We start from the raw sequence: 352,353 nt of genomic DNA, 5'->3' as shown, positions 1-352,353 counted from the left end.
GGGCGATTGAGCAACTTATCAATAGCCTTGATCAATGAACATGACCTTTTTGTTTCTCCTATAGTTATTCTTGAATTGCAATATCTATATGAGATTAAACGCATTACAAAAAAAGCTAGCGATGTTATTGCTGATCTTTCAAACCGAATAGGACTGGAGGTATGTAATAAAGACTTTATAAATATTATTACAAAGGCTACAAACTTAAAATGGACGCGAGATCCCTTTGATAGGATCATTGTAAGCAATGCAGCATTAGGTGGAGATGTATTAGTGACTAAGGATCAGGCGATGTTAAATAATTACAATAACTCAAAATGGTAATATCAGCTTCTGTCTATTATTCTGTACATAACGAATAAGGAAAACTGCAAATGCTCAAATGCGGGAAACATTAAATTCATTAGATTTATGAAGAGTCTATATTTCGCTCGATATTTCTTTAGCCATATGCAGAAATCACTTGTATCAGACGTAATCAGAGGTTGAATTTGAAATATTTTAAACAATATTAAGGAATTTAATAGTAAATTTATACCTAAATTGAGCGGTTTTAATATTACGACAAAAAAAAATGAAATATATTCAATTTTTTCTAGCCAAAATTGTTTCGGTTTGGCAATAAACCTTCGCTTACTAAAAAAATTCTTTTAGAAATGCATTTTTAGTACAATTTTCCGGAACATGGACATACCTCTCCCACAGATAACCTTGTTTTCAACTTCTTGTCACGCTTATATGATTATTGGTATGGGTTTTTGACTTCGTTGCCATAATATATCAAAGTGCAAATTGTCCATTACTGCCTGTGTTACTTTAAGGATTAACTGCCTGCCAGTGCCTATTATCTTTGCTGCAAAGTCTAATGCCTTTCTCCTTACAGTTGTTGCATAGCTGCCGATTGGCATTACTCCGTCTAATACATCTTCCTTATATGTTTCAAACAAAAAATATGATATGAGCATGCAATAATATACTACACTATTTGGTACAAATCTCTTAAACGGTAATTCTTCAAATCCAAAATCCTTTAACCCTCTATGCGGTAATTCATCTGCTCCTCTCATATGATGGCTCTCTATAATTGTTTCTGTATGCAACAATCTTCTCTCTTCCTCCTGAGTACTACAGTTGGCTAACACCTTTGGATTAACTCCTATATTCGTGAGAATTACATTATCTGGCCGCGCAAAGTCCAATAACCTTTGTTCTCCATCATGACTCAATCTGGTGTATATTGCACGATAAAACCTCTCCCACGAATCACATCTATAACCAAACTCCAAATACTTCCACTCTTGATTCCTATTGCTGTAGACATCCCATTGGTCCTCTAACTGGACACCTACATACTCCTTTACTCCCTTATACATCTTGCCAGTACAGATAAATCCTACTCCAAGATTGTCACATGCTTGTAATATTTTCTCATCAAAAAATCCACTATCAAGCCTGACTATTATCGTGACTGTCTCACTATATTCCTCACGGATTACCCGCACAAGGTCTCTCATCATATTCACCACGGTATTACCATAGTTGCTGTGTTTCTTTCCACCTCGGAAGACCGCATCCACTATCTTACCATTCCAAATTGCTTGTAAAGGTTGGAAACCTTTTACTTTCTTATAGGTGGGCTGTACTCCATAGCGCTTCTGTGCTTCATCGTTGTCCATAACCATTGTATCTAATGTTAAGTCTATGACCTCAGGGTTTTCTCGCCTTAACCTCCAAATAAACATCTTTCGTAATATCTTCCGAAATGGGCCTCCACATACCCATGAAAACGATTTATAAAACCGTTTTATCTGATGTGACGACACCATCTCTGTCTGAGAATTCTCTATTACTGATGCATAGCCCTCATCTGCTCTTAATTGATCAAATGAATTTAGGTGGCGACTCGTCCCATCATAAAACCAACAAAATATCTGTTTGAATATATTCCACACCGGAAGACCTTTGCCACTTTTTCTGATATCTCCAAAAAACTCTTCTAATAACGGGTATATTTCTACACTACTTAAATATTTAACAAATAAAGACATGCCTCCTCTGCCGGTTAATGTGTCATTTGTTACTCCGATTTTGTTAATCTTGCACTTGCTTTTAAATACATTTTTCTTCATAATACTCTCCTCACTTAATGGGTGATGGATTTTGTTTTCTTGAAAATGTATTATAACAAATTACTATTGCCTTTTAAGTGGGTTTTAAGTCTTTTTAGCAAATACAAATCGCTCAACTTAGGTTATATATAATGTCCTTAATAAAATTTTTTTATCAAAAAAATCTATGAATAACAAACGATACAGAATCCAATTTCCGAAAAGTGAATGCCAAAATGCTGACCAGGATGAAGCTTTTTTTTATTTATTAGAGTCTAAGGATCAAAAAAAGATTAAATTTCATGATTACGACGTGATTTATAACATCCCGGGATTATATGAACAGATATTTTATGATCGTCTCAAATGCTGCTCTCCAAAAAAAGTGACTGAAATTCTTAACACAAGTGTGGCGCAAACAAATGAAAACTTCACAGAACTCAGGGTACTAGACGTAGGAGCAGGAAATGGACTAATGGGTGCAGAACTTAAAAAACATGGTGTTTCCAGGCTTGTAGGTGTTGATATTATCCCAGAAGCAAAACGGGCGACAGAACGAGACAGGCCACATATATACGATGCTTATGACACTATAGATTTGTGTAATTTAGATGAAAGTGAGGCAGAGGATTTATCTTCATGGTCGTTAAACTGTTTGACAACAGTCGCTGCTTTAGGGTTTGGTGACATTCCACCCAAAGCATTTATGGTAGCATTTAATATCATCCAATCAGAAGGCTGGGTAGCATTTAATATAAAAGAAACATTTCTTGATAATAGTGACGACAGCGGGTTCTCAAGAATGATTAGAGATTTAATTTTCTCTAAGTATATGGATTTATATCATTTAGAGAGATACCGTCACCGTGTTTCAATAGAAGGAGAACCATTATTTTACTTTGCTGTTGCAGGTAAAAAAAATTATGATGTCCCCAAAGATTTTTATGATAAATATTTTGATTAGCTTAATTTGAGGAAAGAAGTACTTCTGTTAGTCATACAAGTTGTGGCGAATGGGTTACAAAACCGTAAATGGCTGCGCGATTTCTTTCTGAAGTGTACCTGTACATACCTCCACCTGCCAATCAAAATAGAATTACAACTCATTATATTATGAAACGATAATGACATACCGGGCATATAATCAGACAAGAACGATTAGTTAAAAACATACCTTTTTATGATTGAAATACATAGTGTTTCTAAAACTTATGGTCGAACAGCAGCACTTCATTCCATTAATTTGACCATTCCTGCAGGTCAGACAACGGCATTCATCGGCCAGAGTGGCAGTGGAAAATCAACTATACTTCGGCTCATTATAGGCCTTATACAAGCAGACAGTGGAGCTGTTTTTTTTAAAGGAACCAAAGTTACTCCTGAGACTGTGATTTCTTTAAGGCGAAAAATGGGTTACGTTATCCAGGAGGGAGGTCTTTTTCCGCACCTTACCGCTCATGAAAACATAGTACTGATGGCACGCTACCTGTGTTGGAGTGATGAACAGATTAATGGACGGCTGAATGAGCTAACCAGGCTGACGCATTTTCCGTATGAAGGGCTTGAGCGTTTTCCGGTACAGCTTTCGGGCGGTCAGCAACAGAGGGTGAGTCTGATGCGTGCTCTTATGTTAGACCTGACGTGCTCCTGTTAGACGAGCCTTTAGGTGCACTAGATCCGATGATAAGGGCCGATCTCCAGGAGGATTTGAAAATGATATTTCAAGCACTTGGCAAAACAGTTGTTCTGGTAACTCATGATATAGCGGAAGCCGGTTTCTTTGGGGATACTATTACGTTACTGAGGGATGGAAGAGTTTTACAGAAAGGTACACTCGAAGATCTGATACAATCACCAGCCGATGCATTTGTTACAAGCTTTATTAATGCTCAACGGAGTCCTTTAGATGTTAAGAGGAAGGATTCCAGTTGAAAACATACTTTATTATCCTACCCCTTTTTGTATGCAATATTCTCAGCATAACCATCCTTCCTCTTTCTGTACAGAGTTCCACAGCAGAGATCAAAATTGGCTCTAAAAAGTTTACTGAATCTGTAATTCTCGGTGAGATAGTAACTCATCTAATAAAGAGCACTGGCAAACAACCTGTTTATATGCGTGAACTTGGAGGTACCCGTGTACTATGGAATGCCTTAAAAAAAGGCGAGATTGATATTTATCCTGAATATACAGGCACAATCAGTGAGGAAATCCTGGCAGGTGAGGGAGTATATAGCGAAGAGGAGATTCGTCAGGCCCTGACAAAGCATCATATTAAAATGACAAAGGCGTTGGGTTTTAATAATACCTATGCAATCGGGATGAACAAGGAAGTCGCGGAAGAGCTCAAGATTCAAAAGATATCAGACCTGCGCCACTATCCTGATTTAAAATTCGGGTTTGGTAATGAATTCATGGACCGAGGAGACGGCTGGCCGGCCCTACGCAAAATTTACAATTTACCACAGAAGAATGTAAGAGGTCTGGATCATGATCTTGCCTATCGAGGTCTTGAAAAAGGTAGTATTCAGGCAATTGATATCTATTCAACCGACGCCAGGATAAAGTATTATGGGCTGCGGTTACTGGAAGACGACCTGAATCATTTTCCTATGTACAATGCTGTTATTTTGTATCGATCTGATTTAGAAAAACGTGCTCCGTATGTGGTAGCTGTTCTGAAAGAACTTCAAAGCAAAATAAATGAATCAGAAATGATCAAAATGAATTCCCGTGCCAACCTTGAAATGGTATCGGAAAGTAAGATAGCTTCCGACTTCCTTTTGGAAAAGTTATCTCTGCAAACTGAATTTTTTGAAGAATCTGCAATTCGCCGATTGATGCGCCATACAGGAGAACACCTTTTTCTGGTAGCAATCTCATTATCAGCCGCTATTATAATTTCAATACCTCTAGGTATCCTTTCCGCAAAACTACCGAAATTGGGACAGATTGTTCTGGGCATTGTTGGGGTAATCCAGACAATTCCTTCACTGGCCATTCTTGTTTTTATGATTCCATTACTGGGTATTGGTGGGCCTCCTGCTATTATGGCGCTCTTTCTCTACAGTGTCTTGCCGATTGTAAGTAATACATATACAGGTCTTCATGATATTCGACCACAGATAAGAGAGTCAGCAGAAGCACTTGGGCTCCCGTCGGTTGCAAGGCTTAGACTGATAGAATTGCCTATGGTGTCCCGATCTATTCTCGCTGGTATCAAGACTTCAGCAGTGATTAATATTGGAACGGCAACGTTAGGTGCACTTATAGGTGCTGGAGGTTATGGGCAACTGATCCTTACTGGTATCAGGCTGGACAATATATCACTTATCCTTCAGGGTGCCGTGCCAGCAGCAATACTTGCTCTTATTGCACAAGGCTGTTTTGAGGCCCTGGAGAAGTTTTTCGTACCAAAAGGCCTTCGGTTGAAACATAACGAATAAGGTTAAGTAGTTGTGTTATTGTATCCGCAGCATGTTCAAGGAGTAGTTAGCCCTATAACTTCACGTCCTTTTTTACTCTGAAAAAGACCTAATAGTGTTTTCTTTATTTGCAACTTGACCTGTCAGAATCTTTAAATGATATCTCGGTGTCAAAAGAATATGATATTGACAATGCCATAACGCATGAGATAATCTACAAAATCGACTCATTTGTTACTCCTTTGTTGATGTTGTGGGGACAACTTAACTCAGATTGTAACAATGAGTCTTTTTATTTGGCAAAGCCTTTGTTTTCTGACCACAACCAAAGGTCGTGGGTTTCCGCAATATTACTAAAATTAGTTGAGGTTCTACCGGATGCCTTACAGAATATTAAAAACCTTGCAGAAGAGATGAAAGATATTCCAAAGGATGATATTAAAATAATTGGCTTATATCGCACTGATACATTCTGTAAATTTACTGAGTGGTTAATTGGTATCAAGACCAAGGTTGCTATCGGGTCCAGTGTCCTAATGCAAAATTAATAACAATTGGAGCTTATAGTATTTAATTAGGTATCTAGTACAATGATTCCATAATAACATTGCAATATGGTTCTTTTTGTGGCATACTAACCTCAAGAAAGGAGGTATATATGCCATTTATCAGAAAAAGACCACTTATCATTTTGAACCGAGAAGAAAAATCTTATTTACAAGAATTAAGCCGATCACGAACAGAAACTGCCCAAAGGGTAGAACGTTCAAAAATAATATTATTGTACTCTGAGGGAGTGTCAGTATCTGCCATAGCTCGTCAGTTACAGACCAATCGTCCCAAGATAGAGCGATGTGTTGATAAGGTACTTCAGTTAGGAGTTGTGGTTGCCCTGCAAGATTTACCAAGAAAAGGCAAGCCGCCGTCCATTACTAAAGAAGCTCGTGCTTGGGTAGTATCATTAGCTTGTCAAAAACCAAAAGATTTTGGATATTCATATGAACTCTGGACAACAAAACTTTTATCTAATCATATAAAGACAAATTGTAAGAATGCCGGTCATCCTTGCCTGAAAAAGATATCTCGTGGAACGGTTTCAAAGATTTTGACCAGAAATGAAATCCGGCCTCACAAGATCAAATATTATTTAGAAAAGCGTGATCCTGACTTCGACTCCAAAATGGAACAAGTACTCTATGTCTATAAAGAAGTAGAAATACTTCGATCTAAAGAACAAAAAAATTGTTCTACGGCTATTCTTTCATATGACGAAAAACCAGGAATTCAAGCCATCGAAAACACAGCTCCTGATCTTCCACCTGTAGCAGGAAGCAAGCCTTTTTTAGCCAGGGACCATGAGTATATACGTCATGGAACAGTTAGTTTGATGGCAGGAATCGACCTGTTGAATGGTAAAGTCCATGCCTTAGTTGTTGACCGTCACAGAAGCCGTGAGTTTGTACAGTTTTTAAAAACTGTAGATCAGAATTACAAAAAAGAGTCAAAGATTCGCATTATATTGGATAATCATTCTGCCCATATATCAAAAGAGACAAGAGCATATTTATTAACAGTGCCAAATCGGTTTGAATTTATTTTTACACCAAAACATGGTTCTTGGCTCAATATAATAGAATCCTTTTTCGGGAAAATGGCAAGAACCATGCTCAGGGGAATAAGAGTTGTTTCCAAACAGGATTTAAAAGATCGAATTATGAAGTACATAGACGAGGTTAACAGGGACCCTGTTGTGTTTAAGTGGAAATACAAAATGGACACACTTTCGGTAATATAGTCTATTGCAACGATAATTTTGAATCGTTATACTAGAGACTTGTTGATACTGGATTTCCACTTAAAGCATGTGGGAATGACAGTTTTGAGGCAATAGATAGAATATACAGAAACCTGACCAAATATTGCAGATTCAAATTATGTATTTGATGTTGAGCACATTTTTATTGAACATTATTTTACCCTTGAATTAACTATGTAACGTCACTATTATAATTAGCTTGCTTAAAGATATCTTCATACCAGTAGCTATAAATAATTCATACAAACTAAATATTGCCCGCGTGGCTCAATGGTAGAGCACGTCACTCGTAAACCCATTTGGATGTTTTTTGCAAGTCCTTTAAAATCAACATAATGTATTATATATTAAATACTTATAACTATATTTGAGTTGGCTCAATTTGTCTCTATTTGTACCAATTTGTACGAGTTATAGTCGCAATATAGTCGCAGCAACTTCACCATCAGAGGGTGTGAGTGGAGTTGATGTTTTTTTGAGTTATCCACATTTGCATAATTTGAATAAAGATACTCAAAAAAGTTCCTCAAGTATCATACTTGACATACCACTATTGTATTTATAAAGTACAATTCTGATATATATGATGTCTTGTATTAGTTGCTTAATTGTATAAGGGTATAATAGAGACTATATGCAGGTCTATATAATATAATTTGTGTTAGAATTTAAAAAAATAAAGTATAACAATTCCTGGATCGACGGCTATCGTTGCAGCTCAGAATTGTTGTTATCGGACATAACAGGTATAAAAAAGTGGAGAGGATGTGGAAAACCCTGAAGAAACTGTAATTGTATGGACTGACTATATGAAGTATAGAGCAGAACTAAGGGGATTTGAACTTTCAAAGATTGAATATATATTACGGTACTCCGGAAAAAGGTACTTCGATACTACAACCCAACGTTTAATAGCAGTGGGAAAACATGATGATAAACTGGTTATAATTCCATACGAAAAACATAGAAGCGAAATAACACCGGTCACAATTCATGCAACTTCACGCCAACAAATTACTTTCAGACTAAAAACAGGGAGATTTACCTATGGATAAAACAAAAATGTCATATTTTAAAGATGAAGATATTCTGCATATATTCATCTCTGATGGAAAAGAAGCGGATAGCATTGAGTTAAGTCCAAATATTACCGCCGAGTTGAATGAAAGTGGTGAATTAATTGGGATAGAGATATTAGAGGCAAGTTCTTTTCTTCGCGATTCCATATTGGAATCATCACAAGCTAAAATACTTAAATTAAGAAAACCCGTATAACTATCAAATCCAGCGGACGGCAAAAAAACGCCGCCACTGATTTAAGCCGTTCACCCCGCATTCGCTTAAACAATGAGGATTAAAATATTTCGCAATACAATTTTGCTTGGGTTCCTGAGAAGGCAATACATATGAAAAAAGAATATGATTTTTCAAAAGGAGAACAGGGCAAGTTCTATAAGCCCGATGTGAAGCTTAATCTACCAGTTTATCTGGATTCTGAAGCTTATTCTTTTGTTGAAAAAATAGCAGAGAAGAAACAAGAAGATTTATCAACCATAGTTAATAATCTCATTAAGACTGACATGGAAATAGCTGATCTGGTGCAATAAAATTAAAAACGAACAAGCGTATAAAACGTTATGCAGGGAGAAGATGATTACAGTAAATACTCTTTTGGAATGGGTTCGTCAGATGGTAAATGTGAAATATACTAAAATTATAAGTCCTTGATATTGGGCTGGTTTCCAGTTTTACCTTGAAAATCAAGGGATTGTTAGCATCGTATCTGTTCTAATAGGTTCAATCAATTCTATCTATTACGGTTAATTCTAGCACAAAATTAGCACAAATAATAACTAAGTGAATGTTTTGTATTTCTGCCCAACCCCACTCCAAACCACATTTCATCTGTAATATCCCTGATGTTAAAGTTTTACATATCAAGCGTAATTGGGGGGCTATTTTGAGCAGTCCAGCAAATGTAAGAAGTGTATTTGATATTGAGCACATTTTTATTGAACATCATTTTACCCTTGAATTAACGATGTAACGTCACTATGATAACTAGCTTACTTGAACAAAGGCTAAAGCTGTCTTCATATCAACAGCAGTAAGGAATTCATGCAAATAATATTGTTTGCCAAATAAACTTTCTCCCGCCCGTGCCGATACGGACGGGGACATGCCCGCGTGGCTCAATGGTAGAGCACGTCACTCGTAATGATGAGATTGTGGGTTCGATTCCCACCGCGGGCTTTTATTAACTTCTTTATTTACAGTTACTTAGTGTTTTCTAGAGGCTAAAAAAACCGTCACCAGACCGTCACCAGAATGAAATTGGAGACTGTATGGTAATGGTGGGGATAACCACTTTTTAATTTCCTGAAATACTCCTCATTACTTGGCCATAAAGCCTAAGTTATATCCTTGTTTTGTCGTTTATATATTATATAATTGCAGGGTGAACATGCGTTCAGCTTATGGGTTTTTAAGCAATCAACCTTTTCACAACTTTCACAATTAGGGAGTAGAAGCAATGGGAAAGCTTAATACACTACATGTCAAGAATCAAGTAGTGGAAATGTTAACAGTCGGTGAAACACATACTAATATTGCTAAGCAGATAGGAGTTGAAAGATCCACTATTTCAAAGTTTTCTAGCAAGGATGAAGTTCGGGAACTCATTGAACAAGAGCAAATGAAACTCGCAGAAGTTCTGCCGGATGCCGTGCAAAATGTAAAAGACCTTGTAGAAGAAATGAAAGAGATTCCAAAGGATGATATTAAAAGACGTGAGTTATCATACAAAGCTACTAAAGACACATTGAAAGCTACTGGTCTCTTTCCATCACCACAGTTTGCGAATAATATCTTTAATGACAACAGACAACAAAATGCGTATACATCCCCTGATTTTATAGAAATGTGCAGGAATCATATAGATGAAGTCATGGGAGTGTCTGGTTCTGATACTTCAGGTGATAATCAAATAGAAGATGGTATATAAAGAACTGGTGAGAATGGTAGGTATTTTAATTTCTCACTCAAGTGGATTTTCTTAAAAAGCATTGACAGCATTGACAAAAGTCTTGCGTTGTTAACATCCTCTTAAACATTATTCACATATCAAGCGTAATCAGGTGCCAACTCTAGAATGTCATGATCTCTCAATTTGTTATTGAATTAATAACAAAACAGTGTAGACTTCCGCATATCTGAATATTTTGATTCAATTAAAGGGGATGTATTATGAAGAAGCTTGTCTTAGTTATTTCATTTCTGCTTTTCAGTTCTACGGTACAGGCAACATTAATTGATAATTTTGATGGCACAATTACACAAATAAGGGATGATGGTTCAATGTTAATGTGGTTGCAAGATGCTAATTATGCAAAGACATCTGGTTTTGATTCTGATGGTGAGATGATCTGGAGTGATGCAAAGTCATGGGCAGACAATTTAACATTTGCTGGTTATGATAATTGGAGATTGCCAAGCACTTTACCTGTTAATGGTTCTAATTACGATTATAATTTTAGTGTAAATGGTACAACTGATGTTGGCTATAATATTTTCAGTTTAAATAGCGAGATGGCGTATTTATTTTATTTAGAGTTAGGAAACAAGGGCTTTGTAGATATAAGCAATAATGTTCTACCTTTTTCTGAGTTTGGCATGCACAACACAGGTTTATTTACTAATATTCCTTACCAGCATCCAGATTTTGGCCCACAGCAATACTGGTCTGGTACAGATTATAGCGTTCCTCATTCTCCGGATACACATGCATGGTCATTCAAATTTGCTACAGGACATCAAATTGCAGACCATAAACCAGGTAGCGAAGACTTTGCATGGGCTGTACGTACTGTAATTCCAGAGTCATTTACCGTTCCAGAACCCACAACAATCACCCTCCTCTGCATCGGCATAGTGGGACTTGCAGGTGCGGAAGTAAGACGCAGACGGAAGAAGAAAGTAGTTGTTAAAAGCTAGGTAATTATTTACTAAGATTGATTCATTATACAGACGCCTACATTCTTCATACACTTAGGGATGTAGTCGTTTTTTTATGTCTATTATATCCCAATACATCTCACCAGCAATATCCCTGTGTGTTCAGATGTTTAAATTTTCCTAAGCAATATAAGGTAAGAGTCACAATCCATCTAGTCTGTAATGAAAACTTCCATGAATACAGCTATTTCCTCAATGCATTTTCGAGAGAGTTGATTAAGGCATGGTTTGGTTTTAGGTTTCTGTCAGTGAGGGTTCTTTCTTATTTTAACCTTGATTTTGATAGTTGCATGAGTATTATAAACGCAAACACAGAGGTGATCTACAAAATTTCACACCACTTGGAAATACACAATAATCTGGTGGATAAATTTCCTAACATTTACTAAGCAACAAGGCAGATTTTGTAAACTTGCGATATTACAAGTGATCGTGAATTCTTATCTATCATTCATAGAATCTTATTATAGAAATTCTTTCTTATGGATACTGAAACAAAAGCTTGCCCTATGTGTGGTGAAACAATACTTGCAGTTGCAAAAAAATGTAAGCATTGCCTTGAATATTTTGAAATTAATAATGACTCTTCTGGTAAGAAATCAAATAAATACACAGATGATGAAATTAAAAGTTATCTATCAAGACTCCCAGAATATGATGCAAACTACGGAGTATATAAAATTGTTAAGAAATACAGAGAAATAAATCTGAAAGATTTAATAAATCAACTGTCAAAGGATTATTTTTCTGTTACACATGATTATGTTGTAAAAATGTTGGATGATTTGATACGTCTTGGTGTTATTGATCAATATAAGATTGCAGAAGAAATTATTTGTTCTTTCAATGATAATAGACAACAGTATACAAAAAAAAACATTGATAATAGTAAGTTAATAAAATCAAATGCTCGGAATATTGAAAATGAAATTAAAGATTACATACCAGAATTATATGATGCAGTACTTATTAATGACATATACTCATTTATTAGAGTAAACAAGGCGGTAACATTAAAAGACATAACGAATAAGGTTAGATTGTGTGAGGGACGAACCACAATCTGAACCGTTTGTTGGACAAGCCCGTTGTTTGGGTGCTAAACATTGTATAAGAAAATATCTTATGAAGATTACTTCTCTTTTTTACCGCAGAAGCTATGAAGCCAAAGAAGTGGATTTTTCAATTGCTGTCGTCATGCTTTAGGAGCTACAGAACATGGTTTTTCGGCCATTTTACCTCAAATTTGGGCAAACGGGGGCCATCTCGACCCGATAATGCCGTTTTTGCAAATCTTAGATGCATAGCGGATTCGATTACATAACCAGAACAGCCTCCTCTTTTGTTAACTTGTAGGGGAAAGACCTGGATTTGTGTGATGGAGGTATCATCGTTTTTATGATCTTCATTATTCCTCCACAGCATTTGCACGTAAGCTTTGGACGCTCTCTGAACCAGGCTGACGACTTATTCGGGTTGATACCGGTAAGGTACTGAAGCAATGCAATCAAGCGTTTGCTATTAGGGTGGAGGAAACCAAAGTTCCGTGTTCGCCTGAAACCTTTGGGTAGAACATGCTGGAGAATCAACCTGAGAAACTGCGGGCCGGGAAGTGTTCTTGTGAGCATTTTTTTGCTCTTACTATCCTGGTAACGAAAGGTCACCTGACCATCTTTGCACGTAATAATATCTTTCTCTTGAATGACCCCTTTGTAGAGATAACGACCAAGATAGACCAGTGCCTTTTCACCGTTGCCGACAAATTTGCAATCGACGACCCATGTTTTGGGATAATTAACTGGAAGCGTAAGAGCCGCTTTGTTCACGGCATCGAGCATTTTTGCTCGAAACACTTTAGCCAGCGCTTTGTGATTGAAAAGGTACCGCGTCTTTCCTTCGCTTTTTTTGAAGCTCCAAAGCTTTTTCTTCTGATTGATGGCCCCGGCTGGCATTACCAGATGGATATGCGGGTGGTAATCGAGAGAGCGAGAGTGGGTGTGCAAAACAGTGATGGCTCCAGCGTTTCCTTGTAATACGCTGTCATTTTGGACAAAGGTTTTTACGGTTTCCCAACAACACTGTATCATTATCGAGTAAAGCAAGCGTTGATGCTGCCATGCTAATGATCGAAGCTCTTTGGGTATAGTAAAGGTGAGCATAAAATAGTCAGCAGGCACTTCTTTTTTCAGTTGACGCTCCAACCACTGCTGACACTCATGACTCTGACAATGAGGACAATTGCGGTTACCGCAGGAGTGCGGTACAAAAACCTGTTTTTCACAGTCATTACATTGGACCAGCATGACGCGGCTTTGCGTAGTGCGACAATCCTTCATGGCTGCCAGGGCTTTGAATTGACTTGGCAGGATCGAACCATGATAAAGAGTGATAAAGTCAGCAATGAAGGTCTCAATTATAGAGGAGAGAGATATCATATAACATTCCCCCATTCTATGGAAAAACCATTCATCAAATCATTAATTAATTGCAAGGCATTACGATTTGTATGAGAGGTCAGGTGGGTATATTTGGCAGTGGTTAAAATACTGTGGTGGCCGAGGATTTTTTGTACTTCAAGCAGATCAACACCCGCCTCAATCAGATGGGTTGCGTAGCTGTGTCGCAGACTGTGTGGTGTAATTTTTTTTTAATTCCACACTCCCGGGCTACCTTACGCAGAGTGGCCTGAACGCCATTTCTATTCAGAGGTGTTTTTGCCAGGTGGGCTGATTTCAAGCCACCATGACGGCCTGGAAATAGAAAGACAGGATTGCGATGAACAAGCCAAAAACGGCGTAAGAGATTCAGGGTTACCTTTGGCAGGGGTACGAAACGGTCTTTATTGCCTTTGCTATCGCGGATATGCACCCGCATTCGCTGAGAATCGACATCGCTAACCTCAAGACGTAGTCCTTCACCCAGGCGGAGACCAAGACTGTAAAGAACAAAGTAGAAGGCCCGGTAACTGAGTTTTCTCGTCACCTGGAAAAGTTGGTGGGCTTCATTAATGGTGACAATATCGGGCAAACGTTGCGTTTTGGGTGGTTTAATAAGATTTACTTGCTCCCAACGCTTATGAAGCACATGAGTGTAGAAAAACTTTAGTCCGTAGAGGTCTAATTTGACTGCGCTCCATGAATGGGTATTGAGGAGATTGGAAAAATAGTCAAGTAGTTGCTGTTCAGATAGATCGTGTATCTGATTGTCAAAATAATCACCGATCCGTCGGATGGCACGTGAATAAGCCTCGATTGTTTTTGGCCGGAGTCCTTTCAAGCGTAGGTGCTTTAGATGCGTTTGGTAATTTTTGTTGAAATCGGATTGAGATAATGTTTTCATAGACCTGTAACCTCCTATTTGTTAATAGATTCACCCTCCCGTTGAGGGTGTGAGGTTACATTATATAATAAATTTCCGATTTTGTTCTCCGCGATAGCGGCTTCGTCCAACAAGAGCATTTAATATGCACCATCTTTATGTTAAGGGTATTTTGAATAGCCTTGTTAAACCTGGCTTTATTTACAAATTTGATTGCACAGATAGAATCATTTATTCTACGAGTGCTACTTTGGAAGACTCTCAGAAACAAAAGATTGAAGCTGACACTTTAAAGGATATGTCAAATACAGGTACAAGGCAAGATGATGATTTTGAAACAAGAGACTATGAATCAAATTTAAGTAAAAAAATATATTCATTAATTGAAAAAAGTAAAAAATTAACTGTTATAGAAATTGCTAATTATTTTAATAAGGAACCTTCTCGTGTTAAAGGAATTTTAAATAAATTAGTTAATTCTGGAGATGTTTGTAAGCATGATTCAGGAAAAAGTGTTACTTATTCAAAGTCTATTATATCTCATACTTCTATTAGTCGGAATAAATTACATAAACCGTTGACAGAAGATGATATTGATCTTAATGATCCTGAGATGAGGAAGTATTTAAACAAGAAACCATTGCCAGACTTACCAGAATTTACTAATGGTAATGAAAATAATTGTGGTAGTGATCATGAAGACCCGAATGATGATAATGAGACTAATTTAGTTGATAAGACTGATTCAGAATTTGATTTAGATGGTTTTATGTCCGAAGAAGAAGGTTCTAATTCGTAGTTAAATTTTCTATAGTTTTATAAAAACAAATGAAAGATATATTTAAGGATGATTTTTTTTGTTATTCAAAAAAACTTGCATTTCATAAAAAGTTGGGCAAGATCGCAAATATCTTGTCGTTTGGCTTTATAGGTAATAAAAAAAACATTCAATATTATTCTGAGAAATATATAAAAAGCAAAGAAGACCTTCGTAAATATAACGAATTAATTAACAAAGCAGATGCATTGGACAACATTTTAGAAGAAACTAATAAACTAGATGGTGTTAGAAATAGCAAATACACATTTACAAACATTGATAATATTTACAATACAGACTATGGAATTGATTGGGATTTGTTAAGAGACCAAATATTACAAAGAGATAACTTCGAATGTCAAGAGCAAGATGGATATTGCAATGGTTCTCTACAGGCACACCATATTATCCCTCTCAGTAATGGTGGCACTAATACATTAACCAACCTTATAACATTATGTAAATATCATCATAGTTTAAAACATGATCATATGAGGAATACTTTGTAATGGAAATATATGGTGCTGATATATCAGGTATTGAGGGACAATTAATTAGATTTAAGGCTGTAAGAGAAGAGAACAAGCACGGAGCAACATTGCTTGGTTTGGCTCAAAAGGTTGTAAGAGAAGGATATGTTAGAGCAGTAAAAGCAATTGAATCTTTAGGTGGTGAATGGGATGTTGTTAATAATCAAGGGTATACAATTGATCTACATCCTGCTGAAACACCAAAGTCTTCTTCCGGCTTAGACTTGCCTATTGCAATAATGCTATTACAAGCATGTATTTTGCAAGATGACGAAAGGTTAAGAATCCTAATAAGTAAACTAAAGGATAAATTGGACAAAATTTTACATAAACCAACTGAGGACAAAAGAAAGGAACAAATTCTTAATGAGATAGAAAAACTTGTTAAGCAGAGAGAAAATATACTTAAATACAAACAGAGAATAAAGGAGAATAAAGGCAAGTATTTACTTATTGGTACATTGGATATAATTGATGGAATGGTAGAAAGCCCTGAGCGTGGAATATTCGGAATGATTTCTGCAACTAAAAATAACTTTAATGTAATTGTACCTGAAGATGCAGAAATACAAGCTTCTGTGATTTCAAAATCAAAGAAAAATTGTAACTTTTATAAAGTAAATAACCTACAGGAAGTTTGGAATATATTATTAAATATAAGCCCACCAAGAAAAGTAAAATATAGCGAAGCAAAGGCTGTAAAAAAGAAAATCAATAGATATGTCCCTAATCTAAAATCTATCGAAGGTGTATCAAAAGCAAAATACGCTATGACTATTGCTCTTGCCGGTGGACACAATATATTATTGGTCGGACCTCCAGGGCAGGGAAAAACGATGCTATCCATGGCAGCAGTTGAGCTGCTTCCAAAAATGGGAACAAAAGAAGTATTCGAACTGAACAAAATTTTTAGTGCAAAAGGAGAGTTGAAAGGAAATGAGGTAGTTGTTTCACGTCCATTTCAAGAAGCGAATAATAATATTACTGAAGCTGCACTATTCGGTGGCGGAAGACCTTTGGTTCCAGGTTTAATTTCCCTTGCGCATAGAGGTATTCTTTATTTTGATGAAATTAACCAGTGCAAAGGTCATATTATTGAGAACCTTCGTATACCGTTAAATGATAAAATATACAAAATTTCACGTGTACAAGAAACTATTGAATATCCATGTAATTTTATCCTTGCTGCGGCTATGAACCCTTGTCATTGTGGTTGGTACAATCATTATTCTTGTCCTGAATGTAAATCAATTTTCTTCGGACAAGATAATAGATGTGAAACACATCCCACAACTAAATTGTTATCTAAATGCACTTGTACCTTTCGCACTATTGAACAGTATAAAAACAAAATGAGTAAACCGCTTTTAGACAGAATTGATTTAAAGGTATTTGTATCCTCTTTTGACATTAACAAATTATATACTTTTGATTATGCCACTACTACTGTAAGGCGTAAGATTCAAAAAGCTAGAGAGACACAACAACAACGGTATAAGAGTAGAAGTTCAATTATATGTAATGGAGATGTTCCTGACAAATCTCAAATGGAAGGCGTTGATGAATCGATTATAAAATATCTTACTGAAATTAGCCGTAAGTTAAATATTGATACAAAGCGAACTGAGGTTAAATCCTTACTAGTAGCACGAACAATTGCAGATATAGAATTGTCAAATCGAATCAAGAAAGAGCACTTAGATAAAGCTATTGACTTAATGGGAATTAAAAATCATTATTTTTGTGATCTTTAAAAGTTTTATATAATCAATCAGAAAGAGAAAACCCATCATCCTAATCCTAACACTGTCAATTCTGCTATTCTCTTGTTCACTCAACGCAGAAGAGAAGAATTATTGCAATGACCCGGACACCAACCTGCAATGAGAAGCATTGGTTCAGGAACATCCAGACGATCTACAGATTCACGCTCTCCATTCGTTAAGGTTTGGTCTATGCTTCAAGGTTGATAGAGGTGATTTAACTGTAGATCAGGCAATAGAGATATTTGAGAATATGAGAAGTGCTTTGATTGATGCGAAGACAAGAGAGAAGGAGGAGGAATTAGAAGAGACTGAGAATAAACAGCAGGATTGATAATATTAGCCAAACATACTTACCTCATAACATACTTTTAATGCAAAGTACGTGCAAGCCATATGTAGTGAAGATTCCAGTTTGATTACATTGAAAAACACATTGACTTTATTCAAAAAAGGAGTAGTATTACCATCCTCTGAAAGTCAATACAATGTATCATATTAGATAAAAAATAGGCCGATTTCCTTTCAGGGAGTTTGGCCTTTTTTTGTTATCGAATACGCCCGTGTACCAGGTGGCAGGAGAAATCCCCACAGAAAAGTATTGACTTTTCAGAGCTGGTGAACACGGGCTTTTTTGTTGGGAGGATGCAAGATGACGCGCAAGAAGGTGGCTGTATACGTTAGAGTGTCAACCAAAGATCAATCAGTTGGCATGCAGTTGAACGATCTTGAGAGGTATTCAAAGGAACGTGGTCTTACTGTATACAAGGTGTATGAAGACAACGGTGTATCCGGTACAAAGGAAACAAGACCTGCGCTTGATGAACTAATGAACGATGCCCGGAAACGTAAGTTTGATGTTGTACTGGTATGGAGGTTTGATAGATTTGCCCGCAGCACAAAACACCTTGTAACTGCCCTGTATGAGTTCAGGAACCTTGGTATAGACTTTATATCGTATCAAGAGAACATCGACACGTCCAGCCCATTAGGAGAAGCCATATTCACGATTATTAGCGCAATGAGCAAGCTTGAGAGGGATATTATAGCAGAACGTGTTAAAGGTGGATTGCGTAAGGCCAGAGCCAGTGGGAAGCGTTTGGGAAGGCCGAAGAACGATGTTGACACGGACAAAGTGATTGAATACCGGAAGCAGAACAAATCTATCCGGCAGATAGCCAGTGAGATGAACCTGTCTAAAGGTGCGGTGCAGCGAACATTGGAAATGTGTTCATAGTGGTGTACCAAAAACCCTGTGATTTCATGTGTTGTAAGTATTGTTGTATCAATATTCCAGATTCACGGTTTTAAGTGTACCAGAAACAAGTGTTTTTGAGACACTAGTTGAGGGAATTATTCAGAAATATATTTTCCTTTAAGCTAATATATAAATTGTTTTTCTTCCTATTGTTCTATATGTTGTCTTCTTAGTATTTCGTATTCGATATAGCGAATCTTTAGATCAACGTTACGCAACTGCTCCTCAACTTTGAGAGGGTCTGGTGCAAGTAGTAGTTCATTTTCCAATGATTCCTTCAGTGATTGTAACCTATGATGTTCACTCTGTAATTGCTTAACTTGCCGTTGAAGACAACCGAAAAGTGGCAGCAGAAGCATGAGTGTAGCGACAATTAATATCTTCTTCATTATGCTCTAAATTTACAGAACTCATTTATAATGTCAAAAAGTTTTTTTAAAATATTTGCCCACACAAGGGGGAGAGGGGGGCAGTTTTCAAATCTTAACACAAACAGTTATAATAGATGACCTCTCAACTCTCAACCCACATTTTTCAGCAATTGACTATATAAATACCATTTGAATTATAAAAAAATAGAATTACAATTTATTATCACTAAAAAGAATTGGGACTAGGGTCGCTCCCGAAAGCTGGCAATCTCTACCAGTTGTTCCAATTCTCTTTCTTAGAGAGTTACGAAAGAGGAGTAACATGGCCAACAAACATTCATCAAAAAATCCAACCGTAAATCAAGCCAATAATTCAGAAAAAAGTATAGACATAATTATCAAGAAAGGTAATGAAGCTGTTTCTAAATATTTTAAAGATATTAAATCAGGCAATGCTCCAGCGATAACCGAAAAAGAATACGAAAATATTTATGAGTTGTTTAGAACAGGTAAGATTATTTTGTTAAAATGTCAGGGTGATGAAGAGCAACAGACTATAAAAACATTTGTAGATATTGCAATTAAAAGAGAAATAAAGAATCCACCTTTCGGAAAAACTATTAATTGTTTAAAAGGAAAGAAACATATTGAAAACGAACTAGATAAATGTATTGCTCGTGATATTAGGTTCCCTTTTCTTTTTCTTAACTATTTAGATACAAATCTATTCGATGGAAGTATTGCGGATAGATTACAGGAGTTTAGAAGGAAGATAGCTAATGAATATGAATATAATAGTTCTTTTTCTTATCCTCCACCAATCATTATAAATTTTATTATTGGGGGAACTCCTGATGTGTTTAAAGAAGTATTTAACGATAAATTTGTTGAGGTCTCACTATTGCCATCTTCACCTCAAAGTAGATCACAAGCAAAACTCACAAAGCCGTTTAAACAGATTTACATAGAAGAAGAAAAAACTGTTATTGAACCTGAGAGAGATGGAGTGGTTGAGCATGTAGATGAAAAAGCTACTACACCCAAGCCGCTTTTTATGGATTGTCGGAATAATATCCTGTTTCTTGATAAAAAGAAAAATGTTACTTTAAAACCTAAAGAAATAAAACTTATAGAATACATGTGCAACCTGAAAGTATTCGAACTGGCGCAGATACTGATTGAACATTTTAAAATAAAGCTTGCAGCAAACGAGACAATTTCTAGGGATAAGAGGAATATATTTGATACATACAAATCAAATATAAATAAACAGTGTAAATCGCAAGAGATAGAAGATTTGATAGTAAAAGGAGGTATGAAGAAAACCTTTAAGCTCTCAGTAAAAATTACTAAAAAAACTTTTAAGCTTTAACGACACTTAACAAAAACCTTAATTATAAAAAAATATATTAATATAAGTCTTACAAATATATAGTCTTGCAAAATTAAGAAAAACGTTAAGATTTTCGTTAAGTTTTAATCATTCAGCCAAATAAGTAAAAAGGGGTCATAAGAGCAAACAATGTCGTTTGCCTTTTGTGACCCCTTTTTTTTTTGGAGAATTTAACATGAAAGAACCGAGTAGATTTTTTAATTTTCAAATGCCTTACAAGAAATATGAAAAATTGGAAGCAATAAGCAAACAAAATGATTGTTCAATTGCTGAGATTGTGCGTCAAGCTATCAATCTATTACTGGATAAACTTAATGGTTCCTGCGAGCGGAGGGATGACTAAAAATGGCTATAGCACCAGAACACAGAAAAGACCTTAAAAGATCAGGGCTTTCAGATGACACCATCAAGGAAGCTGGTATCAAGTCAGTTCCATCAGGTCAGATTAATATGAAGTTAGGTTTTAATATAGACGGACTTGTGTCTATGTACGAAATTCCTTTCGATGAAGATTATAGCCGTTTCAAAGCATGTTATGAAGATGGTAAAACATTTAATAAGGATGGGAGCGAAAAGCCAAAATATTTAGCAAGGAAAGACTCCGGTAATCGTTTGTTCATACCTTCAAAAGCAAAAACAATACTTCAAGATGTATCAATTCCACTTGAGATAACAGAGGGTGAGAAGAAGTCACTCAAGGCATGTCAAGAAGGCTTATACTGTATTGCTATCACCGGTCTTTGGAACTGGAAGGTAAAAGACAAATATGAATTGATACCGGATTATAATGAAATTGCTTTGGACGGTAGAACTATTTATTTGATTCCTGATAATGACTGGTTATTACCAAACAGAAGAGGGGAACGTAAGAATCTAAAGCAAGCAGTTAGTGGACTTGCATATATACTGATTGACAGAGGCGCAAAGGTATATTGGAGGGAATTGCCGCAGGGAGAGGGTAAGATCGGATTAGATGATTTTTTATGTCATCACTCGGTAGATGAATTGAAGCAGTTGCCAGTTCATCAGTTAAGAAAACTTACACTTGATGAAATGATAAGCAACGCGACGCCAGACATACAACAGGAAGAAATACAGGAAATTTCCAGAAGAATAGCATCTCTCCAAAGCGAATCTGAAAAATCACAGTATGTTAATAGATTATCAGATAAAACTAAAATTTCAAAAAGGGCAATAACAAAAGATATAAAAGAACAGCATTCTCAGAAAGGATCAGGTGAGGACAAATGTAAGCCGGCACTGTGTGCAAATTTTCCAGGACTTATTGATATAGTTATCGATGATACCCAAGAAGCAGGAAGCGCGTTATTCATGGTAAAAGAAGATGACAATATCCATTTCAGAGCAGAATGGGAATTAGTTTCCGGGGAACACTATGTACCACCGAGTCAGCATTTACTACCCTTCATTCTACCGCGGTCCAGTAAGGTTAAGGAGTGGCTTCAGTCAGATAATGACGATCTGTTATTTAAGGACCTGATAGTCTATTTTAAGAGATTTTCTTATCTACCTGATGAACAGTGGTTAATTGTGGCATGTTTAACATACCTTTCATACCTGCAAGATCATAAAGACGTTCATTACTTACCGATGCTATTATTCTTTGCTGTTCCTGAAAGAGGCAAAAGCCGGACAGGCAAGTCTATGGCCTATGTGTCTTATCGAGGTATTCATTTAGTTGAGCTAAGAGAGGCAAATCTATTTCGATACTCACAGAATATGAAAGCGACTCTGTTCTTTGACATGATGAATTTGTGGAAAAAAGCCGAGAAGAGCAACACCGAGGATATTTTACTATTACGATATGAAAAAGGGGCTAAAGCTGCAAGAGTATTATTTCCTGAGAAAGGAGCTTTTGAAGATACCGTACACTATGATATTTTTGGTTCTACCATACTGGCGACAAACGAGCCTATCCATAAAATCCTTGATACAAGATGCATTCCCATCATAATGCCAAACAGGCCGCGAAAGTACGAGAATCCTGTATCGGCAATGGGGCAAGAATTAAAGGAACGTCTGACAGCATGGAGAGCAAGAACCATTGATAACCCCCTTCCTGAGATGGAATCTGTAGAAGGAATAAACGGCAGACTATGGGATATATCAAAGTCAATGTTTCAAGTATGCAAACTGGTTCATCCAGAAGGATTAACCACTCTAAAAAATGCACTCTTAGCAGTAGCCGCACAGAAAAAAGAGGACAAGAAATCAGGTATTGATGGCCAAATAGTAGAGGCTATTGATGAACTTTCATCAGATAAAAAAACCCTTCCAGAATGGGAGGTAGCACACTCAAAGTTATTAGAATTGCTCAATGAGAATAGACCAGAGACGCATAAACTAACACCACAGTACTTGGGCAGAAAACTTAAAGCAATTGGTATAACTACCAAAATAATACAGGGGTACTCTGAAATCCAACTTAAGAAATTAGAATTCAACACCCTGCTTGAACAATACGGAGTTACCGAACCTGAACTCCCTGTAGAAACTCTACCTAACTCTACCACTCTCTCAAGCTCTGATATATCAAATACTTGCACTGGTAGAGAGTTGGTAGAGAGTCAGGGAAACGCTACCAAAACGCTACCAACGCAAGGTGTTGAAGACAAAAAAGTTAGGCGTTTGGTAGAGAGTGGTAGAGAGTTACAGGGGGATGGTAATTGTATTGATTTAGAAAATGAAGAAGTGGAGGTAGTTGAATGAAATTTCGTGCATTAAAGACGATCAAACTTAAAATATCCAAGGGAGAAATTGAACTGCACCCAGAACAAGTTGTCGCTTTAAAAAATGATGTTGCAGTAATGCTTTTTAATCAGGGCAAAATAACTCCTGTGGGGAAAGCATCTTATAGGATTTACTCAAAAATTCTTGAAGACTATCTCTGGGTAGTAGCGACAGAAAGAGGTTTACAGGAGTTGGTAGACGAGTGTGTTAAAGATGCGATCTATACCCAAGAGGAAGTATCAAATCTAATTGGTGAAGGTATATCAAAAGAAGGATTAGTGGCGATTCATAAAGTAAAAAATGCCTTTCCGGGTTCCAGTATTAAAGACATAAGCAAAAAGAGTTAAAAAATGAAGCAAAGGCATCCGGCACCATTAGAAAAACCCTTGACATTACAGGACTCGATATCGTACCTTCTGGATAAGGAGGGAGATGTTATGAAAGGGAACATAAGGGCAAAAGGAAAATGTCCGAGGTGCCAGGGTAAGTTTACTGAAATACAGAAGCTTGGTTTTGTTTGTATTAAGCACCAGATTACACCAAAACGCTTGTATATTGATTTTTTCTATCAAGGCCAGAGGTACAGGTTATTTGCAGACAAAAGCGGTCAACCATTAGACTCATATCAACGTGCAGTAAGCCTTTTGAGTCGTGTTAGTACTGAAATAGAGAATCATACTTTTGATCCTACAAAATATATAAAACAAGAGCTTGAAAAGTTTTATGTTTCAAGCCTACTTGGTAGGTTCCTTGATCTAAAATTGGCTGGAGATAAGATAGCGCCAAGTTATACTCAGCAGTATAAGCGTTATGTAGGGATTGCCATATATTATTTCGGCACAAAGGACGTCAGGGATATACGAAAGCTGGACATTGTTAACTATCAAGCCCATGTCAGCGAAAATTATAAATGGGGCAATAAGACTCTGAAGAACTGTCTTGACATATTTAAAACCTTCCTGATGTACGCGAAGAACGACTTAGAAATAATAAACGTGGTTCCTCATTTTCCTGTAATTGAAATTGATCCTCCAATAACCAGATGGTTGACAGCGAAAGCACAAAAAGCCGTATTCAACCACGTACCGGACTTTGACAAACCAATTATTGCATTTCTGATGCTGTCCGGATGCAGACCGGGAGAGGCGAGAGCCTTGAAGTGTAGGGATGTAGATTTAGAACATGAATTGATTACCATTTCTGCTACTTTTTCAAATGCTATTTACAGGCAGAAGCGGAAGGGAAAAAAATCAAAGCCTGTTAAGATACCAATACATCCTGAAATACTTGATTATATTAAACATAGGGCGGAGAACAACCTTTCTGACGCTTACATGTTTACCAATAGAGAAGGTAATTACTACAAAGAGACTGGCTTATTAGAAGTATGGAGGAGGGCAAGGGATAAGGCCGGGTTGGATAAAAACATCAGGCTATACGATGCGGCGAGACACAGTTATGCCAGCCAGCTAATCAATTCTGGCGTTTCTATTTATAGAGCCTCCGCATAAACTCGCACGAAAAGCGCTTGATGCAAAAATTTTTTTCAATCGTACTTCAAAATTACGTTAAAAGAAGACAGTATAAAACTGCACAGCACCAACAATGGAGATAATTTGCAAATTTGAAAACACCTCTCCTACGGTTTTTTGTTTTTTACTTTAAAAATCACCAATTTAATTCTGTAACAACAGATGAAAAGCAATCATCGTCTTGTCCAGGTATGCCTGAAACGCAAGATTCCCTCTCTTGCTTAAACGATCATCACCAATATCACACTTCAAGCGCTTTATCATCCGCTCAACTGAAGGACGACGTGTCATTATTGCCTTGAATCTCTTTGCCATTGGAGGATCTTCCGTGTCTATGTGGGGTAATAACCCAAATGATATATTAATCATCCTGCCAGTTAACGAATTGGGACAACACTCTACCTGATGCAAGCATGTTGAACACACCGGTTCACCATCTGTATCCGTTGGCGCATGGTAAATGAATTTTTCTTTTTCATAACGCATTCCTTTGTAATCCATCTCATGGCCACCATTGCATATTACCACACCATACGGCGTTATCTTCTCCATGCCACGCGGCAAACCATCTGTTATTCCATTCTTGCGCCTTGGATTTAAAGATGCCTTTAATTCTAAGCCGAGTTTGTCCATAAACTTATCTTTCAAATCTCTGCTATCACACGCGCTATCATACAACGCTCTTTTAACCGATTCTTCAATCACCGGATATGTATCAAATACCTTTTCTACATGTGGAAAATATGTCTCTCCATCATGTGTCGGTCCATCCAACACTGCTCTTGCATCCAGAGGCACGCCTTGACGTGGAAAACCTACAATACTTGCTTTGTGCCCCCAATACATCTTTGTTATGGATTTCACGATTGTCCCCGCTCCTTCATCTGCCAATACCCAGTCATGTTCACACTTGTCTCTGTCCTGACAGCGACACCTCTTAGTCAGCTTTGATTGCGACTTCTTCTGCTCCTCCTTACCATCTTCGTCCTTATACTTTACTGTCTCAAACCCTGAATATGCATAATAGTGAGTTGTATCTCCTACTACTTCCTTTTCTATTTTAATCGCACCTGTCTCTATGTTCTCAGTTACCAGCGCAATCTTCATCTTATCCCATAGCCCCCACTCACTCATGATCTGGTCAAATTGCTGCAGTTTACGCTCACTTGGTATATGCCTGCTACAATACTCATCCCTTTCCCCCTTCGGTGCAAATCCACATACTCGCACAAAACTCGGATTACTCTTTAATAACATGGACACTTTTTCCGGCTCGCACGGAAATCCCATTAGAGCTGTACCCAAAAAACTTTTTAACAACGCAAAAAAACATTTTGGCCTCTTACCTCCCAATCGAAATGGCACTACCCCGGGAGATATACTCAGGGGACTTACCATCCGCTGCTTTGATTCAGCCGCTACTTCATAAAGCACATCACCTCTCTTCTCCTTGTCAACTTGCATTGTTGCTCTATTAAACAAAAGCTCCTGTCTTGCATCTTCTTTGCTCTGAGATAATACTACTTGCTTTTGGGGTTGATTTTTCAGCCTCTTTCTCTCTTCTCGTTTATTAAATTCATAAAGTGCATCGTAGTACTCAGCACCGAAATTACGGTGTTTCTCCCAGGGAAAATAATATAAAGCCCGAAACCATTCCGCATCTGGTGTATTAAGCAGTACTTTGTCATCTTCGTGAACAGTGTGAATTAGTAGCGATTTTTGGTTGATTTGAATTTGTGATATTGGTAGCATTCTAGCGTGTCCTTTCTTGTATAGTAGTTTGTGCTATTGTGTGACTTCTATTATACAAGTTGGGCACCGTATTTTGTAATTCTACTATTGGATTTTGTAAATTATTTCACAAAACCCTTTAAAATACGGCTTACTGGCTCGTTGGCACATTATTCTTGTCGCTCCTTTTACAAAATATTGCCTCTAACTCTTTTTATAACTCTTTTACTATCAACATCTTTGTAAGTTTATGCGTCTGCTCTATAGCGTTTCGAGCCTCTTGGGACATTCAAATATAAAAACGACAGAAAAGTACTTACATAACGATCTAGAAAAATTAAAAATTGATATCTCTAATGTCTCTTTAAAAGAAAAAGTGATTTCACTTGCCAAAATACAAAATGTGGATAACTCTTCACCTTCAAAGACTGGAACAGTAAAACCGTCACCAGGCCGTCACTAGGTAGAAAACCAAATTTATAAGTCATTATTATTTAATGTGTTAAGGTTTTATAAAGTGGGTTCGATTCCCACCGCGGGCTTTTATAAAAGAAGTGATGAGACACGAATTTCACGAATTAATACTAAAGAACAAATCTAAAAGCTTCCCGGGCAAAAGATGCCGAGGACAAGGAGCTCGGAGAGAACACAGCGGTTAAAAATATTCCGAATGACTAATGAATGATAAGGCTCACAACATCCTGTTGATCAACCCGTGGATACATGATTTTGCCGCTTTTGATCTCTGGGTTAAACCTCTTGGTCTCCTTTATGTCGGTTCAACTCTGCAGCTTTTCGGCTATAACGTTCAGTTGATAGATTGTCTTTATAACTACGGATATCCACATAAAGAGCGACAGTATGGAACAAAATCTTTTTACTCGGAACAGATAGAAAAACCTTCATTCTTTAATAATATACCAAGGACTTTTAAGCGTTATGGTATACCTCAGGAAGAATTCAGGAAGAGATTAAAAGTTGTTCCAAAACCCTGGATGATTTGTGTCACATCTCATATGACATACTGGTATCCTGGTGTATTTGAAGTAATTGAAATCATTAAATCTATATTTCCTTCTGTTCCGGTTATTCTTGGGGGTATTTATGCTACTCTCTGTCTCGAACATGCCAAAGCAAATTCCGGAGCAGATTATGTCATAGAGGGAGCAGGGGAGTTAGAGGTGTTAAAGCTGGCTGATAAAATCAGTGGTAAAGAACGAGATTATTATAATGTCGGGAAGTGGTTGGAAACGGAAATAGTCCCTGCTTATGAGCTTTATCCTGAACTGGATTCTGTGAGCATGATTACTTCCAGGGGTTGTCCTTATCGTTGCAGTTATTGCGCTTCGTTTCTTTTTGAGTCGAAGTTCACCTTCAGACGGCCGGAAAATGTTGTCGCCGAACTGGAAAAATATGTTAAAGTGCTGGGAGTTGAGGATATTGCTTTTTTTGATGATGCTTTACTGGTGGACCCGAAAAGACATATTGTCCCAATACTGGAGCTATTAATTAAAAAAGGGATTCACCCACGATTTCACACACCCAACGGTATTCACCCTAAATATATAGACAGAAGATTGGCAAGATTACTAAGAATGGCCGGTTTTCAAACGATCAGATTAGGCTTTGAAGGTACTTCAACTGCAGTACAGAGAGCATCTAAAAACAAGGTAAGTTGTCGGGAGCTGGAAACGGCCCTGCATAATCTTCAGGAAGCGGATGAAGGTAGAATAATAGATATTGGTATTTACATACTTATCGGCATGCCGGGCCAGACGATTGATGAGGTGGTGAAAGCAATAGAGTATATCAATAGATTAGGGGCAAAGATAAAAATGACAGAGTATTCTCCTGTTCCTGGAACAGAAGAGTTCCGGGAAGCTACTCAGCTATGTCCACAAGTAGTTGATGAACCTTTGATTCACAATAAAAGTACTTTTACGACCGTAGGTATGGGTGTTGATTATGGAACTTTTGATGAAGTTAAGGCCATGGCAAAACGTTTGAATGCAGGATTAAGGGACTCCTTGCATGCGTGATGAATAATATTTGGACCTTAACAATAATATTTTGACCAATTTTGAAAAAAAATACATTTGAATGTTCCCGCCCGACAGATTTGCTGGCTGGGAATTCAGAATTTCGAAACAACTATATAATCTGAATGTTCAAAATCCTAATCACACGACTATCTGAATTTCCAGCTTGTCCTGTTTAGGTGGTTAGATTTCTTAATTATGAATTTTGAATATCTAACTCTCTCTGAAATAGCCTATGGTGTACACCATGAGTTATCATAAGCAGTTTCTGTTTGATGTCTTCCTGTTTTTATGTATTATATCTCTTGTGTGTGGTAATGCCCCGAGCCTTAAAGAGTCCGGCAGGTAACCGGAATTGAAGTGTCTTACGTTAAATAATAAAATACTTATTCCGAACTGCTTTAGTTCACGGCAAATTTCCTGCCCGAACTGATTGGCAGGCGGGCATATACTTTTACTTACTTAAAATAAATTATATAGTGGAGTGGGGCATGACTAAAATATATGTCTTTCCGGGTCAGGGGTCACAAGCAGTTGGAATGGGCGGGGAGTTATTTGATCAATTTTCGGAATTAGTGAAACAGGCTGATGAGGTATTGGGGTATTCTATAAAAAATCTTTGTCTGGAGGATACTGATAAAAAACTGGGACAGACGGATCATACGCAGCCGGCGTTGTATATAGTGAATGCACTTACCTATTTGAGTAAAACAGGAGAAGCAAATCTTCGTCCTGATTTTGTCGCAGGGCATAGTCTCGGTGAATATAATGCTCTTTTCGCTGCCGGCGTGTTCGACTTTATCACAGGTTTAAAGCTGGTAAAAAAAAGAGGAGAAATTATGGTCAAGGCGACCGGGGGCGGTATGGCGGCTGTTATTGGAATGCAACCTGAAAAAATCAAACAGGTCTTAAAAGATGCCTCTTTTGAGACAATAGATATTGCGAATCTTAATTCTCCGAAACAGACGGTAATTTCAGGCCGTAAAGAGGACATTGATGCCGTTAAGGCCGTTTTTGAAGAAGCAGGAGTTAAATTGTTTATTCCATTAAAGGTAAGTGGTGCGTTCCATTCGCGCTATATGCTGGATGCACAGGATGAGTTTGCTGACTTTTTAAAGAATTTTGCATTTCAACCAGTTGAAATCCCGGTAATTGCCAACTATACCGCAGCGCCTTATCAAAACAGTGAAATTGTCGATAACATGACCCAGCAGATCAGCAATCCGGTACGTTGGATAGAAACTATTCAATATCTTAAGATGCAGCCTGATACGGAATTTGAGGAGATTGGCCCGGGTAAAGTATTAACCAAATTAATAGGACAAATATCATAATGTCCGATAGCAGTCTCTTTAAATGTACTTTAACAGAAAAGTTACATTATTTGATGACAAAGAAACAATATATCTCAGGAAAGCTGGAATTACAGGAAGAGTATAAAAACCAAAGGGTTTGTTTGGTGTTTTTTGTTGACAATATCAGTATAGGTTATTAATTTGAGGGTGCTTATTGCTAATTTGCTGTGATAGTTTTCCGTTCAATGTTGTGAGGTAGAGGTGTGCGTAAACCAAAAGATGAAATAAAAGAGATAAAGAAATTTGGATTTGGTCTGACTGCTTTGTTATGTCTCGTTGGTGGATTGCAATATTATAAAGGGCATGTTGATGTTTGTGTATGGTTTTTCGGATTTGCCGGCCTTGTCATAACATTGGCATTTTTTACACCGATTATTTTAAAGCCGGTATTTAAAGTAATAACAACTGTGGGTAATGCGATAGGGTGGGTAAATACCAGGATTATTCTGGGTATAATTTATTACCTGATTTTTACACCAATTGGTCTGTTCGCAAAGTTAATAGGAAAGGATTTTCTAGACGAACGTATTGAAAGGAATGCAAAGTCATATTGGGTTAAGAAAGATTCCGGTTTGTTTTCTAAGAAGCAATTTGAGCGGCAGTTTTAGAGACATAAAACAAAATATTATGATAATCGGATCGGTTTTTGCTGACTTACAGAATAAAAAAATACAAATTTTCTGGCAGACTGGTTTGTTGCGGCTGTATAAAATTGACGTAAGCTCTTATTTAAATATTAGTTGGAGGTAAGTAAGTGAGCAAGATTTCAATAGTTGGTGAATTGTGGGCATTTATGAAGGTACGTAAGAAATTCTGGCTTGCACCTATTATTGTCCTTTTATTGTTACTTGGGTTCTTGATAATATTTACAGAAAGTTCTGCCGTTGCGCCATTTATTTACGCTCTGTTTTGATGATATATCGATAATTATTCTTTTTTTTCAGGAATGTTTTAGAGAGGGCCTGTCCTTTTATTTTAAGAAAGGGTAGGCCTTTTTTTTATTGGTTTTGTTTACTATGTGGCTATTTAAGGTTGTTTGAATCTGATTTATGAGTATAATTTCTCAATTGTAGTTGTCTAATCTATTCAAATTCAAGGTGGTACTAAAATGTATGCATTGGCTTCAAAGTTGCCATATGTCATTCCCGTGTACGTCCGGATGAATCCGTTTGGACGGGAAAATGGGAATCTCGCTGCCATTGTAGTGATAATTTTACATTCCCGTTCAACTGATTGCTGGAATGACAGTTTTGGCACAATAAATAGTAAACGCTAAAAAACTTACTGGGCAACTCTGGTCATTTTTTTACATTTGAGAACAAGTAAAATGAATATCATTGGTATTTCAGCTTTTTATCATGATAGCGCTGCATGTCTTGTAAGGGATGGTGAGATAGTAGCCGCTGCGCAAGAAGAGAGGTTTACGAGGAAAAAGCACGATTTTCATTTTCCTACTAATGCGGTGGAGTATTGTTTAAAGGAAGCGGGTGTCAATGCGGAAGGTATTGACTATGTCGGGTTTTATGATAAGCCGTTTATTAAATTTGAGAGAATCTTATATAGCTATCTTGCATATGCGCCGTTTGGGATAAGATCATTTTTTAAATCAATTCCGTTGTGGATTAAACAAAAACTTTTTATAAGGGATATTGTTAAGAAGAAGATTGGATTCAAAGGGGATGTATTATTCCCTGAACATCATGAGTCTCATGCAGCTTCCGCATTCTATCCATCTCCATTCTCAGATGCGGCAATATTGACAATTGATGCAGTGGGAGAGTGGACGACAACAAGCTATGGTATTGGAGAAGAGAATCAGATTCAAATCCTGTCCGAGTTAAAGTTTCCACATTCATTAGGACTTTTATATTCTGCTTTTACCTATTACACCGGATTTAAAGTTAATTCTGCTGAGTATAAAGTTATGGGGTTGGCACCTTATGGAGAGCCCAGATATGTTGATACTATCTTAAATGAGTTGATTGACTTGAAAGAAGATGGCTCTTTCAAGTTGAACATGAAATATTTCAATTATTGTACAGGGCTCACAATGACAAACAGCCGATTCAGCAAATTGTTTGACGGTCCTCCTTCCAAACCGGAGTCAGGAATTACTCAAAGAGAGATGGACCTGGCAAGATCAATACAGATTGTTACCGAAGAGGTGGTACAACGTATGGCAAACCATGTTTATAAAGAGACCGGGAAGAAGAACCTGTGTCTTGCGGGAGGTGTCGCACTGAATTGTGTATCAAATGGTAAGCTGTTAAGAGAAGGGCCTTTTGAAAATCTGTGGATTCAACCCGCGGCGGGTGATGCGGGCGGTGCCCTGGGTGTGGCGTTACTGATCTGGTACGAGTATTTGAGTAATGATCGGGAAGTAAAAGAAGCAAAGTCGATGCAGAAGGCATCTTACATAGGAAATCACTATGAGGATAAAGAGATAGAGGATTTTCTAACGAAAGAGGGTTCTCATTTTGAGAAACTTAAAACAGACGAAATACCGTCAATAGTTGCGGAATTGATTGCGGGTGAGAATGTGATAGGGTGGTTTGAGGGAAGGATGGAATTTGGTCCGCGTTCACTTGGTTCGAGAAGTATTATTGGGGACCCGCGTTCAAAAGAAATGCAGTCGGTAATGAATGTAAAGATTAAATACAGAGAGTCATTCAGGCCGTTTGCTCCGTCGGTATTGAAGGAACATGTGTCAGATTATTTTGATATGGATTGCGAAAGTCCGTATATGCTATTAGTGGCAAATATAAAAGATGAGAAAAAGATCAAAATGTCAGGTGATGAAGAGAGGTTATTTGGTCTGGAAAAGTTAAAAGTGGCACGCTCTGATGTGCCGGCAATTACACATGTAGATTACTCCGCAAGGATACAGACTGTATCCAGGGAAGATAATCCTCTGTTTTATAGTGTCATAGAAGAGTTTTACAAAAAAACCGGTTGCCCCATGGTTGTTAATACCTCCTTTAATGTTAGAGGTGAACCAATAGTGTGTCGGCCTGAAGAGGCTTATAAATGCTTTATGAGAACAGGAATGGATTATCTCATTATGGGAAGCTATCTTCTGGACAAAAAGAGACAGAAACCGTTAGAGGATGATATTGATTGGCAAAAGGAGTTTGAGCCTGATTGAAGGCACTCCTCCAGCTATTAATTTAATTTATATGATGAATCATAATATGTAATAATACTTCGAATTCGCTCAGGATAACATCTGACAGGCACTCAAAATGATGTCACACTGAGCGAATTCGAATGACTGTTTCGTGCGATAACAACCTGATTAATAAAAAATGGAAAAAATGGTAATTGAGGGTGGATACCCCTTAAACGGAAGGGTCAGGGTAAATGGCGCCAAAAATGCTGCGCTGCCTATTATGGCCGCATGTCTATTGATACATGGTACCTCAAAATTACGGGGCATTCCTGAACTTACAGATGTCAAAACTCTTTGCGATATCCTTAACGAGCTTGGTGTAGAAACGAAAAAATGCCAGGATGGTTCACTGGATATTACTGTAAAAGATGAGAGTAATATAACGGCCCCGTACGATCTTGTGAGGAGAATGAGGGCGTCAATCTGCGTTCTGGGGCCATTGCTTGGAAAAAGAGGTATGGCAAAAGTGTCAATTCCCGGCGGGTGCTCAATTGGCTCCAGACCTATAGACATTCATCTTAAAGGAATTGAAGCGCTGGGCGCTGAGGTTGAAGTGAAGGATGGCTATGTAATTGCTACCGGTGAAAAGCTGAAAGGCAGCAGGGTTTATCTTGGAGGTCCCTACGGCTCAACAGTACTTGGCACATGTAACATAATGATGGCTGCTGTACTTGCGGAGGGAAGAACTATAATAGAAAATGCGGCCTGTGAACCTGAAGTGCAGGACCTTGCTAACTTTCTTAATAAAGCAGGGGCTAATATAAGTGCAATAGGTGAGAACAACCTGATTATAGATGGTGTTGATGAGCTGAACGGAGTTGACTACGAGATAATACCCGACAGAATTGAAGCCGGGACTATTATGATCGCGGGTGCAATTACGGGAGGAAATATAGTTTTAGAAAATGATGCTTCATGCTATCTGGCTTCGGTTATCGACAAATTACGAGAGGCTGGTGTTTATATTGATCTCCGTGATGCCGTTAATAACAGTTCTGGCTATGAAAATAAAGGTGAATGTATAGTTAAAAGCGATGGAAACATTAAACCGATAAATCTTACCACATTACCGTATCCTGGTATGCCTACCGATATGCAAGCACAATTTACCACATTGCTGAGCATAGCAAATGGGACAAGTGTTATAACAGAGAGGGTATTCCCGCACAGATTTATGCATATTGCGGAACTTAACAGGATGGGCGCGAATATCATGAATGAAGATGCTATTGCTATTATTAAAGGCGTATCATCGCTTTCAGGGACAACAGTGATGGCATCTGATTTAAGAGCAAGTGCGTCTTTAATAGTTGCAGGGTTAGCTGCTAAGGGTGTTACAGAGATCAGGCGACTATATCATATTGACAGGGGGTACGAAAGGCTGGAAGATCGTCTGGCAAATCTGGGTGCAAAAATATGGCGGGAAAAGGAGTAAAGGTTCCATAAATATAAAGTGCTTTTTCGAGTTCTAAAGGTACATTCTAAAATAATTTACGTTGATTATTTCATTGATTTATATTAAATTATAGACTTTTATAGTCAGGGTGTTTATTTCTGATATTGTAATTTATGTAAAGTCTTGCTGAACCGCAGCTGATAAGCAGGCAACAGGTATAGATATATGTGAAATATGTCTGATTTGACAAAAAACGTAACTGGTTTTTATATTGGTGGTTACATATATTTCCTGTTGCAATCACGAGGTTTTACCACACTGAGCTTTAGTACATTTCTAGTACAGTCATCTAATTACTGTTTTTAAGCGGGAAAATCTGCTTAAAGAGGTATGTAGGGCTGGTGTATCGACTTTTTGATAGATATACGGATAAGAAATAACGGGAATACATAAAAATGTTTGAATCAATTACCGGTAATTTCGAGACAATATTTAATAAAATGCGCGGCAGGGGCAGGCTGAGCGAGCAAAACATACAAGATGGTTTGCGTGAAGTCAGGGTCGCGCTCCTGGAAGCGGATACAAATTATAAGGTCGTAAAGGATTTCATAAAAAAGGTTACAGAAAAGGCAGTCGGCGAGGAAGTTCTTAAAAGTGTTACACCGGGCCAGCAGATAGTAAAAATAGTACAAACCGAGATGGCAAATCTTATGGGCCCTGGTGACTCTACCATAAAGTATGTAGACGGGGACATTACTGTCATCATGCTTGCCGGGCTACAGGGAAGCGGAAAGACGACAACGGCAGGTAAGCTTGCAAATATGATTTTGTCAAAAGGCAAAAGTCCGTTACTCGTAGCTGCTGATGTTCAGAGACCGGCTGCTATTGAGCAGTTGAAGGTGATTGGGCGGCAGCTTAATATCCCGGTATATTCTGAAAAAGGTTCTAATCCCCTTAAGATATGCAAATGGGCGATGAAGCGTGCGTTTCTTGACAAGCATAATGTAGTCATTCTGGATACTGCTGGCAGATTGCATGTTGATGAAGAGTTGATGTTGGAATTGAATCAGATTAAGAAACAGATAAAACCAACACAGATCTTCTTTGTTTGTGATTCTATGACCGGTCAGGACGCTGTTAACAGCGCAAAAGAGTTCCATTCGCAACTTAATTTTGATGGTGTAATTTTAACAAAATTGGATGGTGATACCAGGGGTGGCGCCGCACTATCAATCAAAGCCGTTACCGGTAAACCTATAAAATTTGTAGGGCTTGGTGAGAAGCTTGACAAGCTTGAGGAATTTCATCCGGACCGCATGGCTTCCAGAATTCTTGGAATGGGTGACGTTGTTTCTCTGGTTGAAAAAGCCCAGTTGGCTATTGATGAGAAAGAGGCTGAAAAACTAGAAAAAAAGATTAAAGATAATACACTGACACTTGACGATTTTCTCAACCAGTTACAGCAGGTAAGGAAAATGGGGCCAATGAAAGATATACTCGGTATGATTCCTGGAATGGGCAAAAAGATGAAGGGGATGGATGTTGATGAGAATCAACTGAAAAGGGTTGAGGCGATTATTCGGTCAATGACACTTGAAGAGCGAATGAACCCTGAAAAAATTGAGGGTAGCAGGAGACATAGAATATCTCGTGGAAGCGGAACAAACTCACAGGATGTAAGCCAGCTGCTTAAGCAATTCAAGCAAATGAAGAAAATGTTCAGGTCACTTGGTGATATAGACCCAAAAAGCTTTCAGGGAGGGGAAGGACTGCCGACTGATGCCATGAGACTTCCAAGAAAGATCAGGAGTAAGCGAAAGAAGGTAAAAAGAAAAAAGAAGTGAGTATCAGGTATTATCAGGTTAGATTTATTAAAACAATAGTACAATAAAGGAGAGTTTGTATATGGTAAAATTAAGATTAAAGAGAATGGGGCGAAGAAACAGGGCTTTTTTCAGGCTTTGTGCGTTTGATGCGAGGGAAGAGCGAGATGGAAGAAGTATTGAGCAGTTAGGGACTTATGATCCTATGGAAAAAGATGAGGACAAGAAGGTCGTATTGAAGAGAGAAAGGATCGAATACTGGCTTAGTGTGGGTGCTCAACCAACAGAGACAGTTGCCAGCATTCTTAAAAAGAACAAAATAGGAATTAAATCATAAAGAATATTTAGCTGGTTGCTTATGCGAATAGATATCTTGACCCTGTTTCCTGAAATGTTTCAGAATGTACTGGGGGAAAGCATTTTGAAGATTGCTCGCGAAAAGGAGCTTGTGAGTTTTCATCTGCACAATATCAGAGATTATTCTAATGATAAACACAGGTGTGTAGATGATAAACCATACGGGGGAGGCGCCGGTATGGTTATGACGCCCGAGCCTGTATTTAATGCGGTTGAGGCGGTTGAGATACTTGATGATGCAGCGGCGACAAAGATATTGCTGACACCCCAGGGAGAGACGTTTAATCAGGAAATTGCTGGTGAGTTGTCGAAAAAGGCCCGCTTAATGATAATATGCGGACGCTACGAGGGGTTTGACGAAAGAATCAGATCCGGGATAGGTGCTATTGAAATTTCTATAGGTGATTATGTACTTACTGGCGGAGAGATTCCGGCAATGGTTGTAATTGACTCGGTTACGAGATTAGTTCCAGGGGTCCTGGGTGGAGATAATTCGTTACAAGATGAGTCATTTGTGAATAAGACTCTGGAATATCCTCAGTATACGAGACCTGCGGAGTTCAGGGGAATGAAAGTTCCTGAGGTTTTGAAGTCCGGTCATCATTCAAAGATAGAAGAGTGGAAAACGGAAAACGCCATTTTGAGAACACAGGAGAGAAGACCTGATTTATTGAAAGATAAAACAAAATAACATAGATAATACTTAACACAAAGGAGAGTGAGAATTATGAATATAGTTGCAGAAATTGAAAAAGAAAATATGAAGGAGAAAGTACCACAGTTTAAGGTTGGTGATCTGGTTGATGTACACGTTAAGACAGTTGAGGGCGAAAAAGAACGAATTCAGATTTTCAATGGGACTGTTATCTCTAAAAAAGGCAGTGGCAACAGAGTGACATTTACTGTAAGAAGGGTAGTGCAGGGAGAGGGTGTCGAGCGTGTATTTCCTCTGCATTCTCCAAACATAGTAGACATAGTAGTAAAAAAGAGCCATAAGATAAGACGCGCAAAATTGTATTACCTGCGTGATAGAAAAGGGAAGAGTGCGAGATTGAAGGAGATTCGCAGAAGAGTAAAGAAAACAAGTGCTGCTGAGAATACTGTCCCTGTAGTGGTGGCAGATGAACCTGCTAAAACGGAAGAGGCCCCGGCGGAAACAACAAAGGCAGAAAAGGCCCCGAAAGCCAAAGCAAAAAATAAGGATGAATAACCGTCTACTGGGTCTTGGTGAACTTTGCAAAAAGGGTGAAGCCCTGGCAGGAAAGCTTTTGATAAAAAGAGGCTGCAAGATACTGAAACGGAATTATGTAAGCAGATACGGAGAGATTGATATTATCGCTTATGACAAAGGTGCTATCAGCTTCGTTGAAGTAAAGACGCGCCGGACAGAGAATTATGGCCCACCCGAGTTGGCAGTAACGAAAGAGAAAAGAAAAAGAATAATTCGTACCGCGCAGAATTACCTTGTGGTAAATAAAATCGAAGATACAGATTGCCGTTTTGATGTTGTTTCTGTTTTTTTCAAAGAAAACGATAACAAACCAGAAATTGAATTTTTTAAAGGCGCATTTACCGCTGATGAGTATTAAGGTAATAATTCATTCACTGGGCAGGTAGTTTTGGGTTTATTCCTGACAAAAAAAATATTTAATGTACTTGCCTGAAAATCGGTAATATAACAAGAAGCTATCAAGATTGGGTGGACGTAATTAATTTTACAGGCAATAGTAACTTCTTTCAAAAACCACTTTTATTGTCTATGTTATCGCGAGTTGATAATGGATGGTAAGTTCCGGACCTGAATCTTACATTTTTCAGATCCAGCTCAAAGGCTAAAATGATAATTGATACACATGCACACATAAGTATCAACAGAGTTGTAAGTTGCTGACAAATAATACTTTACAATTCTGCCAAAATTTCATTTTCGCCGTGTATAGTCAGATTGTAGTCAGTTTCTAAAATTTCAACACCTTCTCTCAAGCTATCAGGACAATGACAGCATAACGCTGAGTCATCTTAATATCTTTGTGACTTAATAATTTTGATATCTTATAGATATCGATTCCCTTTTGCGCCATGCGTGTTGCAAAGGTATGCCTCAAATCATGCAGTCTGAAGTTGTCAATTCCTGCCTCTCGTATTAATTTATGAAAGACGTTCCTGAGACTGTTATGATTGACTTTCCAACCATATCTGTTGAGAAACACATAGTCAATTTTCAGGCTCTTGACTTTAAACTTCTTTTCAAGAACACTTAATGCGTTCTTATTAAGAGGCACGGTTCTCTGTTCACCATTCTTTGTGATATTAATAAGAATAGTTTTCTTCAAAAATTATCTTTTTTTAATTAAATAATCTGCCCCATCAAAAAGAAGTAACACTGCTTTGCATAAAAGATACTATACAGCTACATAAAAGATACTATACAGCTATGTGATTGAAAATAATACACTTGAAACAATTCAGATATACTATAAAATCGGAAATTGATATGAAAGAGATTGATAATTCATTCTATAACGATATCCGCGCTATTCTGCAACAAGCAAGAAACAAAGCCTACTCTGCCGTTAATTACGCAATGGTTGAAGCTTACTGGAGTATTGGTAGAAGAATTATAGACGAAGAGCAAAAGGGTAAGGAAAGAGCTGATTATGGCGCTAATCTTATTAAAAACCTGTCTATCGCTCTTAATACCGAGTTTGGAAAAGGATTTTCTGTCGCCAACCTATGGAATTTTCGACAGTTTTATCTTGTTTTTCCAAGTAACGAAAAACTCTACACACTGTGTAGAGAATTGAGTTGGTCACATATTCGTCTGATTATGCGCATTGACAATCTCAAAGCCCGTGAATACTATCTAAAGGAATCAAAGTCTCAAGGATGGAGTGTACGGCAGCTTCAAAGAAATATCAATTCTCACTATTACGAAAGACTGCTCTCATCATCAGACAAAGAAAATGAATCACTTGTTGAAAATGAAAATGCTCGTGATTTCATTAAAGACCCTTATGTACTGGAATTTCTCAATTTACCGGAAAATGAAGAATTAAAGGAATCAACACTTGAAAAAAACATCATCAATAATCTTCAGGCATTTCTTTTAGAAGTCGGCAAAGGTTTTTCATTTGTAGCACGCCAATTTAGAATAAGTACTGAAACATCCCATTTTTATATTGATCTGGTTTTTTATAATTACATTCTTAAATGTTTTGTGATTATCGATTTAAAAACCGGCAAATTAACTCATCAGAATATTGGTCAGATGGATATGTATGTCCGTATGTTTGATGATCTAAAGCGAAGTGAGGATGACAATCCAACTATTGGAATAATCCTTTGCAGCGACAAAGAAGATACTGTTGTCAGGTATTCTGTCTTAAAGGACAGTGAGCAGCTTTTTGCTTCGAAATATCGTCTGGTTCTTCCCACAGAGGAAGAATTGAAAACAGAACTAAAACGAGAAATTCAACTGATTGAAGAACAGCAAGCTGTCAATGAAAAATGACGAAACTAATTAGTTCAGATAAAAACAGACATGCGGTGCTATCTCTCAACATATGAAACGAATCCTCTATTTTTGGTGTTTGATTACGGAATTTGCGAGTTAATACATCAACCAGGGCTGATTGTGCCCACCAATAGTACATTCCTGATATACTATTATTTGTAGTTGTATTCTTCATAGTATCTCCCTGCATTAAATTGATAATAAAACATATTAACATAATAAAGATAGATGGATTCTAAAAACACAAAAAACTTATATGTTGTTAATTACTTATCCCCCCGTAAATATTGAATAATAAAAAAAACGATTTTGATATTAAGTATTCTATAGCCTCATGATACCTTCACATGAAAGATACTATACCGCTATGTGATTGAAAAGAAAACACTTGAAACAATTCCGTTATACGATAGAATCCGTAACTATACAGAATCTAATGAAAAATTAGACAACCCATTAGGTTTGATTCTTTATTCTTCAATTTCACGAATTTACATATGTAAAAAGAGGAAAATAAATGTCAATTCAACAATACTCTGTTAATCAGCATCCGATTCAAACATTACTTACATGGATTTCGTCTGGAGAAATTGCAATCCCTGAAATCCAGCGTCCGTTTGTCTGGGATGCAACAAAAGTCAGAGATTTGATAGATTCATTATATGAGGGATATCCGATAGGCTACTTAATTGCCTGGCGAAATCCATCGGTAAAGCTAAAGGATGGCACTTCATCTGAGGGTAAAAGAGTATTAATTGACGGCCAACAAAGAGTAACCGCACTTATGGCATCACTACTTGGTGCAAGAGTTATTAACAAAGACTATAAAAGGGTCAATATATCCATCGCATTTAATCCGAAAGAGAGAAAATTTGAAGTTACTAATCCAGCCATAAAGAAAGATAAAACATGGATTGCTAATATCTCAGATATCCTTTCGCAAGATGTTAGTCTTCTTAAGGTTGTAAATGAATATTGTGAGAAAAATGAAGGTAGTAACCAGGACGAGATCTTTAAAAGTATTGAGTTATTGCGTGGAATTGTAAATAACCATATTGGGCTTATTGAGTTAAATTCAGATTTGGACATCGAGACTGTTACAGAAATATTTATTAGGATAAATTCTCAAGGAGCCGTTCTCAGTCAGGCAGACTTTGCCATGTCAAAAATTGCTGCTAATGAAACATACAATGGCAATAAAATGCGCAAATGCATTGACTATTTTTGTCATCTAGCAGTTGCACCAGAATTCTTTCAGCAACTTGCCGAAGTAGATAAAGGGTTCTCTTCAACTGAATATTTCAAAAAAATGTCATGGTTAAGATCAGAGAATGACGATCTTTATGATCCTTCCTATACAGATATGCTACGTGTAGCATTTACCTCAGAATTTAAGCGAGGCCGCCTTCAGGATTTAGTAGCGCTTTTGTCCGGTAGAAACTTTGAGACCAGGGTGTATGAAGAAGAAATTGCAGAACAATCATTTAAACAACTTGAAGAAGGACTTTTCAAGTTTATGAATGAAACGGACTTTAAACGGTTCGTTATGATTCTCCGTTCTGCTGGTTTTGTTGAATCAAGTATGATTCGCTCACAAAATGCTATTAATTTCGCCTACATTGTATATCTAGTTCAGAGGGCTAATAAAATCGAACCGGCTACAATCGAAACTAACGTTCGCAAATGGCTTGTAATGTCAGTGCTGACAGGACGCTATTCTGGTTCACCTGAATCATCATTTGACTTTGACATAAAGCAGATTGGTGAAATTGGTGTTTCAAAATATCTGGAAAACGTAGAAGCCGCTGAATTATCAGATGCTTTCTGGGATGCAGGATTACCACAACAGATGAATACATCAGTTGCGAGTAGTCCTTATTTTAAGGTATATCTGGCTTCTCAGGTTCATGCTAATGACAAGGGTTTCTTATCAAAAGAGATAACCGTTAGAGACCTGATTACTCATAGAGGGGATGTTCATCACCTTTTCCCTAAAAACTATCTCAAAAAAAATGGACTTACACGAGGCAGATACAATCAGATTGCAAACTATGTCATGATGCAAAGTGAAATAAATATTGCAATTGGAGATAAAGCCCCATCAGAATATTTTTCAAAACTCATAGATCACTGTAACAATGGCTCAACTGCTTATGGTGCAATTACAGATATAGAAGAAATGAGAGAAAATTTCAAAACACACTGTGTACCTGATGAAATGGAAAACAAAAACATAGAGCACTATGACGAGTTTCTGCAAGAGAGAAGGAAATTGATGGGACAAAAGATCAAGAATTACTATTGGAAGTTGTAGTTTCTACAGTTGCAATCTACTAAAATTTCATCTCAAAAAATAAAAGAAGTTAATGATGATTGGAAGAGACGATCTGGACAGATGAAAAAAACTAATGAGTAAAGAAATATCACTATCACAACTTGAGCAGTATTTATCAAAAGCGGCCTGGATCTTAAAAGGACCGGTTGATGCTTCTGATTTTAAGGTTTATATATTTCCCCTATTATTTTTTAAAAGAATCTCTGACGTATATGATGAGGAATTTAGACAGGCGTTAGAGGAGTCGGACGGGGATGAGGAATTCGCGTCTCTGCCTGAAATGCACCGTTTTGAAGTACCGGAAGGGTGTCATTGGAAGGATGTACGGGAAACTACGGTTAACGTTGGGTTGGCAATTGAAAAAGCGTTACGTAGTATTGAAAAAGCAAATCAGGATTTTCTTTATGGGATTTTTGGTGATGCCCAATGGAGTAATAAGAATAAGCTATCTGATAAACTGCTCATAGATTTGATTGAACATTTTTCACAATATACCATTGGCAACAGAAATGTAAATCCGGATATGCTGGGACAGGCTTATGAATATCTGATCAAACATTTTGCTGATCTAACTAATAAAAAGGCCGGCGAATTTTATACACCCCGCTCTGTGGTTCATCTACTTGGTTTGATATTAGATCCTAAAGAGGGTGAAAGTGTTTATGATCCAGCGTGCGGCACAGGAGGGATGCTTCTTGAATGTGTTGACCATCTGAAAGAGAATAAAGAAGATTATCGTACACTTAAACTCTATGGTCAGGAAAAGAACCTGACTTCAAGTTCTATAGCAAGAATGAATATGTTTCTGCATGGTATAGAAGATTTTAAGATATACCGTGGGGATACGCTTCGCAGCCCTGCTTTCTTTGAAGCTGATGGTCTGCAGACCTTCGATTGTGTCATCGCAAATCCTCCGTTTTCCTTAAAAGATTGGGGAGCGGAAAACTGGGCAAATGACCCTTACGGTAGAAACATTGCCGGTGTTCCACCCAGAGGAAATGGAGATATGGCCTGGGTACAACACATGGTCACATCCATGAACGATACAGGCAGAATGACCGTAGTCCTTCCTCATGGCGCTCTCTTTCGTAAAGGCGCTGAAGGTAAAATCAGAAAAGCGCTCCTGGGAGAGGACCTGTTGGAGGCGGTAATTGGTTTGGGACCAAATGTCTTTTATGGAACCCAATTAGCTGCCTGTGTGATGGTATTTAAAGAAAATAAAGTTGCGGCAAAGAGAGGCAGGGTTTTATTTGTTGATGCTTCTGATCAGATAAGAGTCGGACGAGCTCAAAACTATTTAGAACCGGAAAATGTTAAACAAATATTTGAGTGGTTTAATGCATATGTTGATGTTGAAAATTATGTAAAAATCGCAACTATTGATGATATCCGTGAAAACGATTACAATCTTAATATTCCTCTTTATGTAGAGAAAATCATTGAAGATAACCTGCCTTCGGTAGAAGAGGCGATGAGTGATCTGAAGAACGCCTGGAATGAGAGTTTGAGAGCGGAAGAGAAATTTAAGGCAATCTTAAAGGGATTTATTAAATGACCCAACAGGAATTAGAGAAATATCTCTGGGGCGCGGCCACCGCTTTGCGTGGTACCATTGATGCCGGTGATTATAAACAATACATCTTTCCCCTACTCTTTTTTAAGCGTATCTGTGACGTCTATGATGAAGAGTTTGAGAATGCCCTTGCCGAAAGTGACGGTGATATTGAGTATGCGACATTTGCAGAAAATCACCACTTTCAGGTTCCTGAAAATGCCCATTGGAACGTTGTGCGTGAAACTACAGTAAATGTAGGAATGGCTCTGCAGAATGCTATGCGGGCAATTGAAAAGGCAAATCCTGAAACCCTTTTTGGTATTTTTGGCGATGCAAGCTGGACAAACAAAAATCGTCTTTCAGACGAAATCCTGACCAATCTGATAGAACATTACTCACAGCACAAGCTCAATTTATCAACAGTACCCGATGACCAATTGGGTAATGCCTATGAATATCTTATTAAGGAGTTTGCTGATGACAGTGGTCATACGGCAGCGGAGTTTTATACCAACCGTACTGTGGTAAAATTGATGACCATGATCATGGACCCTCAACCGGGTGAAAGTGTCTACGATCCCACATGTGGTTCCGGAGGCCTGCTGCTTAATTGCGCGTTGCACCTGAAGGAGGAAGGCAGGGAGTACCGCACACTGAAACTCTACGGACAGGAGATTAATCTGATAACCTCTGCTATCGCACGGATGAACATGTTTATGCATGGTATAGAGGAGTTCAGTATTGTCCGGGGCAATACACTGACAAGTCCTGCCTTTATTGAAAATGATGAGATCAAAAAATTTAATGTGATTCTTGCAAATCCCCCATACTCAATTAAGGCCTGGGACAGGAAGGGTTTTGAGAATGACCCCTTTGGTAGAAATCTCTGGGGTGCTCCTCCGCAGGGGTGTGCGGATTACGCGTTCCAACAGCATATGCAGAAGAGTCTGGATGAGAACAATGGGCGTTCTATCTCTTTATGGCCTCATGGGATTCTGTTTCGTGATGCTGAGGCTGGTATGCGACGAAAGATGATTGAGCTTGATTTAGTGGAGTGTGTCATCGGATTAGGGCCTAATCTGTTTTACAACTCTCCCATGGAAGCGTGTTTGTTGATTACGAAGACAAATAAAGAGAAAAAGAAGAGAGGTAAGGTGTTAATAATCAATGCGGTCAAAGAAGTCAAACAGGAAAAAAATATTGCTTTTTTAGAAGATATACATATTAAACGAATCTATAACGCATATAAAAACTTTAAGGATGAAGATGGTTTTTGTAAGGTAGTTGATATTAAAGAGATCCTGGAACACAATGCTAGTTTAAATATGCCACTTTATGTGAGTAATGTCAATACCGATACAGATCAAGTCTCTTTAGATGATGCCTTACAGAATTGGGAGAACTCATCTATTGAACTTAAAAATAGTATGGACAAATTGTTTAAGGTTTTGAATTAAGGTCAGCGCTTTCGGTTAGGTTTTTGCGCGTGCCTCTTTTGTCATACCCGAAATCCTTTATCGGGTATCTAAGTGACTCGTTCATCCTGGATTCCCGCTAAAAGAATGCGGGAATGACAGTTTTGGGGCATTAATTTGAACATGCAAAAACCTAACGGAATGCTACTGGGTTAAGGTAGGCATATGCCAATAAAAAAAATTGATTTGAAAAATTTAGACAAGACCAATTGGCAATCATATCGTTTTGATGAAATTGCCAAAAGCATTACGGAACGCATTGATCCAAATAATACTGATCTAGAAATGTATATAGGATTGGAACACCTTGATCCGGAATCAATCCACATTAGACGAAATGGAACAAGAGACGATGTAAAGGGTCAAAAATTAAAATGCTATCCTGGAGATGTGATTTTTGGCAAGAGGCGTGCTTATCAGAGAAAAGCATCCATAGTTACTAAAGAGGGGTTTTGTTCCGCACATTCAATGGTACTTAGAGCAAACCCAGAGATAATTGAACCAAAACTTTTTCCATTTTTTTTGCATTCTGATTTGTTTATGCATAGGGCAGTTGATATCTCAGTAGGTTCTCTTTCTCCTACGATAAATTGGGGAACATTGAAAAAGCAAGAATACTACCTTCCCCCCAAAGACCAACAAGCCCAACTGGCGGAACTTCTCTGGGCAATGGATGAGGTGATTGAGAAAGAGTTGGAGGTGTTGGAAAAAACAAAAAATTTACTTAATGGTTTTGTGGAAGGCGTAATTCATGGTAAACATTTGAATGATAAGGGACTTCAAAAAACTAAAATTGGTTTGATTCCATTAGGTTGGAAGGTATTGAACATGGATGACATTGTATCTGTGAAGGATGGGACTCATTTTACCCCCAAATACACAAATAAAGGTATGCCATTTTTAAGAGTAACTGATATACAATGTTCAAATATTGATTTCAAGAAAATAAAATTTATCTCTAGGGAAGAACATAACCAATTAATAAAAAGATGTAACCCTCAAAAAGGTGACATATTATATTCAAAAAATGGGACGATTGGTATTTCTAAAATTATTGATTGGGATTGGGAATTTTCAGTATTTGTATCCTTAGCTCTTCTTAGGATTAAAAACAAGAAAGATCTCAACATTAGTTATTTAAAGTTGTTACTTGATTCTGTTCATATAAAAAAGGAAATTTATAGAAGATCAAAGCAAGGAACTATAACCAATCTTCATCTTGAAGAAATTCGATTATTTAGAATGCCGATGCCACCACTAATCAAACAATTAGAAATAGCTAATAATGTAGAAAAAATTAATAATTCTATTTGTTTCATTGAATCCAAAATCAATACTTCCAAATCTTTACAAAAAACCCTAATAAACCAGATATTCTAATCATGACATTTACAGAACTCAATAGCGTAGAACACTACATAATACACCAGCTCAGTGGAGTAAATCTAAATAGTAGTGATAAAACATCAGAGCCACTTGCTTCTTATGGTGCAGAATGGAAGTTTCGGTCAGCTCAAGATTTAAAGCGTGGTGTCAATGAAGTCTTAGTTGAATCGGACTTAAAAGAAGCGCTCATTAAACTAAACTCTGAGATTGGCCAAAACCCGGAACTGGCTGATGAGGTGATCTACAAACTACGGGCTATCCTGATCTCGGTAAATCAGGTTGGTCTGGTAAAGGCAAATGAAGAGTTCTATAAATGGCTCACTGGTGAAAAAACAATGCCATTTGGTGAAAACAGTCGTCATGTGCCGGTACGATTAATTGATTTTGAAGATTTAGAGAATAACAGGTATGTAGTTACCAATCAGTTCCGCGTTCACCACAGGGAAACAAAGATCCCTGATGTCGTACTGCTTATAAATGGAATACCAGTCGTAATAGGAGAGGCGAAGACGCCAATTCGTCCCTCTGTAAGCTGGCTGGACGGGGCTCATGAGGTACACGACATCTATGAAAACGCGGTGCCCCAACTCTTTGTACCCAACGTTTTCTCATTCGCGACAGAGGGAAAGGAGCTGTTCTTTGGCGCGGTTCGCTGCCCCCTGGAACAGTGGGCTCCCTGGCGTATTACAGACAGGAGTAGATCCATTGCCCAGGCACTGGGGCTATCTGAGATTGGTAAGGAGCTCTCTGATCTGATGAGCCCAGAGCGGTTGCTCGACATCATGCAGAGCTTTTCACTCTTCACCACCAATAAAAAGAAGCAGCGCATTAAGGTTATCTGTCGTTTTCAGCAGTATGAAGGTGCCAATAAAATTGTTGAGCGTGTTAAAGAGGGAATAGTCAAAAAAGGGTTAATATGGCATTTTCAGGGTTCCGGCAAATCCCTGCTCATGGTGTTTGCGGTGCAGAAGCTTCGTAGATCACCGGAACTTAAAAGCCCGACCGTTATTGTCCTTGTGGATCGAACAGATCTGGATACTCAAATAACAGGTACCTTCAATGCCGCAGATGTGCCCAATGTTGAGACAACGGACAATATCAACGAATTACAAACCCTTCTGGAACGGGATACCCGTAAGATCATCATATCAATGATCCATAAATTTCGTGATGCAAAACCGGATATGAACACCAGAGAAAACATCATTGTTTTAGTTGATGAGGCACATCGCACACAGGAGGGTGATCTAGGTCGTCAAATGCGGGCGGCCCTGCCCAATGCCTTCCTCTTTGGCCTGACTGGAACACCGGTAAACAGAGCGGATAAGAACACCTTCTGGGCCTTTGGGGCAGAAGATGATCCTGATAGGTATATGGCTCGCTATACCTTTCATGAATCAATTCGAGATGGTGCGACACTACCTCTCCACTTTGAGCCTCGTCTTGTCGATGTGCACGTAGATACGGAATCGATTGATAAGGCATTTGAGGAGTTTAAAGAGGAGTCTGCGCTTACCGATGAGGAAGCGGATGAACTGAATAAAAAATCTGCAAAAATGGCGGCCTTCCTGAAGTCTCCCGAACGAGTGGAAAGGATCGTGTTAGATATCGCCACACATTTCAGAGAGAAGGTTGAACCACAGGGACTAAAGGCCCTGGTTGTCACACCTGACCGCCACGCCTGTGTGCAATACAAAAAGGAGATGGATAAGCATTTCCCGGAAGATGCAAGCAGGGTGGTTATCTCAACATCAGCAAATGATGAGTTGGAGTTCAAACAGAAGTGGGGAATTGATAAGAGCGAGCAGGAAAAAATTGTAGACTCTTTTAATGACGGAGAGTCACCATTAAAGTTTATTATAGTTACCGCCAAGCTTTTAACGGGCTTCGATGCCCCCATATTGCAGACTATGTATCTTGATAAATCACTGAAGGACCATACACTCCTGCAGGCAATTTGCCGTACAAACAGATTGTACCCACAAAAATCATTTGGAAGAGTAGTAGACTATTTTGGTGTGTTTGATGACGCGGCCAAAGCGCTGCAATTTGATGATAAGAGTATCAATAAGGTGATAACAAACCTGTCAGAGCTACGAGACAAATTACCACAGGCATTGAAAGATGCCCTTTCTCATTTTATCGGAGTCGATAAAACTGTGGAAGGGTTTGAAGGGCTGGAAGCAGCACAAAATGCGATTTATACCAATGAGAAGAGAGATGTGTTTGCCAGAGATTATAAATACCTGACAAGATTATGGGAATCATTATCACCGGATCGAATATTAGATATCTATTCTCAAGATTATCGCTGGTTGTCCCAGGTGTATGAATCGGTAAAACCGGCATCAGACAACATTGGAAAACTGTTATGGTTTACTCTGGGCGCCCAAACCACAAAATTGATACATGATAATGTCCATGTAAGAGAAGTGCATACGTTGGAGGAGTTTGTTTTAGATGCAGATGTTATTGAAGATATATTTAACAATCCGGATCCTGAAAATGTCAAAGAACTTGAGAAGGAAATGATCAAACGCTTTAAGAAACACGCAGACGACCCGAAATTCAAAAAACTCAGTGAACGCCTGGAAGAGCTTCGGGATAAGGCGGAAAAGGGCTTGATAACATCTATAGAGTTTGTAAGAGAACTCTGTAAACTTGCAAAAGAGACTGTCAAGGCCGAAAAGGAGGGCGAACAAGACTCACAAGAAAAGTCACCACAGACAGCATTAACGGAACTGTTTTTGGAGATAAAGACGGATCAGACACCTGCTGTAGTAGAACGAATAGTTGCTGATATTGATGCCATCGTAAGAGTTGTGCGTTTCCCCGGTTGGCAGAAGACAACTTCAGGAGAACGAGAGGTGCAGAAGTCATTAAGGAAGGCACTTTTGAAGTATAAGCTTCACAAGGATCAACTACTGTTTGACCGGGCTTATGCTTATATTAAGGAGTACTATTAAGAGTATATGTAGAACAAATAGGGACAAGACATAAACATAGAAAGAGAATAACAAAAGTTAGGGTCACTCATTAGTAGGCCCCTGTCAAGTGCTAAAATACTGCATTAGTTAACTAAACATTATGCGTTCTAAAAAATCGATTAATTAGGCAACTTGGTAATAGGAGAATATAATGAACAGGTTTGGAATCATACAGTTATCAGATTTACAATTCGGAAGCAAGCATCGATTCGGTAACCCTTCAAATATTTACGATGCCCTTTCAATTGATATTAATTATTTATCTGAAAAATTCAATTTTCAAACACTTTATTTGTTGTTAACAGGCGATATTACTGAAACTGGACATGCCGATGAATTCAATGAAGCAATTAAGGCAATAGATTTATTGTCTAAAAAAATAGCGGTGGATCAAAGATCAATTTTGTGTGTACCAGGAAACCATGACATAAACTGGAAACTTTCAGTAGTTGCAAGCGAAGTAGGCGATTCGAATTTGAAATATAACAATTACAATAAATTTACTTCAACGATATGCAATACCCAATCTCAATTACAATCTGACAAATATGAAAGGTATTTTGACCATAGAATTGGGGTAGAGATATTGCTATTGAATAGTTGTGAAATTGAAGACCACGAAACTCATATTGGATATATTGATAAAACAAAATTATTGGAGACCTTAAAACTGTACCAAAATTCCGATTGTTCTGATTATACAAAAATTTGTATTTCTCACCATAGAATTGAACCTGGCGCAACAAGTATTCCGTCTATTATTAGAAATTCCGATGAGATTGAAACAATATTAATAGAAAATGGTTATAGCATCGCACTAACCGGGCATATACATGCAAATAAATGCAAATTGGTTACACAAGAGGAAAAAACTATAATTTACTCAGGCGCCGGGTCTGCAGGCGTTGATAAAGCTCAGCGTGAGGATGGCATACCTAATCAATACACCGTACATGTTATCGACTCCCATAATAAAAAAATCGAATCATTTTGGAGATCATATAGCCCAACCAAAAGAACAAAATTCGGGTTAGGTGCGTGGACTGAAGATGTTTCCTTTCGAAACAACCCCATGTATTTTGACTTGCCCAAGATAATCAATTTTAATGATTTTTCCGCAAATAATTCAGAGGATCTATCTTTATTAAAGAAGTATAGTATCAAAAGTAACCCATTTACAATTAGCAATGCCGAAAAAATATCCGCAAGTCAAATCATTAAGTTATTTGTGTCTAGTGAGGGACGAAATAAAGGAGCAGTTAGACCTACAGGAGATGCAATAATAAGGGGAAGTCGTGGCTCAGGCAAGACAATGCTCCTAAGATATTTAGACGTGTTAGGTCAAGTTAATTTTGATGAGAATTTTGCAAATAAAAAGGTAAGTGAATCATTTCCAGTATTAGTAAATATCTCCTTAATTCATAATTCTGAATGGAAAAGCTCATCAATAGCATTAATAGAATCAGCAGAAAAATTAATCTTTGAGTCTGTCATAAAATGCCTTAATGATAAGAATAATGCACTTAATTCATTAGAGTTTAAAAATTCATTATTTAAATTAAAACAAAAGCTAAACGTATTAAAAAACCAGGAGGGTAGCCTCATATGGAAATTAGGCGTTGCAATAAAAGAACATATGTCCAACTATTTCACTCATGTTCTATTATTAATTGATGAAGTCGCGCCTGTATTCCCTAAAGAATTTTTTATGGATTCAGTAAATGGGTTTTTAAGATGGATGAACTCAATTCGCAATAGTGGCCCCTTTTTCACTCGAATCGCGGTGTATCCTAATGACATGTCTGATATACTAAACGAGGAAAGATTTGGTACTGTTATTAATTTAGATTACAACATAAAAAATGAAGAAGAATATCAAGCTTATAGAAATTATTGTATTGAATTGGTTAACAAATATTTAAAAATTGTTTCACAAAACAAATTAAATCCCTCCACGGTTGATAGCATAATTAATCTAAAAGACTCGGGCGAAGAAGATAGTTTAGAACAATTAATCTACGCATCAGACGGCTCATCAAGACGCTTTACAAGCCTAATGGATAAATGCTTAACATCAAATAGATGGAGAGCTGATCATTTATTTGATAAAAATGATATTTATGAAATAATAAGTGAGTTCTCAAATAATTTATTTTCTAGCTATGATTTAACCGAAAAAGAAATTGCAACTTCTTTAGCAAAAGCTTGCCGAAAACAAATTACATATAGATTTAGATTACCAAATTTAACGGGATTGGTTAATTCGTTACATGCAAAAAATGAAGAATTAAATATAGTAAAAATTGCTGAAATTGGAAGAGGTACTCGTGGAACTATATACGAATTTACATACCCATTTTGCATTTCAATGGATATACAGACTCATCATTTAAAGGATACAAAGAGAATTTGTACTAGTAGAGATCGTACTACGGGAGAATGGATATCACAAGTAACAAAAATAACAAGAGATCAACTAGATTATTTAAACAAAGAGCCTAGATTGGATGGCGTGATAATAGAAGTTGACGACGATATTGTTGTTATCACCGATCTTCTTTCAAAAAAAGAATTTGTTTCGGAATCATTTGGAGGCAATTTAAAAATTGGTGATCGAGTTTCCTTTATACCAGTGCAAACCATTGCATCGGATATTATTAAATCAAAATAAAATGAGCATAGATCAGGATCAAGCCTAATCTATTGAAAAAAATTGTTTTTATTTAAATGTAGAAACCAACTTTAACAACTATAAATTTTCAATTTTTATATCATCACTTATATTTTTTTTATCAGTACAAGCAATCTTCACTTTTTTTAATCCTTTAGGAGTCTGAACAATATAGTGACCGTCAATAACGTTAAGAAGAAGTGCCTACCCGCCTGACTAGCCTTTCGGGCAGGAAGTGTGAAGTGAACTAAAGTGACTAAAGATAAAGGCTTATTTTGGTCAATTGTTATTTGTCAGTAGTCAGTAGTCATTAGTTTCTATCTGTGGCTATATTTGTCATTTTTCAATTTTTTCAAGCTTGATGTAATCGATCTCAACCCTGTGTCCTGTATACCACTCAAAGCGTTAAATAAGAGCTAAAATGGGTCTACAGGTAAGGTGCAAGAAGTGAGCAGGGACAAACTAACCTATTGACAAATCAAAGAGGGTAGAGAGTATTAATAACGTGTGTAAATTAGAGTAGTGATGGAAGATTATGAAGGTTTGGCCAACACTTTTTTAAATCTTATTTTTGTAATATGTCAGGTCTTTATAACCTAACAATAGTCCTGAAACGCTAATATCCTCATCAATCTCTTCCCAGTGGAGTCCTGTCCCACCACCACTCATTTCATATTTGCCTCTTTGTTCTGGCGTTGCATTAAGTAAACGAGGAAAATATACAAGTGGAATTGATAGTTGCCTTCCATCCATGAGACCAACCCACATATTTTCATTATCAAACCATACCTTTTTTGCAGAAGCTTCAAATGTTAAAGTGCTCATTCCATTTATCCTTAATCATATTTTTGTTTTCTTCTATATTACTTTTAAACTCATTCAATTCTTTACTGTTAAATCCGTAGTTACTGGCTAAAGATATGATAGGTTCAATCCAGAATTTTGCTCTGTTTGGTCCTTTGCGAACATGAATATGAATTGCCTCAAGTGGAACTCCTTCATTTGAGAAAAAATGAAACCTGCATCCTTTCCATTCGAATACTTTAGGCATTAATTCATTCTATCTGCTAATATAAAATTTCAAATATCATAATTAATATAATTTTCTGACTTTCAAAATCATAGATTAATAAAGAACTGAAATCAATAAAAATATTAAAGGTAACTAAGGGTCAATTTTTATCATTGATAGTTTCGCTTCTATACGAGATAGAAGTCTTTTGAGATCTCTATCTTTTTGAATCTTATTCCTCAATCTCTTTCTACTCACACTTACCGTGCTGTAGTCGATATCAAATATATCTCCTATTTCCCGTCCCTTGAGCCCACCTATCCTATATAACAAATCCATTGTTATATGCCTTTTATCTCCCCTCTCTTCTTTTATCGCTTCAATACTGCTACCTGTTTCTTTTTCAACAGCATTTATTATCTCATCTCTGGCCACATATTTCTGTAACCTTCCTAAAGTCGGGATACCTGAACATCATCAATAACAGTAGCAGAAGTCCGAATATTGTGTTTATTCATATTGTGAAAGATTTTTATGAAGCCAAAGCAGAAGGTTAATCCTCCCCGGACAAAAAACGCCGAGGACTTTCCCCGGACAAAAGGCCCCGAGGACAAGGCACATAATACCAAACCAACAAAAATCAGAATATGTTTAAATGGAATGCTTTTGATTTTTTCACCCTCACCTATTATCATTGAACGGTACATTCCAAAGACCTTGTGATCCTGTTTTATTCTTTTTGTCTTAAAGCATTCATCAACGGAATAATACTTATAGGTAAAGCTCTTGCCGATCGAATTTGAACGTCGTACCGCCTTTATTACGTACTCAGCAAACTTATCTAATGTAGTTTCACTCGAAGACGCGAAGCGCACAAAGGATAAAGAAAAATGTAGAATACGCCTGTATAATTACAACCGGGGAAAGTAAATGAAACTCTATGTTCTTTGAGGCTCTATCACTCTTAGAGGAGTGATCAGGGTCATAACCACTTTATTGATGAAACGAGGCAATCCATCTTAGAAAAACTGGAGAATGATGAGTTCAATACAAGCTCATTATGTATGGCATTGATTCGGCAGACAAGAGTGGTGATTTTGAATTTTCAACCAAAGGAACAAAATATTACAAACTTTAATAACAGACAGAAAAAAGACATTTTTTTCCTTATGATAAACTAAGGAATGTTCGGTATGATTTAATTGAAGGTGGAATACGGTTACATATGAGTGCGGAGAAAACTTTTTAGTTAAAAAATTTTATAATATTGTTATCATATGAAACATGGAAAGAACGATAAAGAAAAAGGATCTGGAAATAGTTGAAAAATTTAGAGAACTTGTATCACAGAAAGTAAAAGTACATGAACTTCGGGTATTCGGCTCTCGTGCCAGGGGTGATGCTGTTGCCGAATCGGACCTTGATGTTCTTGTTGTTGTTGTAAACGATCTTGACCATTTGATAGAAAGATATATTAGCGACTGCGCATGGGAAGCAGGCTTTCCAGAAGATATTGTTGTTATGCCTGTTGCTATAAGTATAGATGCTATAAAAAACAGTCCTATACGGAAATCGGTCTTCATTAGAAAAGTCTATCATGAAGGAATTGCCGTATGAAAGATATAAAAGCGCTTATACAGTACCGGTTGAAAGAGGCTGACGAATCCTTGAAGGAAGCAGAGGTACTTCTAAAAGAAGGCATGAGCATGCGCGCGGTAATGAATAGGATGTATTATGCAATGTTTTATGCTGTATTGGCTCTTTTACAACAGAAGCAAATAGCAACGACAAAACATTCAGGCGCAATTTCTATTTAATAAAACTAAAGAGCATCTGCTTGGCAATATGCAATGAAAAAAGATAAAAGTCAAAAAGAGAAGCGATGAGAATTTGTTTCTGAACTTTCTACAAAAGTCATAACAAGGTAAACATCCAGAATTGAGCCAGCTATAATGGAGGCACACTATACCTGGTTAATTGACTTATAGAAAACAGGGTTATAAAACTATAATCTTTCCATTTTTTATTTCATCACTTACAGCACTTACATTAAATATCGTTCCAGTAAAATCCATATACACCACCTTTCATAAAACTAAAAAAATATAACCGGCTCAGGTAGTTACCAAATCCACATGTAAAAAAGCCTCTTGAGACTTACGAATTATCATTTCATTAGATACTATTTCAATCAATCCAATCCTTACTGCTTCAAGAGCATATCTGACCAATTTACTGTTAACACCTGACTTCTGAAAACTCTTGTGAACGACTTCTTCTATAGTTACTAATGTCTCATATTGATCTTCCTCTTCAGGTGTGAGTTCATCCATTTTATTGCTGCTTGTGCCATCTGTATCGTCCTCTTTTTTACGTCCAAAGCAGTTTCCAAACTTTGTAACCATTCTTTTACCCTTCATATCAACAATAATCTCTTTTAGCCTGTCATCCTCAATATCAAGGCCAAATTTCATAGAGTACTTTGAGATTTCTTTTCCGTATCCTTCCGTTACCGGCCTGATATCTGAGATTGTGCCAAGACCAACTTTCATAAGAACATGCTCAAGGTCTTTTTTTAGCGGGTCTAGAAAATAACCATTATCTGTAAGTCGCATATTTTCAACCTTACGGTCTACAGCCAGATCAACGAGCATATGAGAGTGAACATGCCTGCCGGTTAATGTGTCATTTGTTACTCCGATTTTGTTAATCTTGCACTTGCTTTTAAATACATTTTTCTTCATAATACTCTCCTCACTTAATGGGTGATGGATTTTGTTTTCTTGAAAATGTATTATAACAAATTGCTATTGCCTTTTAAGTGGGTTTTAAGTCTTTTTAGCAAATACAAATCGCTCAACTTAGGTATTAATATCAATAATTTAGTAATTGAAGCAATACATTATAGCCAGCAAGATTGGATTTTTTTTGAAACTTCATGGGTTTTTGAGGAATTTCCTATACTTACAAACACCTTGAAAGGAACAACCGTACATGAAAGTTATTCAAATTGGAAAAAACAATGTAAAGATTGTATTGCTACGATGAAAGAACTGGAAGAAGAAAATAACCGTCTTTTAATAGAAGTCTATGGCTTGCAGTAAGAATTGGCTCCAGATGTGCCGGAAGAGGAAATTACGCTCTTTGTCAACCCGACGTATCGTTATGGGACAGGCTATTCTGAAGAAAAGCTTGAAAAACGATTCAGGGAGGATACCTAAAAGAACTTATCAGCTATGCCATAGGCTGTAGATGGGAAGATATTGATTAGACCAAAAAGAGCTAGTATATGCTCATGAAGAAAACAAAGATTTTGATCACGAGAAATATAAGACATTTCCGGCAGATGATGGTGGAATTATTCCAATCACTGATCATGAGTGGTTTGATGACGATGCGGCCTGCCGTTTTTTCAGATTCATTGAGACAACATGGGACAAAGATACATTAGAAGACAATCTGGAGTTTATTGCAGATGCAATCGGGCGAAAAACAAATGAATCATCACGGGATTCTATTCGTAGATATTTTGTAAATGGATTCTTTAAGGATCATCTGAAAACCTACAAGAAACGGCCTATCTACTGGCTGTTTACCAGCGGGAAGGAAAAGGCATTTCAGGCCCTGGTATATCTGCATCGCTATAATGGGAGCACATTATCCCGTATGCGTACAGAATACTTGCCATTACAGAGCAAGATAACTACACGCATGGAACATCTAGAGAAAGATAAGGATCATGCCGCATCCACAAGTGCAGCAAATAAGATCCAGAAAGAGATTGGAAGACTCAGGAAGCAGAAAGAGGAGATCCTTAAATTCGATGAAAATCTCCATCACTATGCGGATAAAAAGATATCGCTTGACCTCGATGATGGGGTAAAGGTAAATTACGGCAAATTCGGCGATCTTCTGGCAGAAGTAAAGGCAGTAACCGGGAAGAAACAGTGAATAAAATAGGATGTGATATCTAATGACTGAACAGCGACCACATGTTATTGTTATTGGTGGGCCAAACGGCGCGGGGAAATCGACAACTGCTCCGGCATTGCTCAAAGGCACTCTTGGCGTGACTGAATTTGTAAATGCTGATACAATTGCTGAGGGGCTTTCTGCTTTTTATCCTGAAGGCGCTGCGTTTCATGCCGGCCGTGTCATGCTGGAGCGGATACATATTCTTGCAAAAGAGTATAGGCATTTCGCCTTCGAAACAACATTGGCCAGCCGCACCTTTGCCCCATGGTTAGAGGAGCTTAGAAAGAAGGGCTATGTTTGCCATCTTGTATTTCTCTGGCTTCCAAGTGAGGAGTTTGCAATAGCACGGGTCGCTGAAAGAGTTCGTATGGGCGGGCATAATGTGCCTGAAGAAATAATAAGAAGAAGATATACGAAAGGCATGAGGAACTTTTTCGGGCTTTACACGCCACTGGCGGATACATGGAGAGTATATGACAATTCATTTCAATCTGGACCTGTATTAATTGCCAGAGGGGGAGAAAATATTAAAGAAAATATTTATAATCTTGATTTGTGGAATGTAATGAGAAAGAAATATTATGAATAAAACAAATAAAAATATCAATGAATTATTTCATAATGGCACTGAAATAGACGAGGCTTTACAACAAGCGGTAAAAGAGGCTCTATTACAGCATAAAAAGGCAGGAAACACTATTGTATCATGGGAAAAAGATAAGATGGTCTGGATTCAACCGGAAGATATTGTTGTAGACGTCAAACAGGACGTTAAACCTTGATTAGTGATTAAGGATAGATATGTGTATTTACAATAATCGGTATTTCAGGAATTTCTATACGGTGTACTCGGAACGTTCTCCTGAAATTCGCCACATTGGATGTGGCGGATAGGATGCAAAATACATGCTTTACCTGCCAGGAGAAGAGGAACTCCTTAATTTTGATGAAAATATCCATCACTATGCAGATAAAAAGATATCGCTTGATCTAGATGACGGAGTAAAGGTAAATTACGGCAGATTCAGTGACCTTCTGGCAGAAGTAAAAGCTGTAACCGGGAAGAGATAACAGGGTTTATTCTGAGTAATTGCCATTTATCATACAAAGGATAAAGATATGAGAGGTATCTTAAAAGAGGTGTAAAATGTTAAAGATGCGTTTGCATAAGACTCAACAGGCAGGGAGGAAGTGGAATGAGTGAAGTTGTCGGCACAGGGCTCTATGAGAAGATAAAGTGTATCGTAGATGAAGCCAGGAAAAAGGTGAACAGGGTGGTTAGCTCTGCAATGGTTGACGCCTACTGGAATATCGGATGTCTTATTGTGGAAGAGGAGCAAAAAGGGGAAAAAAGAGCCGAATATGGCGCTAAATTATTAAAAACACTTTCCGTCAGGCTTTCCAGAGAACTTGGCAAAGGTTTTGACATCAGTAACCTGAAAAGAATGCGGTAATTCTATTGTTTGTTTCCAATTGGTGCCGCAGTGAGGCGCCAATTACCTGTCTGCGTGCAACGCACAGGCAGGTCAGAAAAACCCGAAAAAGGTGCTTCGTTGAGGCACTTTTCTGACAAACAGGAGAAATCTCCGTCTACAAGCACACAAGGAATTGTCATCGCACTGCGGAAAGAATTGACATGGACTCATTATAAATTATTAATCCGTGTTGAGAATGAAGATGCCAGACTCTGGTACATGAATGAAGCAGCAGACTGCAATTGGTCGACAAGAGCCCTGGAACGGCAGATTAATTCTCTCTATTATGAACGTTTACTCTCCAGTCAGGATAAAAAGCCTGTGAAAGAAGAGGCAAAATCAAACATCTCTCAGCTCCAGATACGCCCGGAGGATGTTTTAAAAGACCCCTATGTTCTCGAATTTCTCAATCTGCGTGACAGAAGTTCAGAGATCCTGACCTGAAATCCTTGAATATCCTTATCGGTTCCAATGGAGCGGGAAAATCAAATTTTGTAGGGGTTTTTAAATTTCTAAACCAGGTAATTAAAGAAAATCTTCAAAACTATACCGCTGCATCCGGAGGTGCGGACAGCATACTCTATTTTGGTCGAAAGACCTCAGAAGAGATGTCCTTCACGTTGTCTTTTGAAGATGGAGTTAATGGTTATGAATGTAATTTTTCTCCAACTCCTGAAGACAATTTCTATTTCAGTAATGAGAATACCTGGTTCCATGATAAACAACATTATTCCAAGCCTTATAATGAAAATATGGGAAGTGGACATTTGGAATCCGAAATTCCAGGTAGCAAAAAACGTGTAGCGCAGTATGTTTCAGATTATCTCAATAGTTGGAGATTATACCATTTTCACGATACCAGTGATAGCGCCAAGGTAAAACAGACCTGTAATATTGCGGACAATACAACATTGCAACCTGATGCGAGAAATCTAGCAGCCTTTTTATACCTGCTTGAAAAAAAACATCCTGATCATTTTGAAAATATTCAGGATGCGGTACGTATGGTGGCTCCTTTTTTCGATCGTTTTAATCTGCATCCTTCACAACTCAATGAGGATAAAATCCGTATTGAGTGGAAGGAAAAAGGAAGTGATGATTATTTTAATGCATCAGCGTTATCAGATGGGACCTTACGTTTCATATGTCTTGCAACATTTTTACTCCAGCCAGAATCAAAATTGCCGTCTATCATATTACTGGATGAACCGGAATTAGGATTGCACCCCTACGCTATTACCGTTTTAGCCGATTTATTACGATCAACCTCGAAATGTGCTCAAATCATAGTTGCTACTCAGTCGGTTACACTGGTAAACCAGTTTGAACCGGAAGATATTGTTGTTGTTGATAGAGAGAAAGGACAAAGTGTATTCGATCGTCTCGATAGACCGGATATGACAGGCTGGCTTGAGGAATATGGGCTTGGTGATCTTTGGGAGAAGAACGTGTTAGGAGGACGACCATAAAATCATGAAGAAAGCCCTGGTTCTCTTAGAAGGACAGACGGAAGAGGCTTTTGTCAAAAGAGTCCTTCAGGAACATCTTCTAAAATACAATGTGTCGTTAATACCAACTATCGTTTCAACAAAACGGGTAAAGAGTGGCTCGGATTTAAGGGTGGAATTGTATCTTATAAGAAGGTCCGTGGGGATATTCTAAGGTTGCTTAATGACACCAGTGCGGCACTTGTTACAACAATGATTGATCTTTATGGTTTGCTCGATGATTTCCCAGGACGCAGTGAAGCAAGAGGTACACCACAGGAGAAAGTACGGTTTATTGAAGATGAGTTTAGAGTGGATATTGATAATCGTCGTTTTCATGGATATTTATCTTTACATGAATTCGAAGGTCTCCTGTTTAGTGCTCCACACATAATCGCCAAAACATTGAATGCACAAAATCGGGAAAATGAGATTAATAGAATTAGAAATTCTTTCTCCTCTCCCGAAGAAATTAATGATAATCCTGAAACAGCACCATCAAAGCGCCTTCTTGATATTTTCCCTAGATACAACAAGGTTTTTTATGGCTAAACTATTGCACATCGTATAGGTATTAATACGATCCGTTCTGAATGCCATCACTTTAATAACTGGATGACTGTTCTGGAAGATTTAGGGGAAAAGGATTAAGTCTACAATTTCTCAATCTTTAACTCATCATTTACATTTTTAATATCTGATTTAATAATCTTCACCTTCACCTATTATCATTGAACGGTACATTCCAAAGACCTTTTGATCCTGTTTTATTCTTTTTGTCTTAAAGCATTCATCACCGGAATAAAACTTATAGGTAAAACTCTTACCAATAGAATTAGAACCCCGTACCGCTTTTATTACGTACTCAGCCAACTGTTGCAGTTCTCTTGCCAGACAACGGACGTCCTGGGTTATCAAATAGATATCACAGCCCAAATGACGATGCATCTGGAAGAAAAAGGAACACATTAACATCATAAAACTTACGATGAAAATAGTTGCCACTCTGGAGCCAGGATTATATCTGGTCAATTGATAAACATTTTCTCAAATTGAAAGCAGCAGGATATATGTATAGATTATGTGGAAATAGATGAATTGATTATTGAAAACTACTGATATGAATAATGGTTGCAAAGTGTTCAAAGATCATTAAATGCCTTTATTGTCAGATCTGCCTGACGAATCAATTTGCGCAGCAGCCCAGGGCCAAGTTCTTTGTGTTGAGGAATAGACCATGTCCATTGATAACCAATTTTTGTCATCATTACATGGGAGCCTTTTTGACGGACAACAGTCCAGCCAGTTTTGTGAAATTTTCGGACAGCCTCAGAACCTGAACAAAGTGATAGCTTTTCTCCCATTATACCGTCACTTCAACAAATCGTGCGGAATCTACGGAATGTTTAGATTCCATTACTTCAAGCCATCCTTCTATGGCCTCCTTAATGTTGATAACGGCTTCTTCATGAGTTCTTCCTTGAGAAAAACAGCCTGGTAGTGCCGGGACATCTGCTACATAATAGCCTGCTTCATCCTGGTCAATTATTACGTGCAGTTTCATGCAAATTCCTTTTTAAGATATTTGTGTAATTTAGATTTAAAATCTTATCATATAGATTATGTACTGTCAAATATGGAAAGTAAGCGCAAATAAATTAATTTACTAATTCTCCCGCAGACACCAAGAACCCCAAGTGAAATAATTTCAGATTCCACAAGGCAGGCGGAAAAGGGTTTTGCTTTAGGAGCCCGGGAACCCAGGAGTCTAATTCATCAGACCATGTATAATAAGATTTTAATACATGGTTAACTGCATAGTAAGCCTTACCGGAGTCTATTTTGCCTTGAATTAATCGAATAGCCATTTTATATTTTCCTCACGAATTTAAGTCCCTGATTTTCTTATTTGTTGAGTTTTCCATTAAACCGCCAAGAGCGCAAAGAAAATCTAAAGTATTAAAAGAAGAAATGTTGTCAAAAGAAATCATAGGCGCTGCCCCGCCAAACGACATGTCGGGCAGGAATCGAAGTTCATCACCTGCTTAGAGCAGGGTTGCCTGCCTTACCGGTGTCAGGCAGGTTTCAAGCTTTGCGCTCTTTGCGGCTTTGCGGTGAACAATTACTCATAACCTTTAATCCAACACCTTTCTCTCCTGCACTTACAGCGCTTACAACCATTCCATTATATATCGTTCCAGTAAAATCCATACACACCACCTTTCATAAAACTGAAAAAAAATAACCGGATCAGGTAGTTACCAAATCCACATGTAAAAAAGCCTCTTGAGACTTACGAATTATCATTTCATTAGATACTATTTCGATTAAACCAATCCTTACGGCTTCAAGAGCATATCTGACCAATTTACTGTTAACACCTGACTTCTGAAAATTCATATGAACGACTTCTTCTATAGTTCCTAATGTCTCATATTGATCTTCCTCTTCCAGTGTGAATTGATCCATTTCATTGCTACTTGTACCGTCTGTATCGTCCTCTTTTTTACGTCCAAAGCAGTTTCCAAACTTTGAAACCATTCTTTTTCCCTTCATATCAACAATAATCTCTTTTAGCCTGTCATCCTTAATATCAAGGCCAAATTTCATAGAGTACTTTGAGATTTCCTTTCATTCTTCACTGTGGATTTACACATAATTTCACCTCCAAAACAGCCAAAAACAGCCAAATGGTAAATACTGTTATTTCAACAACTTAAAAAATCGGGTGCCAATTGCTTCTTAGTATCAAGTCTAAGGCTCTTGCTCGAAAACAGGCCAAAATGAAACCAAAAAAAACCAGTGTTTACGCTCGCTTGGTGGGCGTGCTCAACACTGGTTTTTTAGTTGATATATTATTAATTTTAACTAAGCTATATGTGTTGTTTTTTATCATTGGTGAATGGTAATAACAATTCGGAAGGCATGAGTTGCCGCTTATGTCTTCTTTTTTTTGTAATAATAAAAATTAATACTATGTTTCAGATTTCAAGTACATAAAGCAAAAACATAAAAAAGCAAAACGAGGTTTTCTGTAATTCCACTGTAGTCAGATTGTAGTCAAAATGTAGTCAAACCGACATTAATCAGCAGGACACAACAGGAATCACCAGAAAAAAACATAAATCATAAGTTATTACATAATAATGTGATAGCGACATAACAGATACTAAATCAAGCACATACATAAATTTAAAAAAAGGCTAAAATGATAATTGATACACATGCACATCTGGATTTTCCGGATTTTAAAGATGATATTGACGTTGTAATTAAGCGAGCGGAAGAAGTTGGTGTTGAATACATTATTAATGTTGGAACAAGTGTCGGTACAAGTGTAAAGTCGCTTGAACTGGCAAAAAATTATGATCATATCTATGCAAGTGTAGGCATACATCCTAATGCGGCATCGAATGTATCAACAGATGACTGGTTGCGGTTGGAAGCGTTGGCTGTGGAAGACAAGGTCGTTGCTATTGGAGAGACCGGCCTTGACTACTATCGTGATCGTAGTAAGAAGGAAGATCAGCAGCGTCTGTTCCTTAAGCATATTGAACTGGCGGAGAGGCATCACCTGCCGGTTATTATTCATAATAGAGAAGCGAGTGAAGATTGCCTGGAAATTGTTCGTCAGTATAGCGGCAGGGTGAATGGCGTAATCCACTGTTTTGCCGGCAGTAAAGATGACGCAAAGGAGTTTCTTGAACACGGTTTTTACATTTCATTTGCCGGCCCAATAACTTTTCCTAAAGCTGAAAATTTAAGAGAAGCGTTAAAGGCTGTCCCTGTTGAGAAATTACTTCTTGAAACAGATTGTCCCTTTCTGGCCCCACAGCCGAAAAGAGGCAAAAGGAACGAACCCTCTTATCTTCAATGCACCATTCCGGTACTTGCGGAATTATATAAATTGTCTGAAGAGGATATTAAGAGAATTACATCTCTCAACGCAATGACTCTGTTTGGTATTGGACACAGTGAAGCAGAGCCGGAGATTGCATATGTTATAAGAAACTCTCTCTATCTGAATATTACCAGCCGATGTCCTAACAAATGTATCTTCTGTTCCAGAGAGACCGCTCCATATGTAAAAGGCCACTATCTTGGTACTGATAATGAGCCAACGGTTGATGCCTTGAAAGATGCTATTGGAGACCCTTCAGGTTATGAAGAGGTGGTGTTCTGTGGCTTTGGAGAATCCACCGAACGTCTGGATGTATTAAAGGAGATCGCCGGATATTTGAAAGAGAAGGGTTCCAAAGTGAGGCTGGATACAAATGGCCTTGGAGATCTGATCAACGGCAGATCTATCTGTGAAGAGCTGAATGGGTTAATAGACACAATTTGTATCAGTTTGAATACCAATATTGAGGAAGAGTATCAGAAGCTGTGTCATTCAGAATATGACGGTCAGGCATATCCTGCCCTGATATCCTTTATAAAAAAAGCACGAGATCACATACCTGATGTAATGGTTTCAATAGTGGGCATGCCCGGCATTGACGTTGAGGCGTGCAGAAAGATAGCTGAAGACCTGGGTGTTCGTTTCCGGGTAAGGGAATATAATAATGTTGGGTAGAATTTAAATAATAGTTTATGGATTGCAGAATTCAGAAATTTTATCTCACTTTTAACTTTAGATAATTTAGATACGTTTAATTCTACCCCACCCCATACCATTTCTTGACAGCAGCGTATATTTCATCCCTGCTCTTTGCTGCTATCAGATCTGCCTGTACTAATTTACGCTGTGGGTGATGTTTGCTGTATCCAACCGCGAACTTGCGGAAATATCTTACACTCTTTAGCATCGGGCGGGTTTCCGCTATCATTTCATAGTGTTTCAGGTACACCTCTCCCTGCTCTGTCAGTTGCGGTATTTCCGGCTTTGGCCTGCCTTTCCATAATGCGCGTGTTTCATTAAATATCCAGGGGTTACCGATAGCGCCTCTTGCTATGATCACTCCATCAAGACCACTGCTCTTTAGCCTTTCGACAATTGTTTCCGCGTCCATTAAGTCTCCGCTTCCAATGATCGTTGTCTGAGGAAACCGGCTTTTCGCTTCTGATAATACTTCCCAGTCTCCTTTGTTACGATAAAGCTCTTTGACAGACCTGCCGTGGATGACTAAAGCGTCGACTCCTTCAGCAATTGCACCTTTGCATATCTGCCAGAACTTATCCATTGATTCCTGGCTCTTGTCAAAACCTGCACGAAGTTTGATTGTGAGAGGGCAGGAAACTGAACTTCTTACAAATCGAACAATCTTAATTGCAGTTTCAGGATCTTTCAGTAGATATCCACCACTTTGACGTCTGAGCACTTTAGGGGCCGGGCAGGCAAAGTTAAGATCGATCAGGCCAAACCCGACGTTTACAAATGCAGAGGCCGCTTCTGCCATTACATCCGGGTCTCCACCGAGTATCTGCGCTCCTACCAGGCCTTCATCATCCCCGGGCTGGAAAAACAGTCTGTTGAAGGCTTTTTTGTGGAGTGCTATTTTAGCGAGGATCACGCCTGTATAAGTTAACGGTGCGCCATACTTATGGGCCAATACCCGCATAGCCCTGTCTGTGTATCCGCTTAAAGGTGCCTGATAAAATGGTACATCCAGGCTGATATTACCAAGTCTTAACATTATTTTATTTAATTCTTAAATTATGAAATCAATTTGTTAGTTGCAAATTAACATTATATAGGCCCTGATCTCTTGTAATAATTATACTTTGAGATATCCATACTACAGTTTTTCTTATTGACAGATTTGTGAAACATACTAAAAATAGAGGTCTCTTTTTCCCTGCTTGAGGGATTTCATCTTACCTGATGCTATCTGTCTGACTTTTGGATCAGAAATTTTACTGATCTCTGAGGATATGAGGTCCTTCATTTTTCCGGCAAGTTTCGGGTTATAGTCCAGAAGGTATTCCTCAAATGTAAGAAGTGCATTAGGCTGGCAGAAATCTTTAATCTCTCCGGGTTTGGCCAGGTCCATGAAACTTTCACCGGTCCTTCCGGTACGATAGCAGGAAGTGCAGAAACTTGGAATAAACCCTCTGGTTGCAATTTCTTCTATAACATCCGATAGAGACCGTTCGTCCGATATACTGAATTGGCCATCTGCTTTTTTATTACTGCTGTAGCTGCCGGGTAATGTCTTTGAACCGGCTGATATCTGTGACACGCCAAGATAAATAAGTTCATTTCGTAAAACTGCGTTCTCTCGTGTAGAAAGTATAATACCGGTATAGGGGACTGCAAGACGGAGGACAGCAATTATCTTCTTAAGATCACTATCTGATACCGGGCAGGGGGGATAAGATGCTATGTCAGAACCGTCTGCCGGTTCGATTCTCGGAACAGAAATAGTATGAGGGCCTACCCCGAATTCTTTTTCAAGATGCATAGCGTGATACAACAGTGCCAGCACCTCAAATTTGAAGTTGTACAGGCCAAACAACGCTCCTATTCCGATATCATCTATTCCGGCTCTCTGAGCAAGATCGCATGCGTAAAGACGTTTTAAATAGTCGGATTTTGGGCCGGATGTGTGCATTTGTTTGTATGTCTCTCTGTGATATGTTTCCTGGAATGATTGATATGTTCCTATGCCGGTGTTCTTAAGTCTCTTAAAATCGATCACTTCCATTGGTGCCACATTGATGTTAACCCTCCTTATGCCACCGTTACCTTCCTTTGTGTCGTAAACGGTTTTTATCGCGTCTTGTAAATAATCAATATTAACGCCAGTGTCCTCTGCGGCAACAATAAGGAGTCTTTTGTGTCCCTGTGAAATCAATGCCCTGGTCTCCTCGCGTATTTCGTGTACATTTAAAATTCGGGTTTCCGCTCTTAAGTTTTCTCTGCGGAAACCACAATAGAGACAGTTATTAACGCATCTGTCAGATAGATAGAGAGGCGCGAATAAAACAAGGCGATTTCCGTATATTGAATCCTTAATCTGTTTAGCAGTTTCAAATACTCTGTCCAATATAACCTTCTCTTCACAATTGAGAAGGATGGCAGACTCTACAGGGTCAAGTCCTTTTAATTCTAAGGACTTATTAATTATGGTCTCAACACGTTGGGTGGAAGGGCTTTGTGCCTGTTCCAGAATATCAAATATTTTGTCTTCATTAATAAAATTATTCATATACCTGAATCCTTAGCCGCTATTGCATGGTGGATTAATCGAAACGCATCTACATCTATTCTTTCAGTTTTAAAATATGAGTTTTTTGTGGACTCGGCCAGAGGACCTTAATCCACACTGCAAAAAAATCTTCTAAGTATGTCATATCTCTAAATACCCAAATCAGTAGGGGCTCTCCCGATACTTTTAAGTAGTTGAAGCGCGTCTGCAATCTGTTTCTCAACTGATACATCAACTGTTGCCCTGTTGGGGTAGATATCGTAGAATCCAACGTAATCTTTTGGTGTAAGGTTCAGCATGATTGAATTTGCGCCACTCATCAGGGCTTGTCGACGTGCCTGTGGATTAATAGACTCAAGGGCTGTAGTTACAAGGATTTTTCCATATGGATCAATAAGCCGTAAGACAGACAGTGCCTTAAGTATATATTCGGTATCCGGCGTATTATAGTCGGAAAGCGGTGTATCAGGATGTGGTATAAATGGACCAAAAGAGTACATATCACAACCCAGCTCCTTAGCAAACATAAAATCATCAATAACACTCTCAGCCTTCTGTCCGGGAAGACCTATCAGGCTTCCACTGGCAATAATGTATCCTATATCTTTAAACAGCTTAAGATACCTGGTCCTCTCCTTCAAAGATGAATGAGGGTGTAGTTGTGAATAGAGAGTGCTGTCAGAGGTTTCAAATCTAAACAGGGCGGCCTTTGCGCCTGCATCAAATGCCTCGCGATAAAATCTATCTTCTCTTTCTCCTAAACTCAGGAATATAAAAACTGGAAAGTTTCTCCTGATATCTTTGATTAGTTTGAGAATTTTGTCCGAGCTATATGATGTGTCCTCACCCGATTGCAAGACGAGTCCCTTAAAGCCAAAACGTTTTACAGCGTCCGCAACTACTTCAAGAATTTCTCCAGTGTCAAGGCTGTAACGTTTAAGTGTCGAGTTTTCAGAATTAATGCCGCAGTATGTACATTTACAAACACATGTGTTTGAAAACTCAATAATCCCGTGAACACAGCATGCATTGTCCAAAAACTTTTGACGTATAAAGTTGGCTGATTTGTGCAACAGATCTATTTCATCTGGGTCTTCGCACAAAAGTAATCTTAACGCCTCTTTACGAGATATTAATTTGCCATATGTTGCTTTATCAATAACCTTCAGAAAATCCTTATCCAGGTCAGGTTTGTCATTATACAGTTTAGATAGCCGTACGTCTGTCTTCTTAAGCTCAAAGAACAGCTCCTTCCATGTCTCCAGTATCTCCTCAGCAAGTTTTTCATCTATTTTCTCTACTACAAATCCACCTTGCGCGTATACATAATCACCCACCTGGAGGTCATAGAAGTCATTCCTGGCCTTCCTCTCCTCACCAAAATAATCTACAGTAATCAGATTCCCTGTAATATTCTTTACGTTTCCGGGTATTGCGTAACACATGACATCAATTTAATTTAAACATATTCACATAGTACCATTCATTCTCAAGAATAACATTTTTTTTGTATTATTGTAATTAATTAATTAATCGGTACAGAAAACCCCCAGCTATGCCGGTAATCGTTAAGTTAAAAGGGTGTTCAGACGATTGTCATGATTTAATAGATGCTGGGTGGTATGGAAAAAGCAGCATTTTACTTGTCTGTGTTTTTACACTTATCTTTCGCTGTGTTATTGATCAAGAGGAAGTAGTTTTATGAATTTTTTCTAAATGTTCAGTCCTCTGTAATTATCAGTCGCTTACCGGCAAATGTATTACTAAAGGTCTTGATCGGGATTGCTAAAGGGTCAAGAGGGTCTACTCCGGCAGGGAACAGCTTGCCGGAAAACTCACCGGATACTCGCTGATATGTTTTATCGAACTCTACGGTGAAGGTGAATCGCGACGATCCGACATCATCCTGCAGGAGTGAAAAATTAAGTGTTCTGGCGGTAATTTCTCTTTTTCCTGTCTTCTTCCATACACCCTGTTGGTTGCTGAATTTCTTGTCTAACTGATATGAATGAATGCCAAACCAGCAGCCATCCGAAGTGATTGTTACAAACCGGGAACCTCCATCATCAGCCTCTGTCAATAGATAAGTTCCGGCAATTACCCCACCGAAGGTAGAATCATTATTATAGGCTCCCGTTTCATTTGTAAATAAGATACCGAGAAGCAGGAATGCTGAAAAAATAGCCGGAGTATAAAACAAGAGAACTCTTTTGTGATTCATTGTCTTCTCTTCAATTCTTGATGTGTTTATTACCAATAAAATATATTCTTTTAGAACATATTAATACTCTTTGGTCTCTTCTGTTTCTTCATAAGCGCATTATACACAACGTACGCTGTAGAAATATCCTGGATAGCTAATCCGGTTGAATCAAATAAGGTTATTTCATCATCTGATGTTCTGCCTTTTTTCTTACCGGCAATAATCTCTCCAATTTCTGCATAAATGTCTTTTTTATTTAATTTGCCCCTGGAAATGGGAGCATTAATTTCTCCGGAGTGTGATGCCTGCTGCCATTCGTCTATAACAATCTTACAGGATTTAGTCAGGGCTGTTTCCAGTTCCTGTTTTCCTTTGGCATCAGCGCCAATACCATTAATGTGTGTACCCGGACCAATCCATGATTTCCTGATAATCGGTTTTCTCACGGGTGTAGTAGCAGTAACAATGTCCGCTCCACGGCACGCTTTTTTGCCGTCAGGCTCAGTGAGAAATGAAACCCTGGGGTATACCTTTGACATCTTCTTACAGAACCTGTCCATAGACTCATTGGAACGTGAGTATACACGTACTTCTTTAAGTTTTCTTGTTAGCATGATATGGTGCAATTGAGTATAAGCCTGTGCTCCTGCACCAATCAAGGCCATAACTTTGCTGTCCTTTCTAGATAGGTACTTTGTAGCGACACCGCCTGAGGCGCCTGTACGCATGTTTGTAATGTGCGTACCGTCTAATACTGCGATATTAAACCCATTCTTTGGGTCTGTCAGTAGAATAGTAGCCATGACTGTTGGTAAGCCAAACTTATTGTGATTATCAGGATGGACATTAACCGATTTAATTCCGGCTATCTTCATACTTGTAGTGTTAATGTATGCCGGCATCGAGCGCAAGTCACCATCTTTGAATATCAGGTATGATTTTGGTGGTTGGCAAGTTTTGCCCTGGCCGAAAGCTTTGAACGCGGTCTCAACTGTTTTTAGGGAGAGTGGATATGTCAACACGGACTCCACTTCTTTTGCGGTAATTAAATATGTCATGGCGTAATGGATAATAAATAACTTTTTTTAATCAGAATTAATTTTAACTTACAATACCATAAAAAGCAGATAGATTATAATAATATTTTATTAACTTTACTAAATATCAGTAGCGTCCGGTTAGGTTTTTGTTTATAGCAATTTATTGCTCCAATACTGTCATTCCCGTATGCTTTAAGCGGGAATCCAGATTGAACGAACCACCTGGATACCCGATAAAGGAATTCGGGTATGACAAAAAACGGTGTTTGTAAAAACCTAACCGGACGCTACTGACTAAATATAGCAGTGTAATAATATTCCTTAAGTATATGCATATCTGTGCTAATGCTGATCATTAACAGAAAACGAAACAGTGAAGGTTGTTCCTTTTTCTAATGTACTCTGCGCATCAATATCGCCGCCATATCTTTTGACAAGACTATTGACTATCGGAAGTCCTAATCCCGTACCGTCATGCTCAATATCCTTTGCATTTTCAGCTCTATAAAACTCATCAAAGATCTTATCTAAGTCCTCTTCAGGTATGCCAATTCCAGTATCAGATATTGTAACAATAATTTCTTTTCCTGTCATTCTGCTGTCAATATTTATTTTACCTCCTCTTTCTGTGTACTTTATTGCGTTATCAATAAGATTTGTCATGATAATATCCAGATCATCCCTGTCTACATTCAGGTATGAAGGTTTCAAATCGGAATTTATTGATATTTCTATACCCTTATTCTTAGACTTCTCCTGCATCAGATGGAGCGTTCCCTGCAATGACTCATTTACATCTACCGGTCCTATCTCTTTTTCACTCGGTTTTTCTCTTTTCCCACTAACTAAATCAAGCAGATCATTAACAAGCGTTAATAGAAAACCTGTCCTTTTTTCAGACCTGGCAATTAACTCTCTGGCTTTTTGTGGAACCTCTCCGGCATAACCCTCTTCGATTGACTTTAATAGACTCTGAATCGCGCTTAGTGGAGATCTGAGTTCGTGTGTAACTTTGTATGTGAATTCACTCTTCTCTCTGTCTACCAGTTCCAACTTATTGTATGCATCAGTTATACTATCTTTAAGGAAAATAATTTCATTCTCTCTCTTCCTTAGACGCTTATTGACAGATGTTGCCAGGTATGCGGAAATGTATAAAGACGTAATACTGAAGAATATTACTGACAGGAGATAAAGACCATTATTATAAACAGGAACCGGGAAAAGTTCTTTAATATGAATATGAGGGAGAATGTGGAAATATTCCAGAATTGAAAGAGAGATTATTAATAACACTGCAAATCCAGTCTGAAGATAGCACTCCTTTTTTGACAACAGGATAGACGCAATAATTACATGAAATATAAAGTAGAAGATTACGGGGCTTTCAATACCTCCTGTGAAATGTACAAGGGATATCAGGGCTATCCAGTCTACAGAAATCTGTATATTAGCAAAACGTTCATATGATTTTACCTGTTTCTGGAAATAGAAACAGACAAATGTAAACATCATAATGCAAAACGTAATAGTGAGTATTGATGTAAGAGGCAGTTTGATATTCAAGATAAATCTGGCAAATACAGAGGTGATGCATATCATAACTGCCATAATCCAACGAAGATTTATAAATCTTGAAAGGCTTTCAACCAACTCTTTTTCCTGTGAGGATTTTTCCGGTGAATGAATATTATGCGGCATGGAGACTTGCCTCCCTGAATATATAAATCTGATTTAATGTAAACTCGTGACAAATCTACTCTTTTACTGCTAGATATTCTGCAGCTCGTTCCAACAGATCCTTTGGCTGGACCGGCTTTTCGATAAAACCATCAACCGGCAAGAAGGTATCATCATTGTCAGGTGAAAAGCTCATACCCTTTTTTTGAGATATGGCAGTTATCATCAGTATCGGGATGTTTCTGCAATCTTTATATTCGGAATCCGGTTCTTCACTCTTTAATTCATATGCCACATGAAACCCTGCTGTATCGTTCTCCATCATTACGTCAAGAATTATTAAATCAGGAACTTCCTCTTTTGCTCTCTGCAGTCCATCTTTACCGCTACTTGCAGAAATTACGTTATAACCATTTGCCTCAAGGGGCATCCTCATCGCCTCAACGATATCCGGATCATCATCAATTATCAGTATTTTTTTATTTCTCATATATGTCAGCTCCTTCCTCCCATTCGAGAGGAGTACATACTCTGGAATCCTCTCGAATGGGAGGATAATTGCTAAACAGACGATGCACGGCAAACGTCTTTAATTTCTTTAAGTACAGAATTAATTATATCAGGCATTGCATCAGACAATTCTTTTGAAAGAATAGTACCGTAATCAATTATCTTTGGTTGAATACCCACTATTTGTATTTCAGGGGGATTATCAAGGAATTCTGTCATTTTTATTACTTCCAGGATATCAGTATCATGCAACGAATATTTTTTCTTTCGGTAGAGTGATTTTACCTCTTCTGATTTAAATGAGATAATAGTCCCGGGAGACTTGCCTGTTTCAATTGCGTCAATAAATATTACTTTGTCAGCTCCCTGCATGAGATCGATAAGTTTGAACCCTCCAGTACCTCCATCATATATTGTGACATTCCTGTGAAGAACACATCTCTCTAATTCATTGATTGTGTGGATGCCGATACCTTCATCCATGAGTAATAGATTACCTATTCCAATAACTACTATTCTCTTCTCATCATTCATTTACAAATTTTACCTTCATCAAATGTGTCGCACATGAGATGCATGGGTCATAAGCCCTTACAAGCATCTCTATGTCAAGAATTATATCATCCTTTGGCTGATCCAGTATATTTGGAATAAGAGATCTTAAGTCATTTTCTATATTTGCCAGGTTCTGGCTGGTTGGAATGATATAGTTGGCATAGGTAATCTTTCCATTATCATCTATTTTGTGCTCATGGTACAATGTACCTCTGGGTGCTTCTGTAGCGCCTACACCATGCCCTGATTCAGTTGCCAGTTCTACCTTCTCGTCTTTCAGATTACTTGAGAGAAGATCATCAATTATACTGACACTGTCTTCAAGACAGTGTACTGTTTCTACGACCTGAGCAATATTATTCATATAAGGGTTGTAGCAGGGGTGTTTTAATCCCATCTCCTCAGCAGCTTCTTTGGCCTTTGGGTGCAGTTGTTCATAGTTGTTGTTAATTCTTGCAAGAGCTCCTACCATATATGATTTTCTATTGGACCTTGCGTGTTTTGCTGTTGAGTGCGGAACTATAAACTCTTTGACTTTGTCAAGATAGTTCGCGGGTTCTGTTTCATCGTTATTATCACTGGATTTAATATTGCCGTCATAAAGGGCATATTCGTCAGGATTGGTAAGTGAAATATACTCTGTTTCTCTTTCATATTCAGGTGTCTCCAGGTTTTTAAAGAATTCTATCGATTCTTCTATGTCCTGCCTTGATCCCTCTATTTTCTTTTTAAACTCGGCCAGAGATTTGAGATCAGGGCTTTTTGAGAAACAGCCTACTTTCAGCGTAATAGGGTGGATATGCCGGCCCCCGACCAATGCACACAGTTCATTTGCGATGGTTTTAATTCGCATGCCTCTTAATACAACTTCTTTATTGTCTTTTACCATACCAAATACACTGCCAACTCTAAAGAAGTCCGGTGCTGTCAGGAAATAAACATGGAGAATATGGCTCTGTATGTATTCAGCATTAAGCAATAGTTTCCTTAGCTGTATTGTATGTTGCGATGGTTTGAAACCGAGTGCGGATTCAATGGCCTTTATTGATGTTGTGGTATGAGTAACAGCACAAATGCCGCAGATGCGTGAGGTTATATGTGCTACTTCTTTATAAGACCTGCCAAGCGCCATCGCCTCAAAAAACCGCGGCGACTCAACGATATCCATCCGGAGTTCTCTGATCTCTCCTTCCTTAACGTCGATTATTATATTTCCGTGTCCTTCGACTCTCGTTATGTGTTCAATACCTACGTGAAAATCATGCATGAAAATTTAGCTCCCTTAACTACTTGTTACCACACTCTGTATAGTAACGTTTCTTATTATTCATACTTCTCTCTACTATTTCCCCCAAACAACATATATTGAGAAATAGCATCATCAACAGTTAATCCATGCTCACTTAAAAGATTCTTATGCGATGACATATTTGGGTCGTCAATAAGACCACGGCATCCAACACAACCATCATTGTAAGTTGGACAGATGGCCTTGCATCCTGCTTTTGCAACCGGTCCCATACAGACCATTCCTTTTTCAAAAAGGCAGACATTTTCTCTCATCTGGCATTCAATGCAAACCGGATAATCAGGTGTACGGGGTTTTTTCCCCTGTAAAATTGCCTTGGTTATTTCAAGAAATTCATCTTTGTCGATCGGGCATCCCTGTATCTTGTAGTCCACCTTTATTACCGCCTCAATTGGTCTTGTAGGGATAGTCTCATAATTTCCCGCCATTTTACCATATACTATCTCTTTAACCTTATCCATTTCAAATTGGTTTTTCAGACTATTAATGCCGCCAATTGTAGCACATGCACCTAATGCTATAATGACGTTGGCGGTATTTCGTATTTTTTTGATCCTTTCAATTTCCTCGGTTGTTGTGATACTGCCTTCTACAAATGCAATGTCATAGTTCTCACTTCTTTCACTCATCGCTTCTCTAAAAGAGACAATGTCGATCAAACTGGCGAGTTCAAGAAGATGTTCTTCAATGGTGAGCACTACCAATTGGCAGCCTTCACAGCTTGAAAATGAGAAAAAAGCTACTCTTGGTTTTGTCATATAGCCTCCGAAAGAAATTTTAATGTATTGTAGCTGAACTCAGGACCCTCAATGCAGACATACATTCCGTTTATTTGACAATGACCGCATTTTCCTACACCGCACTTCATACGTCTCTCTAATGACATGATAATCTGGGTTTCAGGTATCTGTTTTATCTGAAGTTCGAGAAGGACGTATTTATACATTACCGGAGGTCCGACTACCAGTGCATAGGTATTAGCAGGTGATACTGTTAAAGGGGGAATAAGTCTTGTAATGACCCCTGATTTACCGGACCAGTCTTTATCCGGCTTATCAACCGTCATGTTTAATTCTATATCTTCTCTTGTTCTCCATAACTCAAGTTCTTCTGTAAACAACATCTCTCCGGGATTCTTCGCACCGTACAGAATAGTTATCTTTGCAAAGTCATCTCTCTTTTCAAGGACATAGTTAATTAGCGAGCGCAGAGGTGCTAATCCCAGACCGCCGGCTATAAACAAAAGGTCTTTGCCCTTGATCTCTTCTACTGGGAATCCATTGCCCAGAGGGCCTCTCATGCCGAGATACGAGCCTTTTTCCAATTTGTGAATGGCAGAGGTGACATCTCCTGCTTTTCTCACACACAAACCAATAGCGTCTTTATTATTAGGAGAAGATGATATTGATATAGGGGCTTCGCCGATACCAAAAACCGAAAGCTGGACAAACTGTCCCGGATTAAAGGTAAACCCGCTGGTGTCATCTATTTTTAACTCAATATATCTTTCCATCTCGGTAAGCTGACGTGTACTTATCACCTCTACAATATCCGGTAGAAAAATAGAATTATTCTGTTTCATGGTTTTTATTGTTTTTAATTACGGCATTCACTGTCTCTACTAAGTCAATATTGACCGGGCACGTCTTTGAACACCTTCCGCAACCAACGCAGAAAGAGGTATTATGTTTTGTCATTAAGTAATTGAACTTTCTATTAAATCTGTGCCTTAATCTATGTCCTCTTGTTGACCTGAAGTTTTCTCCCGAAGATACAACTGCAAAATCCTTTAGAGTACATGCGTCCCATTCGCGACATCTTTCTCCCGATGTCATAGATAACTCCATGCAATCATATACGTCAAAGCAATAGCAGGTAGGACATACAATGTTACAGCGTCCGCATCCAAGACACTTGTCATTTAATTCATCCCAGACAGGGTCATTATCTGCATTTTGAAAGAGAAGTGGTAGATTGGATATATCCGTGTTTATCATTTTCTCGAATTTGCCTTCTCTTTCACTCCTTAATTCCCGAAACCTCTGCCGCTCTTCTTCACCTGCGACTGTATATTCAGCAAAATTTGTTACTATTTCCTCTCCCATTTCTGTTTTAACCGATGTATACAAACTATCACCGATATCAGTCATCATAATATCGTAACCGTCATCAACGTCCAGGCATCCAACAATTGCACAGTAGGCGTGTTCATAGCAGGGTTCAAGGCAGTCTATACCAATGATGATGGTATCGGCCCGTTTTTGAGTGTAATTCTTATCTTCGTGGTCGGTGGTAAATATTTTGTCCAGCAGGCTGATTCCGTGAATGTCACATGGTCTGACACCAAATAGTACCTGTTTTTTTGACTCAATAACCGGCTTTACATCCGGATGTGGTTGTGTATCAAATCGTAAAAGAGTCTCCTGTTGAGGGAAAAGATATTTTTTTGGTGGCAGAATTGTTGGTTTATACTCTTTGAGCGGATCTGAAAATTCATCTATTTCATCAAAGACATAGAAACCTTCCTCTTTCTGTCTTACACCATAAACGGTATATCTCTCTTTCAGTTTATCACAAAAACTTTTAAGGTCTTTTTTATTAATATAGATATCATTCATTGTAATTAACCTGCCTGCCTGTTATTTATATTGAGGTTCAAATTCCGGGATTGGGCGGCCATCCTTCCAGTAGGGTGATATTGACCGGAGGTTCTCGATTACCGGAGGGAGGTTCTCTATAACATAGCCCACTTCTTCCATAGTGTTGTATCGGGAGAGAGAAAACCTTATTGAACCGTGGGCCGCAGTAAAGGGTACTCCCATTGCCCTTAATACATGAGACGGTTCTAAAGAACCAGAGGTACAGGCCGAGCCCGATGATGCGGCTATACCGAGTTCATTAAGAAGAAGGAGAATCCCTTCGCCCTCGATAAACTCAAAGCTGATATTAGTAGTATTGGGAAGTCTGTTGTTCTTGTCCCCATTCAGTATAGTTCTTGGAACTCTTTTAAGGATTTCTTTTTCCAGCAGATCCCTCATCTCTTTGACCCTTATGTTCTCTTCTTCAATATGAGCCTGAGCAATCTCTGCCGCTTTGCCAAGTCCAATAATAGATGTTACGTTCTCCGTTCCGGACCTTCGGTTTCTCTCTTGATGACCACCTCTCATGAATGGTCGAAACCTTGTTCCTCTCCTTAGATATAATGCTCCGACGCCTTTCGGAGCATGGAGTTTATGTCCGGATATGGACAGCATATCTATCGCGCTGTTTTTCATATTTATCGGAATCTTGCCTGCCGCCTGAACAGCATCGGTATGGAAAAGAACTCCTCTCTCCTTTGCCATTTGTGCCATTTTCTCTACGGGAAAAACTACACCCGTTTCGTTATTTGCAGTCATAATAGTCACGAGTGCGGTTTCTTCGTTAAGACAACGATCATATTCGTTCAAATCAAGGTTACCATATTTATCCACCTTAAGCTGTATTACTGCAATCCCCTGTTTTTCGAGATGCGGCGATAATGAGATGATTGCCGGATGTTCAACTCTTGTTGTGATAATTTCCTTCCTTTCAGGAAATGCCTGAAGGGCAGAATAAACTGCCGTGCTGTCACTCTCTGTGCCACAGCTTGTAAATATTATTTCCGTTGTATGATGCGCGCCAATCAACCGTGCAACCCTTTCTCTGGCTTCTTCAATCTTTTTACCCACTTGCCCACCGAAGGTATGCATACTGGACGGATTACCATACAGGCTGATAAAATAAGGTTTCATCTCTTCAAAGACCATTTCATCTACCTTTGTTGTGGCATTATTATCCATATAAATAACTTTTTTCACAGAAATGACTCCTTAGTAATAATCAGGGAATTCAAGGGTTGAGGAATTTAGAAATTAATTGATTTATTATTCATTTCCCAATTCCTTACTTCCTGAATCTTTCAATTGTATTCTACCTTAACTTTAGTCACTTTATTAATCACTTTGCAGATGTACTACTATATCCGGTGAAACCAATTCTCTTAATTTGTCTTCAATGTTCTCTGTTGTATAAGCAGCACTTATACAGGAGGCACATTGCCCCCTGAGAGCAATATAGACTTCATTGCCAGCTATATCTATAAGTTCAATATCTCCGCCATCCTGTGCCAGGGCCGGTCTAATCTCCTTCTCTATGGTCTCTGTAATCAGGGCAATTTTCTGAAGATTTGTCATAACCGGTTTATGCTTTGGGGCCTCTTCTCTGACATGAAGAAACTTGCCTTTTTCTCTCCATGCCTTTTCTATTATATCTTCAATGGCCGGATGACAGGATTGGCATCCTCCGCCTGCCTTTGTATAGTTTGTCACTTCCTCCACGGTTTTTAAACTGTTTTCCGTAACAACTTTTTCAATAAACTTTTCGTGTATACCAAAGCATTGGCAAACAAGAGGACCCTCATCTTCTTTTAGTTGTTTAAGGTCAATACCACGATAATTAGCGATAGCGGTTTCCAGGGCCTCTCTTCCCAGTACCGAGCAGTGCATCTTCTCTCTAGGTAGTCCTCCGAGATAATCTGCTATGTCCTGGTTTGTTATTTTCTCAGCTTCTTTTACTGTTTTTCCTATTATCATTTCAGTCAGGGCCGAAGATGATGCTATGGCACTGCCGCACCCAAAGGTTTGGAATTTAGCGTTCACAATTTTCTCTGTTCCATCTTCAACCTTTAACATCAGTTTAAGAGCGTCCCCACATGTAATTGAGCCGACATCGCCAACCGCATTGGCGTCCTCAATAACCCCGACATTTTTAGGATTCATGAAATACTCTTTTACTTTATCTGAATAATCCCACATAATTTTTCCAAAAAAAAAGAAGATAATATAACTTTAATTCTAAGAAGAGATAGACAAAAATGCAAGATGATTGTTCGTTGATAATCTATATATTACCTATTCAGATGACAAGTTGTTTTTTTAGAAATGAATTATTAAAATATTAAAACTTGCGTAAGTGAAGATTGAATTCTATTATTAGAAATGGTCATGTTGTCAAAGTCTTATCAGTATGTAGATATAAAGTTAAATAAGGTTTTTAGTTCTAATGAATGGGGAAAAAAAAGAGTATAAAACAGGTAGAGAAGATCTAGATGAGATTATTGCTGATTTAGCAATTGCTTCTCATTCCGGAAGTAATATAAATTTAATAGAAGAGATGTTGACAACTGTTATTAAGCTGGGGTTGGAGAACGATGATCGTGGTGATTTGAAATTAATAAATATGGCGTTGAAAGAGCTGCGCTATGCTTCAAAAGTTTTCCGACCATACAGGGATAAAAGAAAGGTTGTGATCTTTGGCTCTGCGAGGGCCCGGAATGATTCAGATGAGTATAAGATGACGGTAAAGTTATCAGAGCTTATTGTAAAAAAAGGATTTAAGGTAATCACTGGTGGTGGACCAGGAATTATGGAAGCTGGTAATAAAGGGGCCGGTCGAGAAGAGAGTTTCAGCTTGAATATCAAGCTTCCTTTTGAACAGATGTACAACCCATATTCAGATGGTGATAAAAAAGCTGTCAGTTTTAAGTACTTCTTTAACAGAAAGCTCTTTTTTCTTAAAGAGTCTGATGCAACAGTTATACTTCCCGGAGGATTTGGTACTTTGGATGAATGTTTTGAGACTATCACATTAGTCCAGACAGGCAAAAGCAAGCCGCGCCCAATCATATTAATAGATCATATACATTCACAGTATTGGAATCGTATGATGGATTTTGTAACACGAGAGTTGTATGAAAGAGGGTTTGTTTCACGTAATGATTTAAGCTTACTTATACGTGTTAATACTATTGAACAGGCGGTTGATAAGTTACTTAAATTTTACCGGGTCTATCATTCAATTAGATACGTTGGAGACAAGACTGTTATAAGGTTGAATATGCCTTTGAGTCGTGAAAAAGTTAATAAATTGAACCAAAAATATAGTGATATCCTTCGATCAGGTGAAATTGAGCCGACTGCTCCTCTGCCCGCCGAGCTGAAAACAGAGGAATTTTTAGATTTGCCGAGACTGGTAATGGATTTTGATCGACATAGTTTTGGTACATTTCATGAAATGTTGTGGTTTTTGAATAAATTATGAAGACGATGATCTTAAGAAAACTGTGTAGTATCTCAGAGAATAAAGCACCTCTGGAATTGGTAAACTTACCAGATCCTATACCAAGCGAAGAAGAAATACTGATCCGGGTCTCAGCATGTGGAGTGTGCCATACAGAATTAGATGAAATTGAGGGGAGAACTCCTCCTCATACTTTGCCGGTAGTTCTGGGACACCAGGTCGTTGGAACTGTTGAAAAAACAGGAGGAAATTCCCGTGCATTTACTATTGGCGACAGAGTAGGGATTGGTTGGATTCATTCCTCGTGTGGCAAATGTAAGTTTTGTCTGAATGGAAATGAAAACCTGTGTCACGAATTCAAGGCCACAGGAAGAGACGTGAACGGGGGGTATGCACAATACATGGTTGTACCTGTGCATTATGCTTTCAGGATACCAGATACATTTTCTTTTTCAGAGGCGGCTCCTCTTTTGTGTGCCGGCGCTATTGGTTATCGTTCGCTTCAGTTGACCGGACTTCAAAACGGTCAAAACCTTGGTCTTACTGGATTTGGGGCTTCAGCTCATCTTGTGTTACAGATGTCCAGGCATAGATTTCCGGAATCTAAGGTTTTTGTTTTTGCCAGGAGCGAAGCTGAAAGGGTTTTTTCTAAGGAACTTGGTGCCGTATGGGCAGGTGCTGCTGAAGAGGCATCCCCTGAAAAGCTGGATTGCATTATTGATACAACACCTGTCTGGAGACCAATAGTTGAGGCCTTAAAAAATCTTGAAACAGGGGGGCGGTTGGTGATAAATGCCATACGTAAAGAGGAAATTGACAAAGATTCTCTTTTACAGATTGATTATCCAAAACATCTATGGATGGAAAAGGAGATAAAAAGCGTCGCTAATGTCAGCCGTAGAGATATAAGTGAATTTCTGAAACTTGCAGCAGAAATTTCTTTAAAGCCTGAAACAGAGGAATTTGCATTGGAAGATGCAAATCAAGCGCTCGTGGAGTTAAAGTCAAAGAAGATACGTGGCGCAAAAGTTTTGAAAATGGATTAGCAGTTATGAAAATATATGTTGGTACAGACCATGCCGGTTTTAAATTAAAAGAGGATCTGAAAATATTCCTTAAAAACCTGGGTTGTGAAGTTGAGGACAAGGGGGCTTTTGAATTTAATGAGGCTGATGATTATCCTGATTTTATTTACCCTGTTGTTAAAACTGTGGCCGAAGATGTTAACAGAGGTTTGGATTCACGTGGAATCGTTATTGGAGGTTCCGGTCAGGGAGAAGCGATAGTGGCCAATAAAGTAAAAGGTATCAGAGCAGCGGTTGTTTATGATGAATATAGCGCTGAAATGTCAAGGAAACATAACGACGCAAACATTATATCTTTAGGCAACAGGACATTAAGTATTGCAAAGGCAAAAGATCTGGTAAAGCTCTGGCTTGAGACACCGTTTAGTAATGAAGAGAGACACAAACGAAGGATTGAGAAAATTAAGGCGATAGAAAATGATAATTTTTAAGGTGTGTTGCATTTTATTACTTCGATGAGAAAGACTACACGTAAGTATCTCAAATTTGCTATATTAAGACATAACTGTTCATATAAAGAAGAAGCAAAAGAAGGTGATAAAAATGGAATCAGGGATGAATCATAAAGATTATAAAGAAAATAAAAAAAACAGTATGGCCAGCAAAAAACATCTGATCTACGCAAAAGAGCAGAGAAAAAACTAAAACAGGGAATGATTCCAACAGAGAACCTGTCAGATAAAGAAGTTCGTAAACTGGCATACGAACTTCAGGTGCACCAGATAGAGCTTGAGACACAAAATGAAGAACTTCGAAGAGATCAGGCTGAACTTGAAGAGTCCCATAATAGATATTATGATTTTTATAATAATTCTCCAGTTGGATACTTTACAATAAGTGAGGATGATGTAATTCGGGACGTTAATTTAACAGGCGCTTTGATGCTGGGAATGGAACAAAGTCTATTGATAAAAAAGCAACTGACATCATTCATCAACAGAGAAGATCAGGATAAATATTATCTGTATAAAAAGCATATTTTTACAATAAAAAAATGTAAATTGTTTGGGTTAAATATGGATAAGAGAGACGGTACAACACTCTACGTGCAACTTTCATCTACACTTGAATGTAATTCAGATGAAAATTTGAAGCAATGCAGGTTAATAATGACTGATATTACTGAACTGAAATGTATAGAGAAAGGGCTGATTAAATCTGAAACAAAATATCGTAATCTGATAGAAACTGCGGAAGACGCAATTGTTTGTGATCTCAATCAAACAATTACCGAATGGAACAAATCAGCGGAGAGGATCTTTGGATATTCAAAACGTGAAATTATTGGACAATCGATAAAAACTCTTATTCCTGAAAAATATAGAAATGAGTATGATACAGGAGTAGAGCAATATTTGAAGACAGGTGGGGCCAGAATAATAGGCAGAACAACAGAACTTTCAGGAATCACGAAAGACGGTGTTGAAATACCAATAGAAATATCTATTACCGATCAAAAGCTTGGAAACGAATCCCAGCTATCTACGGCAATTATCCGAGACATCACCGAGCGCAAACGAGTTGAGGCGGAGATAAACAAGTTATCTATGGCAATAAAAGAGAGTCCAGGAATTTTTATGATTATAGACGCCAAAGGTAACATTGAATTTGTTAATCCCAAATTTACCCAACTGACCGGTTTTCGTCCGGAAGAAGTAATTGGACGTAACCCCCGCATCTTAAAATCAGGTGAAACATCAAACGAAGAATATAAACGACTTTGGGAAACTATTACTGCCGGTGGAACATGGCACGGTGAATTTCATAATAAGAAAAAGGATGGTGAACTCTATTGGGAGTCTGTATCCATCACTTCTATGAAAGGCCCTGACGGAGTTATTACTAATTTCATTAAAGTGGCGGAGGACATCACCGCTCGTAAGGAGGTGACTAAGGCATTAAGGCTTAGCGAGGAAAAATACAGGGTCCTTTTACAGGCCATTCCCGATATAGTCTATACAATCGACATGGATGGATATTTTACATTTGTAAATGATTCGATCAGAATGTTTGGTTATGAACCGGAAGGTCTTATAGGAAAACATTTTAACATTATATTACATCCCGATGATATTGAATTATTCAGCAGGGATATTTTCTTAGAAAAACTAAAAAACAGAAAAAATAAAAATAAACTTAATTTGGTTTTTTTTGATGAAAGAAGGACTAAAGATCGAATGACAAGAAACCTGGAGATCCGGTTGTTATATAATGCCCTGGAGAGAGGAGGAAGTAATAGCAAGGAGGTCGAAATACCTGAATTTTTAGTTTGCGAAGCTACAGCCACGGGTTATTATGAAAAAGATGACAATAGGAAGCATAATAAATTAATTGGAACATTGGGGATTATAAGGGACATCACTGAGAAAAGAAAGTTCCAGGTAGAAGCAATACGAATGGAGCAGATGGTTTTAGTTTTAGAGATGGCAGCGGGTTTATCACATGAGATCAACAATCCTATTAATGGTATAATAAATTGCGCGCAACTTATTATGGATGAATGTGGTGATAATAATAGATTAGGTAAGTTTAGCAATATCATTATTGACGAAAGTCGACGTATAGCAATGTTAACCAAAAACCTTCTTTGTTTATCTGTGAGGACGATTGGAAAAAAAGATGATATTCACATTGATGAAGCTTTGTATAATACTTTAACACTTATGATGGTACAGTTGAAAAGAGAGAATCTTATCGTAAAATGTAATATTTCAAAAGATTTACCTGAAATATATGGAAATAGTCAAGAGCTTCAGCAGGTTTTCTTGAATCTTGTGCAAAATGCGCGATTTGCCTTAAATGAAAAGTATCCCGGTAAAGACGTGGGTAAAATACTTGAAATTTCAGGTAAAAAAATCGCAATAAAGAACAGAGAATATGTCCGTTTTATATTCCATGATCATGGAATCGGAATACCGAATGAAATAATAGGTAATGTCACAACACCCTTTTTTACTAATAAACAGAGTTCTATAGGAACAGGCCTGGGTTTGGGTATTTGTCAAAAGATAATTGACAACCATCGAGGTAAGATGACCCTTGAAAGCGTAGAAGGAAAATTTACTAAGATCATCATTGATCTACCGGTAACAAAATAAAAAATAGTGATGAAAGCAAAAATTCTGATAATTGATGATGAGAAATCAATTAGAATAACCGTCAAGGAATTTCTATTAAAAGAAGGACATGACGTATTTGAGGCTGAGAGTTTTGAAGAGACGATACAAATAATTGATAAGGAACACATTGATGTCGTTTTATCTGATATAGTTTTAAAGGAAAAGAGTGGCATTGATATCTTGAGAAATGTTAACGAAAAACGCTTAAACTGTCCTGTCATTATGTTTACGGGAGTCCGGAGTATAGATTCCGCTTCTGAAGCAGTTCGTCTCGGCGCATTCGACTATATAGCAAAACCACTGGAAAAAGAGAGACTGTTACGTGTTGTCAACCTGGCTTTAAGTCATAAAACTCTGGTTGATGAAAGAAACAGGAATCATGCCAATCTAAAAGCCATTTTTTTGAGTGTCAAAGATGCCATCATCGCCGTTGATATGGATTTAAGGATTATTGAGATCAATGAAGGCGCCAGGAATATTTGCGGCATTGAGTGTGAAGATGCCCTGGGTATGACATTAGAAGATTCTATTCGAGGATTGTGTTGTGGTCACTGTATTGAGGCAATTAATAAGACCATTTTAGAGAAGCTGCCTGTAGAAACACATCGAACAGAATGTGAACATAAAGAGCATCAAGGACAGTTGGTAAGCCTGAATACATATCCTCTAATAGATGAGAAAGATGGCCGCTTTGGTTGCGTTATGGTAGTTAAAGATGAAACTCATGTGTCAAATTTAGAAAAGGAGATGGGAAAGCGACAACGTTTTTTCAAGATTACAGGCGATAGTATAAAAATGCAGAGGATTTATTCCTTGATGGAGAATTTATATAATATTGATACAACAGTACTCATTACCGGAGAAAGTGGCACTGGGAAAGGACTGATAGCAGAAGCACTGCATTACGGCGGAATTCGTAGTCACGGGCCGTTTGTAAAGGTAGATTGTTCCGCACTGACAGAAACACTTCTTGAAAGTGAACTTTTCGGACATACTAAAGGCGCTTTTACCGGTGCTGTTAAAGATAAAATTGGCAGGTTCAAGAAAGCAGATGGAGGGACACTCTTTCTGGACGAAATTGGTGACGTCTCTTTAGGTGTGCAGCAAAGACTACTCAGGGTCATTCAGGATAAAGAATTTGAGTGTGTTGGTGACTCAACGCCAGTTAAGGTAGATGTGCGAATCGTAACGGCAACTAATCAAAACCTTAAAGAGAAAGTCAGACGGGGGAAATTCCGAGAAGATCTTTATTATAGGTTGAAGGTAGTAACCCTTTCTCCACCGCCACTGAGAGACAGGATAGAAGATATCCCTCTACTTGTAGATAACTTTGTTGAAAAATTCAACCACAAGTTAAAAAAGAGTATTAGCACTATATCTAACGACGTTTATAAGATATTTATGGAATATGAGTGGCCGGGAAATATCAGAGAACTAGAGAATGCATTAGAGCACTCCTTTGTTGTCTGCAATACTGGAGTCATTACCGTTAAAGACCTTCCGATTGAACTGAGAGAGAAAATATCTTTTCACGTTATTGACGAAAAGAGTGAAGAGTGTTACCGGGTTTTACAGGTATTGGAAAAAACAAATTGGAACAAGACAACTACCGCTAAATTATTGGGTTTATCCCGAAGGACTGTCTACAACAAAATCAAAGAATGTAATTTGCATCCTGAAAAGCCCTCAATTTAACTGTGCATCTGCACAAATTGTGTATTGCACACTTTGTGCAGGTTATACATCTGTGTAAGTCTCGTAACATCTTTCTCGCAGGATATCATATTATTTCTACATACCTAGCTACCTGCTATAAAGCCATTTGAACATACGGAAAGCAGGATGTGATTAAACAATACTCTTTTGGTATACCATTTGTATGATGTAAGTAGTTAGTATGAATATTGCTAATAAATCTCAGAAATAAATTAATAGAAATGAGGATTACCAGAGAGCATGGCATCTATACTTTTCGTAGAGAAATATAAAAACCAGCGATTACTTTTTGAGCAGGAGTTCAGTCAGGAAGGCTATGATGTCACAATAACTTCTGATGGAAAGGACGCTTCTGATAAAGTCAAAACGAGACCGCCAGACATAATAGTAATGGATGTATGTATATTGAATATAAGTGGTGTTGAAGCGATGAGTAGAATTTTAAAAAAACTCAAGAGCATTCCACTTATTATTTATACTGCATATGATAGTTATAAGGATGTTTGCAGGATATGGGGTGCAGACGCGTACCTGGTTAAATCCTCAGATTTAACCGAATTAACAAATAAGATTGAAGAGCTGCTTTCAAAGGCAGTTAATCCGGTTTAAAAGGAAAGTATCAGAAACGTAACATTAAACTGAAATATAAAAAAAGGGTATCGGTACCTGTTGTGGAAAACATAATAATTATAAATACTATTTTTATCCTCCAATCTTTTATGACCAGCCAGAAAACACGTCGGGCAGTCAGTTGGAAAAAGATCCTGGAAAACATCTTGCAGTGCCTTTTTCAGAATCTACATACACCAAGGACACCTCGGAATCTGCCTGACGTGCACATTATACAAGGGGGGTGAGTTAACACCATGCCAGTGTGAAGATATTAAGTTTCAACAATATAAATACCATTAATTCTTCTCTAAATAAGTAATTCATGAGTCAGAAATGATTATAGAACAGATGCATAAACTTTATCCTGGAGAAGGGTGAAGCTAAATGCAGACTGCATATGGCATAGGTAAATTATTAGTATACTATAAATAGAACTCATGTTTTATGCAACGTCGTGTTTATGCGTAGGCTATATAATAGGTTAAACATAAAGAGAGGTGTAGGGTGAAAGAAAAAATATTGATAATTGATGACAATAAGAATATTGTATTATTACTTAAAACCTTTCTTTTACAAAAAGGATATGACGTATCAACGGCTTATGCATATTGTGGTGCCATGGAAAAGATGGCCGGGGAAGATTTCGATTTAGTAATTACTGACATTGATCTGGGTGAGGAAAAAACAGGGATTGATATTTTGAAGGAAATAAAAAAAACAAATCCTAACTGTCCTGTAATCGTAAATACTGCAAGTAGGGATAATATGATATTATCTGACGCTAAACGGTTTGGTGCTTATGATTATTTACTTAAACCTTTAGAACTGAAAGAATTATTACATAGTGTTCACAAGGCGCTAAATCTTAGATCAATCTCCGATTATAATATTATTTTGAAAAAAATCGATGTGTACAGAAGAAAAAATAGACAAAATATTTAATTGCATAAAACTTAAAAAAAGGGGGAATCACTAATACAATGATAGATTTTTATGATAACGACGTTAGATATACCGTTAAAGTTAATGATGGGCGGGTTATGTAACTGATCACCGAACAACATGTTGCTTGGTACAGAGCACATAAATATCAGGCGGGCTTGCTGATAGTGTTGTTTCTCATTTAAAGATTGTACCCGATACAAAAGAAATGAAAAATATGGAGTCCTGAAAAGAGAAAGATGGATAAAGTATTATTTATATTTATACATTTACTTGACAAAATATGGAGGAAGCAGATGATTGTTGAAAAGGATGTTCTTCAGTTATTTATTCAATCTATTCATCAACGAATAGAGACATTAGTAGATGCAGGTGAAGATAGTGAAATCATTGAAGGATTTAAACTGTTGCTTTCAGATAATATATCTGAAAACGGCACAATTCATATTAGAAAGTCGTTGATGAATAAAATTTTTCACCTATCTTTCTCTAACTATAGGGCATTTATGCATAAATATGAGAAGAAGCATTTGCAGAATTAAAAAAATAAAGGGTAATTGGTGTTATTAATCGGTACTCTTCTCTCATCTTTTTTTTCACTATTCTTAACTATTTCTCCGTTCATGCACTATATGATTGTCCTGTGGTAGTTCTTCGTAATCACTAAGAAGTTCACAAAACAGTGCAGGGTCTTTTCTCTTCAATTCAATTAAAAAATCAAGGAAATTAAACATACCTTCGGCTAATACTTTTTTAACTTTTTTCATTAATGACCGGTTTCTTTGTGCCTCATAAACATATGGTGTATCAGGATTGTTGTGTTTAAACAACTTAACTTCTTCAATAAAATGTAGAATATAGATCATATTTTCGAAACCGGAATCTATGTCATGAATGATTGTCCACTCCATAAAACTATAAAATGCGTGATATGCGGGTACATACTCTGTAATTATTGTTTCCATCGCGTCTAAAGATATATATTCGATGTGGTTGATCTCTTTGCGCATTTGTTTCAGATCTTCCAGGCTTGCACTCTTAATTTTGGATATTGATATTATGGGAAATTTCAGTGTATTGAGATTTGCAATAAAAATGTTACGTAAACGTGAACGAAAAAGATAACACCGGAAGTGCATTAACCTTTTGGATTGTTCAGTCTTTCTCTTCTTCTCTAAAATCTTTTCAATTAATAATGCACCAAACATGATCTCAATTGGAATGGCAGCCAGGTGTAACATAAATTCATTATGTGTTAACCAGTGAATGAAAAGAAAGAAAGCGGATACGGAAATCAAACAGACATACAACCAGATCTTCTTTGTAAATTTCCCTATTATATTTGCAATATTAAATGACACACTTTCAGTACGTCTGGTTTTTTTTGCAGTAGTTTTGTACACCTCTAATAAACTTGTTTGTGTCGCTATCAATGATCTGAGCCGCTCTTCCTCCGAAATCTCTTCTTTATCAATGACAAATATTTTTTCATTAACAAAAGGCAAGACCGCCATTCTTACATTCAATGCGATATTTTTAAACAAGTTTGCCGTATTATGAGGGATCTTTGTTTTAGAGAATATAAGAAGTGCAAACAAGTTCCCCGTAGGCAGCATACCCCCAATACCCATTGCCGATTTTACTCCAAATGGCACTACAAACTCTTTCTGGGCTGGAATATATGGACTTCCGAGAGCCTCGGATACATGGTAGACATTGAAAACTCTGCCTTCGAGCTCAGACGATAGTTTTGGATCAGGATTAAGTACGTTAGAGATCCCCATACCCATCTGGTCAATAAATTGATGGACCATGATATTTTTTTTCAGCATATCTTTATTCTGTAGTGGAAGAACTCTGTGTCCTTTGGAATATATTGTTGAGTTCCACTCAGGTTTTACTCCTGCAGTAGCTGATAATTTCAGGCATTTCATGTCCTGGTCAACAGGCTGGCCATTTAACATTTTATCGACTGATTGGCGTAATTTTACGTCAAGGCTTGAATAAGGATATGTCATGAAGAAACGTACCAGAACAGATGATTTCTCTCCGGTTCGCGTATCGACAAGGTTGTCAAAAAAATACTGGACTACCATATCAGTCAGCTCATCAATATTTTTCGCCTTTAGCTCTAACTGTTGGAGAGCATCACCAACTTCAGACATATCATGTAGTGAAAATTCTGTTAAATCGAACATAGTAGTATTAAATCATTTCTATTTAAAAACGGATAAAGAGACATGAATAGCTTTAGTCTGGCCTATCTCAATCCCAGTACGCTTTGCCAATTGTACATTAGGTGTTGTGTTCGTTGCCAATGCCAACAGGATGAATTCTGCAGGAATGGGCTGCTCCTTCGTAATCACGTTTGTTACATTGCAGTCTACATCAGCTTCAAAATCTATTATTATATCTTCGTCGAGGACTTGAACTCCTTTTGTTTTAATATAGTTTTGGACCGAAAGAGAGATATCTTTGTCAAAATTTGAAAGTATTTGATCACGACGGATAATCAGGCTGGTATTTATTCCATGCGAGACAAGACTTTCTGCCATTTCCAGAGCAATAAATCCACCACCAACAATTAAGGTATTTCTGACCTTTTGTTTCAGGATTATCTATACATGTTTAAAATCCAATGTTCCTGAGATTGTCTGGAATAGAGGGTGCTGGCCTACTTTTTGCGGCTTTGATAGATACCTGTGGGATGACCATGTTAATTGCAAGAATGTCCTGGAACAAGGTCTGAAAAAAATTAGCCATTAATTCGAAATGTTAAATCGTTTGTAATAGTAGAACAATGTAATATTGGACTTCGGGAAATTGGAAATTGTAATAAAGCGGGTAATATTAAATCAATGCCCGCTCATTCCGCAACAACCTGTACCGCACGAACCAGGTGATGATGGGGGAATACCGCCTCCGGCTGCTGATGATTCGGGTGCCGAACTGCTTGCGAATACCGAGAACTGTTTTTCTAATGATTTACTACCACATTCAGGGCAAACAACTTTTTCATTATTCCTCTGAAGTATCTCAGAAATTTTTTCACATTTTTTGCATTTATATTCGTATAAAGGCATGTTTTTCTCCTCTAATCTCATTGTTAGCTTATAAATATTACGTATATATACATAATAACATAAACGAAGATGTCTATTTGTCAATGAAAATTCATATTCAATTCTTGCATGTGCTATTTCAGTGAACGAGCTTCTTCATCGAATTCCGTTTTGTTGAGTTCGTACTCTTCATTTGTCTCTTCAAGACTTTCATAGAGTGTGTCAATATGGTTTTGCGCATGCTTGATTGATTTGGATAACCTTGATATAGTTACTCCGTCCTTATCCTGTGATGCTTTAATCAAAGACTCTGTGTCTAAGTGCAGTTCCCGTTCAGATTTTTCTATCTTTTTTTCTATCTCTCTTATTTTCTTCTCAAAAGGGGCCAATGCCTTTGAACGTCTGGCAGTAAACTCGGCACGAACTTTTCTTTTGTCTTTCTTATTCAGGCTTTGCGGGCCTTCCTGTTTAGATGATTTTTCTCCTGGTGTAATACTATCCTGGTCATCCCATCCAATTTGTTCAAGAAATTGAGCGTAAGTACCATGAAAGAAGAATATTCTATCATGGTGAAATACAACCAGCTTATTTGCAATCCTGTGGAGGATGTGTTCGTTATGAGTGACCATGAGTACTGCGCCGTTAAAGTTGTCTATTGCATCCATCATGGCTTCACATGACTGCATATCAAGATGGTGGGTTGGTTCATCAAGTAAGAGGAGGTTTGTTGGTAAAACCAGAAGCTTTCCAAGCAGTGTTCTGCATTTTTCACCTCCCGATAAAACTTTTATTTTTTTCAAAGCACTGTCTCCGGAAAACATCATAGCACCGCAGATACTTCTGACTCTTCCTCTCTCAATGCTTGAAACAGTTGAGGCAATCTCTTCTTCTACTGTTAGTTGGTCATTAAGGGTTGCTGTATTTGCCTGTTCATAGTAACCAACCTTAGTTTGAGGATGGCTTCTGATCTTTCCTTCACAGGGAGATAATATTCCAGCCAGTAATTTCAACAATGTTGTCTTCCCTTTACCATTCTTTCCGATGATGCAAATTTTATCATTGCTCTCGACATTGAAGTTAATATGGTCTATTAGAGGTGAATTGTTGTCATCATAGGAAAAAGTCAGGTCCTGAGTTTCCATTATGCTTTTAGCAGGGAATGGAGCGGAGTTAAAAGAAAAAGAAAGCGTGGATATTTTCTCAAGTTTTTTCAGAACTTCCTGCTTCTCAAGGGATTTGACACGTGACTGTACCAGGCTGGCATGCCCCGCCTTTGCTCGGAAACTGTTTATGAAATTTTCTGCCTGTTTACGTTTCTTGTCTTCATTGAGGCGCCGTTTTTCATGGATCTCTTCCGCTTTTGATATCCTGTCATAATACTCCTGTGTACCCCCTTTGATCTTTACAACCTTGTGCCTATGGATACCCAGGGTATGAGTTGCGACACTATCTGTGAACCCTCTATCATGGCTTATTATGACAATTTCATTTTGCCAGTTATTCAGGAAACCGGTCAGCCAGCGGATGGAAACAATATCCAGGAAATTCGTTGGTTCGTCAAGAAGAAGTAGATTCGGGGCTGAGACCAAAACCTTTGCAAGGTTCAATCTGATTTGATATCCACCCGAAAATTCCGCTGGATCACGGTCGAAATCATTTTCTGAAAAACCAAGACCTGAAAGTACACTCTTGACCCTCCAGTCATCATCCTTGCGATCATCCGGAAGGCTGCTGCACCCTTCCTCCAAAACTGTTGGTTTTGTAAAATTAATATGCTGGCTTAAATATCCTATACGGTAGTTTTTTGGAATGGCGATGATACCTTCATCGCATTGCTCCTCTCCTGTGAGCATTCGGAATAATGTAGTCTTTCCGTGTCCATTTCTGCCAACAAGGGCAGTGCGTTCACGGGTATTCAGGTTAAAAGAGATGTTGTCAAAGATAACTTGTTCGAGATATTGCTTGCTTACGGATTGAACGGAAATCATAATTTAATACATAGGAAATTCAATGTTATAACACGTAGACTTTACTCAGTTTGACGACATCCCGAGCGTTCGCCAGTGCCGGGTCGGACGAGGAGTCGAGGGACAGCTTATTTATATTTTCTGGATTTTGCAATTATTTTTCCCCAATTGTTTTTGAAATTCATTCCTCTGCCATCAATATATGCAACATCAATCGGCTTGTCAGGCAGACACCCAGGCATCATCAAAAGGTGGTTTGTAGTATGTCACATACTCCTTAATCCTGTCGACCTGATCACCAATGAGCAGGTCCTTAAACTTAAATGATGTTCGACAGGAATGGATAACAATTCGGCAACCTGCTTATCTCAATGTTTTTAATGCTTTCTGAACACCTTCTGTTGGATTTACTACATCCGGGAAACGATGTCCACAAATAACATCATCAAACTCAACAATTAAGGATGGTCTCTTTTTCACAATTATCTCCTTATAACTATTGCCTGAACACCTCTGGTATCAGAAGCTATCTAAGATGATCTGTAACAATTTCATTTTGAATTTTGTAAAATGAAGTTTATAGTTCTATAATAAATGTCAGGGCATGGTGAATTTCTGTCCGGTTTGTCTGACTGTTAATACGGGACATGGAGCCTTCCTTACCACTTTTTCAGATACACTGCCCAACATCATATGTGAGATGCCGGTCCTTCCATGCGATCCAATTACTATCATATCAACTTCTTTTTCTTTTGCAGTGCTAATAATTTCAACAAAAGGTATACCCTGTGCGACAATGGCTTCTACATCCATGTCGTCTCTAATTTCCTCTGGTATACAATCAAGAAGTTTGATTCGTAACTGTTCAAGTGTCTCTTCGTCCGGTATCTGCGTTGACATCGTTTCGAGCCCTTCATTAAAAGAGCGTATATCGATTATATGCAGCAGATACAATTTTGCTTCATCTTTCATTGCCAATGTGACGGCATATTTCAGCGCCTCTTTTGAGCAATCTGAATGGTCGATCGGACATAATATTTTTTTCAAGGATATCATCTAGTTTCTCCTGAGATCATTTTATATAGTTGACAAGATATTTAGATTTTACGAACTAAAATGTCATACATCATCTACTGAAAGAAGCTGGTTTATCGGCACAGTAATACTGCGCAATTTACTTTTCTCATAATCTGTAAGGTAGTACTCCCAATGATTAATTCTCGTATTTTTGAGTGGCCGTAGGCGCCCATTACCAGTAAGTCGTATGAACCCTGATCACAAAGATCCAGGATCATATTTACCGTTTCACCACTTTTAAGGACCTTGTCATACGTGATGTCACTCTCTTTCAGCTTTTCGTCTACTTGAGAAAGGACCTCTTCACCAGATTTTTCATCATCAGATACGGTAACTACTGTCAGGGGCAGTTTCATTTGCCGCGCAATGTCTACGCCGGCAATTAAAGCCTTTGTTGCGAACGTGCTGGCATCATACGCAACCAGTACTTTTGTGATTTTTTTATATTTTTCAGGGGTTACCAGTACTGGCTTGTGTGTCTGTCTTACAACAGATTCCAGGTTTGAACCCAGGAAGGCATCACGCCAGAATACATGTTCTCCCGCCATTCCCATTGCTATCATGTCACATCTTTTTGCAGATTCGACAATTTCCCTGGCAACAACACCCTCCTTCTTTGTGCGTGTAAAAGAAATTCCGGCAGTGTTGCATTTTCCTTCTAATTCATCCAGGGCTGCTGTAGCAGTGTCTTCCAGAAACTGTCGTACCTGCTGCTGGAAATCACCATAAGGTACCATGCCACCAATGCTTGTCCCCAGATCTCTCATAAATGGACCGGCTAATTTCTTTATGTCAATTATTGAGATCCCTGCTATCTCTGATTTGAAAGACCTGGCTAGATCAATCGCGTAATCAACTGCGACCAGGCTCGTGTCTGAGGAATCAATCGGTACAAGTATTGTATTAAACATCTCAATCTCCATAAAAAGTTGCAAACTCTGGTAGAATCAAGCCATACAGAATATCACATCAAATATTTATGTACAATTTAATTTACAGGTAAAAAACAAGTTTTTTTATGATACTAAACTATATATTTAATGTCTATATATAAATTGGTTTTCGGATTTCCGGAAATGTAGTTTTGGTATGTTGTGTTAAATGACAATTGATACCATTCATCAAATGAATCACAAATTGTAGGGGCTGTTTTTCAAACAGCCTTTGTCATATGGCCTGCTTGGAAAACAAGCCATCCCTATTCTGATAAAAGATTACTCAATATAGGGATGGCAAAACAAGAGAGGACATTTTCAATCCTCAGGTGTTGTCGATATTCAAGGAAGCGGTGAGACATTACAACTGTTTATCCCTTTTTTCCAGACACTGTTACCGTAACCGATGTTTGTTGCCTTAACACGATAGTAATATGTCTGGCATGGGATTCTGCCGGTTATGTCTGCAGTGGTATCGGGTCCTGTATATACCGTTCTCAGCTCAGAGGTGAAGTTTTAATTTGTCGCTTCTTCCAGAATATATGTTACTTCATTAGTGCTTGATGCATCCCAGTTTACAGTATAATCGCCATCAGGAGAGTTTTTGGGTATTATTATTCGAGTTGGTGTTTTGCATACAGGCCCTGAAAAGGAGTCCTTCCATGCACCGAAATAACCGGTGTAAATCGACCCTGTCGTAAATGTAAGATCGTGGTTTCCATCCATCATTTTGTCATATGTCCCGTTACTCTCATAATCAAGTAATGCAACTACTTTGTCTGCACTGTTTATGTTCAGTCTCAGAGTCAAGTCTGTAACTCCGCTAAGAGGATCGGTTATACCAAACTTACTGTTATCTTCTTTATCATCATTCTCCTAATTGTTTTTTAACAATGTTACGATAAGTATAAATTGAGATAGTTGTCATTTAACTGAAATAGACGTCAGGTTATAATAACCAGATACAACCCTGTGAAACAAGAGTGTCATCATTTGAGAACTGCTTATCATGTGGTAATAAAGTTCATACTATTACATCAATGTAAAATAAACTGTACTAATTGTTGACACTTTCAAATCACAAAAAGTGGTTTGAAGCACCAATTAAAGCGGAAGGGGCGGCGTCCTGATATGAGAGTTTAAACAATCTCGCCAGAAGGAAGTAACCGAGGTTGAATATGAAGATTGTCTGTATAAATAACGGGATTGAGATCCATAGTATTGTTAGCGGATTATTTACAATATCCTGGCCTTTGAATCTGTTTTTCAAGTAACCAGTTAGTTCTCAGGCCATTGTTAATTTTTTTCTCAAAAGTTATTTCCAGTTCATAGTTGATAAATAATGTATTGTAATTATACTTGAAAACATGAGTGTCGAGATTTTCCAAATTCCCCGTGTATGTGGCTATAAAAATATATTCTTTTGTTACTCTGCATATTTCAGAAAAAAAAGACTCAATTTGTTTTTCAGGTACATGCAGAAGGACTGAAAAAAGAATAACCAGATCGAAACTATTATCAGGATATGGCAATTTGTGACCGTTCCAATAATCAGGGAGAATGCCTGTTCTCTTTTTACACTCACTTCGCATAGAGTTTGAAAAATCACACATGGTATAATTGCTACATTTCATACCAACTTCCTGATAGATCCTTCCGTAACCAGAACCGACTTCAAGTATTGCTGAATCATGCAGGTTGTATTCTTCAAGTAGTCTTCCCAGAGTTGGTATTTCTATGTCGGAATTATAACTTTTTGTATCAACCTCATAATCAGTCCCTCGATTTTCCCAATATTCCTGAGGTTTGTATGGGCCGTTGTTACTACGGTAAAGATGGTATCCAAATTCCCTGCTGATCGGACAGTACTGTTTTACTGCTTCCCTGATTTCAGCAATATCAGGATATCTGGATACTTTGTTCAGACTTTCAAGGGGTTCTATCTTTACAGGCACATTCAATCCAAGATATTCACATACATCTTTTAGAATCCACTCTGTGTTTGAAATCACCTGTTCGTATGTGTAAATCTTAATTCTATTACGTAAGCTCCATATTATTTCGGCATAAAACTCCCATATTTGCGCCTGGCGTCCAATCTTTTCTCCTGTTGTAAATGGTATATGGGCCCAGCGTGGGGACATGATGCTTCCGGTAACTCGTGCTTCATCCAAATGACTTGTTTTTTTACTATTCCAACTTCCTATGGTAAATACAGGATCTCTGACTACTGCTATAATCTTGTAGCCGTAGTCTAAAATTTTCCTGATATCGTTCAGGTACGGAATATTGACTTTGGAACCGACAACAACATTATCATCAACTATTTCAACTACTCTCTCTTCAATTTTTACGATACCATCTTGAGTATTGCTGGTTAATACACCTCTGCTATCATATTTATTAGGTATGGGGGTTTTGAAAACGAGACGTTTTCTTATTTCTTCAAAAGCATATGGTAATTTGTGAACATCATAAACAATTTCATTCAGGCAGACTGCATTTTCAATACTATTTATCAAGACGGAGAAAAGGCTGCTTCCGCTTCTTGGTATACCTGTGACAATTAAATTCCTGTCAGGTTTGTGAAGGTTACTGGTATGTGATGTTATACCGGGAGAAGCAACATCTTTTCCAGTGCTGATATTTTGTTTTTCTGAAAAAACTCTGGTAGCCTGTCTAGAATCCTTGTTTGTCAAATTGTTTAACACCATGTCAATTTTATCGAATTGCACATTCAATGAATATCTGTCCTTTACGAAATCATGATATCCTTTAGAGTCATAATTGTTACCATTCTGTATTAAATTTATTAGCTCATCTGTAGTACTGAATATGCAATTTGATGGCCAGTTGTCATATCCGCCTGGAAAGTTGTGAATCAATGGTTTATAACCCATCGCCATAGCTTCTGCTATTGAATAACCGAATGATTCAAAAACGCTGGTAGTCAGAAGATAGTTAATTCGCTCTCTTTCAAACCACTCAGGTATGTCTTCTACTCTGCTATGGAATTTAATATTTCTTTCGAGGCCCAATCTGTTAATAATATTTTCTAAATAATATTTGTAGCGCAGTTCCTGAATGTTTCCTGCAACATTAAGTGTGTATTGAGTGTTTATGCTTACGAGTCTGCTCATGATTTCAATCCACATTGCTGGATTTTTTTTATTGTTGATGTCTCCAACGACTGCAAGATTAAAACCAGGTGTTCTTTCTAAATATGAAAACTGTGCAAGATTAACGCCGTTTTGTATAACAAGTGTTTTCGTTTCATTTTTAATGGAGGGATATGTTTCAAATGCAATATCTCTTACGTGGTCTGCTACGAAAACAGCCACATCGATCTTTGTAAAATCGATATTTGATAAGTAACCTTGCAGAACTTCATAGCTGTGTATTCTGCAGACAACTGTCTTGTTCTGAATTGCGGATACTTTCTTTGTAACATAAACAGATATATCGTTTCCAAATTCAAGCCATACAATATCAGCCCATTCAACTGATGCCTTAATTTCCTGTTCATTATTTGTATAACAAGTTTGTACATCGTATCTTGCTTTAAGATGGTTAACAATGTCCGGAAGAAAGGACTCATATCCAGGAAGACAGAGTATAGCAATTTTGAGTCTGATTTGGGAGGTAGTTCGAATTTCTTCTAGAAGCTGTGTGATCTCTCCATCGTCTGGTCTTATCTCTGCTATCTTCTCTAACAGGTGAGCTGCTATGTGAAGTTGGTCATGTGTTCTAAGTAAGCTTGTATAGTTTAAGACAGCATCTCTGTAAAGGGGGTCAATTTCCAGAGATCTGGTAAAATAATCAATGGCTTTCTCTTTATCATTATTTTGGAAAGCAATTACGCCAAGATTGTTATAGGCCTCTTTACATTCAGAGTCGTTTTCTACCAGAGATAAAAAACACTGTTCTGCACCTTCAATCTTACCATCTGCAAATAATATTTCGCCTTCTTTAAGTTTATTATTCATTAAATATTTGTTGGATGAAGATGACGAATGTCATCCAGAAGTTGTTTGGTTTCTTTGTCTTCCGGGTTTAGCTCCACAACTTTTTCCAGTAAGGGAATAGCTATCTGTGGTTGATCTAATGATATGAGTAGGTTGGTATAATTTACAATAGTATCTCTGTAAAGAGGGTCAATTTCCAGAGACCTGGTAAAATAATCAATAGCTTTCACTTTATCATCCTTCTGGAATGCAATTACGCCAAGATTATTGTAGGCTTCCTTACAGTAGGAGTCATGTTCTATCAGAAACACAAAACACTCCTCTGCTTCATTAATTTTACCATCAGCAAATAATGTTTCTCCCTCAGTCAGCATATTGTTCATTTTTCACTCTCCTGAATATTAAAGGTTGATAGATTAATGTATTGAGCAATAGTCAACTTCAAGCGGGAGGGTCAACTCATTCTCAAATATACTAGTAGATTGTTTACCAAAATGAATGCCGTTATTACTGTCGCTATCTATTTCAGAATGACTATCGCAATCACATTAGAATTAAATATGGAACAATAAAATTACGAGATGTTAAATTTAACATCTGGGCCTTTCAGCTCCTTCAACATTTTTCTCGCCTCTCGGTAGTCGGGATCTATATCTAGCGTTTTTTCACAATACAATATAGCATTTTCTTTGTTATTTATTTTACGGAAACACATACTCAGTATATACATTGCTTCTGTGTCAGCATTGTCCATATCGAGAAAACGTTCTATCAATATGATTGCTTCATCTGTTCTTTCCAGGTTAAAAAGTAATTTGCCTAAATTGAAAAGAGTGTCAGGGTGGTTTTTATCTATTTCCAACGCTTTTGAGAAAAACAATTCAGACTCGTAAAATGATCCTTCTAAATAATATACAATACCAAGATTGCAATAATGTTTTGCAATACCCGGTTCGAGTTCAATTAGTTTTTCAAGATTTCGAATTGACTCTTTTGTTCTTTGCTGTGCCGCTTGTAGTATACCAAGGTTATGGTAACTCTGTGGATAATGTGAGTCTAATTCAATCGCTTTTAAATAATTTTCTTCAGCCTCCTGCATTTTACCTGCTTTAGCTAACCGTGTACCTGTCTCATTCAGTGAAGAAACAGACTCATTTTCAAAAAAATGAATATCCGTTAAAATATTCTCTGTAGTGTTCATGAAAGCTCCTTTATCGAAGACAATTTAGATTCATTCTCCAGTTATTTATACTGACATAGAAATAAGTTCAGTTATATTTCAATGAAGATAGTAATTTTGCCTTTATATTACAGCTAAATTCATGCCTAAATGATACGAATATGTAAGAGATTAAATTGTTAATAAAAAATACTCGTTAAATAACAAGACAATAAACTCTTATGACCTTTTGATATTTCTAACATGATTAATAAGGTTTTCTCATATTTTGTCAGAATACTTTTTTGTATAAATAATATGCAATATTTGGAGGAAAAACTTTCCTGAAAGTAGAGCTGAAGAGCAAACAAATTTAATAATACTTTTGGAGGTAACCAGTTGCTCAGGAGGAATATTCACCTTCTTAGTTGGTATGTGTGGGTGTTGTTTCAAGGTGCATGGCAATACTGTACAACCGAATGGTACTATACGTCTCTTCTCATCATACAGGCGAAAAAATAAGGTTGGAGTGTATTTACTTTTCCATATTCACATGTGGGAAATTTAAAAAGTCTACCATTTCGGATGAGGAAGACAGTTCGTTTTCCTCCTTTATTTTCAATAGCACTTCTTGCCTGTAAATAGTTATTTTTTTTGGCGCTTTAACCCCTAATTTAATATTGTTTTTGTTAATCTCTACTACAGATATTTGAATATTTTCATCAATTATGATACTTTCGCCTAACTTCCTTGTTAGTACAAGCATTTGTCACCTTCCAGGTTATTTGTCAGAATGTACTTATTAAATTATACCTAATTATTTGAACTATCTAGCACGTAATAGTGTATAGGGTATTTTTCATCATACAGTATAAGTTGTTTAGCGATTCTATTTTCAGGATTATAAATGATAGGGGCTCTTAAGTTAGTCCTGATTGATGATAAGGATTGTGGTACCACCATGAGAGTGAGGACCAGGGCATCATCAATACTTTTCAGTTTAACATCCTCAAGGTCAGGCGATTGTAAATTAATTGAGTAGTTGTCGTCTACTGAGAATGGAGATACAACTGGAAAGGCGAGATTTGGGTCATTAATAGATTGTAGCCAGAATGTGGGAAATATTGATTCATTCTGCATGAGAAGATATTCTCTGCAATTGTCAAATCCAAGGATTGGTTTGGTGAAATAAATCACCTCTTCATCCTTAACATCAATTTCGCCGAATAGACGTGTTTTTAATAACATAGTTCCTTTAATAGATTTCAAATGGATTGAACTCTGTAATCATCATACCACCTGAAACCTACTCCTTTATAATAAATTTTTCAAATATAACACTCCGTCCTAATTAAGGCGGAGACACAATAAACATAATTTTTTACTGTCTGTTGTTACACTCACTCACTGTTAGAGATAATTCAATATAGATGTTTTAAATATATATGACCCGGACGCCAATGACGCTTCAAAGATGTTCTGTTGCTCTGATAGTTTCAAAACCAGTTCAGCTATGTCCGCGCTTTCAGTTGACGCTAAGACTTCCTGAAGTGAAAGCTTTGTGTCTGTAATTCTGTTGCCAGAAAGCTCCAGTGTATTGGCAATTCCTCCCGCTTTAGCTATACCATTTAGAATGTCTTTCGACGCCGCGTCAAGATTGTTTAATTCATTTCTGGCAAATGTTACCGCTCCATCTGATAAGTTATCACGTATTTTTATAATTGTGTTAAAAAGCTTTGATCTCATAAAAACTTCATCTCCTGTCAGGTTAACCACCGCTTTAATGCCCGCACCAATATTGTATTCTATTGTTTCCCGGTTCCCTTTATAAGTTACTGCTGATACATTTCCGCTGGAGTTGCGTGTAGCTTCAAATGGCTCTGTCGTTGTCTCCGTCCCGCCAAAGGCGTAACGTCCCAATCGCTTCGAGTTTCCGGTCTGTAATATTGTTTCTAATAACTGGTTTATTTCGTTTGCAATTATTTTTTTCCCATTCTGATCTGTCGAGTCACTGACTCCCTGCATTGTTAAATCTGTTATCCTTTGCAGTATATCTGATGTGTTTTGCAGTACAGATGCATTAAAATCTAAAGACTGTGTTGCTGTTTTAATGTTTGAAGCATATTGGTCGAGTCGGAGATCTTCCGTTCGCAGGCTTAAAATCTTTTTTGCGCCGGCAGGATCATCGGAAGGACGGTTTATTTTTTTTCCTGTAGAGATCTGTTCCTGGAGCTTGTTCATATTAGATGTGCTCTGCATAACATTTGACAATGTTGTGTTTATGAAGGTCTCAAGGTTTACTCTTGTAGTCATATTAATAAAATCCTTTTCTATTACAACTGCATAAGCAAGTCACTTACTTCTTTGATAGTAGAAAGATATTTTGCAGAAGCCTGAAATGCCTGCTGGAATCTGATAGTATTTACCATTTCTTCATCAATTGAAACCCCGGATACTTCCTGACGTCGGCTGTCTAAATTAGTAAGCAATGATTTGAAGCTGTTTGTTTCACTGGCCCTTTCCGCAGTTTCTATTCCTAATTGAGATATGGAACCGTGTATAAAGTCGCTGAAGGTTGCGTCCTTTGTTAATGTTTGATTTCGTAAGTTTACCAGTCTGAGGGCGTTTGTGTTATCTCCCGGTGAACTGGTTGAAGCAGCTGCAATTCTGGTCACATCGTCTTTGATATATTGTGCCACATCAATTGATGACGCGTCATTTCCTTCAAAAAATGTATTCAATCCCAGTGCGCTTAAAACGTTGCTAGTGTCCGGGTCGTTAGTGACGTCAAAAGCCAGTTTGTCACCAACTGCTATACTGCCATTGTCAAAACTTATAGATACACCATCCGTTATCTGTAAATAGCTTCCGGCATCATATGACGTCCCAACTTCAAGATTTGCTATTAATTTACCATTTGCATCTGTTGCTCTTATTAAAGCAGAGCCTGACCCTACTGTTCCGGTCCCTGCGTCAACAACAGTCAATGTGAAAACATCATTGTCGTTGCCTGAGTAATGACCGGAAAGAGTGGATTGTGCGGAACCAATTGTTCCAGGATTGACGTCCAGTTCGTTTGTAAAATTAAAGGTATATCCACTGTCTGAAGTAATTGTCAAAATGCCATTTGTAACATTGGCATTGATATTAGCAATATTTCCAATTTTTGCAGAGAGGGTATTTAGTGTTTCATCCGCAGCAATATTTATATTGGTTTTCGTGATTGCATTTGATGAGTCTGTGACCGTTATATACAGACTGCCATCAGTTATATTGGTTGCAGCAGGTACCGCATCGGTATATGCACCACTTACAGTCAGTTTAGAATTACTATCAACTGATGTGATTTTATAGACATTTCCATCGTTAAGTTTGATCCAATCATTTGCTTTTACATTAACTTTAAAAGTTGTACCAACTCCAGTGACTGTAGTAGTTCCATCTCCATTATCTGAGCTTGTTACAGTACCCGTAGAATATGTATTGACTGAGGGTGAATAAGGAAGCTCTGCGTTTGTTAATGGGGAATTACTATCATCAACCGCATTTATACTTGCTAGAGTACTAAACCCTCCACTCAGCCCAACTCCTTCACTGTGAACATTGTTAACTTCCTTGATAAAACTGGCGGCAAGAGTATCAATATCCTGCATATATTTAGGTATAGTTACATTCTGCATATTCATCAGACCTTTTAACTCACCACTGTTTAAACCCGCTATTGATAATCCATGGACTTTTCTAACACCCTCACCTGCTAAACTTGTTGTGATTTTCTCTGTTCTATTTCTGTTTACAACCAATGTTCCGCCAAGAAGAACATCAACAGAACTGTCGTTTTTATTTTTTATTACTTTGATATCACCCAATTTGCTTAGTTTTGTTAAAAGTTGATCTCTTTTGTCCAGCATGTCATTTGCACTGGTATTATCTGCACCTAACTCAATGTCATTAATTCTTCTGTTTAAGAATGAAATTTCACTCGTTATGCTATTTAAATTAGCAACCTTTGATTCTATTCTCTCACTGATATTGACCTTCAGGTTACTGAATTGTTCGTCAAGTGAACGAAAGCTATGGGTAACAAGGTTTTGAGCATCTTGTAACAATTGGTATCTTGTGCTGACGAGTTCAGGAGTAGTTGACAATTCCTGTACACTTCTGAAAAATTTCTCTAACATACCGTTTAAACTGGTCCCCGACAATTCATTAAAAATAGCTTCTATGTTCCGGAGTGATTCATTTTGTACTTCTGCATTTCCCAGAAGAGATGTGAAGCTGTTTATTTGAGAGCTTAAAAGGTCGTCTTTAATTCTCTGGATATTGTCAACCGTTACTCCTGAACCAATAGGCCCGAATGACATAACATCTGGGGTTCTGGCAGACACTAAAACTTGTTGTCTGCTGTACCCGGGAGTGTTGGCATTGACAATATTATGCCCAATTGTCTGAAGGGCACTTTGTGCAGTGAGCAGTCCTGATAATCCGATTGAAATATCTGATGAAGCCATAGTTATCTTCCTGTAGTAGTATTTTCAAATGTTAACTTCAGTGTGTAAAATCTGGTATTATTTACTTGTCCAGTTGGTTCAGCGGGTTTATTCATTTGTTTAAGCGTTAATTTCAAACAATATTCGATTCAGCTCAGGCTCTTTAAGTTTGCCGGTTTGTTGATAGGTATTGTCGTTTAATGATTCGGTACATATATATTTTATAAGGTTGTTTATATATTCAAGTGAATGTTTAGTCAGCGTTGTGTTCGTTTTATTTATTCCTTCAACTTTGATAACAATTTCAACGATAGTGTCAAACTGCTCTTTAAATTTACTCTTATATGGTTCTCGCAGCTGTTCAATAAGCACACTGAGTTTTATAGAGTTATTATTGCTTCCAATAGTTTGATTTATTGAGCGCAATAAATATCTTCTCTTTTCTTCGAGTAGAAGTATTGTTTCTGCCTGGTTGCGCTCTTGATAAATTGTTGATTCAAGTTTATCTATGTCTCCGGAAATAATATATTCCTGTTTCTTCTGAGCAGTTAGAAATATTTCATTATACAGAAGGACCATCCTGTCTAATGTTTCTGAAAGGTTTTCTAGAAGATTTTCCAAGATATTATTTTTCATTTGATTACGTTATGATTTTTGTGTTCTCTGCTAAGTTGTTGAGCAAGTACTTTTGCTATTCCTAAACCACCGTTACCGGCCATCTCTTCTGAAAGCGATGTGTGCATAAATCCCTCGTATATTTTAGATGCATTATTTTTTTCAAATAAATCAGATTCAGGTATTGTCTTCCACATTGCTTTAAGGACCATATTCAGTAGCACTGCTTCAAAATCCTGGGCAGCTTTTTGAATCTCCTGTGAGGATTCAGGATTATTTTTTAATACATTTAATGATTTATCCGTTTTTGCAACATTTATCATGAACTCACTGTTGGATGGTATTTTCATTATAACTTCCTCAGATTAATGTTACATAATTATAAGTTCTGCATGGAGAGCACCAGCCTTATGAATGGCCTGGAAGATTGCCATGAGATCCCTTGGTGTCACCCCAAGGACATTCAGCGCGCGCGCTATTTCTGAAATACTTACTCCATCAGGTATTATGTGTAGTTTTGCCTCCTCCTCTTCAACATCAATAGTTGTGCGATCAAGCTCTTTGGTCTCCGCACTGCTAGGGGCAAATGCACCCGGTTGAGAAGCTTCTGTATTTTCGCTTATAGTGATTGTGAGGCTGCCATGCGCAACTGCAACCGTAGAAATCTTAACGTTTTCTCCCGCGACAATTGTTCCGGTCCTTTCGTTAATGACCACTCTTGCTAAAGTATCCGGTGTAATCGGTAATTCTTCAATTTTAGATATAAACTGGGTTATTCTTTCCATATTTCTGAATTCCGGCGGAGGTTTAATTTCAACCTCCGCGGCACTAACTGCCTGTGCTGAATTCGGGTATATAACGTTGATAACATTCATCAAACGTGTAGCCGTTGTAAAATCAGTATCTTTCAGGCTCAATTTGATTGTATTTTCATGAAACAGATGAACAGGAATCTCTTTTTCAACCATTGCGCCTTGCGGTACGTTGCCGGTTGTTGCTATATTTTTTCTCTTGTCTCCAGCCTTTCCTCCAACATTAAAACCACCTCCGAGAGATATTGGCCCTTGTGCAACCGCATATACTTCATTGTCAATTCCCTGGAGGGTAGTGTGTACAAGAACTCCACCTTCCAGGCTTTTGGCATCACCTATTGATGAAACGAGTACATCCATTCTATCACCTGGTTTCGCAAAAGGGCGAATATTAGCTGTTACCAGCACACCTGCAATATTTTTAGAACTGAAATCGGTAGTGGTTAAAATTACACCAAGTTTTTCAAATACATTCTTCGCCAGCTGCTTTGTAAAATCAATTTTGTCTCCTGATCCCATTAAACCGATAACGAGGCCATAGCCAAATAAATAGTTGTCCCGCACACCCTGTACGCTTGCGATGTCTTTAATACGAGTGGTTATGCTTCCATGTGCAGACGTTATAGCTGAAAAGGTACAGGTTGCAGTTAAAATAAGAGTGTAAAAAATATAGCGAAGCATGAATTTGTCCTTTTAGCCTGATTAAAATTATTAATGTAGTACTGGATCTGTCCTTATTAAAGCAATACTTGTACCAAAAGCAAATTATTTCTTAATAACACTAATACTCTGTTTTTAAAAGGTTTATGAGATTGTTAATTGTCATCTGTTAATATGCCCGAAAGATTAGTAGTCAAATATTACACATCATGTCGATATTTTCCTATAGACGTTATTTTTTAATGAAGTCACAGGACCGTTATTGTATTAAAGATGGATGTACCAAGGTTTTGGTCGACTGGCTTGTACAGAGATTAGTTTGTTACCTGTATTAATACTAAATCCATAGAAACCTAGAATGGCCAAAGCACATCTTTCACTCTATTGAACCAGCCTTTAGATCCTGCTCTTGTTAACCAGCCTTTTCCGGAAAGGTCGAAAATCACGTTAGACATCTTGCTTGATGATATTAAATTCTCAGGACTTATATCAATTGGCCTTGCGATACCTGTGAGTTTCAGGGTATACGTCTCTTTATTTACTGCTATATCCCTTTTTCCTTCAAGAGCAAGATTACCATTATCCAGCACTTCCACAACCATTGCAGTTATATTCAGATTTACACTCCTTGTGCTGTCATAAGAGCCTTTACCACTGAAATCACTGTTATATGAATTGGAGAAAGTATTGGCTTCCCTATCTGTGAACTTTGCGTTACGTCCTGTTCTCAACGCACTTAAAACTCCACGCATGAATTTGTTGTAATCAACTGACCCGGCATTTGAGCTGGAATTGTTTGTAGTTGCATTCTCATCATTAGCAATAGCTGTTGATTCGGAGACAACTACGGTAACAATATCACCGACTCTTTTACCTCTATTATCATCAAAAAGATTATAATTTATAGTAACTCTCTTTTGCCATAGGGAATCAGCATGGATATTGTCACACACTACTGCCAGCATACCTGTAGTTATCATAATATTAAGAATGAGTTTTGTGTATTGTCTTGTCATAAATATCTCTTTTGTAATTAAAATTTATTAAAAAATTACCTGAACACTGTCGTGGTTTATAATTTGACCATAAATTATTTTCTTTGAGTTTATATTCCTGACTTTAATAACATCTCCTTTATACCCTGTTTGTTGCGCTAAGCCTTTTGTAACAATCTTAAAACCGCTCTTTTTAACAATTAATTTTACAATGCTTCCCTGTTTCAATGTTGGTGGTGTTTCCACCATATGTTCAGTAAGTATAATGCGTGGTTGCACTGATGTTGTGGTAATCATGCCTTTCAAATCATCAATGCTGCTAAACGACATGCCTCGTGTTCTTGTGGTTTCACGTCGCGTCAAAATTACATTTTCTTTAGTTAATGATTGATTTCGCCTGATTTTCTTTTTTGCAACAGCTACGAATTCAAAAACTCTGACGTTAAAATATACCGGTACTTTGAAAAAACGCTTGCCCTCTGAAGAGGCGCTGACAATTAACTCAATTTTTCCTCTGTCCTTGGTCGTGTCTACAAGTGTAATAAAAAAATCAATATTATCTCTTTTGCTTGGTACCCACTGGTCGGTTGGGACTCTTCCGACTTCAACTGTAGTTTCCCTGTCATCCATTGGTAAGAATTCTAATAGATATTCTTTTGCTTTCTGTACAATCTCAAGGCCCTTAATTTTTGTAGATTCTACAGAAACCAATGTTGATTGAGAATTAGTAAAGGTTACATTCTCAATATTCACATTTGAAGATATTAATCGCATTCTAATAAAGTTTAAGTCTATTCTTCTTTCGCAGTTTGCTCCAGGAGTGTTTCCAATTTCAATACCCATGACTTTCTTTACCAGGCCTGGATCATCGCCGGTAACGGTAGAGATATCACTGACGGTTATCACTTTATCTTTCAAGACAATTTTTTCCATCAGATGTATTTCAATCATGCCCGCAAATGTGCCAGGCAAGAATACAAACATAATAAATAGCGAAAATATGGTTATTCTGTATCTCATTAATGTGCTCCTGAAGATAAAGTATAATAATAAAGTGTCATTTATTGCTAAACAATACGGTTTGTAGCTTGCAGCATATCATCGCTGGCTTTGATGGCTTTTGCGCTTGTTTCATAAGCCCTTTGCGCAACAATGAGGTTTACCAACTCAGTTACAACCTCAACATTTGAACTTTCTCGAAACCCCTGTATGATCTCTCCAACACCATTCTGGCCAGGTGTACCTGTCTGCGGAGTACCGGATGCTGTTGTTTCTCTGTAAAGGTTTTTCCCCAGGCTTTCAAGTCCAGACGGGTTGAGAAATGTGGCAAGAGTTATATTGCCTATAGCTTGAGTACTGCCATCTGCATTCTGGGCGGAAAGCGTGCCGTCAGATCCAATATTTATACTTACCGCGTCGCTTGGAACAGTTGTTGACGGTTCAATTTTAAGACCTTCGGAGTTAACTATTTCCCCGGTACTATTTAGCTGAAATGTACCATCTCGTGAGTAAACGATAGTTCCATCCGGGTGTGTAATCTGAAAAAAACCGTCACCTTGTATTGCCCAATCAAGTGATCTGCCGGTATTCTCTTGAACACCTTGAGAGAAGACCTTATTTGTCGCCACAATTCTCACACCACTACCAACCTGAAGACCGGTAGGTGATTGTATTCCCTGGGCTGATTCCGTGCCTGCAGGTACAAACTTGTCATATAATAAGTCTTGAAAATTTGCTTGTACTCTTTTGTATCCCGTAGTATTCACATTGGCTAGATTATTTGAAATTACATCAAGAAGGAACTGGTGCGCTTTCATACCTGTTGCACTTGTGTACAATGCTTTCATCATAATTTATTGTCTCCTTCACCAAAAAATTGTCTCTTTATACGATATTAGATTGATTGGATATTAATCGTTCCATCATATCACTGAAATTTTTGACTACACTATTGCTCGCTTCATAACTCCTCATGTTAGTTATCATATCAACCATTTCCGTGACTACGCTAACATTTGAACCTTCCAAATAACCCTGCGCAACCTTGAACTTTTTTTCTCCTTCCTCATCTATCGCGTCTAAAGGCGCTATGAATGTAGAGTTTCCTGTCGGCAAAACCTTGCTCAGGTCATTAAAGTTTGTAATCATTAACTTTCCTACCTGCTTATCATTTACTTTGATTATACCGGCGTTGTCTATTACTATTTCTCCGCCGTCTTTCGGCAATTGTATGGGACCATTTAGTCCTAACAATTTTGCACCAGAGTCGGTTACTATTTCACTGGTATTAGAAAGCCGAAATTGACCGTTCCTTGTATATCTCATTCCATTTTCAGTTTCTAAAGTAAAAAAACCGTCTCCGTCTATTGAAATATCTAAAGTATTGCCAGTGTACTTTAGGTTACCTTTAGAATAGTCAATTCCATAATTTGTCTGCAGGTTGCTGGTTTCGATATCATCAGTTTGTGTCAGAATAGTTTTAAAAGAGATGGTATTTTTTTTAAAACCGACAGTATTGGCGTTAGCTAGATTTCTTGCTATAACTTCCTGTACATGGGCATAAGCATCCAGACCGGAAGCTGCCAGCTCAATTCCATCAATCATTTTTCAGCCTTTCTATGAAAAAACATTAAAGTGTTATAGTAGGCACCTTTATCCTTATAAACAATCAGATTTATATATGTTGAAAATACTTTAGTAATTAACCTAGTGATTCAAAAAATATTTCTTATAAACATAAATTACGTTTATATCTACGCTATCTTTATGCCAAAAAATAATTATTACTATATTTAATTTTTCTTTTTTTTCAAAAAGGTTTAACGTATTGGCAGGATGATGGTTAGGCTGGTTCTGGTTTTTGTAAGAAAATTGGTTTTCAGTAAGTATTTTGAATTGGATAAACTTTCTGGATAATAATTTACACAATTTGTAGAAAAACATTCCTCATGCAATTTCGTAACTCTGATTTCAGATTGCAGAATGAATACATTGTAAATTATCATTCTGCAATCCAAGATCAATAATCCATGCTTATTATTACCTTACGATATTAACCAACTCTTGCATTATTTCATCAGTTGTTGTTATTGTTCGTGAATTTGCCTGAAAAGATCTCTGGGATACAATTAGTTTTGTGAACTCTTCTGCTATATCAACATTGGAAGATTCTAATACGCCACTGAGTATACTACCAACTCTTCCGGATTGTGCTGTTTTAAGAACAGCTGCGCCGGAAGCCAGGGTTGGAGACAAAAGATTGTTACCTTCTGTTGATAAACCGGAAGGATTGCTGAAGGTTGCTAATTGAAGCTGTCCAACATTTTTTGTTTTACCATTAGTAAATAAAGCTACCACATTTCCGTCCTGGTTTACGGTTGTGGTAGAGAAAAACCCTTCCTCATGTCCGTCCTGGTCAATTGAAGCAGCCGATGAAGCACTGCCAAATTGAGTTAAACCATCAAGTGTATTTGGTGTGCCTAACTCAAGGTTTACTGTCTGTGTTGTATTGTCCGGATAGGTTATTGTAATAGTTGATGTCCCTGTAATTGAAGAGTATGAGCCGTCATTGTTAAAGTTTATTGCTGAAATAGCATCAGTAACTGATCCTTCGCTGGGTTTCATGGTTGCTACCATGTCCCACGTGTTACTGGCGGTTTTCTCAAATGATAGCGTAACAAGACGAGAAGAGCCCTGGGTATCAAATATAGGAATTGTGGTAACGTACCCATCTCCGGTTCCAGTAGTATTAATATTAAAATTACTAAAGCTTGTACCACCTGTATTTCCTGTTGCGTCGGCTATGTTTAATGTCAGTTCTGAATGACCTGATGGTGTTGCTGTGAGTAACAAATCTCCGGATGCGTCAATTGTTGTAGATGCTGTTCCAAAATTTGAGTTAATAAATGTACTAAGGTCACCCAGTGTTGTGCCGTCTTGTCCCGCGCCGCTTCCGTAAATAAAGCTTTTGCTAATATCGATACCCTTATGCTCTGTGCCAGTTATATCAATCTTGTCACCTGCAATATAGTTTGCTGTATTGTTGTCGAGTGCATTTAAGGCTGTCGCGGCCGTAGCGGCGACAGCTCCAGATTGAAACGGGCTGTCGGTTTTGAGAATGTGATTAATTGCTCCAGTATTAAATTCAGAATTCAAATTTCCGGATAAAGAAGTTTTCGTTGTGGCTTTTCCGGACAGCGTTGCATTAACAGGAATATTTATAGCGCTTCCGGAAACGCCTTTTACTCTCAGGCCGGTACCGGAATCAACAAGATCGTTGTTCTTGTCCATACTGAAAGCACCTACTCTGGAGTAGAAATCCTGGAAATCGTTTGTAAGCATGAAAAACCCATCACCCTGTATCCCAAGGTCAAGAGGACGCCCTGTAGGTGACATATTGCCCTGAGAGAAGTCTTTGTCAATACTCGAAATTGTCGTACCGGTGCCTATCTGTATCGGGTTTCTTCCGCCCAGCCCACCCGAAGGTGCCAGAGCTGACCTCATAGTCTGCGACAGCTCATTAGCAAAATTTACACGGGATGTCTTAAAGCCTGATGTGTTCAAATTTGCCAGATTATCTCCGATTACATTCAGTGATGTTTGAGATGTTTTTAAACCTGATATTCCTGCAACTAGTGATGATGTAGCCATAGCTTACTCCTTTCTATTAATAATATAAAACTTATTTATTTTCAAATATTCCTGTTATATTTGATAAGGGTATTTCTTTGTCCTGTATTACGACTGATATTGAGTCATCAAGTGTGACTGCACCTTGTATTACTCCTTCAGTAGTACCTCCGCCATCAGGATTTACAAATGTAGCTTTCTTCCCTATAAATTCACTACCACCTGTTAATTGTTGAAACTTCAAGGTATCTGCAAAAGAGGTGTTAAGATTTGTAAGTTGCTCTGCGAAAGAGGTGTTAAGATTTGTAAGTTGCTCTGCGAAAGAGGTGTTGAGATTTGTAAGTTGCTCAACAGAGCTGAATTGCGCAAGTTGCGCAATGAACTCATGTCCCTTTAATGGGTCCATGGGACTCTGGTTCTTAAGTTGAGCAACAAATAGTTTTAAAAATTCATCTTTGTTGACTGCGGCACTTCCTATAGCTGTAGCATTCATAATTGTCTCCCTTCTATACTAAATAGTTAATTTGAGTTGATTTTGTATTGTTTGCCGTTGTTTCTTCTTCTGCTGTGTTTTCCCGGTATTCATCTTCCTCATTGGAAGGATTTTGAGTGTTCTTGCTTTTTGAGTCTGATTGAAAATCTTTATTCATAAAGCCCATTTTGTCATTTTCTTTATCCTGGAGATATACATCAAGTTTTCCGACATCAATGTCTGCATTAGATATAAGCTCCCTCAACCTGGGAATATCTTTCTCAATAACATCCTTAACCGATGATCTTTCAACAGTTATCTTTGTCTCTAAAATGTCATCTTCTACGGTAAATTCCAGTTTAAGTGTTCCAAGTTCCGGTGGGCTGAGCTGCATTTTTAGCTCAGATTTTCCTCCTTGTGTAAAGGATTTTGCATTTTGAATTATATTGTCTGCTATATCATTTCCTAACGAATCTAATGGTTTTGCTGAGTTGCTGATTTGTGAAAGAGTACTTTTGAAATTTGTATCAGTCTCTGTTCTTTTACCCGTGTTAACGGGATTCATTTCGTAATCAAAGTGAGTATTGGTTTCCTGATTGTTAAGGGTAGAATTATCTGATGATGTATTTGGTGACGTTGTCGCTTCAACTGAAACGGTACTAATACTATTATTTGTAAGTGATGTACTGCTAAGCGTTTTTTCTGCTTTTGCTTCACTTGTATTTGTGCTTACATCAAACATAATAGGAGTTTCGTTGTTTTCTGTTTTTGTTTGCGCAACGCCCTGTTGGGTTTGAGGTTTTTTGTCGATATTTGTGAGTGAGGCTTGATCCTGGTGTTGTCCTTTTAATATCTCAGATGCTTTTCCATCAGTTCTTTCTTCAGAAACTGGCAAAGCACTGGAGTTTATGATTTTATTATTTGCAATTTTGTATGCATCAGGTATAGGGTTTGATGCCCTATTTGCGATTAAAGAAACTGGCTCCCGGTTGGGTTGGATGTTCGTTGTGTTCTGGTTTATATTTTTTTTTGAAGCTACCGTAGTCTGTTCAGCAGTATTCTTATATGTTACACTATGCCTATTAAGAGGGTTAATGCCGGATTCTTTGGTAGTTTTCAATGCTTGCATTGCTGGTAATTTAGATATCTGTAGAACCGGTTTATCGCCACTGATGACTGGTGATGATTCGGGCAGATCTGGTTTGTTGAGAGTATCTAATACCCTTTGTTCATCTGCTTTTGTACTGTTTTGAGTAACATTTGATTTATCTGATAATGATGTTGCTGGTTGTTCAGTAATGGAATCATTCATCAACTCTTGTGCAATATTAGTACTGCCGGAATTTTCTGATACAGATGTTACCGGTTGTTCCAGATTCAATTGTCCTGCCACGCTTTGTGGAATAGAGGTTTGGTTTGTATTTAATTTGCCTGATATCGATGGAGATGGTTCCTCTAAAATCAATTCTCCCGCTAAGTTATGTGCGGTATTTATTCGCGTGTTTTTTGAAAAGCTGGAGTTTAGGCTCTCAAATGGTTTTAACTCCTGGTTGCTAAGAATAGTGTTTTCTAATAGTGTGGAAGGGGCCTTGGTATTAGCGTTATTATTGATAATCATATTTGTCAGTTCTTTGCCTGGCATACTCTGTCTTGTTTCAGTATTAGTTACTAAATTAGTTGGAGTACCCATTGAAAGTAGCTGTAGCAGTTGATAGATATCTTCAGTATTTGTTTTGTCATTTAATTCAGACTGAATATCTGTATCAGGTTGCCTGTAAAGTGTGTCTGTGCTTTGTATTGTATTTACCAACTTTGACAGAAAACCATTCTCTTCACGATCATTCTTTATTGAGTTGTTGGTTGTCTTAAATATACCGGAAGCCGGTGAATCTTTAGTAGAGAGTATTCCAGATAGTGGGCTTATAGATTTATCTGCCATTTGTTTAAAAATATAATATGAGAAAAGTTTTAAAATGATAGTAAGACGTGTGTGTATTAAGCTAGGATTGTGCCAAAGAAAAAATATTTAAATATTTTTTCTTTTCAATATTGCTATGCTCTTTTACGGTTGATAGTTAAGGGAGAATAATTTTTCTGTAAATAATGTTATTCTTCTTTAAACCTGGTCATAAAGCATGCTTGATATCAGTTTTTACCGTGTGCTATGGAAAAAAGTTTCCCATAGTGTTTTTTTGCTTTTGAGGGATTCTACCATGTAATGTGCGACGAATTGCGCATACCGTTTCGTTGATAATGGTATGATTTTCCAGTCGTATAACGATTGATGTTTTTGGTAGTGTTCTCTGTGGTATGTTTTAATAAGTTTTATCACCGATGCCTCACTGCTGTCAAATATGGCATCAGAACTCCACATAATATTTCCTGAATTGGCAGAAAACATTCCCACTTTTATGCCTAAAATGGGTGGTTCATATGGATGGTATTGGGTAATAGTACCAAAAATAATTGCATCTACCTTATATCTCTTTTTTGCTTCTACAATTGTCTCGGCTCTGATCAGCCCTCTGTTCCAGATGTCCTGTTGTTGTGATAGTATGTCCTGAAACCCCTGAGGTACTAGAATGTCAAACTTAGCGCTCTTTTGTAACTCAATATAAAAAGCGTTTGTCACTTCATTAACAACTTTATCTCTATGGGTTTTAATTGTGAATGGGAGTAATAAAACTCTCTTTAATCTGGTATTAACGTATTCTTCTGATTTGTGAAAGTTTATATTGTCGAAATTTTTTGTGTTGTTGTAATAAAACAGATCATCAACTGTGTCTGTTGATTCACAGCCAGTTAAACATAATATGATAAAGATGAGTACTGGTATCGTTGATGTTATATTGAATGATTTCATTTGAAAGTAGAATGTATTAAGGTTTGTATCCAGTTGTGAAGTAATAGTTGAGACATCTTTTTCGTGTTATATTTAACCTGTTACTCTTCGTCTTCTTTCAGATTTTGAATTTTCAATTTATATAACTGCTGCTGCGCTTTTGTCTCTGATATCTGTGTCTTTAAAAGTTCTTTCTTAATCGGGACTAATTCTTGTTCTGCGGCAATTGCTCTTGATTCCAGTTCTTCCAATTTAGAATCTAATTCATTAATTTTCTCTAATAGTTCATTATTTTTTTCTTCCAGCTCTTTTCTGGTATTGGCAAAATTACTCTCAGCGCTCTCTTTTGCGGCTTGCAAGGTTGACAGTTCTTCGTTAAGAGCTTTTGTTTTGTCTTTTTCCGCATTTAGCCTGTTTTCCAGTCTTTTGATTTTTTCTAATGCTATTATTTCTTCTCCTCCGTCTATTATACCCAGACCGATTGTAGAGCCATCTGACAAATAACCTGATCCCTGAGTTTCTCTGTCTGTTGCTCCTTTAGATTTAGTTGATATTTTTTTAATCCTTTTTAATATGATCTTATTTTCTGCTTCAAGTTTTTTTCTTGTATTGGCAAAATATTTTTCGGCGTCATCTTTAGATTTCTGCAGGTCAGATATTTTTTTAATAAGACTTTGTACATGGATGTTTGTTTTTTGTCTCTCTTCTTCTTCAGCCTTCAGCCTTGCCTCTAATTTATTAACTTTTTCCTGTATACTTAGTGGTTCAATGCTGACTTCCGTTTCCGTGTCTATCGAATGTTCATCAGATAAATATTTTTTTTCTAATACAGATGGTACCTTGTTAGTGGATTTATTGGCATCGGTAATAGGTATGTCATATGTTGCTATAGTTTTATCGGTATTTCTTTTTTGTATTTCAGTATATACGGATTTTGATGGGTTTGATTTTAATGCCAGGCAGCCGTTAAATAACAGTGTGGCGAGACACAGTAGTTTTAGAATGTATTTTCTTGGACTGTAGTCGATTTTTAACATAAAAAAGTGTTTTTCAGGGTTTATTTAGAGTCTGCTTTTTCCCTAAATTAATGATCCTAACAGGCTCTATTCATATATAATATATTTACAAATGTCAATTGTTTTTCATTGCCACACTAATGAAAATAGAAAAGAGTACAATAGAATAGATTATGTTGTTTGTCTTAATTGCTTGATTTTATAAGATGCATAACCTAGAATGATTTTCATTTTCTCAATAGCAACTTATACTTACATGATATAGTTTTTATGAGAAACAAAAAACATCAAGCAGAAAGAGTTTTGTAATTATTATGAGAAATAACATTGTTCATGCGGGAGCACACGAACTTCAGTATGAAATACGTGAAATTGTAGCAGTTGGGAACAGGTTGCAGGATATGGGTCTTAATATCTGCTGGGAGAATATTGGAGATCCTGTTCTTAAGGGAGAAAAAATTCCGTTATGGATAAAGAGTGTCATAAAGGAAGCTATTGACCACGATTCTTCATTTGCTTATAGCCCAACAAAAGGTTTGACCGAAACCAGGGCATTTCTTGCAAAAATATGCAATAAGCGTAATAAGGTGCAGATAACAGAAGAAGATGTTATTTTCTTTAATGGAATCGGTGATGCGATATCCAAGGTATATAATTATTTGAGGAAAGAAGCACGAGTAATAGGCCCTTCACCCGCTTATTCTACCCATTCGTCAACTGAGGCCGCCCACGCCAGTGAAGATCATTTAATGTATAGACTAGACCCGGAAAATAACTGGTTACCCAATATTAATGATCTGCGTAATAAAATAATAAATGATAGAACAATCTCAGGGATATTAATCATAAACCCTAATAATCCGGCTGGTACTGTGTATTCCAGGGATATAATGTTGGAAATTGTGAAGATTGCAGAAGAATTTGATTTATTTATCTTGTGCGATGAGATCTACCTGGAAATAACGTACAATGGGAAGATGTCTACTCCGTTAAGTGATGTTATTAATGGTGTATGTGGAATATCGATGCGTGGGATTTCAAAGGAGCTTCCATGGCCGGGGGCAAGATGTGGTTGGATAGAGGTGTATAATAGAGATAATGATCCAATGTTCAACGAATATATCGAAACGATATTGAATGCAAAAATGCTGGAAGTCTGTTCAACAACACTTCCTCAGAAGGTTATACCGTCGTTATTGTCCGATTCAAGATACAAAGAGTATCATTCCGGTAGAAATAAGCAGTATGAGGCAAAGTCTAAATTCGCCTTTGATACTCTTATTGGGGTAGACGGTATAATTGTGAATCAAACTAATGGCGCATTCTATATGACGGTTGCATTTAAAAATGGAGTTTTAAATGAAAAACAGACGCTTGAGATCAGGAATGACAAAATAAGAGATTATATTGAAAATATTGTTGATGGAGTTGCTCTTGATAAGAGATTTGTATATTACCTGTTGGGTGCTACTGGTATATGTGTTGTGCCGTTAACAGGTTTTAGCTGTGAACTGTATGGATTCAGGGTAACGTTGTTAGAGACGGATATGGGAAAATTCAAATGGATATTTCAGACAATTGCTGAAAAAATAACAGCTTATTTAAGTTCCTGAGATTTATAAATGTAATCAAATCTGACAACCATATAATTTGTCTACCTGGATAAGGATAAACTTGTAAGTGTTTAGTTCCAATAGAAATTGATTTTTCTGTCAATCAGTGTGCGTTTCAGTAATCAGGTGCTCTTTCGTTGTTGTTACCCCGCAACACATTCAGTTTTATGCACGCCTATTCAGGTTCCAGAGTTAAACGACCTCTCTAAATTGATTCATTTTCTTGACTGTTGCTGGTATCAGTTTGCCTGGGTCTATTCTTTTTAACGTACGTAATAATTACGCAAATTAATTCTGTATAAAGCATGGTTTACGAAAATAATGCGCATCAGTATCTGGTGAAGTAACTAGATAAAGTTATCTTGGTTTTTTATGACATGTTGTAACATGTTTAAAATATAGAGGTTATTGCTGTGTCTGTTTATTTGTTAATGAACATATTCGTAATGGTATAGGCTTTGCTTTCTGTTCAGAGTAATAAATATTTTTTAAACTCTTTTTGGAGGGGTAAGCTATGGCAGTATCAGCAAGTGATTTTGTAGACAAGTTGCAGGAAGATTGTCTGAAGCATGAAGCATTGAATCATTCATATTTGAAAAAGTTTGAAAACAAGGAGTTAAATAAGGATCATGTAAAGTTGTTTGCCGAGCAGTACTATTGCTTTTCACGGCATTTTTCCAGATACCTGGCAGCTTTGGTGGCTATAACTCCGGACGAAGGTGCGAGAGCTCCATTAATAAAAAACCTGGGTGAAGAGTATGGTGCCAGAGAGGAAGATGGTCAGGAAATGGACCCGGAATTGACACACCCCGCAATTTTCAGGAGATTCTTGAGATCTGTTGGTATTGATACATCACCGGAAGCACTTGCTGCAATCAAACCTTTACCGGAAACAAAGCTTTTTGTAGATAAGTACCTGAATATCAGATTTCTCAACTATATTGAAGCTTTTGGGGCTCTGGGACCCGGGACAGAATATATTGTACCTCAGATGTATACATCAGTACGTGAGGGTTGCAGGGGCGCTGGATTATCAGAGGAAGAAGTTCTTTTCTTTTCTGCTCACATAGAGTTGGATGTGGAGCATGCAGAAGGTATCAAGGATTCATTACTTCCGTTTGCTCAGACTGAGGACCACCAGGAAATAATGAGATTTGGTGCAATGGATTTCCTTGATGCAAGATGTGTTTTATGGGATGGATTAGAAAGAGCCAGTAAGTTCTAATATATTAAAAAAATAGTTTTTATGATTTATTTGCCAAGAAGTTTGTAGTGTTTCCCCGTTAGTAAACTCAAGCATTAGTTTTGAATTAATGTGAGTTTCTAACGGGGTTTTTTATGTAATAAAGATGCCAAGATGTTATTTCCAGTTCAACCGGGCATCGCTATATCAACTTATTTCTTGAATTTAGTTTAAAATCTGCTATATTCCTCTTTTTACGTATCAGTATTATACCTTAGTTGAGCTTCGGAAAAACATTATTGTATAAAAGATGCAATTACTACATAAATTTTCATAAATATTGACTTGTATATAAATAACATTATCATAACAACTTTTTAAATGAATGGGAGGTTTTTATAATATGGGAAGTTTGCAAATACCGAATAAATCGGCAGCGACCGGAACAAGAACGAGAACCGGAAGTGATGTATTGCCGCAAAGTGGAATGTGTGTTGTCTGTCTTGATGGATGTCCCGGATACTGTGAAATAGGTTTGTCATCCATGAGGGGTCCGGAGACGATTTACCCGATTCCATTTGGTAAGAGTACATCCAGTGGTACAAAAGATTATCCTGTCGACTATTCACATTTTAACATTACCGGAACTGTTGCAAGTCATCATGAGAAAGAATATGAGCAGTTTACAAATGTAAACGTTGAAACCCGTCTCGGTAGAGATAAAGGCCTTAAGTTAAAATTCCCATTAATATGTACTGGTTTAGGTTCTACACAGATTGCAAAGAACCATTTTGCAGATCTTGGCGCCGGTTCTGCCATTTGTGGTACCGGGATCGTAATCGGTGAAAATGTTGTTGGGATGGATGAAACTTCTACCTTTAACAGCGATAAAAAGGTTACAGAATGTAAGGAACTTGAAAGAAGATTTAAATCTTTTAAAGATAACCAGAAAGACGGTTATGGCTTTATCGCCATTCAGGCCAACCCTGAAGATTGGAGGTTGGGGGTTCTTGAGTACAGTATGAATACACTGGGTTCTGATGCTGTTGAACTAAAATGGGGGCAGGGTGCTAAGAACATTGGTGGTGAAGTTAAGATTTTTAACCTGGAAAAAGCGATACTATTGAAAAAGAGAGGCTATATTGTAATTCCTGATCCGGAAGATCCAACAATACAGGAAGCCTTTAAATCAGGTGCTGTTGAAGGTTTTGAAAGACATACCAGAGTAAAGGCAATTTCAGAATATCTACCAAAAGCGATTGATGATTTTGGTAAACAGGTAGAACACCTGAGAAATGCCGGAGCTAAATACGTATTCCTGAAAACAGGTGCTTACAGACCGTCTGATCTGGCAAGAGCAATAAAATTCTGCTCAATTTTTAAACTTGACGTTTTAACAATTGATGGTGCTGGTGGCGGTACTGGTATGAGCCCATGGAGAATGATGAATGAGTGGGGTGTGCCGACTGTTTATATTGCCGCTATGACATATAACTATTGTAAGAGACTGGCTGACAGGGGTGAGTATGTTCCGGATATTATTCTGGCCGGAGGACTTACAGCCGAAGATCATATTTATAAATCATTCGCGTTGGCTGCACCATTCGTAAAGGCTGTCGGTATGTCACGATCTACAATCTGTGCTACCATGGTAGGAAATACCAATGGAATAGCAATTAAGGAAGGAAAGATTCCAAAACCAGCATCAGAGCATGGCGATACTCTTGATAAGATATTCTATTATTCATCAAAGGTTAAAGAGGAGTTTGGTGAAGTTACTCCTGGCGCATTGGGAATGTACTCTTATTATGAAAAAATGAAGATGGGACTAAAACAGTTGATGGCTGGATCAAGGAGATTTAATCTCAATGAAATCACCAGAGACGACATTTTTTCATTGACCAGAGAAGCGGCTGATGTTTCAGGTATCAATTATATTATGGATTGGGAAAATGAGACATCAGAGAGAATTCTTGATGCATAATTGATTTTATAATTAGTAAACAAGGGTTAAATTTTGAATAGTAACAGGGCTGTATAAGGTATTTTGAAAACTTTATACAGCCTTTTTTTTAAAATGAGAAAATCACAAAATATATACACCATAATCATTTTTTTAGTTTTTTTAGTATTTTCCACTCACAGTGTTGCAGAAGAACATGGCAGGGGGAAGGTGCTGGTTTCTCCAACCGGCAATGAAATCCAGGGTAACCAATGGCTTTTCGTAATCGGAATCGACTCTTATACTAACCTGCCATACCTGAACACTTCAGTTAACAATGCAAAAGCAGTAAAAGGCATTTTATTGAAACGATATTACTTTGACGATTACCATGTTATTGAGCTTTATAATGGAGATGCCACCAGAAGGAACATACTCGGTAAGCTGAGGTATCTGACGAGAAGGGTTGGTCCTGAGGACTCAGTTATCATTTTTTATTCCGGACATGGTGGTCTGGACTCATCTAAGCGAGAGGGGGGTTGGATACCAGTAGAAGGTAGTATGGAGGAGAGTTCTTCATGGGTCTCGAACAGGGAAGTTTTTAATTATCTGAAGATTGGCGCTATTCAGGCAAAACATGTCCTGCTTATTGTTGACTCATGCTTTTCCGGTGATTACTTTAGACGCTATAAGGGAGAGTTGCCAAGAGCCACAGATGAGGTAATTAAGCAGGCTTATAAACTGAGGTCGCGTCAGGTCATAACTTCAGGAGGGATTAAACCAGTGGCGGGTGATGTAATGAGTGAGAATAGTATCTTTACGCACTTTTTGATAAAGGGTCTGGAAGAAAATAAGAACCCATTTCTCATTTCATCTGAATTGTTTAAGGTTGTAAAATCAGGAGTGGAGAAAAATAGTGATCAGGCACCAGGCTTCGGAATGTTAAATGACAAAGGAGTACAGAAAGCTGGTGAACTGGTTGTTTTTCTGAATGAGAATGAGTTGGCACGTCTTAAGGAAATCTCGTGGAAGGAAAGGGTCTCCAGAAAGAGACTGCGATCATCATATAAGGATTTATCTGTCACCCAGATACAATCAATGCCATATATTGAAATACGTGAAGATCAGGAGTGGGGGGTTTACGGTCACAGTACAATTCGCCATCAGTATGAGGCAATGAGTATAGTTTACGACAAGATTGTTATTGATCACACAACAGGATTGATGTGGCATCAGAACGGATCAGAACGATTTAAAGACAGGGAGAAAATTTCAGAGTGGGTTGATAATTTGAATCTCAAAGGTTATGCGGGGTTTAGTGACTGGCGTTTGCCAACCGCGGAGGAAGCCGCATCGCTTTTAGAACCTGAAAAAAAGTTTGGCGCTATGTATGTAGATTCTCTGTTTGATAAAAAACAAACATTGATCTGGACAGGCGACAGTTACGGTCCAGATGCTGCATGGATTATCAGCTTCTGCTTTGGAAGCGTATTCTGGAATAAGTTTGATGAATTTTTCTGTATACGTCCGGTACGGACAATGCAATGATTTCTACTTGATAAAAAAAGAAGCTTAGTTCGCCAATTAAAAGCAGTCCCATCCTTGCATTTTTATACTTATCCGAGTTCTTCGCCTTTTCTAAGGTGTTAAGGTGTTACACCCTTTTCCGCAGTTATCGTGACCGAAGAGACCTGGGCCATGCTCATAGGCAAGCAGGCAAGCAGTTAAAAAGGCGAGTCGATCACTATAAGGCCGCGTGTCTGGAAAAACTGATATCCCCGTGCCGTTCAAGGGCAGACAAATGGTTTCGCTCCTTGCCATCCGTACCTATAATCGTATCTACCTTTATAGCCAGATAGGTCAGGCCCTCTATTTTTTTTTATTCTAAGACTTACCCTGTACGGGACTGTTCCAGCGATGGTAGTCTGTAGAGTTAAGGAAGCTGTGCATGAATATTCCACCTTTGAAATTGTCTGGATATATTCGCCCATGTTCAACCAGGGATCGTTCTTAAAGGAGTTAATCTCTTTTGCCGATTCCGTTGTATCGAGGTAAGCTCCCCCAGGTTTTGACGCACTTTACTATCCACTTGGATAAGGGGGTCAGGGTCTCCGGAGATCCGGGAGTGATAGGGGACTGGTGTTTACTTAATGACGGTTGTTGCATAAAGAAGTAGAATGCAACAAGATGATCATAGACAAGGCGAGGATCATCTTGTGTCTCCTTCGGCGTCCATTTGACTAAACCTTCTATATAATCATAATATTCATCCAGAGTGGTGATACCATCGATTATATGGTAGATCAAATTTTTTCATTATACTGGCAGGGTAACAATAAAGTTTGTTCCTGTTCCGGGGATGTTCTTAACATCTATTCTTCCATTATGTAAGTGTACAATGTGTTTTACTATTGACAATCCTAAACCGGTGCCACCCAGTTTTCGGGACCTTGATGTATCTACCACATAAAACCTTTCAAAAATTCGCGAGAGATGTTCCTTCGGAATACAGATTCCTGTATCCTGGATTTCTATTGTTACCATTCCTTTTTTGTGGCTTAATGATATAACAACTTCTCCTCTTTCAGTATATTTAATAGCATTATCAATCAGGTTAATAAACACCTGTTCCAGTTTAAAAGGATCGGCCTTGATAACGGGCAGACTACTGTCAGGATTAAACTTCAGAACCAGGTTTTTTTCTTTCAGGTTCTGTTCAAATATTTTTAAAATATTCTCTATTAAGTTATTTAGATTTACTTTGTCAAGTTCCAGGCTATCTGATTTACCTTCCAGTTTTGAGAGTAACAACAGGTCATTAACAATCCTTATGACTCTGTCTGTATGCCTCTTAATGATATTAAGGTAATGTTGGTCTTCTTCATTGTCGTTTGTGTCATGCAGTGTTTCTACAAATCCTTTTATTGCAGTAAGCGGAGTACGTAACTCATGGGAAACATTAGTAACGAAATCCTTCTTTGTTTTTTCGAGATTCTTGATCTTGGTAATATCATGAAGAGTTACCACTATCTCTTCTTTATTAGCACAGTAAGTTGCGCTGCATAAAAATGTCCTGTTATTTAGTTCTATCTCATTCACAATGCTGTTTTTTTCTCTTTGTACTGCTTGTATCAATTCATCAAATCTGGTAATTCTTAATACTTCCCAGTATGTTTTTCCCTTCACCGAGTCATTTTGAACGATATTGTTAAAACTTTTATTGCTTATTGATATGACTCCTTCTTTATCTATTACACAAAGTCCCTCATTGATAGATGAGATAATACTGTTTAGCTCTTCTTTCTGGTTGGAGAGTTGTGAAAATAGAGTATTAATCTGATCAGTCATATAATTAAAACTATCAGCCAGCTCTTTTATCTCGTTTCTTCCTTTAAGGAGTACTTTTATACTGAAGTCTCCTTGTGCCACTTTGCGGGAAGCGTGGCCTAATTCATTAAGAGGTTTTGAAAGGTTACGGGAAAAAAGGAACGCACCTATTAATAAAATTATGACAATAATTGCAGCAACTTTAATAATGTTCATCTTTAAATTGTTGAGAAGGCTGTTGATTTCTTTTAAAAACAGACTTGCCCTTAAGATGCCGTAGGTAACACCATTGTTTTCAATTGGTACGGCAACATATAACATCTCTTCTTTTACTGACGCGCTGTATCTTAATGATGTTCCAAAGCCGTATTTGATAGCCTCTATTATCTCGAACCTTTTCCTGTGGTTTTCCATTAAAGACGGTTTTTTTTCAGAATCAGCTAAGACGGCACCTTCAGGGTTTATGACCGTGATCCTGGTCTCTATCTCTTTGCCCAGATCTTTTATAAAAGAGTCCAAATCCTCTAGTCTGTTGTCTTCTAAGAGAGAAGATATTTTGAAATTTAATGTAACACAGAGATTTTTAAGACTGTCGGTCAATGTGTCTATGTGGTGGTGCCTTATTGCTCTGAAGGAGAATGGGAATGTTATAGCAAGGATTACAATGACGATAAGCAGATACCCACTAAATATTTTCAGAAAAATTGAATTTTTCATGTCATGCCTCAGGCAGGTTCGATGTGATGAGTTTCCAGTTTGTATCCAATACCTCTGATATTCTTTATTAACGAACCTGCCTTGCCAAGTTTATCTCTTAAATTTTTAATATGCACGTCAATTGTTCTGTCTAAAACTATCTTTTCATCTCCCCATAGATAGTCAAGAATATCATATCTCGAAAATACTTTGCTCTCGTTTGTGCAAAAGAGTGCTAATATTCTGAATTCTGTAGAGGTTAATTCAATTTTTTGTCCTTCTACAACAATTTCATGTTTTTCTGTGTCTATTATTAATATACCACCGATATTTAATTTTCCGGATTTATCAATAGTTTGACGCCTTCTTAATACGGCCTTTACTCTGGCAACTAACTCTCTTGGTGAAAATGGCTTGGTTACATAGTCATCTGCACCAAATTCTAATCCTAGAATTTTATCTGTCTCTTCTCCTTTTGCAGTAAGCATAATGATTGGTATCGAAGAAAACTTGTCTCGTTTTTTCAGATTTTTACATATATCAATACCATCCGCATCCGGTAACATTAAATCCAGAATGATAAGATTCGGTATTGCTTCACTTTCCTGGCGATACCCTTCTGACAGACCAAGAAATCTATATAGACCTTCTGCGTCAGAAAACCCCCTTACTCTGAACATTGCTTTCTTTAGATGTATAGTCACAAGCTCTACAATGTCAGGTTCGTCATCAATTATAGCTATTAGGCTGCTCATACTCTATAGAGATATTATGTGAAAAAAATTTTACTAAATGTCTATTTTGTGCTTAAAAAATGAAAAACCCACTCATTTAATTGAATCAATGGTTGTAGAGATATAAGGACAGCATTATACCAAAAAAGACCATATCAGAATGAAAAAAAGAGTTATAAAGGATCAATCCTCACGACATAAACGCAAAATTTTAACGAAATAATTTCGTTTTATAGCCTTTGTGCATGTAAATTACTCAGTAATGAGTTAAAAATTATTAATAAATTTATTTAAATTTCATATAAACCGGGTGAATATACACTATATACACACACACAAAGATAAGGAATTCTGTAATTATTCATAGTATTGTGAGAGATCAGAAGGAACATTTAGTCAATTATATTGGTTAATATATCAAGTTGGTATATTTATTGCTAATTTTGATTTGCAATCAACTTGGTTTTTAGTATAATCACCACAAATTCAAAAGTAACGGTATGTTGTTTGCGTATGTCTGTTAACAACAATATTATATTTTTAAAACGTTTATTAGGAAATTCTAAAATGAGTAAAAAATTTATAAATCAATTAACAAGCCGACTTAAAGATCGAAGGGATTATCTCTTACGTGAGGTTAAGCTGAGGTTAACGAAGTTTAAAAATTCAAGCACTGACAGGCTTTCTGATACCGCAGATATAGCATCTAACCTGATAGAAGATGAAATTATCATGTCTATTGCGCAAGGTGAGGCAAAAGAAATCGAGCAAATAGATAAAGCATTAAAAAAGATTGAGAAAGGTAAGTACGGTGATTGCGAAAACTGTGGTAAAAGTATAAACAAAGAACGTTTAATGGCCATACCATTTGTCAATCTTTGTATTAAATGCAAAGAGGATGAAGAACGGTATGAAGGCAGTGAGGTTGACAGGGAAAGTTATAGATTTGACTCTCTTGAGTATGCGGGTATTGATTTAGATGAAGAAAAGAGAGGCAATATGAAGAACTTTGATATTAATGATGTCAATCCGTATGATAATTGAATTAATCATTAATACAAAATAATTTTTCTCCTCGATAGTTGTAGCTTCAAACATGATAAATCAATGTTCTTGAGGGTGGGTGCATGCCCACCCTTATAGAGCTTGTAGTGCTTCTCAATGCTTTTTTTCTGTTATGCTTTGCCTGGTAGATTTAACAACCTCTGATATATTCATTTCGTTCAGCTGATTGGTATTGTAAAACAGAATCGTGTTCCTTTCCCTCTGGCGATTGGGCTTTCTATCCATATTTTACCCTTGTGTAACTCAATAATCTTTTTGACGATTACTAATCCAACTCCGGTTCCTTCTGCCTCTATTTTCTTTAGTCTGCTGAAAATTCTGAAGACATTTTTCTGATATTCTTTTTGGATGCCGATGCCAGTGTCTTCAATAAAAAAATGGTAATAATTTTCATCTCTATCGCAACCGATTGTAATTAGTCTCTGTTTGTCTTCACCCATAAATTTAATTGCATTGGTGACTAAATTGTAAAATACATCTCTGATTCTTTTTTCATCACACCAGATAATTGGAAGACTATGGTTAATGATTATCTTTATATTATTAGACTCTATCTGACCTGTTAATGATGTCACTACATTCTTAACAATATTTTCACTGGCATTGTTTTTAAAATCATAAGTTATCATTCCAATTTTCGCTACTTCAAGAATTTCCTGAATTCTGTTTGACATGATTTCTATGTTTGCATTTATTCTGTTTGAGAATATTGTGCCTTTCTCATCGTATATATCCTTGTAAGTTTCGTATAAGCGTGATATATAACCGCTGATTGAAAATAACGGTTCCTTTAAATCGTGTGAAACAGAGTAAACAAAATCTTTTAACTCATTATTTATTTTCTCTATTTCTTTAGATTTTTCAATCAGTTGCTCATTTACTTTTTTCTGATTTGTAATATCTCTGATAATTGCTGTAAATATATAATGTCCATCTTTTGTTCTCTGATGAGATAATGACATTTCTATTGGAAATTCATTTCCATCTTTTGTTATTCCAGAAAATTCTACAATTTCGTCCATAATACTGGTTTTGCCAGATTTCAGAAGCCGTTTCACGCCTTTCAGGTGTTTCTCTCTATATTTCTCAGGAATTATTATTGTTACAGGTTTTCCAACAATATCACTCTTTGAATATCCAAATATTCTCTCGGCCGATTTGTTCCATATTGTTATTAATCCGTTTTCATTACAAATAATAGCGTCTTGTGCTGTTTCAATCAGTTTGCGATATTTTACTTCAGAATCTTTAAGTTTGTCTTCTGCGTTCTTATGAATAATAGAATTTGTCAGAAGATTTGATACGGAATGGAGAAAGTTCACATCATCCTTGCTGAAGGACTTATGTTGTGTTGAATAGGTACCCAGTACTCCCCAGGGGGCTTCCTGGCCGCGAATAACAACACTCATGCCGCTTGCTACTTTATGTTTTTGCAAGAGCGGTGAACCTGAAAAACGTGTTTCAGTTTTTAAGTCATGAACAATTACCGGTTTGTTTGAATTCAATATATAGCCTGCCTGTGAATCCCGTTCGGTATCTACTATGGCATGTCCTACCAGGCCATCTTCCCAGCCAATTCCGGCAAGAAGCAGCATGCATTTTCCGTCAGGAAGAAGTTGGAGGACATGGCAGTATTCGTTTCCGAGTGTTTCTGCAATGTTCTTCACAATTTCAAACATAAATTCTGCAGGGTTCATATTCATCAAGGCTTTGTGGCTAAGATTAGCAATTACATCCTGCTGCAGGACACGTTTTTCCAATTCATTCTCAATCAGATTTCGCTCAACTATCTCTTTCTGTAGTTCAGAAACAAGCATTCTTCTGTTTTCATCAGAACTATGCCTGTATAAACCGAGCTCAACAACTTTCTGAAGTTCGTCTTTTTTAACTGGTTTTGTTAAATATCCATACGGATTCGTTGACTTTGCTTTTTCAAAAACTGATTTGTCGGTATGAGAGGTGAGATAAATCACAGGAATATTAAATCTGTTATTTATTATACTGGCTGTTTCAATTCCATCCATTTTGCCTTGTAGCGAAATGTCCATAAGAACTAAATCAGGATCTCCTTCCTCTTCTATTTTTTTAATTGCCCGTTCACCGGAAGTTACTATTGCAGTTACATAGTATCCAAGCTTTTTCAGACTTATCTGTAAAGATTTTGCAGTTACAATATCGTCTTCAATAATCATTATGTGTCTTTTTGTCATATCATTACACAGCTATATATTGATCATGTTGAATCATTTAATTAAACGTTTAATAATATTTGTAATTAAAGCGGTGAAGAATGCTTTTGCCGTAACAGGTATTAATTTAATCTGAAATATGGGGTGTAGAGCCTGGATCAATATTTTATTATAAGGGGCATCTCCTGTGACCATATTCCAGAGAAGCGTGTTAAGATGGTTTGCAATCCATGAACCCCTTTTGTCTTGAACGTAAGATAGACGTGCTTTCACCAGCCAGTTTTGTCTGGTAATAAAATCGCTGATTGCAAGAATTACAGATCCAAGTCTATTGTCCATAGCAAGCATTTTTCTGGCAGGTTTATAATATTGCATGGCAAAGTCATCACTTGATATACCACTTTCAAATGCTGCTCGTACAGCCAACTGAGAAGTTATGTAAGCTGATTCCAGCCCATTTTTGAAGACTCTGGATATACTGGCATCACCCACGAGAACAAACCTGTCCGTAAATGGATTTATTGCATGTGAAAGTACAATTTTAGGTAAACACATACAGAATTTTTCTGGCATTTCCCAATCGTGGGGTAAATTCTTGCGAACAATCGGATGGTTTATGAAATCAAGAAGGTCATTGCTTGTCAAGTCTCTTGAACCTACCAGGCTTACAGTAACATAGTTGCCTTTTGGTACCATTGATGCAAATCTGAAGGGACCAATTCCAAGCGCGAATACCTGGATATTATCTTTGAAAGCGTTCTTTATAAATACAGGGTCTAATGGTATTTCCATTTGACAAGTCCTGATAGTTTTTGGTGGTACATAACCGAAATTCAATCTTTCTATTTTGTTAATTATATTAGAGTTTATGCCAAATGCGCCTACTACAAGATCTGCTTCCATTTTTTCATGCTGACCACCTTTTCCGTAGATTACGGTTGGTATCGCATCTGGATTTGATGGTAGATATAAATCCTGAACCGGTTCTGAGATTACGCGTACTCCCTGATTAATTACGTGACTTAGCAGGAAATCATCAAAACTATGGTTTTCAGTGTGACTACTGTAAAGAGGTCCATTACCTCGATATACTGCCATAATACTGCTTTTATTTTTCTGGTCCGGTTTGTATAACTCTATACCATATTCTTCAGTATGAAAGTAGTATCCTCTAATTTTCTGTCGAACAATACTATCAGGCAAAACGATACCGTCTCTTGTTAGTTTTGCATGTAAAGAAGCTGCAATAACTGCGGCACTCATATTGCATCCACTGGGTCCCCTCTGACTGAAATTCTTGCTATTGAAGATTGTTATTTGAATATTTATATTATGGTTTTTTGCCTGTTGTATTGCGTCCTTCGCAAAAAAACTTCCTGCGGGGCCACCACCGATGATGACAATTCTGGAATTATTTTTTAAACGCAAATGGTTTACAGACATTTTCTGAGTTACTCTTGAAAGTTACAAAATACGTATCAGCTTTTGCGCAAACAGCGATATTTTGAATAATATAAATATATGACAAATAATATTAAGAAAGTGAAAAAAGATTTGAGGTAAAAATATCGGCTTTAAATATAGCAAAACCTATACGGAGTTTCTACTTATAAATCAGTTACATAATGAATAAAATTATAATAATAATCCTGCTTTTCACAATAATATTATGTTATCTGTATTTGCATTTAAAAGGATTGCATGATAGAATTTGATCTTTTGTTTTAAATTGCTTTTCCACCAGTATGGTGTGGGTTGCCTTGATAAATTCCTATTTACTTACAGGCTGTCTAGCACAGATTGATTAACTGGTATTTGTCTGGACAGGTGTGTGGTAATACCTTTTTTTTTAAGAATGGAGACAGAATATGGCAGAAAAGATTGTAATCATAGGTTCAGGTCCGGCAGGGTGGACGGCAGCCATCTACGCGGCAAGAGCCAACCTGAAACCGGTTGTTTATGAGGGTGAACCTTCAAACATAATGGTGCCGGGTGGCCAGCTTATGTACACTACAGAGGTTGAAAACTATCCGGGATTTCCTTCAGGAGTTCGCGGAACAGAAATGATGGACCTTTTTCGACAACAATCGTTGAGGTTTGAGACGCAAATATTTACAGAAGATATTACTTCCGTTGATTTCAGCTCACATCCATTTAAGTTGAAGAGTTCTGAAGGCAATGAGATAGAATCATTAAGTGTTATTATAGCAACAGGCGCTATGGCGAACTGGCTGAATCTGCCGAATGAACAACGACTTGCACATTCAGGTGGTGGGGTGAGTGCGTGTGCGGTCTGTGATGGTGCGCTTCCCGCATACAGGGACAAAGTGCTGGTAGTCGTGGGTGGGGGAGATTCTGCAGTTGAAGAGGCTATATATTTAACTAAGTTTGCCAGTAAGGTTGTCATTGTCCATCGTCGAGCTGAACTCAGGGCAAGTCCCATAATGCAGGAACGTGCTAAATCCGAACCAAAGATAGAGTTCAAATGGAATACTGTAATTACAGATGTTCTCGGCGACAAGGTTATAACTGGTATACGAATACAAGATACAATCAGTAAAGAGGAGTCGGATCTGGAGTGTGGCGGATTGTTTATCGCAATTGGTCATACCCCGAATACTTCATTTCTAGGTGGCAGTATAGAGTTAGATGAGGAGGGGTTTATTGGTACTCGCCAGTCATGGAGGACGGCAACGAGTGTGGTTGGGGTGTTTGCTGCCGGTGATGTTATGGACCCTTATTATAAACAGGCAATTACTGCTGCCGGAACAGGTTGTATGGCTGCACTGGAGGCAGAAAGGTGGCTTGCTCATAAGGGATTGACGTAAAATATGTTTAAGTGATTGGGGGATTTATTTATATAGATAAAACGGTCAGCAGTAGAAGTTAAATACTACATTTTTTTGTCTTCTTACTGCTGAATGAACTCTCTCTATAGTTTTCTCTCTAATGTTCACTAACTACTCGATACTTCTTTTACTAAATCCCTCAGTCCTTTGAAAGTAGTTTACGTTTCAGATAAAGTTCATATATTTGATAAAACGTCTGCATTGATCTTATATCTATCCACTCATCAAGAGAATGTAGTTCTCCGACAATCGGTCTGGAAATAATAACCGGAATATTATAACGTCCAATAAAACGCGCATCACTTCCTCCATCTTCTCTTTTCTGATTAGTAGGTTTTCCTGTTATCTCCTCAGCAATTGAAATGTAGAGAGGATCAGGTATGAACCGTGTCGGTTCAGCGCTTACAATAGTATGTATATCAATTTTATCACCTAATAAGCTTCGTATATGGCCTAAGGTGTCTTTTACCGTATAAGGGGCTGGAAGGCGTATATCAAGAGTACCTTCAGCCTCTGAAGGTACGCGGTTAACAGATTGATTTGGTGTTTTAATTGTTGTGAGTGTGCAGGTAGGGTTCCAGTTGTCATCATTTTTATTTAATACGTCAAACTCATTCTTCAGGCGTGAAACAGAGTTTACGAGTCTTTCAAGAGGATTGTCTCCCAGCCATGGACGGGCCGCGTGTGCAGCATGTCCATGGCACTGTATTTTTAAATGAAGAATTCCTTTCTCTTCAACAGTTATTTCATTCAGAGACCCACCGTCCGGCACCAGAGCAACTTCACATCTGATTCCTAATTCATCAAAAAGAAAACGCATTCCCGCTTCTCCTCCACGCTCTTCATCAGATGTAATTACCAGGCCTAGTGAAAGGTGATCGTATTTCATATGTAAATTCATGAAGACCTCAAGGACGATTGCGAGAGGGCCTTTCATATCTCCTGATCCCGGTCCGATTATCCTGCCATCAGATATATGTGAGCGATAACTATGAGGGTCAGGATGAGTTATAACATCAAGGTGTGTGCAGAGAAGGACCTTAGGACTGTTCACATTTTTTGGAAGAACTACTAAAGAGGTGGTATCACAATGACGATACTTTTTAATAGTGATATTATCAAGCGATTCTAAATGATTCATTATAAACTCAAAGCAGCGTTCGATATCATCCGGTCTCGTCTCATCGCTGGGTATCAAGACCAGGTCTCTTGTAAGAGCGACAAGCCTTTTTTCTAAATCTGTTGAAAATTTTGTCATATTTTACCTGAACTGAATAATTAAAATTATAATGTCTTAGAACATTCGAAAGTGTTTATTTAACTTTAGACACATTAAACACTTCAACCATCAGGCACATTGTCAGAATATGGGATTACTCAATCTCTATCATAATCCCAGCTAAAAGAGAGCAATGATTCTATCTTTTCTATCATGAGAAGACAACTATTGAGATTTTTTCCAAGGCACAGAAACTGTCCTTTTTGAACACAACCGTCTTCGTTAAGATTAAAGTTAATAGGTAGAACACCTTCATGCATGTCAGGATGAAAAAGATAGCCTGCCTGTTCCAGTATCTTTAACAAGTTTGTATCCCTCAACGGAATGCCAAAACGTATATTTCTCATTAACCAGGCATCATGTGGTAGAAAATGTCTTGCTATCACAGATGGATACGTAGCCCCTGTGATTCGAGCATTTATTTCACATACTCTGACTTCCACATTACCGCGATGTTCGACAACAAGAAAGTCAACACTTGCCGTACCCCTGTATCCCTGTTCATGAAGCCAGGAGCCAGCCGCCGCTGCCTGTCGAAACAGTTCTTCGTATACCTGGTCCTTTTTGCTGAAATAAGGTGGAGGTGAGAGATTACCTTCATGGATACTATCCGCATTAAGAATCTGTTCAGTAATATCATAAAGGGAAAGAGAACTGTCATCTAGAAACATCTGTATACTGGGGGAACCCATTTTACGTATATTTTTAACGGTTTCATCAATCCATCCCTGTACCATGCAGGGACCTTCAAAAAAAAAGTGTTCCGGGACAGACACTTCTTCACCAGGAATAGTTGACAGGCTGGTTATACCGATGCCGGATGCTCCAATTTGAGCCTTAACTGCTGCCTTTTTGTATCCTCTATTACGCAGCATGGCAATGCATGTTGGTATTTCATCGGGTGATGATGCAGGGATTGTATCAAACACAGGAAATCCCTTTTCTAGAAGAATATTATGTAAGAGAAATTTATTATTTCCCCTTTTGCTTCCTTCCATACTGCATATAGTCGGTTTTTTCAGCGCTTTTGCAAGATTTATTAATATATTATCGCTTACAAATCCGTCAACCCAGTTAGCATTATGTTGATGGATCATTGTCAGAGTTGAGCTGGTTTCATCATTGATCAATGTATCACACTGGTTGAGAAGATTGTCGTAAATAGAATGTGATAATACGGTAATATCTGGAAGATGTAAACCAAGATCTTTTTCAAAATAGCTTATCAGGGATTGGTCAGGAGGTTTTTCCAACACAAGCAGGTTATTATTTCCTTTAAATACGAGATTAATAATCGGAATAAGACGCCCTCCATATGTTTCTACACCAGTTACCAGCCGATTGAGCCTTTCCAATCCACCACGATTTTCGTAAAAAATAGATTGCATATTGGCAAAGAAAATAACATCTCTGTCCCAGAATGCTGGTAACTGACCTGGTATATTTTTAATTGTTACAGTCACGTTTTTTTCCTGTGATAAAGAAAAGAAATAGATTTATACAATTCAGTAGTTTGATTGATTATGTATTATAAATCGCGTTAATGGTTGGAATCAATCAGAAAGTCAGGAAGAATTCTAATTATCGATGTCGCTGATTAATTATAGTTTACAGAGCAGTTAAATTAATTCCATAAGGTAAGGGCACTTTACTTTAAAACAGTAGTCCTGGAGCTCTGGGTGATGTTAATTATTCGTCAATGATTCTGTGGTTTACTATTCTCTTTCACAAAGTATAAGAGTACGATTCCAATAATAAAGAAAACCACCAGTGATAGTATGGCAAGTCTAGATGTACCAGTGATTTGGCGAATACTACCGAAGACAAATGGTCCCCATATAGCCGAAAATTTTTCAAAAACAGAGTAGAAACCGAAAAACTCAGCCGATTCCTTTGCTGGAATCATTGATCCATAAAAAGACCTGCTCAGGGCTTGAGAGCCTCCCAATACCAGGCCTACTGCAATCCCCAATATCCAGAAGTCAAGTGTGCTGGTTATAATATATGCGTAGCACAGGATACCCAGCCAGAGAAACATGGCGAGAATTAATATTCTTTTGGTACCAAAAGTTTTTGAAATTCTGCTGAATAAAAGCGCACCTCCAATACCGATAAACTGTACCAGTAAAAGGGTACCCATAAGGGTTTGATTATTAAGTGCCAGCTCATCCTTTCCATAAATAGTTGCCATCCTGATTACCGTATGTATACCATCATTATAGAACATGAAAGCTATCAGAAAAACAGTAAGGTTACGATGCCTTCTGGCACTTGAAATAGTATACCATGTTCGAGATATACCGAGTTTTATATAATAGGTAATTGACCTTTTCTCTTCCCCATGTTGTTGAGAATGTATTTTGTTACCCACAGGTTCGCGCAACCAGGTAAGTGCAAATATTGAAAAACCTGCCCACCAGATTCCTGAAAATAAGAGGCTTGTTCTCACCGCTATTGTTTTTTCAATACCGATTTTATTGTGGGCAAGAATTAAAATTATGCAGATTAAGAACTGTAGCCCGCCTCCGAGGTATCCATAAGCATAGCCTCTCCCGGAAACCTGATCAATCTCCTCCCTGGATGCTATGTGAGGTAGAAAAGCATTATAGAAAATGTTTGCGCTGATAAAACAGGTATTAGCCAGGAAGAAAAAAACCATAGTCATCCACACATCTCCTTTGCGGCTGAAAAAAAGAAGTGTAGTAAACAGGCTGCCACCAAAGCAGAAAGTCATTAAAAACTTCTTCTTAGATTCTGAAATATCCGCAATAGCCCCCAGGAAAGGGGCTGTTATGAATACAATGAGTGCAGTGGTGCCTGAGAGAAAAGCCCAAAGGGTGGTAGCATTAGTATGTATTTCAATGCTGAAGGAACGGAAGGTCCATCCTTCTGAGGGGACAATAACTGTAGCAAAGTATAGAGGCAAAAGGGCAGCGATAACAGTTGTCGCAAATGCGGAATTAGCCCAGTCGTACATATACCACGCAAAAATGTTTTTCTCTTTATCGCTTTTCATAGATACACTTTTTAACCGAAAATGTTATAGTTATCAAAGTAAAAAAATCAATGAAGTTAATCTTTTTTCTTATATAATCTTAGTATAATATTAATGTGTATGAAAACCATAGTTCTCAAGAGTCGGCTTCAGATGGTGACAGCTCTGCTTTTTCCTTTGGTGTTATTGATATTTCGATACACGTAAGAGAGCGTTATCAGAGGGGGGCGGCTGGTGATTGGTGTTATCCAAATGAAGAACATTTGGCTCCGGAAGGGCACAGTATAGTTCTTGATTTCAAACACCTGTATTACCGTAATCGAATAGTAGAATGAATCAAAAAAAATATGAGAGCAAAAGCGTAGTTTCAAGCTATGTGAATATGAAACTACAGAATCCTGAAGTAATGATTATTGTAAAATACAGGGAATGTATTGTGGATAAGCACGTACTTGATATTGGATGCGGCAGTGGAAGGACAACTGCGATTTTAAAGAATCTGAGCCGTGATTATGTGGGACTTGATTACTCATCAGAGATGGTGGAATCGTGCAGGAGGAGATTTAAAGATGTTCATTTTATCCACGGTGATGTAAGGGAGATGTGTGAATTTAAAGAAGGTGAATTTGATTATGTAATGTTCTCTTTCAATGGTCTTGATTCAATTAATCATGAGGGCAGGCTTAAAGGTTTAAAGGAGATACGCAAGGTGCTCAAGCAGAACGGACTATTTGTGTTCTCTTCGCATAACAGGAATTACCGATATGCAGTTTCACGACCGAAAATAAAGTTTTCTATGACACCATGTAAACAAGTTGATGAGTTTATAAAATATTTCAAGTCCTCATGTAATCGTTTAAGAAATAAAGGGCGTCAGCTATTTGAAGATGAATATGCTATTATTAATGATGTTGCGCATAACTACGCCATGTTGACGTACTATATTGATAAGGCAAATCAGATAAAACAACTTTCAAATATGGGTTTTGAGGTTATTGAGATGTATGATACTTCCGGTGATATGCTGGACAAGAATGGTGATGATAGTGATAGCGCATGGATTTATTATGTGACGAAAAAGGTCTGAAGTAATGACCTTATCCTCTTATTACAGGATTAGCTTTACCAATAACTGACATGGCTATGCCAGAAGTCTTTGGCTGCGATGTAATCAATGCCATTTACCGGTTGGAGAGCGTGCCAGAAACAGGAATAATTACCGGTTGTGGTGAAAGACTCAAATCTATAGTGAATAAAACCTTGAAAGTAAATTTTATTATCAGAAAACCTTTCAATTCATCAGAGTTGTTAAAATGCATAAATAAAGTATTTGATGAAGTTAAGTAATATTGCTTTTCTTCGCGGAAATTACACGCTCTTTTCCCTGCAGGTCTTTGAGTATTTCTATTTCTCCATATTGTTCTTCATTTTTTAAAAGTTTTATAATAGTATTCGCCTGTGTCTCTCCAATTTCAAGAACCAGATAAGCCCCAGGTCTTAACCAATCAACAGCTTCCTTAATAATTTTTCTATAGAAGCACAATCCGTCTTTTCCTCCAACTAGTGCTTTCCAGGGTTCATTGTCTTTCAGCTCCGGTTCCAGGTTTTTCCATTCTAATTCGCTTACGTAGGGGGGATTGGAAACAATAAAATCGATATGTTCTTTCTCTACGAAATCATGGAATGCTGTAAAAAAATCTCCGTGTAAGAGATGAACATTTTTGCCAACATCATGTTTCTGGACATTTGCCGCTGCTACTGTCAGAGCATCCCGTGAAATGTCGTTTGTATAGATACTTGCATGCTTCAGGTATTTTGCCAGAGATATGGCAATGTTGCCTGAGCCGGTACCTATTTCTACTATGATTAAACTCTTAACGGTAAAATCATTACTTTGTGCTTTTTTAAGGACTGATTCAACAAGTATTTCCGTTTCCGGTCGTGGTATTAAGACCCGTTCGTCCACAATAAAGTCAAGCGACATGAATTCAGCTTTCTGTGTAATGTATTGCAGGGGGACATGACCTGCTCTTTTATAAATTAACTTTTTGTACTTGTCGATATCGGTGTTGTCTATAATACCATCCTGATTTGTATAGAGTCTGGTTCTGTCGCACGATAAGACAAAGGCTAAAAGCGTATCAGCATTTATTTCAGGAGATTCAATTTCTGAACCTTTTAATGTTGCAATTGCCCATTTTAAAGTATTGTGTATTGTCTTTGCGTCTTGTACGTAAGCCATGATAATGATTATAGAGGATAAGATCTATTGGGATTAGTAATAGGTTCCCGGATTATATGGTGAGAGAGGGGTAATTACAGGGTAGCTGCTAATTCTTTCATCTTTTCCTGTTTTCCGTATTCCATCATTGCCTTAATCAAATCATCAAGTTCTCCAAGCATTATTTTGTCCAGACTATAGAGATTTAGATTTATTCTGTGGTCTGTTACCCTGTTTTGGGGGAAGTTGTATGTGCGGATCTTTTCGCTTCTGTCACCCGACCCTATCTGCGAGCGTCTTGTCTTGTCACGTTCATTCTTAGTCTGATCCTGCATAAAAGTGTAGAGACGGCTTCGAAGTACACGCATTGCTTTTGCACGATTTCTATGTTGCGATTTTTCATCCATACACTTAACAACCAGGCCGGTAGGTGCGTGTGTGATCCTGATGGCAGAACTGGTTTTGTTCACTTTCTGTCCTCCCGGACCGGAGGAACGAAATGTATCAACTGTTATATCTTTTGGGTCGATCTTAATATCAACATCTTCTACTTCTGGTAAGACGGCAACAGTGGCCGCGGATGTATGTATCCTTCCACTTGTTTCAGTGGTAGGAACACGTTGTACTCTGTGAGTACCGCTTTCAAAACACAACTTGCTGTACACTGACTCCCCTTCAATAGAAAAGGTTACTTCCTTAAACCCTCCAATTTCAGTGTAGCTTGAGTCCAGCATTTCCATTTTCCATTTCTGTTTTTCAGCATATTTAGTGTACATTTTGAAGAGGTCAGCCGCGAATAGCGCGGCCTCATCACCACCGGTACCGGCACGTATTTCAATTATAGCATTCTTGCCCGCATCATCACCTTCCGTAAAAAAACACCCTTTAACTTCCTCAAAAAGTTCTATTTCTTTTTCTTCAAGACTTCCCAGTTCGTCCCTGGCCATTTCATATAAGTCTTTATCTCCATTATTCTCAGAAATGATTGCGTTTGCTTCCTCTTTTTGTTTGAGTGTCTCATCCAGTTGGAGATATTTAGCAACAAACTTTGATAACCTGCCGTGCTCTTTAACATAAGATGTATATCTGGTATTATCCGCAATTACCTCTGGGTCAGATAACTGCTTTTCCAGCTCATTATGTCGTTCAAACATTTCTCTCAGCTTTTTAAGCAGTTTGTCATTAATCTGCACTACTAGACTCCGGTTCTTTTTCTACAGCAACTGAATTCTGATCATCAGGATTATTGTCTGAATTGCCTTTTGCTGAATTATCTGTCCATTTGAATTTTTGTTTAAATCTTTCAACTCTTCCAGCGCTGTCTACAAATTTCTGTTTTCCCGTGTAAAATGGATGACACTTTGAACATACTTCGACATGAATCTTACTTTTTGTTGACCGTGTTATAAAGGTCTCTCCGCAACCGCAAGTGACTGTTGTTTCTACAATTGTTGGATGAATTGCTTCTTTCATTAGTACTTATCTCCATTAATTATATTTATTGTAAATGTATTAAACGTTCAAACTAATTGAACGACACTATAAGTGTTTGTGTGCTGTGAATTTAACGAATTCTTCATTTTATCAGAGTGTATATGTTGTTGCAATAGAAAACATCAGTTAATATATTCAACTATTAATATAATATGAGAACATTAAAATTCAGGGTAAATAGTTATTGTAATATTTTTTAATAGATTTCTCAGGTGGCCGGGTTTGTAAAGACTATTTTTTACTATTTTTAAGATGCATTACACACTAACAGTACAACACAAAAAAAGTAGTTCATATAACGAAAAAATCAATCAGTACACTATTTTTACAGCATCAATTTGTATTTGACACTATGGTTTTAACCTGATATTCTGTCGGTACTTATTAATAAACAAGTTGTATATAAATATATTTTTTCTGCGGTTCTAATAATAAATAATATTGGAGTTGACCATTGACTGATAACGCTGATCATAGATCACAAGGCCTGGTACAGATTTTATCAAATATCGGCAGTCCGAATATACTGTTAATAGGGGATTTTATGCTCGATAAATACGTTTGGGGTGAAGTTAAACGTATATCACAGGAAGCGCCAATTCCGGTTCTCAATGTGACTTCTGAAGAAGTCAGACCGGGTGGTGCAGGAAGTGTCGCGAATAACCTTGCTCACCTTGGGGCGAATATTTATTGTTATGGTGCGATTGGCAATGATAATGAAGGCAAACAGCTATTGGAAAATTTAAATGGTATTGGAGTAGAAACGGATGGAATTGTACAAGTATCAGACAGGCCGACAACTGTAAAGGTCAGAATGATGGGACATCTTCAATCAGCGGGAAAAGGGATTCAGCAACTTTTGCGAATTGATTATGAGAAGGCTGATGATATAGAAGAGGAGGCACAGGATAAAATTATCAATAAAATTAACGCCAGGGTCCCACACGTTGATATAATACTGATATCAGATATGAATAAGGGCGTTTTGTCCGGGCGTGTTTTGGAAACAGTAATCCGATCAGGCAAAGACCACAAAGTGCCGGTTATAGTAGATCCAAGGCTTTCAAACGACTATACGATTTATAAGGGTGCGACTGCAATTACACCTAACCGGTTTGAAACAAAACTATCAACAGGGATCAAGATAACCGACGTTAAAAGCATGCAGTCTGCCGGACGGAAGTTATTAGATGAGTCTTCATTGGAGTACGTCATTATAACTGCCGATAAGGATGGAATGTTTTTATGCTGTAATGATGGCTCTTGTGACTTAATCCCTACCGTTCCGAAGGACGTTTACGATGTCAGTGGCGCGGGTGATATGGTTTTAAGTGTTTTTGGGTTTGTAGTTGGCAGCGGGAATAGTTTTCAAAACGCGGCAATGATAGCAAATATTGCCGCCGGGATTGAGGTTGGTAAGATAGGCGCTGTGCCTGTCAGTAAGAGTGAGATGTTGAGCGAGCTTATGGGAGGCTCAAATCCCCTTTATACAAAAATTAAAGTTTTGGATGAGTTGGAAGAGATACTAAATAAACACAGGGGGAATAATGAGAGAATTGTATTTACAAACGGGTGCTTTGACATACTCCATATCGGTCATATAGAATATCTTAAATATTCAAGACAACAGGGTGATATACTGGTAATCGGGTTGAATACCGACAGTTCTGTAAGAGAACAGAAGGGAGATACCAGGCCTTTTGTTTCAGAAGATGAAAGAGCAAGATTGATTTCTGCACTGGAAGATATTAACTATGTAGTCCTTTTTGACGAATTAACTCCTGAGAAACTTATAAGAAGGATAAAACCTGATATTCTTGTAAAAGGTGAAGACTGGAAAGAGAAAGGAGTTGTGGGGCGTGAATTTGTTGAATCTTACGGCGGCAAAGTGATTTTAGCGCCTTTTGTAAAGGATTCATCAACAACTGATATTGTTCAAAGGATTTTAGAACGGAATAGTAAACCACGATAGATGGTTTTTAGATATTGCTCTCATTTATTAAATTGTCTGTTTTTTGAGCTGATATAAAATTTTCAATGTATTTTTCATTATACGATGTAAAATATCATAAAATAGTGAACGGAGCGGGCTGTTTCATATGAAAAAGGAAATAGAATCATCTTTAAATGAAAGTATTAAATTAAGGGAGGAACTCCTTTCGAGTAGTGTAGACCTTATTATTCAAATTGCGAACATATTAGTAGAAGCATTTAAAACCGGTCATTCGTTGTACCTTGTGGGTAATGGTGGAAGTGCCGCGGATGCGCAGCATATTTCAGGAGAGCTGGTTGGGCGATTTAAAAAAAATAGAAAGCCGTTGCCTGCGCTTGCATTAACTACAGATACATCTGTATTGACAGCAATTACAAATGACTTTGGATATGATATGTGTTATGAAAGACAGGTAGATGCATTTGTTAATGAAAATGATATTGTGTTGGGCTTAACTACAAGTGGTAATTCTGTGAGTATCATTAACGCTGTAAAACTGGCAAACGAAAAAGGAGCAAAGACTATTGCTTTTACCGGTAAAGGTGGCGGCAGTATAAAAGATCATGTTGATATATGTCTGGAAATTCCTTCTATTGATACGGCCCGCATACAGGAATGCCATATAACAATCGGTCATATTTTGTGTTTGATAATAGAAAAAGAGATGTTCGGATAAATTAGTAATAGTAGCAGGTCTCTGGGTGAGAGGGGATGCCATATGGCAACAACAGATAAAATGTATATTCGCTTCTGGGGTGTTAGGGGTAGTATCTGCACACCAGGTAAAGAAACCATTAAATATGGAGGAAATACATCCTGTATCGAAATTAGATGTGGTAAGGAGATATTCATTCTTGATGCCGGTAGTGGTATCAGGAAATTAGGTAATAAAATATTAACGGAAAAACCTCAGCATATTAACATACTATTTTCACATTTTCATTGGGACCATATACAAGGGTTCCCGTTTTTTTCTCCCGTTTTTAATAGCAAATATTCAATTACGTTGATTGGTGAAAGGAAAATGAATTTTACATTGGAGCAACTGTTCACTGCTCAATTAATGTTTCCATATTTTCCCTTATCGTTATCAGAGTTGAATGCAAAGATAGGCTTTCATGAAATAACGAGAAACGATAGTATAAAGATAGAAAATGTAAAAATTCGACTTGCACATCTAAATCACCCCGGGGGGTGCATAGGGTACAGGATTGAATACGCGGGGAAGTCCTTTGTTTACGCGACAGATACAGAGCATTTCAATTGTATAGATCCTACATTACTGAAACTATCTTTAAACGCAGATGTTCTTGTTTATGATAGTAATTATACTGATGATGAATATTCCGGTAAAACTGGAATTCCAAGGACCGGATGGGGACATTCTACGTGGATGCAGGGAGTTAAAGTTGCAAAAGCTGCTAAAGTGAAAAAATTTATTTTATTTCATCACGATCCGGACCATGATGACAGCTTTATTGACAAGCTTGAAATCGCAGCAAGAAAAGAATTTAAGGGGTCTTTTGCCGCATACGAAGGTATGGAATTGGTTATTTAAACAGTGGACAACTTGTCTGAATCGGTGTATGAGAACAAATAATCTATTGAGTCTCTTCTTTCAGCCAGGAGAGATATTTGTCGGAACCTTCTACTATGGGCATCGCAATAATTTCCGGGACATCGTAACTGTGTAGTTTTTCTACTCTCTTTACAATCTGTTTAAAAAGTTTTTTTTTGGATTTCAGAATCATCAATGCTTCTTTATCTTCACATATCTTTCCTTGCCAGCTATAAATTGAGCGAATTGGCGAAACGATATTAGAACATGCTGCTAATTTTTCTTCAACCAGAGTATGCCCTATCTTTTTCGCTTCAGTTATCGACCCTGTAGTGATATAAATAACAATGCAGTCTGTCATTTTAATGTTTAGTTTTTCCCAGAAGCATCCGGTTAGGTTATTGCGTATACCGCTTTTGTCATACCCGAATTCCTTTATCGGGTATCTATGTGACTCGTTCAATCTGGATTCCCGCTTAAAGCATGCCTGCCCGAATAGGTACAGGCGGGAGGGAATGACAGTTTTGAAGCATTAATTTGCAATGCGCAAAAACCTAACCGGATGATGCTGTCTTTTTCCTTACTTTTCTAAACTATAGATTCTTTTTGTAGTTTCGTTTTAATCTAAGATTGTCAATTAATGATTAATTGTATCAGTATACCACATCATTCTGTTTGAGCAATCCGATTTTACTATTACATTTGAAAGATGAAATATATATCAGACGAACTAAATAGAATTAAACAGTCAGGTTTGTACAGGGAACTGAAGGTTGTTGATAACTCACAGGGTACGCATATAGAAATAAATGGCAAAATGTTTTTATCTTTTTGCTCAAATAATTATTTAGGCCTTGCGAATAATCCGACGGTAATAAAAGCGGTTAAAGATGCTGTAGAAGAGTATGGATGGGGGGCGGGCGCATCGAGACTGGTATCCGGAAATATGAAACTGCATGAATTACTCGAAGATGAAATATCAAGATTTAAAGGAAAAGAAGCTGCTCTGGTATTTCCTACAGGATATATGGCTAATTTAGGTGCTATTTCTACAATGGTAGCTGGTGGAGACCTGGTTATCTGTGATAAATTAAATCATGCAAGTATAATTGACGGTTGTCGGCTATCAGGTGCTGATTTTAGAGTTTACGCACATTGCAATATGGAGAAACTGGAAAATATATTCAGGAAATCGGCAAAATATAATCGTAAGCTTATCGTTACCGATTCAGTCTTCAGTATGGATGGAGATTTGGCTCCTCTGCCAGATATCATCAATATCGCAGAAAAATACAAAGCTATGGTTATGGTAGATGAGGCCCATGCAACTGGTGTTTTTGGGGAAAGCGGCAGGGGGGTTGTTGAACATTTTGATTTAAATAAAGAGGTGGACATTGTTATGGGTACCTTAAGCAAGGCGATTGGAAGTCTGGGTGGGTATGTCACCGGTGAAATTGATTTAATTAATTACCTGAGAAATAAAGCGAGGTCTTTTATGTATACTACAGCGCTTCCTCCTGCAGTATGTGCCGCGTCTCTTGCCGGTTTAAGATTAATTCAGAAAGACCAATCGATCCGTGAATCACTCTGGCATAACGTTCATTATATAAAAGATAAGCTGAGATCGATGGACCTTAACATGATATCGTCAGAAAGCCCGATTATCCCAATCCTGGCAGGAGATGCGCAAAGGGCGGTTGACATGTCTACCGCACTTTTTAAGAGTGGCATCCTGGTCCCAGCTATTCGCCCACCAACTGTTCCTGCTAATTCAAGCCGTCTCAGGATGACGGTCATGTCAACACATACGAAAGAGGATATAGACAGGTTGCTTGACGCTTTAAGTGACATCAAGGGTCTATAGCTACTTCTTAAAGCCAGAACTGACAAACAAAACCATGAAATCATAACCAAAGTGCGTTTTCAAAAAAAGCGCTTGTATAGTACCTCCGAAGCTAAGCAGTTACAACAAAAGAAAGAATGCCATAAAAAAACGTCTGTGTCGGCAAACAAATTGACACAGACGTTTTGTATGTTGTACAAACTTGATCAAATTTAAACAAATCTTTGCTTCTACTCCTTTTTCGCTCCCTTGAACCTTCGCGTTGCTCCTACTCCAACCAAGCCTACCAGGCTGATTCCTAAAAGAAGCGCAAGTCCGGGTTCTGGTACACTAAGAGAATTGTTAAAACTAGTAGCACCCCCTGTGGTATGTGTAATCGTAACAAACTTAGTAAGCGAAAATAATCCAGCGTGAGCAGCAACTGCTGCAGATGCAGAGCCTGAGAACGGCTCAACAGTCCCCTGTGTCGGCGCAACAAAAGGCCCAAGTGACGCAGGAATAGCTCCTAGGCCAAACTCTACGTTTGCAGGGTCGTAATGTCCTGAAGCTAAGACGGTTCCAACGGTTGTTCCACCTATCGCATCAGTTATTGACGATGGAATTCCAGATCCAATAAATCCAGTATCTGTCAATCCCAACACCAAAGAGCCTGCTGCCCCTGTAATACTGAGATCAACCAAATCAATTTGCTGAGGCCCAATAACTGGCTTAGATGCACCAGCCGTGAAATTGACTGCAAACGAACCCGCGGCTCCAGTATAACTAATCAACCCGTCACCTAAACTAGCATCAGCTGTGTTCGATACACCAACACTTGTCAAAGTGCCAATAACTCCATCAACATCGTCCACTATAATAACGTCTATGCCAATCGTACCTAAATCGTCTAAAGTTAATACAAATGAAGCATTGGCATTTTGTGCCTTGCCAATAAGAATAACACCTACTAATAAAATTAAGATAACGAAGCTACTATAATATTTTTTCAATTCTTATACCCTCCTTCCTGTGTTTTAATAAAGCAAAATTAACCAATACTAGCATAACAACAAAATAGATAGTACAAAAAACTCTTTTTGTAGGAAAATAATCTTACAGAACAGTTTTAAAAAAGCAAGATAAGATTTTTTTTCATACCTTTTGTACTAAATAGATAACCAGTTTCTCATCTCCCTAATTGTTCCCTCCTTTCTACTAAACTTACTAATTTAATGATAAGATATTTTCTTTACTTTCTCTAGCATGAAAAATGTCCAGTAATTCTTTTTACTTGTAATAAGCAAGAAGCATGCCACGGCCTAGCTATGCACTTGATAATTCATTGTTAATTAGTAATGTTGAATTCGATTGCACAGATTATAAACATGTAAGCCCTTTTATATACAGAACTTGTTTCTAGGTTTTGTTGTAAACAACCAGCTTTATATGCTACAATTAATTTACTATAGTCTGTAGTATTAAAGGAAATTTAATTAGCCAAGTGTTAGGATTCTAACATTCGTTTGCGATTAACCCAACGAGGAATTACATAACACACTGCTGCACAACGCCTTAAGGTGCGTAATATAGTTAACGGCATTTGCATAATTCCTAACACCTGCCAAGAGGCACTCAAAAAACATACAAATAATTGATACTAAAGGATTTATAGGTTTTTTTCTTATTTTGAATTATAAATGAGGCTCAAGACGTCTCCAGCAAAGCTCACACGTAAATTACTTATATAATGTAGGAATTATGGAATTGACTTCTTTTTTTTTGCCTCACGCAAAACCATTATAACATATGTAACTTTGCTAGAGAATTACTTTTTTCTCCACAGATTACGCAGATTACACAGATTTTTTTGAAAACGTTCAATGGTTCAATGTCCAAAGGTTAAAACGTTTAGAAATTCATAAAAAACCGCTTGCTATTCCTTGCGTCTAGTCGGATATAGAATCCAAATCATATAACGCTTGATCTGTCCATATTACTTTAACCATTTTTCCATTCTTTTTTTCGCTTCTTCCTGAGAGATTTTTTGCCCTGAATCAGCTTGTTTAATACCTCGATCTACCTTATAAATGACATACAATTTTTCCATAGTATCTTCAATAGAGGTCTTTTGTGGAAGCTCCTGAATTGCTTTAAGTACTTGTTCTTTTGCAATTATAATTTTGTTTCCCCAAATTGTTAATTCTAATAGTTTATCATATAGTGGTTAGAATAGGTGGAAAATCTTCTATGTATTACCTTTATGCAATTGAAAGCTTTGCACTTGTTTTTGTACTAAGTGACTAAACATAGAAAAATCAATAGGAAGCTTATACATCAGGATACACTAAGGATATTGAAGGAAGGAGAATACAGTACGTAATCAATATTTTTTATTTAAGGTAAAACACCGTTTTACTTTTTTATTTTAGCGGCAACTTATGTCTTCCGGTTTATTATTCCCCATGCACCAATGAAAAAGAATAACAATGAGTGCTTTATGTTAAGCCAATTGATGACAGGGTCATTCATCATTCACATGTTTTAAATGATGGGAGGTGATAGTTATAGACTAAAAGAAAAACAGAGTAAATTGTAGTTTTTATCAACAGGGGGGGGTCATTTTTATTGTCCGCCAGGGGGTCACTTCAAAATGGCCATTGACAGAGAGGCGAATCATATTTATAAACTGTATCAATGCAAAAAACATAAGTCAATATTTATCATTCTCTGTTATACGGTTCTGCTATTCCAAAATTCTGATAAGAGTTTCTACACACATCAATACCATTATGGCAGGCGATATAATACAGCCTTTTATCTTTGAATAGACCACATCCATCATTATCAAAATTATGTTGAAATTGGAAATCAGAAATTGATTTCTATTTTGTATGTCCGTAAAAAGAAAGAAAAAAAAATTGTACAAGAGCGTTTGAATCTATCACAATTCATATTGCAATAGATTTGATGTAGTTGCCTCATTTATGAGGCAAATGCTGGGATTTTGTGGGATTGGACGTAAGATAGATGAATCGAGTGATTACCGTTAATTTGAACACTTATATCGAAAGAAAAAACAATCCTGAAGATTGTTTATAAAACATGTAAAATGGCATTCCTGAAAGTCATAAAGTCATTCAGCTGCTTTCTTAATATGTTAATCACGATAGATGCATCTATCTTATCATCGTCATGAACAACTATGTTTCTAAACTTGACCATATTTGCCATGTTGTCAAAGGTTTTGCTGTCTATGATGTCATTTTCGTACAGGACTTTGAATATGTCCACATAATTTTTTGGCACACGATATTCGTTGGATGAGATAATATGGTTGGCAATATCGGCACAAGATTCTATCATCATCTGCAATGTTCTTTCTACTATACGTTGAATCTTCCAATTGCCTGAATACTCTTCTGAGGTAGTAGATGCGAATTCTCCAATTTGTCTAGAATATTCATCCAGCTCGCTGAACTTTCTCAGTATAAGGGCTTTGTCTATCAAGTAAATATCTCTCTTTAAGTATTTTTATCTCTTTTATTGAAAAATCAAAATACTCTCTTAATTTTAATGATTCATAATCTTGTCTAAACAGGGGATCTTTATCCACTATAGTCTCCTTCATTTCTATTATCCTTGCAACAAGTGGAAGTGATGAAGTATTTAATATTACCAAGTCTATTTCATCAGTTTCCAGAATCTCTATTAGTTCTCCCAGTAGATCAGTTTTTACCTGTAATAGATCTGGAACTTCTGAAAGATATACTGCAATATCTATATCACTCATGGGAGAACTTGTGTCCTTTGAATATCCACCAAAGAAATAAGCAAAGCTCACGTTTGGATGATCATTCAGGTATACCCTTGCTTTGGGTAAAAGTTCATTGATATTTTCCGGTAATTTTTTATACTTAATCATAATGTTTTCTTAAAATCTCAATTTTTTCGTGATTAAGAAATCAATAAGTTAATTACTGATAGCTAAATTCGTTAAATTAATATATAAATTTTTTATAATATCACACCAAAGGTGTTAGATGCTATCGAAATGTATAGATAAACTTAAAATATACCAGTAAGATTCATCTTCAACAAGAACGCTCTTATATCTTGCCTGAAAAAGATGTCCACTGCGTTTATGATTGCGATTGTAATGGACGCTGTAAGCAGTCTGTATCCACTGCATGGCTCTTGAGAGGTTTGCTTCATTTGTTCTAAAAAGAATATGATAATGATTACTCATCAAGACAAATGCAAATATATCTAAATTAAACTTTTCTCCTGCGCTTGCCACGTATTCCAGAAACTTGGAATAATCATCATTAGTAAGAAAAATCTTTCCTCTGCCTACACCTCTTGAAATAACGTGATAAATTGCACCTTCATATTGTAATTCTCCATGGGCGTGCCATAGTTGGACATTATTAATTTATACTCAGGATTGTCAAGCATGTTCTGCTTTCAAGGTCTGACCCTTGCTTTACATAATTTTGGTCAAAAAATGGTCAGCCATTTCAGGATTAAGTTAACTATCAATTGTCGTAAGTCCTTGTATGAAAATATTTGCGATACTGGTACTGGACTCGAACCAGTGACCTCTTGCTTGTCGAGGAGGCGCTCCCCACCAGAAGTACCGTTCGGTACGGGCGGTTAGCCAACTGAGCTATAGTGTTTCTTTTCTTTGATTTATTTTTATTAATTATGCGTTAAATTCTGCTTATGTGTGTTAAACTGTAATGATATTAAATTGTAGTGGTATGTGTTTTATATTAAATGACTTTCGTTAAAGAGTTGGACATATGTTAACCCATTTTTTTATTGACAAAAGCGGGGAATTGAGATACTTTTAGATTTTACGTTACCCATTATATGAGTTATTTTTGAACAAAAAATGACTTCTCGTTTATGAATCGTGTTCTTTAACTCATGATTAATTGATGGATTATATCAATTTTGTTACGTGAACTTTATATTCTCAGTGATACCGAATAGATAATGTTGAAGAATTGTTCACTATTATTACTTATATTTATACTTAAATTTGGAGGGGGCATAGATTGGATCCGGTAGCGAAGAATTTTATACGGATGAGTGTAATCTATTTTGCCATAGCTGCAGTAATAGGTGTCCATTTTATGTTTAGTAAATATAATAATCAACAGTTGTTTCAAGCTCATGTTCATTTAATGATGCTGGGCTGGATGTCAATGATGATTTACGGGGTGGGATATCATATCCTTCCCAGATTTAACGGAAATCCTGTAGCATTTCCAAAACTTGCCATTGTTCACTTCTGGGTTGCGAATGTCGCTTTAGTCGGCTTTGTGAGCACTTGGGGAATAAGTAGATACGGATGCAGCAAAATCCCTCAAATGATATTTGCTGTAATGAACGCAATAGGGATCTTCATGTTTGTAACAAATATTCTCGTCAGCATCAGGAAACCCAAGGAAGATTAATTTAATTATATAGAAATTTTCATTTTAAATATAAATTCTGTGATAATAAAACATGAGTGATAATTCTATTGTAATTACCAAAAAATCAACCATTGGTGAGGTGTTTTCCAGGTATCCTGAAACGGAGCCGGTTTTTCAAAAATATTTTGGTTCCGGTTGTTTTACTTGTCCTGGCTCGAAGACAGAAGATATAGCTTTTGGGGCAATGATGCATAATATTGAACCTGAAAAGATCATAGAAGAATTAAATGAAGCTATAAAAAAGAAGGCCGAGGGAGGAGAGTAAGTACTTTACCGGGTATTTCTCCTGCTTCAGATAAAATAAAGTTATCCTCGGAACTATAATAACACTGGAAAAACACTTGTTTGAAATTTTTTTAGAATATAAATAGAAGGAGTCAAAAATAATGTCAGAGTTAATGGAGAGAGTAGAAAAGGCTTTAGATTCTATCAGACCAGCTTTAATGGCTGATGGGGGAAATGTAGAACTGGTTGCCGTTGAAGATGGAATTGTAAAGGTCAGATTGCAGGGTGCTTGTGGAACATGCCCTAGCGCGTTGATGACCCTAAAGCAGGGTATTGAGGTAAGAGTGAAGGAAGAAGTACCTGAAATTAAGGAAGTTGAAGCTGTTTAATAATTATTAATATAATATGCTGTTTAAAAAAAGCTTGCGTTATAAATAACTGCAAGCTTTTTTTTTAAATTGACTGCATAGATGAAGGTTACATCACCTTAAATAGGATATTCCATTCTTTCGAGAAGGTATATTGGTATTTTCAGATTTCATTAACTTTTGTTACTTTAGCTCACTTCAAACTTTCTTCACTTTTAGCTTTTTATCTGTAAAATATATGGACCATTCACTTGAACGATATTCACGTCAGATACTTTTTCAACATATAGGAGAAGAGAGACAAAAAGTATTGATGAACAGCACTGCAATTGTAATTGGTTGTGGTGCGTTGGGTACTGTTTCGTCGAGCTATCTTGTGAGGGCTGGTATTGGACATCTCAGGATTATTGACAGGGATTTCATTGAAGAGAGTAATTTACAAAGACAGATTCTTTTTGATGAAAATGATATTACTGAAAATCTTCCTAAAGCAGTCGCAGCACAGAGAAAACTTCAGAAAATTAATTCAGAAATAAACATAGAAGGAATTGTTACTGATATCAATTATTCCAACATAGGAGAAATAGCGGAAGATGCTGATATAATTATTGACGGAACAGATAATTTTGAAACCAGGTTTCTGATTAATGATTATTGTATAAAGTATAATATTCCGTGGATATACGGTGCATGTATTGAGAGTAAGGGCTTAGTGATGAATATAATCCCCTCTGTTACTCCATGCTTAAGGTGTGTTTTTGAAATGATACCTCAAATCGGTACTTTTCCTACATGTGACACTGCCGGTGTTATCGGGCCGATTGCTGCTATTATAGCAGCTATTCAAGTGGCAGAGGCGATCAAGATTTTGACTAAAGATTATGATTTCGTAAACAAAAAGCTTCAGGAATTTGATGTGTGGAATACAAAATTTAAACAACTGGATATTTCTGAATTAATAGAAACGGATAATTGCCCAACATGTAAATTACACAATTATAAATTCCTGGAAGCAGAAGAGGGAGTCATGGCCACTTTTCTTTGTGGCAAAAATGCTGTACAGGTAATGGCTCGAAACGCCGATAATATAGATTTGGCAGAATTAGAACATAGACTAGAGACCATTGTTGATGTAAGTCGTAACGCGTTTATGCTTTCGTTTACCGTTAAAGATCATAAGTTTACGGTTTTTCCTGATGGAAGGGCCATTATTACGGGAACTGCAGATACGAGTGCTGCAAAAAATTTATATTCAAAATATATCGGTATGTGACCCGTGAGTTGTTTTTAGATATCAGTCACTTAAATTCTAATGTTTTTAGTTCTATGATATATCTGGATAACGCTGCTACTACATTTCCAAAACCGGAATGTGTTTATGAAGTAATGGATAGATTTCTGAGAGAGAAAGGAGCGAATCCGGGACGTGCCGGTCATCGTATGTCGGTTGAGGCTGAACAGGAGATAGAGAAAGCACGGGTTACAGTAGCAAAAATTCTCTGTATAAAAAACCCCGAAAGATTGATTTTCACATCCGGTGCGACAGATGCTCTTAATATGGGTATAAAAGGGTTACTGTCCAAAGGTGACCACGTGATAACGAGTAAGCTTGAGCACAATTCTGTATCAAGGCCCCTGGATGCACTGGAACAGAGAGGTATTATTACCGTAAGCAGGGTAGAAAATTCTGATGATGGATTTATAAATGTCGATGATATCAAAAATACTATCAGTTCGAAAACAAAATTAATCATCTGTACACATGCTTCTAACGTTATAGGGACTATACAGCCGATCAGCGAAATAGGGAGGGTAGCCCGTGAAAAAGGTATCATATTTATGGTTGATGCGGCACAGACCCTGGGCGTTTGCGGTATTGATGTTGAGAACTGTAATATAGATCTTCTGGCTTTTACCGGACACAAGGGGCCTTTTGGACCTCCGGGTAGCGGAGGGTTATATGTTGGAGAGAGAGCAGGGCTACGTCCCTGGAGAGAAGGTGGAACAGGGTATGAAGCAGATTAATCTTACAGCCTGAAACTTTACCCTATAAGCTGGAGAGTGGAACTCCTAATTCGGTTGGGATAGTGGGAATGAAAGCCGGATTAGAGTTTTGTATTAGGGAAGGTATAGACAAGATAAGGCTGCATGAACAGAAACTGGCTATGAAGTTATTAAAAGTATTGGCTTCAGATGACAGATTTGAGATATATGGAAGTTTAGATGAAGACCGAAGAGTTGGGATTGCGTCTTTAAACATAAAAGGAATAAAACCGGATGAAGTTTGCGCTATTTTAGATAATACCTTTAATATCGCTGTCCGCTCGGGTTTGCATTGCGCACCATACACACACCGTGAAATTGGTACATTTCCGGAAGGGATGGTAAGGATAAGCCCGGGTTATTTTAATACTGTGGAAGAGATTGAAGAGACTATCACGGGACTGAAGAAAATTGCAGACAGTTGCAATTATATATCTTGAATAACAGGTTGGACGAAGCCGCTATCGCGGAGAACAAAATCGGAAATTTATTACATAATGTAACCTCACACCCTCAACGGGAGGGTGAATCTATTAACAAATAGGAGGTTACAGGTCTATGAAAACATTATCTCAATCCGATTTCAACAAAAATTACCAAACGCATCTAAAGCACCTACGCTTGAAAGGACTCCGGCCAAAAACAATCGAGGCTTATTCACGTGCCATCCGACGGATCGGTGATTATTTTGACAATCAGATACACGATCTATCTGAACAGCAACTACTTGACTATTTTTCCAATCTCCTCAATACCCATTCATGGAGCGCAGTCAAATTAGACCTCTACGGACTAAAGTTTTTCTACACTCATGTGCTTCATAAGCGTTGGGAGCAAGTAAATCTTATTAAACCACCCAAAACGCAACGTTTGCCCGATATTGTCACCATTAATGAAGCCCACCAACTTTTCCAGGTGACGAGAAAACTCAGTTACCGGGCCTTCTACTTTGTTCTTTACAGTCTTGGTCTCCGCCTGGGTGAAGGACTACGTCTTGAGGTTAGCGATGTCGATTCTCAGCGAATGCGGGTGCATATCCGCGATAGCAAAGGCAATAAAGACCGTTTCGTACCCCTGCCAAAGGTAACCCTGAATCTCTTACGCCGTTTTTGGCTTGTTCATCGCAATCCTGTCTTTCTATTTCCAGGCCGTCATGGTGGCTTGAAATCAGCCCACCTGGCAAAAACACCTCTGAATAGAAATGGCGTTCAGGCCACTCTGCGTAAGGTAGCCCGGGAGTGTGGAATTAAAAAAAAATTACACCACACAGTCTGCGACACAGCTACGCAACCCATCTGATTGAGGCGGGTGTTGATCTGCTTGAAGTACAAAAAATCCTCGGCCACCACAGTATTTTAACCACTGCCAAATATACCCACCTGACCTCTCATACAAATCGTAATGCCTTGCAATTAATTAATGATTTGATGAATGGTTTTTCCATAGAATGGGGGAATGTTATATGATATCTCTCTCCTCTATAATTGAGACCTTCATTGCTGACTTTATCACTCTTTATCATGGTTCGATCCTGCCAAGTCAATTCAAAGCCCTGGCAGCCATGAAGGATTGTCGCACTACGCAAAGCCGCGTCATGCTGGTCCAATGTAATGACTGTGAAAAACAGGTTTTTGTACCGCACTCCTGCGGTAACCGCAATTGTCCTCATTGTCAGAGTCATGAGTGTCAGCAGTGGTTGGAGCGTCAACTGAAAAAAGAAGTGCCTGCTGACTATTTTATGCTCACCTTTACTATACCCAAAGAGCTTCGATCATTAGCATGGCAGCATCAACGCTTGCTTTACTCGATAATGATACAGTGTTGTTGGGAAACCGTAAAAACCTTTGTCCAAAATGACAGCGTATTACAAGGAAACGCTGGAGCCATCACTGTTTTGCACACCCACTCTCGCTCTCTCGATTACCACCCGCATATCCATCTGGTAATGCCAGCCGGGGCCATCAATCAGAAGAAAAAGCTTTGGAGCTTCAAAAAAAGCGAAGGAAAGACGCGGTACCTTTTCAATCACAAAGCGCTGGCTAAAGTGTTTCGAGCAAAAATGCTCGATGCCGTGAACAAAGCGGCTCTTACGCTTCCAGTTAATTATCCCAAAACATGGGTCGTCGATTGCAAATTTGTCGGCAACGGTGAAAAGGCACTGGTCTATCTTGGTCGTTATCTCTACAAAGGGGTCATTCAAGAGAAAGATATTATTACGTGCAAAGATGGTCAGGTGACCTTTCGTTACCAGGATAGTAAGAGCAAAAAAATGCTCACAAGAACACTTCCCGGCCCGCAGTTTCTCAGGTTGATTCTCCAGCATGTTCTACCCAAAGGTTTCAGGCGAACACGGAACTTTGGTTTCCTCCACCCTAATAGCAAACGCTTGATTGCATTGCTTCAGTACCTTACCGGTATCAACCCGAATAAGTCGTCAGCCTGGTTCAGAGAGCGTCCAAAGCTTACGTGCAAATGCTGTGGAGGAATAATGAAGATCATAAAAACGATGATACCTCCATCACACAAATCCAGGTCTTTCCCCTACAAGTTAACAAAAGAGGAGGCTGTTCTGGTTATGTAATCGAATCCGCTATGCATCTAAGATTTGCAAAAACGGCATTATCGGGTCGAGATGGCCCCCGTTTGCCCAAATTTGAGGTAAAATGGCCGAAAAACCATGTTCTGTAGCTCCTAAAGCATGACGACAGCAATTGAAAAATCCACTTCTTTGGCTTCATAGCTTCTGCGGTAAAAAAGAGAAGCAATCTTCATAAGATATTTTCTTATACAATGTTTAGCACCCAAACAACGGGCTTGTCCAACAAACGGTTCAGATTGTGGTTCGTCCCTCACACAATCTAACCTTATTCGTTAAGCCCGCCTGAACCGTAACAAGCGGACTCTATTATTCAATCATTTCCCGAATGCGTATACCTTCCAGTCCGTGCTGCCTATATATACCGTTCCGTGTGAATCTATAGAAGGTGATGAAAGTAGTGGAAAACGTGAGACATTCTGTTTCTCTTTTAATTTGCCATCAGGAGAGATAGCATGTAGTACGCCATTCCAGGATCCCACGAAGATAATCCCGTCAGCGCTTATCGCCGCAGATGAAGTTATAGTATCACCTGTATTGTAACTCCACTTCAATGTACCGTCAGGGTTAATTGCGTATAGATTTCCATCTTTTGCTCCTACATAGATTGTACCGTCAGAGCTGAGAGCAGGAGTTGCGTCTATTCTGGAACCAATGTTGTATGTCCAGATCATTTTTCCTTTGTTGTTTGAGTCTAACGCGTAAAGTATACCGTTGTGTGCTCCAATATATAGAACCCCTTCTTTGCTGATTGAAGGAGAAGAATCAATCTTTGCCTTTGTCATGAAACTCCATTTAATCCTTCCTTCTTCACTTATCGCATAAATTCGTCCGTCCTGTGAACCAATGTAAATTATGCCATTATCACCGATAGCCGGCGATGAAGAAAGAATATTGGCAGCAGTGCTGTATGACCATTTTAATGTGCCATTAGATTGAATTGCATACAGTTTACCATCCCACGCTCCAACATAAATAGTACCATCATTGCTGATAGCAGGGGAAGAATATACGTCAGAACCGATAAAATACATCCATTTAATTTTGCCATCCGGAGTTAGAGCAAAAAGTTTCTTGTTTTTACCACCAACATATATAGTTCCATCAGCACCGACTGCAGGAGAGCTGTATAGTTCATCTCCAGTTCTATAATGCCACTTTTCCGTTCCATCCGGATTGTATGCGAAAACATTGCCGTCTGTACTTGAGACGTATACAGTGTTATCAGGTCCGATTGCTGGTGAAGACCAGATTTCACTACCAGTTATTGTTTTCCATTTTAGTTTAATTATATGTGCATCATGGTATTCGCTACGGCCAGAGTGTCTGAGGTCATGCATAAACATAGGGTGCTCTTTCGTATTTACCTGTGCTGTGATTGTGTTTACTCCAGCAAAAAGCGATATGAATAAGGTCGCTATTACAGCTGTCTTAACCGTTTTGAAGAACCCTGTTCCCGTAAATATAGAATTCATACTGTTCCCTTTCATGTTTATATATATGTTGTATTTATTGTCGAATTAATACAACAGTTTGTTTAATTACTGTATAGCTTTGGAATGATAAGAACCTGTCCTTTTATCAGCAATCCTTTATCTTCAATTGTGTCTTCATTTGCCTCATATATCTTATGCCATGCGGACGGATTATCATAGTACTTTTCTGCAATCCGATAAAGGGTATCTCCTGATTGTACCGTATGAGTCTTTTGGCTCACATATTTCTCTTTTTTTACCTTTGCCTTAACAGATGCTTTTACATTGTTGCCTGTCTCATTTTTTAAGGAAATATCCGGTATAATTAATTTCTGGCCAACATAAATAGCATCAGAATTTGGCATGCTGTCTTTGTTTGCATCAAATATTATAGCCCATTTTTTCCCATCTCCGTACTGTTTTTTTGCAATTTTGAAGAGATTGTCATTTGGCATTACTTTGTAAATCTTTTTTTCAGGTACAGAATAAGTTGGAGTTTGAGGCTTGTTATCAGGTACAATTACGACTTTTTCTGTAGTCGGAATTGTTTCTGCTATTTCTTCATCTTCTGCTCCTGTTGGCTCCTGTGATAATTCAGGTTCTTCAACTATCTCTTCTGCAACCTCTCCTACTGTTCCTTCCCATTTGCCTTCGATCGAAGAATTCTCTTCAGGTGTTTCAATAAGAGTATTCTCTGTTTGTACCACCTTTAATGGTTCTTCATTTGTTTGGAATTTTTCCACTGTGTTTTCTGCGGACAGAGTTTTCACCGGTTCGGTTTTGTCTGATTCTATGATAAATTCGTTTATATTGATTTCATCAACTGAATCTTTCTGTCTTCCTTTTTCAGACATAGCTAAATCCGGCAATATAGACTCTTTGTCAGTAGTTCTGGTACTTAGAAAAACACCTATAATTACGAGTATTACAATACCGAGTAAGATTCCGATTTGCGTATCTCTTCTCATAGATCTCCTATCGTCTAAAAAAGGTTATTGTGCTTTTGAAGGCTTATTTCTTTTGCCTTTTGGTCCTTTTGCCTTTTTTGGCCCTTTTGGTGCTGGCACCTTAGGTGTAGCTTGACCTCTTTGTGTAGAATGTGCAGTTACCGCGACCGACGCCTCCGGTGTCTTATGTAAGAGTTTGTATCCAATCCAAAATGGGAAAAAGATAATGATTGCAATAATTCTGAAGACCTTTTTAACAATATTCCAGTCAAGCAGGATAGGGCTGGCAATAAAGATGGAAGAGTAAGTACCAACTACAACTCCAACCATCATAACAAATGCAAATCCGTGTATTGCAGCGCCTCCTACAAAGAACAGAGCGGATACAACACCAAACGTTGTAAGCGATGTTAGAATCGTCCTGTTAAGGTTCTGGTTAATACTACTGTTGACTAAATCTGATGTAATTGTCTTGTTCTTACCAGACAGGTTTTCTCTTATACGATCAAACAACACAATCGTATCATTCAAAGAATACCCTATTAATGTCAGAAATGCAGCTATCATTGGTAGATTAATTTTTACATCACCAAATACATTACCAAAATGATCAGCCACTGCAACGGCCCCAACGGTAATTACAACATCATGTACAAGAGTAATAACAGCTGATACCCCAAATTTAAGTTCACCGAATCGGAACCATATGTAAATGATAATTGCAATGCACGCAAAGAATAGAGCAAGCGCCGCTCTGCTCTTCATTTCTCCGGCAACTGTTGAGCCAATACTTACAACTCTTTTAAACGGATCAGGTTTAGATACTTCAGACTCATTGGCTTGTGAATAAATCCTGTCTTCAAAAGTGACAAATAAGTCTTCTCTAATTTTTTCCTGAATTTTAGCTGCATTTAATTCTTTCACGTCGATCATAAATTCATTGGCAGTTATATCCATTCCGGTTATTTCGCCAAAATTGTTTTTTAATTGACTTGAACCTTGAAGCCTTTTTCTCAAAGTTTCTTCATCTATACTATCTTTCAATTCAATCTGAATTGATGAATTGTCGACTATCATTATTGGCGGAACGTTTAATGAACTGGCGGTAAGCTTAATTGCCTCCAATACATCCCTTGGCCCTGCAATTTGTAATTTTCTGAAAGTATCTCTTCTTCTTGAGCTCTCCCTCGCAGATACGACTATATCTTTATGTCCTGCACGTTTAAGAGCTATTTGCAGAACATTTGGATCTACCGCTTTTTTCAAGTCGAGACCCATGGTAGATATGGCCCTGAACTGCGTGCTTCTAACATCGTTAGCAATATTTGGAAGTTCATCCTCTATATCACCATAGAGTGGCTTTATTGAGAGCATATCAACGAGATCTGTGAACGTGTCTGTTACATTATTTATTATGTCAGTCCTTGTGTTTTCTTGTGTTAATCCACTAATCCTGATTGAATATTTTTTGCCACTCTTTTCTACTGGATATATTGAAAGGACATCATCGCTTCCGTATCCGGCTTTTGTAATGTAATCCTGGATTACAAATTCATCAACCGGGTTGCTCAATGTTAAATGATAACTTGATGGTTCGATATAATTGATATTTTTAAATATCTTTTTATCAACAACGTTTTGTATGTCATCACTAATCTTTTGTACGGATTTGTTTTTGTTTAAACTCTTGATTCTAATTCCAAATTCAGTTGAATCGTTTGATGCAGTAGTAGCATCCTTGCTTGCCCATATGTTCTGTACTTCAGCATTAGGATATCCCGCAACTTCTAATTTATTACGAATATCACTGACAGGAGTAGGTTTATTCAGCTTTAATTGAATAAGTGTTCCACCGGTAAAATCGATATCATAGTTGTCTTTACCTCTTATTACAAAGACCGAAAGGCCTATTACAATTAAAACAAGTGAGGCGATCATGGCAATACGTCGAAAACATACAAAAGATGTTTTCGGGTTTTTGAAAAACTGCATCATTGAAAAATTGTTCATGATGCCGGCACCCAGAAATATTTCAAAAATCACTCGGGTAACAAATACGGCCGTAAACATGTTTATCAAAAGACCTGCAATCAAAACTATCGCAAAACCCTTTACCGGTCCTGTCCCTACCGCATACAGAATAAGAGCAGTAATTAACGTCGTTAAATTTGAATCAACGATTGTTGTAAACGCTCTTTCATATCCATTTTTCACAGCAAGCCTTATTGTCTTGCCTTTTGTCTTTTCTTCTCTGATTCGCTCAAAGATCAACACATTTGCGTCAACCGCCATACCTATCATCAAAACCAGTCCCGCGATACCCGGGAGCGTGAGGGTTGCGTTCAATACTGCCAGAGTTCCTACAACAAAGAATATGTTGAGAATGAAGGTTGCGTTTGCTACACCACCTGCACCGTAGTAATAGGCACACATGAAAATTATAATAAATATACCACCGATTATTCCTGCTAGAAGCCCGCTTCTGATAGAATCTTTTCCAAGACTTGGACCAACAGTGGTTTCCATTTCCAGTTCAAGGTCGGCGGGGAGACTTCCCGCACGCATGACAGCAATCATATCATTAACTTCTTCTTGAGTAAAATTGCCCTCTATAATCCCTTTACCAGGAATTCTGTCTCGAATTATAGGTGCGGAATAAAGCGTTCCGTCAAGTATAATTGCTAATGGTTTTCCTATATTACGTTCCGTTAATCGTCCAAATTTAGATCTACCTGCCTGGTCAAATTCAAATCCTATGACTGGGCTGATGTCCTTGCGATCGGGAAAAACCCTGGTAAGGTGCTCACCGGTGATTTCAATTTTGTTCCGTACCAGAAACCAGTCCTCCGTATCTGACTCTTCTCCTTTTTTCTTTCTAATCCAATGTTTATAATAACCGGGGACTGCCTTTCCTGCTTTAGCATCGCTGACCTCACTGCTATTTGGTGGAGCTGCCAGTCTGAATTCAAGCTTCCCCAGTCGAGTTATCCTTTTCTTAAGGCTCTCAATATCACTTTGTGTAGCGCCAGGAACTTGTATGAGGATTCTTCTCATACCCTGTTGTTGCAGCCTGTATTCCAATACTCCCTGTGGATCAATTCTTTTTTCTAATAATGCTATTATTTCATCTGTCAAACCGGAACGTTTTTCAGATTCATCAACTTTGATCTTATACAGGAGTTCAGATCCTCCACGTAAATCAAGGCCAAGTTTTATTTGTCCTTTAGCTATGTAATCTACTTTCTTGTGGACTACGGTTTCGCCTTTTTCGTTTGTTTCTTTCTTTACTATTGTTTCTTTCTGTATGGGACTTTTAAATAAGAAGCCAAAGAATGAGTCATCTATTATAGTACGGTCAACTATTTTGCCGTTAATTTCTGTAATATTTTCTGACTTTATCGGCTTATCCGCAACCGGATATAATGCCATTATAGCAATAGCAATAAGTACTACGATCAGTGGTATCTTCCATCTCAAATTCGTTGGCATCTAAATTATCTCCTATAATCTTATTATATTTATTCGTCTTCCCGTTGCTCACTTTTAGGTACACTCACGGAAGTAATAGCGCTTTTATCAATTTTCAATTTCACGTCTTTTGCATCATCAACCCGTACTACAACTTCATTTTCTTTTACTGAAACGATAACTCCATGCACACCTCCAACGGTAACAATTTTATCCTGTTTTCTAACATTTGATATCATTTCCTGCCTTTTTTTCTCTTTTTGCTTCTGTGGCCTGATAATCAGAAAATACATAACTGCGAACATTATAACCATAAGCGGCAGAAATTGCATCATTGGATTACCTTGATTTGCCATGAAAAAAATCATTATAAAAGTCTCCTAAAAAGGTTCTATTGAAGAGAAAGAAATTTGGATTTAAAGTTAAGAAAATTACCTTCAATTATTGATTGTCTGGCTTTTTTCATCATGTTTTCAAAAAAACATATATTATGTAAAGACATAAGACTCAATCCAAGAATCTCATTTGAAGTAAGTAAGTGTCTAATATAAGCTCTAGAAAAATTTTTGCAAGCATAACAATGACAATTTTTATCAATTGGTCGCTCGTCAGTCTTATAACAACTGTTACGAATTTTCAATTTGCCATTTGAAGTAAAAGCACAGCCATTTCTGCCGTTTCTCGTCGGTATTACACAATCGAACAAATCAATTCCATGTTCGATACCATCCAGAATATCTAACGGAAAGCCAACTCCCATCAGATATCTAGGTTTGTTTTCCGGTAAGCGTGGCGTAGTATATTCCAGTACTTCATTCATCAGTAGATTTCCTTCGCCAACACTTAAACCACCTATAGCATAACCATTGAACTCCATTTCAACTAATCGGTCCGTGCATTCTTCGCGAATGTCCTTAAAAACACTGCCTTGTACAATAGCAAACAGTTCCTGGTCATCACTGTTATGGGCTTTAAGACATCGATTTGCCCATTTTACCGTTCTATACATGGATTGTCTGACCCTGTCCTTTTCACAAGGGTAAGGCAGACACTCATCAAAAGCCATTATAATATCAGCTCCTAATGCATGTTGTATATCCATTACTATTTCAGGATTCAGAAATCTTCTGGACCCATCTATCGGAGATTGGAATTCGACGCCATCATCCGTCACTTTTGTTAATCGTTCAAGGGAGAATACCTGATAACCACCGCTATCGGTAATTATTGATCTATCCCATTTCATAAATTTGTGCAAACCGCCAAGTTTTTTTACAACTTCATGCCCCGGTCTCAGGTATAAATGATAGGCGTTACACAGCAAAGCATGTGCTTCTGTTTCCTGTAACTGTAAAGGTGTTAATGTTTTAACTGTTGCCTGTGTTCCTACCGGCATAAAAGCCGGTGTAGGGATCAAACCATGATTGGTTGTTATTTCTCCACATCTTGCTTTTGTTTTATTGTCCGAGGCTAAAAGCCTGAATTGCAATAAAATCTCCCTGACTAATATATCTTTACCAGATCTATTTCCGGATAATAATGTCTTAGAATATCAAACCATTTAATTCCTGACTTTGCCATGTCCTGGGTTCCATACTGGCACAAACCAACACCATGCCCCCAGCCGCTACCATCAAAAATAAATGAACTCCCGTTCTTTTTGACTTTAAAAGAAGTACTGCGAAGATTATTCGGGCCCACTAAAAGCCTGAAATCATTAGCATTAACTCTTTTTGTGCCTCCAGCATAATCTATCTTTATCGTAGAACAGTGTCCGCCGGGGCCAACTTTTTCAGTGGTTATATTACGTATCCTTTTTATTTTAGAATTTTTATTATTCAGCTTGCTTTCAATCTCATTTTTTCCAAGTTTCTTTGTCCAGTGATAATACTTGGATTTATTACAATATCCACAATTCACACCACTTAAAGGGGGAATGCTCTTAAGGTTGAAAACCAGATTGATATCTTCTGTATGACCACCACATGTACTGTGGAAATATCCCGGAAAAAGTTTCCAATCATATACCATGACAGTGCCTCTTGATTTTTCTACAATTTCTTTTGTCTTTGCCTGGTTCATGTAGGAGCCTTTATAAGCAAGGTCCTGCAAGTTGATGTGGTAAAGGGCGTTACTTTTAACCTTTCTCTGATAAATCGCATAGGTTCGTATGGCAATTGCCTGAGCTTGTAGCGCATCATCATTCCACTTAATCGGCATTTCGCCTTCAATTACTCCGGGTAAATATTCTTCTACACCGATTTCCTCCAATATAGAGAATCTATTATTATTATCAGGAACAAAAATAAGTTTGCCACTATACTTTAATTTATTTAATTTTACAAAACCATTATCACTAAAAACAGTTACATTTCCGTCTGCTTTTGCAAAAGTTGCAGGTACATCTAATGTAGAGCCGGATGTCAGAGATTTTATTCTAAAGTTACCTGATTTTAAATATATGACTGACTTGGTCAAATTCTCCTTGTTGCTCAGTATTTCGTTACTCTTAAAATATGAAACCCTATATGGTTGATTAATTTCAATTTCGATCTCTTTTATATTTTTATGTAATAGTACGCGAATGTCGGGTGGGGTTTTTAAGTAATTGTCATATTTATATACAGCTTCCGCATTATTATTAGTGCTGAGGCATGAGACAAGCAATGCAATTGAGAAAAAAACAAAAATCAGGCCATACACAGCATATTTATATTTTTTATTAATTATTGGCAATTTAATGGTTCCTTTTTATGGAGCACTATTGTTTGTCAAATTCTCTTTTAGCTTCCAGCCTTCATATAAATTTCGCGTTGTATCTTTAAACCTTTCAAATTCACTGAAAATACAACCACAATATGATTGTCTGTATAACATTTTCTTTTTAGCTATATCCTTGCTGCATTCACATAAATGTCGATAATCTCTATATTCAAAAGGTATTCCTGTTTGCTCTCCTATCTGCTTTCCCATCTCTCGTATTTTCTCGTGATCCTGCTGTTTACTGAAAAGCAACGTTGAGCAGAAAGCATCAAATCCTTTCTCTTTAGCATGGCGCGCAGTTGTGCTGAGCCTCAGGCTATAGCAATCTTCACATCTATTGTCACCTTCATAATCAACATTACTAAGATATTCCCTCAGCCCATACTCTTCACAATAGTCTATCTCTATAGGGTCACTTTCCTGAAAAATGTGCACCGCTTTGAGCCTCTTCCTGAATTCCAATAATGGATGAATATTGGGATTATAAAAATAACCGTGAACATTGATTCCCTCGCTCCTTAATTCATCGAGAGGCGCGCAGAGACAACCTGCACAGCAAATATGTAGCAAAAGATTGGTCATTAGTTAAAAAAGGGTCCTTTGTTCTCCGGCTATGGTTTTATGTCCCATATACTCATAAGCTCGCTGTGTTACTATTCTACCTCGTGGTGTTTTGCTTAAATAGCCTTTCTGGATTAAAAAAGGTTCATAAACTTCTTCTATTGTATCTTCCTGTTCATTTACGGAAACTGCTATTGTTTTTAATCCAACCGGTCCTCCACCGTGCTGTATAATAGCGCTCAGTATTTTCCTGTCTAAGTCACCAAAGCCATCTTTATCTACACCCAACATGTCAAAGCCCAGTTTTGTAATACTTTCAGTAATTACATTGCTGCCTTCCACCTGCGCGACATCTCTGATTCGTCTTATAAACCTGTTTACAATTCTTGGAGTTCCTCTGGAGCTTTTTGCAATCATTTCTGCGCCTTTATCATTAATTTCTATTTTCAGCTTTTTCGCTGATTTAAAGGCAATCTCTTTCAGCTCTTCCCATGGATAGAAATCAAGTCTTTCCAGTACACCGAACCTGGCACGAAAAGATGGTGTTAAAAGCCCTTCACGTGTAGTTGCCCCAACAAGTGTAAAACGCGGAAGGGTGATCTTTACTGATCTCGCGCTCGGGCCCTGATCTATTAAAATATCTATGGAATAATCCTCCATCGCCGAATAAAGATACTCTTCTGTAGTTTTGTTTAACCTGTGGATTTCATCAATAAATAAGATATCTCCCAGTTGTAAGTTAGTTAAAATACCGGCTAAATCACCTGGTTTATCAAGGACCGGCCCTGATGTCGATTTGAGATCAACGTCTATTTCACTAGCAATAATTTGTGAAAGAGTTGTCTTTCCCAAACCTTGTGATCCTGAAAATAGAATATGGTCGAGAACATCTCCCCTTTTTTTAGATGCCTGAATATAAACGTGCAGGCTTTTCTTAATTGATTCCTGACCAATGAAATCACTGAACTTTTTTGGTCGTAGCTCAATATCAAGGTTTTCGTCATCAGCAACATTTTCGCCGGAAAGGACATTATTGTCAGACATATTTAATACACCATGATATCTTGTTAGTTAGGACTATAACCAGTTATAAATCACACACGACTTAGAGCTTCTTTTATAAGCGCTTCAACCCCAACGGTAACGTCCAGGTTGTCTGAGGCCTTGTTCACTGCCTTTTCTGCTTCAGATTTTGCGTAACCAAGTGAAACCATAGCCATGACAGCATCTGAAATAATTGCCATTTTCTCTGTATCTTTAGAAGATTTTATATCAGGAGAAACACATTTTATCGTTTCCTTCAATTCTAATATTATTCTCTCAGCGGTTTTTTTGCCTATCCCCTTAATACGTTGTAATGACTTTGGATCATTACTTACAACATACTTCTCAAATTGAGTAATCGAGCTACTCGACAGTATTGTAAGTGCCATGTTTGGGCCTACTCCATTCACTGAAAGAAGTAAATTAAACAAGTCTCTCTCCTCTAATGAAACAAAACCATATATTTTTAATTCGTCATCTCTGATAGAGAGTTTTGTGTATAATTTCGCACTCTCACTATTAGATATTTTCTCAAAGGTCGATAACGGTATGTGTATTTTGTATCCAATACCATTAGTTTCGATTATCGCAGTTGTAGGCGCCTTGTGTACTAAATTACCTTTAATAAAGTCAAACATTTATTTAATACCTAAACTGAGAACATTTTACCTGCTGTTTTATACTTACTGGAAAAAGTGGAAAATTTATGAATTTAATCAAAATAGTGGGTGAGATAACTGACGATGTTTATTACATGTTTATGAGATTTGTCAAACAGGTAATATAGTTTTAAATAACATCAATAAATTAGCTAATGTTTTGTCAGTTATGAAGTTGTAATCCAAGCTTATCAAGTTGGTTATTTATTTCATCAACATATGCTTGCGTAAAACTATCTTGTTCTAAAAGTTCTGTTTCTGTTTTTGCTACCAAATCGCTTATTGTCTCGATACCCATTTCTTCAATGGTTTTCCTGCAATCATCGGAAAGTTCTATTTCCGCTATTGATTTTAGTAAATTGTTATCATGTATACCTGTTTCTACATCGGTATCAATAAATATTTCAGATTCAACAGCTTGCCCAAGACGTAAACCTTTCTGGTTAAGTATATTTTTAATTTCCGTTAAGGAAGTTTCTCCAAAATTTTTATACGATAAGAGCTCGTACTCAGTAACTTTTGTTAAATCTGCAAGTGTTATTATATTCATGCGTTCCAGGCAGTTTTTGCTTCTGACAGAGAGTTCAAAATCAGAAATTGGAATATTTAATACTTCGGTTTCCTGGTCTTGTTTCTTGACCTTATCATCGTCATAACGCATGTTTAAACCGGCTTCCGCGTCCTTGAGAAAAAGTCTTGCAGTCTGATGGTTTGGATATGATTGCAAAACTGCGTAATAGCAGGAAACAGCTTTTTCATAATCGTCATTGTCTTCATACATCAGGCCAAGGTTAATCATGGCATTGGTGTATAATGGGGCATTCTCAACACACTTTTTGTAGTACTCAAGCGCCTTTTCATCATCTCCGTTCAGGTCATAATAATATGCAAGCCGAAACAACGAGTTAGGGTGTTCCGGATTAATTTCGAGCGCTCGATTGTAGTGTGTTAATGCTTCCTCATACTCTCCAAGGTTATCAAGACAGTGTGCCCACTGGTAGTGAAGACCCGCTTCATCATCATGCCCCTTAGATAATTTCTGTATTAATTTTATTGCACCTTGATTGTCACCTGAAAGTCTTTGTGTTTCCGCTATATCTACTTGTATTTCAAACTCATCTTCGTTTGCCTGCTTTGAACGTCCGAAGAAATCCAACGCTTTTTCGTACTCTTCAAGCTCCTGATAACATTTTCCAAGAAAATAACATGCAACCTTATTAGACTGTAATGTATTAAGAACTTCAAAGGCCTCATCTTGCTTTCCGGATATCCATAAACATATACCTAAGATTAAATTATTTTTTTTTGTTTCAGGAGTGAGATTTTCTGAGCTTATGGATGACCTTAGCGCCTTGATTTTCTTTTCCAGTTCCTCATAATTGGCTTTTGATGTATAAATTTGCTCTTTTAGTGTGAATATATTTTCTCTTGTGAGTGGTTCTGTTGTGAAGGCGACATCAAAGTCTAACGTATTACTTACCATATACTTAGCTCCAAAATAATAAACAAAGAAAAGTAAAAATATTATAAAATATATTGTGTTGCGTAATTACCAATATCAGTAAGTTGCAACAGGAAGGCGTATAATAAATATAATTGCTAAATAGAAAATAAAAATATGTAGTTTATATATATATCAAAAAATTATAAAATTGCAAATAAAATTTGTCGGAAATTAAACGTTTGACTAATGCTTATGACTATGATATAGATAAATTTACGTCAAAAAACTGGTCAATGTTATTCTCACTCATACCTTGTTTTAGAGTAGTAATAAATTTATCGGAATTTTTTTTCAAGAACAATATTTTGAAATGAAAAATATACATAACATTGGAGTTGGAAATATCGTTTTCGGGGAGAACCACCCATTAATTTTAATTGCCGGACCCTGCGTCATTGAGAATGAAAATGAATGTTGTAGGATTGCTGAGAAGATTAAAGATATTGCAGTTAAGGCAAACGTTCCGTTTATTTTCAAAGCGTCATATGACAAAGCAAATCGTTCTTCTATAAACTCTTACAGAGGCCCTGGAGTCAGAAAGGGTATAGAGATTTTATCAAAGATCAAAAAAGAGATTGAAGTGCCGGTAGTTTCAGATGTTCATTGTTGTTACGAGGTTGATATTGTGAAGGATGTATTGGATTTAATTCAAATACCGGCGTTTCTCTGCAGGCAAACGGACTTACTTCTTGACGCGGCTAATACAGGAAAGCCAATAAATATAAAAAAGGGACAATTCTTAGCGCCATGGGATGTTAAACATGTTGCAGAAAAAGTACTTTCCACAGGCAATAAGAACATAATATTTACCGAAAGAGGAACATCATTTGGATACAATAATCTAGTAGCTGATATGCGCTCTATTGTTATTATGAGAGAGATGGGATATCCGGTAGTTTTTGATGCAACACATAGCGTGCAACTGCCCGGTGGAATGGGCTCTACTTCCGGTGGGCAGAGAGAAATGATTGTACCGTTAACAAATGCTGCCGTTTCAGTGGGTTGTGACGGCCTTTTTATAGAGACACATGAAAAACCTGAGGAAGCTTTGTCTGACTCCGCTTCAATGTTGCCATTAAACCAACTGCTTCCTCTCCTTAAGAAGGCAATAAGAATACGGGAAGCGGTAAGATCTGAGTAGACACGATTTCACGAATTTACACTAATATTTGGAGAGGAGACTGGTTGAATATAAAGAAAGTAGGGTTTTCTTTGTTGTTTGTCATTATTTTTTTATTATCAATTACATCGAGTACATATGCAGTAAAGTGCAGTTGGGATGAGGTGACTGGAGCAAGTTGGTATAACGTATACATAAGTACAACACATGATAAAGCATTTAATAAGGTAGGGGATATCGCAACTCTAACAACATTTAGCACTTTTATTTGTCACGATATACCGTACTATAGTGTAATATTTGTTGGAGTAACCGCTGTTGATTCTAGAGGTTACGAGACTGAGGTGTCGAATATACCTTACATTCTAAAAGGAAATATAGCAGGTACGTACGAAGAAGGAGTTCCTTATACTGATGCTCGTGTTGATGAGAATGATCTAACGGTGTTAGGAGCTCATTGGGGACAGAGCGCAAGCCATCTCACATATGAATGCAGTTACTTTCATATAGGTCCAGAAATACCTACCCAATTACAATCTGCTGATTTAAACAAAGATGGTCGTGTTGATGGGTTTGATTACTTTATTTTGATAGTTAATTATGGAAAAACTGCTAATTGATAATCTTATTATTTCAGATATAAAAGTCAACCTTTGGGTTGGCTTTTTTTATGTGAAAGCTCTAACGAATAGTTTCAGTATAGATGTAGGATCATATTGAGAGTTTCCTGCTTTATTACAATTTATCAATCCGCAAAATAGCTACATAGCCAAAAAATAATTGTGACACCGCCAATTTAGGTAGTATGGGCCAGCTACGAAGATCCATCCACGCCTGATATAATCCATAACCGTATCATTCGTTCAAATGATTATTTGTCTTCAAACTCTGTTGACGGCTCTAATACACAACAGCATTCTCAGGCAATACTGGTATTCCTGTTCGCATACTGTGAGGATGAAATTAGACCTCGCCTTGCAAAGTCTACGAATATTGCTGAAAATGAGATTAAATCTGATATAATGAGCTATGTGCGAACAATCCGGAACGTAATACTCCACTCAAAAGGCAAAATCCGCCAAGATAAATACAAGAGTATTAACCTGTTGGGCGACATGTTTTCTGTAGATCCGTCAATTTATGTTTTTTATGAAAATATGCACAAGATATTTGTTCTGATCAAAAAGGAATGTGCACGATTACTTTTTGAGTGGTCAGTAATGGAAAATTCACCCAATGTCAAACCCGAAGATATCCGTAATGTCGCATTACAAACGCGGAGAAAACCTACGCAAGAGCTAATTGGATCAACTTGGACAGAAGTTAATGACTCTTTCTGATTTAGATTATATTTGTACTGTTCTACTACTGACTAAATATTATGCAGAATAACAATTCATTAAATGATTTAATTGAGATAGTAAAGAGATTAGGTGAAATATACCGCGAGGAGAATTTAAGGGTTGATATTGATTTCGATCCGAATGACGGTATGACTATGGTTAAGTATGATGATACAAATTCCGTAAAAAGAACTATTTATATAAATTCAAATAACAAAACAATAAGCGGTATTGATACAAAAAAGTTCTGGCTACCTGATTATTCAAATATACAAAAGGCAAATAAGAAGGTTGTTCGTTTATTAGAGGGGATGGGTTACATTGTCTCAAACTTGACGTATAAAACAAAGAAGTGAAGCGTTGATAATGTAGGATGTATTCCCCCTTTGTATTAGGGGGGGATGGGGATGGTTGGCAAATCTGATATGAGATGCTTAATATTGCTCTAAGTAAGGACTTCTCTGATCTTTTCGGGAATTGCCATTGGCTTCTTATTTTTCCCCAGACATGCAAGGAGGGTAGAGCCTTCCGCAATCAGATTTTCTTCATTAACACGCCTGATCTCATAACAGAATTCGATTCTTGCTAATTTCATCTTAGTTAAACATGTTTTGATAACCAGGAGATCGTCAAACAGGGCAGGGGCCTTGTATTTACAATGAGCATCCGCTACCGCAAGAAATACATCTTCTTTTTCAAGTTCCGCATACGATATACCGAGATCACGCAGAAACTCTATTCTGCCCATTTCAAAATAGACAAAGTAGTTTGAGTAATATACTATTCCCATCTGGTCGGTTTCCTGGTATCTCACTCTGACATTAATTTCACTGCACTTCATAGAATGGTGATATGGGGGGGGGTGTTCCCCGAATAGAACTAAAAAATATCCGATAAGCCTGCCTGATTTATCATTCAGGTGTGGAACGGATCTTACATAATAATTTTTTGTATGTATAAAAGTGACCGGCCTCTCTTTCGAGAGGATTCCAATTCTGGAGTCCTCTCGAAAGAGAGGCCGGTCTACTATTTATTTCCCATGATATGGGTAGATTATACTCTTGCAGCTTTGAGAAATGAATCGCTGTAAATCTGCTTATTCAGAAGCATTTCAGAGCAGATCGCAGCATCCATGAGCTCCGTATCAAGCACATCCATGAGGGCAGTGTCCATACCCGCGGCAATTGCCATAGTCAAGAACGTTCTGCATATTAAAGACTTTTCCTGTGTACCCTGAGCCAAATTACTTAAACCGACAGTTATGTGTGGAGATGGATCAGAGATAAGTTTTATCTGACTAAAAACCTCCAGCATATAAGCGGGTTGTTTCTGGTCAACTGGTATTGAGAATAAAATAGGATCAATAAAAATTTTGTCCATATCCACATCGTGTTCCAAAGCTTTTCCGGCAATTTCAGCTGCTATCTCAATGCGAGTATCTACATTTTGAGGAATACCTTCCTTATTCATAGTGAGACAAATCAAAGCAGCATTATGCTCCTTTGCAAGTTGCATATAAGTGTCAAGAACTTCAGGGTCACCTTGAGCAGAATTAATCATAACATCGTTTTTTATTACCTCAAGGCCTGCTTTAATAACACTCAATTTCTGGCTGTCTATTGCAATAGGTGTATTTACTGCCTCCTGTGTTGACTCCACCAACCATTTCATGGCGTCCTCCTGATCTGCAGCAGCAGTTCCAACGTTTATATCCAGATATGTAGCTCCCGCTTCAGTCTGTTTTTTTGCTAATTCATGGATTACAGAGGGGTCTCTCTCTTTAATCGCCTTCTTTACATCCAGAAACTGCCCATTAATTCTTTCCGCCAGGGTTATCATGTTCTTCTCCTTCTATGTAAGATTTTCTATATGTTTTTTTACAATTGTAACTGCTTCAGGATGGTTCATCCTGATTATGTCAACACCGGATTGTATCAATGTAGTGGCGGTAATTGCTTCCCACATTATTCCTCTTTCCGCAAAGGCCCCCCATTGAGGAGCTTCACTGTCAGTGGCTTTTGCTTCCTTTGCACGCCACGCTTCGTGGCCAACATCACAAATAACCGGAGTCGCCATCTGGTGGTCTCCTGAAAGCGCCGCAATTCTTCCTCGTTCATGGATTGAGTAGCAGTATTCAATACCGTATCCAAGTGCGCCGGTAGTCTGAAACATTACGATCCTGTCGGTAGGAAATCCTAAATCAGTTACCAGGATGTTTATCTGTTTTCCAATGTTAATGTCAACCGGGGCCTGGGTTATCAGGTTGTGCCCGTCTGCAAGGCAAACAGCAGTAATGGTTTTGTAATTCTCCTGAGTCGCTCCTCCCAGAAGGCATCTCTCTCCTTTAGCTGCCTCACTGACCTTTGGCATTATTTCATTATCCCTCTCATCATTTTCACATCCCCATATGATAAGGGGTATATCAACAGCCTCAAGAATAGATTTAACGGTACTTACCGTCTCTTCTGCGCTTTTATTCCCTTTATCAGGGTGGATTGCGTCAAGTTTCAAACAGATTAAGTCTGCACCAAATTCAGCACATTTTTTAGCCCAGTTTGCCGGATTGTCAACAACATCCGCATAATGTTTTAAAAGAGGCTCAGGCCACTCATCCGGTGGGGCATCATATACATCCATTGCGATCGCCGGTTTGTGGCCGATGCTTCCATCAATGTCCATAAACGGAATACTGTTTGCGCCACCAACGGTTACCGTCTTACCCCTGGTACCACCTTCGTCGCTGGTTGCTCCGATTGTAACTTCTTGTACGTTTCCTGAACACTTATCTGCTACATTGACAATTTCCATTATTTTATCTCCAAACTAAAATATAATCATTTATCTGATGTAATTGTTACGAATTTATCCATTAAATTCTTGATTTCGCTGTAAACAGCATTTTCTGGGCTTATATCCAACAAAGAGTCACCGGAGGTGATGTGATCATATATTTCTTCGTCAAATGGTAACTTCGTCGATACTTCAATTCCGAATTTGGAAACTTCAGCATCAACTTTTTCGCTTACTCCCTTTGCGGGTACTTTGCACATAACGTATACCGTCTTTTTAATTTTGATTGGAAGGCTCTCAATTAATTCGGTTATTCTGTTAGCGGTATGCACTCCGATAATTGTAGATTCAAATGCAATTATGAGCAGGTCTACATCATTCGTGGTCCTTCGGGACAAATGTTCCATTCCTGCCTCTGTATCAATAATAATATAAGGGTAACTTTGTTCGGCTTTATCAAGATATTTTCGAAGCAGATTGTTGGCATAACAGTAACATTTTGGTCCTTCCGGTCTTCCCATTGTCAGTAGATCAAATTTGTTCTCTTCAATAATACACTCTTCTATTCTGTATTCAATGTATCTGTCCTTTGACATAGTCGCAGGTATGTCAGCCCTTTTTTCAACTACATCATCACGGATATCCGCAATTGTACCATTTACTTCTACACCTAGTGATATTCCCAAAGTTGAGTTAGGATCGGCATCAACTGCTAATACGGTTTTTCCAAGCTCCTCAGTAATATAACGTATTATCAAAGTTGCTGTGGTTGATTTTCCGGTACCGCCTTTACCTGCCATTGCAATTGTATATGACATTTTATTAATTCCTTGTATATATTATTATGTATTATTTCCTGCTAATTCTTCCTGTACAGAAGGAAATTCGTCAAGGTTGGTATGTGGAAGAAAATTTGCAGACATAAATTCTTCCATATACTTTTGATTTCCCATAAGATCGAAATATGTCATCTGTGAAGCAATATTCTGTACAGTTTCAAATGCGTCTTCTGACAATAGTGCCATCTTCGCGCCTGTTAAAGATGTATTGCCGACAAATTTTATACGTGATGCCGGCATATCCGGCAGCATACCAATTGTTATGGCATTTCTCACATTAAGATAATTTCCAAACCCACCAGCCATATAAACACAATGCACATCACCTATAGTTAAACCCATAGACTCAATCAATAGTGATACTGCGGCATAGATAGCACCCTTTGAACGAATCAGGTTTGCAATATCAGCCTGTGATATCACTATATCATTATCAATGGCTGTTTCATCCCTGTTGACTAATACAAATTCGTATTCATCATCTTTCTCTCTTAACTTATCTGTTTTTATCCCTTTTTGAAACTTACCGGACCTGTCAATAATTCCGCTTCTTAACATTTCTGCAATACAGTCCAGCAGGCCAGATCCACATATTCCTCTTGGAGGAACATTTCCAATAGTTGAGTAGCTTACTTCAAACTCTTTTGTGATATGCATTATCTCTATGGCTCCTTTTGCGGCCCTCATACCATGTTTTATGCCACTTCCTTCAAAAGCAGGTCCCGCAGAAGCAGAACAACATACCATCCACTCTTTATTTCCAAGTACTACTTCACCATTAGTCCCAATGTCAATTAAGAGAGTAGGCAATTCCTCTCTGTCCAGCCTGATAGCGGCAGCTCCTGAAGTTATATCCGCACCTACGTAGGCTGCGACACTTGGAAGGGTATAGAGGAGTCCACGGCTATTGATGTCAATTCCCAGCTGAATGGCCCGTATAGGCGGTATAAAGTTGGCAGAAGGTATATAAGGCTCCTTCCTGATACGTTCAGGGTCAAGACCTAACAGGAAGTGGTGCATTGCTGTATTTCCGGCACATACAACTGATGTTATATATTCCAGTTCAATATCATTTCGCTTTACTAATGTTGAAATAAGTTTATTAATGTCTGTTACAATAGATCTTTGCATCTCTTCAAGCGCGTCATTTTGTATTGCATAAATTATTCGCTGAATATAGTCCTCTCCATACTTCATCTGTGTATTATATACGGCTTCTGAGTCAACAACCTTAGAAGTTTGCAGGTCAAGCAGACATGCAACTACCGTAGTTGTTCCTACATCAATTGCGACACCAAAGTTAATTTTACTGGTGTCTCCAGGTTGAACGTCTATAATTTCCAAAACTTTACCTCGATGTCCCAGTGTAACAGTGACCGTCCAATCATTTTCTCTGAGAACTTCCGGTAGCTTTTTCAGGATACGATAACCGGTTTGCATAACATTCAGTTCAACGTTCTGGTCCATCATGATTGCCTGGTAAAGCCGTTCATGGTCAGCAACACTGTCATCCATTGTTGGGGGTTGTAGTTTTAGACATATTTTTTTTACCAGGGCATCATGTTTGAACCTTGCCTGTTCAAGTATTGCCTTCCATGTCATATAATGCTGTTCATTCTGGTCTAAAAGGATCTTTTTCCCCTCAAGTCTTGTTTCTTTAGGGACGAGGATTTGTAGATCGCTTGTTACGCTTGCTTCACAGGCAAGAATATAATTCTTTTCCGTTTCTTCACCACTGAGAAGCTTTGTAGGCGGTGCGTCTATGGTACCGGTGGAAAGGATAACCTTACACTTACCGCATATGCCGTCACCTCCGCATATGCTGTTAATGTAAATATTAGCCTTATGGGCAGCGTCAAGAACAGTGCAGTTATCATTGACCTCTACATGCGTATCGTTAGGCAGGAAATGTACTTTAAATATATTACTGTTTTCTGACATGGCTCTTATAAAGTGGAAATCAAGGCATGATAATAAAAAGTTTTATCACGGATATATCTGTATATCTCGATAAGATAACACTTCGGCTCCGTTCAGTGTGTCGTGCCCAGCACATTTGGTAAGATGTCATTCTGGGTGGAATCGAAGGACAGGCCTCTTAAATTAATATCTCTAGTTCCAGGTACTCTTAAGGTAAGTTGGTAATCCTGAAGCTTCCTTAGGGCCAACAAGAGCTTCCCATTTTGTTTTCTCCTGGATTTTTGCCGATAATATTGCAACAAGGCCTGGAACTATGAGTTTTTTATGTTTTACTTTCTCCTCTATGTTTGCGTCTGACATAGCCTTTGCTATAACATCTTCATTAAGTTTGTCACCTGAATATGCAGTGAGAACAGATGTACCTTCAGTTCCGACAGCAAGAATATATGCCGGTATACGGCTTGCCTCAACTTCTCCTTCAACTGTGTAGTAAGTCAGTGAGAAGTTAGTAGTAAAGAGAACAGGTGAATTTTCATTAACCTGGCCAACTTCGTAAAGTTTAGGCTCTACCTGTACAGGTTTTTGAGGATCGGTATAAATGTTCTGGCGTACTGTCAATAATGGCATGATCTGCCATGGCTCAAATGCATTAACAACTACTATTCCGGCATACTTTGCTATGAAAACACTAGCACTGGCAATTTCCTGGGCCGGTTCGTAGCTTGGCATATATGTTAATGCCGGATAACCCAATTGGCGAAATGCCTTCTTTAAAGCGGCTCTTCTGATTATGGTGAGCCCCTGTAAGATATCTTTTGTACTTTCAGAAACCTGATTTAAAACTATGTCTGTAACTCCTATACCTTTTATTTTTTCTGCCAGATCTGCCAATTCTTCCAAAGTTGAAGCGCTCACAGTCATTGGGCAGCCTTTGTCTTTAGCAATATTTGCCATGGCTTCCCAGTTGTCAGCATTGGCACCACATATTAAAGGTTTCTTGTCTGAACAGGTTTCTACAGCAGATTTCATATTTTCTGGTGACTTACTCTCCAGGATAATGGATAAGTGAGTATTTTCGCTGACTTGTTTAGCTCTCTCCGCAAACCTGGTTCCATCGCCGCTATTATTAAGTAGGGCAACAAGATCAATTTCTATCTCAGTTCCAACGCGCGTAAATTTAAGATTATTAATTTTATTTAATTTTTCACTAAATGCGTCATCATCAAGATCGTCACTTAATGTTACGGCAACTCCGGTCGGATTATAGAATTTCTCGTCATGTCTGAAGAGAACGTTTTCTTCGCCAACGCTAATCTGTTTATCACCCGCTCCAATAGATACCAGTTTTATTGGTGGGGCCGATGCAGCTCCAAGAATACCTTTCGCCTCCTCGCTTACGTCAGGGCAATCTTTCAATTCGGCCTTCTTTTGCGCAAGTTGCATTGCAAACGCCAAGCATGTTGCTCTTCCACATTTTTTACAATTTGTTTTTGGGAGAAGTTTAAATATCTCAAGACCTGTCAGTGCCATATGTCCTATCCTTTAAATGTTATTTAATAAAATTATATTATAAATCGCCGTTATTTTTGATTATCTTGCTGATCAAACCATAACTTACCGCTTCATCAGCAGACATCCAGTAGTTTCTTTTTGTGTCGTTTTCTACCTTTTCAAAATCCTGGCTTGTTTCATCAGCTATCATTCTGTTGATTTTTTCACGGCATTTTAAAATTTCGCTTGCTTCAATCTGGATGTCTGAAGCCGTGCCATGTACTCCGGTAGATGGTTGGTGGATAAGTATCCTGGAGTTTGGAAGGCTGACTCTGTTTTCCTTTTCCGTACCAAGAAGTATTAATGCGGCAGCACTTGCAACAACGCCAGCGCAGATATTAATGATCTTAGGTTTAACAAATTTCATCATGTCGTATATCGCAAATCCGGCATCCGCATCACCACCTGGTGAATTAATGAACACTTTAATTTCTTTCTCCGGATCATCTTGTTCCAACAGAAGAAGTTGCGCTATTACACTCTGAGCCATTTTCTTATTAACTTCGTCCGTAATCATAACAATCCGGCTCTTTAAAAGCTTTTCACCAAATGGATCAGACTTCTTATCGTCTTTATCGTCTTTCTCTCGTAAGTTTATATTATTCATAAATTTCTCTAAATTTTTTTTATTAAAACATTGGATCCAACCCAAGAACAGGATGTTTGACCTTTTGCAGGTGTTCTAGAACTTCCTCCTCTGTCTGGGCTATTGTTTCATCTGCAATTTTATTAATGAAATCTTCCAAACCTGCCTCATTTGCTGCTTCTGTGAGTGCATCAGTCAGTTCATCTTTAAGGTGTTTTGGCATCCAGACAAGCCTGGCAAGACCACCATCTCCGGATATAAATTTGCTGCTACCCATGTAGAACTTGCTATGGCCCACAAAGCCTGGAGTTTGTATTCCACCGCCTACTGTTCCCGCAAGGGTAGAAAATTTCATACCACATGGTGTCATGCCTGTATAGTCTCTGTCGACAGTCATAATTCCATTCGTCATCGGCAGCATTGCGGAGATGCATTCAAAACAACCGCAGCTTGTCATTGGATTAGTGACCATACTGTACATACTTACCTGTTCAAACTCTTTGTTGGAAGCGTTAAATAAGAATTCATTTGTTCCTTCCCACAGTCCAAGCTTTTCATCAATAGTTTTGCCTTTTTCAATGGGCTGGTTCGGGCCTGTAGGAGTTATCTCATACCCGGCCTTGCCATCAAGCCAGCTGACAGCTCCGCACAAACCTGAACGTTCAGGTGATATTATGCAAACGTGGCTTGGTGCAAAACTCTGGCAAAGAGTACAGCTGTAAAATTGATTTACCGACGCGTCTGTCATCCCCAGAGCTCTTTCATCGCGCTCGGTAAACGCACTCTTTACTTCGTCTAATTTCTTCTCGACTTCTTCTTTACTTGTATACAAAGTAACTTGTACTTTGTCTAAGAGGGCACCATATTCCTCATGATATTTCGAATGTATTATATTGCCTAAGTGCTTTATTCTAAACCCTTTATTGAATGCATCCTTGCTTATCCTGTGTCTGATTATATCTCTCTGCCCCATATGGAAGAATCCCTGTGCTTCACCAAGAAAGTGATGTGTTCTTCGTTCAAAAATTGGTTCAAAGTCAGGTTGCATTTTACGGCCAGATACTTCTACATATACGCCTAACGGTTTGCCTGGTCCTATTTCCATTTCGTCCATTTCAGGACCAACTACCTCTATCTTGCCATCTTCAATTTCATTGTTATCCCTCATTACGACATACTCAAATGCTGGTGTACCGGGTCCGCCCACCTCAATCTGCATGTCGTCTTTTCTAATTCTCTCACCCTCAAAAGCGGGGCCATATGATACAGGAATATCAACCTTTGCGGCAGCAACTTTCAAGCCTCTTACTTCAATACATTTTTCCACAATTTTGTCATGAGTTATAAGTGGCACAACATGCTCGTATGTACATACACCTGTGGGTAATATTTCAGGAATGTCAGTGTCAGCGATCGTAGGGAAGCCGTAGTTAATAGCACCGGCAGCATTGGCATACTTTTCATCATCGACTTCTCCCAATGCCATCACAAAAGCAAATATCCTGTTTTTGTTGTATATCAGATTCCTTGTGAAATCTGCAGGTTTAATTCCTCCAAAGGATAGAGCTGCTTTGTTGGCAAACCCGAGTGAATAGATAGTTGATGTAATGTTTTTTCCGAAAGGTACCAGCCTCGTTTCCCATCCGAGTTGTACTCCCTCTTCATCAAGCTGCTCAGCAAATGATTTTCCATCAGTGTTGCCTGAGATAAAAACATACAAGTTCTTTTCCTGCAGTTCGGTTGCAATCTGAACAGCAATTTTGTTTGTTGGTGCTGCGCCGACAACAGCCGCAAACCCCGGTGCAGTCCCGTCAACAAACTCTATACCTCTCTCACGCAAAATAACATCCGCAGCGGCTCCCAACCATATGCCGTCAACAGGGTTTGGGCCGATAAGGTATTTACATGCCTCTATTACCTCTTCTGCAAAAAGGGTAGCAATGCCTGCATCAAGAGCCCAACCAAGATAGGGAAGGTATATTTTTTCCTCCGGTATTGGAGGAAGTAAAGCCCTTGCGTGTCCAAGCGCCTCTTCACAATCTCCGAGTGTTTTCACTTCAAAGGCTGTAGCAGAGTAGATTATAGGCAGATAATAACCTGTATCAGGAAAATCTACCTTGGCGTCTTTACCCTTTGATTCTATCGCTTCTCTTAATTTTTCTTCTGCCTGTTTTACTATACTGTGAGCACCCCTTATCGCAGCGGTAGCTATTATTCTAGACATATGTAAATACTCCTATTGAATGTTAATCTTTATTACAATGAGCATTGGCAAAGCCAGGTTTGCATTCGACCGGCTTGTGATATCAGTCAACCGCAAGTGCTCTTCTGTCTTCCATATCGTAAAGTTTTCTTTCCTTTTTCTCATTAATCCCCAACGCATCACGCTTCTTCTCTATATGATCTTTTATGAGAGTCCCCATCTCCTTGAGATCAGGGGTAAATGACCACTTACCTCCTACTAGCTCTTCCAGTCCCTCACTTAAAAATTTGTCAACATCCGGAGCCCCAGCAACCATAGACTTGGTTCCAAATAACGTATACACTCCGCTCGTGACAAAATATTGTCCTATCGCCAATGCCTTCTCATGCATCCAGTCCAGGCATACCCCCGCAACCGGCAACTCACTTATATCATTACCAAGGCCACCTTCCTTTACCATCTCAGAACACGCTATCAGTATCCTGCTGTTATCCACACAAGAACCCGCATGTAATACCGGCGGCATTCCAACTGCCTCACAAACCTCTCTGAGACCTGGACCCGCAACTTCCATATGCTCAGGGACCATCATTCCTTCCCTCGCACACTCCGCCGCGGCACATCCCGTCTGTACCACAAGTATGTCATTCGCTATCAAATCATTTACCAACTCCATATATGGTAGTTGGTCTGGCCACAATATCGAACTCGTACAGCCCACAACACCAACTACTCCACGTATCCTACCGTTCATGATGTTGTCATTAAGTGGTCTGTAAGATGCTCTGAACTTGCCTCCAAGCATATACTTTATCGTTTCATGTGTAAAGCCAACTACAACATCAGACTTCTTTCCCTTTGGAATAAACACCTTTGTCTTGTCTCGTTTAGGGAAGTTCTGAATTGCTATCCTTACTACTTCTTTTCCCTTTTCATAGGCATTTTCATCGTTGATCTCTATATGCTCTGTTCCATCTATCTTCGCCTTAGGTGAAGTCGTTATCAGTTTCGTATGAAAAGCCCTGGCTACCTCTTCGTCACCCTGCATCACACACTGTATATCCACAGCAATTACCTCTACAGCGCCGGTAGCAATAGCCATCTCCTGCATTTTCATATGTCCCGCGAGTGGTATCCCATGCCTCAGCAACATCTCATTCGCCGTGCAACATATACCGGCAATACTGATACCTTTAGCTCCCACCGCCTCTGCTTCTTTTATCAACTCAGGATCGCTGGCTGCTACGGCAACCATCTCAGACATCTGCGGTTCATGCCCGTGCACAAGGATATTTACCTCGTCTTCCTTGATCACATTAAGATTTGCGGTCCCGCGTGTTGGTTTCGGTGTGCCGAAGAGTATATCCTGAAGCTCTGTTGCTATCATTGCGCCACCCCAGCCATCGGCCATTGACGTACGACAGGCCTGCATTATAAGGTTTTTATAGTCCTGGTCAGTACCCATGCCGGTGCGATGCATCGATTCCGTAACCTCTCTGTCTATCGCACGGGGTGTAATGTTCAGCTTTTCCCACAACTTTATCCTGGCTTCCGGGGCCTTATTCGCAAACTTTTGAGTGCCATAGGCCTTGCCAAACTCTGCAAGCGCCATTTCGCCAACCTCCTCGGCAATCTCATTTGTCTTACGGCCTTCTGTAGATACATCAAATACCTTAGCAACCTCATGTAGCTTGTTTACGTCTGTTATGCGATAGCCTTTTGCTTCTCCTCTTGCAGTCGCTATCAGAAGTTCGGCAACTGATCTGCCATGGTCAGAATGAGCGGCAGTACCAGCGGCAACATAACGCACAAAATGCCTCGCAGCTATTGTGTTAGCGTCGGCTCCACAAACTCCTCGCTTCGGTCCTCTGCCAAACGGATCAACATTGCACGGTCCCATCTGGCAGTGTCTGCAGCAGAGACCAATCTTACCATATCCACACTGTGGCTGCTGTGCGTCGTATCTGTCATAAGAGCTTTCTATACCACGCTCTTCCATTTTCTTAAGTAAATCCAGAGACTCCTGATCAGCTCCTTCAAAATTCTTCTTTGTCATTTTATTAACTCCTTTAATTTAGTAATTATCACACTAACTTCTGATAATAACTGTTCATTATCGCTATATGCAGCTTTTCCTTGTAAGTCTGAGTCAATCAGCTTCTCATTATACGAAATTGTTCCTAATAATGGAATATCTTTAAGCTCTTTTTTCAAGAATTCTCTATGCACGTCATTCATTACTTTATTCCCAACTGCAAATATCGTTTTTATTCCAAGATCCGCAGCAAGTTTTTTAACCTGAAAAGCCGTCTGTATACTCCTTTTACCGGGTTCTACAACTACTATCAAAGCGGTGACAGCCCTTATCGACGCACGTCCCAGATGCTCTATTCCGGCTTCCATATCTACGATAACAACTTCATCTCTTTGCAGTATGAGATGGTTTAACAAAGCCTTCAACATCACACCTTCAGGACATGCGCATCCGCTTCCACCCCTTTTAATTGTACCAAGCGTCATCAATCGCATGCCATCATGTGAAATGGAACATTTTTCTGGTAGATCGTTAACCGTCGGGTTTAATTTGAAGAATTTGCCGAATTCATCTGATGTAGAACCTGTACGCTCTTTTATTAGTTCTTTTAAATCAACTAGAGGTACTATTTTATCCGCATCTTTAACTCCCAGAGCTGCGGCCAGATTTGCATCTGGGTCAGCATCTATGGCTATCACTTTACTACCCTCGTTGGCAAAAAGTTTTGACAGACTGGCAGATAACGTTGTTTTTCCAACACCACCTTTACCTGAAATTGCAATTTTCACTCTATTTCGCTTTCCACTAGAAATGTTAATTTTTGTATATATATCTAAAACGCATGATTTTACAATAGTGTAAAATCGTTGTCAATTATAAAACTGGTATTTCTGAAACCGGTTTTTCGACTTGATTTAATCTGTGTGATATTTCAACCTTATAATAAGTAAGTATTTTTCAACACTATGAGGTTTAAAGTCTTGCTAAACTCTTAATTTATGTGATATAAATATTTTAACTTATGGAATTTGAAAAAATGCTTATGAATGCCAATAACAAGAAACTAATAATATTTGATGTTGATGGAGTAATTTTCAATAGCCAGTTTTTACTGCACTTATCTTTGAAATCCAGTATTTTTAATTACTTGAAAGCATTGTATTTGTGTTTTTTGTTCAGTATAAATTGCTTAAATATGCGAGATTTACTTGAAAGGGTTTATATTGATATCAAGGGTTTAAAAGAAGATGACATTTGGCAGGTTTATAATAATATGAAGATGGTAAAGTATGCAAATGAAACAATTAGTAAAATAACGCAAAAAGGGCATTATGTTTCTTTGATCAGCAGTGGAGTGCCAGACATTCTAGTGAAAGATCTGGCGTCAAGACTGGATGCAGGTTGTGGGCATGGCATAGATGTGACAATAAATAATGGTATTTATACCGGTGAGATTGGAGGACAGCTTTCTTTTCATGAAGGGAAGGTACGGGTTGTAGAAAAACTTCTAGAAGTTCACAATACTACGTGGGATGATGTAGTTGTTGTGGGAGACGATAGAAATAATCTTGATATTATGGAACTTGCAAAGGTCAGTATCGGGTTTAACTCATATTACCCTGTACGCAAAAAAGTAAAATATCTGATAGACAGCAATGATCTGAGGGATGTATTAGAGTATGTGTTTAATGAAGATGAAATAACATTTGATAAACTTAGTTTAGGTTTCAAACATGAAATTGCTTTATCATGGAGCCAGGAATTCAGGCGTAAAGGTATACATGCCTGTTCGCTGCTTGTCCCTATCTTTTCAGGTGTTAACTATGTGCTTACATTAATAATGTTAATAGCGATGACTGTGTTATATTCGGCATCTGAATGGGCAAGGCTTAATGGTTTCAGATTTCCAGTTTTGAGTTTCATTACAAAGCAATGTGTTCGCTCCAGCGAAAGAAGGAGATTCGCCTTTGCGCCTATTACACTGGCCTCAGGTGTTGTGTTGTCACTGTTGTTTTTTTCGCCAATAGTAGCGAGTGTTACGATAGCCATTCTCGCCTGTGCTGATAGCATGGCTACGATCGTTGGAAAGTTTTATGGTACAGTCCGGATCCCATACAACCCTAAAAAAAGCATTGAAGGGACTGTGGCTTTCTTTATTACTGCGTTCATATGTGCCTTTATTTATCTTCCATTAAAGACTGCATTGATAGTATCTCTGGTATCATGTATAATTGAGAGTTTACCTGTAGAATTTGATAATATCACTGTTCCTTTGGGTGCAGGAATGGTTTTAGGGCTGTTAATATGAGAACACTGGGTATTGATTATGGTAATAAGCGGGTTGGTCTGGCGATCAGTACACCAGTGGGAGGTATTGCGCAAGGGCTTCAAACAATAGAGCGTATAGATGGTCATGACTATTTGGAAGAATTGGCAGAAGTAATAAAGGAAAAGGAGGTGGGAGAGATTGTCGTTGGGCTTCCAAAGAACATGAATGATACTATTGGAGAAAAAGCTGAAGAGGTTCTTGTATTGGTAGAAACCCTTAAATCTAAATTCAATATCCCTGTGCATACCATTGATGAAAGACTTACGACAGTGAGAGCCAACAGGGCTATGGCTGGGGCCAAAATGACTAAGAAAGGGAAGAAAAAGAGGGTAGATATGATTGCCGCGCAGTTTATACTACAGTCTTACCTTGACCAGAACCGACGAAATGCGGAAGAGGATTGGGAGGTTGACTGAAATTATGGTAAAAATGGTTTAAACTGTTTAATGGACTTAAACCGTCCAAACCGTACCTGTTTAATAAAATGATAGAAAAAATGATAGAAAAATCTCAAAAAATATATAAAAAGCCTGAGCTGGTATCACCGGCCGGGAGTCTGGACAAGTTAAAGACTGCCATAGAATACGGCGCTGATGCAGTGTATGCGGGAGGTAAGGACTTTAGCCTGAGAAATTCGGCTGCGAACTTTACTCTGGATGAAATTGGGTCTGCAGTTGAATTTGTACATGAAAGAGGTAAGAAATTATATATTACTCTTAATATTTTTGCTCATAACTGCCACATTACTCGAATGGAGCAATACCTGAAAGAATTATCAAAACATTCCGTTAATGCCGTCATCGTCGCTGATCCTGGCGTATTGTCCCTAGTCAGAGATATTATGCCTGATACTCCAGCTCATATCAGCACCCAGGCAAACTGTACAAATACAAAAGCTGCAGACTTCTGGTATAAACAGGGCGTTAATAGGGTGGTGTTGGCAAGAGAATTATCACTCAATGAAATTTCTGAAATAAGTGCAAACAGTAATTGCAGGACTGAAGTATTCGTTCAAGGCGCCATGTGCCTTTCTTATTCAGGAAGATGTTACCTGAGTTCATATATGGCAAATCGTGGCGCAAACCTTGGTGATTGTGCACAGTCATGCCGTTGGAAATATTCTCTTGTGGAAGAGGAACGCCCGAATGAATACTACCCGATTATTGAAGACGGAGAATTTGCGTCGGTTATGAGCTCGCGTGATCTCTGCATGATACAGCACATTCCTGAATTAATAGCCGCGGGCGCTGACGCCTGGAAAATTGAAGGTAGAATGAAAAGCCAGTATTACGTTGCTACAGTAACAAGGATATATCGTGAGGCGATAGATATGTTTTTTGGAAATGAAGCGTATGAATATCAGGAGAGATGGTTGGAGGAGTTGGGTAAGATCAGTAACAGGGGGTATAATACAGGCTTTTTCCTCGGCAGTCCCGGTCTGGATGGTCAGAGGGTGGGAGAAGAGAAGGGGTATACGCAGGACTATAAGTTTGTTGGTCTGTTTGGCAGGCCAAAAGATGATAATCTTTTTGAAGTTATTGTGAAAAACTCATTTCAAGTAGGCGAGGATCTTGAAGTGATGGGAAAGAGACCTGGCATGGACTTCGTGCAGACTATTAAGGGTATATATAATAAGGACCTTGAGCCGGTAGAAAAGGCAAATCCAGGACAACGTGCATTCATTATTCCGGAAAGACCAGTAGAAGAGTATTTTATATTGAGAAGAAAAGTAAGACACTAATCATTGGTCAGCACTTATTAACTCTGTGTATTCAGTGTCATTGTGTTCTGGTGTAGTAAAAGCCTCTCCACTCCACAAAAAACATCATCCGGAATGATTGTAGTCATGCATTTTGGGTCACCACAAGTCCTTTTTCTGCATGGGCTGCATGGTATATCCTTTTTAATAACTATTGCCTTACCGTTATATGGTCCATAGGTTATAGGATCTTTTGGCCCATAGATTCCAACAACAGGAATGTTCATGATAGATGCAATATGCAGTGGACCGGTATCTCCTCCAATAAAGAGGCTAGAGAGTCTGATAAGTTCTATAAGCTGTTTAATAGAGTCTGTTTTGCATGCAGGAAGTGCCTTGTATTTCATGCTCTTAATTATTTCTTTAACAGTATTTAATTCGCCCGGTCCCCAGGTGAAAATAATATTTACCTCATATTTTTCCAGAATCATATTGGCCAGTAATGAGTAATTTTTCGGAGACCATTGTTTAAAAGATCCGAATTTGCTTGTGCCCGGATGGATTAATATAATAGGGAGGGAGGGGTTAGTTGTATTATTGTTGATAAACATGGAAATGTACTCTTTGTTCTCTTTAGTCACGGGAAGTTCAGGCCTCATGAATAGAGGTTCTATGCCCAGCTCCCCAATCAATGAAAGATTTTTTTCTATTCTGTGGATCTTTCTTCCCACGGGATATGCATGACATTGTGTGGATAAATAGTTGAATTCTTTGCAATGTCCTTTTCCAAACCCAAACCTGTTGTCTGATCCTGTTATCAGGTTCATCACTGCACTCTTCAGGTTGCCCTGAAAATCAATAACCAGGTCATAATGGTTTCTACGAAGTTTTTTGTAAAATGAAAGGGCTTCAGAGATTACTTTAAGTGATGTATGTATTTTCAGTATATTACTCTGCCATTTTTTACGTGGATAAATAATAACTTCATCAATGTCAGGGTGGTCTGTCAGGATTTCTTTTGCTCTGTCTTCTACCAACCAGGTAATTCTCGATTTCGGGAAATGAGTGCGTAATAGCCTGAGTGAGGGGAGGACATTGATTACGTCTCCAATTGCGCTGAGACGAATAATTAAAATGTTTGCAGGCGAATCTATTATCATGTTTATGGTTTTTATTTCGTATTTATTATCATGTTCATTCTACAAATTTTAAGTTGTGAATGGAAACGATTACTGAAATAAATTCAGCAAAAGTCTTTGTTTGTTGCTTTAGTAATAGATTGATGGTGGTATCACATTTAAGACTCTTTTGACATGCCAGTCACACTTTAGTATAATCATGCAACGATGAAGAAAGTTGAAATACCTGCCTGTTTTTCGACCTTGTGCAAAGGGAACATGACCTTGTATATAAAAAAAGAGTATGAGAACAGGATGTCAGATGATGACATAAAGAAATTATTTGATCTTTGTAAAAAGCCTCTTTCAGCGCCAAATGTTGTAGACAGAAATGAATTAAGTAATTCATATATTGGTAGAGCATCTTGTAAAACTCTTTCAATGGACGGTCTTGCTGACGACAGATTTGTTGTGAGGGAGTATTGGCATGGCGGGATGATTGGCAGGATATTCAGAGACTGTTTCTGGGAGGGTATGCGCCCGGTGAATGAGTTACTGGTAAGTGAGGCTGTGAGCAATGGAGGTGTTAAAACTGCTGAAATAATTGCGATTGTTAAAAAAAGAGTAATGGGGCGTTTGTACAAGTTCCGGATGGTTACCAGGGAGATAACAGAGTCTATCGACTTGATTGAATTACTTTTACATTCCAGAGAAAACCAGTTATTGAAACAAAAAAAACAAATCATCAATAAGTTGGCAAAGGCCGTGAACGATATGCACAATGTGGGTATCTACCATGCTGACTTGCATCTTAAAAATATACTTGTTCAATCAAATTCGGGTATATGTATTAATGTATACATAATAGACTTAGATAAATCTCATCAGTATGAAAAATTAAGTTTTCATAGAAGGATGAAGAATATAATGCGTCTGGACAGATCAGTGGTAAAAATGAGAAGAAAAAAAAGTAATCTGTTTGGTAAGACATTTCCGTTTCCCGTTTCTAAAACTGACAGAATCAGGTTTCTAAAAAGATATATTGAAACAGGTAGTGAATCAGTAAAACCGATTAAATATTACATACAATCATATAGTAAAGCCCATGGACTTCATAGATTGTGGTGGAGCCTGGGTGGGGGGTAGTTTTAATTATGGTAATATCATACATTGTTGGAATTGTCTTATCGTATTTGCTTGGGGGCATCCCTTTTGGTTATTTAATTGCAGTTACCAAGGGAATTGATATCAGAACAAAGGGTAGTGGCAATATCGGCGCTACAAATGTGAGCAGAGTGCTTGGGAGAAAGTACGGCTTAGTGATTTTTTTTCTGGATATGTTTAAGGGGTTTGTGGCTGTCTTTTTTGTGCCTTTACTTGTCAGTGGGATGAAATCACCGACGACCGCTGACAACCTGTTGCTAATTCTCTGCGGGTTCAGTGCGGTACTTGGCCATGCATTTCCCGTTTATCTGAAATTCAGGGGTGGGAAGGCTGTTGCTACAAGTTTTGGAATATTTGTCTGGTTAGCACCAATCGCTATAGCTATATCATTTGGTGCATGGATTATAACCGTATTGGTCTCACGTTATGTATCTCTGGGGTCAATGGTAGGTGCTCTTGCACTGGTAGGAGTTACCGTCTGGGTTGTGGATTCTCCTTCAGGGGATAACAGTAATATTATATATCTTTCTGTGGCTGTTGCCATTCTTATAGTAGCGAAGCACACATCAAATATTAAGAGGATTGTTTCTGGTACGGAAAAGAAGGTTTTTCAAAACGAAGGAAAAGGCTAAAGTACTCCTGCTATATAATAGTTTCAACGTATTATGCCGATAGCCAACGCGCAGCGTCCTTCGCCCAGTAAGTCAGAATGATATCTGCACCTGCCCTTTTAATACCCATCAGTGTCTCCATAGCAACTGCCTTCTCATCAAGCCAACCTTTTTGATGGGCCGCCTTAACCATAGAAAATTCTCCACTGACATTGTAGGCTGCTATAGGGTGATCAAAATTGTCTTTTATAAGTCTGATAATATCAAGATACGGAAGTGCCGGTTTTACCATTACAATATCAGCGCCTTCGTCTATATCCAGAGAGACTTCCCGTAATGCTTCATCAGAGTTTGGTATATCCATCTGGTACGATCTTCTATCTCCAAAGCATGGTGGCGACTCTGCCGCATCTCTGAAAGGGCCGTAATATGCTGACGCATATTTGGCAGCATAAGACATTATAGGAATGTTATCAAAACCATTATCATCCAGAATGTCTCTGATTGCGCCTACTCGTCCATCCATCATATCACTTGGGGCAACTATATCAACTCCGGCCTCTGCGTGAGATAGCGCCTCTTTTGTAAGGAGTTTAAGCGTTTCGTCATTGTCAATTAGATATTCACCACTCTTTTCATCTTTTTTTATGTAACCGCAATGGCCATGATTTGTGTATTCACACATGCAGACGTCCGTAATAATCAGAATGTCAGAAACATTTTTCTTAATTGCCCTTACGGCTTTTTGTATAATACCGTCATCCGCGTACGCTTCAGTACCTAATTCATCTTTCGTACTGGGGATGCCAAACAGGATTACACCCGGGATCCCGAGAGTTGCAAGCTCTTTGACTTCTTCTACAAGTGTATCTACAGAAAACTGATAGTTTCCGGGCATTGTAGAGATTTCTTTCCTGATTCCGCTTCCAGGTCGAACGAAAAGTGGCATGATCAGGTCTTTAACTGTTAAGTGGTTTTCGCGAACAAGATCACGTATGAGCTTATTACTTCTTAGCCGGCGAGGGCGGTATTTGGGGAAGTGCATTATTAAGTTCCTTTATAAAAAATTTCTGCATAACGAATTCATAGTCTATAGTATACAACAATTTTGTCAAATAATTATTCGATTTAGTGTAGAGCAATATGGATAATACATTAATAGCATGGAGTTGTCCAGGTACGGTTTCCGGTCAATTACAAAATTACTTATAACTGATATCACTTTTTACTATTTCTATTAAACAAAATCTCGGACAACCCGTAGATTTTTGATTAAAAAAGTTCTTGTTATCTCCTCCCGATTTATATCCCGACAGTATCATTTTAATCTCGATCTGGTTGTGTGGTATCTGAAGTTGATTGCTGCAGAGTGAGAAAAATGACTTCAGGTTGTTCTCCTGTCAAGGTTTTCAGGAATTCAACGATCTTACCCGTTTCTTCTTCAGTAAGAGTAATCCCTAATCGATATTCAGCCATAATATTCACAGCTACATCGAGGTTCCAGGTGCTTGCATCATGAAAGGATGAGGCAGTCAGTTCTATATTTCTTCTGTTTCGTATACTTCACTGAACCATTTTGAATACTCAGGTATCGATTTTAACGCATTTACTGCCAGTTCATGGTTTAGTCCCATTTCGATTGGATTAGCGATAGGGTTTCCTGCCTGTTCTTTCAAATCTTTTGTACGACCGTCCCAGAACTGAACAAGATTAAATCTTGAATTCAGAACCGTTGGTAAGTTTATAAGACCAGAAAACCATTTATGTCTGATAGAGGTTGGTAAATTGTCCGTACCACCTGTTGAGAGGTTATGGCAGGAATTACAAGTAATCCAACCTGACTGTGATAGTCTCGGTTCAAAAAATAACTTCTTACCCAATTCTACCTTTGCGCTATCACAGTAAACGATGATTGGAATTGGCTGGATTGTTTCATTTGATCTATCAGATACTAATTCTCGCATCATATTCAGTTCTTCCTGATGTATTTAAAACGTTGCGTCAGTTTACCGTCTTGAGTGACTACCGCATTTCGAATAACATTGGGTAAGGCATGGTGGTTGGTAATATCACTTACTCCATGAGCTGCTACCTGGTAAACATACTCTCTGATCTGTTCCGCAAATTCAGCTGATGATTCTTTAGGGAATTCGCAAGGTAAATTGTCAATTGCCATAACCGCTATCCCGCTCTGTGATAAGTCATCACTGATTTTTTTAGAAATGGGATTATAAATAAACGCCGGATCTGATGATGACGTCACTTTTGTTGTAATTTCTATGGTGCCTTTTATATCACAGGACAGATCACCTATAACTGATAACCGGAAATCGGTGCTTGAACCATACATTCGGCGTAGCATTCCTTCAGGTAAAAGGCGTGGATACCGTTTATCCCAGTAGCTGGAATTAACTAGTACGCTAAGAAATGGCAGCGATTTGTCCAGATTTGATTCAAATCGTTCCGGATGCTCCAGGTATTCTTCAAAATAAAAGCTTTTCCCTTTTTTTGATCTGAGCTTTTCTTCACGTTGGAAGACAAGTTTGTATATTGTATTCTTATGGGATGAATGGCTTCGAGACAGAATGTCAATATCTCTTGGATGTATTTCAACTGCTCCTATGCAATCAAGAACTTCCTGAGCACCTTGTGAAACATTGCCATGTCCTAAAATACCAATTACAAAGGGAGTTTTAGCTTTATTGAACCCTTTTTTTCTTATATTTGTAACTGTTTCTTCAAGGACTCTTTTTGCGGAATTGTAATTGCCGTAATGAAAAGCACTCTTAATATCGGAGAAAGGATTTGGATTGTTCTGGAGTGTTTCTTTCCTGCCATAAACATGCAATGTGTCAATCATTCCACATATACCCGCATATCTTCCAAAGTATGCAAGTCTCTCTCCAAGAGAGCCCGTAATATGTTCATAATCAATTAGAGTGATTCTCTTTCTAAGAAATGATTTAAGGAGATTCCGGTTATATTCCTGCCCCTTTGTAGTATGAGAGAAGACCATATAAACAGTGTCTGGTATCAGTGTATCAACAGGGGGTTCTTTTATACCGATGAGAAGATTGGCTTTTTTAAAGTTTTCAACAATTTTTGCTCCGGAACGCTTATATTGTGAGTTTTTATAAATACGAAGAGGACTGGATGCTACCTCTACGGAAATATTTTTATTAACCAACCACGCGACATCCTTTGGTGTTAACGGAGCCCTTCGTTCAAACTCATTTTTTGTTTCAGGTAAAATACCTACAACTAAACTCTTTCTCATGACAATCTACAGAAATAACCAATTTCTTTTTTAAATTCTTAAATAAAAGTTATATATTAATCTATCGGTAAGCTATCTATTGTCAAGTTTATTCTGCTAGATGAATATACTATTCGTGAAATAAAATTCGAGAATCCTCGATACAAACGAGACTGAATATGTCATAATTCATTTATGACACCGTTTACCCTATAAAGAATTAAAAGTATATTATCATGCAGTACCAGAAGCTCTAAAACAAGTAGTTAGTTCAGAATCGAAATTTCACGTTCATTAAGATAGTTAGATTCTATTCGGTATGAAAACTGTAAAACCAAATATTTTAAAAGAAAAGAGCAATAGCACACTTGGTCCTTACAGATGTAATTCGGAAGTTAAGTTGACAGCTGCAGTAATTCGAAAATTTCAAGATGAAATTTACTCTTTCTATAAAAAGAATGGTCGTGATCTCCCATGGAGGATGACAAGTGATCCCTATCATATCTTAGTTTCAGAGATAATGCTTCAGCAGACACAGGTTCAGAGGGTTATGGAAAAGTATGAACTATTTATCAGAATATTCCCGGACTTTTATTCACTGTCAAATGCACCACTACAAAAAATACTTAAGACATGGCAGGGTATGGGATATAATCGCCGTGCTATAGCATTGAAAAAGATTGCACAGAAAATAGTTAATGAGTTTGATGGAAATCTCCCCACCTCTGTAGAAACGTTAATGACATTTCCCGGAATAGGCAGGGCAACTGCATCTGCTATTGCAGCGTTTGCATTTCAGTGTACTACTGTTTTTATTGAAACTAATATACGTAGAGTTTTTATTCACTATTTTTTCCCTGATACAGAAAATGTCAAGGATTCTGATATTCTTCCTTTAGTAGAGAAAACAGTTTGTACTTCAAATCCTCGAGAGTGGTATTACGCACTTATGGACTATGGAGTAATGGTTAAACAGAATTATGAGAATCCAAACAGAAAGAGTGCTCACTACAAAAGACAATCACCGTTTGAAGGTTCTAATAGACAGATCAGAGGAATGGTTCTTAAACTATTAGTCCAAGAACCAAATATTTCAGCACGTCAAATTGGACAAAAACTCAATACACATAAGGATAAACTAGAGTATATTATAGCGCAACTTGTGAAAGAGGGTTTTATCAAAAAAATAAGAGGGAAATTTACGGTGAGGTAAGTTTCCGTTACCATTTAAAACTATAACACTACTTCTGTGATAATAGTATTATTTTTTTAAATTAGCACTGTTTAGCACATCTCTGACGTAACCATCATATTTATCAAGTTTTTTTCTGGCTTCACCATAGTCCGTCTGTAGCTTATGCATAACTATGGCAGTCTTTACGTTGCCCTTCGCCTTTGTTAACAGATTGTCTGCAGAGTCTCTGTCAACATTTGTAACCGACATTATAATACGTTCAGCACGGTCCCTAAGCTTTGCGTTCTTCACCTGAAGGTCAACCATGAAGTTTTCATAAACCTTTCCCATTTTTATCATTGATGTGGTAGTAAGGGTATTAAGTATAAGCTTTGTTGCTGTGCCTGCCTTCATTCGAGTAGATCCGGTAATTACTTCAGGACCGGTTAATGGTATTATGGTGACGTTAACGTATTCATTTGGTTCTAAATTCGGATTACAACAGAGAAAGATGGTGTTAGCGCCTGATCTGTTTGCCTGTGCCAGGGCGCCGTGTACGAATGGCGTAGTACCGCCGGTAGCTATGCCGACGACAGTATCTTTGGCCGTAATACCATTTTCTATTATTGCCTGTTCACCATCCTCATGACTATCCTCAGCACCTTCTATTGATCTTGTAAGTGCGTCAAATCCACCGGCAATGACGCCTTTTACCTGCTCAGGGTTTGTTCCAAAGGTAGGGGGGCACTCAGAGGCATCGAGAACTCCAAGTCTTCCACTTGTTCCCGCTCCAATATAATACAGTCGTCCATTATTCTTTAACGAATCAACAATCAGTTCAATTGCCTTTGATATATTCTGGCGTTCATTATGAACGGCATTGATTACGTTCGAATCCTCGGCATTAATAATGTCTACGATTTCTAAAGTTGATTTGCAGTCGATATTGAGAGTATCAGGGTTGCGTTGTTCAGTGATGAGCTTTGAGCGATCTTTCATTTTTGATAAGATAATTAAGATATATAGTCGTTATACGACATTTATAATGACCTGACAGGCTTGACAAAAGTAGCGGGTGATCCAACCGGACCCGGGGTTATAGTGCCATTTACAAATGTTACAATCCATGCATGGCCTCTATCAGATTTATCACCGGTCCAGGTGCCCCATTGTTTGTTGTCAAAGACAGGGGCTATAAAACTATCGTTCTTTGTTTCAAATTCCAATAATGATGATGCCTCCTCAATTGTGGGTAATCTCCAGTCTTTAAAGCCCGCATAACCATTTTTGTTCATTTTTTTCAACCATTTATTCGCTTTTTTAAGATTAAAATATTCTGACGACCCGGACTGGCACCACATTAAAGAGGTAGTATGATCAATGACGACATCGCCATCACCAATTGGTTTTTCCTCATAACAATGTTTGAGCTCGCTATGGCAGAGAAAAATATTACTGTTCTTTTCTCGAATCTTTAGAAATGGTAGTGACTCTATTAGAGAATCATCTATTTTGCCATAAGTAGAGCGTAGCTTAATCTGTTTTTCAGGTGGAGGACTTTTCTTGTTACTTTTTGGTTCGGTTTTAACTTCTGGAACTGTTGCCTTCTTTTTTTCTGTACTGATTTCCGGTTCTTTAATGTCTGTAATAATGTTTGCTGGTAAGGTAGCCTCGGTAGCGATACCAGCAAGGGCTTCTTCCGGCTTCTCAGTTTTGTTCACTATCTTCAGATCTGCAGATAACGAAATTTCTTTGCCAGCTTTTAGTTTAATAGTTTTTTTCCAAGAGATATGTCCGTCCAACAAAACTTCAACACTATGTGTGCCTACTATAACATCTGTTAATCGTTTAGGTGCTTTTCCGACTTCTTTACCATCTAAATTTATTATTGCATTTTCAGGATAGCTCTCAATGCTGATAGAGCCAACATTTAGTTGAAGTATTGCATTTACGCTTAATTCTTTGCCTTTTTTTATTATTACAGATTTCTTCCACTCCTCGTGTCCATCGGCCTTAATCAGTATATCATGTGCACCAACTGAAATAGAACTTAAAGTTACCGGAGTAGCTCCAACTTCTTCACCATCTATATATATTATAGATTTAGCAGGTGTGCTTTTTATGCTAATAGAGCCGGTGGATTTCTGCAGCAAAGCACGTAGTGGAATTTCCTCTGCTGCTCCAACCTCGACACTATCACTCCATTTTTCATGTCCTTCCATACTAACTTCAATCAGATACTTGCCAGGTTTTATATCAGTAATGATTTCAGGAGTAGTGCCGTACTTTTTGCCGTTAATAAGTATCAATGCACCAGATGGTTCGCTATTTATGTTGACGGAGCCTGACATTTGGCGGAGTACTGCATTAATCTGTTTAACTTTATTTGCCACGACTACAATATTCTTACTCCAGGCATTATACCTGTCCATTTTGATATCTATCTTGTGAGTTTCCGGACTTAAATCATTTATCACTGCAGGAGTGGTTCCGGATTCAATACCATCTATAAAGATTTCTGCTTGTGGTGGATCACTCTTAATGTTAATAGATCCTGTGACTTGTCGGAGCAGGGCGGTTACCGTATTCTCTTTATCTGCTGCAACTTCTATTTTTTCGCTCCATTTTTCATATCCTTTCAAACTGGTTTCAAGCAGATATTTTCCAGGTTTTATGTCAGTAATAATTTCAGGAGTAGTGCCGCGTTTCTTACCGTCTATAAGTATTGATGCACCAGATGGTACGCTGTTAATATTGACGGAACCTGTCATTTGTTGGAGTGTTGCATCAACCTGTTTAACTTTGTTTGCCACGACTTCCACATTTTCACTCCAGACACTATACCCGTCCATTTTAATATCTATCTTGTGAGTTTCCGGGCTTAAATCATTTATCACTGCGGGAGTGGTTCCGGATTCTATATCATCTATAAGTATTTCTGCTTGTGGTGGATCACTCTTAATGTTAATAGATCCTGTGACTTGTCGGAGCAGGGCGGTTACCGTATTCTCTTTATCTGCTGCAACTTCTATTTTTTCGCTCCATTTTTCATATCCTTTCAAACTGGCTTCAAGTAGATATTTTCCAGGTTTTATGTCAGTAATAATTTCAGGAGTTATGCCTGATATTTTACCGTCTATAATTATTGATGCACCAGATGGTTCGCTGTTAATATTGACGGAACCTGTCATTTGTTGGAGTGTTGCATCAACCTGTTTAACTTTGTTTGCCACGACTTCCACATTTTCACTCCAGACACTATACCCGTCCATTTTAATATCTATCTTGTGAGTTTCCGGGCTTAAATCATTTATCACTGCGGGAGTGGTTCCGGATTCTATATCATCTATAAGTATTTCTGCTTGTGGTGGATCACTCTTAATGTTGATGGATCCAGTGATTTGCCGGAGCAGGGCGGTTACCGTATTCTCTTTATCTGCTGCAACTTCTATTTTTTCGCTCCATTTTTCATATCCTTTCAAGCTGACTTCAAGCAGATATTTTCCAGGTTTTATGTCAGTAATAATTTCAGGAGTAGTGCCTGATATTTTACCGTCTATAATTATTGATGCACCAGATGGTTCGCTGTTTACACTGACAGAGCCTGTTATTTGTTGGAGTGCAGCATCAACCTGTTTAACTTCGTTTGCCACGACTTCCACATTTTCACTCCAGACACTATACCCGTCCATTTTAATATCTATCTTGTGGGTTTCCGGGCTTAAATCATTTATCACTGCGGGAGTGGTTCCGGATTCAATACCATCAATGAAGATTTCGGACTGTGGCGGATCACTCTTAATGTTGATGGATCCAGTGATTTGCCGGAGCAGGGCGGTTACCGTATTCTCTTTATCTGCTGCAACTTCTATTTTTTCGCTCCATTTTTCATATCCTTTCAAACTGGCTTCAAGTAGATATTTTCCAGGTTTTATGTCAGTAATAATTTCAGGAGTTATGCCTGATATTTTACCGTCTATAATTATTGATGCACCAGATGGTTCGCTGTTTACACTGACAGAGCCTGTTATTTGTTGGAGTGCAGCATCAACCTGTTTAACTTCGTTTGCCACGACTTCCACATTTTCCCTCCAGATACTATACCCGTCCATTTTAATATCTATCTTATGCGTTTCCGGGCTTAAATCATTTATTATTGCGGGAGTGGTTCCGGATTCAATACCATCAATGAAGATTTCGGACTGTGGCGGATCACTCTTAATGTTAATGGATCCAGTGATTTGCCGGAGCAGGGCGGTTACCGTATTCTCTTTATCTGCTGCAACTTCTATTTTTTCGCTCCATTTTTCATATCCTTTCAAACTGGCTTCAAGCAGATATTTTCCAGGTTTTATGTCAGTAATAATTTCAGGAGTAGTGCCACGTTTCTTACCGTCTATAAGCATTAATGCACCAGATGGTTCGCTGTTAATATTGACGGAACCTGTCATTTGTTGGAGTGTTGCATCAACCTGTTTAACTTTATTTGCCTCGACTTCCAGATTTTCACTCCAGACACTATACCCGTCCATTTTAATATCTATCTTATGCGTTTCCGGGCTTAAATCATTTATTATTGCGGGAGTGGTTCCGGATTCTATATCATCTATAAGTATTTCTGCTTGTGGTGGATCACTCTTAATGTTAATAGATCCTGTGACTTGTCGGAGCAGGGCGGTTACCGTATTCTCTTTATCTGATCCAACTATTACGACTTCACTCCAGTTTTCAAATCCGGCTTTTTGGATTTCAATTTTGTGTTGACCGGGGTTTAATGTTTTTATAGTTTGAGGCGTTGCTCCAAATTCTTTATTATTAATGAAAATAGTTGCATTTGATGGTGTACTTTCTATATTTACTATACAGGACGTTTGCTGAAGTGTGATTGATAGCTCAATTTTCCTTCCCGCCTTAACTTCTACATAGTCACTCCATACCTCCAAACCCTCCTTAATAACTTCAACATGGTGTGTACCAGGCTTTATGTTCCTTATGTGTTCGGGTGTGGATCCGCTTATGTTGCCGTTTACACTTATTGTAGCGTTTGTTGGCTCGCTATTGATGTTTATGGACCCCTTCATTTCCTGGAGTACGGCTGTTAAGTTAGACTGTATACCTGCTGTTATAACTACATTTTCACTCCAAATCTTATACCCTTCCATTTTTAGTTCTACTATATGAGCGCCATCTTCTATGTCATCAATAGTTGCAGGAGTAGTGCCGGAATCATCACCGTCTATAAGTATTTTTGCATTTGATGGTTCACTTATAATAACAATTGATCCAGGTTTTAATTGAAGCAACGCCTTCAGGTTAGTTTCTTTACCTGGTTCAATCTCAATATTTTTACTCCATGTTTGATACTGATCAAGTTTCACTTCTATTGCATAATTTCCTGGTTTTAAATCATTGAATGTCTTGGGAGTCTTTCCAGCTTTTTTATCAAATATAAAGATTCTTGCATTTGATGGTCTGCTAGTTACGTTTAAGGAACCATTTTGCACTTGAAGTGTTTTGGTAAAAATGTATTCTCTTCCTGCTTTAACTTTTATCATTTTCATCCATGAAACATAACCGTCCATCCGGATCTCTACATTATGCATTCCTGTTTTAATGCCGGTTAAGATTTCAGGAGTTTTACCAACCTCTTTTCCATCTAATAAAATCATTGCTCCTTTCGGTTCACTTTCAAGATCTATTGAGGCGGTTATAGAGCGAAGCATAGCTTTTAATGAAATCTCTTTTCCCTTTTTGATATAAACTACTTTTCTCCATTCCGCATATCCTTCCTTCCTGACTTCAACCTGATGTGTGCCGATAACAACTGATTCCATAGTGCATGGTGTTGTGCCAATGTTTTCACCATCTAAATATGCTACTGCTTCCGATTGATTACTATTGATACTGATAGAACCGGTAATTTTTGAGAGCGATGCAGATAATGCAATTTCCTTGTCACTATTTACCTCTACACCCTTACTCCATATATCATATCCTTCCCTCCTTACTTCTATAATATGTTTTCCTGGCACAATATCAGTTAATGTTTGAGGTGTGTATCCGGCTTTTTTGGCATCCAGGAGAATCATCGCATTTGTCGGTTCGCTGGTGATACTGACAGAACCGGATTTTATTTCCAGATCTGCCATTACACTGGTTTCAATACCAGGTTCGATGTTAATACTCTGGTTCCAGACTTTGTATCCTTTAATTCTGAGTTCCACCTGATGCTGTTCAACGCCACGACCTTCAACTGTTTTTGGAGCAGTACCGATTTCTTTACCGTCTATAAATATTAATGCTTTTGAAGGAGTACTATCGATAGATACTTTTCCCGGTTTTATTTGGAGTTCTACAGTTACATCAATTTCCTTTCCAGGATTAATATTAACTCTCTCACTCCATACTTCATACCTGTCTATTTTGACTTCTATTAAATGATCGCCAGTAGTCATTCCAGTAATAATTGCAGGCGTTTTGCCAGCTTCTTTGCCGTCTATGTAAATAACTGCATTTGAAGGTTTGCTGTTTATATTGGCAGTAGCCGCTATTTCAATAAGCTTTGGATTAAAGGTGTTTTCTTCACCTGCCTTTATTTTTATCGTCTTATTCCATGATAGATAGCCGTCCTTTTGTATTTCTACTTCATGTATACCAATGTTAACTCCTGGCAAACTCATGGGAGTGTGACCAATTTCTTTGCCATCCAAAATGATTATTGCATCAGGGGGACTACTCATAATATTTATAGTACCTGTTAGTTCCTTGAGTGTTGCTGTTAATCTGCTTTCCCTGCCTCCTGTCACCTCTACACTTTCATTCCAGTTTTCATGTCCTGCTAATCTCGCTTCCACAAGGTGTCTACCTGGGCTCATATTATGTATGGTTTCAGGTGCTTTTCCGGTTTTTTCCCCATTAATGTAAATCATTGCACCTGTAGGTGAACTGTTGATGATGATTGAGCCGTCCTGCACTTGCAGGACAGCTGTTAAGGCCGTTTCCTTGCCCGGTTCTATCATTACATCCTCATTCCAGTTTTCATACCCGTCTTTCTTTATTTCTACATTATATGTTCCCGGGCTTGGGTCAGTAATGATAAGAGGAGTTGTTCCAACTTCTTTACCATCTATTAACACCTCTGCAATTGACGGTTGGCTTTTGATACAAACAGGCCCGGCTTTTAATTGAAGTACTGCCTTCAAGGAGGATTGGTTAGTTTTTACAATCTTTATGCTTTCACTCCAATTTTCAAACCCTTCTTTTCTAATCTCTACAAGGTGGTTTCCAGGGTCAGGGCCAGTAATGATTAGTGGCGTTGTGCCTGTTTTTCTTCCGTCTATCAAGATTGTCGCGTCTGATGGTTCGCTGTAAATACTGAGAGAGCCTGGAATTGATTGAAGTGCGGCAGTTAATGAAGTTTCTTTACCTTGAACAATATATACTTTTTCTTTCCAGCCTTCATACCCATCCTTCTTTAATTCAACATTGTAAGTACCTGGATTCAAGTCAGTAATGGTTGCCGGAGTATTCCCTGATTCAACCCCATCAAAAAGTATTATTGAGTTTGACGGTTCACTTTTTATATTGATTGAGCCAGTTAGTTTTCGAAGAACGGCAGTTATGCTACTTTCCTTGTCGACGTTTGCCTCTACACTTTCAGTCCATGTTTCATACCCTTTCATCCTGATTTCTACAATGTGCTTGCCGGGCTCCAGATCGGTTATCTTAGCAGGTGTATTTCCGGACTCTGTGCCGTCGATAATAACCATTGCATTAGAGGGTTCACTCTTTACATTAAAAGTGCTGACTAATTTTCGGAGTACAGCAGTTATGTGGTTCTCTTTGTCTGCGATAACTTTTACACTCTCACACCAGTCTTCGTACCCATTAATCTTGGCTTCTACCTGGTAAGTGCCGGGTTTTAAACCGTTTATCTTCTCAGGAGTTGTCCCTGTCTCTTTTCCGTCTAATAAAATTGATGCACTTGATGGTTTACTATTAATATTGAGAGACCCTGTTTTTGGCTGTAGGGTTACAGTTAAGGATTTTTCTGTACCAGGCTCGATATGTACATTTTCTTTCCAGATATCATATCCGTCCATCCTTACTTCTATAATATGTTTACCTTTTGCACTGGATATTATAATTTCAGGAGTGGTGCCAATTTCCTTACCATCAACGAAGATAATTGCGTTTTCCGGATCACTTTCTATCATTAAAGTTCCGGTACTTCTTTGAAGCATTGCTGATATGGTGTTCTCATTTCCCGCTTCAATGTTTACCGTCTCACTCCATACGTCATAATCTTCCATTTTGAGTTGTATTTCGTGAGTACCGGGAATTATAGATTGTATCCTGTGGGGAGTTTCACCTATATATTTACCGTTTAAATAGATCCCGGCATTTTCAGGCTTACTATTAATACTGATAGATCCGGTCTTTCTCTTTAGTATTGCTGTTAATAACCTTTCCTTGCCAGATTCAACATTCACACTTTTTTTCCAGATGTTAAACCCTTCCATCTTAACTTCTACAAGATGTGTACCGTGTGGAATAGACTGTAAACGTGCAGGAGTTGTGCCAATTTGTATACCATCCAGAAATATTCTTGCCTTCGTTGGCTCACTGCCTAACGAGATAGATCCATATTTTGATATAAGTTTAGCGGTTAAAGATAACTTCTTTTCCGCTTCTATTTTTACCTCTTTATTCCATATTTCATACTTGTCAAGCTTGAGTTTAATTTTATATTTCTCCGGTTTTACATTTTGTATAGTTTCCGGAGTTCTGCCTACAATTTTGCCATTAATGAAAATCTCTGCATTTGTCGGTTCACTGGTTATCATTAGAGATCCATCTCTCCCTTGTAGCATTGCAGTTAAGGATGATTCTCTATTAGCCATAACCTCCACACTTTGATTCCAGGTATAATATCCATCTGTTTTGATTTTTAATTTATACTTGCCTGGAAGAATCTGAGTTATGATAGCCGGAGTGACACCTATATTATCACCATCCAGGTAAATCTCTGCTGAAGGTGGCTCGCTCTTAACAACAATTGATCCTGTATTTACCTGTTTTGGTGGAGGTGAAGATGGAGGTAAGGTTTCTTCTGGTTCAATTACTGAAGGCATTTGTGAGATCTCATCGGTTTTATCTTTAAACTCACATTTAGAGCATTTTGGATAATGAGACTTTTGTCTTCCTCGACATATGAATATATTTATTTCATACCTTTCTCCGGGACAATGACGGTATGGTTTTTTGGTCTTGCTTTCCATATTATAGCTTGAAATAATGTGTCAATAAGACACTATTTATTATTATTTGCCAGAGCATCTGTTATAAGGTATACATAATTTATAGTAGCTATATATAACGCTGATATAATAGCATGTTTGATGCTGAGATTACTACTATGTTATTATAATAACCTTCTATATTATAAAGTGTTATGAAACAATAAAAAACTGTAATCACTAAAACATGTGCTTCAAAAAACATTTTATCAAATACAATTTCTGAGCGCAAGCATCACATTGTATAGTTTTTATACATTAGTTCTTCCCGGGATGTACCTCGATAATTTGTTATATACAGATGCCAGATTATTTAATATTTAACTATTTTTTAAAATGATTAAGATTGAAAACAGTAAACTATTAACAAAACTGAAGACGATTCCTACCGGAACCGGGGTATACATGATGAAGGATGTTAGAGGAGAAGTCATTTATGTTGGCAAGGCAAAGGTTCTTAGAAACCGTGTAAGGAGCTATTTTCAGAGTTCAGGTGATGAACGGTTGTTTATAAAGTTTCTTGTAAATAGAATTGCTGATATTGACTTTGTTTTAACTGACACTGAGAAAGAGGCCCTCATACTTGAAAACAACCTGATCAAGCAATTTAAACCAAGGTTTAACGTAAATCTCAGAGATGACAAGACGTTTGTGTCCATAAAACTTGATATGGACCAGAAGTTTCCCTATCCGGTTATTGTAAGACAGATAGACTCTCCAGCAGATAAAGGAAAGGGGTTAAAAAAAATAATATTCTCTATTTTGGACCATACTCTTCCTCAAGAGCAGTTCGAGAAACATTGAGGTATGTTAATAGTTTATTTCCAATCAGAAAATGTTCACATAATGTCTTTAAAAGCAGAGTAAGACCATGTCTCTATCATCAGATAGGAAAATGTTTGGCGCCGTGTTGTGACATGGTGGACGAAGCAGCGTACAAAGAGTTGATAAATGAGATTATTCTGGTACTGAAAGGTAAAAATGCTGAGTTGTCAAAAGTATTAAAAAAGAAAATGACTGATGCATCTGCCGCATTGAAGTACGAAAAAGCTGCAAAATTCAGGGACCGTATTTATGCCATAGAAAAGACAGTTGAGAGCCAGAAGATCAGCACACTTAAGTTTGTAGATAGAGATGTATTTGGATACTTTGGTAAGGGGAACAGCATACAGATACAGGCAATGTTTATACGAAACGGTAATTTGGAGGATGTTGCGTCATACAGGTTTTCAACTATTAACGATACATTAAGTAACGTTTTCTGTTCGTTTCTTAAACAATTTTATATCAGAACAAGATTCATTCCTGACGAAATTTTGATGCCGGTCGAGAGTGAAGATAAAGAAGTTCTGGAAGAACTGTTAAGTGAGAAAAAGGGACACAAGATAAGGGTAATATGCCCGAAAAGGGGAGAGAAGCATAAATTACTTGAAATGGCAACAAAGAATGCTGAAAATGCGTTTAAAATTCGTGAAGATTCAAGTGATGGTATCGAATCGGCACTGGCTTCATTAAAGAAAAAACTTGGCCTGGCAAACATACCGAAAAGGATGGAATGCTTTGATATATCAAATATCGGTGGAAAACAGGCAGTCGGATCAATGACTGCTTTTGAAAATGGTGTTCCTGTAAAGAGTAAATACAAGAGATACAAGATTAGATCTGTATCACAATCTGATGATTACGCAATGATGTATGAAGTGTTGACGAGAAGGTATACAAGGGCATTCAAAGAGGATGATTTTCCGGACCTTACGGTTATTGATGGTGGGAAGGGTCAACTGGGAATAGCCAGAAGGGTATTTGACGAGCTTGGTGTTGACAGGGTAGATGTAATAGCGCTTGCAAAGGGAAGGAAGAAAGCGGCAGAACGAGACGGGCCAGATCAGAAGCTGGATGAGCGCATTTTTGTATGCGATAATGAGGGTTCGATTGTGCTGGATCAGGACTCTTGCGAGTTAAAACTTCTGGTAAACATTCGTGATGAGGCTCACCGTTTTGCAATTGCTTATCATAAGAAGCTGAGGAAAGAGCAGTACTACAAATCACCACTTGATAAAATTGTCGGTATCGGACAGGTTAAGAAGAAAAACCTGTTTAAATATTTTGGCGATTTACGGAACATTCGAGAAGCTTCATTAGATGACCTGGCGAAGGTTAAGAGTATCACAGCTAAAGACGCAAAGAATATACAAAGTAGTCTGAAAAATTAGCTGTACACCTGTGGATCTTGCTATTTTTATATCGTTCGTTAGTATTTCATTGTTCTTCAGAAAGAGGTAAAGCGTATACCCAGGATAAAACATTGTCTAAGTTTTCTGCCAGGTTTTCCTGACACCATCTCTTCCTCTGTGTGTTGTTGTCGAACATCCTTCAACAAGCGAGGCACAATTTCGCTCCTTAAAATATCAACCAACCTTGTAGTGAATGGAGTACTGATAACAAAAAATGACTGCCCCTGTTGATCGTCTATTCAATAATCTTAGATTCCACGCAAACATAACCGTTCCCTTGGTAAATAGCGACAGGACAGTTTTTCATTTAACATGAGATCAGGTTTTCTGAAGCTGCTATAATTGTTGCCCTAGGAATTTCAGTACGGAATTTAGACCATCGACCTCTTAAGCTTTGGCACACACATTGCTCGTAGTTTAAGAACGTAATCTAAAACTGTTGTTATAAGTATTTTACTCTTAAGAGTAAGTACTGATGTTCCAATTTGATACGGTTTGGTGTTCTGATTTTCTACAAATTTATGCAATTATCAATGCAAAATTTTCAAAATTATTACATGATTTAGAGGACACAAATATGTATTTATCAGGAGCGGTCCAGGGGTTTAATTTTATCTTTATTTATTTCAAATTATTACAGGAGTTTTCATGTATATGGACGTATCCCAACAAGAATTGCAGCAAAGATCTCAAGCACATGAAAGGTACATTGAATTGAAAGCGGTGTTGTCTGGCTCTCTTTTTGTGATTGCCCTGGTTATAATGACTGGGTTGGGGAGCACTTCAGTATTTTCAGCACCTCAAGGCAAATCGACGTTTCCGATTATTTCTATACCGGAAAATACCAAAGGCGAACGTGCCATTGAAGTACTGGCACATAAACTGCCGGAAGTGGCTGCCTGGTATGGAATGACACCTGAGCAATTTTCTACCATGATGCGTCAAGATCATACTGCAAGGATAGATAAAAATGGTAGATTATTATTCATTGAAGAAAAACCAGAACTTACAGTTGAGGAATATTCTGCTCCACTTGCCGAACAGTCTTTTTCTTATGATAAAACCTTTAAACTTCACAGTAAGCCTGGCTCTAAACGCGTCATTTATCTGGACTTTAATGGACACACACTTTCGGGCACTGCCTGGAATCTCAGTTATGGAGATACTATTGTTGCTAAACCATATGATATAAATGGTGATACGTCAACGTTTAGCAACGCTGAGATGGATCTCATCCAGAGTGCGTGGCTGCTGGTTGCTGAAGATTATGCACCATTTGATGTGGATGTTACGACAGAGGACCCTGGTCAAGATGCAATTACACGAAGTGATAACGGTGATGAAAGATACGGAACGCGAGTTGTGATGACGGTTGATGATTTTGCAGGTTGTGGTTGTGGTGGATTTGCGTATGTGGGTGTCTTTGATTATGTGGGAGATTACTTTAAGACGGCGTTTGTTTTCAACACGGGCCTAAAATATTTAGCAGAAGCTGTTTCCCATGAAGCTGGTCACAATCTTGGTTTAGGCCATGATGGTACAATTAATGGCTCTTCATACTACAGCGGTCATGGAAGTGGAGTCACAGGATGGGCCCCGATCATGGGTGTTGGATACTATCGAGAATTAGTGCAATGGAGCCAGGGTGAATATGCAAATGCCAATAATACACAAGACGACATTCAGGTCATCAAGAACAATGGTCTTCAACTTATGGTTGACGATCACGGAAATAGCGTAATAACCGCCACTTCGCTTGATAGCACAACAGACGGTACCACGGTTACTCTAAGTGGCAAAGGTCTCATTGAACAAAGAACTGATGTGGACGTATTCAGCTTTGTGAGTGGCAATGGAGATGTATTGATTACTATCGATCCTTCATCACTAAGTCCCAATCTGGATATTGAGGCGGGCCTCTATGATGGAAGTGGAAACTTGATCAGGAGTTCTAACCCGGCAAATAGCCTGAATGCGTCATTTAATGTACTGGATTTGCCTGCGGGAGAATATTTTGTCATGCTCAAGGGTGTCGGGAAAGGCGACCCATTGGTAACAGGTTATACAGATTACGCAAGTTTGGGTAAGTACACGATAAGCGGAAATGTTCCCGATCCAGGTGGTATGGAACCTCCTGTAGCCATGGCAACCGCTGGTCCCACAGTAAGTGGTTTTGCACCGCTTACTGTAAACTTTTACGGCAATGAGTCATTTGACGCCGACGGAAACATTGTAAGCTACGTATGGAATTTTGATGACGGTAGTAGTCCTTCCCTGGATATAACCCCCACGCACACATACTATGCCCCTGGCAATTACATGGCAACTCTGACTGTAGCTGATAATGACGGCCTGACAGACAGTGCAAATGTAACCGTTACGGTTGATAACAAGGCTCCTGTTGCAATGATAGTGGCTGGTCCTGTCACTGGTTCTGTACCATTAGTAGTTAACTTTGACGGTTCCGGGTCCTATGATCCTGATAATCCAAATGGAATGGTTGTGGCTTATTCCTGGGATTTTGGTGACGGTGGCAGCTCAACTGCATTACAACCGACACACACATACACTATAGCCGGAAGTTATGCATCAACACTTACTGTAACAGATGATCGTGGTGACTCAGGATCAGAAACAACAAATATTACTGTAATCGGGGGAGTAAATCAGGCGCCAAATGTGGATGCTGGATCTAATCAGGTCATTGACTTACACGTCAGTGCTGTCCTTGATGGTACTGTAACGGACGATGGATTGCCAAATCCACCGGGATTAGTGACAACTACATGGAGTAAAGTGAGCGGTCCCGGGACAGTAATATTTTCAGATACAAGTACCGTTGACACAACTGCAGATTTCAGCGAAGAGGGTACTTATGTGCTGCAACTGAAGGGCTACGATGGTCAGCTTAGTACCAGGAGTACAGTGACGATTACGGTCAATCCGGTAGGGGAAACGACAATCACGCTTACTTCTATCGGTGCTGAGGATGGCTGGGTACTGGAATCCTCGGAAAATAGTAATGTGGGCGGCAAGAGATCCAGTACAGGCGCTGGAAGCCGTTCTATACGATCTGGAGATGACAGGAAAGATCGCCAGTATAAATCTATCCTCTCCTTCGACACTTCTGTGATCCCGAATGGCGCAAAAGTCCTTTCCGCCACCTTGCGCTTAAGGAGGGGAAAGGTATCTGGTACCAATCCATTTGGAACTCATGGTGTATGTCTAGTGGATGTAGCAACTGGTGGATTTAGCGGAAATACGTCACTGCAGAATGGTGATTTCGAAGCAGCGGCTTCAGTGTCACGTGCTGCGACATTGAGCAATGCAGCAAGCAATGACAGCTGGTCGATTGCGGAATTGGGGTTAGCAGGTCAGGGAGCAATCAACATGACAGGCAAAACCCAATTTCGTGTTTATTTCCAACAGGATGACAATGACGATCGTGTTAATGACAACATCGGTTACTACTCAGGTGAAAATCGCAATTCTACCAACCATCCACAGTTGATAATTACATATAAGTGATTGATTGGTCGGTACGCTAGCCCGGGAGAGGCCCGGGCTAGCACGAATTACAGAGTATAAGAACAGGGTCAGGTCAAGGGTAAAGACCTGATTCCTATCATTGACAACTTTATTTATGTAGTACTCATTTTCAGTTTATGTTCAGATTCTAAACCGGCGTCAATAAATGCTGCTCCTATGGAATCTCCCCAAACGTTTATAGTCGTCCGGCATCTGTCCAGAAACCAGTCAATCATGAGTATCATGGAAATACCTTCGATCGGCAAACCTACCGCTTCTAATACTATTACCATTGTTACCAGTCCGGCTTCCGGTATGCCGGCAGCGCCAATAGCGGCCAGGGTAGCTGTTAAGAATATTATAAACAGATGTCCCGTGCCTAAATCAATACCGTATAATTGTGCGATAAAGATCGCGGCAACCGCTTCATATAAAGCAGTTCCATCCATGTTGATAGTAGCTCCCAGAGGTAAAACAAAACCAGCTGCTTTAGGAGAAATTTTGTTATTGTCTTCAGTGCATTTTATTGTGACAGGGAGAGTTGCAGAGCTTGATGCTGTGCTTAATGCGGTTAAAAGAGCGGTACTCATTCCTCTCGCATAATTTATAATATTTCTTTTTGCTAAGAATTTTAAGATCAGGGGAAGAACAATAGTTGCATGAATTAATAGTCCGGCCATAACAGTAACAGCATAATATGCAATTTTCTTGAATTCGAGCCCAAACTTTTCTATTCCACCCGCAGCGCCTAGTTTTCCAGCTATTAAGCATGCAATCCCCAAAGGCGCTATAAGCATTAATAATTGTACAAATTTAAGAATTGTTTCATTAGCACCAATAAAAAAATCAATGACAGGCTTTCCCTGTTTGCCAAGTGTTGTCAGGATAGCGCCAAATATCATAGAAAAAACAATTATTGGAAGAATTTTAGTCTCTGCCATAGCTCTGACAATATTATTCGGGGCCAGACCTAGTAACACGTCCTTCAAAGTTTCACCAATTGTTTGTCCCTGTTTATCAATAACTTTATTCGACAGTGATAAATCAAAGATAACTCCCTTGCCTTTTGCCGACGGGGTTGCATTTACGGGTTTATGGTTTGATTCGTCCTCTTTAACCCAATTGCTTACAATAATTGTTTTCTCATTACTATTACTTCTGATGTTTCCTCTTATATCATTCTGGTCTTTAAGGATGATCATATACCTTTCATCAAACTTTTTTGTTAGCTGACCTTTTTTGAATGTAATCTCATTTCCCTCTATGGTGTAAAATAACTCTGAAAAATTGAAACCTCCACGAAGTCTGAGTTGCTCTTCTTTCGTATCAGCTTTTCCGGGGCCAATAATAACTACTAGAATAATCCCTATCAGGACAGAGATGCTGGTTGTTACCATATAATAAAGTATAGTCTTTCTTCCCAATCCTCCCAGTTTCCTGATATCTCCCAGGCCGGTAACCCCTGCAATCATAGATGTGATGACTAAAGGAACGACAAGCATTTTCAGGTATCCAATAAAGAAGTCGCCTATAAATGCTATTGCCCCCCCAGTTTCAGGAAAAAATCCACCAATAGCTATACCGAAAACTATTCCTGCAATCATCAGATATAGTAATATTTTCCCAAATTTTCCACCTGTCATAAAATCTCCTTAAGATTATAAATCATGATTTTGCCAATATATCATGGTAATTAGTAATGGTCAAACCCAAAGCCAGATCTCCAATTCATATTCTGACTCGCTATATATGTTTATTGAACAAGACTACCTGTTTAACAACAATCCAGGTTAAAATGTTAAAAAAATCACAAAAAAACCTGAAAGAAATTAATCTATTGTATTTATCTTTGTTGATTTGCAGTGTTTCTCGTGTGAAAATAACAGACCATGTCCTGAGAGATTCTTATCGTTTGATGCGGTTCTTTGTGGAATCATCGGACGGTGATCAAGGTGTTACGGGAAGTGTCCAAACGCTAAAAGCGTATATTGATAGTATCACAGGCGGTGATGGAGACACGATTATGCTTGTTCCTGGCACTTATATTAGATTCTGCAACCAGTGAGATACTAAAAAGAATTTCTCAAGAAGATACTAACCAGGTAAAATTTTCCAATCGAGATCTGAAATATGACGTTTAAGTACTTTAATGTTTTCATTATCCGGATCGTTAGCTTCCAAGTATTTAATGCGTTGTTTAATAGCTTCAATAAGAGTTTTTGGTTTTTCTTCAATCATTTGTATATTTTTTAGATGATATTTTTTTAAATAAGCCACGAATTTCAAGCATAGCTTTAGTATATTTTTCTATCCTGTATTATCGGTATTTTGACCATATTCTTTAGAAAATTCTGTATGAAAATTGAAATTGATAATTCTCAACTGATAAATTATATTGTTGAGAATCTGGTTGCAAGACTTAAACCATTACTTTACAGCTCTCATGATTTATAAAGAAAAATTCACATTCTATGGATAATTTATTTAAAAAGAACGCCATAATACTTTTTCAAGGTGACAGTATTACAGATTGTGGTAGAAACAGAGATGATCCGGATGATCTTGGAGATGGATACACCAATCAGATAGCGCGAACGCTTTCAGACCGGTATTCACAATGTAGTATAAGGTTCATAAATCAAGGGATCAGTGGTGACAAAATAAGGGATCTTAATATCCGTTGGGAAAGGGATTGTATTGACATTAAGCCTGACCTATTATCTATTCTGATAGGCGTAAATGATACACTGATCACACCGGCTGTACAGTTTGAAAAAGAGTACCGAACGCTCTTGAACCGGACAACAAAAGCAATGGATTCCAGGATAATATTATGTGAACCATTTCTCCTGCTGGAAGATAATAATATTTACAGAAATGATTTAAATCCTAAGATTGAAATAGTACAAAAACTTTCAGAAGAATTCAGTACTCTCTTATTACCACTGGATAAAATCTTTCGTGAGTCCTGCTCACTGCACCCACTGAAATATTGGGCGCCTGATGGCGTACATCCTACACCGGCAGGACACGCGTTAATTGCACAATCATGGATTGAGTATGTTGACAAAAACCTTTCTAATTATAAATACTGAAATTTCATAAGATGTTTCCGATAATATATTATTGTGTTTTTCAAAATTCATATATATAATTCATTGTTAAAGGTACGAAATTTAAAGAAAGATAATTTTATAGTTAAGACGTCTGTACCGCAGGCGGCTTTTGTTATATATAAAGGTAGGTTAATAATGTTCAAAAATTCACTATTAGCAGCTATGATTCTCCTGTTTACAAGTCCTGCTTTTGCCCTTGAAAATAGGACTAAACAGGTTTTAGAAACAACAGACTTTAGTGTTGAGACGGTACTTAATGATGTGTATGCACTTGTTGATTCTGAACATGTAAATTTGTTTGATCAGAGGAATGAAGAGATGGACAGCGCGCTTATGGCACTTTTTGATATGTCTATTCTCCGGTCCAAGCTTGAACAGTTTTATACCATGCTTTATTATATTTCCAGTTATGCGACAATTGAAAAAGATGAGTTCACCATTGATCGAGATTTGACTATCAAACTTCTGATTTCAAGTAGAGTTTTCACAGATAAAGAATTCCCACAAAATATTTCTAATGTTTACCTGTCCAGAAAAAATAGAAAAAAACCGTTCTACAAAGTTTCATTCAGCAGCGATAGGGTTGAGCTTGGTTTGAATTTTGGTGATGGCTATGGAATATCAAAAGTTGGAATGGAACAGGAGGCACAGGCGCTGGTTTTTTACGGAGCATTCTCTTTTAAACTGAGGAAAAAGGGGGAAAATGTGGAAGCATATGATTTTGACGGTGTCGATCTTTTTGGTAATTTTGGTGCACGAGGAATTGTTAATGTTGATATAAATTATGTTGCTGTCAAGTCTGTAGAATTCCATAAAGCGTCAGAAATGGCTCTTGTTAAAGCAAAGGTGTCCAGGAAAGAGTTTGAAATAAACAAGCATACATGGCTGCTTAGCCTCGTTACAAAATTTGTTACTGATAAATCACTACAGCCTCTTGACTGGTAAGGTTAGAGTCCTGATTAACAGGTCATTCTATTAATAGATAAATAGAATTCTATTGTATGTCTCACTCCTTCAAGACTGATACAAACATGATCTCACCAATGTAGAACTTGGCAATCATTTTATGTGATGTTAGAAGGTAAGTGATAAATGTCACATTATTCGCTGAATTACATAATTCTATGCCGCTATAAGGGTTGTGTCTGACACATAGCACTAAGAGAAGTTTGCATTCGAAAAACCCATACCATAAGTAATATATTTAATTACAATTGCTAAATAGTAGATACCATGATAAATATATTAACTCAATTAATCCGAAACAAGATCACCAGACTGTTCCTCTTAACAATTGCAATTTTGTTTCTTGGTGCAGTTGGCCTCCATTATTTTGAAAAGACTCCTCATATTGTAGATGCATTCTGGTGGAGTTTTGTGACGATTACGACGGTTGGCTACGGTGACATAGCCCCATCAACAGTAGGAGGAAGGATAGTTGGAGTTATTGTTATGGTATTTGGCATAGGATTGCTGGGCATGTTTACGGCAACGATTGCCAGTGCCTTTGTTGAAACAAGACTTAAGGAAGGTAAGGGTGTTATGGATGTAAAGGTCAATGACCATTTCATTATTTGTGGGTGGAGTTATAAGGCAAAAGAGATTATTGCCGAATTACGTGCAGACAAGAAGATTAAAAACAAACCAATAGTTATAGTTGCGGATATTCCAGAGAAACCACTTGATGATGAGAATACTTTTTTTATCAATGGTGAAGTTGATGCTGATATTATGACGAAGGCCAATCTTCGGGGTGCATCAGTTGTAATGATCCTCACAGATGAAAGTCTTGATTCGTATTCGAGAGACGCAAAAGTCGTTCTAAACACTCTTACCATACGGAAGTTAAATCAAGATGTTTATATATGTGTGGAGATCTCTGACGCAAGGAATATGCAGCATGGAAAACTGGCAGGTGCAGATGAGATAATTGTTATAGGTGAGTTGAGTGGTAATCTGCTGGCTCAGGCTGCCCTGGACCATGGTATAACCAAGATAATTACCGAACTTGTCAGTAATCGTTATGGCAACGAATTATATAAAGTAAAACCTCCGGAAAGTTTTATGGATATGAAGTTTATTGATATACTGAAAATTTTAAAAGAAGATTATAACGCTATTATACTCGCAATAGATTCTGGAAAAAATAATAAATTGGTGGCTAATCCTCCCATGGATTATACTATTAAAACCGGGGATGAATTGGTATTAATAGCACAGGAACGTCCGCAACTTGGTAAGTAAAAACAAGAGTTCATCGCAAAGAGCGCAAAGAATAACAATTTAGACAACCTGTATCTATGCTCTGCATGCAACCGACAGCATTAGAACAGAAAAAAGTTTTCTTTACCACAGTTAGCGGGGCTTTACGTCTATACGGTGTATGGAATTAATAATAAATTATATAAATTTGAAATAGGAGAAATGAGATGTCTGAAAATCTGCAAAAGGTGAAAGCTTATTTAGATGAGTTAGAGTTTGCAATCTCAAGTGAGGATGCCGGAGAGGAGATGGTTATTATAGATGATGAGGAGAAAGGTCTCAAGAACCTCATCATTGATTGCGAGGACCCTGTTTTAGTTCTGGAACAGGTGATTATGGATGTTCCGAAAAATACAGAGGGTTTTTTCAAACGACTTCTCCAGATGAATAGGACATTGGTACATGGTGCGTTTGTACTCGATGAAGAAGGGGCAAAGGTCATTTTCAGGGATACCTTACAGCTGGAAAATCTGGACAAGAATGAACTTGAAGGTTCTATTAACGCATTGAGTATTGCACTGGCGGAGTATGCAGGTGAGCTTATTGAGTTTAGTAAAAGCCAGGAATAGATAAAGCATAATATTATTAATTTAAGATAATTTATAATTATGAAGGAGTGATATCATGGCAAGTATTTTTCAGCGTATGTTTAAGGTGGGACAGTCCCATGCGCATAGCGCGATGGATAAATTTGAAGATCCTATCAAAATGACTGAACAGGGAATAAGAGACTTGAAGAAAGACCTCCAGGGGACCATGAAAAGTCTCGCAGAGGTTAAAGGCGTTGCCATTCGCTTAAAGAAGGAAGCTGAGGACAATAAGAGGTTGGCGGCTGATTATGAGCGTAAGGCCATGATGCTGCTTCAGAAGATGCAGAGTGGCGGGATAGATGCGGCACAGGCAGAACGACTGGCAACAGAAGCCTTGAGCAGGAAAGAGGATTGCAGTCAAAAGGCAGTCAGCCTGATGCAAAACTGGGAACAGCAGGATAGAATGGCCTCACAGCTACAGGCAAATGTGTCTAAATTGAGATCAACTGTATCTTCTTATGAAAATGAACTTGTTACACTCAGGGCACGGGCCAAGACCGCTGCGGCAACTAGAAAAATTAATGAACAGGTTGCGAGGGTTGACTCTTCAGGTACTATTTCAATGCTGGAGAAAATGAAGGCAAAGGTAGAAGAGGATGAATCCCTTGCACAATCCTATGGTGAAATTGCATCCGCAGAGACGAGTGTTGATGACGAAATCAATGCCGCGTTGGGCGGAAATCAATTAAGCGCTCCAAGTGACCAGCTCCTGGCACTGAAGGCGAAGATGGGTTTGTTGGAACAGAAATAAACAGTCTCATGCAGGGCCGCAGAGAGCGCGGAGAAAAAATATCTCACACGAAGTATCGAAGTCATAAAGAAAAAACAACCTAGCGGCAGGGTGGATTGTGCTACGTGGATCCACCTTTATTAAATTCGTTTACACTCTCCGCGTGATAACGAACAGTAATTGAAAGGTGAATTAATAGCGGATTGGAAAGACCGGGTTTCTGTAGACCCACAAATGTGTCATGGTAAAGCATGCATTAAGGGGGCAAGGGTAATGGTTTCAGTAATATTGGATAATTTAGCTGATGGAGAAAGTGCTGAAAGCATATTAAAGAGCTATCCATCTTTAAAACAGGGCGATATCCACGCTGCTATTTCATATGCTGCTGAATAAGCCGGAGAACGATTTGTATCATTACCTGTATGAGTGATTCATTGAAATTCAAAATTGTTGAGAATATACCGACTGAAATTGTTGATTGCCTCATTTCTGCTAAGTATGATGCTATATCAGTTTTGGATCAAAATCTTGTCGGAGCAAATGATTCAATATTTCTATTTTTTTTGCCATACATGTCTTAGTGTGAAAAGTGAAATTTTTTATTATTTTCAAGTGTTTTATCTGCGTCTCTGCGTTAAATGTTTTTGTATTTTTTTAAGGATTTAATATGGGCTGGTTTGGTAAGAAAAATAAGAAGGAAGAGTTAGATCCGTTGAAGGATCTTGTTTTGTCTAAACTCAAGGTTGGATATCTTGTCGATTACGATATGAAGACATGGGAAGTTACGGAATACAATACATACGACTGGGACGATGGAGATATCAGCTATGAGTGGGAACTCAAATCCGGAAATGACGTTGCATATCTTGAGCTTGAGGATGATGACGAGCCTGAGTGGATTCTGGCAAAAAAGATATCATTCAAGAGCCTCGGCCAGGGGGTACGTAAGTTTATTCGTGAAAATGATGATCCTCCGAATATGATCCAATACGAGGGAGTAGAGTATACCATAGATGAGGGCAGTGGTGGCTATTTCTGTAAAGGGGGAGGAAAAGAGAGAATTGAGTTCCTGTACTGGGACTACTACGATCTATCAGAAGAGAAGACACTTACCATAGAGCAGTGGGGCGAAGATAAGTTTGAAGCTGCTGTGGGTATCTACGTAGAGGAGTATCAGTTTACAAATATTCTGCCGGGTTTGTGATAAATGTAGTTCCAAATTATATGGAGGGCATCATCATACGTTCTCTTGTGTGAGACTGCTATATATTTAAAGCCGTTCTTTTTAATCAATGCAATAATAAGGAAAGCTGAACCTAAAATGGTAAAGAAGGAGGACAACAATATGCGTGCCGAATATGATTTTAAAAGTGGAGTGCGTGGAAAGCATTATAGGTTAATGCAAAATGGATGCACAATTACTATTCATAAGGAGAATGGTAAAAGTGTTATTAAGGAGGTATTACCGAAAGAGGGCGTAGTGGTTCTTTACTCTGATATGCGTCCATATTTTTAGAATTCGGAATCTGTGAATAAGGCTTTAAGATGTTTAATTCCCCTTCTACCAAAAAACGTAGAGCAAAATCGAAAAAAAACTGACCAATCTCTGATAATATCATTCCGTACTAATAAGAGCCTGAGTCGCGGACTACGCAAGTTTATTCGCGAAAATGATGCCCCCCCCCCAAATGTAATACAGAAAAACGTAGAAAGAAACTTGAACGTCGCTTGATGAGAATACAATGGGAAGATCAAAAACAACCGATGTTAAATGGTAGCAATATACATTATGAGATGGGTGAAAAAGTCAAAGCGATCAGTTGTGGAGGTATTGGACCGATTCACAAGATGGTACTATGGTGTAGGTTAGTGAAAGAGATCAACGCGATGAGGTTGCCAGTGAGAGATTTGAAAAGTAATTGGGCATATATGGTTATTGCCGCATTAGCGTGGAACCTGAAACTGGGTAATATTCGTTTGAACATAACCGTACAGTGTCATAGAGTAAGCCCCGGGCTTTCTCAGGGAGTTCAGTGAAATGAGGACTATTTTTTTAAGACATGGCTGGGTTCCCGCTTGATGATTGCGGGAATTACGAATGGGATATGCGCGGGAAAGGAAGAAAAGAGTGTACAGGTCTCCTTTTCCGGGAATTATTCCTTCACTCCTCGGTGAGCTCGCCGGTATTTCCGTGAAATACTTTTTGCAGTATACAGAGTCCTTTTACGATAATCAATCCGTAGTAACCTCAACTTTACATGCATCTTATGATGATTCTACCTGCCCCTCTATGGAAAAAATCTGTATTTGCCATACACAGTATTGTGGTATTGATTTTTTATCCGTTCTGTTTATATTAACAAATATGTACTCAAGAGTAATCAACTGTCCCGCGCGAAACCGGCACGGGGCACAGTCGGGGGGACTTTGCGCACCCAGAGGTCCTGAATTTAAATCAGGATCTATCCAGCCAGCCAAAAGACTGGCGGGAAAAATGGCAAGAAAAGATATTTTCCCTATTTTCAGACAATTCGTTGAATAAAAAAAAGTCATCAGGAGGGATTAATATGAATCGAATAATGACTGCAACCATTTTAATACTTATCATGGCAGCCATACCCGTTGGATCTGCCAGGGCACAAGTTACGAACTGGCAAAATACTGGGTCAGGTGATTGGAATACTGCAGCGAACTGGGATAATGGTGTGCCCGACTCCACGGTGGAAGCTTGTCGACAGAACAAGAGTTCATCGGCGGCTTGTGGGGAGGCGGTGGTGCATTTACGCAGAGCGGCGGTACGCATACGATAACGAATGATCTGAATATTGGTGAGGCAGCCGGTAGCAGTGGGACCTATACGCTGTCCAGCGGCACGCTGAGGGCCAGTAACAGTTACCTTGGAGGGATCCCCAGTCTCTGCTTCAGGGGAAGCGGTACACTGAACATATCCGAAGACGGTGATGCCATGCTAAGCGTTGTCCTTAAACTCTGGGATGCCGGTGTTGTGAATCTCAGCGGCGGCATGCTGAAGGCTGCCACGATTGATAATACAAACGGTGGTTCTTTCAATGTCACCGGCGGGACGCTCGCCGTGGATACATTTCTGGGGGACCTCTCAGTTTCAGATGCCATGCTTGCCCCGGGGGATTCTCCCGGAGTTACATCGATTACCGGCGATTACTCACAGGATATCGACAGCATCCTCCAGATAGAGATTGGTGGATTACTCGCGGGATCAGAGCGCTCCTGGACGTTTCGGGGACGATGAGTCTGGGAGGGACGCTTGATATAGCTCTGTTTGGATGATTTAAACCGAATGCCGGAGATACGTTTGATATACTGGACTGGGGAACCCTTTCGGGGGTATTTGACGTGATTAACACACCGACCTATTCTTCGGATATATGTCTGATGTATACCTGGGACACATCGTCGCTCTACACAACCGGTGAGATCATGGTATCCAGTGCCGAATCAGCAGTCGTGCCCGAACCCGGAACGATCGTCATGCTTGGAATCGGCCTGGCGGGATTAGGAGTGGTCTACTTAAGAAGAAGGTGGCGGGAGAAAGCCGGACGGGGCAGAGAAGAAAACGGCTCTTATTCTACTGGTTAAGATATCCTCATCTTCCCATTTTTATACAAACAGAAAAAGATCCATGGAAAAAAGGGCAAGCAGGGAATGAGACTGTTTCTTCAATCAATAGACATCCCACGCACCTTTTTTGTAATATTTTACTAAAATGGGGTCAAGGACAGTGTTTACTTTCAGTTTGTCTTTTCGCTCCAGAATTCCTTTACCAAAATGCGCCATTGAAATGATGGCATCTCTGTTCAGGAATTTAGTAGGGGGGGGAGGCAGTTCAATTTCCATTACCTTTTCCTTTAACACTTTATTTGAAACAACTCCTTTTTTCATTCCCAGGCACCAGCCCCATTCGCCGAGTGTCGGAATGTTGTTATGATAGGGCAGTACGGTAAAATCGGCCGATTCCATTGTCTTTATGATACAGACGAACGCATTCGGGGAGTGTACCGGACTGGATGCCTGTGTGACGATTATGCCATATGTATTGAGCCTCCGTCGGCAGAGCGAATAGAACTCTCTTGAATAGAGTCGGGAGAGAGCTACAGAATTTGGGTCGGGCAGGTCAACGAATATAACATCATAAAACTCCTCACTGTCCTCTATAAAGGTAAAGGCGTCCTTGTTTAAGATATTTACCTTTGGGTCAACCATGGAGTTCTGATTGATCTTTGTGATGATGGGATTGTATTTTGCCAGGTCAGTCATTACCGGATCGAGGTCAACGACCGTTACCTTCTCTACGTCCTTATATTTTAAGATCTCCCGTACCGCCAGTCCTTCTCCGCCTCCCAGTACCAGTATATTCTTACTCTGTTCGGAAAGGGACATTGCCGGGTGAATAAGTGGTTCGTGATATTTCTCTTCATCAAATGTTGAAAACTGTTCATTTCCATTAATAAAAAGCCAGTACTTATCCTTCCATTGTGTTATGACAATCTTCTGGTATGTCGTCTGCTGTTCAAAGATTATGCGATCCTTATATTTTTTCTGTTCACTGAAAAGTATAATCGGTTTGACTACAAAAATGAATATCAGAAAAAATGATGTAATAGACCAGAATGAAATTTTTATGGTCTTCTTGTAGTGCAGCAGATGTTTGAATCTCCAGAATAGTATTGACGCTACCAGAAAATTGATTATCCCAAGGGCGATAGGTGTGTAGGTAAGGCCAAAATATGGCAACGCGAAGAAAGCGAACAGGATGCCACCGACCAGGGCGCCATAATAGTCTTTCTCCATAACGGATGATATGTTGACCCTGAGCTCTTCATACGATCCGTTCATACGGGTTACCAGAGGTATCTCCGCACCAATCAGCAAACCGATTAATATACTGAATGCATAGATAAACAGGCCTGTACTCTTGGTGAATGTAGAAGTCCAATAGCATAGCGCTACTGAAACACCACATAGGATGGAGAGGGAGAATTCCAGAAAAATAAATTTGTCAAGCAGGTTATTCAGTATGTATTTACTGATACGACATCCTACGCCCATTGCGAAAAGCATCAGAGACATCAATATCGTCCATTGGAGTATAGGATTTCCGAGAAGATAACTCGCTAGAGTGGAGAGTACAAATTCGGCTACAATGCCCGCACAGCCTGTGGCAAAAATACATATTTTGAGAATTCTGCTTTGGCTTGCTAAATGTGGATTTGGCATGGATGACAGATAATTGAAGATTTATTTTTTGAATTTGAAAAATTGGTACAAGATGTATTAAACACCGATTTTAGTAATAACTATACTTTCAATTGAGAAAATATCCTTGAATGTGCAGGGGTATTTCAGGTAGTTATTACAAACAGTACACTGTTATAAGCACCAGGTTATAAGGAATGATGAACCTATATAAGAGAAGGCTGAAATAAAGGCTGCACCAAGATTTGGTTTTTCCTGATTAACGATTTCATCAGTTAGTTTTGCTCCCGGCAGAAGGACTTTATCCGTAAACAGACGTATCAGAGGTAAAAGGGCGATGCCAAAACCAAAGAAGCATCCGAGAGTAAGCAGACTATCACCCCAGCTGGTAAAGTCTTCACCTATCGCATGTCGAACAATGTTTGCAATTCCAACAATAGCACCGGCGTAACAGACTCCGGCAGCCGCATTATCTTTTTCAATTTCTTCGTGAATGCAATAAGGTGTAATAAGGTTATAAACATAGCCGGTGATTATGAAAGATACCTGACCAATAGCCCAGAAAGCCAGAAGTGTAACTATTCCGCCGCCTTCACCTGAGATAGAGCCGAATATTATCATGCCTGTAGCTAAATAGATAGCCAACTCGACAGCTCCTGTTCCCGTATTCTGGTCACCTATTATCTCTTTCTTGTTGTTGAACTGATACAGAATTACCTTGTCGTTTATGAATGTCGATATGTTCAGCAGTATGATTGCGATTGGTCCGTATATGAATATGTCTATAAGATCAGCTAGCATACCAGCTGATTCACCAACTACAACGCCGCCTATCGCAAATACTAAACCAAGATAATAGCCAACCAGGGAGAGTGCAAACGCACAATTGTCCTTCTTAACCAGCTCATCTTTCACATTGACGTCTCTATGAATCGTATCATAAGCAAGTTTTCCTAACCAGAACAGGAAATAGCAACATACCAGATAGATAATAGCTGAGATTAAATTATCAAAATGCATTATTTTCCGAACCCTCCTCCTCTACCACGGAATGGACTCTGGCTCCTGCCAGCTCTCTGTTTCACTTTTTGTGAGAAACTCTGTTTTGCCATCTTCTGCCTTGCCATCTTCCTCTGGAAGAAGCTCTTGTGTGTCTGTTTTGTTACTGTTCCATTTGTACCGTACTGGTTTTTACTGCCATAATATGGTCTGTTTTTTTTTCGATAATCAGTGTAAGCGCTGTAATCACTTCGATATACAGGTCTATTAACCATACCGAACATATGAGACATAAACATGTATTGTCCATAAAATGCCCAGAATGAATTACCAGACCTGTCCTGTTTCCACTCACCATATCTGCTATCTCCTATATATTGATAGCCTGGTGGGGAAGGTGTCTTTATATAACCATCTTCTGTTTTAGACAATAGAGACATTCCAAGATAGTTCTCGTTATTCCGGTAATAAGGTTCTGATACCCGGGTAAAACCGGTGTACTGAATATTATCTTTAATGATCACCTTGTATTTATGATAATATTGTTTAAAAACGCTTCCTCTAATCTCCATATCTTCAAGAATAATTGAATATTCGGGTGTGTTTTTCAAGTTTGCAGATATCTGCTCAATTGGAGAACGTTTAGCACCGCATGACTGTAATGTCATTACCACGCATATTAGAACACATGTAGTGACAATTTTTTTTGTTAAAGACATTTTAAGAATTTCCTGCTTATTCTATATTATATTAAAAACAAAGACTTTCAAAATGAACCAATATTACATAAGTGGATTATATAACGCTTTTATTTAGAATTGTCAACCTAAATGTATGATATAATGTGATGTAACTGTAACTAAGTTTAAAGCGCCTAAAGGTAGAAAAGTTTTATAGCTCTGTAAATTTGAATAGTTTTCTATTAATATTATTTCTTTAATATAATTACGTACAAACCTGATATAACCATTAAGGGAAAGATAGCTAAAGAATGTATAAAGTTCTTACCATAGCCGGTTCAGATTCTTGTTGTGGCGCTGGAGTACAGGCTGACCTTAAAGTGATAAGTGCTCTCGGCGCATATGGCACATGTACAATTACCGCATTAACCGCGCAAAACAGTCTTGGTGTTAGCTCCGTTTTTGATGTTCCGGCATCATTTATCAGTCAACAGATTGATGCAGTTATTTCAGACATTGGCACTGATGCACTCAAAACAGGAATGCTTGTCAGTGAGGAGGTTGTAGAGATTGTATGCGACAAGTTCAAGAAGTATAGTCTTAAAAATCTGGTAGTAGACCCTGTTATTACATCTCATACAGGTAAAAGGTTATTGACAGGTGAAGGCGTTAGAAAACTCGTAACTGAATTAATACCGTTATCTTGCCTGGTAACTCCAAATATTCCGGAAGCTGAAATTATGACAGAACGTAAGATAAAGAATTTTTCAGATATAAAAGAGGCGGCTGCTGTCTTATACGAGCAGGGAGCTTCAAATGTGCTGATTAAAGGAGGACATGTAATAAATAATGGTAATGAGGATGATATAAATGAAGAGATTATTGATCTCTTTTATGATGGAAATGAGTTCCAATGCTTCAGGGAAAAACGGATAAACATGAGCAATGTTCACGGTACTGGATGTATGTATTCAGCAGCAATAGCGACGGAGTTGGCAAAAGGAAATGAGATGATCGGTTCCATTACAACTGCAAAGAAATTTATAACAAAAGTAATAAAAGAATCATCAATGCCTGGTAAAGGTTCCAGGTTAGCTGATTTTTACTCTTGAAAAAGTAACAATAATTGTTAGTATCTTTTTTGTGTGTTGCGCAAATACCAGGGATCGTTTTCCAGGCAGTATTTTTTTTTATGGCCTGTTTGGGAAACGCTCCCTACATAATTTTATCAAAATAATTAAATTCAGATTTATAGTTTTTTAATTCAAACAAAAGAAAGATATTATAATAATGTATAAAATAGCAACCATACCCGGGGATGGTACCGGGCCGGAAGTAGTTCGTGAAGGATTAAAGGTTCTGGAGGCAGCAGCTCAGAAGCATGGGTTTAAATATGAGTTAGTTGACTATGACCTTGGTGGCGAAAGGTATTTAAAGACAGGTGAAATTTTGCCTGATTCTGTAGTTGAGGAACTTAAACAGTGCAATTCAATTTTTCTTGGGGCGATTGGGCATCCTGACGTACAGCCTGGCATCCTCGAAAAGGGCTTGCTTCTGAAAGCACGATTTGCATTACAGCAATACATAAATTTACGTCCTGTAAAATTGTATCCTGGTGTAGATTGTCCTCTCAAGGACAAAGGACCTGATGATATTGATTTTGTTGTAGTGCGTGAAAATAACGAAGGTCTGTATGCAGGAATAGGCGGGTTCTTAAAGAAAGGCACTCCTGAAGAAGTCGCGACACAGGAGATGATCAATACAAGGCAGGGGGTAGAGCGCTGTATTCGTTACGCGTTTGAATATACAAGAAAACGAGGTAAAAGAAAGCAGCTGCTGCTATGTGCCAAGACAAACGTCTTGACTTACGCTCATGATCTGTGGTGGAGAGTATTTAACGAAGTAGGTGAAGAGTACAGCGATATAAAACGTGAGTATGCCCATGTTGACGCTACCTGTATGTGGATGGTAAAAAACCCAGAATGGTTTGACGTTATTGTAACGTGTAATATGTTTGGTGATATAATTACAGATTTGGGTGCGATGATCCAGGGAGGAATGGGAATCGCTGCGGGAGGAAATGTGAATCCCGAAGGTGTTTCGATGTTTGAGCCGATTGGAGGATCAGCCCCTAAATATACTGACAAAAACGTTATTAATCCGGTTGCAGCTATACTTGCGCTTACAATGCTTCTTGAACAGTTAGGAGAGGACAAAGCAGCTGCTTCTATCGAAAGAGCGGTAATAGATGTTATAGGTAACAAACTGAAAGGGGTAAATGCCGGACAGATGGGCTATTCAACTTCTGAAGTTGGCGACCTTATAGTAGCGAATATTGCGTAACAATCTGTGTGTTTTTGTAAAGGCAAAAGGGAGTCTTTATGCAGAGTACTATCGCGTTGGAATCCAGTGTTCTGGTTTTGAACAAATTCTATGCGGCTGTACACGTCGTAAATGCGAAGAGGGCATTTGCGATGCTATTTAAAGAGTGTGCTGAGGTTGTATCTGTAGATGAAGGTCAGTATAATTCATACGATTTTTCAAGCTGGGTAGATGTTTCAGCATTTAAGGAGGAATACAGGTTACCGGATGAGGATCGATATGAAAGCATCAAGACAGTTTCGCTGGAAATCAGAGTTCCAAAGATTATCAGGTTAGTTGTTTACGATAAGCTTCCCCGAGCAAATATAAAATTTAATAGAAAAAATATTTTTGCCAGAGATAAGAACAGGTGTCAGTATTGTGGCAGAAAGTTCTCCACATCAGAGTTGAGCCTGGACCATGTTATACCAAAGACTCAAGGAGGGACCAGTAACTGGAAGAATATTGTCTGTGCCTGTACAAATTGTAATAAACACAAGGGAGGTAGAAGACCCGCAGAAGCCGGAATGAAACTGATTTGCGAACCGATTAAACCGAAGTATTGTCCAATTATTCAATTAAAACTGGGTTCAAATAAGTATAACTCCTGGAAACAGTTCCTGAGCAATGCTTACTGGTCGGTCCCTCTCGAATAAATTCAATTATAATGCACGGACAAAGAGTTCAAAGAGTTCCTGAATCGGGTTCAGCACAGTGACTGTCCATGTCACCCAAGCTTTCTGCTTATCATTCTCATGATAAAGGAATATTATCTATCAATTCTTTCCGGACAGCAAAGAGGATTTGTTGCCGCTATAATCAAGTCAACTCTTACCACTTTTACGTTACCGTATTCAGCGGTGCTGAAAACAAGAAATGCTCTCTACAACAATGGTATTGTCAGGAGTACCAGTTTACCAGCAAAGGTTATCAGCATTGGGAACATTACCACAGGGGGTACTGGCAAAACACCTCTTGTAGAGTTTTCAGTTAAGTATCTTCGTGAAATTGGCAAGAAGGTTGCAATCTTGAGCAGGGGTTATGGTGGTAACAATTCTTCACAAGAAGATAATGAGATTACTAATGACGAGTGTCTTGCTTTAAAGGAAAACCTTCAGGATGTGCCTGTCCTGGCAGGTAAGGACAGAGTAAAGAACGGTGAAAAAGCAATAAGTGAGTTTGGAGTAGATTGCGTAATCCTTGATGACGGTTTTCAACATTTTAAACTGAAGCGTGATCTTGATATAGTAGTGATTGACGCTCTTAATCCGTTTGGTGGAGGGAAACTTATACCAAGAGGGGGCCTGAGAGAACCGCTTAGAAATCTTGGACGTGCAGACCTGTTTATAATATCACACTGTGATCAGGGTAAAGAACAAACTATCCAATCAATTTACACAAGATTAAAGCAGATAAACCCTCGTGCATCTGTCTGTGAATCTAATCACACTGCTGTACAAATTGATAATATTAAAGATGGTACGGTTTTAGAACTTGAGTGGTTGAAAGGAAAAAGGGTTTATGCCCTCTCTGGAATAGGCAACCCGGAATCCTTTACATTCACGCTGAAAGGACTTGAAGCTGATTTAATAATGCATAGAGTGTTTCGTGATCACCATAACTATACTCAGTCAGAATTAGACAAGGTTATATCTGACTCGCAGTTACTAGGTGCTGATGCGATTGTCGTAACGCAGAAAGATATAGTAAAAATAAGGAAATTGGAGGTAAAAGGTGCTAATATACTATCACTTAAAATTGAGATACAGATTACAAAGGGAATTGAATTGTATAAAGAGGCAATTGATAGGGTTGTTAAAAATTGAAATACAATCTGGATCTTATCGAAAGGGATGTTTGGAATAACAATACATCTCTTCCGAGAGGATCTCAATTTTAATTTAACTGTATACATATTATCATATCCTTTGGAAAGGTCTGATAGAAGGGATTAGGTTTTGAAGAAACAAAAAAAAGAATATAAACCGATAGACCTGAAAAAGATAAAGACATACCCAATAAAGAAGAGAAAGAACCTTGTCGATATTGGGCAATTCGGCAAACCTGTCGAGTTTAAGAATATCAATAAATTTATTGACTCACTACCAACGGTCCTGGCCGCTGATGATCTGAGGAAAGTAATCGATAACATTGTTAAGGCATACAGTAAGGATCGTCAGGTAGTATTGGCAATGGGGGCCCACGTTATAAAATGTGGATTATCACCTATCGTCATAGATTTAATGAAGCGTGGTATTATTACTGCAGTTGCAATGAACGGGTCCGGCGCAATACATGATTATGAAATATCTTTGATCGGAGAGACTTCTGAAGATGTATCGAACTGCCTTAAGGATGGGACTTTCGGCATGGCGAAGGAAACCGCTGAAGCAATTCAGGCTGCAGCATCAGTGCCTGAGGTTGGATTGGGCAGGGCGCTTGGAGATAAAATATTAAAGGACAAGAATAGCTATAAACAACATAGTATCCTGGCAGAGGGAGTTCGGTTGAACATACCGGTGACTGTACACGTCGCAATTGGTACAGACATAATCCATATGCATCCCTGTGTATCGGGAAGTGATATGGGAGAATCAAGCCATGTAGATTTTAAGAAACTATGTTCTGTTGTATCTGATCTTGAAGGTGGAGTCTGGCTGAATGTTGGGTCTGCTGTCATAATGCCTGAAGTATTCTTAAAAGCTATAACAGTCGCAAGGAATCTCGGTAGAAAGGTCAATAATTTTACAACGGTTAATATGGATATGATTCAGCATTACCGACCTCAGACGAACGTAGTAAAGCGTCCTACCACTCATGGTTACTCCATTACAGGCCACCATGAGATTATGCTTCCACTCCTAAGATTGGGTGTCATTTCAAATTTATAAAATATTTTTATCGTTTATTTCAATTGTTACTTTATAAAAACATATCGTAATTATTAGTTGTTGTTGACAAATGATTGTTGTTTGTATAAAGTAACAATCTGGATCACGTTTTTTTCTCTTTTATCAAGATAAAAAAATAGAAAATGAAAGAATATTATTTTTAAAAACAAAACAAAATAATTTTCTGGCCTTTTACCCTTGTTTTCTGCAAATCACAATACAATAAATGGAATTTCATGGAATACATGAAGTACATTTTGCTATCAGCAATCATAACATTTTAATTATAAATGTTTACTGCTAGTTGTTATCTTTTTGCCTATTTTGATATGGATTTTGTCCTTATATTTATAATATAATACATGTATAATATTCCCATATTTTTTATTTTATTTTTAAACAATTCTATCTAAATATTTAAAGGATTGTCTTTATCGGTACAGTAACAACTTCTGTATTTCATTTCTGAATATAAAAGTGTAGTAGTGTCTGCGAACATATTATGGCTTTCTATTTGTAGACAAAATTTATTTTATCTTTTAGTTCGTGAGGAGGGTTTAATGATATGAAAAAATTATTATTTTTTATTTTTATAATAGTGGTTGCAATGGGGGCGGAAAAGTCTTTTGCCTTTATAATACCGGAAAATGACACAAATGCCGAATTCCTTTATGTTACCGGCCCGAACAGTGACCCATTGACGGGCGCTGAAGATCACAAGCAGGTACTACATATTGATGTTCCTGAAGATGCTGATGGCCCTGTCAATATAAGTGTTTATGATCCTGATACTGGTGGTGCTTTGTACGACTATGAAAATCCGCAAATGGGTGGTGATCTGGATGCAAGAGTAAATGGTACAAACGAGTGGGATACTGAGACAGTAATTACTCTTACCGGAAAAAGAGGGGTAAAATATAGTAAACGATTTTATGAAGGCGAATACAATCGTAAATTCTATGATTTTAAATCTTTATCAAAAACCGATGGTGAGAAGATCGGCTCGTATTACAGGTTTACGCTAGATATTACTGCTACATCGGGAGATGATGGTAACCTTTTCAAAGTTAAGGTTTCTCCTGAAAGTGCGAGGGTGTCCAGTACGAATATTACCTTTCGACTGTTGGATAAGGAAGGATCAAGGATGCATTTCTATCCTTTAATACCGGAGGGTGTTGACACAGTTCTGGTAGAGAATTACGATTTGGACCACGATGGCGGCACAAGCATTGTGCGTGATCCTCAAGATAACAGTAAACATAATATAGGCGATTCATCAAGCGGAGAATGGCACCAGACTCAGGTAACTTTTTCTTCAACTAATGAGAGGTTCCTTGATTACATCGTTACAAAAGGAACGCAGATCGAGGCTCAGGCCGGGTTACGGATTACCGATATGAATGGTAATCCAATTCCGATACATTTCAGGCGGGAGCAAGCAAGACCGGTACTCTTGGGAACATGTAACGAATTCACATTTGACGCGACAAGTTCTTATGATCCTGATAACCAGTCCCTTTCCTATTATTGGGATTTTGGCGATGGTACTGTAAGTGAAGAACCTGTTGTGACCCATCGATTTGAAAAGGGTGGTGATTTTAATGTAATCCTTTCTGTACAGGATAATTCAGGTCTGGAGTGTGATACCGCTGTTTCATCACAGGTAGTGACGGTAAATACACCTCCCGTCGCAAATTTTACTGGACCTTCCACAGCCTGTACCAGCCAGGAAGTTGTTTTTGATGCAAGTGGAACTACTGATAGTACACCAGGTCAGACTACTTACAACTGGGACTTTGGTGATGGAACGAGTGCTCAAGGATTACAGGTTTCAAAATCCTTTGATCAAGGTGGTACCTATCACGTAAGGTTAACGGTAGATGATAATGCCGGGACAACCTGCAGTACTGACAGCATTGGAAAAGTTATAGCTATCAATACTAAACCTATTGCTCATGCCGGTGAAGATGTCGACCTGTGTTTGCAGCATAATCAGGATTACAATGTTAGTTTTAACGGTTCACACTCAATAGACGAAGATGACGATTCATTAAATTATAGATGGGATTTTGGTGACGGAACGAGTGATATGGGTGCAAATGTGACTCATGTTTACCAGAATAAAGGGAATTATATGGCTACACTTTATGTAGATGATGGTTCCGGGTCGGAATGTAGTTCCAGTTCAGATACTGTAAGAGTCAGTTTAAACAAAGCTCCTGTCGCCGTTGCAGGGCGTGATGTTGCCGTTTGTCAGGGTGATGAAGTTGTTTTTGACGGATCCGGTTCAACTGGAGAACCAGGCGAAGTACTGGAATATGAGTGGGATTTTGGTGATGGAACAACAGCTAACGGTGTTAGCACAACACATGTTTATGCACAAGGAGGTACTTATAAGGCCATGCTTACTGTTGACGACATGCAGAATACATCATGCTCTACTAACATTGAGAAAGTGTTTGTTACCGTTAACTCCAGTCCAACTGCTGCTTTAATCGCAGATAACCTGGCTATCACAGGTGATGAGATTGCATTTGATGCTTCAGGATCAAGTGATCCTGAAGGTGACAATCTGTCTTATTCATGGGATTTCGGTGATGGAACTACAGGTAATGGTTCTAATGTATCTCATGTTTACACACAGGGAGGTACTTATCCTGTAAAAGTGACGGTAAGTGATAATAAAGGTACTGTATGTTCCGACGACATAGCTACCACAAACATTACAATTAACACACCTCCGTCTGCTGATATAATGGCAGTAAATGTTGCATGTACCGGAGGCGTGGTTGCATTTGATGGCTCCGGATCCAGTGACGCTGATGGAGATGTCCTTGCTTATACCTGGGACTTTGGAGATGGAACAGAGAAGCAGACCGGGGCTAATGTCTCGCATGTTTACACACAGGGAGGTAATTATACGGTAAGTCTGACTGTGGATGACAATAAAGGAACAAGTCGTTCAACAGATACGGCGAGTGCTAATATCACAATCAACACTCCTCCTTCAGCAGTGTTTACTGTGCCAGGGCTTGCATGTACAGGAGATGAGCTTCTTTTTGATGCTGCAGGTTCAAGTGATGTTGATGGTGATTCTCTGACTTACACTTGGGATTTCGGTGACGGAATTACGGATGTTGGTTCTACAGTCACGCATGTTTACAGTAGCGGTGGTAGTTATTCTGTAGGTTTGACGGTAGATGACAATAAAGGTACTGTATGTTCAAGTGATATGACTGCCTTGAATGTAAGAATAAATACACCTCCAGTTGCTAATGCTGGTCCTAATCATGTTTGCTGCCTTGATGCAGTATCTGATTTTGACGGTTCCCGTTCAAGCGATGCGGATGGTGACAACCTGACGTACACATGGGATTTTGGAGACGGTAATACTGGTAATGGAGCAAAGGTTGATCATGTTTATTCCAAACCAGGAACATACGTTGTAACATTAACCGTTAATGACAATTCCGGTACAAAGTGTGATAGTGCGACTGACTCATTTACTGCAACAGTAAATGCTAAGCCAACATCTATCATACAAGTTAGATAATTTAGTCATTTGTTTTGAACAGGAAAGAGGGGGGATGAGTTATATTTCCTCTTCTTTCCTGTTTTCATTTCTGGAGATGGATAAATGCGAAAATCGATAGTTGTTCTGGTAATTATTTTTATGTCTGCTTACTCCAGCCAAGTTTGCCATGCAGGATTATTTGATACGTTTAAAAAAATATTCAGTAGTCACAAACGGGAAGGCGTTACTGGAGTTAATGAAAACGTCATCGTAAATGCTTTAAAAGAGGCAATTTCAATAGGGACAGATAATGCGGTAAAATCGGTTTCAGAACTTGATGGATATCTGGCTAATGAGGCAATTAAGATTCTCATACCTGAAAAATTAAAGATTGTTTCGGATGGACTTCGTAAAATTGGATACAATAAACCTATAGATGATTTTATACTTAGTATGAATCGCGCAGCAGAAAAGGCCGCACCTCAAGCAAAGTCAATTTTCATAGACGCAATAAAAGAGATGACTTTTGACGATGCCAAAAAAATATTAAACGGTAGTGAAACTGCTGCAACCGAATATTTCAAGGCAAAAGCCAGTAAGAAACTCTACGATGCCTTCAATCCAATTATTTCAGCAAGAGTGAATGAGGTTGGTGCCACACGATTTTATAAAGACATGGTAAACAAGATCTCTTCCTTGCCCTTTTTGAGAACAGGTGCACTTGATCTGGATGATTACGTAACAAATAATGCTTTGGAAGGGCTGTTTTATATGATTGGTGAAGAGGAAAAAAAGATAAGGACTGATCCTAAAGCAAGAGTCACAGAACTATTGGAAAAAGTATTTAAAAAACAGTAAGCTGAATTAAATTTTTCAAAACTCAATGTGTAAATCTACTCCCGGAAGAAAAAAAAGAGCCGCTTATTATCTACTGTATTATTCCGAGCCAATCTTTCAAAAGAAACTGAATGCGTCCTATAAGAAGTGACATTCTTGCCATTACGGTATAACCAAAAGAAGCACCAAAAGCTATCATAAGAAACCATATCCCTACCATGGAAATCCCTCCAATTGGGCCTTTGTGTTCCAGGGAAAAGAAGAAATAGAAAAGTACTGATACTACCCCGATAAGAACCAGTAATGTGTTTACCGTCCCCCAAAAACTTCCTGAATATAATGGTGTCAACATAGGTTCAAGCTGCCTCAACAATATTGCATTGATGAAGTTTGGAATAGCAATTCCTGACCCCATCCCAACAATAAATGCAAATGACCATCTACTGAGCCATGATAGCTTAGATGATAGCCTTAAAAACATGAATAAACCAAGTAAAGTGGGAACAATGACTGAATACTGAGGAGCATTACCCGTGTCTTTAAACACTGGTAGTATTAAGGCTTCAAAGACATCAGGCTTAAGGATATTATACCATACGATGATGATTGAATATCCCATGGCAACTCCCACAAAGAGATTTTCAGCTATCTTAAAAACAGGATTATCCTTGTAGAGAAAGCTGTACATAGCTAGTGTTATTGCCGCGGCAGTAATTATGCCAAGTCCTTCTCCCCAGATATCCAGCCAGCCAAAGGATAGATAAACTACGCTTACGATAAAAAATGCTATTAATACGAAAAAAAGAATATATATCTCTCTGTTTTTATTCATTATTTTATTGTTAAGTCCTCAATAAGTTTTGGAAGACATTAAGTTTTTTGACCACCCATTAACTTATTCAGAACCTGATCTTATTGCTTTCTTCCGGATGCAAAATATAAAAAGTTTCCAAATAATATAAAACAGACAACCAGTACATGCACAACACTTTGAGGAGACATACCGGCAGCGGCTCTATCTTTATGGTCTATCAATGTTTCGTATTCTGCCGCGCCTTTTAATCCGCCCATAAAGCCAGTCAACTGGTTAGATTGTATAAATGGATACATCTCGGGTCCCATTACTGCAGTACAGCCAACACCCAGGTCAAAATGATATTTTTCTCTACCATACACTATCCACGCTTCATAGATCCCTCCAGCGGTAAGATTAACAGCATAATCAATTTCGCGTAGTGAACTGACTCCTTTGAGGGCCAGCATGCCAGCAGTTTTTTTGCCATAGAAATCCTCTTGAAATGCCGAGTATATATCTTCTCCCATATTTAATATTACCAGGGAACTTCCTGCCTTAAAGCCTAGAAAAGCATAATCTTTTCCACTTTTCTTGCCATACTCTTTACCGGTTTCCTTGATTGCCTTTTCTGCAAGGCCGGTGCCGGCAGGATAAAGCGTCATTCCTATCACCTTGATGTCTTTCTTAAAACAGTGGTGCAGCAAGGCCAGTGCCATTGGCTGAAGTTCCTCCTTTGATGAAGGATCATAATCAAATGATATTAGTACATGAGAACCCTTTGGAAGAGAATCAATCTTGTCATACATGCTTTTAACGTGCTTTGTTGGGGGCACGGCCATCTTAAATCTGAAGAGTAAAGGAATTGTAACAGCCAGAGCAACTAACACAAATATTATGCGCCTGTCAATCTTAAGTAATTTTTCCATTAGTCGCCACCCCCGAGATAAGCCCTTTCAATACCAAAGATGATTTTGATTGAAGTAGCTATAACTCCAATAGATACTCCAATTAAGATAGCCCTTTTAGCGGCCAGATTCGGGACTGACATTATCCAGTCGGCAGCTATCGGAATATATTGTGATATCATGGTACCAATTGGGACTCGCCCCAGCATTACTATTATTGCAGATATCAGCAGGATTGTCGCCTCTTTGTTCCTGGCCCTGAAAGTCCTGTATGCGGCAGAAGCCATAAAGAATGCTAGAATAGAAAAAATTGTAGCGCCGGCAGGAACCTGTACATAATCAAATAACCAGTCAAACATTGTTCCAACCTGCTTATCATTCCAGAAGAATTCACCTCCGTTGTACAAGCCAAAGATGATGGTTATCCCGGCCCCGAAGAACACAAATACGCTATAACCCCATCCTGACACCTTTAGTTTGATTTTGTTCCAGTGCAGGTGGAACAGGCTGTAGGCTCCTATGAACATGGCAAATCCTGATATTATCATTCCCCATCTGGTTACAACTTTTAACAGATTTTGTGATGCTTCATGGGGTACATAGTATTGAAATACCATCAATATACCCATAATAAATGCAATTATCATGGGTACTGTTCTTTTAAGAAAGCTCATTTAGTTGATGTTCCTTTCTATAAATACTTTTTCAACCGGGCTTAAAGAGAAAAGTAATAAAGTCTACTCCACATGTTGCAAGAAATGCTCCAAACACAATAACACCTATTATTATTGCTTTAGTTATATCCTGTGCGCGTAAACTACCCAGAAGTAACGGGTCTCTTGATAAATAAGCGCTTGCCGCGTACAGCTCTTCACCCATAAGGGTATAATCGCATGTTGTGATAAAGAACGGCAATTGGGTAAAGGCATCTGTTGCCGCTATCTGGATAGCTCCTGTAGCTGCTCCGGTTTCGGCAAGGATCAGAGATTCCGCGTAAAAATATCCTACAAAGAAATTTGCTGCAGGTTTTTCACGGGTCATTATACCACTCAGCGCTACTACATATGGAAATTGTTCTGATGCCGCTAAAAAAACATTATCTGCTATGTACGCATCTGGTCTTCCAGCTTCTAAATATGATTCTTTAACTACTTCCTGACTTACGGACAAAACAATCGGATAAATGTTAGATACCTTGAGTGGGGTATCGTATTCCGCAACCCTTAACGCAATCTTTCCAAGTATATTTATGGCAGCAATTGTAGAGATACTGTCCATGTCATTAAGGCCATGGACAAACAATGCCGGCTTACCCATCTCTGTCGCTCTTCCTAACGCATCATCTATAGCATCTAAACCTTTTATTTTTCTGATAAAAAGGCCTTGAACTTTTTTTGCGTGCTTGATGCAGCCTAATACAATTATCGAAAAGATAATCATTATTATAAAATTATTCAATCTCAACTTGTTGAACCAGTTTCCCTTGGGGGTAGCGGATTCAATCATTCCTATATTTACACTATCAATATTTGATCTCTTGACAAGCTTGAAGAAATAATTGATGTTGTCATTATTATTAGAAATTTCTGTAATTAATAAATTATTAGTTTCAATGTGTGCAATATGATAACTGGAATCCGTACCTTCTTCATACATATCATTAGATTTGATGTGTAAAGCTTCTATTTCAAATGGACCGTTTTTATTAGTAGAAACAAATACAATGTACTCAGCATTTGTTGATTCATCAGGAGAAGACGGCCATCTGAGCGATATGCTATTGCCACTGTCATTTGGAGTATCAAAGGCCTCAAAGTCAGACTTACCTCTTCCCATGCCAAATGTGAGGGATGTGTATGAAAGGGTAAGTATAAATAATATGTATATGACCAATGTTTTATTCATTATTCCTCAATTGCCTCAACATTTGCCCTTGGTACAATAGCAGTTTGACCATCAGGAAATTCAACTTTTAAAACTCTGGCCATAGCTTCCGTCTCAATTGCCTGCAATTCACTTGGCAATTCCTTAACCTTACCAAGCATTCCAAAATTCGGATTTCTGATTATACGAATCTGGTTACCTATTGAAATTCCGACAGATTCTCTGTTCTCAGATGGACTGCTTTCTGCAGCCGTACCGGAAACCTCTTCTTTGTTATACGGAATTATTATTTCAGGTCTGACCACTCCGGCTCTTATTTGTGTGGCGCCGTTTATAGACGCGACAGAACCTTCTCTATGTTTCAATATCTCAAATGTCTTTTGTGCCATCCTGATCTGACCAAATCCTTCTGTAATAATAATTGTTATATTAATATCTTCTGATCCTGTAATTGCAACCCCTAAGTCATAGCCGAGAAGTTCATTAATTTCCTTATCCCGAATTCCACCAACAACGATTCCTTTCACACCAGTATCCAGCGCCTTTTTGATAGCATCAAAGTAGATGATTGATCCGCCTGCAATTATCTTGTCTCTGTGGCTGTCCTTTATGTTCTCAGGCGTTACAATTTCGTCAGGAGAATCAACTACAATTTGCAGCTCTCCAGTAGTTTCACCTCCAACACCGAATATGCCTTGAATGAAAGTAGCATTTGTTTCTATTACAACACCTTCCTTTTCAATTGTTTCTACTACCGTGCCATCTATATATGCACTAATCTGGACAGGTTTAGGGGGCTCTCTTAATAATATCTGACCTGTAATGTCTGAAATACTTTCAATATTACCGGTGATAGGAGAGAGGCAGATAGACTTGAACATTTTAATAAACGGTCTGGTTTCTGCTATTGGTTCATCTTTGGTTACACTATCACCCTCTTTTTTTAACATGTTTTTGCGCAAATCATTCGGCAAAATAGCAAGACGGTTTACTACATTTACAGAATGGACTTTTCCTGGTAGATTTGTCCTGGCCACTATATCATCGAATTTAACCGTGTCTCCTTTTTTTACCATCACATCACCGGGGAGTGGAAGGTTTCTGCTTTTTCTTATTTGTAATTTTTCAGCCAGTCTTAAACCTGGTGTGTAAGCGTGTGTCATAATTATATTATAAAAAAACTCTAGTTTGGATATGCATCAAAGGCCATATTCCATTTTGAAAGCACCTTGTCCATAGGTTCCTTTACTTTCCTGCAATCAAGGTCAAGTGGCCTGCCTCTTGCATCTATAACAAGACCAACTACGCCTCCCGTAACCTCTTTTGTTATTTTCTGGCCTTTTCCGACTCCCAAATCAAATTGTCTGGCAGGTGTTACTTCAACTTCAGCCTTTTCTCCTTCGCCCAATTCAAAGACTTTTATCTCTCCGTATAAAAGTAAATCATTCCGTTTCTTTCCATCAGAGTATGTAATTACGCAGTCCAGGCATTGAGCTCCATACTTACCGGAATTTGTCAAAGAAAGACATGTACCGAGGTAGATCAAGCAATCTTTCTCAAATACTTCTGTTGCCGCTTTCTCATTTATCGTAGAAAGTACACCAAGATGTGGCATCATAAATATACTGTCTACTGCTATCATGGTGATACCTTGTGGCTGAAAGGCGTCAATCATCATCATCATTGCCTGGGCCCTTCTGGGAGCATGTGATAAAACACCGCCGCTACCTACAATGAGATCAAGTTTGTTCATTTTAATAAGCGTCTCTTCTTCCCCTACCCGGTCAAATGTTTCTGAGATGTCCTTCTGTTTCTGAACTCCCTTTAGCCCAACAGCAAGTGCCTTATGCTGCTCAAATGAGAGTTTCAAAGCTTCTCTCGCTATGGCATGTTCCAGTTTTAAATCCTCCAGCAATTGAGGAATGGTAGTAGGACGAATCATTTTGTTTTTTATCCTGTTACAAATATCTGCTTCATCGATTTCAAAAGGAAGCCATTTAATAATATTTTCAATACCGGTCTCAGCAATAACATTTGATATACTGTAACTCATTCCAAAGTTGGCACTTACAGTACGATTAAAAACACCATCAAATACGGAGAATACATCTGTAGTTGCACCGCCTATGTCAACACCGACTACATTGATGTCTCCTTTTCTGGCAACTGTCTGTATCATCTCACCAACAGCACCAGGAGTTGGCATTATTGGTACACCTGTCCATGACATTAATTTTTTGTATCCGGGGGCATGTGCCATAACGTGCTCTAAAAACAGATTTTGTATTTCCTGCCTTGCAGGGCCAAGATTCTCTTTCTCCAGCACAGGTCGCAAGTTATCCGTTATTTTTAATGCCGTCTTATCTTTTAAAACATCGCTTACCCTCTCTTGTGCTTCTTTATTTCCAGCATATATGACTGGGAGTTGAAACGTCATACCCAGACGTGGTCTGGGGTTAGCCGCACCTATAAACTCTGCCAATTCTACAACATGTGATACTGTCCCACCATCAGTTCCACCTGACAGAAGTATCATGTCCGGACGCAGGTCTCTGATCCTTTCGATTTTCTCATGTGGAAGGCGTTTGTCATTAGAGGCTATTACATCCATAACAATCGCGCCTGCGCCTAAAGCAGCCTTTTGCGCGCTTTGTGCTGACATTGTCTTCACTACACCGGCAACCATCATTTGAAGGCCTCCGCCAGCACTGCTTGTTGATATATAAATATCTACGCCTGTATTACCCCGTGCGGGCGTGATAATTTTTTCTCCATCCAGTATCTTCCTGCCAGACAACTCTTCAAGTTCGGCAAAGGCATTAAGTACGCCTCTTGTAACATCTTCAAAAGGTGATTCTACGGTGGTTGGCGCTTCACCTCGGTAAGTCTGGCGATATTCATTGCTCTTTTTTTCTATAAGTATTGCTTTGGTTGTCGTGCTGCCACAGTCTGTTGCAACAATTACGTTAAGATCATTAATCATTTTGAGTAGGGTGGGCGTTGGCCACCATTTCTTTGTAAGGTATAGTAGTTCTGGTGGGCAGCGCTCACCCTGCTATAACCGTGCGTTAATCTACATTTCAGGATTTTCTCCTGCTGCATTTTCTTTCTGTTCAATCTCATTTATCAGCAGGTCTACGACTTCTCGCTTTTCCAATATAATGGCCAATTTATGATACTCTTCTCTGGTAAAAAAACGTGAAAGGACCGGTTTTAAAAAAATCATTGCCTGACTGCCAATAAAATTTAAAGGTCGTACAGATTCGAGAAACATAATAGCCGGTACTGACATATTTCTCCTGACTATACAGTCTGCTAATTTTCTGATTAAGGCAGTGTCACAATCCTCAAACTTCACGCCATCAGTTGCGAATGCGTGTTTGAAACCGTCAATTATTTTTTTATTTTAACCATACCTATAGTCTTGAAGGTTATAATTTTGTACATGCTTATAATAAAGATAAAGCAATTAACCAAAATATGTTTAATCACGACTTTGTAAATATAATCTTCTAATCCTTAAATTACTAATCAAGGATTAAATACAATCCTGCTGCTACCTATGTTACCCTCATAATCTAATGCATTGATAACGATAGTGTGTTCATCAGCCGAAATGTATGGGATTGTAATAATGAATGTTTCCTCCATTGAATCAAAAATTTTGTCTTCCGGGAATGTTGTCTGCCATTCTCCCGAATCTATAGAATATTGAATGTCTGTTATATTACACATAGCATCCCTTGCGGTACCTGAAACAATTATGGTGTGACCGGCTCTACCGTTCTTGTCTATTGTGTTAGACTGAACAACCGTTTTAAGATTTAATACTACCGGCCTTGTATTATCTATAAGAAAGCTTTCACTCTCTATATCTTCGTGCAATGCGAATTCCAGCGGATTATCCAGACTATCACACGCAATGACTTTCGCTTGATAGTATCCATCTGGTATTCTGTTTATGTTCCAATAGAGTTCATTTACCTCTTTAACATTTTTTTTTAAATTCTTCCATTTGCTTTCATCAACACTCTTAAATTCAAGATCAAATTCCAATCTATCGTTATTAGGGTCTTCTGCATCCCAGGATATTAGTTTCCTGGGTTCGTTTGAGGCCGCTTTCTGATTCTTGCGGCTGCTATCCAGATATAGATCATCAGGTCCTGAATGGACGGTTTCCGGTACATTTAAGGTGTTGCTATTTTCCATAATATCATCTGGAAAGTGACTTGGAGCAGTGACCTCAACTCTTCTAATAATAGGAGGTTGGTTTTGAGGCAAGTAAGCTATACTGACATTCTCAAGGGAAGGTGTAACGTTGGAATCATTAGTCAAAAGAGTAGCACGGTATTGTATAAAGCGTGCTGAAGGGCTTTTAACTTTTACGACTTTGGACTTGTGTGTCTGTGCCCAGTCACTCCACGTAATATCCGGCCTTCTGTTATTCCCGGACCTTGTGGACAATATGATATTGGTTTGTGGGGGTGTCTTTCCTTTCCATGAAATACACCCCCATGAAGAAATATATGTTGTGTCGTGGACAACGGACTCGTAAGTTCCTTCACGAGAGAATGAGCTTGATAATTGATAAATATTCGCATTGTTACCAGTTGCAATGTAATTGATTCCATTTTTATATGAAAGAATTTCTAACACCTGTGATTCACTGAAATCATAAAGCAAACTGGCGCCATTGTTACTGTCAATTTTAAATAATGCTGCCTTGTTCCCAGTACCCACAATAACATCATTGTTATAATCAATTGCCAGGCAGAGAATAAATCCTTCTGCTGCAAATATTTTTCTTACTCTTCCATCTTTATCAATACGATATACATTATTCATTTCTGGAATTACAGGCACTTCTCTCATTCCATTTTCAGCATATCCTTCTTCCATAAAAGTTGAGGCTGCTGTTTCAATATCATTTTCAGACAAGAAATTATTTAGCCAGACATCACTTGGTTCACCTGGAAAATTTTCCATTAGCAGTGGTAACTGTACTTTCGGTAGAACAGGAGGAGCGGGAGCGCGAAGTAACGGAGGGGTACCGGATGAAGTTCCTGCGTATACAACACCATTTTTATCTATGGCCAGGCAATGGACCTCATCTTCATCCGCATCATAAAGGACAGATGCGTTACCATTTGGAGTTATCTTGTAAATAATTCCCTCTGGTTCACTGCAGGCATAAACATTGCCATCATCATCAATTACAAGATCAAGTATATTTGAAAACGGTGAATCAAAAAAGAGGATTGGAATTCCTTTATCTGAAATCTTATAGATATCACCGCTGTTGCCAGTAGCTGCGTATAGGTTACCGCAATTATCAGAAATAATGTCCCATATATATGGAACGGGAAGTTTGCAGAATACCTCTCCCTGTCCCTTAGATGAGATTTTGTAAATTCTTCCGTTAGGTAAAGTACCCGCAAAAATATTTCCTGCGGAATCGATTGTAAGGCTTTGGACATGTAGCTCAGGAGTTTTAAAATACTCTTCAATATTCCCATTGTGGCTGGCCTTGAATACCGTGCCTGGGTTGCCAGTACCTGCAAATAATGAATCAGTACCGTCTGCAACCAGGCACCAGACATATGATGCCAGTATACCATCTGCTCTTCTTTTGTCTGGTGATAATGTGAATTTCCCTGAACTACTTACAGACACATTTTGTAACTTACCTTTTGAAATCTCCGCCGGATCAGTATTTGTCCACATTTTTGTTGTAACTGCATATATGGGCTGTGTATTTAATAATATTAAAATGTTAGCCAACAGGGTGATGGCTAATCTGTAATTTTTAAGTAAATTTATCATTAATCAGTATGGTGAGCACTGCCCACTAAATTGAATACTTAACTCTTATTATCAACAAACAAATTAATAGTCTGCTTGCCATTGATAAACCATTCAGTTGGGATTCGTTTAACTATTTCACTTCGTAATGGAGTCACGCCACTTTGATTTGACAAAGACATTATGCTTAAAAATGAATTTGGAAGTGACGGAAAATCTTCACCCATGTACGTAAGCCCCTTTTTATTTAGTCTCAATTTGACGATTATGTTGCTATTGTGCTCTTCATTTTCCAGGTGGTGTATTAACTGTTCAAAGCTGGATGGCAAAAAACTTCCCGGAGCGCTAGTCATTTCCAGCATTTTACTATTCATGGCATCACACACTATTACCTGTATACTGCTTCCGGGAGCAACATCATCAGGGATCTTGATTGTTAACGGTATAGATGCATAGCTTCTGGCATATTGTTTTACACTGATATTCATGAGCACCTCTTCTCCCGGAGAAACCCACTTATTGCTGACCTTGATATTATCAATAAATGCAACATTGTTATGTTCTGAGATATCGGCAACTAAATTAATAGATTCTATTTTTGCCGTCTTGAATTCATTATTTAGCAATATTGTAATTGGTTCAATAACGTTGTAAATCGGTAGCCAGGAAGGCCCAGAGTCAAAATATTTATTCTCTATACTGATTGGTTCTTCCCTGTCAGCGATACCTATATCAAGTTTTATCATCATGGACTTTTCGCCTACAGTTTTTTCAGTAGTGAGTATCGCATTCTCAATTGCCATTTGTACAAGAATCGGCGTCAATATTCTATCCTGAACTACTTCAAAGTTGTATTCAATATTCAGAGATCCTTGTATTTTAACCTGGCAAGGTAACATTTGAGTATATTCACCAATTTTTCCGGCAATTGCAGACCTCCTGTCCTGTGTAATTCTTCCAATGATTTTACCAGGTGATGCCATTTTTGTTGAGCTGGCCTGGCTTGCAAGTATAGTATGCACTTCTGCTGTTGCCATTGGCATATCAGTATTTCCGATTTGAATTATTGGGTGTCCAAATGCAAGAATATCATTACCATCTCGGTATGTTAAGGTTCCGACTGCGGAAACGCTCAAATCACCCCTGATTATTTCAACCGCAATAGATGAACCTGGCATGAAATTAACGAGGTCTTCTGGCGAACCATATTCACCGTTACTACTATGAAGAGAAAACCTTCCAACTCTTCCGAAAAGAGGGCTTATTTTAGTCAGACTTTCATTACTGAACCCGGAGACAATTAAAGGGGTTTGAATGGGTACAAGGTTAAAAATAAACGGTTCCCGTGTATCAGTGTTTTCATGAAATTCATATTTGTGTAAAAGCCCGTATGATTCTAATTTGGCTATTACATTAGTATCTTGAGTATTCAGTGATGTACTCCATATCCTGTTTGCTTTCGCAGCAAGATTCTTCCTGTTTCTGGAGTCCATTTCCATTACGTCTATCATGGCTCTAATAGGAGTTACCCCTGCAATTGCATCCTTTGAATAACTCCATCCATGAGATACCGCACCTATGAGTTTATCATCAATATAAACCGGACTACCACTCATTCCGGCAATAATACCGGTTTTTTCCAAGGGGCCACCTGACATCTTTATAAGAATCATATCGTTTTTTGCTTCCCAATTTTTTAATACTCCCAGTACTTCTATATCAAATGATTCAATCTGTTTTCCAGAGAACACAGTTCTTCCGTAACCCTTCATTCCGGGTTTTATTTCATCGGTATCCATAGTTTCCCATGCAAAAACGATATGTGACCAAAACAGCAAAACAGTACAACAGAAAAAAAGTATATTCTTTGTGTTTTTCATATTCTTTATATAAACAAAACAATTCAGATGCAATTCAATCTCAATCTATCAGCTTGTTATTTTCTTGTCAAGGTGAAAAGGATTATCATCTCATATTAGTATTTCAGGTTTAAGCGTCAATTAATCGGATAGAATAAATATTGATATTACAATTTGAAGCTGATATATTTGATAAAAATCTATAAGTTCTGGTGAAATCTGGTAATGAAAACGGAAAACCAATTCGTGATGGGTATACCTCGCCAATAATATTGCGAACCGGCAAGAAGTTGAAAAACAGAATCTTTCTTAATGCAAGAAAAGTTGATTACATGACGACTAAAATTCTCAAGCTAAACAATCCGGATTCATACAGCAAAAACATTATGATTGCTGCACAGGCATTACTTTCCGGAGAGATAGTGGCATTTCCGACCGAAACAGTATATGGTTTGGGTGTATGTGCCGATAACGAGTCCGCAGTAGATAATTTGTACCGTGTTAAGCAAAGATCTAGAGAAAAAAAATTATCTATAATGATTGCAAGACCTGATGATGCAAAAGTATATGTAAAGCATATACCTCTAATTGCTGAAAAACTGATTAATTCATTCTGGCCGGGCCCTTTAACTATCATTTTTGAACTTGAAGATAATAGTACCGTGGGTTTGAGAAATCCGGACAATAGGGTTATAAGAGATCTGATTAATAAAGTGAAAAAACCGATTGCTTCTACAAGTGCAAATATATCGGGAGGACCTCCTGCAATAGATGCTCAACAGGTAATAACCGACTTGTCAAACAAGATTGATGTCGTTCTTGATGGTGGTCCTGCAGAAGCAGGTAATCCATCTACTATAATAAAAATTTGTGACGATACTTATAAAATCATTCGTCATGGTGTAATTGGAAAAGAAAGGCTTAACAGGTGTTTAAATGAAGATTGCTTTAGCATCAGATCATAGAGGGTTTGAATTTAAAAATGTAGTTGCCAGACATCTTTCAGATATGGGTCATGAACCAGTTGATTTTGGGACTCAGAATGGCAATGACTCTGTAGACTACCCTGACTACGGACGAAAGGCAGCAGAGGCAGTTTCAACCGGAGAATGTGTTCGTGCTGTCCTGATATGCGGGACAGGACTTGGGATGTCACTTATCGCAAATAAGGTCAAAGGTGTACGTGCAACTGTATGTCATAATCCATTTACTGTGGAGATGAGTAGAAGGCATAATGATGCTAATGTTTTGTGTTTGGGTGTGGATGTAATAGATCATCAATTACTTGAAGAGAAGTTGAAAATATTTCTTGAAACAGAGTTTGAAGGCGGCAGGCATGCCAGGCGGGTCGATAAAATTATGGATGCGGAATCCAGTTAATTTGTTTCAATAATATCTGCTTTTTTCGGTTTCTTGAAATGAAATATTTCAGGTTTGAGTGGTTCGTTTATTATAATGTTGTTCAGGTTTAAGCTTAAAGTAGTATCTGTGTCGGGCCAGTGGATCTGAATTGATTCAGGAACAGATTGACCGTTTGTTTCTGTATAATCATTGAATGACGCCTGTGCCCTGATAAAGCTATCAGGTTTGAACATAGTGAGTTCAGTGACAGTACTTTCAACCCTGTTCACCATTAATCTGGCATAAGGCGCCACTCTGTTGCCAAACTGGTCTAATACGTGAACTAACCAGAAAGTCGGCCATGTTTCCATATAGGCGTATCTTCCTTCAAAGAGCTTATCATGCTCTAAAAGAGCGGCTATATCATCAGGGAAAATATATGCATTGGTATCTGTTCCTTTGATCGTATCGCATTTTCCCGTATAAACGACTCTCTCTTTAGGCAGATAAAACCAATAATTCTCTCCATCTGAAAGCATATCAAAAGCAGTCATTGCAAGCTTGGACCCAATGACTCTAATCTTTCCAGGTTTCTGATATCTTACAATTCCCTTACACTTAAACTCTCCATTAATTTCAGGGTTTGTTATTATTATGTCGGCTTTGGCCTTTAGCGTGGTAATGCCTGATTTCTCTGTCCGTATTGTATCTTTTACTTTTGTGAATGAAAGGGTCCGGACTTTGCGGAGATCAATGTCTGGTTTGTCACTGATGTACGGTCTGACTTGATGTGTCGCACAGCCGACAGGGAGGATGAGAAGTATAAACAGGATTGTTTTTGTTATGAATGATTTAAACTGCATCGTCGTAAATCCATTTCACGCCAGATTGTTTATTTTGCATGAGGTCTCCATTCTCAAAGAAGAGGGATATCTCTCTTTCCGCAGACTCTACCGAATCTGAACCATGTATCAGGTTGAAACGTTTGCTCATTGCAAAATCACCTCTTATTGTTCCCGGAGTCGCTTCGTACCCGAATGTAGCACCCATGAGTTTTCGGGTAACTTCTATTGTATTCTCTCCTCTTAATACCAGCATTACCACCGGTCCGGAAGTCATGAACTTTATAAGCTTTTCAAAGTAGTCCTTACCGTTATGAATAGAATAATTCTCTTTTGCCAGTTTTTCGGAGATAGTAGTCATCTTTAGCCCAATTATTTCTAATCCTTTTTCTTCAAACCTGCTGATTACTTTCCCAATTAAACGGCGTTGTACCGCATCCGGCTTAATTATTACTAATGTCTTTTGCATATAATGTCCTTACTTTTAAGAAAAAGTTTTTGTATTTATCTGTCTGATAATCAGGATATGTCCATGGCAGATTTTTAAACACCTCATGTTGGTAAAACAATGTGACTTCCGCGTAGATACCTTCCTGAAGATGAATTCTATGATAATACTCTTTTGCAGAGGCGAGTATGAGATTACAAAGAGTAAGATATCCCGGGTCTAAGTTGATCGGTCTGATAACATCAAATCGGTTGTTGTGCTTGAACTCCTCTTCCAGCTGATTTGTCAGAATCTTAATAGCAGATAGCTCTTCAGGTTTAATAAGATTCTTAAAACATATAAACTGCCTTGAGATATTGCTTCCCATTTCCTTTTTGTAGTAATCCGTAAAATTGAATGGAAAAATCTCACTTTTAATATCAACCTCGCCAAAATGTCCAACCAGTAAACTTTCTACATCATCTAAAAAATCTTTATTGCAGGAAAGAATTCCTATAAAAAGTTTTACCGGTTTGGTTAAGCTGATATCTGCCATAACATAATTTTAGACTTTGAGGGAAAACAACCTTATAATTCAGCAATTATTTGTTACACAAATATGATTAGCCTCTCTCCACCAGACAAAAGTACCAATCTCTCTTTTGAGAGGATTCCGATTTAAGGCACCTCTCAAAAGAGAGGCGTGCTTCAACCGGGTTCGTTTTTACCTTAAAGAATCCATTAGTGTTTTGATTTCAGCAAGCAAATTCTCAGGCTTTGTGTAAAGCACTTCATCTTTAGATCGCAACTTAACCTCAAGCTCACCGGTTTCTTTCAGGCGTTTGCCAGCAGTTATTCTGATAGGAATACCGATGAGATCAGCGTCCTTGAATTTGAACCCGGGTCTCTGATCTCTGTCGTCAAGCAGGGTATCAATTCCGGCATTACACAGTTCGTTGTAAACTTTTGTAGCTGTATCCGTGATAATTTTATCTTTAAAGTTTATAGGCACGATTAATACCTCATAGGGAGCCAGTGGTAATGGCCAGATTATACCGTTCGAGTCGTGAGATTTCTCAATAGTTGCTGCCAGGATTCTGTTGACACCAATACCATACGATCCCATAATAATGGGACGCTCTTTTCCATTACGATCCAGGAATTTTGCACCCAGCGAATCACTATATCTGGTTCCCAGTTTAAAAACATGTCCCAGCTCAATTCCGTTAGAAACATTAAGTGCCTTGTTACACTTAGGGCATTTATCATTTTCTGTAACAAATCGAATATCGACTGTTCTGTCAATATTAAAATCTCTTTCAGGGTTTGCATTCATAATATGAGTGTCAATCTTATTGCCTCCCACAACACAATTCTTCATTACAGATACTGCCTGGTCTGCAATTATCAGTGTCTTTAAGCCAATAGGGCCAGCAAACCCCACAGGGGCGTTTGTAAGGTTGGTAACCGTTTCTTCACTCGCCAGAGCTAATTCATCACTCGATAGCACCTTTGACAGTTTGGTTTCATTAACATCATGGTCTCCACGGATCAGAATGGCCACATCTTTGCCGTCGAATGTGTATACCAATGTTTTAACCATTTTGTCTGGCTCTATACCAAGGAAATCACTTACCTCAGCTATAGTTGTCATATTTGGAGTAGATACTTCTTTAGGATCATCTGATAAAACATTATCACTTGCTAGGATGGGGGAAGGCTCGGCCTTTTCAAGATTTGCGCTATAATCACAACCCATGCATTTTACTATTACGTCCTCACCGTTTTCATTTGGGACCATAAATTCGTGTGAAACATCACCGCCCATTGCGCCGGTATCAGCTTCAACTGCTAAAAACTCCAATTTGCATCGTTCAAAAATCCTGAAATAGGTATCGTACATTTTCTGATAGCTGTCATTCAGTCTCTCAAAATCTATATCGAAACTATAAGCATCTTTCATTAAAAACTCTTTGCTTCGTAAAACACCAAATCTTGGTCTGGCCTCATCCCTGAATTTCGTCTGAATCTGATACAAAATTAATGGAAGTTGCTTATAAGAGCTGACTTCATTCTTCACTAAATCAGTAATAACCTCCTCGTGTGTAGGGCTTAAGGCCATATCTTTATTGTGACGGTCTTTCATGCTTAGTAAGTCATCGCCAAAGGCACCAATTCTTCCACTGAGCTCTAAAAGTGTCAATGGTTGCAGTGCCGGTAACGAAAGTTCAATCGCTCCGGAGTTATCCATTTCTTCCTTGATAATTGCTATTACTTTGTTAAGTATCTTGGTGCCTAGCGGTAAGTACGAATACACACCTGCTGACAACTTCCTGATCATACCGGAGCGAATCATGAGTTTGTGGCTTGCAACTTCAGCATCACTGGGATCTTCCTTTATCGTTGGTATAAATGTCTCTGTCCACTTCATAATTGGAATAAACTCCTATTTGTTACGTAAGAATATTTAAGATACTTACAGATGTGTTACTAATAGTTGAAAGATTCTATAATAAATTGTTTTTTTGCAGGAATACTTATTGAATTCAAGATTATATTGTCAGTTGGAATTATTTGCAAGGAATTTATAGACTTGGCAAATATGCTTTAAAATAACGGTTGAATTTAGCCACTCTTTTGAGTATAATCGCAAACTTTAAATACGTGTATTTATGTAATATGTTTATTCTGAATACCTTACATTAATTTTAGAATATTTATACCTGTTGGCACGTGTTCTGCGCATCCATTAATGATTTGATAGATATATATGTTAAGAGAGGATTTTATTATGTATAAGGTTTTAATTGTTTTATGTGTTTTCACAATTGCCTGTAGTTTTCAATATGTAAATACAGCTGACGGTTCTGATAATGAAGTATCGTCTGAACATAAAGATAGTCCGGATGAACTCATGGGCGAAGAGCCGGAGAAGGAAAAGAGTGAATTAGCTCTAATGATGCAGGACATAGATGAAAGCTACAAGCTGGTAGAAGAGATGTCAGGTTATTACAAATACAAAAAGAAGCAATGGAAGAAAATACTTGAGGCTGGTAAAAACATTGCTAAAGTAACCAAGAGAGTGCGTATCAAATATGCAAGACCGGATGATTTTAAATATGAAGACCAGATGAAACTGATGCAGGTCGAAGCGGAAAAGATGGCGAAAATCGCGGAGAATAAAGATAAAGACGGGGCTCTTGAAGATCAACAATGGCAAGTAAGGCGTTTAAGACAGACATGTGCTATATGCCACAAACATCTGGATATCCATATTTACCCGAATTTATACAAGCAGAAGAAACATGGTGGGTAATCGTCAGTACTTTTATACCACCAGTAATACTTGATTATCTTAAAAGTTACTGTGAGTTTTTACTTGACTCTCTTCTTTTACGATGATATATTTACCCGAATTGTTTAATGTATATTAAGTTGTATGAACTTCAGCTAATAAATTAAACAAGATAAAACCAAAATTGAAGGGGGGTGGAGTTTTATATTTTAAAAATAATTAATATGTAGAACTTTACAAGGTTTGTTGTTTTTTAACTCTATACAGACCAGGGCTTTACTCTTTGGCTAACCAGTGAAAGGAGCTTACATTTTTTTTTAATTAAAGGAGGCATAAGTACAATGAAGGTGAAAAATTTCTTTGTAGCAGGCTTTATTGTAGTAGGAATGTTTATGGCAAGTACAACAGTTGGATTTGCATCAGATGGGGATATCTGCAAAGAGCAGATAAAGCATTACCAGTTGATAAAGATGAACGATGGTCTACTTCCTGGTGATGAATTTAATCCTTACGATTACAAAGGTGTTGAAGCGGCAGCAAAAAAAGCTCTTGCAAACGAAGCAAAAAGAACTCACGGCGACAAGAACCATGCAGCGATAACAAAATTGGTCTCTCACCATCTTCAAAATATTGTAACAGCTGCTGGCAGTGCTGGAGAAGGTGCAGTTGAATCAGTTGGGCACTCTATGAGATTTTTGTATCTTTCATGTAAGGCATGTCACAAGGTCTATCAGACAGAAAAAAGATTGAGACCTTAATTGTTTTTTACAATTTAAATGCAAATTATGTTTTTTGCATAAACATAGATAAAATTTGAATATCATTAAGATTTTAGGAGGTTTGATATATGAAGAAGTTGAATTTTTTATGCATTATAGGGATTCTTGCAGTATCATGTTTCGCTCTAAGCTTCTCAAGTCAGGCAGATGAGCTGGATGACCTGATTGGTAATCCGGAAAAGAGCTACTACTTTGTTTTTGCAACAGGTGCTATTCAGGGCTCATTCGGAACAATGGAAACATGTGTATATTGTCATGGCAATGGTGGTAAAGGAACTTCAGAAGGAAGAAAAAGAGGAGTTAATGATTTTACAAATGCAGAGTGGCAGGCTTCAAAAACAGATGCAGATTTTGTAAAATTTCTGGAAGCAAATGATAAGGGTTGTACAAAGTGCAGAGGAAGAGTTTCCGCTGACGCGATACAGAAACTTGTTAATATAGTTAGAGCTTTCAACCAGAAGCCTTAATTATTACAATTAGAATAAAAGGCTCTTTGAGGCATCCGTATGGTTGCTTTAAAGGGCCTTTTTTTGTTGTAGAGAAAAAATTTAGTTTTGTTTTAAATCGATAGATTGGGATGTTTCTGTTTAATTAATGTGGTTGTAAAGTGTATCTCTCTCAACAGGTACACGTCCGGTTTCCTCTATCAATGATCTGATTTCGCCTACCGTTAATGCTTCCGGTGTTTCAGCGCCGGCAGCATGAGTAATTTTTTCTTCAGCCACAGTGCCATCAATATCATCAACTCCAAAACTAAGTGATATCTGAGATATTTTTATACCAAGCATTATCCAGAATGCTTTAATATGATCAAAGTTGTCCAGCATTAGTCTGCCTATTGCCAGCATCTTCAAGTCGAGAAGACCGGCACTGCTGGAGATATTTTTCATGTCTGTGTTTTTTGGATGAAATGCAAGGGGGATAAATGTCATGAATCCTCCCGTTTCATCTTGAAGCTCACGCAGTTTTAGTAAATGATTGATACGGTCTTCGTCCTTTTCTATGTGGCCGTATAACATAGTTGCGTTGCTCTTCATTCCTAAATTATGTGCTATTCTCATCGTATTTAACCACTCATCACCACTGAGCTTCTCCGGACAAAGCTCTTTTCTGATTTCTGTAGAAAATACTTCCGCACCTCCCCCAGGGAGAGAACCCAGTCCGGCATTTTTAAGTCTTTTTAATATTTCATAAGTAGTTATGCCTGAAATTTCAGCAAAATGGGCAATCTCAACCGCTGTAAAAGCCTGCAGATGTACTTTCGGAAAACGTTTATGTATTGAGCTGATCATATCAACATAGAAATCTATCCCCAGCTCAGGGTGGAGGCCTCCGACAATATGTAATTCTGTCGCCTTTTCCTGAATAATTTGCGAGGCCTTACCTAATATTTCTTTAATGCTCATTTGATACGCGCCGTCATCACCTTCTTCACGACTGAATGCACAGAACTTGCACTTGTTTTTACATATATTTGAATAATTTATGTGTCTGTTAATAATGTAATAAACTCTGTTTTTGTTTATTCTCTCTCTTACTATATTTGCAAGCCTGCCTACTGCAAGAATGTCAGAAGACTCAAATAGCCTGATACCATCTTCGAAATCAAGACGTTGACCTTTAATAATTTTTTCTTCAATGTCGCTTAAGTTGGTACTGAGTGTAGTTTTCATTACTTGTATGACATTTCCCCTTTCTTGTTTTGAATGAGCATAGTTTTTATTTGTTTCCCGGACAAAAAGCACCAAGGTCTTACTCCACAACGGTGTATACAGGGTTGAGAATCGAATACAGAAAAACTAACTCTTATACAGATTATCGATAATGGGTATTTTGAAAATATCAGAATAGCTCTTTAAATTCAAGAATATAACTTCTCAAAGTGCAAAAAAGGAACTATAATGCCAATTTAGAATTTCAAAATCAATCTGGATGGAGGGGAGTATGCAGAAAAATATCATCAAAACAACAAAAGCACCTCAAGCAATAGGGCCCTATTCACAGGCTGTTCAATGGAACAATCTTGTTTTTATTTCCGGCCAGATACCAATAGATCCCGGGTCCGGTGAAATCGTGAAAGGAGATATACAAGAGCAGACAAAACAGATACTTGAGAATATGAACAACGTCTTAGCAGCAGGTGGATCATCTCTTGACAACGTTCTGCGCATAACCATATTTTTGACTGACCTTGATGATTATGCTGCAGTTAATCAAATGTATGCACGATTTTTCGAAAAATCAAAGCCAGCCAGATCTACGGTACAGGTTTCAAGGTTACCTATGAATGTCAAAATTGAAATTGATGCAATTGCGTATTCAGATTCATAATAAAATTTACTTGACGCAATGAAGTGATGCCTTATAATTTATTCATCATAAGTGATTAGCAGCAAAGGGATTCTTTGCTTTTTATTAATACAATAAACCAGGAAACTATATAAATTATGTTAGAAGTCGCAAAATCACCGGAAAGTCAGGATAAGTTACAGCATGTCGTTGAGCTCCTTGACGACGCAAAGAAATTCTTTTATAGAATAGGGGATGTTGAAATAGAAAAGAAAGTGTCTGAAATGGCGGCACAAATTAATGAGCCATTATACCTGGTTATTGCGGGTGAGTATAATTCAGGGAAATCCAGTTTTGTTAATGCTCTTTGCGGAAAAAGAATTCTAAAAGACGGTCCAACTCCTTCCACAAATAAAATTACGCTATTGACATATGGCGAAGATGTATCCTCAGAAGAGGTTGACGATCATCAATGCAAAATGACCTACCCTTTGGAAGCGTTAAAGGATCTTACTATCGTAGATACGCCAGGAACAAATTCAATTATAGCTGAGCATCAGCTGATTACTGAAGGGTTTATTCATCGATCTGAAGTGGTTCTTTTTGTCACATCAGCAGATCATCCATTTACTGAAAGTGAAAGGGTATTTCTTCAACTGCTTAAAGGAAAGTGGGACAGAAAACTCCTGTTTGTTTTAAATAAGATTGATCTGAAAACAGAAGAAGATCATAACGAAATTATAACGTTTATAGAAAAGAACTTTTACCGTTTATTCGGCTATGAACCAAAGGTTATCAGTATGTCTACAAAAGATGCTTTTCTTGCTAAGACGTCTGGTGATGAAGAGCTGCTCAAAAAAAGTAATATTGAAAAAGTGGAGCAGTTTATTTTTGAAAAGATGGATTATGACACAAAAATGGACCTGAAAATACTGAGCCCTTTAAAGTATTTAGTAAATGTCTTTGACGGTCTAAAGAACATATTAAGTGAAAAAGTTTCACATTGTAATAATGAGATTAAGAGCGTAGAGATGTTCGAAAAGCGATCGAACAATAAAAGACAGGATATGATTGACTATATTGTTAAATATAAGACTGAGACTCAATCTGTATTCACAAGGTTAAAAGAAAAAGTTGATAACTTTCTGAATTATCATGTAAATATAAGATCAATAATTACTATGAAGTTTGCACGTGAGAAGATTGATGACAAATTTAAAAGAGAGGTCTTTGGTGTCGCAAATCCCAGAACAGAATTGGAAAGAATAATTAATGATGCAATAGATTATGTTGACAGAAACAATAATGTTTTGTGGGACATGGCGAACGATTATATAGAATCTGAAATTGCTTTTCAGCGAAAGACAAATGATGACTCTCTGGTACGTAAAGACCGCTATTTTTCAAATCGTGAATCTGATAAACATGTAAATCTGAGAGAGTATGCGAAACAATTTCAGGAGTTGGATGGAGAATTGGAGGGGGCCAAAGTTTACAGAGTTGTGCAGAGTGGTTTTCTGAATTTTATTGTTTTGGAGGGACTGGCTCTTGGTATTGTAATAGGTCTCAGTACTTTTTTTATACCTAATACTTTAGGGATAGTTGTAGCTTCCATTCTTGCAGGAATAGGGTTCTCAATTTTCCCGTTAAAACGAAAGAAATATAGAAACGAATTTATGCAGCGAGTAGATGCTATTTGTGAGAGGTTCAACAATATGATGCTGTTTGAGTTCGAGAAGATTATTGACAGAGTTTTAGAAGATATCGGGAATAGAATATCATCGTATCGAGACACCAGATGGTCTGAAAGAGAAGAAGTTAACAGGCAGATAACTGAATTAAAAGCTCTTTCAGAGCGGACTAAAGATTTAATTCGTAAAAGTTGCATTCAGTAGAATTTCACCAGGGTTCAGAAGCGCCCGGTTAGGTTTTTGCATATATCGTTTTTTATCATATCCGAATTGTTTTACATATTTTACACTAATCTTATGTTTGTAGGAATTGGTTATGACGTCCATAGATTTGTAGAGAAGAGAAAATTGATCTTAGGTGGTGTGTTTTTTGACCACCCCTTAGGGCTATACGGACATTCTGATGCCGATGTCGTTTTGCATGCAGTCTCTGATGCTATTCTGGGTGCCGCCTCATTAGGAGACATTGGTGGACTTTTTCCGGACTCAGATGATAAGTGGAAAGGTATTTCAAGCCAAATCCTCCTGGAAAAAATAATGGAACTGGTAAACGGAAAAGGGTTGATTGTAAATAATGTCGATATTATTTATATTGCGCAGCAACCAAAAATTAATAAAAAGAAAAAAGAGATGGAGCAACGCATTTCTGAGATCCTTAAGGTGGAAATTGGAAGAGTGAATGTTAAAGCTACTACAACAGAAGGGCTTGGTGCTATAGGAAGATCAGAAGGTGCGGCGGCCCAGGCGATAGCGTCATTGGTTCAAAAATAGAACTCTATTTTTTCTTTATTACTTCTAATCCATTCATATAAGGTCTGAGTACTTCCGGTATCTCTACGCTACCATCTTCTCTTTGATTGTTTTCAATAATAGCGATCATTGTTCTGGGTAGTGCGACACCTGAACCATTTAGAGTGTGTACGTGTTTTGTCTTGCCATCATCATCTCTGAAGCGTATATTGGCCCTCCTTGCCTGAAAATCCTCAAAATTACTGCATGATGAAACTTCCAGATATTTATTTACACCCGCTGACCATACTTCAATGTCGTAACATTTTGCTGCAGCAAAGCTTAAATCTCCTGTACATAGTTTCAGTATCTGATACTGCAGCCCTAACATCTGTAAAACTTTCACAGATACAGACAAAAGAGATTCCAGTTCGTCGTAAGATGTTTCTGGTTTCACGAATTTTACCAACTCAACTTTGTTGAATTGATGAACTCGCAGCATACCCCTGGTGTCCTTTCCATATGAGCCTGCTTCTCGTCTGAAGCAGGCCGTATAGGCTGAGTAGTATAGTGGAAGGTCTTTAGTGGACAGGATCTCGTTTGAATGTATATTTGTTACCGGGACTTCAGCAGTTGGTATAAGAAACAGATCGTCTTCAGGGAACCTATACATGTCTTCTTCCAGTTTTGGCAATTGTCCTGTTCCGGTCATTGAAGATCTGTTAACGAGATAAGGCGGGAAGACCTCAGTGTATCCATGTTCCTGTGTGTGCAGATCCAGCATGAAATTGTAAAGCGCGCGTTCCAACCTTGCTCCCGCACCTTTATACAGTGTAAAACCGGCGCCTGATATCTTTGCGGCCCTTTCAAAGTCCAGAATATCCAAAGCCTTGCCAATCTCCCAGTGGGGGAGAGGGGTGAATGAAAGCTCCTTCCTCTCACCCCAGGTTTTTACAACGACATTTGATGCCGGGTCTTTGCCGACCGGTACATCAGATGCCGGGATGTTAGGAATATTTAAAAGTATCGACTCAAGATCATCCGTTAACGCCTTGATATCAACCTCTAACTGCTTAATGTTATCAGAGACACCCTTCATCTCTAGTATTACACCTGAAGCATCCTGCTTCTTTGATTTCAGTTCGCTGATTTTCTTAGAGGTAACATTTCGCTTGTTTCTAAGATCATCACATTCGATCAACAAGGCCTTACGTTTTGAATCCAGTTCCAATAACGAATCAAGATCAGCTTTTTCATTTTTATTAATAACTGCCTGCCTGACCTTTTCAATATCGTTACGAACTATATTTATATCTAACATTTATCAAACATCTCCTTTTGGTTTCTATCATAACAGATTTCACCCGAGACTATTGTGAGTACACATTCAGAACTCTGAGAAAAAATTCCGTCATATATATTATTTAAGTTCATGTTCTCAGACTCAATTACTGCAATATCAGCATAGAATCCCGGGTAAAGCATTCCAATACGGTTCTCCATTTTTAAAGCAACTGCTCCGGCAATAGTCCCCATATGAAAAATATCCTGTGGCCTGATGTCTTGATAATGGCTTCGGATAAATTTCATTTCGTCTAATATACTGAGAGTGTCATTACTTGCAAGACTGTCTGTCCCCAAGGCAACATTGATATTTCTATCTTTTAACGAAGAGAAAAGATGGCCTTCATGGTGGAAGTATTCATGGCTCCTGGGGCAGAATACAACATTTGATTTACTTTTTTCAATAAGATAGATTTCTTCATCTGATAAGTAATTACAGTGAATAAGTATACAACCTTTTTCCAGAAAACCAACATTATTCAGATATTTAATTGGACTCTGTTGGGGACATCTCCAGTTGTTTAACATATTGAAATCATCCAGTAATGATACAAAATGTCCTGACCCTTTTGTCAGAAACTCAATCTCATCTTCAGTTTCAGCTATGTGAGTAGCGACATCAATATTATATTCATTTGAAATTTTTTTGCATTCTCTGTAAAGCCTTTCTGAAACTGTATAAGGAGCATGCGGGAAGATCCCTATTGATAGTAAATCGTTAGTGTTTATGCCAGAAATTAATTTCTTGAAATCACTTATAGTATTTTCTGCAGTATCAGGGTTAAAATTTATTATTTCAAAAAAAAGCAACTTTCTGATCTTACTTGTCTTTAGTTCGTTCAGTGCAGCACCATTTCTGGTAATATCAACAACCGTTGTCGTTCCTGATTTAAGACTACTCTCAATTCCATCTCGAACTGAAAGAGCATATTTACTTTCAGACCACCCATTTTTTTTATCAATTAACTGCCTGATCCAATTTGTAAAAATACCATCGCTTTCAATACATTTGTGAAGATGGGTCAATTCAAGATGAGTATGTGTGTTAACAAATCCTGGTACTATTACTGAATCACCAAGATCAATTGACGGGCATGGCTCTATGTTATCAATATCTTTAGATTGTCCGGCAAATTTAATTCTGCCATCATCATCAATTAAGACAGCACCATTATCGACTACGTTTTCCGGGTCTTTTAATAAGTATTTAGATCTTAATACGTACATGTTTTTTATCGTATCACTTGTATATTTTACTGTCAACCGATAAAGGTGCAGTAGTGGCTGTTTCCCCGCCTGAATGAAAAGTCAGGCGCGGAAACAGCCACTACAAAATTCCATTTTTCCCTCATTCCCATGGTAATGAGAATTTTACTGTTTTCTATTTCGTCTGTGGTGAGATCCATTTCTACTTAATCCTTGTAAAATTGAATGCTGATGTTAGAATTTAGGTATGTATAAGGGAAAAATACTCTATATTATAATTACATTATCTGCTTTCATTATAGTATTCAACCAAACTGACTCCTATGGTGAGGATGATCATATCAGCTATAGTCTTGATGAAATATTAAAGAAAGTAGAAGATGCCAATTCCCACCTTAAGACAATGGATGCGGATATTAAATATTCAAGAGTTATTTCTCTGTTAGACTCGGAAGAGATTTCTAACGGTTTTTTACAATACAAAAAACCTAAAAAGCTGAACCTTAATTTCTTTCCTCCGCGAAATGAAATTAACGTCATCGACGGCACTTACATCTGGATATATCATCTGAACGAAAAGCAGGTGGAAAAGTATGAAATAAACCGTGATACGGATTCACCACAGGGGATGAGTATATTTGACCTGGGATATGAATATACGACAGAAAAAGCCAGAGAGAACTATACTATTACTCTGCTTGAAGATATTGCAACAGAAGAGGAAGCATTGTATCACATAGAACTCATTCCAAAAGAGACATTCGATTCTGAATACGACAGGATACTGTTGTGGGTCAAAGAGGGGCTCTGGCTTCCAGTCCAATATCAGATGTTTGAGAGTGACGGAGAGATTATAAACACTATCGAACTAACAAATATTCAAATCAATCCAAACATGCCCGATAAAATATTCATCCTGGATTTACCTGATGATGTAGAAGTTTTAGAACCGTTTAAATAAGACAAAGTTCAAGTTAATATTTTACAAGAAGGATTTTAATTTGTCAGCAAATATCAAGAAATATGATAAACTGGAATTCCTTTATCTTGTTCTTCGGTTAGTTACCGCTTTAATCGGTATACACGCGTTGATTTTGGGTTTGTTAAACTGGTTTTTTACTGATTATTGGTTGAAAATGCTCCAGATGCCAATTACGGGAGACTCTCCTTTCTGGCCTAAACAGAGTGGAGCGATGCATGTTGGCCTGGCTTTTGCTTACGGCCTCGGAGCCATCATGCCTCGTTACTTAGATGCTTCCCTCTGTCTGATTATTATCTCCAAGTCCATCGCAGTACTCTTCCTCTATTCTACATTTTTCATGCATGGTAGAGAGCTATTTGTTTTACTTGCAGGGTTGGTAGACTCTTCAATTCTCATTGTTATTTGTATATTTGCATGGAGAATTTACCAACGTAAACATGCCCACTCGGATACTATACAATATTGATGTATGTATATGGGTTGATGTCCAGCCCATAAGTATTATTTATCTTGCCTTTAACCCCTGCTTCCTCAAATGCCTTCAGGCGGATGAGGCAGCTTTGGCATTGACCGCAGGCATTGTCATTGCGTTCGTAGCATGACCATGTGAGCTGCAGGGAGGGGGGGGCAATATCACAATTTGGAGTAGCCAGAGAATCGTGGTTTGAAACATTTTTAAAGTTCCCCAATGATTCCCGTTTTTTGTTCAATACAGTAAAATCGTTGTGAATACAATAGATGTGTTTGTCAAATCCATACTAGAGGAACCAGAAGATTATAAGATGCTTTTGTCTTATAACATTACTTGCGTTTGAGATCTGCCATTAGAGAATTAGTAGACAAATTCCACATATACCTCTAATAATAAAGGGGCCAATTTATCATGAAAATCTATGTTTATAGTCATCAATGAAAAAAACTAGTAATCTGTTTGGTTTTGTATATAATAAAAGAAGATAAATGTTGAAGGAAAAGTGGTTACTCTCAATAAGGTAAGTTCTGTTAAATGAGGGAAAGCAATCTACTTATAGATGGAAAGGAGGGGGGTATGATCAAATAATCCAGTTGATGTATAGTGGTTTCCATTTTAGATATTTGTTACATAGCAAGATACATTTATTGTCATTTTGAGTGAAGCGAAGAGTCTATTGTTAGTGAGCCGATGCTATTTTGTGAAGTTAGTAAGATTCCGTGAATGAATCTTAAGTCACTCCTCATTCAGAATGACACGATTGCAGGCTAAAACCGCCTGTAGGGTTTTAATTTATTGAGAAAGGAGTGTGTGGTATTATGATAAATATTTTTCGTAAACATCCTAAGTATATATTTGGTCTCATTGCTTTTATCTTTGCGCTTTGCGCTGTTCAGTGGACAGGGGGCAATGGGTTCTTTAGACAGGGAGATGTAGAGGCAGCGGTTGTCCAAAAAAATACTGACTTGAATGAAGATGCGGTTGAATTAGATGAGTCCAATCCACTGATTCAAGCTGCTATGGCCGTACAAAATCGCCATACGAACACCATTCTGATGGGGTCTGGAATTGTTGGAACAGCGATAGGGCTTACTAAAGATGGACAGCCAGCAATGTTAATACTTGCAGAGTCTTTTGAATCTGCAAGATCGGCGTACCTTCCTTCTGAGATAGAAGGACTTCCCTGTATTGTAAAGATAACAGGCGAAATTATTACCAGGAATAAGCAGATCATCGCACCTCCAGTTGATCCCACACAACGATTTCCCAGACCGGTACCGATAGGTGTTTCGACTGGACACCCCAGTATCACAGCCGGCACCATCGGCTGCAGAGTAACTGACGGTACGGATATTTTCGCTTTGAGCAATAACCATGTCTATGCCGATGAAAATAATGCTTCTATTGGTGATAACGTGATTCAACCTGGAACATTTGATGGTGGTGTAAATCCGGATGATGCGATTGGCACTCTCTATGATTATGAGCCAATCGTTTTTTCTACAACCGCCAACAATGTTATCGATGCGGCAATTGCTCTCTCCTCATTAGCAAACTTAGGCAATGCCACACCAAGCGATGGTTATGGCACACCAAAATCTCAGATAGCACGATTTGTGAGGCTCAACCAGCGCGTAATGAAATATGGTCGAACTACTGGACAAACCAGAGGTACAATTACAGGAATCAATGCTACTGTTAATGTTGGTTACGGTAGTGGCACCGCGCGATTTGTTCGACAAATCCTCATAGAGCCAGGTTCTTTCAGTGATGGCGGTGATTCGGGATCATTAATCGTTAGAGCAGGTATAAGAGGTAGGGGTAGACCCGTAGGTCTGTTGTTTGCAGGAAGTACTACTATGACGGTTGCCAATCCGATTGCTGACGTGCTCAATCGTTTCGGCGTAACCGTTGACGGTCAATAAAACCTTACTGAATTAGAAAGAACATAATTGAGTATGAAGCGGATTGTCTCCTCTCTATTATTATTTAATAAATGGAGACAATCCGTGATGTTATCTTGGAAGAATGGGCGTGTCAAGGAGATTGCTATCAATGTGCCGTTTGTACTGTTATTGGAAAAGTATGAACAGCGTTATGTTGAATATCGGAGTTGTATTTTTGATTGTTGGAGTTTCAAGTTGTATAAACAAAACTGTCAATGATCAGGAAGGAAAAAAGCAAATGACTACAAAGGCTATTGAATTAGTCCTTAAGGAACACACTGACGGCTTGATGTCATTGCCTGGCGTGGTAGGTACGGCTCAGAGTATCTGCAACGATAAACCATGCATAAAAGTGTATGTCGTTGAAAAGACGCCTGAGTTGGATCAAAAAATCCCTGATATCCTTGAAGGCTACCCGGTAGTGATGGAAGAAAGTGGAGAAATCAGGGCGCTTTCAAATGAAATGCATTGATATTACATAGGTTATCAAAATTTATAATTTACGACTTAAAAAAAATAAATTTTTTCACAATTTTGTAACAAAGTAATATAATGAAAAAAAGGGTATTTATACAAAAATAAAATATTATAAAAATGGACGAACATATTTTAGATGTGGATATCAGGTCGAGCAGAACTAAGGTCAATAAAACTGTTGTACTTTTTATTTTTTGAAAGGAGGGGATAATGAAGCATGTATTTATTTGTGTGTTTGGTTTGTTAATTATATTTGGTGGGGTAAATCGAGCCAGTGCATTCCAGATTGTCGATCAAGTCAATTTTTCCTTTGGTGGTACTGCACCAGACGGCGGAGATCTGGATGGTTATGGTGGTGTTTCAGTAAGGAAGTTAGAACAGGGTGGCGATTTTGTTGAATGGACGCATCATTTTGACTTTCTTCCTCCGGTAGCAAATATCACTAGTGCTTCGTTGGTATTAACCTTTACGGATGATTTCGATCCACTAGTCAATGAGTTTGGACTTCTTGTTGATGATGCAAATGGGGCTTCTTTTCTTGGAGAAATAGAGACTGGTGCATTTCCTGCTGTAAATGTAATTGGGGATTTGGGTCTTATCAATGGGACATTCAGCGCTAGAATTACCAGTATCGGCACACAACAAAGTGATTTCTTTATAGACAGCTCGGTATTAACGATTGATTATGAAGAAGCACTTCTGCCTAAACCGGTACCTGAACCTACAACCATAGCCCTGCTTGGGATCGGTCTTGTTGGACTTGCCTGTGGGGTAGCAAGGCGCAAGCGTAAAGAGAAAGCAATTGACTGAAACTTGTAGCTTTCAATTACTGTTGTTTTAATTTACATTTATCCCTTATGGTTTTCGAAAAATCTACACTACGATTTTTCGAAAACCATTAACCGTCTCGATTATCATTCATTTCTGGATTTAGTGGCAAGTTCTGTTTTTAATTATCTATTTTTTTTACACATCTTTAATATAATATAGGTGTAAAAGTACAGGTTTAGGATTTTGAAAGGAGACGTAGGAAGGTCGGATTAGCTTTCATGAAACAGAGTTTCTACACCGCAAAAAGTGCGAAATGAGAAGATGATAAAACCTGGGGTAGAAACCTACAGAAGAATAGATCAGAAAAATTTTGCGTCCTTTAACGGTGCTAACCAATCCTCATATTTACCATTAAATAAGCAAGTTTTATTAAAGCCCAGCAGATATTAACCGATAATATAGTTATTTAACTTGTTGATAAATTAATTTCATTAACACAGACTAAATAACATCAACACGTATTGCCTGCAAATCAATGTAAATCTGACTGCCTTATTTGTTAATATTTACGTAAAATCCGTCAATTTGGGTATTATACTATTATGTTGACCTATAACAATGTATTTCCATTAAAAGATAATAAGGTTTTGGGGCTGGCGAATCCATTCCATTTTATTGCGCTTACACCGTCTGGATTGCCTGATCCATCTATCGCAATTGCGGCAAGTAGATCCGGTGGGATAGGGGTATTGGATCTGGAATATATTAATGATTTTAATATTGCCATTAGTAATATTAAAAAAATGGTCCGTTATTCGAAGAATACTTGCGGTGTTAAACTTAACGGACAAGACGAATCTTTTGTATCTCGGTTAATTTCCGAACTTCCAGAAACCATAGGTTTCGTAATCCTAACTCTTTGTAAACCTGAACAACTTAAGATTTTTGTTAATAAATTCCATCTCCGCAACTGCCTGGTAATTCTTGAAATCACTTCTCTTGAACAAGCAGAAATTGGTAAACAATGTGATATTGATGGCTTTCTTGCAAAAGGTAATGAATCAGGCGGAATTGTAGGCGAAAAGACATCTTTTATTCTCCTACAGCAAATATGTTCTCAAATATCGCTACCGGTATGGATACAAGGTGGTGTTGGCTTGTGTACTGCTGCTGCCTGTTATACTGCTGGTGCGGCTGGTGTGGTTTTAGATTCACAACTCCTGCTGACTTTAGAATCCACTTTACCAGATGACATTAAAAAAAGTATTGGCAGGATGGACGGCACTGAGACTATATGTATAAACGGTAATACAATGTGTTACCGAATTTATAACCGTAGAAAAGGTCAATATGATGTCAAACAGGAACTTGATCATTTAGAGATGGCGTTAGAGGAAGACCTTGATAAAGAATATAATGTGCGCTTCCGATGGCATCAACAAATTCAAGAGTATATATCCTGGGATAAAAAAGCATCGGCCATTTGGCTGCTTGGTCAGGATGCTACTTTTGCTGCACCTCTCGCTAAACGTTTCAAAACCGTTGGTTCTATTTTTTCTGCTCTAAGAAAAGCTATTTACGATCACATTAAAACAGCCAAAACATTAAACATTTTTAGTACAGATTCATCACTCGCAAAATCGCATGGTACGATTTACCCGATTGTACAGGGTCCCATGGCACATGTAAGCGATAATGCGGCGTTTATATTTAGTGTTGCTGAAGCCGGAGCTCTTCCTTTTGCCGCTCTTTCTAAGCTGAAAGGGGACCAAGTCCATGTCCTTCTTAAGGAAGTATCAGGATTGCTTGAAAGTAAACCATGGGGTGTTGCTATATTGGGATTCAATAAAACTGAATTGCTGGAGTCACAGATGAAGGCCGTTTATGATTATTTACCTGATTATGCAATTGTAGCTGGTGGTAAGCCAAGCCAAATTCGGGTCTTGGAGGCCAAAGGCATAAAGACTTATGTTCATGTGCAAACCCCCGCGATCATGGATATGTTCATTGCACAGGGTGTAAACAGGTTTATTTTTGAGGGAAGGGAATGCGGAGGGCATATAGGTCCGAGATCAAGTTTTGTACTTTGGGAAGATATGGTTGGTAAATTACTCAAAACTTTGAAGAATCCTAAGGAAGATGTGACAAAGTACCATATATTATTCGCCGGAGGTATTCACGATGCAAAGTCTACTGCCATTGTGGCTTCAATTACTGCTCCACTTGTTAAGCTGGGAGTTAATGTCGGTGTTGTTTTAGGCACTGCATATTTTTTTACAAATGAGATACTTGAAACCGGTGCAGTTGTTAAGGGATTTCAGAGCAGTGCATTACGTTGCACCAAAACGCACATTCTTGAGAGTGGCCCAGGCCATTCAATAAGATGTAGTGAGACACCAATGGTAGAGCTTTTTGAGCATGAGAAGATGAAGATGAAATCTGATGAAGTACCGACTGATCAGATTAATGCGGAACTGGACAGACTTCTGCTTGGAAAGCTACGTGTTGCATCAAAAGGAATAACACGTGGTTCCTCATCTGAATTACAGGGTGAAAAGTTTGACTTGATCGACGTAGACGAAAAAAAACAGTTTCAAGAGGGTGTTTACATGATAGGCCAGCTTGCAGCATTACGTGATAAAACAGTAAGTATTGCCGATCTTCATAATGATGTATCAGCCGAATCTTCGAATATTTATTCGTCTCTCTTAACTGACGTAAACTCTGAAACTGCGCGTCCTGATAAACAAATATCTACTGATATAGCGATTGTAGGTATGGCTTGTCTTTTGCCGAAAGCAGGTGATATACGAACTTACTGGGAAAATATTATAAATAAAAGAAACGCAATAACTGAAATACCTTCTCATCGATGGGATTGGCGTTTGTACTTCAATGAGAATAGAAAAGCAAAAGATAAAATTTATTCTAAGTGGGGTGGGTTTTTAGATGATCTAAATTTTGATCCTACTCAGTATGGAATGCCCCCAAAGTCAATTGAATCCGTAGATCCGATGCAATTAATGGCTTTGGAAGTGGCCCATAGAACGTTGATTGATGCTGGTTACGAAGAGAGGGAATTTGATCGAGAATCGGTATCAGTCATTATTGGCGCCAGTGGTGGTGCTGGCGATGTTGGTATGCAGTACGGGCTTCGTGCCGAGTTACCGAGATTTCACGGTGACTTGCCCGATAGGATTGCCAAGCGTTTGCCAGAGTGGAGCGAGGATACTTTTGCCGGGATATTGCTAAATGTTGTGCCAGGGCGTATTGCCAACAGACTTAATCTGGGTGGCGTTAATTATACTACAGATGCAGCATGTGCATCTTCATTAGCTGCAGTATACCAAGGGGTTGGTGAACTGGTAGCCGGGCATAGTAATATGGTAATCGTTGGTGGTGTTGATACTGTCCAGGGTCCTTTTGGATATTTGTGTTTCAGTCAGACTCAGGCATTGTCACCACGTGGTTCCTGTACCACATTTGATGCGACAGCCGATGGAATCGTGATTTCTGAGGGTATTGCGATGATTGCCTTAAAAAGAGTTGAAGATGCCGAACGTGATGGTGATAGAATCTATGCGGTAATTAAGGGGATCGCTGGTAGTAGCGATGGGAAAGCAAAGGGGTTAACTGCTCCGCATCCTGATGGTCAATTGCGTGCCATGAAACGTGCATATGAAAACGCAGGTGTTAGCCCTGATACGGTAGGCATGTTTGAATTCCATGGTACCGGAACTGTCGCTGGAGATACTGCCGAGTTGGAAAGTACAACAACCTTGCTTAGAGAATCAGGTTGTGTGTCTCATCAGGCCGCTATTGGTTCCGTAAAGACATTAATTGGACATACCAAAGCAACGGCGGGAATTGCTGGATTAATCAAAACAGCTTTAGCGTTGCACCATCGTGTCTTACCGCCGCATTATGGTGTAACTCAACCTAATGAAGTGTTACAGCGGAAGGATAGCCCATTTTATTTTATGGATCAAGCAACACCCTGGTTAACGTCCAGAGATCTACCACGTCGTGGTGCATGTAGCGCGTTTGGTTTTGGTGGTACGAATTTTCATGTTGTATTGGAAGAGAGTACGTCTGAGTATAGACAACGCTTAAATGCAGTGGGAAGTCAACATTGGCTGTCCGAGCTCTTTGTATGGAGTGGAGACAATTGTGAAAATTTGACAAAGCAACTTATAAATTTGCAGAAAGAGCTGGGGAAAGCAGTAAATGATGTAGAATTAAGAGATATAGCTTACTGTTTAGCAAAGAAATGGCAAGTGGGGGAAACCTGCTTAGCAATTATCTCAGAGAATTTAGCTGATTTGACAAAAAAAATCGGAACAGTTTTACGCTATTTTAAGGGTGAAATAACGGCATTACCTTCAGGTGTGTATCATGGTGATAGTATAAAGTATGATGCAAAGGTAGCGGTATTGTTTTCTGGCCAAGGGTCACAATACACTGGTATGATGAGAGAGCTTGCACTGCGCTTTTCTGTAGTTGCAGACGTATTATCCGAAGCCGATGAATTATTAAGAGAGCAGTTTTCTTCCAGATTTGGTAATAACGTGAGATTGAGCCACTTCATATTTCCTCGAGGCACTTATACTGAAGAAGCTAGAGATGAGGCGACAAAGGCATTGACTCAAACAGATGTTGCCCAGCCCGCGTTGGGTGCTGTTGGTATAGGTCTTTGGAAACTTATGCGCTCTTTCGGTCTAAAGCCCGATATGTTGGGAGGGCATAGTTACGGGGAATTTATAGCATTTTTTGCGGGAGGTTTTATTGATGCCGATGACCTGATATCGCTTTCTGAAGCGCGTGGACGTTTTATTGTTGATGCCGTAAAGGAGGCGGGTATGGAGTTAGGTACGATGGCAGTAGTTCATACATCCAGGGAGAATGTTGAAAAGGCTATCTTGGGTATAGATGACGTGATTGTTGCAAATCATAATGCTCCGAAACAAATAATTATTTCAGGTTTAAAATCAGCTGTAAAAGAGGCTATGGCAAAATTGGTAGAGTCAGGTGTTGCCACAAGTGAAATTGCCGTATCAGCAGCATTTCATTCATCATTTGTTAAACCTGCTCAGACGCCTTTAGCGAATATGATAAATAAGATAGATTGGCGTATTGGTGAACTTCCGGTTTATTCGAATACAACAGGTAAGAAACATATTGATGACATTTCTCAGATTAAACAGACAATGGCGGAACACCTTGTGCGTCCTGTTGAGTTTGTATCTCAGATTGAAGCCATGTATAGTGATGGTGCAAGGGTATTCCTGGAACTTGGTCCTAAAGCGGTATTGACCAAGCTTGTTGGAAAAATTCTTGGTAACAAGCCACATAAGACTGTCGCTATTGATAGTGTTAACGGAGGAATTAATGGAATGTTAAACACATTTGGTCAATTGCTCTGTGCAGGTGTGCAGTTGGATATAGTTAAATTGTTTGAAGGACGTGATTGTGTTTATGGTGATATTGTTGACTTAACACAGTTGAGGCGTGGAAAGTTAATTACAAAACATACTTGGTTACTAAATGGAAGTGGTGCCAGGCCGGCTACAGAAGCGGTGAAGCAAATCGGTGTACTGAAGGAGGAGCTAAGCGGCAGTTTAACAACTCTGCCTGCTACTAAAGATAAACAACCATGTAAAGTTAATAATAATGAGCCAAGTGGTAAAATGGATTTAAAACTAAAACAGTACAGAAAGGAGGAAATCCGGATGAACAGTAGAAAGCAAATACCCATAACTGATAATCCCGATATTATGTCGGAATATTTTGATATGATGCGACATTTCCTGGAAACACAGGAACGCATCATGTCTATGTATATGGGCAGCTCTTCAAATGGGCAGCGTTTAGAGCAGCGACAGAAGAGACAAAAACAGTTTCGTAAAGTTTTTGATGACGCTGCGCCAGATTCAAATCAATTGTCAAAACAGGAGGCTATTCCACCAATTCAGCCTGATGTAGAGACAGATGTGTCTAAGGAGGTTTCAGGTCCTGTAGACTTTGCGAGATCATCAAAAGTACAGAAGAAGGCGCCAATAAACACATCAGTACAAAAAGAAAGGACTTCTGTCGATAATGGGCCCATAACAACGCCTGACGAAACAATTGATCGTGGGAAAATGACTAATATTTTACTTAGTATTGTTGAAGAAAAAACCGGGTATCCACCTGATATGGTTCAATTGGATCAGAATCTGGAAGCCGATCTCGGAATTGATTCCATAAAACGTGTTGAGATTGTCAGCTCTTTATTGAAAGCATTACCGCCTGCTTTCGGCCAGAAATTGGGTGAAGATGGAGGAGGCTTGAATACCCAGCCAACCTTTAATGGTATTTTGGATATATTGGATAAACTCAGGGATAATGGACAGGTAAAAGTCCCTTTTGAACGAGCCGGAATGGGATTAAAGGCTGATAGCGCCAGTCACTCATTCCGGCATATCTTAGAACCTGAATATGAATTTATTGGAAAGAATGCCCTTAAGCGCTTAAACAAAGGGCACTTCATTATTACAGAAGATACGTTAGGTGTAGCGTTAGCTCTATCTAAATTACTTCGTGCTCGAAATTGTTCAGTCAGCATAGTTGAACGTGAGATATTGGCTGACGAAAATTTGTTGAATGAATATTGTATTTCTCTGGAAAATGACAGTGATCAGATTACTGGTTTAGTTCACCTTGCTCAATTAGACTTAGATTGGTTTCAAACAGACACCAGGGTAAAAGACTGGAAAAGGCAGTTGCAATTAAATGAAAAATCACTTTTTGTTTTGCTACATAAACTCAATGGTAAGCTAGCTCATGATGCTCATGTTTTGTCTGCAAGTGCATTGGGTGGGTATTTTAACCGTAATAGCAATAATATTTGCGGCCTATCACTGCAGGGAGGTGCTGTAGGCTTGCTTAAGTCTTTGGTTGAGGAACAACCAGAATTAAGGGTTAAGGCCGTTGATATTGATCCAGTACAACAGGCAGGTTCGATAGCTATATCTTTACTAAGTGAGATAGAGATTGTAGGGGAGCGAATCGAGGTTGGTTATCCTGATGGCAAAAGAACAATTTTCAGGACTGTACCTGAGTCGCTTGAGGAAAAAGAAGAGCTATTCAATAAAGCAACTCGTGATCTAGTGATTTTAGCTACTGGAGGGTTAAGAGGCGTAACTGCTGAATTACTTCGAGAATTGGCTATACATGGTAATACGCTATTATTGACAGGTCGCAGTTCGCTTCCACCAGATGAGCCGGAAGCTTTACGAACATTAACAACCTCTTTATCCTTACGTCAATATTTTATTTCAGAAGTGCGTAATGGCCGATTACTGTTGACTCCAGGAGAGATTCAACACAAAGTACACTCTATCATGGCAGGTAGAGAAATGCGTAACAATTTAATGGATTTTCAACAACGTGGAGCATCAGTAGAATATTTCGTGGTTGATGTAACGGATGAAGACGCAATGCAAAATTTACTGGAAATTATTTACCAGAAATACAATAGTATAAGTGGTGTAGTTCATGGTGCTGGAGTAATAGAGGATAAGTTGCTAGTGGACAAAACTAGCGAAAGCTGGTCACGTGTGGTCGAAACAAAAGTAATAGGTCTCTTGTTACTGCAAAAGTTTATTAAACCTGAGTTGCTTAGGTTCTTTACGGTTTTAAGCTCAGTAGCAGGTCGTTATGGTAATAGTGGCCAGACCGATTATGCAACAGCTAACGAACTTATGAGCAGGCTTTGTTGTCAACTAGAAACTAACTGGAAGAGTTATAAGGTTAATGTAAAGTCGCTATGCTGGGGGCCATGGGGCACAACAAAATTTGGTGCTGGAATGGTAACTAAAGAGACTGAATCTAAATTTGCGGCAAAAGGCATCTCGTTGGTGAGTGCTGAAGCTGGTCGTCAACTTTTTAAGAATGAGCTGGCTCAGAATGTTAAAGTTGATGTCGAAATTATTTGTGGAGAAGGACATTGGGAGGAGCACGAGGCAACAATTAGTCAGGGTGAGAGTAAATCAAACAAGGTTGCAAGTAATAATATTCTGGGACCATTTCTAAGTAAGTCAACGATGACTACAGATGCAAATGGTGATAATATTATTACTTTCAGCATAGGAAGTGACCACGCCTATTTAAAAGATCATTGCATTGATGGTGTTCCGGTGATGCCTGCTGCTGTAGCAATAGAAATTATGTCAGAATCAGCATGCAAGTTATGGCCCGGTTGTATTGTTGTTGAAGCCAGAGATTGTCAACTTCTAAAAGGTATCGAATTGAAAGATTTAAATCAGGAATTGCGTTTGGTCATTAATCAACCAAAACATGGCAGCACTGATAGTTTTAAGGTTAATGTGTCTATTCAATCTGAACAAGATAATGGCAGATATAGAATTAATTATCGATCGGTTTTGTGCCTTGAGCATAACCTGTCCAATGGTTTTAAATGCAAACCACAACCGTATGCTAAAACTAAATTAAACGTTAACAATGTATATAATGAGTGGTTGTTCCATGGACCTGTATTTCAAGTAATTAAAAGGATAGATGGGTTGTCTGGTGAAGGAGCTAATGCATTAGTGAACACAACATTGCCTGCTCAATTGTTGGTGAATGTTGAACCCCTCCATAATCAGTGGATATTTGATCCGGCAGTTTTGGATGCTTCAGCACAGATGGCCATAATATGGTCACGCGTCTTTCGCAATGAAACAGCACTGCCTTCAAAGTTTGGCCGTGTTATTCGGTACTCTGAAACCTTGCCTGAACAGCTTTTTATGAAATTTGAACTAATAGATTCTGTAGACTCTCATATAGTTCGCGCAAACATTTGTTTCTCAGATTTGGACGGTAATGTCAGGGTGATGATTGAGGACATGGAATGTGTGTCAAGTGCCGGGTTAAACCGTCTTGGTGGCACTGCTAAGGTTGCGGCAAGAGATACGGTATAGATATTATCAAATGATTTATTACTACTCATGATAAAAGAAAGAAAAATAAACGAAGAACCAATTGCAATTGTTGGGATGGCGTGTACATTTCCACAGGCTCCTGATTTAGAAACTTTTTGGTGCAATATTTTAGCTGGCGTTGACGTAATAAGTGAACCGTTACCTGATTGGGAGGCTGAACGTTACCTGGGTTCAGGCCGGATTAATACTTCTTACGGTGGATTTTTGAAAGATTTATATCGCTTTGATCCAAAAGAATTTGGCATCATGCCAAATTCTGTAGATGGCGGTGAGCCGGATCAGTTTCTGGCTTTACGTATTGCGCGAGATGCTCTTCAGGATGCAGGTTGTTTAGGCTGTGATTTTGATCATCGTGATACAGGTATTATCATTGGCCATAGTACCTACCTTCATAGAGGGCAGGGAAACCTTATACAGCATAATATTGTATTAGACCAGACGGTAGAGTTGATAAAGGCAGTTTGTCCATCTGTTGACTACTATAAGTTATCAGAAATTCGTAAACTTATGGAGAAAAAACTTCCACAGTTTAATGCCGATATCGTTCCAGGTCTAGTGCCGAATGTAATGACAGGTAGAATTGCAAATCGACTGAATTTAAAAGGTCCAAACTACTTGATTGATGCTGCGTGTTCTTCTTCATTACTTGCGGTGAGTGCAGCAGTTGATGAATTGCGCAATGGACGCAGCCGTATGATGTTGGCAGGTGGGGTTAATGCCTCATTGCCTGCAGAGGTTGCTGTTATCTTTACGCAACTTGGTGCAATGAGCAAACGGGGGAAATTGCGACCATTTGAAGAAGGTAGCGATGGAACATTGCTGGGTGAAGGGCTAGGCATTATCGCATTGAAAAGAGTGTCTGATGCGATTGCCGATAATAATCGTATATACTCAGTCATACGAAATATAGGGCAAGCTAGCGATGGCCAGGGTTTTGGTTTGTTGACTCCGAGTGTTGATGGAGAAGCATTGAGTATAGAAAGAGCATATAGTGCTAGTGAAATTGCCCCAGAAACAATAGAGTTGATAGAAGCTCATGGAACAGGTATCCCACTAGGAGACAAAACTGAGATCTCTGCTCTTAAAAAAATATTTGGAGAACGAAAGGGAGTACAGGGTAGCATTGCGATAGGATCAATAAAATCAATGATTGGCCACTGCATTCCAGCTGCTGGAATTGCGGGATTGATTAAAAGTGCTTTAGCACTGCATCATAAAATTTTACCTCCGACTCTTTGTGACTCGGTTAATCCAGTGTTAAGTATTGAAAACACCCCTTTTTATGTTAATACAGCGACAAAACCATGGATATCTCGTATAGGGGGTGTTCGCCGTTCAGGTATAAATTCCTTTGGCTTTGGTGGCATTAATGCGCATGCGATTCTTGAAGAAGCGCCGGAAAAAGCGATGAAGCCGCTGAAACTCTCAGCATGGCCAGCTGAATTATGTATTTTTTCTGCTGAAAATGTCGATGAACTAATTGCCAAATTGAAAAAGGTAGCGTCTTTCTTAAAAAGGAATTCAGGTTGTAAGATAAGCGATATAGCTGCTACATTGGTGGACAATGAAATAAAGTGTCAGCATCGTCTTGCGCTGGTAGTTAAAAATGCAGATGACTTTGTAAAGAAAATAAACCAAGCATTGAAGCGTCTTCAGAACAATACAAGAGTAAGTTGGTCAACACGAAATGGTATTAACTACAGCAGTAAGCTTCTAAATGGTAAATTAGCATTCATGTTTCCTGGTGAGGGATCCCAATATCTTGGTATGTTCACTGACCTTGCGTTGCATTTTGAAGAGGTTAGAGAGTGGTTTGGTTTTTGGAGAGGGTTATATAATGACGTACCAGGTGAAACTCGAACTGACATAGTATTTCCACCACAAAGTGAATTAACTGAACTACACCGTAAAAATTTGGAAAAAAAACTATATGATATGGATGTTGGTTCAGAAGCGGTTTTTGTTGCTGGTCAGGCAATGTATACCCTGCTAAAATCATTTGGAGTGCAACCAGATGTTATGGTTGGTCACAGTACAGGTGAGTCATCAGCTTTAGTGTCTTCGGGAGCAATGGATTCTAAAGATTTAGTACAGTTGGCCGGATTTATCAGGGAGCTTAATGCAATCTATAAAAATGTACTGGCTGAGGGGAAAATTCCTACCGGTGCATTGTTGGCTGTAGGTGCACTGCCTCAATCAACCGTTGAAAAACACATTGCTGCCGTTAATAATGAAGTAATGATTGCTATGGACAACTGTATGAATCAACTTGTGCTTTACGGAAGTAAAGAATCCATTAAAGCTCTGCAAAAAAAATTATGTGTTGCGGGTGGCATATGTGTAGCCTTACCATTTGACCGTGGCTACCATACCTCCAAATTTTCTGATATAAGTAAGGCCTTCTTTGATTATTATGAAAGGATTGGTTTAGAACCTCCAGCAATACCATTATATTCCTGCTCTACAGCAGATCTATTCCCAGAAGATCAACAAGGTGTTAGAAAGCTGGCGGCTGGTCAGTGGTCAAAAAAAGTCCGTTTTAGAGAAACGGTGACTAAAATGTACAGTGATGGTGTTCGTTATTTTATAGAAGTTGGGCCATCTGGAAATCTCAGCTCATTTGTAAATGATATTCTTGCCAAGGGAGAATATATTTCGGTAGCAACAAATCAGCGACAGAAAAATGATCTTGAGCAATTTCTGATTTTATTATCTCTTCTTTATGTTAATGGAAAAGAATTAAACCTGGAGAAATTATTTAATTCACGTCTATGTAACGTTGTAGAACTGGAAGGAAGTGTGCAAAGTAAACAACCAGGTATTCTTTTGAAGAACACAATGCCTGTGATGCATATAAGCAATACTGATCGTGCTGCTTTGCAGGAAATACTGAAACACAAGGAATCAACGAATAATGAATCCAAAAAAACAAATGGATCATTGGGGAATTATACACAGATTCCGAAAATTGATTCTCTTGATAGCCCAAAAGGTGTTGATCAAGTGATGTCAAGCTATTTTGATCTTATGCACGATTTTCTGGATAAACAGCAGACGGTCGCTGAACTCTGTGGAAGTTATGAAGGATCTGTAACAGAAGATGTGAATTCTATAAGTGAGTATACACCTTTTTTAACTTCGATAATAGATATTGATGAACACTGTTTGCAGGCAGAGTGTTACCTTAGTATTTACGAGGACAACTTCCTGAGAGATCATATTATGTCCGGTACTGTTTCAAAATATGATGAAGAACGATACGGGCTATCCTGTGTGCCTTTGATGGTAAGTTTAGAGATTATGGCAGAAGCTTCTGCCCTTTTGGTTGATAGCACTGCCGTTAAAGCTATTGAGGATGTCAAGGCTTTTGATTGGATTGCTTTGGATGATGGAGAACTGACATTAAATGTAAGAGCAGAAGTTATTGATTCCGGGAGTAATAAAATTCAAGCTAGCATAATCAATGCTGGTACTGTTGCTGTTTCAGCAATTTTTTATTTTGACACAGATTGGTGTTTAGGCGGTGTACCTTTGACTACTGAATGGAGAGATTCTCATTGGGAAGGACATGAATTATATACTATCGGAATGTTTCATGGACCTACTTTTCAAAGTATTCGTCGTGTCGATTGGTGGAATGACAATGGTATTGAAGCAAGTCTTTCAGAAGTTAGTCTTGATGGTTTCTTTAAAAAAAATGAAACACCTGGTATGGTTTTAAATCCTGTGTTACTGGATGCACTCGGGCAATTGGCCGCATACTGGATTGCTCATCAAGTTGGAACTGATTTTAACAGTTTTCCTTCAACGATAGAACGCATTGAACTATATGTACAATGTCCGCAAAATATAAACGATTTGAAATTGCGAGCACACCAACAGCCACTTAATCCTATAGCCAATAATATGGAAGAACCACGAGTGTGGCAATTTGAATGCATTGATAAACAGGGGCAGCCATTGCTTAGAGTGAAGAATCTTGTAAACATATACTTTCCAGTTCCAAACAGGTTTTATGAGTTTCGGCGTGATCCTTTAAATGGCTGGCTTGGGCATCTTAGCAAAGTCACAGAATATTCAGATATTATTTTGTGGCAGATTCCTCATTTCTCGGAAAAATTCTGCTTACAATCTGGGGGTATATTCTTGCGTATATTGGCTCATGCACTATTGAGTTCAGATGAGCTTAATGAATGGAGGCAGCTTACGAAGAATATACGGCATCGACGTGAGTGGTTACTTGGACGTGCTTGCATTAAGGAGGCTGTCAGATTTTGGTTTTTTCAGCAAACAGGACAATTGCTATACCCGTCTGACATTATTGTTTTACACGACGAGAAAGGAGCACCTCATGTTGATGGCGAGTGGTGCGATGATTTAGTGCAGCTTCCTGAAGTTTCTCTTAGCCACGATAGGCGATTATCCCTGGCGGCAGTATCTCAGTTACAGAATTCTGTTGGTATCGATATTGAACATATAGGAAGAATTCAACATCCTGAGCTCATAGAGGGCTCTTTGTCAGAAAAAGAGAGGAAATTATTGCGTAGCGTTGATCGAAATACTTTAGAGGAAAAAATGTTACGTATGTGGTGTGCTAAAGAGGCAGCCTCAAAGTATTTAGGATTAGGGCTTCAAGGAATGCCAGAAAAATTTGAGGTTTTATTTTTTCATGATGATTGGAACCTGGCCCATGTAAGATATAATGGAACGGTAGTTGAGGTTAATGTCAGTTGTGATAATGATTCGGTAGTTGCACTTGCTACGAGGCAAATAAAGTGATTAACGAGGAGGAACTTTATGTATAATTTGACTAACGAGTGTATCGGAAAAACACTGATGAAGATTGTTGAGGATTTAATTCAGGATTGGGGCTTAGAACTTGATGAAGGCATAACTAATGATACGTTCTTAGTTAAAGATTTAGATTTTGCATCTGTCGATATCATACAACTATGTGTTGCGTTGGAACAAAACTATGATCGAAAGTTAGGATTTCAGGATCTTCTGATGAATGATGGTAACTATGTTTCTGATTTGACTATAGCACAAATAACAGATTTTTTGGTTAACACTATGGGGGGGGGGTAAACAATAAGCATGCGTACATTATTTATTGGAATGGATGGTGCGACTTTTAGAATATTGGATGAGTTGGTAAAATGTACAGGTGATAAACAGGCAGTAATGCCTTTTTTATCCATGATATATAAAAAAGGTGTGCGGAGTAAACTGCTTTCAACACCAAACCCATTAACACCTCCTGCATGGGTATCTTTGATGACAGGAAAAAACCCTGGAAATCACGGTGTTTTTGATTTTATTCGTGCGGAAGAGCGTGGTGATGATGTCTTCTTCACACTATATGATTCTAGAGATAATAAAGCAGAAACAATATGGTCAATTGCCAGCCGTCAAGGTAAGCGTGTTGCAGCGCTTAACTTTCCTTTTACTGCACCACCTCCTAAGGATTATAGTGGTTTTATGGTTCCTGGATTTATTCCATGGCGTCACCTGCGTCGCAATACTGTGCCAACAGATTTTTATGATCGTCTTAAATCATTGCAGGGATTTAACCCTAAAGAATTAGCCTGGGATTTCGATCAGGAAAAGAACGCTGTCAATGTTTTATCAGATACAGAACGTGAGGATTGGGTGCGTTATCACCTTCCTCGTGAGAAACAATGGTTCAGGATTGCAGAACACCTGCTTTCTGAAGAGCCCCTGGATTTGCTGGCCGTGATGTTTGATGGTGTTGATAAATTACAACATCAAGCGTGGATGTTCTTAGATCCTGGTTTACAATCAGGTATAATTAGCGAATATCACCAACGCATGCGCAAATTATGCATGGAGTATTTCATGCTGCTTGACGGCTTTATTGAAGCGTTAGTTAATGCTGCCGGGCCTGATGTGCAGGTTTTCATGGCATCTGACCATGGGTTTACTACCACACACGAGGTTGTACGTATTAATTCCTATTTGCATGAAAAGGGTTATTTAGATTGGAAGGTAATGCCAGATACCAAAGAAACCGTTCGACGAGAAGAGAGCATGTTCGCTAACTTAGATTGGAAAAATACAACTGCTTATTGTCGTACTACTTCGAGCAACGGTATTAATATTCGAGTTGCTAGAAATCCGGGTGATTCAGGAATCAAACCGAAAGATTATGAAAATTTCAGGGACCAACTGATAAACGACTTGCAAGAATTGAGAGATTTGGATACAGGGGAGCGTGTAATAAGCCATATACATAAGCGTGAGGATATTTTTCCTGGGTTACAAATGAAAGAGGCTCCCGACCTTTTGTTAGTTTTTCGAGACTTTGGCTTTGTTTCAATCAAGAATAAAAAACCTATAATTGAACAACGCGAAGAGGTTGCAGGTACTCATCATCCAGACGGAGTCTTTTTTGCTTACGGTCAGGGAATAAAGCAGGGTAAAGTTATAGAAAGGCGAAACATCACAGATGTAGGAGCAACATTATTGTATAGTCTGGGGCTGGATGTGCCTGGTGACTTTGAAGGACAGGTTCCTGAACCGATATTTACAGAACAGCATCTTTTAAAAAAACCAGTGGTTATAGGTGCTGCCACAAACTTCAGTACTAATGAGGATGAGTCGGAGAGCATGTCTGAAGATGAAAATGAACAGCTTATGACTCAGCTTCGAATGCTGGGATACATGGAATAACTATTATGCCTTCAGTTAAAGTTAATGGTGTTAAAATCAATTTTATCCAGTTGGAATGTGAGTCTGGGAAGTATTGTGAAGATCTTGTTATGGTACATGGTTTGGCCACAAATCTGGCTTTTTGGTACTTACGACACGCACCGGCGTTTTCGAAGCGCTATAAAGTTACTTTGTATGACCTAAGGGGACATGGACGCTCAAGTATGACTAATAGTGGATATACTGCAAAGAATATGGCTGTAGATCTTCGTCAACTCCTTGAACATCTTGGGATTGAACGTGCACATTTTGTAGGTCATAGTTTTGGTGGCAATGTCGCGTTGGCCCTTGCGAGTTTAGATGCTGCTCGGTTTAACAGTTTAATGTTGATTGATACCCATATTTCTGCAGTACGTCGATTAGGTAATAAAAAAAAATGGGAGTTTGGGGAAAAAGTCCAGCAAATATTTAATAAGAATAATATAGATATTAATGTGAATGAACCATACTTTGGTTACAAACTATTAAATGCAGTAGCTACCATGCAGATACAGAATATTGAGATCTCTCCAGAGGTGGAAGAATTGTTACGACCCTTGATGTGGAAAAAAGGTATACGAACCGTTACCCAATGGTTGAAATTAATAAATACAACCGAGGCAGAGAAGGAGTTAATGAGTGATGATGGTTTGTTGTTGAATCGTTTAAGGATGCTTAGATTTCCGATACTCGCAATGTACGGTGAACACTCCCAGGCCATGTTAACCGGTGAACAACTCTTGAAATTGTGGCCACATGCTGATTTTAGAAGAATACGTGAAGCAGGGCATTTTTTTCCTATCACACGCCCTTCGGAGTTTATGGAAAACTGTAGAGAATTTTGGAAAGGCGCGTTAGTAAACAAACTTTCCCGTAGAAAGGGAGATTCAAATCAACGTTACTTTAGATCTAATCGATATTATGTCAGAGATGATAAATGGTTTTTTGACACACGGGAATCAATAAAGAAAGGACCTTTTGAGAATTTAAATGAAGCGAAAGAACATTTGTTGTCTCAGCTTTTTTGCTAAATTGTGCTTAGGAGAACGTGTTTAGTGTCTTCTGTAAATAGACTTGGTATAACCCGTGGTTTTTCGCAAAAAGACTTTTTTCAGATAGCCGATACTGGTTTTGGCGATGGGTTAAATAACTACGCTCATTCTATGACCTGGTTTAACAATCATCTCTATGTGTCTACAACGCGTGGTAATTTTCCATTGATGAAGGCACGGTTACCAATCAGTATGAATCCATGGCCTGTAGAGTGTCCGGAGGATCCTTTTGATCTCGATTTACGCGCAGAGATATGGCGTTATAGCATACGGAATGACAGTTGGGAAAGAGTATATAAAGCGCCGATTATAACTGGTAGTCATGGTAAGCCAATACCCCGGGATTTAGGGTATCGAGGTATGATAGTTTATCAAACTGGAAAAAGTGAAAAACCAGCACTTTTTGTAAGCACTTGGTCTCCTGCCAAGGGGCCTGGTCCTGTACTGTTAAGGTCTGAGGATGGTAGAAATTTTGAACAGTCCTGTGAACCCGGTTTGATTGGTTTACCAATAACAACTATACGTACCATGGTTCAATTTAAAGACTGCCTTTATACTACAGGTGCAGGTTCCCGTGGAGGACAACCAAACGTGTCTGCGCATTCTATTGTTTACGAAAGTAAAGATCCTGCTAAAGGCCAATGGGAACCGATAAATATTTTTGGCTTTGGTGAACCTGGCAATAAAACAGTTTTTGAAATGGCCAGTTTTGGCAAACATCTATATGCGGGTACTTTTAATTTAGAAGGTTATCAAATTTGGCGTACTTCCGCAGAAGGTAAAGCTCCTTACAAATGGGAAAAATTCATGGAAAAAGGAGCTTATCGTGGTCCACTGAATCAAGTTGTTCTCAGTATGTTCGTGTTTAAAGGAGCTCTATATGTCGGTAGCGCAATACAAGGAGGGGGTGTTGATAGGCAACACAACATTGGACCTGCTCCACCAGAGCTAATACGTGTTTTTCCTGATGGGAGTTGGGATTTAATAGTCGGAGATGCTCGGGATACACCTGACGGCATGAAAGAATCACTTTCAGGGTATTTGCCGGGGTTTGACAATTTTTTTTGTGGCTATTTTTGGCGGATGTGTGAGCACAACGGCTGGCTTTATCTTTCCACTTTTGACTGGAGTTGTCTACTTGGTTATGTAGATAGAGAGACATGGCCTGAACCATTTGTTCGTATAATAAATCAGGTTGGTGAGCAGTTTATTATGGATAACCAATCTGGCTTTGATTTGTATAGAAGTTTTGATGGAGAGAATTGGGTTCCAGTAACAACAAATGGAATGGGCAATCCTTATAACATTGGATTGCGTTCAATGTCTTCATCTCCTTATGGTTTATTTGTAGGTACCGCTAATCCTTTTGGGCCTAAAATTATGCCACTGAATGGGAATAAATATATACATAATCCACGAGGAGGTTGTGAAGCATATTTTGCTCCTAATCACAAATAATGAATACTTAGCAAATTATCACTATAGGAAATAGTTTTAGCATATCTAAACTAAAACGATTGTAACCTGTAGGTGTAATTTTAAAAAGATAGGAAAAGGACTATTGAATAAGAAAATTCAGAGAGTTGCGACTCCAGCTTTCTTACGTAAAAAATTATCTGCTTTCCGGGTAGAACATGGTAAAGGGCAAATCTTTCTAGTAAAAGATAAAGTATACGGACAAACGCATCAGTTTGAACCCTGGCAGTTTTTTGTTTTGGAAGTTTTGCCTGGATGTGAAGACTTCTCAAAACTCGCTTCTGTATTTAAGGACCGTTTTGGACATACTATCACACAAGAGGAATTAGAAAATCTTTTATTTCTTGTTGATGATAAAAAGCTTTTTGGCGCATCAGAAATAACACATCCTATTTTGGAAGCTTTTAATAAGAAAAAAGAAACAGAGCAATGGACATCTTCAGTTGAAGAAAATTCAGAATCTAGAAATAATACAGAACCAGAACTTACCACTAAAGTAAGTGAAGAGCCATTTTACACAACGACAGATGATGCAGATCTTGAAGCCACCGTTCGCAAAAGGGAATGGAATCTATTCAACCCTACCTGGCTTTTGAAAATATTCCAACCGTTTCTATTACCTTTTAAACATACAATTTATTTTCTTCCTCTCCTTCTGATTTTAGCTACTGTTATATATATTCGGCATGCTGTTATCGTTGAGAAAGAGTTGGTCCACCTGTTTGATGGTTTTTCAATTATTAAAAATCTCTTGTTCAGTATGTTTGTTGTTAACTTTTCAGTAACTTGGGTTAAAGCATTAGTAGCTTTTACTTTTCGTGCCACTGTGAGTGGTTTTTGTATCGTATTTTATTTAGGTTTTATACCACGGTTTAAGGCTCGAATTGACAAAGTGCGACAGCTTTCACGGCGCGAACAGATCTGGTTGCATGCTTCACCGCTGTTGATGCGTTTAGGGCTATTTAGTTTTGGCTTATTATTGTGGTTTAACATAAGATCGACTGACAGTTTACTGTCTTCTAGCGCCCTGACTGCAGCTGTTGTTGGTCTCATTTCCTTCTTAATAACAGTGAATCCGTTAGTGAAAAGTGACGGTTATTACCTGTTAACTGCTTTAGTAAATGAACCTCACTTGAGAGGAAAGTCTTATAGGGCATTGATTAATAAGGTTAGAGGCAATGTATATCAAAAAACGGATAATAATGTATTAGCAGCTTATGGGCTGGCATCAATCTTATTCATGGTATTACTGTATGCTGTTATTCTTATTATCATGAGTAGCTTTCTAAATATATACCTGGGAGGTCCCAGCATATTATTTATCGTGATTGCAGCCCCAATTCTTATATTTCGAATGATAGAAAAGTTTAGAAAAATTGGGCAGCTATATGAACGTACCGTTCAATTTGAACGTTGGCGTAGCCGTACACTACCAAAAGTAGAAGATGATATCGTCAGAAAAAAAAATCAGAATTCATTAACAACGTATTTAAAGAGGTCAATACCTGCTTGCTTTTTGATTATATTGTTTATACCATGGAAATATGAACCAGGCGGAGGTTTTGTTATCCTGCCAAATAAGAAACAGGAAATTACTGCGGAAATTAACGGAATTATTGATGAAATTTTCTTCGATGGTGGTGAGTACTTAAAGAAAGGAACGGTAATTGGACGGCTTTCCTATAGTGACTATTTGGCTAAGGTAAAAATTTACAACGCAAAAATGCAGGAGCAACAAGCAGTAATTGATGAATTAAAATCCAGACCTAAACCTGAAGAGATTCAGCTTGCAGAAAGTGCTTTAGAAGTAGAATGTTCAAGATACAAGTTTAGTAGCGCAAAAGTAAAGCGCCTTGAGGAGCTTTATGAAGAGCACACGATTTCCTTTGAAGAGCTGGATGAGGTACGGCGAGAGGCCGATGTTGATCTCAAGCGAGTAGAGGAAAAACGTGCTAATCTTGAATTGATAAAGTCTGGAGCAGCCCCTGATCAAATTGCTGCCGCGGAAGCTAAGCTACTAAGTTGGCAGGAAGAACGTGATTATAACCAGGAGATGATAGAGAAATCTATTTTTTATATGCCGTTTGATGGCAAAATTATAACTATGCATCTTAAACAAAAGATTGGCAGTTACCTTAATATGGGGGAACCGTTTGCTACTGTTGAAAATACAGATCAGGTAATTGCTGAAATTGAAATACCGGAACACAATATTGGTTATATTGAAAAATTGGCTAAAATTCGGGGACGTAGCAATGCCTACTATAATATTGACTTTACAGGACAGGTTGTTTCAATTGACACAAATGTGACAGAGAGTCAAACTGGCAATATAGTTAAGGTTTGCACACTGATAGACAACAAAGATGGCCTATTAAAATCAGGAATGTCAGGATACATGAAAATCAGTAGTGAAGCAATGCCGATTTGGAAAGTTTTGTCATTGTCCGTCATTCGGTTTTTCAAAATAGAGGTATGGTCGTGGCATCCTTAAAGGAATTTTAAAAAAAATACATAATTTTTGCGCTTTTGCAACAGGCCTTATAGCTATAGTATAAAAAATCTTGTTTCATTAATAATTGCAATCTTTGCCATATTTACTTTGCTTTGTATATAATTAAAGGAAGGATTTACTTATGGAAAAAATATTTAACATGTTGAAAAGTTGTAAAATTATTTCTTCAGCGGTTACAGTAAGCAAAAGGCATGTATATGCCACGGTACTTTTGACTTGTGTTTTTAATTTAAGTAGCTATTGGTCAGTTATTACGTTTGCCAGTGAAGAAATCCAGGTTACTTCTGATAATATCATTGATTACGAATTTGATTATGCAAACCCCAGGTTTGCCTGGACTGATTTTACTGACGGGGGAAAGCTTTGGATTGGATATATTGATCCACAAACTGGAGAATTTCTACCTCCTGATGGTAAAGCATTGCTTGTTGATACCGATACAATATATCAAGGTAATGGGCCTGAGTGGGCGGCAACTTCTCAAGGGCCACGTCTTGTTTATAATAAGAAGCTTCAGGATTTACGTGTCGGTCTTGCTCAGGCAACAGAGATTAGTAACTCATGGATCGTTGATTTCCTTCATAAAAGTAAAAAACGTTTAAATCCTCTTGCCAGCTTGAATTTAGAGGATCGCAATCCGTTAATCTTTTATTTGTTGAGAATTGGAAATAACCAGCACATACTTGCGTGGCGTGTACTTGATTATGCCATAACAGAAGAAACAATTCCAATGTCTTTAGGGGCAACCGGTGGACGATGGGTTCCTGACAGACGCGCTCTTGTTTTTTCTGCAACTCTTGATAACGGAGGAAGACAAGCTTTTTTATATGATTGTAATACTGAAGAAACAGAACAACTAACTTTTGATTCTGGTCGTAAACAGACAGTTTTTATGTGGAAAGCACCCGAATTTAACGATGAATATATATTTTTCGCCTCAGTCAAGATGAATAATTTTTCTGTGATACGTGTTTATAATAAGACGATTAACCAAGATGGTGTAGAAGAGTGGAATGTGTTTAAAACAATTAGCCCACCTTCGACAGGTATCTATTTCTGGTCGCCAGAGCCTTTTGTGCATAACGGCAAATCTTACATATCCTTTGTCGCAAGTACCTCTCCCAATCATTTGGCTTCTGACGTGCCTACGCAAATATGGTTGGCAGATATCGTCCCAGCAGGTGGATTCGTTAAAAATTTGACCACCGATCCAAATAAATTACGAATAGACCCAGAAGTATTTGTTACAGATCAAGGGCCCTATATTTATTATAATCGAGAGATACCTGGAACAGATACTGATCCTAGAATTAAAGAGGGTATTTATCGTGTAGATACCGGTCTTGGTCCATGAAGATCTTTCTTTAATACATTAAATTAAGCTGTAACGTTAGAGAATTATTACGAAAATGGATCACTTACATTGATTTAAAATGATTATAATTTAGAAATTATCAATAAAAGTGAATCTTATTAACAATTATGGCTCCACCACTTTTTTTATTAGCACCACCAAGGTCCTACACATCTGTGATAAATGCTATGATCGGACAACATCCTGATGCGTTTGGTTTGCCAGAGCTCAACCTGTTCAATGTAGAAAGATTAAAGGATTTCTGGCGTCCGGTTTCTCATGAAATTGGAGGTGACAGCAATCGTCGTCATGGAGTGCTCAGGACCGTCGCAGAGATATACGCGGGAGAACAAACACCTGAGACTATTAATATGGCTTTACATTGGGTTGCGGTAAGAGAGGATAGAAAAACAGAAGAAGTGTTTAAAGAGATAGTATCCAGGATAGATCCTCTGATTCCTGTTGAAAAAAGCCCTGCTTATACAATATCTATGAAACGGCTAACACGAATTTTTGAAACATTTCCAGATGCACGGTTCTTACATCTGGTTCGTCATCCTATTCCACAAAGCAAATCAATTGCAAAACTTAACGACGGAATATTTGCTTTTTTCTTTAATGCGTTTGAATTCGAAAACAATCGTTTAATTGTAGATCCTCAAATTATTTGGCACGATATAAATATCAACATTCTGAATTTTTTGGATATAGTGCCTAAAGATCAGCAAATGCGTATGAGGGGTGAGGAACTTATGGAACATCCTCAAAAACAATTGGCAATTGTGTGCCGCTGGCTTGGAATTCGTGATGATGATAATGCTATTGAAGAGATGATGCATCCGGAACGATCGCCATTTGCCTGCTTTGGGCCAATTAATGCCTTATTTGGTAATGATCCTAATTTTCTTCGTGGTTCTGCTTTTCGTCAACATAAGCCAAAAATACCGCCACTAGATGAACCGCTTCCATGGCGAGAAGATGGTAAAGGGTTGCGTATGGAAGTGCTTGGTCTTGCGCAAGATTTTGGCTATAAGTGATAAAATCAGTTAATTACTAAACGTTGGAGTATAATCGGAGGATAATAAGTGACCAAACAAATTGATAAAAATAGACAATCTAAAAAACTAGGGGAGAGGAAGAAGATCTGCAAGATTGATACTGAGCCTAAAGATCTGAAAAAATCTCTGGAAGGACTCACCGCTCCGCAAAAGGCTCTACGTGAAGCCTCTATCAGGAAATTTAAAGTCAATAAGGTTAAAGCGTTCATAGCAGAACAGGTAAAACATATTAATATTAACCGGCAAATTGGGGACTCTATCCGATTCCTCTTTGATAAAGATGGAGAGCCTCCAGTTAATTTACCTCTTGAAGATATAATAGCAGAACGCATGAAAATTGAAACCCAAATTCGCTGGTTTGAGGCACTTTGTTCAGAACTTCGTAATAATCTCAGCAAGGTAAAAGAAATTGAGGACCTTGCGCTTGATTTAATCGACCAATACCAAGGTGAAATTTAATTGTTTCTAGAATTTTTCTAATTCGTTGAATGTGATTGTTTAAATACTTATTAAGGGGAAAGCTAAACATGATTATGTGCGAAGGGGAAAAAACAAAAATACTTCTGTTATTTCGGATAATGATATTCTGTATGGTTCTGTTTTATATTCTGTTTCCAAGAATTGTTGTTGCCGAAAAAGGACAATCAACTTATCATGAACTTGTTGTTAAAGATGTTATAAGAAGTTATATTGTTTACAAGCCAATAATATCTGATACTAAAAATGTACCTGTAATGATTGTACTTCATGGTGGTTTAGGCAATGCGAAGTACATGGAGAAGATGACTGGAATGAATGATGTTGCTGACACTGGAAAGTTTATTGTAGTATATCCAAATGGAACGGGAGGCCGCTTCTTTAAAAAAAACCGTAGGACTTGGAATGCAGGCCGTTGTTGTGGAAGAGCTGTAAGGGGAAGAGTAGATGATACCTTGTTTATAGAAAAAGTCATAGAAGGTGTTAATTCAAAATTTTCAATAGATACTCGACGAGTTTATGTAACAGGGATGTCAAATGGTGCAATGATGGCATATCGTTTAGCTTGTGAAATTCCTGATAAGATTGCGGCAATCATTCCGGTATCTGGCACTCTTGCGGTTGGCAACTGTGACGAAGCAAAAAATATTCCTGTGTTACATATTCATGGAGATCGGGACAATAATGTGCCTTATGACGGGGGTAAAGGTTCCAGAAGTGTGGCAGGGGTGTCCCATAGATCAGTGCCTGACACAATGGAGCTTATTCTTAAATCACGTCAACCCATTCCTCTTGAGACAAAGGAAATAAATAGCAAAGTCCGGGTGCTTTCTTATCGCTGTAGTAATGGTGCCCCTGTAGACCTTATGGTAATTAAAGGTGGTGCTCATGTATGGCCGGGGGGTCAAGGGCGTAATAATAGATCTTCTGGCCACAGCCAGATTTCTGCAAGCAAACAAGCATGGGAGTTTGCAAAACAATTTTCAAAAGAAAAATAGTCCTGCTGTATGATAGTATGCAAAAATTATATATGTATGTGGACGCGCAATATGGGCGGAACCGTAATTTTTTATGTGTTGTTGTTATGGTTGCTCTCCGGTTGCTCTATAACACAAGACTATCGTCGTCCACAAGTTGATATCGAGTACAGCTGCCATGTAGATTATATTGAAGCTGCTGATCTGGCCAATTTAGCCTGGTGGGAATGCTTTCAGGACCCAGTGCTTAACGAACTGATTGAAATCGCACTTAAAGAGAATAAAGATTTAATTCTTGCTTCTGCCCGTGTTGAAGAATTTGTTTTCAGGTTGAAGGGAGAGAAATCGGTATTTTATCCACAATTGGATTATTGGACTTTGACCAGTCGTGACAGTCAAAGTTTGGAACGGAGAAATCAGGCCCTCGCAACCAGTAAAGACCGTGTCAATGCTTCTTACCAGAATTATTTAAATGTAAACTGGGAACTGGATATATGGGGTCGAATTAGAAGGTCAACGGAAGCTGCTCGTGCAGAGTTGTTGTCCCAAAAAGAAAGCCGGCAAGCAGTAATCCTTTCACTCGTGTCTCAAGTTGCCACTGCTTACATTGACTTACTGAATCTGGATAAACAACTTGAAATTTCTAAGAAAACCTTGGCTTTAAGAGAACAGTGGTTACAGTTGTTTGAAAATAAATTTAAAGGGGGACAGGTTTCTAATTTGGAACTGGTTCAGGCTAGGTCAGCATTTGAACAGTTATCTGTCAATATTCCACAATTGGAACTTAGAATTGCGTTGCAAGAAAATACTCTTTCAGTTCTTTTGGGAAGGGGACCAGGAAAGATTAAACGTGGTAAAAAACTTGATATGCTTGTCATACCAGAGGTTCCTCAGGGAATTCCTTCCGATCTGTTAGAACAACGTCCGGATATACGTCAGAGTGAACAAAATTTAATAGCAGCTAATGCAAGAGTGGGTGTAGCAAAGACTCAATATTTTCCTTCCATATCCCTTTCCGGGCTATTTGGATACGCTAGTCTTGAACTCTCTAACTTGATGCGATCAGCGGCTGAAATCTGGCGATCCGGAGTAGCGATTGCTGGTCCTGTTTTCTCAGGCGGTCGAATTAAGGGAGAGATACGGCAGGCTGAAGCCGTCCGACAACAATTAGTTAATAAATACCTTATTACTATACAAAATGCATTTAGAGAGGTCGATGATTCTTTGATTACCATTCAGAAGCTTAAGGAGTTAATAGTGATTCAGGACCGTCTTGTTAGCGTATTGGAAGATTACGAGTCTTCTTCCCGTAGTCGTTACGATGGAGGATATTCAAGCTATCTTGTCGTACAAGACGCACAAAGAGAACTATATTCAGCAGAAATCAAGTATGCTCAAATTCAGAAAGATTTATTTGCCGCCATTGTGAGTATTTATAAAGCATTGGGTGGCGGGTGGGTCACAGAAGCTGCTCAGAAAATAAATACGTCGAAACTGATGATTACACAAGAAGAACAAAACAAAATGTAATAATCCCTAGTGACTTAGCTCACACGGAGGTTCTTCCATCTTCCATATAACTCGGGCTACGTTACTGTTGGAGCAGTGGAAGCACAAACGGTAACAAGACGATAAAATTAATTGGACATCTCTTCGAAAGCATTTCGATGATACCAGTAAGGCTCTAATCCATTAGCCCTTGCAGTTTCAACCAGCGAATACCAAATTGCCATTGTGCCGTCCTCGCTTTGTGTAAACAACCACACCTTTCTAACCGTCGCAATTGGATGGATATGACGTTCCGCATTGTTGTTTCCCAGTTGTAGGTGTCCGTCTTCCACAAAAACTGTTAGTTTTGATTGTTGGTTGTTAATGTACATCGATTTTCATGGAAATAAGGCATGCTAAACAATCCTGAGCAAGAATATTTTAAATTATCGTAAGTGTAGCTGAGTTAATAAGTTGTAAATGTCTTCTGTTTAGTATGATAAATATTATTAGGGCAAATATTTAAATATATACAAAAGGTTGCTACGATTATGCGCCACTTAATAATATCCCCTGCAAACTTTACTATACTTACGTTTTTATAATAATACAATAAAGCAGTGACTTTCCATTTGACATTTAGCAGAATAAATGTTTACTTATGTGGTATACATTTAGGCAAAAAAATGATAATTACTCACATTTAAAGTCATAGGGGTAATGTTAATGAGAAACATTAGTTTAACATTCATTACACTATGGCAAGTAATCATTTCTTTATATTGGCGTTTAATGCCGTAATAAACCATATAACATTACGTTTCTTTTCTAAAATTTTAATTTTACAAAGTATAATTATTGTTGTCTAATAATTGATAGTGTTTAAGTGGCAGAATTATTAATAGATATTTTGAAATACCATTCCGCAAATTAATAAGAAACGATTTAACGTTAACGCATTAATTAGATTAAACATCATATAATGTTCAATAGCAGTTAGATTCAAATGGATTTACGCATATAGTGATAAATGAGCAGTTATCATTGGAAGAAAGGAGCAATAAAATGGTCTCAATTTTAACTCATAAAAAGGTCCTAACCTTCTGCCTCATATTAATGTCGGTAAATTTTTCATTCCATACAGGTGTTTCTTTTTCAGGAGAGAAGGATACATCAGCAGATTTGAAATTCTCAGGTGTCGATTTTAAAAATGGTCTATTAAAAGTATCCGTAGACAAACAAAGCTTTAAAAAGGTTATGAATGAGATTGCGAAAAAGGCTGATATACAGATTCTTATTTATTTTGCTGCAGAGGAGGAACTAACTATAGGCTTTGATTATCTCCCTTTGGAAAAGGGACTAAAGAGGCTTCTAAGAGGAAAAAACTATGCCTTCTGTCGTTCTCGGGAAGACCAGCAACCTGACAGGTTAACGAGTGTAATGGTCTTTAATAGGGAAGAAGGAGTATCTGTGGTAATCAAGGACGAGATAATGACTCTTGATCAACAGCAAAGTCTGGACGAGATACTTCAGAAACATTTCCTGAACGGCGGGAACCCTTCAAAACAATTTGACGAAGCTTTGGAGAAGGTAATCAAGATGGATATCCATAAGGAGGTGACAGATTTTAAAAACGCTTTATATCAAAGTGGAGTAGAAGCGGGCTCGAAAGAAATAAGAGAGATAAGCGCTGTTTTTGATAAGTTACAAAAAGATGTTGAAGAAACCTTTCCTCCTCTAAATAACTAAAAGAAAATGAATTTTTTCATAACCCATGTGGGACGGTAATTAACGAGTTTCTGTATATTGCCAGGATCAAAAAAACACTTATTTTTAAGGAGTGTTAACCCATGAAGAAAAAATTAACCTTATTATTCGTTATTAAGTTTGTACTATTCTTAACTCAGTGGGCAGGGTAAATGATGGTACAAATCTTTACGCTTTGAGCAATAACCATGTTTATGCTGATGAAAACAATGCTTTTCCCGTTGACAGAGTACATCAGCCTAATTATTGAAAGAGATGGTAGAATATACTGGATATCACAGATAGTAATGAATAAATGCAGCTAACGATATTAAAAGGGAAGAGAGAGGGGGCTTAATTTTTCAAACAATTTATGTTGTAGGGGGGTAATAAAATGAAGATGAAAATGAAAATTTTACTGTTTTCAATGTTTGTATCAATGGTAATATCCATTGGTTTTTCAGGTGTAGCAACGGCAGGTTTATGGAGCGATAACTTCGGAAGGACATGGGACATTAATTTTGGCGCATGTTCCAATCCAGCAAATGTTATCTGCGTAAGCGGTGTTCGTGATATAAACAATGATTTAGGATGCGGTGCATTACCACTTGATGGAACTCTTACGAGGGGGATTTCTGGGAGATTTATTTTATCCGTTACAGCATTCGACAACCCAGACAACGGCTGCATATCATCACACTGGAACGGTGTGTTTGGAGATGGTGCATTCACAGGTGATGTCAGCAATGAATTGGGCCCTTTTGGTTCCTTTACACTTACACCAGGTGCATCTAATTCTAATGGAGAGGTCGGCTCTGATCCGGCTGCTCAATAGACGTAAAAAAGCTTTTGTGCCTTTGTAAAGCGTAAAAAGCTAACCAATAATAATCACCCTCTCTCTACACCCTTTCCTTTTAAATGGGTAAGATGGTTGGTTGCTGATTTCTTTAATCGGCTTCTAAAGTCACGAGTAAGGTTGTAAAAATAGCTTAATCTGTAACCATATAATTGCAAATTTTTACACTACGGCATTTTATTGTGTATGGAGAATGTGTATAGATGCGTCACCTGACCTTGAAAAATGAATCAGTGAAAACAGTACCGCCTGGTGTTGTGACACGGATTTTACGCGTTGTTGCCTCGTTAGAAATTGTGGCGCTGATTTGAGTATCAGAATCAACCGAAAATAATTGTGATACATCACCGAGTTTGACAGATGTTGCTCTGCTGAAATTCTCACCCGTAATGGTAACTATGGTGCCAGCAGGCCCGGAGGTAGGTGTAAAATTATTGATTATCGGTTGGTGAATTACCGTAAAATTATTGGCGCTGGTGGAAGTGCCCAAATCGTTTGTAACTGTTATTGCTCCTGTAGTAGCCCCAACAGGCACTTGGACCCAAATATTGTTAATGGTTTTAGAGACAATTTCTGCGCTAACACCATTGAAATTCACATTAACACCCACAAAACTGTTGCCTGTAATCGAAACAAGAGTGCCCACGCCGCCTTCTTCCGGATCCAAGCTGGTAATTTCAGGTGAAGAGACGACAAAGCAGAAAGGGCTCATTGCTGTACCTTCCGTGTTGGTGACCTCTATTGATCCGGTAGATGCACCGTAAGGTACTTTTACCAGGAGCTTATTAATGGAACTATTCACGATTGGGGTAACTATCCCACTGAAAGTTACCTCTGTGACATTAATAAAACCACTTCCCTCAATGGTTACCAAAGTTCCCCATTCTCCGTTATTAGGAGAAAATCCACTGATCACTGGGGCAAAGTCGTTAATGGTTGTAGGATTATCGAAGAAATTAAGTGTCTTATGGTTGAAGTTACTCGTAAAACTATGTTCAGCATGCGAAATCAATAACTGAGTGTCTATAGAAAGTGCATATTTGGAATATTCAGCCGGTATAAGGCTTCGCCATCCTGAGGAAATAGGGTTGTCAATCAGAAAGTCTTTATCATCTAGTAAGCCACCACTCCTCAATGCATTATAAATTACCTCTGAATCTGTCCGGGAAATGCCTTGAATACGCCAGAATCGCTGTGCATAAACGGGGGAAGGGTGATTGACCCAGTATTGTGCAGGCACGTTTCGGTTAAGCAGATTGTTGAAGGTATTAAGCGCTATTTCATTAAAATTAAAACTATCGTTTTCAGCGAGTAGGAAAATGGTTGGTACCTCAGTAGATTTCATGATATCTGAGTTGCCCGGGGAAATGTATATTGCTGACGCATCTACGGGAAAGTTGATAATTCCCTGGTTTGTTTGATCAAAAAGTGATGCAAAAATACCCCCGTTAGATATGCCTAAGACGTATATTTTATCAGTTAGGTTTATTTTGCCCAGAGAGATCAAGTTGTCACGTAACGCAGCCACTCTTTGCATGTCAATATTGTCTGCGGCTGAAACCGTAAGATCCCACTGTTTATTGACTTGATCAAAACTGTCAATAGCAACCACAGCGTAGTTTCGTGAAATGGCGTCATTGACAAATAAATAATTTTCAGTTTTTGAAAATAGATTTATAGCAGATCCGCCATGAGCATGAAACAAGAAGATAACTCCCTTGTGTGTTATCGGAAAGTAAGAAATTGCTTTAGGTACACTCCACTGAGAAACACTTTTATATTGGGCGGTGACATTTATATCAATAGCAGGCATTATTAGTGATGTTTGAGCTGCAAAAATATCAGCAAGATAAACAGTGTCTCCAGTCCAACGATCAAATATTCGGTGCGGTACTTTCGGGTCAGATGTCTCGTAAGTTCTTCTATCTGGGTCGCTATCATCATACGGATTAGCCCAAATGTTTACCCTTGAGGATTCCTCATAATAGCCTTCCCCGCTTCCATTGTTGACAGTCAGGGTAAAAGAATCCGCCTGAATATTTACAAACATTGTGTTTGTCATTATGATAATAATTAAAACAGAGCAGATCCTAGTCAATTTGTTAAAACAAATCTGGTTGAACGCAGAATACGAAAAGTACTCAATTATTTTACTTAATATAATTTTATTCATTATCATTTTCCTCTATTTTTTCCTAAAAACGTTGCAAAATCTTTATAAAAAAATCTCTATAGTAACAATAGCTAATATGAAAGCACTTGTTGTGCTTGATAAGAGGGCAAATTTTATGCCTATAAATTTTTTAGTTTTAACCGCTTTATAGAAATAAGCCACAAAGGTAAAACGGACAGGTATGTTACATCTTTTTTTCCAATAAATATAAATTTAGATATGTATTCCTGCTGAACTTAATGTGTATCATTCTTAACTTACTTGTACCAATTTTACACAATCTTGATCTTAATGCAGAGCTCCGGAAGCATCAAGTGAATGCAGGTGTTGCGCTACAGTAAATAGAGGTGGAAGCTGGTGAGCTAGTGTACTACCGCACTGCTTTGAACCTTAGATAAACCTTTTCGGCTAAGCTCTACATAGTGGTCCGATAATCCCAGTCCATTATAGATAGTGGGGCGTTCCTTGCTATTATAACACTTTCAGAAACACCTATTGACAACTAGACCGATGTTGTTTTTCATATGAAGCGGGAAGAGCTTCTGCAATTTCTTTCACTGTAACCATCTGCCATAGTAAACAGATCAATGTCTACATCAACATTCACCTTGACAAAGATGCATAGAATGTTTAAAAAAGTATCTTTAAATTGAATAAGTAAAAAATTAACTAAGAGAGGGTACATACTTGAATATTGGTACTATTTTCAGGCTGCAGATAATAGAAGTTAAGAGACAGCTATCAAGTGAATTGATTGGTATTGATGATGGTAAATATCTGATTGTTAAAATGCCACCTTTACATACCATGGATAACGTTTCAAATCTTCTGGTTACTGGAAATGAAATTGCGGTAAAGTACATGTATAAAGGTAAAATATTCGGTTTTGAGTCAACGATTTTAGACCTTATTCATAAACCCTTTAGATTAGTGTTCATTAAATATCCTGAGAAAATAGATAGTTTTGATTTTCGTGGAAACAAACGGGTTGAGTGTTTCCTGCCGGCTCATATAAAGATTGCTGAATACGTAATAACTGGAAGTATTACTGATATTAGTAGAGCAGGATGCTTGTTTGCTTTAGAAATACATGATAATAAAGCTAGCGTGAATTTATTCGAGTTGAATAATGAGGTTAGTGTTGCCTTCCATTTGCCGGGGATAGAAGAGGAGTTAGGTATTGAAGCAAAACAGAGAAGTGTAAAAAAACATACTGACCATACAAGTATTGGCATTGAATTTTTACAAATAGATAGCTCTGTTCAAACAAAGCTGTTTGAGTTTCTTTCCAAAGCTGAGGCTTAGTCATTTAATACAAATCCATTCAGCAAAGCCAAAAGGCTATTTATACCCATCCGACTATCGGAGTGACAGGCATGTCTTTATCAGGGGACCAGACTGTAGGATAGGTTAAGAGACGCGAATCCACCTTCATTATTGAAGTTATTAATTTTTTATTAGAGACATTGCGCGTGTATGAGAACTATTCTCTTGAAAAGAAGTTAATATTTCATAAAATAAAAATACTTACAAATAGGCAATAATAACTCCTACAGATAAGATAATGACAAAAGTTGAAAAAAAAGATGATAGTATTCAGAATGTATTTTTAGATGAAGAGTTTCTCGAGTACATTTGGGTTAATGCGGAAGAATCTGGCGAAACAAACACAGATGTTCTAAACAAAAAATTTGACAGGGAACCTGTGGGGGAAGTTCTGTCTGAGATGGTTGAGAAAAAATTGATAATCATCCGTGGTTCTACGATTCATCTGACTGAAACAGGGAAGAGTAAGGCAATGCTTATTATCAGGCGTCATCGTCTGGCAGAGAGATTATTAAATGATGTGCTCGATGTCAGTGACGAGGTTTTTGAACGTGGAGCTTGTCAATTTGAGCATTTTATCAATGATGATATTATCGCGAGTATCTGTACACTACTTGGACATCCTACAGTATGTCCGCATGGAAAAGCTATACCGCCGGGAGAGTGTTGTTCGCACACTAAACAGAATTTACAGCCTGTGTTTGGTCCGCTTTCCAGACTACGGACTGGAATCAAGGCAAAGGTTATTTATACATCAACAGGTGCTCAGGAAAGTCTGGATTTTCTTTCTTCTGTCGGTATAGTGCCTGGATTGATTTTTACCGTTCACCACAGAAAACCAAGTCTTGTTATACGGTTCGGAGAAACACAACTGGCACTTGATGATGATATTGCCAGATATATTTATGTCCGTGTAATTAAAAGCTGAATTTAAACCTTCAACTGGTCCACTATGCCTGCATATGCAATAAGTAAGAAAATCTTTATAACATTCTTTCTCGTAGCGATGGGAACTGCATTTTTTTTCTCTTGTCTAAGTTATTATGATAGAACTGCATTTTCATCGAAGCAGTCCAGTCATTACTATAAGGGTAGTGTGGAAAATGACGGCTTAGCAGAAGAGTTCTCTTATCCAATGTCTTACCGTGAAGTTATTGAGGTAATGCATGTGCACGCTTTTCTGGTCCCTTTGATTATATTCGTTATGTCACGTATTCTTTCGATGACCGGTACAGGGGAGGGTGTTAAGCTTACGGTTTATATCTCCGCTTTCATAGGTACGATTATGAACCTGTCAGGCCCTTATTTAACAATATACATATCAAGGATATTTGTCATATCGTTAACCGTATCTTATGTAATTCTCGGTTCATGTTTCATCGCCTTCATCTTCCTGCCAATAGGTAAAATGTGGTCGAGAAAACGTGCTGAAGAAACAGAATACTGGTTATAGATAAAATTTTTATCGAGGTAGCAGATACCGACAATATGCTTTGAAAGTTAAATTAACTAATGCAACTTATTACCGGACAACCTTGACAATTAGGATCGTTAAATAGAATTATACAGAGAAATGAAACGAACAAAATGAAAGAATCATTGAAAACAGGTGTGACCTTCGGACTCACATCAGGAACCATCACAACATTGGGTTTGATGATAGGTCTGTATTCTGGTACACATTCACGAGCCGTTGTAATTGGTGGTATTCTGACAATTGCAATTGCCGATTCGCTCTCAGACGCGCTTGGAATACATATTTCTGAAGAGGCGGACCACACACGTACAACGGTGCAGGTCTGGGCTGCCACAATAGCAACTTTTCTGTCAAAACTGTACGCCATTACATTTGTTATTCCTGTACTACTATTTGATTTACCTATTGCCATTAACATTAACCTGATCTGTGGTATCTCTTTATTAACAATCTTAAGCTATTACCTTGCAAAATCTCAGGGTGCTAAACCCTGGAAGGTTATTTCAGAGCACATAACCATAACAATCGTAGTCGTAGCTCTTACTCACTTTCTTGGAAAATTAATTGCGAAATATGTTGGCAGTTAAGGTATGGCTTTATATTCCTGTATGGTCTTTTCTTTTTTTACGATCGGGATATCCACAGGCTGTTCAAACCGGTGGATTTTTTTACCATATAGCATATGGATTTAATCTGTCTTGTTAATTTATTTATACTATAATTTGTACAATAAAGCTCTAAGCTTCTTTAAAATCAGCCAATTCTAATTAGAAGCGACAGACATTTGTAATGTTGTCTGAATTAAATAATTTGACTTTAGAGCCATTTATTTATATTATTTAATTGAAACTGAGTCTCATTATAGGTATTTACGGTTTCTGTTATATACTATTTAGAAAAAACGATACTTATATAAAGGTAGTAGTAATGCATGAAGTAAAATCTAAAGAAATAGATCCTAAAGTATTAGACTATAGAATTGCACTGGTTGGCAATCCAAATGTTGGTAAAAGTGTATTATTTGGTTTGTTTACCGGTAAATATGTTACCGTGTCAAATTATCCGGGAACAACGGTTGAAGTTACCAGAGGTATGTATTCCGGTTCTAACGATACTATAGAGGTTGTTGATACGCCGGGGTCGAACAGCCTGATCTCACATTCGGAAGATGAGAGGGTGGCTCGTGACATACTTCTAAGAGATGAAGAAAAGAGGGTCATCCAGATAATTGATTCTAAAAATATTCATAGAGGGTTGTTAATTACAACTCAACTTGCTGAGATGGGATTACCCGTTTCGATTGGTTTAAACATGTGGGACGAGACATTGGACAGGGGGATGTCAATAGATTCTGATAAGTTACAGAAGATACTTGGAGTGACACTAACGAAAACAATTGCTACTCAGAAATATGGGATAGGGGCGCTGAGAAACTCAATTAATTCAGTGAAAATACCTAAAATCAGCATAGACTATGGCAGAGTAATAGAAGAAGGTATAAAAGAGATTGAGACTTTACTGCCGGAGAATACCACAGTGAGGAAAAGGGCACTGGCTGTAATGTTGTTGTCTTACGATGAAGATTTGGAGGAAACTCTGGAAATTGATGAACAAACTCTTGGACAGATCCACAGTATCAGGGATGGTGTACAAAAAGAGTATGGTCATCCATTAAGTTATGTGATTGCCAAGAAACGCAGTGATTATGTAGGTAAGTTATTGAAGGGGATAGTGAGTTATAGAGAACATGAAGAAAAAGCTGGTGCGGTATTACGAAACTCGTTTTTCTTATTCTTTATGCCGCTGTTCACTTTTTTTGTTGGATACAAGGTAATAGATCTGCTGATGTTTATGTTTGCAGGCCATATGGATACGAGTGGACAGGTGGCATGGATATTGAGATTGGCAGGTGGTTGTGTATCTGTTGGAATTTATTCATATTACCTGTTCTCGAGAGAGTATGGTTCCGGTCGTAAGGTTACCAACATTTTAGGAACTTTAACTATGCACCCTGTTCTGGCCTGGCCAATGTTATTAGTGGTTTTATGGTGTATTTATAAAATTGTGGGACAGTTTGGAGCTGGTGACTGTGTTGATTTTGTTGAGAGCAAAATTTTTGGCTCGTCTATAGAGAAATCGGGAGGGTTTGACTTTAAGGCATTCATTCCTTTTACAAATATAGAATATGTATTTACTCATGTCAATTTTCAGGGAATAAATTATTATATCGGACTATTTTGTCAGAAGTTCATGAGTACAGATAATTTCTTCTTTGAATTGTTTATGGGAGAAGAGGCGGGTCTAATACAGGTAGGTGTGACTTACTCGATCGCTATAATATTACCAATTGTTGGCTTCTTTTTCATAAGCTTCGGTTTAATGGAAGATAGCGGATATCTTCCGCGATTGGCAGTAATGCTTAATCGTTTTTTTAAGATTATTGGATTAAATGGTAAGGCGGTTTTACCGATGGTCCTGGGACTTGGCTGTGATACAATGGCGACAATGACTACACGTATACTGGACACAAAGAAGGAACGGGTGATTTCTACACTATTGCTTGCCCTGGCAGTGCCGTGTTCTGCACAACTTGGGGTTATTGCCGGGATTCTAGGCAGTGTGTCCGGAACACACTTAGCAATTTATTTTTTCGTAATATTCTCTCAAATGTTGCTTGTTGGTTACCTTTCATCGAAAATCATTAAAGGTAGCAGTTCGGACTTTCTTATGGAGATGCCTCCATTCAGAAGGCCGAAGATAGGTAATATCTTGATGAAGACATATTACAGGACTAAATGGTTTCTAAGGGAAGCGGTCCCACTGTTTGTGCTGGGTACTTTCATATTGTTTATAATCACAAAACTAGGTATTTTGACATATATTCAGAGGGCGGCTGAACCAGTTGTTAAACATTTTCTGGGTTTGCCGGTAGAGACGACGCAGGGTTTCATATTGGGTTTCCTGCGAAGAGACTATGCTGTCGTAAGTATTTTCAAGGCGTTGGAGAAGGATGCCGGTAGTCTGGAAATAGATCCGAATCAGCTTATTGTTTCGCTGGTAGTAGTTACGCTTTTTGTTCCTTGTCTTGCAAATTTCTTTGTTATGATAAAAGAGAGAGGCTCTAAAACCGCATTTCTTATGCTGGCATTCATTTTACCATTTTCTTTCCTGGTTGGTGGCATTGTCAGGTATGCATTACAGTTATTGTCAATTTAAGTTATCGTTTAAAAAGAATGTTTGGTCCATTTCTCAGTCTGAATGAACTGTTCGAGTCACATGGTTGAGCGGGGCCAAGTCCGGCAGCCACAATAGACATTTTTTAGGAGTAAGAATTTAATGGCTGATGAAACACAGATCGAAGAGATGCTTGAGTATATCTGGATCCTTGAAGAGAATGATGGTAAGGCAGTAAGTTCGTGTATTGGTGACAAATTTGGTGAGGACATTGCCAACACCTATATAACTGAAATGGTAGAAAAGCAGTTAATTAATCTTAGTGATAGAGAGATTGCATTTACTAAAGCCGGCAAAAAGAGGGCTGAAATGATTATAAGGCGTCATCGAATTGCTGAAAGGTTGTTAAATGATGTTCTGGAGATGAGAGGTGAAGAATTTGAACGTGGCGCCTGTCAGTTTGAACATTTTGTAAATGAAGAGATTGTTGCGAGTATCTGTACTTTACTTGGCCATCCGGAAGTATGTCCGCACGGAAACAAGATACCACAGGGTGAATGCTGCTTAAGCGCTAAAAAAAACCTGGAGCCTGTAATTAGTCCGTTGTCTTTAATAAAAGCCGGCAAAAAAGTAAAAGTCGTTTACATTTCAACTAAGTCGCATGCGAGCCTTGATAGGCTTACGGGTATAGGAGTAATTCCAGGGCTTGAACTTACAATTCATCAGAAATTCCCCAGCATGATATTGCAATATGGAGAGACTCAATTAGCATTGGATAATGATATTGCAAAAAATGTATATGTTCGTATAATTCAAAGCTGAATTCATCACCCAATAAAATATTTTATACCTGTCTCTCCTGTTTGACTTTGAGCAGAGAATTATTGTTCATTGTTAAAATGCAATTCATTCAATTTTACCTTACAGAAGAATCAACAAATATTATAGAGGTTTTTAAATGGCATATTTAATATACAGAGTCATAATCAGCCTGGCGTGTTTTCTCTTAATTCAAGAATATTTTGTTACTATAGAATACGCGTTTGGTAACGATAGGACAATAAAAACTGTACGAAAAGTATCATCAAATCCTTTTCTCAAGCCTGAGAGCACAGATGAGGAAGATGGTCATATCAGCAACACTGATATTTTATTTACAATTGATGAAGCGGACGCAGGGAATGGTAAAGATAATGCGCAAAAGAGTGTTGACGGAAAGAAGACAAATGATATCGTGAAGCAGAAGGAAGATAATAACGGACATTCTTATAAATTAATCTCAGAGTATATAAATAACGGTAAAAAATTTGAAGCAAGAAATGCTCTGTCAGATCTCTATTTCAAGGAGTTGGATCTGGAAAAAAGATCTGAGATAAAAAAACAGCTTGATGAGTTAAATAATATACTTGTATTCTCCAGGACTCCAAGTCCTGATGCTCATTTTTATGAAGTTAAACCGGGTGATTCCCTGGTTAAAATAGCAAAAAAATATAATACCAGTTACGAATTTATTATGCGTGTAAACAATAAGTCCAGGACTCTCATTAAGATTGGTGAACGATTGAAAATCTTGACAGGGGAATTGTCACTTCTGGTCGACAAAAGCGATTATACTTTAACAATCTTGCTTAATGGCCATTTTATAAAACAATACCCCATCGGGATAGGCAAGTCTGATAAAACCCCGGTAGGGACGTTTGTTGTTGATAATAAATTAATTAATCCAACATGGTATTCTCCGGATGGAGTATATAAATTTGGTCATCCAAAAAATTTATTAGGTACGCGCTGGATCGGGTTTGAGGACAAAGATGATCTTTATGGATACGGTATACACGGTACAATCGATCCCGACTCAATTGGCAAAAACATGTCTAATGGCTGTATACGTATGAAGAACGAAGATGTTGAGGAGCTATTTGATTTTGTTAAGGCAAAGACACGTGTAGTTCTGCAAGAGTAAGTGCTCAAATTGTTTTTTAATTTGATGTTCAAATCAATATTCATATTATTCTGTCTGTAGTGCACATTTACTATGAAAGTGATTGTAAGAAAGGAATACCAAGATGGAATGGAGTATAAATAAAGGTTCTCATGCCTGTCACCTTTGTGTAAAGGAATTCCCGGAAGAAGAGGTTTATCTTTCCGCTCTCTATGATGAAAATAATGCATTTATAAGAAAAGATTTTTGTGTTGAGTGTTGGAACAAAAAAGATGATGAGAATATTTTTTCATACTGGAAGACTAAGATACCGAAAAAGCCTGAAAAGGTTGAGAGATACGCGAAAATAGATGTTTTTTACGATCTGTTTAATAAGCTTGAGAATGAAAAAGATCTGTCAAGAGTGAATTTCAGGTATGTAATCTCTTTGTATTTATTGAGGAAAAAAGTACTTAAGTTGGTGTCAACACACAAATCGGATGATCAGGAATATCAGGTGTTGCATAATATTAGAGAAGGTAACAACACAGAGGTTATTAAGCCTCAGTTAAGTAGAGAAGAGGTATTGGCAGTTACAGATGAAATAGGTAAGCTTGTAAATTAGAAAGTGTCTAAAGTTGTAAAGAAAAACGGTTTTAATCAAGTCACTTCTTACAGCTTTAGACACTTCAGGTTATGGTTGTACCGCGTTATGCAGTTGCTGCAGATACAGGCACGGCTTCCCCTTGTACAACATTGTATTTGCAACCTTCGCAATCAACGGCAATTCCCTGATTTTTCTTCTGCTTAAGTTTCAGCCGCATCTTATCGATTGTTTTTTCAGTGATAGAAGGGTCTCTCTGCAGCCTGAACAAATCTTGCCTTATACGTCTTGTCTTTTTTATGCTCGGGCATACTGACCTTGACACCCTTGAAGGGCATATACTAACTATTTTCTTTTTGTTTATTCGTTTTACCATGTTTTTTCCTTAAATGTTATCAGTGTTTACTTCAAGTAATTCTAATGTTTTTCTCGCTGCAATTTGCTCTGCTTCCTTTTTATTATTTCCTAATCCGGTACAATGTTCTACATTGTGAATTAAGGTTACTACTTCAAAAGTCTTATCGTGATCAGGGCCGCTCTGCTTAATTATCTTGTATCTGGGAATATGCCCCTGCTGTCTTTGACAAAAGTGCTGAAGCATAGATTTATAATTCTTGTCGTGCTTGTTGTTACATACAATATCGATTTCATTCTTCAGGCATCTGAGGGTGAAATCATAAGCAGCTCTTAATCCACTATCAAAATAAATCGCAGCTATGATCGCTTCAAATACATTTGCTATAAGCGATTTTGGAAATGAACGACTTGTCATCAATCCTTTTCCTACAGAGATGAATTGTTTCAAGCCCATCTCCGCCCCAATTTTGGCCAATGTTGCGCGGCTTACTACAACTGATTTAATTTTTGTTAATTTGCCTTCAGAATAATCAGGGAATTTTTTAAATAAATATTCAGAGATTACCATTCCCAGAATAGCATCACCAAGAAATTCCAACCTTTCATTACTAGGATTATAAGCCGTTTTAAAAGATGTATGCGTCAGCGCATTCTCAAGCAGTTTAACGTTATCGAAAGAATAAGCAAGTTTCTTCTGACATGCCCTAAGTTTTTCTTCCAATTCTTTATTATCAACTGTTTGTGTCATTTTTAACGAACTTTTTTTCCTTAAATAACATAGATTCTTCAATAGCCGTGTATTTGGTAGATGCTTCGACCAACTCGACGGCAGTGCTTTTACGAAATGATACAACTTCTACTCGACAGCCATGAGCTTTTAACATCTCCACAAGAGGAACAAAATCACCGTCCCCTGAAACGAGCACTATTGTATCAAGTTTTGGAGCTATTGCAATAGTATCTATGGCTATTCCCATGTCCCAATCACCCTTGGCTGTCCCATCCGGCCTTAGACGTAATTCTTTTGTTTTTATTTCATAGCCTAATCTTTTAAGGGCATCAGTAAAGCCGGACTGATCAACATCAGGTTTGTGTACTGCATAAGCAACAGCTCTGATTAATTCTCTATTTTCCACAACTTCCTGTAATAATTTACTATAGTCAATTTTTGATTGGTGTAGTGCTTTTGCTGAATAAAACATGTTCTGCACGTCCACAAAAATCCCCATCCTCTGTTTAAACATTGTAACCGGTTCATTAGCCATATCTTTAGCACCTGAAAAACATCCTTTTAATAAGTAAAAATTAGTAGATTATAATATCTGAATAAATTTAAAATAATACGAGGTACATACTGAATACTTATAAAACATAACATATATAGGTTAATACAACACAACGGAATATAAAATCTGAATTTATTGATTTAGCTATGACAAATACAAATATGTACAAAACTATGATTTAAATGATGCAGGCAAATAGTTAGACCAAAACAGACAACTTGTTATTGTTGGTGAGATGCATCGGGATATCGATTTATACACTTGATCTGTTTATTTGATGAAAGATATTTAAATGCAACAAGTTAAAAGATTTCATAGGTCTTACTATCGTCTTATTTTATCTGGTTTTTTAGAACAGTCAACAAATAAAAAAAAAGAGAAAAAGAAGAGAAATGGTATTATTCCTGTATTGTTATTTTGTTGACAGTATGTGCATGTTCTGTTATATTTTTAAGTTCTGTAATATTCTATAACCTACTGAAATTATAATATTTATGTAGTTCTCAGAACTGAAAACAGCATATGACTCTCACCAGCTTAAGGAGGAAAATTGACGCCTTAGATTCTAAGATTATTGATCTTTTTAATAAAAGAGCAATGGTTGTAAAAGAGATAGGGGCCATTAAAAATCGAAAAAATGCACAAATTTACGCGGCGGATAGAGAAAAACAGGTATTTGAGAAGATTTCTGCTAAAAATTCTGGGCCGTTAACTGACAAATGTCTCTTTGCTATTTACAGAGAACTTATGGCAGGTTCGATAATGCTGGAGCGTCCGGTTAAGGTTGCATATTTAGGACCTGAAGGTACGTTCAGTTTCTTCGCTGCAAAAGAAAAATTCGGTTCTTCGATTGAGTATGTTCCGTCGAAGGGAATCGATTTCGTGTTCAGGGATGTTGAAAGTGAGCATGCTGACTACGGTATTGTACCTGTTGAAAATACAACTGAGGGGGGTATCAGGGAGACTCTCAATATGTTTATTGAGTGTGATGTAAAGATTTGTGCTGAAATTATCATGCCTGTTCATCACAATTTGATGGCAAAATGCAAGAAAAGTGAAATCAAAAGAATATATTCAAAGCCTCAGGCTCTTTTTCAGTGTAAGCTCTGGTTGGCAAATAATTTTGAAAAGGTTGATCTTCTGGATATAGGAAGTACGACTGAAGCCGCTAAAATTGCATCAAAGGAAAAGTTCTCAGCAGCAATTGCACACTCGGAAGTAGCGCGGCTTTATGATTTGAAAATTCTCAGACGGAATATTGAAGATTACGCGAATAATATCACCAGGTTTTTTGTGTTGAGTAGGGAGTTTCCTCCGCGAACAGGTAACGATAAGACTGCTATTATGTGCCATACTAAAAACGAGTCTGGTGCTCTATTTAAGATACTGGAACCATTCAAAAAGTATAATATTAATCTTGCGGATATAGAGCCTCTGCCGACAAGAAAAAAAGCATGGGATTATTGTTTTTTTATTGATTTTGCCGGACATGCGAATGACGAGAATGTTGAGCGAGCACTTAAAGAAGTTGGTAGGAGGTGTATAGATATGAAAATTATGGGATCTTTTCCCGTTGACTCTGTAAAAAGATGAAGAAACAATTTATAGCTGGTAACTGGAAGATGAATTTGACACTAAATAAAGCCAGAGACCTTGCAAAATCTATTTGTGAAGGATTGGCGGATTCTAATACTGTAGATGTTGGAATATTTCCTCCGTTTGTTTATCTTAAGGATATATGTGATATCTTGCAATCCAGCAATGTGTTTGTGGGCGCACAGAACATGAGTATGGAAAAGAGTGGTGCGTTTACCGGTGAGATTTCAGGGGAAATGCTCAGGGATATTGGTTGTACTCATGTGATAATCGGTCATTCAGAGCGAAGAACAATATTTAAAGAAACAGATCATATAATAAATTCTAAGATTAAGTCAGCATTATTAAATGGCTTATGTCCAATTCTGTGTGTTGGCGAAAGTCAAAAAGAGAGAGATACCGGGAAAACCGATGAGGTTGTGGATGGCCAGTTATCAGGAAGTCTGGAAAATTTAACATCTGAACAGGTTAAAGGATTAACGATAGCATATGAGCCTGTGTGGGCGATTGGTACAGGAAAGACAGCAACACCGGACCAGGCTAATGAAGTACACGCATGCATCAGAAATATAATTAGAAAAAAATACGACAATAGTACTGCTCAAAGTGTTAGAATCCAATATGGTGGAAGCGTAAATTCTAATAATGCGAAGGAACTCCTGGGTCAACTTGAAATTGATGGCGCCCTGGTTGGTGGGGCGAGTCTGGATCCTGATTCATTCTTAGACATAGTGTCTGGTGCAGTAAGGCATGCATAGACTTCTTTTTTTAACGATTTTATTTTATTAAGTAAGTTTTTTATTTGTTTTATAAGAGGTAATTTTTATGAATTTAAAATGGATTGCGGCAGTGGTTATTATTTTTGGCTTGCTGACCGTTTTTTTTATTCTTGGCTGGTCTACGGTGTTGAAATCATTATTAATATTTTCATGTGTTGTCCTCGTTGGATGCGTGCTGTTGCAATCGGGAAAAGGAGGTGGCCTGGCTGCTATAGGTGGCTTGTCAGATCAGTCTGCAGTAGGAACACAGACTGGAGGAATACTGGCCAGGGTTACTTATCTTGTCGGAGCAGTCTTTATTGTCGCTACTCTCTTCTTGACAAAGATGACTTTGACATCAATGCACGGGGTCGATACCGTTCGGGGCGGTGCGCCTGCATCGCTTCAACACGACCATGGTGAGCATGATGGTGCTGTCGATGAACATGAGGGCCATAATCATGCACCTGGTGAGCACGTTGAACATGCGGAAAGCACTACATCTCAGGATAAGATTGATGAAGCAGTGGGATCTGCAAAATCAGTGGGAATGAAGGCTGTAGAAGTTGTTGGTGAAGATAAAGAAAATATAGAAACTAAAGCTAAATCCTTAACTGAAGAAACGGAAAAATGATTAAGAGCATGACTGGTTTTGGTAGATCAGAATTGAAGAATGAATTGAAGGCAATCGTTGTTGAAATTCGTTCAGTAAACAACAAATATTTAAAGCTCAACATCAGGATACCGGAACTGTTAGCGGAGTTTGAAGATAAGATTGAAAAACTGTTAAAGAAAGAGTTGGTTCGTGGAACAATTAATTTGACAATAGAATATAAATCATGTGATGTGATGCCAAAGTGTGTGGTAAATAAAGACGTTTTAAAAGAATATTACAACATTATTGGTGAAGCGCGTAAAGAAATATCCTTTCAGCAGGATGTTACATTAGACAATCTTATATCACTTCCGGGAGTCTTGGAATATAAAAAGGATCTTGGAAACGGCAGAACAGAGGATGATGGTTTCTGGCATGAACTTGAACAGGTGGTTAAACTTTCGATTAATGATCTGAAGAAAATGAGAGAAGCTGAAGGCCAGAATCTCCGAACGGAAATAAACAAGTGGAAGAATAAAATTTCCGCGTTGCTGGATGAAATTGAAACAATGGCACCTAAAGTTGTTTTGGATTATAGCACCCGAATTCAAGACAGGATATCTACTCTACTGGCTGGTACAGATAGCAAGATAGAAGAGAGCGACCTACATAAGGAAATTGCAATTTTTGCTGACAGATGTGATATTTCAGAGGAAATTGGAAGGCTAAAAAGTCATATTTTATTGTTTGACAATGTGATGGATAATGAAGAACCGAATGGCAGAAAATTGGAATTTATAGTACAGGAAATGTTTCGTGAGGCAAATACTATTGCATCCAAAGCAAATAACTCGGATATTATAAAAGATGTAATTTCGATTAAGACTGATATTGAAAGAATTAAAGAACAGATATTAAATATAGAGTAAGCCAATAGACATTAATAGTATATTTGGGTGTAATGTGTCGGTTAATAAAAAAAGATGTGGTCTTGTAGTAATTTCAGGACCTTCAGGGTGTGGTAAGAGTTCGATTTGTAAGGAACTGACGAAGAACCCTCAAATAAAACAATCAGTTTCTTACACTACAAGAAAGCCAAGAGAGGGTGAAAGAGATGGTGTTGATTATTACTTCGTGAAAAGAAATGAGTTTGAGGCGCTTATCAGGAACAATAAATTTATAGAATACGCTGAATATTGTGGCCATTTGTACGGAACGCCAATTGGCCCGGTAGAAGAAGCTGTAGGCGAAAAAAAAATAATCTTGCTTGTTATAGATGTACAAGGCGCAATGCAGATTATGAAAAAAATGCCTGACTCTATTCATATATTTATTATGCCGCCTGATGTTGAAACCCTGAAATTTAGACTGAAAAATAGACTTACAGAAGACGAAGATACGATCAATAAGAGAATTGTGGCTGCCAGGAAAGAGATGGAATCCAGCAGGCATTATGATTATTGTGTTATTAACGATAGATTAGATGATGCAATAACAGAGATCGAAGAGATCTTGCAAATATAGTTTCTTTTGATATGATTTAGTGCCGTGAGATTCTGTGACTTGTTCATATGTTTGTAGTCTCTTCATCAGGACGACTGATTATCTGTTAAACTATAGTGAAAAAGCATAATCTAATCCTGATCTGAAATGGTTAAAAATATAATATTAGGTGTTACAGGAAGTATTGCTGCGTTCAAAGCGGCAATACTTGTATCTAAGTTAAAAAGTAAGGGCTATGATATTACTGTTATAATGACAAAGTCCTCACAGAGTTTTATTCACCCACTGACATTCAGAACACTTTCTAAGAATAAAGTTGTTACAGATATCTTTATTGATGAAAGTGTGTACAACCCTCACCACGTTTCCATTGCACATAAAGCGGATATAGTTGTAATAGCACCGGCAACAGCGAATATTATTGGCAAACTATCTTCTGGTATAGCTGATGATGCTTTAACCAGTACTGTTACTGCATCCGATGTTCCTGTGATAATAGCTCCTGCTATGGAAGAAAATATGTATAAGAACCCTATAACACAAAGAAATATAACTATTCTTCAGGAAGTGGGTTATCACTTTGTCGGTCCGGAAAAGGGAAGACTTGCTTCCGGGAAAACAGGCGTTGGGCGGATGGCTGACGTAGAGATAATAATTCAAACAATAGTAGACAAACTTAATAACACATAATTATTGTGGGAAGTTTTATTCCGACAGAACGTCTATATGCCGTTACACTGGTAAGGATTCATTCGAGTCGACGATTTGTCCTTATATAAATATTCGAGAGTAAGTGATGCAGAAAATTAATCTGAAGATAAAGAGAAAAAATGGTTGCGAAGATCTGCCATTGCCTGGTTATATGAGCCAGGCTGCAAGCGGTATGGACCTTTACGCAGCAGTTGAAGAACAAACTATTGTTGAAATAAATGAAATCAAACTAATACCTACGGGGATATTTATTGCGTTGCCTTTTGGTTATGAAGCACAAGTCAGACCTAGGAGCGGACTGGCCTTGAAATATGGAATAACATTAGTTAATTCACCGGGAACTATAGATAGTGATTACCGTGGTGAAATTGGTATTATATTATGCAATCAAGGTAAAGAGAGTTTTATCATAGAGAGAGGTATGCGTATTGCCCAATTAGTAGTCCAGCCGGTTATCCATGCCAAACTCGAAGAAGTGGATGATTTGGATGAGACGCTTAGAGGAGAAGGTGGCTTTGGGCATACCGGACATTAGATATTTGTTTCATTAGCTTCTTAAATATAATGTTCAGATGCTCTATAAAATTTTATATAAAAGTTCTTGCCGACAGGCAGGAATATAATAAATTAGCAATAGAAGGGGCTAATTTATATGGAAAGAACTAGAGTTTTTCATTCGGCATATTCAATTGTTATCTGTACTGTTGGAATATTTTTATTGATAAGTATTGCGACGTTCTCGCCAAATGACCCTCCATTTGCAAATTATCCTGTAAATAGCCCAGTACAAAATTACTGTGGAAAGATTGGGGCCAGTATCTCCGGTTGGTTGCTGACATGCATAGGAATAACATCATATCTGTTTGCGTTCCTGGTTGGTGCTTTGGGCGTATTGTTATTTATAAAGAAGAGAATAGACATTCTATGGGCAAGAATGATTGGTGGAATATTGTTGGTTGTTTCTATTTCACCTATACTGGGAATCCTTGAGAATTTTACCAGTTTATTTACAAATCCACTTGAAACAGGCGGTATTATAGGGATGATAGCCGCATTTAGATTGACAGAATACCTGGGTATTCCGGGTGCATGTATTTTGTTGACGCTGGGGTTCCTTATTTCCATAATGCTTATTTCCAATAAACCGTTAGATACATTCTTTATATGGACGTATAAGGAAATAAGGAAAATATTTAAATCAAAATCTGTTATAAAAACAGATATACTGTCAAAAGAAAAACATTTAGAACCTTTAGTAGAAGATAATACTCAGGTTGTAGATAAATGTTTAATAAACGCTAAATGTGAAACGGAAAGGGCAGATGCTGTTGGCGAAGAGCATGAAGAAGGAAAAGAGGATGAGGATGAAGATGAAGGATTTGTCAGTGTTGTGCCTCCGTCTCCGCCGCCACAGGCTGTGAAACTAAAGCCAAGAAAGAGGACTTTTTTTTCAAGAGAGAAAGAACTTGTTGTGCCTAAAGGAAAGCACAACAAGTTTGAAGATACAAACTATATCCTGCCACCGGTTTTACTTCTGGACCAACTTAAAAGACATATACATGACAGCGACGAACACGTCATGGAGAAGGCGACCGTATTAAAAGAGACATTAGAACAGTTCAAAATTGTTGCTGAGGTTGTAGGTTTGGAAAAAGGCCCTTCCGTCACGATGTATGAACTGAATTTGGCGCCTGGTACAAAGGTTGGGAAGATAATAAATCTTTCTGATGATATTGCCATTGCACTGAAGGCTCCAAGCATACGTGTTGTTGCGCCTATTCCTGGGAAATCTACTATTGGAATAGAAGTTCCAAATACACATAGAAAGCCTGTTCAGATGCGAGAGTTGTACGAGACAGCAAGTAAAGAGATGCACAAACGTACTATACCTCTATTGTTGGGAAAAGATATTGCCGGCTACCCATTGATATCTGATCTTGCTGCAATGCCGCATTTATTAGTTGCCGGAACAACAGGTTCAGGAAAATCCGTGTGCCTTAATTCAATAATATTAAGCATGCTTCTTTTCCAGAGACCTGAAGAGTTGAAACTAATATTAATAGACCCGAAGATGGTGGAATTTTCATCTTTTAAAGATATTCCTCATCTAATAGCACCTGTTGTAACTGATATGAAAAAGGCTGCTGGAATTCTTGAATGGGCTGTCACTAAAATGGATGAAAGATATTCTCTGCTGGCAAGGGCTGGTGTCAGGGATCTTAAAAGTTATAATAAATTAAGTGATTCTGAGAAACGAAAGAGACTAGATCCGGAAGGCGATACAGGCCTTGGTGATATTCCGCTTTTCATGCCTTGTATGGTCATAGTTGTTGATGAGTTAGCGGACTTGATGATGGTTGCTTCAAAAGAGGTAGAAGCTTCAATTATCAGACTTGCTCAGAAATCCAGGGCAGTTGGAATTCACCTTGTTGTCGCAACTCAGAGGCCGTCAGTTGATGTAATTACCGGGCTGATAAAATCTAATTTACCTTCAAGGATTTCATTTCATGTCTTTTCCAAGGTTGACTCACGGACAATTTTAGACCAAAACGGAGCGGAAAAACTTTTAGGTAAGGGAGATATGCTGTTTCTGCCGCCAGGTACATCCAAATTGTCAAGAGTACAGGGAGTATATGTCAGCGATGATGAGATCAATAGGATTGTTGATTTCCTTAAAGATATGTCTAAGCCGGAATTCAGTCCGGAATTAAAGGTATGGCAGGGGTCTTTAAAAGAGAGCAATGCAACAAAAGATGAACTTTATGAAGAAGCAGTAAGAATTATTTTAGAAACACAGCGTGGATCTGTATCATTGCTGCAACGCAGATTGGAGATTGGCTATTCTCGTGCGGCAAGGTTGATAGATTTGATGGCAGAGGATAGTATAGTTGGTGAATATAAAGGGAGCCAGGCAAGAGAAGTTTTTGTTACGCTTGATGAGTGGGAGTCACAGCAGAATTAAATAGATTTTCTGGTTTATACATATCCTCTCAAAAGATAGGATAATTATTTGCACAATTTTTTTTTAAACTATTAATCATGGGAAATAAAAATGTTGGAGCTGAAACAGAGGAAGAAGAGTTTAGTATTATGAGAAGTGTAATTTTTAATATTCCAAACCGAATCACACTTTCCCGGCTCTTTCTTGCTATAGTATTTTTTGTTTTTCTGACTTACAGGTATCTTGATGTGGCCCTTGTTATCTTTTTTGTTGCGGCTGCTACTGATTGGCTGGATGGGTATTTAGCCAGGAAATGGGAGCTGTCTACAGACTTAGGACGACTCGTTGATCCATTTGTTGATAAGGTTATTATCTGTGGTACATTTATTATCTTTGTGGATATTGCAAAAGAGATTATAGCGCCATGGATGGTAATTACAATAGTGGCCAGAGAATTTCTGGTTAGTAGTATAAGGGGTTTTTCCGAATCAAAAGGTGTTAAATTTGCCAGTAATATATGGGGGAAAACCAAGATGTTTATTCAGTCGTGGACTATTTGTGCCATGATTATTTACTACGCTCACTTTAAAAATATAAGTTGGGCAGAATATATGGTTACAGCTTTCATGTGGATCACAATTATTGTTACTATTTGTTCCGGTATAACCTATGTATACTCAGCAAAGAAAACGCTACTGGCTGCTTAACGGATTATAAGAGCCAGTAGCCAATATCAATTACTCTATAAACAGTGAGAGATAAGAAAACACTGAAGACTTTAATCCCATCCTTTAAAAGGAGGGGTAGTGGGTGTTTATTAGTTAATAATTCATAAGCTTTCTATATCTAGAGTCCTAGGTATTACCTTATTTGCAGTCTTTAGCATTATCCATGTTAGACTATCTTGAAAATTATTGTTTTTCAAGATAAAGAATCACTCTTTTACAACAAACATTCCTTCCATATTGCCAATCAGCACCACTTTAATTCTATCGTGCCAGAGCTTGCCAAACTCTTTTATCTGCTCATCAGTGCCGCTTCCGCTAACTGACAGAGGCATTAACTCTCCCATCTTAGGATCAGCAGGCAGCATGCTATTATTATATGATACTTCTACTTTTTTCCCATTGTCTAGTCTTTCAAAAATCACCGAACAGATAGCGCCTGCAGGAGCTTCGCTGCTGTCATCAAATGTCAGTAAATTATGCCTGTTGAACTTTCCGCCTCCTAATCCATGAAATCCACTTTCCCCGGCAGCGCCAGTTATAAGCGTGACAACTTGAGAAATCGGGCCATTAACCCGGTAATCAATACCACCTCTGAATGTCACCTTAATATTCCCTCTTACAGGTATTTCATTTCCATGTAGATGGTTTAACGCAGTCTGTGTTAAACGATAGGCGCCGGAGACAGCTGGGCATGAATGTCCTGCTGTCTTTACCGCATCTTCATATCTATATACAAACGGTTCGTCTTTATCCATCGCCCCTAAAGCGACGGCAAGAGGATCTTTCATTTTAATTGGTTCTACCTGATCAAGAAAATCTATGTTGAATTTAGTCTGGCCTTCTGCCATTATTTTTCCTCCAAATATGATTGATATAAACAAACAAGATAATAAAACGTTCAAATATATAAAAAAATTTATTTTTAGTTGTTTCAATGCTTAATTCTCCTCGTCATTCTGCTTAGAAGTAATTCTAAGGCGAAATCCTTTTATAATAATTAAGAATGCACCTGTTCCCAGCAGTAAATTAAAAAGGTTAAGAGGTAGTGGCAATAATTTAAAGCCTAAAAAAAATGTTTCTAATATAAGAAGAGTACCCAGACAAAAGTAAAAGAAAATAAGGAACCAGTTTAATCCGCCTATAGTCTTTTTACAGTTTGTACATTCATACGTATTTTTGTTGCAAGACGGTATAAAACCATAGATAACGCCTGTCATCTCTTTAAATTGTACAAGACTTGAACAGTTCGGGCACTTCTTCATAATGTAGTCAAATGATTAAAACGTTTAATTATAAATGGTGAATGTGAAAAATCAACTTCTAAAATATTGTTGTATAATAAGAAATTACAAAAAAATAATACTACGATTAATCCCGATATGAGTGGTTATAATGTTTTGGTAACCTGCCGTCTGCACATTAGGCAAATTGTCCGGTAAATGCGTATCTGATAATATAATAGAAAACAATAGTGATGCCCGCGCCGGCTGGTATTGTAATAACCCAAGAAATGAGTATATCGCGAATAGTTGATAGATTTAAAGAATTCAAACCCCTGGCAAGTCCAACACCAAGGACAGCACCTACAAGAGTGTGTGTTGTCGATACAGGTAATGCCAGCTTAGATGCTAAAACTATTGTTATTGCGGCCCCGAATTCAGCAGCAAATCCCCTTGTCGGAGTCAGCTCTGTAATACATTTACCGATAGTTTCAATAACCCGCCATCCCCATGTCGCAAGTCCGATGACAATACCCAGACCTCCAAGCAAAAGAACAAACAAAGGAACCTGGGCTTTCATTTCAATTACACCTGAACTGACAGCAGAAAGAATTCCTGCTAAAGGTCCGATAGCGTTAGCCACATCGTTAGCTCCGTGAGCAAACGCTACAAAGCAGGCGCTCAATATCTGTAGATAAACAAAAATCTTTTCTACTGTCAGATAATCAGTACTTACATGTTTTATGTGAGTGTATTTTTCAAGCTGATTTGAAATTTTTTCTGAACTATCCAATATCTTAGTTACTTCGTCTGAAAGCTCTCCGGTAGTTGACTCTTTCACTCTTCTCAGATGCATAACAACCTTCAACATGCTTTTTTCTACCTTTGGGTCAATATGGTCGTCATGATTCTCTTCTGTTGATGTTGAATTGATCCTGTTGACCAGTGGAATGCTCACTAAAGCTCCAATTGATCCGATAAGACTTGCGAGTATCAAGGCATCGTAAAGCGATAGGTCCATATGGAGATTTTTTAAGCCCTTAAAAACCATCACCAGTGTTAAAATGCCAAGAACAAAAAAAACCAGAAAGGGGGTCATCTTCTGTGCAGATTTAACAGGAGTTTTGGAATAAAAAATCATCTTGCGCAGGAGGCAGAAAATCAGAAAAGAGATTGTTCCACTTAGTAAGGGAGATACTACCCAGCTCGCAGCAATCTGTGAGACCGTATCCCAGTGAATAGAAGAAAATCCGCTGAATACAATACCGAAACCCAACACTGAACCAACTATTGAGTGGGTCGTAGAAACAGGCCAGCCCCTGAACGAAGCAATATTAAGCCACGCGCCTGCCGCCAGCAATGCCGCCATCATGCCATAGATATAACTGTTTGGGTGGCCGGTAAACACAACAGGCTCTATAATCCCTTTTCTGACAGTGTTTGTGACATGAGAACCTACTAAAAAAGCCCCGGCAAACTCCATCAGTGCAGCGACTATTATTGCCCATTTAAGTGTTAGCGCTCCTGATCCAACAGATGTTCCCATGGCGTTGGCGACATCATTCGCGCCGATGTTCCATGCCATGTAGAAGCTGATGACTAAAGCAAGAATAATAAGTATGGTTTCTGGGCTCAAGGTGAATCTCTCTAGTATTATTTATTCAAGATCTAGTAAATTGCGGATACGATGAGCCAATTTTTCAGAAGTGTTGGATAGAGTCCTGATTTCTTTTAAAATCAATAACCACAGTTGGAGTTCGCCATGTGTAAACTGGTCTTCATTAGAGAATATATTTTTAAGTAACTGCCGTTGAGAGAGATCAGCTTCATGTTCTCTCAGGGCAACTTCCTGTACCATAGACTTCACTCTTTCTGCTTCACGCCCAGCAAAAGATGTTTCAAGCAAATTATCAAAATCTTCTATGATAATTTTAACGAGTTCAAATGTTTCAATATTCTTATCTAAAAAGTTTTTGAAATCATCTTTGAAAATATCTTTTAGAGTAAGTTCCTTAAGTGTAAGTAAAATCCCTATATCCTCACAGTCATCAGCTATATCATCCTGTAATGATAAAATTTCTAATAACGCACTTTTACTTATAGGCATAAAAAGTCCACCAGGGAGATGATTACGCAACTCATTTTTTGTGGTATCTGCTCTAGCTTCCTGTTTTGAAATCTCTTTGGCTAACTTTCCAACTAATTTCTTATCACCTTTTTCTAATGCAATAAAAATCTCTTTTGTTTTAGTTACACAGCCGTTTACTTCCTGCATATGCTTCAGAAGTGGTGCAAACGGTGATTTAGCAAATAATTTAGCGAATGTTCTCATAATTAATGATTAAACAAAACCGTATTAAGGTGCTGATTGATTCTGCCTATCTATTTATCTAGTTTAGAATTTGTGTATTAAATCAAAAACCTGTAGGATTTCAATGTAATTTTATAATTAAACAACTCTTATTTAACATATTACTGGTTCTGGCAAAATCAATCAATCATCAAAGCTGTGTAAGCCATATGTCTAGAATGCTTTACAGCATGAATTCTATATGATTTACCGCTTAGATACTGACATCTGCTTCATAAATTTTTTTGCGTCATCAAGCATCTCTTTTGCCTGTTTCCTTGTCACAATGCTCTTCTCCTCACCTCTTATCATTTCCGCAATCTCTTCAAGTTGCTCTTTTGAAGAAAGATTATCGATAGTTACAGATGTCTTATTGCTCCTGACGGTTTTATTTACCTTAAAATGTTGTTCCGCATAACTCGCGATCTGTGGCAGGTGGGTTATACAGATAACTTGATGTGACTGTGCGACCAGTCTTAGCTTTTCGCCGATTACACGTCCCATTCTGCCTCCAATATTGGCGTCAATTTCATCAAATATCAGGACAGGAGTCTGATCTGACATTGCCAGGTGTCGTTTCAATGCTAGCATTATTCTTGAGATTTCACCCCCGGAAGCAATCTTCCTGAGCGGTTTAAGCTTCTCTCCCGGATTGGATGAGAACATAAACTCAACACGGTCGAACCCGGAACGGTTGGCATTTTTTATTACCACCAGTTCCGTATTGGTGCTGTCTAATGCAGATACGTTAATATCAAATTTTCCGTCAGTAATTCCCAGGTCTTTTAATTCCGTTTTGATAAGGGAGGATAGCTTTTTAGCAGATTTATTACGGCTTTGTGTCAGCGTTTTACCCGTATTAATTAGTTCATTCTTTAATTTTTTCAGTTCAGACTCTATGATCTCTGTATCCTCATTCTCCTTTAACATTTGTTCCAGCTTTACACTAGTATTATCTCTTTTAGAAAGAATATCCTCGATTGAATCACCATATTTCCTTTTAAGGCTTCTAATTGTTTCTATTCTCTCCTCAATTTGTTCCAATCTCCCCGGATCATAATCATACTTTTCTATATCGTTTCTCAGTTTATTTGCGATATCTTCTAACTGATAAATAGTCTGGTTACACACTTCTAAACTATTTTTAAACCCTTTTTCAACATCCATAATTTTTGAGAGTTCGGTCGCAATCTCTTTTAACCCGTCAATTATAGAGTGATCTGACTCATATAAGCTGTTAGAACATAATGAAAGTACATTTTGGATTTTCTCTGAGTTTGCGAGAATATAACGCTCCTCTTCCAGGTTTTCATCTTCTTTCTTTTGCAATTGTGCGCTTTCAATCTCATCTATTTCATAATTATAAAGTTCAATCTGCTTCTTTCTTTCACTCCGTTTCTCGTCTAAGGAGTTTAACAACTTCACTTTATCCAGGGCATTACAATATATATTAGAAAATTCACCTCTAAGACTATCAAGCTTGCCAAAACTATCAAGGGTTCTAAGCTGTTGAAACGGGTTAGTTAGTGATTCATGTTCATGTTGGCCATGTATATTAACCAATTGTTCACCGATCTCTTTCAATAAAGAGACCGTTATCGGCTGGTTGTTCAGTTTGCATTTATTTCGGCCTTTGTGGTCCAATACTCTCTGTATGATAATCTCTTCATCATCAATATTATCAATATGACTGTTAATGCCTTGACGAATTTGATAACTTTTAATGAAGAATAATCCACTTACTGAAACGTCTTTATCGCTGTTTCCAACAATCTCATTATTTGCTCGACTGCCAAGAAGGAAGTTTAATGCACCGATTATCAAAGATTTACCGACACCTGTTGTACCGGTAAAAATATTTAAACCTTCATCGAATTTTATTGTAATCTTGTCAATCAGGGCGAAGTTGGAAATAGTAAGTTCGTTCAACATGGGTTGAATTGTAACAAATGAATATGAAAGATTGCACGGAATATTATTGACATAAACAAATAAATCGTTAAATTACCCTATAACCATAACTTGTAACTATTACTTGTAACTATTACTTTAAGTAATTTATTATGGTAAGTTCTAAACAGTTATTGTTTAGAAATATTATATAATGAAAATGCCTTAATCTTCAAAAATATCCGGTTAGGTTTTTGTAGATAACACTTTTATCCTACCCGCCTGCCTGTACCTATTCGGGCAGGAATTCCTTTATCGGGTATCCAGGAGGATCGTTTAATCTGGATTCCCAACTTAAGCTTGTCTTTGTATGCTCCTCGATTAAAGTATACGAGGACAAGCTTAAGTTGGGAAAATGCGAAAATAACAGTTTTAGAGCATTTATTTTTATTTGCAAAATTCTGATCGAATGCTACTGATTAGTCTAACTAGATTTACTATTTTGAATCCATCACTGTTATAAAAAAAAATGTTAAAGTTATTCTGTTTTGAATGGCAAAACGGCTTAAACATTCTTTAAGGAGAAATTTATGGCAAATGAAAAACCAAAGAGAGTAGTAAAAAAAACTGTTGAGAAGGCTGGAAGCTCCTCAAAAAAAGCGATATCAAAGAAAACAAGTGCTACTACAAAGAAGACAACTTCAGTCCAGAAGAAAAAGAGCTCTATTAAAAGAGAGGCAACTCCCAAAACGAAAAAAACAGTAGTAACAAAGGTCACAAAAAAAACTTCTGAAAAGAGCAAACCAAAGGTATCAACAGCAAAAAAACCGACAACAGTTAAAGGAAAAAAACCGGTGTTAAAGAAACTGGCAACTCAAAAAGCAGCGGCAAAGACTCCGGTCAGGAAGACCACTAAAAAGGTGACTACTGAAAAAAATACCGATATTAAAATTGAGAAGGCAACGAAATCTCAAGTTGAAAAAGTAGAGAATGTAATAGAAAAACTTTCTCAAAAACCGGATCAACACTATATTACGACAGTCCCAGGTGTGTTTAGAAAAGTACCCGGGCCTAAGAAAAAAAGAACAGCACCAGATGCCCATAAGGAATTGCCAATTACAGGAATATTAAATTACTTGAAGAATATGTTTTAACATGTCTGATTCGTCATTAAATAACATTTAATCATTTCTTTACGTGCGGGTGTGACAACAACAGAGTGCTACGAAGTAGGGGGGTGGTTATCCTGCCACTATAAGTAACGACTTCAAATGTTAATACCTGCGTTCATGTCATTATCTCTATGGGCTATACAAATCTTTTTTTTAATCACGCTCTTAAGAGAACACCAAAATGGAAACCTCTCGAAAAACCCTCGGCGCATTTTGTCTATTGAAGAGAGGAAAATGTTATCAATACTCCCTGCCAAAACGATTTCTGAATCTACAAGGAAATGAAAAACCTAATAGAGATCCAAGGCTTACAAGTTACTCATCTCTACCCCGATTCGATAAATCGCTCAGGAAGCTCGAAGTACATGAAAAATACTTTCGAAAGCGGGTTGTTTTTTCTGTAATACTTTTGGTTGAATTGCATAACCCCTTTCTTTATATTTTTCATTGACAGGTCACCGTTCTTTTGCTATAATTACCAAACGTTTGGACATGAATATAGTAGATGTCTGTAGTTTTTCATAGTCATATAAATAACATATTATAAAAGACTTACGTCTTTATTAGATATTGAATCATAAGACTGATGAGATTAAGTAGTGCTAAGTAATAAAATTATTTTTGAATCTATCTATATAGAAGGAGGGAAAAGCTGTGAAAATTAAATTAACAGCCATAATTTTCATTTGTCTGATTTCGTTTGGTCTTGGTATGAATAAGAACTCATACGGGTTGCAAATAGTGAATCAGGTTGGTGCAGACAGTGTTGATGGGTCATCAGCGCTGACATTTAATGGCAGTAACGGTTGGATTATTCTCAATAAGACATGGACCCACTCATATGTAGCTGAAGCAACCAATATAGATACCATTAATTTTGCAACTTTGGAAATAGACCTACTTGATGCTGATGGTGGTTTTCTTAGAATGCAAAACGGAGGGACAACAATAGCGGACTTCAATCCTCCCAATGTAACGCAGGACAATGGTACGCCAGGACTATGGCGTGATTCAACCCACGCTAACGCTAACAACACAACGTTTGCGATAGACCTGCCTACATTTGAGACTGCCTTATTATCCGGCTCATTTACAATAGCAGGACTTAACCAAGGCATGACTATTTGGGGAACAAACCGGGCAATATTAACGATAGACTATGAAGCAGTAGCTACAGCTCCAGCTTCAGTGCCTGAACCAGCCACCGTTGCTCTTCTTGGAATCGGCATAGCAGGGCTAGCAGGTACGGAATTAAGACGAAGACGAAAAAAGAAAGCAGTTGTTAACAGCTAGGTATTTTTTTATCAATATTGCTTTATTATACAGTTATATAGACGCCTGCATTCTTCGAAAAAAGAGGTTTGTAGGCGTTTTTTTCTGACTTTTGTTTTCATATGAAACACTCCTATATATATCGTCTTAAGCTGAAGTATCATCAGTTATCCTTTCAAGTTCACTCAGTGAGGTGATCCCGTCTTCTACTTTTAAGAGCCCGTCCTGCCAGAGTGTCCTCATTCCGTTTTTAATAGCTTCCTTCAGTACTACATTTGAGCGTTCACGGTTTACTATCATTTTTCTGATATTATCATTGACAATGAGCAGTTCTGAAATAGCAACTCTACCTCTGTATCCTGTATGGCTGCATTCAACACAGCCTTTTGGACGGTATATTGTTTTATTGATTCCAATCCTTGACATTGTGTCTTTGTCTAGATGGTGTTCTGCCTTGCATTCGCAGAGTTTTCTTACCAGCCTTTGAGCAAGGACCGCAATGATGCATGTAGAGACCAGGTAGTCTTCCATGCCCATATCAAGAAGGCGATTAAAGGCGGAAGATGCATCATTCGTATGCAGTGTTGATAAGACAAGATGACCTGTCAATGATGATTGTATAGATATACCGGCAGTGTTCTTATCCCTGATCTCTCCAACCAGTATTACATCAGGATCATGCCTCAAAATTGAACGCAGGCCTGAAGCAAAGTCCAAGCCTACTTTACTATTAACTTGTATCTGGTTTACTCCTTCAAGGCTGTACTCAACCGGATCTTCAACTGTTATAATCTTTAAAGAAGGAGATATTATCTCTTTTAGTGAAGCATAAAGTGTAGTGGTCTTGCCGCTACCGGTAGGGCCTGTTGCCAGAATCATGCCCTCGGATTTTTTTACAAGCTTTCTGATATTACCCAGAACATCCTCACTGAATCCAAACGTAGACAGGTCTAGAACGATGTTTGATTTGTCCAGGATACGGAGCACTATGCACTCTCCATATAGCATTGGTATTACTGACACTCTGAGGTCTATCTCTTTACCACCAACCTTAAGACGTATTCTACCATCCTGAGGAAGTCTTTTTTCGGCAATATTCAGATGTGACATTATTTTTATCCTGTTGATTGTCGCAAAATACACATCGCGTGTAGGAGGTGGATAGTCTATGAGAACTCCGTCTATCCTATATCTGAGTTTTGGCTTGTTTTCAAACATTTCAATATGTATGTCGCTTGCACCAATCTCAAGAGCTTTATTAAGTGTATTGTTTACCAGCCTCACGACCGGCGCTTCCAAGGCAAGATCTTTCAACTTTTCTATATCATCAACAACATCATGATCTATTGAGTATGCAGACTTATTTTCTTCTGCAGTTTCATCTTCATATGTTTCTTCTATTGAGGCAATAATATCTTTTTCACAACCTACAAAGATATTTATCTGTTTATCAGTAGTTAATTCTATCACTTCCACAAGTGATTCATCAGATGGATCAGTGAAAGCGATGTCCAGATAGCCATCATGTTGCTTAATTGGTATAATTCTATTGGAGTGTAGAAAGTTTTGAGGTAAACAATCAACTACGGGAAGTTTCTCTTCTTTCTTTCTATGCCATGTCTTCAAATTAAACAAATTGCCAAGAGCATCCCGCAAGTCTTCTTCTGAAATAATACCAAGATTGAGCAGTATTCTATCAGGCTTTTCGTGGGTTTTTTCCTGTAGTTGTATAATTTTTTCTAAATCATCTTTTGTTATTTTACCCACATCTAATAGTTCTTCCAGAAGTTTACTATTTTTATCATCTAGTTTTGACATGCTTTAGTGTGTTAGTTGTTAAAGTGCTATTGATCAATATAAATCAGGAATTGTACAGATCGTTTAGTTGCCAATACAGGTTGTTTGGAATTATTGAATGGCTTGCAAAGGTTATCACGTGTAAAATTCTACTCAAAAATTACGGATACATGAGAAGGATATAGCAAGTGATGATAGATAATGTCCACTCGTATAATTGAATTTACGTTTGTCTACAATCCTTTCTTAACTAAGAAAAAACCCTCGGTGCCTGACGCACCGGGGAGAGAGGAGCGTGTCTATGTGTCACTTATCAAAGCTGTTACGAAAAGGCATGGAAATATCATCAATTACTATAAATAAAACTATCAGGTGATAAAAATAACTTCATATTTAGAACTAAGGGTTGTGAGGAGTCGTGTTTTTTATTCCCAGCTTACTATATCTTTATTTTCTTCTGAGCCGCCCTCAGTTCCATCTGCTCCATAAGAGAGGAGATCATAGTCCCCATGCGTACCTGGATATTTATAAATATACTCAGCGCCCCATGGATCTTCAGGGATCTTATTCTTTTTCATATATGGCCCTTTCCAGTTTTGTATATCACCTGGTTTCGAATTTAATGATTGCAGTCCTGATTCCTGTGAAGGATACTTTCCTGTGTCCAGCTTGTATACTTCTAATGCTGTAGATATTAATTCAATTTGTGCTTTTGCCGTTGTTTGTTTCGACTCACCTACACGGCCTATAAGTTTTGGAACAATCAACGCGGCAAGTAACCCTAAGATTACCATTACAATTAAGAGCTCTATTAATGTGAAACCTGAGATTGAATCTATTTTTTGATATGATATTTTGTTGCTTCCAGATTTCTTCATTTATTTGTCCATTTCTTAAAAGTTTATTATGTAAAAATTAATAGTGCAAAGACTTATGGATTATAATAAAATGTTATTTCCATTTCTACAGAAAATTTACTCTGACAAATAAAATATCATAAATAATATTTCTTTATATTTCACCACATAATGTGATTAATTGAGAATAATAGAAATCAGGTACATTCAAGTGCTTTTTTTCATTTGAATTCGATAATATCAAATGATATAAACCAAAACAACTTGTCTTTAATATAACCTCTTTGAAAGAAACAAGGATAAATGCCTGTCAAAATCAGTTTAAATCCAAAATCATTTACGAGAAGAGTCTTCTGGAGCTTACTGGGATTTGAACTTGTCATTGTATTTCTTGATATCTTCATTAATCACTACAAATGGTCCTCAATAAGCACTATCAGAGGAATGTTAAATATTACCCGTGAAGATAGCCTTTCTAATTGGTTTTCCAGTATTCAGGCTGTTACAGTCGGAACGGTAGTCTGGTTAACTGCCATTGGTGTGAGAAGGCAGATGAAGGGCGGTAATTATATACGAAAGTTTTATTGTTGGGCGGGTATAGGAACTTTTTTCATTTATCTTGGCATTGATGATGCTATTAAGTTTCATGAACGTATTGGAACCGCTTTTAAAGTTGTTTTTTTTGAATCTGATGATTCTTCTGAATCTGTTACAGGAGTGATAGGTTCTGCATATGATTTTTTCCCCAGCTATACATGGCAACTGGTTTTTGGACCAATTTTTATATCAATAGGTATTTTTATTATATGGTTCCTGTGGCAAGAGCTTTCTTCAAGAAAGCTATGGTATTGGTTTTTAGGTGGTATCAGCCTTTATGCTGTTGCAGTAGGGCTGGATTTTGTAGAGGGGATAGATGGAGAAACATATGAGAAAATGGGTATTGCCGGGTTCTTCTCTACTTATGAATACCGAATCAGGCATATGTCAAAAACACTTGAAGAGTTTCTTGAAATGCTTGGTACAACGACTTTTCTGATTATTTTTTCAAAGAATTTATTCAGACTTTCACCAGAGTGGAAAATAAACATATTTGATAAGCCTTTCTGAAGAGGCAAAGCGACCATGAAAGATATAGCACTTCTCGATACAACGGGTATTGTTTTTATGAGTGCGTACCTGGTGTCACTCCTTCTGATAGGCATTGCAGGTAGATTAGCACGCAAAGAAGACTCTCTGGCAGATTTCTACTTAAGTGGCCGCGGCATGGGACTATTTGTCCTTTTTCTCACTCTCTATGCAACACAGTATAGTGGCAATACATTAATTGGCATGGCGGGGAAATCATATCGTCAGGGATATACATTCCTTGTAAGTGTTACATTTATGATGTCTGTCATTGGTGCATATTTAATTTATGCACCGAAGCTTCACCGCCTCTCAAAAAAACAAAAATATATTACAATAGGAGACTACATTGAGCACAGATACGGGTCACCAGTATTAACCACATTTATCACTATTGTCTGTATTATAACAGTGGGTAGTTATATACTGACTAACTTAAAAGCTATAGGTTATATAGTTGAGGCTACAACAGGTGGAAGAGTAACGTTTGTGCAGGGAATAATTACACTGTCACTAATTATGGTTATTTATGAAACGCTTGGAGGTATGAGAAGTGTTGCATGGACTGACGCAATACAGGGTATTTTACTTATTGCGGGATGTCTGTTTATTTTCTGTGGTATAGAGTATCAATATGGAGGAATATCTGCAGTAGCAGAGAAATTGATTTCGTCTCATTCTGATATGTGGCATCCACCGGATTTTGCACAGAAAAGAATATGGCTCAGCACAATAATAATTATATTCTTCGGCATATCAATCTATCCGCAGGCTATTCAGCGTATATATGCTGCTAAAGACGCAAAAACACTAAAACGTTCTTTCCAAATAATGATTTTCATGCCCTTTGTAACAACTTTTTTTCTGGTTATAGCTGGAATGGTTGGTATGAACAGGTTCCCCGGACTTGATAAAAGGGGTAGTGAGGAAATAACCATGCTTTTACTTAATGATATGGCGATGTATATTCCTGGTGCAAAATATTTTATAATACTATTTCTTTCCGCAGCAGTAGCAGCCATCATGTCTACCGTAGATTCAGCCCTCCTGGCTATCTCATCACTGTTTACTCAGGACATATACAGACGGATTTGGCCAACTGCTTCGCAATCTCATCTTACCGGTACCGGTAAAATATTTTCATGGAGCATAATGGCGTGTATGGCATATTTTGCCACCAGCCTTCCTCAAACAATATGGAGACTTACTGAGATGAAACTTGAAGTTCTCTGTCAGGTAGCACCTGCAATTTTTCTGGGATTACATTTTAAGTCAATACGTGGAATTACTATTTTGGGTGGACTCTCTATTGGTATCAGCGTAACTCTGTTTATCATGTTTTCTGAAAACATGGGGGTGCCCATTGTACCCAAACCGTGGGGAATACATGCAGGAGTTTGGGGTCTTATAGCTAATTTTCTTATTGTTGGATATTTTTCATATTTCAAAAGATCTCCTGTGGTGTGTTGATTAGTATAAGAGAATATTGTATATTGTATTTACTTATTATGTTATTCTCGCCTCTCTGGAATGAAAATATCATTTAAAATTACTGGGATTTGAAAATAATTTATGACAAAGTTCAGATTATGTTGTATTTCAGCATTACTTCTTGTCGCATCGGTACCATGGTTTTTTACAGAATTCAGTACCAGTAATATCCTCGGGTTTCCATCATGGGCCTTTTACAGCCTCTGCGTTACAGTATTGTACGCAGTAGTAACTGCTGTTTTCTTTCAACTCTATTGGTCTCTGTTTGCAGATAATAAGGAAGAATAAGGAATTCGAATAAAATTTTGTGTTAATTTACGAAATAAGTGCCTGAGTTTTAATGATTGATATTTACAAAAAATTACCGGGAAATAACTGTGGAGAATGTGGAGAATCTACGTGTATGGCATTTGCATTGAAAGTAACCAGTGCGCAGAGAAAGATGTCTGAATGTCCTTATGTAAAACAGGAAGATGAAGTGTCGGTTGATCAAGAATCGGTAGTTACTATTGAGAATAATTATAAACGGGTAAGCAGGGAATTAGAGAAAGAGATTAAGGACATTGATCTCAAAGAGGCGGCAGATGCCATAGGCGGCAATTACGATAAGAGAAACGGTAGGGGCTCGATTAGGTTAAAAATGATGAATAAAGAGTATGAGGTCAATAATGAAGGCCTTTTTGCAGATGCAAAGTATGTTGAACACTCCTGGTCAAAAATCATCATCTATGACTATGTTCGTCGAAAAGGAGAGATACCTTTAACAGGTGATTGGGTATCAATGGGGCACTTCCCTGACGCGGCATCACATTCAAAGGCTTTTCAAAAAAATGCGGAAGATAAAATAGCAGAAAAATTTAACAATGATTTAACTGGACTTGTGTCAAGATGCAGAGAGTTAGAAGGCTTTGAGACCATCGGAAAGTTGAAGGCAGATTATATTTGTGGATTTAAGCTTCTGCCGTGTGTGCCTTTGTATTTATGTTTCTGGGAAGCTGATGATGAGTATTCCGCAAGCTGCAAGCTCCATGTAGACAGAAACGCGGAAGCCTATTTAGATATTGAATACCTTGCATATCTTCTCGAGTGGTTTGTAAAAATATTTGTGGAGTAAACACATACATCACTTCATCATGCGTATTCCGGTCAAAAATAATTAATGTACCCTGGAACCCAGGAGTATATTGATTACTGGTTAGGTCATCTATTTCATTAACGTACATTGAATACATCAACTAATAATCATAATGACGGATATGACTTATATGCAAAAATGGTCAAATCTATATTTAGTTCCGATACCAAGCTGTGCTTGCCAGGTTGCGTTCAGTAGTGTACCGCAAGCCAGATAGTCTCTCCTTCGGGACAAGTCCATTCTACACGGTGTTTACGGTGAGCGGGTATATTGAGGTAATCACCGGTTTTCATGATAACCGTCTGATCATTACCCTCAAACAACAGGCCGGCATTACCTTTTAATATGAGCACCCATTCGTTTCTGCCCTGATCATACCACTCTCCTTCAGAGGTTGAGTGGGATCGAGAAATAATTCGTTCAATTTTAATTTGATGAGACTGGACAATTGTCTCTATGATTTCCTCAGGCATTTGTTTTTGTATACCGGAGAACACATTACTGACATTCATTTTGTTCCTCTCAGTATTGAGCTAATTCTAATAGGATTCTGTCTGGTCCCCAAAAGTAAACCAGACGTTTTCCGGTCTTAGGATATGTGTGTATCGAGCTGAGAAATTTAATCCCTTTATCTTTAAGGCTGAGGACTTCTGCATCAATGTCATCAACTTCAAACGCGATATGACGGAATCCAATCTGGTTTGCTTTGTCCATATCCAGATCTTTTTCGGATGGAGGAGAGGAGTACTCAATCAATTCCAGGTTTGTCTCTGTTCCGGGCAAGTATAGTGTCGCATACCTGGCCTTCACGTCAGCAAGACCGACTATCGAGGATATCCATTCTCCTGACAACTCAGATGCATCACCAATCTCTAAACCAAGCTGAATAAAAAACTCTTTTGTTTCATCAAGATTGCTGACAACGATATTAACATGATTAATCTTCTTTAACATTACTGATTAGTATGGAGTCCCCGCGAAAATTCCTCAGCGCCTTTTGTCCGGGGAAGCAGGGCTTCTCTCTGAATAAGATTTCGAATGTAGTGGACTGAATCCTCAGGGTTTTTTATTTAGACTTCGTATCTCCTTCCCCAAAGAAAACGCATTTCCCAGAGACTTGCCAACTCCGTGATATGTGCGTATTACAGGAGCAAAAAAAACAGGTAAGACTTTATTAATGTCAGGCAACTCTTCCTCCCCAAGCACAGACTCATCAGCCTTAACATCAACAATTTCACCAATAAATTGAGTGTGTATACCAATTTCATTTTTGTGTATCATCTTACATTCAAGGATCAGGGGAAACTCTTCTATATAAGGAGCATCAACCAGATCACTTTTTACGGGAGTCAGTCCGGTATCAACAAATTTATCCGTTTTCCCCCCTGTGGCAATACCAAAATAATCAGCCTCTTTAATATAATGCTCAGAAGGAATATTTATAGTAAATGCTTTTTTCTCTATAATATTATCATAAGAGTACCTCTCTTTTCTCACAGATATATTGACACAAGGTGGTTTCGAACAGCAAATACCACCCCAGGCAATTGTCATTACATTAGGCTTGCCTTCTCTATCATATGTGCCCACTATCCAGGCAGGAGTTGGAAATGCCAGAGTCTTTGCTCCTAATGATTTTTTCATGAATATTTTTCCCTATTGATAGTATTGCTGATGTTCATTATGTTTATAAACCAACTCAATGCCAGCTTCTTTAAACATACTTTCAGATTCTTCTCCCTGGTGATATTTCCTCTCACAAACAACCCTCTTTATTCCACAATTGATAAGAAGCATAGCACACGTTCTGCAAGGGGTCATTCTGGTATAAAGTGTAGCTCCAGAGATAGAAACACCTATCCTTGCAGCCTGACATATTGCGTTTTGTTCAGCATGAACCGTACGCATGCAGTGTTCAGTGACTTCTCCATTTCCATGAGTGATTTTTTTAATATGGTGTCCTGCATCGTCACAATGTGGGAAACCGGAAGGAGAACCTACATATCCTGAAACTATGAATTGCCTCTCTTTCGCAATGACACAACCGCTCTTTCCACGATCACACGTTGCTCTCTTGGAGATAGCATTAGCGACTTCCATAAAGTAGTCATCCCAGGACGGTCTTTTATCTGTGCCACTTTTAATATAATCATCCATTTTAATTCAAGTCAATTTGATGAACGGCAATAACATTATCCAGCTTCATCAGTTCTTCCAGGATCATTTCATTGACAGGTTGGTCAATATTAATAAAGGATACTGCTTCCTGAAGACAAGATTCATTCGACCCCGGTTGAAAAGTTTTGTCCAGAGTCAGTTGCATTCGAGAAACATTGATTTCATGACTACCCAGGATAGAAGTAGCTTTACCAATTACTCCAGGTCTGTCATAGTTATGAAGGACCAGGAGATAGCCATCCGGTATTACCTCCAGAAAAAAATCATTAAAATGAACAAATCTGTAATTTTTCTTCCCAAATACTGTGCCCGCTATCAAATTAGTCTGCTTTTCGCCAGAAACTGAAAATGTAATTTGATTAGCAAAATCCTGTACATGGTGTACCAGGTTTTCTTCAACCACTATCCCTCTGGATTCGGCTATACTGAGTGCATTAACAAAGTTAACAGACCCATCAGAAACCGTATTTAAAAACCCGTGTACTAATGCTGAAGTCAAGGCGCCCGTATCATAATCGGTTACGGAACCGGAATAACTGATAGTTAATTTTTTAATTTCCTCATGGGTTTCACGATGTATCTGACCTTGAAAAGACCCTAATTTGTCACAAAGTTTCAGATATGGGCTAAGTACCTTTACCATTTCTGAACTGATAGAAGGGCAATTAATTCCGTTACGTATTTCTCCCGTTAGAAGATAGTCCCTGATTTGCTCTGCAACCTGTACAGCAACATTCACCTGAGCCTCTGCTGTAGAAGCTCCTAAGTGCGGTGTGCAGACAACACCTTCATGTTGTAAGAGAGGATTGTCTTTAGGAGGCGGTTCTTCCTTAAAGACGTCAACCGCAGCGCCGGCAATTTTTCCGGAATTTAAGCCATCAATAAGGTCAGATTCATTGACAATTCCACCACGCGCGCAATTGAGAATACGGACTCCCGTTTTCATTGTCTCGATACTCTTTTTGTTGATCAGGTCGCGTGTAGAATCATTTAATGGGACGTGTACTGTGATATAATCAGAACGCTCAAAAAGCTTCTCTTTTGTAACCAGCTCAACTCCATCTTTTGCTGCAACTTCAGATGTCAAGAAAGGATCAAACACAATGACTCTCATCTTAAGGCCCAGTGCACGGTCAGCTACAATCTTGCCTATGTTTCCATACCCGACAACACCCAGTACCTTTCCAGTAATTTCTGTTCCGGTAAATTTGGATTTTTCCCATAGTCCCGCATGCATACTCTTATCTGCCTGTGGAATATGTCGGGACAGTGACATGAGCATGGCAATAGCATGTTCCGCGGTAGTAGTAGCGTTTCCGCTGGGTGTATTTACTACGATAACACCGCGTTCTGTGGCAACATTGCAATCAACATTATCAACTCCAATACCTGCCCTTCCAATAATTTTCAGTTTATTTACCGCTTCAAATACTTCTTTAGTAACTTTAGTCGAAGAACGGATAACAAGCGCGTCAACATCCTGAAGCTCTTTTATTAACTCTTCCGTACTCATACCTGTTTTGTACACTACCTGTATCTCATCAACCGCATTCAGCACATCAATACCGTCTTGAGACATTTTATCTGAAACAAGGACTTTCAATTTCTACTCCTTTTAATTTAATTAAATAGAATAATTATTATGTTGTAAAATAAATATTATATAATTCAGTTACCCCACGTCTTAGTCAGATATCTCTCTCTACCTGATCCGGACATATATCTCTTGTATCTATCTGAACTCTTTTTGTAATATTTTTGATGGTATTCTTCTGCTTTGTAAAAGAATGATGCAGGAATAATTTCTGTCACGATCGGTTTTGAATGTATACCTGCGTTACCCAACTCTTTTTTCGACGATTCAGCTGACTCCTTCTGTTCCTCATTATGGTAAAAAACAGCTGTTCTGTACTGTGATCCCGAATCTGCAAATTGTCTGTTTGTAGTTGTAGGATCAATATTTCTCCAGAAGACATCAAGTAATTGAGAAAAAGTGATCTGTGCAGGGTCATATTTTATCTCAATAGCTTCTGCATGGCCGGTTTCACCAGAGCATACTTCTTCATAAGTAGGATCTTCAGTGTGACCACCTGTATAACCAACGGCAGTAGATACTACGCCATCCAGTTCATCAAAAGGGCGTTGCATACACCAGAAACAACCACCTGCAAACAGAGCAATTTCAATATTATTAATATCCATAATACTTAAAACAGATAATATTTAATAGTTACTTCTTACATAAATTGAAAATATTTGTCTCCTGTACATAATAAACAATCTAAAAAAATACCATATCCTGATTGCTATTGCAAATAAAAGTACTCACCATAGGTGAAGAAAAGTCAATACAATAAATTATAGTGTCTGAAAAATCCATACAGTAACTTAAGCTCCTTGATTACAGTTACTTGACAGAAAAAAATAAAAAGGTATATAACTGCAATTTGTTTTATTTTCAAAACACAACATGATTCATTATATTCTTGAAAAATAGTGTATCATTTTCTTTAATATCAATTGCTCTTAAAAAGAGGCTTTTGGAAATCAAGTAATCTCAATACATATTTTCATAAAAATTACATACTCCAATTCTAAAAGAAGAATTTAAGATAACCGTTAATAATCTTTGATAGTTTATATTCTTTGCGGTAAATAATCTCTTATCAGACTTGTCTTGATCAGGAACGGAGAGTATATACGCTTTTCAAATAGATGGATAGAAAGAAGATAATATTAGGAATTAAAATCTTTGTTGCTATTTCGCTGGCCAGTCAACTTGGAATTTTTTTCTACACTTCGTATCAAAACGGTGGTATATCCTTTGATTTCCTCTTTAAGAATATAAATTATTGTATGCTGAGCATTGCCTTCTTTCTATCTTGGTTTGAGGGTCTTATTACAGGTGTACGTATTTATTTCCTCATGCGTGTAATCAACCCCCGTATTACAATGTTCACCTCAATTAAAGCAGCATATGCTAACATATTTATGGGAGCAATAACACCATCACAAACCGGTGGCGGTGTTGCTCAGATCTATTTTATCTCCAGAGATAAAATCCCCTATTCTCAGGCATCAGCAGGTTCTATTTTGTCCTTTGTCTGTACTCTCTTTTTCCTGATTACCGCTCTTATTTCAACCGCTATGTTTAATTCTCCAACAATGGGATACTCTTTGCAATTGATGATTAAGAGTGCCTCGGTTGCAGTAGGGACAATGACATTGATCTTTATTCTCTGCATGTTCTTTACACACTTAATAAATAATTTAAAGTTTTCCTTGTTTACACACTTTAAAAACAAAGGAATAATTAAGGATAAAAATGCAAAGATAGAGAATTTCCTGAAGAAGTTTGCGGAAGGGCTGGTCAATTGCAGAGAATCAATCCTCTTAATGGCCGAACAAGGCAAAATGGCTTTAATGGTTGGCTATTTATTCACCTGTTTTTTCTTTGCTGTTCGTCTGGTTATACCATATTTCATTATCGTTGGGCTGGGAGGTAGTGTAAATGTATATGATGTAATGTATATTCAGCTGTTTATTATTCTGCTGAGCTATTTCAGCCCTACTCCCGGAGCTTCCGGCATAGCAGAAATAAGCTCTCTTGTATTAATGGCGTCCTGCGTGGCAACTCCAATAGCTGCTATTTATACTTTTTTATGGAGACTATGTACACTTTATGTCAATACTACTATTGGTGGGTTATTGCTCTATCAAGAGCTGAAGAATTCGGAGTAGGTATTTTACAATTGTAACTGGGTGTAGGGGGGGGGTAATCGGTGCGTAATAAATGTACTGTAAAATTTGAAAAGTTAAATGTACATAACGTTTGTATGATGGAATCATTGTATTAATACTTGACATGGTGTGTCATAAGTGATACGTCATTATTTCCGATAAACTCATATGCCAACAGCGATCTAACTTTAAGAAGTGAAGAGACTACAGTTAAAATAATTACTAAAGAAATTTCATGTTGGCCGTTTTTTCACAAGTAAGGAAATTAAAAATGCCTACAAAAAACCCAAGGATAAATGTTTTTTAGAAAGGCCCCTATATGATACTATTAAGCGCCTGGCCAAAAAAGATGATGTCTCTCTCTTTAAAAGCGCGCGATCTTGTAAAAGATGCGTAAGAGATTCAGGAAGATATAACCTTATCTACCTTTGCAGATGAAAGAGAACGTTCATTCCGCAAGAAAAAGGCATTAAATCATAGTGAGGTCTGGTAGGATTGTCTTTTGAACTCAGATTACGTTCTATACCCTCAATGAAGACCTTAGACTAAACGGCTAAACATATCGTAAAACAGAATCTGTCCTATCCATCAATTATTCCGTTACAATCATTGTCAACTCCATCTCTGCCCCATTTACCGCCCGCGTCGGTATGACCAGGATAAACATGCCGATCATTATCATTGCAATCGCCATCCTCTACACACCAACCGTCTCCATCTACATCGGTACATCCACCACATCCGTCATCAATAACACCATCACAGTTATTGTCTATACTATCACAAAGCTCTACAGCTCCTGGATATGTATTTGGGTTATTGTCGTCACAATCACCATCCTCTATACACCAACCGTCTCCATCTGCATCGGTACATCCACTACCACCACCATTATATTTTACTATTATGACCGTGTACATACTTTTGCGCCCTTGGCCTTTATTGCCGCCTAGAGTAATTGTTCCTCCAAAATAATCCTTAGTAAATACGCTTAAGGTAGTATCCGTTGTAACAATGTCATCACCAGTATCGATAAATGATGTTAACCAGGAGGGTTTCGTAGTAATCCGATCGTCATGAGCAACGTATACGGTGACAACCTGATTCACATTGAAGCTAAGAAATGTAGCCTTGTTTTCTCCTTTGTCATTGTTGGCAGTCTTGATGTAAGTGGCATTTTCCAGAAAAGTCGGTACGCTAACGTATGTAGTATCTTGATCAATATATACCATAGCTCCTTTTAACATCCCATTCTCAATAGCTTCATAATCTTGACCACTTTCTACAGTAAGATTACTGATTATCAATAGGTCCACAAAGTTATAGCTCACCATGGTGTTAAAAGCAATTATATTTGGAGTGCTTACAATATCTTTGATATTATTTACTGTCAAGACATAGTTGATACCTTCAACATGTTCGCTTGTAGAAAGGATAACTGTCTTTTGATCAGAATCAAGCGAAGCTGAAAAAACTGAAATTGCATTGTCAATGCTGTAATTTGACACGTTAGTTGCACTTGCTTCATCTACTGGTTCACTGAAGTTCAGGATAACCTGTGTTGAAGAACTAACAGCATTGACAGCGGTTATTGTTGGTGCTGTGAGATCTTGATTTAATACTGTAACAGTAATATTCTGTGAATCTGTTAATGTTCCATCACTTGCCGTTACCGTTACGGTATGAATACCTGGGTCATTAAAATTTGTTGTATAGCTGTTTGTGGTCATCCAACCAGTGTACGTAAATGTCAGTGAATCTCCATCTGGGTCAGTGGCTGTCGGGCTAAGGGTTACCGTAGCGCCTTCAATTACCGTAATGTCTGAAATCGGGTCCAGTACCGGTGAACGATTAACGTTACATACTGTAAACGTTATACTCTCCGAATCAACATCTTTACCATCACTTACTTGAAAATTTATATTTGTGAATGTTCCCGCCTGATTGTAGGTTGGTGTCCAGTCTAAAGTGTTTGTGTTTTCATTAAAGCTTGCTCCAGATGGGAGATTATTTGCTGTATAACTCAGATCGTCACCATCAGGATCGGTAGCTGAAATAGCAAAACTTAATGCCTGAGCTTCATTAACAGATTTATTACCAACAGGTGATAATACAGGAGGATTGTTAGGCAAAGAAAAAGTGGTAGCAGAAGTGGCGGATGATTGTTCAGACTCATTTCCTGCTGCATTGTAGGCAGAAACTGTATAAGAATATGTTGTTGATGGACTTAACCCTGTATCATTGTATGTGGTGCTGGAAACATCAGCAACTTGAATTCCATATCTATAGATTCTGTAACCTGTTACTCCAATATTATCCGATGAAGCATTCCAGGAAAGATTAATTTGAGATGTAGAAATAATTGTTGTCTGCAGGCTGGTTGGGGTTGAAGGTGCTGTAATGTCAAGTATAGGAATAGTATAAACTACCTCTTCAGAGTAGCCACTTTCATTATTAGCTGTGTCATACGCGGTTACCGCAAAATAATACGTCTGGCCTTCTACAAGGTTTTGCATTGTGTAGCTTGTCTGATTACCAACATCATTAACGCTATCATAATTTCGACTTGAAATTCCACTGTATATTATATCCACTTTGAGAACTCTGGCGATCTCTTTTTTAGACATGCCCTCATCATACAGTGTATGTATAGCTTGCCTTTTATCTTCGTTTATCATGAAAATCCTGTAAATATTTACCGAAATCTTGAAGTCTGCATAATATCCCTTCAACCAATAAATCGGCTGTTTCAAAAAAAGATTTCGTGCATAGACGTTTATCGGCAAGCGCGTTTCTTACATATCCCATATACTTTTGTACTAACTCTAAATCTTTGATTACTCGTTGCTCATGTGATCCAAGGGCATGAGCAACGGACAGAATATCTTTACTTCTCAATTGTTTTATGGTAAATCCCAACTCTCCTTGTATGATTTGCTCCTTCAGATAATCTCCACCATGAAAATACCCATAAGCCAGCGTCTCAATATCACGTGTACTTAAACTCTTACCCGAAACGGCCTGGACAAAGGTCTCTATTTCTTTTTTTGGTACTTTCTTTACGCGCGTAAACTTTCTTAAGTTGTACATGTACGCACGAACAGGAAATTGTCCTGAAAAAACAGCTTTGCGTACGATAGTTGTCATCTCCTGAATCATACCTAAACGAACACTTACCCAGGCAGGAGAACGTTCTAAATGAAGGGCAATCTGTTTTATACGCATACCGTGAGTACCATTGAGTTGGTCCACTAAAGCGGATTGTTCCAGGATGTTGAGACTTCGGGCATTAGACAACCCGGTAAGTTGCAGGATACCATCAACTTCATCACTCCCTAACGACAGAGTCGGTACGGTATGAATCTTTAGACTAATCGCACAGCGAAGCCTTTTGAACCCGTCCAATAAAATAATGTTCTCTTTTGAGTCTATGACACATAGCAAAGCATCACGAATCCCACACTCAAGCACAGAATTCAAAATAATTCGCTCGTCAATCTTATTTTCTAATCGGAACTCTTCGTATCTTCTGTCTATTTGAGTAATCTCAACCTCTTTTAAAGCTTTTTTATTCATGGTCCCGGTAGTTTACACCACTCCTGCCAAAATTCGAGGCCCTGCTGTCTCCAATTCTGAAAAAAAGTTTGATAAATTTGTTGTATTCGGTAAGAATCAACTCTTCTCCCCTCGGTTAAACTCATTATAAAAGCCATGTGTCCCATAAAATCTTTATCTTTGTTTGCCTCAACATCAGAATTGGATTGTTCTGGATGTTCTGGTGGTGTGTCTTTAAGTTCATACCTTCGCCGGTTATGCGTCTTTTTTACTTTTTTCCCATCTTCGGTTTGGTAATACTCGGCACATCGTTTACGGGCACCTGCTTTTTTATGATGAGCCCTGCAGCCCAGTGGACAACGGATGTCAGTCCTTCCTCGATTTCCGGGATGAGTTAGAAAAAAATTCTGCATTCTACACAGCGGATGAGGACTCGGTGTGTTGGATTGGTCGATCGTAAAATATCGCGGAGGGTCCGGTAATACTTTGAGATGGCTGGTCGTACCGCTTCTTTGCGATACCAGTTATGTTCGTAGGCGTAGAAACTCTTTAGATGGATTAAGGAGTAAAAGATAGTTTCGGTTATAAGCTTAAATTCGATTTGCATAAACACATCCTAACAAAGAATGATTTATTAGTAAATTATTGACTTGCACAACTTATGGTCGCTTTAAACTGAAATCATTCTGATATGCTCTCTATAATTTATTATTGCGACTCTTGCGGGGTGAGGGGGGGGATTTATCTCAGCACATAGGGGGGATTTTATCTCAGCGCTATCGGGCAATTTAGTGCGAAACAAGAAAAAAACTGCTTAGTACCTATACAAAAGATGAAGATAAGTCCTTCGAAATCTATTTAATATGATTATCAAATCTTCAATTTACAAATTGGCATAATTATTTGGGATTGGCATATTACACTCTTTATCTTCATCCCCATCTTTGTCTCAGCTTTATAACCCAATTACGCTTGATATGAGAATGTTTTATATGTAGTTGAAATGTAGAAAACGCAGGGAAAGTATTAAGATTTTCAATATTCACACTATAAATGAGTTGACTGTCAAGTAGGCAAATCAAAACAATTAGAACTAAACTGAAGAACAATCATTCTTTTTTCTCTTGCTCGACAAGCAAGGGGTCACTGGTTCGAGTCCAGTATCGCCCATATTGTCAAACAAAGACTTACGACAAAACAAGAACTACTTTCAACCACCTTTTTGAGCCATTGTAGTAAAATTGTAGTCAAACTTTTCCAAAATCTGAACACCAATCATTAAACTTTCCGGGCAATGGTGCGAATAGCGTTGCGTATTCTTCAGGTCTTTATGATTTAAGAGCTTTGCTATTTTGTAAATATCTACACCATTCTGGGCTAATCTTGTGGCAAAAGTATGGCGAAGACAATGAAATGTAAAATCCTTAATCTCCGCCTTCTCTAATGCCTGGGCAAATGCCCTTATCAGGTTACGCTTACCAATCTTTGTACCTGACTTACTGATAAACACAAGATCATTCTTAAGGCTTCTCACCTTACCTTCATGCTTTTGCATAATGACATTCAGAGCTATGCTATTCAAAGGAAGAGTGTTGGGCTTATTATTCTTAGTCTTTTGTATAAGAACAGTCTTACGGAGCAGATTTACACGGCTCCACTCAAGGGACAACAATTCATCCTGTCGTAAACCTGTGTTCAATGCAAAAACTATTATCTCACGTAACCAGTCAGGACTATTGCCAAGAAGCCTCTTCTCTTCATCTTCTGTCAGCCACCTGTCAACTTCATTGTTTTCTCGCTCCTTCTGTACTCTGGAAACAGGATTGTCCTTAAGCCACTCCCACTCTTTGACTGCCAGATTGAAAGCCTTTGATAACATATAAAGCTCACGATTTACTGTTGATGGGCTTGCTCCAGTATCTCTGCGATACAATTTATATTTTGCGACAATCTTGGGCGTTATAGACATCAACCCTGGATTGCCAAAAAACCTGCTAAGATTTTTTAAATAATATTTGTACGCTTCTTGAGTATTTGAAGAAACTGTAGGGGCATACTCCTTCATAAACCTATCCATCATATCTTTGAAGGTTTTACGATGTCCTGTCAATTTCTCATAATACTTTCCCTCAACAATCTCAGTCCTTATCTTCGCCTCAATAGCTTGTGCAAGCTTTTTGTCAGAGGTTTCAAGACTTCTTTGAACCTTCCTGCCGTTATGACTAATACACGTCCACCAGATATCGCTTCGTTTAAACATTTACATCTCCTTTCCCGAAGCCTGATTGTATCTGTATGTCGCTATCGGCAGTATTATATACCATCACCTTGTAGGTCTCCAATGATTTTATTAACAGTTTTCTCATGTTTAAGATACGGTTGTTTCAAGTTGGCCATTGCCTTATCTACGTCATGAATGTCAAATAGAATACGTCTTCCATATTTTATACAGAGGAATCTCCCCTGATTAGACCAATCGTATATAGTCTTTACTGGCAAAGAGGTGTACTTTGATACTTTTTTTATATCCACATATCTTTCTCTTTTTACCTCATATTTAGCATTTGATTCATTTTTCATTTTGATCCATTTAAATCTTACATTGATTATATTTTGTATTAAATTTCTCTGACCAAAATTTTAATATTGTAGAGTTTACCAGAATTAAATGAAAGGTATGTTTCCGCCGGAAAGAAATTACAAATTGAGCGATTTTAATATTAAGCATTCTATTCCATTAATAATGTAAATGACATTAGAGATCAGACAATAATTCTTTTGAATTATCAGGCGTGAGTATGATATAAAGCCGTTGTACACTTGCATATAAAACTTATTATCGTCTGATAAGGGGCAACTTATGTTATTTCCTTTAGATGTACAGGTTTTTAATCTAGGCAGATATAAAACTAATGAGGAATGAAGGTAATATGGAGCTTTGTCTATAAATCAACCAACCGAAAAGAATGGCTACATGATTGTTTCATGCGACCTTTTTCAGGGTATTAAAGCACTCTCCGGTTTACCGAATATTCATCCAAGAAACTGTGTATTAATTGCTGCGCATTCTTTAGAGTGTACACTTAAAGCTTTTCTGCAGCACAAAGGAAAGAAGGAGGAGCTTAATAATCCCAAGAATCGACATAATTTGAGAAAACTATGGAATATGGCACACAATGACGGCCTGAATATTCCAGATGAACCTCCAGATTGTAGATGATACTGGATGAAGGACATAATAAGCCGTACAGTTTTTGTTATCAGAAGGGGGTAGGAAAAACGTAGTTCACTGCTTGCAAACACCTCCATTGATTCCCATGACTGCTGAATTAAAGAATCTGATTGATACGGTCGGATGCACTGTTAAGGCTTAAGCTTTACGTTAAATATTTTTCCCTATAATTTTCAACCTTACAAACTATTCTGAAACACTATTGGCCATTCTGTTTCAAATTACCCGATGTTACAGAATAAGATATTTTGTATCAAATCTGACAATCATATCTGTGATTTCTTCCAGGACTGCCATGTATTTTATTATGGCGCATCATTTCTAGTTTTATATATAATACCCTGATTATTAAGGTTTGATAGAAGCGTGTTAACCGATTAGTTAAAGTTTAAGAGTTTCTTATGTAATCTAATTTTTTATTTAAAATCTTTTATTAAGATTAAGGAGAAAGAGGATGAAGCTAAATTTTACAACAGTGTACCTTGCATTAATAATTACAATGATGGCCTTGTTCGTGGGATGTGCTCAAACTCACCATAATCGCAAAGCAGCAGATCAATCTGGATTTCTTGGAGATTATTCTATGCTTCAAGAGGGCGGCGAAGGCGAAGGGCAACTCGTATATATAAATCCTGATGCCGACTTTACGGCATATGACAAGGTTATTGTTGATCCAGTCCTAACCATGTGTAGTAAGGATTCTAAAGCTCCACGAGAAGAGCTATATAATCTCGCTAACCATTTGCATTACAAGGTCGTTGCTAAGCTCGACGAAGATTACGAGATCGTTGAAACACCGGGTCCTGGAGTAATGCGGATTAGTGCTGCACTCACTGAGGCTAAAAAATCTAAAGCCGGGCTGAATACTATTACCACCATAGTGCCTCAGGCTCGCCTCATGTCGGGCCTCAAGAAATTAGCCACAGGTACCAATTCTTTTGTGGGTGGGGCTAGTGTCGAGTGTAAAATCACTGATTCCAATACCGGTGAAAGGCTTGCAGCGGGGGTAGACCGTCGGGCAGGTGGAAAAACCCTCAAAGGCTCCACGAAGGCTTGGGATGATGTGGAGCAGGCTTTTCAGTACTGGGCAGATAAACTGGCCCAGAGACTTCGAGATATGAGGGCAGGTAATTAATAATATCAAAAATTTCTGCTGAGATATTATTCATAAATAAACTATTGTACGCTTACAAATTAATTTTCGATTTTCAATAAATTAAAATTAATATGAGAACAGGTATTAAGGTATTCATCGTTCATATTTTCTTATTAGCTTTGTTGTTACCATGGCTTCCGGCTTGCAAAACATACAATCCAATTCCAATTGAGGATGTACCTTTCCTTAAGCGATCACAGACTCAGACAGTTGGAGGGGTAACCGTAACAGCGGCTGTGCTTTCACATAAGGAAAGTGAACAGATATTCGGCAGACCACTAGCTGAGAAGGGAATCCAACCCGTATAGTTAGAGATTGTAAACAAAGATCCTCTTCCGTATGCTCTTGTATCCAGGTACCTCGATCCAACTTACTTTTCTGCTTCTGAGACAGCTCGTATGATCTCAGTATCGAAAAAAAACATAGATAAACAAATGGCTAAAGACTACAGAAACTTAGCTATTGATATCCGAGTACCTCCTGGTCAAACAAGGTCTGGTTTTATATTTACCCGGTTGGATTTTGGTACAAAGGTAGTATCAGTTGTCTTGTTTGGGCCAAAAAAGGTAAGATCACTTGTTTTTTATATTACAGTGCCTGGTCTTAAACTCGATTATCAAGATGCTAACTTTGATGAACTGTATAAAAAGGAAGAACTGATTGTATTCGATGAAGAAAAGAAATTCCGTGAGATGCTTACCAATTTTCAATGTTGCACAAAAAATGAAAATGAGACAAAAGATGGTGACCCATTGAATATTGTATTGATTGGAAGCCGTAATGAATTATTTGGTGCTCTTGCCAGAGTTGGTTGGGACGAGACAGAAGCAGTTACATTTTCTACTGCACTTAAGACTGCGAAAGCATTCTTTTCAGGTGATATGTATATGAACGCTCCGATTAGTCCACAGTACCTCTTTGGCCGCACTCAAGATGTTGCACTTCAGAAGGGACGTGACTCAATTCACGAACGTAATCACTTGCGTTTATGGCTCTCTCCGTGGATTTACATGGGTAAAAACGTTTGGATAGGTCAAATTAGCCGAGATATTGGTATTCGGTTAACAACAGGTGTTTGGAATCTTACAACCCATGAAATAGACCCTGAGGTGGACGACTCGCGTGACTACCTGATATCAGATATTATGTCTGTACAAGGACTATCTAAGTTAGGATTTGTCAAAGGCGTAGGTGAGTCCACACCTGAAAACCCACGTGAAATACTGCTTGGAGATGAGTACTGGACAGATGGACTTCGCGCCGTAATGCTATTATCAGAAAAACCAGTTGCCATGGATAAAGTCAGTTTTTTCATTTGGGACTTTAAAATGAAAGAAGCTAAAGAAGTAATTGAAAGGATGGGACGGGAAGTTTTATCTAACCCTTAATGAACTAGGTATGTTTTATTTACCTAGCCCTAGCGTGGTTTGAAACACGGTTGTCCTTTCTGTTTCAAATTTTTCTACCCGATGTTACAGAATACTACATTCTGTAACAAAAAACGGCTTCAAGTGGCTTTATAATTTGCTAATCCATGAATATTCGGTACTTTTGTCCATATCTTTTTTTTAGTCAATCACATGCTTTTCTCCATAGTCATAATTTTTTGTTTTAGCCGTATTTATAAAAAGTTTTTTTATAGAGATCATCCTGGAGTAAAAAAACATATTACAAATACTAAGACACACTGCATTCCTGACTTTAATGTAATTCCCTTTTCAATATTGAAATTTCTTACAGTATAAAAAATCACGCCAAAGATAAGGCGTTTTTGTCATGCTTATATATACTTCCAGAAACCTTTAGTTTAAAAGCATTATAAAAAAACGCTTTAAAAGATGGTTTTATGAATCTTCAAAAGGGTTTTTTACTAAAAGATCAGGGAAGCAGAATTTACATTATGATGAATCATTTTTCATGCCTTGGAAAGGTTCAGGTTTGTAGCTGGCTGACCATATCTCTATGAGTCCGATCTTTACCGCTCTGAGTGCATACTGTACCAGTTCACTATCAACACCCGTCTCTTTAAAGCACTTATCAACAACTTCCTTAATGGTTCCCAGTGTTTCATACTGTTCTTCCTCTTTCGGTGTAAGTTCTTCCATCTCTTTAAGGCCATAACAATTGCCAAACCTAGACACCATCCGCTTCCCCTTCATATCAACAATAATTTCCTTAAGCCTGGCTTCATCAATATCAAGACCAAACTTCATTGAATACTTTGAAATTTCTTTTCCGTATCCTTCTGTTACCGGCCTGATATCAGAGATAGTACCAAGACCAACTTTTGACAAAACATGCTCAAGTTCTTTCTTTAATGGGTCTAGGAAATAGCCATTTTCTGTAAGTCGCATATTCTCAACCTTACGATCAACGGCCAGATCAACCAACATATGAGAGTGGACATGCCAGCCAGTTTCTTCTTTGTATGTAATCTCTATATGTTCAACTCCTCCCCGGATATATCTTTTCCACCATGAACGCTCTTTTTTGAGTAAACTTGTTGATTTTTTAAAACACTCAACCGCAGTTTTTAAACTATCCCTGTTTAATGTATTAGCAGTTATTGTCAGTAAATGTGGGTTTTCCATATCTTTACCAAGTTTTTCCACCTTTCGAGAGAGAATAGACGCACGGTATGAGTTACACACTGGACAGACTCTGTCTTTACAACGTAGTTGCGGTTCATACAAAACATTGGATGGGTCTCCCTTTTTAACTTTCACAAAAATAGTATTTCCACAATAACCCATCCTTTTAGCTCTGGAGTCCTGGCCAACATCACGGATATATTCTTCAATACGGAAAAGTGCTCTAAGTCTCCAGCTATTTTTAACGGTCATAACTCTGGATTTTTCCTCTTTTTTCACTGCGCATTTACACATAATTTTTCTCCTGAAAGGGCTATAAAAACGGCTAAAAACTGCCAAATTGTAAGTCATTGAAATTTAACATCTTAAAAAATAATGTTCCGGTTGTTTCTTAGTATCAAGTCATAGGGGTTCACCAATCTGAAACCAAAAAAAAACCAGTGTTTGCGTGCGCTTTGTGGGCGTACTCAACACTGGTTTTTTTAGTTGATATATTATTAATTTTAACTAAGCTATCACTATTGTTCTTTTTCATGGTGAATGGGAATAATAAACCGGAGGACATAAGTTGCCGCTTATGTCTTCCTTTTTTTATCAATAATAAAATTAAAAACTACTTTGAAAAAACTATCTTTCGACTTTCAAGTTACAATAAAACAAAAATATAAAAAAGTAAAACGGTGTTGTACCGTAATTATTTATGTCGTTATCTGAAGGCATATGAAACAAAAAATATATATTGAAACAAGTGTAATAAGCTATTTGGTTGCAAACACATCAAAAGATCTAGTGATTGCAGCTCATCAAGCCTCTACAGTTGACATGTGGAATCAGATTGATGAATTTGATGTTTTTATTTCAGATATGGTCATTCAAGAGTCATCGAGAGGAGATAAAAAGCAATCTTGTGATCGTCTAAATAAATTGACAAACATTCCAGCATTGAAAATTGATGATGAAGCAAAGAAGTTAGCAAGGGCATTGCTTGACGGAAAAGCAATACCTGAAAAATGTCCTGAAGATGCTTTACATATTTCGGTTGCTGCAATTAACGGTATTGATGTTATTGTTACATGGAATTTTAAGCACATCAATAATCCAGTTACAAGAAAAATGATAAGAACTATAATTGAAAGTAAAGGAATTGTATGTCCTGAAATATGTTCACCGGAAGAATTAATAGGAGAAAACTTATGAACGATCCAATTGTAGAAGAAATACGCGGATTTCGTAATGATCATGCAAAAAAGTTTAATTATGATTTAGATGCTATATGTGAAGATTTCAAAACCCACCAAGCAAATTGTGGTCATGAAATTATACGATTGAAACCTAAAAAATTAGAAAAGAAGTTAATTCAGCCGATGCTAAGAAGTAGTGCGGCAGATTAGTATCGTTACCGTAATTCAAAAATATTGATTGATTAAGTACTGTATTCTTCTTTTTCTCTTAATCTTATAAATCTCCGTATTAACAACTTCACCATCACAAGGAAAATATTCTAATTTCCTATCTGGTGTTTTTGCTTTTCCGTGCTTTGAAACATTGTCATTAAATACCTGTCCACATTTTTTGCATAAAAACATAAATCACCATTCTTCGCTGAAATTTAATTAATACAATAATTATCTAAAGTTCTCACCGTCTTTTCCACTATAGTAGAATTGTAGTCAAAACGTAGTAGGCTCCATCGTAATCAGCAAGACACCACAGGACTCAACGGGAAAAGAATAAAGTTGTAAAACATTGTCAGTTAGTGTGATAGCGACATAACTGATACTGAATCAGGCGGTTATGAAATTTGTAAAAATGCCGTGCCCTCATTCGACAAGCAAGGGGTCACTGGTTCGAGTCCAGTATCGCCCATATTGTCAAACAAGGACTTAGGATAAGTGGTAGGTTCTTCAGAGTTGAAAACTGTCAAGTAATTGTCAAGTTGCGTGTTTTTTATATGCGGTTTTGTTAGTACATTATATATTTACTGCTTTCATCTTGTGCCCTGGTGCAAGGTGTGCATATCTCAAAGTCATCTTCAACGACTTATGCCCCAAGAGCTCCTTCACACTGGTTAAATCTACGCCATTCATTACAAGATGGCTTGCATAGATACGTTATAGGCATGCCCATCCTTCCTTTGAACGCATACTCTCCATTGTTTGTTAATGTTGATAGCATATTGACCTTTTCTGTCCCCTCTCAAAGAGTGTAATCTGCTGCCTGGGTTGAGCATTAACGCCTCTTTGTAAGGATGAGTAATATCGCATAAACCATTCCAGGTATAGCGCCGAGAAGGGTTAGTATGATACTGATCCAAAAGTGTTTATTGATTCCAACATGTAGAAAAACGGATAAAGGTGGTAAAATGACAGCAAAGATAATCTTTAAGATTTTTGAATTGGTTAAGGTAAGAACAAGGGCATGGATCATTCCAGGCACAACACCCAGAATAGTTAGAATGATACTAATCCAAAAATGCTTACCAACTCCAACTTGAAGAAAAACAGCGATAGGCGGTAAAAACACAGCCAAAATTATCAATATGGATTTACCAATTATCATATCTATATTAATGTTTCTCTATTATGTACAAATATATAAAAACTCTAAAACCAATCCATTATTATATATCAGCATTTAGATTTCAAGCTAAAATAGTTATGTTTCTTGGTCTTTTATTGTATCAGTAAGCTAGCCATCAAAACAATACGCAAATTAAGTGTTGGCGTCACATCATATCATTGCAAAAAGCATGGAATGCTCTTCTGGGAATCTCATGATTGAGTAAAGGACATTCAGCCCAGAGTGGTTAAGTTCTTTACAACAGTATTGGGACAGCGACTATTTATTCTGCGAGATCGTAATTATATTATGTAGCGTGTTATACTTTCATTCCTCTTGCTATTCTGAAAATCAACTGAAATTCCATTTTGCAATTTCGTAAATATCCTTCAAGCTTTTTCCTGTTTCCAGTACCACTGTCGGCTCAAACCCGCAGTGTACCATGCAGTGCTTACAACGGGGGTCTTTGTCGGTACCGTATTTGTCCCAATCAGTGTTGTCCATCAATTCATTGAACGTCTTATAATATGCGTCGGTGATCAGGTAGCAGGGGCCTTTCCATCCCAGGTAGTTTCTTGTAGGGTTACCCCATGGTGTGCACTTCAGGTCCCTTTCACCCATAAGAAATTTCATATACATTGGGGTGTTCATCGTTTTGTACTTTTTTGACAACTCATAGATAAAACTGAATTTCCGGTGAAACTCTTCCTTCTGAATGAAGACATCGTTTGAATTATCTTCAAAACTGAACCCCGGTGAAACAAGAAGACCGTCAATCCCAAGGCCTGTAAGATACGCAAATAGCTCTTCTATCTCTTTAGGATCAGTATCCTTAAAAATTGTTGTATTAGTACATACTGTATACCCCAACTCTTTGGCCTTCTTAATAGAATCGGTTGCCTTTTTGAATATACCTTTTGCTCCCACTATACTGTCGTGGGTCTCCGCCATCCCATCCAGGTGTACATTTAAATTTAAATAAGGACTTGGATTATACTTGCCCAGAGAATCTCCCAGGGTGATCCCGTTTGTGCAGAGGTATATATGCCGTTTTCGTTGAATTAATCCGTTTACTATCTTATCCAGTTCCGGATGAAGGAAAGGTTCACCTCCGGTGACAGATACTACAGGCGCTCCACACTCTTCGGAGGCGTGCATGCATTCGCTTACACTCATTTTTCGGTCCATAGTTTCCTTAAATTCCTGGATCCTGCCACAACCATCACACGTAAGATTGCAATTATGCGTAATCTCCAGCATCAGTACAAGGGGAAAGCGTTTAACCGATGTAATCCTGTTTTTTATTAAATATTTAGTAAGAGAGTATGTCTGTTTTAATGAACTTCTCATTGCTTTATCACCTCACTCAGTAATTATGTCGAAACAATGCATTATACATTATTTGTCAAATATGAGAAAGCAGGAATCTTATAGATGATATGTAAAGCATGGTCTTGATGCAGATTATTACCTTCATGAGGACAATGTTATATAAATAAATTGACATAAGCAATTAGATATGATAGGCTTACGCGTTTATATGATTCTGTTGGAGGGGATTTAATCTTAAATTCAACAATGTTTCACGGCTGCCGGAAGATTAATTACTGTCTACTGAGAAAATCCTTTCTGATACTTAATGATAAGAGCTAAAGATGATAGCAGTTTTGTGTGCAATACGACAGGAAGCAAGCCCATTAATCGCCTGTATGAACGTTTCAAGAAAATTTGACATTGATAAAATACCGTTCTATCAGGGAGAATTGAATGGATTGCCTCTTATACTTGTTCAAGGTGGCATCGGTAGTGAAAATGCGACCAAAGCAACCTCTTGTTTATTAGAGTCAACGAAAGTTGATCTGTTAATATCAGCAGGTGTTGCAGGGGGTATAAGAGATGGTCTTAATGTTGGTGACATCGTTATAGCGGAAGGTATCGGGTATACTAAGCAAGATAATTTTAGCGGAGAGGTGTTACACCTTAAATCAAAATATGAATGCAGTAAAGAGGTCGTTCAGTTAGCAAGACAGTACTGTATTGATTCGGAGTCAAAACTGCATTTTGGTGCTTTATTAACCGTGGACAAGGTTATAGGCCAGGCAAGCACAAAAAGAAGAATTGGTGAGCATAATTCGTTTCTGGCTGTTGAGATGGAGAGTGCAGCTATCGCGAAGGTTGCATCTGAGAAGGGTGTAGAATTTGCGGCAATACGATCGATATCAGATGATATAGAGGATGAATTACAACTTGATTATGATAATATACTATCTGATGAAGGCAAAGTGAAAGTGTCGAGTATTGCACTTGGAGTTATGAGACACCCACAAAGACTGGCACTATTAAGACGTCTCAATAAACAGACAAAGAGTGCGTCAAAGAGTTTGGCTAACTTTTTGTCTGAATTAATTCCACTGATAGATACTAGTATTACGAATAGGCTTTAAATTTTTTCACACTGATTTCACAAATTTACACTAAATAGCTGTAGGGAGAACAATATGACAGGAAAGAAAATTGGAATTGTAATGGGAAGTGATTCAGATTTAAGTACTATGCAGGAAACATTAAACGTCCTTGATGAATTTGGAGTAAATTACGACGTAGATGTAATTTCTTGTCATAGAACGCCACAGCGCGCTCATAAATACGCGATGACAGCGGAGAAGAAGGGTTATAAGGTTATTATAGGTGGTGCGGGTGGATCCGCGCATCTTGCGGGAGTGATAGCATCGATGGCTCCTGTTCCCGTTATTGGAGTACCTATGCTGACGCCTGACCTTGGCGGACTTGACTCACTTTATTCTATAGTACAGATGCCGGGAGGTGTACCGGTTGCCGCTGTCGGTATTGGAAAAGCAGGTGCAAAAAATGCGGCGATTCTGGCAGTCCAGATTTTAAGCACTGCTGATAAAACACTTAAAAAGAAGATCATTGACTATAAAAAGAAACAGGCTGAAAAGGTCATCCAGAAAGATAAAAATGTAAAAAAACTGTTAAGAAAATCAAAAAAGTAGAGATCTGCTATAATGACTGACAGTGAGATATAGCAAGTGGTAGTTAATACTACCATCTTTTGTAGAATTGTGTGAGATTTAATAATTTTAGAAGGAGGTTTTTGTGCCGGTACCAACTATAGAATGGATAGGTGGAGTAGATGGGAAGATAAAAATTATAGACCAGACTCTCTTGCCGAATGAATTGAAATATGTCTACTGTGAAGACAGGGAGAGTATTTTCCACGCGATAAAGACACTCATGGTCAGAGGTGCCCCTGCTATTGGAATAGCCGGTGCAATGGGAACTGTAGTGAGTATGAAAGATTGTAAGGCAGATGATTATGAGTCATTTTACAGAGAGTTGAAGGAGGCTACTGCGTATCTGGGATCTTCCAGACCGACAGCAGTAAATCTATTCTGGGGTTTGAAACGCATGGAAGCAACTGCGCAGGAGAATAGCCAGAAACCGGTTTCAGAAATCAAAGAGATACTGCTTAATGAGGCGATAACAATTCTCGAAGAAGATAAAAAAATATGCCGTAAAATAGGTGAAAACGGCGAAGCATTCTTAAAAGAGGGTAGTTGTGTAATAACTCACTGTAATGCCGGAGGATTGGCTACCGGCGATTTTGGGACTGCTCTTGCGGTAATGTTTGCGGCGGCAGATAAGGGGAAAAAGATCAGTGTGTACGCGGATGAAACTCGTCCATTACTTCAAGGGTCCAGGCTCACTGCCTGGGAACTAAAAAATGCCGGCATTGATATAACCTTAATTTGTGATAACATGGCAGCACACACAATGAAGCGGAAAAAAGTTGACTGTGTGATCGTTGGTGCCGACAGGATAGCAGCTAATGGTGATGCAGCGAATAAAATAGGAACATATAGTCTATCTATAATTGCAAAGGAACACAATGTGCCATTCTATGTTGCGGCTCCTGTGTCGACATTTGACATGACTATAGCTTCCGGTGAGGAAATACCTATTGAGGAGAGAGGTCCGGACGAAGTTACAACAATTTCCGGCAATAAAATTGCTCCTGATGACATTAAGGTGTTTAACCCCGCATTTGACGTCACACCCGCATCAAATATAAAAGCAATTATTACAGAAATGGGAGTAATTCACAACCCGGATATGGAAAAAGTTAAAAGTGTTATTGGTAATAATTCATAAGAGGGAGGGGAGTCGTGACAAAATTTAAATATATAATTTATATAGTTGCCATTTCATGTGTAACAGCATTAATTTCATCAGGTTGCGAGTCACAGAGATATACAACAACATTTCAGGTGACTCCTATGGAGAGTGTAAATGAAGATCTTTCAATCGACCCGGACAAACTTACCGGTGAATTGGATGAGCAGATGATGATTGAGGATCAAAAGAGAAGAAATAAACTGCTGGACAGGGCTAAGGCAGAAGCAGAAAAAAATAAAAGACCTGTTATTAAGAAAACTGAAGAAGTGAAGTAAAACTGATTCACAGAATACACATTTTCACTTTAGACTCACGCTGAGTAGGCAAGGAGAAGTAGGCCGCTCACAGAACCGGAAGAGACAGTACCCCGTCATATGGCTCTTGTTATGCTTCAACTGTACTCAATTTTCCAACGATAAAACAACTCCTGGTTTATTTGTTTTATCGTTGGAGTTTTGCCACTGTTTTTCGGTTACCAGCCTTGTGCTTCTTACCCAGCCATTTCACCAGTTTCGAATCTATCAGCAGTAATGTGTTTCTCAGGCTCCATTTGCTGTGCTTCTCATAATATGCTATCCACCCAGGAAGTTCCATTGGATTCAAATAACTGTTCTATCCCCAACGATATGAGTCTTCGATTGACGACTCTATTTTTTCTTGCCAGTATAACAGATTCAATATGTGAGGAGATACGTGTGTCGGAGTAACAAAGTTGATATTTAAACATCCCTGTTTTTCTCACTGTTAGATCATATTCACTATATCAATTTATCAACATAGTCAAGCTCTATTAGCTCCTGATTCTTGACATATTTGAATATTTCTGTAATAATCTGAACTATGATTAAAAATATGATCAATAAAGTAGTAGAAGGTGAAGGTCTTACCTTTGAAGAGAGTATGGCGGTAATGAAAGAGATTATGGAAGGTAATGCGACAGGATCGCAGATTGCCTCCTTTATCACTGCTTTAAGAATAAAGGGAGAGACGGTAGATGAAATTGCGGGTTGCGTAAGCGTTATGAGAGAAAAGGCAACACATATAGATGTTGGCAATAGTTTAGTGGTTGACACCTGTGGTACAGGAGGAGATGCTAAATGTACGTTTAATATATCGACGGGGGCCGCGTTTGTTGTTGCAGGAGCTGGACTGAAAGTTGCAAAGCATGGTAATAAAGCATCTTCAAGCCAATGTGGAAGCGCTGATGTGCTTAGGTTTTTGGGTGTAAACATAGATGCCGATACAAAAGTAGTCGAAGAGTGCATACAGAGGGCGAATATCGGTTTTCTCATGGCACCGCTTTTACATAGTTCTATGAAACATGCCGTTGGTCCGAGACGTGAAATTGGAATTAAAACTATATTTAATATCCTGGGGCCATTAACTAACCCTGCAAGGGCGACAAGGCAGGTCATAGGTGTATATGATGCAAGGTTGACAGATCTGGTAGCCAAGGTGTTGAAAAAACTTAATACGGAACATGCGTTTG

Annotated in this window: 323 protein-coding genes, 1 tRNA gene and 11 pseudogenes (1 of these 335 cut by a window edge); 179 read left to right on the top strand and 156 right to left on the bottom strand. The window is 38.1% G+C overall.

The annotated features are described in order from the left end of the window. Positions 1-324 (top strand): type II toxin-antitoxin system VapC family toxin (locus tag SCALIN_RS04415; protein ID WP_096893057.1); only part of this gene is annotated, 324 nt, incomplete at its 5' end. Positions 325-734: 410 nt separating this feature from the next. On the opposite strand, the gene SCALIN_RS04410 is transcribed toward SCALIN_RS04415, so the two are convergent. Next, entirely contained in the window at positions 735-2,129 is a 1,395-nt protein-coding gene (locus SCALIN_RS04410) for an IS1380 family transposase (RefSeq protein ID WP_096893034.1), read from the bottom strand. Between the two features lie 166 nt (positions 2,130-2,295). Between SCALIN_RS04410 and SCALIN_RS04405 the strand changes: the two genes are divergently transcribed. From SCALIN_RS04405 to SCALIN_RS21945, 13 genes and pseudogenes are all read left to right on the top strand, one after another. Continuing rightward, the gene (locus SCALIN_RS04405) at positions 2,296-3,072 is read left to right on the top strand and encodes a class I SAM-dependent DNA methyltransferase (protein ID WP_096893033.1); all 777 of its coding nucleotides are present in this window, start codon (positions 2,296-2,298) and stop codon (positions 3,070-3,072) included. 216 nt (positions 3,073-3,288) lie between these two features. Further along, positions 3,289-4,040: pseudogene (locus SCALIN_RS23785) on the top strand (ATP-binding cassette domain-containing protein). A gap of 38 nt (positions 4,041-4,078) precedes the next feature. Continuing rightward, positions 4,079-5,554, top strand: a complete 1,476-nt coding sequence (locus tag SCALIN_RS04395) for an ABC transporter permease/substrate-binding protein (protein ID WP_420885420.1) — start codon at positions 4,079-4,081, stop codon at positions 5,552-5,554. Positions 5,555-5,700: 146 nt separating this feature from the next. Beyond that, entirely contained in the window at positions 5,701-6,081 is a 381-nt protein-coding gene (locus tag SCALIN_RS04390; protein WP_133111653.1) for a hypothetical protein, read from the top strand. Between the two features lie 110 nt (positions 6,082-6,191). After that, positions 6,192-7,328: an IS630 family transposase gene (locus tag SCALIN_RS04385; RefSeq protein WP_096893031.1), complete on the top strand. Its 1,137-nt coding sequence runs from the start codon at positions 6,192-6,194 to the stop codon at positions 7,326-7,328. A gap of 788 nt (positions 7,329-8,116) precedes the next feature. Next, positions 8,117-8,404 carry a hypothetical protein gene (locus SCALIN_RS04380; RefSeq protein ID WP_203415336.1) on the top strand — a complete coding sequence of 96 codons (288 nt, stop codon included), beginning with the start codon at positions 8,117-8,119 and terminating at the stop codon, positions 8,402-8,404. Beyond that, positions 8,397-8,624, top strand: a complete 228-nt coding sequence (locus SCALIN_RS04375; protein ID WP_096893030.1) for a DUF2283 domain-containing protein — start codon at positions 8,397-8,399, stop codon at positions 8,622-8,624. The genes SCALIN_RS04380 and SCALIN_RS04375 overlap by 8 nt, the downstream gene beginning before the upstream one ends. A gap of 131 nt (positions 8,625-8,755) precedes the next feature. Continuing rightward, complete coding sequence (locus SCALIN_RS04370) at positions 8,756-8,956, top strand: hypothetical protein (protein ID WP_096893029.1); 201 nt, start codon at positions 8,756-8,758, stop codon at positions 8,954-8,956. Between the two features lie 574 nt (positions 8,957-9,530). After that, positions 9,531-9,602 (top strand) — tRNA-Thr (locus SCALIN_RS04365). A 280-nt stretch (positions 9,603-9,882) separates the two neighbouring features. Then, on the top strand, positions 9,883-10,353 hold the full coding sequence (locus tag SCALIN_RS04360; RefSeq protein ID WP_096893028.1) for a hypothetical protein: 471 nt from the start codon (positions 9,883-9,885) through the stop codon (positions 10,351-10,353). A gap of 242 nt (positions 10,354-10,595) precedes the next feature. Next, entirely contained in the window at positions 10,596-11,342 is a 747-nt protein-coding gene (locus tag SCALIN_RS04355) for a PEP-CTERM sorting domain-containing protein (protein ID WP_096893054.1), read from the top strand. A 503-nt stretch (positions 11,343-11,845) separates the two neighbouring features. Then, on the top strand, positions 11,846-12,430 hold the full coding sequence (locus tag SCALIN_RS04350) for a hypothetical protein (protein ID WP_096893027.1): 585 nt from the start codon (positions 11,846-11,848) through the stop codon (positions 12,428-12,430). Continuing rightward, positions 12,408-12,569, top strand: coding sequence for a hypothetical protein (locus tag SCALIN_RS21945; protein WP_162532141.1), 162 nt, complete (start codon positions 12,408-12,410; stop codon positions 12,567-12,569). The genes SCALIN_RS04350 and SCALIN_RS21945 overlap by 23 nt, the downstream gene beginning before the upstream one ends. 110 nt (positions 12,570-12,679) lie before the next feature. On the opposite strand, the gene SCALIN_RS04345 is transcribed toward SCALIN_RS21945, so the two are convergent. Beyond that, entirely contained in the window at positions 12,680-13,798 is a 1,119-nt protein-coding gene (locus tag SCALIN_RS04345) for an IS91 family transposase (RefSeq protein WP_096892569.1), read from the bottom strand. After that, a pseudogene (locus tag SCALIN_RS04335) lies at positions 13,795-14,702 on the bottom strand (tyrosine-type recombinase/integrase). Before SCALIN_RS04335 ends, SCALIN_RS04345 begins: the two are co-directional and overlap by 4 nt. A gap of 229 nt (positions 14,703-14,931) precedes the next feature. On the opposite strand from SCALIN_RS04335, the gene SCALIN_RS04330 reads away from it, so the two are divergent. The 5 genes from SCALIN_RS04330 (at position 14,932) to SCALIN_RS04310 (ending at position 19,031) form a co-directional block, all read left to right on the top strand. After that, a complete protein-coding gene (locus SCALIN_RS04330) occupies positions 14,932-15,480 on the top strand; it encodes a FeoC-like transcriptional regulator (RefSeq protein WP_162532140.1) in 549 nt (182 codons plus the stop codon). A 29-nt stretch (positions 15,481-15,509) separates the two neighbouring features. Then, complete coding sequence (locus SCALIN_RS04325; RefSeq protein ID WP_096893025.1) at positions 15,510-16,010, top strand: HNH endonuclease; 501 nt, start codon at positions 15,510-15,512, stop codon at positions 16,008-16,010. After that, on the top strand, positions 16,010-17,785 hold the full coding sequence (locus SCALIN_RS04320) for an ATP-binding protein (protein ID WP_096893024.1): 1,776 nt from the start codon (positions 16,010-16,012) through the stop codon (positions 17,783-17,785). Before SCALIN_RS04325 ends, SCALIN_RS04320 begins: the two co-directional genes overlap by 1 nt. 139 nt (positions 17,786-17,924) lie before the next feature. After that, on the top strand, positions 17,925-18,128 hold the full coding sequence (locus SCALIN_RS04315; RefSeq protein ID WP_096893023.1) for a hypothetical protein: 204 nt from the start codon (positions 17,925-17,927) through the stop codon (positions 18,126-18,128). A gap of 318 nt (positions 18,129-18,446) precedes the next feature. Continuing rightward, positions 18,447-19,031 carry a recombinase family protein gene (locus SCALIN_RS04310; protein WP_096893022.1) on the top strand — a complete coding sequence of 195 codons (585 nt, stop codon included), beginning with the start codon at positions 18,447-18,449 and terminating at the stop codon, positions 19,029-19,031. Between the two features lie 167 nt (positions 19,032-19,198). Here the strand turns inward: SCALIN_RS04310 and SCALIN_RS04305 are convergent, their stop codons facing one another. Continuing rightward, positions 19,199-19,441, bottom strand: coding sequence for a hypothetical protein (locus SCALIN_RS04305; RefSeq protein WP_096893021.1), 243 nt, complete (start codon positions 19,439-19,441; stop codon positions 19,199-19,201). 304 nt (positions 19,442-19,745) lie between these two features. Between SCALIN_RS04305 and SCALIN_RS04300 the strand changes: the two genes are divergently transcribed. From SCALIN_RS04300 to SCALIN_RS04285, 5 genes are all read left to right on the top strand, one after another. Next, positions 19,746-20,795: a hypothetical protein gene (locus SCALIN_RS04300; RefSeq protein ID WP_096893020.1), complete on the top strand. Its 1,050-nt coding sequence runs from the start codon at positions 19,746-19,748 to the stop codon at positions 20,793-20,795. Between the two features lie 196 nt (positions 20,796-20,991). Then, positions 20,992-21,159 (top strand): ribbon-helix-helix domain-containing protein, encoded by a 168-nt coding sequence (locus SCALIN_RS21575; RefSeq protein ID WP_133111651.1) that lies wholly within the window; start codon positions 20,992-20,994, stop codon positions 21,157-21,159. Between the two features lie 2 nt (positions 21,160-21,161). Then, positions 21,162-23,546 carry a DUF3854 domain-containing protein gene (locus SCALIN_RS04295; protein ID WP_096893019.1) on the top strand — a complete coding sequence of 795 codons (2,385 nt, stop codon included), beginning with the start codon at positions 21,162-21,164 and terminating at the stop codon, positions 23,544-23,546. After that, a complete protein-coding gene (locus SCALIN_RS04290) occupies positions 23,543-23,914 on the top strand; it encodes a hypothetical protein (RefSeq protein WP_096893018.1) in 372 nt (123 codons plus the stop codon). Before SCALIN_RS04295 ends, SCALIN_RS04290 begins: the two co-directional genes overlap by 4 nt. A gap of 3 nt (positions 23,915-23,917) precedes the next feature. Continuing rightward, entirely contained in the window at positions 23,918-25,078 is a 1,161-nt protein-coding gene (locus SCALIN_RS04285) for a tyrosine-type recombinase/integrase (protein ID WP_096893017.1), read from the top strand. A gap of 165 nt (positions 25,079-25,243) precedes the next feature. Here SCALIN_RS04285 and SCALIN_RS04280 read toward each other — a convergent pair whose 3' ends face one another. Further along, complete coding sequence (locus SCALIN_RS04280; RefSeq protein WP_096893016.1) at positions 25,244-26,851, bottom strand: hypothetical protein; 1,608 nt, start codon at positions 26,849-26,851, stop codon at positions 25,244-25,246. Between the two features lie 656 nt (positions 26,852-27,507). Between SCALIN_RS04280 and SCALIN_RS04275 the strand changes: the two genes are divergently transcribed. From SCALIN_RS04275 to SCALIN_RS04230, 11 genes and pseudogenes are all read left to right on the top strand, one after another. After that, entirely contained in the window at positions 27,508-28,869 is a 1,362-nt protein-coding gene (locus tag SCALIN_RS04275; protein ID WP_096893015.1) for a B12-binding domain-containing radical SAM protein, read from the top strand. Between the two features lie 491 nt (positions 28,870-29,360). Then, the gene (gene fabD, locus SCALIN_RS04270; RefSeq protein WP_096893014.1) at positions 29,361-30,203 is read left to right on the top strand and encodes an ACP S-malonyltransferase; all 843 of its coding nucleotides are present in this window, start codon (positions 29,361-29,363) and stop codon (positions 30,201-30,203) included. 224 nt (positions 30,204-30,427) lie between these two features. After that, positions 30,428-30,832, top strand: coding sequence for an SxtJ family membrane protein (locus SCALIN_RS04265; protein WP_096893013.1), 405 nt, complete (start codon positions 30,428-30,430; stop codon positions 30,830-30,832). A 155-nt stretch (positions 30,833-30,987) separates the two neighbouring features. Next, positions 30,988-31,137 carry a DUF5989 family protein gene (locus SCALIN_RS21940; protein ID WP_420885419.1) on the top strand — a complete coding sequence of 50 codons (150 nt, stop codon included), beginning with the start codon at positions 30,988-30,990 and terminating at the stop codon, positions 31,135-31,137. Between the two features lie 414 nt (positions 31,138-31,551). Further along, positions 31,552-33,369, top strand: a complete 1,818-nt coding sequence (locus tag SCALIN_RS04260) for a carbamoyltransferase family protein (protein WP_096893012.1) — start codon at positions 31,552-31,554, stop codon at positions 33,367-33,369. Positions 33,370-33,529: 160 nt separating this feature from the next. After that, entirely contained in the window at positions 33,530-34,828 is a 1,299-nt protein-coding gene (gene murA, locus SCALIN_RS04255) for a UDP-N-acetylglucosamine 1-carboxyvinyltransferase (protein WP_096893011.1), read from the top strand. Positions 34,829-35,244: 416 nt separating this feature from the next. Then, entirely contained in the window at positions 35,245-36,633 is a 1,389-nt protein-coding gene (gene ffh / locus SCALIN_RS04250; RefSeq protein ID WP_096893010.1) for a signal recognition particle protein, read from the top strand. Between the two features lie 61 nt (positions 36,634-36,694). Next, complete coding sequence (gene rpsP / locus SCALIN_RS04245) at positions 36,695-36,949, top strand: 30S ribosomal protein S16 (RefSeq protein WP_096893009.1); 255 nt, start codon at positions 36,695-36,697, stop codon at positions 36,947-36,949. A gap of 21 nt (positions 36,950-36,970) precedes the next feature. After that, positions 36,971-37,660 (top strand): tRNA (guanosine(37)-N1)-methyltransferase TrmD, encoded by a 690-nt coding sequence (gene trmD, locus SCALIN_RS04240; RefSeq protein ID WP_096893008.1) that lies wholly within the window; start codon positions 36,971-36,973, stop codon positions 37,658-37,660. 36 nt (positions 37,661-37,696) lie between these two features. Continuing rightward, a pseudogene (gene rplS / locus SCALIN_RS04235) lies at positions 37,697-38,044 on the top strand (50S ribosomal protein L19); the annotation flags it as partial. A gap of 127 nt (positions 38,045-38,171) precedes the next feature. Continuing rightward, positions 38,172-38,558: a YraN family protein gene (locus tag SCALIN_RS04230; RefSeq protein WP_096893006.1), complete on the top strand. Its 387-nt coding sequence runs from the start codon at positions 38,172-38,174 to the stop codon at positions 38,556-38,558. Positions 38,559-38,948: 390 nt separating this feature from the next. Here SCALIN_RS04230 and SCALIN_RS04225 read toward each other — a convergent pair whose 3' ends face one another. Further along, complete coding sequence (locus SCALIN_RS04225) at positions 38,949-39,302, bottom strand: site-specific integrase (protein ID WP_096893005.1); 354 nt, start codon at positions 39,300-39,302, stop codon at positions 38,949-38,951. A 161-nt stretch (positions 39,303-39,463) separates the two neighbouring features. Between SCALIN_RS04225 and SCALIN_RS04220 the strand changes: the two genes are divergently transcribed. After that, positions 39,464-40,480 carry a PDDEXK nuclease domain-containing protein gene (locus SCALIN_RS04220; protein WP_096893053.1) on the top strand — a complete coding sequence of 339 codons (1,017 nt, stop codon included), beginning with the start codon at positions 39,464-39,466 and terminating at the stop codon, positions 40,478-40,480. Here the strand turns inward: SCALIN_RS04220 and SCALIN_RS04215 are convergent. Next, positions 40,467-40,658 carry a hypothetical protein gene (locus SCALIN_RS04215; protein WP_096893004.1) on the bottom strand — a complete coding sequence of 64 codons (192 nt, stop codon included), beginning with the start codon at positions 40,656-40,658 and terminating at the stop codon, positions 40,467-40,469. The genes SCALIN_RS04220 and SCALIN_RS04215 overlap by 14 nt on opposite strands. 342 nt (positions 40,659-41,000) lie before the next feature. Between SCALIN_RS04215 and SCALIN_RS04210 the strand changes: the two genes are divergently transcribed. The 6 genes from SCALIN_RS04210 to SCALIN_RS04185 all read left to right on the top strand — a co-directional run bounded on the left by SCALIN_RS04210 (position 41,001) and on the right by SCALIN_RS04185 (position 52,892). Then, positions 41,001-42,797 carry a GmrSD restriction endonuclease domain-containing protein gene (locus SCALIN_RS04210; protein WP_096893003.1) on the top strand — a complete coding sequence of 599 codons (1,797 nt, stop codon included), beginning with the start codon at positions 41,001-41,003 and terminating at the stop codon, positions 42,795-42,797. Between the two features lie 94 nt (positions 42,798-42,891). Continuing rightward, positions 42,892-44,373 (top strand): type I restriction-modification system subunit M, encoded by a 1,482-nt coding sequence (locus tag SCALIN_RS04205; RefSeq protein ID WP_096893002.1) that lies wholly within the window; start codon positions 42,892-42,894, stop codon positions 44,371-44,373. Then, complete coding sequence (locus tag SCALIN_RS04200; RefSeq protein ID WP_096893001.1) at positions 44,370-45,830, top strand: type I restriction-modification system subunit M; 1,461 nt, start codon at positions 44,370-44,372, stop codon at positions 45,828-45,830. Before SCALIN_RS04205 ends, SCALIN_RS04200 begins: the two co-directional genes overlap by 4 nt. A gap of 183 nt (positions 45,831-46,013) precedes the next feature. Next, on the top strand, positions 46,014-47,228 hold the full coding sequence (locus SCALIN_RS04195; protein WP_096893000.1) for a restriction endonuclease subunit S: 1,215 nt from the start codon (positions 46,014-46,016) through the stop codon (positions 47,226-47,228). 2 nt (positions 47,229-47,230) lie between these two features. Beyond that, positions 47,231-50,200 carry a type I restriction endonuclease subunit R gene (locus tag SCALIN_RS04190; protein ID WP_096892999.1) on the top strand — a complete coding sequence of 990 codons (2,970 nt, stop codon included), beginning with the start codon at positions 47,231-47,233 and terminating at the stop codon, positions 50,198-50,200. A gap of 172 nt (positions 50,201-50,372) precedes the next feature. Further along, positions 50,373-52,892: a metallophosphoesterase family protein gene (locus SCALIN_RS04185; protein WP_096892998.1), complete on the top strand. Its 2,520-nt coding sequence runs from the start codon at positions 50,373-50,375 to the stop codon at positions 52,890-52,892. A gap of 558 nt (positions 52,893-53,450) precedes the next feature. Here the strand turns inward: SCALIN_RS04185 and SCALIN_RS04180 are convergent. From SCALIN_RS04180 to SCALIN_RS04170, 3 genes are all read right to left on the bottom strand, one after another. Continuing rightward, on the bottom strand, positions 53,451-53,717 hold the full coding sequence (locus tag SCALIN_RS04180; protein WP_096892997.1) for a DUF2442 domain-containing protein: 267 nt from the start codon (positions 53,715-53,717) through the stop codon (positions 53,451-53,453). Continuing rightward, positions 53,698-53,943 carry a DUF4160 domain-containing protein gene (locus tag SCALIN_RS04175; RefSeq protein WP_096892996.1) on the bottom strand — a complete coding sequence of 82 codons (246 nt, stop codon included), beginning with the start codon at positions 53,941-53,943 and terminating at the stop codon, positions 53,698-53,700. Before SCALIN_RS04175 ends, SCALIN_RS04180 begins: the two co-directional genes overlap by 20 nt. Before the next feature lie 114 nt (positions 53,944-54,057). Continuing rightward, positions 54,058-54,339 carry a hypothetical protein gene (locus SCALIN_RS04170; RefSeq protein ID WP_096892995.1) on the bottom strand — a complete coding sequence of 94 codons (282 nt, stop codon included), beginning with the start codon at positions 54,337-54,339 and terminating at the stop codon, positions 54,058-54,060. A gap of 849 nt (positions 54,340-55,188) precedes the next feature. Here SCALIN_RS04170 and SCALIN_RS04160 point away from each other — a divergent pair. Both SCALIN_RS04160 and SCALIN_RS04155 read left to right on the top strand, forming a co-directional pair. After that, positions 55,189-55,521 (top strand): nucleotidyltransferase domain-containing protein, encoded by a 333-nt coding sequence (locus SCALIN_RS04160; RefSeq protein ID WP_096892993.1) that lies wholly within the window; start codon positions 55,189-55,191, stop codon positions 55,519-55,521. Continuing rightward, positions 55,518-55,721: a HEPN domain-containing protein gene (locus tag SCALIN_RS04155; RefSeq protein WP_096892992.1), complete on the top strand. Its 204-nt coding sequence runs from the start codon at positions 55,518-55,520 to the stop codon at positions 55,719-55,721. The genes SCALIN_RS04160 and SCALIN_RS04155 overlap by 4 nt, the downstream gene beginning before the upstream one ends. A gap of 297 nt (positions 55,722-56,018) precedes the next feature. Here SCALIN_RS04155 and SCALIN_RS04150 read toward each other — a convergent pair whose 3' ends face one another. After that, the gene (locus SCALIN_RS04150) at positions 56,019-56,648 is read right to left on the bottom strand and encodes a hypothetical protein (RefSeq protein ID WP_096892991.1); all 630 of its coding nucleotides are present in this window, start codon (positions 56,646-56,648) and stop codon (positions 56,019-56,021) included. A gap of 45 nt (positions 56,649-56,693) precedes the next feature. Between SCALIN_RS04150 and SCALIN_RS04145 the strand changes: the two genes are divergently transcribed. The 10 genes and pseudogenes from SCALIN_RS04145 (at position 56,694) to SCALIN_RS04105 (ending at position 61,393) form a co-directional block, all read left to right on the top strand. Continuing rightward, complete coding sequence (locus SCALIN_RS04145) at positions 56,694-57,008, top strand: hypothetical protein (RefSeq protein WP_162532139.1); 315 nt, start codon at positions 56,694-56,696, stop codon at positions 57,006-57,008. Positions 57,009-57,011: 3 nt separating this feature from the next. After that, positions 57,012-57,125 carry a BREX-1 system adenine-specific DNA-methyltransferase PglX gene (locus tag SCALIN_RS23020; protein WP_230406551.1) on the top strand — a complete coding sequence of 38 codons (114 nt, stop codon included), beginning with the start codon at positions 57,012-57,014 and terminating at the stop codon, positions 57,123-57,125. Between the two features lie 445 nt (positions 57,126-57,570). Continuing rightward, positions 57,571-57,855 (top strand): hypothetical protein, encoded by a 285-nt coding sequence (locus tag SCALIN_RS22560; protein ID WP_203415335.1) that lies wholly within the window; start codon positions 57,571-57,573, stop codon positions 57,853-57,855. 22 nt (positions 57,856-57,877) lie between these two features. After that, positions 57,878-58,468: an ATPase gene (locus tag SCALIN_RS04135; protein ID WP_096892989.1), complete on the top strand. Its 591-nt coding sequence runs from the start codon at positions 57,878-57,880 to the stop codon at positions 58,466-58,468. Further along, positions 58,461-58,661, top strand: coding sequence for a hypothetical protein (locus tag SCALIN_RS04130; protein WP_096892988.1), 201 nt, complete (start codon positions 58,461-58,463; stop codon positions 58,659-58,661). Before SCALIN_RS04135 ends, SCALIN_RS04130 begins: the two co-directional genes overlap by 8 nt. A gap of 142 nt (positions 58,662-58,803) precedes the next feature. Then, a pseudogene (locus SCALIN_RS04125) lies at positions 58,804-58,950 on the top strand (class I SAM-dependent DNA methyltransferase); the annotation flags it as partial. Positions 58,951-59,075: 125 nt separating this feature from the next. Continuing rightward, positions 59,076-59,798 (top strand): annotated as a pseudogene (locus SCALIN_RS23320) (DUF1016 N-terminal domain-containing protein). Between the two features lie 5 nt (positions 59,799-59,803). Then, positions 59,804-60,823, top strand: a complete 1,020-nt coding sequence (locus tag SCALIN_RS04110) for an AAA family ATPase (RefSeq protein WP_203415332.1) — start codon at positions 59,804-59,806, stop codon at positions 60,821-60,823. 4 nt (positions 60,824-60,827) lie between these two features. Further along, the gene (locus tag SCALIN_RS23015; RefSeq protein WP_230406550.1) at positions 60,828-61,016 is read left to right on the top strand and encodes a DUF4276 family protein; all 189 of its coding nucleotides are present in this window, start codon (positions 60,828-60,830) and stop codon (positions 61,014-61,016) included. Further along, positions 60,980-61,393 carry a DUF4276 family protein gene (locus SCALIN_RS04105; protein ID WP_230406555.1) on the top strand — a complete coding sequence of 138 codons (414 nt, stop codon included), beginning with the start codon at positions 60,980-60,982 and terminating at the stop codon, positions 61,391-61,393. The genes SCALIN_RS23015 and SCALIN_RS04105 overlap by 37 nt, the downstream gene beginning before the upstream one ends. A 150-nt stretch (positions 61,394-61,543) precedes the next feature. Here the strand turns inward: SCALIN_RS04105 and SCALIN_RS04100 are convergent, their stop codons facing one another. From SCALIN_RS04100 to SCALIN_RS04080, 6 genes are all read right to left on the bottom strand, one after another. Next, positions 61,544-61,873 carry a zonular occludens toxin domain-containing protein gene (locus tag SCALIN_RS04100; protein ID WP_096892983.1) on the bottom strand — a complete coding sequence of 110 codons (330 nt, stop codon included), beginning with the start codon at positions 61,871-61,873 and terminating at the stop codon, positions 61,544-61,546. 110 nt (positions 61,874-61,983) lie between these two features. Then, positions 61,984-62,205: a type II toxin-antitoxin system HicA family toxin gene (locus tag SCALIN_RS04095; RefSeq protein ID WP_096892982.1), complete on the bottom strand. Its 222-nt coding sequence runs from the start codon at positions 62,203-62,205 to the stop codon at positions 61,984-61,986. Continuing rightward, a complete protein-coding gene (locus tag SCALIN_RS04090) occupies positions 62,205-62,405 on the bottom strand; it encodes a type II toxin-antitoxin system HicB family antitoxin (protein WP_096892981.1) in 201 nt (66 codons plus the stop codon). Before SCALIN_RS04090 ends, SCALIN_RS04095 begins: the two co-directional genes overlap by 1 nt. A gap of 94 nt (positions 62,406-62,499) precedes the next feature. After that, positions 62,500-62,709 carry a hypothetical protein gene (locus tag SCALIN_RS04085; RefSeq protein ID WP_096892980.1) on the bottom strand — a complete coding sequence of 70 codons (210 nt, stop codon included), beginning with the start codon at positions 62,707-62,709 and terminating at the stop codon, positions 62,500-62,502. Positions 62,710-62,926: 217 nt separating this feature from the next. Then, a complete protein-coding gene (locus SCALIN_RS23315; protein ID WP_261340986.1) occupies positions 62,927-63,052 on the bottom strand; it encodes a hypothetical protein in 126 nt (41 codons plus the stop codon). 39 nt (positions 63,053-63,091) lie between these two features. Continuing rightward, positions 63,092-63,451: a hypothetical protein gene (locus SCALIN_RS04080; RefSeq protein ID WP_096892979.1), complete on the bottom strand. Its 360-nt coding sequence runs from the start codon at positions 63,449-63,451 to the stop codon at positions 63,092-63,094. A gap of 598 nt (positions 63,452-64,049) precedes the next feature. Here SCALIN_RS04080 and SCALIN_RS04075 point away from each other — a divergent pair. Beyond that, positions 64,050-65,417, top strand: coding sequence for a TatD family hydrolase (locus SCALIN_RS04075; RefSeq protein WP_096892978.1), 1,368 nt, complete (start codon positions 64,050-64,052; stop codon positions 65,415-65,417). A gap of 82 nt (positions 65,418-65,499) precedes the next feature. Here SCALIN_RS04075 and SCALIN_RS04070 read toward each other — a convergent pair whose 3' ends face one another. From SCALIN_RS04070 to nifU, 14 genes are all read right to left on the bottom strand, one after another. Beyond that, positions 65,500-66,477, bottom strand: a complete 978-nt coding sequence (locus SCALIN_RS04070) for a tRNA dihydrouridine synthase (RefSeq protein ID WP_096892977.1) — start codon at positions 66,475-66,477, stop codon at positions 65,500-65,502. A gap of 138 nt (positions 66,478-66,615) precedes the next feature. Next, on the bottom strand, positions 66,616-67,992 hold the full coding sequence (hydG, locus tag SCALIN_RS04065; protein WP_096892976.1) for a [FeFe] hydrogenase H-cluster radical SAM maturase HydG: 1,377 nt from the start codon (positions 67,990-67,992) through the stop codon (positions 66,616-66,618). Between the two features lie 149 nt (positions 67,993-68,141). Continuing rightward, a complete protein-coding gene (hydE, locus tag SCALIN_RS04060; protein ID WP_096892975.1) occupies positions 68,142-69,437 on the bottom strand; it encodes a [FeFe] hydrogenase H-cluster radical SAM maturase HydE in 1,296 nt (431 codons plus the stop codon). A gap of 275 nt (positions 69,438-69,712) precedes the next feature. Beyond that, positions 69,713-70,213, bottom strand: a complete 501-nt coding sequence (locus tag SCALIN_RS04055) for a hypothetical protein (RefSeq protein WP_096892974.1) — start codon at positions 70,211-70,213, stop codon at positions 69,713-69,715. A gap of 50 nt (positions 70,214-70,263) precedes the next feature. Then, on the bottom strand, positions 70,264-71,253 hold the full coding sequence (locus tag SCALIN_RS04050) for an ornithine cyclodeaminase family protein (protein ID WP_096892973.1): 990 nt from the start codon (positions 71,251-71,253) through the stop codon (positions 70,264-70,266). Positions 71,254-71,577: 324 nt separating this feature from the next. Beyond that, complete coding sequence (locus tag SCALIN_RS04045) at positions 71,578-72,936, bottom strand: sensor histidine kinase (RefSeq protein ID WP_096892972.1); 1,359 nt, start codon at positions 72,934-72,936, stop codon at positions 71,578-71,580. A 55-nt stretch (positions 72,937-72,991) separates the two neighbouring features. Further along, the gene (locus tag SCALIN_RS04040) at positions 72,992-73,405 is read right to left on the bottom strand and encodes a response regulator transcription factor (protein ID WP_096892971.1); all 414 of its coding nucleotides are present in this window, start codon (positions 73,403-73,405) and stop codon (positions 72,992-72,994) included. Between the two features lie 71 nt (positions 73,406-73,476). Beyond that, complete coding sequence (locus SCALIN_RS04035) at positions 73,477-73,959, bottom strand: HyaD/HybD family hydrogenase maturation endopeptidase (RefSeq protein WP_096892970.1); 483 nt, start codon at positions 73,957-73,959, stop codon at positions 73,477-73,479. Further along, positions 73,952-75,247, bottom strand: coding sequence for a Ni/Fe hydrogenase subunit alpha (locus SCALIN_RS04030; RefSeq protein ID WP_096892969.1), 1,296 nt, complete (start codon positions 75,245-75,247; stop codon positions 73,952-73,954). Before SCALIN_RS04030 ends, SCALIN_RS04035 begins: the two co-directional genes overlap by 8 nt. Before the next feature lie 56 nt (positions 75,248-75,303). Continuing rightward, positions 75,304-76,047: an NADH-quinone oxidoreductase subunit B family protein gene (locus tag SCALIN_RS04025; protein ID WP_096892968.1), complete on the bottom strand. Its 744-nt coding sequence runs from the start codon at positions 76,045-76,047 to the stop codon at positions 75,304-75,306. Next, positions 76,044-76,871 (bottom strand): FAD/NAD(P)-binding protein, encoded by an 828-nt coding sequence (locus SCALIN_RS04020; protein WP_096892967.1) that lies wholly within the window; start codon positions 76,869-76,871, stop codon positions 76,044-76,046. The genes SCALIN_RS04025 and SCALIN_RS04020 overlap by 4 nt, the downstream gene beginning before the upstream one ends. After that, positions 76,858-77,907 (bottom strand): 4Fe-4S dicluster domain-containing protein, encoded by a 1,050-nt coding sequence (locus tag SCALIN_RS04015; RefSeq protein WP_096892966.1) that lies wholly within the window; start codon positions 77,905-77,907, stop codon positions 76,858-76,860. The genes SCALIN_RS04020 and SCALIN_RS04015 overlap by 14 nt, the downstream gene beginning before the upstream one ends. A gap of 21 nt (positions 77,908-77,928) precedes the next feature. Next, complete coding sequence (gene nifS / locus SCALIN_RS04010; RefSeq protein WP_096893052.1) at positions 77,929-79,110, bottom strand: cysteine desulfurase NifS; 1,182 nt, start codon at positions 79,108-79,110, stop codon at positions 77,929-77,931. Positions 79,111-79,263: 153 nt separating this feature from the next. Then, positions 79,264-80,124 carry a Fe-S cluster assembly protein NifU gene (gene nifU, locus SCALIN_RS04005; RefSeq protein WP_096892965.1) on the bottom strand — a complete coding sequence of 287 codons (861 nt, stop codon included), beginning with the start codon at positions 80,122-80,124 and terminating at the stop codon, positions 79,264-79,266. 247 nt (positions 80,125-80,371) lie between these two features. Between nifU and SCALIN_RS04000 the strand changes: the two genes are divergently transcribed. The 8 genes from SCALIN_RS04000 (at position 80,372) to SCALIN_RS03965 (ending at position 89,404) form a co-directional block, all read left to right on the top strand. Beyond that, positions 80,372-81,409, top strand: a complete 1,038-nt coding sequence (locus SCALIN_RS04000; protein WP_096892964.1) for an LOG family protein — start codon at positions 80,372-80,374, stop codon at positions 81,407-81,409. Next, the gene (locus SCALIN_RS03995; RefSeq protein WP_096892963.1) at positions 81,406-82,434 is read left to right on the top strand and encodes a zinc-dependent alcohol dehydrogenase family protein; all 1,029 of its coding nucleotides are present in this window, start codon (positions 81,406-81,408) and stop codon (positions 82,432-82,434) included. The genes SCALIN_RS04000 and SCALIN_RS03995 overlap by 4 nt, the downstream gene beginning before the upstream one ends. 5 nt (positions 82,435-82,439) lie before the next feature. Next, complete coding sequence (gene rpiB, locus SCALIN_RS03990) at positions 82,440-82,904, top strand: ribose 5-phosphate isomerase B (protein WP_096892962.1); 465 nt, start codon at positions 82,440-82,442, stop codon at positions 82,902-82,904. A 222-nt stretch (positions 82,905-83,126) separates the two neighbouring features. After that, positions 83,127-85,571 carry a PAS domain S-box protein gene (locus SCALIN_RS03985; protein WP_096892961.1) on the top strand — a complete coding sequence of 815 codons (2,445 nt, stop codon included), beginning with the start codon at positions 83,127-83,129 and terminating at the stop codon, positions 85,569-85,571. Positions 85,572-85,580: 9 nt separating this feature from the next. Next, entirely contained in the window at positions 85,581-87,287 is a 1,707-nt protein-coding gene (locus SCALIN_RS03980) for a sigma-54 dependent transcriptional regulator (protein WP_096892960.1), read from the top strand. Positions 87,288-87,548: 261 nt separating this feature from the next. Beyond that, entirely contained in the window at positions 87,549-87,917 is a 369-nt protein-coding gene (locus tag SCALIN_RS03975) for a response regulator (RefSeq protein ID WP_096892959.1), read from the top strand. A gap of 507 nt (positions 87,918-88,424) precedes the next feature. After that, positions 88,425-88,862, top strand: a complete 438-nt coding sequence (locus SCALIN_RS03970; RefSeq protein ID WP_096892958.1) for a response regulator — start codon at positions 88,425-88,427, stop codon at positions 88,860-88,862. Between the two features lie 239 nt (positions 88,863-89,101). After that, positions 89,102-89,404, top strand: coding sequence for a hypothetical protein (locus SCALIN_RS03965; protein ID WP_096892957.1), 303 nt, complete (start codon positions 89,102-89,104; stop codon positions 89,402-89,404). Positions 89,405-89,467: 63 nt separating this feature from the next. Here SCALIN_RS03965 and SCALIN_RS03960 read toward each other — a convergent pair whose 3' ends face one another. The 27 genes and pseudogenes from SCALIN_RS03960 to SCALIN_RS03825 form a co-directional block, all read right to left on the bottom strand. Next, positions 89,468-91,060, bottom strand: coding sequence for a hypothetical protein (locus SCALIN_RS03960; protein ID WP_096892956.1), 1,593 nt, complete (start codon positions 91,058-91,060; stop codon positions 89,468-89,470). Between the two features lie 18 nt (positions 91,061-91,078). After that, complete coding sequence (locus SCALIN_RS03955) at positions 91,079-91,474, bottom strand: NAD(P)/FAD-dependent oxidoreductase (protein ID WP_304518440.1); 396 nt, start codon at positions 91,472-91,474, stop codon at positions 91,079-91,081. Between the two features lie 243 nt (positions 91,475-91,717). After that, on the bottom strand, positions 91,718-91,945 hold the full coding sequence (locus SCALIN_RS03950) for an FmdB family zinc ribbon protein (RefSeq protein WP_096892954.1): 228 nt from the start codon (positions 91,943-91,945) through the stop codon (positions 91,718-91,720). Between the two features lie 113 nt (positions 91,946-92,058). Next, positions 92,059-93,912 carry an ABC-F family ATP-binding cassette domain-containing protein gene (locus SCALIN_RS03945; protein ID WP_096892953.1) on the bottom strand — a complete coding sequence of 618 codons (1,854 nt, stop codon included), beginning with the start codon at positions 93,910-93,912 and terminating at the stop codon, positions 92,059-92,061. Between the two features lie 576 nt (positions 93,913-94,488). Beyond that, positions 94,489-94,947 carry a universal stress protein gene (locus SCALIN_RS03940; RefSeq protein WP_096892952.1) on the bottom strand — a complete coding sequence of 153 codons (459 nt, stop codon included), beginning with the start codon at positions 94,945-94,947 and terminating at the stop codon, positions 94,489-94,491. A gap of 92 nt (positions 94,948-95,039) precedes the next feature. Next, entirely contained in the window at positions 95,040-95,879 is an 840-nt protein-coding gene (locus SCALIN_RS03935; protein WP_162532138.1) for a universal stress protein, read from the bottom strand. Positions 95,880-96,419: 540 nt separating this feature from the next. Beyond that, positions 96,420-96,713: a hypothetical protein gene (locus SCALIN_RS03930; RefSeq protein WP_096892950.1), complete on the bottom strand. Its 294-nt coding sequence runs from the start codon at positions 96,711-96,713 to the stop codon at positions 96,420-96,422. A 274-nt stretch (positions 96,714-96,987) separates the two neighbouring features. After that, positions 96,988-97,161, bottom strand: a pseudogene (locus SCALIN_RS23780) (ACR3 family arsenite efflux transporter); the annotation flags it as partial. Then, on the bottom strand, positions 97,136-99,889 hold the full coding sequence (locus SCALIN_RS03920; protein ID WP_096892949.1) for a methyltransferase domain-containing protein: 2,754 nt from the start codon (positions 99,887-99,889) through the stop codon (positions 97,136-97,138). The pseudogene SCALIN_RS23780 and the gene SCALIN_RS03920, both read right to left, overlap by 26 nt. Beyond that, complete coding sequence (locus SCALIN_RS03915) at positions 99,889-100,251, bottom strand: tetratricopeptide repeat protein (RefSeq protein WP_096892948.1); 363 nt, start codon at positions 100,249-100,251, stop codon at positions 99,889-99,891. The genes SCALIN_RS03920 and SCALIN_RS03915 overlap by 1 nt, the downstream gene beginning before the upstream one ends. A 191-nt stretch (positions 100,252-100,442) precedes the next feature. Continuing rightward, on the bottom strand, positions 100,443-101,069 hold the full coding sequence (locus SCALIN_RS03910) for a tetratricopeptide repeat protein (RefSeq protein ID WP_096892947.1): 627 nt from the start codon (positions 101,067-101,069) through the stop codon (positions 100,443-100,445). Positions 101,070-101,562: 493 nt separating this feature from the next. Beyond that, entirely contained in the window at positions 101,563-101,793 is a 231-nt protein-coding gene (csrA, locus tag SCALIN_RS03905) for a carbon storage regulator CsrA (RefSeq protein WP_096892946.1), read from the bottom strand. Between the two features lie 47 nt (positions 101,794-101,840). After that, positions 101,841-102,296 (bottom strand): flagellar assembly protein FliW, encoded by a 456-nt coding sequence (locus SCALIN_RS03900; protein ID WP_162532137.1) that lies wholly within the window; start codon positions 102,294-102,296, stop codon positions 101,841-101,843. A gap of 141 nt (positions 102,297-102,437) precedes the next feature. Beyond that, positions 102,438-103,340: a flagellar hook-associated protein FlgL gene (flgL, locus tag SCALIN_RS03895; protein WP_096892944.1), complete on the bottom strand. Its 903-nt coding sequence runs from the start codon at positions 103,338-103,340 to the stop codon at positions 102,438-102,440. A 20-nt stretch (positions 103,341-103,360) separates the two neighbouring features. After that, entirely contained in the window at positions 103,361-105,538 is a 2,178-nt protein-coding gene (gene flgK, locus SCALIN_RS03890) for a flagellar hook-associated protein FlgK (RefSeq protein ID WP_096892943.1), read from the bottom strand. Between the two features lie 99 nt (positions 105,539-105,637). Continuing rightward, positions 105,638-106,153, bottom strand: a complete 516-nt coding sequence (locus SCALIN_RS03885; RefSeq protein WP_096892942.1) for a flagellar protein FlgN — start codon at positions 106,151-106,153, stop codon at positions 105,638-105,640. Then, on the bottom strand, positions 106,150-106,482 hold the full coding sequence (locus tag SCALIN_RS03880) for a rod-binding protein (RefSeq protein ID WP_096892941.1): 333 nt from the start codon (positions 106,480-106,482) through the stop codon (positions 106,150-106,152). The genes SCALIN_RS03885 and SCALIN_RS03880 overlap by 4 nt, the downstream gene beginning before the upstream one ends. Positions 106,483-106,503: 21 nt before the next feature. Beyond that, positions 106,504-107,625 (bottom strand): flagellar basal body P-ring protein FlgI, encoded by a 1,122-nt coding sequence (locus tag SCALIN_RS03875; protein ID WP_096892940.1) that lies wholly within the window; start codon positions 107,623-107,625, stop codon positions 106,504-106,506. 332 nt (positions 107,626-107,957) lie between these two features. Beyond that, a complete protein-coding gene (locus tag SCALIN_RS03870; protein ID WP_096892939.1) occupies positions 107,958-108,620 on the bottom strand; it encodes a flagellar basal body L-ring protein FlgH in 663 nt (220 codons plus the stop codon). A gap of 27 nt (positions 108,621-108,647) precedes the next feature. After that, entirely contained in the window at positions 108,648-109,619 is a 972-nt protein-coding gene (flgA, locus tag SCALIN_RS03865) for a flagellar basal body P-ring formation chaperone FlgA (RefSeq protein ID WP_096892938.1), read from the bottom strand. Between the two features lie 47 nt (positions 109,620-109,666). Next, entirely contained in the window at positions 109,667-110,449 is a 783-nt protein-coding gene (flgG, locus tag SCALIN_RS03860) for a flagellar basal-body rod protein FlgG (protein WP_096892937.1), read from the bottom strand. Between the two features lie 34 nt (positions 110,450-110,483). After that, positions 110,484-111,203, bottom strand: a complete 720-nt coding sequence (gene flgF / locus SCALIN_RS03855) for a flagellar basal-body rod protein FlgF (protein ID WP_096892936.1) — start codon at positions 111,201-111,203, stop codon at positions 110,484-110,486. Between the two features lie 435 nt (positions 111,204-111,638). Then, positions 111,639-113,249 (bottom strand): flagellar hook protein FlgE, encoded by a 1,611-nt coding sequence (locus tag SCALIN_RS03845; protein ID WP_096892934.1) that lies wholly within the window; start codon positions 113,247-113,249, stop codon positions 111,639-111,641. 31 nt (positions 113,250-113,280) lie between these two features. Further along, positions 113,281-113,721 (bottom strand): flagellar hook assembly protein FlgD, encoded by a 441-nt coding sequence (locus SCALIN_RS03840; RefSeq protein ID WP_096892933.1) that lies wholly within the window; start codon positions 113,719-113,721, stop codon positions 113,281-113,283. Between the two features lie 13 nt (positions 113,722-113,734). Beyond that, entirely contained in the window at positions 113,735-115,639 is a 1,905-nt protein-coding gene (locus tag SCALIN_RS03835; RefSeq protein WP_096892932.1) for a flagellar hook-length control protein FliK, read from the bottom strand. Between the two features lie 213 nt (positions 115,640-115,852). Beyond that, the gene (locus SCALIN_RS03830) at positions 115,853-116,563 is read right to left on the bottom strand and encodes a CsgG/HfaB family protein (protein ID WP_096892931.1); all 711 of its coding nucleotides are present in this window, start codon (positions 116,561-116,563) and stop codon (positions 115,853-115,855) included. Between the two features lie 80 nt (positions 116,564-116,643). Next, positions 116,644-117,579, bottom strand: a complete 936-nt coding sequence (locus SCALIN_RS03825; protein WP_096892930.1) for a hypothetical protein — start codon at positions 117,577-117,579, stop codon at positions 116,644-116,646. A 293-nt stretch (positions 117,580-117,872) separates the two neighbouring features. Here SCALIN_RS03825 and SCALIN_RS03820 point away from each other — a divergent pair, with 293 nt between their 5' ends. The 4 genes from SCALIN_RS03820 (at position 117,873) to SCALIN_RS03805 (ending at position 123,844) form a co-directional block, all read left to right on the top strand. After that, positions 117,873-119,171, top strand: coding sequence for a pyridoxal phosphate-dependent aminotransferase (locus SCALIN_RS03820; RefSeq protein WP_096892929.1), 1,299 nt, complete (start codon positions 117,873-117,875; stop codon positions 119,169-119,171). Between the two features lie 514 nt (positions 119,172-119,685). After that, positions 119,686-120,396 carry an iron-containing redox enzyme family protein gene (locus SCALIN_RS03815; protein WP_096892928.1) on the top strand — a complete coding sequence of 237 codons (711 nt, stop codon included), beginning with the start codon at positions 119,686-119,688 and terminating at the stop codon, positions 120,394-120,396. 361 nt (positions 120,397-120,757) lie between these two features. Then, positions 120,758-122,338: an FMN-binding glutamate synthase family protein gene (locus SCALIN_RS03810; protein ID WP_096892927.1), complete on the top strand. Its 1,581-nt coding sequence runs from the start codon at positions 120,758-120,760 to the stop codon at positions 122,336-122,338. Positions 122,339-122,431: 93 nt separating this feature from the next. Further along, positions 122,432-123,844 (top strand): Lcl domain-containing protein, encoded by a 1,413-nt coding sequence (locus tag SCALIN_RS03805; protein ID WP_096892926.1) that lies wholly within the window; start codon positions 122,432-122,434, stop codon positions 123,842-123,844. Positions 123,845-124,180: 336 nt separating this feature from the next. Here the strand turns inward: SCALIN_RS03805 and SCALIN_RS23775 are convergent, their stop codons facing one another. From SCALIN_RS23775 to SCALIN_RS03785, 4 genes are read right to left on the bottom strand one after another with little or no spacing between them, the layout of a single operon-like run. Beyond that, positions 124,181-124,279 carry a phosphatidylserine decarboxylase gene (locus SCALIN_RS23775; protein ID WP_420885418.1) on the bottom strand — a complete coding sequence of 33 codons (99 nt, stop codon included), beginning with the start codon at positions 124,277-124,279 and terminating at the stop codon, positions 124,181-124,183. A 36-nt stretch (positions 124,280-124,315) separates the two neighbouring features. Then, complete coding sequence (locus SCALIN_RS03795; protein ID WP_096892925.1) at positions 124,316-124,603, bottom strand: hypothetical protein; 288 nt, start codon at positions 124,601-124,603, stop codon at positions 124,316-124,318. 9 nt (positions 124,604-124,612) lie between these two features. Further along, positions 124,613-126,340 (bottom strand): sensor histidine kinase, encoded by a 1,728-nt coding sequence (locus SCALIN_RS03790; RefSeq protein ID WP_096892924.1) that lies wholly within the window; start codon positions 126,338-126,340, stop codon positions 124,613-124,615. A gap of 8 nt (positions 126,341-126,348) precedes the next feature. Then, positions 126,349-127,074: a response regulator gene (locus tag SCALIN_RS03785; RefSeq protein WP_096892923.1), complete on the bottom strand. Its 726-nt coding sequence runs from the start codon at positions 127,072-127,074 to the stop codon at positions 126,349-126,351. A 546-nt stretch (positions 127,075-127,620) separates the two neighbouring features. On the opposite strand from SCALIN_RS03785, the gene SCALIN_RS03780 reads away from it, so the two are divergent. Then, positions 127,621-128,097: a TraR/DksA family transcriptional regulator gene (locus tag SCALIN_RS03780; protein WP_162532136.1), complete on the top strand. Its 477-nt coding sequence runs from the start codon at positions 127,621-127,623 to the stop codon at positions 128,095-128,097. Positions 128,098-128,276: 179 nt separating this feature from the next. Here SCALIN_RS03780 and SCALIN_RS03775 read toward each other — a convergent pair whose 3' ends face one another. Together SCALIN_RS03775 and SCALIN_RS03770 are read right to left on the bottom strand one after the other, a co-directional pair. Next, positions 128,277-130,328 carry a PAS domain S-box protein gene (locus SCALIN_RS03775; RefSeq protein WP_096892921.1) on the bottom strand — a complete coding sequence of 684 codons (2,052 nt, stop codon included), beginning with the start codon at positions 130,326-130,328 and terminating at the stop codon, positions 128,277-128,279. 33 nt (positions 130,329-130,361) lie between these two features. Continuing rightward, the gene (locus SCALIN_RS03770) at positions 130,362-131,750 is read right to left on the bottom strand and encodes an NAD(P)/FAD-dependent oxidoreductase (protein ID WP_096892920.1); all 1,389 of its coding nucleotides are present in this window, start codon (positions 131,748-131,750) and stop codon (positions 130,362-130,364) included. 425 nt (positions 131,751-132,175) lie between these two features. Here SCALIN_RS03770 and trxB point away from each other — a divergent pair, with 425 nt between their 5' ends. Then, positions 132,176-133,135, top strand: coding sequence for a thioredoxin-disulfide reductase (gene trxB / locus SCALIN_RS03765; RefSeq protein ID WP_096892919.1), 960 nt, complete (start codon positions 132,176-132,178; stop codon positions 133,133-133,135). A 160-nt stretch (positions 133,136-133,295) separates the two neighbouring features. On the opposite strand, the gene SCALIN_RS03760 is transcribed toward trxB, so the two are convergent. The 3 genes from SCALIN_RS03760 to SCALIN_RS03750 form a co-directional block, all read right to left on the bottom strand. Then, positions 133,296-134,414, bottom strand: a complete 1,119-nt coding sequence (locus tag SCALIN_RS03760) for a M20 family metallopeptidase (protein WP_096892918.1) — start codon at positions 134,412-134,414, stop codon at positions 133,296-133,298. A 119-nt stretch (positions 134,415-134,533) separates the two neighbouring features. Next, positions 134,534-135,898, bottom strand: a complete 1,365-nt coding sequence (locus tag SCALIN_RS03755) for an ATP-grasp domain-containing protein (protein ID WP_096892917.1) — start codon at positions 135,896-135,898, stop codon at positions 134,534-134,536. A 233-nt stretch (positions 135,899-136,131) separates the two neighbouring features. Continuing rightward, positions 136,132-137,451 (bottom strand): MFS transporter, encoded by a 1,320-nt coding sequence (locus tag SCALIN_RS03750; protein WP_096892916.1) that lies wholly within the window; start codon positions 137,449-137,451, stop codon positions 136,132-136,134. Positions 137,452-137,546: 95 nt separating this feature from the next. On the opposite strand from SCALIN_RS03750, the gene SCALIN_RS03745 reads away from it, so the two are divergent. The 3 genes from SCALIN_RS03745 to SCALIN_RS03735 are packed head-to-tail and all read left to right on the top strand — an operon-like array spanning position 137,547 to position 138,777. Further along, the gene (locus SCALIN_RS03745) at positions 137,547-137,765 is read left to right on the top strand and encodes a hypothetical protein (protein ID WP_096892915.1); all 219 of its coding nucleotides are present in this window, start codon (positions 137,547-137,549) and stop codon (positions 137,763-137,765) included. Further along, on the top strand, positions 137,762-138,517 hold the full coding sequence (locus SCALIN_RS03740) for a class I SAM-dependent methyltransferase (RefSeq protein ID WP_096892914.1): 756 nt from the start codon (positions 137,762-137,764) through the stop codon (positions 138,515-138,517). Before SCALIN_RS03745 ends, SCALIN_RS03740 begins: the two co-directional genes overlap by 4 nt. Positions 138,518-138,573: 56 nt before the next feature. Continuing rightward, positions 138,574-138,777, top strand: a complete 204-nt coding sequence (locus SCALIN_RS03735) for a hypothetical protein (RefSeq protein ID WP_162532135.1) — start codon at positions 138,574-138,576, stop codon at positions 138,775-138,777. Here SCALIN_RS03735 and prmC read toward each other — a convergent pair. From prmC to rpmE, 3 genes and pseudogenes are all read right to left on the bottom strand, one after another. Beyond that, complete coding sequence (gene prmC / locus SCALIN_RS03730; RefSeq protein WP_096892912.1) at positions 138,770-139,672, bottom strand: peptide chain release factor N(5)-glutamine methyltransferase; 903 nt, start codon at positions 139,670-139,672, stop codon at positions 138,770-138,772. The genes SCALIN_RS03735 and prmC overlap by 8 nt on opposite strands. A 74-nt stretch (positions 139,673-139,746) precedes the next feature. Beyond that, a complete protein-coding gene (prfA, locus tag SCALIN_RS03725) occupies positions 139,747-140,805 on the bottom strand; it encodes a peptide chain release factor 1 (RefSeq protein ID WP_420885417.1) in 1,059 nt (352 codons plus the stop codon). A 130-nt stretch (positions 140,806-140,935) separates the two neighbouring features. Further along, positions 140,936-141,124, bottom strand: a pseudogene (rpmE, locus tag SCALIN_RS23005) (50S ribosomal protein L31); the annotation flags it as partial. Positions 141,125-141,599: 475 nt separating this feature from the next. Between rpmE and rfaE2 the strand changes: the two are divergent. The 3 genes from rfaE2 (at position 141,600) to SCALIN_RS03705 (ending at position 144,696) form a co-directional block, all read left to right on the top strand. After that, entirely contained in the window at positions 141,600-143,117 is a 1,518-nt protein-coding gene (gene rfaE2, locus SCALIN_RS03715) for a D-glycero-beta-D-manno-heptose 1-phosphate adenylyltransferase (RefSeq protein WP_096892909.1), read from the top strand. A 127-nt stretch (positions 143,118-143,244) separates the two neighbouring features. Next, positions 143,245-143,814 carry a D-sedoheptulose-7-phosphate isomerase gene (locus tag SCALIN_RS03710; RefSeq protein ID WP_096892908.1) on the top strand — a complete coding sequence of 190 codons (570 nt, stop codon included), beginning with the start codon at positions 143,245-143,247 and terminating at the stop codon, positions 143,812-143,814. A gap of 42 nt (positions 143,815-143,856) precedes the next feature. Further along, the gene (locus SCALIN_RS03705; protein WP_096892907.1) at positions 143,857-144,696 is read left to right on the top strand and encodes an MBL fold metallo-hydrolase; all 840 of its coding nucleotides are present in this window, start codon (positions 143,857-143,859) and stop codon (positions 144,694-144,696) included. 43 nt (positions 144,697-144,739) lie between these two features. On the opposite strand, the gene cutA is transcribed toward SCALIN_RS03705, so the two are convergent. Then, positions 144,740-145,057 carry a divalent-cation tolerance protein CutA gene (gene cutA, locus SCALIN_RS03700; protein WP_096892906.1) on the bottom strand — a complete coding sequence of 106 codons (318 nt, stop codon included), beginning with the start codon at positions 145,055-145,057 and terminating at the stop codon, positions 144,740-144,742. 348 nt (positions 145,058-145,405) lie between these two features. On the opposite strand from cutA, the gene bioF reads away from it, so the two are divergent. After that, positions 145,406-146,560 carry an 8-amino-7-oxononanoate synthase gene (gene bioF / locus SCALIN_RS03695; RefSeq protein WP_096892905.1) on the top strand — a complete coding sequence of 385 codons (1,155 nt, stop codon included), beginning with the start codon at positions 145,406-145,408 and terminating at the stop codon, positions 146,558-146,560. A 209-nt stretch (positions 146,561-146,769) separates the two neighbouring features. Here bioF and SCALIN_RS03690 read toward each other — a convergent pair whose 3' ends face one another. From SCALIN_RS03690 to SCALIN_RS23770, 4 genes are all read right to left on the bottom strand, one after another. Continuing rightward, the gene (locus tag SCALIN_RS03690) at positions 146,770-147,390 is read right to left on the bottom strand and encodes a hypothetical protein (RefSeq protein WP_133111647.1); all 621 of its coding nucleotides are present in this window, start codon (positions 147,388-147,390) and stop codon (positions 146,770-146,772) included. 2,221 nt (positions 147,391-149,611) lie between these two features. Then, complete coding sequence (hepT, locus tag SCALIN_RS03685; RefSeq protein ID WP_162532134.1) at positions 149,612-150,025, bottom strand: type VII toxin-antitoxin system HepT family RNase toxin; 414 nt, start codon at positions 150,023-150,025, stop codon at positions 149,612-149,614. Continuing rightward, positions 149,979-150,440, bottom strand: coding sequence for a type VII toxin-antitoxin system MntA family adenylyltransferase antitoxin (mntA, locus tag SCALIN_RS03680; protein WP_096892902.1), 462 nt, complete (start codon positions 150,438-150,440; stop codon positions 149,979-149,981). Before mntA ends, hepT begins: the two co-directional genes overlap by 47 nt. A gap of 114 nt (positions 150,441-150,554) precedes the next feature. Then, positions 150,555-150,896, bottom strand: a complete 342-nt coding sequence (locus SCALIN_RS23770) for a transposase (RefSeq protein ID WP_420885416.1) — start codon at positions 150,894-150,896, stop codon at positions 150,555-150,557. A gap of 682 nt (positions 150,897-151,578) precedes the next feature. Here SCALIN_RS23770 and SCALIN_RS03670 point away from each other — a divergent pair. From SCALIN_RS03670 to SCALIN_RS03635, 8 genes and pseudogenes are all read left to right on the top strand, one after another. Continuing rightward, positions 151,579-151,980, top strand: coding sequence for a cbb3-type cytochrome c oxidase subunit I (locus SCALIN_RS03670; RefSeq protein ID WP_096892900.1), 402 nt, complete (start codon positions 151,579-151,581; stop codon positions 151,978-151,980). Between the two features lie 52 nt (positions 151,981-152,032). Beyond that, complete coding sequence (locus SCALIN_RS03665) at positions 152,033-152,266, top strand: DUF1858 domain-containing protein (protein ID WP_096892899.1); 234 nt, start codon at positions 152,033-152,035, stop codon at positions 152,264-152,266. A gap of 121 nt (positions 152,267-152,387) precedes the next feature. Further along, positions 152,388-152,615 (top strand): NifU family protein, encoded by a 228-nt coding sequence (locus SCALIN_RS03660; protein ID WP_096892898.1) that lies wholly within the window; start codon positions 152,388-152,390, stop codon positions 152,613-152,615. Positions 152,616-152,832: 217 nt separating this feature from the next. Continuing rightward, a complete protein-coding gene (locus tag SCALIN_RS03655) occupies positions 152,833-153,867 on the top strand; it encodes a ThiF family adenylyltransferase (protein ID WP_096892897.1) in 1,035 nt (344 codons plus the stop codon). Between the two features lie 53 nt (positions 153,868-153,920). Next, entirely contained in the window at positions 153,921-154,619 is a 699-nt protein-coding gene (locus SCALIN_RS23310; protein ID WP_203415330.1) for an aminotransferase class V-fold PLP-dependent enzyme, read from the top strand. A gap of 68 nt (positions 154,620-154,687) precedes the next feature. Next, entirely contained in the window at positions 154,688-155,077 is a 390-nt protein-coding gene (locus tag SCALIN_RS23305) for an aminotransferase class V-fold PLP-dependent enzyme (RefSeq protein ID WP_261340985.1), read from the top strand. 118 nt (positions 155,078-155,195) lie between these two features. Further along, positions 155,196-156,103, top strand: a pseudogene (locus SCALIN_RS03645) (tyrosine-type recombinase/integrase). After that, on the top strand, positions 156,100-157,218 hold the full coding sequence (locus tag SCALIN_RS03635; RefSeq protein ID WP_096892569.1) for an IS91 family transposase: 1,119 nt from the start codon (positions 156,100-156,102) through the stop codon (positions 157,216-157,218). Before SCALIN_RS03645 ends, SCALIN_RS03635 begins: the two are co-directional and overlap by 4 nt. A gap of 110 nt (positions 157,219-157,328) precedes the next feature. On the opposite strand, the gene SCALIN_RS21935 is transcribed toward SCALIN_RS03635, so the two are convergent. The 11 genes from SCALIN_RS21935 to SCALIN_RS03585 all read right to left on the bottom strand — a co-directional run bounded on the left by SCALIN_RS21935 (position 157,329) and on the right by SCALIN_RS03585 (position 169,633). Further along, positions 157,329-157,490, bottom strand: coding sequence for a hypothetical protein (locus SCALIN_RS21935; RefSeq protein ID WP_162532133.1), 162 nt, complete (start codon positions 157,488-157,490; stop codon positions 157,329-157,331). A 60-nt stretch (positions 157,491-157,550) separates the two neighbouring features. Continuing rightward, positions 157,551-158,708 carry an outer membrane protein assembly factor BamB family protein gene (locus SCALIN_RS03630; protein WP_162532132.1) on the bottom strand — a complete coding sequence of 386 codons (1,158 nt, stop codon included), beginning with the start codon at positions 158,706-158,708 and terminating at the stop codon, positions 157,551-157,553. A 62-nt stretch (positions 158,709-158,770) separates the two neighbouring features. Next, a complete protein-coding gene (locus SCALIN_RS03625) occupies positions 158,771-159,676 on the bottom strand; it encodes a LysM peptidoglycan-binding domain-containing protein (protein WP_096892895.1) in 906 nt (301 codons plus the stop codon). 24 nt (positions 159,677-159,700) lie between these two features. Next, positions 159,701-163,144 carry a protein translocase subunit SecD gene (gene secD / locus SCALIN_RS03620; protein WP_096892894.1) on the bottom strand — a complete coding sequence of 1,148 codons (3,444 nt, stop codon included), beginning with the start codon at positions 163,142-163,144 and terminating at the stop codon, positions 159,701-159,703. Positions 163,145-163,173: 29 nt separating this feature from the next. Next, the gene (gene yajC / locus SCALIN_RS03615; RefSeq protein WP_096892893.1) at positions 163,174-163,491 is read right to left on the bottom strand and encodes a preprotein translocase subunit YajC; all 318 of its coding nucleotides are present in this window, start codon (positions 163,489-163,491) and stop codon (positions 163,174-163,176) included. Positions 163,492-163,514: 23 nt separating this feature from the next. Continuing rightward, positions 163,515-164,618, bottom strand: a complete 1,104-nt coding sequence (gene tgt / locus SCALIN_RS03610) for a tRNA guanosine(34) transglycosylase Tgt (protein WP_420885415.1) — start codon at positions 164,616-164,618, stop codon at positions 163,515-163,517. Positions 164,619-164,626: 8 nt separating this feature from the next. Beyond that, positions 164,627-165,859 carry a SpoIID/LytB domain-containing protein gene (locus SCALIN_RS03605; protein ID WP_162532131.1) on the bottom strand — a complete coding sequence of 411 codons (1,233 nt, stop codon included), beginning with the start codon at positions 165,857-165,859 and terminating at the stop codon, positions 164,627-164,629. A gap of 15 nt (positions 165,860-165,874) precedes the next feature. Beyond that, entirely contained in the window at positions 165,875-166,468 is a 594-nt protein-coding gene (locus tag SCALIN_RS03600; protein ID WP_096892890.1) for an epoxyqueuosine reductase QueH, read from the bottom strand. A gap of 3 nt (positions 166,469-166,471) precedes the next feature. Further along, positions 166,472-167,491 carry a Holliday junction branch migration DNA helicase RuvB gene (gene ruvB / locus SCALIN_RS03595; RefSeq protein WP_096892889.1) on the bottom strand — a complete coding sequence of 340 codons (1,020 nt, stop codon included), beginning with the start codon at positions 167,489-167,491 and terminating at the stop codon, positions 166,472-166,474. 50 nt (positions 167,492-167,541) lie between these two features. Continuing rightward, a complete protein-coding gene (gene ruvA, locus SCALIN_RS03590; RefSeq protein WP_096892888.1) occupies positions 167,542-168,129 on the bottom strand; it encodes a Holliday junction branch migration protein RuvA in 588 nt (195 codons plus the stop codon). A 184-nt stretch (positions 168,130-168,313) separates the two neighbouring features. Further along, complete coding sequence (locus SCALIN_RS03585; protein ID WP_096892887.1) at positions 168,314-169,633, bottom strand: DNA-directed RNA polymerase subunit alpha C-terminal domain-containing protein; 1,320 nt, start codon at positions 169,631-169,633, stop codon at positions 168,314-168,316. A gap of 331 nt (positions 169,634-169,964) precedes the next feature. On the opposite strand from SCALIN_RS03585, the gene kdsA reads away from it, so the two are divergent. From kdsA to SCALIN_RS03565, 4 genes are all read left to right on the top strand, one after another. Then, positions 169,965-170,795 carry a 3-deoxy-8-phosphooctulonate synthase gene (kdsA, locus tag SCALIN_RS03580; RefSeq protein ID WP_096892886.1) on the top strand — a complete coding sequence of 277 codons (831 nt, stop codon included), beginning with the start codon at positions 169,965-169,967 and terminating at the stop codon, positions 170,793-170,795. A 44-nt stretch (positions 170,796-170,839) separates the two neighbouring features. Then, a complete protein-coding gene (locus SCALIN_RS03575) occupies positions 170,840-171,394 on the top strand; it encodes a dockerin type I domain-containing protein (protein WP_096892885.1) in 555 nt (184 codons plus the stop codon). Between the two features lie 255 nt (positions 171,395-171,649). Beyond that, a complete protein-coding gene (locus SCALIN_RS03570; protein ID WP_096892884.1) occupies positions 171,650-172,114 on the top strand; it encodes a hypothetical protein in 465 nt (154 codons plus the stop codon). A gap of 41 nt (positions 172,115-172,155) precedes the next feature. Then, positions 172,156-172,473 carry a hypothetical protein gene (locus tag SCALIN_RS03565; protein ID WP_096892883.1) on the top strand — a complete coding sequence of 106 codons (318 nt, stop codon included), beginning with the start codon at positions 172,156-172,158 and terminating at the stop codon, positions 172,471-172,473. Between the two features lie 89 nt (positions 172,474-172,562). Here SCALIN_RS03565 and SCALIN_RS03560 read toward each other — a convergent pair whose 3' ends face one another. From SCALIN_RS03560 to SCALIN_RS03515, 10 genes are all read right to left on the bottom strand, one after another. Next, positions 172,563-172,958 carry an acyl-CoA thioesterase gene (locus SCALIN_RS03560; protein WP_096892882.1) on the bottom strand — a complete coding sequence of 132 codons (396 nt, stop codon included), beginning with the start codon at positions 172,956-172,958 and terminating at the stop codon, positions 172,563-172,565. 212 nt (positions 172,959-173,170) lie between these two features. Beyond that, a complete protein-coding gene (locus SCALIN_RS03555) occupies positions 173,171-173,956 on the bottom strand; it encodes a dihydropteroate synthase (protein ID WP_096892881.1) in 786 nt (261 codons plus the stop codon). 12 nt (positions 173,957-173,968) lie between these two features. Beyond that, the gene (locus SCALIN_RS03550) at positions 173,969-174,925 is read right to left on the bottom strand and encodes an acetyl-CoA decarbonylase/synthase complex subunit delta (protein ID WP_096892880.1); all 957 of its coding nucleotides are present in this window, start codon (positions 174,923-174,925) and stop codon (positions 173,969-173,971) included. A 26-nt stretch (positions 174,926-174,951) separates the two neighbouring features. Then, the gene (locus tag SCALIN_RS03545; protein ID WP_096892879.1) at positions 174,952-175,725 is read right to left on the bottom strand and encodes an ATP-binding protein; all 774 of its coding nucleotides are present in this window, start codon (positions 175,723-175,725) and stop codon (positions 174,952-174,954) included. A gap of 24 nt (positions 175,726-175,749) precedes the next feature. Next, positions 175,750-177,687, bottom strand: a complete 1,938-nt coding sequence (locus SCALIN_RS03540) for an ASKHA domain-containing protein (RefSeq protein WP_096892878.1) — start codon at positions 177,685-177,687, stop codon at positions 175,750-175,752. Between the two features lie 171 nt (positions 177,688-177,858). Next, on the bottom strand, positions 177,859-179,196 hold the full coding sequence (acsC, locus tag SCALIN_RS03535; RefSeq protein ID WP_096892877.1) for an acetyl-CoA decarbonylase/synthase complex subunit gamma: 1,338 nt from the start codon (positions 179,194-179,196) through the stop codon (positions 177,859-177,861). 37 nt (positions 179,197-179,233) lie between these two features. Continuing rightward, positions 179,234-179,824 carry an ATP-dependent Clp protease proteolytic subunit gene (locus tag SCALIN_RS03530; RefSeq protein ID WP_096892876.1) on the bottom strand — a complete coding sequence of 197 codons (591 nt, stop codon included), beginning with the start codon at positions 179,822-179,824 and terminating at the stop codon, positions 179,234-179,236. A gap of 22 nt (positions 179,825-179,846) precedes the next feature. Further along, positions 179,847-182,027 (bottom strand): acetyl-CoA decarbonylase/synthase complex subunit alpha/beta, encoded by a 2,181-nt coding sequence (gene acsB / locus SCALIN_RS03525; protein ID WP_096892875.1) that lies wholly within the window; start codon positions 182,025-182,027, stop codon positions 179,847-179,849. Positions 182,028-182,109: 82 nt separating this feature from the next. Further along, complete coding sequence (gene cooS, locus SCALIN_RS03520) at positions 182,110-184,062, bottom strand: anaerobic carbon-monoxide dehydrogenase catalytic subunit (protein WP_096892874.1); 1,953 nt, start codon at positions 184,060-184,062, stop codon at positions 182,110-182,112. After that, complete coding sequence (locus SCALIN_RS03515; RefSeq protein ID WP_096892873.1) at positions 184,059-184,829, bottom strand: ATP-binding protein; 771 nt, start codon at positions 184,827-184,829, stop codon at positions 184,059-184,061. The genes cooS and SCALIN_RS03515 overlap by 4 nt, the downstream gene beginning before the upstream one ends. 233 nt (positions 184,830-185,062) lie before the next feature. Between SCALIN_RS03515 and SCALIN_RS03510 the strand changes: the two genes are divergently transcribed. The 3 genes from SCALIN_RS03510 (at position 185,063) to SCALIN_RS03500 (ending at position 188,111) form a co-directional block, all read left to right on the top strand. Then, positions 185,063-186,349 carry an HAD-IB family phosphatase gene (locus SCALIN_RS03510; RefSeq protein WP_096892872.1) on the top strand — a complete coding sequence of 429 codons (1,287 nt, stop codon included), beginning with the start codon at positions 185,063-185,065 and terminating at the stop codon, positions 186,347-186,349. Next, positions 186,346-186,786, top strand: coding sequence for a Holliday junction resolvase RuvX (gene ruvX / locus SCALIN_RS03505; RefSeq protein ID WP_096892871.1), 441 nt, complete (start codon positions 186,346-186,348; stop codon positions 186,784-186,786). The genes SCALIN_RS03510 and ruvX overlap by 4 nt, the downstream gene beginning before the upstream one ends. Before the next feature lie 80 nt (positions 186,787-186,866). Beyond that, complete coding sequence (locus SCALIN_RS03500; RefSeq protein WP_096893050.1) at positions 186,867-188,111, top strand: peptidase U32 family protein; 1,245 nt, start codon at positions 186,867-186,869, stop codon at positions 188,109-188,111. Positions 188,112-188,128: 17 nt separating this feature from the next. Here SCALIN_RS03500 and SCALIN_RS03495 read toward each other — a convergent pair whose 3' ends face one another. Then, on the bottom strand, positions 188,129-189,229 hold the full coding sequence (locus SCALIN_RS03495; RefSeq protein WP_096892870.1) for a glycosyltransferase family 9 protein: 1,101 nt from the start codon (positions 189,227-189,229) through the stop codon (positions 188,129-188,131). Between the two features lie 186 nt (positions 189,230-189,415). Here SCALIN_RS03495 and SCALIN_RS03490 point away from each other — a divergent pair, with 186 nt between their 5' ends. Both SCALIN_RS03490 and plsY read left to right on the top strand, forming a co-directional pair. Beyond that, positions 189,416-190,333 (top strand): lipopolysaccharide kinase InaA family protein, encoded by a 918-nt coding sequence (locus tag SCALIN_RS03490; protein ID WP_096892869.1) that lies wholly within the window; start codon positions 189,416-189,418, stop codon positions 190,331-190,333. An 8-nt stretch (positions 190,334-190,341) separates the two neighbouring features. Then, positions 190,342-190,983, top strand: a complete 642-nt coding sequence (gene plsY, locus SCALIN_RS03485) for a glycerol-3-phosphate 1-O-acyltransferase PlsY (protein ID WP_096892868.1) — start codon at positions 190,342-190,344, stop codon at positions 190,981-190,983. 31 nt (positions 190,984-191,014) lie between these two features. On the opposite strand, the gene hemB is transcribed toward plsY, so the two are convergent. The 4 genes from hemB to SCALIN_RS03470 form a co-directional block, all read right to left on the bottom strand. After that, positions 191,015-192,007 carry a porphobilinogen synthase gene (gene hemB, locus SCALIN_RS03480; protein WP_096892867.1) on the bottom strand — a complete coding sequence of 331 codons (993 nt, stop codon included), beginning with the start codon at positions 192,005-192,007 and terminating at the stop codon, positions 191,015-191,017. 278 nt (positions 192,008-192,285) lie between these two features. After that, positions 192,286-192,438 carry a hypothetical protein gene (locus SCALIN_RS23610; protein ID WP_203415328.1) on the bottom strand — a complete coding sequence of 51 codons (153 nt, stop codon included), beginning with the start codon at positions 192,436-192,438 and terminating at the stop codon, positions 192,286-192,288. A 62-nt stretch (positions 192,439-192,500) separates the two neighbouring features. Beyond that, complete coding sequence (locus tag SCALIN_RS03475; RefSeq protein ID WP_203415327.1) at positions 192,501-192,929, bottom strand: cytochrome-c peroxidase; 429 nt, start codon at positions 192,927-192,929, stop codon at positions 192,501-192,503. Between the two features lie 2 nt (positions 192,930-192,931). Next, the gene (locus SCALIN_RS03470; protein WP_096892866.1) at positions 192,932-194,239 is read right to left on the bottom strand and encodes a Rossmann-fold NAD(P)-binding domain-containing protein; all 1,308 of its coding nucleotides are present in this window, start codon (positions 194,237-194,239) and stop codon (positions 192,932-192,934) included. Between the two features lie 298 nt (positions 194,240-194,537). On the opposite strand from SCALIN_RS03470, the gene SCALIN_RS03465 reads away from it, so the two are divergent. Next, positions 194,538-195,431: an HhH-GPD family protein gene (locus SCALIN_RS03465; RefSeq protein WP_096892865.1), complete on the top strand. Its 894-nt coding sequence runs from the start codon at positions 194,538-194,540 to the stop codon at positions 195,429-195,431. Between the two features lie 48 nt (positions 195,432-195,479). Here SCALIN_RS03465 and murQ read toward each other — a convergent pair whose 3' ends face one another. Beyond that, a complete protein-coding gene (gene murQ / locus SCALIN_RS03460) occupies positions 195,480-196,391 on the bottom strand; it encodes an N-acetylmuramic acid 6-phosphate etherase (RefSeq protein WP_096892864.1) in 912 nt (303 codons plus the stop codon). A 41-nt stretch (positions 196,392-196,432) separates the two neighbouring features. Further along, positions 196,433-204,526, bottom strand: coding sequence for a PEGA domain-containing protein (locus SCALIN_RS03455; RefSeq protein ID WP_162532130.1), 8,094 nt, complete (start codon positions 204,524-204,526; stop codon positions 196,433-196,435). 501 nt (positions 204,527-205,027) lie between these two features. Between SCALIN_RS03455 and SCALIN_RS03450 the strand changes: the two genes are divergently transcribed. Beyond that, the gene (locus SCALIN_RS03450; protein WP_096892862.1) at positions 205,028-205,495 is read left to right on the top strand and encodes a GIY-YIG nuclease family protein; all 468 of its coding nucleotides are present in this window, start codon (positions 205,028-205,030) and stop codon (positions 205,493-205,495) included. Beyond that, the gene (uvrC, locus tag SCALIN_RS03445; RefSeq protein ID WP_096892861.1) at positions 205,444-206,904 is read left to right on the top strand and encodes an excinuclease ABC subunit UvrC; all 1,461 of its coding nucleotides are present in this window, start codon (positions 205,444-205,446) and stop codon (positions 206,902-206,904) included. Before SCALIN_RS03450 ends, uvrC begins: the two co-directional genes overlap by 52 nt. Positions 206,905-206,960: 56 nt before the next feature. Here the strand turns inward: uvrC and SCALIN_RS23765 are convergent, their stop codons facing one another. Beyond that, on the bottom strand, positions 206,961-207,164 hold the full coding sequence (locus SCALIN_RS23765) for a putative transposase (RefSeq protein WP_420885414.1): 204 nt from the start codon (positions 207,162-207,164) through the stop codon (positions 206,961-206,963). Positions 207,165-207,579: 415 nt separating this feature from the next. On the opposite strand from SCALIN_RS23765, the gene SCALIN_RS03440 reads away from it, so the two are divergent. After that, positions 207,580-210,453, top strand: a complete 2,874-nt coding sequence (locus SCALIN_RS03440; RefSeq protein ID WP_162532129.1) for a PKD domain-containing protein — start codon at positions 207,580-207,582, stop codon at positions 210,451-210,453. 113 nt (positions 210,454-210,566) lie between these two features. Here SCALIN_RS03440 and SCALIN_RS03435 read toward each other — a convergent pair whose 3' ends face one another. Further along, positions 210,567-212,096: a dicarboxylate/amino acid:cation symporter gene (locus SCALIN_RS03435; protein WP_203415326.1), complete on the bottom strand. Its 1,530-nt coding sequence runs from the start codon at positions 212,094-212,096 to the stop codon at positions 210,567-210,569. 230 nt (positions 212,097-212,326) lie between these two features. On the opposite strand from SCALIN_RS03435, the gene SCALIN_RS21565 reads away from it, so the two are divergent. Then, positions 212,327-212,518 carry a hypothetical protein gene (locus SCALIN_RS21565; protein ID WP_133111643.1) on the top strand — a complete coding sequence of 64 codons (192 nt, stop codon included), beginning with the start codon at positions 212,327-212,329 and terminating at the stop codon, positions 212,516-212,518. 29 nt (positions 212,519-212,547) lie between these two features. Here SCALIN_RS21565 and SCALIN_RS21930 read toward each other — a convergent pair whose 3' ends face one another. Then, positions 212,548-212,691 carry a hypothetical protein gene (locus SCALIN_RS21930; protein ID WP_162532128.1) on the bottom strand — a complete coding sequence of 48 codons (144 nt, stop codon included), beginning with the start codon at positions 212,689-212,691 and terminating at the stop codon, positions 212,548-212,550. Between the two features lie 233 nt (positions 212,692-212,924). Between SCALIN_RS21930 and SCALIN_RS03420 the strand changes: the two genes are divergently transcribed. The 12 genes from SCALIN_RS03420 to SCALIN_RS22540 all read left to right on the top strand — a co-directional run bounded on the left by SCALIN_RS03420 (position 212,925) and on the right by SCALIN_RS22540 (position 220,766). Further along, on the top strand, positions 212,925-213,548 hold the full coding sequence (locus SCALIN_RS03420; RefSeq protein ID WP_096892857.1) for an SGNH/GDSL hydrolase family protein: 624 nt from the start codon (positions 212,925-212,927) through the stop codon (positions 213,546-213,548). 156 nt (positions 213,549-213,704) lie between these two features. Continuing rightward, positions 213,705-214,514 (top strand): hypothetical protein, encoded by an 810-nt coding sequence (locus SCALIN_RS03415; protein ID WP_133111641.1) that lies wholly within the window; start codon positions 213,705-213,707, stop codon positions 214,512-214,514. A 288-nt stretch (positions 214,515-214,802) separates the two neighbouring features. Beyond that, positions 214,803-215,813 carry a potassium channel family protein gene (locus SCALIN_RS03410; protein WP_096892855.1) on the top strand — a complete coding sequence of 337 codons (1,011 nt, stop codon included), beginning with the start codon at positions 214,803-214,805 and terminating at the stop codon, positions 215,811-215,813. 185 nt (positions 215,814-215,998) lie between these two features. Then, positions 215,999-216,400, top strand: a complete 402-nt coding sequence (locus tag SCALIN_RS03405) for a YbjN domain-containing protein (protein WP_096892854.1) — start codon at positions 215,999-216,001, stop codon at positions 216,398-216,400. Positions 216,401-216,455: 55 nt separating this feature from the next. After that, positions 216,456-217,172: a PspA/IM30 family protein gene (locus tag SCALIN_RS03400; RefSeq protein WP_096892853.1), complete on the top strand. Its 717-nt coding sequence runs from the start codon at positions 216,456-216,458 to the stop codon at positions 217,170-217,172. 159 nt (positions 217,173-217,331) lie between these two features. After that, positions 217,332-217,544 carry a DUF433 domain-containing protein gene (locus SCALIN_RS03395; protein WP_230406547.1) on the top strand — a complete coding sequence of 71 codons (213 nt, stop codon included), beginning with the start codon at positions 217,332-217,334 and terminating at the stop codon, positions 217,542-217,544. Positions 217,545-217,818: 274 nt separating this feature from the next. Beyond that, on the top strand, positions 217,819-218,355 hold the full coding sequence (locus SCALIN_RS03390) for a DUF4178 domain-containing protein (protein ID WP_096892852.1): 537 nt from the start codon (positions 217,819-217,821) through the stop codon (positions 218,353-218,355). A gap of 117 nt (positions 218,356-218,472) precedes the next feature. Next, a complete protein-coding gene (locus SCALIN_RS03385; protein ID WP_133111639.1) occupies positions 218,473-218,667 on the top strand; it encodes a hypothetical protein in 195 nt (64 codons plus the stop codon). A 248-nt stretch (positions 218,668-218,915) separates the two neighbouring features. Further along, complete coding sequence (locus SCALIN_RS03380) at positions 218,916-219,188, top strand: hypothetical protein (protein ID WP_162532127.1); 273 nt, start codon at positions 218,916-218,918, stop codon at positions 219,186-219,188. Positions 219,189-219,249: 61 nt separating this feature from the next. Further along, entirely contained in the window at positions 219,250-219,693 is a 444-nt protein-coding gene (locus tag SCALIN_RS03375; RefSeq protein WP_096892849.1) for a hypothetical protein, read from the top strand. 186 nt (positions 219,694-219,879) lie between these two features. Continuing rightward, a complete protein-coding gene (locus SCALIN_RS03370; protein ID WP_133111637.1) occupies positions 219,880-220,419 on the top strand; it encodes a hypothetical protein in 540 nt (179 codons plus the stop codon). A 215-nt stretch (positions 220,420-220,634) separates the two neighbouring features. After that, positions 220,635-220,766 (top strand): PEP-CTERM sorting domain-containing protein, encoded by a 132-nt coding sequence (locus SCALIN_RS22540; RefSeq protein WP_203415325.1) that lies wholly within the window; start codon positions 220,635-220,637, stop codon positions 220,764-220,766. Between the two features lie 84 nt (positions 220,767-220,850). On the opposite strand, the gene SCALIN_RS03360 is transcribed toward SCALIN_RS22540, so the two are convergent. From SCALIN_RS03360 to SCALIN_RS03350, 3 genes are all read right to left on the bottom strand, one after another. After that, positions 220,851-222,404, bottom strand: a complete 1,554-nt coding sequence (locus tag SCALIN_RS03360) for a polyamine aminopropyltransferase (protein ID WP_096892846.1) — start codon at positions 222,402-222,404, stop codon at positions 220,851-220,853. Positions 222,405-222,557: 153 nt separating this feature from the next. Further along, complete coding sequence (locus SCALIN_RS03355) at positions 222,558-223,403, bottom strand: DUF350 domain-containing protein (protein WP_096892845.1); 846 nt, start codon at positions 223,401-223,403, stop codon at positions 222,558-222,560. Further along, entirely contained in the window at positions 223,403-224,101 is a 699-nt protein-coding gene (locus SCALIN_RS03350; protein ID WP_096892844.1) for a hypothetical protein, read from the bottom strand. The genes SCALIN_RS03355 and SCALIN_RS03350 overlap by 1 nt, the downstream gene beginning before the upstream one ends. Before the next feature lie 272 nt (positions 224,102-224,373). Between SCALIN_RS03350 and thiD the strand changes: the two genes are divergently transcribed. From thiD to SCALIN_RS03315, 7 genes are all read left to right on the top strand, one after another. Further along, on the top strand, positions 224,374-225,174 hold the full coding sequence (thiD, locus tag SCALIN_RS03345; protein ID WP_096892843.1) for a bifunctional hydroxymethylpyrimidine kinase/phosphomethylpyrimidine kinase: 801 nt from the start codon (positions 224,374-224,376) through the stop codon (positions 225,172-225,174). A gap of 178 nt (positions 225,175-225,352) precedes the next feature. Beyond that, the gene (locus SCALIN_RS03340) at positions 225,353-226,405 is read left to right on the top strand and encodes a 3-isopropylmalate dehydrogenase (RefSeq protein ID WP_096892842.1); all 1,053 of its coding nucleotides are present in this window, start codon (positions 225,353-225,355) and stop codon (positions 226,403-226,405) included. 38 nt (positions 226,406-226,443) lie between these two features. Then, the gene (locus tag SCALIN_RS03335; protein WP_096892841.1) at positions 226,444-227,079 is read left to right on the top strand and encodes an HNH endonuclease; all 636 of its coding nucleotides are present in this window, start codon (positions 226,444-226,446) and stop codon (positions 227,077-227,079) included. A gap of 99 nt (positions 227,080-227,178) precedes the next feature. Then, positions 227,179-228,249: a tetraacyldisaccharide 4'-kinase gene (gene lpxK / locus SCALIN_RS03330; protein WP_096892840.1), complete on the top strand. Its 1,071-nt coding sequence runs from the start codon at positions 227,179-227,181 to the stop codon at positions 228,247-228,249. A 132-nt stretch (positions 228,250-228,381) separates the two neighbouring features. After that, positions 228,382-229,314: a GSU2086 family protein gene (locus tag SCALIN_RS03325; protein ID WP_096892839.1), complete on the top strand. Its 933-nt coding sequence runs from the start codon at positions 228,382-228,384 to the stop codon at positions 229,312-229,314. Positions 229,315-229,879: 565 nt separating this feature from the next. Then, positions 229,880-232,867 (top strand): PKD domain-containing protein, encoded by a 2,988-nt coding sequence (locus SCALIN_RS03320; protein WP_096892838.1) that lies wholly within the window; start codon positions 229,880-229,882, stop codon positions 232,865-232,867. Positions 232,868-232,951: 84 nt separating this feature from the next. After that, complete coding sequence (locus SCALIN_RS03315) at positions 232,952-233,686, top strand: DUF4197 domain-containing protein (RefSeq protein WP_203415324.1); 735 nt, start codon at positions 232,952-232,954, stop codon at positions 233,684-233,686. 70 nt (positions 233,687-233,756) lie between these two features. Here SCALIN_RS03315 and SCALIN_RS03310 read toward each other — a convergent pair whose 3' ends face one another. The 9 genes from SCALIN_RS03310 to SCALIN_RS03270 form a co-directional block, all read right to left on the bottom strand. After that, a complete protein-coding gene (locus SCALIN_RS03310; RefSeq protein WP_203415323.1) occupies positions 233,757-234,497 on the bottom strand; it encodes a hypothetical protein in 741 nt (246 codons plus the stop codon). 80 nt (positions 234,498-234,577) lie between these two features. Then, positions 234,578-235,387 carry a hypothetical protein gene (locus SCALIN_RS03305; RefSeq protein ID WP_096892837.1) on the bottom strand — a complete coding sequence of 270 codons (810 nt, stop codon included), beginning with the start codon at positions 235,385-235,387 and terminating at the stop codon, positions 234,578-234,580. Continuing rightward, a complete protein-coding gene (locus SCALIN_RS03300; RefSeq protein WP_096892836.1) occupies positions 235,387-236,040 on the bottom strand; it encodes a hypothetical protein in 654 nt (217 codons plus the stop codon). The genes SCALIN_RS03305 and SCALIN_RS03300 overlap by 1 nt, the downstream gene beginning before the upstream one ends. 31 nt (positions 236,041-236,071) lie before the next feature. Next, positions 236,072-237,271, bottom strand: coding sequence for a DUF6754 domain-containing protein (locus SCALIN_RS03295; RefSeq protein WP_096892835.1), 1,200 nt, complete (start codon positions 237,269-237,271; stop codon positions 236,072-236,074). Further along, positions 237,271-238,413, bottom strand: coding sequence for a hypothetical protein (locus SCALIN_RS03290; RefSeq protein ID WP_096892834.1), 1,143 nt, complete (start codon positions 238,411-238,413; stop codon positions 237,271-237,273). The genes SCALIN_RS03295 and SCALIN_RS03290 overlap by 1 nt, the downstream gene beginning before the upstream one ends. Positions 238,414-238,433: 20 nt before the next feature. Beyond that, positions 238,434-240,233: a glutamate mutase L gene (locus SCALIN_RS03285; protein ID WP_096892833.1), complete on the bottom strand. Its 1,800-nt coding sequence runs from the start codon at positions 240,231-240,233 to the stop codon at positions 238,434-238,436. A 90-nt stretch (positions 240,234-240,323) separates the two neighbouring features. Next, entirely contained in the window at positions 240,324-240,542 is a 219-nt protein-coding gene (locus SCALIN_RS03280; RefSeq protein ID WP_096892832.1) for a hypothetical protein, read from the bottom strand. Between the two features lie 239 nt (positions 240,543-240,781). Further along, positions 240,782-242,974, bottom strand: coding sequence for a hypothetical protein (locus SCALIN_RS03275; RefSeq protein ID WP_133111635.1), 2,193 nt, complete (start codon positions 242,972-242,974; stop codon positions 240,782-240,784). 137 nt (positions 242,975-243,111) lie between these two features. Next, positions 243,112-244,851 carry a SpoIVB peptidase S55 domain-containing protein gene (locus SCALIN_RS03270; protein ID WP_162532126.1) on the bottom strand — a complete coding sequence of 580 codons (1,740 nt, stop codon included), beginning with the start codon at positions 244,849-244,851 and terminating at the stop codon, positions 243,112-243,114. Between the two features lie 272 nt (positions 244,852-245,123). Between SCALIN_RS03270 and SCALIN_RS03265 the strand changes: the two genes are divergently transcribed. Together SCALIN_RS03265 and rpiB (SCALIN_RS03260) are read left to right on the top strand one after the other, a co-directional pair. Next, entirely contained in the window at positions 245,124-245,876 is a 753-nt protein-coding gene (locus tag SCALIN_RS03265; RefSeq protein WP_096892829.1) for an L-threonylcarbamoyladenylate synthase, read from the top strand. Further along, positions 245,848-246,291: a ribose 5-phosphate isomerase B gene (gene rpiB, locus SCALIN_RS03260; protein ID WP_096892828.1), complete on the top strand. Its 444-nt coding sequence runs from the start codon at positions 245,848-245,850 to the stop codon at positions 246,289-246,291. The genes SCALIN_RS03265 and rpiB (SCALIN_RS03260) overlap by 29 nt, the downstream gene beginning before the upstream one ends. Here rpiB (SCALIN_RS03260) and SCALIN_RS03255 read toward each other — a convergent pair. From SCALIN_RS03255 to SCALIN_RS03240, 4 genes are all read right to left on the bottom strand, one after another. Continuing rightward, positions 246,288-247,115, bottom strand: a complete 828-nt coding sequence (locus SCALIN_RS03255; RefSeq protein ID WP_096892827.1) for a LolA family protein — start codon at positions 247,113-247,115, stop codon at positions 246,288-246,290. The two genes, rpiB (SCALIN_RS03260) and SCALIN_RS03255, sit on opposite strands and share 4 nt — an antisense overlap. Next, positions 247,105-247,563: a nucleoside-diphosphate kinase gene (gene ndk / locus SCALIN_RS03250; protein WP_096892826.1), complete on the bottom strand. Its 459-nt coding sequence runs from the start codon at positions 247,561-247,563 to the stop codon at positions 247,105-247,107. Before ndk ends, SCALIN_RS03255 begins: the two co-directional genes overlap by 11 nt. After that, positions 247,538-248,077: a DUF4416 family protein gene (locus SCALIN_RS03245; protein WP_096892825.1), complete on the bottom strand. Its 540-nt coding sequence runs from the start codon at positions 248,075-248,077 to the stop codon at positions 247,538-247,540. Before SCALIN_RS03245 ends, ndk begins: the two co-directional genes overlap by 26 nt. 168 nt (positions 248,078-248,245) lie before the next feature. Beyond that, complete coding sequence (locus tag SCALIN_RS03240) at positions 248,246-249,952, bottom strand: proline--tRNA ligase (RefSeq protein ID WP_096892824.1); 1,707 nt, start codon at positions 249,950-249,952, stop codon at positions 248,246-248,248. A gap of 360 nt (positions 249,953-250,312) precedes the next feature. On the opposite strand from SCALIN_RS03240, the gene SCALIN_RS03235 reads away from it, so the two are divergent. The 3 genes from SCALIN_RS03235 to SCALIN_RS03225 all read left to right on the top strand — a co-directional run bounded on the left by SCALIN_RS03235 (position 250,313) and on the right by SCALIN_RS03225 (position 252,062). Beyond that, on the top strand, positions 250,313-250,837 hold the full coding sequence (locus SCALIN_RS03235; protein ID WP_096892823.1) for a hypothetical protein: 525 nt from the start codon (positions 250,313-250,315) through the stop codon (positions 250,835-250,837). Between the two features lie 320 nt (positions 250,838-251,157). Beyond that, positions 251,158-251,574 (top strand): hypothetical protein, encoded by a 417-nt coding sequence (locus SCALIN_RS03230; protein WP_096892822.1) that lies wholly within the window; start codon positions 251,158-251,160, stop codon positions 251,572-251,574. Positions 251,575-251,663: 89 nt separating this feature from the next. After that, positions 251,664-252,062 (top strand): hypothetical protein, encoded by a 399-nt coding sequence (locus SCALIN_RS03225; protein WP_096892821.1) that lies wholly within the window; start codon positions 251,664-251,666, stop codon positions 252,060-252,062. 120 nt (positions 252,063-252,182) lie between these two features. Here SCALIN_RS03225 and mqnE read toward each other — a convergent pair whose 3' ends face one another. Further along, positions 252,183-253,268: an aminofutalosine synthase MqnE gene (gene mqnE / locus SCALIN_RS03220; protein WP_096893045.1), complete on the bottom strand. Its 1,086-nt coding sequence runs from the start codon at positions 253,266-253,268 to the stop codon at positions 252,183-252,185. 271 nt (positions 253,269-253,539) lie between these two features. On the opposite strand from mqnE, the gene SCALIN_RS03215 reads away from it, so the two are divergent. From SCALIN_RS03215 to ispF, 3 genes are all read left to right on the top strand, one after another. Then, positions 253,540-253,926, top strand: coding sequence for a RidA family protein (locus SCALIN_RS03215; RefSeq protein ID WP_096892820.1), 387 nt, complete (start codon positions 253,540-253,542; stop codon positions 253,924-253,926). Between the two features lie 116 nt (positions 253,927-254,042). Continuing rightward, entirely contained in the window at positions 254,043-255,779 is a 1,737-nt protein-coding gene (locus tag SCALIN_RS03210) for a dynamin family protein (protein ID WP_096892819.1), read from the top strand. A gap of 93 nt (positions 255,780-255,872) precedes the next feature. Then, entirely contained in the window at positions 255,873-256,346 is a 474-nt protein-coding gene (gene ispF, locus SCALIN_RS03205; RefSeq protein ID WP_096892818.1) for a 2-C-methyl-D-erythritol 2,4-cyclodiphosphate synthase, read from the top strand. A gap of 4 nt (positions 256,347-256,350) precedes the next feature. On the opposite strand, the gene serS is transcribed toward ispF, so the two are convergent. From serS to SCALIN_RS21925, 3 genes are read right to left on the bottom strand one after another with little or no spacing between them, the layout of a single operon-like run. Then, entirely contained in the window at positions 256,351-257,625 is a 1,275-nt protein-coding gene (gene serS, locus SCALIN_RS03200; RefSeq protein ID WP_096892817.1) for a serine--tRNA ligase, read from the bottom strand. Then, complete coding sequence (locus SCALIN_RS03195; RefSeq protein WP_133111633.1) at positions 257,619-258,875, bottom strand: amidohydrolase family protein; 1,257 nt, start codon at positions 258,873-258,875, stop codon at positions 257,619-257,621. Before SCALIN_RS03195 ends, serS begins: the two co-directional genes overlap by 7 nt. A gap of 32 nt (positions 258,876-258,907) precedes the next feature. Further along, a complete protein-coding gene (locus tag SCALIN_RS21925) occupies positions 258,908-259,054 on the bottom strand; it encodes a hypothetical protein (protein WP_162532125.1) in 147 nt (48 codons plus the stop codon). Between the two features lie 47 nt (positions 259,055-259,101). On the opposite strand from SCALIN_RS21925, the gene SCALIN_RS03190 reads away from it, so the two are divergent. Both SCALIN_RS03190 and SCALIN_RS03185 read left to right on the top strand, forming a co-directional pair. Next, positions 259,102-259,815, top strand: a complete 714-nt coding sequence (locus SCALIN_RS03190; RefSeq protein WP_096892815.1) for a LolA family protein — start codon at positions 259,102-259,104, stop codon at positions 259,813-259,815. 40 nt (positions 259,816-259,855) lie between these two features. Next, a complete protein-coding gene (locus SCALIN_RS03185) occupies positions 259,856-260,302 on the top strand; it encodes a hypothetical protein (RefSeq protein WP_096892814.1) in 447 nt (148 codons plus the stop codon). On the opposite strand, the pseudogene SCALIN_RS23760 reads toward SCALIN_RS03185, so the two are convergent. Next, positions 260,289-260,453, bottom strand: a pseudogene (locus SCALIN_RS23760) (7-cyano-7-deazaguanine synthase); the annotation flags it as partial. The gene SCALIN_RS03185 and the pseudogene SCALIN_RS23760 sit on opposite strands and share 14 nt — an antisense overlap. 673 nt (positions 260,454-261,126) lie before the next feature. On the opposite strand from SCALIN_RS23760, the gene SCALIN_RS03175 reads away from it, so the two are divergent. The 15 genes from SCALIN_RS03175 to SCALIN_RS03105 all read left to right on the top strand — a co-directional run bounded on the left by SCALIN_RS03175 (position 261,127) and on the right by SCALIN_RS03105 (position 289,636). Beyond that, positions 261,127-262,233, top strand: a complete 1,107-nt coding sequence (locus SCALIN_RS03175) for a hypothetical protein (RefSeq protein ID WP_096892812.1) — start codon at positions 261,127-261,129, stop codon at positions 262,231-262,233. Between the two features lie 172 nt (positions 262,234-262,405). Next, positions 262,406-262,726 carry a hypothetical protein gene (locus tag SCALIN_RS22535; RefSeq protein ID WP_203415322.1) on the top strand — a complete coding sequence of 107 codons (321 nt, stop codon included), beginning with the start codon at positions 262,406-262,408 and terminating at the stop codon, positions 262,724-262,726. 215 nt (positions 262,727-262,941) lie between these two features. Continuing rightward, positions 262,942-263,541, top strand: a complete 600-nt coding sequence (locus tag SCALIN_RS03165) for a PEP-CTERM sorting domain-containing protein (protein ID WP_096892811.1) — start codon at positions 262,942-262,944, stop codon at positions 263,539-263,541. A gap of 563 nt (positions 263,542-264,104) precedes the next feature. Continuing rightward, a complete protein-coding gene (locus SCALIN_RS03160) occupies positions 264,105-272,465 on the top strand; it encodes a type I polyketide synthase (protein ID WP_096892810.1) in 8,361 nt (2,786 codons plus the stop codon). Between the two features lie 27 nt (positions 272,466-272,492). Next, the gene (locus SCALIN_RS03155; RefSeq protein ID WP_096892809.1) at positions 272,493-277,265 is read left to right on the top strand and encodes a type I polyketide synthase; all 4,773 of its coding nucleotides are present in this window, start codon (positions 272,493-272,495) and stop codon (positions 277,263-277,265) included. An 18-nt stretch (positions 277,266-277,283) separates the two neighbouring features. Next, complete coding sequence (locus SCALIN_RS03150; RefSeq protein ID WP_096892808.1) at positions 277,284-277,574, top strand: acyl carrier protein; 291 nt, start codon at positions 277,284-277,286, stop codon at positions 277,572-277,574. Positions 277,575-277,583: 9 nt separating this feature from the next. Continuing rightward, on the top strand, positions 277,584-279,179 hold the full coding sequence (locus SCALIN_RS03145) for an alkaline phosphatase family protein (protein WP_162532124.1): 1,596 nt from the start codon (positions 277,584-277,586) through the stop codon (positions 279,177-279,179). A 5-nt stretch (positions 279,180-279,184) separates the two neighbouring features. Beyond that, the gene (locus tag SCALIN_RS03140) at positions 279,185-280,228 is read left to right on the top strand and encodes an alpha/beta fold hydrolase (protein WP_096892806.1); all 1,044 of its coding nucleotides are present in this window, start codon (positions 279,185-279,187) and stop codon (positions 280,226-280,228) included. Positions 280,229-280,252: 24 nt separating this feature from the next. After that, positions 280,253-281,707 (top strand): hypothetical protein, encoded by a 1,455-nt coding sequence (locus SCALIN_RS03135; RefSeq protein ID WP_096892805.1) that lies wholly within the window; start codon positions 280,253-280,255, stop codon positions 281,705-281,707. A gap of 103 nt (positions 281,708-281,810) precedes the next feature. Further along, on the top strand, positions 281,811-284,219 hold the full coding sequence (locus tag SCALIN_RS03130; protein ID WP_096892804.1) for an HlyD family secretion protein: 2,409 nt from the start codon (positions 281,811-281,813) through the stop codon (positions 284,217-284,219). 142 nt (positions 284,220-284,361) lie between these two features. Next, positions 284,362-285,594 carry a glycoside hydrolase family protein gene (locus SCALIN_RS03125; RefSeq protein ID WP_096892803.1) on the top strand — a complete coding sequence of 411 codons (1,233 nt, stop codon included), beginning with the start codon at positions 284,362-284,364 and terminating at the stop codon, positions 285,592-285,594. 128 nt (positions 285,595-285,722) lie between these two features. Further along, positions 285,723-286,631, top strand: a complete 909-nt coding sequence (locus SCALIN_RS03120; protein WP_096892802.1) for a sulfotransferase family protein — start codon at positions 285,723-285,725, stop codon at positions 286,629-286,631. 48 nt (positions 286,632-286,679) lie between these two features. Next, positions 286,680-287,111, top strand: coding sequence for a hypothetical protein (locus SCALIN_RS03115; RefSeq protein WP_096892801.1), 432 nt, complete (start codon positions 286,680-286,682; stop codon positions 287,109-287,111). A gap of 131 nt (positions 287,112-287,242) precedes the next feature. Next, positions 287,243-288,127: an extracellular catalytic domain type 1 short-chain-length polyhydroxyalkanoate depolymerase gene (locus SCALIN_RS03110; RefSeq protein WP_162532123.1), complete on the top strand. Its 885-nt coding sequence runs from the start codon at positions 287,243-287,245 to the stop codon at positions 288,125-288,127. Positions 288,128-288,178: 51 nt separating this feature from the next. Further along, positions 288,179-289,636 carry an efflux transporter outer membrane subunit gene (locus SCALIN_RS03105; RefSeq protein ID WP_162532122.1) on the top strand — a complete coding sequence of 486 codons (1,458 nt, stop codon included), beginning with the start codon at positions 288,179-288,181 and terminating at the stop codon, positions 289,634-289,636. A 107-nt stretch (positions 289,637-289,743) separates the two neighbouring features. Here SCALIN_RS03105 and SCALIN_RS03100 read toward each other — a convergent pair whose 3' ends face one another. Continuing rightward, positions 289,744-289,986 (bottom strand): IS66 family transposase, encoded by a 243-nt coding sequence (locus tag SCALIN_RS03100; protein WP_096892798.1) that lies wholly within the window; start codon positions 289,984-289,986, stop codon positions 289,744-289,746. Positions 289,987-290,659: 673 nt separating this feature from the next. On the opposite strand from SCALIN_RS03100, the gene SCALIN_RS03095 reads away from it, so the two are divergent. Together SCALIN_RS03095 and SCALIN_RS03090 are read left to right on the top strand one after the other, a co-directional pair. Further along, positions 290,660-291,343, top strand: coding sequence for a hypothetical protein (locus SCALIN_RS03095; protein WP_096892797.1), 684 nt, complete (start codon positions 290,660-290,662; stop codon positions 291,341-291,343). A 391-nt stretch (positions 291,344-291,734) separates the two neighbouring features. Then, positions 291,735-292,175, top strand: coding sequence for a hypothetical protein (locus tag SCALIN_RS03090; RefSeq protein ID WP_096892796.1), 441 nt, complete (start codon positions 291,735-291,737; stop codon positions 292,173-292,175). A 229-nt stretch (positions 292,176-292,404) separates the two neighbouring features. Here SCALIN_RS03090 and SCALIN_RS03085 read toward each other — a convergent pair whose 3' ends face one another. Then, the gene (locus SCALIN_RS03085; RefSeq protein ID WP_162532121.1) at positions 292,405-294,246 is read right to left on the bottom strand and encodes an IPT/TIG domain-containing protein; all 1,842 of its coding nucleotides are present in this window, start codon (positions 294,244-294,246) and stop codon (positions 292,405-292,407) included. Between the two features lie 810 nt (positions 294,247-295,056). Between SCALIN_RS03085 and SCALIN_RS03080 the strand changes: the two genes are divergently transcribed. From SCALIN_RS03080 to SCALIN_RS03045, 8 genes are all read left to right on the top strand, one after another. Next, the gene (locus tag SCALIN_RS03080) at positions 295,057-295,674 is read left to right on the top strand and encodes a flagellar brake protein (protein ID WP_096892794.1); all 618 of its coding nucleotides are present in this window, start codon (positions 295,057-295,059) and stop codon (positions 295,672-295,674) included. Positions 295,675-295,933: 259 nt separating this feature from the next. Continuing rightward, positions 295,934-296,623 carry a metal-dependent transcriptional regulator gene (locus SCALIN_RS03075; protein ID WP_096892793.1) on the top strand — a complete coding sequence of 230 codons (690 nt, stop codon included), beginning with the start codon at positions 295,934-295,936 and terminating at the stop codon, positions 296,621-296,623. 24 nt (positions 296,624-296,647) lie between these two features. Next, positions 296,648-297,148, top strand: a complete 501-nt coding sequence (locus SCALIN_RS03070) for a hypothetical protein (RefSeq protein ID WP_096892792.1) — start codon at positions 296,648-296,650, stop codon at positions 297,146-297,148. Positions 297,149-297,282: 134 nt separating this feature from the next. Further along, complete coding sequence (locus tag SCALIN_RS03065) at positions 297,283-297,759, top strand: VIT1/CCC1 transporter family protein (protein WP_096892791.1); 477 nt, start codon at positions 297,283-297,285, stop codon at positions 297,757-297,759. A gap of 340 nt (positions 297,760-298,099) precedes the next feature. Then, positions 298,100-300,388, top strand: a complete 2,289-nt coding sequence (locus SCALIN_RS03060) for a ferrous iron transporter B (protein WP_096892790.1) — start codon at positions 298,100-298,102, stop codon at positions 300,386-300,388. Between the two features lie 120 nt (positions 300,389-300,508). Further along, a complete protein-coding gene (locus SCALIN_RS03055; protein ID WP_096892789.1) occupies positions 300,509-301,168 on the top strand; it encodes a metal-dependent transcriptional regulator in 660 nt (219 codons plus the stop codon). Positions 301,169-301,304: 136 nt separating this feature from the next. Continuing rightward, a complete protein-coding gene (locus SCALIN_RS21560; RefSeq protein WP_133111631.1) occupies positions 301,305-302,309 on the top strand; it encodes a L,D-transpeptidase family protein in 1,005 nt (334 codons plus the stop codon). A 103-nt stretch (positions 302,310-302,412) separates the two neighbouring features. Further along, positions 302,413-302,892 carry a hypothetical protein gene (locus SCALIN_RS03045; RefSeq protein ID WP_096892788.1) on the top strand — a complete coding sequence of 160 codons (480 nt, stop codon included), beginning with the start codon at positions 302,413-302,415 and terminating at the stop codon, positions 302,890-302,892. 85 nt (positions 302,893-302,977) lie between these two features. On the opposite strand, the gene SCALIN_RS03040 is transcribed toward SCALIN_RS03045, so the two are convergent. From SCALIN_RS03040 to SCALIN_RS03030, 3 genes are read right to left on the bottom strand one after another with little or no spacing between them, the layout of a single operon-like run. After that, on the bottom strand, positions 302,978-303,247 hold the full coding sequence (locus tag SCALIN_RS03040; RefSeq protein WP_096892787.1) for a hypothetical protein: 270 nt from the start codon (positions 303,245-303,247) through the stop codon (positions 302,978-302,980). A 9-nt stretch (positions 303,248-303,256) separates the two neighbouring features. Beyond that, positions 303,257-303,976: a ribonuclease III gene (gene rnc / locus SCALIN_RS03035; RefSeq protein WP_096892786.1), complete on the bottom strand. Its 720-nt coding sequence runs from the start codon at positions 303,974-303,976 to the stop codon at positions 303,257-303,259. Beyond that, positions 303,960-304,493: a LabA-like NYN domain-containing protein gene (locus SCALIN_RS03030; RefSeq protein WP_203415321.1), complete on the bottom strand. Its 534-nt coding sequence runs from the start codon at positions 304,491-304,493 to the stop codon at positions 303,960-303,962. Before SCALIN_RS03030 ends, rnc begins: the two co-directional genes overlap by 17 nt. 543 nt (positions 304,494-305,036) lie before the next feature. Here SCALIN_RS03030 and pheA point away from each other — a divergent pair. From pheA to pgsA, 9 genes are all read left to right on the top strand, one after another. After that, positions 305,037-306,107, top strand: coding sequence for a prephenate dehydratase (gene pheA, locus SCALIN_RS03025; RefSeq protein WP_096892785.1), 1,071 nt, complete (start codon positions 305,037-305,039; stop codon positions 306,105-306,107). Further along, complete coding sequence (gene tpiA, locus SCALIN_RS03020) at positions 306,104-306,868, top strand: triose-phosphate isomerase (RefSeq protein ID WP_096892784.1); 765 nt, start codon at positions 306,104-306,106, stop codon at positions 306,866-306,868. Before pheA ends, tpiA begins: the two co-directional genes overlap by 4 nt. Positions 306,869-306,935: 67 nt before the next feature. Continuing rightward, a complete protein-coding gene (secG, locus tag SCALIN_RS03015) occupies positions 306,936-307,502 on the top strand; it encodes a preprotein translocase subunit SecG (RefSeq protein ID WP_096892783.1) in 567 nt (188 codons plus the stop codon). Then, the gene (locus SCALIN_RS03010) at positions 307,499-308,392 is read left to right on the top strand and encodes a YicC/YloC family endoribonuclease (protein WP_096892782.1); all 894 of its coding nucleotides are present in this window, start codon (positions 307,499-307,501) and stop codon (positions 308,390-308,392) included. Before secG ends, SCALIN_RS03010 begins: the two co-directional genes overlap by 4 nt. 34 nt (positions 308,393-308,426) lie before the next feature. Further along, on the top strand, positions 308,427-308,987 hold the full coding sequence (gmk, locus tag SCALIN_RS03005) for a guanylate kinase (RefSeq protein WP_162532120.1): 561 nt from the start codon (positions 308,427-308,429) through the stop codon (positions 308,985-308,987). Between the two features lie 126 nt (positions 308,988-309,113). Further along, positions 309,114-309,656 (top strand): flavoprotein, encoded by a 543-nt coding sequence (locus SCALIN_RS03000; protein ID WP_096892780.1) that lies wholly within the window; start codon positions 309,114-309,116, stop codon positions 309,654-309,656. A 106-nt stretch (positions 309,657-309,762) separates the two neighbouring features. Then, entirely contained in the window at positions 309,763-310,212 is a 450-nt protein-coding gene (dut, locus tag SCALIN_RS02995; protein ID WP_096892779.1) for a dUTP diphosphatase, read from the top strand. A 117-nt stretch (positions 310,213-310,329) separates the two neighbouring features. Further along, entirely contained in the window at positions 310,330-312,639 is a 2,310-nt protein-coding gene (locus SCALIN_RS02990) for a DNA translocase FtsK (RefSeq protein WP_096892778.1), read from the top strand. A gap of 77 nt (positions 312,640-312,716) precedes the next feature. Further along, positions 312,717-313,325 carry a CDP-diacylglycerol--glycerol-3-phosphate 3-phosphatidyltransferase gene (gene pgsA, locus SCALIN_RS02985; protein ID WP_096892777.1) on the top strand — a complete coding sequence of 203 codons (609 nt, stop codon included), beginning with the start codon at positions 312,717-312,719 and terminating at the stop codon, positions 313,323-313,325. A 227-nt stretch (positions 313,326-313,552) separates the two neighbouring features. Here the strand turns inward: pgsA and SCALIN_RS02980 are convergent, their stop codons facing one another. The 4 genes from SCALIN_RS02980 to recN form a co-directional block, all read right to left on the bottom strand. After that, on the bottom strand, positions 313,553-314,194 hold the full coding sequence (locus SCALIN_RS02980) for a hypothetical protein (protein WP_096892776.1): 642 nt from the start codon (positions 314,192-314,194) through the stop codon (positions 313,553-313,555). Positions 314,195-314,765: 571 nt separating this feature from the next. Further along, positions 314,766-316,202, bottom strand: a complete 1,437-nt coding sequence (locus SCALIN_RS02970) for an inorganic phosphate transporter (protein ID WP_096892774.1) — start codon at positions 316,200-316,202, stop codon at positions 314,766-314,768. Positions 316,203-316,223: 21 nt separating this feature from the next. Beyond that, positions 316,224-316,898 (bottom strand): TIGR00153 family protein, encoded by a 675-nt coding sequence (locus SCALIN_RS02965; protein ID WP_096892773.1) that lies wholly within the window; start codon positions 316,896-316,898, stop codon positions 316,224-316,226. Between the two features lie 225 nt (positions 316,899-317,123). Continuing rightward, complete coding sequence (recN, locus tag SCALIN_RS02960; protein ID WP_096892772.1) at positions 317,124-318,848, bottom strand: DNA repair protein RecN; 1,725 nt, start codon at positions 318,846-318,848, stop codon at positions 317,124-317,126. Between the two features lie 548 nt (positions 318,849-319,396). Between recN and SCALIN_RS02955 the strand changes: the two genes are divergently transcribed. Then, positions 319,397-319,960 (top strand): hypothetical protein, encoded by a 564-nt coding sequence (locus tag SCALIN_RS02955; RefSeq protein WP_096892771.1) that lies wholly within the window; start codon positions 319,397-319,399, stop codon positions 319,958-319,960. A gap of 672 nt (positions 319,961-320,632) precedes the next feature. After that, positions 320,633-321,271 (top strand): PEP-CTERM sorting domain-containing protein, encoded by a 639-nt coding sequence (locus tag SCALIN_RS02950; protein WP_096892770.1) that lies wholly within the window; start codon positions 320,633-320,635, stop codon positions 321,269-321,271. Between the two features lie 126 nt (positions 321,272-321,397). Here SCALIN_RS02950 and SCALIN_RS02945 read toward each other — a convergent pair whose 3' ends face one another. Continuing rightward, positions 321,398-323,068: a GspE/PulE family protein gene (locus SCALIN_RS02945; RefSeq protein WP_096892769.1), complete on the bottom strand. Its 1,671-nt coding sequence runs from the start codon at positions 323,066-323,068 to the stop codon at positions 321,398-321,400. Between the two features lie 180 nt (positions 323,069-323,248). On the opposite strand from SCALIN_RS02945, the gene SCALIN_RS21920 reads away from it, so the two are divergent. Beyond that, positions 323,249-323,410 (top strand): hypothetical protein, encoded by a 162-nt coding sequence (locus tag SCALIN_RS21920; protein ID WP_162532119.1) that lies wholly within the window; start codon positions 323,249-323,251, stop codon positions 323,408-323,410. Positions 323,411-323,472: 62 nt separating this feature from the next. Here the strand turns inward: SCALIN_RS21920 and gspG are convergent, their stop codons facing one another. Next, positions 323,473-323,925, bottom strand: a complete 453-nt coding sequence (gspG, locus tag SCALIN_RS02940) for a type II secretion system major pseudopilin GspG (RefSeq protein ID WP_096892768.1) — start codon at positions 323,923-323,925, stop codon at positions 323,473-323,475. A gap of 282 nt (positions 323,926-324,207) precedes the next feature. Here gspG and SCALIN_RS02935 point away from each other — a divergent pair, with 282 nt between their 5' ends. The 3 genes from SCALIN_RS02935 (at position 324,208) to SCALIN_RS02920 (ending at position 327,634) form a co-directional block, all read left to right on the top strand. Further along, the gene (locus SCALIN_RS02935) at positions 324,208-325,011 is read left to right on the top strand and encodes a hypothetical protein (RefSeq protein ID WP_096892767.1); all 804 of its coding nucleotides are present in this window, start codon (positions 324,208-324,210) and stop codon (positions 325,009-325,011) included. 15 nt (positions 325,012-325,026) lie between these two features. Continuing rightward, on the top strand, positions 325,027-326,499 hold the full coding sequence (locus SCALIN_RS02930; protein ID WP_096892766.1) for a sodium:solute symporter family protein: 1,473 nt from the start codon (positions 325,027-325,029) through the stop codon (positions 326,497-326,499). A gap of 361 nt (positions 326,500-326,860) precedes the next feature. Further along, complete coding sequence (locus SCALIN_RS02920; protein ID WP_096892764.1) at positions 326,861-327,634, top strand: DUF3786 domain-containing protein; 774 nt, start codon at positions 326,861-326,863, stop codon at positions 327,632-327,634. Positions 327,635-327,846: 212 nt separating this feature from the next. Here the strand turns inward: SCALIN_RS02920 and SCALIN_RS02915 are convergent, their stop codons facing one another. The 6 genes from SCALIN_RS02915 to msrA form a co-directional block, all read right to left on the bottom strand. Then, positions 327,847-328,167, bottom strand: a complete 321-nt coding sequence (locus SCALIN_RS02915) for a cupin domain-containing protein (protein WP_096892763.1) — start codon at positions 328,165-328,167, stop codon at positions 327,847-327,849. A 10-nt stretch (positions 328,168-328,177) separates the two neighbouring features. Then, a complete protein-coding gene (locus SCALIN_RS02910) occupies positions 328,178-328,609 on the bottom strand; it encodes a VOC family protein (RefSeq protein ID WP_096892762.1) in 432 nt (143 codons plus the stop codon). A 102-nt stretch (positions 328,610-328,711) separates the two neighbouring features. Continuing rightward, the gene (locus tag SCALIN_RS02905; RefSeq protein WP_096892761.1) at positions 328,712-329,299 is read right to left on the bottom strand and encodes a flavin reductase family protein; all 588 of its coding nucleotides are present in this window, start codon (positions 329,297-329,299) and stop codon (positions 328,712-328,714) included. Positions 329,300-329,311: 12 nt separating this feature from the next. After that, positions 329,312-329,812: a deoxycytidylate deaminase gene (locus tag SCALIN_RS02900; protein WP_096892760.1), complete on the bottom strand. Its 501-nt coding sequence runs from the start codon at positions 329,810-329,812 to the stop codon at positions 329,312-329,314. Between the two features lies 1 nt (position 329,813). Then, a complete protein-coding gene (gene serA / locus SCALIN_RS02895) occupies positions 329,814-331,436 on the bottom strand; it encodes a phosphoglycerate dehydrogenase (protein ID WP_096892759.1) in 1,623 nt (540 codons plus the stop codon). A gap of 65 nt (positions 331,437-331,501) precedes the next feature. Next, positions 331,502-332,035, bottom strand: coding sequence for a peptide-methionine (S)-S-oxide reductase MsrA (msrA, locus tag SCALIN_RS02890; protein WP_096892758.1), 534 nt, complete (start codon positions 332,033-332,035; stop codon positions 331,502-331,504). Between the two features lie 513 nt (positions 332,036-332,548). Here msrA and SCALIN_RS02885 point away from each other — a divergent pair. Continuing rightward, positions 332,549-333,574 (top strand): lysylphosphatidylglycerol synthase transmembrane domain-containing protein, encoded by a 1,026-nt coding sequence (locus SCALIN_RS02885; protein ID WP_096892757.1) that lies wholly within the window; start codon positions 332,549-332,551, stop codon positions 333,572-333,574. Positions 333,575-334,155: 581 nt separating this feature from the next. Here the strand turns inward: SCALIN_RS02885 and SCALIN_RS02880 are convergent. The 5 genes from SCALIN_RS02880 to SCALIN_RS02860 form a co-directional block, all read right to left on the bottom strand. Beyond that, entirely contained in the window at positions 334,156-336,252 is a 2,097-nt protein-coding gene (locus SCALIN_RS02880) for a MopE-related protein (protein ID WP_096892756.1), read from the bottom strand. Continuing rightward, complete coding sequence (locus SCALIN_RS02875; RefSeq protein WP_096892755.1) at positions 336,236-337,150, bottom strand: KorB domain-containing protein; 915 nt, start codon at positions 337,148-337,150, stop codon at positions 336,236-336,238. Before SCALIN_RS02875 ends, SCALIN_RS02880 begins: the two co-directional genes overlap by 17 nt. After that, positions 337,147-337,542 (bottom strand): hypothetical protein, encoded by a 396-nt coding sequence (locus SCALIN_RS02870; protein ID WP_096892754.1) that lies wholly within the window; start codon positions 337,540-337,542, stop codon positions 337,147-337,149. Before SCALIN_RS02870 ends, SCALIN_RS02875 begins: the two co-directional genes overlap by 4 nt. A 797-nt stretch (positions 337,543-338,339) precedes the next feature. Next, positions 338,340-339,389 carry a tyrosine-type recombinase/integrase gene (locus tag SCALIN_RS02865; protein ID WP_096892753.1) on the bottom strand — a complete coding sequence of 350 codons (1,050 nt, stop codon included), beginning with the start codon at positions 339,387-339,389 and terminating at the stop codon, positions 338,340-338,342. Positions 339,390-339,442: 53 nt separating this feature from the next. Continuing rightward, positions 339,443-339,709: a helix-turn-helix transcriptional regulator gene (locus SCALIN_RS02860; RefSeq protein WP_096892752.1), complete on the bottom strand. Its 267-nt coding sequence runs from the start codon at positions 339,707-339,709 to the stop codon at positions 339,443-339,445. 358 nt (positions 339,710-340,067) lie between these two features. On the opposite strand from SCALIN_RS02860, the gene SCALIN_RS02855 reads away from it, so the two are divergent. The 4 genes from SCALIN_RS02855 to SCALIN_RS02840 all read left to right on the top strand — a co-directional run bounded on the left by SCALIN_RS02855 (position 340,068) and on the right by SCALIN_RS02840 (position 342,905). After that, on the top strand, positions 340,068-340,349 hold the full coding sequence (locus SCALIN_RS02855) for a hypothetical protein (protein WP_133111629.1): 282 nt from the start codon (positions 340,068-340,070) through the stop codon (positions 340,347-340,349). 466 nt (positions 340,350-340,815) lie between these two features. Next, positions 340,816-341,496, top strand: coding sequence for a DUF3313 domain-containing protein (locus tag SCALIN_RS02850; protein ID WP_096892750.1), 681 nt, complete (start codon positions 340,816-340,818; stop codon positions 341,494-341,496). A gap of 92 nt (positions 341,497-341,588) precedes the next feature. Further along, positions 341,589-341,825, top strand: coding sequence for a hypothetical protein (locus SCALIN_RS02845; protein WP_096892749.1), 237 nt, complete (start codon positions 341,589-341,591; stop codon positions 341,823-341,825). A 126-nt stretch (positions 341,826-341,951) separates the two neighbouring features. Next, positions 341,952-342,905, top strand: a complete 954-nt coding sequence (locus SCALIN_RS02840) for an LssY C-terminal domain-containing protein (protein WP_162532118.1) — start codon at positions 341,952-341,954, stop codon at positions 342,903-342,905. Positions 342,906-343,415: 510 nt separating this feature from the next. Here the strand turns inward: SCALIN_RS02840 and SCALIN_RS02835 are convergent. Beyond that, positions 343,416-344,402: a protein rep gene (locus tag SCALIN_RS02835; RefSeq protein WP_096892747.1), complete on the bottom strand. Its 987-nt coding sequence runs from the start codon at positions 344,400-344,402 to the stop codon at positions 343,416-343,418. A 426-nt stretch (positions 344,403-344,828) separates the two neighbouring features. Here SCALIN_RS02835 and SCALIN_RS02830 point away from each other — a divergent pair, with 426 nt between their 5' ends. Further along, positions 344,829-345,305 carry a type II toxin-antitoxin system VapC family toxin gene (locus SCALIN_RS02830; RefSeq protein ID WP_096892746.1) on the top strand — a complete coding sequence of 159 codons (477 nt, stop codon included), beginning with the start codon at positions 344,829-344,831 and terminating at the stop codon, positions 345,303-345,305. Then, positions 345,302-345,499, top strand: coding sequence for a hypothetical protein (locus SCALIN_RS02825; RefSeq protein ID WP_203415320.1), 198 nt, complete (start codon positions 345,302-345,304; stop codon positions 345,497-345,499). Before SCALIN_RS02830 ends, SCALIN_RS02825 begins: the two co-directional genes overlap by 4 nt. A 579-nt stretch (positions 345,500-346,078) precedes the next feature. Here the strand turns inward: SCALIN_RS02825 and SCALIN_RS23755 are convergent. The 5 genes and pseudogenes from SCALIN_RS23755 to hpnH form a co-directional block, all read right to left on the bottom strand. Continuing rightward, positions 346,079-346,213: pseudogene (locus SCALIN_RS23755) on the bottom strand (tyrosine-type recombinase/integrase); the annotation flags it as partial. Next, the gene (locus SCALIN_RS23750) at positions 346,195-346,338 is read right to left on the bottom strand and encodes a type II toxin-antitoxin system RelE/ParE family toxin (RefSeq protein ID WP_096892742.1); all 144 of its coding nucleotides are present in this window, start codon (positions 346,336-346,338) and stop codon (positions 346,195-346,197) included. The gene SCALIN_RS23750 and the pseudogene SCALIN_RS23755, both read right to left, overlap by 19 nt. After that, a complete protein-coding gene (locus tag SCALIN_RS23745) occupies positions 346,338-346,535 on the bottom strand; it encodes a YqaE/Pmp3 family membrane protein (RefSeq protein WP_096893041.1) in 198 nt (65 codons plus the stop codon). The genes SCALIN_RS23750 and SCALIN_RS23745 overlap by 1 nt, the downstream gene beginning before the upstream one ends. Beyond that, positions 346,521-346,667: pseudogene (locus SCALIN_RS23740) on the bottom strand (YqaE/Pmp3 family membrane protein); the annotation flags it as partial. The pseudogene SCALIN_RS23740 and the gene SCALIN_RS23745, both read right to left, overlap by 15 nt. A gap of 351 nt (positions 346,668-347,018) precedes the next feature. Then, positions 347,019-348,017: an adenosyl-hopene transferase HpnH gene (gene hpnH / locus SCALIN_RS02800; protein ID WP_096892741.1), complete on the bottom strand. Its 999-nt coding sequence runs from the start codon at positions 348,015-348,017 to the stop codon at positions 347,019-347,021. A 305-nt stretch (positions 348,018-348,322) separates the two neighbouring features. Here hpnH and mtnN point away from each other — a divergent pair, with 305 nt between their 5' ends. The 4 genes from mtnN to SCALIN_RS02780 all read left to right on the top strand — a co-directional run bounded on the left by mtnN (position 348,323) and on the right by SCALIN_RS02780 (position 351,139). Then, the gene (gene mtnN, locus SCALIN_RS02795; RefSeq protein WP_096892740.1) at positions 348,323-349,111 is read left to right on the top strand and encodes a 5'-methylthioadenosine/S-adenosylhomocysteine nucleosidase; all 789 of its coding nucleotides are present in this window, start codon (positions 348,323-348,325) and stop codon (positions 349,109-349,111) included. A 54-nt stretch (positions 349,112-349,165) separates the two neighbouring features. After that, entirely contained in the window at positions 349,166-349,681 is a 516-nt protein-coding gene (gene purE, locus SCALIN_RS02790; protein ID WP_096892739.1) for a 5-(carboxyamino)imidazole ribonucleotide mutase, read from the top strand. Positions 349,682-349,784: 103 nt separating this feature from the next. Beyond that, positions 349,785-350,840 carry an S-methyl-5-thioribose-1-phosphate isomerase gene (gene mtnA, locus SCALIN_RS02785; protein ID WP_096892738.1) on the top strand — a complete coding sequence of 352 codons (1,056 nt, stop codon included), beginning with the start codon at positions 349,785-349,787 and terminating at the stop codon, positions 350,838-350,840. 14 nt (positions 350,841-350,854) lie between these two features. Beyond that, positions 350,855-351,139: a hypothetical protein gene (locus tag SCALIN_RS02780; RefSeq protein ID WP_096892737.1), complete on the top strand. Its 285-nt coding sequence runs from the start codon at positions 350,855-350,857 to the stop codon at positions 351,137-351,139. Between the two features lie 166 nt (positions 351,140-351,305). Here the strand turns inward: SCALIN_RS02780 and SCALIN_RS02775 are convergent, their stop codons facing one another. Then, positions 351,306-351,458, bottom strand: coding sequence for a group II intron maturase-specific domain-containing protein (locus SCALIN_RS02775; protein WP_096892736.1), 153 nt, complete (start codon positions 351,456-351,458; stop codon positions 351,306-351,308). A gap of 246 nt (positions 351,459-351,704) precedes the next feature. Here SCALIN_RS02775 and trpD point away from each other — a divergent pair, with 246 nt between their 5' ends. Next, positions 351,705-352,353 carry the 5' portion of an anthranilate phosphoribosyltransferase gene (gene trpD / locus SCALIN_RS02770; RefSeq protein ID WP_096892735.1) on the top strand. 365 nt of this gene lie beyond the right edge of the window, so 649 of the gene's 1,014 nt are visible here — the first part of the coding sequence; the start codon lies at positions 351,705-351,707; its stop codon lies beyond the right edge, outside the window.

This window comes from Candidatus Scalindua japonica (genome assembly GCF_002443295.1).
Lineage (GTDB): Bacteria > Planctomycetota > Brocadiia > Brocadiales > Scalinduaceae > Scalindua > Scalindua japonica.
This window is presented reverse-complemented; position numbering and strand designations above follow the sequence as displayed.

Excerpts from the sequence above, each read along its gene's own strand:
- SCALIN_RS04410 (WP_096893034.1), bottom strand. The coding sequence starts at position 2,129 with ATGAAGAAAAATGTATTTAAAAGCAAGTGCAAGATTAACAAAATCGGA.
- SCALIN_RS04405 (WP_096893033.1), top strand. The coding sequence starts at position 2,296 with ATGAATAACAAACGATACAGAATCCAATTTCCGAAAAGTGAATGCCAA.
- SCALIN_RS04385 (WP_096893031.1), top strand. The coding sequence starts at position 6,192 with ATGCCATTTATCAGAAAAAGACCACTTATCATTTTGAACCGAGAAGAA.
- SCALIN_RS04375 (WP_096893030.1), top strand. The coding sequence starts at position 8,397 with ATGGATAAAACAAAAATGTCATATTTTAAAGATGAAGATATTCTGCAT.
- SCALIN_RS04370 (WP_096893029.1), top strand. The coding sequence starts at position 8,756 with ATGAAAAAAGAATATGATTTTTCAAAAGGAGAACAGGGCAAGTTCTAT.
- SCALIN_RS04360 (WP_096893028.1), top strand. The coding sequence starts at position 9,883 with ATGGGAAAGCTTAATACACTACATGTCAAGAATCAAGTAGTGGAAATG.
- SCALIN_RS04355 (WP_096893054.1), top strand. The coding sequence starts at position 10,596 with ATGAAGAAGCTTGTCTTAGTTATTTCATTTCTGCTTTTCAGTTCTACG.
- SCALIN_RS04350 (WP_096893027.1), top strand. The coding sequence starts at position 11,846 with ATGGATACTGAAACAAAAGCTTGCCCTATGTGTGGTGAAACAATACTT.
- SCALIN_RS04345 (WP_096892569.1), bottom strand. The coding sequence starts at position 13,798 with ATGATATCTCTCTCCTCTATAATTGAGACCTTCATTGCTGACTTTATC.
- SCALIN_RS04325 (WP_096893025.1), top strand. The coding sequence starts at position 15,510 with ATGAAAGATATATTTAAGGATGATTTTTTTTGTTATTCAAAAAAACTT.
- SCALIN_RS04320 (WP_096893024.1), top strand. The coding sequence starts at position 16,010 with ATGGAAATATATGGTGCTGATATATCAGGTATTGAGGGACAATTAATT.
- SCALIN_RS04310 (WP_096893022.1), top strand. The coding sequence starts at position 18,447 with ATGACGCGCAAGAAGGTGGCTGTATACGTTAGAGTGTCAACCAAAGAT.
- SCALIN_RS04305 (WP_096893021.1), bottom strand. The coding sequence starts at position 19,441 with ATGAAGAAGATATTAATTGTCGCTACACTCATGCTTCTGCTGCCACTT.
- SCALIN_RS04300 (WP_096893020.1), top strand. The coding sequence starts at position 19,746 with ATGGCCAACAAACATTCATCAAAAAATCCAACCGTAAATCAAGCCAAT.
- SCALIN_RS21575 (WP_133111651.1), top strand. The coding sequence starts at position 20,992 with ATGAAAGAACCGAGTAGATTTTTTAATTTTCAAATGCCTTACAAGAAA.
- SCALIN_RS04295 (WP_096893019.1), top strand. The coding sequence starts at position 21,162 with ATGGCTATAGCACCAGAACACAGAAAAGACCTTAAAAGATCAGGGCTT.
- SCALIN_RS04290 (WP_096893018.1), top strand. The coding sequence starts at position 23,543 with ATGAAATTTCGTGCATTAAAGACGATCAAACTTAAAATATCCAAGGGA.
- SCALIN_RS04285 (WP_096893017.1), top strand. The coding sequence starts at position 23,918 with ATGAAGCAAAGGCATCCGGCACCATTAGAAAAACCCTTGACATTACAG.
- SCALIN_RS04280 (WP_096893016.1), bottom strand. The coding sequence starts at position 26,851 with ATGCTACCAATATCACAAATTCAAATCAACCAAAAATCGCTACTAATT.
- SCALIN_RS04275 (WP_096893015.1), top strand. The coding sequence starts at position 27,508 with ATGAATGATAAGGCTCACAACATCCTGTTGATCAACCCGTGGATACAT.
- fabD (WP_096893014.1), top strand. The coding sequence starts at position 29,361 with ATGACTAAAATATATGTCTTTCCGGGTCAGGGGTCACAAGCAGTTGGA.
- SCALIN_RS04260 (WP_096893012.1), top strand. The coding sequence starts at position 31,552 with ATGAATATCATTGGTATTTCAGCTTTTTATCATGATAGCGCTGCATGT.
- murA (WP_096893011.1), top strand. The coding sequence starts at position 33,530 with ATGGAAAAAATGGTAATTGAGGGTGGATACCCCTTAAACGGAAGGGTC.
- ffh (WP_096893010.1), top strand. The coding sequence starts at position 35,245 with ATGTTTGAATCAATTACCGGTAATTTCGAGACAATATTTAATAAAATG.
- rpsP (WP_096893009.1), top strand. The coding sequence starts at position 36,695 with ATGGTAAAATTAAGATTAAAGAGAATGGGGCGAAGAAACAGGGCTTTT.
- trmD (WP_096893008.1), top strand. The coding sequence starts at position 36,971 with ATGCGAATAGATATCTTGACCCTGTTTCCTGAAATGTTTCAGAATGTA.
- SCALIN_RS04230 (WP_096893006.1), top strand. The coding sequence starts at position 38,172 with ATGAATAACCGTCTACTGGGTCTTGGTGAACTTTGCAAAAAGGGTGAA.
- SCALIN_RS04220 (WP_096893053.1), top strand. The coding sequence starts at position 39,464 with ATGAAAGAGATTGATAATTCATTCTATAACGATATCCGCGCTATTCTG.
- SCALIN_RS04215 (WP_096893004.1), bottom strand. The coding sequence starts at position 40,658 with ATGAAGAATACAACTACAAATAATAGTATATCAGGAATGTACTATTGG.
- SCALIN_RS04210 (WP_096893003.1), top strand. The coding sequence starts at position 41,001 with ATGTCAATTCAACAATACTCTGTTAATCAGCATCCGATTCAAACATTA.
- SCALIN_RS04205 (WP_096893002.1), top strand. The coding sequence starts at position 42,892 with ATGAGTAAAGAAATATCACTATCACAACTTGAGCAGTATTTATCAAAA.
- SCALIN_RS04200 (WP_096893001.1), top strand. The coding sequence starts at position 44,370 with ATGACCCAACAGGAATTAGAGAAATATCTCTGGGGCGCGGCCACCGCT.
- SCALIN_RS04195 (WP_096893000.1), top strand. The coding sequence starts at position 46,014 with ATGCCAATAAAAAAAATTGATTTGAAAAATTTAGACAAGACCAATTGG.
- SCALIN_RS04190 (WP_096892999.1), top strand. The coding sequence starts at position 47,231 with ATGACATTTACAGAACTCAATAGCGTAGAACACTACATAATACACCAG.
- SCALIN_RS04185 (WP_096892998.1), top strand. The coding sequence starts at position 50,373 with ATGAACAGGTTTGGAATCATACAGTTATCAGATTTACAATTCGGAAGC.
- SCALIN_RS04180 (WP_096892997.1), bottom strand. The coding sequence starts at position 53,717 with ATGAGCACTTTAACATTTGAAGCTTCTGCAAAAAAGGTATGGTTTGAT.
- SCALIN_RS04175 (WP_096892996.1), bottom strand. The coding sequence starts at position 53,943 with ATGCCTAAAGTATTCGAATGGAAAGGATGCAGGTTTCATTTTTTCTCA.
- SCALIN_RS04160 (WP_096892993.1), top strand. The coding sequence starts at position 55,189 with ATGGAAAGAACGATAAAGAAAAAGGATCTGGAAATAGTTGAAAAATTT.
- SCALIN_RS04155 (WP_096892992.1), top strand. The coding sequence starts at position 55,518 with ATGAAAGATATAAAAGCGCTTATACAGTACCGGTTGAAAGAGGCTGAC.
- SCALIN_RS04150 (WP_096892991.1), bottom strand. The coding sequence starts at position 56,648 with ATGAAGAAAAATGTATTTAAAAGCAAGTGCAAGATTAACAAAATCGGA.
- SCALIN_RS04145 (WP_162532139.1), top strand. The coding sequence starts at position 56,694 with ATGTATTATAACAAATTGCTATTGCCTTTTAAGTGGGTTTTAAGTCTT.
- SCALIN_RS22560 (WP_203415335.1), top strand. The coding sequence starts at position 57,571 with ATGCGTACAGAATACTTGCCATTACAGAGCAAGATAACTACACGCATG.
- SCALIN_RS04135 (WP_096892989.1), top strand. The coding sequence starts at position 57,878 with ATGACTGAACAGCGACCACATGTTATTGTTATTGGTGGGCCAAACGGC.
- SCALIN_RS04130 (WP_096892988.1), top strand. The coding sequence starts at position 58,461 with ATGAATAAAACAAATAAAAATATCAATGAATTATTTCATAATGGCACT.
- SCALIN_RS23015 (WP_230406550.1), top strand. The coding sequence starts at position 60,828 with ATGAAGAAAGCCCTGGTTCTCTTAGAAGGACAGACGGAAGAGGCTTTT.
- SCALIN_RS04095 (WP_096892982.1), bottom strand. The coding sequence starts at position 62,205 with ATGGGAGAAAAGCTATCACTTTGTTCAGGTTCTGAGGCTGTCCGAAAA.
- SCALIN_RS04090 (WP_096892981.1), bottom strand. The coding sequence starts at position 62,405 with ATGAAACTGCACGTAATAATTGACCAGGATGAAGCAGGCTATTATGTA.
- SCALIN_RS04085 (WP_096892980.1), bottom strand. The coding sequence starts at position 62,709 with ATGGCTATTCGATTAATTCAAGGCAAAATAGACTCCGGTAAGGCTTAC.
- SCALIN_RS23315 (WP_261340986.1), bottom strand. The coding sequence starts at position 63,052 with ATGGATTTTACTGGAACGATATATAATGGAATGGTTGTAAGCGCTGTA.
- SCALIN_RS04080 (WP_096892979.1), bottom strand. The coding sequence starts at position 63,451 with ATGAAATTTGGCCTTGATATTAAGGATGACAGGCTAAAAGAGATTATT.
- SCALIN_RS04075 (WP_096892978.1), top strand. The coding sequence starts at position 64,050 with ATGATAATTGATACACATGCACATCTGGATTTTCCGGATTTTAAAGAT.
- SCALIN_RS04070 (WP_096892977.1), bottom strand. The coding sequence starts at position 66,477 with ATGTTAAGACTTGGTAATATCAGCCTGGATGTACCATTTTATCAGGCA.
- hydG (WP_096892976.1), bottom strand. The coding sequence starts at position 67,992 with ATGAATAATTTTATTAATGAAGACAAAATATTTGATATTCTGGAACAG.
- hydE (WP_096892975.1), bottom strand. The coding sequence starts at position 69,437 with ATGTGTTACGCAATACCCGGAAACGTAAAGAATATTACAGGGAATCTG.
- SCALIN_RS04055 (WP_096892974.1), bottom strand. The coding sequence starts at position 70,213 with ATGAATCACAAAAGAGTTCTCTTGTTTTATACTCCGGCTATTTTTTCA.
- SCALIN_RS04050 (WP_096892973.1), bottom strand. The coding sequence starts at position 71,253 with ATGACATATTTAATTACCGCAAAAGAAGTGGAGTCCGTGTTGACATAT.
- SCALIN_RS04045 (WP_096892972.1), bottom strand. The coding sequence starts at position 72,936 with ATGCCGCATAATATTCATTCACCGGAAAAATCCTCACAGGAAAAAGAG.
- SCALIN_RS04040 (WP_096892971.1), bottom strand. The coding sequence starts at position 73,405 with ATGAGAAATAAAAAAATACTGATAATTGATGATGATCCGGATATCGTT.
- SCALIN_RS04035 (WP_096892970.1), bottom strand. The coding sequence starts at position 73,959 with ATGAATGATGAGAAGAGAATAGTAGTTATTGGAATAGGTAATCTATTA.
- SCALIN_RS04030 (WP_096892969.1), bottom strand. The coding sequence starts at position 75,247 with ATGCATGATTTTCACGTAGGTATTGAACACATAACGAGAGTCGAAGGA.
- SCALIN_RS04025 (WP_096892968.1), bottom strand. The coding sequence starts at position 76,047 with ATGACAAAACCAAGAGTAGCTTTTTTCTCATTTTCAAGCTGTGAAGGC.
- SCALIN_RS04020 (WP_096892967.1), bottom strand. The coding sequence starts at position 76,871 with ATGAAACAGAATAATTCTATTTTTCTACCGGATATTGTAGAGGTGATA.
- SCALIN_RS04015 (WP_096892966.1), bottom strand. The coding sequence starts at position 77,907 with ATGAATGATATCTATATTAATAAAAAAGACCTTAAAAGTTTTTGTGAT.
- nifS (WP_096893052.1), bottom strand. The coding sequence starts at position 79,110 with ATGGATAATAATGCCACAACAAAGGTAGATGAAATGGTCTTTGAAGAG.
- nifU (WP_096892965.1), bottom strand. The coding sequence starts at position 80,124 with ATGTGGGATTATTCAGATAAAGTAAAAGAGTATTTCATGAATCCTAAA.
- SCALIN_RS04000 (WP_096892964.1), top strand. The coding sequence starts at position 80,372 with ATGAATGGGGAAAAAAAAGAGTATAAAACAGGTAGAGAAGATCTAGAT.
- SCALIN_RS03995 (WP_096892963.1), top strand. The coding sequence starts at position 81,406 with ATGAAGACGATGATCTTAAGAAAACTGTGTAGTATCTCAGAGAATAAA.
- rpiB (WP_096892962.1), top strand. The coding sequence starts at position 82,440 with ATGAAAATATATGTTGGTACAGACCATGCCGGTTTTAAATTAAAAGAG.
- SCALIN_RS03985 (WP_096892961.1), top strand. The coding sequence starts at position 83,127 with ATGATTCCAACAGAGAACCTGTCAGATAAAGAAGTTCGTAAACTGGCA.
- SCALIN_RS03980 (WP_096892960.1), top strand. The coding sequence starts at position 85,581 with ATGAAAGCAAAAATTCTGATAATTGATGATGAGAAATCAATTAGAATA.
- SCALIN_RS03975 (WP_096892959.1), top strand. The coding sequence starts at position 87,549 with ATGGCATCTATACTTTTCGTAGAGAAATATAAAAACCAGCGATTACTT.
- SCALIN_RS03965 (WP_096892957.1), top strand. The coding sequence starts at position 89,102 with ATGGATAAAGTATTATTTATATTTATACATTTACTTGACAAAATATGG.
- SCALIN_RS03960 (WP_096892956.1), bottom strand. The coding sequence starts at position 91,060 with ATGTTCGATTTAACAGAATTTTCACTACATGATATGTCTGAAGTTGGT.
- SCALIN_RS03950 (WP_096892954.1), bottom strand. The coding sequence starts at position 91,945 with ATGCCTTTATACGAATATAAATGCAAAAAATGTGAAAAAATTTCTGAG.
- SCALIN_RS03945 (WP_096892953.1), bottom strand. The coding sequence starts at position 93,912 with ATGATTTCCGTTCAATCCGTAAGCAAGCAATATCTCGAACAAGTTATC.
- SCALIN_RS03940 (WP_096892952.1), bottom strand. The coding sequence starts at position 94,947 with ATGATATCCTTGAAAAAAATATTATGTCCGATCGACCATTCAGATTGC.
- SCALIN_RS03935 (WP_162532138.1), bottom strand. The coding sequence starts at position 95,879 with ATGTTTAATACAATACTTGTACCGATTGATTCCTCAGACACGAGCCTG.
- SCALIN_RS03920 (WP_096892949.1), bottom strand. The coding sequence starts at position 99,889 with ATGAATAATAAACTTAAAGAAGGCGAAATATTATTTGCAGATGGTAAG.
- SCALIN_RS03915 (WP_096892948.1), bottom strand. The coding sequence starts at position 100,251 with ATGAACAATATGCTGACTGAGGGAGAAACATTATTTGCTGATGGTAAA.
- SCALIN_RS03910 (WP_096892947.1), bottom strand. The coding sequence starts at position 101,069 with ATGAACACTACAGAGAATATTTTAACGGATATTCATTTTTTTGAAAAT.
- csrA (WP_096892946.1), bottom strand. The coding sequence starts at position 101,793 with ATGCTTGTACTAACAAGGAAGTTAGGCGAAAGTATCATAATTGATGAA.
- flgL (WP_096892944.1), bottom strand. The coding sequence starts at position 103,340 with ATGACTACAAGAGTAAACCTTGAGACCTTCATAAACACAACATTGTCA.
- flgK (WP_096892943.1), bottom strand. The coding sequence starts at position 105,538 with ATGGCTTCATCAGATATTTCAATCGGATTATCAGGACTGCTCACTGCA.
- SCALIN_RS03885 (WP_096892942.1), bottom strand. The coding sequence starts at position 106,153 with ATGAAAAATAATATCTTGGAAAATCTTCTAGAAAACCTTTCAGAAACA.
- SCALIN_RS03880 (WP_096892941.1), bottom strand. The coding sequence starts at position 106,482 with ATGAAAATACCATCCAACAGTGAGTTCATGATAAATGTTGCAAAAACG.
- SCALIN_RS03875 (WP_096892940.1), bottom strand. The coding sequence starts at position 107,625 with ATGCTTCGCTATATTTTTTACACTCTTATTTTAACTGCAACCTGTACC.
- SCALIN_RS03870 (WP_096892939.1), bottom strand. The coding sequence starts at position 108,620 with ATGACAAGACAATACACAAAACTCATTCTTAATATTATGATAACTACA.
- flgA (WP_096892938.1), bottom strand. The coding sequence starts at position 109,619 with ATGAGATACAGAATAACCATATTTTCGCTATTTATTATGTTTGTATTC.
- flgG (WP_096892937.1), bottom strand. The coding sequence starts at position 110,449 with ATGATGAAAGCATTGTACACAAGTGCAACAGGTATGAAAGCGCACCAG.
- flgF (WP_096892936.1), bottom strand. The coding sequence starts at position 111,203 with ATGATTGATGGAATTGAGCTGGCAGCTTCCGGTCTGGATGCTTATGCC.
- SCALIN_RS03845 (WP_096892934.1), bottom strand. The coding sequence starts at position 113,249 with ATGGCTACATCATCACTAGTTGCAGGAATATCAGGTTTAAAAACATCT.
- SCALIN_RS03840 (WP_096892933.1), bottom strand. The coding sequence starts at position 113,721 with ATGAATGCTACAGCTATAGGAAGTGCCGCAGTCAACAAAGATGAATTT.
- SCALIN_RS03835 (WP_096892932.1), bottom strand. The coding sequence starts at position 115,639 with ATGGCAGATAAATCTATAAGCCCACTATCTGGAATACTCTCTACTAAA.
- SCALIN_RS03830 (WP_096892931.1), bottom strand. The coding sequence starts at position 116,563 with ATGAAATCATTCAATATAACATCAACGATACCAGTACTCATCTTTATC.
- SCALIN_RS03825 (WP_096892930.1), bottom strand. The coding sequence starts at position 117,579 with ATGTTAAAAATCGACTACAGTCCAAGAAAATACATTCTAAAACTACTG.
- SCALIN_RS03820 (WP_096892929.1), top strand. The coding sequence starts at position 117,873 with ATGAGAAATAACATTGTTCATGCGGGAGCACACGAACTTCAGTATGAA.
- SCALIN_RS03815 (WP_096892928.1), top strand. The coding sequence starts at position 119,686 with ATGGCAGTATCAGCAAGTGATTTTGTAGACAAGTTGCAGGAAGATTGT.
- SCALIN_RS03810 (WP_096892927.1), top strand. The coding sequence starts at position 120,758 with ATGGGAAGTTTGCAAATACCGAATAAATCGGCAGCGACCGGAACAAGA.
- SCALIN_RS03805 (WP_096892926.1), top strand. The coding sequence starts at position 122,432 with ATGAGAAAATCACAAAATATATACACCATAATCATTTTTTTAGTTTTT.
- SCALIN_RS03790 (WP_096892924.1), bottom strand. The coding sequence starts at position 126,340 with ATGAAAAATTCAATTTTTCTGAAAATATTTAGTGGGTATCTGCTTATC.
- SCALIN_RS03785 (WP_096892923.1), bottom strand. The coding sequence starts at position 127,074 with ATGAGCAGCCTAATAGCTATAATTGATGACGAACCTGACATTGTAGAG.
- SCALIN_RS03780 (WP_162532136.1), top strand. The coding sequence starts at position 127,621 with ATGAGTAAAAAATTTATAAATCAATTAACAAGCCGACTTAAAGATCGA.
- SCALIN_RS03775 (WP_096892921.1), bottom strand. The coding sequence starts at position 130,328 with ATGACAAAAAGACACATAATGATTATTGAAGACGATATTGTAACTGCA.
- SCALIN_RS03770 (WP_096892920.1), bottom strand. The coding sequence starts at position 131,750 with ATGTCTGTAAACCATTTGCGTTTAAAAAATAATTCCAGAATTGTCATC.
- trxB (WP_096892919.1), top strand. The coding sequence starts at position 132,176 with ATGGCAGAAAAGATTGTAATCATAGGTTCAGGTCCGGCAGGGTGGACG.
- SCALIN_RS03760 (WP_096892918.1), bottom strand. The coding sequence starts at position 134,414 with ATGACAAAATTTTCAACAGATTTAGAAAAAAGGCTTGTCGCTCTTACA.
- SCALIN_RS03750 (WP_096892916.1), bottom strand. The coding sequence starts at position 137,451 with ATGAAAAGCGATAAAGAGAAAAACATTTTTGCGTGGTATATGTACGAC.
- SCALIN_RS03740 (WP_096892914.1), top strand. The coding sequence starts at position 137,762 with ATGAATCAAAAAAAATATGAGAGCAAAAGCGTAGTTTCAAGCTATGTG.
- SCALIN_RS03735 (WP_162532135.1), top strand. The coding sequence starts at position 138,574 with ATGCCAGAAGTCTTTGGCTGCGATGTAATCAATGCCATTTACCGGTTG.
- prmC (WP_096892912.1), bottom strand. The coding sequence starts at position 139,672 with ATGGCTTACGTACAAGACGCAAAGACAATACACAATACTTTAAAATGG.
- prfA (WP_420885417.1), bottom strand. The coding sequence starts at position 140,805 with ATGTTTGAACGACATAATGAGCTGGAAAAGCAGTTATCTGACCCAGAG.
- SCALIN_RS03710 (WP_096892908.1), top strand. The coding sequence starts at position 143,245 with ATGAAAAAGGAAATAGAATCATCTTTAAATGAAAGTATTAAATTAAGG.
- SCALIN_RS03705 (WP_096892907.1), top strand. The coding sequence starts at position 143,857 with ATGGCAACAACAGATAAAATGTATATTCGCTTCTGGGGTGTTAGGGGT.
- cutA (WP_096892906.1), bottom strand. The coding sequence starts at position 145,057 with ATGACAGACTGCATTGTTATTTATATCACTACAGGGTCGATAACTGAA.
- bioF (WP_096892905.1), top strand. The coding sequence starts at position 145,406 with ATGAAATATATATCAGACGAACTAAATAGAATTAAACAGTCAGGTTTG.
- mntA (WP_096892902.1), bottom strand. The coding sequence starts at position 150,440 with ATGATTAAGTATAAAAAATTACCGGAAAATATCAATGAACTTTTACCC.
- SCALIN_RS03665 (WP_096892899.1), top strand. The coding sequence starts at position 152,033 with ATGAGTGATAATTCTATTGTAATTACCAAAAAATCAACCATTGGTGAG.
- SCALIN_RS03660 (WP_096892898.1), top strand. The coding sequence starts at position 152,388 with ATGTCAGAGTTAATGGAGAGAGTAGAAAAGGCTTTAGATTCTATCAGA.
- SCALIN_RS03655 (WP_096892897.1), top strand. The coding sequence starts at position 152,833 with ATGGACCATTCACTTGAACGATATTCACGTCAGATACTTTTTCAACAT.
- SCALIN_RS23310 (WP_203415330.1), top strand. The coding sequence starts at position 153,921 with ATGATATATCTGGATAACGCTGCTACTACATTTCCAAAACCGGAATGT.
- SCALIN_RS23305 (WP_261340985.1), top strand. The coding sequence starts at position 154,688 with ATGAAAGCCGGATTAGAGTTTTGTATTAGGGAAGGTATAGACAAGATA.
- SCALIN_RS03635 (WP_096892569.1), top strand. The coding sequence starts at position 156,100 with ATGATATCTCTCTCCTCTATAATTGAGACCTTCATTGCTGACTTTATC.
- SCALIN_RS03630 (WP_162532132.1), bottom strand. The coding sequence starts at position 158,708 with ATGAATTCTATATTTACGGGAACAGGGTTCTTCAAAACGGTTAAGACA.
- SCALIN_RS03625 (WP_096892895.1), bottom strand. The coding sequence starts at position 159,676 with ATGAGAAGAGATACGCAAATCGGAATCTTACTCGGTATTGTAATACTC.
- secD (WP_096892894.1), bottom strand. The coding sequence starts at position 163,144 with ATGCCAACGAATTTGAGATGGAAGATACCACTGATCGTAGTACTTATT.
- yajC (WP_096892893.1), bottom strand. The coding sequence starts at position 163,491 with ATGATTTTTTTCATGGCAAATCAAGGTAATCCAATGATGCAATTTCTG.
- SCALIN_RS03600 (WP_096892890.1), bottom strand. The coding sequence starts at position 166,468 with ATGACCAATCTTTTGCTACATATTTGCTGTGCAGGTTGTCTCTGCGCG.
- ruvB (WP_096892889.1), bottom strand. The coding sequence starts at position 167,491 with ATGTCTGACAATAATGTCCTTTCCGGCGAAAATGTTGCTGATGACGAA.
- ruvA (WP_096892888.1), bottom strand. The coding sequence starts at position 168,129 with ATGTTTGACTTTATTAAAGGTAATTTAGTACACAAGGCGCCTACAACT.
- SCALIN_RS03585 (WP_096892887.1), bottom strand. The coding sequence starts at position 169,633 with ATGGTAAGTAATACGTTAGACTTTGATGTCGCCTTCACAACAGAACCA.
- kdsA (WP_096892886.1), top strand. The coding sequence starts at position 169,965 with ATGAAAAATATACATAACATTGGAGTTGGAAATATCGTTTTCGGGGAG.
- SCALIN_RS03565 (WP_096892883.1), top strand. The coding sequence starts at position 172,156 with ATGCAGAATAACAATTCATTAAATGATTTAATTGAGATAGTAAAGAGA.
- SCALIN_RS03560 (WP_096892882.1), bottom strand. The coding sequence starts at position 172,958 with ATGAAGTGCAGTGAAATTAATGTCAGAGTGAGATACCAGGAAACCGAC.
- SCALIN_RS03555 (WP_096892881.1), bottom strand. The coding sequence starts at position 173,956 with ATGATAACCCTGGCGGAAAGAATTAATGGGCAGTTTCTGGATGTAAAG.
- SCALIN_RS03550 (WP_096892880.1), bottom strand. The coding sequence starts at position 174,925 with ATGGAAATTGTCAATGTAGCAGATAAGTGTTCAGGAAACGTACAAGAA.
- SCALIN_RS03545 (WP_096892879.1), bottom strand. The coding sequence starts at position 175,725 with ATGTCATATACAATTGCAATGGCAGGTAAAGGCGGTACCGGAAAATCA.
- SCALIN_RS03540 (WP_096892878.1), bottom strand. The coding sequence starts at position 177,687 with ATGTCAGAAAACAGTAATATATTTAAAGTACATTTCCTGCCTAACGAT.
- acsC (WP_096892877.1), bottom strand. The coding sequence starts at position 179,196 with ATGGCACTGACAGGTCTTGAGATATTTAAACTTCTCCCAAAAACAAAT.
- SCALIN_RS03530 (WP_096892876.1), bottom strand. The coding sequence starts at position 179,824 with ATGAATAATATAAACTTACGAGAGAAAGACGATAAAGACGATAAGAAG.
- acsB (WP_096892875.1), bottom strand. The coding sequence starts at position 182,027 with ATGTCTAGAATAATAGCTACCGCTGCGATAAGGGGTGCTCACAGTATA.
- cooS (WP_096892874.1), bottom strand. The coding sequence starts at position 184,062 with ATGACAAAGAAGAATTTTGAAGGAGCTGATCAGGAGTCTCTGGATTTA.
- SCALIN_RS03510 (WP_096892872.1), top strand. The coding sequence starts at position 185,063 with ATGGAATTTGAAAAAATGCTTATGAATGCCAATAACAAGAAACTAATA.
- ruvX (WP_096892871.1), top strand. The coding sequence starts at position 186,346 with ATGAGAACACTGGGTATTGATTATGGTAATAAGCGGGTTGGTCTGGCG.
- SCALIN_RS03500 (WP_096893050.1), top strand. The coding sequence starts at position 186,867 with ATGATAGAAAAATCTCAAAAAATATATAAAAAGCCTGAGCTGGTATCA.
- SCALIN_RS03495 (WP_096892870.1), bottom strand. The coding sequence starts at position 189,229 with ATGATAATAGATTCGCCTGCAAACATTTTAATTATTCGTCTCAGCGCA.
- SCALIN_RS03490 (WP_096892869.1), top strand. The coding sequence starts at position 189,416 with ATGAAGAAAGTTGAAATACCTGCCTGTTTTTCGACCTTGTGCAAAGGG.
- plsY (WP_096892868.1), top strand. The coding sequence starts at position 190,342 with ATGGTAATATCATACATTGTTGGAATTGTCTTATCGTATTTGCTTGGG.
- hemB (WP_096892867.1), bottom strand. The coding sequence starts at position 192,007 with ATGCACTTCCCCAAATACCGCCCTCGCCGGCTAAGAAGTAATAAGCTC.
- SCALIN_RS23610 (WP_203415328.1), bottom strand. The coding sequence starts at position 192,438 with ATGGCTGAATATCGATTAGGGATTACTCTTACTGAAGAAGAAACGGGT.
- SCALIN_RS03475 (WP_203415327.1), bottom strand. The coding sequence starts at position 192,929 with ATGATGCGAGAATTAGTATCTGATAGATCAAATGAAACAATCCAGCCA.
- SCALIN_RS03470 (WP_096892866.1), bottom strand. The coding sequence starts at position 194,239 with ATGAGAAAGAGTTTAGTTGTAGGTATTTTACCTGAAACAAAAAATGAG.
- SCALIN_RS03465 (WP_096892865.1), top strand. The coding sequence starts at position 194,538 with ATGAAAACTGTAAAACCAAATATTTTAAAAGAAAAGAGCAATAGCACA.
- murQ (WP_096892864.1), bottom strand. The coding sequence starts at position 196,391 with ATGAAAGATCGCTCAAAGCTCATCACTGAACAACGCAACCCTGATACT.
- SCALIN_RS03455 (WP_162532130.1), bottom strand. The coding sequence starts at position 204,526 with ATGCCTTCAGTAATTGAACCAGAAGAAACCTTACCTCCATCTTCACCT.
- SCALIN_RS03450 (WP_096892862.1), top strand. The coding sequence starts at position 205,028 with ATGATTAAGATTGAAAACAGTAAACTATTAACAAAACTGAAGACGATT.
- SCALIN_RS03440 (WP_162532129.1), top strand. The coding sequence starts at position 207,580 with ATGGACGTATCCCAACAAGAATTGCAGCAAAGATCTCAAGCACATGAA.
- SCALIN_RS03435 (WP_203415326.1), bottom strand. The coding sequence starts at position 212,096 with ATGACAGGTGGAAAATTTGGGAAAATATTACTATATCTGATGATTGCA.
- SCALIN_RS21930 (WP_162532128.1), bottom strand. The coding sequence starts at position 212,691 with ATGATTGAAGAAAAACCAAAAACTCTTATTGAAGCTATTAAACAACGC.
- SCALIN_RS03420 (WP_096892857.1), top strand. The coding sequence starts at position 212,925 with ATGGATAATTTATTTAAAAAGAACGCCATAATACTTTTTCAAGGTGAC.
- SCALIN_RS03415 (WP_133111641.1), top strand. The coding sequence starts at position 213,705 with ATGTTCAAAAATTCACTATTAGCAGCTATGATTCTCCTGTTTACAAGT.
- SCALIN_RS03410 (WP_096892855.1), top strand. The coding sequence starts at position 214,803 with ATGATAAATATATTAACTCAATTAATCCGAAACAAGATCACCAGACTG.
- SCALIN_RS03405 (WP_096892854.1), top strand. The coding sequence starts at position 215,999 with ATGTCTGAAAATCTGCAAAAGGTGAAAGCTTATTTAGATGAGTTAGAG.
- SCALIN_RS03400 (WP_096892853.1), top strand. The coding sequence starts at position 216,456 with ATGGCAAGTATTTTTCAGCGTATGTTTAAGGTGGGACAGTCCCATGCG.
- SCALIN_RS03390 (WP_096892852.1), top strand. The coding sequence starts at position 217,819 with ATGGGCTGGTTTGGTAAGAAAAATAAGAAGGAAGAGTTAGATCCGTTG.
- SCALIN_RS03385 (WP_133111639.1), top strand. The coding sequence starts at position 218,473 with ATGGTAAAGAAGGAGGACAACAATATGCGTGCCGAATATGATTTTAAA.
- SCALIN_RS03380 (WP_162532127.1), top strand. The coding sequence starts at position 218,916 with ATGTTAAATGGTAGCAATATACATTATGAGATGGGTGAAAAAGTCAAA.
- SCALIN_RS03375 (WP_096892849.1), top strand. The coding sequence starts at position 219,250 with ATGGGATATGCGCGGGAAAGGAAGAAAAGAGTGTACAGGTCTCCTTTT.
- SCALIN_RS03360 (WP_096892846.1), bottom strand. The coding sequence starts at position 222,404 with ATGCCAAATCCACATTTAGCAAGCCAAAGCAGAATTCTCAAAATATGT.
- SCALIN_RS03355 (WP_096892845.1), bottom strand. The coding sequence starts at position 223,403 with ATGCATTTTGATAATTTAATCTCAGCTATTATCTATCTGGTATGTTGC.
- SCALIN_RS03350 (WP_096892844.1), bottom strand. The coding sequence starts at position 224,101 with ATGTCTTTAACAAAAAAAATTGTCACTACATGTGTTCTAATATGCGTG.
- thiD (WP_096892843.1), top strand. The coding sequence starts at position 224,374 with ATGTATAAAGTTCTTACCATAGCCGGTTCAGATTCTTGTTGTGGCGCT.
- SCALIN_RS03340 (WP_096892842.1), top strand. The coding sequence starts at position 225,353 with ATGTATAAAATAGCAACCATACCCGGGGATGGTACCGGGCCGGAAGTA.
- SCALIN_RS03335 (WP_096892841.1), top strand. The coding sequence starts at position 226,444 with ATGCAGAGTACTATCGCGTTGGAATCCAGTGTTCTGGTTTTGAACAAA.
- lpxK (WP_096892840.1), top strand. The coding sequence starts at position 227,179 with ATGATAAAGGAATATTATCTATCAATTCTTTCCGGACAGCAAAGAGGA.
- SCALIN_RS03320 (WP_096892838.1), top strand. The coding sequence starts at position 229,880 with ATGAAAAAATTATTATTTTTTATTTTTATAATAGTGGTTGCAATGGGG.
- SCALIN_RS03315 (WP_203415324.1), top strand. The coding sequence starts at position 232,952 with ATGCGAAAATCGATAGTTGTTCTGGTAATTATTTTTATGTCTGCTTAC.
- SCALIN_RS03310 (WP_203415323.1), bottom strand. The coding sequence starts at position 234,497 with ATGAATAAAAACAGAGAGATATATATTCTTTTTTTCGTATTAATAGCA.
- SCALIN_RS03305 (WP_096892837.1), bottom strand. The coding sequence starts at position 235,387 with ATGGAAAAATTACTTAAGATTGACAGGCGCATAATATTTGTGTTAGTT.
- SCALIN_RS03300 (WP_096892836.1), bottom strand. The coding sequence starts at position 236,040 with ATGAGCTTTCTTAAAAGAACAGTACCCATGATAATTGCATTTATTATG.
- SCALIN_RS03295 (WP_096892835.1), bottom strand. The coding sequence starts at position 237,271 with ATGAATAAAACATTGGTCATATACATATTATTTATACTTACCCTTTCA.
- SCALIN_RS03290 (WP_096892834.1), bottom strand. The coding sequence starts at position 238,413 with ATGACACACGCTTACACACCAGGTTTAAGACTGGCTGAAAAATTACAA.
- SCALIN_RS03285 (WP_096892833.1), bottom strand. The coding sequence starts at position 240,233 with ATGATTAATGATCTTAACGTAATTGTTGCAACAGACTGTGGCAGCACG.
- SCALIN_RS03280 (WP_096892832.1), bottom strand. The coding sequence starts at position 240,542 with ATGTCAGTACCGGCTATTATGTTTCTCGAATCTGTACGACCTTTAAAT.
- SCALIN_RS03275 (WP_133111635.1), bottom strand. The coding sequence starts at position 242,974 with ATGTGGACAAATACTGATCCGGCGGAGATTTCAAAAGGTAAGTTACAA.
- SCALIN_RS03270 (WP_162532126.1), bottom strand. The coding sequence starts at position 244,851 with ATGGATACCGATGAAATAAAACCCGGAATGAAGGGTTACGGAAGAACT.
- rpiB (WP_096892828.1), top strand. The coding sequence starts at position 245,848 with ATGAAGATTGCTTTAGCATCAGATCATAGAGGGTTTGAATTTAAAAAT.
- SCALIN_RS03255 (WP_096892827.1), bottom strand. The coding sequence starts at position 247,115 with ATGCAGTTTAAATCATTCATAACAAAAACAATCCTGTTTATACTTCTC.
- ndk (WP_096892826.1), bottom strand. The coding sequence starts at position 247,563 with ATGCAAAAGACATTAGTAATAATTAAGCCGGATGCGGTACAACGCCGT.
- SCALIN_RS03245 (WP_096892825.1), bottom strand. The coding sequence starts at position 248,077 with ATGGCAGATATCAGCTTAACCAAACCGGTAAAACTTTTTATAGGAATT.
- SCALIN_RS03240 (WP_096892824.1), bottom strand. The coding sequence starts at position 249,952 with ATGAAGTGGACAGAGACATTTATACCAACGATAAAGGAAGATCCCAGT.
- SCALIN_RS03235 (WP_096892823.1), top strand. The coding sequence starts at position 250,313 with ATGTATAAGGTTTTAATTGTTTTATGTGTTTTCACAATTGCCTGTAGT.
- SCALIN_RS03230 (WP_096892822.1), top strand. The coding sequence starts at position 251,158 with ATGAAGGTGAAAAATTTCTTTGTAGCAGGCTTTATTGTAGTAGGAATG.
- SCALIN_RS03225 (WP_096892821.1), top strand. The coding sequence starts at position 251,664 with ATGAAGAAGTTGAATTTTTTATGCATTATAGGGATTCTTGCAGTATCA.
- mqnE (WP_096893045.1), bottom strand. The coding sequence starts at position 253,268 with ATGAAAACTACACTCAGTACCAACTTAAGCGACATTGAAGAAAAAATT.
- SCALIN_RS03215 (WP_096892820.1), top strand. The coding sequence starts at position 253,540 with ATGCAGAAAAATATCATCAAAACAACAAAAGCACCTCAAGCAATAGGG.
- SCALIN_RS03210 (WP_096892819.1), top strand. The coding sequence starts at position 254,043 with ATGTTAGAAGTCGCAAAATCACCGGAAAGTCAGGATAAGTTACAGCAT.
- ispF (WP_096892818.1), top strand. The coding sequence starts at position 255,873 with ATGTTTGTAGGAATTGGTTATGACGTCCATAGATTTGTAGAGAAGAGA.
- serS (WP_096892817.1), bottom strand. The coding sequence starts at position 257,625 with ATGTTAGATATAAATATAGTTCGTAACGATATTGAAAAGGTCAGGCAG.
- SCALIN_RS03195 (WP_133111633.1), bottom strand. The coding sequence starts at position 258,875 with ATGTACGTATTAAGATCTAAATACTTATTAAAAGACCCGGAAAACGTA.
- SCALIN_RS21925 (WP_162532125.1), bottom strand. The coding sequence starts at position 259,054 with ATGGATCTCACCACAGACGAAATAGAAAACAGTAAAATTCTCATTACC.
- SCALIN_RS03190 (WP_096892815.1), top strand. The coding sequence starts at position 259,102 with ATGTATAAGGGAAAAATACTCTATATTATAATTACATTATCTGCTTTC.
- SCALIN_RS03175 (WP_096892812.1), top strand. The coding sequence starts at position 261,127 with ATGATAAATATTTTTCGTAAACATCCTAAGTATATATTTGGTCTCATT.
- SCALIN_RS22535 (WP_203415322.1), top strand. The coding sequence starts at position 262,406 with ATGTTGAATATCGGAGTTGTATTTTTGATTGTTGGAGTTTCAAGTTGT.
- SCALIN_RS03165 (WP_096892811.1), top strand. The coding sequence starts at position 262,942 with ATGAAGCATGTATTTATTTGTGTGTTTGGTTTGTTAATTATATTTGGT.
- SCALIN_RS03160 (WP_096892810.1), top strand. The coding sequence starts at position 264,105 with ATGTTGACCTATAACAATGTATTTCCATTAAAAGATAATAAGGTTTTG.
- SCALIN_RS03155 (WP_096892809.1), top strand. The coding sequence starts at position 272,493 with ATGATAAAAGAAAGAAAAATAAACGAAGAACCAATTGCAATTGTTGGG.
- SCALIN_RS03150 (WP_096892808.1), top strand. The coding sequence starts at position 277,284 with ATGTATAATTTGACTAACGAGTGTATCGGAAAAACACTGATGAAGATT.
- SCALIN_RS03145 (WP_162532124.1), top strand. The coding sequence starts at position 277,584 with ATGCGTACATTATTTATTGGAATGGATGGTGCGACTTTTAGAATATTG.
- SCALIN_RS03140 (WP_096892806.1), top strand. The coding sequence starts at position 279,185 with ATGCCTTCAGTTAAAGTTAATGGTGTTAAAATCAATTTTATCCAGTTG.
- SCALIN_RS03125 (WP_096892803.1), top strand. The coding sequence starts at position 284,362 with ATGGAAAAAATATTTAACATGTTGAAAAGTTGTAAAATTATTTCTTCA.
- SCALIN_RS03120 (WP_096892802.1), top strand. The coding sequence starts at position 285,723 with ATGGCTCCACCACTTTTTTTATTAGCACCACCAAGGTCCTACACATCT.
- SCALIN_RS03110 (WP_162532123.1), top strand. The coding sequence starts at position 287,243 with ATGGTTCTGTTTTATATTCTGTTTCCAAGAATTGTTGTTGCCGAAAAA.
- SCALIN_RS03105 (WP_162532122.1), top strand. The coding sequence starts at position 288,179 with ATGGGCGGAACCGTAATTTTTTATGTGTTGTTGTTATGGTTGCTCTCC.
- SCALIN_RS03100 (WP_096892798.1), bottom strand. The coding sequence starts at position 289,986 with ATGTACATTAACAACCAACAATCAAAACTAACAGTTTTTGTGGAAGAC.
- SCALIN_RS03095 (WP_096892797.1), top strand. The coding sequence starts at position 290,660 with ATGGTCTCAATTTTAACTCATAAAAAGGTCCTAACCTTCTGCCTCATA.
- SCALIN_RS03090 (WP_096892796.1), top strand. The coding sequence starts at position 291,735 with ATGAAGATGAAAATGAAAATTTTACTGTTTTCAATGTTTGTATCAATG.
- SCALIN_RS03085 (WP_162532121.1), bottom strand. The coding sequence starts at position 294,246 with ATGTTTGTAAATATTCAGGCGGATTCTTTTACCCTGACTGTCAACAAT.
- SCALIN_RS03075 (WP_096892793.1), top strand. The coding sequence starts at position 295,934 with ATGACAAAAGTTGAAAAAAAAGATGATAGTATTCAGAATGTATTTTTA.
- SCALIN_RS03070 (WP_096892792.1), top strand. The coding sequence starts at position 296,648 with ATGCCTGCATATGCAATAAGTAAGAAAATCTTTATAACATTCTTTCTC.
- SCALIN_RS03065 (WP_096892791.1), top strand. The coding sequence starts at position 297,283 with ATGAAAGAATCATTGAAAACAGGTGTGACCTTCGGACTCACATCAGGA.
- SCALIN_RS03060 (WP_096892790.1), top strand. The coding sequence starts at position 298,100 with ATGCATGAAGTAAAATCTAAAGAAATAGATCCTAAAGTATTAGACTAT.
- SCALIN_RS03055 (WP_096892789.1), top strand. The coding sequence starts at position 300,509 with ATGGCTGATGAAACACAGATCGAAGAGATGCTTGAGTATATCTGGATC.
- SCALIN_RS21560 (WP_133111631.1), top strand. The coding sequence starts at position 301,305 with ATGGCATATTTAATATACAGAGTCATAATCAGCCTGGCGTGTTTTCTC.
- SCALIN_RS03045 (WP_096892788.1), top strand. The coding sequence starts at position 302,413 with ATGGAATGGAGTATAAATAAAGGTTCTCATGCCTGTCACCTTTGTGTA.
- SCALIN_RS03040 (WP_096892787.1), bottom strand. The coding sequence starts at position 303,247 with ATGGTAAAACGAATAAACAAAAAGAAAATAGTTAGTATATGCCCTTCA.
- rnc (WP_096892786.1), bottom strand. The coding sequence starts at position 303,976 with ATGACACAAACAGTTGATAATAAAGAATTGGAAGAAAAACTTAGGGCA.
- SCALIN_RS03030 (WP_203415321.1), bottom strand. The coding sequence starts at position 304,493 with ATGGCTAATGAACCGGTTACAATGTTTAAACAGAGGATGGGGATTTTT.
- pheA (WP_096892785.1), top strand. The coding sequence starts at position 305,037 with ATGACTCTCACCAGCTTAAGGAGGAAAATTGACGCCTTAGATTCTAAG.
- tpiA (WP_096892784.1), top strand. The coding sequence starts at position 306,104 with ATGAAGAAACAATTTATAGCTGGTAACTGGAAGATGAATTTGACACTA.
- secG (WP_096892783.1), top strand. The coding sequence starts at position 306,936 with ATGAATTTAAAATGGATTGCGGCAGTGGTTATTATTTTTGGCTTGCTG.
- SCALIN_RS03010 (WP_096892782.1), top strand. The coding sequence starts at position 307,499 with ATGATTAAGAGCATGACTGGTTTTGGTAGATCAGAATTGAAGAATGAA.
- SCALIN_RS03000 (WP_096892780.1), top strand. The coding sequence starts at position 309,114 with ATGGTTAAAAATATAATATTAGGTGTTACAGGAAGTATTGCTGCGTTC.
- dut (WP_096892779.1), top strand. The coding sequence starts at position 309,763 with ATGCAGAAAATTAATCTGAAGATAAAGAGAAAAAATGGTTGCGAAGAT.
- SCALIN_RS02990 (WP_096892778.1), top strand. The coding sequence starts at position 310,330 with ATGGAAAGAACTAGAGTTTTTCATTCGGCATATTCAATTGTTATCTGT.
- pgsA (WP_096892777.1), top strand. The coding sequence starts at position 312,717 with ATGGGAAATAAAAATGTTGGAGCTGAAACAGAGGAAGAAGAGTTTAGT.
- SCALIN_RS02980 (WP_096892776.1), bottom strand. The coding sequence starts at position 314,194 with ATGGCAGAAGGCCAGACTAAATTCAACATAGATTTTCTTGATCAGGTA.
- SCALIN_RS02965 (WP_096892773.1), bottom strand. The coding sequence starts at position 316,898 with ATGAGAACATTCGCTAAATTATTTGCTAAATCACCGTTTGCACCACTT.
- recN (WP_096892772.1), bottom strand. The coding sequence starts at position 318,848 with ATGTTGAACGAACTTACTATTTCCAACTTCGCCCTGATTGACAAGATT.
- SCALIN_RS02955 (WP_096892771.1), top strand. The coding sequence starts at position 319,397 with ATGGCAAATGAAAAACCAAAGAGAGTAGTAAAAAAAACTGTTGAGAAG.
- SCALIN_RS02945 (WP_096892769.1), bottom strand. The coding sequence starts at position 323,068 with ATGTCAAAACTAGATGATAAAAATAGTAAACTTCTGGAAGAACTATTA.
- SCALIN_RS21920 (WP_162532119.1), top strand. The coding sequence starts at position 323,249 with ATGTCCACTCGTATAATTGAATTTACGTTTGTCTACAATCCTTTCTTA.
- gspG (WP_096892768.1), bottom strand. The coding sequence starts at position 323,925 with ATGAAGAAATCTGGAAGCAACAAAATATCATATCAAAAAATAGATTCA.
- SCALIN_RS02935 (WP_096892767.1), top strand. The coding sequence starts at position 324,208 with ATGCCTGTCAAAATCAGTTTAAATCCAAAATCATTTACGAGAAGAGTC.
- SCALIN_RS02930 (WP_096892766.1), top strand. The coding sequence starts at position 325,027 with ATGAAAGATATAGCACTTCTCGATACAACGGGTATTGTTTTTATGAGT.
- SCALIN_RS02920 (WP_096892764.1), top strand. The coding sequence starts at position 326,861 with ATGATTGATATTTACAAAAAATTACCGGGAAATAACTGTGGAGAATGT.
- SCALIN_RS02915 (WP_096892763.1), bottom strand. The coding sequence starts at position 328,167 with ATGAATGTCAGTAATGTGTTCTCCGGTATACAAAAACAAATGCCTGAG.
- SCALIN_RS02910 (WP_096892762.1), bottom strand. The coding sequence starts at position 328,609 with ATGTTAAAGAAGATTAATCATGTTAATATCGTTGTCAGCAATCTTGAT.
- SCALIN_RS02905 (WP_096892761.1), bottom strand. The coding sequence starts at position 329,299 with ATGAAAAAATCATTAGGAGCAAAGACTCTGGCATTTCCAACTCCTGCC.
- SCALIN_RS02900 (WP_096892760.1), bottom strand. The coding sequence starts at position 329,812 with ATGGATGATTATATTAAAAGTGGCACAGATAAAAGACCGTCCTGGGAT.
- msrA (WP_096892758.1), bottom strand. The coding sequence starts at position 332,035 with ATGGATATTAATAATATTGAAATTGCTCTGTTTGCAGGTGGTTGTTTC.
- SCALIN_RS02885 (WP_096892757.1), top strand. The coding sequence starts at position 332,549 with ATGGATAGAAAGAAGATAATATTAGGAATTAAAATCTTTGTTGCTATT.
- SCALIN_RS02880 (WP_096892756.1), bottom strand. The coding sequence starts at position 336,252 with ATGATAAACGAAGATAAAAGGCAAGCTATACATACACTGTATGATGAG.
- SCALIN_RS02875 (WP_096892755.1), bottom strand. The coding sequence starts at position 337,150 with ATGAATAAAAAAGCTTTAAAAGAGGTTGAGATTACTCAAATAGACAGA.
- SCALIN_RS02870 (WP_096892754.1), bottom strand. The coding sequence starts at position 337,542 with ATGCAGAATTTTTTTCTAACTCATCCCGGAAATCGAGGAAGGACTGAC.
- SCALIN_RS02865 (WP_096892753.1), bottom strand. The coding sequence starts at position 339,389 with ATGTTTAAACGAAGCGATATCTGGTGGACGTGTATTAGTCATAACGGC.
- SCALIN_RS02860 (WP_096892752.1), bottom strand. The coding sequence starts at position 339,709 with ATGAAAAATGAATCAAATGCTAAATATGAGGTAAAAAGAGAAAGATAT.
- SCALIN_RS02850 (WP_096892750.1), top strand. The coding sequence starts at position 340,816 with ATGAAGCTAAATTTTACAACAGTGTACCTTGCATTAATAATTACAATG.
- SCALIN_RS02845 (WP_096892749.1), top strand. The coding sequence starts at position 341,589 with ATGAGAACAGGTATTAAGGTATTCATCGTTCATATTTTCTTATTAGCT.
- SCALIN_RS02840 (WP_162532118.1), top strand. The coding sequence starts at position 341,952 with ATGGCTAAAGACTACAGAAACTTAGCTATTGATATCCGAGTACCTCCT.
- SCALIN_RS02835 (WP_096892747.1), bottom strand. The coding sequence starts at position 344,402 with ATGTGTAAATGCGCAGTGAAAAAAGAGGAAAAATCCAGAGTTATGACC.
- SCALIN_RS02830 (WP_096892746.1), top strand. The coding sequence starts at position 344,829 with ATGAAACAAAAAATATATATTGAAACAAGTGTAATAAGCTATTTGGTT.
- SCALIN_RS02825 (WP_203415320.1), top strand. The coding sequence starts at position 345,302 with ATGAACGATCCAATTGTAGAAGAAATACGCGGATTTCGTAATGATCAT.
- SCALIN_RS23750 (WP_096892742.1), bottom strand. The coding sequence starts at position 346,338 with ATGCTCAACCCAGGCAGCAGATTACACTCTTTGAGAGGGGACAGAAAA.
- SCALIN_RS23745 (WP_096893041.1), bottom strand. The coding sequence starts at position 346,535 with ATGATCCATGCCCTTGTTCTTACCTTAACCAATTCAAAAATCTTAAAG.
- hpnH (WP_096892741.1), bottom strand. The coding sequence starts at position 348,017 with ATGAGAAGTTCATTAAAACAGACATACTCTCTTACTAAATATTTAATA.
- mtnN (WP_096892740.1), top strand. The coding sequence starts at position 348,323 with ATGATAGCAGTTTTGTGTGCAATACGACAGGAAGCAAGCCCATTAATC.
- purE (WP_096892739.1), top strand. The coding sequence starts at position 349,166 with ATGACAGGAAAGAAAATTGGAATTGTAATGGGAAGTGATTCAGATTTA.
- SCALIN_RS02775 (WP_096892736.1), bottom strand. The coding sequence starts at position 351,458 with ATGGAACTTCCTGGGTGGATAGCATATTATGAGAAGCACAGCAAATGG.